The sequence below is a fragment of the Streptomyces sp. Da 82-17 genome (genome assembly GCF_046098215.1).
Classification (GTDB): domain Bacteria; phylum Actinomycetota; class Actinomycetes; order Streptomycetales; family Streptomycetaceae; genus Streptomyces.
In genome coordinates this window covers 114804-573554 of the sequence record NZ_JBJURH010000001.1, presented here as the reverse complement: position 1 = coordinate 573554, position 458751 = coordinate 114804, and the positions used below count along the sequence as shown (strand labels likewise).

Genomic DNA, 458751 nt, shown 5'->3' with positions numbered 1-458751 from the left:
ACCGGCCGGGGACGTGAACAAAACGTTCTCAATCCGGGGCGGCTACCACGTACCCAGCGGTAGGTGCGACGATCGGATGACGCACGCGACATACAGGTGAAAGAGGAAGTCGGCATGGCAACGGCGCCCAGCGTCTCCTACTCGATGACGGTCAGGCTCGAGGTGCCTGCGAGCGGCACGGCCGTATCGCAGCTCACCACGGCCGTCGAGTCCCACGGAGGCTCGGTCACCGGCCTCGACGTCACGGCTTCCGGCCACGAGAAGCTCCGTATCGACGTCACCATCGCCGCGACCTCCACCGCGCACGCGGACGAGATCGTCGAGCAGCTCAGCACCATCGAGGGCGTCACGCTCGGCAAGGTCTCCGACCGTACGTTCCTGATGCACCTCGGCGGCAAGATCGAGATGGCGTCGAAACACCCCATTCGCAACCGCGACGACCTCTCGATGGTCTACACGCCCGGCGTCGCCCGCGTCTGCATGGCCATCGCCGAGAACCCCGAGGACGCCCGCCGCCTCACCATCAAGCGCAACACCGTCGCGGTCGTGACGGACGGCTCGGCCGTGCTCGGCCTCGGCAACATCGGCCCGATGGCCGCCATGCCCGTCATGGAGGGCAAGGCCGCCCTCTTCAAGCGCTTCGCCGACATCGACGCCTGGCCGATCTGCCTGGACACCCAGGACACCGACGCCATCGTCGAGCACGTCAAGGCGATCGCCCCCGGCTTCGCGGGCATCAACCTGGAGGACATCTCCGCGCCCCGCTGCTTCGAGATCGAGGCCCGCCTGCGCGAGGCCCTCGACATCCCGGTCTTCCACGACGACCAGCACGGCACGGCCATCGTCGTGCTCGCCGCCCTGACCAACGCCCTGCGCGTGGTCGGCAAGAACATCGGCGACGTCCGCGTGGTCATGTCCGGCGCGGGCGCGGCCGGCACGGCGATCCTGAAGCTGCTGATCGCCGCCGGCGTCAAGCACGCCGTGGTGGCCGACATCCACGGCGTCGTGCACGCCGACCGCGACGACCTCAAGGACGCGGCGGAGGACTCCCCGCTGCGCTGGATCGCGGACAACACCAACCCCGAGGGCGTCACCGGCACCCTCAAGCAGGCGGTCGTCGGCGCCGACGTCTTCATCGGCGTCTCGGCCCCGAACGTCCTGGGCGGGGACGACGTCGCGGCCATGGCGGACGACGCCATCGTGTTCGCGCTCGCGAACCCGGACCCGGAGGTCGACCCGTCGATCGCCCGGCAGACCGCGGGCGTCGTGGCCACCGGCCGCTCCGACTTCCCGAACCAGATCAACAACGTCCTGGTCTTCCCGGGCGTGTTCCGCGGCCTGCTCGACGCCCAGTCGCGCACGGTGAACACCGAGATGATGCTGGCCGCCGCCACCGCCCTCGCGGACGTCGTCACCGAGGACGAGCTGAACCCGAACTACATCATCCCGAGCGTCTTCAACGACAAGGTCGCCGGCGCCGTCGCCGGAGCGGTGCGCAACGCCGCGAAGGCCGCCGGGGTCGCCGCGGGGGCCGCGCCCACCGCCTGATGTGACGGTTCCCACGGCGGTCGGGGCGGCGCGTCGCGGAACCCGCGCCGTCGCCCCGCCCTCTAGGGTTACGGGGCGTCGCGCCCTGGAATCATGGGCGTCCGAGGCTCGGAGCTGGACGGACTGTCGCCAACTTCGTCACCATTTAGACGAAGTGGCGCTTTTCGTGTGACTCCCAAGGGTGCCGGATTGGCTTTCCCGCCATTTTTAGGGGCAGGATGCGTCTCTAGGCGGGAGGGTCCGACTGACGGACCCGGGTCCGGGGACCCACGAAGGACCCTGGCAGCATCGGCTTCGCTGTGCTGAACATGCGGCTCGACCGCGTGGCACGCCTCAACGGCAAGAAGAACACGGGAGTACAAACATGAACCGCAGTGAGCTGGTGGCCGCGCTGGCCGACCGCGCCGAGGTGACCCGCAAGGACGCCGACGCCGTGCTGGCCGCGTTCGCCGAGACCGTCGGCGAGATCGTTGCCAAGGGCGACGAGAAGGTCACCATCCCCGGCTTCCTGACCTTCGAGCGCACCCACCGTGCCGCTCGCACCGCCCGCAACCCGCAGACCGGCGAGCCGATCAACATCCCCGCCGGCTACAGCGTGAAGGTTTCGGCGGGCTCGAAGCTGAAGGAAGCGGCGAAGGGCAAGTAAGCCTCGTCGTAAGCGCGGAGGGCGGCACCCGGTACGTTCCGGGTGCCGCCCTCTTTGCTTGCCGTGGGTCGGCGTTCAAGTGGCCCCTGACCGGCGGTCAGACCAGACCGACGTCTTCCAGGGTCCGCACCACCGTCGTCCTGGGCCCCGGCGCGATCCCCGGGACCGAGGGCACCGCGAGGAGTCTGCAGCCCGCCGCGAGGGCCGCCGCCGCTCCCGTGGGGGTGTCCTCCACCGCCAGGCAGTCCTCCGGGGCCACGCCGAGGGCCCGGGCCGCGGCGAGATACGGGTCCGGGTGCGGCTTGCCGCGCTCCGTCTCGCCCGATGTGACCGAGGTGTCGAAGCGGTGCCGGCCCAGGGTGTCGAGGACCAGTTCGGCCACGTGCCGCTCCGAGGCCGTCACGAGGGCCGTCGGCACGCCGAGCGCCCGAGCCCCGTCGAGCAGCTGCAGCGCGCCGGGCTGCACGGTCACACCGGCCGCGACCCGGGAGGTGAACGCCCGGTCCAGGATCTCGGCGCTCTGAGCCGCCGTCAGGGCCGTCAGACCGTGCCGTACGAGGTGGTCGGCGGCGTCGGCGAGCGCGGCGCCCGCGAACGGGGCCAGGGTCGGGCCCGTCGACGGGGAGCCCTGGGCGTGCAGGAACTCGGCGACCGCCTCCAGCCAGGCGTGCTCGGTGTCGACGAGCGTGCCGTCCATGTCGCACAGCAGGGCCGCGGGGCGCGGCAGGGCGAACGGGGCGTCCGACGCGGGGAGTTCCGTGGCGGGGTTCTTCAACTGCGGTTCCTCAAGGGTCGAGGGGACGTACGGGCCAGGGGGTTGGCCTGCACGGAGTTGCGGACGGTGAAGACCACCGTGCCGGGCCGGTAGCGGTCGTCGGACGTCTCCACCGGGCGGCCCTCCGCGGTGGTCGTCGTACGGCGCACGCGAAGGAGCGGGGAGCCGCGGCGGACGGACAGTTCGCGGGCGTCGACCGTGCCGGCGGGGACCGCGTCCAGGTGGTGCTCGCCGTGCGACATCACCAGGCCGACCGCGTCGTACAGGCTCTGCGTCACCGACTCGCAGTCGTCCGGGAGGGCTTCGACGGCCTCGGCGCACCAGCCCGCGTAGACCGTGCGCTCCAGCAGGACCGGCTCGCCGTCCAGGGTGCGGATCCGCAGGACGTGCAACACCTGCTCGCCCGGGGCGAGTTGGAGCTGGGCGGCCTCGGCCTCGGTGGCCTTTCCGCGGCGCGTGGAGAGCACCCGGCCGCCGGGGGTGCGGCCGCCCGCGCGGGCCCACTGGGCGAAGCTGCGCAGCTCGGTGAAGCTCTGGCTGGGCGTCACGGCGAGCACCACACGGCGGGCGCCCTGCCGCGAGCCGATCAGGCCCTCCGACTGCAACGCGCCGAAGGCCTGGCGCAGCGTGCCGCGCGATACGCCGTGCGCGGCGGCGAGTTCGGCCTCCGAGGGCAGGACGGCGCCCACCGGGTAGCGGCCGTCGGCGATGGCGCGGCGCAGCTCGTCGGCGATTTCCTCATGCCGTCGGGTCACTTGTCTCCTCGGACGGTTCGTGCTGGTGGCGGCGCGGGCGGGGGACGCCAGGACCTCGATCATGTCATCCGGCTACGGCTCTGCGCACCTCCGTACTGTGCGCAGATGTGCACACCGTCCAGGATGCGGGACTCTGCTTATAACCGCTTGCCCGGAAGGTAAACACTTCTCTTCATAACGCTTTTGACCTGCACTTTTTCCTCACCGAGAGCTTTACCCCGCAGTCACTTCACGGTTATCTTCATCCGGCTTACTGACGATGGCTTGTCCAGACAGGTGGCATGCCAAAGACCCAGGAGTACCCATCGTGAAGGCATACCGTCCCCGTGGTTCGAGGCGCGCCCTGACCGTCGCCGCCTGCGCACTCGTCACCGCCGCCGCGGCCACCGGCTGCGGTGCCGCGCCGACCGCGGACGCGCAGAACAGCAAGGCGGGCAAGGCCCGTTCGGCCGCCGACGTCGGCGGCCTCGACAAGCTGGCCGCGGCCGCGAAGAAGGAGGGCGAGCTGAACGTCTACGCCCTCGCGCCCGACTGGGCGAACTACGGCGAGATGGTCAAGGCCTTCGAGAAGAAGTACGGGATCCAGGTCAACAACGAGAACCCCGGCGGCAGCAGCCAGCAGGCCCTCAACGCCGCCGAGAAGCGCAAGGGCCAGCCCCGCGCCGTCGACGCCCTGGACCTCGGCACCGCGTACATGCAGGACGCCAAGGCCAAGCAGCTGCTCGTCCCGTACAAGGTCGAGGGCTGGGACGGGCTGCCGAAGGGGCAGAAGGAGGCCGACGGGTCGTTCGCGGACAACTACGGCGGCTACATCTCCATCGGCTGCGACGCCGAGGCCGTCAAGAAGTGCCCGGAGACCTTCAAGGACCTGCTGAAGCCCGCGTACAAGAACAAGGTCGCCCTCAACGGCAACCCGACCGAGTCCAGCTCCGCGCTGTCCGCCGTGTTCGCCGCGTCCCTCGCCAACGGGGGCTCGCTCGACGACGTGCAGCCCGGCCTCGACTTCTTCAAGAAGCTGAAGCAGAGCGGCAATTACGTGCCCGCCGAGTCCACCCTCGCCACCATCCAGAAGGGCGAGACCCCGATCTCCATCGACTGGGACTACCTCAACCTCGGCTACGCCGACAAGCTCGCGGGCAAGGGCGTCGACTGGCAGGTGACGGTCCCGGAGGACGGCCAGTACTCGCTGTACTACAACCAGGGCGTCAACAAGTACGCCCCGCACCCGGCCGCCGCCCGCCTCTGGCTGGAGTTCGTCTACAGCGAGGAGGGCCAGAACATCTGGCTCAAGGGCTACTCGCGGCCCGCCCTCCTGGACCGCATGGTCGAGGACGGCACCGTCGACAAGGCCGCCAACGCCAAGCTCCCCGAGGTCACCGGCACCCCGAAGTCCGCCACTCCCGAGCAGGAGGCCGCGGCCAAGGAGAAGGTCGTGCAGGGCTGGGGCAAGGCGGTCGGCTGAGCATGGCGGAGCAAGTTCTCCAGCAGGCGTCCGTACGCGCCGACCACCCCCCTGCGCGTACGGACGCCCCCGCGCCCGCGCCCGCCGCCGCGTCCGGGCGCCGGGTACGCCGGCGCCGGGCGCCCTGGCTCGCCGTCGTCCCGTTCTTCGCGTTCCTCGCCGTCGGCTTCGGCCTGCCCGCCGGGACCATGGCGTACGGCGCGTTCACCGCGACCGACCCGGCGACCGGCGCGACCCGCTTCACCACCGACAACGTCACCGGCGCGCTGAGCGGGGTGTACGCGGAAGGCCTCGCCGGAAGCGTGCAACTCTCCCTCGTCACCGCCCTGTCGGCGACCGCCGTCGGCGCCGTCGTCGCGCAGGCCCTGGTCGCCTCGCGCAGGCCCGCGCTGCGCCGGGCCGTCGTGGCCGCCTGCGGGGTGTTCGCGAACTTCTCCGGGGCGCCGCTCGCGTTCGCGTTCATCGCCACGCTCGGCACCACCGGCACCCTGACCCGGATGCTGTCCCTGGAGTCGACCGGCTTCAGCGTCTACACCTTCACCGGGCTCGTCCTCGCGTACCTCTACTTCATGGTGCCGCTGATGGTCGTCACCGTCCTGCCCGCCTTCGACGGGCTGCGCAGCCAGTGGCGGGAGGCCGCCGCGTCCTGTGGGGCGACCCGCGGGCAGTTCTGGCGGCACGTCGGCATCCCCGTGCTCACGCCGTCGCTGCTCGGCGGGGCCGTCCTGATGTTCGGCACCGCCTTCGCGTCGCACGCCACCGCGGCCGTGCTCGTCGGCGGATCCGTGCAGTTGATCACCATTCAGATCGCCAACGCCCTCAACGGCAACGTGCTCGCCGGGCAGGAGAACCTGGCGCTCGCGATGAGCCTCAACATGGTCCTGGTCGCGCTGCTCGTCATGGCCGTACAGATACCGCTGCAGCGCAGGAGTGCCCGATGGCTCGGATGACGTCGCGCGGCCCCGTACTGGGAATCGCCGCCCTCTACTTCCTCGTGCCCGTCGCGGCCTCGCTGTGGTTCACCATCGACGGCGCCGACGGCATCAGCTTCGACGTGTACAGCAAGGGCCTCGGCTCCGAAGGCCTCACCACCAGCCTGCTGCGCTCCGTCTCCATCGGCCTGGCCACCGTGGCGCTCGGGCTGCTGCTCATGGTGCCGACCACCGTCGCCGTCGCCCTGCGCCTTCCGAAGCTGCGCCGGCTCGTCGAGATCCTCTGCATGATGCCGCTCGTCGTCCCGCCGATCGCCCTGGTCGCGGGCGTCGCCACCGTCCTCTCCTGGCAGCAGGACCTGGCCGCGACCCCGCTGTACGGCACCTTCCAGGCGCTCATCGACCGCGACTTCCCGCTCATCCTCGTCATCGTCTACACGGTGATGTCGCTGCCATTCCTGTACCGCTCCCTCGACGCGGGCCTGCGCTCCGTCGACCTGCGCACCCTCGTCGAGGCCGCCCGCAGCCTCGGCGCGTCCCGCACCCAGACCCTGCTCCAGGTGATCGCGCCCAACCTGCGCCAGGCCGTCATGGGCGGCGCCGTGCTCAGCCTCGCCATGGTGCTCGGCGAGTACTCCGTCGCGTCCGTCCTCGGCTTCGAGCCGTTCGCCGTGTGGATGGTGAACGTCGGCGACAGCGAGGCCCAGCTCTCCGTCGCCGCCGCCATGTTGAGCCTGCTCTTCACCTGGGGGCTGCTGCTCCTGCTCACGGCCCTCGCGGGCGGCCGTACCCGCACCGCCTCCCGTCAGCAAAGGAAGACCTCATGACCGTCCCCGTCCAACTCAAGCAACTGCGCCGCGAGTTCGGGGCGACCACGGCACTCGACGGGCTCGACCTGGACATCGCGCCCGGCGAACTCGTCGCCCTCCTCGGCCCGTCCGGCTGCGGCAAGACGACCGCGCTGCGCATCGTCGCGGGCTTCGAACAGGCCGACAGCGGCGAGCTCCTCATGGACGGCCAGGACGTCACACAGGTCCCCGCGCACCGCCGCGACATCGGCATGGTCTTCCAGTCGTACTCCCTGTTCCCGAACATGACGGCCGCCGAGAACGTCGCGTACGGGCTGCGCGTACGGGGCGTCCCGTCCGGTGAACGGGCCGCGCGGGCAAGCGAGTTGCTCGACCTCGTCGGCCTTCCGGGGCGCGGCGGGCACTACCCGCACCAGCTCTCCGGCGGCCAGCAGCAGCGCGTCGCGCTCGCGCGGGCCCTCGCGATCCGGCCGCGGGTGCTGCTGCTCGACGAGCCGCTGTCGGCGCTCGACGCGAAGGTGCGGCTCACCCTCCGCGAGGAGATCCGGCGCATCCAGCTGGAGCTCGGCATCACCACGGTCTTCGTCACCCACGACCAGGAGGAGGCCCTGTCCATGGCGGACCGGGTCGCCGTCATGAAGGACGGCCGCCTCGAACAGTGCGCGCCGCCCGCCGAGTTGTACGACCGTCCGGCCACGCCGTTCGTCGCGGAGTTCGTCGGCACGATGAACCGGGTGCGGGGGGTCGTGCGGGACGGGGGCGTGGTCGAGCTGCTCGGACGGCGGCTGCCGGTGCAGGGGGAGTCCGGGTTCGGCGCCGGTACCGAGGTCGACGTGCTGCTCCGGCCGGAGGGGTTCGCGGTTACGGCGGGCGGGGACTCGGTGGTGCGGGTGGCGACGTTCCTCGGGGCGACGACTCGGCTGCACGTGGCGACTCCGTCGGGGGCCGAGGTCAAGGTCGACGTTCCCAGCTCCGTGGCGGCGGAACTCACGCCGGGGGCGGCCTGCACGGTCGCTCCGCGCGATCTGCCGGTGCTGGTGGCTGAACGGGCGCTGGTGGCGGGCTAGTTGCTTCTTCCCCAGTCCCGCCCCTTCCCGTAACTGGGGCTCCGCCCCAGACCCCGCTCCTCAAACGCCGGTGGGGCTGGATTGTGCGGGCCCCGTCAGGGCGCGGGGAACTGCGCGACCAGCCACGACGGCGGGAAAGCGAACACCGCCGGAGGCTTTCGGGAAGGGGCGGGGTGGGGAAATGACAACGGAGCGGCACCCACGACCAGGGGTGCCGCTCCGTCGACGTACAGGTGAAGAGGAACTACACCAGCGCCCCGCCCGGCAGCTCCACCTTCGCGCCGAGCTCCACCAGCTTCTCCATGAAGTTCTCGTAACCCCGGTTGATCAGGTCGATGCCGTGGACCCGGGACGTGCCCTGCGCGGCCAGCGCCGCGATCAGGTACGAGAAGCCGCCGCGCAGGTCGGGGATGACCAGGTCCGCGCCCTGCAGTTTCGTCGGGCCGGAAACCACCGCGGAGTGCAGGAAGTTGCGCTGGCCGAAGCGGCAGTCGGAGCCGCCGAGGCACTCGCGGTACAGCTGGATGTGCGCGCCCATCTGGTTCAGCGCCGACGTGAAGCCGAGCCGCGACTCGTACACCGTCTCGTGGACGATGGACAGGCCCGCGGCCTGCGTCAGGGCGACGACCAGCGGCTGCTGCCAGTCCGTCTGGAAGCCGGGGTGCACGTCCGTCTCCAGGGCGATGGCGTTGAGCGAGCCGCCCGGGTGCCAGAAGCGGATGCCCTCGTCGTCGATCTCGAAGGCGCCGCCGACCTTGCGGTACGTGTTGAGGAAGGTCATCATCGTGCGCTGCTGCGCGCCGCGCACGTAGATGTTGCCCTCGGTCGCGAGCGCCGCGGACGCCCACGAAGCCGCCTCCAGGCGGTCGGACAGGGCCTGGTGGTTGTAGCCGCCGAGCTTGTCGACACCGGTGATGCGTATCGTCCGGTCGGTGTCCATGGCGATGATCGCGCCCATCTTCTGCAGCACGCAGATGAGGTCCTCGATCTCCGGTTCCACGGCCGCGTTGGACAGCTCGGTGACACCTTCGGCCAGGACGGCCGTCAGCAGCACCTGCTCGGTCGCGCCCACCGACGGGTAGGGCAGCCGGATCTTGGTGCCGCGCAGCCGCTGCGGGGCCTCCAGGTACTGGCCGTCGGCGCGCTTCTCGATCGTCGCGCCGAACTGCCGAAGCACCTCGAAGTGGAAGTCGACCGGACGGCCGCCGATGTCGCAGCCGCCGAGGCCCGGGATGAACGCGTGGCCGAGGCGGTGCAGGAGCGGGCCGCACAGCAGGATCGGAATGCGGGACGAGCCCGCGTGCGCGTCGATGTCCGCGACGTTGGCGGACTCCACGTGCGAGGGGTCGAGCACCAGCTCACCCGGCTCGTCGCCCGGACGGACGGTCACGCCGTGCAGCTGCAGCAGGCCCCGCACCACCCGCACGTCGCGGATGTCCGGGACATTGCGCAGGCGGGACGGACCGCTGCCGAGCAGCGCCGCGACCATGGCCTTGGGCACCAGGTTCTTGGCGCCGCGGACCCGGATCTCGCCCTCCAGCGGGGTGCCGCCGTGGACAAGCAGTACGTCGTCAATGCCGTTGACGGTCATCTATCTCGCGTTCCGATGAGGTGGGCAGGGGGCAGAAGAGACAGAGTAATGGGCTTCCACCCCCTTCAAGTAAGGCCCGGGGGGCTCTCGTACGTCATGACTTCGCCACAACACGAACCGTGCCTTTTCCTGCGCATACGGTCACCGAAATCGGACGCTCCCGACATGTGCCCGCCCCGTGCGCCCGACGTGCATCCCTGCGCTGTGAGCTGCGACGGCTCACGTACCGCCGTCCGCTCCCCACCGAGGGCGAAGATGCGGGATCATGTCTGCCATGACCGAGGTGTCCTCGCTCACAGGGCGGCTGCTCGTCGCCACACCGGCCCTGGCGGACCCGAATTTCGACCGCGCCGTCGTGCTCGTCCTCGACCATGACGACGAGGGCTCCCTCGGCGTGGTCCTGAACCGCCCGACCCCGGTCGGCGTCGGCGACATCCTGGAGGGCTGGGCCGCACTGGCCGGCGAACCCGGCGTCGTCTTCCAGGGCGGGCCCGTCTCCCTCGACTCGGCGCTCGGCGTCGGCGTGATCCCCGGCGAGGAGGAGACCCCGGACGGCACCGCCCCGCGCGCCGGCGGCCGCACCGGCAGCCGGGACCCGCTCGGCTTCCGCCGCGTGCACGGCGCGATCGGCCTGGTCGACCTGGAGACCCCGCCGGAACTCCTCGCCGCCGCCCTCGGCTCCCTGCGCATCTTCGCCGGGTACGCGGGCTGGGGCCCCGGCCAGCTGGAGGACGAGCTGGCGGACGGCGCGTGGTACGTCGTGGACTCGGAGCCGGGGGACGTGTCGTCGCCGGTGCCCGAGTCGCTGTGGCGGGCGGTCCTCCGGCGCCAGCGCAGCGAACTCGCCATGGTGGCCACGTACGCGGACGATCCGTCGCTCAACTGACCGGCGGGCGGCCGCGAGCGGGTGCTGCCCCGCACCCGCGGAGCCTGGGTACCCTTGGCAGTTATGAGCACTCAAGAGCCCGAGCGCGGGGCAGGTACGGGGACCCTCGTAGAGCCGACGCCACAGGTGTCGCACGGCGACGGCGACCACGAGCGCTACGCCCACTACGTCCAGAAGGACAAGATCATGGCGAGCGCGCTCGACGGGACCCCCGTCGTCGCGCTCTGCGGCAAGGTCTGGGTGCCGGGCCGCGACCCGAAGAAGTATCCGGTCTGCCCCATGTGCAAGGAGATCTACGAGTCCATGGGCGCCGGCGGCGACAAGGACAAGGGCAAGGACGGCGGCAAGAAGTAAGCCCGTCCGGCATGTGAGGACGAGGCCGCCAGGCCGCGGAGGGAGCGGGGCCCGGGGGCGCAGCCCCCAGGTTCCCGAGCCCCGGACGACGGCCACCTCCACGTGCTACCCAGGTCGCATGACACTTGCGGACCTCATCCCAGCCCCCAGCACCGCCCGCAGCACCGCGGGCGTCTTCGTCCTCGACGAGTCGACCGTCATCGACGCGGCCCCCGGCACCGAACGCACCGCGCGCTGGCTGCGCGCCACCCTCGGTGCCGCGACCGCCCTCCCCCTCGCCCCCGGCACCGAAGGCCACGCCGTACGCCTGCGGATCGCGCCGGACGAGCTGGGGCACGCACCCGAGAGCCACCGGCTGCACATCGACGCCGAGGCCGTCACCCTCACCGGCGCCGACCCCGCCGGAGTGTTCTGGGCCGCGCAGACCCTGCGTCAACTCCTGGGCCCCGAGGCCTTCCGGCGCGCACCCCTGAACCCCGGCCGCGACTGGACGCTGCCCGGCGCGGTGATCGAGGACGCGCCCCGGTTCGGCTGGCGCGGCATGATGCTCGACGTCGCCCGGCACTTCCGGCCCAAGGACGACGTCCTGCGCCAACTCGACCTGCTCGCCGCGCACAAGCTGAACGTCTTCCACTTCCACCTCACCGACGACCAGGGCTGGCGCGTCGAGATCGAGCGGTACCCCAGGCTCACCGAGGTCGCCTCCTGGCGCCCGCGCACCAAGTACGGCCACCGCGCCTCCCCGCTCTGGGAGGACAAGCCGCACGGCGGGTTCTACACCCAGGACGACATCCGCGAGATCGTCGCGTACGCCCGCGAGCGGCACATCCGCGTCGTCCCCGAGATCGACGTCCCCGGCCACTCGCAGGCCGCCATCGCCGCGTACCCGGAGCTCGGCAACACCGACGTCGTCGACACCGCCGCCCTCGGCGTCTGGGACACCTGGGGCGTCACCCCCAACGTCCTCGCCCCCACCGACGCCGTACTCCGGTTCTACGAAGGGGTCCTGGAGGAGATCCTGGAGCTCTTCCCCGAGGACGTCTCGCCGTATCTGCACATCGGCGGCGACGAGTGCCCCAAGGACCAGTGGCGCAAGTCGCCCGCCGCGCAGGCCCGCATCGAGGAGCTGGGCCTCGCCGACGAGGACGAGCTGCAGTCCTGGTTCATCCGGCACTTCGACGGCTGGCTGGGCGCGCGCGGGCGCCGCCTCATCGGCTGGGACGAGATCCTGGAGGGCGGCCTCGCGCCCGGAGCGGCCGTCTCCTCCTGGCGCGGGTACGCGGGCGGCATCGCGGCCGCCCGGGCCGGCCACGACGTCGTCATGTGCCCCGAGCAGCAGGTGTATCTGGACCACCGGCAGGACGGCGGCGCCGACGAACCGGTGCCCATCGGGTACGTCCGCACCCTCGAGGACGTCTACCGCTTCGAGCCCGTGCCGCCGCAGCTCACCGCCGACGAGGCGCGGCACGTGCTCGGGGCGCAGGCCAACGTGTGGACCGAGGTGATGGAGAGCCGGGAACGGGTCGACTACCAGGTGTTCCCGCGCCTCGTCGCCTTCGCCGAGGTCGTCTGGAGCACCCTGCCGCCCGCCGCCGAACGCGACTACGCGGACTTCGAGCGCCGAATGACCGCCCACCTGGCCCGACTTGACGCCCTCGGCGTCGACTACCGGCCGCCGTCCGGACCTCACCCGTGGCAGCGGCGCCCGGGTGTGCTCGGACGCCCGATCGAGGGAGCGCCCCCGAACGTGTGAGGCCCCGCGAACCCGTACGCCCCGGGGGTGCGGCCCTGGGAGCGTAGGGATCCGTGAACGCCGGAAAGCGGACGTAACCCCCTGACGAGGGAGAAAACGCTCCTAGCGGACCCCCGCGTCGGACGGCCCGGAACATGTGCCAGAGTTGCCACGTCCGGCCTGTGAGCACGTACCGTACGGCGCAGTAGGCACACCCTGGCTCACTTGCTCGGTCATAGGGAAGGGGCAGCCGGTTTGACCACGCACGCACCGCAGTCGCCGCAGGCGCCACAGGCTGCACATGCGGTGAAGTTGCCTGCCACGCTGGACGAGGCCGTGGCGGCGCTCGCCGCCATGCCTGCCGCCGTGCCCGTGGCGGGCGGCACCGATCTGATGGCCTCGGTCAACTCCGGACTCCTGCGGCCCGCGGCCCTCGTGGGCCTCGGCCGGATCAGCGAGATCCGCGGCTGGCAGTACCAGGACGGTCACGCCCTCCTCGGCGCCGGACTCACCCACGCCCGCATGGGCCGCCCCGACTTCGCCGCCCTCATGCCCGCGCTCGCCGCCGCCGCCCGCTCCGCCGGGCCGCCCACCGTGCGCAACGCCGGCACCCTCGGCGGCAACATCGCCTCGGCCGCGCCGACCGGCGACTCGCTGCCCGTACTGGCCGCCCTGGAAGCCACGTTGGTGATCGCGGGACCCGGCGGCGCCCGCCGCGAGGTGCCCGTCTCGCACCTGCTCGCCGGGATGGACATGCTGCGCGCCGGTGAGCTCATCGGCTTCGTCCGCGTGCCCCTCCTGCACGCCCCGCAGGTCTTCCTCAAGGCCACCGGGCGCACCGGCCCGGGCCGCGCCACCGCGTCCGTCGCGCTCGTCCTCGACCCGGCACGCCGAGGCGTGCGCTGCGCGGTCGGCGCCATCGCACCGATGCCGCTGCGCCCCCTGGACGCCGAGAACTGGGTGGCCTCGCTCATCGACTGGGACGCCGAACGCGCCCTCGACCCACAGGCCCTGCATGCCTTCGGTGACTACGTCGCCGCCGCGTGCATTCCCGACCAGGCACCGGACGGCACGCAGGAGCAACTGCCGCCCGCCGTACTGCACCTGCGGCGCACCGTCGCCGTGCTGGCCCGACGAGCCTTGGGGAGGGCGCTGTCGTGAGCGACACCAACGGCAACACCGGGGGCGGTGTCGACAACAACGGCGGTGGCTGGCAGCCCATTCCGCAGGGCGAGTACGACGCCGACGCGACGGCGTTCGTGCAGATCCCGGAGGGCTTCGGCCTCGCCGACTTCGAGGAGGGCGGCACGAGCACGCCGCTCGCCGCACCCGGCGGGTATGTCCCGCCGCAGATCTCCGTGACCGGCGGCGCGGCCACCGACCCGGCCGCGACCAGCGCGTTCGTCGTGCCCACGCTGGGCGGCCCGCAGCCCGAGCAGCCGTCCCCCGAGGCGGTCGCCTGGCCGGACCCGGACGCCCCGCAGCAGCCCTACGACCAGGGCTACGCCCACGACCCGTACGGCCAGGCCGCCTACCCGCAGGGCGAGTACGTCCAGGACCCGTACGGGCAGGCCGACTTCGGCGGGTATGTGGGCCGGCAGCCGGGCGCCTACCAGGACCCCTCCGGGTACGCGCCGCAGGCGCCCGCCGCCTACCCGCAGGACCCGGCGGCCGGGTACGGCGACCCGACGCAGGGCTCGCCCGGCCCGCAGGACCCGCAGGGCTATGCCGGGTACGGGACGCAGGACGTGTCGGCGTACCCGGACCCGGCGGGTCAGGCCGGGCAGGCGAACGTCACCGGGCAGTGGTCGATCCCACTCGCGCAGGGTGAACTTCCGGACGAGTCCGGCGAGTTCACGCAGTCCTCGCTGATCGAGCAGTGGGGCGGCGACGCGCCGGCGACCCTGCCGGGCGGGGCGGCGGCGCCGTGGGCGAGCACGCCGGAGCCCGGGCTTCCGGAGCCGGAGCCGGTGGTCGAGCCCGCGCCGCAGCCGGAGCCGCAGCTTCAGCCCGAGCCGGTGGTCGAGGCTGTGCCCGAGCCGGTGGCGGAGCCCGCGTCTGAGCCGGTGCCGGAGGCCGAGGCGGCGGCCGAGCCGGTCGTCGAGCCCGAGCCTGCCCCCGCCCCCGCCCCTGAGCCCGCGGAGTCGCCCGCCGAGACGACGGCCGAGCTCGGGATCGTACGGGACGTACCGCAGGCCGCCGACGAGCCGGAGGCCGAGCCCGAGGCTGAACTCGCGGCCGCCGAGGGCGAGTCGGCCGACCCGGAGCCGGAGGCCGACCCCGAGCCGGAAGCCGAGGCGGAGACCGCCACCGAGACCGCCACCGAGGCCGCTCCCGAGGCCGCTCCCGAGGCCGCCCCCGAGGCCGCCCCCGAGTCCGACGCCGACACCGGCACGGAGGCCGAGGCCACCGCGGCCCCCGCCCCCGAGCCCGACCCCGCCCCCGCCTCCACCCCCGCCGTCAGCAGCACCCAGGAGCACCCCGCCGTACCGCACGACGAGCACCCGCTCGCCGCGTACGTGCTGCGGGTGAACGGGGTCGACCGGCCCGTGACGGATGCGTGGATCGGGGAGTCGCTGCTCTACGTGCTGCGCGAGCGGCTCGGGCTCGCCGGGGCCAAGGACGGCTGCTCGCAGGGCGAGTGCGGGGCGTGCGCGGTGCAGGTGGACGGGCGGCTCGTCGCGTCCTGCCTGGTGCCCGCCGCGACGACCGCGGGCAGCGAGGTCCGTACGGTCGAAGGTCTCGCCGCCGACGGCCAACCCTCCGACGTGCAGCGGGCGTTGGCGTGCGGCAGCGCCGTGCAGTGCGGCTTCTGCGTGCCGGGCATGGCGATGACCGTGCACGACCTCCTCGAGGGCAACCCCGACCCGACCGAGCGCGAGACGCGGCAGGCGCTCTGCGGCAACCTCTGCCGCTGCTCCGGCTACCGCGGCGTGCTCGACGCCGTACGGGAGGTCGTGGCCGAGCGCCGGGCCTCCGCGGCGGCCGAGGCCCAGGCCGACGAGGGCGGTGAACTCGACGGCGGCGCGGCCGAGTCGGCGGACGCCGAGGCCGCCGCCGCCCGTATCCCGCACCAGGCCGCACCCGGCGCCGGCGGCGCGCACCCGCAGTACGACGCGCCCAACGGCGCCCCGAACGACGGCCCGTACGACGCCTCGTACGACCCGCAGCACGACGCGCAGGACGGAGGAACGGCGTGAGCAACGATGCCGCCGCCACCGCGACCCCCCAGGCCGTGAGCCCCGCCCCGCCCGCCGACCCGCCGCAGCCCGAGCACGGCCTCGGCGCCTCGCTGCCGCCCGCCGACGCGCGCGCCAAGACCGAGGGCACCTTCCCGTACGCCTCCGACCTGTGGGCCGAGGGCCTGCTGTGGGCCGCGCTGCTGCGCTCGCCGCACGCGCACGCCCGGATCGTGTCCGTGGACACCACCGAGGCGCACGCGATGCCCGGAGTGCGCGCCGTCGTCACCGCCGCCGACATCCCCGGCGACGCCGGGCACGGCCGCCGCGTCCACGACCGGCCGGTCTTCGCCGCCGACCTGGTCCGCCACCACGGCGAGCCGATCGCCGCCGTGGCCGCCGACCACCCGGACACGGCCCGCATGGCGGCGGCCGCGATCCAGGTCGAGTACGAGGTCCTGGAGCCGATCACCGACCCGGAGCAGGCCTTCGCCGCCGAACCCCTGCACCCCGACGGCAACCTGATCCGGCACATCCCGCTCAGCTACGGCGACCCGGAGGTCACCGGCGAGGTCGTCGTCGAGGGCCTGTACCGGATCGGCCGCCAGGACCCGGCGCCCATCGGCGCGGAGGCGGGCCTCGCGGTGCCGCGCCCGGACGGCGGCGTCGAGCTGTACGTCGCGTCCACCGACCCGCACACCGACCGCGATCTGGCCGCCGCCTGCTACGGCCTGGAGCCGGACCGCGTGAAGGTCGTCGTCACCGGCGTGCCCGGCGCGACCGCCGACCGCGAGGACCCCGGCTTCCAACTCCCGCTCGGGCTCCTGGCGTTGAAGACCGGCTGCCCGGTCAAGCTGACGGCGACCCGCGAGGAGTCCTTCCTCGGCCACGCCCACCGCCACCCCACGCTGCTCCGCTACCGCCACCACGCCGACGCCGAGGGCCGCCTCGTCAAGGTGGAGGCGCAGATCCTGCTCGATGCGGGCGCGTACGCCGACGCCTCGTCGGAGTCCCTGGCCGCGGCCGTCTCGTTCGCCTGCGGCCCGTACGTCGTGCCGCACGCCTTCATCGAGGGCTGGGCGGTCCGTACGAACAACCCGCCCTCCGGCCACGTCCGCGGCGAGGGCGCGATGCAGGTGTGCGCCGCCTACGAGGCGCAGATGGACAAGCTCGCGGGGAAGCTGGGCGTCGACCCGGCCGAGCTGCGGCTGCGCAACGTCCTCGCGACCGGCGACCTGCTGCCCACCGGCCAGACCGTCACCTGCCCGGCACCGGTGGCCGAACTCCTGCGCGCCGTACGGGACTTCCCGCTGCCCGCCCTGCCCAAGGACACCCCGGAGGAGGAGTGGCTGCTGCCCGGCGGCCCGGAGGGCGCGGGCGAGCCCGGCGCGATCCGCAGGGGCGTCGGCTACGCGCTCGGCATGGTGCACATGCTCGGCGCGGAGGGCGCGGACGAGGTGTCCACGGCCACCGTGAAGGTGCAGGACGGCGTGGCCACGGTGATCTGCGCGGCCGTCGACACCGGCCAGGGCTTCTCCACCTTGGCGCGGCAGATCGTCCAGGAGACCCTGGGCCTGGAGGAGGTCCACGTGGCGTCCGTGGACACGGACCAGCCGCCCGCAGGACCCGCCTGCCGCGGCCGCCACACCTGGGTCTCGGGCGGAGCGGTCGAACGCGCGGCGAAAATGGTCCGCACCCAGCTGCTCCAGCCCCTGGCCGCCAAGTTCGGCATGTCCACGGAGCTGCTCCAGATCACCGACGGCAAGATCACGTCGTACGACGGGGTCCTCTCCACGACGGTCACCGAGGCCATGGACGGCAAGGAACTCTGGGCCACCGCCCAGTGCCGCCCGCACCCCACGGAGCCGCTCGACGAGACCGGCCAGGGCGACGCGTTCGTGGGCCTGGCGTTCTGCGCGATCCGCGCGGTGGTCGACGTGGACGTGGAGATGGGCTCGGTGCGGGTGGTCGAGCTGGCCGTCGCCCAGGACGTCGGCCGCGTCCTGAACCCCGCCCAGCTCAGGGCCCGGATCGAGGCCGGGGTCACTCAGGGCGTCGGCGCGGCCCTCACGGAGAACCTCCGCACCCCGAAGGGCCTCGTCCGCCACCCCGACCTGACGGGCTACGCCCTCCCGACGGCCCTCGACGCCCCCGACATCCGCATCGTGAAACTGGTCGAGGAACGGGACGTGGTCGCCCCCTTCGGCGCGAAGGCCGCTTCGGCGGTACCGGTGGTGACGTCCCCGGCAGCGGTCGCAAGCGCCGTCCGCGCGGCGACGGGCCGCCCGGTGAACCGGCTGCCGATCCGGCCGCAGGCGGCTGTGGTGCAGGAGGGTTAGGCCCGCAGGGCCGCCCTCCGGTCTGGCGGACGCCCGGGCCGGGGGCGGCCCCACGCCCACGCCACCCGTACGCCTCCAACTCCCGCAGGGCGGCAGCGATGTGCACCTCCCCCTCGGGGAGCCGCTGCGCGAACACCTTGATCCCGGCCGGGGCCCACTTCGCCCGGTCGGGTGACGAGCAGTCGGGCTTCGCCCGCGCCGTCTCGTTGCGTCGTCGGGGCCGCTCAGGCGCGCCGAGCGCGTCAGAACACCGGCAGCGCCGACAGCATCGGGCCGTCCAGGACGAAGACGCGGTTGCCGCCCGTCAGCAGCCAGTGGTTGCCCTTGTCCGTCAAGTCGAAGTGCCAGACCGGGTTGTTGAACGCCTTCGGGTCGACGGCCTGCACCAGGCCGAGCCGTTTCTCGCCGCCGAAGTCGTCGGCGGCGTAGCTCCAGACACCGCGGCCCGCGACCAGCAGGGGACTGCCCGCGCTGCCCGGCCTGTGGTCGTTCCACGTCTGGGTGCCGTCGCGGAGGTCGAGGGCCGTGGCGTCCACACCGCAGGTGGCGTACACGGCGTTCCCGTGGATCGTCGGCTTGGACCACGGACGCAGGTCCTCGGTGCTCGTGGTGGGGCCGACGCGGGCCGTCCAGAGTTCCTTGCCGTCGGCGAGGCGGCGGGCGGTCAGGGTGTGGCCGTTGAGGACGACCGTCCCGTCCGAGACCGCAGGGCGGATGGTCTCCTCGGCGACGGACTGGCCCGGCAGGCGCCACGCCTTCCTGCCGTCGGACGTGTGCACGGCGAAGACGTCACCGGCTGCCGTCGCGACCAGCAGCCTCCCGTTCGCCGCCACGCCCAGCGGCGGCCGCTCGGTCCGCAGGTCGCCGGAGGCGCGCACGGTCCACCGGACCCGGGCGTCGGAGCGGCCGATGCTGCGCAGCCGGCCCTGGCGCGTCACCACGTACACCGCGTCCTCGTCCGCGGCGAGCAGCGTGGCCACGTCGGCGTCGGCGGTCCAGCGGGGTGCGCCGGTCGCGGCGACGTAGGTGCGCAGGGTGCCCGAGGCGTCGGCGGTGGCGACCAGGGCGTCCGAGAGGGAGAGGAGGTTCGCCCTGGCATTGGCGCGGGGCGCCGTCCAGCGCCGCTCGCCGTCGACGACGCTGTGGGCGGCCAGGCCGCCGCCCTTGGCGGCGAAGACGATGACGTCGCGTACGAGGAGGGGCGGGATCGGGTCGTCGGACACGAGCTTGGACGGGCCCCACAGCGGACCGATCTTCTCGCCGTCCATGCTGTTGGAGTTCTCGGGCAGGGGCCGGGGCCTGGCCCTCGGGGTCTTGGCGGCGGGCGGCAGTGCGAAGGCCTGCTGCTCGCGGTGGCGGTCGAGCAGCCACAGGCCGCCCGCCCCGGCTGCGGCCGTGACGGCGGCACCGGCGGCGAGCGTGCCGAGGAGCCGCCGACGGGACCAGGCGGGCCGCTGTCGTGCGTCGGAGACCGCGGCCCCGGGGCCGGAGTCGGTGTGCTCGCGTCGGGTGACGTACTCGGCCAAGGGGGCCGGGAGCCACGGGCTTTCGGCCGCCGGTAGCGGACCGGCCGTCGACGAGGGTGCCGTCGACGAGGGCCGCGCCGTCGACTCCTCCACGTCGGCCGGTGTGGGCCGGGCCTGTGGGTCCTTGGCCAGGCAGCGGGCGGTCAGCTCCCGCAACTCGCCCGGCACGGCGTCGAGTTGCGGCTCGCCGTGCACCGTCTCGTGGAGCACGGCCACCGGTCGGTCGCCCGGGTACGCGGGACGTCCGCCCGCCGCGTACGCGAGGACCGCGCCCAGGGAGAACACGTCCGCTGCGGGACCGGCAGGCTGTCCGAGGACCAGTTCCGGAGCGGCGTATCCGGGGGTGACCGGCAGCGAGTCCGTGGCGGTCAGGGCGAGCCGGCGTTCCGGGCGGGCGATGCCGAAGCCCACGATGCGCGGGCCCTCGGAGGTGAGGACGACACCGGACGGCGCGAGGCCGTGGTGGACCAGGCCCGCCGCGTGCATGTCCTCCAGTGTGCGGGCGAGGGAGGCGGCGAGGGCGCGTACGGTCGGCTCGGGCAGGGGGCCGTACGACGTGACGGCCTGCTCCAGCGTCGGGCCCGCCACGAACTCGGCGGCGATCCAGGGGCGTTCGCCCTCCGTCCCGGCTTCCAGGACCCGTGCGACGCCGGTGGCCAGCACCGTCCGGGCCGCTTCGGCCTCGTTCAGGGCGCGCTCGGCGAAGCCACGGTCCGCGGCGAGTTCGCTGCGGATCAGCTTCACCGCCGCGGTGCCGCCGAGGTCGTCCAGGCCGAAGTAGACCGGGCCCGTCGTGCCCTCGCCGAGGACGCCGTGCAGTCGGTAGGGGCCGATCCGGTCGGGGTCGGCGCTGCCGAGAGGGTTCATGAGGTGGCTGCCTTCTTCTCGCCGGCCGCCGGTGCGGCGCCGGCCGGTGCTCTGTCCCGAGGTCCGCTCAGTCAAGGGCGTATCCCGCGAGCGAGTTCTCGCCGAGGGCGAGGATGCGGCCGCCGTGGTCGAGGGCCGACTCATGGAGGAAGAAGCGGTCTCCGGCGAGGTTGAGCCCGCGCTTCCGGCGCAGCCCGGAGTCGGTGTCCAGGGCGAGGAAGCCCTTGCCGCTCCTGCGGAAGATGTACTCGTCGGCGGCCAGCGGAGGCGTCGGCAGATCCTCGGCGCCGGGGGCCGGGCCCCCTTGCTCCCGCCAGAGCACCGCACCCTCGAACAGCTCGAACTTCACCAGGCCGATGCCCTCCTCGACGACGCACACCCCCGGATCGCCGGTGCCCTGCGTCAGCGCGGGGGGACCGGTCCGGCGCGGGCCTTTCGCCCGGTGGCGCCACTGCTCCTGCCCGTCGCTCAGCCCCAGCGCGCGCAGCGGCCCGGACGGCGGGTAGACCTGCTCGTACGACGGCTCCACCTGGAGTGGGCCGCGCAGCGCGTCGGGGTCCGCGCCGGGCAGCGGCTGGTCCCAGCGGAGCTTGCCGGTGCGGAGGTCGCGTACGGAGAGCAGCACGCCGCCGTCGGCTGTCTCCTGCAGCAGGACCAGGTGCTTGTCGACGGCCTGCGCGGCGAGGAAGTGCAGCCGCCTGGAGGAGGCGGGGCGGCGCGGCAGCCGTACCCGCCAACCGACCTTGCCCGTCCGGGAGTCGACGGCGAGCAGGAACCACTTCTGGTCCGCGTCGAAGCCGAAGCCACGCGCGGGCGGCTTGCCCTGGCCCGCGACGAGGAACACGCTGCCGCCGTCCCCCTCCTCCGCGCAGAGCAACTGGGTGGGCGCCAGGCTGCCGTTGTATCCCTCGACCTCGACCGGGTCCGGATCCAGGTCGCTGCCGAGGAGGTCGATGGCCTTCAGGGTCAGCGGGCCGTCGGCGCCCCGTGCCGTCTCGCTGAGGTAGAGCAGGCCGCCCAGCGGGCCCTGGCCCGTGCAGCGGTGCGGGGGCGCCGTGCCGACCGACGCCACCTTCACCTCGCCCTGCCCGGTCTCGACGACCTGCACGCGCCGGCCGTCCGCGACGGCCAGCTGGTCGCCGCCGAGACCGATCAGCGCGGGCGGCACGAGGAGCCCCGGCGCGGGGGAGAGGTCGATCTTCCACTCGTACGGGGTCTTCGGCGGCAGCGAGGCGCTCGGCGACGGCACGGCCGGGCCCGCGGGCCCGGGGGCGCCCTGCGGTGCGCGCCCGCCCAGCCAGGCCCATGCGCCCGCCGAGGCCGCGGCGAGCCCGAGCACCGAGCCGCCGCCCGCGAGCAGCAGCCGCCTGCGGGACGGTCCGGGTGAGGCCGCCCGCGGCGAGGCCGCCGCATCCGCGTCCGCGGTGTCCGGGGTGCGGTCACCGGCCACGCCCCAGACCTCGGTGCCCCGGCGGCCGATCTCGTCGAGCAGCGGCCGCGGCAAGAGCCGTACGAACTCGCCCTCGGCACCGGCCAGTTGGGCGGCCAGCTCGGTGGTGTCCGGGCGCCGGTCCGCGTCCTTGTGCAGGCAGCGCAGCAGGACCGGCCGCAGGGGATCGGGCACGCCGCTGAGGTCGGGTTCGGCGTAGCGGACGCGGTAGAGCAGGTCGGCGGCCTGGCCGGAGCCGAACGGGCCTGCGCCGGAGGCCGCGTACGTGAGCACCCCGGCGAGCGCGAACACGTCGCCCGCCGGGGTGTGTTCCTGCCCGGTGGCCTGTTCCGGGGACATGAAGGCCGGGGTGCCGGCGGCGGTGCCCGTGCGGGTCAGGTGCTCGTCGCCGATGGCGCGGGCGATGCCGAAGTCGATGACCTTGGGACCGTCGAGCGTGACCATGATGTTGGACGGCTTCAGGTCGCGGTGCACGACGTCCGAGCCGTGCAGCTGGGCGAGGGCCGCGCAGAGCCGGGAGCCGAGCGCGCGCACCAGGGGTTCGGGCAGGGGCCCGGCCAGCTCCACGGCGTCGTCGAGGGGCGGTCCGATGACGTACTCGGTCGCCAGCCACGGGGTCGGGGCGAGCGGATCGGCGTCGAAGACCCGGGCGCCGTGGACACCGCCGATGACCCGCGCGGCGTCCACCTCCAGGCGGAAGCGGGTGCGGAAGGCAGGGTCGTCGGCGAGGGCGGCGTGCAGGGTCTTCACGGCGGCGGTGCGGCCCCGGTCCGAGCGGGCGAGGAACACCGTGCCCATGCCGCCGCTGCCCAGGCGGGCCAGCGGACGGTAGGGCCCGAGCTGCTCCGGGTCGTCGTGGGCGAGAGGCGAGAACATCGGCGGTCAGTCCAAAGCGGTGGCAGGGTCGGGGAGTTCGGCGGCCAACAGCTCCGCCGCGTCACGGACGAGCGCGTCGACGAGGACGGCGGGCAGCGGGAACGGGGCCGACCCGCCCGCGCCCTGCGGGGCGGAGCCCGCGTCGGCGGTGCCGAACGCGACGGTCGCCTGGTCGGCCGAGGCGCTCGCGGCGCCGAAGGGCAGGGTCGAGGTGTCGGCCGGGACAGGGGCCGCACCGAACGCCAGGGTCGCCGTGTCCGGCGGGCCGGCATCCGCCGCGCCGTCCAGGACGGTGGCGGCCCCCGCGTGCCGCGGCGCCAGCGCCCGCCCGACCTCACCGGCGGCGGGCCGCTTCACCGGGTCCCGCGACAGGCACGCGGTGATCAGCGCCCGCAGTCCTTCCGGCAGCTCCGCGCGTTCCGGGACGGTGTGCCCGCAACAGGCGTACGCCAGTACCGCGCCGAGCGCGAACACGTCCCCCGAGGGGCGCGGCCGCCCGCCCCGCGCCTGCTCCGGAGCCATGCACGCCTGGTCCAACTCCGGTACGTCCGTGCGCGGTTCGCCGTCCGGTGCGGCCGCACGCACCGCCCCGTACGAGGTGAGCAGCGGGCCCTGGGCGCCGAGGAGCACGGCGGTGGGCGACAGGCCGGCGTGCGTGCGGCCCTCGGCGTGGAGCGCCGCGAGGGTGCCGGCGAGGGCCGCGCCCAGCGCGCGTACGGTCGGTTCGGGCAGCGGGCCGCCGTGCCGGGCGAGCGCCTGCGGGAGCGGCAGCACCGGCAGGTACGGGTGGACGTACCAGGGGGCGGCCGCGGTGCCGCCGGTCTCGGTGACGGGTGCGAGACCGGGCAGCGAGAGCCGCAGGGCGCCCTCCGCCTCGACGGCCCAGCGCACCGGGTCGACGCCGGGCCGGGGCGTGACGGCCAGGACCGTGCGCAGATCGTCCGCCGTGCGCGCCACATGGCGCAGCTCGGTCGGCGGGCGCGGCCCGTCCGCCGGGTCGAGCGCGCCCAGCACGATGTACGGGCCGATCCGCTCCGGGTCCCCCGGACGCAGATGCTCCATGTCCAACTCCCCCTCGTGTACGGCCTGTTGTGGTCCGGCGCCCGCAAGCGGAGGCGATGCCCTCAAGCGAGGGCGGGCAGGGCGATCAGCCGGGTGAAGTCCCGGACGAAGACGCGGTTGCCGTCCCCCTGTATCCAGTGCAGCCCGGGCTCGTCGGGCAGCGGCAGCGTCCACGCCTTGCGGCGGCCCTTGCGGCTGTACGCCCAGAGGCTGAGGCCGACGGGGTCGCTGCGGAAGGCGTACACCCCGTCGCCCTGCACGGCCACCGGGCTGTACATGTGGTACGACTTCGGCGCCTTCCAGCGCACCTTTCCGGTGTCCGGGTCGTAGCCGGTCAGCGCCTCGCCCTGCGTGACGTACACCGTCCCGTCGTGCAGCAGGGGCGGTCCGGCCGGGATGGTCTTGCCGTTCACGACCGGGTTCTCGGCCCACAGCTCGCGGCCGTCGGACAGCCGCCGGGCGGTGAGCTTGTGGCCGTTGAGGACGGCCACGTCCCCGGTGACGACGGAGCTGATGGACGTCTCGTCGCCGGAGGCCTGTCCGGCCACGTCCCACACCTGACGGCCGGACGCGGCGTCGAGCGCGACGACATGGCCCTGCTTGGTGGAGACGATCAGACGGCTCCGGCCCGCGGTGGCCGGCCCCCACTTCGTGTCCCGGTCGGTCTGTCCCACGCGCTTCGTCCACAGCACCTGGCCGTTCGCGCGCGCGATGCTCCGGATCCGGCCGTCCGCGGTGAGGACGTACACGGCGGTGTCGTCGGCGGCGAGGACCCTGCGTGCCCCGGCCGGGGCCGTCCAGCGGGGCTCCCCGGTGGACGCCACGAAGGTGACGAGCCTGCCCTCCGCGTCCACGGCGGCGATCAGCGCCTCCGACAGGGCGAGGTATCCGCCCGTCGCCGTGGCCTTCGCCCGGTCCGCCCGCCAGCGGACCCGGCCGTCGGTGACGGCGTGCGCGGTGAGGCCGCCGTCCGGGTCGGCGACGACGAGGACGTCCCGTACGGGCAGGGGGGTGCCGGTCTTCTCGTGCAGCGCCGAGCCCAACTCCCAGAGCGGCTCCGGGGGTTCGCCGGTGAGGGGCACGGCCCGCGCCGTCGGTGTCTCGGCGGCGGGCGGCACCTCGAACAGCGCCCGCCGCTCCCGCTCCCGGCGCGCCTGCGCCCGAGCCCGGTCCTCCGCGCGGTCCCGCAGCCACCAGACCCCGGCCCCGCCGCCACCCGCGACGACGGTCCCGCCGACCGCGAGCGCGGTGACGAGCCGCCGCCGGGAGAGCCCGCTGCGCGTCGGGTCACCGGAAGCGGACAGGACCGTCGTCAACTCGTGGACCGACCGGGCCCGTTCCTCGATGTCCTCCGCCAACGCGCCGTGCGCCCAGGCGCATGCGGCATCGGCGGGAACCGGCCCGAAGGCGTCCGCGACCTCGGCCGGACTCGGCCGCGCCGCCGCCTCCTTCGCCAGGCACGGCTCGACGAGCGCCCGCAACTCCGCGCTCAATCCGCCCAGTTGAGGCTCCCCGTGCACCACCTCGTACTGCACGGCCGCCACATGCCCGCCCTCGAAGGCCCGCTGCCCGGACGCCGCGTACGCGAGGACCGCGCCGAGCGAGAACACGTCGGCGGCCGGCCCGACGCGGCGGCCCAGGGCCTGTTCCGGTGCGCCGTAGCCCGGGGTGACCGGGATCTGGCCGGTGGTCGTGAGCGTCAGGCCGTGCTCGGGGCGGGCGATGCCGAAGTCGATGATGCGCGGCCCGTCCGCTGTGAGGACGATGTTGTCCGGCTTCAGGTCGCGGTGCACCAGGCCCGTCGCGTGGATCTCCCCGAGCGTGCCCGCCACCGAGACCGCCAGCGCCCGCAGGGACGGCTCGTCCAGGGGGCCGAAGGTCCGTACGGCCTGCTCCAGGGTGGGCCCGGTGAGGAACTCGACCGCGATCCACGGCCGACCGCCCTCCGTCTGCGCGCCCAGGACCTGCGCGACGCCCGCGCTGGTGACGGCCTGCGCCATGCGGGCCTCGCGGACGAACCGCTGCGCGAGATTGTGGTTCCCGGCGAGCTCGGGCTTGAGGACCTTGACCGCTGCGGTGCCGCCCTCGGTGCCCTGTCCGGGGGTGGACTGGCCGAGGTACACCTTGCCCATGCCGCCCTCGCCGAGAACGCCCAACAGGCGGTACGGGCCCAGGCGGAGCGGGTCGCCGGTGCCGAGAGGCCTCACGGGACTCGGGCGGTGGGTATGCCGGTGGGCGGGCCCGGACGTGTCATGCGCAAAACTCCCCCTTGGTCTGTGCAGGACGCGACGAGCCTACTCAACCGTCGATCACGCCGCGGGGTGAGCCCCCTGCCAGCCAAGTCATCCTCATGTCATCGTGATGCCAACACCCCTCCCTAGCTTGTGAGTTGCCCGGCTCGAACCCCGAGCCGCGTGCGTTCACCACTCCTAGGGGGAAACAGGCATGGCCAAGACGAGCAAGGGGAAGCGGGCGTTCGGTGCCGCGGCGGCGACCGCCGCGTTGGCGTTCGGGTCCGTCGTCGCGCTGCCGGGGGCCGCGCAGGCGGCTGAGGGGGATCGGTACTACATCGAGATCGGGGGCACCGGAGCCACCCCGCCCGCGCCCCACTGCACGTACTCGTACGACGCCGCGAACGCGGTCAACCAGCTCGGGGACAGGGCCGTCACCGTCTGCTACCCGGCCTCGGCCGGACCGATCATCGGCCCCGGCGGCCCGGTCGTCGACGACAAGGGCGTGCACCCGGAGGCCCTCACCGCGCCGACGTACGACGCCAGCGTGCGCAAGGGCATCGAGGAGGGGCTGCGGGTCGCGGAGGAGACCCACCGGGCGCACCCGGACGCCGAGTTGACCATCGCGGGCTACTCGCAGGGCGCGCAGGCCGCCGACGAGATCCTGCAGAAGATCGCCCGCGGCGAGACGTCCATCCCGCGCGAGCTGGTCACCGGCAAGCTCTACGCCGACCCGATGCAGCCCGGCACCGGACTCGGCGCACAGGCCCCGCGCGGCATCGGCATCCCCGGCTTCTTCACCTCGCCCGGCGCCGGCCCCGCGGACTTCAACGGGATCCCGGTCACCCGGTACTGCATCGTCGGCGACCCGATCTGCGACGCCGCCCCGCTGAACGCGCCCGGCTACGTCACCAAGCACGGCAACTACCCGAAGCCCGGCAACGCCATCGAGCGGACGCTGACCGAGGACAGCCCGAACGGCGTGCAGTGGCTGGACGACAACGGGAACCCCGTCCAGCGCTGACCTACCTCCCCTGCTCCCGCCCCCGCCGCCCCAGTGCGTCCAGGACGCGGCGGATGCGGGCGCGGCCCGCTTGGGTGGCGGGGAGGTTCGTGGGGTGGGCGAAGAAGTCGCGGGCTCCGGCGAGGTCCTCGGACGCGGCGCCGTACCAGACCAGTTGGTGCCGGATCGCGATCTCCGACTCGGTGCCGGTCTGCTCGTCGAGCATCGCCCGGGCGCGGCGGCGCAGGTCGGCCGCCGCGGCCGGGTTGCCGAGGCGGGTCTCGGCGCCGGCGAGGCGGTCGAGGACGGCGGAGTGCAGCGGTACGTCGCCGAGGCGGCGGGCGAGGTCCTCGGCCTTGCCGAGCGTGCCCGCCGCCTCGGCCGGCCGGTCCAGGTCGAGCTGGAGCCGGCCGAGCCGGAGCAGGGTCTTGCCGAGGAGCCTGGGGCTGCCGTTCCGCTCGGCGAGCGCGATGGCGTCGGTGTACCGCTCGTACGCCTTGTCGTGCTCGCCGAGCTGGTGGTGGATGTCGCCGACGCGGGTCATCACGGAGCCCATCAGCCAGTCGTCGTGCTCCAACGCGCCGATCAGGCGGGCGACTTCGGCGAAGTGGGTCATGGACTCGGCGGCCTCGCCCTCCAGGTTGGCGAACGTGCCGAGGCCGGCCGACGCGCGGGCCTGCTCGTGCGGGTCGCCGGCCCGGCGGCTGAGGTCGAGGGCGTGGGCGAACCAGCCGCGGGCCTCGCCGTACCGCCCCTGGAGGCCGTACATGATGCCCATGCCGGTGCGCAGCGCGGACGCGAAGCGTCGTTCCGCGGAACGGTCGGCGAGGGGGAGGGCGGTCTCCAGGGCGGTACGGCACTCGTGGAAGCGGCCCTGCCGGGTGAGGTAGTCGACCAGGGCCTCGGCGAGCCGGCACGCGTCGTCGGGGTGCCCGGCGGCCGCGGACTGCCCGATCACGTCGACGAGTTCGGCGCCCGCCGCGTCCAGCCAGGCCGCGGCGTCCTCCCAGTCGGTGAACGGGCCGGTGTCGCGGGCGTCGGCGTCGGGCACGGACGAGCCCCAGTCGCTGGCGCAGCGGGCGGCGGTCACGTACAGCCGGAAGAGCCGGCCGCGGGCGGTCGCCGCCTCCTCGGGGTGGGAGGCGGCGACGCGGCGGGCGTAGACGGCCATCAGGTCGTGCAGGCGGTACCTGTCGGCGGTGATCTGCTGGACGAGGGACGCGTCCGTCAGGTGCTGCAGCGCCCGCTCGGCCTCCGCGGGAGTGCGGCCGAGCAGGGCGGCGAGCGCGAGCCGGTCGAACTGCACGGTCGGCGAGAGGCCGAGGGCGCGGAACGCCCGCTGCTCGCCGGGCGGCAGCTGCCCGTACGAGAGCCGGAAGGCGGCCTCGACGCTGCGGTCCTCGACGGACAGCTCGTCCAGGCGGCGCTCGTCGTCGGTGAGCCGCGCCGCGAGCGCCTCCACCGCCCACAGCGGACGGTCCTGGATCCGCGCCCCGACGATCCGCAGGGCGAGCGGCAACCGGTCGCAGAGCGCGGCGAGTTCGCGTACGGCGGCGTGCCGGCGCGCGGCGTCCGCACGGTCGGAGGCCGTGCCGCTCACGATGCGGGTGAGCAGCCCGGCCGCCTCGTCGAGGGCGAGCGGGGCGAGGGAGATCCGACGGTCCGCGTCCAGGCCGGTCAGGCGTCTGCGGCTGGTCACCAGGACCATGCTGCCGGGCCCGGCGGGCAGCAGCGGCCGCACCTGCTCGGCGGCGGAGGCGTCGTCCAGTACGAGGAGCAGCCGCAGGGACGCGGTCGCGGCACGCCAGGACGCGGCCAGCTCGTCGAGGTCCTCGGAGTCCTCGCCCTCGCCCGCGCCGACCGCGCGAAGCAGCCGGCGCAGGACCCGCTGGCGGTCCGCCGCCTCGTGGCCCTCGCGGTGCCCGTGCAGCTCGACGAAGAGACAGCCGTCGGGGTACCCGTCCGACAGCGACCGGGCGGCGTGCACGGCGAGCGCGGTCTTCCCGATCCCCGCCATGCCGTCGACGGTCCGCACGGTCACCACCCCCGGCTCGGCGTCCGCGAGCAACAGCCCGAGCTCCCACTCCCGCCCGGCGAACCGCCCGACGTCGACGGGCAACTCCTGCCGCCGAGTCCCGCGGGGCGCGGTGATCGGGACGGACGCCTCGGGGGCGGGGCCGGGGGGTGTGGTCGGGTGCGGGGGCTGGGCGTGCTCCGGGGCAGAGGCCTGGCCCGCAACGTGTCCGTGGCCCGGGGCCGAGGTGCGGCCCGGGACTTGCCCGGAGCCCGATCCCTGTCCGTGCCCCGAGGCCGAGGCGCGACCCGGTACGTGGCCGGAGCCCGGGTCCCACGCATCGCCCGCATCGTGCACCTGCCCGTGCCCGGGAGTGGCGGCGTACCCCGGGGTCTGCCTGGAGCCTGAGCCTGAGCCCTCCCCGGATCCCGGCACCTGCCCGTGCCCCGGAGTGGAGGCGGAGCCCGAAGTGCGGCTCGGGCCCAGGGTGGGGGGCGTCGGCGTGGGCTCTCCCCGCAGCACCGCCTCATGCACCCGCCGTAGCTCCGCCCCCGGTTCCACTCCCTGGTCGTCGATGAGGCGGCGGCGGGTCGTGGCGTAGGTGTCGAGGGCGTCGGACTGGCGGTTCGCGGCGTACAGGGCGCGCATCAGCAGGGCGGCCAGGTCTTCGTGGTACGGGTGCTCCGCGGTCAGCGCGTACAGGTCGCCGATCGCCTCCGCGTGCCGGCCGAGGCGCAGCCGGGCGGACGCCAACTCCTGGGCGAGGGTGAGGCGTTGCTCGGTGAGGCGGAGGCGCTCGCCCGCCGCGAAGGGGCCCGGCACGGACGCCAGGGGCTCGCCGCGGAACAGGGCGAGGGCGGCGGACCAGGCGGCGGACGCGGTGTCGAGGTCGCCGGCGTCCCGGGCCGTCCGGCCTTCGGCGGCGAGTTCCGCGCAGCGCACGACGTCCACCCAGGCGCCGCCCGGGGCGTTCGCGGGCGTGAAGCAGTAGCCGCCGCGTGCGGTGCCGAGCACGGACTCGGCGGCGCCCCGGCCGGGGGTGTCGAGGCGCCTGCGCAGCCGGTGCACGTAGACGGGGATGACCTTGGCGCCGGTGCCGGGCGGCTCCGATCCCCAGACTCCGTCGAGGAGTTGCTGCCGGGTGACGGTACGGCCGGGGCGGAGGAGGAGTGCGGCGAGGAGGGCCTGTTCGCGCACCGGGCCGAGGTCCACGGGGGTGGTGCCGCGCCAGGCCTGGAGCGGGCCGAGGAGGGCTAAGCGAAGTTGCTGATTTGCATCCGTGGATAACTCACGCGTGATCGCCACGCGGGGAGTTTAGGGGGTGTCGCGTGCCCGGTCCGGGCGGATCACAAGATCCGCCCGGACTGTGAACCTGGGGTACACACGCGTGCGCCCCAACAGGCGGCCGCAGCAGGGGAGTTGCCGAGTCTGTCGGCGGCCTCGGCGCGCGGTCAGCTCATCGAGAGCTCGTAGAACCCCCGCCCGAACGTCGCCGCGACGAGACGGCCCCGCGACGGGTCGTACTCGATGTCGTCGACCGGCACCGCGGGCAGCCCGTGCCCGTACCGCTGCCAGTCGTCGCCGGAGCCCGACGGGGAGCGGAACACACCCTGGTCGGTGCCGACGAGCAGCGCGCCGGAGGCCGGGCCCTCGCCCACCACCAGGTCGTTGACCGGCGCGTCCGGCAGGTTCCCGGACAGGTCGTCCCAGGTGCGGCCGCCGTCCGTGGAGCCGTACACGTGCGCCAGCGGCGAGCCGGAGCGGTAGCCGGAGTGGGTGGTGAACACCCGCTTCGGGTCGGCCGGGTCCACCACGACCCGGGTGGTCCAGGGCCGCCCCTCGGCGATCCTCGTCCAGTTCTTGCCGCCGTCCTCGGTGACCCAGACCCGGCCGTCGTCCGTGCCCGCGTACACGGTGCGCCCGTCGCCCGCGGGCGCGATCGACGAAACCGTGCCGTAGTTCGGGTAGTTGGGGTCGTCGCCGGGGCCGCCGGACAGGTCGGGGCTGATCGCCTTCCACGTCTTCCCGCCGTCCGTGGACCGGTTGACGACCTCGGCGCCGTAGTAGAGCACCTTCGGGTCGGCCGGGTCGTGCACGACGGGCGTGAACCAGTTGCGGCGCTGGTAGGTGGTGGCGTCGGCGAAGTACGTCATGGTGTCGCCGCCGTCCGCGGAGCGGAAGCAGTTGCCGTACTGGTAGCAGGCGATCACCTTGTCCGGGTCGGTCGGGTCGATCAGGTTCTCCTCGCCGTCGCCGCCCAGGTACTCGTTGAAGCGCTCGCCGCCCCACGACCGGATCGAGCCGTTGTCCTGCGCGCCGCCGGAGACCCGGGACGGGTCCTGCGGGGTGATGGCGGCGCTGTAGAGCTGGGTGTACGGCTGGTGCTCGGCCTTCACCCAGCCGCCGTCGCCGTTCGCGTCCGAGCGGTACACGCCGCCGTCGTTGCCCAGGTACACCCGGCCGGGTTTGCGCGGGTCCCAGACCATGGCGTGCTGGTCGACATGGATCGAGGTGTCGTCGTACGTCCAGGTCGCGCCCGCGTCCTTGGAGGTCATCAACGGCACGCCCGCCGCGTGCAGATGGGTCGGGTCGGCCGGGTCGGCCCAGATCTTCCCGAACCACCAGCCGAACGACGACTGCGAGCCCTTGAGCCGGTCGTCGGCGACGCTCTTCGTGAACGAGTCGCCGCCGTCGTCCGAGGCGTAGAAGCCCTCGAAGGGGCCGGCGGTGGTGTTGACCAGGGCGTAGACGCGGTCACCCGCGACCGTCAGTCCGATCCGGCCGACGTCCGGGCCCGCCTCGGGCAGGCCGCCGCCGAGCCGCTCCCAGCTCCTGCCGTCGTCGTCGCTGCGGAACACGCCGGAGCCGACGCCGCCGTACGTGCGCTTCTCGGGGGTGCGGCGGTGGTCCCACAGGACCGCGTAGAGCCGTTCGTCCTGCACGAAGATCTCGGTGGCGCCGGTGAACTCGTTGGCGCCCCGGAGGATCCGCTTCCAGGTCTTGCCGCCGTCCTCGGAGCGGTACACGCCCCGGTCGCCGCCGCCGTTGTACAGCGACCCGGCGGCCGCCGCGTACACCCGCTTCGGGTTGTCGGGGTCGACGGTGATGGCGCTGATCGCGCCGGAGTCGCGCAGCCCGCTGGGCTTCCAGCTCTTGCCGCCGTCGGTCGACCGGTACAGGCCGGTGCCCTCGTACGTGATGGAGCCGCCGCCCGGGTTGGGCTCGCCGGTGCCTGCGTACAGGGTGCCGTCCGGGCCGGTGGCGACGGCGCCCATCGCCTGGGTCGCGTCGTCCGGCCAGGCCGGTTCGAAGGTCTTCCCGGCGTCGGTGCTGCGCCAGATGCCGCCGCTGGCGGCGGCCGCGTACAGGGTGTCGGCGCGCTTCGGGTCGAGGGCGAGGGAGACGATCCGGCCGCCGATGTTGGTGGGGCCGATCGACTTCCAGTCGCCGCCGCCCACCGGGAGTCTGCGCGCCTCGGCGGCTGCCTCGGCGTGCGCGTGCCGGGGCAGCGTCTCGCCGGGCAGGGCCTTCTGCCGGTAGCGGTACTCGGCGGGGGCGGAGGGGCCGCGCACCGGCCGGTACTCGTCCTCGGTCGGCGGGGGAGCGGCGTCGGCCGGGGCGGCGAGCAGGGCGAGTCCGGCGAGCGGGGCGAGCACGAGGTGGAGCAGCCGGTTCCGGCGGAGGGTTCTTCGGCCGCGCGCGGCCGGTCTGGCCGTGGAAGGTCTGAGCACGGGGGACCTCTCTTCTTCGGCATGGCCATCACAAGAGACGGCCCTGACGGTACGAGAGCGCGCGCGGCAGCAGAAGGGGACGAAGTGGGTCAAGTGGCTTTGCGGGCGGGGCAGTTGGCGTCCCCGTGCCGGACTAGCCGGCGGTGAACGTCTCCACGGCGACGTCGAAGTGCGCCTTGGCGGTGGCGGATTCGGCGAGCGGCCCGGAGATCCACAGGTCGTACATCCTGCCGCCCTCGTCCCAGCTCAGGTCGTACGTCTGCCGGGGGCCGCCGTCGGCGGCGGTGCCGTCCCAGGCGAACTTCCAGAGCGCGGCCGGATTTCCGCCGTGCGAGGTCTCGGTGACGGAGCCGTTCCGGTAGCCCGGGTAGTCGTCCGGGCCGTCCTGGTGCGCCTGCTGCATGACCGCCAACGGGCCCTCGGGGTCCTGGGGTTGGGGGTGGAAGCCGAGGCGGAACTTCTTGCCGGGGGAGTAGTAGTAGACGCGCGGCGCCTCGTAGGAACGGGTGAAGCCGTCGGGCACCGCGACCGTGAAGCCGAGCGGGTCGGTGACCGTGTGGTACCCGGCGGGCGCGGGGTCGGCGGAGGGCGCATCCGAGCCGCCGTCGTCCGGCGCCTCGGTCGTGCCGCCGCCCCCGGCGCCTCCCGGGCGCTCCTTCTCCGCGGGGCCGGTGGGCTTCGCCTTGTCGGACGCGGTGGGGTTCGGCTTGGCGTCGGGGACGCGGTCGCCCTTCGGGCCGTCGGCGGACGGGGTGGGCTCGGCGTCCTCGGCCTGCCCGGCCGACTCGGCCTTCGGGGCCTGGTCGCGGCCCGCGTACCAGAGCCCGAAGCCCGTGCCGCCCGCCGCGAGCGCCACGGCGAGCGCGGCCGCGAGGACGGCGGTGCGCACCTTCGGGCGCCGGGACGGCGGCGGCGCGGGCACGGTCGACGCGACGAGCGGCTCGCCGGCCCCCGGCCCGTCGGGCGTTCCGGCCGCCCGGCTCCCCGGCCCCTGCGACTGCCGGGGGATACGCGGTTCACCGCCGGGGCCGGACGCCTGCGTGGCGGCGCGGTGCGTGGGCGTGGCCTGCGAGGGCACGGCGTTCGACGGGGCGGCGGCGTGCGCGATGCGCGGGTCGGCGGCCGGGGCGGAAGGGGAGGCGGAGGCGGGCGGCGCGGTGGCGGCAGGGGCCGGGGCGGCTGCCGCCGCGCGGGCGCCGGCCGTGGCGAGCGGGGCTGTCGCCGCGTCCTCGGCCAGCGGCCACAGCAGCCGCTCCGCCTCGTCGAGGGTGATCCGCCGCTCCACGTCCCGCTCCAGGAGCCCGCGTACGACCGGGGTGAGCGGGCCCGCGGCGGCCGGTACGCGGATCTCGTCCATCACCACGGCGTGCAGGACCGCGGCGACCGAGTCGCGGTGGAACGGGGAGGCGCCGTCGACGGCCGCGCAGAGCAGCACGCCGAGCGACCACAGGTCGGACTCGGGGCCGGTGTGCCGGTTCGACATGCGCTCGGGTGCCGTGTACTCGGGCGAGCCGACGAACGAGCCGGTCTCGGTGAGCGTCGTCTGGCCCGCGACCTGCGCGATCCCGAAGTCGGAGAGGACGACGCGGCCGGTGCGCGCCTCCAGGAGCACGTTGGCCGGTTTGAGGTCGCGGTGCTGGACCCCGGCGGCGTGCGCGGCGCGCAGCGCGTCGAGCAGGGCCAGTCCGATGCGGGCGGCCTCGGCGGGGGAGACGGGGCCGTCGAGGGCGATGCGGTCGGCGAGGGAGCGGCCGTCGATCAGCTCCATCACGATCCACGGCTGCGCGTCGTGCTCGACGATGTCGTGCAGCACCATGATGTTGGGGTGCCGCACCTGCGCGACCGAGCGGGCCTCGCGCAGCGTGCGCTCGCGCGCCAACTCCGCGTCCATGGACGCCAGTCCGTCGTCCAGGTGGAGTTCCTTGACGGCCACGGCCCGGCCCAGCAACTCGTCCTGCGCCCGCCAGACGGTGCCCATGCCGCCGCGTCCGAGCCGTGCCGAGATGCGGTACCGGCCCGCTATGAGATCCCCCGTGCTTGCCATGCGCACATCATGCCGCAAGGCCAGGACACCCCCGGTGTGACGGCCCCCCGGCCCACAGGCGACGATTCGGGGCGAGGCGGGCGAAGCGCGGCGGCGGGAGAGGCGGGAGAGGTTTCCCGTGACCCGTGGTGCGTACCGTCCGTGCAGAGTAAACGCAGGCCGGAAGGGGCGGATGGGCTTCATGCACATCGAAGGTGGAGATGCTGTGGAAGGTGCGGAGGAGGAGCTGTTCGTACGGGAGGGGGCGTGGGTCGGCGACGCGAGCCGGGCGGCCGCGCCGAGCCAAGTGGCCGACCAGGAACGGGAGTTGGAGCCGACGCCCGACGACCAGGACCCCGTGCCCGAACTCCCCTCCACCCCCGTCGTCCTGCGCGGTGACGGGCTCGTGCTGCGGGAGTGGACCGAGGCCGACCTGCCCGCCATGACCGAGCTGTTCGACGAGCCGGGCATCGCCCACCGCACCCCGCTCGCCTCACCCTTCGACCTGGCCGCCGCCCGCGCCTACCTCGACCGGGCCCGCGCCAACCGCGCCGAAGGCACCCGCCTCCAGCTCGCCGTCACCGAGGACGGCGCGACCCCGCTCGGCGAGGTGCTGCTCGCCTCGCTCGGCACGGAGCGCCCGGCCGGGGCGGTCACGCTCGGGTACGCGATCGGCGCCGCCCACCGCGGCCGCCGCCTCGCCCTGCGCGCGACCCGGCTGCTCACCGCGTACGCGCACGACGAGCTCGGGCTCGGCCGCCTGCGCCTGCAGATCGAGGCGGACAACGCGGCCAGCACCGGCGTGGCCCGCGCGGCCGGGTACCGCCTCCGCGAGGACGTCCCGACGACCGAGGTGACCCAGAAGGGCCGTACCTACGAACTCCAGGTCTGGGAGCACACGCGCTGAGGCGGCCGGGCGGCGGCGGGCGCGGGCGATGAGTTCGCGGGGGAGGCGCGGTCTACCCCTGTGACCGCGCGTGCCCCGCGCGCCCGAGGAAAGGGAACCCGCCATGGCCACTCCGCAGAAGATCAAGACATGCCTCTGGTACGACGGCCGGGCGCAGGAGGCGGCGGAGTTCTACACGTCGCTGTTCGACGACTCCCGGGTGACGCTGGTGCAGCGCTGGGGCGAGGCCGGCCCCGGGGAGCCGGGCAGCGTCCTGGTGGTCACGTTCGAGCTGGCCGGGACGGAGTTCATGGCCCTCAACGGCGGGCCCCAGTTCTCGTTCACGGAGGCCTGCTCGATCGCCGTCGACTGCGACGACCAGAAGGAGGTCGACCGGCTGTGGTCGGCGCTCACCGCGGACGGCGGCGAGCCGGGCCCGTGCGGCTGGCTCAAGGACAAGTACGGCCTGTCCTGGCAGATCGTGCCGAGCGTCCTCAACGACCTGCTGCTCGACCCGGACCCGGCCCGCGCCGACCGGGCGATGAAGGCGATGCTCGGCATGGGCAAGCTGGACGTCCAGGAGCTCCTCGACGCCGCCGACGGGAAGTGAGCCCCGCCCGCTCGGAGGCCGTGGCGGGAATCGAACCCGCGTAAACCGCTTTGCAGGCGGTTCCCTCAACCACTCGGGCACACGGCCGTGTGCTGTGCATCGAACGTAGGCCGGTGCGCGGGCCCCGCTCAAGGAAACGGCGAGGGCCGCAACGCGACTGCCACACCCCGTTCACGTACGCCCGTCCGGGAGGGTGTTGACGGGCCCGCCCGTTCGAGGAGGCCGCCCGCCTCGGCGCCCCGGAGGTGCCGGACCGGAACCCCGGCGTGCCCCGTGTGACTCCTGTCCCACCCCCGGCGGCTCCGGACAAGTCGGCCGGAGCCGTCAACGCCGCACCGGTAAGGTGGCCCGGTTGTCATACGTAGCCGAGCGCTGTGCGCAGGAACCCTGACGGAGACCGTGACTACTTCGACCGCCGCCACCTCCTCCCACCACCTCTCCCCCGCCTTCCCCGGCCGCGCCCCCTGGGGCACCGCCAACAAGCTGCGCGCCTGGCAGCAGGGGGCGATGGACCGGTACATCCAGGAGCAGCCGCGGGACTTTCTCGCCGTCGCGACGCCCGGCGCAGGCAAGACGACCTTCGCGCTGACCCTCGCCTCCTGGCTGCTGCACCACCACGTGGTCCAGCAGGTGACCGTCGTCGCCCCGACCGAGCATCTGAAGAAGCAGTGGGCCGAGGCCGCCGCCCGCATAGGGATCAAGCTGGACCCGGAGTACAGCGCGGGCCCGCTCAGCAAGGAGTACCAGGGCGTCGCCGTCACGTACGCGGGCGTCGGCGTGCGCCCGATGCTGCACCGCAACCGCGTCGAGCAGCGCAAGACCCTCGTGATCCTCGACGAGATCCACCACGCCGGCGACTCCAAGTCCTGGGGCGAGGCCTGCCTGGAGGCCTTCGAGCCCGCCACCCGCCGGCTCGCCCTCACCGGCACCCCGTTCCGCTCCGACACCAACCCCATCCCCTTCGTCACGTACGAGGAGGGCGACGACGGCATCCGGAAGTCGTCCGCGGACTACACGTACGGCTACGGCAGCGCGCTCGGCGACGGCGTCGTGCGGCCCGTCATCTTCCTCTCGTACAGCGGCAACATGCGCTGGCGCACCAAGGCCGGTGACGAGATCGCGGCCCGGCTCGGCGAGCCGATGACCAAGGACGCCGTCAGCCAGGCCTGGCGCACCGCGCTCGACCCGCGCGGCGACTGGATGCCGAACGTCCTCAAGGCCGCCGACCAGCGCCTCACCGAGGTCCGCAAGGGCATCCCGGACGCGGGCGGCCTCGTCATCGCCTCCGACCAGGACTCGGCCCGCGCCTACGCCAAGCTGATCCGCGAGATCACCGGCACGAAGGCGACCGTCGTCCTCTCCGACGACACCGGCGCGTCCAAGAAGATCGACGAGTTCAGCGGCAACGACGACCGCTGGATGGTCGCGGTCCGCATGGTGTCCGAGGGCGTCGACGTCCCGCGCCTCGCGGTCGGGGTGTACGCGACCACCATCTCGACGCCGCTGTTCTTCGCCCAGGCCGTCGGCCGCTTCGTGCGCTCCCGCAGGCGCGGCGAGACGGCCTCCGTGTTCCTGCCGACCATCCCCGACCTGCTCGGTTTCGCCAACGAGATGGAGGTCGAGCGGGACCACGTCCTCGACAAGCCGAAGAAGGGCGGCGAGGAGGACCCGTACGCCGAGTCCGAGAAGGAGATGGAGGAGGCGAACCGGCAGGAGGACGAGGACACCGGCGAGCAGGACATGCTGCCCTTCGAGGCCCTGGAGTCCGACGCCGTCTTCGACCGGGTGCTCTACGACGGTGCCGAGTTCGGCATGCAGGCCCACCCCGGCAGCGAGGAGGAGCAGGACTACCTGGGCATCCCCGGACTGCTCGAACCCGACCAGGTGCAGCTGCTGCTGCAGAAGCGGCAGGCCCGGCAGATCGCGCACAGCCGCAAGCGGCCCGACGAGGACGCCGACCTCCTCGAACTCCCCGCCGAGCGCCGCCCGGTCGTCTCCCACAAGGAGCTCCTCGAACTCCGCAAGAAGCTCAACACGATGGTCAGCGCGTACGTCCACCAGTCCGGCAAGCCGCACGGCGTGATCCACACCGAGCTGCGCCGGGTGTGCGGCGGCCCGCCGAGCGCGGAGGCGACGGCGGGCCAGATCCGGCAGCGGATCGCCAAGGTCCAGGAGTGGGCGACCCGGATGAAGTGAGCCCGGGGGAGGGGCAGTTGGCCCTGCGGCCCGCCCCTGTCCCCGTACGCGTCCCTGCCCCCGCGCGCGTCACCGACCCCGCACGCGTCACCGCGCCGACTGCCGGACCGGCCGGTGCCGGCCCATCGCGACCATCCCCGCACCCACGGCCAGGGTCAGCGCGGCGGTGGCGGCGGACGCGGGCAGCGCCCAGAACAGCGCGCCCGCGGCGGCGACGACGGCGACGGCGACACAGGGGGCGGTACGGCGGAGCTTCATGCGGCGGCCTTTGCTGTGCGGCTCTAGCTGGGCGCCGGCCCGTCGACGGACCGGCCGGGGCGTCTCACAGCCCCTGGCGCCAACGTAATGTGCGGACGGCACCCGCCCGCCGCACCAAAGGTCCCCACTTGCGGGCCGGAGGTCCCGGGGCACGTGCGACGTGGGATGTCCAAGGTCCCCAAAGGGGCAAACCGCATCCGATCGACGCCTTTCCGTCGACCCGGGTGCCCGGATTCTGGACTAACTCTTCCGCTCAGCGGGACGGTCTCGCTACTGTCCCCCGGAAACGCACACGCCCCGTGGCAGCGCCGCCTCGGAGCGCAGCCGGTGCCGGGGTGGCGCCGGGGCGAGCCTGCCCCGGACCCTCCTTCGACGCACCCCTTTCGACTCACCTCCGAAGGAGAGGGCGTCGTGACCGCGGAGACTTCTCAGACGCTCGACCGGGGCCTCAGGGTCCTCAAGCTGCTCGCCGACACCGACCACGGCCTCACCGTCACCGAACTGTCCAACAAGCTCGGCGTCAACCGGACCGTGGTCTACCGGCTGCTCGCCACGCTCGAACAGCACGCCCTGGTCCGCCGCGACCTGGGCGGCCGTGCCCGCGTCGGCCTCGGCGTGCTGCGCCTCGGCCGGCAGGTGCACCCGCTGGTCCGTGAGGCCGCGCTGCCCGCGCTGCGGGCCCTCGCCGAGGACATCGGGGCGACCGCGCACCTCACGATGGTCGACGGGGCGGAGGCGCTCGCGGTGGCGGTGGTCGAGCCGACCTGGACCGACTACCACGTCGCGTACCGCACCGGCTTCCGGCACCCGCTCGACCGGGGCGCCGCCGGCAAGGCCATACTCTCCGCCCGCCAGGGCCTGATCGGCGAGCCCGGCTACACGCTCACCCACGGCGAGCTGGAGGCGGGCGCGGCCGGTGCCGCCGCCCCGCTGATCGGGGTGACGGGCATCGAGGGCAGCGTCGGCGTCGTCATGCTCGCGGACGCGGTCCCGGAACGGGTGGGCCAGCGCGTCCTGGACGCGGCGAAGGAAGTCGCGGACGCGCTGCGCTGAGCTTCCTGGGCGGGGCGCGGTCCGAGCCGGCGTGCGCGGCCCCGGACGACGCCCCGGACAACGGTGGCGGACCCGGCACGGACTAAATTGGACCCGTGCTCTCCGCCCTCGCCGCCCTTCCCCGTCGTACGGCCCTCGCGATCAGCGCCGTACCCGTACTGGCCCTCCTCGGTGCGACCGCGTTCGCGCCGCTGCCGTTCGCCGTCGCGCAGCCCGGCTCCACCGCGAACGTGCTCGGCGAGAACAAGGGCGAGCAGGTGATCACCGTCGAGGGCGAGCCGACCCGGCCGACCAAGGGCGAGCTGCTCATGACGACGATCGTCGCGACCGGCCCGGACATGCGGATCCACCTCGGGGACGTGCTCGACGGCTGGTTCCGCACCGACCGTGCCGTGATGCCGCGCGAGGCGGTCTACCCGACCGGCGACACCACCGAGGAGATCGAGAAGCACAACCTCGGCGAGATGAAGAAGTCCCAGGACGAGGCGGTCGCCGCGGCCCTCGGCCACCTGGGCCTGAGCCCGAAGGACGTACGGGTCGAGCTGAAGCTCGCCGACATCGGCGGCCCCAGCGCCGGCCTGCTGTTCACCCTCGGCATCATCGACAAGCTCGACGGCGACGGCAGCGGCGGCGACCTCACGGGCGGCCGCACCATCGCCGGTACGGGCACGATCACCGCGGACGGCAAGGTCGGCGCGGTCGGCGGCGTCGCCCTGAAGACCCAGGCGGCGGGCCGGGACGGCGCGAGCGTGTTCCTGGTGCCGAAGGCGGAGTGCGCGGACGCGAAGGCGGAACTCCCCGAGGGCATGCGCCTGATCCCGGTCACGACCCTGGACGGCACGGTGGACTCCCTGCGCGCCCTCAACAGGAACGGGAAGGTCCCTACCTGCTGAGCGGCGCCGCGACGGCCGCCCGAGGCGTGGCCAGCCGCAGCCCCAACTCGACCAGCGCCCAGCCGAGTTGAGCCCGCAACGACACCCGCCGCGGCACCGGCCGGTACGCGGCCTCCTGTAACTCGACGGCCCGGCGGGCGTGCAGGAGGAGGTGGGTGTGGGGGTCTACGGGGCTCATTCCGTGTCCTCTCGGTTCCGGGCCGTGGGCAGGGCGTGCAGATGGAGGCGGACCCGGGCGGCGTTCGGCGTGCCGGGTTCCGGGGCCGACTCGCGGTAGCTCTCGATGAGTTGGGTGATCTTCTCGTTCAGCTCGCGGCTCTGCCCGGGGGTGAGGCTCAGGGTGAAGTTGCTCAGTTCGGACGCGGCGACCCACTCCTCGGGCCATTCGTGCATGGTGCCGAGCCAGGTGGACAGCTCGTGGGCGTGCTGGGTGGCCAGCTCGTGCAGCATGGCGGTGACGGCGCCCCGGGTCTCGGGCGATCCGTCGGTGATCAGCTCCACGCCGATCCGCGTGCCCTGATGCGCCGCCTTCCACCACCGCTCCCGCCCCTTGCCGTGCTCGGGGGCGTCCTCGACGAAGCCGTGCGCGGCGAGCTGGCGCAGGTGGTAGCTGGTGGCCCCGCTCGACTCGCCCAGCCGCGCGGCGAGTTGGGACGCGGTGGCCGGTCCCTCGTGGCGCAGGCTCTCCAGGAGCCGGATTCGCAGCGGATGTGCAAGCCCCCGCAGCGAACGCGGGTCGAGATCCCGGACCTTGTGCTCGTGCCGTTCCGTCATGCCCTGAGCATGGCATGCAAAGGGTTTCTTGCAAAGACCCCTTTGCAAGGAACTCTTTGTAACTACGCCCCCGCCGAATCGGCCTTCGGCTCGGCTCAGCGGGCGCCCGGCTCCAGCGACGCCGCCTGCTCCACCAGCGGGATGATCCGCAGCGGAACGGGGTTCTCCATGACGATCGCCGTCGCGGCCCGGACGATGCCGTCGAAACCCACCACCCGGTCGATCACCCGTTGGAGATCCGCGTTCGACCTGGCCACGAGCCGGCAGAGCATGTCGCCGCTGCCGGTCGTGGTGTGCAGTTCGAGCACCTCTGGCACGGTGGCCAGATGCGCGCGTACGTCCGCTCCCTGGCCCTGCTTGATCTCCAGGGTCGCGAACGCGGTCACCGGGTAGCCGAGCGCCGCCGGGTCGACGTCCGGGCCGAAGCCGCGGATCACTCCGTTCGACTGCAGCCGGTCGAGCCGCGCCTGCACCGTGCCGCGGGCCACGCCCAGCCTGCGCGACGCCTCCAGGACGCCGATCCTGGGCTCACGGGCGAGCAGCACGATGAGGCGGCCGTCGAGCTCGTCGACCGTGGCGCCGACCGGCGTTCCGGCCGGCCGTCCCTGCGGGGTTCCGACGGACATGGCGTGGATCACACTCCCGATGGTCATCCTGCACAGATCGTCCGGACATATTGGCCGCCCGCTATGCACATTGCCCAGGGATTCAGCGAACTATTGCGCACCTTGTGGAACGGAGAGAACCTGCGGACATGACTGAGACCACACATGCCACCCCCGACACCGCCCGGCAGGCCGACCCCTTCCCGGTCAAGGGAATGGACGCGGTCGTCTTCGCCGTGGGCAACGCCAAGCAGGCCGCGCACTACTACTCGACCGCCTTCGGCATGAAGCTCGTCGCCTACTCGGGACCCGAGAACGGCAGCCGCGAGACGGCCAGTTACGTCCTGGAGAACGGCGGAGCCCGGTTCGTCCTCACCTCCGTCATCAAGGCCACCACCGACTGGGGCCGCTTCCTGGAGGCGCACGTCGCGGAGCACGGCGACGGCGTGATCGACCTCGCCATCGAGGTCCCGGACGCCCGCGCCGCCTACGCGTACGCGATCGAGCACGGCGCCACCGGCATCGAGGAGCCGTACGACACCAAGGACGAGCACGGCACGGTCGTCCGCGCCGCGATCGCCACGTACGGCAAGACCCGGCACACGCTCGTCGAGCGGTCCGGTTACGACGGCCCGTACCTGCCGGGCTTCGTGGCCGCCAAGCCGATCGTCGAACCGCCGGCCAAGCGGACCTTCCAGGCCATCGACCACTGCGTCGGCAACGTCGAGCTCGGCAAGATGAACGAGTGGGTGGCCTTCTACAACAAGGTCATGGGCTTCACGAACATGAAGGAGTTCGTGGGCGACGACATCGCCACCGAGTACAGCGCGCTGATGTCGAAGGTCGTCGCGGACGGCACCCTCAAGGTGAAGTTCCCGATCAACGAGCCCGCGATCGCGAAGAAGAAGTCGCAGATCGACGAGTACCTGGAGTTCTACGGCGGCGCCGGCGTCCAGCACATCGCCCTCGCCACCAACGACATCGTCGAGACGGTACGCACGATGCGCGCCGGCGGCGTCCAGTTCCTCGACACCCCCGACTCGTACTACGACACCCTCGGCGAGTGGGCCGGCGAGACCCGCGTGCCCGTCGAGACGCTGCGCGAGCTGAAGATCCTCGTCGACCGGGACGAGGACGGGTACCTGCTGCAGATCTTCACCAAGCCGGTCCAGGACCGGCCGACCGTGTTCTTCGAACTCATCGAGCGGCACGGGTCGATGGGCTTCGGCAAGGGCAACTTCAAGGCCCTCTTCGAGGCGATCGAGCGCGAGCAGGCGAAGCGGGGCAACTTGTAGGTCGGGGTTCAGGCGCACCCCGTCCGGCGCCGGGTCGATCGGCCCCCGGCCTCGTCCTCAAGCGCCGGACGGGCTCGATCATCGGCCTCCGGCCTCGTCCTCAGGCGCCGGACGGGCTGATTTTCGGTCCCCGCTCATCAGCCGGATCCGGTGATCTCAGCGGCCGCTCAGGCGATTTGCTCGGCGCCGCCGACTTCGAGGGCGAACGCGTCGCCGCAGGACTCGGGCTCGGGCTCGCGCTCGGCGTCCCCGTCGGCTTCGGGCTCGAACTCGGCGCCGCCGGGGCCGAGTTGACCGGCGCCGGGGTCGGGGTCGGAGCGGTGGGCTCCGTCGGCTGCGTCCCCTTGCCGTGCATGTTCTCCGGACCGCCCTCCGGGGGCTCGCCGAGCGCGTCCAGGGCCTCCTGGGCGTACGGGGCGAGCAGCGGCGAGAAGTGCGGGTTGATCCGCAGCGCCTGCTCCAGATGGCGGCGGGCCGCGCCGTACTTGCCGATCTGCCGCTCGATCTCCCCGCGGTGGTACGCGAACAGCGCGCTCATCGGGCCGTCCTTCATCGCCCGCTTCGCGTACCCGAGCGCCTTCTTGCTCTTGCCCGCGCGGTGCAGCGCCCAGCCGAGCGCGTCGCTGACCTCGCGGCCCGGCTGCCGCTTGTACTCCGCCGTGAGGCGCCGTACCGCCGCCTCCGGGTCGCCGTGGTCCGCCTCGAAACGGCCGAGCACCAGCGCGTCGTTGACGCCGACCGCGCTCTCCTCCTCGACCCGCGCCCGCAGTTGCTCGTACTGCGCCTGCGAGGCCGGCTCCATGCCGAGGGACTCGTACAACTCGCCCAGTTCCAGGGCGTATTCGGGGCGCGGCTGCTTCGCGATCGCCGCCTGGTAGCTGACCATCGCCTCCGACGTGCGGCCGAGCGCGCGCTGGGCGCGGCCCTTGCCCGCGAGCGAGGCGTGGTGCTCGGGCTCGGTGCGCAGCGCCGCCTCGAAGTAGCGGAGCGCCTGCTCCGGCTCCCCGCGCTCGAAGAGCAGCTCCCCGAACCGGTGCTGGTACGCGGCCTGTTCGGCCGGGGTCTCGGCGAGCGCCGCCGCGTCGTAGAGGTGCGCGGCCGAGTCCTCGCGCCAGCCGCGGTCCCGGTACACCTGCGCCGTACGGGCCATCACCGCGCTGCCCGACCGCAGTTCCTGCAGCTTCTCCAGGGCCTTGCCGACCGCCTTGTCGTCGCCGAGCCCGGTGTACGCGTCGATCAGCTGTGGGTACAGCGTCCAGCGCTCCGGGGCCTTCGCCGCCGCGGCCTCGCCGTACTTCTTCGCCGCCGCGTAGTCGCGCCGCGCGTTCGCGAGCACCGCCATCCCCGCGAGCGCCTCCACGTTGCCCGCCTCGCCCGAACGGGTCGCCAGGGACCGCTTCAGGGCGTCGTCGGCCTTCGCCAGGTACGTCAGGTCGGCGGTCCTGCGGCCCTGTTCGACGTAGGCCGAGCCGAGCACCGCCCAGGACTCCTCGTCCGCCGGGTGCCGCCGCACATGCGCCTCCCGGTCGCCGATCAGCGCCGCCAGATCGGGCAGCGCGGCCGGCACCCCCGCCCCGTACGCGGCCTGCGCCCGCCCCACCGGACCGAGCGCGGGCGGCGCCGACTCCGCGGCGAGCAGCGGCACGAGCGTCACCACACCGGCCAGGACCACGGAACCCGCGACCGAGGCGAGCAGCACCCGGCGCGCGGAAGGGGCCCGGCGCCGACGCGGCGCGGGGGAGTCCTGAGGCGCCGGGGAGTCCTGAGGCGCCGGGGAGTGCTGAGGCGTGTCCCGGCGCGCATCCTGATCGATCTCCATGGCGGACACTGTGCGTCAGAAAGTGGGCCAATACGACGAACGCAGCGCGGCATGCGCCGGGCGACGCAGACGGGTTCACACCGATGGCCCCCGGTGCCACGCTTGAATCATGAACGATGTCTCCGAGCGCCCCTCAGGTCAGCCCGTCGACCCCGCCCGACTCGTCGAGATGCTGCGCGAGAACCTCCCCGCCGAGGCCGTCCTCACCGACCCGGACGTCATGGCCGCGTACGCCAACGACATGGCCAGCTTCTGCCCCTCGGGCGTTCCCGCCGCCGTGGTCCTGCCGCGCACCGTCGAGCAGGTGCAGCACGTCATGCGCACCGCGACCGCGCTCCGCGTCCCCGTCGTCCCGCAGGGCGCCCGCACCGGCCTGTCCGGCGCCGCCAACGCCTCCGACGGGTGCATCGTGCTCTCCCTGACCCGGATGGACGCCATCCTGGAGATCAACCCGGTCGACCGGATCGCCGTCGTCGAACCGGGCGTCGTCAACGCCGTCCTGTCCCGCGCCGTGAACGAGCACGGCCTCTACTACCCGCCGGATCCCAGCAGTTGGGAGCAGTGCACCATCGGCGGCAACATCGGCACGGCCTCCGGCGGCCTGTGCTGCGTCAAGTACGGCGTCACCGCCGAGTACGTCCTCGGGCTCGACGTCGTCCTCGCCGACGGCCGCCTGCTGCAGACCGGCCGCCGCACCGCCAAGGGCGTCGCCGGGTACGACCTCACCCGCCTCTTCGTCGGCTCCGAGGGCAGCCTCGGCATCGTCGTCCGCGCCGTGCTCGCCCTGAAGCCCGAGCCGCCCCAGCAGCTCGCCCTGGCAGCGGAGTTCGCCTCGACGGAGGCCGCCTGCGCCGCCATCTGCAAGATCATGGAGGGAGGGCACGTGCCCTCCCTGCTGGAGCTGATGGACCGCACGACCATCAGGGCCGTAAACGACCTGGCGCAGATGGGCCTCCCGGAGACCACAGAGGCGCTGCTCCTCGCCGCCTTCGACACCGCCGACCCGGCCGCCGACCTCGCCGCCGTCGGGGAGCTGTGCGCCGCCGCCGGAGCCACCGAGGTCGTGCCCGCCGACACCCACGCCGAGTCCGAACTGCTGCTCCAGGCACGGCGGTTGTCGCTCACCGCGCTCGAAGCTGTCAAGGGCACGACGATGATCGACGACGTGTGCGTGCCCCGCTCCCGCCTCGCCGACATGCTGGAGGGCACCGCCCGTATCGCCGAGAAGTACGACCTGACCATCGGCGTCTGCGCCCACGCCGGCGACGGCAACACGCACCCCACCGTCTGCTTCGACGCCCAGGACCCGGACGAGTCCCGGCGGGCCCGCGAGTCCTTCGACGAGATCATGGCCCTCGGCCTGGAACTCGGCGGCACGATCACCGGCGAGCACGGCGTGGGCGTCCTCAAGAAGGAGTGGCTGGCGCGCGAGATCGGGCCCGTGGGCGTCGAACTGCAGCGCGGCATCAAGCAGACCTTCGACCCGCTGGGCCTGCTCAACCCCGGCAAGCTGTTCTGACGCCCCGCGGGCCCGCTCCCGCACGCACGCGTTCGTTCCGTACCGGCGTACGGCACGTGGCTCACTCACCGTCCTTGGACTCGTCCGAGGGCCACGGGTCGCGCAGCCACAGGTCGTCCGCCGGGGTCGGGGTGAGGAGTTCGGCCAGACCGTCGTCGATGCCGAGGTGGTCGGACTCCGAGCCGGGCGGGACCACGCGCAGGGTGCGCTCCAGCCACGCCGAGACGGCCGCCGCCGGGGCCTCCAGGAGGGCGTCGCCGTCGGGCGAGCTGAGCGCCATCAGGACGACGCTGCGCCCGTCCATCTTCGTCGGCCACACCCGCACGTCCCCGTGTCCGCACGGCCGGAAGACGCCCTCGACGAGCAGCTCGCGCGCGAAGGTCCAGTTCACCGGCTGCTCGGAGCCGATGTGGAAGGTGATGTGCACGGCGTACGGGTCGTCCGTCCGGTACGTCAGCCGCGCCGGAACGGGGATGCTGCGCTCCGGCGACAGGACCAGCTTCAGCTCGAGCTCGCGTTCCACCATGGTGTGCTGCATGTCGTGCCTCTCTTCCGCGTCGGGGGCCCTTTCTCAGGCCCGCACTGGGAGAGAGCGCGCAGGTCGCAGATGCTTACGCGACTTTCCAAAACTTTTTTCCCGAACCTCCGGCGGACCGCTGCCGCCCTCTTCGCGGGGCCCTTCGCGCGTCCCGTCTCGGGGCCCTGCGGCGGGTCCGGCCCCGGGCTCCCTGCCGGGCCAGTTCCGTCAGCGGGTCCCATCCCGGGGGGCGGTGGCGGGGCCCCCGGTCCCGGGCTCCTTCGCGGGGCCGCTCGTGGTCCCCTCTCCGGGGCGTTCGCGGGGCCCTGTGACGGGTTGTTTCCGGCTGCTCCTTCACGAGGCCATCGCGGCCCTCGCGGGTCCTTCGCCGGGCCGTTCGCGGGCCCCGGCACAGGGCGCCGCGGCGGGTCCGCTCTCGGGCTTCTTCCCGGGCTCGCTCCCGGCCCCCTCCGCCGGGCCGTTCCCGGCGCCATTGCCGGCCCTTTCGTGGAGTCGGTGCCGAGCCCTTTGCGGGTCAGTCCCCGGAGTCGTTCGCCGGGCTGATGGTGGGACCCTTCGCCGGGGCGTTCGCTGGGCCCGTTGCCGGGAATCTTCATGTTGCCTGCGCGGGACCTTCGGGCGGACCCGCCCCCCCTCGCCGTGGCTGTTCCCGCGGGGGCGGTGGGGTTTCTCCGGTCGTGCGCGGGCGAGTGTTTCGCGGGGCGCGTTCTCGGCCGTACCGCTCTCGGGTGCTCGGGGGCGTGCGGTTGACGGGGTGCGGGGCGGAGGGTGCGGGGCGGTTGTTCGTCGGTTCTGGTGGGTGGGGTCCACGGGCTGTCGGGCATACGGGCCCGTATCAGGCGTACTCGGGCGGGTGGGGCGTGCCGGGGGAGTGGGTCGGGGGATGTGTGGGCAGGCGGGAGGGGAGGCAGGGCTGTGGCCCTGTGGTGCCCGGAAAGTGGACGGAACGGCAGGAGCCGCCCGGTGGCCCCGGGCGGTCTGATAGATGTGGGTCTTCCACAACACCCTCCAGCAGATACGGGACTACGGACGGACCATGAGCGCCCCTACCCCGGCCCCCGGCGACAGCAGCCCCACGAGTGGGTACTACCCGGACCCCTCCATCCCCGGATACATCCGGTACTGGAACGGCGCCGCCTGGGTGCCCGGCACCAGCCGCCCCGCACCCGCCGAGGGTGAGCCGATGCCCGTGCCGCCCGGCGGCGCCGAGCCCGCGCCGGGTGTCGTCCCCGAGCAGCAGGTCGCCCCGGCCGAGGAGACCGGCCCGATGTTCCTCGACGAGGGACCCGCGGCCGCCCCCGAGGCGAACCCGGCGGCCGAGCGGTCCGGTCAGCCCGAGCCCGCCTCCGCCTGGGGCGCCGACGCCTCCCGGCAGACCGGCTTCGGCGGTGAGCAGGCCCGCGTCTCCTGGGGCGGCGAGCCCGAACCGCAGCAGCAGCCGCAGCAACAGCCGCCGGCCGAGCAGCAGCAGTCCGCCCCTCCCGTGCACCCGGCCGCCCCGGCCCGTACCGACGGCACCGTCGCGATCCGCGCCGTACAGCCGGGCCGCGACCCGCAGCAGCAGCCCGCCTCCGAAGCGGGCCAGGGCCAGGGACAGGGACAGAACCAGGCGCAGGCCCAACAGCCGCCCGCCGACGGCACGATGATGGTCCGCGCCGTTCGCCCGGGACAGAACCCCGGCCAGGCCCCCGGCCAGACCCCCGGCCAGAACCAAGGCACCCCCCAACAGCAGCCCGAACCCGGCACGATGGCGATCCGTGCGCTGCCGGGCCAGCAGAACCCGATCCAGCCCACCCCGCCCGCGACCCCGCAGCAGGGCGCCCCGTCCGGCTACGGCTACCCGCAGGGCGCCCCGCAGCACGGCGCACCCGGTTCCGGTTACGGCTACCCGCAGCCGCAGTCCGGCGGCCCGGTCGGCGCCGGTGCCGGTGGCGGTGCCGCGTCCTGGCCGCAGCAGGTGCAGAACCTGGCGCAGGGCCCGGAGGCGGAGGGCGGTCCGGTCACCCCGTTCAAGCCCGTCGCCGACGACCCGTTCCTCGCGGCCGCCCAGGCCCAGGCCGCAGCCCGGCCCGCGGGCCTCGGCAAGCGGCTCGTGGCCCGTCTGATCGACACGGTCGTCGTCGGCGCGGTCACCGGCGCGGTCGCCGTGCCGCTGCTGACCAGCGCGGTCGAGCACATCGACGGCAAGATCGAGGAAGCCAAGCTGTCCGGCATGGAGCGCACGGTGTGGCTGCTCGACGGCACCACGTCCGTGTACCTCGGCATCGTCCTCGCCGTCCTCCTCGTCTTCGGCGCGCTGTACGAGGCGCTGCCCACCTCGAAGTGGGGCTTCACGCTCGGCAAGAAGCTGATGAAGATCGAGGTCCGGGACATCGAGGAGCACGTGGCCCCGACGTTCTCCGCGGCCCTGCGCCGCTGGCTGGTCTACTGCGTGCCCGGCGTCCTGGCGATCGGCGCGCTCGGCGTGCTCTGGTGCACGTGGGACCGCCCGTGGCGGCAGTGCTGGCACGACAAGGCGGCGAGGACGTTCGTCGCAGGTTAGGTGCGCGCTGAACGGATCCCCCGTTCAGCCCCTCGCCGGATGCGACCGCAGGTGCGCCGCGGTCGACTCGGCCCATGAGCACACCACCGCCGCCCCCAGGCCAGGGCCCGCCGGACGAGGACCCGTTCAGCAAGCCGCAGCAGCCACCCGCGGGCGGCGGCTCCCCGTACGACCAGCCGCCCCCCGGCGGCGGTTCGCCGTACGACCAGCCCCCGCCCCCGCCCGGAGGCGGGGGTTTCGGGCCTCCGCCCCCCGGAGGCGGGCCCTACGGCGGTGACCCGTACGGCGGCGGTTACGGCGGGGCCGACCCGCTCGCCGGGATGCCGCCGCTCGCCGACAGCGGCCGGCGCGTGCTCGCCCGCATCGTGGACATGCTGATCGTCGGCGTCGTGGTCGCCCTGCTCTCCTGGGCGTTCGGCTGGACGCAGGTGGAGGTCGACGCCGACGAGGTCGAGTACGGCACGACCTTCGGCCGCTCGATCCTGTCGGCGGTCCTGTACCTGGCGTACGACACCTGGTTCACGTCCAGGACGGGGCAGACGCCGGGCAAGCAGTTGATGAAGCTGCGGACGGCGAACCTGGACAACGGGTCGACGCCGAGCGTGCAGACCTCGCTCGTGCGGGCGGCCGTGCTGTGGCTGCCGTTCTCGTTCTGCTGCTACTGCATCTGGACCGCGATCTGCGGCGGCTGGAGCTTCTTCGACAAGCCGTACAAGCAGGGCCTGCACGACAAGGCCGCGAAGACGGTGGTGGTCAGCACCGGCTGACGAGGCACCCGGTACGTGCACCGGCGGGCCCGCGACGGAAGGAGTCGCGGGCCCGCCGGCGTGTGCGGCCCCCGTCAGGAGTGCAGCGAGTGCTCCGCCGTACGCGCCTCGGCCCCGGCGCGCACCGGCCGTACGGAGACGGGCTCGGGCCCCGGCTGAACCGACCGGACCGACTGAGCCGGCTGACCCGAACGCCCCGCCGCCGCGCCCCGGGTGGGCACGGCCACCGCGACCAGCAGCCCGAGCGCGAGGGAGGCGACGGCGATGACGGCGACGCCGAGGCCCGAACGCGTCTGGAAGAGCAGCAGCATGGCGAGGGTCGCGAAGACCACGGTGGCGGAACCGTAGGCGAGCTGTGCGGCGGTCGGGCGGGGCATGGCGAACTCCGTCGTCCTCTGGACAGCAGATGCGGGGGTGCGGTGAACGTGTACCGAACGGGCCGAGCACGCGGTCAACTCATGCTATTCCGCTGGATTCCCGAGCGAAGAGGCGTGTAAGCGTGAGCTTGGGCACGGCGGGTGCGGCGCCGAAGCATGAGGGGCGCACGGGCTCACGGCGTCGTCCACGCAGCGAGACGTACGCGCCCCAACGCCCGGCCCGCGTACGACGGTCGGCGTCCGGATAGCACAACTCGGCCACCGCATAGTGCACTTGACCAGTTCAAGTCAAGGTCTGTCTTTTCTCGCGTAACTCCGGTCGAATGTCGTCACTTGTGACGCGGCACTGCGCCCGGATCCCTTTGACCCCCCATCCGCAGGCTCCGCAGGCGCGGTCGCGGGGGAGGACAGTACGAAGTGATCCAGAGGACCAAGTCCGGCAGACGCCGGGCGTTCCGCGCCGCGGCCGTGGCCACGGCGCTCGCCGCCGTCGGCGCCACGGCGTCGGCTTACAGCCTCGCGCAGGCCGACGAGGACACGGGGCGGCAGGCCGCCGGAGTGGAGCGCCACGACCCGGCGCCCGGCGACGGCCACGCGGGCCACGGCGAGCACGACCTGAAGGGCCCGTTCAGCGACACCGAGGCGCAGCAGCGCGAGGACGCCCTGCGCCAGGTGATATCCGGCGAGGCCAAGCCGACCAAGCGCGGCGCGTCGAACGTGGTGAAGCTCGACGACGGCAAGTACGTGGAGCTGGGCCGGGAGAAGACCGACAAGATCTTCACGATCCTGGTCGAGTTCGGCGACAAGGTCGACGACACCACGATGTACGACCCGGACGGCCCGGACGGACCGGAGGCCCCGGTCAAGAAGTACGGCGGCAAGCCGGGCCCGCTGCACAACAAGATCGCCGAGCCGGACCGGGAGAACGACAACTCCACGGCCTGGCAGGCGGATTACAACCGGCAGCACTTCCAGGACCTGTACTTCTCCGAGGACCCGAAGAAGGAGTCCGTGAAGAAGTACTACGAGAAGCAGTCCTCGGGCCGCTACTCGGTCGACGGCGAGGTCTCCGACTGGGTCAAGGTCGAGTACAACGAGGCCCGTTACGGCTCCAACTACTGCGGCGACACCAACTGCGCCAACGTGTGGGACGCGGTGCGCGACGGCGTCAACCAGTGGACCGCCGACCAGAAGGCCGCCGGGAAGACCGACGCCGAGATCAAGGCCCAGCTCGCCGAGTACGACGCGTGGGACCGCTACGACTTCGACGCCGACGGCAACTTCAACGAACCCGACGGCTACATCGACCACTTCCAGATCGTGCACGCCGGCGAGGACGAGTCCGCGGGCGGCGGCGTCGAGGGCGAGAACGCGATCTGGGCGCACCGCTGGTACGCGTACGGCTCCGACGCGGGCAAGACCGGCCCGGCCGAAAACAAGGCGGGCGGCACGCAGATCGGCGACACCGGGATCTGGGTCGGCGACTACACGATGCAGCCGGAGAACGGCGGCCTCGGCGTCTTCGCCCACGAGTACGGCCACGACCTCGGCCTGCCGGACCTGTACGACACCTCCGGCAAGGGCGAGAACTCCACCGCCTACTGGTCGTTGATGTCCTCCGGCTCCTGGCTCGGCCGCGGCGAGGACTCCATCGGCGACCTGCCCGGCGACATGACCGCCTGGGACAAGCTGCAGCTGGGCTGGCTGGACTACGACACGGCGAAGGCCGGCACGAAGTCCACGCACAAGCTGGGCTACGCCGAGTACAACACCGCGAACAAGCAGGCCCTCGTCGTCGAACTGCCCGAGAAGCCCGTCACGACCACCATCACCAAGCCGGCCGACGGCACGAAGCAGTGGTGGAGCGGCCAGGGCGACGACCTCAAGAACACCCTGACCCGCACGGTCGACCTCACCGGCAAGTCCAAGGCCACGCTCGACCTTTCGGGCTGGTGGGACATCGAGGCGAACTACGACTACGCCTACGCCGAGGTCTCCACGGACGGCGGCGCGAGCTACACCCCGCTCGACGGCACCGCCGACGGCACGCCGATCCCGCGCGACGGCGGCGACAAGCCGGCCCTGCACGGCAGTTCGGGCGCGTGGAAGAAGCTGAGCTACCCGCTCGACGCGTACGCGGGCAAGAAGATCGAGCTGCGCTTCCGCTACCAGACCGACGGCGGCACCTCCCTCAAGGGCTTTGCCGCGGACGGCATTTCGGTGACGGCGGACGGCGCGCAGCTCTTCGCGGACGACGCCGAGACCGACGACAACGGCTGGACGAAGAAGGGCTTCGACCGCATCGGCGAGTCCTTCACCAAGGACTACCCGCAGTACTACCTCGCGGAGAACCGCCAGTACGTGTCGTACGACAAGACCCTCAAGTCCGGCCCGTACAACTTCGGTTGGGCCAAGACGCGGGAGAACTGGGTCGAGCACTTCCCGTACCAGAACGGGCTGATGCTCTGGCAGTGGGACACCTCGCAGGCGGACAACAACACGGGCGTGCACCCCGGCAAGGGCCTGGTCCTGCCGATCGACGCGCACCCGAAGGCGGAGAAGTGGGCCGACGGCTCGCTGATGCGCAACCGGATCCAGTCCTTCGACTCGACCTTCAGCCGGTACGGCACGGACGCGGTCACGCTGCACAAGGACGGCGTCGCGAAGAAGATCCCCGGGCGGGACGGAGTGAGCGTCTTCGACGACGGCCACTGGGTGTCGTACTACGACCCGTCGAACCCCACGGCGAGCGTGAAGGTAACTGACACCAACACCAAGATCGCGATCGTGAACGAGCCGAAGAGCGGCGAGACAATTACGGTCGAAGTGGGCCCCCAGCAGGACTGAGCGAAGTTTTCGCAGGTCAGAGACGTATCGGCCGCGGCCCCTAGCGGGGTCGCGGCCGATCGTGTTTAGGTGCGTCCAGCGAGTTCCTTATTGACGCAACGACTGAGCAACGTCTCACGGGGGTGTGATGTCGCATGGCTGGAGGAGGCTTCAGCAAGCTGCCGGGAGGCAGCGTCGTAGTGGCCCTGACCCTGCCGAGCCCGCTGGGCGAGCAGGAGAACGTCCGGGTCCTCGTGCATGCCGCGAACCGGGCGCGGGCCCTGACCAGGCTCCGCAACCTGGGCCTGCGCGCGGTCTACCTGCGGGGCAACACGCACCCGCCGACACCGGACGAGGTCACGGCCGTCCTGCACCATCCGGACGGCCTGCTGTGGCGCACGGCGCCGGACGGCGCGGACGAGCTGTGGCACCCGATCAGGGCGCTGCTGAGACCGGGCCGGTCGAGCCCCACCGGAGTCCGCTGAGCCGGTGACGAGCCTGACCGGGCCCGCCCCCGGTCAGGCCACGACCGGCTTGCCCGCCAGCTCCACGCCCGCCCCGCGCAGCTCGTCGAGCGCCCGCTGGGTCGACTCCTGCGCGACCCCGGCCGTCAGGTCGAGCAGCACCTTCGTCCGGAACCCCTCGCGGGCCGCGTCGAGCGCCGTGGCCCGTACGCAGTGGTCCGTGGCGATGCCGACCACGTCGACCTCGGTCACCTCGCGCGCCCGCAGCCACCGCGCCAGCGGCGTGCCGTTCTCGTCGGTCCCCTCGAATCCGCTGTACGCGGCCGTGTACGCGCCCTTGTCGAAGACCGCGTCGACGGCGCCCGAGGCGACGGCCGGGGCGAAGTTCGGGTGGAAGCCGACGCCCTCGGTGCCGGCCACGCAGTGCGCGGGCCAGCTGTGGGCGTAGTCCGGGTGGTCGGAGAAGTGGTCGCCGGGGGCGATGTGGTGGTCGCGGGTGGCGACCACGTGCTGGTAGCCCGCACCGGCCGCCTGGCCGATGAGATCCGTGACCGCCGCGGCGACGTCCGCACCGCCGGCGACCGCGAGGCTGCCTCCCTCGCAGAAGTCGTTCTGCACATCCACGACAATCAGTGCGCGGCGCATGATGGTGTCCTTCGGCTGGATTCTTCGGATGCTTCGAGGGGACGGCCCTTGCATTCCCCCTCCCCGGGGGTTCATGCCGCCGCCCCCTCGGACGAGGTCCCTACGCCTGCCCGCCCGCGATGTGCTCGGTCGGGATGACGGCCTCGCCGCGGGACAGCTGGGTCGCCGACAGCGGCAGCAGGTCGCGGGCCGCCTTGTGCCGGGCCCGGACCGCGTCCAGCGGCTCGCGGGCGACCACCTCGCCGCCCTTGACCAGCTCGACGAGCAGCTGCCGGTCGGCGAGGTCGGCCGGGACCTCGCCCGTGCCGACGACCTCCGCCTCGGCGACGCCGTCCGCGTCCAGGCGGCGCGCGGCCCACTTGCGGCCGCCGCGCGAGGACTTGGCGCCCATCGACTTCTTCGCGACCGGTTCGAGCGGCGCGCCCGGGTCGGCGGACTTGGCCCGCGCCACCAGCTTGTAGACCATCGAGCAGGTCGGGTGCCCGGACCCGGTGACCAGCTGCGTGCCCACGCCGTAAGCGTCCACGGGCGCCGCCGCGAGCGAGGCGATGGCGTACTCGTCCAGGTCGGAGGTCACCACGATCTTGGTGTCCGTGGCGCCCAGCTCGTCCAGCTGCTGCCGGACCCGGTGCGCCACGAGCAGCAGGTCCCCGGAGTCGATCCGGACGGCGCCGAGCTCGGGCCCGGCCACCTCGACGGCGAGCCGCACGGCCTCGGCCACGTCGTACGTGTCGACCAGCAGGGTCGTGCCCCGGCCGAGGGTGTCCACCTGGGCGGTGAACGCGTCCCGCTCGCTGTCGTGGAGCAGCGTGAAGGCGTGCGCGGAGGTGCCGACCGTGGGGATGTCGTACCGGAACCCGGCCGCGAGGTCGGAGGTGGCCTCGAAGCCGCCGACGTACGCGGCCCGGGACGCGGCGACCGCGGCCAGCTCGTGGGTGCGGCGCGCGCCCATCTCGATCAGCGCCCGCCCGCCCGCGGCGGCCGACATCCGGGAGGCCGCGGCGGCGATGGCGGAGTCGTGGTTGAGGATCGAGAGGATCACCGTCTCCAGGAGCACGCACTCCGCGAAGGTTCCCTCGACCCGCAGGATCGGCGAGCCCGGGAAGTAGACCTCGCCCTCCGGGTAGCCCCAGACGTCGCCCTGGAAGCGGTAGTTCGCGAGCCACTGGAGGGTCGGCTCGTCCACGACCTTCCGCTCGCGCAGGAAGCGGAGCACGCCCTCGTCGAAGCGGAAGTTCTCCACCGCGTCCAGGACCCGCCCGGTGCCCGCGACCACGCCGTACCGGCGGCCCTCGGGGAGCCGGCGTGTGAACACCTCGAAGACCGAGCGGCGCTCGGCCGTGCCCGCCCTGAGGGCGGCCTGCAGCATCGTCAGCTCGTAGTGGTCCGTGAAGAGCGCCGTCGACGGCACGTCCACGGGCAGCCTGAGGTCCGCAGAGTTGAAGGCGTTCATGGCCCCACCATTCGTAGCCCCACTGTTCATGCTCCGGGATGCTACCCCTATTTCGTCACTCTGACGATTTCTGGGCTCCGAATGTGACGGAACCCTTCCGGAACGCTTCCCGGCCGGGCCGTTTGTGCGGGGGAGGGGGCCAGGTGGCAGCATGGGGCAGGTGAGTGTGGCTCCTGATGTGTCTCCCGTAGAGGTCCAGCGCCCCCAGTCGGCGGAGGAGGTCTCCGCCGTCGCCGAGCCCGACGTCCCCTGGGTCACGATCGTCCACAACGACCCCGTCAACCTCATGAGCTACGTGACGTATGTCTTCCAGACGTACTTCGGCTACTCGAAGGACAAGGCGCACAAACTGATGCTCGACGTCCACCACAAGGGCCGTGCCGTGGTGTCCAGCGGCACTCGCGAGGAGATGGAGCGCGACGTCCAGGCCATGCACGGCTATGGACTGTGGGCGACCATGAGCCAGGACCGCACCTGATGGCCGGCCGGTTCGAACCCGTGCCGGGCGGCGGGGCCGCCGTCGCGCTCGACGAGGTCGAGATCTCCATCCTGCGCTCGCTCGCCGTCCAGCTCCTCGAACTGATCGGCCCCGGCCCGGGCGGCGCCGACGGCGAGGAGGACCCGCTCGCCGACCTCTTCGCCGAGGGCCCCAGCGAGCCGCCGACCGACCCGGTCCTGCAGCGCCTCTTCCCCGACGCGTACGGCGACCCGGAGTCCGTGCCGGACGATCAACTCAAGGCGTACTCCGCCGAGTTCAGGCGGTTCACGGAGAACGACCTGCGTGCGGGCAAGCGCGAGAACGCCCTCGCGATGGTGCGCTCCCTGGACACGCTCACCGTCGGCGGCGAGCAGGACGCGGTCCTCAAGCTGTCGGCGGACGAGTCCCGGCAGTGGCTCGGCGCCCTCAACGACCTGCGGCTCGCGCTCGCCGCCCGCCTCGACGTGATCGCCGAGGAGGACACGGACCTGCTGTACCGACTTCCGGACAGCGATCCGCGCAAGCCGATGGTGATGGCGTACCTCTGGCTCGGCGGGCTGCAGGAGACCCTCGTCGAGACCTTGATGGCCTGAGCGTCCGACCGTCGAGTTGGCGCGATCACGACGGTCTGTCGTGTGAGGCCTTCCCACAGTGAACTCCGTGCCGAATGCACGGAGTTGGGTGCCTGATGCACCGAAATGCTGCCTGAGCTGCCCCTGACGCGACGGAATGACCGGATTGGTCGGAGTCGCCCGGGGTGATGACCCGCTCACCGGACGCGATGTCCGGATAACGATCGCGTCACGCCCGGAACTGTTCCTTACTGGTGGGGGCATTCCCCCGTTTTGGGTGTGACCTGCGTCACGCAAAGTTTCGGCCATGCCGTGGTAGGAATTCGCAACTCCACTTCCGGCACCACCCCTCGCCGACCTGGAGAGCTGGCGCACTGCCAGTAGCGCATCACGCATGTAACGCGTACGCCGCATGCCTCCGAGCATGCGTGCGGCGTGAGCACGACCACGGCACAAGCCTGTTTCGGTCCGGACCAGGACGCCGCAAGTCGCCGATCGGACAACGGCGTTCGCTCAAGCCCGCACATCTGCCCTGCTGCCCCATCTGTCGCGCAGCAGCCCCGCGCCATCGAGGTATTGCATGTCACTCGATTCCATAACCGGCTCCGTCGACAAGGCTGTCAGCGGATTCTTCGAGCCCGTAGCCGCCTGGCTGGGTGAGGTCGTCTTCTACTCGGTGCCTGTAGCGGGCACCGAACTGCCGCTCATCGTGGCCTGGTTGGTCGTCGCAGGCCTGGTCTTCACCACCTGGTTCGGTTTCGTACAGGTACGCAAGTTCAAACTCGCCGTCGACGTGGTGCGGGGGAAGTACGACGAGGCGGGATCCGCCGGCGAGGTCAACCACTTCCAGGCCCTGACGGCGGCCGTCTCCGGCACCGTCGGCCTCGGCAACATCGCGGGTGTCGCCGTCGCCGTCAGCATCGGCGGCGCGGGCGCCACGTTCTGGATGATCCTCTGCGGCCTGCTCGGCATGGCCACCAAGTTCGTCGAGGTCACCCTCGGCGTGAAGTACCGCGAGGTGCACGCCGACGGCACCGTCTCCGGCGGCCCCATGCACTACCTGCCCAAGGGCCTCGCCGAGCGGTTCGGCAACGGGGGCAAGGTCCTCGGCAAGGTGCTCGCGGTGCTTGCCTCCGCCGGAATCCTGTTCTTCGGCCTCTTCGGCGGCAACCTCTTCCAGGTCAACCAGGGCTACGCCCAGCTGGTCTCCGTGACCGGCGGCGAGAACGGAGCCCTGGGCTCCTCGGCCGGTGCGCTCTTCTTCGGCCTGCTGGTCGCCGCCCTCGTCGGCATCGTGCTGCTCGGCGGCATCCGCTCCATCGCCGCGGTCACCAGCCGCCTGGTCCCGGCGATGGCGCTGCTCTACATCGCGGCCTGCCTGGTCGTGATCCTCGTCAACGTCTCCGCCGTCCCCGACGCCCTCGCCGAGATCATCGACGGCGCGTTCAACCCGGAGGGTGTCGCCGGCGGCGTCATCGGCGCCCTGATCGTCGGCTTCAAGCGGGCCGCGTTCTCCAACGAGGCCGGCCTCGGCTCCGCGCCGATCGCGCACTCCGCGGTGAAGACCAAGCACCCGGCGAGCGAGGGCCTGGTGGCGCTCCTGGAGCCGTTCATCGACACGGTGGTCGTCTGCACCATGACCGCCCTGACCATCGTCATCGCCAGCCCCGACAGCTGGAAGGTCGGCAACGAGGAGGCCGAGGGTGTCACCATCACCTCCGACGCCTTCGCCACCGTGCTGCCCTGGTTCCCGTACGTCCTGACCCTCGCGGTGCTGCTCTTCGCCATCTCGACCGTGCTGACCTGGGGCTACTACGGCCTCAAGGCGTGGACGTCCCTCTTCGGCCGCAGCCGCGGCAGCGAGCTCACGTACAAGGTGCTGTACACCCTGTTCACGGCGGCGGGCGCGCTGCTCACGCTGCAGACGCTGATCGACATGGCCGACGCGGTGCTGTTCCTGCTGGCCGTCTTCAACATCATCGGCCTGTACCTGCTCGCCCCGGTGGTGAAGCGGGAGCTCAACTCCTTCCTCGCCTTCGTCAAGCGCCGCCAGAACGGCGAGGAGGAGCCGGACTCCGAGGCGGCCGAGGCCGAGCGCGAGCCGCTCGGGGTCTGACCTCCATCCGTCGCTGCACACGGGCCCGTACCCGCCGCTCCCGGTGGGTACGGGCCCGTTCCCTTGCCTTCATGCCGCGTCCGCTCAACGGACACTCAAATCCGTATAACGATCGAGTCACCGGCGTGACCTGAATTGCTCGCTCTGTGGGCGAATTGCCCCCCAATTCCCGTGATGTGCGCCACATTTCGGGTGGTCGATCATTGTCACGCCCGTGATAAATCTTCACGACCACTTTCGCGGGACGCCACCCATGTCCTCGCGAAGGCGCCCCGTCGGCCGAACGCCGATAGGCAGAGCTCCATCCACATCCGGGGGGATCGGGACCCGATCCGGGCCAGTACGACGTACGGCACGGATCGTCATGGAGAAAGGCGCACCAACATGACCTCAGTGCAGGTCGAGAAGCAGTACGACCCTGAGGCCGTGCAAGGCGGCGAGTCGCCCGAGGGCGGCGAGGGATACCAGCGCGGGCTCGGAGCCCGGCAGATCCAGATGATCGCGATCGGCGGTGCCATCGGCACCGGCCTGTTCCTCGGCGCGGGCAAGGGCATCCACAAGGCGGGCCCGAGCCTGATCCTGGCGTACGCACTCGCGGGCCTGGTCATCTTCTTCATCATGCGGGCGCTCGGCGAGCTCCTCATGTACCGCCCGGTCTCGGGATCCTTCTCGGAGTACGCCCGTGAGTTCATCGGTCCGTTCGCCGGTTTCGTGACCGGCTGGACGTACTGGCTTTTCTGGGTCATCACCGGCATGACCGAGGTCACCGCCGCCGCCCAGTACATGCAGTTCTGGACGAAGAACGCGGACGGCTGGCTCAATCAGCCGCAATGGGTCTTCGCCCTCATATTCACCGTGATCCTCTTCGGCGCGAACCTGATCTCCGTGAAGCTCTTCGGTGAGCTGGAGTTCTGGTTCTCGATGGTCAAGGTCACCGCGATCGTCGGCATGATCCTGATCTGCGCCGGCATCCTCACCGTCGGCTTCTCGGACGCCGGCGACACCGCCTCCGTCACCATGCTGTGGGACCAGGGCGGCTTCTTCCCGAACGGCATCGGCTCCACCCTCATGACCCTGCAGATGGTCATGTTCGCCTTCCTCGCCGTCGAGCTGGTCGGCGTCACCGCGGGCGAGTCCAAGGACCCGAAGACCGTGCTGCCGAAGGCCATCAACACCGTGCCGTGGCGCATCGCCGTCTTCTACATCGGCGCGCTCATCATGATCCTCTCGGTCGTGCCGTGGACCCACTTCCAGCCCGGCGTCAGCCCGTTCGTCGCCGCCTTCGAGAAGATGGGCCTCGGCATCGGCGCCGCGATCGTGAACTTCGTGGTCCTCACCGCCGCGCTCTCCTCCTGCAACTCCGGCATGTACTCCACCGGCCGCATGCTGCGCGACCTCGCGCTCAACGGCCAGGGCCCGAAGGTCTTCACCAAGCTGACCAAGAAGGGCCTGCCGCTCATCGGCACCAGCGTCTCCGCCGGCCTGATGCTGTTCGGCGTCGTGCTCAACTACATGGACCCGGGCAAGGCGTTCGAGCTCGTCGTCTCCTTCGCCACCATCTCCGGCATGTGGGCCTGGATCATGATCCTGATCAGCCAGATCCGCTACCGCCGCAAGGCCGACCGCGGCGAACTCCCGCAGTCCAGCTTCAAGGCTCCCGGCGCCCCGTACACGAGCGTCTTCGCCCTCGCCTTCATCGGCCTGGTGATCGTGCTCATGGGCATCGACAAGGACGCCCGGATCTCGCTCTACGCGGCCCCGGTCTGGGGTCTGGTCCTGGGCATCGGCTACCTCGCCATCCAGCGCCGCAAGGCCGCGGCGAAGCCCGCAGCCGAGGACGCCAAGGCCTGACCCGGCCGGACGGCCCCGCGGCCGTCTCAGCCCTCGTCTCACCAGATGGGCCGTGGATCTCGGATCCACGGCCCATCTGCCTATCCTCATCCGCATGCTGACCATCACCCAGGCCCTGTACGACCAGATCGTCGCCCACGCGCGCGAGGACCACCCCGACGAGGCGTGCGGCGTGGTCGCCGGCCCGGTCGGCGAGGGCCGGCCCGAGCGCTTCATCCCGATGCTCAACGCCGCCCGCTCGCCCACGTTCTACGAGTTCGACTCGGGCGACCTGCTGAAGCTCTACCGCGAGATGGACGACCGGGACGAGGAGCCCGTGGTCATCTACCACTCGCACACGGCCACCGAGGCCTACCCCTCCCGCACCGACATCTCGTACGCGAACGAGCCCGGCGCCCACTACGTCCTGGTCTCCACCGCCGACGCGGACGGGCTCGGCGACTTCCAGTTCCGCTCGTACCGGATCGTGGACGGCGAGGTCAGCGAGGAGGAGGTCAAGGTCGTCGAGGCGTACTGAGCTGCGGGTGTCCAGCCCCCGGACGGGAATCGTCCAGTATCTGAGATCACATTCCAGAACCCGGACCGGGAATCGATACGATGACCGCATGGTTCCCCACGACGTGAGTGACAAGACGCCGGGCATGCTGCTCGTGGCGCGCCTTCACGTCGACCTGTGCAGGATCGACAGCGCCATCTGTCCACGCTGACCCCTGCCGCCGCACGGCCGCGGGCCGCGGCGCTCTTCCAGCGCACCACGCACCATCACGCTCTTGCGCGTACTGCCGCGCGCCCACCGACCTGACTTCCTTCGACAGGAGCCCACAGCCATGGCCATCGAGGTCCGCATCCCCACCATCCTCCGCCAGTACACCGACGGCGCGAAGGCCGTCGAGGGCAGCGGCGACACCCTCGCCGAGCTCTTCACCGACCTCGAGTCCCGCCACTCGGGCATCCAGGACCGCCTGGTGGACGGCGGCGAGCTGCGCCGCTTCGTCAACGTCTACCTGAACGACGAGGACGTCCGCTTCCTCGACGGCATCAACACCAAGCTCGGCGACGGCGACAGCATCACGATCCTCCCCGCGGTCGCGGGCGGAATGGTCTGATATGCGGTACGACTCGCCGCTGGCGGCCGTCGGCAACACCCCGCTCGTACGGCTGCCGAGGCTCTCGCCCTCCGACGACGTCCGCATCTGGGCGAAGCTCGAGGACCGCAACCCGACCGGCTCGGTCAAGGACCGCCCCGCGCTCCACATGATCGAACAGGCCGAGAAGGACGGCCGGTTGACGCCCGGCTGCACGATCCTGGAGCCGACCAGCGGCAACACCGGCATCTCGCTCGCGATGGCGGCCAAGCTCAAGGGCTACCGCATCGTCTGCGTCATGCCCGAGAACACCTCGTCCGAGCGCCGCGAACTGCTCGCCATGTGGGGCGCGGAGATCATCTCCAGCCCGGCCGCGGGCGGTTCCAACACCGCGGTCCGCGTCGCCAAGGAGCTCTCCGCCGAGCACCCGGACTGGGTGATGCTCTACCAGTACGGCAACCCGGACAACGCGGGCGCCCACTACGCCACGACGGGCCCCGAGATCCTCGCCGACCTGCCGTCGATCACGCACTTCGTGGCGGGCCTCGGCACCACCGGCACCCTCATGGGCGTCGGCCGCTACCTCCGCGAGCACAAGCCGGACGTCAAGATCGTCGCCGCCGAGCCGCGCTACGACGACCTGGTCTACGGCCTGCGCAACCTCGATGAGGGCTTCGTCCCCGAGCTGTACGACGAGTCGGTGCTCACCACCCGGTTCTCCGTCGGCTCGCAGGACGCGGTGACCCGTACCCGTGAACTCCTGCAGCAGGAGGGCATCTTCGCGGGCGTCTCGACCGGCGCGGCCCTGCACGCGGCGATCGGCGTGGCCCGCAAGGCGCAGAAGGCGGGGGAGCCGGCGGACGTCGTCTTCGTCGTCGCGGACGGCGGCTGGAAGTACCTGTCGACCGGCATCTACACGGCGCCGTCCACCGAGGCGGCGGTCGAGGCCCTGCACGGCCAGCTCTGGGCCTGACGCACACCTGACGCACACCCCGGGCGCCGGGCGGGCCTCGGCCCGTCCGGCCCTCACTCCGCCAGGTACCCCACCTGGTCCCACAGCGCCGGGTCCACGATCCCGACCCGGCGCCTGAAGTCCCACAGCGGCACTTCCCGCAGCTCGTCCGTCTCCAGGAAGCTCGGCCGCCCGTGCGCGTCGCCGACGGAGCCGGGCGGCAGCGGGATCACTCCGGCCCGCTCGTCGTGGTACTTGCTGGTGATCTTCGCGACCACCGCCTGCTTCCCGTGCACCGAGAGCACCAGACAGGGCCGGTCCTTCCCACCGGGCCCGTCCTCGTACGGCACCATCGCCCACCAGATCTCCCGCGGCTGCGGCCGGCGCTTCGGCAGCGCGCGCGGACCGGCCGGCGGGCGCGTACGGCCACCGGGGCGGGTACGCGAACGGCCCCAGCCGTCGGCGACCGCGGCGACCAGGGCGACGGCCACGACGGCGGCGAGCGCGAGCCACCACGACGTGTCCATGCCCCGACCGTACCGGCGCCCCCCACCCCACGCGACGCCGCCCCCGCACCACCCCGCCCACGCCGCCCGATCCGGTGACAACGGTGGTGAGTTGCCCCACAACAGCCCGGCAGGGAGGAGTGAGGCGGGCTTTTGCGCCTTACGCTCGACGGACCGCACAACCCCCGTCACTTCCTGCGCGCACGGAGGTTCCCGCTCCATGAAGCTCACCGTCGTCGGCTGCTCGGGCTCGTTTCCGTCCGCGGACTCGCCCTGCTCGAGCTACCTCGTCGAGGCCGACGGCTTCCGGCTGCTCCTCGACATGGGCAATGGCGCCCTGGGCGAGCTGCAGCGCCACTGCGGTCTCTACGACCTCGACGCGATCTTCCTCAGCCATCTGCACGCCGATCACTGCATCGACATGTGCGGCTACTTCGTCGCCCGGTACTACCGGCACGAGGGCGGCCGCTGCGGCACGATCCCGGTGTACGGCCCGGAGGGCACGGAACAGCGCCTGACCACGGCGTACGCGGACACCCCCTCGGCCTCGTCGATGAGCGAGGTGTTCGACTTCCACACGCTGAAGTCGGGGGCGTTCGAGATCGGCCCGTTCTCCGTCCGCACGGAGCGGGTCGCGCACCCGGTGGAGGCGTACGCGATCCGCGTCGAGCACGGCGGCAAGTCGCTCACGTACTCCGGCGACACCGGAGTCTGCGAGGGCCTGGACGAACTCGCCGCCGGCGTCGACCTGTTCCTCTGCGAGGCCTCCTTCACGCACGGCAAGGAGGACATCCCGGACCTGCACCTCAACGGCCGCGAAGCCGGCGAGACCGCCCGCCGCGCCGGCGCCGGCCGCCTCGTCCTCACCCACATCCCGCCGTGGACGGACCCGACCATCAACCTGACGGACGCCCGCACGGTGTACGAGGGCCCGGTCGAACTCGCGCGTGCGGGGGCGGTGTACGAGGTCTAGCGGAGCGCGGGGTACGCCGAGGGCCCGGCCGTTCGACGTGAACGGCCGGGCCCTCGGTGCGTGAGCAGCAGGTACGCGGTGCCTACTTGCCCTCCGCCTTCTGCAGCTCCGCCAGCTCCTCGTCGGACTCGCGGCCCGGCGTCGGGAGGTTGAACTTCGTGATCGCGAAGCGGAAGACGAAGTAGTAGACGACGGCGAAGCAGAGGCCGACGAGGGCGAGGCCCCACGGGTTGGACGCGATGCCCAGGTTGAGCACGAAGTCCACCGCGCCGGCCGAGAAGCCGAAGCCGTCCTTCATGCCGAGCGCCCAGGTCAGCGCCATCGAGACACCGGTGAGCACCGCGTGGATCGCGTACAGGACCGGCGCGATGAACATGAACGTGAACTCGATCGGCTCTGTGACACCCGTGACGAACGCGGTCAGCGCGAGCGAGAACATCATGCCGCCGACGACCTTGCGGCGCTCCGGGCGGGCGCAGTGGACGATCGCGAGGCACGCGGCCGGGAGCGCGAACATCATGATCGGGAAGAAGCCGGTCATGAACTGGCCGGCGCTCGGGTCACCGGCGAGGAATCGGGCGATGTCGCCGTTGACCGTGCCGCCCGCACCCTCGTACGAACCGGCCTGGAACCACGGGAAGGAGTTGAGCAGGTGGTGCATGCCGACCGGGATCAGCGCGCGGTTGGCCACACCGAAGATGCCGGCGCCGACCGCGCCCGAACCGACCAGCCACTCACCGAAGTTGTGCAGGGCCGTGCCGAGGACCGGCCAGATGAAGCCCATGACGATGCCGATGAGCAGACCCGCGAAGGCCGACAGGATCGGGACGAGGCGGCGGCCGCCGAAGAAGCCCGCCCAGTCGGGCAGCTTGGTCCGGTAGAACTTCTGGTAGAGCAGCGCCACCACGATGCCCATGACGACACCGCCGAGCACCTTCGCGTCCACGGGCGCCTCGACGAGCGCGACCTTGCCGTCGACGACCTGCTCCACCTTCGGCAGGTTCGGGTCGGTGAAGGTGGCGAGCACCTTCTGGAAGACCAGGTACCCCGTGACCGCCGCGAGCGCGGTGGAGCCGTCCGACTTCTTGGCGAAGCCGATGGCGATGCCCACGGCGAACAGCAGCGCCATGTTGTCGAGCAGCGCACCGCCGCCCGCCGCCATGTAGCCGGCGATCTTGTTGATGAAGTCCGGCAGGGACTCCTTGCCGAGCATGTCGTCCGCGCCGAGGCGGACGAGCAGCGCACCGGCCGGCAGGACCGCGACCGGGAGCATGAGGCTGCGGCCGATGCGCTGGAGCACGGCCATCAGGCCGGCGCCCTTCTTCTTGTCGGCCGCGGGTGCGGCAGCCGTGGTCACAACTTCCTCCAGTGGGCATGGCGCCGCCAGGGGACATGTGGGGACGGCGGCGTCGCTCAGGGGACGCGGCCACAGGCCGCGTGGTCTACACCAATTAGAGGTGTAGACCTGTTGTAACACGGTGAGCGCGGGATAAGGAACCCGTTCCCGGCCGCGCTCCGATAACGAACGGGCATACATGACGAAGGGCCCGAATCGCCATGAGCGATCCGGGCCCTCGGACTCCTGCGGCGGGTGCTACTTCAGGTTCTCCCGCTCCATCTCCGCGATCTCCTCGTCCGACTCCCGGCCCGGCGTCTTCAGGTCGAACTTCGTGATGACGACACGGAAGAGGACGTAGTAGACGACGGCGAAACAGAGGCCCACGGGGATGATCAGGGCCGGTTTCGTGGCGAGGTTCCAGTTCAGTACGTAGTCGAAGAGGCCGGCCGAGAACGTGAAGCCCTCGCGGATGCCGAGTGCCCAGGTGACCGCCATCGAGACGCCGGTGAGCAGCGCGTGGATCGCGTACAGCGCGGGCGCGAGGTAGACGAAGGAGAACTCGATGGGCTCGGTCACGCCCGTCACGAACGACGTCAGGGCGAGCGACATCATCATGCCGAGCGTGGCCTTGCGGCGCTCCGGGCGGGCGCAGTGGGCCATGGCCAGGCAGGCCGCGGGGAGGGCGAACATCATGATCGGGTAGAAGCCGGTGGTGAACATGCCGGCGTCGGGGTCGCCCGCCAGGAACCGGAACACGTCGCCGTGCACCTCTTCGCCGCCCTCGGGGGTGTAGCTGCCGAACTGGTACCAGGCGAAGGTGTTGAGCAGCATGTGCATGCCGAACGGGATCAGCGCCCGGTTGATCACGCCGAAGATGCCCGAGCCCCACGCGCCCCAGCTGGAGAGCGTCTCCGCGAAGGAGTTGAAGGCGTCGCCGATCGGCTGCCAGCCGTACCCGAAGATCACCGCGAGCAGCACGCTGATGAACGACATCAGGACCGGGATGAACCGCCGCCCGCTGAAGAAGCCCAGCCAGTCGGGGAGCCGGGTGCGGTGGTACTTCTCCCAGACCTTCGCCGTGATCAGGCCGACCACGACACCGCCGAGCACCCCGGGGTTCACGGCCTTGCCGGTGACGTCGTCCTCGAAGGCCTTGAGCAGCACGTTGTTGAAGACCATGTACGCGACCACCGCGGCGAACGCCGTCGAGCCGTCCGCCTTCTTCGCGAAGCCGATCGCGACGCCGACGCAGAACAGCAGCGCCATGTTGTCGAGGATGCCGCCGCCCGCGCCCGCGAAGATCGCCGCGAGCTTGTTCCAGCCGAGGCCGTCCTTGCCGAAGACGTCGTCCTGGCCGAGCCGGAGCAGCACGCCGGCCGCGGGGAGTGCGGCGACGGGGAGTTGGAGGCTGCGGCCCAGTTTCTGCAGTCCGCCGAGAACGATCTGCTTCCAGGTCTTGCCGGGCTTGGCCCTGGCCGCGGAGCTTTCCGAACTCATGGAGTCCCTCCCGGAACAAGCCGCGTTTGGCGGTCGTTGGAAACTGGTGTAGACCAGTGCGGGCACCTGAAGCTCTGCCGTACGTTCCGACCGGCGCCGATGATCGTCATCATTCGGCACCCAATGGGCCATCGCTCGCGAAGGTGCGCCAAACGTGGGTTACGGTGCAAACCGGACCATGGTGGGCCGAACAAGCCCGTGACAGCAGGGAGAAGGACATGGCCACGAAGGCTGAGAAGATCGTCGCCGGGCTGGGCGGCATCGACAACATCGAGGAGGTCGAGGGCTGCATCACCCGCCTCCGCACCGAGGTCAACGACCCCGAGCTCGTCGACGAGGCCGCGCTCAAGGCCGCCGGCGCCCACGGCGTCGTGAAGATGGGCACCGCGATCCAGGTCGTCATCGGCACCGACGCCGACCCCATCGCAGCCGACATCGAGGACATGATGTGAGCTGACCCCGGCTCACCATCCGAAGGCCCCGCACCCCCGACGACCGGGCGGTACGGGGCCTTCGCCGTGCGGGATAGGCTCGGCCCCATGTCTCGCTTCGACGGCCGCACGCCGAACCAGCTCCGCCCCGTCACGATCGAACGCGGCTGGAGCAAGCACGCCGAAGGCTCCGTCCTCGTCTCCTTCGGCGACACCAAGGTCTTCTGCACCGCCTCCGTCACCGAAGGTGTCCCGCGCTGGCGCAAGGGCACCGGCGAGGGCTGGGTCACCGCCGAGTACTCGATGCTGCCCCGCGCCACCAACACCCGCGGCGACCGCGAGTCCGTCCGCGGCAAGATCGGCGGCCGTACGCACGAGATCTCCCGCCTCATCGGCCGCTCCCTGCGCGCCGTCATCGACTACAAGGCGCTCGGCGAGAACACGATCGTCCTCGACTGCGACGTCCTCCAGGCCGACGGCGGCACCCGCACCGCCGCCATCACCGGCGCCTATGTCGCCCTCGCCGACGCCGTCGCCTGGGCGCAGGGCAAGAAGCTCGTCAAGCCCAAGGCCACCCCGCTGACCGGCACCGTCGCCGCCGTCAGCGTCGGCATCGTCGACGGCGTCCCGCTCCTCGACCTCGCGTACGAGGAGGACGTCAAGGCCGACACCGACATGAACGTCGTCTGCACCGGCGACGGCCGCTTCGTCGAGGTCCAGGGCACCGCCGAGGCCGAGCCCTTCGCCCGCGACGAGCTGAACGCGCTGCTCGACCTCGCGGTGGCCGGCTGTGACGAGCTCGCCGCGCTCCAGCGCCAGGCCCTGGAGGCGACGATCACACCCGGCTCGGCAACCAACTGAGCTTGGTCACGCGTTCTTAGGGGTACGACATCAGCTCGGGCGTGCGGCAGTCCGCCGTCCGCCCGGGCTCACCAGGGAGGGACCGTTCATGGCTTCGCGCCGCCGACGTACCGCACGCATAGCCCTCGCCGCCGCAGCGGTGGCACTCGTGACGCCGCTCGCCGTCGGCTGCAGCGCCGTCGACACGGCACTCGACTGCGTACGGACCGCCGACGCCATCGCGACCAGCGCGGCCGATCTCCAGCAGGCCGTGGAGAGCGCCGCCGACAACCCGCTGGAGGCCGAGAAGGCGCTCGACAAGATCGACAAGAACCTCGACGAGATCGGCGACAAGACCGACAACGCCGATGTCGGCAAGGCCGTCGACGACCTGACCAAGTCCGTCGACGAGGTCCGCAAGGCCATCGAGAACGGCGACCCGCACCCGGACGTCTCCGGGGTCACCGACGCCACCGGCGAGCTGACCAAGGCCTGCAAGCCGTAAGGCCCACGGCATACGGGCGGCGACGGGTTCCTGGCGGGCCCGTCGCCGCCCGTTTCGCGTACGCGGCCGGGGGGGGGTGATTCGCGTGGGCGGCTGCGGGGCGCTGCCCGTACGCGCCGATAATCGACGCATGACACGCCTGATCCTCGCCACCCGCAACGCTGGAAAGATCACCGAGCTGAAGGCCATCCTGGCCGACGCCGGACTGCCCCACGACCTCGTCGGCGCGGACGCCTACCCGGACGTCCCCGACGTCAAGGAGACCGGCGTCACCTTCGCCGAGAACGCGCTGCTCAAGGCGCACGCCCTGGCCCGCGCCACCGGACTGCCCGCCGTCGCCGACGACTCCGGCCTCTGTGTCGACGTCCTGGGCGGCGCCCCCGGCATCTTCTCCGCCCGCTGGGCCGGCCGGCACGGCGACGACACCGCCAACCTCGAACTGCTCCTCGCCCAGCTCTCCGACATCGGCGAGGCCCACCGCGCCGCCCACTTCGCCTGCGCCGCCGCCCTCGCCCTGCCGGACGGCACGGAACGCGTCGTCGAGGGACAGCTGCGGGGCACGCTGCGGTACGAGCCGTCGGGCACCAACGGCTTCGGGTACGACCCGATCCTGCAGCCCGAAGGGGAGAGCAGGACCTGCGCGGAGCTGAGCCCCGAGGAGAAGAACGCGATCAGCCACCGCGGCAAGGCGTTCCGGGCGCTGGTGCCAGTCGTACGCGAACTGCTGGGCGCCTAGGGCGAGTTGAAGTGCGGCCGGAGGGACTCGAACCCTCACGGGTGTTAACCCACTGGGACCTAAACCCAGCGTGACTGCCAATTCCACCACGGCCGCCCGTGCTGCCCGGCCATGCTACTGGCCGGGCAGCGGGGCGGGGAATCGCGGGCAGCGGGGCGGGGAATCGCGTTCCCCGCCCCTTCTGCTTCTGCTTCTGCTGCGGCAGCGGGCGGCTCAGATGCCCAGGTCGCGGATGATCTTGGCGACGTGGCCGGTCGCCTTCACGTTGTAGAAGGCGTGCTCGACCTTGCCGTCCTCGTCCACGACGACCGTGGAGCGGATGACTCCGGTGACGACCTTGCCGTACAGCTTCTTCTCGCCGAAGGCGCCGTAGGCCTCCAGGACCTCCTTGGACGGGTCGCCGACCAGGGTGACCTTGAGGTTCTCCTTCTCGCGGAACTTCGCGAGCTTCTCCGGCTTGTCCGGGGAGACGCCGATGACGTCGTACCCGGCGGCGGCCAGGACGTCGAGGTTGTCGGTGAAGTCGCAGGCCTGCTTCGTGCAGCCCGGGGTGAGGGCGGCCGGGTAGAAGTAGACGATGACCTTGCGGCCCTTGTGGTCCGCGAGCGAGACCTCGTTGCCGTCCGCGTCGGGCAGGGTGAAGGCGGGGGCGGTGTCGCCGGGCTGCAGGCGCTCGCTCATCTGCGGTCTCCTCTGGAGGTTCGGGTGCTGCCGGTGTCCGTGCGCCGGAGCGGCGTGCGGGCCTTCCGGGCGTACGGGGAGAGCGTAATGGGGGGTGCTGTGCGGTGCGTTCGGCCGTGAGCTGACAGACTGTCCACCAGGACGGAAACCGAACACGATGACACGGAGGCAGCGCGGTGTCGGATGCTCAGGCCAGGACCCCCGCTGAGATCGAGGCGGACATCAAGCGCCGGCGCGCCCAGCTGGCCGAGACGCTCGACGAGATCGGCGTGCGGGTGCACCCGAAGACGATCGTCGGCGACGCCAAGGCCCGCGTCGCGAGCTCGGTGGACCAGACCCTCGGCCGCGCGTACGTCTCCGCCAACCGCGCCGTCACCGACGTGCGGGCGCAGTTCGTGGACGCCGAGGGCGCGCCCCGCCTGGAGCGAATCGTTCCGGTGGCGCTCGCCGTGGTCGGCGTCGTCGGCCTGATCGCCGTGGCCAGGCGCAGGAAAGGCTGACCCGGCGGCGTACGGCGTGCCGGAGCACAGGTAGGTTCTGCGTGTGAGCGCCAACAGCCAACACCACGACAAGCTGCCCATCCGGATGCTGCACGACCGCGTCCTCGTCAGGACCGACATCGCGGAGGGCGAGCGACGCTCCACCGGCGGCATCGTCATCCCCGCGACCGCGGCCGTGGGCCGGCGGCTCGCCTGGGCCGAGGTCGTCGCCGTCGGGCAGAACGTCCGCACCGTGGAGCCCGGCGACCGCGTCCTCTACGACCCGGAGGACCGGGCCGAGGTCGAGGTGCGGGGCGTGGCGTACGTGCTGATGCGCGAACGGGACCTGCACGCGGTGGCGGCGGACCGCTTCGAGGGGTCGGAGGACTCGACGGGGCTGTACCTCTAGCTTCGCTACCTCTGGCTTCTCGGCGGCCTGCCGGGGCGGCTGTCGTCGCCCTCGGTGAGGCCGCCGTCCGCTGTCCCGCCGTCGGCAGTGCCGCCGTCCGTCGTACCGCCGTCTGTCGTACCGCCGTCCGTCTGGCCCTGGGTGTCGCCGCCCTCCGTGCCGCCGTCGGTGCCGCCATCCGTCTGGCCCTGTGTCGGGCCTTGGATGTCGCCTTCCGTGCCGCCGTCCGTCGGGGGCTGGGTGCCGCCCCCGGTCGTGCCCGGCTCCTCGCCGCCGTCCGTGGGCTGCGGCTCTTCCGGTTCGGGTTCCGTTTCCGACGGCGGCGGTACCGGTTCCGCCGCGCCCGGCTCCAGGACCAGGTCGAAGTCCTGCACCGGCTCGCCCTCCAGCGCGTCCCGGGTGAACTGGGCCCAGATGCGCGCCGGTTCGCCGCCGCCGTTGATCCGCGCCTGGCCGAGCGCGCCGTACAGCGGGGTCTGGCCGTACGGCGGGTTCGGGTCCTGGCCGAGCACGGCGACGACCGTGGCGAGCTCCGGGGTGTAGCCGGCGAACCAGGCGGCCTTGTCCTCCTCGGCCGTGCCCGTCTTGCCGGCGGCCGGGCGGCCCGCGGCCTGGGCGGCGGTGCCGGTGCCGTTGTCGACGACGCTCTGCAGGATCGACGTGGTCGTGTCGGCGGCCTCGCGGCTGACGGCCTGCCGTGACTGCCGCTGCGGCAGCGCGATCCGCTCGCCGTCCTTGGAGATCTTCTCGACCAGCGTGTACGAGCCGTGCTCGCCGTGGTTTGCCAGCGTCGCGTAGGCCTGCGCCATGTCGAGGACGCTGGCCGTGGCCGGGCCGAGGGCGATGGACGGGGAGGCGGTCAGGTCCGGCGTCGTGGCCGGGATGCCCAGGTCGACGGCGGTCTGCCGCACCTTGTCCGAGCCGACGTCCACGGCCATCTGCGCGTAGACCGCGTTGACGGACCGGTCGGTGGCGTCCCGGACCGTGAGCTGCCCGTAGGAGCGCTGGTCCTCGTTCTCCGGCGCGTAGTGACCGCCCGGCCAGCCTTGTACGGGGCGCTGGTTGGTGCCGTCGTAGAGGGTGTTCGGGTTGATCGGGAAGCCGTCCTGGGTGGTCGCGCCGTTCTGCACGGCGGCGGTGAAGACGAACGGCTTGAAGGTGGAGCCGACCTGGTAGTCGCGGCGGGTGGCGTTGTTGACGTACTGCTGCGTGTAGTCGAGGCCGCCGTACATCGCGACGACCTCGCCGGTGGCCGGGTCGATGGCGGCGCCGCCCGCGCGGACGTGGCCGTCGACGTCGCGGGCCTGCGGGTCGAGCCCGTCGAGCAGCTGGTCCTCGACGGCCTGCACGAAGTCGTCCTGGCGGGGCTTCTGCAGGGTGGTCGTGATGCGGTAGCCGCCCTGGGCGAGGGTGTCCGCGTCGACGACGTCGTGCTCGGTGAGCCAGTCCTCGACGGCCTTGACGACATAGCCGCGCTGGCCCGACATGCCGGAGGGCGCCTTGGCCGGGTCGGGCGCCGGGAACTTCGTCGCGTCCCGGGACCCCCGGCTCAGCCAGCCCTCCTTGACCATGCCGTCGAGCACGTAGTTCCAGCGGCCGACGGCACGGGCCTTGTTCTCGGGGTGGGCCGCGACGTCGTACGCGTTGGGGGAGTTGAGGAGCGTCGCGAGGTACGCGCCCTCGGCGACCGTGAGGCGTTCGGCGTCCTTGCCGTAGTAGGCGTGGGCGGCGGCCTGGATGCCGTAGGCGTTGCGGCCGAAGTAGCTGGTGTTGAGATAGCCGAGGAGGATGTCGTTCTTGCTGACCTGGCGGTCCAGCTTGATGGCGATGAAGAACTCCTTCGCCTTGCGGGTGACCGTCTGCTCCTGGCCGAGGTAGTAGTTCTTCACGAACTGCTGGGTGATCGTGGACCCGGACTGCTTGCCCTTGCCGGTGAGCGTGTTCCAGGCGGCGCGGAGCATCGCCTGCGGGTCGACGGCCGACTCGGAGTAGAAGTCCCGGTCCTCGGCGGCGAGCACCGCGTGCTGCACGTGCTTCGGGACCTGGCTCAGCGGGACGTTCTCCCGGTTGACCTCGCCGTCCCGGGCCAGCGGCGAGCCGTCGGCGTACAGATAGACGTTGCTCTGCTTCGTGGCGGCGGTGTTGGCGGCCGGGATGTCGACGAGCAGGTAGCCGGCCACGAGGCCGCCGCCGACCAGCAGGCAGAACAGCAGGAACGCGCCGAGCAGCATGCGCCACGTGGGGAAGATCCGGCGCCAGCCGGACCGCTTCCGCTTCTCCTTCCGTGCGGCCTTGCGTGCGGCCCTGCGCTGCTTGCGCGTGAGCTTCTGCGCGCCGGCCGCCTGCGCGCCGCCCGGCTGTCCGCCCGCCTCGGCCGGCTGCTGAGGCTCGTCGGGCTCGTCGCTCATGTCTCCCGGAACTCCCGTTTCGCCAGTTAGGTCCCTCGTACGACCTATTGGACACTGTTGCACCCCGATCGGGTTCACCCGGCCCGGGCGCGCGTGCGGGAAATTTCGTGGCGGGCCGGGCCCGGGGCGGCTAGGGTCGTGCGCTTTGGCCGGTCGGGCAGGAGAGGGGAAGCCGGTGCGTCTGTACGCGGCCGTCGCGGCCGGGGGGTTCAGGCGGTACGCGACGTACCGGGCGGCCACGCTCGCCGGGCTCTTCACCAACACCGTCTTCGGCCTGATCCTCGCCTACACCTACGTCGCCCTGTGGGACGAGCGGCCGCACCTCGGCGGGTACGACCAGGCCGAGGCCGTCACGTACGTGTGGCTCGCGCAGGCCATGCTCGCGGCGTGCTCGCTGCTCGGCGGCGGGTTCGAGGACGAGCTGGTCGAGCGGATCCGCAGCGGGGACGTCGCGGTCGACCTGTACCGGCCCGCCGACCTCCAACTCTGGTGGCTCGCCGGCGACTTGGGGCGGGCCGTGTTCCAGCTCCTGGGCCGGGGCGTGGTGCCGATGGCGTTCGGGGCGCTGGTCTTCGACCTGGCCCTGCCCACCGCGCCCGGTGTCTGGCTCGCCTTCCTCGTCGCCGTGCTGCTCGCGCTCGTGGTGAGCTTCGCGCTGCGCTACCTGGTGGCGCTCTCCGCGTTCTGGCTGCTCGACGGGGCGGGCATCACGCAGATCGCCGCGATCGCCGGGATGTTCTTCTCCGGCATGCTGTTGCCGCTCACCGTCTTCCCCGGCGCCCTCGGCGAACTCGCCCGCCTGCTGCCCTGGTCGGCGCTGCTCCAGGTGCCCGCCGACATCCTGCTCGGCAAGCACACCGGGTTCGGGCTGTTCGGCGTGTACGCGTTCCAGGCCGCCTGGGCGGTCGTGCTGCTGGGCGCCGGGCGGCTCCTCCAACTCAGCGCGACCCGCAGGGTGGTGGTGCAAGGTGGCTGAACTCGTCGGCCGGAAGGCGCAGTTGGGGCGCGGCCTGTACGCGTACCGGCTGATCGCCGGGGCGTGGGTGCGGTCCACGATGGCCTACCGGGCCTCGTTCGCCCTGACCCTGTTCGCCAACTTCGCCGTCACCTGCTTCGACTTCGTCGCGATCCTGCTGATGTTCTCGCACGTCGACGCGCTCGGCGGCTTCACGCTCGGCGAGATCGCGTTCCTCTACGGCACCACGGGCACCGCCTTCGGGCTCGCCGAGCTGTTCCTCGGGCCGGTGCAGCGGCTCGGCTCCCGGGTGCGGGACGGCACGCTCGACCTGCTGCTCGTAAGGCCCGCGCCGGTCCTCGCGCAGGTCGCCGCCGACCGGTTCGCGCTGCGCCGCCTCGGCCGGATCACCCAGGGCCTGCTCGTCCTCGGCTACGGCCTGAGCGTCCTCGACGTCGACTGGGACCCGGTGAAGGTGCTGCTCGTGCCGATGATGCTGCTGTGCGGCGCGGCGATCTTCGGGGCGGTGCAGGTGGCGGGCGGCGCCTTCCAGTTCTTCGCGCAGGACGCCTCCGAGGTGCAGAACGCCTTCACGTACGGCGGGAACACGCTGTTGCAGTACCCACCGACCGTGTTCGCGAAGGAGCTGGTGCGGGGCGTGACGTTCGTGCTGCCGCTCGCCTTCGTGAACTGGCTGCCCGCGCTGTACGTCCTCGACCGGGAGAACCCCCTCGGGCTGCCCTCCTGGCTCGCGTTCCTGCCGCCGCTCGTGGCCGCCGCCTGCTGCGCCCTCGCGGGGCTCGCGTGGCGGGCGGGCCTCCGTTCGTACCGCAGTACCGGAAGCTGAAAGGGCTGACCTGATGGGGGCTGAACTCGTGGGACCCACCGACGAGACCGACGACTTCATCGTGCTCGACGGCGTCGAGAAGGTCTTCGACGTACGCCGGAAGACCGGGTTCCTGCGCCGGGAGCGGCACGAGGTGCGGGCCGTGGACGGGATCTCGTTCCGGGTGCCGCGCGGCGAGATGGTCGGCTACATCGGGCCCAACGGCGCGGGCAAGTCGACCACCATCAAGATGCTCACCGGCATCCTCACGCCGAGCGGCGGCCGGATCAGGGTCGCGGGGCTCGAACCGGCCCGCGAGCGCACCCGCCTGGCCGGGCGGATCGGCGTCGTCTTCGGGCAGCGCACCACGCTGTGGTGGGACCTGCCGCTGATCGACTCGTACCGTCTGATGCACCGCATGTACCGCATCCCCGACGCCCGGTTCCACGCCAACCTCGACCGGTGCGTCCAACTCCTCGACCTGGGCGGCCTGTTGGACACACCGGTGCGGCAACTGTCGCTCGGGCAGCGGATGCGCGGCGACATCGCGGCGGCGCTGCTGCACGACCCGGAGGTGCTGTACCTGGACGAGCCGACCATCGGGCTCGACGTGATCTCCAAGGCGAAGGTGCGCGGCTTCCTGCGCGACCTGAACGCCGAGGCGGGCACGACCGTGCTGCTCACCACGCACGACCTCCAGGACATCGAGCAGCTCTGCAAACGCGTCATGGTCATCGACCACGGCCGCCTCATGTACGACGGGGACCTCGCCGGGCTGCACGGCGTCGGCGAGAGCGAGCGCACCCTCGTCGTGGACTTCGAGCGCGAGCTGCCCGAGGTCGCCGTGGCCGGGGCGCGCGTGGTGCGGGTCGAGGGGCCCCGGCAGTGGCTGGCCTTCCCGGCCTCGGCGTCGGCGGCGCCCCTCGTCACGGAGCTGGCGTCGTCGTACCCGGTCGTCGACCTGTCCGTCAGGGAACCCGACATCGAAGCCGTCATCGCCCGCATGTACGCGGACCGGTCGACAGCCCTAGGCTGATACGTATGACCGACGAGTTGCCGGAGCTGCGGGCTTCGGACGCGGACCGGGAGCGGGTGGCCGAGCGGCTGCGGGAGGCCGTCGCCGAGGGTCGGCTCGACATGGAGGAGTTCCAGGAACGCCTGGACGCCACCTACAAGGCGCGTACGTACGGCGAGTTGGAGCCCGTGACGCGGGATCTGCCCGCCGTGGCCGGCCCGGGTGCGGCGCCGGGGCACCCGGGGGCCACGGGAGCGTGGGCGGAGCGGATCGGCGGTGCGCCCACCTCGTCCGGCGGCGTCGCCGTCATGTCGGGCTTCTCGCGCAAGGGCGTGTGGACGGTGCCGCGCCGCTTCAACTGCTTCGCGTTCTGGGGCGGCGGCGAAGTCGACCTGCGCGAGGCCCGGTTCGAGGCTCCGGAGGTCGTCGTCAACGCGGTGGCGATCATGGGCGGGGTGGACGTGATCGTGCCGCCCGGCGTGGACGTGGTCGTGCGCGGCTGGGGCATCATGGGCGGCTTCGAGGAACGCCTCGGCGACGACCTGCCCGAGCCCGGCGCTCCCCGCGTGATCGTCACGGGCTTCGCGTTCTGGGGCGGGGTCGGCGTGAAGCGGAAGGTGACGCGGGCGGAGAAGCGGCGCCTCAAGGAGGAGCAGCGGCGCAAGGGGCTGGAGAAGTAGCCCCTGGGCGGGGCCCGCCCGGAACCTACAGCTCGGCCGGAACGGAACCCTTCAGCGCCGCCAGGTTCACCGCGTACGCCATCCGCTTGAAGCCCTCGTCGGACGGGTGCAGGTGGTCGCCCGAGTCGTACGGCTCGCGCAGCCGCTCCGGCGCGTACGGGTCGCGCACCGCGCGGTCGAAGTCCACCACCGCGTCGAAGACCCGGCCGGCCCGGATCTCGTCGTTGACCTGGCGGCGGACCTGGTCCAACTCCGGGGTGTAGCCGCGGTGTCCGCCGAACGGCATCAGCGTCGCCCCGACCACCCGCAGGCCGCGTGCGTGCGCCTGCCGGGTCAACTCCCGCAGCCCGTCGAGGACTTTGTCGGCGGAGGTCTGCTGCGGGTTGCGCAGGATGTCGTTGACGCCGAGGGCGATGACGACGGTCTTGACGCCGGTACGGGACAGCGCGTCGCGCTCGAAGCGGGAGAGGCCGCTCGGGTTGTCGGCGGGCCGGCCGAGGCCGTCGGAGAGGATGCGGTTGCCGCTGATGCCCTGGTTGAGGACGCTGTAGCGGGGCGCGCCCTGCTCCTCGCGCAGCCGGTCCGAAAGGACGTCCGTCCAGCGGGTGTTGGCGCCCATCGTGGCGCTCACGCCGTCCGTCAGGGAGTCGCCGAGCACGACCACCGCGCCCTCGGCCTCGCGGCTGAGCACGTCGACCGCGGCGAGGTAGCGCCAGTACGGGCTCTGCTGGGTGTACGCGTCGCCGGCCAGGTCCGAGACCCGGTCGCCGTCGGCCACGTAACTGATCTGCCGGGCGTGCGGGTGGTACGTCACCGGGCCCGACGGGGTGGGGGAGAAGGTCGTCACGAGCAGGTCGGCGTCGTGCGGCACGCGCAGCCTGACCGGGTCGGAGACGACCTGGCCGCCCGGCTCGACGACCACCGAGTGGTTGCCGCCGAAGGACAGGCGGCGCAGGGTTCCGGCAGCCGCGCTCGGGTTGTTGGGCGCGGCCGCCAGGGCTATGGAGGCGTGCGTGATGGACAGCGGCGTACGCCCGTACAGATTGGACAGCGTGATGCGGGCGCTGCTGCCGCCGACGCTGGTGTGCACGACGTTGCGGATGGAGCGGCCCGCGAAGCCCTCCTCGGTGCGCGGCTCGGCGGCCGCGGGCGAGCTGGACCAGGTGCCGACCCAGGTGCCGGAGGACGCGGGAGCGGCCGAACCCTGCGGGGTGCGCGGGCCCGCACGCAGGTCGTCGTCCCGGGCATCGCCGGACACACCCACGTATATGGCCGCGGAGATCAACACCACGACGGCCGCCAGGGCAGCCAGTAGGGCATAACCGTTACGCCTGGTCACGCGGCCTTTTTCTCCTCGGGCAGGGGAGCCCGGGGCTCCAGTTCGACAATCCCATTTTGCTGCATGGGCGGAAGGGCCGCGCACGGCACCCCCTCCGCCCGAACAAGACGCCGGGAACTCGCGGTTCGTTCCAGGAGTAGGTCACGTAGAGGCAACGTCGGGACAATGGGACGGGGAGTCGGGGGACTGTCGGATGGTGGAGCGGATGGAACGCGAGAAATCAGCGGAACACGAGAAACCGGAAGAAGCGGATGAACCTGTCGCCAGGGAGCATTCCCTGCTCAGTGGTGACTCATCCGGCACATCCCGGTCCGCCTCCGTGACCGACCACGCCGCCGCCCCCGCCGGCTTCACGTACAGCGCGGCCGACGAGGAGAAGTTCCGCGGCGTACGGCGCATGAAGGCCACCGCGACCGGCCTGCTGCTCCTCGTCGCCCTCGTCTACGTCCTCGCCAAGTGGGCGCAGAGCGCGGGCGCGGGCGGCTGGACCGGGTACGTGGCGGCGGCCGCCGAGGCCGGCATGGTCGGCGCGCTCGCCGACTGGTTCGCCGTGACCGCGCTGTTCCGCCGCCCCCTCGGCCTGCCCATCCCGCACACCGCGATCATCCCGACCAAGAAGGACCAGCTGGGCGTCTCCCTGGGCGAGTTCGTCGGCGAGAACTTCCTCTCCGAGGCCGTCGTGCGGCGCCGCCTGCGCGGGGTCGGCCTCGGCGCCCGGCTCGGCGCCTGGCTCGCCGAGCCCGAGCACGCCGACCGCGTCACCGCCGAGCTGTCCACCGCGCTGCGCGGCGCCCTCACGGTGCTGCGCGACTCCGACGTCCAGGCCGTCGTCGGCGAGGCCATCACCCGCCGTGCCGACGCCGTCGAGATCGCGCCGGGGCTCGGCAAGACCCTCGACAAGGTCGTCGCGGACGGCGGCCACCACCGCGTCGTCGACCTGGTCTGCGTCCGCGCCCACGACTGGCTGGTCGCGCACGCCGACTCCGTGATGGACGCGGTCGAGGGCGGCGCCCCCGGCTGGACGCCGCGGTTCGTCGACCGCAAGGTGGGCGAGCGGGTCTACCGGGAGCTGCTCCGCTTCGTCACCGAGATGCGGGACATGCCCGAGCACCCGGCCCGCGGCGCCATCGACCGCTTCCTCACCGACTTCGCCGTCGACCTGCAGTCCGACAGCGACACCCGCGCGCGCGTCGAGCGCCTCAAGAGCGAGGTCCTCGGCCGCGGCGAGGTCCAGGACGTCATCGCCTCCGCCTGGTCCTCCGTCCGCGCGATGATCGTCTCCGCCGCCGAGGACGAGCGCAGCGAGCTCCGCCTGCGGGTCCGCGCCGCCCTGCTCTCCCTCGGGCAGCGCCTGTCCACCGACCCGGAGCTGCAGCGCAAGGTCAACGCGTGGGTCGAGGACGCGGCGGTGTACGTGGTCACCACCTACCGCTCCGAGATCACCTCGCTCATCACGGAGACCGTGGCCGGCTGGGATGCCGAGCACACCTCGAAGAAGATCGAGGCCCACATCGGCCGTGACCTGCAGTTCATCCGCATCAACGGCACGGTGGTGGGCTCCCTGGCGGGGCTCGCGATCTACACGGTCTCGCGGATGTTCGGGGCGTAGCGCGCATGCCCTCCCCGTCTCCGTCACTGCCGCACCGGGTCGCCGTGCTCGTCCGGGACGGCGTGCTGCCGATGGAGCTCGGCCTGGTCCACCAGCTGTTCGGCGCGGCCCGCTCCGCCGCCGGCGAACCGCTCTACTCCGTCGTGACCTGCGCGCTCGCCCCCGGCATGATCCGTACGGACGCCGACTTCCCGATCCGCGCCGGGCACGGCCCCGAGGCCCTGGAGCAGGCCGACACGGTGCTGGTCCCGGCCTCCCACGAGGAGGACGAGTCGTACGCCGACGGCCTGCCGCCCGCGCTCGCCGCCGCCCTCGACCGGGTCCCGCCCGGCGCCCGGATCGCCTCGATCTGCACCGGCGCCTTCGTCCTCGCCGCCCACGGCCTCCTCGACGGCCGCCCCGCCACCACGCACTGGCTCTCCACGGACCACTTCGCCCGCACGTTCCCCGCGGTCCGGGTGGAGCCGGAGGTGCTGTACGTGGACGGGGGCGGGGACGCCGACGGGCGCCGGGTCCTCACCTCGGCCGGGGAGGCCGCGGGCATCGACCTGTGCCTGCACCTGATCCGCTGCGACTTCGGCGCGGCCGTCGCCGCCGACGTGGCCCGCCGCACGGTCGTACCGCCGCACCGCGAGGGCGGCCAGGCGCAGTACATCCCCCGACCCGTCGCGGTGCCCGGCGGCTCGTCCACGTCCGCGGCCCGCGCCTGGGCCCTGGACCGGCTCGAACAGCCCCTCACGCTGCGGGAGTTGGCGGACCGCGAGGCGATGAGCGTACGCACGTTCAGCCGCCGCTTCCGCGAGGAGTCCGGCCTCACGCCGATGCAGTGGCTCGCGCAGCAACGCCTCGCGCGGGCCCGGGAGTTGCTGGAGGAGACCGACCACACGGTGGACCGCGTCGCCGCCGAGTCCGGCTTCGGCACGGCCGCGTCCCTGCGCCAGCACTTCCAGACGGCCCTGGGGGTCTCGCCCCGGGCCTATCGGGTCACTTTTCGGGGGCCGGGATCGGGGCCGGGGTCGGGGCCGGGGCGGCCGCCGGCGCCGGGGGCTGAGTAGCGGATTTGAGTACGCGTACTCAGTGGCGGGACCCGTACCCCGCCGCACCCTGGACGTATGACGACGAACGCACTGAGCCCGCTCTCCCTGCGCCCGCTGCCCGAACGGGGGCTGCTGCGGGTGACCGGGGCGGGGCTGGCGGCGGGCGCGTACCTCCTCTGCCTGCCCTGGGACCTGCGCAACCGCGCCGCGACACCGGGCGCGCTGCAGGAGACAACTCCGGTGACCGGTACGGGAGTTGCGGTGCTCGCCGCCGTACTCCTGTTCCTCGGCGCCTGCCTGGGCGCGCAGGACCGCCTGGCCTGGACGGTGCCGCTGATCGCGGGGCCGCCGGTGGTGCTGTTGTACGCGTCCCTGTCGACCCATGAGGCGGCGGACGCCTCGCCGTGGCCGCTCGCGTGGGCGTTCTTCGCGGCGCTGATCACGGCGGGCGTGACGGCGGCGGCGCTTGCGGGGCGGGCGGCGGCGCGCAGGCGCGCGGGGCGCGACACGCCCGGGAACTGAAGCCAGTGGAGCCCCGTCCGGGGACGTTCGAGACTGTGTGCGGCAGTGACGCGTGAAGTGCTGATCTCGTCCCCATCTCCCTTTTCCACAGGGCCAGTTGAAGATCAAGAAGCTACGTCCCGTACCCCCACAAGCCACCCCGCAACCTCACACACAACGGAAACAACCTAGATTGGGACACAGCGGAACCGCCGCCACCGCAGCCCCGGTCGGCGGCCACCGAAGAGCAGTGGGAGACGCACGCGTGATCTGTTACGGAGCGACCGTCCTCGACCTCGCGGAAGACCTGGTGGACGCCTACGCCGAGGTGTTCTCCGCGCCCCCGTGGAACGAGGATGAGGAAACCATTCAGCGATTCCACTACCGCCTCCGCGGCGACACGGAACGCCCCGGCTTCCGGGCCGTGCTCTCCCAGTCCCGCACCGGCATCGACGGCTTCGCCATCGCCTGGCTGACCCCGCGCACCCTGCCGGACACCCCCACCTACGCGAAGGTCGTCTCCCAGCTCGGCGAGGCGCGCGTCGAGGAACTCCTCGTCGGCGCACTGGAGTTGGACGAACTCGCCGTCCGCCGCCACGCCCGCCCCCAGGGCCTCGGCCGCACCCTCCTCTCCGAACTCACCGCCGACGCCCCCGAAGGCCGAGCCTGGGTCCCCATGTCCCGCCACGCGAAGAACGCGGTCGCGAGCTACCGGCGCCTGGGCTGGCGGGAAGCGGAGCCGCTGCCGGGGGCGGGGAACGAGGTGCTGGTGTTTCTTTCGCCTGGGCATCCGGCTGCGGCTTAGGCGGGCAGAGGTGTTCCAGACTCTCGCTGCGGGCAGTCGCTGCACGGTACTGGGGTGCCTTGTGTCCCTGGTTGGCCCGGAGGCGGGGGAAGTTCAGTAAACCCACCGGATCCGTTGCGATAGATGATCCCTACGTTGTGCTCCGCCAGGAGCTCCAGGGTGTCTTCATCCGGAAGCCCAGGTAGCAGAAGCATGCGTCGCAGCGGCGATCCTGGTGTTGTGGGGAAATAGCGACTGAAGTCGAGCAGTTGCATGAGGGCTTCACGCAGTACGTCGCGTGTGGTGCTACCCGACGGCTCGTACAGAGTGTTGTTGGTTCGATTGAGGATGCCGCTCACCAAGGTGTCCGTCATGCCCTTGATGCGCACCTGGGCGAAGCCGACATCCTGGCCCTCTTCAATGAGCTGGGTTTCCCACTCATCGCGCAACTCCTCGCGCTGCAGGGCCACATTGGTAGCGGGAGACGGAGCCCTACCGCTCTTCTGAATCCTGCGCCGGAGGATCTCAAGTCGCTTTGTAGCGTGCCCCTTGACGAACTCGAACTTGGTCTGCGTCGCCGGCGGCATGAAGTCCGAGGGGTGCCTGTAGACGTCTCCAACAGGCCTAAGTCTGAAGACGATCACCCTGCGTGGTTTGAGGTCTGAACCGACCCCGGGCCGCTCGTAGTAGGGGCGCTTGTCGTCCACCTTGAACCGGCCGACGTAGCGATGGACCTTGGTCCCACTCCCGGGCACTTTGCCAACGGCGATGAACAGATGGAGGGAACGGTTCTGCTCCGCGTGATAGAGGATCGCCGCGTTGCCTTGGCCTGTGCGACCTTCGAAGGACTGGTCGCCCTGAGTGCCTGCCCCGGTGTACTCGAAGATGGGGCCGAGAGCGTCCTGCTCCTGAAGCCACCCATCGTGGTATCCGTACTGGTCGCCGACGTTGGTATCCGAGTACAGCGAGATGGTTGGCGTCGTGGTCGACGGACAGATGCCGCCCTGTGAGCCGCCACCCAGCTCGGCGCGGATGCCCTCACGCGTGAGCTCATCTCCAGGCTTGAACGTTGGTATGTCAGCGATCATGTATCGAGGCTAATCAGATGGTGCAGTCGAACACCTCGTTCGACAGGCTGACTTGGAATCTTGGCGCAAACAGATGCGCTCGGGGTGGGGAGAGTATGGACGCTTGGGTGACTTTGCTCGGTTCTGGCGTCAGTGCGGCAGTTGCTGGCGGAGCCTTGTCGTTCTTGGGGGCGGCCCGGGGTGGAGCTAAGGCAGTTGAGGCGGCTAGAACTCAAGTCACCGGCAACGCGGCTGCAGAACACTTTCAGTGGGTCCGAGGACAGAGGCAGCAGCACTACGCGAAGCTGGTCGAAGCTCACATCGCGCTGGAGTCCTCGCTGACGAAAGCAGCCCCTCTGATCAGAGTCGGCGAGGACCTCTCGGTAGAGATGCGTGAAGAGCTTGCTGAGCGGTTCCTGGCAGTGGAGGCAACGACGAGTCAACTCGCTCTATGGGGCACGGCTGAGGTAATGCAACAGGCTCAGGTCCTGGCCGAACGGACCATACGCGCTGCTGAGTTGCTGATGGCAGCCCAGGGAGCAGCGTCTGACCCCAGCGGTGAAGTTGCTCAGCGATGGGAACAGTGGATACGCGCTAAGGACGAGGTATCGCTGCTGAAGGCCCGCTTTCTTGACAGGGCCGGGGCTGTCATCCGAGATCCCAACCAGCCGGTCAACTGAGGTCGTCGTCGGGCCACGGTCATGGCGGTTGGTGTGCCATGACCGTGGATAACGATCTGCGCTAATGGCTGGCTATCGAGGGCGTTTGGGGGGGGGATTGGGTGCTAGCTCGCTGCGATGGCGGAGTACAGCCAAACGTCCGCGGGGATTTCATGCTTCAGCTCCCAGGTAATGGCCATCGGCTTGCTCCCCTTGTGCTCTACATACGTCGCAGGGCCGAGGAGCATCCACGGCTGCGGGCCGCCGATATCAGTGCTCTTGTACCGGCGGATGAAGAGTAGGACATGGCTGCCGTTGGCTGCGTGGTTCTGGTAGCGCTGCCCGGTAACTGAGGACTCGGAGGTCTGGTTCTGTGACTCCCAGTGGAATCGTTTCGGGGTCAGTGCGTAGTCGTGGTAGCGGGTTTGCGGGGAGAAGTCCTTCTCGTTCTTCTCTCGGGTGATCAAGAGTGCATCGGTATTGACTGACTCGCACCACTTGACGCCCTCGCGGAAGTCACCAGGCATGAAACCGCCAATGTACGACTGGCTGAGTGCTGGGAGGATCTCCTCGCGGCTGTACGACGCATGAACGGTGAGCGGCACGCCTGCGTGATCCCCGAGCAGTGGCACCGGGACATGCTCGGTGCGGTCGAGGTTGTACTTGAGTACCTGACGGATTTCGCTGCGTACGGCGTGCTGATTGCGTAGCGTCGCGAAGCCGGCGTCATACGATGCGAAGCCCTTACGGGTCACGCCGCCCAGTGGCCAGAGTTGGAAGAAGAGCATCCTGGCGTAGGCCTGACCCTGCTCATCGAGGTCGTCATAAGGCGGGGCGTCGTCTTCGAGGAGCCTGGTGTACGCCGCGACACGAAGCGGATCGTCGACGTGGAGGAACGCGGGTACCCGCTTGAGGAGGGCGGATTCACCTTCAGGGGCTTCGTTCCTGAGGAGGCCGCACCGACGCAGTAGACCAGTCCAGGAGTTTCCGTTGCCGCGGTACAGCTCCTTGAGTTCCCTGCCGCTTTCTTCCAGATAGCGGCCCAGCTTTACCTCTCCGTATTCGCCAACCTCGCGAGCGAGGGCGGTTACGTTGACTCCGATCTGAGCCTTGATGTTCTCGATGATGGTGTGCTTCGCCTTCTCCTCGAGAAGGATTTGGCAGCCAGCCGGGAGCTGAGGGAAACCTGCCGCCATATGATCGATGAGGCGCTTTCGCGTCAGATTCGTGAGGGCCCGGAACTGACTCTCGAAGCGGAACTCTTTTCGATGCTGTCCGATGAAATCGAGAACTGTGAGGACGGCTTTGTCCGGGGTGCGGCGCAGGCCGCGACCGAGCTGCTGCAGGAATACCGTTGCGCTCGATGTGGGGCGGAGCAACAGCAGCGTGTCCACGTCAGGGATGTCCAAGCCCTCGTTGAAGAGGTCCACCGAGAAGATGACTTGTAGATCACCGGTCTTGAGGTCGTCCAAGGCCCGCTTGCGCTGGTCCGCAGGTGTCTCACCAGACAGTGCGATGGCGTTGAGTCCGGCGGAGCGGAAGAAGTCAGCCATGAAGTGAGCGTGTGCAACGGATACGCAGAACCCCAGAGCTCGCATGGAACCGGGGTCTGCAACCTTTTCTTCGACCTTCTTCACGATGAGTCGGGCACGGGCAGTGTTTCCCGTCAGTACGTTGCTGAGCTCCGCCTCGTCATACTGGCCGCGCTTCCAAGTTACCGTACTCAGGTCGGTGTTGTCGCTGATTCCGAAGTAGTGGAAAGGGGTGAGGAGGTCGTTCTCGAGCGCTTCCCACAGTCGCATCTCGGCTGCGATGCGCCCCTCGAAGAACTCGTCTTGGATGTTCTTGCCGTCCGCACGCTCAGGTGTCGCGGTGAGTCCCAGCAACTCCGCAGGCTTGAAGTGCTCCACGACCTTGCGATAGGTCGGCGCTGTGCCGTGGTGAAACTCGTCGATCACGATCACGTCGAAGTGATCGGGGGACAGCTGGTCGAGGGTGCGTGCACTGAGGGACTGCACGCTGGCGAAGACGTGGTTCCAGCGGTGCGGGATCTCTCCGCTGTGTAGTTGCTCTCCGAAGTTCCCGTCGACTAGCACATCTTGGTACGTGCGCATCGACTGTTCGAGGATCTCTCTACGGTGCGCAATAAAGAGCAGTCGCAGGTCGCGGCCGTGCTTCTTACGTAGCTGTTTGTAGTCGAGTGCGGCCATGACCGTCTTGCCTGTCCCCGTGGCAGCCACCATGAGATTTCGGTGCCGATCGTGGATCTCCCGCTCAACTTCGAGGCGTTCGAGCATGTCCCGCTGATGTGGGTAAGGGCGCACCTCGAGGCCGGAGAGAGTGATCCTGCGTGTCCCCTCGGGCTTCGTTGACGTGCCGCCTGCGATGCGGAGTGCCTCATCGAGCCGGGTGCCGTCGGCGTCGGGGTCATAGGCCTCGAACGTCAGGTCATCCCAGTAGGCATCAAACGTGGCCTCAAACTTGCGTATGACATCGGGAGTGGAAACCGAGGAGACTCGCACGTTCCACTCGAGGCCATCAAGCAGAGCCGCCTTGGAGAGGTTTGAGCTTCCGACGTATGCGGTGTCGAAGCCACTGTTGCGTCGAAACAGCCAGGCTTTCGCGTGAAGGCGTGTGGATCGGGTCTCGTAGTTGACCTTTACCTCGGCACCAAATTCTCGGACAAGGCGGTCGAGCGCGAATCGATCCGTGGCGCCGATATATGTCGTTGTGATGACTCGGATCGGCACTCCGCGCTGCTTCGCATCGAGAAGTGCATCTTCGAGTACGCGAATGCCATACCACTTCACGAAGGCACAGAGCAGGTCGATGCGGTCCGCGGTCGCCAGTTCTGCGCGTAGCTCAGAGCCCAGGCTTGGATCGTCGGGGGAGTTGGTGATGAGCGCCGTCTCGGAAAGGGGTGTTGCTGGACGGATCGCATACACCCCCGGAGCTTCCTGTTCCGCCAGGGCCAGCAACTGGCGGGGGCCGTCCGCGATGAGGCCGCCCGCGGCATCCACATCGAGGTCCGGTGCGGCGGCGGCCAATGACTCCATGATGGCGTTCGCCGCTTCTAGGCGCTTGTCATGCGGGAGTTGAAGAAGCCTGCGCTGTGCTGCTTCTGCGATGTGTCGCGCCAGCACATGCGGTGATGACTCCGAGCTGACCTCCCCCTCGATGGCCTTCCAGCCGGCAGCTTCAAGCTGTGTCATCTGGCTCTGCAAGCTGTGGGTAACCAGCTTTTCGTAGACACCTGCGACCGGCTGAGTCGCGTCCCCCGTATCCACCACATCTGCTCCCTCGTCCCAGGAATCGTCACGCCAAGTTCTAACAGGCGTGACCGACAACGCTGGGGGCCGAGGTAGGCGGATGCCTGTTCCCTCCGCACCGCAGATGGAAGGACCGGGCCTATCTGGCTAGATCTTGATGAGTTGGGGCTGGATTTCACGGATCGGGCGGCCTGATGTACTCCACGGCTCCCGGGCACGCGAAAGGTCGAGTTTGCTCCGCCACCACGAGGCATTCGCCTTCGGCTGGGTTGCGTGCTCGGGGCAGCCGTGCCAGAAGCATCCGTCCAGGAAAACCGCGATCTTGGCCGGGCCGAAGACGATGTCGATTGTTCGGCGCGGCATCCCGGGCACGGGCACGTTGACGCGATAGCGGAGCCCCGCGGATTGCAGGAGACGGCGGACCGCGATCTCCGGCGCTGTGTCGCGCGAGCTCTGCCTGCTCATCCGGGCAGAGACGGAGGACGAGGACGGTACGGCTTCAGCCACGGTGGCATTGTGCCGGCGTGCGTGGGATTGCGGGCAGGGCGCACTCCATCGGTGATCGCTCAGACGGTGCCGGAGCCATGACACCCCAAATAAGCCACCCCCGCCCCACACCAACAATCCCCCCTGGGCGGCCACTCCACAGCCCGCCCCCGTGCCGCCAGTGTCGTCGCGTACTGCGGGAGCAAAGAGACGTCCTCCGGGGAGGATGCCTCGGACGCCGCGAAGGCCTCGTAGGACGGGACCGTGGCTGTGACGATGCCCAAGTTCGGTGTGCCGGAGGCGGAGAGTTCGCGGAGGGCGGACTCTATGGCGGCGAGGTGCTCCTCGTGGGAGGGGTACTCGGCGGCCAACGACGGGTACGCCGCGACGAGTTCGGTCAGTTCCGTGCTCGGCCAGTGCAGGACCGCGACCGGGAAGGGCCGGGAGAGGGCCTGGCGGTACGTGCCGAGTTCGGCGCGCAGGCGGGCGATCTCGGCGCGGAGTTCGGCGGGGTCCTCGGAGCCGAGGGACCAGATGCGCTTCGGGTCGTGCAGTTCGTCGAGCGGGACCGTGGCCGTGCTGGACTCGTCGGCCCTGATGTCCCACGTGTCGTGGTCGAGGGCGAGGAGCCGGCGGACGCGGTGGCGGCCGAGGAGGAGGGGGACCGCGTCCTGCGGGGTCGGGCCCGTGGATGCGATCAGCAGGGTCACGGCCTCGGTGAACACCTCGTGCGCAAGCTGGAGTTCGTCGTGCGACTCCAGGGCCTCGGCGGCGATCACCCAGGGGTCCGGGTAGCGCGGCGCGGTGATGCGGATGCCGTCGATGATCGCGCGGGCCTCCGCCTCGTGGCCGTACTCCCAGAGGTTGGCGGCCTTCAGGGCGCGGACCAGGGCCGGCTGCTTGGCGGTACGGGCGAGCAGGTCGTCGTAGAGGGTCGTGGCGCGGTCGCGGGCGCCGGAGAGCTCCAGGTGCGCGGCGGCGTGCAGGAGCAGTTGTTCGGCGTCCTCGGGGTACTGCGCCGCAGTACGCAGCAGGCGTTCGGCTTCGGCGGTGTGATCCGTTTCGGGGCGCATGGGGGACACCGTACTGCCGTGGTCGGGGATCGGTGCAGGTCCGTTTCGGTTCCGTCCGTGGCGGTGGATGCGCCGCCGTGGCTCTGGTGAGTTCCGGTCGTACGGCTTATCCTCCGGCCCTCCGAGTGGGGAGGCGCCGTGCGGGAGCGGGTTCCGGTGGTCGTGCAGGGAGCGCACCGCACGCGGCGGTCGACGCTCGCGCGGGTCGCCTGGTGCGGCGGCGAGGTCGCCGTGACCGTCGGGCTCGTCCTGCTGCTGCTCGTCGTGCACCAGCTGTGGTGGACCAACCGGCAGGCCCGGGACGGGGCGGAGCGGAAGGTGGAGGCCCTGGAGCGGGAGTGGGGGGCTCAGCCGTCTCCGGAGAACGCCGCGGACCCGGAACCGGAACCGGAGCCCACGGCCTCCGCGTCCACCTCCGCACCCCGAGCCGCCGAGAGGAACCCCACCCCACCCCGCTGGGACCAGGCCTACGCCGTCCTCTCCATCCCGAAGCTCGGCGTCCGCGTCCCCGTCGCGGAGGGCGTCGGCAAGTCCGGGGTGCTGGACAAGGGGTACGTGGGCCACTACCCGCGCACCGCGCAGCCCGGCCGGGCCGGGAACTTCGCCGTGGCCGGGCACCGCAACACGCACGGCGAGCCCTTCCGGTACGTCAACCGCCTCCGCCGCGGCGACCGCCTGGAGGTGCGGACGCGGGACGCGGCGTACACGTACGAGGTGGACCGGACGCTTCCGCAGACGCTGCCGGGGGACGGCGGCGTCATCGACCCGGTGCCGCGCAGCGCGGTGCGGGCGGGGGCCGGGTACGCGGAGCGCGGGTACTACATCACGCTGACCACCTGTACGCCGGAGTTCAGCTCCAAGTACCGGCTCGTGGTGTGGGGGAAGCTCACGTCCGTGCAAGCCCGGTGAACGCCCGCGGCTAGGCTCGCTGTCCGTGATCAGACGCCGCCCCCACCTGCTCTGGCTCCTCGTGCCGTTCGTGCTCTACATCGGTGCGCTGCCGTTCGTGAACCGCGTCGAGCCCGTCGTGCTCGGACTGCCGTTCTTCTTCGCCTGGCTGCTCGCCGCGACCGTGCTCACGCCGTGCGCCGCGTATCTGGCCTGGCGCGGTGACCGGAAGGCGAGGGCCGGGCAGTGAGCGCCGCCACCGTCGCCACCACCATCTTCGCCGCGTTCATGCTGCTCACCGTCGCCCTCGGTCTGCTCGCGGTGCGCGGGCGCGGCGGGCAGGGCGGGCTCGCCGAGTGGTCCGTGGGCGGGCGCAGCCTCGGGGCGGTGTTCATCTGGGTCCTGATGGCCGGCGAGAGCTACACCAGCTTCAGCTACCTCGGCGCGGCCGGCTGGGGCTACAACTTCGGCGCGCCCGTCCTGTACGTCGTCGCGTACATGTCCTGCGGCTACGCCGTCGGCTACCTCGTCGGCCCGATGCTGTGGGCGTACGCGCGCCGGCACGGGCTGGTCGGGATCACCGACATGATCGCCCACCGGTACGGCAGGCCCTGGCTCGGCGCGGTCGTCGCCGTGCTCGCGACGGTGTTCCTGCTGCCGTACATCCAGCTGCAGATCACCGGCATGGGCGTCGTGGTCACCACCATCTCGTACGGCTCCATCAGCCTGAACTGGGCCTATTTCCTCGCCTTCCTCGTCACCACCGGCTTCGTCGTGGTCAGCGGGCTGCGCGGCAGCGCCTGGGTGTCGGTGCTCAAGGACCTGCTCGTGATCGCGACCCTCGGCTTCCTCGCGGTCTACGTGCCGCTGCACTACTTCGACGGGTACGGGGACTTCCTCGACCGGATCGTCGCCGAGAAGCAGGACTGGCTGACCCTGCCCGGCGCCGGCGACAGCGGCTACGACACGGCCTGGTTCGCGACGACCTCGCTGCTCAACGCCCTCACCGTGGTGATCTTCCCGACGACCGTGGCCGGCTACCTCGGCGCCCGGAACGCCGACGCCCTGCGCCGCAACGCCATCTGGCTGCCCGCGTACAACGTGCTCCTCTTCGTGCCGATGCTGCTCGGCATGGCCGCGCTGTTCGTCGTGCCGGGGCTGACCGGGGCGGACTCCAACCTGGCGCTGTTCAAGCTGGTCACCGACTCGCTCCCGGCCTGGGCGGTGGGCGTCATCGGGGTCGCCGCCGCGCTCTCGTCGATCGTGCCGATGGCGGTGTTCATGCTGGTCATCGGCACGATGTGGGGCCGCAGCGTGCTGTCCCTCGTACCGCGTCTGCACAGCCAGTCCCGGCAGAAGGCGGCCTCGCAGACGGTCGTCGTGCTCGCGGGCACGCTCGCCCTGATCCTCACGTACGCGGCCCCGAACACCCTCGTACGGCTGTCGCTCATCTCGTACGAGGGGATGGCGCAGCTTCTGCCGATGCTGCTGCTCGGCCTGGTGTGGCGGCGGCTCAGCCTGGCCGGGGCGGTGAGCGGGCTCGCCGTCGGCGTCGCGGGCGTCTGCGCGCTGGTGTTCACCGGCAACGACCCGGTGTTCGGCGTGAACGCGGGGATCGTCGCCCTGGCCCTGAACCTCGCCGTGGCCCTCGCCGTGACCTGGGCCCGGCCCGCGGACGCCGACCCGCGGCCGGACGCGGAGGTGCTGGCCGCTGACCCGGGCCCGGCGGCGCCGGAGGCGGATGACGTGAACGTCACGTCCGGAGCGGGAACTTCCGCGGCTCGTTCCGCGTGATGATGGGTAGCGGCCGGGACACCGGCGACGGACGACCAGGTAGGTGAGAGGAGGCACCGGATGCGCATGACCGACGGCTTCAAGGCCCTGCGGCCCGCCGGCGCGCTCCTCGTCCTCCTCGTGCAGGTGCTGCTGATCGACAACGGCAGCCTCTCCGCCGCCGTCGCCCTCGCCGCCACCGCCGCGGCCGGCTCCGCGCTCGCCGTGTGCTCGGTCCTCTCGGCCCGCGTCGCGCCGACGGTGGCCCCCGCCCGGGTCCGTACGGCGATCAGGGACCGGGAGCAGAGAACCGCGTTCCTGCCGCAGCGCGACCCCGACGCCTCCGGGCGCACCCGCCCCCGAGCCCCGGGACACCTCGTCCCGACGGCCGCGTAGGGGAACGCTCCCGGGGAACCGCCCCGAGACCTTCCGCACCTCAGCTCCCCCTCGCGGGCCGTCCTGCCGACCACCCCTGTTCCGGCACGACGAGACCCCCGGAGGGCTCCTCACCCATGTCCGACTTCTTCCGCGCGTTCGCCGACCTGGTCGCGCGCCTCGCCGACGTACTCCAGCCGCTGTTCCACGCCTCCGCGACGGCCGCGGCGATCGTCCTGTTCACCATGGCCGTACGCCTGGCCGTCCACCCCCTGTCGCGGGCCGCCGCGCGCGGGCAGAAGGCGCGGGCCCGGCTCCAGCCGCAGGTGGCCGAGCTGCGCCGGAAGCACGCCAAGAACCCGGAGCGGATGCAGAAGGCGATCATGGAGCTGCACAAGAAGGAGCAGGTGTCGCCGCTCTCCGGCTGCCTGCCGAGCCTTCTGCAACTGCCCGCGTTCTTCCTGATGTACCACCTGTTCTCCACCGGCGAGCTCGGCGGCGAGCCCAACGCGCTGCTCGGCCACAGCCTGCTCGCCGCGCCCCTCGACGGCCGCTGGCACGACGCGCTCGCGGACGGCGGCGCCTTCGGCCCCGCGGGCCTCGTCTACGTCGCGCTGTTCGCGCTCGTCGCGGCCGTGGCGACCTTCAACTACCGGCGTACGAAGCGGCAGATGGCCGACAACCCGCTGCCCGCGCCGGGCGGCGAGGAGGGGCAGAACGTGCCCGGCATGGGCGCGATGCTGAAGTTCATGCCGCTCATGTCGTTCATGACCCTGGTGACGGTGGCGGTCGTCCCGCTCGCCGCCGCGCTGTACGTGGTCACGTCCACGACCTGGAGCGCGGTCGAGCGGGCCTGGCTGTACCGGGACGCGCCGGGCGGGGCGGGAGCGGTCGCGCCGGCGGTGTAGCCCCCGGTGCAGCCCCCCGGTGTAGCCCCCGGCGTGTGCCGCCTTCCGCCGACGGACTGTCCTCTCAGCGTGGTTACCAGTCCGTCATGTGAACGCGGTATTGCGGACTGGACGGGGAACTTGGAGGATCGGCCAAGTCTCCGATGGCCGCACCCCATCGGCGCCGCCCGCCTACCGGACCACGAAGTGGACCAGGGGAGTGTGAAGATGAAGCTGCTGCGAGTCGGAACGGTCGGCGCGGAGCGCCCGGCGCTGCTCGACGAGGGCGGCGTCCTGCGTGACCTGTCCGGCCTCGTCACGGATGTGGACGGCGCCCTGCTCGCCGACGACGCGGCCCTCGCCCGGGTCCGGGACGCGGCCGCCGCCGGTACGCTGCCCGCGCTCGACACGGAGGGACTGCGCATCGGCCCGCCGCTCGGCCGGATCGGCAAGGTCGTCTGCATCGGCCTGAACTACCACGACCACGCGCGCGAGACCGGCGCCGCGATCCCCGAGGAGCCGATCGTCTTCTTCAAGGCGGCGGACACGGTGGTCGGCCCGAACGACACGGTGCTCGTACCGCGCAAGTCGGAGAAGACGGACTGGGAGGTCGAGCTCGCCGTCGTCATCGGCCGCACCGCGCGGTACGTCGACACCGCCGAGGAGGCCCTCACACACGTCGCCGGGTACGCGGTGGCGAACGACGTGTCCGAGCGCGAGTTCCAGATCGAGCGCGGCGGCACGTGGGACAAGGGCAAGAACTGCGAGACGTTCAACCCGCTCGGCCCGTGGCTGGTCACCGCCGACGAGGTGCCCGACCCGCAGGCGCTCTCCCTGAAGCTGTGGGTCAACGGCGAGCTGAAGCAGGACGGCACGACGGCCGAGCAGATCTTCCCGGTGGGCGAAGTGGTGCGGTACGTCAGCCAGTTCATGACCCTGTACCCCGGCGACGTGATCAACACGGGCACGCCGGCCGGCGTCGCGATGGGCGCCCCGGAGCCCAAGCCGTATCTGCGGTCCGGGGACGTCGTCGAGCTGGAGATCGCCGGACTCGGCCGCCAGCGCCAGGAGTTCGCCGACGCGTGACCGGTGCCGCAGCAGGTCGTACTGAGACGCCCCCGGCCCGGAACACGGGTCGGGGGCGGCTCCCGTACGGGCGTCGCGCGCTGCTCAGCCCTTCCGACGGCGCCGGAACAGGATCCGCGGCAGCGCCCCCGGGATCGGCTCGCGGGTCGTGGCCGGGGTGGCGAGGGGCGCCGCGGCGAGGGAACCGTCGGGCATCGCCGTGTCCGGCTCCTGCGGCTCCAGACGCAGTACGCGGCACTCGCGGGCCCAGCGCTCCGTCATCGCCTCGCCGTCCGGCGCGTTCAGCCGCTTGCCCTTGAGCTCGGCGACCGCGGCCTCCCACTCGGGCGTGCCCGGCGCCAGCTCGACGGTACGGGCGGTCCAGGCGACGAGACGGCCGCCCTTGTCCTTGCTGCGCACGGTGACCTCCGCGAGCGCCCCGTCGTCGAGGCCGGGCAGCGGCTGCTCACCCGGTCCGTCGCCGACGACGTGCGCGGCGCCCTCGTGCCACGCATGCCAGAGCGCACGCGCATCCCCGGAGCCACGCACCCAGATCAGGCCCGACTTCTTCGTGGCTTCCTCGACGAGAGCGTGCTCGAGCAGCGAATCGGCAGACATGCCTGCAGCTTAGGCCCTGCCTGCCGGACTGCGTCCGGGGCGGCGGGCTGCCGGACGCGGGCCTGCTCGATCTCACCCACGAACTCCCGAGCCGGACAGGCCCACCCACCGCCCCCACGCGACGCGACGCGCCCCGGCTCAACGCGACGCGCCCCGGCTCGACTCGCCCCGAATGGCGGGTGACGGCCGACCGGTCCCGGTGCCGTGGGCCCTGACGGGCGGGTGGTCGCCGGGCGGTCCGGTGCCGCTGGCTCTGACCGGCGGGTGGCGGCCGACCGGTTCCGGTGCCGCTGACTCCGACCGGCAGGCGGCGGCCGACCGGCCCCGGTGCCGCTGGCCCCGTCCCAGGTGGCCGTCGACGGGACCTGACCCGCGCCCCGACCGGCGGGTGACGGCCGACTGGCCCTGGTGCCGTGGGCCCGACCGGTAGGTGGTCGTCGACGGCCCCGACCAGTAGGTGGCCGTCGACGGGATCCGGTGCCGCTGACTCCGACCGGCGGGTGACGGCCGACCGGCCCCGGTGCCGTGGGCCCCGGCTGGCAGGTGGTCGCCGGGCGGTCCGGTGCCGCTGACTCTGACCGGCGGGCGATGGCCGACCGGTCCGGTGCCTCTGGCCCCGACCGGCAGCTGGCCCCGACCGGCAGCTGGCCCCGACCGGCAGCTGGCCCCGGCCGGCAGGTGGCTGTCGACGGGATCCGCCCCCCCCGCGCTGACTGGCAGGCGGTGGCCGGCTGGCCCCGATGCCGTGGGCCCTGTGACGGGCGGGTGGTCGCCGGGCGGTCCGGTGCCGCTGACTGCGACCGGCAGGCGATGGCCGACCGCCCGGTGCCGCGGGCCCCGACCGGCAGCTGGCCCCGACCGGCGGGTGGCCGTCGACGGGATCCGGTCCCGCGCCCGGACCGGCAGGCGTACGGCCGACCGGCCCTGGTGCCGCTGACTCTGACCGGCAGGTGACGGCCGACCGGCCCCTGCCGCTGACTCTGACCGGCGGGTGGCCGTCGACGGGATCCGGCCCCGTGCCCCGACCGGCGGGTGACGGCCGACCGGCCCCGGTGCCGTGGGCCCTGACGGACGGGTGGTCGCTGGGCGGTCCGGTGCCGCTGACTCCGACCGGCAGGCGACGGCCGACCGCCCCCGGCGCCTCTGGCCACGACCGCCGGGTGGCCGTCGACCGGATCCGACCCCGCGCGCCCCGCCCCGCATCTGGCCGCCGACCGGCCCTGGCCCTGCCCGCCCGCCGGCAGGCGGCCGCCGACCGGATCCGATCCCGCGCGCCCGCCCCGCAGCTGGCCGCCGACCCGCCCTGGCCCTGCCCGCCCGCCGGACAGGCGGCCCGGCCCTGCCTGCCGAACAGGCGGCCCTGTATTGCCGGACAGGGTCCCGCCCCCCCCGGCTCGATCAGGCAAGTAGTCGCCGAACCGGTTCCGGTCGATCCGACGGACAGGAGCCGGGGCCGGTCGATCCGACGGACAGAACCCGGTTCCGGTCGATCCGACGGGCAGGACCCGGGGCCGGGCCGGGGCCCGGTTACAGCCAGCCGTTGCGCTTCAGGGTGCGGTGGATGGCGAAGCAGACGACCGCGATGCTGCCCATCACCATCGGGTAGCCGTACTGCCACTTCAGCTCCGGCATGTGCTCGAAGTTCATGCCGTACACCCCGCAGATCATCGTCGGCACGGCGACGATCGCCGCCCATGACGTGATCTTGCGCATGTCCTCGTTCTGGGCGACGGTGGCCTGCGCGAGGTTGGCCTGCAGGATCGAGTTGAGCAGTTCGTCGAAGCCGACGACCTGTTCCTGCACGCGCGCGAGGTGGTCGGCGACGTCCCGGAAGTACTTCTGGATGTCGGGGTCGACCAGCCGCATGGGCCGCTCGCTCAGCAGCTGCATGGGGCGGAGCAGCGGGGAGACGGCGCGCTTGAACTCCAGTACCTCGCGCTTGAGTTGGTAGATCCGGCCCGCGTCCGTGCCGCGCGGGCTGCCCTTGCCGGGCTGTGAGAAGACGTCGATCTCGACCTCGTCGATGTCGTCCTGCACGGCGTCCGCGACCGCGATGTATCCGTCCACGACGTGGTCCGCGATGGCGTGCAGCACTGCCGACGGGCCCTTGGCGAGCAGCTCCGGGTCGTCCTGCAGCCGGTGCCTGAGCGCCCGCAGCGAGCCCTGCCCGCCGTGCCGGACCGTGATGAAGAAGTCCCGCCCGGTGAAGCACATCACCTCGCCGGTCTCGACGACCTCGCTGGTCGCGGTGAGCTCGGCGTGCTCGACGTAGTGGATGGTCTTGAAGACGGTGAACAGGGTGTCGTCGTACCGCTCCAGCTTGGGGCGCTGGTGGGCGTGGACCGCGTCCTCGACGGCGAGCGGGTGCAGGCCGAACTCCCGGGCGATACCGGCGAATTCGTCCTCGGTCGGCTCGTGCAGGCCGATCCAGGCGAAGCCGCCGTCGCGGCGGACGTCGAGCATCGCCTCGTGCGGCGTGAGCGGCGCCTCGCTCGGGACCCGCCGCCCGTCGCGGTACACGGCGCAGTCGACCACCGCGCTGGCGGCCGTCGCGTCCCGGGTCGTCTCGTACGGGCTGCCGGGCGCGGTGTCCTTGCGGAGCTGGGGGCGGACGGCGGCACGGAGGTCACGGATCATCGACATGGCAGGCTCCTTCGCGACGCGGCCGCCGCGCGGGGGTGGAACTGCCCGGAATGGGGACGTACGGCTCAAAAGTCACGTCCGCAAAGCGGGCGGCACCGGTCCGACGCGGTGACGGCCTTCGCTCTGACTCAGATCAAGCGGGGACGGGATGCCCTTCCGGGGAGCGTCCGCCGAGCGCGAGATGAGGTTGCCGTGAACTTCGCGGTTTACCCGGCGTGTGCGCGGGTACAGAAAGCCTCGGTCGCTGGGCGCTGCTACCTGGCGGAAGAGCGGGTGGTACTGCACGGTCGACTTCGATCCATGTCAGCCCCACCTCCTCCGGCCGGTCCCCCGTGGGGGAAGTCCCAACGCCGGGCTCTGGAACGCCGCTTGAGCGTGCGCGCCACCTGCTGCCCTGGCCAGCGGCCAAGACTATCAGCCGACTGAAGTGTCAAGCCGCGGCTTTGCCCGTTCTCTACGAGTTCTATGCTCGCGGCATGGCTGATGTTCTCGCTCTCGTCGAAGCCCGGCTGCGCAGCGCCCTCGGCGAACCCGACGCCCGCGCGGCCGTGACGTTCCTCGGCACGGACCGCATCGAGGTGCTGCGCTTCGTCGACGGCGACATCGTGCGGTACGCCACGCTCGGCATGTCGGCCGCGCCGATGTCCGACCCGACCTCCGCCCTCGCCGACCAGGTGCGCGGCCCGCGCGCGGAGCTGGTGCTCTCGGTGCGGGCGGGCGTCGCCGACACCGACAAGGCGCTCCGACCGCTCGCCGTGCTCGCCGCATCCCCGCAGGTCGAGGGTCTGGTCGTCGCCCCGGGCGCGTCGCTCGACGTGGGCGAACCGCTGTGGCCCGGCGCCCAGTTCACCTCGGTCCTGGTCGCCGAGCCGGGCGGCCTGGTGGAGGACCTGGAGCTGGACGAGCCGATGGAGCCCGTGCGGTTCCTGCCGCTGCTGCCGATGACGCCCAACGAGGCGGCGTGGAAGCGGGTGCACGGCGCGGCGGCCCTGCAGGAGAAGTGGCTGGCGCACGGCACGGACCTGCGCGATCCGCTGCGCAGGTCCGTCACCCTGGACTGAAGTCGCCTTCCTGGGCGCCTAGTTGGCGAAGACCGCCACGCCGTCCTCCGTACGGTGCTTCGGTTCGAGTTCCTCGGCCTCGTGCCGGAGCGCGGCGCGCCGTGTCCAGACGATGCCGGCGCCGACGACGGCGGCCACGGCCGCGACCACGAACGGGATGTGGATGTTCGTCCACTCCTCGATCTTCGGCGCGAGGAACGGCGCGGCGGCCGCGGCGAACCAGCGCACGAAGTTGTACCCGGCGCTCGCCACCGGTCGCGGAGCGTCCGAGACGCCGAGGGCCAGCTCCGTGTAGACGGTGTTGTTGAGGCCGATGAACGCGCCGGAGGCCACCGTGCCGGCCACGGCCGCCGTGTGGTTGCCGTACCCGAGCACCAGCAGGTCGGCCGCGAGCAGCAGCAGGGAGCCGCCGAGCACCTTGAGCGAGCCGAACCGCCGCTGCAGCCGCGGCGCGACGAGCACCGAGAACACCGCGAGCAGCACGCCCCAGGCGAAGAAGACGGCGCCCGAGCGGTACGGCGACATGTTCAGGACGAACGGCGTGAACGCGAGGACCGTGAAGAACGCGTAGTTGTAGAAGAACGCGGAGGCCGCCGCGGAGGCGAGGCCGCCGTGGCCGAGCGCCTTGACCGGGTCGAGGAGCGAGGTCTTGCGCGCGGGCCTCGGCTGCTCCTTGAGGAACGCGGTGATCGCGATGAACCCGATGGCCATCAGGGCGGCGGTGCCGAAGAACGGGTAGCGCCAGCTGGCGTCGCCGAGTACCGCGCCGAGCAGCGGCCCGCAGGCCATGCCGAGCCCGAGCGCCGACTCGTACAGCAGGATCGCCGCCGCGCTGCCTCCTGCCGCGGCGCCGACGATCACGGCGAGGGACGTCGACACGAACAGGGCGTTGCCGAGCCCCCACCCGGCCCGGAACCCGACGAGTTCGCCGACCGAGCCGGAGGTGCCGGACAGCGCGGCGAAGACCACGACCAGCGCGAGCCCGGCGAGCAGCGTCTTCTTGCCGCCGATCCGGCTGGAGACGAACCCGGTGACGAGCATCGCGACCGCGGTGATCAGGAAGTACGAGGTGAACAGGAGCGAGACCTGACTCGGCGTGGCCTGAAGCCCCTCGGCGATCGACGGCAGGATCGGGTCGACCAGGCCGATGCCCATGAAGGCGACGACGGAGGCGCCCGCCGTGGCCCACACCGCGCCGGGCTGGCGCAGGATGCTCCCCGAGCCGGAGCCCTCGTCGAACGGATCGTCCCCTGTCGGGCCGCTGTTGCTGCTTCGCATGCCCTCTCCCTCACTGCTCTCGCTGCGTGTTGATCGGTTGACGTCTGCACATAATAAGTTAGGCAGGCTAATAAATGCAAGCTACATCTAAATTTTGACACCCGTCCGCACTCCGACGGGTGATCGCTCCTTGACGCGGCGACGGCCGGGGAGGACCGTTGAACGCTATGAGGGGCGAACCCAGTTGCCCGAAGTGCGGTGGCCGGGTCAGGGCTCCCGGTCTCTTCGCCGACACGTGGCAGTGCGCCGCGCACGGCGCCGTGCATCCGCTGCAGCCCGTGGTTCCGCCGAGCGTCGAGGCGCTCGGCGTCGTGGTGCACCGCACACAGGTGCCCGTGTGGATGCCGTGGCCACTGCCGATCGGCTGGCTGTTCACGGGCGTCGCGTGCGCGGGCGACGACCGCAGCGGCGGCCGTGCCACCGCCGTCGCCTGCTCCGGCCCCGGACCGCTCGGCGGCGTCGGCGAGCTGGTGCTCGTCGCGGAGGAGCTCGGCGTCGGACTCGGCGCGCGGTACGCGGGCATCGAGGGCCCCGACCCGGGCCCGTACCTGTCCGTCGAGAAGCCGCCGCAGGCCAAGGTGCTCGCCGCCGGCCGGCCCACCCCGCTGTGGCACGTCTCGGGCACGCCCGACGACCGCGCCGTCTTCGCCGGGGAGGCCCGCGGCCTGTGGCTGTGGGCCGTCGTCTGGCCCGAGCAGTCCGGCCTCCTGATGTACGACGAGCTGGTCCTGACCGACCTGCGGGAGGCGGGCGCCGAGATGGAACTCCTGCCGTGCGGGGCGCTGTCGCCCCGGCTGCTCGACAGCTGAGCCGACCGCCGGGCCGTCCTCTCGCGGCCCTGGAGGGTGCGGGACGTCACTGGCCGCGGGCCCTGCGACGGTCCGGCGGCGGGGGTCGGCCCCGTTATCCTTGAGCGTCCCCTTTCGTCCCGCCGGAGAGCCTGGAGTACGCGTCGTGCGCATCGATCTGCACACCCACTCCACCGCGTCCGACGGCACGGACACCCCGGCCGAGCTGGTCCGGAACGCGGCCTCCGCCGGGCTCGACGTCGTGGCGCTCACCGACCACGACACCACCCGCGGCCACGCCGAGGCGCGCGCCGCGCTCCCCGAGGGCCTGACGCTCGTGACCGGCGCCGAGCTCTCCTGCCGCCTCGACGGCACTCCGCTGCACATGCTCGCGTACCTCTTCGACCCCGAGGAGCCGGAGCTGCTGCGCGAGCGAGAGCTGGTGCGGGACGACCGGGTGCCGCGCGCCCGCGGCATGGTCGGCAAGCTGCAGGAGCTCGGCGTCCCGATCACCTGGGAGCAGGTCGCGCGGATCGCCGGCGACGGCTCGGTCGGCCGGCCGCACATCGCCGAGGCGCTCGTCGAGCTCGGCGTCGTGCCCACCGTCTCCGACGCGTTCACGCCCGAGTGGCTCGCCAACGACGGCCGGGCGTACGTGGAGAAGCACGAGCTGGACCCCTTCGACGCGATCCGGCTCGTCAAGGCCGCGGGCGGGGTCACCGTCTTCGCGCACCCGCTGGCGGTCAAGCGCGGCCAGTGCGTGCCCGAGGCCGCGATCGCGGAGCTCGCCGCCGCCGGACTCGACGGCATCGAGGCCGACCACATGGACCACGACCCGGCCACCCGCGCGCGTCTGCACGGCCTGGCCGCCGACCTCGGCCTGCTCGCCACCGGCTCCAGCGACTACCACGGCAGCCGCAAGACCTGCCTGCTCGGCGAGTTCACCACGGACCCCGAGATCTACGGCGAGATCACCCGCCGGGCCACCGGGGCGTTCCCCGTGCCGGGCGCCGGGGGAGCGCGCTCCTAACGTCCGTACCTCTGTCGCCGGTTCGGGGCCTCGCGGTCCCGGGCCCGCTCCGGCGTGGCCCGGCCCTCCCGGTCGCCGTCGCGCCCGCTCCTCATCTCTTCATCGGTTCACTTTCACTGCAAGGCTCACTGTGTTCGACGTCGCCGTCTTCGGATCCCTCTTTCTCACCCTTTTTGTGATCATGGACCCGCCCGGGATCACCCCGATCTTCCTCGGGCTCACCGCGGGCCGCCCCGCCAAGATGCAGCGCCGGATGGCCTTCCAGGCGGTCTGCGTGGCCTTCGGCGTGATCGCCCTGTTCGGTGTGGTCGGGCACCAGATCCTCGACTATCTGCACGTGTCCGTGCCCGCCCTGATGATCGCCGGCGGGCTGCTGCTCCTGCTCGTCGCGCTCTCCCTGCTCACCGGCAAGACGGACGAGCCGAAGCAGACCAAGGACGTCAACGTCGCCCTCGTACCGCTCGGCATGCCGCTGCTCGCCGGGCCCGGGGCGATCGTCGCCGTGATCCTCGCCGTGCAGGACGCGGAGGGCTTCGGCGGGCAGCTGTCGGTGTGGAGCGCGATCGTCGCCATGCACGTGGTGCTGTGGCTGGTCATGCGGTACTCGCTGGTGATCATCCGCGTGATCAAGGACGGCGGCGTGGTCCTCGTGACCCGGCTCGCGGGCATGATGCTCTCCGCGATCGCCGTGCAGCAGATCATCAACGGCGTCACCCAGGTCGTCCAGGGCGCCTGAGGCCCGTACCTCTCGTACGAGCCGCTCGTACGAACGCGAAGGCCCCCCGTGCGCTGGTGCACGGGGGGCCTTCGAAGCTGCTGCGGCGTTACGAGGCCGCGCTGTCTGCCGGGCGGATCAGGATGCGCTGGCCGATCGAGGCCGCGTGCTGCACGATCCGGTTGACGGAGGCGGCGTCCACGACGGTGCTGTCCACGGCGGTGCCGTCGACGTCGTCAAGGCGCATGATCTCGAAGCGCATAAGGCTTCTCCCTTCGTCTGGTCATCCTCCTGAAGGAGAACTGCTCAAGTGCGAAGCACGGCTTCCTCGCCGCGCTTCCACCAGGTCCAACGACTTGCGCCCTGCAAACATTCCCTACGCTAAAGAAAATTTTCGCCGAGCTAAATAATCGCAGGTCGTAGCGGTGCCGTATGCGCAGCGTGACCGGCCTTGCGGGGCCGTCGGCGGGTGTCAGCCCTGCTGCTCGTCCCAGAACGCGATCAGCGCCTTCGCCGTCTGCTCGGGGCGGTCCGTGTTGGGGGAGTGGTCGGCGCCCGCGACGACCGTGCGCCGGGCCGAGAGCCGCTCCGCCATCTCGTCCAGGAGCGGCACCGGCCAGGTGTCGTCGTGGTCCCCGGACAGTACGTGCACGGGCAGCCGCAGCGCCGCCAGCTCGTCGACCCGGTCCGGCTCGGACGTCAACTGGGCGCCCGTCGCGGCGAGTTGGGCCGGACTGTGGCGCAGCCAGCGGGCGCGCAGGGCGCCGTGGGTCTCGCCGGGGTCCGTCTCCTCGGGCGGTTCGAGGGACTGCATGGCCTCCCACACCTGCGCCATGTCGAGCACGGCGAGCCCGTCCTGCAGCAGCTTCACCCGCTCCTGCTGCGACGGTGAGATCTGCGCCGGGCCCGAGGACATCAACGTCAGCGAGACGAACGGCGCCGGGTCAAGGAGCACCGCCGCCCGCGCGATCTGCCCGCCGAGCGAGTGCCCCAGGAACTGCACCCGCCCGCCGAGCGCCGCCACCTGCGCCAGCACGTCACGCGCCAACTCGCCCTGCGCGTACGGGGATCGGTCGTCGGCGGGGCCCTGCGACTCGTACTGCCCGCGGCCGTCGACGGCCACCGCGCGGTAGCCCGCCTCGGCGATCGGGGCGAGCAGCGCGATGAAGTCCTCCTTGCTGCCGGTGAATCCGGGCAGCAGCAGGACGGTGCCCTTCGGGTCGGCCTCCCGCGGCGCGAGGTCGTGCACGGCGAACTCGCCGCGCTCGGTGGCCAGCTGGTACGCCCTGGTGCCGGGCGGGGGCGTGAACGTGGGAGGCCTGCTCATGCGACGAGGCTAACCGCAGTCCGCCCCGACGGCCCCGCCCGGTGCCCGCACGGAACGCGCCGGCCCGGCTCCCCCGAGAGGAGCCGGGCCGGCCCGGTGCTGCGGGACGTGCCCGCCGATCAGGCTTCGGCCGTCTCGGCGGCCTTGCGTGTACGACGACGGCGCGGCTTGGCCTCCGCCTCCGGAGCCTCGGCCTGCTCGGCGGGAGCGGGCGCGGCCTCGGCGGCCTTCCGGGTCCGGCGACGCGGCTTCGCCTCGACGGCCTCGGCGGCCTCGGCGGTGTCGACGGCGGCCTCGGCGGTCTTGCGCGTACGACGGCGCGGCTTCGCCTCCGGCTCGGCCTGCTCTGCCACGGCCTCGGTCGCCACGGCGGCCTCGGCGGTCTTGCGGGTACGGCGTCGGCGCGGCTTGGCCTCGGCGGTCTCCGTGCCCTCGGCGGTGTCCACGGCGGCCTCGGCCTGCTCGGCGGGAGCGGGCGCGGCCTCGGCGGCCTTCCGGGTCCGGCGACGCGGCTTCGCCTCGACGGCCTCGGCGGCCTCGGCGGTGTCGACGGCGGCCTCGGCGGCCTTGCGCGTACGACGGCGCGGCTTCGCCTCCGGCTCGGCCTGCTCCGCCACGGCCTCGGTCGCCACGGCGGCCTCGGCGGTCTTGCGGGTACGGCGGCGGCGCGGCTTGGCCTCGGCGGTCTCCGTGCCCTCGGCGGTGTCGACCGCGGCCTCGGCCTGCTCGGCCGGAGCGGCGGCGGGCGCGGCTGCGGCCTCGGCGGACGCACCGGCGCGGGTGCGGCGACGGCGCCGCGGGGTGCGCGGCTTGTCCTCCGCCACGGCCTCGCCGGACTCCGGGGCCTCCGCGGCCGGGGCGGTGGGGGCGGCCTCGCCCTCGACCGGGGCGCCGGCCCGGGTGCGGCGGCGCTGACGCGGCGTACGGGTGCGCTTGGGGCGCTCCTCCTCCGCGTCGCGGCGGCTGCCGCGACCACCGCGGCCACCGCGGCCGCCGGTCTCGCCCAGGTCCTCGATCTCCTCGGCGCCGAGACCCGCACGCGTGCGCTCGGCACGCGGGAGCACACCCTTGGTGCCCTCGGGGATGCTCAGCTCCTCGTAGAGGTGCGGGGACGTGGAGTACGTCTCGACCGGGTCGTTGAAGCCCAGGTCGAGCGCCTTGTTGATGAGCTGCCAGCGCGGGATGTCGTCCCAGTCGACCAGCGTGATCGCCGTACCCGACGCGCCCGCGCGGCCGGTGCGGCCGATGCGGTGCAGGTAGGTCTTCTCGTCCTCGGGGGACTGGTAGTTGATGACGTGTGTGACGCCCTCGACGTCGATGCCGCGCGCGGCGACGTCGGTGCAGACGAGGACGTCGACCTTGCCGTTGCGGAACGCGCGCAGCGCCTGCTCGCGGGCGCCCTGGCCGAGGTCGCCGTGGACCGCGCCGGACGCGAAGCCGCGCCGCTCCAGCTGCTCGGCGATGTCGGCGGCCGTGCGCTTCGTACGGCAGAAGATCATCGCGAGGCCGCGGCCGTCGGCCTGCAGGATGCGGGCGACCATCTCCGGCTTGTCCATGGAGTGCGCGCGGTACACGCGCTGCGTGATGTTCGCGACCGTCGCGCCCTCGTCGTCCGGCGAGGTGGCGCGGATGTGCGTGGGCTGCGACATGTAGCGACGGGCCAGGCCGATGACGGCGCCGGGCATCGTCGCGGAGAACAGCATGGTCTGGCGCTTGACCGGCAGCATGTTGATGATCTTCTCGACGTCGGGCAGGAAGCCCAGGTCGAGCATCTCGTCGGCCTCGTCGAGGACGAGCGCGCGGACGTGCTTGAGGTCGAGCTTCTTCTGGCCCGCGAGGTCGAGCAGCCGGCCGGGGGTGCCGACGACGACGTCGACGCCCTTCTTCAGCGCCTCGACCTGCGGCTCGTAGGCGCGGCCGCCGTATATGGCGAGGACGCGGACGTTACGGACCTTGCCGGCGGTCTGCAGGTCGTTGGTGACCTGCTGGCACAGCTCGCGGGTGGGGACGACGACCAGGGCCTGCGGGGCGTCGGTGAGCTTCTCGGGCTCGGCGCGGCCGGCCTCGACGTCGGCGGGGACGGTGACGCGCTCGAGGAGCGGAAGACCGAAGCCGAGCGTCTTGCCGGTGCCGGTCTTGGCCTGGCCGATGACGTCGGAGCCGGCGAGCGCTACGGGAAGCGTCTGCTCCTGGATGGGAAAGGGGGACGTGATGCCGACGGCCTCGAGGGCTTCGGCGGTCTCGGGAAGGATCCCGAGCTCTCGGAACGTAGTCAGGGTGCTGCCTCTTCTGTGAGACGCGGCGCGAGGCGAACGCTGGGGGTCGTGACCGAGCCGGGTTTTTTCATCCGGCCGCTGTTCCGCGATACCGGGTGGCACGGGACCACTGCCGTCGCTCGAGCGTCACGCCGCTGAGGGCCCCTCCTGCGTACGCAACTGAATGCATACGGCCCGGAGGGCTGTCGGGTCGGAGCCGATCGGGCCACCGACCGGGCATCCTCATACGGATGTCCCGCCGATTTGGACTGCATACTCGGCGGGCGCAATATCACTGTACCCCGGATGCGCGCAGGCGTGTCGGCCGAATTGCTCACACAGTGGCTCCCGCCGGGACTGACCAGGGGCTTCCGCGTTCGGGTCGGCGGGCTATTGTGCGCTCCATGGAGACGCCTGACAACGCCAAGGACGCCGCCGCCGAGCCCGCGGCGGAAGCCACCGGAATCGCCGCCCAGGACTGGGCCACCGCCGCCGCCGACCCGACGTACCGCGCGGCCGTCGTCGACCTGCTCGGTGCCCTCGCGTACGGCGAGCTCGCGGCGTTCGAGCGGCTCGCGGAGGACGCGAAGCTCGCGCCGACGCTCGCCGACAAGGCGGAGCTGGCGAAGATGGCGTCCGCCGAGTTCCACCACTTCGAGCAGCTGCGCGACCGGCTCGCGAAGATCGGCGTCGAGCCGACCGAGGCCATGGAGCCGTTCGTCGCCGCCCTCGACGGCTTCCACCGCCAGACGGCCCCGTCGGACTGGCTGGAAGGCCTGGTCAAGGCGTACGTCGGCGACTCCATCGCGTCCGACTTCTACCGGGAGGTCGCCGCCCGCCTCGACTCCGACACCCGCGCCCTCGTGCTCGCCGTCCTCGACGACACCGGGCACGCGAGCTTCGCCGTGGAGAAGGTGCGCGCCGCGATCGAGGAGGACCCGCGCGTCGGCGGGCGGCTCGCGCTGTGGGCCCGGCGCCTGATGGGCGAGGCCCTGTCGCAGTCGCAGCGGGTGGTCGCGGACCGGGACGCGCTGTCGACGATGCTGGTCGGCGGCGTGGCCGACGGGTTCGACCTCGCGGAGGTCGGCCGGATGTTCTCCCGCATCACGGAGGCGCACACCAAGCGGATGGCTGCGTTGGGGCTGGCGGCGTAGGTCTTTTACGGGGGGTCCGGCGCCGTCGACTCGGTGCACGTCCCGGGGCTGCGCCCCCGCCCCCCCCCGTCGTTGTCCGGTGCGGCGCCGTCGTGGTTGCTCGCGCAGTTCCCCGCGCCCCTGAATCAACCGGGGCTTCGCCCCTGGTTTCCGCAGTGCGTTGGTCGGCTGCGGCTTGCGTCGTGGTTGCTCGCGCAGTTCCCCGCGCCCCTAGAAGCAGCCTCCTCCGGCGCCGGGAAGATTCAGCCCCTCCGGCGTTCGAGGAGCGGGGGTTCGGGGGCGGAGCCCCCGAGCGCCGCAGGCTTTCGGGAAGGGGCGGGGCGGGGAGAACAGACCTACGCCGCCGACGTCGTGCTGCGGCGGCCCGCATGGGGCCTGAGGAGCAGGGACAGCAGGGCCGCGGACAGGACCGTCGCGCCGAAGAGCGTGGCCAGGACGTGGCCCGCGCCGAGCGCGGAGTGCGTGATGAACGCGCCGAGCAGCGCGCTCGCGACGCCCGTCGCGAAGACAAGGTTCCGGGCCGGCAGGCGGTGCGCCAGCCGGTGGTCGGCGGCCCAGGCCAGGGCCAGACCGAGCAGTACGGAACCGAGCGTCTCCCAGATCATGTGTCCTCCCACGCCGGCCGGGTGCCTTCGGTCGTAGCCCGTCTTACCCGAGGTGGCCGGAAAGCAATCCTTCTTCGGGCCCCTCGGCGGAACGCCGCACGCGCGCGAGCGCTCCTGGTCAGAGGGCCTTTTCGGAGGATTGCGGAAGCGCGTGGAGGGGTAGAGGGGCCGGCCCCGGACGGGAAAGGGCGCGGGCCCGGTGGGGGGTTCCCACCGGGCCCGCGCCCGTCACGCTGTCCGAGCTCTAGAGAGCGCTGAAGCCCACCTTGCGCGCGGTCGGCTCGCCCAGCTCGACGTACGCGAGCTTGCCTGCCGGAACCAGGACCTTGCGGCCGTGGTCGTCCACGAGAGTGAGCAGCTCGGTCTTGCCGCTCAGCGCCTCGGCCACCGCCTTCTCGACTTCCTCGGGCGTCTGGCCGCTCTCCAGAACGATCTCGCGGGGCGCGTACTGCACGCCGATCTTGACCTCCACGGCTTTGTCCCTCCGACGGTCAGTGATGTGCGCGGCCGTCCGCGCCGTACTCCGCACACATTAGCCCGGTGAGGGGACCGGCAAGCCGTGCCGCTGCACGCTCGCAGCGAACACGGCTTTGAAGGTCAGTGCTGCGTCTGCTCCGAGCCGTGCAGCGGGAAGCCCGCGATGCCGCGCCAGGCGAGCGAGGTGAGCAGCCGCACCGCCTTGTCGCGGTCGACCTTGCTGTCGCTGGAGAGCCAGTACCGCGCGACCACCTGGGAGAGGCCGCCGAGGCCGACGCCGAGCAGCATCGCCTCGTCCTTGGGCAGCCCGGTGTCCTCGGCGATCACCTCGCCGAAGGCCTCCGCGCACTCCAGCGTGACCTTCTCGACGCGCTCGCGGACCGCGGGCTCGTTCGTCAGGTCGGACTCGAAGACGAGGCGGAAGGCGCCGCCCTCGTCCTGTACGTAGCTGAAGTACGCGTCCATCGTCGCGGCGACCCGGAGCTTGTTGTCCGTCGTGGACGCCAGGGCCGTGCGGATCGACTGCAGCAGGGCGTCGCAGTGCTGGTCGAGCAGCGCGAGGTAGAGGTCGAGCTTGCCCGGGAAGTGCTGGTAGAGCACCGGCTTGCTGACGCCGGCCCGCTCCGCGATGTCGTCCATCGCCGCCGAGTGGTACCCCTGCGCGACGAAGACTTCCTGGGCCGCGCCGAGAAGTTGGTTGCGGCGGGCCCGGCGCGGCAGGCGCGTGCCTCGCGGGCGCGCCGCATCTGTCTGCTCGATGGCTGTCACGCCGCCTCCCATGTCATTGAGCACGGCCTTGACGCATCCAAGAGCCGTTCCGTGTGCGGTGTGCTGCCGCGCCGCCATCGTACTTTTCGGTAACCGTCGTGTGCGCGGTGCGGACCGAGAATTTCACGGAGCGGACAGGGGGCAGGGCCGTTCTTAGCGCGAGAAAAGGCGATATCCCGGGCGTACGGGCAGCCCGCGGACGGCTCGCACGCCGGGGTCGGCGTGCGGGTGCCGGGGCCGGGGTCGGCGCAGGTCAGCGGTAGTCGTCCTCGTCCAGGTCGACGACGCGGGCCTGTTCCGCGGCGTCCGCGGGGTTGGCGGTGGAGGGGTCGTACTGGGGGAGCGGTTCGTCGCGCTCCTGGCGCAGGTCGGTGTGCTGTTCGGCGGCATCGGCCTCCGGGGTCTCCTCGTCGAGGACAACCTCGGTCTCTTCCGCTTCGAACGTGTCGGGGTCGCTCGGGTCGGCAGTCATGCTGGCTCCCCTTTCCGGTACGGGCGCCCTCCACACGAGGGGGAGACCCGCTCTCTCTACGAGCGTAGGAGAGACCGTTTCGTGGCGCTATGTGATGCCGTACCCCGACCGTCGTGACGACAGCCGCGATGACCAGCCGCGGCTGTGACGGCGAACACGTGATCCCATGCGTGATCGTCTCGTAACATTGCCAGCATGTCGTCGACCGAGCTGCCGGGAGCCCTGACCGCCGCGGTCCCGCCCGTGACGCCGCCGCCCGTGCGGGTCGCCGAGGGGGAGGAGCTGCGCCAGGTGACGCTGCCCGGGCTCACCCTCACCGTGCGCTCCAGGCCGGCCGAGCGGGAGGGCCTGGAGCCCGCGCTGTACGTGCACGGCCTCGGCGGCTCCTCGCAGAACTGGTCGGACCTGATGCCGCTGCTCGCGGACGTCGTCGACGGCGAGGCGGTCGACCTGCCCGGCTTCGGCGACTCCCCGCCGCCCGACGACGGCAACTACTCGGTGACCGGACACGCCCGCGCCGTCATCCGGCTGCTCGACGCCTCCGGGCGCGGGCCCGTGCACCTCTTCGGCAACTCGATGGGCGGGGCCGTCGCCACCCGCGTCGCGGCCGTACGACCCGACCTGGTGCGGACGCTGTCGCTGGTCTCGCCCGCCCTGCCCGAGCTGCGCGTGCAGCGCACCGCCGTGCCCACCGGGCTGCTCGCGGTGCCCGGCGTCGCCCAGCTCTTCGCCCGACTCACCAAGGACTGGACGCCCGAGCAGCGCACCCGCGGCGTCCTCGGCCTCTGCTACGGCGACCCGCGCAGGGTCTCCCCGGAGGGCTTCGCGCACGCCGTGCAGGAGATGGAGCGCAGACTTCAACTCCCTTATTTCTGGGACGCGATGGCCCGCTCGGCCCGTGGCATCGTGGACGCTTACACGCTCGGCGGGCAGCACGGACTGTGGCGGCAGGCCGAGCGCGTGCTCGCACCCACCCTGCTCGTCTACGGTGGACGGGACCTGTTGGTCTCGTACCGCATGGCGCAGAAGGCGGCGCGGGCCTTCCGGGACTCGCGGCTGCTGACCCTGCCGGAGGCGGGGCACGTGGCGATGATGGAGTATCCGGACACGGTGGCCGCGGCCTTCCGTGATCTGCTCGCGGACCAAGACTCGAACTCGGGGAGCTGAGACGGCGCGTGGGACGGCACTCGCGGCGCACGACCGCCGGGCCCGACACGGGGGCCATACCGGCAGCGCAGCCCGCGCCCGGCCCCGGTCCGGGCCGCCGTCGGCGTACCGCGACACCGGCCGAAGTGCCGAACGGCCGGGGCAGTCGCGCGCCCGAGCCGCCGCCCTCGTCCCCTTCCGGAAGGGGCGCCCGGCCCGCGCCCGACGGGCCCCGGCCGCACCCGCAGCATCGTGAACAGGGCGGCGCCTGGGGCGAGTTGGGCGCCGGCGGGTATGTCTCGCCCGACCCCTCCGCCCGCCCGCAGTCCCGCGTGCCCGGACCCCGCCAGGAGTACGTGGCGGCCTTCGACGCCCTCGACCCGCTGCACGACACGGACGACATCTTCGCCGCCGGAGCCCCGCCGAAGCACCCCGCGGGTCCCGCGGGCCCCGGCGACCCGTACGACACCGTCACCGACTGGGACGAGCGGGACGAGGAGTCGCGGGCCGACGGGCAGGACGGGCCGGAGGCCGAGCGTGAGCGGCGGAAGGGCGGCCGGGGGCGTACGTTCGCCGGGATCGCCGCCGCCGCCGTGACGACCGTGCTCGCCGGGCTCGTCGCCCTGCAGTTCACCGGCGGCTCGTCCGAGGACGCGCGGGCCGGCGCCGTCGACGCGGGCGAGGTGCGCGAGCAGGCGGAGGACGCGTCCCGCTCCCAGGCCGAGCGACCGCCGCCGGCCAAGCCGGAAGCGGTGACGTACGAGCAGAAGATGGGGAAGAAGTACCCGCTCGCGGCCGATCTGAAGGCGAGCGGGAAGTTCGAGGCCATGGGCGGATTCGACAAGGCGCCGGGCAAGGGACAGAAGTTCCGGTACCGCGTGGACGTCGAGAAGGGGCTCGGGCTCGACGGGAAACTGTTCGCCGAGGCCGTGCAGAAGACCCTGAACGACGACCGGAGTTGGGCGCACGGCGGCGGCCGCACCTTCGAGCGGGTCTCCAGCGGCCAGGCCGACTTCGTGATCACCCTGGCCAGTCCGGGCACGACCGGGGTGTGGTGCGCCAAGTCCGGGCTCGACACCACCGTCGACAACGTCTCCTGCGACTCCGCCGCCACCGAGCGCGTCATGATCAACGCCTATCGCTGGGCGCAGGGCGCGAAGACGTACGGCGACGCCATCCATCCGTACCGGCAGATGCTCATCAACCACGAAGTGGGCCACCGGCTCGGCTTCAACCATGTGATGTGCAGCAAGAACGGGGCGCTCGCGCCGGTCATGCAGCAGCAGACCAAGTTCCTGGAGTACGACGGCATCAAGTGCCGCCCCAACGCCTGGGCCTTCCCCGGTAATTGACGCTCCGTAACCGAATCGGCGCTTAGCGCAACAGAACGCTACCCGCGCGCGAAAGTTACGACCGTTCACCCCTTTTGGTGGCGCGGCGGACGACTGTCCATCGTGTCACCGCCGTCCCCGCGTACGTTCGTCCCGCTGCGGGCCGACCGACCAACGGCGGCCCCCCACAAGGGAGATCGGGGGTGTACTCGTGCGCATCGGACTGCTCACGGAGGGTGGCTACCCGTATGTGACCGGTGAGGCCAGGCTCTGGTGCGACCGGCTCGTGCGCGGGCTCGAGCAGCACGTCTTCGATGTCTTCGCCCTCGCACGCAGCGCGCACCAGGAAGAACAGGGCTGGATCGAACTCCCGCCCCAGGTGCACCGGGTGCGCACCGCGCCGCTCTGGACCGCCGACGACGCCACCGGCCGCGGCCACGCCTGGACGGGCGCGGGCACCGGCTCCGGGTACGGCCGCCGGCAGCGGCGCCGCTTCGCCGAGCACTACGGGGAGCTGGCGGCGGCGATCTGTGCGGGGTCCGTGGGGTCGGTGGGGTCGGCGGGGTCGGCGGGTGAGGCTTCGGTCCTCGCATCCCCGGACTCGTCCTCGCCGTCAGGCTCGTCGGCGGGCTTCTCCTCGGCCTCGGCCGAAGTGGCGGACCGTTTCGCCAACGCGCTCTACGGGCTCGCCGAACTCGCCCGCGACGAGGGCGGACTGGCCGAGGCCCTGCGCTCCGAGACCGCCGTGCGCGCCCTGGAGCGCGCCTGCCGCGCCCCCGGCGCGAGCCGCGTCGCGCACGAGGCCCGCGTCCCCGACCTGCTCACCGTCGCCGCCCTCCTGGAGCAGGCGCTGCGGCCGCTGTCCCTCGACTGGTACGAGGACGAGGAGGGCGGGCTCGGCTCCGTCGACCTCTGCCACGCCACCTCCGGCGGCTGCGCCGCGCTGCCCGGGCTCCTCGCCAAGCACTTCTTCGGGGTGCCGCTGCTCGTCACCGAGTACGGCGTGCAGCTGCGGGCGCACTACCTCGCGGGCGCCGGGGAGCGGGCGGGCGGTCCGGCGCGTGCGCTGATCGCGGCCTTCCACGGGCGCCTGGCCGCCGAGGTGTACCGGCAGGCCGCGCTCATCACGCCCGGCAACACGCACGCCCGCCGCTGGCAGGAACGGTGCGGCGCCGAGCGGGCCAAGCTGCGCACCGTCTACCCGGGCATGGCGGCCGGGCGGTTCGCGGAGGTCGGCGAGGCCGGGGCGGATCTCGCAGACCCGGACACGCTGCTGTGGGTCGGCCGGATCGAGCCCGCCAAGGACCTGGTCGGGCTGCTGCACGCCTTCGCCGAAGTGCGCAAGGAGGAGCCGAAGTCGCGGCTCCGCATCGTCGGCGTACCGGCGCACGGCGAGGAGGGCGAGCGCTACCTCGCGCACTGTCGTGCCCTGGCCGCGCAACTCTTCCCGGACGAGGCGGACGGCGTGCACGCGGTCGGCGACAACCCGGTCTCCTTCGAGGAGTTGGGCTCCCCGGAGGCGCCGGAGCTGGCGGAGGCGTACGGGGCGGGCAGCGTCGTGGTGCTGTCCAGTGTCGTGGAGGGCTTCCCGATCAGCCTCGTCGAGGCCATGTTCTGCGGGCGGGCCACCGTGTCCACGGACACCGGCGCGGTCGTGGAGGTCATCGGCGGTACGGGGCTCGTGGTGCCGCCGCGCAACCCGAAGGCGCTCGCCGACGCGTGCGTGGCGCTGCTGCGCGACCCCGCGCGCCGTGAGCGCCTGGGCGCGGCCGCCCGCGCGCGGGCCCTCGAACTCTTCACCGTGGAGCAGAACATCGCCGCGTTCCATGGCATCTATCTGGAGATCGTCTCGCACTGCCCGGTCCCCAGGGACGTCGTCGACGAGGACGGCGACCCGTTGCCCTTCGCCAACCCCGCCGAGACGCATGTGGCGGGCCGCTGGTCCGGCTCCCCCGGCGCGTACGGCGAGCCCGGCCCCCGCTTCGGCCAGTGGCTCGCCTCCCGCAAGGGGCCCAGGAACGGGCCGAGTTGGGCGGTACGGGAACCCGGCGACGGCGCTACGGAGGACACGTCCCCGGCGCGGCAAGCGGCGGCCGAACCCGGGAGCCTCGGCGAGCCGGAGGCCGTACGCACCGAAGACCCCGAGTGCGCCGAACATCCCGTACGCACCGGACATCCCGTACACACCGGACAGTCCGAGCCCTCCGCCGCGCCCGTGGGGGCAGTGGCGAGCGCGGTGGCCGGTGCGGCGACCGGCGAGGGGGAGTCATGAGCAAGTCCCGTACGGACGTGAGGGACTGGCCCGTTGCTCCGGGGTGCCCCGGGGCGTGGGACCGGCGGTCGGAGCAGGCGCTCGCCGCGGCCCTCCCGGCGCCCCGGACGAGCCGCGAGGCCCGGCCCGCACCTCGCCCCGAGCCGAAGGCCGCCGATGCCACGCGGGAGGAGGAGGCGTGAGCAAGTCCCGTACAGGCGAGGGAGGTTCAGCCGTGGTGGCCGCTGAGGCGCCGGAGAAGCCGGACTCGCCGCGCAGGCCCGCCCGGCGTGGTGCCGTCGACCCCGTCAAGGCGTTGATCCACCGGCACCGGGAGCTGTGCGAGCGGGCCGTCGACCCGCTGGAGATCGCCGCGGGCCTGGAGGCGCACGGCGTGACCGACCGGACCGCCGCGCGCTACCGGCACCGGGACGTGTTCACGCTCGCCGAGGAGATGTACGCCCGCGTGCCGCGCGACGACCGGCCCGCCGCCGTGCGTACCGCACCCGAGGTCCCGCCCGTGGACGCCCCGCCCCGCGCCCACGCCCTGCTCGCGCTGCTGCCTCCGGCCGTCGGCGCCGGGACGGTGGTCGCGTACCAACTGACCGACGGGCAGGCCAAGTCGGCCGCGGTGGCCGTCGGGCTGCTCGCGCTCGGCGTCGCGCTGCGGATCGCGTTGCGCCGGGGGCCGCTGCGGGCGCGCGGGGGGACTGTCGGCGGCACGCGCGCGTGGACCGGGTTTCTGCTCCTGTACGCGCTGTTCGGCGACGGGTTCCTGGAGGCCGCGCTCCGCGGCGGGCCCGACGCGCCCTGGCCGCCGGACACCGCCGCGCTCCTCGGGCTCGCCCTCGCGTACGCGCCCGCGGTCTGGTGTGCCCGGCTCTTCGCCGCCGGCGCGCGGCGGCGGCTCGCGCAGAGCCGGGGCCTGGAGGAGTTCGCCGCCGGGGCGCGCCCGCTGCTGCTGGCCGTCGTCGCCCTGTTCGCCGGGGCCGCCGTCGGCCTGCTCCTCCTCGCCGGACGGCTGCTCGACAGCGCCGAACCGCCGTACGGGGCCGCCCTGTTGGCCGTCCTGCTGCTGCTCGCCCGGCTGCTCACCTCGTACGGCTTCTGCGTCGCCCCCGGCGTCGTGCTCGGCGGGGTGTGCGTGCTCGAAGGGCTCGCCGTGGCCTCCGTGTTCGGGGCGCGGCTGCCGTTCTGCTGGTGGCTGGCGCTGCCCGTCGACGCCGTGGGCGCCGCGGCCGTGCAGGTGCTCGCCTGCGGGGCCGGTGTGCTCGTGCTGCTCGTCGCCGCCGCCCGCCGCCTCACCCGTGCCTCCGCCCACGCGGCCGTGCCGGGAGCGCCCCGGTGAGCCCGGCGCGGACCGGCCCGGCCCCGACCCGCCCCTGCCTGCCCTGACCAGACCGGACCCGACTGTCCCTCGTACCTCCCGCGTGACCGACCCCGCGGGCCTCCACCGTGAGCAACATCCCGAAGGAGAACGCCAGATGACCACCCTCGCTCACCGAGCATCCGTCCCTGGGGGCGCCCGATGAGGGTGTTGCTCCTCGGAGCCAACGGATTCATCGGCCGGTACGTGGCCGACCGGCTGCTCGCCGACCCCGCCGTCCAGCTCACCGCGCTCGGCCGCGGCGACGACGCCGACGTGCGCTTCGACCTCGCCACCGGCAGCCCCGGCGCCCTCGCCCGGTTCCTGGACGCGGTCCACCCCGGCGTCGTCGTGAACTGCGCCGGTGCCACCCGCGGCGGCGCCCGCGAGCTCACCCGGCACAACACCGTGGCCGTCGCCACCGTCTGCGAGGCACTGCGCCGCAGCGGCTGCGGCGCCCGGCTCGTGCAGTTGGGCTGCGCCGCCGAGTACGGGCCGAGCCAGCCCGGCTCGTCCACCGCCGAGGACGCCGCGCCCCGGCCCGGCGGCCCGTACGGCGTGAGCAAGCTGGCCGCGACCGAGCTGGTCCTCGGGTCCGGGCTCGACGCGGTCGTCCTGCGGGTCTTCTCGCCCGCCGGGCCCGGCACCCCGCCCGCGACTCCGCTCGGCCGGCTCGCCGAGGCGATGCGCCGCGCCATGCAGTCCGGCGACGGCGAGCTGAAGCTGGCCGGACTCGGCGTGCAGCGGGACTTCGTCGACGTGCGCGACGTGGCGCGGGCCGTGCACGCCGCGTCCCTGTCGGCGGCGCAGGGCGTCGTCAACATCGGTTCGGGCCGGGCCGTCCGGCTGCGCGACGCGGCCGCCGTGCTCGCCCGGGTCGCCGGCTACGGCGGGGCGCTGCACGAGCTGGACGCCGGGCCCACCGGCCGCCCCGCCATCGGGCACCCGCGGCCCGACCCGGACCACGCGATCCCGGCCGTCTACCCGTACCCGGACGGCTGCGGCAGCTGGCAGCAGGCCGATGTGCGCACCGCGCGCGACCGGCTCGGCTGGCGGCCCCGGATCAACCTCGAAGAGTCACTCGCCGACATCTGGATGGAGGCGGCATGCCGCATCTGATCGACCGGACGGGTCCCGCACACGCCCTCGCCGGAGCCACCATGGGCCTGGGTGTGCCCGGCTACGCGCACCCGCTGCTCGCGCCCGTCGAGTGGGCGGAGCTGAGCCGGCCCGAGACCCCGCTGCACTGGGTCGTCCTGAACGTCGCGAACGGGCCCGGCGACCGCCCCGACCCGCACTGCCTGGAGGCCGCGGGCCGCCTCAGCAACGTGGGCGTACGGGTCCTCGGCCACCTCGACCTGTGCCACGGCACCCGGGACTTCGGCGAGCTGGTCTCCGACGCGCACCGCTACCTCGACTGGTACCGGATCGACGGGTTCCTGCTGCACCGCGCCCCGAGCGAGCGCGCCGCCCTGCCCGAGACGCGGCGGATCGCGGGCACGCTCAGGGCGCTGCTTCCCGAGGCGCACCTGGTGTTCGGGCACGGCACGCACCCGTATCCGGGGTACGCGGAGAGCGCCGACCAGCTGGTGACGTTCTCCGGGCCGTGGTCGGAGTACCGCTGGTCGCAGGTGGCCGAGTGGACCGCCGACTATCCGCCCGAGCGGTTCTGCCACCTGGTGCACGGCGTGCCCGGCGGCCACCTGGAGGAGGCGCTGCGGGTGGCCCGCTGGCAGGGCGCGGGCACGATCTGGTTCACGGACCGCACCGACCGGCACGGCACGGTGGATCCTTTCGGGGCATTGCCCGGCTACTGGGACGAAATCGTCTCGCGTATCGGACGCAGTGTCTCGGAATGAAGAGGGGTGTGGCAGCGTTACGGAGGAACAACTGTTCCGCATTAACCGATCTACGGAGTTCCCGTGTCGCTGCCACCCCTGGTCGAGCCAGCTGCTGAGCTCACCGTCGACGAGGTCCGCAGGTACTCCCGCCACCTGATCATCCCGGACGTCGGGATGGACGGGCAGAAGCGGCTGAAGAACGCCAAGGTGCTCTGTGTGGGCGCCGGCGGCCTGGGTTCGCCCGCGCTGATGTACCTGGCCGCGGCCGGCGTCGGCACCCTCGGCATCGTGGAGTTCGACGAGGTCGACGAGTCGAACCTGCAGCGCCAGATCATCCACAGCCAGGCGGACATCGGCCGCTCGAAGGCGGAGTCCGCGAAGGACACGGTCCTCGGCATCAACCCGTACGTGACGGTGAACCTCCACGAGGAGCGGCTCGAGGCCGACAACGTGATGGAGCTGTTCGCCCAGTACGACCTGATCGTCGACGGCACCGACAACTTCGCCACGCGCTACCTGGTCAACGACGCGTGCGTGCTCCTCAACAAGCCGTACGTCTGGGGCTCGATCTACCGCTTCGACGGCCAGGCCTCCGTGTTCTGGTCCGAGCACGGCCCCTGCTACCGCTGCCTCTACCCGGAGCCCCCGCCGCCCGGCATGGTTCCGTCCTGCGCCGAGGGCGGCGTGCTCGGCGTGCTCTGCGCGTCGATCGGCTCCATCCAGGTCAACGAGGCCATCAAGCTGCTCGCCGGCATCGGCGACCCGCTGGTCGGCCGCCTGATGATCTACGACGCCCTGGAGGTGCAGTACCGCCAGGTGAAGGTCCGCAAGGACCCGAACTGCGCGGTCTGCGGCGAGAACCCGACGGTCACCGAGCTCATCGACTACGAGGCGTTCTGCGGCGTCGTCTCCGAGGAGGCCCAGGAGGCCGCGCTCGGCTCCACGATCACTCCGAAGCAGCTCAAGGAGTGGATCGACGCGGACGAGAAGATCGAGATCATCGACGTCCGCGAGCAGAACGAGTACGAGATCGTCTCGATCCCGGGCGCCAAGCTGATCCCCAAGAACGAGTTCCTGATGGGCAACGCCCTCCAGGACCTCCCGCAGGACAAGAAGATCGTCTTGCATTGCAAGACGGGTGTCCGCAGTGCGGAAGTCCTCGCGGTCCTGAAGTCCGCGGGCTTCGCCGACGCCGTGCACGTGGGCGGCGGCGTGATCGGCTGGGTCAACCAGATCGAGCCGAGCAAGCCGGTGTACTAGGCCGGAACTCAGGTCGTCCGACGGCGCACCGTCGGCTCGGGCACCGTAGTCGCCCTGCGGGCTCGTCCTCAAGCGCCGGACAGGCCGGATCGTGGGCCCGGCCCCAGAGAACTGGGGCCGGGCCCACGCCTTTCCGCAGGAAGACCGGGGCCGGGCCCGGGCCTATGCGCAGGTCTTGCCGTCCGCCGGGACCTTCCCGTCCAGCAGGTACGCGTCCACCGTGCGCGTCGCGCAGTCGTTCACGCCGTACGTGCCGTGGCCCTCGCCCCGCACCGTGAGCGTCACGCCGACGCCCTCGCCGAGCGCCTTCGACATCCGCTCCGCGCCCTCGACGGGCGTCGCCGGGTCGCCGGTGTTGCCGATGACGAGCATCGGGGCCGCGCCCTTCGCGCCGACCTCCGGCGTCGCGCGCTCGCCGGTCGCCGGCCAGCCGTTGCAGCTCGGCAGGCCCCACGCCAGCATCTCGCCGAAGACCGGCGACTCCTTCTCGTACACCGGCAGGTGCTTCTTCACGTCGGCGAGGGTGAAGCGTTCGCTGGAGTCGGCGCAGCGGATCGCGGCGCCGGCCGCCTGCTGGTTGCCGTAACGGCCCTGCGGGTCACGGGAGTTGTAGACGTCGGCGAGCAGCAGCAGCGTGTCGCCCGTGCCGGACCTTGCCTCCTGAAGGGCCTTGGAGAGGTACGGCCAGGTCTCCTCGCTGTAGAGCGCGGAGGCGACGCCGGTGAGGGCGAGGTTCCGGGTCACCTCGCGGCCGCTCGCCGTCGACAGCGGCTGCGTGTCGAGGCCTTCGAGGAGCCCGGCGAGCTCCTGGGTGCCGCGCTCCGGGTCCTCGCCGGCCGACTCCAGGTAGCTCTCCAGGGCGTGCTGGAAGCCCTTCGTCTGGGCGACGGCGTTCTCCACGGTGCCCTTCGTCGGGTCGACGACCGCGTCGAGCACGGCCCGGCCGACGTTCTCCGGGAACAAGTGGGCGTAGACGCCGCCGAGTTCGGTGCCGTACGAGATGCCGAAGTAGTGCAGCTTGTCGTCGCCGAGGACCTGGCGCATCAGGTCCATGTCGCGGGCCGTCTCCTCGGTGGTGAGGTGCGGCAGGAGCTTGCCGGAGTTCTCCTCGCAGGCCTGCACGTAGGCGCGCTGCTCGGCGAGGAAGCGCTTCTCCTCGGCCGCGGTGTCCGGGAGGCCCTCCTTCGCGGCGGTCACCTCGTCCATCTCACGGTCGTCCACACAGTGGACGGTGGCGCTCTCGCCGACGCCGCGCGGGTCGAAACTCACCAGGTCGTAGCGGGAGTTGAGCTTCTCGTAGTCCGCCGCGGCCAGCGGCAGCGTGGCGACGCCCGAGCCGCCGGGGCCGCCGAAGTTGTAGAGCAGGGAGCCGATGCGCTTGTCCTTGTCGGTGGCCTGCTTGCGGATCAGCGCCACGTCGATGGTCTCGCCGTCCGGCTCGGCGTGGTCGAGGGGCGCCTTCATCGTGGCGCACTCCCAGCCCTTGCCGGGCGCCGTGCCGCCGCCGCCCTGGGCCGTGGTCGGCGCCTCGCAGGCCGACCAGTCGAGCCGCTGCCCGGCGAGCCCCTCGGGCCGGGGCTCGTCCTTCGGGCCCGTACCGCAGCCCGCGACGGCGACGAGGGCGAGCGCGCCCGCCGCGAGGGCGGCGGCGCGTATGTGCGTGGACATCTCTGGTGACAACTCCCTTGGTGCGAGCCGGTCTTGCCGTGCTCAGGACGCTGATGGCGGGTGCCTGATGGCGGGTGCCTGGTGACGGGTGCCTGGTGGCGGGTGCCTGGTGGTGGTGGGGCGGGGTGGGGCGGGGGTTACGAGCAGGTCCTGCCGTGCTCCGGGACCTTCCCGTCGAGCAGGTAGCCGTCCACCGTCGACGTGACGCAGCGGCTGCCGCCCCCGTACGCCGTGTGCCGTTCGCCGCGGTAGGTGAGCTGGACGCCGACGCCGGGCCCGAGTTCCTCGACCATGCGCTCGGCGCCCTCGATCGGGGTCGCCGAGTCGCCGGTGGTGCCGACGACCAGGATCGGGTCGGCGCCCGGCGCGCTCACCTCCGGGGTGTCGTGCGCGCCCGGCACCGGCCAGTCGTGGCACCAGCCCGCCGTGTCCCAGCCGAGGAACTCACCGAAGACGGGGGAGATCCGGCGGAACTCCGGCAGTACGGCCCTGGCCTCGCGGGCCGTCGGCCGCTTCTTGGCGTCGGCGCAGGAGATGGCCCGCTGGGCGTGGCTCTGGGTGCCGTAACTCCCGGACGGGTCACGGTCGTTGTACTGGTCCGCGAGCGACAGCAGCTTGCCGCCCCGTCCGGCCCGCGCGTCGTCCAGGGCCGCGGTGAGCGAGGGCCAGGACAGCTCGCTGTAGAGGGAGGCGAGGATGCCGGTCAGGGCGTGGCCCTCGGTCAGCTTCCGGCCGCCGCCGGCGGGCAGCGGGCGGGCGTCGACGCGCTTCAGGAGCGCCACGAGGTCGCGGGTGCCCTGCTTCGGGTCGGCGCCGGTGGACTTCAGGTAGTTCTCCAGGGCCCGCTGGAACCCGGTCGTCTGGTTCTTGGCGTGGCCCACGGTGTCGGCGCTCGGGTCGACGACCCCGTCGAGCACGATCCGGCCGACCTTCTCCGGGAACAAGTGGGCGTAGACGCCGCCGAGTTCGGTGCCGTACGAGAAGCCGAAGTAGTGCAGTTTCTCGTCGCCCAGGACCTGGCGCATCAGGTCCATGTCGCGGGCCGCGTCGGACGTGCCGATGTGCGCGAGGAGGCCGGCGGAGCGGCGGGCGCAGCCCTTCCCGAAGTCCGCGGCGTCCGCGAAGTACGCCCGTTCCTCGGCGGCCGTGTCCGGCGTCAGGTCGACCTCTGCGGCCGCCGACTCCAGCTCCGCGTCCGAACGGCACCGCACACCCGAGCTGGCGGCGACCCCGCGCGGGTCGAAACTCACCAGGTCGTACCGGGAGTTGAGGTTCTCGAACGCCGACGCCGAGGCCGGCAGCCCGGCCACGCCCGACCCGCCGGGCCCGCCGAAGTTGAAGAGCAGCGAGCCGATGCGCTTGTCCTTGTCGGTGGCCTGCTTGCGGATCAGGGCCACGTCGAGGGTCCTGCCGCCCGGCTCGGCGTGGTCGAGCGGCGCCTTCATCGTGGCGCACTCCCAGCCCTCGCCGGGCGCCCCGGCGTCGGTCGGCTCGCAGCGCCCCCAGTCGAGCCGCTGCCCGGTCAGGGCGGCGGGCAGCTCGGGCGTCGGCTTCTTCTCCGTACGGCCCAGGGAGTGCCCGCTCCGCTCCGGCGCCTTCGGCGCCTCGCCGCACCCGGAGAGGAGCAGACCCCCGAGGAGCAGGGATATGAGCGCTGATCTGGACGAAGACCGCATGGGCGGCATGGGCGGCTTCCCCTCGAAAACGTATTCCCCCCCTGGGAAAACGTCCCGTAATAGTAGAGGCGTCGGATTCCGGGCCGGGTGCGGCCTACTCCGGGCAGACCGTGCCCGACTTCGGGGCCTTCCCGTCGAGCAGATAGCCGTCGACGGCCCGCCGCACGCACCGGTCGCCGCTGTCGTACGCCCCGTGCCCCTGCCCCTTGTACGTGACCTCCACGCCGACGCCCGGGCCGAGCGCCTCGACCATCTTGCGGGTGCCCTCGTACGGCGTCGCCGGGTCGCCGGTGTTGCCGACGACCACGATCGGGGCCGAGCCCTTCGCGCTCACGTCCGGGTGGTCGGCGGCGCCCGGAACCGCCCAGCCCGTGCAGCCGACCATGCCCCAGGCCAGGAAGTCCCCGAACAGCGGGGCCGCCTTGCGGAACTCGGGGAGCTTCGCCTTCACGTCGGCGAGGGTGTAACGGGCCTTGTCGTCGGCGCAGTTGATGGCGATGTTGGCGGCGCCGATGTTGCTGTACGTGCCGTCGGGGCTGCGGCCGTTCATCGAGTCGGAGAGCGCCATGAGGACCTTGCCGTCCCCGTCGTACGCCTGCTCCAGGCCCTCCGTCAGGTACTCCCAGAAGTCCTTCGAGTACAGCGCCTGCGCGATGCCGTTGGTCGCGGCGGTCTGGGTCAGCTTGCGCGGGCCGAGGCCGGGCAGCGGGTCGCTGTCCAGGTCCTTCAGGAGCGTGGCGATCCGGTTCTGCACGTCCTCGGGGGTGTCGCCGACGGGACAGTCCTCCACCTTCGACGTGCAGTCCTTCGCATAGTTCTCCAAGGCCAGCTGGAACCCCTTGGCCTGGCCGAGCGAGCCCTGCTCGGCGTTCTGCGTGGGGTCGACCACCGCGTCGAACACGGCCCGGCCGACCTTCTTCGGGAACAAGTGGGCGTAGACGCCGCCGAGTTCGGTGCCGTACGAGATGCCGAAGTAGTGCAGTTTCTCGTCGCCGAGGACCTGGCGCATCAGGTCCATGTCGCGGGCCGCGTCCGTCGTCGCCACGTGCGGCAGCACCTCGCCGGACTTCTCGTCGCAGTCCCGGTTGAAGCCCTTCACCTCGGCGAGGTAGCTCTTCTCCTCCGCCGCGTCGTCCGGTGAGGAGTCCTGCTGGTAGTACGCGTCCAGCTGCTTGTCCGTACGGCAGGTCACCGGGGCGCTGCGGCCGACGCCGCGCGGGTCGAAGCTGACCAGGTCGTAGCGGGTACGGAGCTTCGCGTACTCCTCGCCGAACGCGGGCAGCGTCGTGACGCCCGAGCCGCCGGGCCCGCCGAAGTTGAAGATCAGCGAGCCGATGCGCTTGTCGTCCTTCCCGGAGGACTCGGCGCGGATCAGCGCGAGGTCGATGGTCTCGCCGTCCGGGTCGTCCCAGTCCAGCGGGGCCTTCATCGTGGCGCACTGCCAGTCGGCGCCGCCGGGCAGCGGGGTGGGGGAGTCGCCGCCGCCCTGCTCGGCCGACGGCGCCGGACACTCCTTCCAGGACAACTCCTGCGCCGCCAGATCCCCGTCCCCCTCCCCGTCCCCGCACCCAGCGGCGAGCGCGAGGGTCAGCAGAGCTACGGAGAGGGCGGCGGCACGCGTACGACCAGGGCGGTTCGACATGCCACCCATCCTGCGGGGGGACGTGGCGGGGCGCGCGCCAAAGGGCCCCGATAGGGGCGCGGGGCTGTGACATTTGCGGCTTCGCAGCGGGGCGCGCCCGGCCACGACGGCGCCGCAGGCTTCAGGGAAGGGGAGGGGCAGAGCATGAAGCCCGTCCGGCGCTTGAGGACGAGCGCGCCGGCGCGACGGACGGTGCGCGGGCCGACGGCGCGGGACCGTCGAGGGGACCTACAGGGCCACCACCGTGATCTCCGTAGCCTTCACGCTGACCCACACCCGGGCCCCCTCCCCGAGCCCCAGTTCCGCCGCCGCCCCGGCCGTCACCTCGGCGACCACCTCCGGGGCGCCGGAGACGAGGACCCGCAACCGGCCGCCGTGCGCGGTCAGTTCCCGTACCGTGCCCTCCCACACGTTGCGCGGGCTGCCCGACGGCCGCTCCCGGTGCAGGGACACCGCCTCCGGCGCGACCACCGCGAGCGCGGCCGTGCCCTCGGCGGGCGCGGGGGAGTCGTCGTCCGGTCCGGCGAGCACGAGCCGGGCCCCGTCGGCCAGTTCGAGCCCGCCCCCGCGCACCGTCCCCGGCCACGCGTTGCGGCCCAGCATCCGCGCCACCCACGGCGACCGCGGATGCCGTGCGACCTCGGCGGGCTCCGCGTACTGCACCGGAAGCCCGTCCTCGAGGACGAGTACGCGGTCGGCGAGGGACACCGCCTCGACCGGGTCGTGCGTGACGATCAGGCACACCCCGGGGAAGTCCGACAGATGCGAGCGCAGCGCGTGCCGCACCCGGGCCCGGGTCGTCTGGTCGAGCGCGGCGAGCGGCTCGTCCAGCAGCAGCAGCCGCGGTCGCGCCGCCAACGCCCGGGCCAGCGCCACCCGCTGGGCCTGCCCGCCGGACAGCTGCCCCGGCCTGCGGTGCGCGAGCCGGCCGACGCCGAGCCGGTCCAGCCACTCCTGCGCCGCCACGCGCGCGTGCCGCTTGTCGACGCCCTGGGCGCGCAGCCCGTACGCCGTGTTGGACAGCGCCGTCAGATGCGGGAACAGCGCCCCGTCCTGCGGCACCCACGCGATCCCGCGCCGGTGCACCGGCAGGCCGCCCACGTCCGTCCCGCCGAGCCGCAGGCTCTCCGCCCACGCGCGCGGGGTGAGGCCGAGCAGCGCCCGCAGCAGTGTCGTCTTCCCCGCGCCGTTCGGCCCGACCACGGCGACGGTCGTGCCGGGCGGGGCGTCGAGCCGTACGCGCGTGAAACCGGCCACCTCGGCGTCCAACGGCCAGGTCTCGTCCGGCAGTTCCGCGGCCATCGGCGGGCCGGTCCGCTCCCCTTCGCCTCCGGCCGCCTCTTTGGGCTCCGCGTCCGCGATGCTCTTACGCGTACGAGCCCGCGTACCGGAATCCGTACCGGAATCCGTACCGGACCCCGCGCCCAGCCAGCGCCCTCGCAGCGCGACCAGCACCGCCGTCGCGACCACGAGCAGCAGCAGGGAGACCGCGACGGCGCCGTCCGGGTCGTTCTGCAGCAGCAGGTAGACCTGCAGCGGCAGGGTCTGCGTCGTGCCCGGCAGGTTCCCCGCGAACGTGATCGTCGCCCCGAACTCGCCGAGCGCCCGCGCCCAGCACAGCGCCGCGCCCGCGACCAGGCCCGGCGCGACCATCGGCACGGTCACCGTGAGGAACGTCCGCAGCGGCGTCGCGCCGAGCGACAGCGCCGTCTCCTCGTACCGCCGGTGCAGGCCCCCGAGGGCGCCCTCCAGGCTGATGACCAGGAACGGCATCGACACGAACGCCGCCGCCACCACCGCCCCGGCCGTCGAGAACGGCAGCGTCACGCCGAGCCCGTCGAGCCACGGCCCGAGCAGCCCGCGCCGCCCGTACCCCTCCAGGAGCGCCACGCCCGCGACCGTCGGCGGCAGCACCATCGGCAGCATCACCAGGCACCGCACCAGCGCCTTGCCCGGGAACTCCACGCGCGCGAGCAGCCACGCCAGCGGCACCCCGAGGAGCAGCGAGAGCAGCAGCGCCCACCCCGACACCACGAGCGAGAGGCCGAGCGCCTCGGTCACCGCGGGCGAGCCGAGCCGGCCCGGCAGCGTCCGCCACGGTGCCCCCGCGAGCACGCCCGCGAGCGGCAGCAGCAGGAACACCACCGCGACGACGCCGGGCAGCGCGAGCGCCCACGGCACGCGTCCGCGCAGCGCTGAGGTCCTGACGGGCGCGGTCACGGCTTCTGGAACCCCGCGTCCCGCAGCAGCTTCTGCGCCTTCGGGGACGCCAGCCACTTCACGAACTCCCCGGCGGCGTCCGCGTGTTCGGCGTCCTCCAGGACGGCCGCCGGGTACGAGGCGACGGCGTTCTGCCGGTCCGGCACGGTCACGGTGCCGACCTTGCCGCGGGCGGCCGCGGCGTCCGTGACGTACACGAGCCCCGCGTCCGCCTCGCCCAGCTCCACCTTGCTCAGCACGGCGCGCACGTTCGGCTCCTGCGACACCGCGCGCACCCGCACGCCCTCGTCGTCGAGCACCTGCTCGCTGTACCGGCCGACCGGCACCTCCGGCGCGGCCAGGACCACCTTCAGGTCCTCGCGCCCGAGGTCGTCGAGGCCCGCGACCTTCTTCGGGTTGCCCTTGGCCGTGGCGATGGTGAGGCGGTTCTTCGCGATCACGGTGGGCTCGCCGACCTCCGCGTCCAGCCCGTCCATCGTCTTCGTGTCGGCCGTCACGAGCGCGTCCGCGGGCACCCCTTGCCGCACCTGCGCGGCCAGCTCCTGCGAGCCCGCGAACGAGAACTCGACCTTCGTACCCGGATGTTCCTTCTCGTACGCGGCCCCCGCGGCCTCGAAGACATCGGTCAGGGACGACGCGGCGAGCACGGTCACCGTCGTCCCGCTTCCGCTCCCGCCGTCGCTGCCGTCGCTGCCGTTGTCCGTCGCGCCGGAGCCGCAGGCCGCGAGCGGCGCGAGCACCGCGGCGGCGAGCACGCCTCGGGAGACGGTCCCCAGGCGGGGGAAGGTGGGCCTGCTGCGCATGGGAGAACCCCGTTCGTCACGCACGGTCGATGTGGACGTTGGTCGACTTCACGCGGGCCACCGCCTCCATCCCGACCTCCAGGCCGAGCTCCTCGACGGCCTCGCGGGTCAGCAGGGAGACGAGCCGGTGCGGCCCGGCCTGGATCTCGACCTGCGCGGCGACGTCGCCGAGCTTCACGGCCGTGATGATCCCGGGAAACGCGTTCCGCGCGGTCGTGTACGCCTCCTCGGCGTCCTCGGACTGTCGGCCGAGCTCCACGGCGAACGCGGCGAGGTCGGCCCCGTCGACGAGTCGCCTGCCCCCTTCGTCCCGCCGGGTCGGCATCCGCCCGGCGTCGGCCCAGCGCCGCACGGTGTCCGTGCTGACGCCGAGCAGACGGGCCGCCTGCTGAGTGGTGTAGGACCGCATGTGCGGCAATGTAGGCAGGGTCGGGTCGCAGGTGCAAGGAAGATCGGGCGATGCTCCCAGCAGGTGCGGTTCGCTATGTAGGAACCTTCAAGGGGCTCAGGCTCCGCCCGCGGCGGCCCCGGCCGTGGTGGCTCCGCCCGTGGCGGCCCGGCCGTGATGGCTCTGCCCGCGGCGGCCCCGCCCGCGGTGCCTCAGAGCGCGCCCTTGCGTGTCAGATGGTTGAAGCACAGCCACCCCGGCAGCACCGGCAGCCACAGCGTGAGCAGCCGGTACAGCAGCACCGCAGGCGCCGCGACCTCCTTCGGCAAGCCGATCGCCACCAGGCCGAACGTCAGCGTCGCCTCGACCGCGCCCACACCGCCCGGCGTCGGGGCGGCCGAGCCGAGCGCGTTGCCCGCGAGGAAGACCACGGCCACGCTGGCGAGGCTCAGCGACACCGTCTCGTCGTTGGAGAAGGCCCGTACCGACGCGTCCAGGCAGAGCACGAACATCGCGGTGAGGAGCAGCATGCCGCCGATGCCGGTGAGCAGCTTCTGCGGGCGCTGCAGTACGTCGAGCATGCGCGGCACGACGCCCGCGAACAGCGACCGCAGCCGCGTCGCCACGAACTGCCGCAGGAACGGGATCGCCGTGACCACCAGCACCAGCACCGCGACGGTCAGCAGTCCGGCGATGACGGTCCGGGACGGCGTCAGCTCCGGGGTCTTCTCCGTACCCGTCAGGTAGCCCATCGTCAGCAGCAGCAGGATGTGCGAGCCCAGGCCGAACAGCTGCGAGGCGCCGACCGACGCCACCGCGAGCCCGGAGCGCACCCCGGCACGCTGCAGGAACCGGGTGTTCAGGGCGACGCCGCCGACCGCCGCGGGCGCCACGATCTTCACGAACGAACCGGCGACCTGCGCCGCCACCGTCCGCAGGAACGGCACCCGCTCCGGCACGAAGCCGAGCAGCGCCATCGCCGCCGCCACATAGCTGAGCGCCGAGAACGCCACCGCGGCGAGCACCCAGCCCCAGTTCGCCTCCTCGAAGAGCTTCGCGAAGTCGATGCCGGTGAGCTGCGAGAGCAGGAAGTACGCGCCGATCGCGCCGGCGAGGAAGCTGATCAGGGTGCGCGGCTTGATCCGCTCCAGCTGCGCGGGCTCCACCGGCGCCTGCGGCCTGATCTTCAGCACCTGGTGCCGGATCTGGGTGAGCAGGTCCTCCTCGCGGGCCACTTCGAGCGCCTCGTCCAGGGCCCGCTTCTCCGCCTGCTTCTGGTCCTTCGCCGCCTTGCGGTCCGACGCGGCCGTCTCGGCGCCGCCCGCCTCACGGCCGTGCCGGGTCTTGCGGGACGCCTCCAGGACCGCCTCGCGCTCGCGCTGCGACCGCTCGCGGCCCAGCTTGCGCAGCGTCGCGCGCGTGGACCGGGTCAGCGCGATCGGCTGCAGCAGCGGCAGACAGTCCGCGACCGCGTCCGGGCCGAGCACGTCGACCGCCGCGGCCACCGCGCGCTCGGCGCCGGTGCGCAGGCCGAACGTGGTGAGCAGCTGCGCGATGTCCATCCGCAGGACCAGGTCGCCGGCCGCGATCTCGCCGCCGCGCAGGTCCGTGATGATCACCGTGCCGGAACGATCCACCAGGATCGCGTCGCCCGCGAGGCGCCGGTGCGCGATCCGCCGCGACTGCAGCGCCTTCACCTGCAGCCAGGTGTCCCGCATCAGCTCGTCGGTGATCTCGTCGTCCGACAGCGCGTCCAGGGAGTGCCCGCCCAGGTGCTCGTACACGAGCATCACCGCGTCCGGGCCGAGCTCCGACGTGGCGATCAGCTTCGGGGCGTTGGCGCCCGCCGCGATCGCCGCGTACGACAGCAGCGCCTCCTGCTCCAGCGCCTGGCGCAGCGACTGCAGGCTGCGCCGGGTCGTGATGCCGCGCAGCGTGAGCCGGCGCCACACGCGGTAGAAGAAGCCCTGCGCCTGCTGCTCCCGGTCGACGACCGTGACGTCGAGCGGCGGCCCGTCCTCGAGCGTGACGAAGTACCTCCGCCCGCGGTCGCCGCCGTCCGCCTCCGGGGCATCCTCCGCCCGCGCGCAGCTGACCGGCCGGAACCCCACGTGCCGCAGGCCGACGAGCAGGGTCTGCCCGGTGGGCCTGACGTTCGGCGAGCCGACCGCGTACAGCGTCCCGTACGCGACGGTCCAGCCGATCAGGACGGTCAGGATGATCGAGAACGGGGTGGTGAACCCGGCGACGAGCATCGACAGCGCGTCGAGCAGCAGCACCGTCCACAGCACGACCCGCCAGCGCGGTCTGCGGGACATCCCGACCGCCGTCATGTACGCGATGACCGGCGCGAGGTAGCCGTGCACCGGGTCGGTGAGCGCCCCCGGGTCCTCCACCAGCGGCCGGGTCAGCGCGTCCTGGATCGACTCGGGCGCCGCCTTCGCCACCCACAGATCCGTGGCGAGCGTCACCCCGTGCGCCAGCACGGCGGCCAGCACACCGTCCGCGATCCGCAGCCCGTCCCGCTTGATCAGCCGCTCGATCGCGAACGCCACCGGTACGAGCAGCACCGCGATGGACGCGCTCAGGCCGGCGAACTTGATCAGCAGGTCGGGTGCCTGGTCGGTGCCCTTGTTGATGTCCTGCTCAAGGCCGGACGTCGTGCCGTGCGCGAACGCCGCGATGGACAGCACGAGCACGATCGCCAGGATCCCGCTCAGCACCCGCATGAGGTCCGACGGCCGGTGCACGCGCGCGGGCAGCAGCGGTTCGTCGCCCTCGACCTCGCCGCCCGGGCCGGTGGCCGTGGAGGCGGTGGCACCGTGCGGCTTCGGCCCCGGGACGGGGTGCTTCGCGTCCGCTTCGTGCACGGTCTCGTGCTCGGTCTCGTGCTCGGTCCGGCGGGCGGCGTCCCGGCCCGTTTCGTGTGCGGTGTCCCGGTCCGTCTCGCGCGGGCCGTCGGTCTCCGGGCGCGACGGCGTGTCAGGGGTGCGCTCGTCCTTGGGGGGCTGCACTCCCTGATCCTTCTCCGTCTCGTTGTGCTCGCGTATCACCTGTCACCGCCCGCACGATGGTGGCACGAGCCGCTGACAACAGCGGGCATCAGGGTGCATTCAGTCGTCGAACTGTGTCCTTCGACCCCACACCCGGGGTTCACAGAACCATGGTCCCGCTCCCGCCCGGATTGTCGGTGGGGTGCGGCAAGATGGGCCGGATGAGCGAGGAGAGCCTGCCGGAACTTCCGGACTACGCGGAGCGGGTGCTCCAGGTCGCGGAGCGCATCCCGCCCGGCCGCGTCATGACGTACGGCGACATCGCGGAGTGGCTCGGCGAGGGCGGCCCGCGCCAGGTCGGCCGCGTCATGGCGCTGTACGGCGGGGCGGTGCCCTGGTGGCGTGTGGTGCGCGCCGACGGCCACCTGCTGCCGGGCAGCGAGCGCCGCGCCCTGGAGCGGTACCGCATGGAGGCCACACCGCTGCGCACCTCCGGCGCGGGCGACCAGCGCCTGGACATGCGGCGGGCCCGCTGGGACGGCAGGGACGACTGAGTCCGCAGTCCGCGCGTGCGGGCGCGGTCTCGCTGCGGGAACGGCCGTGCGCGGTCTCACAGGGGACAGCTTCCGGCATGCGCGCCCGCGGCGGTCGCCCGGTGGACCGTACGGGCGACGCGTACGAAGACGACGGAACGGCGCGTTCCGGCCGGCGACTGGCGTAGCGTCGAGCGCGGCGGTCGCCCGGCCGGCGCCGTCGCCGCCCGCGCGGCGCACGGCGGCCGCACCACGACCACCGGGGCCTGCGGGCCCCTTCTCCACCCAGCACACCCACCAGGACCGGCGATCCACGTGAGCTCCTCTACTTCCGACCGGCGCGCTCCCGACGCATCCGTGCGTCAGGGGGGCACCCGTGCGTACCGGCTGGTGCGTACGCCGCCGGCGCGGATGGATCCCCCTCGTCTTGACGCACCGCAGCGCGCGGTGGTTGAGCACGCGGGCGGACCGCTGCTCGTGCTCGCCGGTCCGGGCACCGGCAAATCCACCACCCTTGTAGAGGCGGTCGCGGCCCGGATCGCCAAGGGCACCGATCCGGAGCGGATCCTGGTGCTCACGTTCAGCCGCAAGGCCGCGGTGGAGCTGCGCGACAAGATGGCGCTGCGCATCGACGGCGTCTCCGCCCCGCGCGCCACCACGTTCCACTCGTTCTGCTACGCCCTGGTCCGCGCCCACCAGGACGCCGACCTGTTCGTCGAACCCCTGCGGCTGCTCTCCGGACCCGAGCAGGACGTCGTCGTACGCGAACTCCTCGAAGGCGAGATCGACCTCGAGAACAGCGGCCACGCGCGCGTGCGCTGGCCCGACGAGCTGCGCGCCTGCCTGACGACCCGCGGCTTCGCCGACGAGGTGCGCGCGGTCCTCGCCCGCAGCCGCGAGCTCGGCCTCGGCCCGTCCGCCCTCGGCGACTTCGCCCGCCGCACCGGCCGCCCGGACTGGGGCGCGGCGGCCGCGTTCCTCGCCGAGTACCTGGACGTCCTGGACGCGCAGGGCGTCCTCGACTACGCCGAACTCGTGCACCGCGCGGTGCTGCTGGCCCGCGAGGACGACGTCGCCGACGAACTCGCCGCCCGCTACGACGCGGTGTTCGTGGACGAGTACCAGGACACGGATCCCTCTCAGGTACGACTCCTGCAGGCACTGGCCGGCGGCGGTCGCACCCTGGTCGCGTTCGGCGACCCGGACCAGTCGATCTACGCGTTCCGCGGTGCCGACGTGAACGGCATCCTCGACTTCCCCGACGCCTTCCGCCGGGCCGACGGTCGCCCGGCCCCGGTCGAGGTGCTCACCACGTCCCGCCGCTCCGGCGCCGCGCTCCTGGAGGCCACCCGCCGGATCACGCAGCGGATGCCGCTGCCGCGCCTGCCCGCCGAGCAGGTACGGCGGCACCGCGCGCTGCGCGCCGTCGACGAGGGCGGCCGCGTCGACGTGTTCACGTACCCGACGCCCGGCGCCGAGCTGGAGAACGTCGCGGACATCCTGCGCCGCGCCAACCTGGAGGACGGCGTCGCCTGGTCCGACATGGCGGTCCTCGTCCGCGCGGGCATCCGCATCCCGGCGATCCGCCGCGCCCTGACCTCGGCGGGCGTCCCGGTGGAGGTCGACGGCAACGACCTGGCCCTCCGCGAGGAGCCTGCCGTCGCCCCGCTCCTGGAGGCACTCCGCGCCGCGGCGGAGGGGGCAGTGGCGGAGCCGGCGGTCGCGGAGGCGGCGGGCACAGAGGCGGAAACCGGCACTACAGAGGGGGTGGCCGAAAAAGCCGCCGCAGAGGGGGAGTTGGAACCAGGCACTACAACCGGCACTACAAAGGGAGAGCCCGAAAGCGCCCCCGAGGCCGACGGCCTCACGCCCTCCGAAGCCGACGGCCCCGCCACCCCTGAGGCCGACGGCACGGCAACCCCTGAGGCCGACGGCCTCACCGCACCCTGGCTCAGCACCGAGCGGGCCCTGGCCCTGCTCTCCTCGCCCCTCGGCAGCACAGACGCGGCCGATCTGCGGCGGCTCGGCCGGGCGCTGCGCGACGAGGAGCGGGCCGCCGGAAACCGCGTACCGCCGCCCTCGGACGTGCTGCTCGCCCGCGCCCTCGCCGAGCCGGAGCGGCTGGTCGCGCACGACCCGTCGTACGCCTCCGGGGCGCGGCGGCTCGGCGAGCTGCTGCGGCGCACCCGGCTGCTGCTCGCCGGCGGCGGCACCGCGGAAGAGGCCCTGTGGGAGCTGTGGAACGGCACGCCCTGGCCGAACCGCCTGGAGCGCACCGCCCGCCGCGGCGGCGCCGCGGGCCGCAACGCCGACCGCGATCTCGACGCCGTCTGCGCCCTGTTCGCGACCGCGGCCCGCGCCGAGGAGCGCAGCGGCGGTCGCGGCGCCCTGAACTTCCTCGGCGAGGTCGAGGCGCAGGACATCGCCGCCGACACCCTCGCCCGCCGCGCGGTGCGCCCCGACGCCGTACGCCTGATGACCGCGCACCGCTCCAAGGGGCTGCAGTGGCGGCTCGTGGTCGTCGCCGGCGTGCAGGACGGCCTCTGGCCCGACCTGCGCCGCCGCGGCTCGCTCCTGGAGGCGGACCGCATCGGCCGCGACGGACTGGCCGAACCCCTCACCCCCGGCGCCCTGTTGGCGGAGGAGCGGCGCCTGTACTACGTCGCCGCCACGCGCGCGTGCGAGCGGCTCGTCGTGACGGCGGTGAAGTCCGCGGCGGACGACGGCGAGCAGCCCTCCCGATTCCTGACCGAGCTCGGCGTCGAGCCCCGGGACGTCACCGGCCGCCCGCGCCGCCCGCTGTCCGTCGCGGCACTCGTCGCCGAGCTGCGCGCCACCACCGTCGACCCGCGCGTCTCGGACACCCTGCGAGAGGCCGCGGCCGAGCGCCTGGCCCGCCTCGCCGCGCTGCGCGACGAGGACGGCAGGCCGCTCGTGCCGACCGCGCACCCGTACCGCTGGTGGGGCATGTACGAGCCCACGCACAGCGCCGTGCCGCTGCGCGACCGGGACCAGCCCGTCACCCTCTCCGGCAGCGCCCTCGACCAGCTCGCCAACACCTGTTCCCTGCAGTGGTTCCTGGGCCGCGAGGTGAAGGCCGACGCCCCCGCGACCGCGGCCCAGGGCTTCGGCAACGTCGTGCACGTCCTGGCCGACGAGGTCGCCTCCGGGCGTACACCCGCCGACCTGTCGGTGCTGATGGAGCGGCTCGACTCGGTGTGGGACGCGCTCGCCTTCGACGCCCCCTGGAAGTCGGCGCAGGAGAAGGAGCACGCGCGCGTGGCGCTGGAACGCTTCCTGCGCTGGCACGTCGACAGCAACGGCACCCGACCGGGTCGTACGCCGGTCGCCACTGAGCACGATTTCGACGTGACGTTGGAAGCGGGCTCCTACGAGGTGCGGATCCGCGGCTCCATGGACCGCGTGGAGTCGGACGCCGACGGGCGCGCCTACGTGGTCGATTTCAAGACAGGGAAACAGGCTCCTACAGCGGCCGAGGTGGACCGCCACCCGCAACTCGCGGTCTACCAGCTGGCGGTGCGCGAAGGCGCCGTCGACGACGTCTTCGACGGGCGCAGGCCCGAGCCGGGCGGAGCGGAGCTGGTGCAGCTGCGCCAGCCCGCGCCCAAGAAGGAGGGCGGCGACGCGCTCCCCAAGGTGCAGACCCAGGACGGCCTGACCGGTCAGTGGGTCGGCGACCTGCTGGCCACCGCCGCGGGCAAGGTCCTCGACGAGCGGTTCTCGCCGACCACGGGACAGCACTGCGCGCACTGCTCGTTCCGGGCGTCCTGCAGCGCTCGGGCCGAGGGGCGGCACGTGGTGGAGTGACGGTTTTCGTGTGACGTGCGGCGGTTTTCGTGACCCCTGCGGCGGAACGCGGAGGTTGCCGAGAGTGATCCATCACACCCCTGGAGTGACCGGTTCCGCCTCATCACCGTCGTAAAGTCCCCGTAAGCACCACGCGACATCGGTACCCAGGAGGGGACATACACATGGCAGCCAATCGGAAGGTCCTGGCGACGGCAGTGGCCTGCGCGGCCGCACTCGTCAGCGTCACCGGCTGCTTCGGCGACAAGGACCCCTTCGAGGGCATGAGCGCCGACAAGATCGCCGACAAGGCGTCCAAGGCGACGAGCGGCGTCGACTCGGTGAAGCTCGCCGCCGAGGGCAAGCAGAGCGGCAAGCCCACCTCGATCAGCTTCGAGATCGCCAAGGGCGGCTCCTGCAACGGCGAGATGAAGTCCGCCGACATGGGCAAGGTCGACATCCGCGTCGTCGACAAGACCAGCTACATGAAGGGCGACACCGCCTACTGGAAGGGCACCCTCGGCGACGAGGCCACCGCCAAGAAGGTCGGCGACCGCTGGGTCAAGGTGCCCTCCGGCCAGAGCGACGACATGTGCGACCTGAAGTCCCTCTTCAAGGAGGGCGACCTCGACGGCGTCAAGCGCGGCGAGGACTCCGAGGTCGACGGCAAGAAGGCCGTCACCCTCACCAAGAAGAAGTCCGGCGGCGAGACCGTCACCTTCTACGTGGCTGCCGAGGGCGAGCCGTACTTCCTGCGCGCCGTCACCAAGGGCGGTGACGAGCCCAACACCATGAACTTCACCGACTACAACGCGAAGTTCACGGTCGAGGCCCCGCCGGCCTCCGAGATCGCCGACATGCAGGACCTCGTCGCGGGCTCCTGACCCCGCCCCGTCCGCGCACGCCGACGGCGGCCGCCGGCTCCCGGGATGCCCGGGTTGTCAGTGGCCGCCGTTAGCCTCTCTGGAGTGTCCTCGCGAATCACCGATCCCGAGCAGCTCAAGGAGCTCCTCGGCATCCCGTTCACCCCGGAGCAGACGGCCTGCATCGTTGCGCCGCCCGCCCCGCAGGTGATCGTGGCCGGAGCCGGCTCCGGCAAGACGACGGTGATGGCGGCCCGCGTGGTCTGGCTGGTCGGCACCGGCCAGGTCGCCCCCGAGCAGGTCCTCGGCCTCACGTTCACGAACAAAGCGGCGGGCGAACTCGCCGAGCGCGTGCGCACCGCGCTGATCAAGGCCGGAGTGACCGACCCGGACACCCTCGACCCCGACAACCCGCCGGGCGAGCCGGTGATCTCCACGTACCACGCGTTCGCCGGGCGGCTGCTCACCGACCACGGCCTGCGCATCGGCCTCGAACCCAGCGTCCGGCTGCTCGCCGACGCCACCCGCTTCCAGCTCGCCGCGCGCGTGCTGCGCGAAGCCCCCGGCCCCTATCCGGCGCTCACCCGGTCCTTCCCCGACCTCGTCAGCGACCTCCTCGCCCTCGACGCCGAGCTCGCGGAGCACCTCGTACGACCGTCCCGGCTGCGCGCGTACGACGCCGAGCTGCTGCAGGCGCTCGACGGCGTGAAGCTGTCCAACGCGGACCTGCGCAAGGTGCCCGAGACCGCGGCCGCCCGGCAGGAGCTCACCGAACTCGTCGAGCGGTACCGCGCGGCGAAGCGCTCCGGCGACCTGCTGGACTTCGGCGACCAGATCGCGCTGTCGGCCACCCTCGCGGACACCCGCCCCGAGGTCGGCCGCATCCTGCGCGACGAGTTCCGCGTCGTCATGCTCGACGAGTACCAGGACACGTCCGTGGCCCAACGCATCCTGCTCTCCGGCCTGTTCGGCGCCGGCACGGGGCACGCGGTGACCGCCGTCGGCGACCCCTGCCAGGCGATCTACGGCTGGCGCGGCGCCTCCGTCGCCAACCTCGACGACTTCCCCGAGCACTTCGCGCACGCCGACGGCCGCCCCGCCACCCGCTTCGCGCTCAGCGAGAACCGCCGCAGCGGCGGCCGCCTCCTCGACCTCGCCAACGGCATGGCCGCCCCGCTGCGCGCCCTGCACGCGGGCGTGGAGGCGCTCCGGCCCGCGCCCGGCGCCGAGCGGGACGGTGTGGTGCGCTGCGCGCTCCTGCGGACGCACGCCGAGGAGATCGAGTGGCTCGCCGACTCGATCCGGCACCTGGTCGACACCGGCAAGGAGCCCGGCGAGATCGCGGTCCTGTGCCGTACGGCGAACGACTTCGCGCAGATCCAGGGCGCGCTCGTCGCGCGCGACGTACCCGTGGAGGTCGTCGGCCTCTCCGGGCTGCTGCACCTCCCCGAGGTCGCCGACCTCGTCGCCGTCTGCGAAGTGCTGCAGGACCCCGGGGCCAACGCCGCGCTCGTGCGCCTGCTCACCGGGCCCCGCTGGCGCATCGGCCCGCGCGACCTGGCGCTGCTCGGCCGCAGGGCACGACTCCTCGTGCAGCACGCACGCGTGGAGGACGATTCCGCCGATCCCGACCGGCGCCTCGCGGAAGCCGTCGAAGGCGTCGACCCGGCCGAGGTCATCTCCCTCGCCGACGCCCTCGACACCTTCCTGGAGACGGACGGTCCGCAGGACCGGCTGCCGTTCTCCGCCGACGCGCGCGTGCGGTTCGCCCGCCTCGCCGCCGAGCTGCGCGACCTGCGCCGCTCCCTCGCCGACCCGCTCATGGACGTACTGCACCGCGTCCTCGCCACCACCGGGCTCGACGTCGAGCTGTCCGCGTCCCCGCACGCCCTCGCCGCCCGCCGCCGCGAGACCCTCGCCAACTTCCTCGACGTGGCGGCCTCCTTCGCGGCCAACGACCCGTCCGCGTCGCTGCTCGCCTTCCTCGGCTTCCTGCGCACGGCCGAGCAGTACGAGAAGGGCCTCGACAACGCACTCCCCGGCGGCGAGAACACCGTCAAGGTGCTCACCGCGCACAAGTCGAAGGGCCTGGAGTGGGACGTCGTCGCGGTGCCCGGCCTCGTCACCGGAACGTTCCCGTCCACCCAGGGCCGCGAGAAGTGGACGGCCCGCTCCAAGGTGCTGCCGCACGAACTGCGCGGTGACGCGGCGACGCTGCCCGAGATCGCCGCCTGGGACAGCAAGGGCCTGAAGGCGTTCCACGAGGAGATGAAGGAGCACCAGCGCACCGAGGAACTCCGCCTCGGGTACGTGACGTTCACCCGCCCCCGCTCCCTCCTGCTCGGCTCCGGCCACTGGTGGGGCCCCGCCCAGAAGCGCCCCCGCGGCCCCTCCGACTTCCTGCTCGCCCTGCACGACCACTGCGCCGCCGGGTACGGGGAGATCGAGGCCTGGGCGGACGAGCCCGAGCCGGACGAGGAGAACCCGGCGCTGCGCGAGGAGAGCGCCGACGTCGCCTGGCCGCTGCCCCTCGACGCCGCCGCGACGGCCCGCCGCCGCGCCGCCGCCGAGACCGTCATGGCCCGCCTGGAGGCCCTCACGGCGCCCGACCGGACCGACCCCGCCGAGGACGAGGCCTACGACCCGGACTGGCCCCCGCCGCCGGAGGACGAGGACCCTTACGGCGACGGCTTCGACGACGTCTCTCAGACCGCCCTCCACGAGAACGCCGCGGACGGCCCGTACGACGCCGGGCGGCCCGATCCGTACGACGAACTCCCTCCGGAAGAGGGCGACTTCGGCGTACCGGAGGACGACCCGGCCGCCTGGGACACCTGGACGCGCACGCGCCCGGGGATCCCCCACCAGCAACCGGAACCCGCCTGGGAGGACGTCCCGGACCGCAGGACCGCCGCGGCCCGGGAGCCTGCCGGGCACAGCGCCCCGCACGCACGCCCCGGCCCGCAGCGCCGCGCGCCCGAGCCCCGGCTGACGCCCGAGGAGCAGCGCACCGTCGCCTCCTGGGACAAGGACCTGGAGTCCTTGACGGCGGAGCTGCAACGCGCGCGTGCGGCCGTGCGGGACGTGCCCGTGCCGCTCTCGCTCACCGCGTCCGAGGTGATGCGGATGGCCGCCGACCCGGACGCCTTCGCGCAGGAGCTGGCCCGCCCGATGCCCCGCCCGCCGCAGCCCGCGGCCCGCAGGGGCACCCGCTTCCACGCCTGGATCGAGTCCCGCTTCGAGGCCCTCGAACTCCCGATGCTCGGCCCGGACGAACTCCCCGGCGCCGACGCCGAGATCGCCGACGAGCGCGACCTCGAGGCCCTCAAGGAGGCCTTCGAGCACACCCCGTACGCGTACCGCACGCCGTACTGCGTGGAGGCCCCCTTCCAACTGGCCATCGCCGGGCGGGTGATCAGGGGCAGGATCGACGCGGTGTACCGCACGGACGGCTCCGGCCCGGGCGACGGCCCCGCGACCTCGTACGAGATCGTCGACTGGAAGACCGGGCACGGCGGCGCCGCCGACCCGCTGCAGCTGGCCATCTACCGGCTCGCCTGGGCCGAGCAGCACGGCCTGCCGGTGGAGGCGGTCAGGGCCGCGTTCGTCTTCGTCCGCACCGGCAAGACGACGTACCCGGAGCGGCTGCCCGGCCGTGCCGAACTGGAGCGCATCCTCAGCGGACCGGATTTCACCGGTACGGGTGAGCCGAGCACCCCACAGCACGGCGAAAACCAGCACCAGCACGGCGAAAACCAGCACCACGCGCGCGTGACGGACGGCCGAGGGAGGCCCGGCCGAGGTCCGAGGGGGGACGCCGACCGGACCAGGTCGGCGTCCGGCTAGGCTCAAGAGCATGAGCGACACCCCGGACAGCGCCGTCCGCGCGTACATCGACGACCACCGCGCCGCCTTCCTCGACGACCTCGCGGAGTGGCTGCGCATCCCGTCCGTCTCGGCCCAGCCCGAGCACGCCGACGACGTACGCCGCAGTGCGCACTGGCTGGCCGACAAGCTCAAGCAGACCGGCTTCCCGACCACCGAGGTCTGGGAGACCGCCGGCGCCCCCGCGGTCTTCGCCGAGTGGCCGGCCGCCGAGCCGGACGCCCCGACCGTCCTCGTCTACGGCCACCACGACGTCCAGCCCGCCGCCCGCGAGGACGGCTGGCACACCGAGCCCTTCGAGCCCGTCATCGACGGAAACCGGCTGCACGCGCGCGGCGCCGCCGACGACAAGGGCCAGGTCTTCTTCCACACCCTCGGCGTCCGCGCCCACCTCGCCGCCACCGGCCGCAGCACCCCCGCCGTGCACCTGAAGCTGCTCGTCGAGGGCGAGGAGGAGTCCGGTTCGCCGCACTTCCGCGCCCTGGTCGAGGAGCGCGCCGAGCGCCTCGCCGCGGACGCGGTGATCGTCTCCGACACCGGCATGTGGTCCGAGACCACGCCCACGGTGTGCACCGGCATGCGCGGCCTCGTCGAGTGCGAGATCGCCTTCACGGGCCCGGACCAGGACATCCACTCCGGCTCGTTCGGCGGCGCCGTCCCGAACCCGGCGACGGCCGCCGCCCGCCTCGCCGCCGCCCTCCACGACGAGCACGCGCGCGTGGCGATCCCCGGCTTCTACGACGGGATCGTCCCGCTCACCGACCGCGAACGGGAGCTCTTCGCCGAGCTTCCCTTCGACGAGCAGGAGTGGCTCCGTACGGCCAAGTCGCACGCCGCGCACGGCGAGGACGGGTACTCCACGCTGGAGCGGATCTGGGCCCGCCCCACCGCCGAGGTCAACGGCATGGGCGGCGGCTACCAGGGCGCGGGCGGCAAGACGATCATCCCGAACTCGGCGTTCCTGAAGCTCTCCTTCCGGCTGGTCGCGGGACAGCGGCCGGAGCGGGTCGAACAGGCGGTACGCGACTGGGTCGCCCGGCAGGTCCCCGCCGGAATCGGGCACAGCATCACGTTCTCCGGCGCCACGCGCCCGTGCCTGACGCCGCTCGACCACCCCGCCCTGCAGTCCGTGTCCCGCGCCATGGGCCGCGCCTTCGAGCAGAAGATCCGCTTCACGCGCGAGGGCGGATCCGGTCCTGCGGCCGACCTGCAGGACGTGCTCGGGGCGCCCGTGCTGTTCCTCGGCATCTCCGTGCCGTCCGACGGCTGGCACGCCCCCAACGAGAAGGTCGAGCTGGACCTGCTCCTCAAGGGCGTCGAAACCACCGCTTACCTGTGGGGCGATCTCGCCGCCACCTGGCCGGCCGAACGCTCCGACCGCGCCGAGAGCCCCGACAACTCCGACCACCCTGAGGGGTCCGCCCCGAGCTGACCCCGCCGAGCCGACCGCCGCCCCTGCCGCGAGGGCGCCCGCCGTCACCGCCGTAACCGTTCCTGCCGAACAGCCCGTTCCACCGGGGGAGTTGGAAACACCTGTGACCACCTGGACCGACCGCACCGCTGACCGGCCCCTGTCGCTGACCGCGCCCAGCGGCATCGACCGTGCCGCCCACCACCGCCTCGACGAGGCGTGGCTGGCCGCCGCCTGGAGCCACCCGACGACCCGCGTCTTCGTCGTCTCCGGTGGCCAGGTCCTGATCGACGACACCCCCGACGGCCGCACCGAGCTCGTGATGACGCCCGCCTTCGAGGCGCCCGTCACGGAGACCCACCGCTACTTCCTCGGCACGGACGACGACGGCGTGAGCTACTTCGCGCTCCAGAAGGACTCCCTGCCCGGCCGCATGGACCAGTCGGCGCGGCCCGCGGGCCTGCGCGAGGCCGGACTGCTCCTGTCGCCGCGCGACGCGGGCCTCATGGTGCACGCCGTGGCGCTGGAGAACTGGCAGCGCCTGCACCGCTTCTGCTCGCGCTGCGGCGAGCGCACCGTCATCGCCGCGGCGGGCCACATCCGCCGCTGCCCGGCCTGCGGCGCCGAGCACTACCCGCGTACCGACCCGGCGGTGATAATGGCCGTCACCGACAAGGACGACCGCATCCTGCTCGGCCGCCAGGTGCACTGGCCCGAGGGCCGGTTCTCGACCCTCGCGGGCTTCGTCGAGCCGGGGGAGTCCATCGAGCAGTCGGTTCGCCGCGAGGTCTTCGAAGAGGCCGGCGTCACGGTCGGCGACGTCGAGTACGTGGCGAGCCAGCCCTGGCCGTTCCCGTCCAGCCTGATGCTCGGCTTCCTCGCGCGTGCCACGTCCTCCGAGATCAGCGTCGACGGCGAGGAGATCGAGGAGGCCCGCTGGTTCTCCCGCGACGAGCTGGCCGCCGCCTTCGAGTCCGGCGAGGTCCTGCCGCCGTACGGCATCTCCATCGCCGCCCGCCTCATCGAGCTCTGGTACGGCAGGCCGCTGCCCCGGCCCGTACCCTGACCGAGCCGTAGAAAGGGGCGCCGACCATGGCCGACTACCGCATCGAGACCGTCCGCACCGGCTACCGCCAGTGGACCGCGCGCAACGACCGCGGCGCGGAGGTGCGCATCGCCGCCGCCGACGACGAGGCGGGACAGCCTTCGTTCACACCGGTGGAGCTGCTCCTCGCGGCGCTCGGCGGCTGCGGCGGCCTGGTCGTCGACCGCACCGCGCGTGCGGTGGAACACGACGACCTGCGCATCGTCGTGGAATCCGTCTCCACCCCTGAGGACGACGGCCGCGTGGGCAAGGTCCGGGTCAGCTACGAACTGGACCTCCCCGCCGACGCCAACGGCGGCCGCGCCGCGGACGTCTTCGCCCGCGGCGTCCGCCTGACCCATGAGAAGTACTGCACGGTCAGCCGCACCGTCGAGCACGGCGCCCGCGTCGAGGCGATCCTGCCGGACGGCACGGTGGGCTTCGCCGCGGGCGGCGACGAGGACTGAAAACCCCCGCCCTAAAGGGAGCGGGGGTTTTCACGAGGCCGGAGCGCCGGCCGCGAAGTGCCGGGCGTCAGGCGCCGATCTTCTGCTTGACCTGCGCCAGCGACGGGTTGGTCAGCGTCGAGCCGTCCTCGAAAAGCACGGTCGGAACCGTCTGGTTTCCGCCGTTCGCCTTCTCGACGAACGCCGCCGACTCCGGGTCCTGCTCGATGTTGATCTCCTTGTAGGCGATGCCCTCGCGGTCCATCTGGCCCTTGAGCCGACGGCAGTAGCCGCACCAGGTGGTGCTGTACATCGTCACAGTGCCCGGCATGTCTCCAGCGCTCCTCAGTCTCGTCCGATGCTTGGTCGCAACAGACCGAACGTACGTGGACCGGCCACCATTCCCGGATTAGTACGACCGATGCTTCACGGCTGTGGACAACCGGCTCGACCGTCTCCGTGGACCTGGCAGCATGGCGGGGTGACACCAGCAACGCACTCCACTCTCTTCACGCCGGAGCCGGGCGGCAGCCAGTACGCCCCCGTGCCGCCGGACGCTGACGCCGTGCTCGAAGGGCTCGACCCCGAGCAGCGCGCCGTCGCGACCGCGCTGCACGGCCCGGTGTGCGTGCTGGCCGGCGCAGGCACGGGCAAGACCCGGGCGATCACCCACCGGATCGCGTACGGCGTCCGCGCCGGCATCCTCCGGGCCGACAGCGTGCTCGCCGTCACCTTCACCAACCGCGCCGCGGGCGAGATGCGCGGCCGTCTCCGCCAGCTCGGCGTCAGCGGCGTCCAGGCGCGAACGTTCCACTCGGCCGCCCTGCGACAGCTGCAGTATTTCTGGCCGAAAGCTGTCGGTGGCCAACTGCCCCGCCTGGTGGAGCGCAAGGTCTCCCTGGTCGCCGACGCCGCGGCCCGCTGTCGCATCCGCCTCGACCGCAACGAACTGCGGGACGTCACCGGCGAGATCGAGTGGTCCAAGGTCACCCAGACCGTCCCCGGCGACTACGCGGCGGCGGCGATCAAGTCCGGCCGCGAAGTCCCCCGCGACCCGGCCGAGATCTCCCAGGTCTACGCGACGTACGAGGAACTGAAGCGCGACCGCGGCGTCATCGACTTCGAGGACGTGTTGCTCCTCACAGTCGCCGTCCTCCAGGACCGGTACGACATCGCGGAGCAGGTCCGCGCCCAGTACCAGCACTTCGTGGTCGACGAGTACCAGGACGTCAGTCCGCTCCAGCAGCGGCTTCTGGAGCTGTGGCTCGGTGAGCGGGACAGCCTGTGCGTGGTCGGCGACGCCAGCCAGACCATCTACTCCTTCACCGGCGCCACCCCCGACCACCTCCTGGACTTCCGCATCCGCCACCCCCAGGCCACCCTCGTCAAGCTGGTCCGGGACTACCGCTCGACGCCCCAGGTCGTCCACCTCGCCAACAGCGTCCTCGCCCAGGCCCACGGCCGCGCCGCCGAGCACCGCCTGGAGCTGGTCTCCCAACGCGAGGCGGGCCCCGAGCCGAGCTACACGGAGTACGGCGACGAGCCGTCGGAGGCCGAAGGCACCGCCCGCCGCATCCGCAAGCTCCTCGACTCCGGCCTCCCGGCCAGCGAGATCGCCGTCCTCTTCCGCACGAACGGCCAGTCCGAGCTCTACGAACAGGCCCTCGCGGACGCCGGCATCCCGTACCAACTCCGCGGCGCCGAGCGGTTCTTCGAGCGCACCGAAGTGCAGCAGGCGCGGCACGCCCTGCGCGGAGCGGCCCGCTTCGGCGCCAACGACGCCCTGCTCGACGACGCGGTGGACGTGCCGTCCCAGGTCCGCGCCGTCCTGTCGACCAAGGGCTGGACAGGCCAGCCCCCGGCCGGTTCCGGCGCCGTGCGGGACCGCTGGGAGTCGCTGGCCGCGCTGGTGCGGCTCGCGGAGGACTTCGCCCGCGCCCGGCCGCAGGCGACGCTCGCCGACCTCGTCGCGGAGCTGGACGAGCGGGCCGCCGCGCAACACGCCCCCACGGTCGAGGGCGTCACGCTGGCCTCGCTGCACGCCGCGAAGGGCCTGGAGTGGGACGCGGTGTTCCTCGTCGGCCTCACCGAAGGCATGCTCCCCATCGCCTACGCGAAGACGGACGAGCAGGTCGAGGAGGAGCGCCGCCTGCTGTACGTCGGCATCACCCGCGCCCGTGCCCACCTCGCCCTGTCGTGGGCGCTGGCCCGCTCGCCCGGCGGCCGCGCCTCCCGTCGGCCGAGCCGCTTCCTCAACGGGCTGCGCACGGGTTCGGCCACTGCCGCGGCACCGCGTGCGTCGTCGGTCGCGGCCGGCGCGGAGCGCGGTCCGGCCCGCCCCCGCAAGCCGCGGGGCCCGGTCCTCTGCCGCGTCTGCGGGCGCACGCTCAGCACGGCCGGCGAGATGAAACTGATGCGCTGCGAGGACTGCCCGTCGGACATGGACGAGGGGGTGTACGACCGGCTGCACGCGTGGCGCGCCCACGAGGCGGCCGAGCTCGGCCAGCCCGCGTTCTGCGTCTTCACCGACAAGACCTTGATCGCCATCGCCGAGCAGGTCCCCGAGTCCGAGGCCGAGCTGTCCCGCATCCCCGGCGTCGGAGCCCGCAAACTGAGCCGCTTCGGAGCCGACGTCCTGGCCATTTGCGCAGGTGAGGAGCGCCCCGTCGGGCTTGGAGAAGCAGACGACAGCGACTGATACAAACTCGTCGAAAAAATAGTTTGCGTACGCCGCAGCAATCCCCATAGGTTCTTAACCACGGAAACAGCGGCTTCTCCGAAGCCCTGGCTCCGTGCTGTACTTAAAACCTTGTACGCCAGTGGACCCGGTTCGCGCCGGTCCCCGAGACGCCGAGAGGAGGCGATTCCAGTGATCAGCATCAACACCAGCATCAGCAGCACCGTCGTCAAAATGACCGATCGCTCGGTCGTCGCCACCTGCCCGCTCGGTCTCTCGCACCAGGGCACCGGTCTGCCCGGCGGCATCCCCGCCATGCGTCCGGCCTCCCTGTCCCACGCGTTCCTTTCCGTGAACGAGCGCAATGAGCGACCGACCAAGGCACCGGAAGCAGCAGTAGCAGCGGCACAGGCGCAGGCCTATGCCTTTGCGGCAGCCGGTGCCGGACTCCGGAAGCAGACGACGACGCAGCAGCACATGTGGGCCTTCCGCGGGCTCGAACCCTGGAGTGATCCAGCCTGATCGACGATCAGGCCGGCGCCTTCAGGGCCGCGGAACCCCACCCGGGATCCGCGGCCCTTCTGTTTTCTCCGAACGGGGAGAGCGGGGCGAAGGGGCCGACGGACTTGCAGCACCTGGTACCAAGCCGCCACCCGGCCGACCGGCCGGAACGACCAGACGAGGAAGACACCGACCGTGCAGACCGAAACGCACGCCCCGTCCGTACCGCCTTCAGAGACGCTCCCCCCGCCCGGCCTTCAGGAGAACACCTTGACTCCGCTCACTGCGCTCACCGCGCTCGACGACGCCATCGAGAACCTCGGCGTACCCGTCCCCTGCCGTAGCTACGACCCGGAGGTCTTCTTCGCCGAGTCGCCGGCCGACGTCGAGTACGCCAAGTCGCTCTGCCGCACCTGCCCGCTGATGGAGGCCTGCCTCGCCGGCGCCAAGGAGCGGCGTGAGCCGTGGGGCGTCTGGGGCGGCGAGCTGTTCGTCCAGGGTGTGGTCGTTGCCCGCAAGCGGCCGCGTGGTCGCCCGCGCAAGAACCCGGTCGTCGCATGAACGCCTCCGGAACGATCGACCGCCCCCTGACGCACGACCCCATGAAGCAGGCCCCGATGAAGCCCTTCGCCGGAGAGCCCCTCGGCTCCGCGATCCCAGAGACCACCACGGAATCCGGCGCGATCTCCTCGCGCCAGAACAGGACCCGCGAAATGCAACTCCAACCCGAAGCCCTGGCACGTGCGCATATGCATGAGCGCATGCGCGAGGCCGACGCCGACCGCCAGGCGGTGCGCCTGATCGCCGCGCGCCGGATGCAGCGCCGTGCGGAGCGCGCCTCGCTGCGCGCCCGCCGCGCGCTGGCCATGGCCGTGATGCACTGACGTGCGTTGGCGACCACCGATCGCCTACCGCCGACCGGCCGGGTGATCGCCGACTCCCTGCGGGGGTCGCTCCGAACGGAGCGGCCCCCGCGGTGCGTTGTGCTCCACGCGTTCCGGGCGCGGCGGTACTGTCGCGACGTGGACAGCAGAGCGGATCACTCAACCGAGGAGCCCGGGGACGAGAGCGTGGTGTGCTCCCGCTGCGGCGCCGTGGCAGAAGGAGTGCAGCGCATCACCTGGACCTTCTCGGTGGAGGACGGCGTCCGCCGCTACTTCTGCGACGACTGCGCCCGCGCCAACATCAGGTCCATCGAGGGACGCCTGGACTCCTCCTGGTGGTGAGCACCGCTCAGGCCTGAGCGGCCGCCGCCCCGTCCTGCTCGTCCTCCCGGACCTGGTCGTCCTCCTGGACCGACTCGTCCGGCTCGCTCGGTTCGTCCTCCGCTACGAAACCGGGCAGCCAGGCCTCCAGTTCGTCCCGCAGCCGCACCGTCGCCCCCAGCTGACACAGCACGCCGATGGTGCTGAGCGTCACCCGATGTATCAGCAGATACGAGGGCGGCAGGTTCAGCTGCTTGCCCAACTGGTGGGCGGGAGAACGGGGATCGGCTATCCGCGCCGCCTGACTGCGGATCCAGTCACGGGTGAACGTGAACGCCTCGGCCTCGGCGGGCTCGATGATCGGCAGCAGGTACTCGAGCACCGCGTCCGGGTCGAGTTCGATGTTCTCCTTGACGAAGCCTTCGTCGCGGAGCATCTCGTAGACCGCCTCGGCCTCGCCCTCCAGCGTCATCCGGAGTGCGTGGCCGATGGTCGGGGGCAGCCCGCCGGGCAGTCGGTCGACCGTGCCGAAGTCGAGCACGCCGAGCTTCCAGTCACCGTCCTCGTCGCCCTCGTCCGCGGGCAGTAGCCGGAAGTTGCCGGGGTGCGGGTCGGCGTGCAGCAGACCGGTGCGGGCGGGGCCGGAGAAGAGGAAACGGGCGAGGAGTTGGCCCGCCCGGTTCCGCTGTTCCTCGGTGCCGTCGGCGATCACCTCGGACAGCGGGATGCCGTCGATCCACTCGGTCACCAGGACCTGCTCGCTCTGGTGCAGGACGTCCGGCACGAACACATCCGGGTCGTCCGCGAACACCCGGGCATGCTCCCGCTGGGCCTGGGACTCCAGCTCGTAGTCCAGCTCCTCCGAGACCCGGTCGCGCAGCTCCGTGATCAGAGGCTTGATGTCCATCCCCGGGATGAGCGGCCCAAGGAGCCTGGCGAACCTGCTCAGTTGGGTCAGGTCGGACAGCAGCGCCTCGCCCGCCCCCGGGTACTGCACCTTGACCGCGACCTCCCGGCCGTCGTGCCAGACCGCCCGGTGCACCTGGCCGATCGACGCGGCAGCGGCCGGCTTGTCCTCGAACTCCAGGAACTGGTCCCGCCAGTCGTCCCCGAGCCGCTCCTCGAGTACGGAGTGCACCGTGGCCGTCGGCATCGGAGGCGCCGCCTCCTGCAACTTCGTGAGGGCCGCCCGATAGGGCCCGGCGACCTCCTCCGGCAGGGCCGACTCGAAGACGGACAGCGCCTGCCCGAACTTCATGGCGCCGCCCTTCAGTTCGCCGAGCACCTTGAACAGCTGCTCCGCAGTGCGCTGTTGTAGTTCCCGCCCCACGATCTCCGCGGACTTCCCGCCGATCCGTTTGCCGAGCCCCCAGGTGGCCCGGCCCGCGAGCCCGATGGGCAGCGCGGCCAGTTTGGCGGTACGGGTAACCGCCTTCCGGGGAAGATCAGACATACGCCCCTCCAAGACCCAGACAGCCGCGCCTCATCCGGCGCTCACAGGGCCATTGTCTCGTGCGGTTCGACTTCCTTGGAGGTGTCCTCCCTCTCATCCGCCGGCTCCTCCCACACGTCGAGCGGATTCCCGCGCCGGGCGGCTCCGCAAGGGCAGTCGGGGTGCGGTTCCACGGGCTCCGGCCGCCAGTCGAGTTCCGGGAGCGGGACCTCCCAGCGGGCGCCCGCACTGGCGGGGAGCCCGCCGTCGAGGAACGCCAGCGCGTGGGCCGCCGCCAGCCCCGCGACCGTCCCCGCCAGCCCCAGGTCGCAGGCCTGCACCGGGCGGGAACGGCCCGACCGCCACTGGGCCAGCATCCGCGGCCACGCCATGTCCCGCTCCGCGCGCCCCAGGTCGAGGCACCCGGCGCAGGCCGAGGCCCCCGGCAGCACCAGCGGGCCGACGACACCGGTGCCCTCAAGGACGCCCGCATAGAGATGAGGCGTGCCCGAATCCATGAACGGCGCGACCAGGCGAGGGTCGGGAGCGTACGCGGCGAGCCCGTCCCTCGGCGCCAGGACGACCAGAGAAAGCCCCGGGTCCTCGTACGGCACCTGGGTCGACCCGGCCCGCCCGTCCAGCCCCGCCTTGCGGCCCAACTCCGTATCGCATCCCGGAAGTTCGGAGCGGGATGCCGAGCGGAACGGGCGAGGGCGGCGGGGTGGGCGCTCGGGTGCGCAGCGGCGTACCAGGCGTCGTGCGGAATCGTCCCGGCGCTCCCCGACCGCCTCGGCGGGAAGGCCTCCGGGCGCCACGTCGGCCGGCTCGACCCTGCCGCCGTCCAGGACGTCGACCCGCCCGACGCCCGCCCCCGACAGGACGGCCGCGATCGTGGCGCCGACCCGGCCGGCCCCGCGCACCTGCACGCGCACGCCGCGCCTCGCCGTCAACTTCCGTATGCCGCCCGTCGGTTCGCGGTCGACCAGGCTGAGCGAGGCCAGGTCCGGCCGCAGCCGGTCGAGGACTTCCGTGTGCTTGCGCAGCGCGGCGGCCGGCTCGCCGCCGCCGGTCGCGTCGTCCAGGAGCCCGGCCTCGGCGAGCCGGGAGAGGAGCTGGTCCACATGGTGGCCCGGCAGGCCCAGGCGCTCTCCCTCCGCGCGCAGCATGGCCGGGCCGCGCGTGCCGTCGACGAGGTCGAGCAGCCCGGCCGTCGCCGGGTCCATCGGGCCGAGCACCACGGCATGCGCGCGCGTCACGCCGAACTGCACCGTCGTCAAGTCCCGCCAGCCGCGCCGCAGTGCGGGCTTCACCCTCGGATGCATGACCGTCCCCCGATCTGGTCTGCCTGAAATGCCCTGAATGTACAGAGATGTTCGGTCGCGTCGGCTGCTCTCCCGTTGCAGCCGACGCGACCGGCACGGGCCGCTCCATCGATACGCACCGATACGCACCGGTCGAGCGGCCCAGCAGGCGCGGCCGGGCGCGGCCGGTGTGAGACCGGTCGCGCTCGTCCCCCGAGCCGCTGCCAGCATGCCCGTCCCGGCGATGCGGCGCCGCGAGTTGTCCACAGGCGTGGGGGATTAGTCGTACAAGTCTTGGTCGGGGTGTGCGGATCGGCCGGGAACCCTGCCGGAGTCGGGACTTCCTCCCGCGCCAGCGGGTAACGTCGGGGCGTGCCCGCCGACGTACCGCAGCGCGCCGAAAGCTCTGAGCGCAGCACGAGAAGCCAGCCGCCACGCGGCTCGGTGGTGAGCGCGGTCGAGGTGCGGCGGAGCGCGAGACGGCGCCGCACGGTCTCCGCGTACCGCGAAGGCGACCGCACGATCGTGCTCATCCCCGCCCGCATGTCCGAGGCCGAGGAACAGCGCTGGGTCGGCGTGATGCTCGACAAGCTCGCCGCGCAGGAGAGCAAGCGGCTCCTCGGCGACACGGAGCTGGCCGAACGCGCCGGGCTCCTCTCCGAGCAGTACTTCCAGGGGCGGGCCCGCCCGAGCTCGGTGAAGTGGGTCACCAACCAGAACACCCGCTGGGGCTCCTGCACCCCCGCCGAGGGCAGCATCCGCCTCTCGCACCGGCTGCAGGGCATGCCCGAGTACGTCGTGGACTACGTGCTGCTGCACGAGCTCGCGCACCTGCTGGTCCCCGGGCACGGGCCGCGCTTCTGGCGACTGCTCGAGGCGTACCCGCGTACGGAGCGGGCCCGCGGCTACCTCGAAGGAGTGGTTGCCGCCGAACGGCTGCCGCACCTGCCGGCCGCGCGCAGCGAACCCGACGCGCGCGAGGACTGACGCGCTCGCCCGCCCGGAACCGCCCGAAACCGCCCACTGAGCCTGCCCGAAATCGCCCACTGCGCGAGCCCGAAACCCGCCCACTGGGCGAACCGGGAACCGCCACCACGCGCTCGCTGTGTAACACGTGTGAGCGGGCTGTGACGCCTCAGGCGGCGATTCTGTACCGGGTCCGTCCCGGCTTGGCTCGATGTCAGCGTTAGCGGTTAGCCTGGCGCGACGCATTCACATTTCGGGATGGGGGACGGTCGTTACGCATGGCCAGGGAATTCCAACGCGGCCACAAGGCCAAGATCAGTGACCTGACCGCGGGCACCGATCTGTACGTAGGCGTGCAGATCAACGCCCCGGGTCTCACGTTCGACATCAGCTGCTTCGGCCTCGACGCCAACGAACAGCTCTCGGACGACCGTTACTTCGTGTTCTTCAACCAGCCGAAGTCGCCGGAGGAGTCCATTCAGCTCCTCGGCGCGCAGGCCGGGGACACGGAGTCCTTCCGCGTCACGCTCGACCGGATCCCGCCGCAGATCCAGAAGCTGTCGTTCACGGCGACCATCGACGGCAACGGCCAGATGTCGCAGATCGCGCCCGGCTACCTCCGGATCGTCGCGGGCGGCGAAGAGGTCGCGCGGTACGCCTTCGACGGCTCGGAGTTCAGCACCGAGCGCGCGGTGATGCTGGGCGACTTCTACCTGAAGGACGTCTGGCGGTTCGCCGCGGTGGGCCAGGGCTTCGACGGCGGCCTCGAGGCGCTGCTCAAGAACTTCGGCGGCGAGGTCGCCGAGGAGGAGCAGCCGGCCGCGGCACCGCAGCCGCAGGGCGGCGCGGCCCCGGGCTTCGCACCGCCCGGCGGCGGCGCTCCGGCTCCGGCCCCGTCGTTCGGCGCGCCCGCCCCGGCAGAGCCCGCCCCCGCTCCCGCGCCGGCGCCCGCCCCGGCCTTCGGCACTCCCGCCCAGGGCACGCCGGCTCCCGAACCGGCTGCCCCGCAGGCGCCCCAGGCACCTCAGGCGCCTCAGGCCCCGCAGCCCGCGCAGGGCTTCGCGCCCCCGCCCCCGCCCGCCCAGCCGAACGTGCACGCGCAGCCGACCATCGCCGCGCCCCTCGCGCCCGCGCCGGGCCAGACCCCGCCCATGCCGCCCGGGTACGGGCCGGGCCAGCCCGCCCCCGCGCCGCAGGCGCCCCAGCAGCCGCAGTTCGGGCAGGCCCCCGGTCAGATGCCGGGCCAGGCCCCGCCGCCCGGTTTCGGCCAGCAGCCGCCCGCCGGTTTCCCCGGCCAGCAGCCGCCCGGCGCCCCCTCCCCGTACGGCCAGCCGCAGGGTGTTCCGCAGGGCGGTGGCCCCGCCGGTGTCGCCGCCGCGCTGCAGAAGTACCGAGAGGCGCCCACCGGTCAGCGCTGGACGCAGCAGAACGAGCAGATGATCCGCGTCGACCTCGGCGCCGAGGGCCAGCCGGTCCTCGCCCGCCAGGGCAGCATGGTGCTGTACCAGGGCAAGGTCGACTTCAGCTACAAGGGCGCCGGTTTCGCCGGCCGCATCGTCGGCAACGCCACCGGCCAGGAGATGCAGCTGATGCGCTGCAGCGGCCGTGGCCAGGTCTTCCTCGCCGAGAACGAGGCGCACCTCCACCCGATCGAGCTCCAGGGCGACGCGATCTGCGTCTCCGCGGAGAACGTTCTGGCGTACGACGAGTCGCTGCAGCACGAGGTCCGGCGCATCGAGGGGCACGGCATCCCCGGCGGGGCCCTGTTCACGATGCAGTTCCAGGGCACCGGCACGGTGGTCGTGAAGACCAAGGGCACCCCCGTGGTGCTGCCGGTCACGCCGACCACGTTCGTGGACGCCAACTCCGTCGTGGCCTGGTCCGCCACCGCGCAGGTGATCATCTCCAGCCAGGTGCGGCTGCGCCGCCAGGCCTTCCCCGGCCACAGCGGGGAGACGGTGAACCTCCAGTTCCGCGGTGCGCCCGGCAGCAACTTCGTCGTCGTCCAGCCCTACGAGATCTAAGGGGAGCGAAGTCAATGAACCAGCAGCTCGCGGGCTTCGCCCCGACCGCCGTCGCGGCCCGGATGGAGAACCACGGCCGCAGCATGGTGAAGATCGCCATGCAATCCGGACAGGACGTCTTCGCGCGCACCGGCTCGATGGTCGCGTACGAGGGCTTCGTGCAGTACCAGCCGAACCCGCCGGCCGTGCGGCAGATCGCCGGGCAGTGGATCACCGGTGAGGGCACGCCGCTGATGCAGGCCAGCGGCGACGGCATGCTCTACCTCGCCGACTACGGCGCGGACGTCGTCGTCATCAACCTCAACGGCGAGGGCCTCTCCGTCAACGGCACCAACCTGCTCGCCTTCGACGCGAGCCTCCAGTGGGGCGTCGAACGCGTCAAGGGCCTCGCCAAGTTCGCCGGCCAGGGCCTGTGGAACGTGAAGCTCGGCGGCCAGGGCTGGGTCGCGCTGACCTCCCGCGGCGCCCCGATCGTCGTCGACTGCGGCAGCGGCGAGGACGAGACGTACGTCGACCCGGACGCCCTCGTCGCCTGGTCCCCGAACCTCAAGGTGAAGGGCAAGCGCAGCTTCAAGGCGTCCTCGATGATCGGCCGGGGCAGCGGCGAGGCCTACCAGATGGCCTTCTCCGGCCAGGGCATCGTCGTCGTACAGCCCAGTGAGGACAGCACCGACCGCCTCCGGATCCGGGGCTAGGGGGAGCGAACACACCATGCAGAGCCCGCTTTTCGCTCACACCGAGCAGCAGACCCAGGAGCGCTACGCGATCCAGAACCCGCAGATGCTGCGGGTCTCCCTGGAGGGCCACGACGATGTCCTCGCCCGCAAGGGCGCGATGGTGGCCTACCAGGGCCTGATGGAGTTCGACGGCGAGTACCAGTCGCAGGGGCAGCGCCGCGCCCGCGCCAACACCGGTGAGGGCCTCGACCTGATGCGCTGCTCCGGGCAGGGCACGGTCTACCTGGCCAACCTCGCGCAGTACATCCACATCGTCGACGTCGACCAGCAGGGCCTGACCGTGGACAGCAGCTATGTCCTCGCGCTCGACTCCCAGCTGCACACCGAAGTCATCGCCGTGGACAGCCAGTTCGGCATCTCCGGCTCCGGCAAGTACCAGCTCAACATCTCCGGCACCGGCAAGGTCGCCCTGATGACGTCGGGCCAGCCGCTGATGCTGCAGGTCACGCCAGAGAAGTACGTCAACGCGGACGCGGACGCGATCGTCGCCTGGTCCAACTCCCTGCGGGTGCAGATGCAGGCGCAGACGCACTCCTCGGGCGTGCGCCGCCGCCGCGGCAACACCGGCGAGGGCTGGGAGCTGAGCTTCATGGGCACCGGCTTCGCGCTCGTCCAGCCCAGCGAGCTGCTCCCGCCGCAGAACGCCGCCATCGGCGGCGGCCTGGCCGCGCAGTACGGCGTGGGTCAGCAGGGCGCCCGCGGCCAGAACCGCGGCAACGCCTGGGAGTGACGCACAACAGGGCTGGAAAACCCGCCCTGTTGAGAGCAGCTGTAAGGGGCGGTCACCATGGTGACCGCCCCTTACACGTACACAGCGATCAGAGCGCCGCGCGCGTCGCTTCCAGGAGCTGCACGACCGACTCGTCGGCGACGTCCGCCACTTCGTCGTACGCGAACCAGCGCACGTCGAGCGACTCGTCGCTGACCGCCTCCACCGCACCCTCGGGGGCCAACGCGGCGTACTGCACGTCCAGGTGCCAGTTGCAGGGCGCCGGGATCGGGTGCCGGTCCAGCTTGACCGGGCCGCCCGGAAGCAGCGTGAGCCCCTCGATGCCGGACTCCTCCGTGGCCTCCCGCAGCGCGGCGGCCGCGAGCGTCGCATCGCCAGGCTCGCAGTGCCCGCCCATCTGCAGCCACATCCGCAGCTTCTTGTGCAGCGTAAGGAGAACGCGGCCGCGGGACGGGTCCACGACGAGCGCGCTCGCCGTGATGTGCCCCGCCTCGCAGGCCTTCCACATGCCGTCCGGGTGCGCCGCCAGGTGATCGAGGTAGGCGGTACGCAACTCGCCCTGCTCGCCGCCCCGTTCGTACGCCTTGAGTACGAGATTCGCGTCGTCGTGGAGGCTCACTTGTCGGTGTCGCCCTCGCCGGTCCCGTCGCCCTTGGCCTCGTCCTGCTGCGGGGCTTCACCCTGCTGCGGGGCTTCGCCCTTCTTCAGGTCGGGGCCGCCGGCCGCCTCTCCGAGCATCTTGTCCAGCTCGGAGAAGTCCAGCTGCTCGCGGTGCACGAAGCCGTCCGGGTCGTCGAGGTCCTCGGCGGTCGGCAGCATGTCCGGGTGCTCCCACAGGCCGTCGCGGCCGTCCACACCGCGCGCGTCGGTGAGCGACGCCCACAGGCGCGAGGCGTCCCGCAGCCGGCGCGGGCGCAGCTCCAGGCCGATGAGCGTGGCGAACGTCTGCTCCGCGGGCCCGCCCGTGGCACGGCGGCGGCGCAGCGTCTCGCGCAGCGCGGCGGCGGACGACAGCCGGTCCTTCGCGGCCTCGTGCACCACCGCGTCGACCCAGCCCTCGACCAGCGCGAGCGCCGTCTCCAGGCGGGCGAGCGCGGTCTTCTGCTCCGGGGTGTCCTCGGGCTGGAACATGCCCTGCTGGAGCGCCTGTTGGATCTCCTCGGGGTTCTGCGGGTCGAACTGGCCGACCACGTCCTCCAGCTTCGAGGTGTCGACCTTGATGCCCCGCGCGTACCCCTCGACCGCGCCGAAGAGGTGCGAGCGCAGCCACGGCACGTGCGCGAACAGGCGCTGGTGCGCGGCCTCGCGCAGCGCCAGGTACAGCCGCACCTCGTTCTGGTCGACGCTCAGGTCCTTGCCGAACGCCTCGATGTTCACCGGCAGGAGCGCGGCCTTGCCGGCCGGGCCGAGCGGCAGGCCGACGTCGCTGGAGCCGACGACCTCGCCCGCGAGCGCGCCCACGGCCTGACCGATCTGCTGGCCGAACATGGCGCCGCCCATGGAGCGCATCATGCCGATCAGCGGGCCCGCCATGGCCTGCATCTCCTCGGGCAGCACATCGCCCATCGCCGAGCCGACCCGCTCGGCGACCGGGTCGACCAGTTCCTGCCACACCGGCAGCGTCGCCTCGACCCACTCCGCGCGGGACCAGGCGACGGCTGTGCCCGCACCGGACGGCAGCGACGTCACGCCGTCCAGCCACAGGTCGGCCAGGCGCACGGCCTCCTCGACGGCGCTGCGGTCGGCGGGGCCGACGCTCGCGTCCTTCGTGCCGTCCGCGGTGCCCTGGGACACCACCTGGCGGGCGATCTGCTTGGCCATGTCCCAGTTCACGGGGCCGCCCTCGTAGGACAGCATCTGGCCGAGCTGTTGGAAGGCCGCGCCCAGGTCGCCCGGGTTCATGTTCCCGAACATCGCGGCGAAGGGGTTGTCGCCACCGCCCGGGGCGCCGGCGCCGGGGAAGCCGCCGAAGCCGAACGGGTTCGCCGCGCCGCCTTGGCCACCACCGCCCTGCTGGTCCTTCTTCTTGCCCTCGTCGCCGTTCTCCGGCTCCTCCGGCGGAAGGCCGAATCCGAATGGGGTGTCACTCACGGGAATCCTCGGCTCGTTGGGCCGCCGGCTTCGTACCGACGGCGTCTGCCCGACTTTGCCATCCAGCGTAGACACCGACACCGCTTCCGGGCTCGGTGCTCCGCTGGGATCCGGGCTGCGGCAGGATGGATGCCAACTGGTACGCATGCCTCAACGGCGCGCGTACTGAAGACAACCGCTGGAGACGCCTGGTGAGTTCCCCAGATCCGCAGGTTCGCGCAGCGCGAAACCGCGCAACCCCGGCCGCCGCCCGCGGCCCCGTGGTCGCCGTGACCGGTGCCGCGTCGGGCATCGGCGCGCTGCTCGCCGAACGCCTCGCGGCCTCGGACGAGATCAAGCAGGTCGTGGCCATCGACGAGCGGCGCGGGGAGTGCGCGGCGGCGCAGTGGCACATCCTCGACGTCCGCGACCCGTCGATCGCGGAGAAGCTGCGCGGCGTGGACGTCGTCGTGCACCTCGCGCTCGACCTCGACCTGGAGAGCGACCCCGCGGCCCGTACGGCGTACAACGTGCGGGGGACGCAGACCGTGCTCACCGCGGCCGCCGCGGCCGGTGTGCACCGCGTCGTCCTGTGCACTTCGGCGATGGTCTACGGGGCCCTGGAGGACAACGACCTGCCGCTGTCGGAGGACGCGGAGTTGCGCGCCACCGCCGAGGCGACCGGGGTCGGCGACCTGCTGGAGATCGAGCGTCTCGCGCGCCGGGCGCCGCGCGCCCACCCCGGCCTCAATGTGACGGTTCTGCGCCCGGCGGTCCTGGTGGGCGGCACGGACACGGCCCTCACGCGCTACTTCGAATCGCCCCGCCTCCTAGTAGTGGCGGGTTCGCGCCCCGTGTGGCAGTTCTGCCACGTCGAGGACCTGTGCAGCGCCCTGGAGTACGCGGTGCTGGAGAAGGCCGAGGGCGAGCTGGCCGTCGGCTGTGACGGGTGGCTGGAGCAGGAGGAGGTCGAGGAGCTCAGCGGGATCCGCCGCATGGAGCTGCCCTCCACGGTCGCCCTGGGCGCGGCCGCGCGCCTCCACCGCATCGGGCTCACGCCGTCCCCGGCGGGCGACCTCGCGTACACGATGTACCCGTGGGTGGTCAGCGGCACGGGGCTGCACGACGCGGGCTGGCGGCCGCAGTGGACCAACGAGGAGGTGCTCGCCGAGCTCCTGGAGGAGGTCTCCGGGCGGCACACGGTGGCGGGGCGCAGGCTCGGCCGCAAGGACGCGACGGCCGCGGGTGCGGCGGGCGCGACGGTGGCTCTGCTCGGCGCCGCGGCGGTGGTCCGCAGGGCACGCAGACGGCGCGGGATCTAGCCGTACGTCTGCGGGATCCAGCCGTACGTCTGCGGGATCCAGCCGTACGTCCGCGGGATCCAGCCGTACGTCTGCGGGATCCAGCCGCACCTTTGTAGTGCCGGTTCTCGTCGGCGCGGTGCCGGTTTCGGCGCCGCCTGCTCCGGTGCCGGCTTCCGTCCACCTGCTGTCGGCCTCCGGTGCCGGTTCTCGCGCCGTCCCCTCCGGCGCCGTTCCTGTAGTTCCCTCCTAGAGCGGGCGTCCACGACCGGTCGAAACCGCTATTCCGCATGTCGGTGGCGTACGGCACGATGGACGCATGGCAGCACGGAACGATCACCCCGGTGAGCAGGCGGCGCAGGCCCCCGCCGGGGCCTCGCCCGACGTCGACGCCCCGGCGGGGCAGCACGCGGACCCGATCCGCCTGCTCGCGATCCGGGACACCCCGCTCTCGCTCGACGAGGTCTTCGCGGCCGTCGGCGACCCCACGGCGGGCGGCACGGCCCTGTTCGTGGGCACCGTGCGCAACCACGACGGCGGCGCGGACGTCGACATGCTGGGGTACTCCTGCCACCCCACGGCCGAGGCCGAGATGCGCCGCGTGGCCGACAAGGTCGTCGCCGAGTACCCGGTGCGCGCCCTCGCCGCCGTGCACCGCGTCGGCGACCTGGCGGTGGGCGACCTCGCCGTGGTCGTGGCCGTGTCCTGCCCGCACCGCGCGGAGGCGTTCGCGGCCTGCCGCAAGCTGATCGACGACCTCAAGCACGAGGTGCCGATCTGGAAGCACCAGCGCTTCTCGGACGGCACGGAGGAGTGGGTCGGCGCCTGCTGAGCGCCCACCCCGGAGCCCGGCGAGTCCCCACCCGGAGCCCGGCGAGTCGCCACCCGGAACCCCGGCGAGTCGCCACCCGGAGCCCGGCGAGTCGCCACCCCGGAGCCCCGGCGAGTCCCGTGTCCCCTGTTCGGCCCCGTGTTTCTCGTCCGGTTCGGTGAGTCTTGCGTGGTCGACGGCGCGGAACCTTGCGGAGACGGCCGTGGAGGTTGTGGCTCCGGTTGCGTAACCGCACCCCTGAGGCGAGCGTTGACGGTGCAGATGGTTAATCTGCTGATCAGTCGGTTGAGGTCGCTCATGGGGTCGGGAGGTCGGCATGGCGGCGCTTGCGTGGTTGCTGATTCCGCTTATGGCTGCGATCTGTGCGGGAATGTGGGGCAGTTGGGCTTCCCGCAACCGCACCAGAACCGGCGACGGCCCGGAGCTCGCGGGGTACGCGAAGTTCCGTGCGGCCATGGAGAAGGCCGAGGCCGACGAGGTCGCGCCGCAGGCCGGCGAAGGCCGGGCCGCGCTGTCGGCGGCGGCCGTCTCGGAGCCTTCGCGGATCCACCGGGCAGGTTCCGGTTCGGGCCCCGCCCGCGCCTCCTGAACTGCGCCGGGAACCGCGTCGGGGCCCCGCGTCCGGGCTCGTACGGACCGGCCCCGGCGGTGCGCTGACAGACCTGTCCCGTACTGTCGTTCCATGCCACGCCGCACCGCGACGATGCTCGCCTCCACCCTGATGCTGATCGCGCTTCTGTGCGCGGGAGTCCTCATCAAGGTCCCCTACTCGGAGATGACCCCGGGGCCGACGGTGAACACCCTCGGGGAGCACGGCGGAGAACCGGTTCTGCAGATCAGCGGCCACAAGACGTACCCGACGACCGGCCACCTGAACATGACGACGGTCCGCGTCACCAGCGCCGACTACAACATGAACCTGTTCCAGGCGGTCTACGGCTGGCTGGCCCACGACAACATCGTCGTGCCGCACGAGACGCTCTACCCGGACGGCAAGACCGAGGAGCAGTCCAGCCAGGAGAACGCCGAGGAGTTCAGCCAGTCCCAGGAGAGCGCGAAGGTCGCCGCTCTCAAGCAGCTGGACATCCCCGTGCAGACGCGCGTCGTCGTGTCCACCGTCGTCAAGGCCAAGCCGGCCGAGGGCAAGCTGCACGCGGGCGACGTGATCAAGGCGGTCGACGGCACCGCGGTGAAGCGGCCCTCGGACGTGGCGAAGCTCGTCACCAAGCACACCGCGGGCGAGGACGTGGTCTTCACCGTCGTACCCGCGAAGGAGGCGGCCGCCGCGGAGAAGGCCGGCAAGGAGCCGACGGACACCGAGCAGGTCTCCGTCGCGACCGAGGCGGCCGACCCGAAGAAGGGCGACAAGCACGCCATCGTCGGCATCGAGGCCGGCACGGACCACACGTTCCCGTTCAACATCGACATCAAGCTGGCCGACGTCGGCGGCCCCAGCGCCGGCCTGATGTTCGCGCTCGGCCTGGTCGACAAGCTGACCCCGGAGGACCTCACGGGCGGCAAGTTCGTCGCCGGCACGGGCACGATCACCGAGGAGGGCGAGGTCGGCCCCATCGGCGGCATCGAGATGAAGACGGTCGGAGCGCGCGACCGCGGCGCCGAGTACTTCCTGACGCCCGCCGACAACTGCGACTCCGCCGCCCGGGACATCCCCGCAGGCCTGACGCTCGTGAAGGTCAAGACGATCGACGACGCCGTGAAGTCGCTGAAGGACATCCGCGCCGGCAAGACGGACAGCCTGCCGAGCTGCACCGCCAAGTAGCAGCGACGCAACGCGGAAGCAGCGGGAGCACAAGACGCGGCAGGGGCGCCCTCACCACGAGGGCGCCCCTGACCGTGTCGTACGGCGAATCCATGTCGTACGGCGAGCGGCTACTCCGCGAACGTCGCCGCCAGCGCGTCCGCCAGGCCCGGGACCAGGTCCGAGCCGGTGAGGACCTCGGTCGGCGAGTCCTTCTCGCGCAGCCGCAGGGCCGACTCACGCGCGCCGTCGCGCAGCACGGCGACCGTCATCCGGACCTCCTGGCGGTCCGGGTGCTCGGCGACCCACTTGGTCAACTCGGCCTCGCTCAGGCCCTGCGGGACGGAGGTCTCCGCCGACGGCGGCAGCATCAGCCGCTCCACGGACAGCGCGCAGCCGGCCACCGCGTCGGGCCAGGCGATGGTGCCGAGGAACTCGTCGAGCGGGCTGCCGGCGGGCAGTTCCTCCTGCTCGATGGGCGTGAGGGTGCCAGCGGGCTGCTCGTCGCCGAGACCGAGACGGTCGGCGAGGCCGGGCTCCTGACTGCGCAGCTGCGCGGTGTCGACGAGGGCGAAGAGACGGGCGGGCTGGTCCCAGCCGATGCCGGCGACGTAGTCGTCGATCTCGAGCACGGCGCGGGTGAGCGGGCTCGCGGCCATCGGAGGGCCGGAGGGGGATTGGTTGGGCATGAGCAATATCCTGCCTGGTTCATCCCCGAGATCGGGAACTGAGTAAAGCTTCAGTAAGTTGCATCAGTGGGCTCTACGATCGCTGAGCCCCCAGACAACAGCTCGTCAGCAGCTCAACAGCAGCGACCAACAGCGAACTTCGAGGTGCGCACCTTGGCTTTCCAGATGCCGGACCGCGGCGGAGGCCCATCGGGGCCACGGATGAGAGTGGGCCGACCCTCCCGGCGTGTCCGCACCCTGCTCCTGACGCTGGGCGTCCTGGCCGTACTGGCCATGCTCTTCGTCATGTTCGCGGGGTTCTGGACGGACTGGCTCTGGTACCGGTCGGTCAAGTATTCCTCCGTCTTCACCACCACCCTGTGGAGCAAGATCGGACTGTTCGCGGTCTTCGGCCTGCTCATGGCGGTGGCCGTCGGCGTGAACATCTGGCTGGCGCACCGGCTGCGCCCGCCGCTCAGCGCCATGTCGATGGAGCAGCAGAACCTCGACCGGTACCGCATGGGCATCGCCCCGTACAAGAAGTGGATCCTGCTCGGGATCACGGCGCTGGTCGGTCTCATCGCCGGCGCCTCGGCCGCGGGCCAGTGGCGTACGTGGCTGATGTGGGTCAACGGCGTCCCGTTCGGGCAGAAGGACCCGCAGTTCGACCTGGACGTGGCGTTCTACGCCTTCGATCTGCCGTGGTACCGCTTCCTGTTGGGCTTCGGCTTCGCCGCCACGGTGCTCGGCCTGATCGCCGCGGCCCTCACGCACTACCTGTACGGCGGGCTCCGCGTCACCAGCCCCGGCGCGCGCGCCACGGCCGCGGCGACGGGTCATCTGTCGGTGCTGCTCGGCGTCTTCGTCGCCCTGAAGGCGGTGGCGTACTGGCTGGACCGGTACGGACTCGCGGTGAAGTCCAGTGAGTTCAAGGCCGCCGGCAACTGGACGGGCCTGCGGTACGTGGACGCGAACGCGTACCTGCCGGCCAAGACCATCCTCTTCTGCATCGCCGCGATCTGCGCCGTGCTGTTCTTCGCGACGCTCTGGCGCCGCACCTGGCAGCTGCCCGTCATCGGCTTCGGCCTGATGGTGCTCTCGGCGATCCTGATCGGCGGCCTCTACCCGGCCATCGTCCAGAAGTTCCAGGTCGAGCCGAACGAGCAGCAGAAGGAGTCGCCGTACATCGAGCAGAACATCGAGGCGACCCGCAAGGCGTACGGCATCGACGGCGCGAAGGTCGCCGACTACTCGGGCAAGGGCAAGACCGGTGAGCAGATGCCGAAGGAGCAGCTGCGCAAGGACGCGGACGCGCAGGCGAGTTACCGCCTGATCGACCCGAACGTCGTCGGTCCCACCTTCGACCAGCTGCAGCGCCAGCGGAAGTACTACCAGTTCCCGACCACGCTCGACGTCGACCGCTACAAGGACGCGAACGGCAAGGAGCAGGACACCGTCATCGGTCTGCGCGAGCTCGACCTCGACGGCATCCCGAAGCGGAACTGGATCAACGACCACTTCACCTACACCCACGGCTACGGCGCGATCACGGCCAAGGGCACCAGCACCGACCCGAAGGCCGACCCGGCCGGCTCCCCGGCCTTCACCGAGTCCGGCCTGCCGACCAAGGGCCAGCTCGGCGAGTACCAGCAGCGGATCTACTACGGCGAGAAGACCCAGCAGTACTCGATCGTCGGCGGCCCGCAGAAGGAGCTCGACTACGAGGCCGACGGAGAGAAGACCACCAGCTACGAGGGCAAGAGCGGGGTCAACCTCTCCAACCCGGTCAACCGGGCGGCGTACGCGGTCGCGTTCAGCGAGCCGCAGATCCTGTACTCGGGCGCGATCGGCGAGGGTTCCCGGATCCTCTACAACCGCACCCCGAAGGAGCGCGTCGAGGCGGTGGCCCCCTGGCTCACCATCGACGGCGACGCCTACCCGGCGGTGGTCGACGGCAAGATCCAGTGGATCGTCGACGCGTACACGACGAGCAACGGCTACCCGTACGCCTCGCGTACGACGCTCGGTGACACCACGGCGGACTCGCTGACCGCGGCCAACAACCAGCGCGCGGTGGTGGCCCAGGAGAACCAGGTCAACTACATCCGCAACTCGGTCAAGGCGACGGTCGACGCGTACGACGGCTCGGTCAAGCTCTACCAGTGGGACGAGAAGGACCCGGTCCTGAAGACCTGGATGAACGCCTTCCCGGACACGGTCGAGAAGAAGAGCGCGATCTCGCCGGAGCTGCGCGAGCACATGCGCTACCCGCAGGACCTGTTCAAGGTCCAGCGCGAGCTCATGACGCGCTACCACGTGCAGAGCCCCTCGCAGTTCTACAGCGGCTCGGACGTGTGGCAGGTCCCCAACGACCCGACCAACAACGAGAAGAACGCGGTTCCGCCGTACTACCTGAGCATGAAGATGCCCGGGGAGAAGAACCAGAAGTTCTCGCTGACGACGACGTTCACACCGAACGGACGGCCCAACCTGGGCGCGTTCATGGCGGTGGACGCCGACGCCACCAGTGAGAGCTACGGCTCGATAAGAGTGCTCAACGTGAAGTCGGACGTCCCCGGCCCGCAGCAGGTGCAGAGCGAGCTCAACGGTGACCCCGAAGTCGCCGAGTTCGTCCGCAACTTGAGAGGCACCGACTCGGACATCGTCTACGGCAACCTGCTGACGGTGCCGATGAACGACGGCTTCCTCTACATCGAGCCGGTGTACGTGAAGGGTGGCAGCGCGAACTATCCGCTGCTGAAGAAGGTCGGCGTGCAGTACAACCGCAACACCGTCTTCAAGAACACCCTCGGCGAGGCCTTCGACGCGATCTTCGGCGCGGAGGGCGACAGTCCGGACCAGCCTCCGACGGACCCGGACCAGCCGCCGTCCAGCGACCCCACGGTCCAGCAGGCCCTGGAGGACGCGCAGAACGCCCTGGAGCGTGGCGAGGAGGCCCTCAAGAAGCAGGACTGGCAGGCGTACGGCGAGGCGCAGCAGGACCTCGAAGAGGCCCTGAAGCGCGCGACCGACGCCGAGGCCAAGGCCCGCGAGGAGGAGGCCGGCAACAAGAGCGGCGAGAAGCCGGGCGCGAAGCCGGGCGACAAGAGCTGACGCTGCCGCCGGGGACGGGCGCCCGTCCCCGGCGGTCAAGCACCCCCTCCGCACCGTGGTACGGTTGCCACACAACGACGCGGGGTGGAGCAGCTCGGTAGCTCGCTGGGCTCATAACCCAGAGGTCGCAGGTTCAAATCCTGTCCCCGCTACTGAATGACGAAGGCCCGGATCCTGAATCAGGATCCGGGCCTTCGTCATGCGTGCGCGCGCCCCTTTTGGCGTACGGGTGCACCTCTCTGACCGGTGGTGTTGAAGTCATCCGTGCGGCGGGCGGGGCGAGTTGGGAGATCTGTGTTTGACTTATCTCTCTGTGGGCATATCGACAAAACGTTGTAGTGACCTCACTGGCATGGGTATACCAGGTGTACCCGGGTTGCAGGTGGTGCGACGATGGACGTTATGGGGGACAAGGCAACTCTGTTGGAAACAGGGCGACTTATGCAGTCGGCCGACGACCGGGACGACCCCGGTGCGGTCGCGGAGGAGGCACGCCACCGACTGGCTGCCGAGGCCGGCGACGTCACGTCGATGAGCGTGCTCGGCGCCCTGTTGCTCCGCCGTGGGGACTTCGACGGCGCGGAGCCCCATCTGCGTGCCGCCACGGCCGAGGGCGACCGCGCCGCGGCCAACAACCTCGGCGTCCTGCTGCACCAGCGCGGGTACGCGGACGAGGCCGCCGGCTGGTGGCGGATCGCCGCCGTCGCGGGCTCCGCCCCGGCCGCGCACGCCCTCGGCCGCCACCACCGCGAGCGCGGCGACGAGCCGGCCGCCGAGTACTGGCTGCGCCAGTCCGCCGAGCAGGGCCATGTCCTCGGGGCGTACGCGCTCGCCGACCTCCTGGAGCACCGCAGCGACGTCGGCGCCGAGCGCTGGATGCGTGCCGCCGCCGAGCGCGGCCACCGCGAAGCGGCGTACCGCCTGGCGCGAGCCCTCGAGCGGCGGGCCGCGGAGGAACTCCCGCCCGGCAGTGGCGTGCAGGGGGCGACGGGCACGCGGCACCGCGCCCTCACCGGCGGCCCGCACACCGGCCGCACCCCCGTGCGGACGACGCCCGCGGCCCCGGCCGACGGGCGGCCCGTGGTGTTCGGCGCCGGCCTGCTGCGCTCGGCGTCCGTGGTGATCGGCATCGACGAGCCGGCCCTCGACGGACCCGCGGCGACGGAAACGGAGACGGCACACGGGAGCGGCGAGCGCGCGGCGCAGGACGGAGCTGCGGTCGAGGACGTCACGGCCGGGGCGCAGCTGACCCTCGCCGAGGAGATCGAGCAGTGGTACCGGCAGGCCGCGGCCCGCGGGCACCGCAGGGCGGCGCTGCAGCTGGGCGCGATCCTGGAGCAGCGCGGCGAGCTGAAGGAGGCGGGCCGCTGGTACCTCACGTCCGCCAAGGACGGCGAGCCGCGCGCCGCCTGCGCGCTCGGTTTCCTGCTGCGCGACGCGGGCGACGAGGAGAACGCCTCGGTCTGGTGGCTCAAGGCCGCCCAGGACGGCGACGGCAACGCGGCCAACGCGCTCGGCGCCCTGCACGCGGAGCGCGGCGAGACGCAGACCGCCGAGCGCTGGTACCGGGCGGCGATGGACGCGGGCGACGTGAACGGCGCGTACAACCTCGGGCTGCTCTGCGCCGAGCAGGGCCGCACGACGCAGGCCGAGCAGTGGTACCGCCGCGCGGCGTACGCCGGACACCGCGAGGCCGCCAACGCGCTCGCCGTGCTGCTCCTCCAGGTCGGCGACACCACGGGCGCGGAGCCGTGGTTCTCCAAGGCCGCCGAGGCGGGCAGCGTGGACGCCGCGTTCAACCTCGGCATCCTGCACGCCGGCCGGGACGACGAGGAGGCCGCCCTGCGCTGGTACGAGCGGGCCGCCAAGGCCGGGCACACCGAGGCCGCGCTGCAGGTCGGCATCGCCAAGATCCGCGAGGGCGACCTGCAGACGGCCGAGCGTCATCTGCGGTGCGCGGCGGGCGGCGGCAGCGCGGAGGGCGCGTACCGCCTGGGCACGCTGCTCGACCGGAGCGATACGCGGGCGCCCGCCGGCACGGTGCTCGGCGAGGCGGTCGGCGAGAAGAGCGAGTGCGAGGAGTGGTACGAGCGGGCGGCCGAGCAGGGCCACCGGCGTGCGCAGGTGCGGGTCGGCACGCTCGCGGCGGCGCGGGGTGACGTGGTCGAGGCGGCGCGCTGGTACCGCGAGGCGGCGGAGGCGGGCAGCCTCGGCGGCGCCTTCAACCTCGGCCTGCTGCTCGCGCGCGAGGGCAGCGAGCCGGAGGCGCTGATGTGGTGGACGCGCGCGGCCGAGGCCGGGCACGGCCGGGCGGCGCTGCGGCTCGCCCTGCTCTACGCGCGTCGGGGCGATCTTGCCGAGGGGCAGAAGTGGTGCGCCCAGGCGGTGCGGCTCGGTCCTGCGGAGGTCGCCGAGCGGGCGGGCCGGCTGCGGGACGCGCTGCAGCAGGAGCTCACGGCGTGACCGCGGTCACGCCCCTCCGCGGCCGCTGAAGTATCGATTTGCGCTGGTCGAAAGCCTCGCGTACTGTTGTGTTCACCGACGCGGGGTGGAGCAGCTCGGTAGCTCGCTGGGCTCATAACCCAGAGGTCGCAGGTTCAAATCCTGTCCCCGCTACTGAAACCGAAGGCCCGGATCCCAGGATCCGGGCCTTCGGCATGTGCACCCCAGTTACGGCCCCGGTGGCGGCCCCAGCCATGGCTTACGGCTGGTGGCCCACCGCCTCCGCGTACAGCCTGCGGTCCACGGCCTTCCTCTCCGGTACGGGCTTGCCCTCGGCCACGCCCGCCTCGCGGTACGCGGCCTGCAGCCGGTCGGTGGTGCCCGAGCGGATCTCCCAGTCCATCCGCAGCGACGGCGTCGACTTCAGCACCGATTCCTCGATCTTCAGCAGCTTCGCCAGCTCGGCGACGAAGGCCGGGTCCTTCTTGTAGTCGCCCGCGAAGTACGTGTTCACGGTCCTGATGTACGCGCGCAGGAACGCGACGCCCGCGTCCGGGTCCTGCTGCAGCAGGTTCGGGCCGAAGAGCAGCCCGCCCAGCGGCTCGCCCTGCGGCTGGCCGCCCAGGAACGCGTACTTCTCGTCGCCGTCGACCTTCCGCCAGACCGGGTCGAGGAGCCAGGCCGAGTCGACGCCGCCGTTCTGCAGGGCGGTCAGGACGTCGGCCGAGCCGAGCTGGCGGAAGTCGACCTTGTCCAGCCCGCCGCCGTGCTTCTTCAGGGCCTTGCTCATCGGGTACGCGATGACGGAGCCCTTGCCGATCATCGTGCCGAGGGTGCGGCCGGCCATCGGCACGCGGTCCGCGGACTGCCCGTCCTTCAGGCGCACCCACAGGCCGCTGCGGGACTTCGCGTCGGACGAATAGTTCGAGGCGACCCACTTGATGGTGAAGCCGCCGTTGATGCCGTTCATCACGGCGGCCTCCGGGGCGGCCCACTGGGCGTCGATCTCCCCCTTGGCGAGCAGCGGCAGCGCGTCCGGCGTGGGCAGCACCTTGACGTCCACGTCCAGGCCCTCCTTCGCGAACTCGCCCTTCTCGACGGCAAGTTGGAGCGGAGCGACGTACTCGGCGCTGACGGTTCCGGTGGCGACGGTGAGTTTGCGGGGCTTGCTCAGCTTCTTCGGGGCGGGCGCGCCCTGGTCGCAGCGGGCGGGCGCGCGGTCGGGGGAGAGGTCGGACGGATCGGTCCAGCCGTGCTCGGTGCAGCCCTCGACGGGTTCGATGCTGCGGGGCTTCGCCGCGCCCGCGCCGGTGGGGTCGTCCTCCTCCGCGCAGCCCGCCGTGGCCGTGGCGAGCAGGGCTGCGGCGAGGAGCGCGGTGGGCCAGGTCCTTCTCGTACGTACACGGGTGTGCATGGGCGGGCCTCCGTCGGGGCGTGAGGGGTGGTTCAGGACTGGCCGCGGCCGTGGTCGCGCGGGGCCCAGGGGGTGAGCAACCGGCCGACGAGGCGCACCAGTTCGGAGAAGAGGACGCCGAGGACGGCGACGCAGACGATGCCGACGAACATGATGTCGTTCTGGAACAGCGCCCTGGAGTCGAAGATCAGGTGCCCCAGGCCCTCGTCGGCGGCGATGGACTCCGAGGCGACGATCACCAGGACGGCGACGCCCGCCGCGATCCGGGCGCCTACCAGCACGGCCGGCAGCGAGGCGGGCAGCAGGACGTGCCGGAACATCTGCCAGGGCGTGGCGCCGAAGACCTGCCCGGCGTCGCGGTGGCCGGTGGGGACGGCGAGCACGGCGGCCATGGTGGAGATCCACACGAAGAAGAAGACGGTCGCGGCGACCAATGCGATCTGCGGCCCCTCGCCGAGCCCGAACATGTTGAGGAAGACGGGGAGCAGCGCGAGTTTCGGTACGACGTAGAGCGCGTCCAGAAGCGGTTCGAGTGCGGCCCTGACCAGCGAGAGCGAGCCCATGAGCAGGCCGAGCACATAGCCGCTGACCGTGCCGACGGCGTATCCGGCGAGGACGCGCTTCAGGGTCGCCCACACGTCGGGCCACAGCTCGCCGTCGGCCGCGCGCGCGACGCCGTCCTCCAGGATGGTCTGCGGCGCCGGGTAGACGCGGTCGTCGATCCAGCCCTGGACGGCCGCGAGCTGCCACAGCAGAAGCAGCAGCACGGGGACGGCGACGGCGAGGGAGAGTTCCAGGGCGCGCCGGCGGCGGTGCGTGCGGGCCGGGTCGAGCTCCTGCGGGCCCGGCTCCCTGACCAGCATGTCGGGCACCGGCGCCTTGGCGGTCGTGGTCATACGGGCACCGCCTCCGTACGCACCTCGCCGCGCAGGAGTTCCCACAACTCGCCCTTGAGCGCGGTGAATTCGGGGGAGTCGCGGATGTCGCCGGTGCGTGGGCGGGCGAAGGGCGGGCGGCGCTCGGCGATGATGCGGCCGGGGCGCGAGGACATCACGAGGACCCGGTCGCCGAGGACGATCGCCTCTTCGAGGCTGTGGGTGATGAACAGGGTGGTGGTGCGGGTCGTCTGGGTCAGTTCGAGCAGTTCGTCCTGGAGGATCGTGCGGAGCTGCGCGTCGAGGGCGGCGAACGGCTCGTCCATCAGCAGGATCTCGGGCTCCACGGCGAGCGCGCGGGCGATCGCGACCCGCTGCCGCATCCCGCCGGACAGCGCGCTCGGGTAGGCCTGCGCGAAGTCGGCGAGGCCCATGCGGGCGAGCAGCGCGTGCGCGCGGGCGTCGGCCTCCTTGCGGGGAACGCGCTGCACGTCGAGGCCGAAGCGGACGTTGGCGAGGACGGTCTTCCAGTCGTAGATGCCGTAGTCCTGGAAGATCATCGCGGCCGGCCGGGCGGAGTCCGTACGGATCTCCAGGCGGCCCGAGCTGGGCCGGAGCAGGCCCGCGGCGATCCTGAGGAGGGTGGACTTCCCGCAGCCGGAGGGGCCGACGATGCAGGTGAACTCGCCCGGCGCGACGTCGAGTTCGACGGGACCGAGCGCGTCGACCCGCTTGCTGCCGCGGCCGAAGGTGCGGGTGAGGGCGGTGGCGTGGAGTTTGGGGGGTGGGGTCGGGTGCGGATCGTCTCCCACGGGGGCTCCTGTGCTGCTCTGCGGCGGACTGGTGGGCGCGGCAGAGAATATGACGGACCGTCAGGTAGTGGAAGGGGTCCGGTCGCGGGTCGGGGGAGCGGGGCGGGGGCGGTCATGGGCACGGCGAGGCCCCCGGTGCCTGTGGGGCGCCGGGGGCCTCGCCGTGTGTGCGTGGGGTGTGCGCGGGGTCAGGCCGCCGTGCAGCTGGGGCAGAGCCCGCGGTACGTGACCTCGACGCCGGAGATCGTGAAGCCGAAGCGCTCCGAGTCCGGCAGGTCGGACAGCGGGTCGCCCGCCGGGTGCACGTCCCGGATCGCGCCGCACTGGGCGCAGACCAGGTGGTGGTGGGGGCGGTGGGCGTTCGGGTCGTACCGCTTCGCCCTGCGGTCCGTGGCGACCTCGAGCACCTCGCCGAGGCTGACGAGCTCGCCCAGGGTGTTGTAGACGGTCGCCCGGGAGATCTCGGGGAGCTTCGTCACGGCGCGGGCGTGCACTTCGTCGGCCGTCAGGTGTACGTGGTCCCCGTCGAGAACCTCGGCCACGACGCGTCGCTGGGCGGTCATGCGCCAGCCGCGCTCGCGAAGGCGTTCCAACAGGTCACTCATGGGGGTCAGCCTAACAGTCAGTGACTCAAGTCCCGAACGGGTGTGAGTCTGGATGCTTGCTCGGTTTGGGTGCCCTCTGTGTCTGGATGCCAGCTTGACTTAGACATTGTCTATCGTAGGATCGAGTGCAGCGAAGCGAAAGCCATAGGACAGGACTTGCCGGAATGACGCAGGAGGCGCACGTGACGCAGGGACCGCTGACCACGGAGGCCGGTGCCCCGGTCGCCGACAACCAGAACAGCGAGACGGCCGGCGTCGGCGGGCCCGTTCTCGTCCAGGACCAGCTGCTCCTGGAGAAGCTGGCCCACTTCAACCGCGAGCGCATCCCGGAGCGCGTGGTGCACGCCCGCGGCGCGGGGGCCTACGGCACGTTCACGGTGACCGCGGACGTGACGAAGTACACGCGGGCGAAGTTCCTCTCGGAGGTCGGCAAGCAGACCGAGACGTTCCTGCGGTTCTCGACCGTGGCGGGCAACCTCGGCGCGGCCGACGCGGTGCGCGACCCGCGCGGCTGGGCGCTGAAGTTCTACACCGAGGAGGGCAATTACGACCTCGTCGGCAACAACACCCCGGTGTTCTTCATCAAGGACGCCATCAAGTTCCCGGACTTCATCCACACCCAGAAGCGCGACCCGTACACCGGCTCGCAGGAGGCGGACAACGTCTGGGACTTCTGGGGCCTCAGCCCGGAGAGCACCCATCAGGTGACCTGGCTCTTCGGCGACCGCGGCATCCCCGCCTCGTACCGCCACATGAACGGGTACGGATCGCACACCTTCCAGTGGAACAACGAGGCCGGCGAGGTCTTCTGGGTCAAGTACCACTTCAAGACCGACCAGGGGATCAAGAACCTCACCCAGGCCGAGGCCAACCGGCTCGCCGGTGAGGACCCGGACTCGCACCAGCGGGACCTGCGGGAGGCCATCGAGCGCGGCGAGTTCCCGACCTGGACCGTGCAGGTGCAGATCATGCCCGCGGCCGACGCCGCGACGTACCGCTTCAACCCCTTCGACCTCACCAAGGTGTGGCCGCACGAGGACTACCCGCCGATCGAGATCGGCAAGCTGGAGCTCAACCGCAACCCGGAGAACGTGTTCGCCGAGGTCGAGCAGTCGATCTTCAGCCCCGCCCACTTCGTGCCGGGCATCGGCCCGTCCCCGGACAAGATGCTCCAGGGCCGCCTCTTCGCGTACGGCGACGCCCACCGCTACCGCGTCGGCATCAACGCCGACCACCTGCCGGTCAACCGCCCGCACGCCACCGAGGCGCGTACGAACTCGCGTGACGGCTTCCTGTACGACGGCCGCCACAAGGGCGCGAAGAACTACGAGCCGAACTCCTTCGGCGGGCCGCACCAGACCGACCGTCCGCTGTGGTCGTCGAGCGCGGTGACCGGCGGCACCGGCAACCACCCGGCGCCCGTGCACGCCGAGGACGACGACTTCGTGCAGGCGGGCAACCTCTACCGCCTGATGTCCGAGGACGAGAAGGGTCGCCTGATCGACAACCTGGCGGGCTTCATCGCGAAGGTCTCGCGCGACGAGATCGCGGAGCGCGCGATCGAGAACTTCCGTCGCGCGGACGGAGACTTCGGCAAGCGACTGGACGCCGCGGTCCAGGCCCTGCGCGGCTGACCGGGCCGTTTGCCGTAGGCCTGAGGGCCGGATCCCGTTCGGGGTCCGGCCCTCTTGGCGTTCACGCGGGAGGGGTCATGCCTGCACGGCCGCGCCTGCGTGGCGGTGGCGCGGGGCCCAGCAGCGGATGATGTCGCGCACCGAGACGATGCCGACCGGCTCCTGGTGGTCGAGCACGATCAGATGCCGGAAGCCGCCGTGCGCCATGGCGTCCGCGGCCTCCTCCAGGGTCCAGGACGGGGCGGCGAAGACCACGTCGTTCGTGGTGTGGGTGCTCGCGGTCTCCTGGTCCGGATCCTGGTTCGCGCCGAGGGAGTTGAGGATGTCGCGCTCGGTGAGGATGCCGAGGCCGCCTGCGTCGGTGTCGAGGACGACCGCTGCGCCGACCCTGCGGGCGGACATCAGACGGGCGGCCTGGCGGAGGGTGTGGTCGGGTCCGATCGTGAGGACCATCGTGCTCATGGCGTCGCGGACGAGCATGGGCTGAAGCCACCTCCTGAGGGTTTGCGACAAGTGATTCGTTCTTCAAAGAGAACGAATTCACAAGTTCACAAGTAGGGGGACTCTCAGAGTGGCAGGTCCACGGAGGGTCAACAAGAGGAAACGCGCGGCGACGCGGGCGACCCCGGCCGGTGCCGCTGGTCAGGGCCGCTGATCGGCGACGCCGGTCAGTACCGCTGGTTGAGGTATCCGAGCAGCTCGTCGTGCAGGTGCCCGTTGGACGCCGCCGCGTTGCCGCTGTGCGGGCCCGGGGTGCCGTCCAGTCCGGTGAAGCGGCCGCCGGCCTCGGTCACGACGATCGCGTTGGCCGCCATGTCCCACAGCGACAGCTCCGGCTCCGCGCAGATGTCGACCGAGCCCTCGGCCACCATCATGTACGGCCAGAAGTCGCCGTACCCGCGCGTGCGCCAGCAGGCCCGCGTGAGGTCCAGGAACCCGTCGAGCCGGCCCTGCTCCTCCCAGCCGCTCAGCGACGAGTACGCGAACGAGGCGTCGGAGACCCGGGACACGTTCGAGACCTGCAGCCTGGTCGCGGAGGTCAGGCTGCGCCCGGTGTACGCGCCCGAGCCCTTCGCCGCCCACCAGCGGCGGCCGAGCGCGGGGGCGGAGACGACGCCGACCACCGGCTGGTAGCCGCCCTCGCCCGCCTCCATCAGGGAGATCAGGGTCGCCCACACGGGCACCCCGCGTACGTAGTTCTTCGTGCCGTCGATCGGATCGATCACCCAGCGGCGCGGGCCCGTGCCCTCGATGCCGTACTCCTCGCCGAGGATCGCGTCGCGCGGGCGGGCGCGCTGGAGCTGGCTGCGGATGAGCTCCTCGGCCGCCTTGTCCGCCTCGCTGACCGGAGTCATGTCCGGCTTGGTCTCGACTTTCAGGTCGAGGGCCTTGAACCGGTCCATGGTCGCGCGGTCCGCCGCGTCGGCGAGGACATGGGCGAGACGCAGATCATCGAGATAGTCGGGCATGAGCGAACAGTATCGAGCGCGCTCGTACGGGACCACACGGCCCTCGACCGGCCCGCGCCCGGAGGGTGTCCGGCCCCTGTGGAGGGGGTGTCCGGCCCCTGTGGAGGAGGGCGTCCGCGGGTCTTGACAGTGCGGGCGGTCGCGTCAACTCTGCCTGGAAAGCCGCTGCCTACGCCGGGGGCGCCCGGCCGGGGAGGCAACGATGCCGGCAGCCCGGGAGTCACTGCTCGACGCGGCCCGCGCGTCCCTCGCGCGTCGGCCCTGGCCGGCGGTGCGCATGGTCGACGTCGCCGCGCTCGCCGGGGTGTCCCGGCAGACCCTCTACAACGAGTTCGGCAGCAAGGACGGCCTCGCCCGGTCCCTGGTGCGCCGCGAGACCGACGCCTATCTCGCCGGTGCCGAACGGGCCCTCGCCGCGGGCGGGTTGCCGGCCCTGGCCGACTGGACGGTGACGTCCGCCCAGGGGAACGCGCTGCTCAGAGCCGTACTCACCGGGTACGGGACCGACGGGCTGCCCATGCCGCCCCGCGCCGCCGTGCGGTCCACCTCGCCGGTCCCCGCCCAGCGGCGGGCGGACGGGCCGCTGCCGTCGCCGGCCGAGCTCGTCGCCCTGGTCCGCGACCGCGCACTCGCCGTCCTCGCCCCCGGGAACGCCGACACCGCCGGGCGCGCCGCCCTGTCCCACGACTGCGAGATCGCGCTCCGCCTGGCCCTGTCCTGCCTGCTCGCCCCGGCAGGGGAGGGCGGGGCCGCGGGGCTCGTGCGGGGGGCGGTGGGGTCGTAGGGCGGGGTCGGGGGTGTGCCGAGGGGCGATGGGTGGGCTGTGACCGGGGCGGGCGCGTTGGGGCCGGCGGCTTCGGGCGGGGCCTGCAGGTTCGGGCGGGGGTGCCGGGCGAGGCAGGTGTGGCGGGTGCGGCGGTGCTCGGGTGGCCGTGTCGGGGCGGCGCGGGCGGCGTGCTCGGCGCGGGGGTGCCCGACCGAGGCGGATCGCGTCGGGGTCGTCAGCCTCGGCGGGTCACGCCCGCGGTGGCGGCTCGGGAGCGCGGTGGTCGGGCCCTGAGTCAGTGGGCTCCGCCCGAGAGCTGGAGGCCGATGACGCCGACGATGACCATCGTGATCGAGATCAGCTTCAGCGTGGACACCACGTCGCCGAGGAAGACCATCCCGTAGATCGCCGTGCCCGCCGCGCCGATGCCGGTCCACACCGCGTACGCCGGGCCCACGTCGAGCCGCTTCAGGGCGAGCGTCAGCAGGCCGAAGCTGCTCAGGGCGAAGATCGCGAAGGAGATCGTCGGCCAGAGGCGGGTGAAGCCGTGCGAGAGCTTGAGGCAGACGGCGAAGCCGGTCTCCAGGAATCCGGCGACGATGACCAGCAGCCACGCCATGGTTTGTCCGCCTCCTGCGCCTCGGTGCCGGTGGTCCGCCTGCTGCGCGCGCCCGGTGTCCGCTTCGTCCGCTCACGCGCCGGGTGTCCGGCTCGGTGCGATTATGCATGCACCGTTGCGCCGGAACGGCAAACCACCGCGAGGTTCAGTCCCCTTCGCGCCGCTCCCTGGTGGCGAGCAGCCGCCGCAGCGAGTACAGGCGGGCAGGGTCGGCGTGCCCCTCCGCCACCCACGCGTCGAGCGCGCAGTCCTGCTCGTCGTGGCTGCAGGCGCGCGGGCACTCCGCCGTACCCGGCTCCAGGTCGGGGAAGGCGTGGATCACCCGGGACGGGTCGACGTGGTGCAGCCCGAAGGAGCGCACACCCGGGGTGTCGATCACCCAGCCCTCGGCGCCGGTCAGCGGCAGCGCCAGCGCCGACGTCGTCGTGTGCCGGCCGCGGCCCGTGACCGCGTTGACATGGCCCGTCGTACGCCGCCGGTCCTCCGGCACCAGGGCGTTCACCAGCGTCGTCTTCCCCACGCCCGAGTGGCCGACGAACGCCGTCACGTGCCCGTCGAGCAACTCCCGCACCCGGTCCGCCGCTTCGCCGTCGGCCAGCTCCTCGCGGCTGGTCACCACGTACGGGAAGTCGAGGGCGCCGTAGGCGTCCAGGAGTTTGTCGGCCGGGGCGAGGTCGGACTTGGTGAGGACGAGGAGCGGCTCCAGGCCCGCGTCGTACGCCGCGACCAGGCAGCGGTCGATGAGGCGGGGGCGCGGCTCGGGGTCGGCGAGGGCGGTGACGATCGCGAGCTGGTCGGCGTTGGCGACGACGACGCGTTCGTACGGATCGTCGTCGTCCGCCGTGCGGCGCAGGACCGAGCTGCGCTCCTCGATGCGCACGATGCGGGCGAGGGTGTCCTTCTTGCCGGACAGGTCCCCGACGACGGCGACCCGGTCGCCCACGACGGCTGCCTTGCGGCCCAGTTCGCGGGCCTTCATCGCCATGACGATCCGGTCCTCGACGAGGCAGGTGAGGCGGCCCCGGTCCACGGTGAGGACCATGCCCTCGGCGGCGTCCTCGTGCTTGGGGCGGATGTGGGTGCGGGGGCGGTTGCCCTTGCGGTTGGGGCGGACCCGGATGTCGTCCTCGTCGGGGTTCTTGCCGTAGCGGCGCATCGCGGTGCCTTATCCCTGCTGGTTCCCGAGCCGGTCGCCGAGCATCGTGGTCCACATGTCGGGGAAGTCCGGCAGGGTCTTCGCCGTGGTCGCGACGTTCTCGATCTGCACGCCGTCCACCGCGAGCCCGATCACCGACCCGGCCGTCGCCATGCGGTGGTCGTCGTACGTGTGGAAGGTGCCGCCGTGCAGTGCGCGGGGGCGGATGTGCAGGCCGTCGGCCGTCTCCGTGACGTCACCGCCGAGGCCGTTGATCTCCTTGGTGAGCGCGGCCAGGCGGTCCGTCTCGTGCAGCCGCAGGTGGGCCACGCCGCGGAGCGTGGACGGGCCGTCGGCGAGGGCGGCGACGGCGGCGATCACGGGGGTGAGCTCGCCGACCTCGCTCAGGTCCACGTCGATGCCGTGGATCTTGCCGGAGCCGGTGAACTCCAGGCCCTTCTCGGTCAGTTCGCAGCTGCCGCCCATCGCCGTGAAGATCTCGCGCAGCTGGTCGCCGGGCTGCGTCGTGCGCTCCGGCCAGTCGGGGATCGTGACCTTGCCGCCGGTGACCAGGGCCGCCGCCAGGAACGGCTGGGCGTTGGACAGGTCCGGCTCGATCGTCAGGTCACGGCCGCGCAGCGGGCCGGGGGCGACCTTCCACACGTTCGCCTCGCCGCCCGACTCCGGGTCGGTCACCTGGGCGCCGACCTCGCGCAGCATGTCGACCGTCATCCGGATGTGCGCCATCGAGGGCAGGCTGCCGCCGGTGTGGCGCACCTCCACGCCCTCCTCGAAGCGCGGCCCGGAGAGCAGCAGCGCGCTGACGAACTGGGAGGACGAGGACGCGTCGATCTCGACCCGGCCGCCCTTCAGCGCACCGGCGCCGTGCACCGTCAGGGGGAGGGAGCCGCGGCCCTCGTCGTCGATCTCGGCGCCGAGAGCGCGCAGCGCGTCGATCACGCCGTGCAGCGGGCGCTCGTACGACCTCGGGTCGCCGTCGAAGCGGACCGGGCCGTCGGCGAGCGCCGCCACCGGGGGGACGAAGCGCATGACCGTGCCCGCGTTGCCGACGTCGACCGTCGCCGGGGCGGTCAGCGGGGCCGGGGTGACGCGCCACGACTCCGCGCCGTCGGCCCCCTGCTCCTCCGCGATGTCCACCCCGAGGGAGCGCAGCGCGGCGGCCATGAGCAGCGTGTCCCGGGAGCGCAGCGGGCGGCGCAGGACGCCCGGCTCGCCGGCGAGGGCGGCCAGGACGAGGGCGCGGTTGGTGACCGATTTGGAACCGGGCACGTGGACCGTCGCATCGACGGCTCCGCTCGCGGTCGGGGCGGGCCAGAGGGCGGTGTGCGCGGAATTCTCGGTCATGCCCACACTTTAATCGCTGGGCCCGCGACCCGATTTTGCCTGTGGACAACTCTCGTACGCCGCCAGGGCATCCGTATCGCCCCTGGTCGGACCGGGTCTCACAGTCCGAGCAGCCACCGTCCGCCGCCGAGCAGCGAGCAGAGCGAGACGGCGTGGAAGAGGAACAGCCAGAGCCCGGCCGGGACATGGGTCAGCCGCGAGAGCTGGTCCGCGTCGGAGTCCGGGGCCCCGCCGTGGCGCCGCTTGCCCTGCAGCTCGAACGCGGGGCGCACACCGCCGAGGAGCAGGAACCAGACCACCACGTACGCGAACAGCGCCTGCACCTGCGGGGTCGCCAGCCACGAGATCAGGACGAACGCGCCGCCCGTGAGGATCACGGTGAGGGCGCCGTACGCGTTCCGGATCATCACGAGGAGGGCGATGAGCAGGGCCGTCGCCGCCCACAGCAGGAGCGTGATGTGGTTCGCGGCGAGCAGCCACGCACCGCCGAGGCCGAGCAGCGGCGGCGCCGTGTAGCCCGCCGCGGCGGTGAGGATCATGCCGATGCCGGTGGGCTTGCCGCGGCTGACCGTCAGGCCCGAGGTGTCGCTGTGCAGCCGGATGCCGTCGAGCTTGCGGCCGGTGAGCAGCGCGACCAGGCCGTGCCCGCCCTCGTGCGCGATGGTGATGGCGTTGCGGCTGAGCCGCCAGAGGCCGTGCGGGACGACGGCGGCGAGGGCGGCCACCCCCGTGACGATCACCAGCCACAGGTCCGGGTCCGGCTGCGTGCCGAAGACGCGGTCCCACAGGTCGGCGACGGCCGTGGCTGAGGTGGTGTGCATACGCGGAACAAGCTCCCGTCTCGGTGCGGCGATCTGGCAGTGTGGCACGTATGTGCGGACGGTATTCATCCAGTCGTGGGCCCGAGGATCTCGCAGACGTCTTCGAGGTCGAGAAGTGGGAGCCGGAGGAGGCGCTCGCCGCGGACTACAACGTGGCCCCCACCAAAGAGGTCTACGCGGTCCTGGACCGTCCCTTGAAGGACGCGTCCGACCGCACTCCGGTTCGCCAGCTGCGCACGTTGAAGTGGGGACTCGTGCCGTCCTGGGCCAAGTCGCCCGAGGGCGCGGCCCGGATGATCAACGCACGCGCGGAGACGGTGCACGAGAAGCCCGCCTACCGCAGGGCCTTCGCCGCCCGCCGCTGCATCCTGCCCGCCGACGGCTATTACGAGTGGGTGACCGGCTCCGCCGAGCGGGACCTGGAGGTCGAGGGCAAGAAGAAGCGCCCCCGTAAGCAGCCGTATTTCGTCACCCCTGCGGACGGTACGGTGTTCGCGATGGCCGGGCTGTACGAGTTCTGGCGCGACCGCACCCTGCCCGACGACCACCCGCAGGCCTGGTGGGTGACGTGCTCGGTGATCACCACGGAGGCGGAGTCCGGGCCGCTCGGCGTCGCACCGGCGGAGGGCCCGCAGTCGCTCGCCGACATCCACCCGCGGATGCCGCTGATGCTGACCCCGGACCGCTGGGACGACTGGCTCGACCCGCGCCGCACCGACGTCGAGGACCTGCGCTCCCTGCTCGCCCCGCCGCCCGAGGGCCTGATGCGCGCGTACCCGGTGTCGACCGCGGTGAGCAACGTACGGAACAACGGGCCCGAGCTGCTGAAGGAACTGGACGGGCCCGAGGAGGGCACGCTGTTCTGAGTTCTGACGGTTCGCCTCCGCGCGTGTGCCGGGCCGCCTCCGCGCGTGTGCCGGGCCGCCTCCGCGCGTGTGCCCGGTTCGGGCGGATCGCCCCCGCGCGTGTGCCCGTTCCGGCGGTCGGCCTCCGCGCGTGTGCCCGGCTCCGGCGGGGCGCCCCGAGGCACGATGGGGGCGTGACCAAGAACGTGACCTCTGTCGACACCCCCGCCGGCCAGGCCCGCATCACCTGGTTCCCCGGCAAGCAGGCCCGCCTCGTCCTCGCCGTCAGCAACGGCGCAGGCGGCGGCATCGAGGCGCGCGACCTGCAGGCCCTCGCCGCCGAACTCCCCGCGCGGGGCGTGACCGTGGCCCTCGTCGAGCAGCCCTGGCGGGTGGCCGGGAAGAAGGTGGCGCCCGCCCCGAAGACGCTCGACACCGGCTGGCGCGCCCTCTGGCCGACCCTCGCGGAGCCCGGCCTCCCGGTGATCGCCGGCGGCCGCAGCGCAGGGGCGCGCGTGGCCTGCCGTACGGCGCAGGAGCTGGGCGCGCACGCCGTGCTGGCGTTGAGCTTCCCGCTGCACCCGCCGGGCAAGCCGGAGAAGTCGCGGGCCGACGAGCTGCTCGGCGCCGGGGTGCCCACGCTGGTCGTGCAGGGCGGCAACGACCCCTTCGGCAAGCCCGCCGAGTTCCCCGACGACGACTCGTACGAGCTGGTCGAGGTCCCGTACGGGGACCACGGGTTCGCCGTACCGAAGCGGGCGGAGATCGGGCAGGAGGAGGCGCTCGAGGTGATCACGGACGCCGTCTCGGAGTGGACCGGGCGGCTCGGCTGACCCCGGCCGGAGCCTCGGGAATGCCGCGCGGCCCGGCGCTGTTGTGGCGGACGTCAGTAGAGAACGCAGAGTGTGAGGGAGTCCGCCGCATGGGTTCGATCGCCTGCCCGAGCCGCGCCAGCGCCGCTGACCTGGGAAGGTCGATGCTGGCTGCGGCCAAGACCGCCCCTATTCGGGCGGCGGGCGGACCGGATCGTCGTCTATCCTCCGATTCGAGCGGGGTCGGCCTCGATCCCGTCCCGTCGCTGGAGGAGGTGGGTCAGGTCACTGGGACCGACGAGGGCCGTGCGCAGGAGGCGGCGGAAGAGACCGCGACCGAGCGCAACGCCCGCTTCGAGCGCGACGCGCTCGAGTTCCTCGACCAGATGTACTCGGCCGCGCTGCGGATGACGCGCAACCCCGCCGATGCCGAGGACCTGGTGCAGGAGACCTACGCGAAGGCGTACGCGTCCTTCCACCAGTTCCGCGAGGGCACCAACCTCAAGGCGTGGCTGTACCGCATCCTCACCAACACGTTCATCAACTCGTACCGCAAGAAGCAGCGCGAGCCCCAGCGGAGCGCTGCCGAGGAGATCGAGGACTGGCAGCTCGCCCGCGCCGAGTCGCACATGTCGACCGGTCTGCGTTCCGCCGAGTCGCAGGCGCTCGACCGGCTGCCCGACTCGGACGTGAAGGACGCACTGCAGGCGATCCCCGAGGAGTTCCGAATCGCCGTCTATCTGGCGGACGTCGAGGGCTTTGCCTACAAGGAGATCGCGGACATCATGGGAACCCCCATCGGTACGGTGATGTCCCGGCTGCACCGCGGCCGGCGACAGCTGCGCGGCATGCTCGAGGACTACGCGAAGGACCGCGGCCTCGTTCCCGCGGGCGCCGCGACCGGCGCGACGGACTCGTCGAACGGAACGAAAGGCTCGGGCTCATGAGCTGCGGAGAGCCGCACGAGACGGACTGCTCTGAGGTCCTGGACCATCTCTATGAGTTCCTGGACCACGAGATGCCCGACAGTGACTGCACCAAGTTCGAGACGCACTTCGAGGAGTGCTCCCCGTGCTTGGAGAAGTACGGCCTGGAGCAGGCCGTGAAGAAGTTGGTCAAGCGGTGCTGCGGACACGACGACGTGCCGACGGACCTGCGGGCCAAGGTGATGGGCCGGATCGACATGATCCGCGCCGGCGAGGCCGTGCCCGAGCACGACCTGACCGCCGCCCCGCCCGAGCCGCAGCAGCCGGTCGCCCCGCGCCGCTCCGCCGCGTCCCCCTCGCCCCAGGAGTCCTGAACCGGACCCCGCCCGGAGTTCTGAACTCCGGTTCTGTTACGGAGAGTTGAGGCTCTCCGGGGCGCGTGACGGGCATCCGTGCGGCCACATCACTCGATGGTGCGAATCCGCGGTCGCATAAGCCGCGGAATCACCCGATCCCCTCTCCCCGCCCCGCCCCGCCGTCCTATTCTCCGGAATCTGAACGGCACGGCGGGCCAGGAGGAGGGGGCGCGATGCGGTCTGTTCCGCCCTGGGCGGGCGTCTACATCGCCCTGGCCGCACTCGGCGCCGCCGCCTGCGCGGCCCCGGCCTTCGCCCCGTCCGACGCCACCCCGTGGGGCGCGCTCGCGCTGCTCGCCGCGCTCTACGCGGGCTGCGAGCAGATCACCCGCTTCCGCTTCCTCGGACAGCGCGCGGCCCGCGGCCTGGCCGGCTTCTTCCCCGTGCTGCTCGCCGGGGTGTTCCTGATGCCGCCCGCCGCCGCCGCGCTCGTCGCCCTGCCCGGCGCCGCCCTCGCCCGGGTCGAGCGCGGACCCGCGCTGCCCCGCAGAATCTGGCGCCCCGCGCGGTACGCGATCGCCTGCTGGGCCGCCGCCACCGTCCATGTCGCCCTCGGCGGACGCCAGTTGCTCGCCGCGGGCTCCCCGCCCGCGCCGGGCTTCCCGCTCGCGCTCGCGCCCGCCGCGGCCGCCGCCCTCGTACTCGCCCTGGTCGCCGCCGCGCTCGACGGCGGCATCCTCGCGACGGCCGAGCGGGTCCCGCTGCGCGCGGCCTGGCGCGGCCTCTTCCCGCGCTCCGTCGCGCCCGTCCTGGTGCACGGCTTCGCCGGACTGATGATGGCGGTCCTCTGGCGCAGCCCGTACGGACCGCTGGCCGCGCTGCTCGTGCTGCTGCCGATGTACGTCTCCAGCTGGGTGTTCGCCCAGTACCACCGCGAGCGCGCCGCCCACCAGGCCACCATCAGGGCGCTCGTGCAGGCCGTCGACATCAAGGACGAGTACACGCGCGGGCACAGCGAACGCGTCGGCGAGGCCTCTGTCCTGATCGCCCGCGAACTCGGCATGGCCGACGAACGGATCGAGGTCCTCCGGTTCGCCGGGATCCTGCACGACGTCGGCAAACTCGGCGTCCCCACCCGCCTGTTGCGCAAGGACGGCCCGCTCACCCCCGAGGAGCGCCGCGTCATCGAACTCCACCCGGAGTACGGGCACGAGATGGTCCGCGGCATCAGCTTCCTCGGCGAGGCCCGCGCGGCGATCCTGCACCACCACGAACGGCTCGACGGCAGCGGCTACCCGTACGGCCTGTCCGGGCGGCAGATCCCGGAGTTCGCGCGCGTGGTGGCCGTCGCCGACGCCTTCGACGCGATGACGTCGACCCGTTCGTACCGCCGGGGGCGGCCCGTCGCCGACGCGCTCACCGAGCTGAAGCGCTGCGCGGGGCGGCAGTTCGACCCGCAGATGGTCCGCGCCCTCGTCCGCGCCCTCGACCGGAACGGCTGGCACCCCGCCGTCACCTCCGACGAGCCGGGCGGCGTGCAGGAGGCGGCGGAGGCGGTCGCGGCCGCGCAGGTGCCGGCGTCGCACGCTCCGCAGCCGCAGATCCCGGCGCCGCACTTCCCGAAGCCGCAGCTGCCGCACCCGCAGCTTCCGGAATCGCACGTACCGGGGCCGCGCGGCAAGCGCGGCCCGCTCGCCGGGGACCGGCCCGGATGACCCGCAGGACCGCCGCCCGTTCCCTCCGCACGCCCCTCATGGTGCGGGCCGTGCACGTCGCGGCCGCCCTGCTCGCCGTGAGCGCGCTCGCGCACGTGCTGTGGTCCGGGCTGGCCGACCGGGGCGTGGCGCTCGCCTTCGGCGCCCTCGTCGTCGTCGGGGAGCTGGCCCGCAAGAGCGACGCCGCGCAGGACCGCGGACCCGCGCAGGAACGCGAGCCCGCGCCCCTAGGCGCCGCCGGGGCGCTCGCGTACGCGCTGCTCGGGGAGAACGCCGGGCATCCCACGTACCACGGGGTGCTGCAGGTCGTCGCCGTGTGCGCCGCCGCGTTTCTCGTCGGGTCCGTGCCGCACCTCGCGCGCGGGCGGGCGCCGACGCCGGACCACATGGCGCGCCGCGTCCTGACCGTCGCGTTCGCCGCGGTCTGCTTCCAACCCCTGTACAACTCCGGCAAGTTGGCCGAGCTGATCGGACACGGCCCGTACTACGCGCTGTGGCTGGTCGCGCTCGTCGCGCTCACCGGGCTGTGCGACGCCGTGCTCGCCGCCGCCCTGGTGTGCGCCCGCACCCGCTGGCCGTACGGGCCGCTGCTCCGCGACGAGTTGCGGGCCAAGCGCGGCATCGGCTCCGCGGTCGGGGCGAGCGGCGCGGTGATGGCGCTCGCGGTGGCCGTCGCCGGGCTGTGGGCGCTGCCGCTGTTCTGCCTGCCGCTGCTGCTCACCCAGCTCTCCTTCAGCCGGTACGCCGCGGTGCGGACGACCTACCGGCAGACCATCACCTCTCTCGCCCGCGCCACCGAGATCGCCGGGTACACCCCGCAGGGCCACGCCCGCCGGGTCGCCGACCTCAGCCGTGCCGTCGGCCACGACCTGGGGCTGTCCGGCGCCGACCTGGTGGTTCTGGAGTACGCGGCGCTGATGCACGACATCGGCCAGCTGTCCCTGGTCGACCCGGTGCGGGACGGCGCGACGGCCGGGCTGCCCGCCGTCGAGCAGCGCCGGATCGCCCTGCTCGGCGGGGCCGTGGTGCGCCAGACCGGGGTGCCCGCCGACGTCGCCGTGGTCGTCGAGCGGCAGGCCGACCCGTACCGTGAGCAACCCCTCACCGCGCGGATCGTGCGGGCCGCGAACGCATACGACGAGATGGCCAGGGGAGAAGGGCCGGGAGGACCCCTCGCCGCGCTGGAGCGACTGCGCCTCGCCACCGGCCGGGACTACCAGCCGGAGGTCGTGGAGTCCCTGGCCAGAGTGCTCTCCCGGGGAGCCCTGGCACCGGTCGGCGGATGACTTCCCGGAAAGCCGCCGCGGCGCTGCGCCGAGACGCCGGGAGGGCCTCCGGAAGGGCCTCCGGGAAGGGCCGTCGGAACGGCCTCCGTGCAGAGCCGGGAAGGCCGGCCGCGAAGGACCCTTCAGCGGGACCGGAGAAGGCGTCCAGAACGCGTCCGGAAAGCCCCGAGGATCGGGTCCGGCGGGCAGGGATTCCCCGCTCCCACCTGGGTAACCCATGGGTAATGAGCGGGCGTCCGACCCGGCATGGTTGGATGCGAAGTGCAGGGTGTCCGGGGGCAAAGAAGCCCGATGCTGCACTGATGGCGGAACGACCTGGGCAGGCGGGAAACGTGAGGATCTTCGGCAAGGGACGGCATCGGCCCTCCGCCTCCTGGCGGCAGGCGACCGACCGGGCGTTCACGCTCATCGGCGACGGCCGGTACGAGGACGCGGGAGCGCTGCTCACCCGCGCGGCCGACCTCGAACCCTGGCTGTCCGAGTCCTGGTTCAACCTCGCCCTGCTGCACAAGTTCCGGCACGACTGGGAGCAGGCGCGCGCCGCGGGCCTGCGGGCCGTCGCCCTGCTCGACCGCGAGACCGGCGCCCCGGACTGGTGGAACGTCGGCATCGCCGCGACCGCCCTGCAGGACTGGCCGCTCGCCCGCCGCGCCTGGCAGGCGTACGGACTGAAGGTGCCCGGCGGCGCCGTCGGCGGTGAGGCGCCCCTCGGCATGGAGCTCGGCAGCGCGGCCGTGCGGCTCTCCCCGGAGGGCGAGGCCGAAGTGGTGTGGGGGCGGCGGCTCGACCCGGCGCGGATCGAGGTGCTGTCCATCCCGCTGCCGTCGTCCGGCCGGCGCTGGGGCGAGGTCGTGCTGCACGACGGCGTCCCGCACGGCGAGCGGACCACGGCCGACGGCCAGTCGTACCCCGTGTTCGACGAGATCGAGCTGTGGGCTCCCTCACCCGTGCCGACCTGGGTGGTGCTCCTCGAAGCGGCCACGGAGGCCGACCGGGACGCCCTGGAGCGGCTCGCCGCGGACGCCGGCTTCGCCGCCGAGGACTGGTCGTCGTCGGTGCGGCTGCTCTGCCGGATGTGCTCGGAGAGCCGGATGCCCAGCGACGAGGGCGACGGCGAGCACCTCGACCCGCACGACCACAGCGAGCCCGGCCACCCCGGCCCGCTCGGGCACCGCAGCCCCGGCGCGCTCTGGGTGCCGGAGCGGGAGTGCGGCATCGCGGCGCCCGCCGGGCTCGTGCGCGGCCTGCTCGACGGCTGGGTGGCGGACAGCCCGGACACCCGGGACTGGCGCGACCTCGAAGAGGTCTGCTGACCCACGGGCCCCAGCGCCCCGGCACGCAGCGCCCCGGCATCCCAGCGCTCCGGCATCTCGGCATCCCGGCACCGCGGCCCACGCCCGGGCCGGTCCCCGTAGGCTGTACTCCCACACTTGGCATGTTGAGGAAGGCGTACGTCGGACATGGCGCAGCAGGACACCGATCAGCAGACCGCGGCGGAAGCGGGCGTTCTCCCGGTCGACGACGAGGGCTTCGTCATCGACACCGAGAACGCCGAGGAGCGTGAGGCCGCCTACCGCGGGCGCGGCACGTCCCGGCCGATCACCGTCGTGGGCAACCCGGTGCTGCACAAGGAGTGCAAGGACGTCACAGAGTTCGACGACGAGCTGGCGCGGCTGGTCGACGACATGTTCGCCAGCCAGCGCACCGCCGAGGGCGTCGGCCTCGCCGCCAACCAGATCGGCGTCGACAAGAAGGTCTTCGTCTACGACTGCCCGGACGACGAGGGCAAGCGGCACGTCGGCGTGGTCTGCAACCCCGTCCTGCAGGAGCTGCCCGCCGAGCGGCGCCGCCTCGACGACGGCAACGAGGGCTGCCTCTCCGTCCCGACCGCCTACGCCGAGCTGGCCCGCCCCGACTACGCCGTGGTGAAGGGCCAGGACGAGAAGGGCAACCCGATCACCGTGCGCGGCACCGGCTTCTTCGCCCGCTGCCTGCAGCACGAGACGGACCACCTGTACGGCTACCTGTACATCGACCGCCTCTCCAAGCGCGACCGCAAGGACGCCCTGCGGCAGATGGCCGAGGGCACCCCGCGCTACGAGGTCGTGCCCAACGAGTAAGAGCCGCAAGGCAGTTCAGGGGCCGGTCACGCCACGCGGGCCGGCCCCTGAAACGTACGCCGGTACGCGTGCGGGGTCGTGCCGAGGGTGCGCAGGAAGTGGTGGCGCAGGGCGGCCGCCGTGCCGAAGCCGACACGGCCCGCGATCGAGTCGACCGTCTCGTCGGTGGACTCCAGCAACTCCTGGGCGCGCAGCACACGTTGCCGCAGCAGCCAGCGGTACGGGGTCGTGCCGGTCTCCTGCAGGAAGCGGCGGGCGAACGTGCGCGGCGACATGTGCGCACGGTGCGCGAGCTGGTCGACGGTGACGTCCTCGTCGAGATGCCGCTCCAGCCAGACCAGGACCTCGCCGACGGTGTCGCACGGCGTCGCCGGCAGCGGCCGCTTCACGTACTGCGCCTGCCCGCCGTCCCGGTGCGGCGGTACGACCATGCGGCGCGCGACGGCGTTGGCGACCTCGGTGCCGTGCTCCTTGCGGACGATGTGCAGGCAGGCGTCGATGCCGGCCGCCGTGCCGGCCGAGGTGAACACCGGGTCCTCGTCGACGTACAGGACGTCCGGCTCGACCCGGGCGCGCGGGTAGCGGATCGCCAGCTCCCGCGCGTACCGCCAGTGCACCGCGCAGCGGCGGCCGTCCAGGAGGCCCGCCTCGCCGAGCAGGAACACCCCGGAGCAGACGGAGAGCACCCGGGCGCCCCGCTCCACCGTGCGGCGCAGCGCGTCGAGCAGCTCCGGCGGGTACGGGCGCTCCGCGGTCTGCGGGCGGACCGCGGGGACCGCGACCAGGTCGGCCTCCTCGAGCCGCTCCAGGCCGTGCGGCGTGGAGATGGTGAAGCCGGCGTTGGTGCCGAGGACCGGGCCCTCGGCGGAGGCCACGGCGAAGTCGTACACCGGCAGTCCCTCGTCGCTGCGGTCGAGGCCGAACACCTCGCTGACCACGCCGAGTTCGAAGGGGTGCACGTCGTCCAGGACCACGGCGGCCACGTTCTTCAGCATGTCCGCCAGTGTGCCGCAGGGTTGGCAGGATGTCGATGCTTCATGTCAGTCCTGCCACTGACCCGGAGGCGCCGGGAGCGGGAGAGTAAGGGGCATGGAAACCACACGCGTTCTTCTCAACACTCTCGGCGTCCTCGGAGTCTTCGTCCTCCTGGCCCTGCCCTCGCTCGTCGGCCACCTCCACGACCTGCGCGTGGCACGGCAGTTGCGGGCCGCGGAGCGGGGCGAGGACCTTCGGGGCCGTACGGTTCAGAACTCGTCGTCGAAGGAGACCGAGCCCTCCACCGCCACCTGGTACGCGGACGGCCTGCGCTCGAAGAAGTTGGTCAACTCCTGAACGCCCTGCAGCTCCATGAACGAGAAGGGGTTCTCGGAGCCGTAGACCGGGGCGAAGCCGAGCCGGGTGAGGCGCTGGTCGGCGACGCACTCCAGGTACTGCCGCATCGACTCGGTGTTCATGCCCGGCAGTCCGTCGCCGCACAGGTCGCGCGCGAACTGCAGCTCGGCGTCGACGGCCTCGCGCAGCATGTCGGTGACCTGCTCGCGCAGCTTGTCGTCGAAGAGTTCGGGCTCCTCCTTGCGGACGGTGTCCACGACCTCGAAGGCGAAGTTCATGTGCATCGTCTCGTCCCGGAACACCCAGTTGGTGCCGGTGGCCAGGCCGTGCAGCAGACCGCGGGAGCGGAACCAGTACACGTACGCGAAGGCGCCGTAGAAGAACAGGCCCTCGATGCAGGCCGCGAAGCAGATCAGGTTGAGCAGGAACCTGCGCCGGTCGGCCTGCGTCTCCAGGCGGTCGATCTCCTCGACCGAGTCCATCCACTTGAAGCAGAACTCGGCCTTCTCGCGGATCGACGGGATGTTCTCGACGGCCGCGAAGGCGGCGGCGCGGTCGTCCGGGTCGGGCAGATAGGTGTCGAGCAGCGTCAGATAGAACTGGACGTGCACGGCCTCCTCGAAGAGCTGACGGCTCAAGTAGAGCCTCGCCTCGGGGGAGTTGATGTGCTTGTAGAGCGTGAGCACCAGGTTGTTCGCGACGATCGAGTCGCCGGTCGCGAAGAACGCGACGAGCCGGCCGATCATGTGCTGCTCGCCGGGTGAGAGCTTCGCGAGGTCGGCGACGTCCGAGTGGAGGTCGACCTCCTCGACGGTCCAGGTGTTCTTGATGGCGTCCCGGTAGCGCTCGTAGAAGTCGGGGTAGCGCATGGGGCGCAGGGTCAGCTCGAAGCCGGGGTCGAGCAAGTTTTTAGATGTTGCAGTCTTGGGACGGTTTTCGCTGGTCACTGGCAGGCCTCGCAGGACTCGGGGTTTTCCAGGGAGCAGGCGACGGCCTCGGGGGCGGCGGCCTGCGCGGGGACGGGGGTGGCGGCGCTCTGCGAACCGGCCGCGCGGGCGATCCGGGTCGCGGGGCGTGAGCGCAGGTAGTACGTGGTCTTGAGGCCCGACTTCCAGGCGTACGCGTACATCGAGGAGAGCTTGCCGATGGTCGGCGTCTCCAGGAACAGGTTCAGGGACTGCGCCTGGTCGAGGAACGGGGTGCGGGCGGCGGCCATGTCGATGAGGCCGCGCTGCGGGATCTCCCAGGCCGTGCGGTACAGCGCGCGCACCTCCGCGGGCAACCGACTGAAGCCCTGCACCGAGCCGTTGGACTCGCGCAGCGCCTCCCGGGTCTGCGCGTCCCACAGGCCGAGCCGCTTCAGCTCGGCCACCAGGTAGGCGTTGACCTGGAGGAACTCGCCGCTGAGCGTCTCGCGCTTGAACAGGTTGGAGACCTGCGGCTCGATGCACTCGTAGACACCGGCGATGGACGCGATGGTGGCGGTCGGCGCGATGGCGAGCAGCAGCGAGTTGCGCATGCCGGTGGCGGCGATCCGCGCCCGCAGCGCCGCCCAGCGCTCGGGCCAGTGCAGTTCCACGTCGTAGTGGTCGGGGTGCAGCACACCCCGGGCCGTACGGGTCTGCTCCCAGGCGGGCAACGGGCCGTTGCGCTCGGCGAGTTCGGCGGACGCCTCGTACGCGGCGAGCATGATGCGCTCGGCGATCCGCGTCGACAAGGCGCGGGCCTCGGCCGAGTCGAACGGCAGCCGCAGCTTGAAGAACACGTCCTGCAGACCCATGGCGCCCAGGCCCACGGGCCGCCACTTGGCGTTGGAGCGGCCGGCCTGCTCGGTCGGGTAGAAGTTGATGTCGACGACCCGGTCGAGGAAGGTCACGGCGGTACGGACGGTGGCGTCCAGACGCTCCCAGTCGATGTCCTGCGAGCCGGGGTCCACGAACGCGCCGAGGTTCACCGAGCCCAGGTTGCAGACCGCGGTCTCGCCGTCGTCCGTGACCTCCAGGATCTCGGTGCACAGGTTCGAGGAGTGCACGGTGTTGCCGGGTTCGGCGGTCTGGTTGGCGGTGCGGTTGGCGGCGTCCTTGAACGTCATCCAGCCGTTGCCGGTCTGGGCGAGCGTGCGCATCATCCGCCCGTACAACTCCCGCGCGGGCAGCGTCTTCCGGGCGAGCCCGGCGGCCTCGGCCTTCCGGTAGGCGGCGTCGAACTCCTCGCCCCACAGGTCGACGAGCTCGGGCACGTCGGCGGGGGAGAACAGCGACCAGGTGCCGTCCTCCGCGACCCGGCGCATGAACGCGTCGGGGATCCAGTGCGCGAGGTTGAGGTTGTGCGTACGGCGGGCGTCCTCGCCGGTGTTGTCCCGCAGCTCCAGGAACTCCTCGATGTCGGAGTGCCAGGTCTCCAGGTAGACCGCGGCCGCGCCCTTGCGCCGGCCGCCCTGGTTGACGGCGGCCACGGAGGCGTCGAGCGTCTTGAGGAACGGCACGATGCCGTTGGAGTGCCCGTTGGTCCCGCGGATCAGCGAACCCCGGCTGCGGATCCGGGAGTACGAGAGGCCGATGCCACCGGCGTGCTTGGAGAGGCGGGCGACCTGGTGGTAGCGGTCGTAGATGGAGTCGAGCTCGTCGAGCGGGGAGTCGAGCAGGTAGCAGGACGACATCTGCGGGTGCCGCGTACCGGAGTTGAAGAGCGTCGGCGACGACGGCAGGTAGTCGAGGCGGCTCATCAGGCCGTAGAGGGCGGCGATTTCGTCCACCGCCCGGGTGCTCTCGTCCTCGGCGAGGCCGGCGGCGACGCGCAGCATGAAGTGCTGCGGCGTCTCGATCACCTTGCGGGTGAGCGGGTGGCGCAGCAGGTAGCGGCTGTGCAGAGTGCGCAGGCCGAAGTAGCCGAAGCGGTCGTCGGCGGCCGGGTCGATCAGCGCGTCCAGCCGGGCGGCGTGGGCCCGTACGAACTCCGCGGTGCGGTCGGCGATCAGGCCCTCGCGGTGGCCCACGGCGACGGACTCGGTGAAGCGGGCGACGCCCTGCGAGGCGGCCTCGTCGGCGATGGCGCGGGTGAGGAGGCGGGCGGCGAGCCGGGAGTAGGCGGGGTCCTCGGAGATCAGGCCGGCGGCGGCGTCGGTGGCGAGGTCGCGCAGCTCCGCCGCGTCCGAGCCCGCGTGCCGGCCGCGCAGCGCGGCGGCGGCGACCCGGCCGGGGTCGGTGTCGGGCAGGTCGGCGGTCAGCTCGGTCAGGGTCCGCAGCAGCGCTGTTCCGGGGGCGTCTTCGGCTTCCCGGCCCGTCTCCGCCTCGGCTGGCGCGATGGTCACGTGGGGGCACTCCCTCGCTCGGCTCGGGGCCAGGCGGGCGGGAGTGGGCGCACGGCAGGCCCGTACGGCACACCGCGGCGCGTCCACCGGCCCATTCCGCGAGGCCCGGACGTCATCGGCACCCGGACCGGACGGCACGGGTGCGCCGTCGGCAGGTCATCGGACTCGACGGGTACGCGAAAGCGCACCGATACACCGTTGCGGGACAGTTCCGGATTCGCACCGGATTCCCCTGCGGCGACAGCGAGGACGAGCATACATGTGGTGGGCGATGCTCGCGGCTGCCCCCATATGTTGTGTCGTACGACGGAGGGGCGGTACGGGACCGTGGTCCCGTACCGCCCCTCCGAGCGGACGTCGGCGCTCAGCAGCAGCGGAAGCCCTCGCGGGGATCCGCCTCGCGCTCGTCCATCCGCTTGCGCTCGAACTCGCGGCGGCTCAGGACCTCCGCGTCCGGGTCGCAGGCCCGGGCGTGGGCGACGTACCGGTCGTACACCGCCTCACCCGAGAGCTCGCGCCACCAGTAACGGACCTTTCCCGCAAGGGAGTTCATCAGCGGGCCCCGGAGCTCGCGGGCACGCCGCCGTCGCCCTCGCCGGCACCGCCCGCGCCCGCCGCGGCGAGCTCGGCCTTCTCCTCCTTGGTCGCCCACAGCCCGGCCGGGGCGACCACCTTGGACTCGACGTACGGCGCCTCGGTGAGCTTCGCCGACTCGGGGTCGCGGACGGCCTTGACGCAGACCCGGGCCGCGTCCGCGAGGACGATCAGGATGAGGACCGCGAACAGGATCGAAAGGACGCCGTCCACCGTGGAGTTGGTGACCACGGTGTGCATGTCGTCCATCGACTTGGCGGGCGGCAGCACCTTCCCGGCGTCGATGCCGTCCTGGTACGTCGAGCGCTGGGCGAAGAAGCCCACCTTCGGGTCGTCCGAGAACACCTTCTGCCAACTCGCGGTGAGCGTCACGGCCGCGTCCCACAGCAGTGGAATGCCCGTCACCCAGGCCCACTTGAGGCGGCCGGACTTCACCAGGAGCGTGGTGCAGACGGCGAGCGCGACGGCGGCCAGGAGCTGGTTGGCGATGCCGAACAGCGGGAACAGCTGGTTGATGCCGCCCAGCGGGTCGTGCACGCCGACCCACAGGAAGTAGCCCCAGCCGCCGACGACGATCGCGCTGGTGACCCAGACGCCCGGCTTCCAGCTGACGTCGCGCAGCGGCTTGTAGACGTTGCCGAGGGTGTCCTGCAGCATGAACCGGCCCACGCGGGTGCCCGCGTCCACGGTGGTGAGGATGAACAGCGCCTCGAACATGATCGCGAAGTGGTACCAGAACGCCTTCAGTCCGGCGCCGCCGATCACCGCGGAGAAGATCTCCGACATGCCGAGCGCGAACGTCGGGGCGCCACCCGTCTTGGACAGCAGCGACGGCTCCTCGACGGCCTTGGCCGCGGCCGTCAACTCCTCGGCGGAGATGGAGAATCCGAGCCCGTTGACCGCCTGCGAGGCCGACTCGACCGTCGTGCCGAGGAAGCCCGCGGGCGAGTTGACCGCGAAGTAGAGGCCCGGCTCGATGATGCACGCCGCGATGACCGCCATGACGGCCACGAACGACTCGGTGAGCATGGAGCCGTAGCCGACGAGGCGGACCTGCGTCTCCTTCTGGATCATCTTCGGCGTCGTACCGGAGGAGACCAGGGCGTGGAAGCCGGAGAGGGCGCCGCAGGCGATGGTGATGAAGACGAACGGGAAGAGCGAGCCGGCGAAGACCGGGCCCGTGCCGCTGGTCGCGAACTCGGTGATCGCGGGCATCTTCAGCGTCGGCAGCGCGATGACGACGCCGAGGGCGAGCAGCACGATCGTGCCGACCTTCATGAACGTCGACAGGTAGTCGCGCGGCGCCAGCAGCATCCACACCGGAAGCACCGAGGCCAGGAAGCCGTACGCCACCATCCAGATGACCAGCGTGCCCGGCTCCAGCGTGAACGTCTCGGCGAGCGAGGAGTCCGCGACCCAGGAGCCGGAGACGATCGCGAGGAGCAGCAGCGCGACGCCGATGAGGGACACCTCGGTGACCCGGCCCGGCCGCAGAATGCGCAGGTAGAAGCCCATGAACAGGGCGATCGGGATGGTCATCGCGATGGAGAAGACACCCCACGGCGAGTGCGCGAGGGCGTTCACGATCACCAGGGCGAGCACCGCGAGCAGGATGATCATGATCGCGAAGACCGCGACGAGGGCGGCGGCGCCGCCGAACGGCCCGATCTCGTCCCGCGCCATCTGGCCGAGCGAGCGGCCGTTGCGCCGGGTGGAGAAGAACAGGGTGACCATGTCCTGCACCGCACCGGCGAAGATCACGCCCGCGACGATCCAGATCGTGCCGGGCAGATAGCCCATCTGCGCGGCGAGCACGGGCCCGACGAGCGGACCGGCGCCGGCGATCGCGGCGAAGTGGTGCCCGAACAGCACCCGCCGGTCGGTCGGGTGGAAGTCGACACCGTTGTCGAGGCGTTCGGCCGGGGTGGCCCGGGTCTTGTCGACCTTCAGGACCCGGTTGGCGATGAATTTCGCGTAGAACCGGTACGCGATCGCGTACGAGCCGAGTGCGGCGGCCAGCATCCAGGCCGCGGAGATCTCCTCGCCCCGCGAGAGGGCGAGCATCGCCCAGCCCGCGGCGCCGACGAGGGCGACGAGCGACCAGACGACGACTGACTTGGGCGTGATTCTTCGCGTGCTCCGCGCCTCGGCGGGCGCCGACTCCGGCATGGTGGGCTCCGTCCCCTAGATCACCCTGTCAATGCGTGTTAATGCGCAGGAAATCTAGGTGACCGTCTCGTCATGCGTCACCCCCTGTCCGCATATCGGTACGGCCACAAAACTGGCCGCCTGACCGCGCACAGGGGGACGAAAGGGCCCAACTCGCCGTTCCGGAAGGGGTGTTGCCCGCGTGTCTCTACGGCCGCTGGAGGCGGGCCACGAACTTGTACCGGTCGCCGCGGTAGACCGAGCGGACCCATTCGACCGGCTGCCCGGACGCATCCAGCGAGTGCCGGGACAGCATCAGCATCGGCAGGCCCACGTCCGTGCCGAGCAGCGCGGCCTCGGTCGGCGTCGCGAGGGAGGTCTCGATGGTCTCCTCGGCCTCGGCGAGGTGGATGTCGTAGACCTCGGCGAGCGCCGTGTAGAGCGAGGTGTACTTGGCGAGCGAGCGGCGCAGTGCGGGGAAGCGCTTCGCCGAGAGGTGCGTGGTCTCGATCGCCATCGGCTCGCCGTTCGCGAGCCGCAGCCGCTGGATGCGCAGCACCCGCCCGCCCGCCGCGATGTCGAGCAGCTCGGCGAGCCGGTCGTCCGCCGTGACGTACCCGATGTCCAGGAGCTGCGAGGTGGGTTCGAGCCCCTGCGCCCGCATGTCCTCGGTGTACGAGGTGAGTTGGAGCGACTGCGAGACCTTCGGCTTGGCGACGAACGTGCCCTTGCCCTGGATCCGCTCCAGGCGCCCCTCGACCACCAGCTCCTGCAGCGCCTGCCGCACGGTGGTCCGCGACGTGTCGAACTCCGCGGCGAGCGTGCGCTCCGGCGGTACGGGCGTGCCGGGCGGCAGCGTCTCCGTCATGTCGAGGAGGTGCTTCTTCAGGCGGTAGTACTTGGGCACGCGCGCGGTGCGGGCCGGACTCTGCGACTCGCGCGGCTCGGCCGCCGCGACGTCCGCCGCGCTCTGCGTGCTGCCCGAATCGGTACCCATCCCTCGCCCGCCCGTCTCCCGGCCGCCGCTCCTCGATGACGCCTTCCGCGCGGCGCCCTGCTGCGGCTCCTGTGCTGCTGCCGTCACCGGCTCCTCCGTCTGTCGCGGCTCACATCGTGGCACGCCCCGGCCGCGACCGGGATCACGACCTCAGGTGTCGGTCAGGTAACGGGATGTGGGACCCCTCTTATACACCCTTGACACCCCTAAAGGTCTAGGCCAAGCTCCCCGTACTGGTCTACACCATTAAAGACCAGGTCCCAGTCCCACGAACAGTGCCTGACGTATGTCGCCGCAGTGGGTGGGGGGTTGCTGGCATCCCTGAGGAGGGTGACGTGAAGCGCAAGCTCATAGCCGCGATCGGTGCAGCGGGCATGGTGGTGTCCCTCGCGGCCTGCGGTTCGGACGACGGCAAGGGCGCGGGGGCGGACGGCTTCAAGGGCGAGACCCTGACCGTATGGGCCATGGACGGCTCCACACCGGACAGTTGGACCAAGGGCGTGACGGCCGCCTTCGAGAAGAAGACCGGCGCGAAGCTGAAGTTCGAGATCCAGCAGTGGAACGGCATCCAGCAGAAGCTGACCACCGCCCTCTCCGAGGAGAACCCGCCGGACGTCTTCGAGATCGGCAACACCCAGACCCCGGCGTACGCGCAGACCGGCGGCCTCGCCGAGCTCGACGACCTGAAGAAGTCCATCGGCGCCGACTGGACCGAGACCCTCAACGAGGCGTCCGTCTTCGACGGCAAGCAGTACGCGGCACCCTGGTTCGCCGCCAACCGCGTCGTCGTCTACAACAAGAAGGTCTTCGCCGACGCGGGCGTCACCGAGATCCCGAAGACCCGCGCCGAACTCTTCAAGGCCTTCGACAAGATCAAGGCGAAGGGCAAGGCCGAGCCCGTCTACATGCCCGGCCAGAACTGGTACTTCTTCGACGGCCTCACGATCGGCACCGGCGCCGAACTCGTGAAGAAGGACGGCGGCAAGTGGGTCTCCAACCTCGCGGACCCCAAGGTCGGCGAGGCCATGGACATCTACAAGAAGTACGCCTCGTACTCCACCGCCCCCAAGGACAAGGACGAGGCCACCCCGCAGCAGGCCGAGGTGTTCGCCAAGGGGAAGACCGGCGCGTTCATCGGCATGGGCTGGGAGGCCGCCACCGCGATCAAGGCCAACCCGAAGATCGAGAAGGACATCGGCTACTTCACCATCCCCGGTGAGAACGCCGACAAGCCCGAGGGCGTCTTCCTCGGCGGCTCCAACCTCGCCGTCGCCGCGGGCAGCCAGAAGCAGGAGCTCGCCAAGGAGTTCCTGAAGATCGCCCTCTCCGACAAGTTCGAGGGCGCGCTGTCCAAGGAGCTCGGCGTCATCCCCAACAAGGAGTCGCTGCAGGACAACCTGAAGGGCCAGCCCGCCGGCGAGGCCGCCGCGCCCTCCGTCGCCTCCGGCGGCACCACCCCGCTGATCCCCGAGTGGGCCGCCGTGGAGAACCCGCCGAACCCGATCAAGACGTACATGACCGCGGTCCTGAACGGTAAGTCGCACGCGGCCGCCGCCAAGCAGGTCGAGGGCGAGTTCAACAAGCGCCTGGCGCAGAAGCAGTAGCACCCGGGCACCGGGGGAGGGGCCGACGCCGTACGACGGACCCGGCCCGGCCCCGCCCCCCGGCAGGCACGCACCGACACGCTTTCGTACGAGAGAGATGGCGAGCATGACCGCGCCCCGCGCCCGCTCCACCGCACTCGCGCCCTATCTGCTGCTGCTTCCCGCCCTCGCGGCGACCCTGCTGCTGCTCGGCTGGCCGCTGGTCAAGAACGGGCTCCTGTCGTTCCAGAACCTCAACATGAGGCAGCTGATCCAGCACCTCACGGAGTGGAACGGGATCGGCAACTACCAAGACGTGCTGGCCAGTTCGGACTTCTGGCGGGTCACCGTCCGATCCGTCCTGTTCACCGGCGCCAACGTCGTCCTCATCATGGTGCTCGGCACGCTCGTCGGCCTGCTCCTCGCCCGGCTCGGCAAACGGATGCGGCTCACCCTGATGATCGGGCTCGTCCTGGCCTGGGCGATGCCGCCGATCGCCGCCGTCACCGTCTACAAGTGGCTGTTCGCGCAGCGCTTCGGCGTCGTCAACTGGGTGCTCGACCAGCTCGGCTTCCACTCCATGGCCGACCACAACTGGCTCGCCACCCAGTTCTCCACCTTCGCCGTGGTCACCCTGCTCATCGTCTGGCAGTCCATCCCGTTCGTGGCGATCAACCTCTACGCCGCCACGACCACCATCCCCAAGGAGCTCTACGAGGCCGCCGCGCTCGACGGCGCCGGCGCCTGGCAGAGCTTCACCTCGGTCACCGTGCCGTTCCTGCGGCCCTTCCTCTACGCGACGACGTTCCTGGAGATCATCTGGGTCTTCAAGGCGTTCACCCAGGTCTTCGCGATCAACGAGGGCGGCCCCGACCGGCTCACCGAGATCCTGCCCGTGTACGCGTACATCGAGGGCTTCGGCAACCAGCACTTCGGCATGGGCTCCGCGATAGCGCTGCTCACCATCGTGATCCTGCTCGGCCTGACCGCGTACTACCTTCGCATCGTGCTCAAGCAGGAGGAGGACGAGCTGTGAGCCGCCCCCGCCCGACCCTCGGCCGCGCGTGGCCCAACGCGCTGGCGGCCGTCCTCTTCGCCGGCTTCGCCTTCCCCGTCTACTGGATGTTCGCCACGGCCTTCAAACCGACCGGCGACATCATCGCGGAGAACCCGGTCTGGTTCCCCGTCGACTTCACCTTCGAGCACTTCCGCACCGCCGTCACCGCCGACCACTTCTGGACGCTCGTCCGGAACTCGGTCACCGTGACCGCGCTCGCCGTGCTGTTCTCCCTGGTCATCGGGCTGCTCGCGGCCTTCGCCCTGGCCCGCATGCGGTTCCGGGGGCGGCGCGGCTTCATCGTCGCGTTCATGCTCGCGCAGATGGCGCCCTGGGAGGTCATGGTCATCGCGATCTATCTGATCGTCCGCGACGCCGACATGCTCAACAGCCTGATCCCGCTCACCGTCTTCTACATGATGATGGTGCTGCCCTTCACGCTGCTCACACTGCGCGGCTTCGTCGGGGCGATACCGAAGGACCTGGAGGAGTCGGCCATGGTCGACGGCTGCAGCCGCCCCCAGGCCTTCGTCAAGGTGATCCTGCCGCTGCTCGCGCCCGGCCTGATGTCCACCTCGCTGTTCGGCTTCATCACCGCGTGGAACGAGTTCCCGATGGTGCTGATCCTCAACAAGCAGGCCGAGGCCCAGACCCTGCCGCTGTGGATCTCCAAGTTCCAGACCGTCTTCGGCGACGACTGGGGCGCCACCATGGCCGCCTCCTCGCTCTTCGCCGTACCGATCCTGCTCCTCTTCCTCTTCCTGCAGCGCAAGGCCGTCAGCGGCCTCACCGCAGGCGCCGTGAAGGGATAACGCCGTATGACGACCATCGCCCGCGCCACCGACACTCTGACCCGTGACGCGCTCACCGTCCTCCAGCCCGGCTTCGTCGGCACCAGCGCGCCCGACTGGCTGCTCCGCCGCATCGGCGAGGGCCTGCACTCGGTCGGCCTGTTCGGCCGCAACATCGCCTCGCCCGAGCAACTCGCCGCGCTCACCGCCCAGTTGCGGGCCGAGCGGGACGACGTCCTGGTCGCCATCGACGAGGAGGGCGGCGACGTCACCCGCCTGGAGGTCCGCTCCGGCTCCTCGTTCCCCGGCAACCACGCCCTCGGCGCGGTGGACGACCCGGAGCTGACCCGGGCCGTCGCCGCCGAGCTCGCCCGCCGCCTCGCCGCCTGCGGCGTCAACCTCAACTGGGCCCCGTCCGCCGACGTCAACTCCAACCCCGACAACCCGGTCATCGGCGTACGGTCCTTCGGCGCCGACCCGGCCCTCGTCTCCCGGCACACCGCCGCGTACGTCGAGGGGCTGCAGTCGGCCGGGGTCGCCGCCTGCACCAAGCACTTCCCGGGCCACGGCGACACCGCGGTCGACTCGCACCACGCGGTGCCGCGCATCGACGCGCCCCTGGACGTGCTGCGGGAGCGCGAGCTGACCCCGTTCCGCGCCGCGATCGCCGCCGGCACGCGGGCCGTGATGAGCGCCCACATCCTGCTCCCGGCCCTCGACCCGGACCGCCCGGCGACGCTCTCCCGCCGCATCCTCACCGGCCTGCTCCGCGAGGAACTGAACTTCGACGGCCTCATCGTCACCGACGGCATGGAGATGCGGGCCATCTCCGGCACGTACGGCATCGAGCGCGGCAGCGTCCTCGCCGTCGCCGCGGGCGCCGACGCGATCTGCGTGGGCGGCGGCCTCGCCGACGAGGACACGGTGCTGCGCCTGCGCGACGCCCTGGTCGCCGCCGTACGCACCGGCGAACTCCCCGAGGAGCGGCTCGCCGACGCCGCCGCCCGGGTCCGCGCCCTGGGCCGCTGGTCCGCCTCGGCGGTACGCGTCGAGAGCGGCACCGGCCACGACATCGGCACCACGGCCGCCCGCCGCGCGCTCCGGATCACCGTCAACGGCGAGCATCCGCACCTGAGTTCACCGCCGTACGTGGCCGCGCTCACGCCGATGGCCAACATCGCGGTGGGCGACGAGACCCCGTGGGGCGTCGCCGCGGAACTCGTCCGGCTCCTCCCCGGTACGGAGACCGGCAGCTACACGGCGGACTCGGACCCGGCCGACATCCTGGCCGCGGCCGGCGACCGCCGCATCGTCACCGTCGTCCGCGACGCCCACCGGCACGCGTGGATGTCCGGAGCCCTGGACGTACTCCTGGCCGCCCGCCCGGACACGGTGGTCGTCGAGATGGGCGTCCCCCAGGCCCCGCCCCGGGGCTCGGTCCACATCGCGACGCACGGTGCGGCGAGGGTTTGTGCGGTGGCGGCGGCGGAGGCGCTGCTCGGGCCGTAGCCCTGCTTCGGCTTGCAGCCTCGCGTCCTCAATCGCCGGACGGGCTCCATCGGAGCGCCCCACCCCTCCGCCGCTGTGGGCAGGCGTTCCGCAGGGCGGAACGGGTGGGCACAGCGGGACCACGAGGGCGCCGCAGCCGACGACGACCCCCGATAGCCCCTCCGGCGTTCGAGGAGCGGGGGTGCGGGGGGCGGAGCCCCCCCGGCGGGAGGGGTGCTGGGGCCTCAGATGCCCTGCCAGGCCGGCTTGTTGTCGTACGCGTGCCGGAAGTACTCCGCAAGCTTCAGCTTCGACGCCGCAGCCTCGTCCACGACCACCGTCGCATGCGGATGCAACTGCAGCGCCGACGCCGGCACCAGCGAGGCCACCGGCCCCTCCACCGTCTGCGCGACGGCCTCCGCCTTCCCTTCGCCGGTCGCGAGCAGCACCAGATGGCGGGCGTCCAGGATCGTCCCGATGCCCTGCGTGATCACGTGGTGCGGCACCTGCTCGATGTCGTCGTCGAAGAACCGCGCGTTGTCGACCCGGGTCTGCTCGGTCAGCGTCTTGATCCGCGTACGCGAGGCCAGCGAGGAGCACGGCTCGTTGAACCCGATGTGCCCGTCGGTGCCGATCCCGAGGATCTGCAGGTCGACCCCGCCGGCCTCGGCCAGCGCCGCGTCGTACGCCGTGCACGCGGCCTGCACGTCCTCCGCGCTGCCGTCCGGCCCCATGAACTGCTCGGCGGGCAGCCCGAGCGGCTCGACCACCTGGCGGAGCACCGTCGCACGGTACGACTCGGGGTGCCCGGCGGGCAGGCCCACGTACTCGTCGAGCTGGCAGATGCGCGCCCGCGAGGCGTCGACGGAGCCGGCCTGCACCTTGGCGATCAGGGCGTCGTAGATGGGCAGCGGGGTCGAGCCGGTGGCCACGCCGAGCAGCGCGTCGGGCTTGCGGGCCAGCAGGTCCGCGACGGCCCCCGCGATGAGCTCTCCGCCGGCCTTGGCGTCCTTGACGATGACAACTTCCACGCTGGGCCTGCCGATCTGAGGTAGTGGATGTGTGCACGCGCTTGGTCGCGATAGTGGTATAGACCAATCTAACAGAGCTCCGCTCCCGCCGCGCCCCGTAATCGCACACTCTCCCCACCACTCCACACCCCGCCCGCCCCAAGGGCTACTCGAGCGCAGGGGGCGCCGCCCGGGGGCGTGCGCGAAAGAAAAACCGCACCCCCTGTCCCGTTTCTCTAATGCCCGCTATACAATTCACGTCATGGCGGCGAACCAAGCAGCGCAGCGACGCACGACCCGGCCGGAGAAGACACCGGCGAGCGGCGTGAAGCAGCGCGGCCGCCCCCGTTCCTTCGACCGCGAGCAGGCCCTGCGCCAGGCGATCTGGACCTTCTGGGAGCGGGGGTACGAGGCGACGTCCGTCGCCGACCTCACCAGAGCCATGGGCATCGGCCCCCCGAGCCTCTACGCCGCCTTCGGCGACAAGCGCACGCTCTTCGAAGAGGTCCTCGAGGAATACGTGAAGAGCTACGGCGAATTCGGCACCCGCGCCCTCGACGAGGAGCCGACCGCCCGGGCCGGCTTCGCCCGGATGCTCCGCGAGGCCGCCGCCGAGTTCGCCGCCCCCGGCCGGCCGCACGGCTGCCTGGTCATCCACGCGGCCACCAACTGCACGACGCCCGAGGTCGAGGAGGCCCTGCGTGAGCGCCGCAACGCCAACATCGCGGACTTCGAGTCCCGTATCCGCGCCGCCCTGGCCGCCCGCGAACTCCCCGAGGACTGCGACCCGGCCGCCCTCGCGCGGTACACGGCGGCGGTCTTCCAGGGCATGTCCCAGCAGTCCCGGGACGGTGCGAGCCGCGAGGACCTGGAGCGCGTGGCCGACCTGGCGATGACCGCCTGGCCCCCGGCCCCATGAGACCGGCCCCATAGACCGGCCCCATGAAACCGTTCCTATGAGACCGTTGCCCCATAACCGCCGCAGCTCGCCGGCCTCTTGACACGGCACGGGCCGCCTCGGAGAAATAAACGAGAACAAACCTCTGCCTACGCATGGACATCCGAGAATGGTCTAGTCCACAATGCACAGGTAGCAGAGCAAAACTTCAGAAGCTTCCGCTCTTCCCGCACAGAAGAGCGGAACGAGGCGCCCGACGCTCTCTGCCCTGACCGCGTCGGAGCCTCCCGGTCGCACGGGACCGCACACCCGACGACCGGATCAGCTCCGGGCTGCGGTGCCGGCGAGGGTTGAGGGTCCCTCTCGGGCGCCGCGGCCCGCGGGTGTTTTCGGCCCCGCTCCCACCGCGTACGCCCGGCCCTGGCCGAAAGGTACGCTCCACACGTGCCCTCCATGAACGAACTCGTACGCCAGCACACCGCTCTCGGCGACACCGACCTCGAGTGGCTGCATCTGCTGGTCTCGGAGTGGCAGCTGCTCTCCGACCTCTCCTTCGCCGACCTGGTCCTGTGGGTACCCACCCGCGACGGCACCCGCTACGTCTCGGTCGCCCAGATGCGCCCCAACACCGGCCCGACCTCGTACCAGGACGACATGGTCGGCCACCTCGTCCCGCGCGGCCGCCGCCCCCTGCTCGACGCCGCGCTCGACGAGGGCCGGATCGTGCGCGAGGGCGACCCGGAGTGGCGCGAGGAGGTCCCGGTCCGCGTCGAGTCGATCCCGGTCCGCCGCGAGGGCCGCGTCCTCGGCGTCATCGCCCGCAACACCAACCTCCTTACGGTCCGTACGCCGAGCCGCCTGGAGCTCACGTATCTGCAGAGCGCGTCCGACCTCGCGCAGATGATCGCCGCCGGGTCGTTCCCGTTCCCCGGCCAGCAGGTCGAGATGGACGCCTCGCCGCGCGTGGGCGACGGCCTGATCCGCCTGGACGCGGAAGGCATCGTGCAGTACGCCTCGCCGAACGCCCTGTCCGCGTACCACCGCCTGGGCCTCGCCGCCGACCTCGTCGGACTCCACCTCGGCCGGGCCACCGCCGAGCTCGCCCCGTCCCGCGGCCCCGTCGACGAGGCGCTGGTCAAGCTGGCCAGCGGCTGGGCCCCGCGCGAGACGGAGGTCGAGGGGGACGACGGCGTGATCCAGCTCCGCGCCATCCCCCTCAAGCCCAAGGGCACCCGCATCGGCTCCCTCGTCCTGCTGCGCGACGTCACCGAACTCCGCCGCCGCGAACGAGAGTTGATCACCAAGGACGCCACCATCCGGGAGATCCACCACCGGGTGAAGAACAATCTGCAGACCGTCGCGGCCCTGCTGCGCCTGCAGGCCCGCCGCATCGAGTCGGACCGCGGCCGCGAGGCGCTCGAAGAGGCGGTGCGCCGCGTCGGCTCGATCGCGATCGTGCACGAGACGCTCTCCCAGAACCTGGACGAGCGCGTGGAGTTCGACGAGATCGCCGACCGGGTCCTCGCGATGGTCGCCGAGATCTCCCCGGGCAAGGTCACCGGCCGCCGCACCGGCCGCTTCGGCATCCTGGACGCCGAGGTCGCCACCCCGCTGTCGATGGTCCTCACCGAGGTCCTGCAGAACGCCCTGGAGCACGGCTTCCGCCAGGGCGACCACGGCACGGTCGAGGTCTCCGCGGTCCGCGGCGGCACCCGCAAGGACGCCCGCCTCCTGATCACCGTCCAGGACGACGGTGTGGGCCTGCCCGCCGACTTCGACCCGCACCGCGCCGGCAACCTCGGCCTGCAGATCGTACGGACGCTGGTGGTGGGCGAGTTGGGCGGCACGTTCGACATGGTCCCGGCGCCGGAGAAGGGCACGCAGGTGATCCTCGACATTCCGGTGCACGGCGAGAAGTAGCGTCAACTCGGCGGCGGTGCGGGGGAGTTGCCGGCGGAGGAGCTGCCGGCCCCGCACGGCCCCGACCGCACACAGCAGTGAGCCCCGGACCTTGGTGCGGTCCGGGGCTCACTGCTCACGTTGCTGAGCGCATCGGGGGGTACTGCGCGCTGCGGCTCGGGGGCGGGAGATGCGTACTCGCCGTACGCGCCGCCGGGCTCAGGCTCGTTCGGGGCGTGGGTGTCAGGCGCTGGCCTGGCGGGCCCGGTTGCGGGCGGCGCGGCGCTTCATCGCGCGACGCTCGTCCTCGCTGAGGCCACCCCAGACGCCGGAGTCCTGACCGGACTCGAGCGCCCACTGCAGGCACTGCTCCACGACGGGGCAGCGGCGGCAGACGGCCTTGGCTTCCTCGATCTGCAGCAGCGCAGGACCGGTGTTGCCGATGGGGAAGAACAGCTCGGGGTCTTCCTCGCGGCAAACGGCGTTGTGACGCCAGTCCATGGCTGCTACCTCTCCTTGGTATTACGTGCAAGTTGCTTGTGAATGTGAACGCTTTCACGAATCCCCTCGCACGGGAAGGGCCAACCACCAGATGAACTGGTGCAGGTCCTGTGTGGGAGAGGGGGTTCGGGCTCTCTGTGGGGCCGGTGTTGCGGGCCGTCCTGAGCGCCAAGAAGAGATTCGCAAACCTCGGCGGCGGATACAACCCCTTCCGGAAAGTTTTTTTTGATTCCTCGGTGTCGGCTAGGTCACAGCCGTACTTCCATGGGGTGGATCCTGGCCTAAACGTTCGACTGAAAGGACTTAGGGCCCTTCCACTCACACAATCACACGCAGTGCACGGCGTACGCCTGTGAACGTCACGCTCGTACGCAGCCCCAGGTGGTCTCCGTCCATCTGGAAGGGGAGCGGGGCCTTGGATTGCAAGGTGAAGTCCGTCAGATCGTGCAGCGCGGCGGCGTGCTTGCCGTGCGGTCCGCGCTCCGGGCTCGACGTCAGGAGCTGGGTCGCGTACCGGGCCATCGAGGGCGCCGACAGCTTGCTCAGGCCGAGCACGTCGAGGCCGGTGTCGAAGGACGCCTGCGGGGACGCGTACACCGGACGATTGCCCAGGTAGGTCCAGGGTGAGGTGTTGCACACTATGGCCAGCACAAGATCGCTGACCGGGTCCTCGCCGGGCTGCTCCAGCGTGATCGTGCCGTGCCGGCGGTGCTGCTCGTCGAGGAACTGCCGCACCATCTGCCGTACGTACAGCGCGTGCGTCGAACGCTTGCCGCGCTCCCGCTCCTTCTCGACCCGGCCGACCACGCTGGCGTCGAAGCCGAGGCCCGCGCAGAACGTGAACCAGCGGTCCGGGACGCCCTCGTCCTCCGTGCCCGGGGTGCCGGCGGCCAGGCCGAGCCCGACGGTGCGCTCGCTGCCGGTACGGAGGGCGTCGAGCAGGGCGCCGGTGGCCTCGACCGGGTCGTTGGGCAGGCCGAGGGCGCGGGCGAAGACGTTGGTGGAGCCGCCGGGGACGACCGCGAGGCCGGGCAGGGAGTCGGGGCGGGGGCCGTCGTGCAGGAGGCCGTTCACGACCTCGTTGACCGTGCCGTCGCCGCCGAGGGCCACGACCAGCTCGACGTCCTTGCTCTCGGCGGCCTGTCGGCCCAGGTCACGGGCGTGGCCGCGGTACTCCGTCGTGACCGCCTCGAGCTTCATCTCGCTGGCGAGCGCGTGGATGAGTACGTCCCTGGTGCGGGCACTGGTGGTGGTTGCCGCCGGGTTGACCACGAGAAGTGCACGCATGCGCAGCAGCGTACCCATCGGTGATGACGAGGCCCAGACCGAGGGTCCGGCCCCGGGCCGACCTGGCCCCCGGGGGCACCGCGGGCCGGGGCTACCCTGCAAGGGTGAGCAGTGCTGAGCAGAACCCGAAGACCGCAGGCCCGAAGAGCGCAGGCTCGGAGAGTGCGGGCCCGGAGAGCGCCGGGCCGCGTCCGCCGCGCCTGACCGCCGCCGCTGCGCTCGCCGCCCTCGAAGGCCTGGTCCTCGTCGCCGTGGGCGGCTATCTCGCGGTGCAGGGGCTGGCCGGCGGCGCCGGGGACAAGCAGACGGCGGTGACCGGCGGGCTGACCATGCTCGCGCTCGCGCTGCTGCCGCTGATCGCCGCGCGCGGTCTGTTCGCGCTGCGCAGCTGGAGCCGCGGCCCGGCGATCATCACGCAGATCATGGCGCTGCCGGTCGCCTGGCAGCTGCTGCAGACGAACAGCGTCGCGATCCCCGCGGGGATCGCGCTCGCCGTCGTCGCGGTGACGTCGCTCGTCCTGCTGGTGAACCCGGAGACGACGCAGGCCCTGGGCATCGGCCGGCAGCGCGACGCCGCCCAGTAAGTACCAGGCCTCCAGTGAGCACCAGGCCTCCGGGGAGGCCTACTCCTCGACGAGGAGGCGCTCCCGCAGCTGCGCCAGCGTGCGCGCGAGCAGCCGGGAGACGTGCATCTGCGAGATGCCGACCTCCTGGGCGATCTGCGACTGCGTCATGTTCCCGAAGAACCGCAGCAGCAGAATCCGCTTCTCGCGCGGCGGCAGGTCCTCCAGGAGCGGCTTGAGCGACTCGCGGTACTCGACGCCCTCCAGCGCCTCGTCCTCCGCGCCCAGGGTGTCCGCCACCGCCGGGGACTCGTCGTCCGTGTCCGGGACGTCCAGGGACAGCGTGGAGTACGCGTTCGCCGACTCCAGGCCCTCCAGGACCTCCTCCTCGGAGATGCTGAGCCGCTCGGCCAGCTCGTGCACCGTGGGGGAGCGGCCGTGCTGCTGGGACAGCTCGGCGGTCGCCGTCGTGAGGGAGAGCCGCAGCTCCTGCAGCCGGCGCGGCACCCGCACCGCCCAGCCCTTGTCCCGGAAGTGCCGCTTGATCTCGCCGACGACGGTGGGCGTCGCGTACGTGGAGAACTCGACGCCGCGGTCCGGGTCGAAGCGGTCGACCGACTTGATCAGGCCGATCGTCGCGACCTGCGTCAGGTCGTCCAGCGGCTCGCCGCGGTTGCGGAAGCGGCGGGCCAGGTGCTCGACCAGGGGCAGGTGCATGCGGACCAGCTGGTTGCGCAGCTCCGCGTACTCCGGGCTGCCGTCGGGCAGCTTGCGCAGCTCGAGGAACATCGCCCGCGCGCCGCTGCGGTCCTGCGGATCGTGGTGGTGCCCGTGCTCTGTCATGTGTCCCGCCCGTCGGCCGCCGACCTGGCGCTCGCCCCTGTCATCGCGCTGTGCCTGCTCCGTAGTCCCCGGGTCCTCCGGGTGCGGCCTGGCCTGTTGCTCGGGGATGTCCGGGGCGCGCCGCGCCCTGGGCACTCCGTCGCTGCCGTCGGTGTTCTCGGCGGGCAGACTCCTTGTGCTGCGCTCTTCGTCACGCACCGGCCCGTCCCCGTTCCTCACGCCGGCCCGGGTCCCGCGCCGCGCTGTTTGTACAGGCTGATCGAGACGGTCTTGTCGTCGGCGACCGTGGAGTCGACCTTGCCCGCGAGGGCCGACAGGACAGTCCAAGCGAAGGTGTCGCGCTCGGGGGCGCGGCCGTCGGTCGTCGGCGCGGAGACCGTGACCTCCAGTGAGTCGTCCACGAGGCGGAAGACGCAGCTGAGCACGGAGCCCGGCACGGCCTGCTGCAGCAGGATCGCGCAGGCCTCGTCGACCGCGATGCGCAGGTCCTCGATCTCGTCCAGGGTGAAGTCAAGACGCGCCGCCAGACCGGCCGTGGCCGTCCGCAGCACCGACAGGTAGGCACCCGCAGCCGGCAGCCGGACTTCCACGAAGTCCTGAGTCCCGGGCTCGCCTGCGATCTGGGACACCCTCACCTCCAAGGTGGTACAAGCACGTTCGGGGATCCGGTCCGCCGCTCGGCGGCGGCCCGGCACAGCGTCGCACGGGTGATGCGCTGTGTGTTCAGCAGGTGACGCTATCGCGCTCCCACGCTCCCTGTCCGGCGGACCCCCGACCCGTCTGTTCACTCATAGTAAGCCTACGGGTACGGACAGTGGCTAGGGGTTTCGCGGTCCCAATTGGAAAGAGCGCGCGCCGGGTTGACGTACCCAGGCGGCGGCCGGTCGAACCGTCCGGAGTCGTCCCGCGGGCCGTCACTGTGCGTCGCCGTCAGACGAGGACGTGGTCCACGAAGCACCAGCGCCAGCTCTGGCCGTCCTCGAGGGTGCGCATCACCGGGTGGCCGGTCTCCTTGGAGTGGGCCGTGGCGTGCTGGAACGGGGAGGAGTCGCAGCAGCCCACGTGCCCGCAGGTGAGGCAGAGGCGCAGCTGCACCGGGTGGCTGCCGACCGCCAGGCACTCGGGGCAGGTGTCGGTGACGGGCGCGGGCTCGGGGTGCGGCAGCAGGGCGACGTGCGGGCACTCGTTCATGATGGCCAGGTTACGACTCACCTGTGACAGTGGGCTGGCCGAAGGGGACGGGCGCGAACAGATGCATGTCTTGCCGTTGCTGTTGTTGGTCGCGGGGAGCGCAGCGGTCGCCGGAGTGGCCCGGCGCACTCCCGTTCCCGCGCCCCTGCTGCTCGTCGCCGCCGGCCTCGCGGTGTCGTACGTGCCGGGGGTGCCGCACTACGAGCTGGATCCGCATGTGGTGCTGCCGTTGCTCTTGCCGCCGCTGCTGTACACCGCGGGCGTGGAGAGCTCGTACCTGGATCTGCGGGCCAACTGGCGGCCGGTGGCGCTGCTGTCGGTCGGTTACGTGCTGTTCGCGACGCTCGTGGTCGGTTACGCGGTGCATCTGATCGTCCCCGATCTGCCGCTGACGGCCGCGCTGGTGCTCGGTGCGGTGATCGCGCCGCCGGACGCGGTCGCCGCGACGGCCATCGCACGCCGTGTCGGTCTGCCCTCGCGGATCACGACGATCCTGCAGGGGGAGTCGCTGGTGAACGACGCCACCGCGATCACCGCCTACAAGGTGGCGCTGGCCGCCGCCGTCGGGGAGGGGGCCAGTTTCGGGGGCGGTGTCCGGGAGTTCGCGATCGCGGCGCTCGGCGGTGTGGGCGTCGGCCTCGTCCTGATGGTGCCGCTGCACTGGCTGCGCACGCACCTCAAGGAGGCGCTGCTGCAGAACACGCTGTCGCTGCTGATCCCCTTCGTCGCCTACGCGGCCGCCGAGGAGGTGCACGCCTCCGGGGTGCTCGCCGTGGTGGTCGTCGCGCTCTATCTGGGGCACCAGTCCTGGCAGGTGGACTTCGCGACCCGGTTGCAGGAGGCGGCGGTCTGGAAGATGGTCGCGTTCGTCCTGGAGTCCGCGGTCTTCGCCCTGATCGGCCTCCAACTGCCGGTGGTCCTCCAGGGGCTCGGGGAGTACGAGGGGGTGCAGGCGCTCTGGTACGCGGTGGCGGTTTTCCTCGTCGTGGTGGTCGTCCGGTTCGTCTGGGTCTATCCGGCCACCTATGTGCCGCGCATGCTGTCGCGGCGGATCAGGGAGCGGGAGGCCGACTCCGACTGGACCAGGCCGCTCATCGTCGGCTGGGCGGGCATGCGCGGAGTGGTGTCCCTCGCGATCGCGTTCTCCGTACCGCTCACGATGGACGACGGGGAGCCGTTCCCGGGGCGCAACCTGCTGCTGTTCCTGACGTTCACGACGGTCATCGGGACGCTGGTGGTGCAGGGCCTCACGCTGCCGGGGCTGATCCGCGTCCTGCCGGTGCAGGGGCGGGACGAGCAGGCCGAGACCCTCGCCGAGGCACAGGCGCAGAACCAGGCCTCGCGGGCGGCCGAGCAGCGCCTGGAGGAGCTCCTCGCCGACGAGCGCAACGCCCTGCCGCAGCCCCTCGCGGACCGGCTCCGCACGGTCCTGGAGCGGCGCCGCAACGCCGTCTGGGAGCGCCTCGGTGCCGCCAACCCGGTCACCGGCGAGTCCGCCGACGACACCTACCGCAGGCTCTCGCGCGAGACCCTCGCCGCGGAGCGGGCCGTGTTCGTGCGGCTGCGGGACGAGCGGCGGATCGACGACGAGATGCTGCGCACGCTGCTGCGCCGCCTCGACCTCGAAGAGGCGGCGGCCTATCGGGAAGAGGCGGGCTGAGCGGGTTTCGGGTCGTGCTGAGTCGGTTTTCGGGTCGGGCTGAGCGGGTTCTCGGTGACGTCTAGGTGTGCTGCTCCGCTTCCCAGGGGCGTCCGGTGACGACCGCTGCGAGGCGGGTGCCCGGCGGAAAGGCGCCCTCCTCTGTGAGGGTTTTCAGGGCGAACAGCAACTTGGCGACATAGTGCCGCTCGACGGGCAGCCCGTGGCGCTGCTCGAAGTCCTCGGCGAAGGCGTCGAGTTCGGGGGTCGTACGGGCGTATCCGCCGCAGTGGAAGCGGTCCTCCAGGTGCCAGGCGCCGGTGTGCGCGCCGAACGTCTCGCGCTGCAGCCGCTCGACCTCCGCGGTGAGGAAGCCGCCCTTCAGGACGGGCACGCCGATCGCGTGCTGTCCCACGGCGAGCCCGGCCGCCAGACCGGCGAGGGTGCCGCCGGTGCCACAGGCGACGGCTGCGACGTCGGCCACGTCCTGCAGCTCCGCGCCGAGCGCCGTGCAGCCCTGTACGGCCAGGGAGTTGGAGCCGCCCTCGGGGACGACGTAGACGTGCAGCGGGTCCACCCCGGCCGCGGTGAGCAGCCCGGCGAGCACCTCCGGCTCGGTCTTGCGGCGGTACGTCGACCGGTCGACGAAGTGCAGCCGCATGCCGTCGGCCACGCACCGCGCGAGCGACGGATTCAGCGGGCGGTCGGCGAGCTCGTCGCCGCGGACGACGCCGACGGTGTCGAAGCCGAGGAGGCGGCCCGCGGCGGCGGTGGCGCGCAGGTGGTTGGAGTAGGCGCCGCCGAAGGTCAGGACGGGGCGTCCGGCGGCGGCCTCCAGGTTCGGGGCGAGCTTGCGCCACTTGTTGCCGGGCAGGTCGGGGTGGATCAGGTCGTCGCGCTTCAGCAGCAGGCGCACGCCGCGGCGGGTGAAGCGCTCGTCGTCGACGTCGTGCAGCGGCGACGGGAGCCGGGGCCGCAGTCGGGCCAGGTCGGGAGCGTTCACCCGGCCATTGTCGCCGCGCGATCGGCACGCGCGCGTGCGGGGCGATTTCGTACGCGTGGGGAGCGCCCCCTCCTGTTACGCGCGCGTGGTGAGCGTTTTCGTACGCACGCGGGAGCCCCTCCGGTACGCGCGCGTGCCGGGTTACTTGAGGCGTTCGGCGATGCGCTGGCGCATGGTGTCCATGTCGAAGCCGCGCGGGTCGACCTTGCCCGGCTGCCATTCCAGGTGGCCGATGACGGACCGCTCGTTCCAGCCGTAGTGGCGGCAGATCGCGGCCGCGGCCTTCTCGATGGCCTCCAGCTGGGCGGCGGGCCAGGGGTCGTCGCCGTCGCCGCGGTTCTCGCACTCGAAGCCGTAGAAGTAGCGGTTGCCGTCGGTGTTCGCCTCGTTGTCGTGCGGCAGGCGGCGTTCGGCGACGACGGCCCGCAGCACGTCGTCGTCGCCGAGGCCGGCGTGGTTGGCGCGGCCGTTGCCCACCAGGTGGACTCTGCCGTCCTTGGTGATGACGCCGTGGCAGAGCGGGCCGGGGAGCGAGGCGTGGCCGTCGTAGCAGAGCCGGACCGTCGCGTCGCTGCCGCTGGTCGCGGTGTGATGGATCATCACGCCGTGCACGGGGCCCCACGGGCCTTTGTGGTTGCGGTTGTGCGTGCGCCACTCGCGCACTTCGACGACCGTCAGGCCTTCGTCCTTGAGGGCGTCGAGAAAGGTTCCCGCGGACATGGGCTCGGACATGACTCCTCCGTCATGGGCCGCGGCGGCGGCCGAATGCGCGCCGCCTCTTGTCCCGCTTGTACCGGAACGTCGGTACTGGGGCCAGTAGTTCGGGCACGTTCGACGCGGTGTGCGACGTGATCCGGACACCGGGTCGTGGCTGGTGGATGGGGCGGGGCTGAGGGCGGAGGGGTGGGGTCAGGCGCGGAGGATGCCGTCGCCGTGCGTCGCGATGTGCGCCTCGACCGCCTGGAGGGCCTGCAGCGTGGCCCGGGGGTCGCCGCCGCCGTTGCGCTCCGCGTAGTACGCGGCGCCCAGTTTCTTCAGGAGGTCGCCTCCGGCGCGCTGCGCCTGCGCCTCGTCGAGCTTCTGCCTGCCCTGGGCGATGCCGCGCTGTGCCTGCTCCTTGGCGCGGTCGAGGAAGCCTGCCATGGCTCGTCTCCTGTCGTGGTGCGGGTGGTTCCTGCCGTGGTGCGGGTGGTCGTGCTGGTGGCCGTTCCCCGCCCGATGGCCGGCCGGGGCCCGAACGGCCAAGCGGAACGGGGGATTTCGTGCACGTGCCCCGTCAATGGTTGATCCATTCCCGCTCGTTTGTGTGATGGCGTGACAACTGTGCGTGATGGAAGGCTGGTTGTCACGACGCAGGACCGGCCGGGCCACGGCAGAACGGCAGACCGGGCCAGGGCCATGACGCACGGAGAGGGCACAGACATGTCGGTAGGCGAAGAGATCCGCGAGGGGCAGGGGCAGGCTCAGCAGAGCCTTGCCACCGGCGCTGCGCGGAATCTGGCCACCACCACGAAGTCCACCCCGCAGATGCAGGAGATCAGCGACCGCTGGCTCCTCAGGCGCCTGCCGTGGGTGCAGGTGCAGGGCGGTACGTACCGCGTGAACCGACGGTTGAGCTACTCGGTCGGGGACGGCCGCGTCACCTTCGTCAAGACCGGGGACCGGGTGCAGGTCATCCCCGCCGAGCTCGGCGAACTGCCGGCGCTGCGGGCGTACGAGGACGGGGCCGCGCTCGAGGAGCTTGCCGGCCGGTGCGAGCAGCGGGAGTTCGCGGCGGGCGACACCCTCGCCTCGTTCGGCAGCCGGGTGGACGGCGTCTTCCTGCTCGCGCACGGCCGCGCGGAGAAGGTCGGCACAGGGCCGTACGGCGGTGACGCGGTCCTCGGAGCGCTCGCCGACGGCGCGTATTTCGGCGACGCCTGCCTCGTGGACCAGGACGCCATCTGGGAGTACACGACGCGTGCGGTGACGGCCTGCACGGTCCTGATCCTGCCGCGGCGCGAGTTCGAGCGGGTCGCGGAGCGCACGCCGTCGCTGCGCAGCCACCTCGCGCAGGTGCGGTCGATCCCGAAGCAGCGCACGAATCCGTACGGCGAGAAGGAGATCGAGCTCGCGGCGGGGCATGTCGGGGAGCCGGTGATCCCCGGCACGTTCGTGGACTACGAACCGTCCCCGCGCGAGTACGAACTGAGCGTCGCCCAGACCGTGTTGCGCGTCCACACGCGCGTGGCGGACCTCTACAGCAAGCCGATGGACCAGACCGAGCAGCAGCTGCGGCTCACCGTCGAGGCCCTCAAGGAGCGCCAGGAGTACGAGCTGGTCAACAACCGGGATTTCGGCCTGCTCCACAACTGCGAGTACGACCAGCGCATCCAGCCGCACAACGGCGCGCCGACACCGGACGACCTGGACGAACTGCTCAGCCGCAGGCGCGACTCCCGGCTGTTCCTCGCCCACCCGCGGGCGATCGCCGCCTTCGGCCGTGAGTGCAACCGGCGCGGCCTCCACCCGAAGACGGTGGAGGTGGACGGGCAGCGGGTGCAGGCCTGGCGCGGGGTGCCGATCTTCCCGTGCGACAAGATCCCGGTCAGCGCGGCCGGTACGACGTCCATCATCTGCATGCGTACGGGCGAGGACGACGCGGGCGTGGTCGGGCTGCGGCCGTCCGGCATCCCGGACGAGATCGAGCCGGGCCTGTCGGTGCGGTTCATGGGCATCGACGAGCGGGCGATCATGTCGTACCTGGTCACGGCCTACCACTCCGCCGCCGTTCTGGTGCCCGATGCGCTGGGTGTCCTGGAGAACGTCGAGATCGGACGCCGCCGATGACCGAGCGACTGCTGGAGACAGGTGCCGCGGCGGGCTCGCCCCGCCCCGACGAGCAGACCCGACCCGGCCCCACCACTGTCCCGCACACGCGCGGGGCGGCCCACGACACGGCGGCGCCGGACGCGGCCCGGGAGGACCCGAACGAGACCGCCTTCGGCGGGGACGGCACGGAGACGGGGCTGCGGATGCACGCCCTGCAGACGGAGGTGCAACCGGACATCTCCAACACGGAGGCGAGGCGGGACACGGCTGCCGAGCAAGCGGCCGGGCCGGCCGAACAGCGGGCGGAGACGGTGCGAGACGCCCGAGGTGGCGAGGCGAGGCCGGAAGGCGTGGGGGCTGTGGAGGATTGGCGGGACGGCCCGGCGGCGCCGGTGAGGGTCGGGTCCGGCGGCTTGTCGGCCGCGGAGGACGGGGCGGGGAGCCCGGCGCCGACGGAGGGCAGGTCGGGCGGATCCGGTTCGGCGGGGGCCGGGTCGGCCGGTTCCGACCGGGCCTTTCGCGGCGGAGGGCGCGGTGTCGGTGCGGGGGAGAGTCGGGAGGCGGCGGCGCTGCTCGATCGTACGAGGGAGGCCGTCGAGCCCGAGTTGCGGCGGGCGGTCGGGTCGCTGGACGGGACGATGCGGCGGGTCGTCACGTACCACTTCGGGTGGGAGCACGCGGACGGTCGGCCCGCGGCGGGCCGGGGCGGCAAGGCGATCCGGCCGGGGCTCGTCCTCGCGGCGGCGCGGGCGCTCGGCGGATCGCCCACGGCGGCCGTGAAGGCAGCGGCGGCGGTGGAGTTGGTGCACAACTCCACGCTCCTGCACGACGACGTCATCGACCGCGACAGCACTCGTAGGCACCGCCCCACCGCGTGGACGGTGTTCGGGGACGCCGACGCGATCCTCGCCGGGGACGCCCTGCAGGCCCTCGCCTTCCGGGTGCTGGCCGACGACCCACACCCGGCCTCCGGCGACGCGGCCGCCCGGCTCGCCGCGTGCCTGATGGAGCTGTGCGAGGGGCAGCACGTCGACACGGCGTTGGAGGACCGGTCGTGCGACGAGGTCACGCTCGACGAGTCCATGAGTGTGGCCGAGGCGAAGACGGGGGCGCTGCTCGGCACCGCGTGTGCGCTCGGCGCGCTGTACGCGGGCGCGGAGTGGGAGCAGGTGGAGGCGATGGACGCCTTCGGCAGACAGGCGGGCCTGGCCTTCCAGTTGATCGACGACATCATCGGCATCTGGGGCGACCCGGCCCGCACCGGCAAGCCCGTCGGCGCGGACCTGCTGGCCGGGAAGAAGTCCCTGCCGGTGGTGGCGGCGCTCGCGTCGGGCACGAAGGCGGGCGCCGAACTCGCCGAGCTGTACCCGAAGTTGCTGCCCGCGGACGTCGAACGCGCCGCCGAAGCGATCGACCGCGCGGGCGGCCGGGACTGGGCGCAGACGGAGGCGGCGGACCGGATGTCCCGCGCGCTCGGCCTGCTCGCCCGGGCGGTCCCGGACCCCGACGCGGCGGGCGGCCTCCTGGCCCTCGCGGAGTTCGTCACGCGGCGTACGGCGTGAGCAGGCGCACGGCGTGAGCAGGCGTACGGCAGAGGAGGCGCACGGCGTGAGGAGGCGTACGGCGTGAGGAGGCGCGCGCGAGCGGTGGAGGCACGGCACGCGTAGGCGCGGGTGAGCGGCGCGCGGCGCACCCGCCGAGCGGGCGGGCCTGCGTGCGGAGGCGGCCGGCGCCGGGAGCCCGGCCGGCCGGGAGGAGGGAGAAAGGAGGTGGGCGTCACGAAATGAGCATGGCGAGGTGACTGCGGCGCCGTCCGCGCTGCGTGGAGGGCGCCCGTACAGCGGCTGGTTCAGGCCAGTGTGCGGGCGGCCCGCCCGGTCGCGCGGGAGCGGCGTCTACGCTGCAACGGCTCGATGTGCAGCGGCAGTTGGGGGAGTGGACCGAATGGGCGTGGCGATCCGCAGGGCGGGCGAGGGCGACAGGGAGCGCCTGGTGCGGTTGCTGGACGAGGCGTTCCAGTACGACCCGGTGAGCAGTTGGGTGTTCCCGGACGAGGTGCACCGCAGCAAGGTGCACGGGGTGTTCATGGGGGTGTTCCTCGACGTCGCGCTGAGCGAGGGCTGGGTCGACATGACGGAGGACGGGGCGGCGGCCGCGCTCTGGCTCCATGTGCCGGCGGGCGAGGCCGAGGAGGAGGACGACACTCCCGCGCGGATGCGGGAGACGGCGGACCCGGAGAACGAACGGGCCGAGCTGGTGGGACGGTTGACCGGCGCCGTGCACCCGCACGACCGGGCGCACGCCTACCTCCTGCTGATCGCGGCGACCCCGGAGAGGCAGGGCGAGGGGCTCGGCACGGCGCTGATCGAGTCGGTGCTCGAACGCTGCGACCGCGAGGGCGTGCCGGCGTACCTGGAGGCGAGCAGCGAGCGCAGCAGAGGCCTGTACGAGCGGCTCGGCTTCGCCTTCACGGGCGAGGCGGTCCAACTCCCGGACGGGCCGCGGATGTTCCCGATGTGGCGCGAGCCGCGGCCGGAGCGGTAGGGGGTTCGGGCGGAGGTGCGACGGAGACGGCTCGCCCCCTCTTGCGTAACCACTTCACTTGAAGCAGTATGAGTGCAGTGCTGCGCCCGCAGTGCCACGTTGCGGTACGTCACGTACGTCCGTACGTCACGTACGTCCGTACGTCACGTACGTCGCGTACGTCGCGGTACGGCCGAATCCAGGGGGAGTCTTGCGCAAGCTTTCGTATCTGATCGCCACGTCGATCGACGGGTTCATCGGGGACGTCGACGGGGAGGCGGAGTTCTTCGCGAAGTACGTCGACGAGGAGTATCTGCAGTACGGGTTCGCCGAGCTGCCGGAGATGCTGCCGACGCCGGCGCGGCGCCAGTTCGGCATCGACGACCGGCCCAACCGCCGGTACGACGCGGTCCTCATGGGCCGTGCCACGTACGAGGTGGGGCTGCCGGAGGTGACCAGTCCGTACGGCCACCTGAAGCAGTACGTCGTCTCGCGCAGCCTGAAGGAGGCGCGCGGAACGGAGGCCGAGCCGGGAGTCGACCCGGAGATCGAGGTGATCTCCGGGGACATGGTCGCCCGCGTGCGTGAGCTGAAGGCGCAGGACGGCCTCGACATCTGGCTCTGCGGCGGCGCCGACCTGGCGGGACAACTGGTCGACGAGATCGACGAGTTGGTGATCAAGACGTACCCCTGCTTCCTGGGCTCGGGCATGCCGCTCGCGAAGGCCGGGTTCGCGATCAGGGAGTTCGCGCTGGAGTCGGTGAAGTCCTTCGGCAACGGGGTCGTGATCACCACGTACGGCAGGAAGTAGCAGGTCGCGTACGGGTGGTTGCAGATGGCTGGTCCGGGGTGACGAACGGGAATAACCTGGACGTATGGCCAAGGAAGAAGACCGGCCTGCGCCGCGCCGCGCCGAGCATGTGTGCCCGGTGTGCAAGCAGCCGGTGGAGACGGTCGTCAAGCGCCGCAAGGTGCTCGGGGCGTACGTGCCGAGCTGGGGTCCGGGCCCGTGCCACCACGAGGGATGCCCCGCGCGCGTGGACGAGAGCGACGAGGCGGAGCACGCGGCGCACCCGGAGCACTGGAAGTCGACCCGCCGCGAGCGCCTCGGCAAGCTGAGCCATCCGTGAGCCCGGCCGCACCGCCGGCCGGGCGTCGACGACTCGGCTCGCTCCCGCCCGCCCGAAGACGTTCCCGCACGCCCGAAGCCACGCTCCCGCACGCCGAGCCGCCGCGAGGCAACCCACCGCAGCGCATCCCGCGGCCGGCCGCCGAAAAAACTTCGCCATACGCACCGGCCGGGCTGTCGAGAACCGTCGGGGCGCTCCGACGTCCCCTGTGACAGCCGCCCCACAGGGGCCCGAGCAAGGAGTGGACCATGAAGTACCTGGTGATGGTGCAGGGCGCACAGGCCGACTACGAGGCGATGAGCGGAAAGGCCAACGAGCACAGCCCGGCCTGGAGCGAGAAGGACGTGCAGGCGATGTTCTCCTTCATGGAGAACCTCAACAACGACCTCGCCGAGTCCGGCGAGATGATCGACGCGCAGGGGCTCACGGAACCGGCGCAGACGCGGTTCGTCGGCCGCGACAAGGACGGTCGCCCGGTCGTCACGGACGGTCCGTACTCAGAGACCAAGGAGGTCCTCGCCGGGTACTGGGTGCTCGACTGCGAGAGCCTCGAACGCGTCACCGAGATCGCCAACCGCATCCAGGAGTGCCCCCAGCCGGAGGGCGCCCCCGTCTACCCGGTGGTGATCAGGCCGATCCAGAGCCTTTGAAGCCCGCGGCCGCGCACCCCGTGGAGGGCCCCGCCGCACCCGTGGAGGACCTGCTGCGCAGGCATGCGCCGCAGGTCCTCGGCGCGCTGGTGCGGCGGTACGGGCACTTCGACCTCGCCGAGGAGGCCGTACAGGAAGCGCTGCTCGCCGCCGCCGGGCAGTGGCCGGGGCAAGGGGCGCCGGAGAATCCGCGCGGCTGGCTGATCCGGGTCGCGTCGCGGCGCCTCACCGACCTGCTGCGCAGCGAGGAGGCGCGGCGCCGCCGGGAGGAGACCGCGGCGGCGCTCACGCCCCGCGACGCGTTCACCGCGCCGGCGCCCGGCGAGAGCCGCGCGCCCGCCGAGGACGACACGCTCACCCTGCTCTTCCTCTGCTGCCACCCCGGGCTCACCCCGCCCGCCCAGGTCGCGCTCACCCTGCGGGCCGTCGGCGGGCTGACCACCGCCGAGATCGCCCGCGCGCACCTCGTGCCCGAGGCGACCATGGCGCAACGCATCAGCAGGGCGAAGCAGAAGATCAGAGGCGTACGGTTCCGGCAGCCGACCGGCGACGACCGGGACGAGCGGCTCGCGGCCGTCCTCCAGGTCCTGTACCTGATCTTCAACGAGGGGTACACGGCCACATCGGGCCCCGCCCTGCACCGCGCCGACCTGGCACGCGAGGCGATCCGGCTGACCCGGGCGGTGCGCCGGCTGCTGCCCGCCGAGGGCGCGGTGACCGGGCTGCTCGCGCTGATGCTGCTCACGGAGGCCCGCGCGCCCGCGCGCACCGGACCGCACGGCGAGCTGGTCCCGCTGGACGAGCAGGACCGTACGCGGTGGGACCGGGACGCGATCGCCGAGGGCCTGAAGCTGGTCGAGGAGTCGCTGGGCCAACCGCCCGTCGGCGCCTACCAGTTGCAGGCCGCGATCGCCGCCCTGCACGACGAGGCGGCCGACGCGGACGCCACCGACTGGCCGCAGATCCTCGGCCTCTACGAGCTCCTGGTCCAGCGCGCCCCCGAACCCATGGCCCGCCTCGGCCGCGTGGTCGCCGTCGCCATGGTGCACGGACCGGACCAGGGGCTGCGCGAACTCTCCGCGCTGGAGGGCGAGTTGGGCGACCACCACCGGCTGCACGCCGTCCGCGCCCACCTCCTGGAACGCGCCGGCGACCGCGAGGGCGCGCGGGCCGCGTACGCCAAGGCGGCCGGGCGTACGCTCAGCGCCCCCGAAGCGCGCTACCTCCGCACCCGCGCAACCCGCCTCGCGGACCGGGCCGACGCCGACTGACCGACCCGCCTCGCGGACCGGGCCGACGCCGACGGATCACCCCGTGGCCCAGCCGCCCGGGCGCTCGACGCGTCCACCCGCCCGGGCCTCAACGCGTCGCCGCCGCCAGGCACTCCCGCAGTGACCGGGCCGTCCGGGTCACGAACGCGTCCCGTGTCGCGGCCGGCAGCAGGTCGAGGGAGAGATACGGATTGAGGTCCTCCAGCTCGACGAGCAGCAGCTCCCCGTCCGGCGCGCGGCAGGCGTCGACGCGCTGGATGCCGTGGTCGAGCGTGTTCCAGGCGACGAACCGCCGGGCGAACTCCAGGTCGGCGGCGGTCGGTTCGTACCGCTGCAGATCCCAGCGCTCGCCGCCGTCCGAGGTCCGCAGGGCGTACTGGAAGTCCGCGTCGACGAAATAGAACGACACCTCGTACGCGAACGGGATGCGCGGCTGGACCAGCAGGCCGGAGCCGTCCAGGTCCGGGGCCAGGGTGCCGAGTTCGGCGCGGGGCACGACGCGCAGTCCGATCGAGTCGGCGCCGAGCGCGGGCTTCACGACGTACTCGTCGGCGTCCGGCAGCCGGTCCAGGTGCGCGGCGCGGTCCACGGTCGGGATGACGGGGAACCCGGCGGCGGTCAGGTCGAGCAGGTACTGCTTGCCCGCCATGTCCGCCCGGCCGGTCAGCGGGTTGTGGACGGCCGTGCCGGAGGCGAGCGCGCGCTTCTTGAACTCCTCGTACGCGTCCAGGTAGTTGAGGACGGGGCCGCTGTTGCGCACGAGGACGAGGTCGAAGGAGTCCATGAGCGCCGCCGCGTCCGCCGGGTGGCAGAGCGCGACGTCGAAACCGGACTCCGCGCGCAGCCGCGAGCTGAGGAAGATGTCCTCGTCGCAGTACCGCCGTCCGCGCGCCTCGTAGGCGAGGTCGGTGACGTAGAGCAGGCGGGGGCGGCCGGTGGGGCTCATGGTTCTCCTGCGGGGGTGCGGGCACGGGTGGGGGAGGGGCGGTGCCGGGTCACGGTACCTGCACGGTGCACGTACGCCCAGAGCCGCGCACAGGCCGGGTGACCTGCGCGTACGCCCACTGCCCTCCCCGCTGGTGCCGCTGCCCCCCCGTACCGCTACGCCCGCAGCCAGGCCGAGGCGTCCAGGCCGAAGGACTCGGCCGGGGTGACCTCGCGGAGGGCGTCCTCCAGCTGACCGAGGCGGCGCTCGCCGAGGGCCGTGGCCCAGTCCGCGCGCAGCTCGTCGAAGATCGCCGCCGAGCGGGCCAGGGCGTCGTGGCCGCGGGCGGTGAGGCGGACCAGCTTGCGGCGGGCGTCGGCGGGGTCGTCGGCGCGTTCCGCGTAGCCGAGTTCGACCAGCCGGTCGACGGTCTTGCCGGCCGCCTGCTTGCTCACACCGAGCCGCCGGCCGACCTCGCTGGTGCTCGCCGCCTCCGGCCCGAACCCGATGGCCTGCAGGGCGAAGCCGTGGGCGGGGCGCATGTCGGGGTGGCCCTGGCGGGCGAGTTCGGCGTGCAGCTCGTCGATGAGCGTGCGGAACCCGGCGAAGAGCAGCAGCGGCAACTCGAATCCCGGAGTCCGGCCGCGACCCTGCTCGCCCTGCCGGCCCCGCTCGCCCCGCTGTCCCTGCTCGCCCCGCTTGCCGGAATCGACAACCTGCTTTACTTTCTTTTCGTCAACCACGTTGTCGATTTTAGGGGGAAGCATGCAGGGGTTCGTCACGTACGCCATCGAGACCGCGCCGGAGGGCTCCCGGCGGGCCCTGGAGCGGATCGAGCGGAATCTCGGACACATCCCGCCCGTGGCGGGCCGCCTCGCCGAGTCGCCCCAACTCCTCGACGGGTTCCAGCGGTTGAGCGGCATGTTCGAGCAGTCCACGCTGGACCCACTGGCCCGGGAGACCGTCGTCATGACCGTCGCCGTACGCAACGACTGCCAGGTCTGCGTCGCCATGCACAGCGCGAAGCTGGCCGCGCTCGACGCCCCGCAGGGGATGGTCGACGCGCTGTGCGAGCAGCGCCCGCTCGACGACGAACGCCTCGAATCCGTACGCCGGTTCACCCTCGCCGTGCTGGCCTCCGCCGGCGCGGTCACCGAGGCGGAACTCGCCGACTTCCTCGCCCACGGCCACACCCGCCGCAACGCCCTGGAGGTCGTCCTCGGCATCGGCACGTACACGATGTCGACCTTCGCCAACCGGCTGGTGGGGTGAGGCCCGGCTGACGGGGCACGGCTGAGAAACGCAGAACACCCGGCTCCGCGCGGATGCCGGGTGTTCTGCGTCGACGAAACGCGAAGGTCAGGCCTTCTTCGTCTCCCAGAAGATCTTGTCGATCTGGGCGATGTAGTCCAGCGCCTTCTGGCCCGTGGCCGGGTCGGTCGAGCCCTTGGCGGCCGAGAGGGCCTTCAGGGTGTCGTTGACCAGCTGGTGCAGCTCCGGGTACTTCTCGAAGTGCGGGGGCTTGAAGTAGTCGCTCCACAGCACCGAGACGTGGTGCTTGGCGAGCTCGGCGCGCTGCTCCTTGATGACCGTGGCGCGGGCCTGGAAGTGGGCGTCGTCGTTCGCCGCCATCTTCTCCTGGACGGCCTTGACCGACTCCGCCTCGATGCGGGCCTGGGCCGGGTCGTAGACACCGCAGGGCAGGTCGCAGTGGGCGCTGACCTTCACCTTGGGGGCAAACAGGCGGGAGAGCATTGAGCTGTCCTTCCTCGTGATCGTCTTCTCAGGGTGGACATTACTCCGTGAGAGAGGGGATTTCGCGAGGGGCCCAGGGGCTGGGACAAAAGTCCTGGGTGGAACCGGGACCCGGGACGGATGCGACCGGCAGACTGGTGACGACAGGTGGCGCGGGTGTCGGCAGGTGTCGGCGGTCAGGGGCGGCGGTGTCCTTCGCGGGACACGACGACGGGCGAGAGGGAGCGGAATGCGGGAGCAGGGCGGCGAACCGGAGCGCGAGGCAGGTCAGGCCCGGGTGCCGTTCGGCGTGGCCGAGGTGCACGGGCCGTCGATGGTGCCCACGCTGCGCCACGGCGACCGACTCCTCGTCAAGTACGGGGCGCGGGTGCGGCCCGGTGACGTGGTCGTGCTCCGCCACCCGTTCCAGCAGGACCTGCTCGTGGTGAAGCGGGCGGTGGAGCGGCGCGGGTCCGGCTGGTGGGTGCTCGGCGACAACGCCTTTGCGGGCGGCGACAGTACGGACTACGGGACGGTGCCCGAGGAGCTCGTGCTCGCCCGCGTCGTCGGCCGGTTCAGGCCGCGGCCGTCGGATCAGCGCTCACCTTTCAGAGCACTGCTCTGGGCACTCTCCGCCGTACGTCCGGTGCTGTGCGACCGGTCGGCCTCCTCGCGCTTGCGGGCGCGGTAGGCGGCGACGTTGGCGCGGGTCGCGCAGCGGTCCGAGCAGTAGCGCCGGGAGCGGTTGGTGGACGTGTCCAGGTAGGCGTTGCGGCAGGGCGTCGCCTCGCAGATGCCGAGCCGCTCCACGCCGTGCTCGGTGAGATGGAAGGCCAGGCCCATGGAGGCGATGGCGGCGTAGCCCGCGGTCGCGTTCGACGGATGGTCCGCCAGATGCATGTGCCAGAGCGGGCGGTTGTCCTCGTCCCGGTGGTCGTGCCCGGAGATCTGCGGGCTGACCGGGAACTCCAGGAGCAGCGAGTTGAGCAGGTCGACGGCGAGGGTCTCGTCGCCGCCGTCCGCCGCCTCGAAGACCGTGCGCAGCCGCGCCCGCACGGAACGGAAGCGGCTCACGTCCGCCTCCGTGGCGCGGCGCCCGCCCGTCGAGTCCTTGCCGAACAGCGCGCGCACCGCCTCGACGGAGGTCAGGGAGTCCTTGTTGCGCGCCGGCTCCTCGCTGTTGACCAGGCGCACGGCGTAGTCCGAGTAATAGGCCAGTTCCACTTGTAGTCCTTACGAGGGCGGGCTATGGTCGGCTCAGTCGAGGTAATGGGCACTTCTGTGCCCAGGGTATTACGGACGGGAGGGTTTCCGATGACCGAGACCACCGCGGGGGCCACGGCGGGCACGGCCGACTGGCAAGCCTGGCAGACGAGCTGGGACCGGCAGCAGGAGTGGTACATGCCGGACCGCGAGGAGCGGTTCCGCGTCATGCTCGACATGGTCGAGGCCCTCGTCGGCCCGCGGCCGCGCGTCCTCGACCTCGCCTGCGGCACGGGCAGCATCACGGACCGCCTGCTCAAGCGGTTCCCGGAGGCGGTCAGCACGGGCGTCGACCTGGACCCGGCGCTCCTCGCCATCGCCGAGGGCACCTTCGCCGGGGACGACCGCGTCACCTTCGTCACCGCCGACCTCAAGGACCCGGACTGGCGCGCGAAGCTGCCGTACGAGTCGTACGACGCGGTGCTCACCGCCACCGCGCTGCACTGGCTGCACAGCGAACCGCTCGCCGTGCTGTACGGGCAGGTCGCCGAACTCGTCCCGGGCGGCGGGGTGTTCATGAACGCCGACCACATGCCCGACCCGTCGACGCCGCGCATCAACGCCGCCGACCGCGCCCAGCGGCACGCCCGCCAGGACCGCGCCAAGGCCGCCGGCGCGCTCGACTGGGCGGACTGGTGGCAGCTGGCCGCCAAGGACCCGGTCCTCGCCGAGCCGACCGCGAAGCGCTTCGAGATCTACGGGGAGCACGCCGACGGCGACACCCCGCCCGCCGAGTGGCACGCCCGCGTCCTGCGCGAGAAGGGCTTCGCCGAGGCCCGTACGGTCTGGTCGTCGCCGTCGGACGCGCTGGTGCTGGCGGTGAAGTAGCCGGAGCCGGCGGTGGCGTAGGCGCCGCGCACGGGAAGAGGGCGGTACGGGAGCTCCCGTACCGCCCTCGACTGCCGTGTGGCTACAGCACCTTGGACAGGAACGACTTCGTCCGCTCGTGCTGCGGGTCCGTCAGGACGTCCCTCGGGTTGCCGGACTCGACGACGACGCCGCCGTCCATGAAGACCAGGCTGTCGCCGACCTCGCGGGCGAAGCCCATCTCGTGCGTGACGACGATCATCGTCATGCCGCTCTCGGCGAGGTCGCGCATGACGTCGAGGACGTCACCGACCAGCTCGGGGTCGAGCGCCGAGGTCGGCTCGTCGAAGAGCATCAGCTTCGGCTCCATGGCCAGGGCGCGGGCGATCGCCACCCGCTGCTGCTGGCCGCCGGAGAGCTGCGACGGGTAGTTGCCCGCCTTGTCGCCGAGGCCCACCCGCTCCAGGAGCTGCCCGGCACGCTCGCGGGCCGAGGCCTTCGACTCGCCCTTGACCTGGACCGGCGCCTCCATGACGTTCTCCAGGGCCGTCATGTGCGGGAACAGGTTGAAGCGCTGGAAGACCATGCCGATGTCCCGGCGCTTCAGGGCGACTTCGCTGTCCTTGAGCTCGTAGAGCTTGTCGCCCTTCTGCCGGTAGCCGACCAGGTCGCCGTCGACGTACAGCCGCCCGGCGTTGATCTTCTCCAGGTGGTTGATGCAGCGCAGGAACGTCGACTTGCCGGAGCCCGACGGGCCGATCAGGCAGAAGACCTCGCCCTGCTTGACCTCCAGGTCGATGCCCTTGAGGACCTCGACGTGCCCGAAGGACTTGTGCACGTTCTCGGCCTTGACCATGGCGTTCATCGGGCGACCTCCGGACGGCGCAGCGACAGCATGTTGGCCTTGACCTTCTGCCAGGGCGTCGGCGGGAGTTGACGGGACGAGCCGCGGGCGTAGTGCCGCTCCAGGTAGTACTGCCCGACGCTGAGGATCGAGGTCATGATCAGGTACCAGGTCGCGGCGAGGAACAGGACCTCGACGGTGGCGCCGGAGCTCTGGCCGATGTCCTGGGCGTTGCGGAGCAGCTCGTAGTACTGGACGGCCGCGACCAGCGAGGTCGTCTTCAGCATGTTGATGACTTCGTTGCCGGTCGGCGGGACGATCACGCGCATCGCCTGGGGCAGGACCACGCGGCGGAGCGTCTTGCTGTGGCTCATGCCGAGCGCGTGCGCCGCCTCGGTCTGACCCTCGTCGACGGACAGCAGACCGGCACGGCAGATCTCCGCCATGTACGCGGCCTCGTTCAGGCCGAGACCGAGCAGCGCCGTCAGGAACGGCGTCATGAAGTCCGACCACTCGTCCTTGTAGACGGGGCCGAGGTTGATGTACTCGAAGACGAAGCCCAGGTTGAACCAGACGAACAGCTGGACCAGGACCGGGGTGCCGCGGAAGAACCAGATGTAGAACCAGGCGATGGACGACGTCACCGGGTTCCGGGACAGTCGCATCACGGCGAGCAGGATGCCGCCGACGACGCCGATCAGCATCGACAGCACGGTCAGGAGCAGGGTCTCCCGCATGCCGCTGAGGATGCGGTCGTCGAAGAAGTACTCCGGGATCGCGTCCCAGTTGATGTCACCCTGCGCGAACGCGAAGACGATCGCGCCCAGCGCCGCCAGGGCGACGAGGGCCGAGAGGTAGCGGCCGTAGTGCCGGACCGGCACTGCCTTGATGGCCTCCGGGCCGGCCGGAGGAGTGTCCTCCGGGCCCTTCTTTTCAGTGTCCACAGTCACGAGATGCCTTTCACCGACGACGCGGAGTCGTCACTTGCCGCCGTTGATCTTGGCCTCGGTGACGGCGCCGTCCTCGACGCCCCACTTCGAGATGATCTTTTCGTACTCGCCGTTCTTGATGATGGCGTCGAGCGCGGCCTTGATGGCGTCCCGCAGTTCGGGGTTGTTCTTGGGCACGGCGATGCCGTACGGAGCTGCCTCGACCTGCTCGCCGACCAGCTCGAAGTCCTTGCCGCCGCCGGAGGTCTTCACTGCGAACGCGGCGACGGGGAAGTCGGAGGAACCGGCGTCGGCGCCGCCGGAGCGCAGCCGGGTCTGGGCCTGCTGGTCGTTGTCGAACGCCTCGATGGCGATCTTCTTGCCGCCCTTGCACTTCTTGGACTCGGCCTTGGCCAGGTCGTGCGAGACGGTGCCGCGCTGCAGGACGATCTTCTTGCCGCAGAGGTCGGCCCAGGTCTCGATGCCCTGGGTGTCGCCCTTCTTGGTGTAGATCGAGACGCCCGCGTTGAAGTAGTCGACGAAGTCGACGCCCTCGCCGACCTTCTTGCCGGTCTCGGAGTCGATGCCGTTCTGGCGGTCCTTGGTGTCCGTCATGGCGGACATGGCGATGTTGTACCGCTTGGAGCGGAGGCCGCCGAGCAGGGTGTCGAAGGTGCCGTTCTCGAAGGCGAACTCGACGCCGAGCTGCTCGCCGAGCGCCTTGGCGATGTCCAGGTCGATGCCGACGACCTTGCCGTCCTTGTCCTTGTACTCGACCGGCGGGTACGCGATGTCGGAGCCGACCTTGACCACGCCGGCGTCCTTGACGTCCTTCGGGAGCTTGTCGGCGAGCGGGGCGCTCTTGACGTCGGAGCCGCCCTGGCTGGAGTTGGTCTGGTCACCGCAGCCTGCGAGAAGCAGGGCGCCCGAGACCGCAACGGCGCCGACCGCGAGTATTCGTGTCCTGCGAGCGGCCGTACGACGGGTGGTGCTTGCGGTCATGGTGGTGCCTCCGACAAGTGAGGGGACGTCGAACGGGGGGTGGAGGGTGGGGAAGCGCTGGTCGGCGCCGCCTCGCGTGTCCCGCATCCTGCCATTCGGACGTCCGGATTTCGGAGGGTCCTTATGTCAAAATCGGATAACGGGTCGAGGCGAGACGTGCGCGGTCCGTTCATTACGGGGGAACGCGGCGTAACCGGTGAACAGCCGCTAACCGTGCCATCCCCGGCCTATCTCGCTATGTGGGACGGATCTTTCCGGGTATTCAGTGTGCGCCTTGTCTGCCTTTGTGGCGACTCGGGTGCGGCCCGCGCGACAGCACCGGCCCACCCCTTCCCGCGGCCTCGGGGGCTGTGGCAACACCGCAGGTGGGAGGCGTACGGGGCAACGTGCGGTGGCCGCTCGATGAACGATGATCGTTCGTTTTCCGGGTGGGCAAAAGGGCCTTACCGGGCAGTGACCAATGCCGCTCGCCCGTCCGTGCGGTCTTCAGGTAAAAAGGGCTGTTACACCCCTCATCCGGGGCTCAGGGCGCGTGTGCGGCGCGCCCGCGCGTACGTACCTCCCCTCGTGGAGGCGGGCCAACCGCCGAAGCGAGTCACGGACGCGGTGCCCGCCCACCCCTAAACCAGGAGTGGTCACCCTCAACGAATAAGACTTAAGGGGTCAGACAAAAGTGGCAGCGGAGATCGTCAACCCTCGCAGCGACGCCGGTGCGGAGGGCGCGGAAGAGCCCTTCGATCCCGCGTTCGCATTGCACCGTGGCGGCAAGATGGCCGTCCAGGCCACCGTGCCGGTGCGTGACAAGGACGACCTGTCCCTCGCGTACACACCTGGCGTGGCCAAGGTGTGCAGCGCCATCGCCGAGCAGCCCGAGCTCGTCCACGACTACACGTGGAAGTCCAACGTCGTCGCCGTCGTCACCGACGGCACGGCCGTGCTCGGACTCGGCGACATCGGTCCTGAAGCCTCCCTCCCCGTGATGGAGGGCAAGGCCATTCTGTTCAAGCAGTTCGGCGGCGTGGACGCCGTTCCGATCGCCCTCCAGACCACCAGCGTCGACGAGATCGTCGACACCGTGGTCCGGCTCGCCCCGTCCTTCGGCGGTGTGAACCTGGAGGACATCTCGGCGCCGCGCTGCTTCGAGATCGAGGACCGCCTCAAGGAGGCCCTCGACATTCCCGTCTTCCACGACGACCAGCACGGCACGGCGGTCGTCACGCTCGCCGCGCTGCGCAACGCCGCGAAGCTCACGAACCGGACCCTCGGCGACCTGCGCGCCGTGATCTCCGGTGCGGGCGCGGCCGGCGTCGCCATCGCCAAGTTCCTCCTGGAGGCGGGCATCGGCGACGTGGCGGTGGCGGACCGCAAGGGTGTCGTCAGCAAGGACCGGGACGACCTCACCCCGGTCAAGCGGGAGCTCGCCGAGCTCACCAACAAGGCGGGCCTGTCCGGCTCCCTGGAGTCGGCCCTCGCGGGCGCGGACGTCTTCATCGGCGTCTCGGGCGGTACGGTCCCGGAGCCCGCGGTGGCGTCCATGGCGGAGAACTCCTTCGTGTTCGCCATGGCCAACCCGAACCCCGAGGTGCACCCCGACATCGCGCACAAGTACGCGGCGGTCGTGGCCACCGGGCGCTCGGACTACCCGAACCAGATCAACAACGTGCTCGCCTTCCCGGGCATCTTCGCCGGTGCGCTGCAGGTGCGCGCCGCGCAGATCACCGAGGGCATGAAGATCGCGGCGGCCGACGCGCTCGCCGAGGTCGTCGGTGACGACCTGTCCGCGGAGTACGTGATCCCGTCGCCGTTCGACGAGCGGGTGGCCCCGGCCGTCACCGCGGCGGTCGCGGCGGCGGCCCGTGCGGAGGGTGTTGCTCGCCGCTGAGCGTACGGAGGGAACGGGGCTTCGCCCCGGGCCCCCGACCCCGGCTCGGAGCCGAACTGGTGCAAGGGCCCTGCCTGTTGGCGGGGCCCTTGCCCGTGTTTGCTCCCCGTTCCGCGCGTAACCGGGTTGTCGTTCGGCTGTCTCGCCGTCGTGGTTGCTCGCGCAGTTCCCCGCGCCCCCAAGAAACAGCCCCTACGGCGTTTGAGGAGCGGCGTCTGGGGCGGAGCCCCAGTTACGGGAAGGGGCGGGGCGGGGAATGTCGCCCCGCAGGGCGGCCGGGGTGCAGCCGGGCGACGGTGCGAGGGGTCACACCGTGGGCTGGTTCCCGTGGGGCCGCCTCCGCAATATCGTCGGCGGCATGTTCGCCGCCTATGCCGCCCGCATCGACCGTGACCAGCCGCTCAGCGGCCTCGAGTTGGGGGAGCGCCCGGCCCCCGAGGCACGCCCCGGCTGGACGACCGTCAACGTGAAGGCCGCCTCCCTCAACCACCACGACCTCTGGTCCCTGCGAGGCGTCGGCCTCGGTGAGGACAAGCTCCCGATGATCCTCGGCTGCGACGCCGCCGGGGTCGACGCCGACGGCAACGAGGTCGTCCTGCACTCCGTCATCGGCCAGTCCGGGCACGGCGTCGGCCCGGACGAGCCCCGCTCGATCCTGACCGAGCGCTACCAGGGCACGTTCGCCGAGCAGGTCTCCGTGCCGACCTGGAACGTCCTGCCCAAGCCCAAGGAGCTCAGCTTCGCCGAGGCCGCCTGCCTGCCGACCGCCTGGCTCACCGCGTACCGCATGCTGTTCACCAACGCCGGTGTGCGGCCCGGGGATTCGGTGCTCGTGCAGGGCGCCGGCGGCGGGGTCGCCACGGCCGCGATCGTGCTCGGCAAGGCGGCCGGACTGAAGGTCTTCGCGACCAGCCGGGACGAGGCCAAGCGCAAGCGGGCCCTAGAGCTCGGCGCCGTCGAGGCCGTCGAGCCGGGCGCCCGGCTGCCGCAGCGGGTCGACGCGGTGATCGAGACGGTCGGCGCCGCCACCTGGTCGCACTCCGTGAAGTCCCTGCGCCCCGGCGGCACGTTGGTGATCTCCGGCGCCACCAGCGGCGACCGGCCCTCGCACGCCGAGCTGACCCGGATCTTCTTCCTGGAGCTGAAGGTCGTCGGCTCCACGATGGGCTCCAAGGACGAGCTGGAGGACCTGCTCGCATTCTGCGCCAACACCGGCATCCGCCCCGTCATCGACGAGGAGCTGCCCCTCGACCGCGCCCGCGAGGGCTTCGAACGGCTGGCGGAGGGCGGGCAGTTCGGCAAGATCGTGCTGACGGTCTGACCGGCTCGCGCACGCCCCAGGCCCGGCCCGCCGCTTCGTACGGCGGCCGGGCCTTTCTCGTACGTACGGTGTCAACTGAGGTTGACGCTTCGGCGGCTGTCAACCTACATTGACAGCATGACCGAGGCAACGGATCTCGCCGAGCGAGCCGGAGATCGTGACCCGCGCATCGGGCTGCGGGCGGTGGCCGCACTGCGGCGGCTGCTCGAACAGCTCGAGTCAGTCCAGGTGCGCAGCGCCCGGAACCAGGGCTGGTCGTGGCAGGAGATCGCCGCAGAGCTGGGCGTCAGCAGGCAGGCCGTGCACAAGAAGTACGGGAGGCAGTGATGTTCGAGCGGTTCACGCAGGGCGCGAGGGACGTCGTCGAGGGCGCGGTCGGGCACGCCGAACGGGCCGACGCACCCGCGGTCACCACCGAGCATCTCCTGCTCGCCCTCCTCGACGCCGAGGGTACGAAAGCCGCGTACGTCCTCGCCGCGCTCGGCGTGACCGGACGGCGCGACGCGATCGCCGCGGACCTCGCCGAGGCGCGCCGGCGCGGGGGAGTCTCGGCGGCCGACGAGGAGGCCCTCGCCGGGCTCGGCATCGACGTCGACGCGATCGTCGCCCGCGTCGAACAGGCCCACGGGGAAGGGGCGTTGGGGCGCAGCGGGCGAGGGCGTGGCCGTACGCAGCGCTGGTTCGGCGGCGCGCACCGGCCGTTCGCCCGCGAGTCCAAGGGCGTACTGGAACAGGCGCTGCGGGTCGCCGTCGGGCGCGGGGAGCGGGCCATCGGCGACGAGCACCTCCTGCTCGCGTTGGCCGTCCGGCCCGGGGTCGTGCGGGATGTGCTGGGGGTGTACGGGGCTTCTTATGGGGAGGTGGTGCGCGTGCTGGGGCCGTCGTGACTCCGGGGCTCCGCCCCGGGCCCGGGTTCGGGGTCGTGTTTCGTCTGCGGCGTCGTTGTGGCTGCTCGCGCAGTTCCCCGCGCCCCTGAGCTCATGGGTCGAGTTTCGTCTGCGGCGTCCTCGTGGTTGCTCGCGCAGTTCCCCGCGCCCCTGGGGCGGGGCTTCGCCCCGGGCCCCCGTCCCGGGTCGTGTTTCGTCTGCGGCGCCGTCGTGGCTGGTCGCGCAGTTCCCCGCGCCCCTGGGCGGGGCTTCGCCCCGGGCCCCTTTGGGGCGCCCACCTATTTGGGTGTCCTCAGGAGTGCTCCGATGTGGGCTGCCGCTGTCGACAAGTGGCGCTTTGCGTCGCGTAGTTGGGATTCCGTCACTCCGTTGTCGCGGGCCGCGTCGCGGATGTCGTCGCGGAAGCGGTCCAGGAGGCGGTCCAGGTCGCGGGCCGGGTCGCCGGTCGAGTCCGCGCGGGCCCACTCCGGCTCGGGGACGTCCGCGGTGTCTGCCGCCTCCGTGGCCGTCGCGGTGGGCTTCGTGAAGCGGCCGAACTCCTTGGTGATCTCCGCGAGCCCCTCCCGCAGCCCCGTCGGCCAGTCCCCGCGCGTGAAGTGGTCCTGCATCTGGTCCTGTACGCGCTTCGCGATCCGCTGCACCTCGTCGCGCGCCGCGTCCTGCGCCTCCTTGGCCTGGCGGCGGGCGCGCTGCGCCTCGTCCCGCGCGCGCCGCGACTCGTCCTTGGCGCGGCGGGCCTGCTCCTTCCACTCCTGCTTGGCGCGGCGCAGCTCCTCCTTCGCGGTGCGCCACCCCTCCGGCTCGCCCTGCGCGCCGGGGCCCCGCCGGGTCTCGCTCGCCGCCGCCCGCATCTCGCGCCGCAGGTCGCCCGCCGCGCCCCGGACGTCGTCCCGGATCTCGGCCGCGAGCTCGGCGACCGACTCGCGGATCTCCAGCTCCAGGTCGGCCAACTCGCCGCTGCGGTCGGCCAGTTCGGCCCGGCCGGCGTCGGTGATCGAGTACACCTTGCGGCCGCCCTCGGTGGTGTGGGTGACCAGGCCCTCGGCCTCCAGCTTCGCCAGGCGCGGGTAGACGGTGCCCGCCGAGGGCGCGTACAGGCCCTGGAAGCGCTCCTCCAGGAGCCGGATCACCTCGTAGCCGTGGCGGGGCGCCTCGTCGAGCAGCTTGAGGAGGTAGAGCCGCAGTCGGCCGTGGGCGAAGACGGGGGGCATGTCAGAGCACCTTCCCGGTCGTGCTGTCACCGGCGGGCGGGGTGTCCGCCGGGGGCGTGTCCGTAGGAGGATTCTTCCCGTCCGCTTGTGTGCGGCGGCCGTCGGGGTCGGGTCCGGACGGCTTGGGTCCGCCGGGGCCCGTGCCCTCGTGCGCCTCCGGCGTCTCGTACGCGTCCGGCTCCGGGCGGCGCAGCAGGGCGATGGCGCCGGAGACCGTCGTGGCCTTGAGGGTGCCGGTGCCCGCGCCGAGCCGGCCGGTGATCCTCTTGGCGCCCCACTCCCCGCCGACCCGCAGGTCCTCGAACGCGTTGGAGACCGCCCCGCTCGTCGTGTCCGCCCGGACCACCGCGTCCGCCGGATGGGGCAGCCGGATCGCGATCTCACCGGAGACGCTGGTGAGCCGGATGTCCGGGTCGCCGCCGGCCGCGTCCACGTCCACGATCATGTCCCCGCTCACCGACTCCGCCCGTACGGACGGGCCCGCCGCGATCACCGTCAGGTCCCCGGAGACCGAGCTGAACCTCAAGTCGCCCGTCACGGACTGCACTTGGACGTTCCCGCTGACGGTCTCCGCCCGCACCGACCCGGACAGCCCGACCAGCGTCGTCTCGCCGTGCACGCCCCGCACCGCCGTCCGCCCGTCGATGCCCGACACCGTGGCCGTCGCGCCGACCGTGCCCACCTCGACCGCGGTGCCCGCGGGCACCGCGAGCGAGACGACCGCGTGCCGCCGCCGGCCCTTGGGGTCGAGCCACTTGAGGAAGCCCTTCCAGGGCAGGTCGTCGTACGCGACGCTCAACGCGCCGTCCTTCAGCGTCACCCGCAGCGGCGGCCCGTCGAGCTCGGACACCTCCAGCCGGGCCGCGTCCTCGTCCGTGCCCACCACGTTCACGGTGCCGTGGACGGTGCGGACGTGCAGCGAGCGCACCGGCTCGTCGAAGTCGTGCTTCTGCGGCTCGGCGATCTCCCAGCCGGACTCGGACTCCGCCATGGCTGACCTCCCAGGCCCGCTCGCTCCACGACGCGCCATATCGCGTCGCCTCCCCACACACGATATATCGCGGTTCCGGAACGTCAAGGCCGCCCTGCACGCCCGGCGTTCGGACAGCGGTGCATACCAGGGCTGATACGAACAAATTGCCCTAGCGTGGAGCTGTGCTGACCCCGCCCGACCCCGACGGTGGTACGACCGGTGCGCTGCTCTTCTGCCGCGCCGCGCCCGCCGACGTCCGGCCCGTCGCCGGTCTCCTCCGCGAACGACTGCACCTGGCCCCGGCAGGCGGGCAGTGGAGTGTGCTCGTGCCCGACGGCACGCCGTGGACGCGGGCGGGCGAGCCCGTCGACCGGGTCCTCGCGGGCTGGGCGACCGCGCTCGCCGTCGGCACGTCCTGGCCGGTGCTCGCGCTGTGGTGGGACCCCGACCGCAGCGGCTACCTCCTCGCGTCCGGCTTCCGCCGCGGCGTCGGCTACGTATGGCTGGCCGGCGGGACACCGGTGGGGGAGGACGAGGCGATGCGCACCTTCGCGGCGCGGCTCGGCCTCGACCCCGTCCTCGACGTACAGGCGCTCGAACCGCTGACCCGGGCCGACCCGGACGCGGACGCCCGCGACCGGCTGCGAGTGCTCCTCGCGATCCTCGGCCGCGCCGGGCTGGCCGCGCCGATGGGGCTCACCCCGGGGGCGAGCGCGGCCGAGCTGCGTACGGCGGTCCGTGCGCTGCCGGACGCGGAGACCGTCGAATGGCCCGGCTGGCGCGAGGCCGTACGGGCCGAACTCGCCCCGCACGGCGGCCATCCGGCGGCCCGCGTGCTCGCCGCGGTCCAGCTCGCCGCGGGCCTCCCGCTCACCCTCTTCGGGCTGCGCCGCCGCAGCGCCGCGTGGACGACGGCGGGGGTGCTGCTGCTGGGGCACGGGGTGCTTGAGCTTGTACGGGAGGCGCGGCGGCCCCTGGACTGAGGGCTGTACGGGGCTGTACGGGGCTGTACCGGGTTGTACGGGGCCTGTACGGGGCGTACCTGGGGTTACTCGTCCTCGTCCTCGTCGTCCAGGCGGGCCAGCCACGTCGCGAGGCGCTCGACCGGCACCTCGAAGTCGGGGTTCAGATCGACGAACGTCCGCAGCTGTTCGGCGAGCCACTCGAAGGTGACTTCTTCCTCGCCGCGCCGCTTCTCCAGTTCTTCGATGCCTCGGTCGGTGAAGTACATACGACCAGGATATTGGGCACCGTGGACCGCCTCGCCCACCCCTGGGGACTCCGCCCCCGGACCCCCGGGCAGTCGTTCGGCTGCTGCGCCGTCGTGGCTGAGCCCGCAGTTCCCCGCGCCCCTGTCGGGGCCCGTACCCCTGGACTTCAGGGCGGAACGGGTACGGGCCGCACCCCTGGACTTCAGGGGTGCGGCCCGTTGCCGCGTACTGCTAGCGCAGTGTCATCGCGTCACGCGTCGAAGACCTCCGCGACCAACTGCTCCTGCTCCGCCTGGTGGCGCTTGGCCGAGCCGACCGCCGGGGACGAGCCGTGCGGGCGCGAGATGCGGCGCAGGCGCTCGCCGTGCGGGACGTCCGCGCCGACGGCCAGGTCCAGGTGGTCGATCAGGTTGAGCGCGATGAACGGCCAGGCACCCTGGTTCGCCGGCTCCTCCTGCGCCCACAGGTACTTCTCGGCGTTCGGGAACTTGGCGATCTCCTCCTGGAGCTCCGCACCCGGGAGCGGGTACAGCCGCTCGATGCGGATGATCGCCGTGTCGTTCGCGCCGCGCTTCTGCCGCTCGGCCTCCAGGTCGTAGTAGACCTTGCCCGCGCAGAAGACGACCTTGCGGACCGCGGCCGGGTCGACCGTGGAGTCGCCGATGACGGGACGGAAGCCGCCCGTGGTGAACTCCTCCGCCTTCGACGCCGCGGCCTTGAGGCGCAGCATCGACTTCGGGGTGAAGACGATCAGCGGCTTGTGGTGCGGGTTGTGCACCTGCCACCGCAGGAGGTGGAAGTAGTTCGACGGGAGCGTCGGCATCGCGACCGTCATGTTGTTCTGGGCGCAGAGCTGCAGGAACCGCTCCGGGCGGGCCGACGAGTGGTCGGGGCCCTGGCCCTCGTAGCCGTGCGGGAGGAGCAGGGTCACACCGGAGTGCTGGCCCCACTTCTGCTCCGCGGACGAGATGAACTCGTCGACCACGGTCTGCGCGCCGTTGACGAAGTCACCGAACTGCGCCTCCCACATCACGAGCGCCTCGGGACGGGCCAGCGAGTAGCCGTACTCGAAGCCCATCGCCGCGTACTCGGAGAGCAGCGAGTCGTAGACGTTGTAGCGCGCCTGGTCCTCGGAGAGGTACTGGAGCGGCGTGAAGTCGTCGCCGGTCTCGCGGTCGATGAGGACCGCGTGGCGCTGGCCGAAGGTGCCGCGGCGGGAGTCCTGGCCCGCGAGGCGGACCGGGGTGCCCTCCAGGAGCAGCGAGCCGATGGCCAGGGTCTCGCCCATGCCCCAGTCGATCGTGCCGTCCTCGACCATGGCCGCGCGGCGCTGCAGCTGCGGCAGCAGACGCGGGTGCACGGTGACGCGGTCGGGGATGTTGACCTGGGACTCGGCGATCCGCTTGACGACCTCCTGCGAGACGGCCGTCTTGACCGCGACCGGGAACTCGGCCTCGGCGCCCGGGACATGACCCGGAGCGGACTGCGAGGTGGCCTCGCGGACCTCGGTGAAGACCTTCTCCAGCTGGCCCTGGTAGTCCTGCAGTGCCTGCTCGGCCTCTTCCAGGGTGATGTCGCCACGACCGATGAGGGACTCGGTGTAGAGCTTGCGCACCGAGCGCTTCTTGTCGATCAGGTCGTACATCAGCGGCTGCGTGAACGCCGGGTTGTCCGACTCGTTGTGGCCGCGGCGGCGGTAGCAGATGAGGTCGATGACCACGTCCTTGTTGAACGCCTGCCGGAACTCGAAGGCCAGGCGCGCGACGCGGACGACGGCCTCGGGGTCGTCGCCGTTGACGTGGAAGATCGGGGCCTCGATCATCCGGGCCACGTCGGTCGAGTACATGGAGGAGCGCGAGGACTCGGGCGCCGCCGTGAAGCCGACCTGGTTGTTGATGACGACGTGCACGGTGCCGCCGGTGCGGTAGCCGCGCAGCTGCGACATGTTGAGGGTCTCGGCCACGACGCCCTGGCCCGCGAAGGCCGCGTCGCCGTGCAGCGCGATCGGCAGGACCGTGAAGTCCGTGCCGCCCTTGTTGATGATGTCCTGCTTGGCGCGGGCGACGCCCTCCAGGACCGGGTCGACCGCCTCCAGGTGCGAGGGGTTCGCGACCAGGCTGACCTTGATCTGCTCGCCGTCGAGACCGGTGAACGTGCCCTCGGCGCCCAGGTGGTACTTCACGTCGCCGGAGCCGTGCATCGACTTCGGGTCGAGGTTGCCCTCGAACTCGCGGAAGATCTGCGCGTACGACTTGCCGACGATGTTGGCGAGGACGTTCAGGCGGCCGCGGTGGGCCATGCCGATGACGACCTCGTCGAGGCGCGACTCGGCGGCGGAGTCGATTACCGCGTCGAGCAGCGGGATGACGGACTCGCCGCCCTCCAGGGAGAACCGCTTCTGGCCGACGTACTTCGTCTGCAGGAACGTCTCGAAGGCCTCGGCGGCGTTCAGGCGGCGCAGGATGCGCAGCTGCTCCTCGCGCTCCGGCTTGTTGCGCGGACGCTCGATGCGGTCCTGCAGCCACTTGCGCTGCTTCGGGTCCTGGATGTGCATGAACTCGACGCCGGTGGTGCGGCAGTACGACTCACGCAGCACGCCGAGGATGTCGCGCAGCTTCATCATCGACTGACCGGCGAAGCCGCCGACCGCGAACTCCCGCTCCAGGTCCCACAGGGTGAGGCCGTGCTCGGTGATGTCCAGGTCGGGGTGCTTGCGCTGGCGGTACTCCAGCGGGTCGGTGTCGGCCATGACGTGGCCGCGGACCCGGTAGGAGTGGATCAGCTCGAAGACGCGGGCGGCCTTCGTGACGTCGTCGTCGTGCGAGGCGTCGATGTCCTTGAGCCAGCGGACCGGCTCGTACGGAATGCGCAGCGACTTGAAGATCTCGTCGTAGAACTCGTCCTCGCCGAGGAGGAGGTTGGCGACGATGCGCAGGAACTCGCCGGAGGCGGCGCCCTGGATGACCCGGTGGTCGTAGGTCGACGTGAGCGTCATGACCTTCGAGATGCCGAGCTTGTTCAGGGTGTCCTGGGAGGTGCCCTGGAACTCCGCCGGGTAGTCCATGGAGCCGACGCCCATGATGACCGACTGGCCGGGCATCAGACGCGGCACGGAGTGGACGGTGCCGAGGCCGCCGGGGTTGGTCAGGGAGACCGTGACGCCGGAGAAGTCCTCCATCGTCAGCTTGTTGTTGCGGGCGCGGCGGACGATGTCCTCGTAGGCCTGCCAGAACTCGAAGAAGTTCAGGGTCTCGGCCTTCTTGATGCCCGCGACCACGAGCTGGCGGTCGCCGTTGGGCTTGACCAGGTCGATGGCGAGGCCGAAGTTCACGTGGTCCGGCTTGACCAGCGTCGGCTTGCCGTCCTTCTCCGCGAAGGACCAGTTCATCGACGGCATGGCCTTGATGGCCTGCACCATCGCGTACCCGATGAGGTGGGTGAAGGAGATCTTCCCGCCCCGGGCGCGCTTCAGGTGGTTGTTGATGACGATGCGGTTGTCGAAGAGCAGCTTCACCGGGACCGCGCGCACGGACGTGGCCGTGGGGACGTCGATCGAGGCGTTCATGTTCTTCGCGACGGCGGCGGCGGGGCCGCGCAGCGTGACCAGCTCGGGGCCCTCGGCGGACTCCTTGGCCGGCTCGGCCTTCTTCGCGGCGGGCTTCGCCTCGGCCGGCTTGGCGGCGGGCGCGGCCTGGGCCGCGGGCTTCGCCGGAGCGGCGGCGGGGGCCGGAGCGTCCGCGGCGGGCTTGGCCGGGGCCGGGGTCTGCGTCGACACGGCTGCGGGAGCGCTCGGCTTGGTGGGGGTCCCCGCAGCCCCCGCGGCTGCGGTGCCGGTGGCGGGAGCCTGCGTCGGCTGGGCCGGGGCGGCGGTGCCGCCACCCGGCTTGTAGTCGGCGAAGAAGTCCCACCAGGCTCGGTCAACCGAGTTCGGGTCCTGGAGGTACTGCTGGTAGATCTCGTCGACGAGCCACTCGTTGGGACCGAACGCGGCGGCAGGGTTCTTGCCCTGCCCCTCTTGGTCGGTCGTGGTGCTCGAGTTACTGGGGGACTGTGGCGACACGGCGGTAACCGCCCTCTTCCGCTTCACAAGGTGATGGACAGCGGGAATAAAGGCTACGCCTCCGTGGCCGAGAGGTGCAGACCGGGCGGGACTTTGGTCGCGTAAGTCACATTGGATCGCGTGTTTCGGGGCTGGAAATGGCGGGAAACAAGCGAGGTTCCGCTGCGGCCGGGCAGCGTCGTAGGCGGCTGCGGCCCGGTGTTCGGCCCGCACCCGCGGCGCGGAGCACGTCTTTCCTCGTGAGCTCCCCGCCCGAGGGCGCGAAGAGTCGAAGATCTTGTGCTTCCGCTTCGAACCCTACGTCAACAGCGGAGGTCAGGGGATGCCCGGAAGGGTGACCTGGATGCGGGCGCCGCGGGTGGATTCGGCCACTCCGATGCGACCGCCGTGCAGGTCGACCGCCCAGCGGGCGATGGCGAGGCCGAGACCGGTGCCGCCGTCGTTGTCCGGGCCGTGCGGCCCGGGCGCCGTGCCCCGGTTGAACCGCTCGAAGACCCGGTGCCACTCCGACTCGGGAATGCCGGGCCCCTCGTCCAGGACCTCCAGGTCGAGGGACTCGGGCGTCGGCCCGCGCCGGGCCCGCACCGTGACCCGGCCGTGCGGCGGGGAGTGCTTCACCGCGTTGTCGATGAGGTTCGCCACGACCTGGTGCAGCCGCTCGGCGTCGGCGTGCGCGGTCAGCTCGGGCGGCGAGACGTCGAGGTGCAGATGGACGTCCGTACGCGTGTGGCGGCCGGAGCCGGACGGCATGCCCTGGCGCTGGGCCGCGGCGGCGCCGGACAGCTGGGCCTCCTTCAGGACGCCCGAGAGGTACGGCCACACCTCGAAGCGGCGGGCGCGCAGCGGGACCACGCCGTTGTCCAGGCGGGACAGGTCGAGCAGCGTCTCCACCAGGCGGCCGAGGCGCTCGGTCTGCTTGAGGGCGGTGCGCATGGTCTCCGGGTCGGCCTCGGAGACGCCGTCGACGACGTTCTCCAGGACCGCGCGCAGGGCCGCGATCGGGGTGCGCAGCTCGTGCGAGACATTCGCCACCAGCTCCTTGCGGTGCTGGTCCTGGGCCTCCAGGTCGTCGGCCATGCGGTTGATCGTGCCGGCCAGGTCGCCGAGCTCGTCGCGCCGGCCCGCGCCGCGGACCCGGCGGGTGTAGTCGCCGTGCGAGATGGACCGGGCCACGGTGTTCATCTCGTCGAGCGGCGCGGTCAGCGAGTGCGCCACGAACTGGGTGATCAGCAGCGTGGCGATGACCGAGAAGACCGTGATGAAGCGCAGCTCGGTCTCGGTGCGCACGGCGATCATCAGCAGGCCCGTGGTGATGAAGACCGAGACGACCACGAGCGTGCCGAGCTTGGTCTTGATCGAGAACGGGCGCAGGTCGTGCAGCGCGGTCGGCTGCCGCAGCAGTCCTGCGAACAGCGCCTTCGGCTGCCGCGCGGCGGCGAGCAGCCGCTTCGGCCGCAGCGCCGTGAGCAGGTGGAGGCCGAACCCCCTGGCCCGCGCACCGAGTTGCCCGCCCACGTGTACGGCCCGTTCTCTGAGCCCGCCGTTCATGCCCGGCACCTCACGGAGTGGGGGTCTCCAGGGCGTACCCCACCCCGTGCACCGTACGGATCCGCTCCGCGCCGATCTTGCGGCGCAGCGCCTTGATGTGGCTGTCGACGGTCCGGGTGCCGGAGGCGTCCGCCCAGTCCCACACCTCGGCGAGGAGCTGCTCCCGGGAGAGCACCGCCCGCGGGGTGTTGGCCAGGCAGACCAGGAGGTCGAACTCGGTGGGCGTGAGGTGCACGTCCTCCGAGCGCACCCGCACCCGGCGCTGCGCGTGGTCGATCTCCAGCTCGCCGAGGCGCAGGATGCCGCTGCGCGGCGTGGCCGCGGCGAGCGCGGCGCGCTCCACCCGGCGCAGCAGCACGTGCACCCGGGCGGCCAGCTCCCGCATGGAGAACGGCTTCGTCATGTAGTCGTCGGCGCCGACGCCGAGGCCGACCAGCATGTCCGTCTCGTCGTCACGCGCCGTCAGCATCAGCACCGGCACCGGGCGCTGCGCCTGGACCCGGCGGCAGACCTCCAGGCCGTCGAAGCCGGGCAGCATGATGTCGAGGATCAGCAGGTCGGGCTGCCAGGCCTCGGCCGTGTCCACGGCGGACGGGCCGTCGGCCGCGGTCTGCACGAGGAAGCCCTCCGCCCGCAGCCGGGCCGCGATGGCGTCGACGATCGTCGGATCGTCCTCGACCACGAGGACCCGGCGCTGGGCACCCGGCGTGGCCGCCGTGCCGTTGTGGGAGGTGTGTGTCTGCTCCATGGCCCCGCCCCTGAAAATGCGCCTTGAATGCCTTCGGTGGATCTGCAGTAAAGATCCCGCGTGTGTCGGGACAGAGCGTACGGGGAGTTACCGCAGCTCGGCTACGCAGCCCTGATGCCGAGGTGGACGACGTCCGGAACGCCCCGGGCAACGGCGACTTCTTCCGTACGTACCCCGTCGAAACCGGCATTGCGCAGAGCCTTCTCGAAAGCGGGCGAAGGCTGCGCGGACCAGACCGCGAGCACTCCGCCGGGGCGCAGCCGGGCCGTGCAGGCGGCGAGACCGGCGGGGGAGTACAGACTGTCGTTGTCGTCCGTCACCGTCCAGTCCGGGCCGTTGTCGATGTCCAGACAGAGCGCGTCGTACGCGGGCGAGGCGGGGTCGTGGAGGTGGGCGACGAGGTCGGCCTCGACGATCCGGGTGCGCGGGTCGGCGAACGCCTCCGCGGTGTACGGGGCGAGGGGGCCGAAGCGGTGCCAGTCGACGATGGCGGACTCCCGCTCGACGACGGTGACGGCGCCCCAGCGCGGGTCGGCGGCGGCGTGCGCGAGCGAGAAGCCGACGCCCAGGCCGCCGATGAGGACGCTCGGCTCGGGCCGGTCGTCCAGGGCGTCGCGGGCGGCGTCGACGAGGAGACGCTCGGAGCGGCCGTCCGACGTGTCCATCAGGAACGTGCCGTTGGCGATGATCTGCAGCAGGTCGCCGTGCCTGCGCAGCACCACTTCGCCGTGCGGGCCGGTGCGGCGGTCGAGGACGACGGGCTGCTCGGTGTCGTACGGGTCAAGCATGCGGACCATCCTGCCCGGAACTGGCCGCACAATGTCCCGGTGTCAGGAAACAGCCCGCAGGTCATGCGGTGGACGGACGGCGCCGACGAGCGCTTCGCGACGTGGTACGCACAGAACGGGACCCCGCCGCCGCGCCGCGTCGTGCCCGCCGACAGCCGGATGGGCGTCGCGGCCGCCTACCGGCACGTCTGCGAGGGCACCGCGCTGCTCTGGCGCGGCGACTACCGCTCGGCGCGGCAGCTGCTCGCCTCGCTCGGGCGCCGCGCCGAAGGCAGGCGCAAGCCGCCCGCGCAGCCGCCCTCCCCGGCGGAGGCCTTCCACCTCCAGCGCCGCGAACAGGCCCGCAGGGCAAGGATTCTGGGCCTGCTCCTGATCCCGTACGAGAACCCGGACGGGGCCGGACTGCGGGTCGCCCTGAAGGGGGCGCCGGACGTGGCGGCGGCCTGCGCGCACGCCTACGGGAAGCCGGCCGAGGGGCCCGGCGTGGGCTCGCTGCGCGACCTGCTCGGCGTCGTCGGGGCGTACGAATGGCACCGCAAGGGCGTCGAGATCCCGGCGCTCGGGCCCGGGGCGCGCATCCATCCGCGGCACGGGGTGTTCTCGCCGGTGCGCGGCGAGTACGTCGACCTGGTCGCTCAGGCGCCGCTGCCGCCGGGGGCGGACACGGCGTTCGACATCGGCACCGGGACGGGGGTGCTCGCGGTGCTGCTCGCCCGGCGCGGGGTACGGCGGGTGACGGCGACCGATCTGGACGAGCGGGCGGTGGCCTGCGCCCGGGACAACGCCGAGCGGTTCGGCCTCGGCGACCGGATCGAGGTACGGCGGGCCGACCTGTTCCCCGACGGGCGGGCGGACGTGCTCGTGTGCAACCCGCCGTGGCTGCCGGGCCGCCCGCGCACAGCGCTCGACCGGGCCGTGTACGACCAGGACAGCGCGATGCTGCGCGGCTTCCTCGACGGTGCGGGCGAGCATCTGCGGCCCGGCGGCGAGGCCTGGCTGATCATCTCCGACCTGGCCGAACGTCTGGAGCTGCGCGCCCCCGACGAGCTCGCCGAGCTGATCGCGGCGGCGGGTCTGACGGTCCTCGGCCGCCTCGACACCCGCCCCCGCCACGCCCGCGCCCGGGACGAGAACGATCCGCTGTACGGGGCGCGGGCGGGCGAGGTGACGTCGCTGTGGCGGCTGGCGCCCACGGGCGGGTGAGGCTCTCTGTGCCGCCTGGTCGTCAGTGCCGGAACAGGGTGTGCTGCGGCTCCGAGCGGGCCTGCTGGCGCAGCAGCATCGTGAGGAAGCCGAGCGTGCCGCGGTAGCCGCGCAGCCACTCCTCCCGGTGCTGGTTCGCCGTGCGCAGGGCCTCCGCGCTGTCCGGGTCGTCCGGGTGGTCGAGGGCCCAGCGCGACAGGGTGCCGGTCCAGGCCCACTCGTACTCGTCCCACTCGGCGAGCGTGCTGACGTGGCCGTGGACGGGGATCCACTGGTCGAGCAGAACCTGGTCGACGGTGTTCGGCAGGGACATGAACTCGTCCTCGGCGAAGCCGACTTGGAGCGTCTCGGGCCCCGGCGCCTGCTCCCAGAAGCCGTCGCCGACGATCAGTGTGCCGCCGGGCGCGAGGTGCTTGCGGGCCGCTTCGAGGGTGGGCAGGAGGCCGCCGAAGGCGTGCGTGGCGCCGACGCACAGGACGACGTCGTACTGCTGCGGGGCGCTGTGGGCGGTGGCGTCCTCCTGGAGCAGCGTGACCCGGTCGGCGAGCCCGGCGGCGGCGATCCGCTCGCGGCCGAGGTCGAGCGCGGACTCGCTCACGTCGACGCCGACAGCCCGGACGGCGGGGCGGTCGGCGGCGGCCCGCAACAGCCAGGCGCCCTCGCCGCAGCCGAGGTCGAGGACGCGCTCGTCGCCGCGCGGCAGGGCGAGGTCGAGGAGGTGCCGCACGGTGGTCTCGTGCAGCGGGGCGGCTACGGGGTGGTCGCCGTGGGCGATCGTGCTGAGCTTCTGTCGCAGTCGGTCCATGGGGCGCATCATGCCGAAGTGACACGGGGCCGTGGCCCCGAACCCCCACTTCCGAGGTCGTCTTCCGGCTGCAGCGCCGTCGTGGTTGCCCGCGCCCCGCGGCAGAGCCGCAAATGTCACAGCCCCGCGCCCCTGACGGGGCACGCCCCCCGCCCGCACAATCCAGCCCCTCCGGCGTTTGAGGAGCGGGGGTCCGGGGGCGGAGCCCCCGGAGCTGCCGCAGGCTTTCGGGAAGGGGCGGGGAGGGGAGAAATCAGGCGGCCCAGGCGAGAGCGCGATTGCCTGATCGCTCAGAGCGAACAGCCCGAAGGGAACATCTCCAGGCTCACAAGCATTGAGCCCATGTAGCTCAACTTGACTGCCGAAGGGGAGATCATGGCATCGACGTCCACAACGCTCACCCTGCCCGTCCTTCCGCTCGACGACGAGGTCGTGCTGCCCGGCATGGTGGTGCCCCTGGACCTCAACGACCCCGACGTACGAGCCGCGGTGGAGGCCGCGCAGGCCGCCGCCCGCGGGCAGACCGGGAAGCCACGGGTGCTGCTCGTCCCGCGCATCGACGGCACGTACGCGGCGACGGGCGTGCTCGGCACCGTCGAGCAGGTGGGCCGCCTCGCCGACGGCGACCCCGGCGCGCTGATCAAGGGCCGTCGGCGGGTGCAGATCGGCGCGGGCACGACCGGACCCGGCGCCGCCCTGTGGGTGGAGGGCATCGAGGTCGACGAGACCGTGCCCGACCCGCTGCCCGGCGCGGTCACCGAGCTCGCCAACCAGTACAAGGCGCTGGCCACCAGCTGGCTGAAGAAGCGCGGCGCCTGGCAGGTCGTGGACCGGGTCCAGCAGATCGACGACATCTCGGCGCTCGCCGACAACTCCGGCTACTCGCCCTTCCTGACCACCGCGCAGAAGGTCGAACTCCTGGAGACCACCGACCCGGTGGAGCGCCTCAAGCTCGCCGCGAAGCTGCTCAGCGACCACCTCGCCGAGCAGGACGTGGCCGAGTCGATCGCGAAGGACGTCCAGGAGGGCGTCGACAAGCAGCAGCGCGAGTTCCTGCTGCGCCGCCAGCTCGAAGCCGTACGCAAGGAGCTGCGCGAGCTGAACGGCGAGAGCGAGGGCGAGGAGTCCGACGACTACCGCGCCCGCGTGGAGGCCGCCGACCTGCCCGAGCACGTCCGCACGGCCGCGCTCAAGGAGGTCGACAAGCTGGAGCGGGCCAGCGACCAGTCCCCGGAGGGCTCCTGGATCCGCACCTGGCTGGACACCGTCCTCGAACTGCCGTGGAACGAGCGGACCGAGGACGCGTACGACATCCAGGGCGCCAAGGGCGTGCTCGACGCCGAGCACGCGGGCCTGGAGGACGTGAAGGAGCGGATCACCGAGTACCTGGCGGTGCGCAAGCGGCGCGCCGACCGCGGCCTCGGCGTGGTCGGCGGCCGTCGCGGCGGCGCCGTGCTCGCGCTGGTCGGCCCGCCCGGCGTCGGCAAGACCTCGCTCGGCGAGTCCGTCGCGCACGCGATGGGCCGGAAGTTCGTCCGCGTCGCCCTCGGCGGCGTCCGCGACGAGGCGGAGATCCGCGGCCACCGGCGTACGTACGTGGGGGCGCTGCCCGGCCGGATCGTGCGGGCGATCAAGGAGGCGGGCTCGATGAACCCCGTCGTCCTGCTCGACGAGATCGACAAGGTCGGCTCCGACTTCCGCGGCGACCCGGCCGCGGCCCTGCTCGAAGTCCTCGACCCGGCGCAGAACCACACGTTCCGGGACCACTACCTGGAGGTCGAACTCGACCTGAGCGATGTCGTCTTCCTGGCCACGGCGAACGTCCTGGAGGCCATTCCGGAGGCGCTGCTCGACCGCATGGAGCTGGTCCGGCTCGACGGGTACACCGAGGACGAGAAGGTCGTCATCGCCCGCGACCACCTGCTCCCGCGTCAGCTGGAGCGGGCCGGCCTGGAGGCGGACGAGGTCACGCTGGACGAGTCCGCGCTGCGCAAGCTGGCGGGCGAGTACACGCGCGAGGCCGGCGTCCGCAACCTGGAGCGGTCCGTGGCGCGGCTGCTCCGCAAGGTCGCGGCGCAGAGCGAACTCGGCGAGCGGGAACTGCCGTTCACGGTCACCGCGGACGACCTGCGCGGCCTGATCGGCCGGCCGCACCACGTGCCCGAGTCCGCGCAGGACCCGGCCGAGCGGCGCACGGCGGTGCCGGGCGTGGCCACGGGCCTCGCGGTCACCGGCGCGGGCGGCGACGTGCTGTTCGTGGAGGCGTCCCTGGCCGACCCGGAGACGGGTGCGGCGGGCCTGACCCTGACCGGTCAGCTGGGTGACGTGATGAAGGAGTCCGCGCAGATCGCGCTGTCCTTCCTGCGCTCGCACGGCGCCGAACTGGAGCTGCCCGTCGGCGACTTGAAGGACCGGGGAGCGCACATCCACTTCCCGGCGGGCGCGGTCCCGAAGGACGGGCCGAGCGCGGGCATCACGATGACGACGGCGCTCGCGTCGCTGCTGTCCGGCCGTCTCGTCCGTACGGACGTGGCGATGACCGGCGAGGTGTCGCTGACCGGGCGGGTGCTGCCGATCGGCGGCGTCAAGCAGAAGCTGCTCGCGGCGCACCGGGCCGGGATCACGACGGTGATCATCCCGAAGCGGAACGAGGCGGATCTGGACGACGTCCCGGCGGAGGTGCTGGAGAAGTTGGAGGTGCACCCGGTGACGGATGTTCGGCAGGTCCTTGAGCTGGCCCTCGCGCCGGCGGAGGTCGGCGTTCCCGTCGCGGCCTGACGGGGCTAGGTCCAGGGGGCTCCGCCCCCGGACCCCCGCTCCTCGATCGCCGGAGGGGCTCCCTTTTCGGGGGCCCCTCCGGTTGTTTCTTTGTCTGGCGCGCCGTCGTGGCTGGTCGCGCAGTTCCCCGCGCCCCTTACGGGGCCCTATCCGTTCGCGAGGGCCTGGAGGCGGTCGTAGGCGCCGTTGAACTTGTTGTGGTCGCCGACGATCGGGCCGGAGGAGGTGTACTGCCACATCGTGTAGTAGCCCCAGCCGGCCGGCAGTTCGCCGGGGGTCGTGTTGTAGCGGGCGATCCACAGCGGGTGGTTGGTCGCGAAGCCGCCGTAGTTGCCCGTGCAGGTCTTCCACCAGCTGGTCGCCGTGTAGATCACGGGGTAGCGCCCGGTGCGGTACTTGTACCGGTTCACGAAGTCCCAGATCCAGCTGACCATCCCGGCCTGCGACTTGCCGTAGCACTGCCCGCCGTACGGGTTCCACTCGATGTCGAGGGCGCCCGGCAGCGTCTTCCCGTCGCGGGACCAGCCGCCGCCGTTGTTGACGAAGTAGTCCGCCTGCGCGGCGCCGCTCGTGGTGTCGGGTGTGGCGAAGTGGTACGAGCCACGGATCATGCCGACGTTGTACGAGCCGTTGTACTGCTGCGTGAAGTACGTGTTCTTGTAGTACGTGCCCTCGGTCGCCTTCACGTAGGCCCAGCGCACGCCGCTCGTCCACAGCGCGGACCAGTTGACGTTGCCCTGATGGCTGGAGACGTCCACGCCCTCCGTCTGGACGGCGGCGATGCTCGGGCTGTCGGGTGGCAGCGGGCCCTCGCCGTCGTGCTCGGCGACGCCCATGCCCATGTACGCGGAACCGCGCGGCGGGATGTCGTCCTCGGCGGCCTGCGCCGTGGTCGGGAAGGCGAGGAGCAGGGACAGCACGGTCAGGAGGACCGCGAGCGCCGGCCTGCGGGAGCGGCGCGGTAAGCGGGAACGGGACGGTCTGGCGGGGGATCCGGGTCTGTGCACGGGCATGGAGTGCCTCCGAAGGCCTCAGGAGTGCGGTGGGGGGACCTGGAACGAACCGAACGTGTGCATGTCATGGAGCATGTACCCAGGACGCTACGCACGTAGACCCCGCGTGGGAAGAGAAGCCGGAGGCTGCCGATGGTCTACTCCTGCGGAATACTGGCCGAGCTGCGGCGATCGGCCGCCGGAGCGGGAAACTTTCAGGAACGGGAAAGCGATTCATGGCTGCTGACGTGCACGAGAGCGGCGGAGCGGGCGGAGCGGACGGGGACGAGCCGCGCTCCGGGGCCGAGCCGGCGACGGGGTCCGAGGCGGGCGCCGGGAGCGGCGCGGAGGCTGCTGCCGGGAACGGCGACGAGACCGGCGCCGACCACGAATTCCTCGCCCTCGAACGGGAGTTGACCGTCTTCCTGCGCCGCGCCCGCGCCTCCTCCGGAGAGATGGCCCGCGCCGTCCACCCCGACCTGGAGCCCGCCGCGTACGGACTCCTCGTACGCCTGGAGGAGGGCGGTCCGCAGCGGGCCACCGAGCTCGCGGCGTACATCGGCGTCGGCAAGGCCACCATGAGCCGGCAGCTGCGGGCCCTCGAAGAGCTGGGCCTCGTCGCCCGCGACCCGGACCCGGTCGACGGGCGGGCCTCCCTGATGCGCCTCACCGACGAAGGTCGCGCCCGCTTCCGCACCGTGCGGGACGCGCGCCGCGCCAAGTACGTGCAGCGCCTGGCCGGCTGGGACCGCCGCGAGGTCGCCGAACTCGCCCGGCTGCTCGGCCAGTTGAACGACAGCCAGGAGGGCTGAGCCGCACCCGGGCCGCCGCGCCCCGGCCGTACGGTCACAGCTCCGCGAAGACCACCGCCGCGTCGTCGTGCAGCTTCCCGCGCGGCGCCGTGGGCCCGGCCGCCTCGGCGGACTCCAGGGCCCTCACCCGGTCGATCAGCTCCTGCGGGCCCGCCTTGCGCAGCAGCGCCAGGCACTCCGTCCAGCCGCCCGCACCGAACCGCTCCACCCAGCGCGTCGCCCCGTCCGTCAACGCCGCCACACTGCGCACCGCCGACCGCGGCTCGGCCCCGCACACCGCGCGCCGGGCCACGTCCGGGTCGGCCGCCGCCGTGAAGAAGCCGCCCTCCGCGTTCCGCAGCGCCTCCACCGCGGCCACGTACTCCCGTGCCGCCGCGGCCCGTTCGGGCGAGCCGTCCGGCAGCGCGCGCACCGCCGCCCGCAGCCGCCCGACCGCCGCGGGCAGCGCGCCGAGCCGCTCGTCGAGGACCGCGCGGACCGTGCCGTCGGCCGCCTCCACGAGCAACGCCGAGTCGGAGAGCACCAGATGCTCCACCCGCTCCTCGTCCCACCGCACGAGCACCACGGTCGCCTGAGGCGTACGAACGTGAGAAAGGTCACAGGTTTGCCGATGCGCATCGGCGGTACGCGCGATGGCGGCCGCGAGGACCTCACGCAAGCCCAAATCTCGCCGCGAACCGGACAGTTCACCGAGCGCGCCGCCCAGCCGGGCCGTGAACCAGGGGACGGAATGCAGACAGCCGTAGTCCTCCGCCGGCGGCGTCACCCCGTCGAGCAGCACCAGCGTTCCGCCCTTGCCAGACGCGGGGAGCGCGACCGACGCGTAGTCCTCGTTGGGGCGGCCCGGGTCGCCGGGCTCCGTGGCCAGTTCGATACGCATCCGGCCAGTCTGCACGAGGTCTTCACAGGGCGGGACTTGGGCCGGACCCGGAGCTCAGGGGCGGTCCGAACGTCGGGTTTTCGCCGGATTGATAGCCTCCGGGAAGCGAGCGGCGGGGCATCTTGCCAAAGCGGGCCCGGCCCGTCCAACCGGCGCTCCGCGTGCGGTCGATGCGTGTGCCCGAGGAACTTGCCGGGTCCCTCCCGCCGATGTTCACTCCTTCGGGTGGCCCGGCGGAGGATGGGCGACCACTGCTCAACCGCACTGGAATGGTCATGAGCCGTACCAGAGGGGACTTGTGTTGACCCGTCGCACGTTGACCCGTCGTCACATGCGCCCCCGGTGAGGAACGAGAACTTCAAGAATGCGAGCACCGGTGCAGATGAAGCGGCCTCGGGGCAAGGGCGACAAGGCCGCGGCGCGGCCCCTGGACACCGAGGGCGCGACCTCCGAGGCGCGCGCCGACACTCCTGAGAGCGCCACCGGCCTGCGGCCGCAGCCCGACACCACGACCGACGCCGCCCCCGCGGGCCGGCGCAAGCGGGTCCGCAACCGCCTGGTCGCGGCCGTCGCCGTGGTCGCCGCCGCCGTCGCGGGCGCGGGCGCCCCCGGAATCACCGCCTCCTCCGGGCAGTTGGCCGAGTCCCAGGAACTCGTCACGCTCGCCGAGCTCACCAAGAGCGCGGTCACCCTGGCCCACGCCCTCGCCGACGAGCGCGACGAGGTCACCGCGCACATCGCCGCCGGCCGCCCCGACGACCCCGCCGCCCGCGAGGCCCTCACCGACGGCCGCGGCAGCGTCGACCGCCGCATCAAGGAAGTACGCGCCGAGGCCCCCGCCGCGCTCCGCCGCGACCTCGACGCCCTCGGCAAGGTCCGCCGCAGCGCCACCGAGGGCCGCGGCACCGCACTCGAGGCGCACGTCGCGTACACCAAGGCGATCGGCGAACTGCACGCCCTCGTCGAGGACCTGGCCGCCCAGCTGCCGCCCCGCGCGGGCTCCGGCGCCCGCGCGCTCGCCGAGCTGGACCGCGCCGTCGAGCAGGCCGGCGCCACCCGCGGGCTGCTGCTCGCCGCCCTCGCCACGCCCCGCGACCCGGCCACCGGCGTCGACCCGGTCACCGGGCAGCCGCAGGCGGGCGCCAGCACCAACTCCCGCAACCGCAACGCCCTCGTGGCCGCCGCCCAGCAGGCCCGGGTCAGCGAACAGGCCGCCCTCGCCGACTTCGAGCGCGCCGCCCCCGACACCGACCGGGCCAAGCTCGGCTCCACGGTCACCGGCCCCGAGGTCGCCGCCGCCGAGCGCTACCTCGCCCGGCTCACCGACCAGCCCACCCTGTCGGCCGCCGAACTCCGCTACGACCGCGAGCGGGTGGCCGCCGCGCTGTCCGCCCGCGTCGAACAGCTCCGCAGCGTCGAGAACACCCTGAGCGCCGACCGCGTCGAGTCCCTCAGCAGCCTCCGCGACGACGACGTCACCGCCCTCGAAGTGCGCATCGCGCTCATCGGCGTCCTGCTGCTCCTCGCCGTCGGCATCGCCACCGCCATCGCCCGTACGCTCACCCGCCCCCTGGCCGTCCTCCGGCTCGGCTCCGCCCGGCTCGCCGAGACCCCGGCCACGGACGAGCCGATCCGCTTCACCGGCCGCAACGACGAGTTCGCCGCCGTCGTCCGCTCCGTCAACTCCCTGCACGCGCACACCCGTCGGCTGCAGGACCGCCTCACGTACCTGGAGGGCGACCGCAAGCACCTCGTCGGCCAGCGCGAGAAGCTCGCCGACGAGCGCGAGGAACTGCGCGAACAGCTCGACGAGGCCCTCGCCCAGGCCGAGCGCACGCAGCGGCACGGCGCCGACGGCACGGTCGTCCAGCTCGCCCTGCGCCATCTCGCCCTGGTCGAGCGGCAGTTGGGCGTGATCGAGAACCTGGAGGAGCGCGAGCAGGACCCGGAGCGCCTCGACACGCTCTTCAAGCTCGACCACTTCGCCACCGTCATGCGCCGGCACAGCGAGAACCTGCTCGTCCTCGCGGGCGCCGAGCACCGCGACAGCCACCCCGGCCCCGTCCCGCTGATCGACGTGCTGCGTGCCGCCGTCAGCGAGATCGACGCGTACGACCGGGTCCGCATCGCCTCCCTGCCGCCGCACGCCCACCTCGCGGGCGCCACGGCCGACGACATCAGCCACCTGGTCGCCGAACTCCTGGAGAACGCCACCACGTTCTCCCCGCCGGACGCCGCCGTCGAGGCCTCCGCGTGGCTCCTGGAGAGCGGCGACGTGATGCTCTCCGTACGCGACGAGGGCATCGGCCTCCCCGAGGACCGGCTCCGCCGGCTCAACGACAAGCTCGCCGAGTTCGACCCGTCGCAGCCGTACGTGCCTGCTTCTGTCTCCGCGGAGGCCGAGGGGACCGGGGAGCTGGGGCTCGGCCTGTACGTGGTGGCCCGGCTCGCCGCGCTGCACGGGCTGAGCGTCGAGCTGCGCGAGCAGAAGCAGGGCGGGCTCGCGGCCCTCGTGGTCCTGCCCGCGTCGATCCTCGCCGCGGCCCCGGCCGAGGCGACCCCGCAGCACCCGGTGGCGATGGCCGCCGCCCTGCCGCAGGTCCACCTGCCGGGCGCGGAGGCCGAGGCCAACGCCAATGTCCTGGACCGCCGTTCCCCCGAGGAGGACGAGGACCCGGGGCAGGCCCCGGACCCGTTCATCCGCGCGGCGGAGCGAGCGTTCGACGAGACTCCGGAGTCCTCGGACACCGAGGCAGCGGGGACGGACGAGAAGGCGACCCACACCTCCACGCCGACGCCTGCCACGGCCGAGCAGTCGGGGGACCCCGAGCCGTTCGCCGACGCGCCGCTCCCCGGCCAGACACCGGGCGCGGATGCTGCGCTTGCCGCTGAGGAGCGGGTCGGCGACACCGACTCGGATGCTGCCCCGGCCTTCGGTACCGAGTCGCCCGGTGGCGCCACCTTCGACGCTGACCCCGGCTTCGGCGGCGAGTCGCTCGGGGACGCCGAGCCTGCCCCGGAGCCCGAGCTGTTCGCCGACGCGGCGTCGGTTTCGGGTTCCACGCCGACGGTTGCCGATGCCGAGTCGACCGTGGACCCCGTGCTTGACAGCGAGCGGACTGGTGACGCCGAGTCGGCCGCCGACGCGGAGCCGGTCTCCGGCCTGACGTCGGGCGCCGAGGCCGCGGCGGGCGCGGATGCTGCCCCGGTCTTCGGTGCCGAGTCGATCACGGCCCCCGTACCTGCCGACGACGCCGAGTCGACGCCCGACATCGAGCGTGCCGACGACGCCCGGCCGACCGGCGACACAACCCCGGCCACCACCGCCCCCGAGCCGCACCCCGAGCACGCTCACGAGCCCGAGCCCGACCCCGAGGCCGACACCGAGTTCGGTCGTACCGCCGGTCTCGGGGCCGACGGTGAGCCCGGCTCCGTTCTTCTCGATCCGCTCTCCCCGGAGGCCGAGGTCGAGCGGGAGTTGTTCGGTGGGGAGGGCGAGGCGGACGCCGTCGTGGCCGACGCGCCCGAGCCGTTGGCCGCCCCCGCCGGTGAGTCCGTGCTGCTGCCCGAGGTGGGCGAGGGGCATGAGCGGGTCGCCGACGCTGAAGTAGTCCCGCAGCAGGCGCGGCGCGAACTGCGCGAGCCCCTGCCGCAGCGGGAGCGCACCACCGAGACGGGGCTTCCGGTGCGGACGCCCAAGGCCACCGGACCCGCCCCCGAACCCGTGGCCCGCCGCAGCTCCGTCGACCCGGAGGCCCTGCGCCGCAGGCTCGGCAGCTTCCACCGGGGCGCCAACTCGGGCCGCCGTGACGCCGAGGCCGAACTCGCCGAGCGGACCGGCGAGTTCGCGGCCGACGAGTTCGCGGCCGGCGCCGACGCGGCCACCGGGGAGGCGCCCGACCGGGCGCCCCGGACCGACCAGGGGGACCCAGCCGAGGAGGCACGCAGTTGACCGCTCCCAGTACGTCCCGTGCGTACCGTCTCAGCAGCGAAGCCCGGAACCTGCACTGGCTGCTCGACAACCTGGTCCGGGAGGTGCCCGGACTGCTCTCGGTGGCCGTGGTGTCCTCCGACGGACTGCTGCTGCTCTCCTCCGACCCGGAGGTGAACGACGCGGCCCAGCAGCCGCGTACCGCCTCCGGACCGAAGGGGTCGAGCGCCGACCTCGCCACGATCGTCTCTGGCATCGGCAGCCTCACCATCGGGGCGGCCAAGCTGATGGACGGCGGCGGCATCAAGCAGACCGTGGTCGCCATGGACGAGGGCAGCCTCTTCGTGATGGCGATCAGTGACGGCTCGCTGCTCGGCGTGCACGCCGCCCCCGACTGCGACGAGAGCGTGGTCGCGTACCAGATGGGCCTGTTCGTCGGCCGGGCCGGGCACGTCCTGACCCCCGAACTCCGCAGCGAGCTGCGGCAGTCCATGGAGAGCGGACGGTGACCGCCCCGGGCGCCGCCGCGCGACTGCCGGTGCGCGGCCGGGGACGCAGGCCCGCGCGGGTCCGGCCGTACTCGCTCACCGGAGGCCGTACGCGCTTCGCGCACGCGCTGCTCGTCGAGACCTTCGTCGCCGCGATCCAGGCGCCGGGGGCCGAGGAGCGGAAGGCCGTCGCGCCGCGCGGCCGGGGCGTGCCCGAGATGCGGGCGATCGTCGAGGTGTGCCGCAGGATGCGCACCGTCGCCGAGATCTCCGCGCTCCTGAAGATGCCGCTCGGCGTGGTCCGCGTACTCCTCAGCGACCTCGCCGACCAGGGAAGGATCCGGGTGTACGGCACGGGGCACGGGCCGGGCCAGCCGGACCGCGCACTGCTCGAAAGGGTGCTGGGTGGACTCCGCCGCCTCTGACACGCTCACCGCCGCCTCCGCCGACGGCCTCGCGGCCGAGGAGGGCGCACAGCCCTGGCAGTCCGACCTCAGCCGGGCGCCCATCGCCACGAAGATCGTGGTCGCGGGCGGCTTCGGCGTGGGCAAGACGACCATGGTCGGCGCGGTCTCCGAGATCGCCCCGCTGCGCACCGAGTCCCTGATGACCGAGGCCAGTTCGGGCACCGGCGACGACGACCTGGCCCTCGTCCCGCAGAAGGCCACGACCACCGTCGCCATGGACTTCGGCCGGATCACGCTCGACGAGGACCTTGTCCTGTACCTGTTCGGCACCCCGGGCCAGCAGCGGTTCTGGTTCATGTGGGACGACCTGGTGCGCGGCGCGGTCGGCGTGATCGTGCTCGCCGACACCCGCCGCCTCGACGACTGCTTCCCGGCCCTCGACTACGTGGAGGGCTGCGGACTGCCGTACGTCGTGGCCGTCAACCACTTCGACGGCTCCGAGCGGTTCGCGGCTGAGGAGGTGCGCGAGGCGCTCGACGTGCCCGCCCACGTGCCGGTCCTGGTCATGGACGCACGCCGCCGGATCAGCGTCGTCGAGACGCTGCTCGCGCTGGTGCGGCACGCCTGCGAGACCGCGCCGCAGTAGCCCGTACGTACCGGGGAGTCGCCCGTACGTACCGAAGTAGCCCGCGTCACCGTAGGAGAGCGAGACCACCCGCATGCGGAAGATACTCATCGCCGGAGCCGGCCAGGCCGGGCTCCAACTCGCCCTGGGACTCCAGGCGCAGGGCTACGAGGTCACCCTCATGTCCCACCGCACCGCCGACGAGATCCGGGCCGGCCGCGTCATGTCGACCCAGGTGCTCTTCCACACCGCGCTGCAGCACGAGCGGGACCTCAAGCTGAACTTCTGGGAGTCCCAGACCCCGGCCATCGAAGGCCTCGGCGTCACCGTCGCCGTCCCCGGCAGCGACGACCCCGGCCCCGCGCAGCGCGCCGTCGACTGGCTCGGCCCGCTCGACGGCATCGCCCAGTCCGTCGACCAGCGCGTGAAGATGGCCGGCTGGCTCGACACGTTCGTCCGGCGCGGCGGCCAGCTCGTCATCCACGGCGCCGCCGTCTCCGACCTCGACTACTTCTCCCGCCTGTACGACCTGGTCCTGGTCGCCACCGGCAAGGGCGAGCTCGTCAACCTCTTCGACCGCGACCCGGCCCGCTCCCCGTACACCCGACCGCAGCGCTCCCTCGCCGTGTCCTACGTGCACGGGCTCGCACCGCGCCCCGGCGGGCCCGACACCGGGCAGGTGCGGCTCAACATGGTGCCGGGCGTCGGCGAACTGGTCGTCATCCCGACGCTGACCACCTCCGGGCGGGCCGACATCCTCTTCTGGGAAGGCGTCCCCGGCGGCCCGGTCGACGCCTTCCGCGGCGTCGCCGACCCGGCCGAGCACCTCGACCTCACCCTGTCCCTGATGCGCCGGTTCACACCGTGGGAGTACGAGCGGACCACCTCCGTCGAACTCACCGACGCGGGCGGCACGTTGGCGGGACGCTACACGCCGACGGTGCGCAACCCCGTCGCGATGCTGCCGTCCGGAGGGCTCGTCCTCGGGGTCGGCGACGTGGTCGTCGCCAACGACCCGATCACCGGGCAGGGCGCCAACTCGGCCGCCAAGTGCGCGGCTTCGTACCTCCGCTCCATCCTGGAGCACGGGGACCGGCCGTTCGACGAGGAGTGGATGCGGTCGGCGTTCTCGCGGTACTGGGAGTCCTCGGCGCGGCACACGACGCGGTGGACCAACGCGATGCTGGCCCCGCCGCCCGCCCATGCCCTGGCCGTCATCACGGCCGCGGACACGCACCCCGAGGTGGCCCACCGCTTCGCCAACGGCTTCGACGATCCGTCGGACTTCGAGGGCTACTTCTACGAACCGGCGTCGGCGGAACGCTACTTGGACTCGGTCAGGTAGGCCTCCCGCGCCACCCCAGGGGGCTCCGCCCCCGGCCCCCGGCTCCTCAATCGCCGGAGGGGCTCGATCCGGGTCGGTCCTTCGTCTGCGGCGCCGCGGTGGCCGCTCGCGCAGTTCCCCGCGCCCCTATCGGGGCCCGTCACCCCGGCCTGCCCCACCACGGCGGCGGGGGACCCGAAAGACGCCCCCCGGGAGCCGCTCCGGCGATTGAGGAGCGGGGTCCGGGGCGGAGCCCCGGAGAGGGGCGCGGGGAACTGCGCGACCAGCCACGGCGGTGCTGCAGCCGAAGAGCAAGGCCCAGGAGGGGGAGCCCCTCCGGCGATCGAGGAGCGGGGGGCCGGGGGCGGAGCCCCCTGGGGGAGGGGGGCTCAGGCGTCGCCCGGGGCCGACTCCGACCCCCACCCCGTATCCGCCCCCTCCTCCGCCCCCGCGGGCAACTTCGGCGGACGGTAGGACGGGTCCGGGCGGGAGCCCGGGTCGGGCCGGACCGCGCCGAGGAGCGGGTTCGCCGCGATCGGCGAGACCTTGACCCGCGCCCCGGGCCGCGGCGCCTGCACGACCTTCCCTCCGCCCAGATAGATCGCCACATGCGTGGCATCGGGGAAGTACACGACCAGGTCCCCCGGCCGCAGCCGGTCCAACGGCACGCGCCGCAACTGCGCCCACTGCTCCTGCGACGTACGCGGAATCTCCCGCCCCGCCCGCTCCCACGCCCGCGAGGTCAGCCCCGAGCAGTCGAAGGACTTCGGTCCCTCCGCGCCCCACACGTACGGCTTGCCGATCTGCTTCACCGCGTACCGCAGTGCTTCCGCGCCGGCTTTCGACGGGGCGCGGGTCGCCGCGGGCTTGCCGGGCGGGCCGCCGAGGGCGCCGGAGTCGAGGAGGTCGCGCTGGGCGTCGGCGGTGGAGTCCGCCTCCAGGCGGCGCAGCGCGTCCAGCTCGTCGGCGGTGAGCTCGGCGAGCATCGACTCGACGTCCCGCAGCCGTTCCTGCACTTCGTCCCGCTGCCCCTTCTGCCGTTCGGCCAGGGCGAGTTGGGCGTCCAGGGCCTTGCGGGCGCGGGCGGCGAGCGCGGCGGTCCGCTTCTCCCGGTCGACGAGGCGCCCGACCGTCTCGACGCGCTCGGCGGCCATGCGTCGCACGACGTGGCCCTGGTCGAGGGCTCGCCGCGGATCGCGGGCGAGGAGCAGCTTCAGGTACGGGGAGAGCTCGCTGTCGCCCTGGTACTGCTGGCGGGCGAGGCGTCCGGCGGCGGCCCGGCTGTCGTGCAGGGCGGTGCGGGCCTTCTTCAGGTCCCGGGTCAGCTTCTTCGCCTGCGTCCGCTGTTTCTTCAGTTTCTCCGCGGTGGCGTTGTACGTCTCGGTGGCCTGCTCGGTCTTCCGGTACAGCTCCTGGAGATCCGCGAGGAGCCCTGCCACGGTCCCCTCCTCGGGCCCCGGCGCGGCCGCCGCCTGAGGTCCGGTCAGGAGTCCCGTCACGAGTCCCGCCACCGCCGCCGCGGCGCAGACGGCGCGGCCGATGCTGTTGGCTGACACACCATCACCTCCGCGGCGAGCATGCAGCGGTGGGGGCGGCGGCACCCGGCGGGTGGGGCCCGGTGGCGGAACCGGCTCACTCGTCCCGGTCGGGGCGGCGACGGAGCGGTGCGGCGCCGTTGACAGCGCGTTGTTCCCCGCCCCGCCCCTTCCCGAAAGCCTCCGGCGGTTGTCTGTCGGCTGCAGCGCCGTCGTGGCTGGTCGCGCAGTTCCCCGCGCCCCTGAAGGGGCACGGAGCGGGGTCCGGGGCGGAGCCCCGAAAAGGGGCGCGGGGAACTGCGCGACCGGCCACCGCGGCGCCGCAGACGAAAGGCGAGCGCTACGAACCCGCCCTCGACCACGGCCACTTGAGCCCCCGCCCCCGCCGCCCCTCCGGGTCGTACACGTACTTCCAGCCGCGCGGGACGCCGAGCCGGCGGCTGAGGCTCGCGGGCTCGCGCCGGTACACGAGCACCGTCGGGGGCCCGCCGGCCGCGTCCGGGACCGGCACCTCGTACCGCTTCGGGGGCTGGCCCGTGGCGCCGAGGAGTACGGGCAGGGTGCGGCCGTCCAGGGGGCCGCCCTCGAAGGGGATGTCCTCGCTTCTCACCGGGCCAGTCTCACAGCAGGTGCGCCGCGTCGCTCACCACGGGCAGCACCCGGCCGGCGAGCGAGGCCGCGATGCCGCCCGGCTCCTCCAGTTCCAGCGCGGCGCGCAGCACCTCGGCGGTCTGCGGGTCGGACGCGGCGGTGGCCGTCGTCACGGCGAGGAAGTGGTCGAGCAGCCAGTCCCGCAGCTCCTCCTGCGGCGGCTGCTTGCCCTCGTCCAGCCAGATCAGGGACGCGGCCTCGACGGCGGAGATCCAGGTGCGCACCATCAGCTGCAGCCGCGGTCCAGGCTCGGCGACCGGCAGATGCGCGAGGATGCGCGCCGCGGCTACGGCGCGGACCTCGTCGACGATCGCGCTGGTCCGGGACGTGGAGACGACGCTGCCGCCCTGCAGCAGCGCGCTGAACCCGGTGTCGTGCTCGTCGACGAACGCGAGGTACCGGGTCAGGGCGCGGGAGAGGCGGGCGGTGAGCGGGCCGTGCGGCGGCTCGTCGAAGCACTGCTCCAGGGCGTCGGCGGCGGTGCGCAGGGCGGCCTCGTACAGCTGCTGCTTGCCGCCGGGGAAGTACCGGTAGACGAGCGGGCGGGAGACGCCCGCCGCCTCGGCGACGTCGTCGAGGGAGACCTCCTCCGGCGGGCGGTGCGCGAAGAGGGACAGCGCGGCGTCGAGGAGCTGGCTGCGCCGCTCCTCCACGCTGAGCCGGCGGTAGGCGGGGGTCGAGGCACGTCGGGTGGTTGCCGGGGGCATGCCCGCAGCGTATCGGCCCCGCGCCGCGCCCGGGCCACGGGTTGTCCGCAGAGATTTCGCAGGACGTCCACATCGCGGGACGCGGGCGTCCGGCGGCCCTCCAGCGGGAGAGTGCGCGCGAGTCGTTGACGCCTCGTCTCACGCGTGTGAGCCTGCCAACGAGCTCGACGAGCTTGTCCCGTACGGCAGTTCGCGCAGCGAAGGAGGCGTCGGGATGTCGACGCAGGAGCTCTACGCCATGGACCCGGGCGAGCCGCACTGGCAGGTCCCGGCGACCGGATCGGCCCGCTTCAGCTGGGACTACGACGACGGCCGCGACCGCCTCCTGGCCCTGTACCAGAAGGGCAAGGACAAGCAGTGGGACGGCGCCAAGCGGATCGACTGGGACCTGGAGGTCGACCCGGAGAACGCGCTCGGCACCCCCGACGAGGCGCTCACGCTGTACGGCACCCGGCACTGGTCGAGGATGACCGCCAAGGACAAGGGGGAGCTGCGCCGGCACTACGCGTCCTGGCAGTTCAGCCAGTTCCTGCACGGCGAGCAGGGCGCGATGGTGTGCGCGGCCCGCATCGTCGAGTCCGTCCCCGACCTGGATGCCAAGTTCTACTCCGCGACCCAGACCATGGACGAGGCCCGGCACGCGGAGATCTTCGGACGGTTCCTGCACGACAAGGTCGGGATGGTCTACCCGGTCAACGACAACCTGCAGTCGCTGCTCGGCGACACCCTGCGCGACTCCCGCTGGGACATGCCGTACCTCGGCATGCAGGTCCTCATCGAGGGCCTCGCGCTCGCCGCGTTCGGCATGATCCGCGACACCACGGACAAGCCCCTGCCGCAGCAGATCCTGGCGTACGTGATGCAGGACGAGGCCCGGCACGTGGCCTTCGGGCGGATGGCCCTGCGCGACTACTACAAGCAGCTCACGGACGCCGAGCTGCGCGAGCGCGAGGAGTTCGTCATCGAGGGCTGCCACCTGATGCGGGACCGGCTGCGCGGCGTGGAGGTCCTGGAGAACCTGGGCATCCCGCGCAAGGAGGCCGACGAGTACAGCGAGAACTCCGAATACCTCGCGCTCTTCCGCCAGTTGCTGTTCTCCCGCATCGTCCCCTGCGTCCGCGACATCGGCCTCTGGGGCGAACGCCTCCAGCGGGCGTACGTCGACATGGGCGTCTTCGAGCTGGGCGACTCCAACCTCGACCAGCTGATGGCCCAGGACGAGGAGATAGCCGAAAAACTCGACGCGGAACGCTTCGCGGCGGAGGAGGCGGCCCGCGTGACAGAGGTCGAGCAGACCATCGAGGCGGCCACGGAGGCGCGCTGAGCGCGTCAACGCTACGCGGTCGCGCTCACTCCATCGTGCGGCAGATCGGCATATGCCGTGGGTAGCCTGGACATATCAGCGAGACTCTGCCGCATGGGAGCGATCATGAGCGCCGCGCGTGAGTACGGGCTTGACGAGGACCAAGAGTGGGTCCGCCCGCCCGAGGGCGGCTGGACCGCGGACGACCTGGACCGGCTTCCGAACCTTCCCCCGCACACGGAGCTGATCGACGGGAGCCTCGTCTTCGTGAGTCCGCAGACTCGATTCCACATGCGCACCATCAGGCTCTTGGAGGCCAGCCTCCTCGCGCAGGCACCCGACGCGTACGACGTCGACCGGGAGTTCAGTGTCAAGCTGAACAACCGCAACAGGCCGGAGCCGGACGTGTCGGTCATCCATGCCGAAGCCGACACCGGGCCGGAGCAGACGTGGCTCAGGCCCGAGGACGTCCTCCTCGCCGTAGAAGTCGTCTCCAAGGACTCCGAGGACCGCGACCGCGAGGTGAAGCCCCGCAAGTACGCGGAGTCCGGCATTCCGCACTACTGGCGGGTCGAGGAGAACGGCGGGCAGCCCGTGGTCTACGTCTACGAACTCGACCCGGCGACCCGGTCGTACGCGCCGACCGGCATCTTCAAGGACCGCGTCGTGCTCACCGTCCCCTTCGACATCGACATCGACCTCACGGCGGTCGGCCGACGCCGATAGGCCCCGGTCCTTCCGTCACTCCTGGGCCGCTCCCGGCGGGAACGACGTGCGCAGGTTGAAGGCGTGCGGGGTCGGGCCGTTGGTGCGGAGGTGGAGCAGGCGCTGTTCCGCCTCCGCGACGGTCGGGCGGTGGCCGGCCGGGACCCACCACAGGGCCGTCACCGCCTCCTCGACCCGCTCGAACCACTCGCGCCGCCGGGCGAGCAGCTCCCGGTGCTGCCCCTGGTACATGAACGCGGTGAGCGCGTTCGCGTCCCGCCACACCGACATGTTGACGATCAGCCAGGCGTCGTCGAGGACCGGCACGTCCGTCGCGTTGCCCGACTCGCTCTGCAGCCGCCACACGAACCCGTCGGCCGCGTCGGCGACCGCGTTCACCGGGTCGAGGGCGTCCACGAAGTCCTTCAACTCCGGGGAATCCAGAGGGAACTTGAGGCGGGCGATGTTGACCTGGGCGAGTTCGTGCGAGGCGTCCGTGGGCATGGGCGCACGATAGGCCGACCCGCCCCCGCACCCCCACCCCCGTCTCACAACGCGAGCGCCGCCTTCATCACGGCCCGCGCGACCGGCGCCGCGCTGCCGCCGCCGCTGATGTCGTCCCGGTCGGCCGCCGCGTCCTCCACGACCACCGCGACCGCGACCTTCGGCTCGGCCGCGTCCTCGGCCTGCGCCCAGGAGATGAACCAGGCGTACGGCAGGCCCTTGTTGCCGATGCCGTGCTGCGCGGTGCCGGTCTTGCCGCCGACGACCGCGCCCCGGATCGCCGCCCGCTTCCCGGTGCCGTCCTCGACCACGCCGACCATCAACTCCCGCAGCAGCGCCGCCGTTCCCGGGTTGACGGTCTGCCGCAGCGAGACCGGGTGCGTGGTCGAGACGGTACGGCCGGACGCGTCCGTCGTCCGGTCCACCAGGTGGGGCGTCTTGAGGTCCCCGTTGTTGGACACGGCCGCGGCGACCATCGCCATCTGCAGCGGTGTCGCCGTCGTGTCGTACTGCCCGATCGCGGACAGCGCGACGCTCGACGGCTCCATCTCCCGGTTCAGGTTGCTCTTCGCGACCCGCGCGGGGATGCGCAGATCCGTGTCGTTGAACCCGAACCGCTCGGCCGTGCCGACGAGCCCGTCCAGGCCGACCTGCGCGCCCAGGTTGGCGAAGACCGTGTTGCAGGACCACTCGAAGGCGTACCGCAGCGAGGCGTTCCTGCAGCCCTCGACCTCGTTGGTGAGCTTGGTCGACGTACGCGGCAGGGTGTACGGGTCGGGGGAGCGGGTCTTCGCGTCCGGGTCCGTGACGACGCCCGCGTCCAGGGCCGCCGCCGCGGTCACCACCTTGAACGCCGAGCCGGGCGGATACGTCTGCCGGATCGCCCGGTTGAGCATCGGCCGGCTCGCCGCGTTGTTCAGCGTCGTCCAGTGCCGCTCCTCCGACCGCCCGTTCCCGGACAGCAGCTCCGGGTCGTACGACGGGGTGGAGACGAGGGCCAGGATGCGCCCGGTCGTCGGGTCGAGGGCGGCGACCGCGCCCTGCTTGTCGCCGAGCGCGGCGTACGCGGCCTGCTGCACGGACGGCGCGATCGTGGTGTGCACGGCCCCGCCCGGCCGCCGCGCCCGCGTCACGTCGTCCACGAACGGGAACGGCGCGAGGTCCGGGTCGGTGCCGGACAGCAGCGGGTCGGCGGCACCCTCCAGGAGCGTCGTGCCGTAGACCTGCGAGGCGTAGCCGGTGACCGGCGCGTACAACGGGCCGTTCTTGTAGGTCCGTTCGTACCGCAGCTGCTCGCCCGTGTCGACGGAGCCGGTGATCGGGCGGCCGTCCACGTAGATGTCGCCGCGCTCCTGCCCGTAGCGGGCGATGGTCTGGCGGCGGTTGGCCGGGTTGGCGTCGTAGGAGTCGGCGCGGAAGACCTGGATGCGGGTGGCGTTGACGGCGAGGGCGAGCATCAGGAGCAGGCAGAACGCGGCGGCGCGGCGGATGTGACGGGTCAAGCCTCAGTCCTCTTCAAGTATCAGTCCTCTTCGAGGAGTTGCTCGTACGCGTCCGGCGGCTGGGAGCGGGCGGAGGAGCTGAGACGGACGAGCAGCGCGACGATGATCCAGTTGGTGACGACCGACGAGCCGCCCTGCGCGAGGAACGGCATCGCCATGCCGGTGAGCGGGATGAGCCCGGTGACCCCGCCCGCGATGACGAAGACCTGCAGGGCCAGGATCGAGGCGAGCCCGATCGCGAGCAGCCGCCCGAACGGGTCGCGCAGCGCGAGCCCCGCCTTGCAGCCGCGGGCGACGAGCATCGCGTACAGCAGGAAGATCGCGCACAGTCCGGTCAGGCCCAGCTCCTCGCCGGCCGTGGCGAGGATGAAGTCGGACTTGGCGGCGAAGCCGATGAGGACGGAGTGGCCCTGGCCGAGCCCGGTGCCGAGGAGGCCGCCGGCGGCGAACGCGAAGAGGGACTGGGCGAGTTGGGTCGGCCCGCGGCCCTCCTCGATGGTGGCGAACGGGTGCAGCCAGTCCTGGACGCGGCTGTGCACATGCGGTTCGAGCGAGCCCGCCGCGAACGCGCCGACGCAGGCGAGCAGCAGGCCCACGGCGATCCATCCGGTGCGCCCGGTCGCGACGTAGAGCAGCACCACGAAGATCCCGAAGAACAGCAGCGAGGTCCCCAGGTCCCGCTCCAGGACGAGGACGCCCACGCTGACCAGCCAGATCGCCAGGATCGGCCCGAGCACCCGCCCGGTCGGGAACTGCAGCTTCCACACCTGCCGTCCGGTGTACGCGAGGGCCGTGCGGTTGGCGGCGAGGTACGCGGCGAAGAAGACGGCGAGCAGGATCTTCGCGAACTCGGCGGGCTGCAGCGAGAACCCGGCGATCCGCACCCAGATCCGGGCGCCGTTGACGGCCGGGAAGAAGATCGGCGACACGAGCAGCGCGAGCGCGGCGACGACGAACAGGTACGCGTACCGCTGCAGCGCCCGGTGGTCGCGCAGCAAGAGCACCACCACGATGAACAGTGCCACCCCGCCCGTGGACCAGGTGAGTTGGGCGAGCGCGGCCGGGTCGTCGGGGGTCTCCTGGTCGAGCCGGTAGATGAGGACCAGGCCGAGGCCGTTGAGCAGCACGGCGATCGGCAGCAGCAGCGGGTCGGCGTACGGGGAGCGTAACCGTACGGCGATGTGCGCGAGCAGCGCGAGCGCGCCGAGCCCGAGCGCGTAGTCGTCGACGTTGCCGGGCACGGCGCCGTACCGGGCGAGGCCCACGTTCAGATAGCCGAGCACGCAGAGGCCGACGGCGAGCACGAGCAGCACGAGTTCGGTTCCCCGCCGCCGCGGCACCGGTACCGCCGGAACAGACGTTTCCTGCCTGTCTGTCACATCAACGGTTCTTCCGGTCATGCGGGGCAAAGTAGCAAGAAAAGCAAGCCCCTCCGGCGATTGAGGAGCCCCCGTCACGACGGCTCGCCGCAGCCCGCCTCCCCCTCCGCGTACGGCAGCCTCAGCGTCGCCACCGCCCCGCCGTCCGCCGCGTTCGTGAACGTGAGTCGCGCCCCGAGGACCCGGGCCTGCCCCGCCGCGATGGTCAGGCCGAGGCCGTGCCCGTGCGCGCCGCCCTCCGTGCGGAAGCGCTGCGGCCCGTGCTCGACCAGGTAGGACGGGAAGCCGTCGCCGTGGTCGCGGACGGAGAGGACCGGGCCGTCGACGGTGACGACCACCGGCGCCCGCCCGTGCTTGTGCGCGTTGGCGACGAGGTTGCCGAGCACCCGCTCCAGGCGGCGCCGGTCGGTCTCGACGCAGACGTCCCGTACGACCCGTACCTCCGTGTCCGTGCCCGAGGCCCGCACCGCGCGTTCGGCGAGCGGGCCCAGTGGATGGCAGTCGAGGTCGACCTGCTCGCGGCGGGCGTCGAGCCGGGAGATCTCCAGGAGGTCCTCGGTCAGCACCCGCATCGTCTGCACCCGTTCCCGCACCAGCTCGGCGGGCCGCCCGGGCGGCAGCAGCTCGGCGGCGGCGTGCAGGCCGGTCAGCGGGGTGCGCAGCTCGTGCGCGACGTCCGCCGTGAACCGCTGCTCGCTCTCCAGCTTGGCCTGCAGCGTCGCCGCCATCGTGTCGAGCGCCCCGGCGACGGTCGCCACCTCGTCCTGCGCCCGCGACGGGTCCTTCGTACGGGGGTCGTCGACGCGCGCGTCCAGGTCGCCGGCGCCGATCCGGCGGGCCACGGTCGCGGTCTGGTGGAGCCGCCGGGTCACCCGGGTCACCGCGAACGCCCCGACGAGCAGCGTCGCCCCGATGGCGAGCACCGCGGACCCGGCGATGGCCCGGTCGAGGCCCTCGATGGTCTTCGCGCCCTGCGTGTAGTCCACCTCGGCGGCGATGGTCCGGCCGCGGTCGGCGGGTCCAGCGGCCCACATCGTCGGCCGGCCGTCGTGGTCGGCGACGATCGTGCCGCGCCGCCCGTCCGCGGCGAGCGCGCGCAGCGACTCGGGCAGGCCCGCCGGGTCGACGCCGGAGCCGGGCGGCAGCCGGTCCCCGGCTTCGTACAGGCGGGTGACGTCCTCCAGTTTGGTGAGCGCCTTGTCGCGGGCGTTGCCGACCGTCTGCCGGGTGACCGCGACATGCACGAGCGCGCCGAGCAGGGTGGCCAGCGCACAGCACATGACGGTGATGAAGAGCGCGGCCTTCCAGGTGAGCGTCGCCGTCCAGGCGGGCGGTCGCAGTCTCACGGCCGCCCCGCGGACCCGTCCGCGCCCGTGCGGACGATCTCGATCCGCGCGGGCAGCATCGCGCGCTGCCGGGCGTCCCACGACCAGGCGTACCGGAACTCGTAGCCGCGGCTCTGCGCCGGCTCGTGCACGATCAGGTCCCGCCCGGCCAGCTCGACGCGGGTGACCTCCTCGGCGGTCGACATGATCCGGACGATCCGGTCGCCGTCGAGGCTGTAGACGCGGATGCCGAGCGTGCCCTCGGCGAACCGGATGCCGACGATCAGCTCGTCCGCGCCGCTGCCGGTCAGGTCCCGGTAGTACGCCTGCAGCACCGGGCAGCCGGACACCGCCTCCTCGGGCTTCTTGCCGGCCGGGCAGCGCTCGACGGCCTCGGCGGTCTTCCTCGGCATCGCGTCGGCGCCGCTGTCCGCGGGCGGGTGGGCGGCGAGCTCGGCCCGTACGACGGCGAGCGGGTCGACCCGGCGCAGGTCGCCGCCGGGCGCCTCGACGCCCTTGACCACCTCGACGGTCGCCTCGTCGTCCTCCGGGTAGTCGTTCTTCGCCGGCGGCAGCTGCGGCCAGAGCCGGGCCGGGCCGACCGCGCGCGGCGTGGGGCCCGCGCTCTCGATGCCGCCCGCGTCGTCGCAGCCCGCGAGGGCCAGCGCGAACAGGGGCAGCAGCAGCGCACCCCGGCGCACCCGGCGTGCGCACCCCGCACGGCTTCCCAACAGGGCCCTCCAGACCGCCGCTCGACCGCGGCTACGGCGACGACTACAGCTACAGCTACGGCGACGACCAGACCAGAATACGAAGCTCCGCCCACTTGTTCGCATTCGTACGCCCTCGTCCGGAACCCACGGGGCGGCCCGCCGTCGGCAACTCGCCCTCGCCGCCGAGTCGTTGTTGCCCGTCCGCCCCGCAGCTGTTCCCATGGTCATGGGGGTGAGGCGACATGTCCGCACTGCGCGTCGTGCCGGTCCGGCGGCACGGCCGGGAGCTGTACCACGTGCTGCTGCCGGACGGCCGGAACGTCGCCTGGTACGAGCGCGGCACGGGCCGCGTCAACCTGCTCAGCGCAGACCGCGAGGAGAGCGTCCTGGACGCCCTCAAGCCCTACCTCACCGGCCCCGTCACCGTCGGCCCGCCGCCCCTGCCCACCGCCGCCGAGCTGGCCGGACTCGCCCTGCACCCCGACGACGACCTGGCCCCGAACCGCCCCGGCGAGGCCCTCCTCGTCGACCTCGACCGCGACCCCGCGCCGCCCCGCCGGCTCCGCACCGACCCCCGCCGCCTGGACCTGGCCGCCGAGCAGGCCGTGGGCGAGGCCCTGGACCGGCTCGACGGCGCGGGCTGGCGCGCCCTGCACTCCGTCCCGCTGCCCGGCGGCGCCCGCCTGCACCATCTGCTGATCGGCCCCGGCGGCGTCCACTGCCTGCGCTCCCTGCACGCGCGCGGCCGCCGGGTGCGGATCGCGGCGCCGTACGTCGCGGTGGGCCGGGCCGAGCCGCAGCCGCTGCTCCGCCGCCTCACGCACGACGCGGAGCGGGCTTCGCTCGCCCTGACGGCGGAGGTGCGCCCGGTCCTCGCGGTGGTCGAGGCCGCGCGGATCGAACCGTCGGACGCGGGCGAGGTGCGCGTCGTGGCGGCGCCCGACCTCGCCTCGCTCGCCCGCACCGGCGGCCTCCTCAAGCCCGCCGACGTCGACGCCCTCTACGCCCGGGCCCGCGACCGGAACACCTGGTCGCGGGCCTGAGCCTGCTCGGGCATACGGGGACCGGCTACAGGTTGTCGCCCCAGCCGCCCTGGAGCATCGTCTGGAACGCCCACTGCCCGCCGCGCCGGATCAGCACGTCGGCGTACCGGAGCTGCTGGGTGCGGCCCTCCGCCGTCATGGTCGAGTCGGTGAAGACCACGGCCATCGCGGGGGAGAGGAACACCGGCGTGCGGACGGACTCGAAGGTGATGTCCTCGCTTCCCTCGCCCATCACATGGGTCATGGTCGCGACGAACTGTTCGCGGTCCCACTGCGCGGACCGGCCGTCGCCCGCCGAGTCGTCGCTCACCAGGTTGAGCGGGAACGCCGCCAGGTCGGCCATGCGCTCGACGTCCCGGCGTCCGCTCGCGGCGTCGTACTCGGCGAACCAGGCGTCCAGGCTCGCCCGGTCCTCGGCGGTGGGGGTGTATCCGGTGTCGGGCAGAACGGTCATGCAGGCGCCTCCGGCAGATCGCTGTCGTATTGGTCAACCTTGACTACTCGAAGAAAGGTATGCCGCGAACGAGCATTGGTCAAACTTGATTAATGGTGATCCCGGTCACGGATCCGAAGGGGACGGGCGGTGCGGCTCACTCGTCCCCGCTCCGGAACCGCACCACCGCCGCCATCCGGTGCCGCGTCGTCTGCTGCCGCACCTCGACCGTCAGCTCCGGCGGCACGGTCCGGTACGTGATGTCGCCGAAGCCGATCGCGTTCATCCCCGCCTCCCCGTCCGGCGCAGGCAGCAGCTCCGCCGCCCGCGCCCGCACCGCCGGCGCCAGCGGGCTGGACAGCACCGGGTCGTCATCCCCCGGCAGCACGAGGACCAGCGCCTGCGGCCGCGCCGGGCTGCCGGTGAAGCCCACCACGACCGCGTCCCGGGTGTCGCTGTGCCGCAACTTCAGCCAGGCCCGGCGGCCGCCCGGATACGGCTGGTCGAGCCGCTTGACCACAAGCCCCTCGACGCCGGTCGCGCGCAGCGACTCGTACCAGACCGCCGCGAGCTCCGGGTCCGTCGTCATCGGCACCGGCTGCAGCGGCGGGCCGAGCGGCGCGAGCAGCGCGACGAGCCGCTCGCGCCGCTCCCGGTACGCCCGCCCGCGCAGGTCCGCGCCCGCGTCGGCGAGCAGGTCGAACGCCGCGTACGAGGCGGGCAGGGCGCGCGCCAGCTCCGGGGCCCGGCCGGGCGTGGCCGCCGCCCGCCGCTGCACCGCCGCGAAGTCGGTCCGCCCCTCCGTCCACACCACGACCTCGCCGTCGACGACGGTGCCCTCGGGCAGGGCGAGCGCCGCCCGGGCCAGGTCCGGGAACGCCGCGGTCACCGTCCGCCCCGACCGTGCCTGCAGCAGCACGCCGCGCGGCCCGGCGTTCCGGAACAGCACGAGCCGGTGCCCGTCGAACTTCGGCTCGTACGCCCACGGCCCGTCCGTCGGCAGCGCGGCGACGGCGTCGGCGAGCGCCACGCGCACCGGAGGGCGCACGGGCGGGGCCGTCACCGGAAGCCCCGTGGCAGCCTGCCCGCCCGGTTGAGGTTGATGAGCGGGCCGAGCAGGTCCCCGTGCTCCGCCAGCCGGGGCGCGATGTCCGTGGCGAGGAACGACAGCTCGTCGGGTGCGCCGCAGCCCTCGACCTCCTCCCAGGTCACGGGCGCGGACACGGTCGGCTCGGCGCGGGCCCGCAGGGTGTACGGGGTGGCCGTCGTCTTCGCGGCGGCGTTCTGGCTGAAGTCGACGAACACCTTCCCGGGCCTGAGGCTCCGCGTCATCCGGTGCAGCGCGAGCCCGGCCAGCTCCCGCTCGGCCTCGACCGCCAGCTCCTTGGCGTACGCGGTGACCTGCTCGGACGGGGTCGGCTCGATCGGCACGAGGAGGTGCAGGCCCTTCGAGCCGGAGGTCTTGGCGTACGAGTGCAGTCCGTCGGCGGCGAGGCGTTCGCGCAGCCAGAGCGCCACCGTGCAGCACTCCACGATCGTGGCGGGCGCGCCGGGGTCGAGGTCGAACACCATCCGGTCGGCGACGCCGGGGGAGTCGGCCTGCCACTGCGGGGTGTGGAACTCCGTCACCAGGTTGGCCGCCCAGATCAGGCTAGACATGTCCTGCACGAGGACGAACGTCGCCGTGCCCTCCTCGCTGCGCCGCGGGACGTCGGCGGTGCGCACCCAGTCGGGGGTGCCGGGCGGGACGTTCTTCGTGAAGAAGCGCTGGCCGTCCGGCCCGTCGGGGAAGCGCAGGAAGGAGACCGGGCGGTTGTAGAGATGCGCGAGCAGGGCTCCGGCGCAGGTCGCGTAGTAGTGCACGGCCTCGCCCTTGGTGAACCCGACGGACGGATACAGCACCTTGTCGAGGTTCGTGAGCGCAAGCCGTCGCCCCTCCACCTCCGTGATCGGCGTCATACGATGAGGATGACGCGAACGGACATAACGGGCGAATGCGTATGCAATTGCAGGCGCGGCGCCCGGGCGATGCCCAGGTAAGGGGTTCTCACTGTGCGATCCATATGGAACGGGGCCATCTCCTTCGGCCTGGTCAGCATCCCGATCAAGCTCGTGAACGCCACCGAGAACCACAACGTCTCCTTCCGCCAGATCCACACCGCCGACGGCGGCCGCATCCGCTACCGCAAGGTCTGCGAACTGGAGGAGAAGGAGGTCTCGTCCGCCGAGATCGGCAAGGGGTACGAGGACGCCGACGGCTCGATCATCCCCATCACGGAGGAAGACCTGGCCTCGCTGCCCATCCCGACCGCCAAGACCATCGAGATCGTCGCCTTCGTCCCGGAGGAGCGGATCGACCCGCTCCAGATGGACGCCGCGTACTACCTCGCCGCGAACGGCGTCCCGGCCGCCAAGCCGTACACGCTGCTCCGCGAGGCGCTGAAGCGCAGCAACAAGGTCGCCGTCGCCAAGTTCGCCCTCCGCGGCCGTGAGCGGCTCGGCATGCTGCGCGTCGTCGGCGACGTCATCGCCATGCACGGACTGCTCTGGCCGGACGAGATCCGCGCCCCCGAGGACGTCGCCCCCGACACCCAAGTCACCGTGCGGGACGCCGAGTTGGACCTCGCGGACGCCCTGATGGAGACCCTCGGCGAGGTCGACCTGGAGACCCTGCACGACGACTACCGCGAGGCCGTCGAGGAGATGATCGCCGCCAAGGTCGAGGGCACGGAACCGGCCCGGGCCCCCGCGGCGGCGCCCGGCGGCGGCAAGGTGATCGACCTGATGGCCGCCCTGGAGAGCTCGGTCAAGGCGGCCCAGGCGGCCCGCGGCGAGGAGCCGGAACCGGCCGAGGTCACGCCCCTCGCCCGGACGCGCAAGAAGTCGACGGCCACACCGAAGGCGGTCGGCGGCAAGAAGTCCACGTCGGCCACGGCGAAGAAGACGGCGTCGAGCGCGTCCACGAAGAAGTCGACGTCCACGGCGGCGAAGAAGACCGCGAGCGCGTCCTCGAAGAAGTCGACGAGTACGGCGAAGAAGGCGGCGGCGAAGAAGACGGCCACGACGAAGACGACCGTCAAGAAGTCGTCCTCCTCGCCGCGCAAGCGGGCCTCCGCGTAAGAGGGTCGACCCGCTACGAGGGCTCCTGCGGGGCGGCCGTCCCGATCACGACGGTCGCCCCGAGCTCCTCGCACTCCTCGACCCGCGCAGCGAGCCCGCCGTCCGCCATCGCCCGTACGGTCCGCTCCGCCTGCCGTTCACCGGTCTCGATCAGCAGCCGCCCGCCCGGCGCGAGCCACGCCCGCGCCCCGGCGGCCACCCGCCGCTGCACCTCGACCCCGTCGGACCCGCCGTCCAGCGCGGCCTGCGGCTCGTACTCCCGCGCCTCGGCCGGCAACAGCCCGATCTCCGCACTCGGTACGTACGGGGCGTTTGCGACAAGCACGTCCACCCGGCCCCGCAGCCGCGCGGGCAGCCCGTCGTACAGATCGCTCACGTACACCTGCCCGCCGACCCCGGCGAGATTGCCGCGCGCGCAGTCGACGGCCACGGGGTCGATGTCCGCCGCGTGCAGCTCGCAGACCGGCCCGCCGTGCGCGACGGCGAGCCCGAGCGCCCCGCTCCCGCAGCACAGGTCGAGCACGACACCCCGCTCCGGCAGCACGCCCAGTGCCTGCCGCACCAGGAACTCGGTACGCCGCCGCGGCACGAACACCCCGGCCGATACGCCGACCCGCAGCCCGCAGAACTCGGCGAACCCGACGACCTGCTCCAACGGCAGCCCGCGCACCCGCTCTCGCACCATGCCGTCGACGTCCCGCCGGTCCCGGGCCACGGAGAAGATCAACGCCGCCTCGTCCTCGGCGAACACACAACCGGCCCGCCGCAACCGCCCGACGACGGAGTCGAGAAGGGAAACCTCAGGGGAGGGAGAGGGAGAAGGAGAGGGAAAAGGAGAAGGAGAGGGAGTGGGAAAAGAACCCATGAAAACAAGCACCTTTACGCGAAGCGAAGGGGCCCTCCCGGGTCACCACTGCCCGGCAACCACACCACGAACAGGCGAGAACCCCCGACCGACTGCAGCGTTGATGGGTCTCACCTCCTCGCCCCTGCGCACTGCGTGAAGCCGTCACTTTACCGGAGCCCGCGCAGCGAAGATCGAAACCGCCGCAACAGCTCCAGGGCGTCCGGGCTCGCGCCGTCGAATTCCTGCAACTCCCGCCCCGCGCAGGGGCAGTTCGTCGTCCAGAGGCGGGCCGCCCCAGACCGCCACCTCTCGGTCTGCTCGTACGCGGGAGGCAGCAGCATGCGCCCAGCGTGACAGGGCGTCCTACCCCTCCGCCCGGACCGCCGAGATGTCGAACTGCAGGCGGACCTTTTCGCTGACCATCGTGCCGCCCGCCGCCAGGCGCTGGTTGTAGACCAGGCCCCATTCCGTGCGGTCGATGGTCGTCGTGCCGTCGAAGCCGGAGCGTTCGTAGCCGAAGGGGTCCATGACCGAGCCCAGGTAGTCCAGCTGCAGCTCGACGGGGCGGGTGACGTCGCGGATCGTCAGGTCGCCCGTCATGCGGAACGTCTCCCCGCCCTCGTGCACGGTCGACGTGCTGCGGAACGTCATCTCCGGGAAGCGGTGCGCGTCGAAGAAGTCCGCTCCGGCGATGTGCGCGTCCCGCTGCTCCACGCCCGTGTCCACGCTGGCGACGCGGATGACGAGTTCGGCGCGCGACCGGGAGGGCCGCTCCCCGTCGAAGTACAGCCGGCTGTCGTAGTCCGCGAACGCGCCCCGCACGGTCGTGACCATGGCGTGCCGCACGGAGAACCCGATCCGGCTGTGCGGACGGTCGATCGTCCACTGCCCGGTCAGCGCGCGCAGCGCGGGATCGAGCCCGGTGTCCCCGGAACCGCTCCGCGCTTGGGCGGCGGCGGGGAAGGCGTCGCCCGGTTCGAGCGTGGCGGTGCGACGACGGCTGAAGATGCCCATGAGGCCGTACTCCCCTTCGAGTTGGTCACTCCGTGTTATCACGCCCCCCGGCCGCACCCTCGGCGAGATGCGTCCCCTCGTCCGGCTTCCATGCCCTCACCAGCAAACAAGCACAAGATCAGCAAGATGTGTACGCACCCACGGGCACCCGGCCATCGCGGAGAGTAGTGAATTCGTACGCGCACCGGAGACGCGCAAAACAAAGACCCCGCCTCAGCGAAGTCGCTGATCGCGGGGTCTACAGACACCTCACAAACAAGGTGCCCCCGGCAGGATTCGAACCTGCGCACACGGCTCCGGAGGCCGTTGCTCTATCCCCTGAGCTACGGGGGCGTTCACCGCGCTCGGCGCGGCGACGGGTAGAACCCTACCAGCTCCACGGGGGTGGCCAGGAACAGGTATTTCGCAGGCGGCGGCCGCCTCGCCGGCCCGGGAACGTCAAGGCGCGCAGGCACGTACCCCCGCAGGGCGGAAGTGGGGAAAACCCGGACGCGGAACACCTCGCAGTCCTACCCTCGATCTGTGCCAGGGGCGTCCGGCCGGGTCCTTGTCGTCGACGACAACAAGGTGATCCGGCAGCTGATCAGGGTCAATCTCGAGCTTGAGGGCTTCGAGGTCGTGACCGCGGCCGACGGTGCCGAGTGTCTGGACGTCGTCAAGGACGTCCGCCCCGACGTCATCACCCTCGACGTCGTCATGCCCCGGCTCGACGGCCTGCGCACGGCGGCCCTGCTCCGCGCCGAGCCCGTGACACAGCACATCCCGGTCGCGATCATCAGCGCCTGCACGCGGTACGAGGTGGAGAGCGGCCTCGCCGTAGGAGTCGACGCATTCCTCAGCAAGCCCTTCGAGCCCGCCGAACTCCTCGGCGTCGTCCGGCAGTTGAGGCGGCAGGGGCGGCGGGACCGGGTGCCGGGGAAGCGCGCCGAGGGGGCCGCGGAACGCACCCGGCGGTGACCTGCGGCAAGGCCGCCCGGGGAGTCCCGCCGTCCACATCGCAAGAAGACCGGGAAACCGGTTCGCCTACCCACCCCCCTCCTCCCATACGCTTGTCCTGTGACCCCCGCCGATCTCTCCCGTACCGTGCTGCGCGTCGTGCGCCGCGCTGTCGAGGACGAGAAGCTGAGCGTGCCCGTCCCGGCACGTGTCGTGGTCGAGCGGCCGCGGCCCGGCGGACGCGGGGACTTCGCCTCCAACGTCGCGCTGCAGCTCGCCGGCGCGGCCGGCCGGCCCCCGCGCGAGGTCGCCGAGCTCCTCGGCACGGCCCTCGTGCGCGAGCCGGGCATCGCCGACGTCGAGATCACCGGCCCCGGCTTCCTGAACTTCACCGTCGACGGCACCGGCGAGGCCCACGTCGTACGCGAGGTGCTGGCCCGCCGCGCGGCCTACGGGCACGCCGACCTGCTCGCCGGGCAGGAGTTCCGCTTCGCGCCCGCCGACGAGCTGCGCGCCGGCCTCGTCACCGACACCGTCGTACGCCTCCTCCGCGCGCTCGGCGCCGAGGCCGGGGTCGTGCCCGGGGGCGAGCAGACCCTGCGCGTCGCGCCCGTGCCGCGCGCCGCCGGGGACGTGCTCGGGCGGTACGGCGCGGACGCCGCCCGCTGGGCCCTGCTGAGCGCCCCGCCGCAGGAGACCCCGCGCTTTCCCGAGTCGCTGCTCGCCCAGACCGAGGACAACCCGCTGTTCCGCGTCCGGTACGCGCACGCGCGGGCCCGCGCCCTGCTGCGCAACGCCGCCGACCTGGGCTTCGGCCCCGAACCCGGGGCCGTGGACGGCCCGCTCCCCGCGTTCCTCGCCGACCACCCCTCCGTACTCGAAGCCGCCGCCCACCACCGCGCCCCCGACCGGCTCGCGCGGCACCTCGTGGCCGGCGCCGACGCCCTCCTGGCGCACCAGCACACCGTCCTCCCGCTCGGCGACGAGAAACCCTCGGCCGCCCACCGCGCCCGGCTCGCGCTCGCCGAAGCCGCCGGGACGGTGCTCGCCGGCGGCCTGACCCTGCTCGGCATCAGCGCACCCGAACATCTGTGAGAGAGACCGCATCATGAGCCGTTCCGCACACCCCGCCGGGCCCCGTCACGCCGATGTCCTCCCCGAGGGTCACTACATGGCGCCGCCCGCCGACCTGAACGTCCTCGACCCGAAGGTCTGGTCCCGCACCGTCGCCCGCGCCGAGGACGGCACCGTCAGCGTCGGCGGCATCGAAGTCGCCCGCCTCGCCGAGGAGTTCGGCACCCCGGCGTACTTCCTGGACGAGACCGACTTCCGGGCCCGCTGCCGCGCCTGGCGCGAGGCCTTCGGCACCGAGGCCGACGTCTTCTACGCCGGCAAGGCCTTCCTCTCCCGCGCGATCGTCCGCTGGCTCCAGGAGGAGGGGCTCAACCTCGACGTCTGCTCCGCCGGCGAGCTGACCACCGCCCTCGCCGCGGGCATGCCCGCCGAGCGGATCGCGTACCACGGCAACAACAAGAGCCCCGAGGAGATCGAGCGGGCCGTCGAGGCGGGCGTCGGGCGGATCGTGCTCGACTCCTTCCAGGAGATCGCCCGCGTCGCGCACACCGCCGAGCGGCTCGGCAAGCGGCAGCGCGTGCAGATCCGCGTCACCGTCGGCGTCGAGGCGCACACCCACGAGTTCATCGCCACCGCCCACGAGGACCAGAAGTTCGGCATCGCCCTCGCCGGCGGCCAGGCCGCGGAGGCCGTACGCCGGGCCCTCAAGCTCGACGGGCTCGAACTGATCGGCATCCACAGCCACATCGGCTCGCAGATCTTCGACATGGCCGGCTTCGAGGTCTCCGCCCGCCGCGTCGTGCGGCTCCTCGCCGAAGTGCGCGACGAGCACGGCGTCGAGCTGCCCGAGATCGACCTCGGCGGCGGCCTCGGCATCGCGTACACCTCGGACGACGACCCGCGCGAGCCGCACGAGATCGCCAAGGCGCTCAGCGAGATCGTGACGAGGGAGTGCGAGTCCGCGGGTCTCGCCACGCCCCGCATCTCCGTCGAGCCGGGCCGCGCCATCGTCGGCCCGACCGCCTTCACGCTCTACCGCGTCGGCACCGTCAAGCCCCTCGAAGGCCTGCGGACGTACGTGTCCGTGGACGGCGGCATGTCCGACAACATCCGCACGGCGCTGTACGACGCGGAGTACACCGTCGCGCTCGTGTCGCGCCGCTCCGACGCCGAGCCGATCCTCGTCCGGGTGGTCGGCAAGCACTGCGAGAGCGGTGACATCGTCGTGAAGGACGCGTTCCTGCCGGCCGACCTGGCCCCCGGCGACCTGATCGCCGTGCCCGCCACCGGCGCCTACTGCCGCTCCATGGCGAGCAACTACAACCACGCGCTGCGCCCGCCGGTCGTCGCCGTCAAGGACGGCGAGGCCCGAGTGATCGTGCGGCGTGAGACGGAGGAGGATCTCCTGCGTCTGGACGTCGGATGACCGAGGTCCGACGGGGCGGGACCGACCGCCCCGTGAAATTTCCGTCTCACGATCCGGACGTAGGGTAGAAACTGCGTTCCGGTGGGTGAGACTGGTCCAACCGTAGATGTAATGAGAAGTGAGGTCGGATGATGCGTACGCGTCCGCTGAAGGTCGCGCTGCTTGGCTGCGGGGTTGTCGGCTCCGAGGTGGCGCGCATCATGACGACGCACGCCGACGACCTGGCGGCCCGGATCGGCGCCCCGGTGGAGCTGGCGGGCGTGGCCGTCCGCCGCCCCGACCGGGTGCGCGAGGGCATCGACAAGTCCCTGATCACCACCGACGCCACCGCGCTCGTCAAACGCGGCGACCTGGACGTCGTGGTCGAGGTCATCGGCGGTATCGAGCCCGCCCGCACGCTGATCACCACCGCCTTCGAGCACGGCGCCTCCGTCGTCTCGGCCAACAAGGCGCTGCTCGCCCAGGACGGCGCCGCGCTGCACGCCGCCGCCGAGGAGCACGACCGGGACCTGTACTACGAGGCGGCCGTCGCCGGTGCCATCCCGCTGATCCGGCCGCTGCGCGAGTCCCTCGCCGGCGACAAGATCAACCGCGTCATGGGCATCGTCAACGGCACCACGAACTTCATCCTCGACAAGATGGACTCGACCGGCGCCGGCTACCAGGAGGCGCTCGACGAGGCCACCGCGCTCGGATACGCGGAGGCCGACCCGACCGCCGACGTCGAGGGCTTCGACGCCGCCGCCAAGGCCGCGATCCTGGCCGGCATCGCCTTCCACACGCGGGTGCGCCTGGACGACGTGTACCGCGAGGGCATGACCGAGGTCACCGCCGCCGACTTCGCTTCCGCGAAGGAGATGGGCTGCACCATCAAGCTGCTCGCCATCTGCGAGCGGGCCGCCGACGGCGAGTCCGTCACCGCCCGCGTGCACCCCGCGATGATCCCCCTCACCCACCCGCTGGCCTCGGTCCGCGAGGCGTACAACGCGGTGTTCGTGGAGTCCGACGCGGCCGGCCAGCTGATGTTCTACGGCCCCGGCGCGGGCGGCGCCCCCACCGCCTCCGCGGTCCTCGGCGACCTCGTGGCCGTCTGCCGCAACAAGCTCGCCGGCGCCACCGGGCCCGGCGAATCCGCGTACACCCGCCTGCCGGTGAGCCCGATGGGCGAGGTCGTGACGCGGTACCACATCAGCCTCGACGTGGCCGACAAGCCGGGCGTCCTCGCCCAGGTCGCGACGGTCTTCGCCGAGCACGGCGTATCGATCGATACGGTGCGCCAGCAGGGCAAGGACGGCGAGGCATCGCTCGTCGTCGTGACCCACCGTGCAGCGGACGCCGCCCTCACCGGCACCGTCGACGCTCTGCGGCAGCTCGACACCGTGCGTGGTGTCGCCAGCATCATGCGTGTTGAAGGGGAGTAAACGAAGCCATGACCGCCATCCAGGCCGGCGCCCACCAGTGGCGCGGGATCATCGAGGAGTACCGCGACCGTCTCCCCGTCACCGAGACGACGCCCGTGGTCACGCTCGGCGAGGGCGGCACTCCGCTCGTCCACGCAGAGGTCCTCTCCGAGCTCACCGGCTGTGAGGTGCACCTGAAGGTCGAGGGCGCCAACCCCACCGGTTCGTTCAAGGACCGCGGCATGACCATGGCCATCACCAAGGCCAAGGAGGAGGGCGCGAAGGCCGTCATCTGCGCCTCCACCGGCAACACCTCCGCCTCCGCCGCGGCGTACGCGGGCAAGGCCGGCATGGTCAGCGCCGTGCTCATCCCGCAGGGCAAGATCGCCATGGGCAAGCTCGGCCAGGCCCTCGTGCACGGCGCGAAGATCCTCCAGGTCGACGGCAACTTCGACGACTGCCTGGTGCTCGCCCGCGGCCTCAGCGAGAACTACCCGGTGGCGCTGGTCAACTCGGTCAACCCGGTCCGTATCGAGGGCCAGAAGACCGCCGCGTTCGAGATCGTCGACCGCCTCGGCGACGCCCCCGACATCCACGTCCTGCCCGTCGGCAACGCCGGCAACATCACGGCCTACTGGCGCGGGTACAAGGAGTACGCGGCGGACGGCCTCAGCTCGCACACCCCGCGCATGTGGGGCTTCCAGGCCTCCGGTTCGGCCCCGATCGTGCGCGGCGAGGTCGTCAAGGACCCGTCGACGATCGCCACCGCGATTCGCATCGGCAACCCCGCCTCCTGGGCGTTCGCCGAGGCCGCGCGGGACGAGTCCGGCGGCTTCATCGACGAGGTGACCGACCGTCAGATCCTGCGCGCCTACAAGCTGTTGGCCTCCCGCGAGGGCGTCTTCGTGGAGCCCGCCTCGGCCGCCTCGGTCGCCGGTCTGCTGAAGGCCGCCGAGGAGGGCAAGGTCGACAAGGGCCAGCGGATCGTCTGCACGGTCACCGGCAACGGCCTGAAGGACCCGGACTGGGCCGTGGCCGGCGCCCCGCAGCCGCTCACCGTCCCGGTCGACGCCGCCGCCGCGGCCGAGCGCCTCGGCCTGGCGTAACCCGGCATCCGCCCAACACCCGTGTGCGCGGCGCCTGTTGGCGGGGTATCACCCAGGGCATAGCCCGCATTCCGCAACAGGGGGGTGCACAGGGGGCTTACGACACGCATCGTGCGCCTCCTGTGCGCCCTATGTCGCCACAGAACCTTCCTTCGATAGGCTGTACCGAACCCGCCAAGCCGCATATGCCGCGGTGCCGCCGGTAGCGGCCTTCGGGTATTTCCGTAACTCTGTCGTTCCCCTTGCGAATCACGAACTCGCAGCTCAACAAGGAGAGTCATCGAGCGATGGCCGGTCCCGCATTCCGCGCCGCCGCCGTCCGGGTGCGCGTCCCCGCCACCAGCGCCAACCTCGGCCCGGGCTTCGACGCCCTCGGCCTGTCGCTGGGGCTGTACGACGACGTCGTCGTCCGGGTGGCCGATTCCGGTCTGCACGTCGACATCGCAGGCGAGGGCTCCGACACCCTCCCGCGCGACGAGAAGCATCTGCTCGTACGCTCCCTGCGCACCGCCTTCGACCTGCTCGGCGGGCAGCCCCGCGGCCTCGAGGTGGTCTGCGCCAACCGCATTCCGCACGGCCGCGGCCTCGGCTCCTCGTCCGCCGCCATCTGCGCCGGCATCGTCGCCGCGCGGGCCGTGACCATAGGCGGAGACGCCAAGCTCGACGACACCGCGCTGCTCGAGCTCGCCACCGAGATCGAGGGCCACCCGGACAACGTCGCCGCCTGTCTGCTCGGCGGCTTCACGCTCTCCTGGATGGAGGGCGGATCGGCGCGCGCGATCAGGATGGACCCCGCCGATTCCATCGTTCCGGTGGTTTTCGTACCGGGGAAGCCGGTACTCACCGAGACCGCCCGCGGACTGCTGCCGCGCACCGTCCCGCACGTGGACGCCGCGGCCAACGCGGGCCGGGCCGCCCTGCTCGTCGAGGCGCTCACCCGGCGCCCCGAGCACCTGCTGGCGGCCACCGAGGACCGGCTGCACCAGGAGTACCGCGCCCCCGCCATGCCGGAGAGCGCCGCCCTGGTGGAGCGGCTGCGTGCGGACGGCGTCCCCGCGGTCATCTCCGGCGCGGGCCCGACGGTCCTGGCGCTGGCCGACGTGAGCACGGCCGACAAGGTCGCGCTCCTCGCGGGCGAGGGCTGGGCGGCCAACCGCCTCGACCTCGACGCGGGCGGTGCGAGCGTGCTGCCGCTTGCGCCCTGATACGCGAATGCCGGAGCAAGAGAGGGGGAATATTTGTTGGATCCGGTAGTGTTAACCTCAAGTCTGCACCCGAGCCCTGATGGGCGTGGTGCCTCGTGTCCCTGTCAGGTAAGCAGGGGACAGACCTTCTTCCGGGAGCCCCCGAACTGTTCGATGCCACGCATCGAGCGGCCATGAGCACGCTCCGGAGTCGGTGCGATCGATCCGCGTGACACAGCACAGCAGGTGTCACGGATTCGAAAAGCGCCGTCATCAATGAACTCTTCCGCCACTTCCGGCGGGACCACCGCCCCGGCAGGTCCGCACCACACAGGCACCCGCCGGACAGCACAACCGGTCGCCGAGCCAGACAGGCCGACGTCCGCTCCAGGGAAGGACCCTTCGTGAGCGACACCACCGATCTGATGGGCGTGACTGCCGACAGCGCGGTCGACACCGCCGGCGCGCCCGCCACGGACGCCTCTGCTGCGCCTGCCACCGGTGCTTCGACCGGCACGCGGCGGCGCCGCGGCACCGGCCTCGAGGGCATGGTGCTGGCCGAACTTCAGCAGGTCGCATCGGGCCTCGGGATCAGGGGCACCGCGCGGATGCGCAAGAGCCAGCTGATCGACGTCATCAAGGAGGCGCAGGCCGCCGGAGGCTCCGCCCCCGCGAAGGCGACGGGCGAGGGTGAGACCAAGCCCAAGCGCCGGGCCACCTCCAAGGCGCGCACCGGCGAGACCGAGAGCGCGGAGAAGGCGCAGCCGGTCGAGAAGGCCGAGAAGCCCGCCAAGGCGGAGAAGGCCGCGGAGAAGCCGGCCGCACAGCAGCAGATCGACATCCCCGGCCAGCCCGCGTCCGACGACGCGTCCTCCGGTGAGCGCCGCGGCCGTCGTCGCGCCACCGCCGAGGCCGGCGCCCCGGACGCCCAGGCCGAGCCGAAGGGCGAGGCCAAGTCCGAGGCGAAGTCCGAGGACGCGCGCGCCGAGGGCGCCGCCGACACCGCCGAGGGCCGCGGCCGTGACCGCGACCGCGGCGAGCGCGGTGACCGTGGCAACCGCCGTGACCGCGGCCGTCGCAACAAGGGCGACGACCAGGGCGGCCAGGGCGGCGGCCAGGGCCGGCAGCAGCAGGGCGGCGGCGGTCGTCAGGACCGTCAAGACCGCCAGGACGACGACGAGTTCGAGGGTGGCAGGCGTGGTCGCCGCGGCCGCTACCGCGACCGTCGTGGCCGTCGCGGCCGTGACGACGCGAGCGAGCCGCAGCTGTCCGAGGACGACGTCCTGATCCCCGTCGCGGGCATCCTCGACATCCTCGACAACTACGCGTTCATCCGTACGTCCGGCTACCTGCCGGGCCCGAACGACGTGTACGTGTCCCTCGCCCAGGTCCGCAAGAACGGCCTGCGCAAGGGCGACCACGTCACCGGCGCGGTCCGTCAGCCCAAGGACGGCGAGCGGCGCGAGAAGTTCAACGCGCTGGTCCGGCTCGACTCCGTCAACGGCATGGCGCCCGAAACCGGCCGCGGCCGCCCGGAGTTCAACAAGCTGACGCCGCTCTACCCGCAGGAGCGGCTGCGCCTGGAGACCGACCCGGGCATCCTGACCACCCGCATCATCGACCTCGTGTCGCCGATCGGTAAGGGCCAGCGAGGCCTGATCGTGGCCCCGCCGAAGACCGGCAAGACCATGATCATGCAGGCGGTCGCCAACGCGATCACGCACAACAGCCCCGAGTGCCACCTCATGGTCGTCCTCGTCGACGAGCGGCCCGAGGAAGTCACCGACATGCAGCGGTCGGTGAAGGGCGAGGTCATCTCCTCGACCTTCGACCGTCCCGCCGAGGACCACACCACCGTCGCCGAGCTGGCCATCGAGCGCGCCAAGCGTCTCGTCGAGCTGGGTCACGACGTGGTCGTCCTGCTCGACTCGATCACCCGCCTCGGCCGTGCCTACAACCTGGCGGCCCCGGCGTCCGGGCGCATCCTGTCCGGTGGTGTCGACTCGACCGCGCTGTACCCGCCGAAGCGCTTCTTCGGCGCCGCGCGGAACATCGAGGACGGCGGCTCGCTGACCATCCTGGCCACCGCGCTCGTCGAGACCGGCTCGCGCATGGACGAGGTGATCTTCGAGGAGTTCAAGGGCACCGGCAACATGGAGCTGAAGCTCGACCGGAAGCTCTCGGACAAGCGCATCTTCCCGGCCGTCGACGTGGACGCCTCCTCCACCCGCAAGGAGGAAATCCTCCTGAACGGCGAGGAGTTGAACATCGTCTGGAAGCTGCGCCGGGTGCTGCACGCGCTCGACTCGCAGCAGGCGATCGAGCTGCTCCTCGACAAGATGAAGCAGACCAAGTCGAACGCCGAGTTCCTGATGCAGATCGCCAAGACCACGCCCACCCCGGGCAACGGCAACGACTGATCGGGCCCAGCGCTCCAGGCCCCGCCCCCGTCACGGTCCGTCCGTGCCGGGGGCGGGGCCTTTGTCGTACCTCCGTGCCTCGTACGAGAGGCGTCGTACGAGAGCTTTGCCACAGGAACCGGGCGTACGGGGACGTCTCCCGCGGTCCGTTCCGTACTGCGATCGTGCAGGTCAGGAGGGTCGTCCGGCGGGGCGCGAAAGGGACCCTCGGCGGACAGTCGGGGCCGTTCGGCCTTACGGAGCGCTTAACGCCCTGTGCAACCCTTTTTCCGGATTCGGCGTCTGACAAGTGGCTGCACCCGAGCGTCACGCCAGGTGACGTCGAGCCGCGTCTGACCCTGAGAGCAGGGGGTACCCGACCGACCCGAGGACTGAGGAGCACATGGCCGACGACAGCGACGATCCCGCCACGAGCACGCCCGAGCGCCGACGCAAGGGCGCCACCGGCAGGCGCCGCAAGCCGCGCACGCGGAGCAAGGCCCTCGTCGTCACCGCCTGGGCCGCCGCCTCCGTCGTCCTGGCCGGCGGCATCGGCCTCGGGTACGTCTACTTCAAGCTGAACGGCAACATCAACGGCGTCGACATCAACGCCGCGCTCGGCACCGACCGGCCCGAGGACGTCGACAACGGCTCGATGGACATCCTCGTCCTCGGCTCCGACTCCCGCAACGGCGCCAACTCCAAGTACGGCGGCGCCGGGCAGGAGGGCGAGCGCTCGGACACCGCGATGGTCGTCCACGTCTACGAGGGCCACAAGAAGGCCAGCGTGGTCTCCATACCCCGGGACACGATGGTGACCAGGCCCGAGTGCACGACCGAGGCCGGCACGACCGACCCGGGCGGCCCGCACCACATGTTCAACGAGTCGTACTCGGTGGGCGGCCCGGCCTGTGCGGTGAAGACCGTCGAGAAGATGTCCGGCATCCGCATGGACCACTACCTGGAAGTCGACTTCACCGGCTTCAAGAAGCTCATCGACGAGCTCGGCGGCGTCGACGTCACCACCAAGAAGGCCATCTCCGACCCGGACAGCCACCTGAACCTGGCCGCCGGCACCCACACCCTCGACGGCGAGCAGGCCCTCGGCCTGGTCCGCACCCGGCACGCGGTGGGCGACGGCGGCGACCTCGGCCGAATACAGCTGCAGCAGGCCTTCATCAAGGCGCTGATCGACCAGGTCAAGGACGTCGGCGTCTTCACCAGCCCGAAGAAGCTCTACGACCTCGCGGACACCGCGACCAGGACCGTCACCACCGACTCCGAGCTCGACGACGTGAAGAGCCTCATCGGCTTCGCCAACAGCCTCAAGGGCATCGAGTCGAACGACATGGAGATGGTGACCCTCCCCGTGATCTACGACCCCCAGGACCCGAACCGCGTCGTCCCGCTGGAGAAGCAGGGCAAGCAGGTCTGGGCCGCCCTGCACGCCGACAAGCCCATCCCGGCCGCCGCGACCAAGGACTCCGCGGGCGACAAGGGCGAAGCGGGCACCGTGGTGAGCAGCAAGTAGGCGTTCCGCGACGGCAGCGCCCCGGCCGAGGGAATAGATCCCGCCCCACCCCGGTTTTGGGGGATGCGGCCAGTGCTGGCAGACTGGTACGTCGGCCCCGGTTCACGCACCCGCATCCCGCGCGTGCGACCCGGCGCCCTCCCGAAACTAGGAGACACCTTGAAGCGCGACATTCACCCCGAGTACGTCGAGACCCAGGTCAGCTGCACCTGCGGCGCGTCGTTCACCACTCGCAGCACCATCGACTCCGGCACCATCCGTGCCGAGGTCTGCTCCGAGTGCCACCCGTTCTACACGGGCAAGCAGAAGATCCTCGACACCGGTGGCCGCGTGGCCCGCTTCGAGGCCCGCTTCGGCAAGGCCGCCGGCTCCGCCAAGAAGTAGCGAGCCACAGCGCCGGTCCTCGGTCGCTCCCACCCCGGAGCGACCAGGACCGGCGTTTTTGGTCGCATCCCTTCCCCTTCACGTACACCCAGGAGCCCGGAGATGTTCGAGGCGGTCGAGGAACTGATCGGTGAGCACGCCGATCTCGAGAAGCAGCTCGCCGACCCTTCGGTCCACGCGGACCAGGCCAACGCGCGCAAGCTCAACAAGCGCTACGCCGAGCTGACCCCGATCGTCGCCACGTACCGCTCCTGGAAGCAGACCGGGGACGACATCGAGACGGCCCGTGAACTGGCCGCCGACGACCCGGAGTTCGGCGCCGAGGTCAAGGAGCTCGAGGAGCAGCGCGAGGAGCTCACCGAGAAGCTGCGCCTGCTGCTCGTGCCGCGCGACCCGTCCGACGACAAGGACGTCCTCCTGGAGATCAAGGCGGGCGCGGGCGGCGACGAGTCGGCCCTGTTCGCCGGCGACCTGCTGCGGATGTATCTGCGGTACGCGGAGCGGGTCGGCTGGAAGACCGAGATCATCGACTCCACCGAGTCCGAGCTGGGCGGGTACAAGGACGTCCAGGTCGCCGTGAAGACCAAGGGCGGCCAGGGCGCCACCGAGCCCGGCCAGGGCGTATGGGCGCGGATGAAGTACGAGGGCGGGGTGCACCGCGTGCAGCGCGTGCCCGCCACCGAGTCGCAGGGCCGGATCCACACCTCCGCGGCCGGTGTCCTGGTGACGCCGGAGGCCGAGGAGATCGACGTCGAGATCAACCCGAACGACCTGCGGATCGACGTGTACCGCTCGTCCGGGCCCGGCGGCCAGTCCGTCAACACCACCGACTCCGCGGTCCGCATCACGCACATCCCGACCGGTGTCGTCGCCTCCTGCCAGAACGAGAAGAGCCAGCTGCAGAACAAGGAGCAGGCGATGCGTATCCTGCGCTCCAGGCTGCTCGCCGCGGCGCAGGAGGAGGCCGAGAGCAAGGCCGCCGACGCCCGGCGCAGCCAGGTCCGCACGGTCGACCGCTCCGAGAAGATCCGTACGTACAACTTCCCGGAGAACCGGATCTCCGACCACCGGGTGGGCTTCAAGGCGTACAACTTGGACCAGGTGCTCGACGGCGACCTGGACGCGGTCATCCAGGCCTGCGTCGACGCGGACTCCGCGGCGAAGCTCGCGGCCGCGCAGTAGGCCCGCGCCCAGCGCCTGCACACGGCAGCGCACAGCACGTAGAGCACGTAAAGCACGTAAAGCACGTAAAGCACGTAAAGCACGTAAAGCACGTAAAGCACCCCATCAGCACGTACTGCAGCACCGGAGGACCAGCGTGAACCTGCTGCTCGCGGAAGTGGCCCAGGCCACCCAGCGGCTGGCCGACGCCGGCGTGCCCTCACCGCGCTTCGACGCCGAGGAGCTCGCCGCCTTCGTGCACGGCGTCAAGCGGGGCGAACTGCACAACGTCAAGGACGCCGACTTCGACGCCCGGTACTGGGAGGCCGTCTCCCGGCGCGAGGCCCGTGAGCCGCTCCAGCACATCACCGGCCGGGCCTTCTTCCGGTACCTCGAACTCCAGGTGGGCCCCGGGGTGTTCGTGCCGCGCCCCGAGACCGAGTCGGTGGTCGGCTGGGCGATAGACGCGGTGCGCGCCATGGACGTCGTCGAGCCGCTCGTCGTCGACCTGTGCACCGGCTCCGGCGCCATCGCGCTCGCCATGGCCCAGGAGGTGCCGCGCTCCCGCGTGCACGCCGTGGAGCTGTCCGAGGACGCGCTGGTGTGGACCCGCAAGAACGTCGACGGCTCGCGGGTCCAGCTGCACCAGGGGGACGCGCTGACCGCGCTGCCGGAGCTGGACGGCCAGGTCGACCTGGTCATCTCCAACCCGCCGTACATCCCGCTCACCGAGTGGGAGTACGTGGCGCCCGAGGCCCGCGACCACGACCCGGAGCTCGCCCTGTTCTCCGGCGAGGACGGGCTCGACACCATCCGCGGCCTGGAACGCACCGCGCACCGGCTGCTCCGCCCCGGCGGCATCGTCGTCATCGAGCACGCCGACACCCAGGGCGGGCAGGTCCCGTGGATCTTCACCGAGGAACGGGGCTGGGCGGACGCCGCCGACCACCCCGACCTCAACAACCGGCCCCGCTTCGCGACGGCCCGCAAGGCGCTGCCGTGACGGGCCGTCAAGAACCGCTGATCACCGAGAAGTTGTACGCGTACGAGGAGGCTCGCTAGATGGCACGGCGATACGACACGAACGACGCGACGGACCGGGTGACCGGTCTGCGCGAGGCCGCGTCCGCCGTCCGCCGAGGCGAGCTGGTCGTGCTGCCCACCGACACGGTCTACGGCATCGGCGCCGACGCCTTCTCCTCGGAGGCCGTGGCGGACGTGCTCGCGGCCAAGGGCAGGGGGCGCAACATGCCCACGCCCGTGCTCATCGGCTCCCCGAACACGCTGCACGGCCTGGTCACCGACTTCTCGGAGCAGGCCTGGGAGCTCGTCGACGCGTTCTGGCCCGGCGCCCTCACCCTGGTCGCCCGGCACCAGCCGTCGCTGCAGTGGGACCTCGGGGACACCCGCGGCACGGTCGCCATCCGGATGCCGCTGCACCCCGTGGCGATCGAACTGCTCACCGAGGTCGGCCCGATGGCGGTCACGTCGGCCAACCTGACCGGGCACCCGGCCCCGGAGAACTGCGACGCCGCGCAGGAGATGCTCGGCGACGCCGTGTCCGTGTACCTGGACGGCGGGCCGACGCCGGGCATCGTCCCGTCGTCGATCGTCGACGTCACGGGCAAGATCCCCGTACTGCTGCGCGCGGGCGCGCTCGACGCCGACGAGCTCCGCAAGGTGGTACCCGACCTCGAGGTGGCCAATTGACGGCCCCCGAGGGGCGTGGCATAGCGGGCTTCCCCGAGACGTTCCCCGGCGCGGTCGCCGGGCCCACGGACAGCTTCCGCATCCTCCACGTCAGCACCGGCAACGTCTGCCGCTCGCCGATCACCGAGCGGCTGACCCGTCATGCCCTGGCCCACCGGCTCGGCGACCTGGACACCCGCGGCCTGATCGTGGAGAGCGCGGGCACCTGGGGCCACGAGGGCGCCGCCATGGAGACCAACGCGGCGACGGTCCTCTCCGACTTCGGGGCGGACGCCAGCGGCTTCATCGGCCGTGAGCTGCTCGACGAGCACGTCATCCGCGCCGACCTGGTCCTCACCGCGACCCGTGACCACCGCGCCCAGGTCGTCTCGATGGGGCACAGCGCGGGCCTTCGCACGTTCACGCTGAAGGAGTTCACGCGGCTCGTCCGCGCCATAGATCCGGCGACCCTGCCGGACCCGCTCGACGACGGCGTCGTGGAGCGCGCCAGGGCTCTCGTACGGGCCGCGGCAGCGCTGCGCGGCTGGCTGCTCGCGCCCAGCGCGGAGGCGGACGAGGTGCACGATCCGTACGGCGCCCCGCTGCCGTTCTTCCGCTCCATCGGCGACGAGATCAACCAGGCACTGGACCCGGTGGTCACGGCGTTGACGGGGGTCCCGGCGGCGGGACTGCCGGCCTGAGGCCGTTCTTTTCCCCTCCCCGCCCCTTCCCGAACTGGGGCTCCGCCCCAGACCCCGCTCCTCAAACGCCGGAGGGGCTGGATTTTGCGGGCGGGGCTGGGTTTTTTGGGGGCGCGGGGTTCGGGAAGGGGCGGGGAGGGGAGCAACCCGCCCGAAGGGCGGTGCGTGCACGCCAGGCGGTTGGCCGGAAGGCGTCCTACATTGGATTCGCGCCCTCACTACACCCCGCCGGAGCCGAAGATGTCGGTCACTTCCGCAAGCGCCACCGCACGGCCCGCCACCGCACGGCCCGCCGCCCCGCGGCACACCCCCTCCGGGCCCGACCTCGATGCGCTGCGCCGGCAGGACCCCGAGCTCGCGGAGATCCTCGTCGCCGAACTGGAACGCCAGTCGGACGGCCTGCAGTTGATCGCCGCCGAGAACTTCACCTCGCCCGCGGTCCTCACCGCCCTCGGCTCGCCGCTCGCGAACAAGTACGCCGAGGGCTACCCCGGCGCCCGCCACCACGGCGGCTGCGAGTTCGTCGACGTCGCCGAGCGCATCGCCGTGGACCGCGCCAAGGCCCTGTTCGGCGCCGAGCACGCCAACGTGCAGCCGCACTCCGGCTCCTCCGCCGTGCTCGCCGCGTACGCCGCCCTGCTCCGCCCCGGCGACACGGTCCTCGCGATGGGCCTGCCGCACGGCGGGCACCTCACGCACGGCTCGCCCGCGAACTTCTCCGGCCGCTGGTTCGAGTTCGTCGGCTACGGCGTCGACGCCGAGAGCGGCCTCATCGACTACGAGCAGATCCGCGCCCTCGCCCGCACGCACAAGCCGAAGGCCGTGGTCTGCGGCTCGATCTCGTACCCGCGGCACATCGACTACTCCGCGTTCCGGGACATCGCCGACGACGTGGGCGCGTATCTGATCGCCGACGCCGCGCACCCGATGGGCCTGGTCGCCGGGGGAGCGGCGCCCAACCCGGTGCCGTACGCGGACGTGGTGTGCGCCACCACGCACAAGGTGCTGCGCGGGCCGCGCGGCGGGATGCTGCTGTGCGGCGCCGACCTGGCGGAGCGCATCGACCGGGCCGTGTTCCCGTTCACCCAGGGCGGCGCCCAGATGCACACCATCGCCGCGAAGGCCGTCGGCTTCGGCGAGGCGGCGGGCCCGGCGTTCACGACGTACGCGCACAAGGTCGTCGCCAACGCCCGTGTCCTCGCCGAGGAGTTGACGCAGCGCGGGCTGCTGATCACCACCGGCGGCACCGACACGCATCTGCTCACCGCCGACACCGGCCGCTTCGCCCTGGACGCCCGCACCGCCCGCGGCCGCCTCGCCGCCGCCGGGCTCGTCCTCGACACCTGCGCGCTGCCGCACGGCGACGTCCGCGGCCTGCGCCTCGGCACGGCCGCCGTCACGACGCAGGGCATGGGCGAGGAGGAGATGGTCACGATCGCGGAACTGTTCGCGGCGGCCCTGCACGCCGACGCCGAGCCGACCCGGCTGCGCGCCGAGGTACGGGAGCTCGTACGACGGTTCCCGCCCTATCCGGACCATCCCGACCACCCGGACCGTCCGGAGCGTTAGTTTCCGCCGTATTCCGTGCGGATCCGGGGTAGGCGCTGCGGGGTGGACAGGCTTGCGTGCAACCATCGTCGCTACCCGGAAGTCCTCAACCGTATGCGCGCGAAGCTAGGGTGTGGGGCTGAGATGGCCAGCGATACCTGTGGGGAAGCCCGTGCGTGAATACCTGCTGACGCTCTGCGTCACGGCAGCGGTCACCTATCTGCTGACCGGGCCGGTGCGGAAGTTCGCCATCGTCGCCGGGGCGATGCCGGAGATCCGCGCGCGCGACGTGCACCGGGAACCGACCCCGCGGCTCGGCGGCATCGCGATGTTCTTCGGCCTGTGCGCGGGCCTGCTCGTCGCGGACCATCTGCAGAACCTCAACGAGGTCTTCGAGAACTCCAACGAACCGAGAGCACTGCTCTCCGGGGCCGCGGTGATCTGGCTGATCGGCGTCCTGGACGACAAGTTCGAGATCGACGCCCTGATCAAGCTGGGCGGCCAGATGATCGCCGCGGGCGTGATGGTCATGCAGGGTCTGACGATCCTGTGGCTGCCGGTGCCGGGTGTGGGATCGGTCTCCCTGAGCGACCAGCAGGGCACGCTCCTCACGGTCGCCCTGGTCCTCATCACCATCAACGCCGTGAACTTCGTCGACGGCCTCGACGGCCTGGCCGCGGGCATGGTCTGCATCGCGGCCACGGCGTTCTTCCTGTACGCGTACCGCATCTGGTTCAGCTACGGCATCGAGTCGGCCGCCCCGGCCACGCTGTTCGCCGCGATCCTGATGGGCATGTGCCTCGGCTTCCTGCCGCACAACATGCACCCGGCCCGGATCTTCATGGGCGACTCCGGCTCGATGCTGATCGGCCTGGTGCTCGCCGCGGGCGCGATCTCCATCACGGGCCAGGTCGACCCGGACGCGATGAACCTCTTCGCCGGCTCCGAGCGCTCCGCGGTCCACCAGACGGTGCCGGTCTACATCCCGCTGCTCCTCCCGCTGACGATCATCGCGGTCCCGGCCGCCGACCTGATCCTCGCGGTCGTACGCCGCACCTGGCGCGGCCAGTCGCCGTTCGCCGCCGACCGGGGCCATCTGCACCACCGGCTCCTGGAGATCGGCCACTCGCACAGCCGGGCGGTCCTGATCATGTACTTCTGGTCGGCCCTGATCGCCTTCGGCGCCCTGGCGTACTCGGTGCACTCGGCGTCGATGTGGATCGTCCTCGTGGTCGTCGCGCTGAGCTTCGTGGGCCTGGTCCTGCTGCTCCTGCCGCGCTTCACGCCGCGTACGCCGCGCTGGATGGAGGCCTTCGTACCGCCTCGGTACCGACGCGTACGGGAGGCGGAGCCGGCTGCTGCCGCTGCAGGTGCCGCCGCGGTCGCCGAGGACGGGGCGGGGGAGTCCGCGCCCGCGTCTTCGGCGGCCCCGGCGGTCCGGGGCGGCGGTGCGACGGCCATCGGCGGCCGCGCCCGCCACACGGCAGAGGGCAAGTCGGCGCCGGACCACTCGCGGGTCTAGCCGGCTGCGCGGGTTCAGCGGAGCCACGCACGGGTCGAGCCGGGGGCCGAAAACTGACGGTCGGCCGCCGACCCCTCGTCAAAGTCGGCCATTACCAGACAAGTCGGGCGCGTGCGCGCGCAGACGCGCGCGTTAACTCTCATGTGTGACGGCTGGCACACCTAGTGGGTAAAGACCTCATCAAATAGTTTGTGATACCGTTCACGAGATCCCGGGGTAGGGCCGAAGGACCGTAGTGCGACGGTCGGTTGGCCGGCAGGAGCTCTCCGTTCCCGGGCTTACGCTCGTCCATGACGACAACTCGTCCCCTTCTGTAGTAAGTGGAGCTGCCGCCATGCAGTCCAATGACGCCCGAACTCTCGTGCCCATCGTCGTGCCCACCGTCGCCGTCGGCGCTGTCGCCGTCGTCGTCAGTGGAATCGTCGCGGGCGGCAAGGGAGCGATCGGTGCCGTCGTCGCGACCGCCGTGGTGTGCCTCTTCATGGGGCTCGGGATTCTCGGCCTCCAGTACACGGCCAAGCACTTTCCGCACCTGTTCCAGGCGATGGGACTGCTGCTCTATGTGACGCAGCTGCTTGTGCTGTTCGTCTTCGTGGCCATTTTCAAGAACACCACGCTCTTCGACCCCAAGGCCTTTGCCGCCACCATCGTGGCGACCACGATCGCCTGGGTCGTTTCCCAAGCACGTGCGCACATGAAGGCCAAGATCTTCTACATCGATCCGGACTCTTCGGACGCCGACAAGGGCGAGAAGTCGGGGTCCTCGTCGTGAGGGGTAGGGCCGGGATAAAGAGCCGTAAGAACTCCTGCTATCGTCCGGTGCCAACTGCGGCACTGCGGGCGCGGGCAACGACTGAGCTGACGCCTGCTTCATCGCGAGGCTCATTGCCTGACTGCCGCCCCCACATCCGAAACACCAGACCGGTGCCGACTCGCGGCTGCACGCCGCGCCGACACAACGAGGTTGCCGTACTTATGCGTCACGCCGAAGGAGCCCGCGGTGAGTGCTGACCAGACCCAGCTCGCCTTTGACTGGAGCTGCCGCATCATGTCCGACAACGGATGTGGCTTCCCGGCGCCGGGCCTGCACTCTTTCCTCTTCAAGCCGATGTTCACCGTCGGCGGCTTCGAGTTCAACAAGGTGATGCTGCTCGCGCTCATCACCACGCTGGTCGTCGTCACGTTCTTCACCCTTGCTTTCGGCAAGGCGAAGGTCGTGCCCGGCAAGCTGCAGATGATCGGTGAGGCGGGTTACGACTTCGTACGCCGCGGGATCGTCTACGAGACCCTCGGAAAGAAGGAGGGCGAGAAGTACGTCCCCCTGATGGTCTCGCTCTTCTTCTTCATCTGGATCATGAACATCTGGTCCGTGATCCCGCTGGCCCAGTTCCCGGTCTCCTCGGTCATCGCCTACCCGGCCGTGCTCGCCGCGATCGTCTACGTCATCTGGGTCTCGCTGACCTTCAAGCGTCACGGCTTCGTCGGCGGCTGGAAGAACATCACCGGCTACGACAACTCGCTCGGCCCGATCAAGTGGCTGGTCTCGTTCATCGAGTTCTTCTCGAACCTGCTCGTGCGTCCCTTCACGCACGCGGTGCGACTCTTCGCCAACATGTTCGCCGGCCACCTGATGCTGGTGATGTTCACCGTCGCCTCCTGGTACCTGCTCAACTCCTGGCTGATCCCCGCCGCCGGTGTCTCCTTCGTGATGACCGTCGTCATGATCATGTTCGAGCTCTTCGTGCAGGCCGTCCAGGCTTACGTCTTCGTGCTGCTCGCCTGCACGTACATCCAGGGCGCGGTCGCCGAGCACCACTGAGCCACCCCGCCTGCAACACCCCCCCCAGATCGCCCGGTGGCCAACCCCCACCGGTCCATGAAAGAGAAGGAAGTAACGGCATGTCCGCGACCATCGAACTCGCCGCCGTCACCGGATCCCTCGGCTCCATCGGCTACGGTCTCGCCGCCATCGGCCCCGGCATCGGCGTCGGCATCGTGTTCGGTAACGGCACGCAGGCCCTGGCCCGTCAGCCCGAGGCCGCCGGCCTGATCCGCGCCAACCAGATCCTGGGCTTCGCCTTCTGTGAGGCGCTCGCCCTCATCGGCATCGTTATGCCGTTCGTGTTCGGTAAGTAAGCCCTTCTTACCTGACACATTTCGACGAAAGGCACTGATGTGATCGCCAACCTGGTGCAGCTGGCGGCCGAGGAAGAGCAGAGTCCGCTCCTCCCGCCCGGCCCCGAGCTGCTCGTCGGCACCATCGCCTTCGCCATCGTCTTCTTCTTCTTCTGGAAGAAGCTCCTCCCGAACATCAACAAGGTTCTGGAGCAGCGCCGGGAGGCGATCGAAGGCGGCATTGAGAAGGCCGAGGCCGCCCAGACCGAGGCCCAGAGCGTGCTCGAGCAGTACAAGGCTCAGCTCGCCGAGGCTCGGCACGAGGCCGCGCGGCTGCGCCAGGAGGCGCAGGAGCAGGGTGCTCAGCTCATCGCCGAGATGCGCGCCGAGGGCCAGCGGCAGCGTGAGGAGATCATCGCTGCCGGTCACGCGCAGATCGCTGCGGACCGCAAGGCCGCTTCGCAGTCGCTGCGTCAGGACGTCGGCCAGCTGGCCACCACCCTGGCCGGCAAGCTCGTCGGCGAGTCCCTCGAGGACCACGCCCGGCAGAGCCGCACCATCGACCGTTTCCTCGACGAGCTCGAGGAGAAGGCCGAGGCCGCGCGATGAACGGAGCGAGCCGCGAGGCACTGGCTGCCGCACGTGAGCGTCTCGACGCGCTGACCGACAACACGTCGGTGGACGCGACCGCGCTCGCGGACGAGCTGGCCGCCGTCACCGCGCTGCTCGACCGCGAGGTGTCGCTGCGTCGGGTCCTGACCGACCCGGCGCAGGCCGCTGAGGCGAAGGCCGAGCTCGCGGGCCGGGTGCTCGGTGGGCAGGTCTCCGCCGAGACCGCCGACCTGGTGGCCGGCGTCGTCCGCTCCCGCTGGTCGCAGTCGCGTGACCTGGTCGACGCTCTCGAAGAGCTGGCCAACGTCGCCGACCTCACCGCCGCCCAGCGCGCGGGCAAGCTCGACAACGTCGAGGACGAGCTGTTCCGCTTCGGACGGATCGTCACCTCGAGCACCGAGCTGCGGGCCGCGCTGACCAGCCGTACCGCCGCCGGGTCCGCCAAGGGCGAGCTGCTGCGCAGCCTGCTCGGCGGTCGCGCGGAGGCCGTGACGGAGCGCCTGATCACGCGCCTTGTGACCCAGCCCCGGGGACGTAGCCTGGAAGCGGGACTCGAGTCCCTGTCCAAGCTCGCCGCGGACCGCCGGGACCGCACGGTCGCGATCGTCACCTCGGCCGTGCCGCTGTCCGACGGACAGAAGCAGCGCCTGGCCGGTTCGCTGGCCAAGCTGTACGGCCGGCAGATGCACCTCAACCTCGACGTGGACCCCGAGGTCCTCGGCGGGATCCGGGTGCAGGTGGGCGACGAGGTCATCAACGGCTCCATCGCGGACCGGCTCGAGGACGCGAGCCGCCGGATGGCCGGCTGACGACCACGTGGTCGACCCGGGCGTGCTGCTCGGCGAATCAACTCAACAAGCATGACTACGGCCCGAGTTGGGCCGTGCAGACAGTTTTTCTGGGGGGCGCCCCCAGACCCCCAAAGAAACTTCGGGCCCAACAAGGAGAGCAGGGAACCCAGATGGCGGAGCTCACGATCCGGCCGGAGGAGATCCGGGACGCGCTGGAGAACTTTGTCCAGGCGTACAAGCCGGACGCGGCCTCGCGCGAGGAGGTCGGTACGGTCACCCTGGCCGGCGATGGCATCGCGAAGGTCGAGGGCCTGCCCTCGGCCATGGCCAACGAGCTGCTGAAGTTCGAGGACGGCACCCTCGGTCTCGCTCTGAACCTGGAAGAGCGCGAGATCGGTTCGATCGTCCTCGGCGAGTTCAGCGGTATTGAAGAGGGCCAGTCGGTCTCCCGTACCGGCGAGGTCCTGTCGGTCGCCGTCGGCGAGGGCTACCTCGGCCGTGTCGTCGACCCGCTCGGCAACCCGATCGACGGCCTCGGCGAGATCGAGACCACCGGCCGCCGCGCCCTCGAGCTGCAGGCCCCCACGGTCATGCAGCGCAAGTCGGTGCACGAGCCGATGGAGACCGGCTACAAGGCCGTCGACGCGATGACCCCGATCGGCCGTGGTCAGCGTCAGCTGATCATCGGTGACCGCCAGACCGGCAAGACCGCCCTGGCCGTCGACACGATCATCAACCAGCGCGACAACTGGCGCTCCGGTGACGTGAACAAGCAGGTCCGCTGCATCTACGTCGCCATCGGTCAGAAGGGCTCGACCATCGCCTCCGTGCGTGGTGCCCTCGAAGAGGCCGGCGCCCTCGAGTACACGACGATCGTCGCCGCCCCGGCGTCCGACCCGGCGGGCTTCAAGTACCTGGCCCCCTACACCGGTTCGGCCATCGGCCAGCAGTGGATGTACGAGGGCAAGCACGTCCTCATCATCTTCGACGACCTCTCGAAGCAGGCCGACGCCTACCGCGCCGTGTCCCTGCTGCTCCGCCGCCCGCCGGGCCGCGAGGCCTACCCGGGGGACGTCTTCTACCTGCACTCCCGCCTCCTGGAGCGCTGCGCGAAGCTCTCCGACGAGATGGGCAAGGGCTCGATGACGGGTCTGCCGATCGTCGAGACCAAGGCGAACGACGTGTCGGCGTTCATCCCGACCAACGTCATCTCCATCACCGACGGCCAGTGCTTCCTGGAGTCGGACCTCTTCAACGCCGGTCAGCGCCCCGCGCTGAACGTCGGTATCTCCGTCTCCCGAGTCGGTGGTTCCGCGCAGCACAAGGCGATGAAGCAGGTCTCCGGCCGCCTCCGCGTGGACCTCGCCCAGTTCCGTGAGCTCGAGGCGTTCGCCGCCTTCGGCTCCGACCTGGACGCCGCGTCGAAGGCCCAGCTGGAGCGCGGTCAGCGCATGGTCGAGCTGCTCAAGCAGGCTCAGTACCAGCCGATGCCGACCGAGGACCAGGTCGTCTCCGTCTGGGCCGGCACCACCGGCAAGATGGACGACGTGCCGGTCGCCGACATCCGCCGCTTCGAGCGCGAGCTGCTCGACTACCTGCACCGCAAGGAGCAGGGCCTGATGACCTCCATCAAGGAGGGCGGCAAGATGTCCGACGACACCCTCACGGCCGTCGCGGACGCCATCGCGGAGTTCAAGAAGCAGTTCGAGACCTCCGACGGCAAGCTGATCGGCGAGGACGCTCCGGCAGCCGTCGACGTCTCCAAGTGACGACGGAAGGGACCTGACTCATGGGAGCCCAGCTCCGGGTCTACAAGCGTCGCATCCGGTCCGTCACCGCGACGAAGAAGATCACGAAGGCGATGGAGATGATCGCCGCCTCGCGTGTCGTCAAGGCACAGCGCAAGGTGGCGGCCTCCACGCCGTACGCGACCGAGCTCACCCGCGCGGTCACCGCGGTGTCGACGGGTGCGAACGACAAGCACCCGCTGACCACCGAGGTGGAGAACCCGACCCGGGCTGCGGTCCTGCTCCTCACGAGCGACCGTGGTCTGGCCGGTGCCTTCAACTCCAACGCGATCAAGTCGGCGGAGCAGCTCACCGAGAAGCTCCAGGCCGAGGGCAAGCAGGTCGACAGCTACATCGTCGGCCGCCGCGGCATCGCCCACTACAACTTCCGCGAGCGCAAGATCGCGGGGGAGTGGACGGGCTTCACGGACGAGCCCACGTACGCGGACGCCAAGGCGGTCGCCGGGCCGCTGATCGAGGCCATCGAGAAGGACACGGCCGAGGGCGGCGTGGATGAACTCCACATCGTCTACACCGAGTTCGTCTCGATGATGACGCAGAACGCGGTCGAGTCCCGACTGCTTCCGCTGAGCCTCGACGAGGTCGCCGAAGAGGCGGGCACCAAGGACGAGATCCGCCCGCTTTACGACTTCGAGCCGTCGGGTCAGGACGTCCTGGACGCCCTGCTTCCGCGGTACGTCGAGAGCCGTATCTACAACGCGCTGCTGCAGTCGGCTGCCTCCAAGCACGCCGCCACGCGCCGCGCGATGAAGTCGGCGACCGACAACGCCGGAGAGCTGATCAACAACCTCTCCCGGCTTGCCAACGCGGCCCGCCAGGCCGAAATCACCCAGGAAATCAGCGAGATCGTCGGTGGCGCGAGCGCCCTGGCCGACGCGACCGCGGGGAGTGACAAGTAATGACGACCACTGTTGATACGGCCGTTGCCACGGGCCGCGTCGCCCGGGTGATCGGCCCGGTCGTCGACGTGGAGTTCCCCGTCGACGCGATGCCGGACATCTACAACGCGCTCACCGTCGAGGTGGCCGACCCGGCCCAGGACGGCGCCAAGAAGACCCTGACGCTCGAGGTCGCCCAGCACCTCGGTGACGGCCTGGTCCGCGCGATCTCCATGCAGCCCACCGACGGCCTGGTCCGCCAGGCCCCGGTGACCGACACGGGCGACGGCATCACCGTCCCCGTCGGCGACTTCACCAAGGGCAAGGTGTTCAACACCCTCGGCGAGGTGCTGAACGTCCCCGAGGAGAACGCCAACGTCGGCGAGCGCTGGTCCATCCACCGCAAGGCCCCGAACTTCGACGAGCTCGAGTCGAAGACCGAGATGTTCGAGACCGGCGTCAAGGTCATCGACCTTCTCACCCCGTACGTCAAGGGTGGAAAGATCGGTCTGTTCGGTGGTGCCGGCGTCGGCAAGACGGTGCTCATCCAGGAGATGATCTACCGCGTCGCCAACAACCACGACGGTGTCTCCGTGTTCGCCGGTGTCGGTGAGCGCACCCGTGAGGGCAACGACCTGATCGACGAGATGTCCGAGTCGGGCGTCATCGACAAGACCGCGCTGGTCTTCGGTCAGATGGACGAGCCGCCGGGCACCCGTCTGCGCGTGGCCCTCGCCGGTCTGACCATGGCGGAGTACTTCCGCGATGTGCAGAAGCAGGACGTGCTGTTCTTCATCGACAACATCTTCCGCTTCACCCAGGCCGGCTCCGAGGTCTCGACCCTGCTCGGCCGCATGCCCTCCGCCGTGGGTTACCAGCCGAACCTGGCCGACGAGATGGGCCTCCTCCAGGAGCGCATCACCTCGACCCGTGGTCACTCGATCACCTCGATGCAGGCGATCTACGTCCCCGCGGACGACCTGACCGACCCGGCCCCGGCCACCACGTTCGCCCACCTCGACGCGACGACGGTTCTGTCCCGTCCGATCTCCGAGAAGGGCATCTACCCGGCCGTGGACCCGCTGGACTCCACGTCCCGCATCCTGGACCCGCGGTACATCGCGCAGGACCACTACGACGCCGCCATGCGCGTCAAGACGATCCTGCAGAAGTACAAGGACCTCCAGGACATCATCGCGATCCTCGGTATCGACGAGCTCGGCGAGGAGGACAAGCTCGTCGTCCACCGTGCCCGTCGCGTGGAGCGCTTCCTGTCGCAGAACACCCACGTCGCCAAGCAGTTCACCGGCGTCGACGGTTCGGACGTGTCCCTCGACGAGTCGATCGCGGCCTTCAACGCGATCTGCGACGGCGAGTACGACCACTTCCCCGAGCAGGCGTTCTTCATGTGCGGTGGCATCGAGGACCTCAAGGCCAACGCCAAGGAGCTCGGCGTCTCCTGAGTCAGCCGACTCTCGGGAGGGGCGGGCGCGTCCCGCCCCTCCCGGCACGCCTACTAGAATTTGACCCAACACCCGGCAGAACCCGCCGGGTGGTGACCCGAGGAGCCACCCTTGGCTGCTGAGCTGCACGTCGAGCTGGTCGCCGCCGACCGCCAGGTCTGGTCCGGCGAGGCCACCCTGGTCGTGGCGCGCACCACGTCCGGCGACATCGGCGTCATGCCCGGTCACCAGCCGCTGCTCGGTGTGCTGGAGTCGGGCCCTGTGACGATCCGTACGACCTCCGAGGAGGCCGGCACGATCGTCGCCGCGGTGCACGGCGGTTTCATCTCGTTCGCGGACAACAAGCTTTCGCTGCTGGCCGAGATCGTGGAGCTTGCCGACGAGATCGATGTTCAGCGTGCGGAGCGGGCGCTGGAGCGTGCGAAGTCGGAGGCCGACGCGGCCGCCGAACGGCGCGCGGACGTCCGCCTTCGTGCGGTGGCGGCGCGCTGACGAGAGCGCGACGCGGAGTGTGTGACTCAGCCGCGGCCAGGACCGGAGTGATCCGGACCGGGCCGCGGCTGAGGCGATGCAGGTGCAAGGTCGTTTGGCGTGACTGGACGGAGCGAGGAGGTCGGTGCCGATGATCCTCGCTGTGGTTGTGTGCGCGCTGGTGATCGTGCTCGTGTTGGTGGGGCTCTTCGTCTTCGGGCTGCGCAGGCGCCTGATCCAGCGCTCCGGAGGCACCTTCGACTGTTCCCTCAGGTGGAACGCGCCCGAGCCGGGGGACACGTCCGGCAAGGGGTGGAGCTATGGAGTGGCCCGGTACAACGGCGATCGCATCGCGTGGTTCCGGGTCTTCTCGTACGCGCCGCGGCCGCGGCGGGTGCTGGAGCGGTCCGCGATCGAGGTCGTGGACCGGCGTGCGCCGGAGGGCGAGGAGGAGTTGGCGCTGCTCTCCGATGCGATTGTTCTCGGGTGTACGCATGCGGGGACGCGGATCGAGCTCGCCATGAGTGAGGATGCGCTGACGGGGTTCCTCGCTTGGTTGGAGGCGGCGCCTCCGGGGCAGCGGGTCAACGTGGCCTGAGGCCTTCCCCTCCGGGGTGTCGTTCGTCTGCGGCGCCGTAGTGGCCGCTCGCGCAGTTCCCCGCGCCCCTATCGGGGCACGTCACCCGCCCCCCCGCACTATCCAGCCCCTCCGGCGTTTGAGGAGCGGGGTCTGGGGCGGAGCCCCAGTTACGGGAAGGGGCGGGGTGGGGAAAGAAGAAGCCGGGCCGACGGGGGGCGTTCCCGTACGACCCGGCTTCCGGTCAAGTGGCCTAGCCCAAACCGGTGTTGATGGCCGAGACCAGATCGCCGTCGGTCGTGTCGCCGCTGAACTCCCAGAAGAACGCGCCGCCGAGGGCCTGGTTCTTCGCCCAGGTCATCTTGGACTTGATCGTCGCGGGGGTGTCGTACGACCACCAGTCCGTGCCGCAGTGGGCGTACGCCGTGCCCGCGACCACCCCGTTCGCCGGGCACTTGGACTTGAGGACCTTGTAGTCCTCGATGCCCGCCTCGTACGTGCCGGCCGCCGCGCCCGTCGCCGTACCGCCCGGCTCCTTCTGTGTGACGCCGGTCCAGCCGCGGCCGTAGAAGCCGATGCCGAGCAGCAGCTTCTTCGCCGGGACGCCCTTCGCCTTCAACTTGGCGATCGCCTCAGCGGAGTTGAAGCCCTGCTGCGGGATGCCCGGGTACGAGGTGAGCGGGGAGTGCGGGGCCGTCGGGCCGGTCTTGGCCCAGGCGCCGAAGAAGTCGTACGTCATCACGTTGTACCAGTCGGTGTACTGCGCCGCGCCCCCGTAGTCCGCCGAGTCGATCTTGCCGCCGGACGAGGCGTCGGCGGTGATGGCTGCGGTGACCAGGGCGTTCGGGCCGAACTCGGAGCGGAAGGCCTGCATCATCGTCTTCATGACGGCCGGCCCGCTGCTGTCACAGCTCAGCCCGCACGCGTTCGGGTACTCCCAGTCGAGGTCGATGCCGTCGAAGACGTCGGCCCAGCGCGGGTCCTCGACCAGGTCGTGGCAGGACTTGGCGAACGCGGCCGGGTTCTTCATCGCGTCCGTGAACCCGCCGGACCAGGTCCAGCCGCCGAACGACCAGATGACCTTGATGTGCGGGTACTTGGCCTTCAGCTTGCGCAGCTGGTTGAAGTTGCCGCGCAACGGCTGGTCCCAGGTGTCGGCCTTGCCGTCGACGGACTGCTCGGCGGTGTAGGCCTTGTCGTAGTCGGCGTACGCGTCGCCGATCGTGCACTTGCCGCCCTGGACGTTGCCGAAGGCGTAGTTGATGTGCGTGATCTTGGCGGCGGAGCCGGAGGTGTCCAGGTTCTTGACGTGGTAATTGCGGCCGTAGACGCCCCAGTTGGTGAAGTAGCCGAGCTTGACCTGGTCGCCGGGGCCGGGGCCCGGGTCGGTGCCGCCGGTGGTGCGGACCGCGCGGGCCCCGCTGACCGGACCGGTCTGGTCGGCGGTGTCCCGGGCCTGCACGCTGTACGAGTAGTCGGTGCCGGCGGTGAGGCCGCTGTCGGCGTACGAAGTCCCCGTGACCGTCGCGACCTTGGCGCCGTCGCGCAGCACGTCGTAGTTCTTGACGCCCTTGTCGTCGGTGGCCGCGGTCCAGCTGAGCTTGACCGACGTGTTGGTGATGTCCGAGGCCGAGGGGGTGCCCGGGGCGGTCGGCGGTGCGTCGCCGGGGACGCTGCCGCCGTCGCAACTGGCGCCGTTCAGCGTGCAGTTCGCCGGGGCGCCGGAGCCGGTGCCGTTGAAGCCGAAGGTGACGGAGGCGCCGGGGGCGAGGGCGCCGTTCCAGGCCTTGTTCTTGGCGGTCCAGCGGGTGCCGGAGTTGGTGACGTCGGCGTCCCAGGCGGAGGTGACCTTGGTGTCCGCGGGGAAGTCCCACTGGACGGTCCAGGAGTCGAGGGAGGTGGTGCCGGTGTTCTTCACCGTCCACTTGCCCTCGAAGCCGGAGCCCCAGTCCTGGGTCTTGGTGTACGTGGCGGTGGCGGAGGTCGCCGCCTCGGCGGGGGTGGCCAGGGCGACGAGGGAGGCGAGCGGGAGGAGCAGGGTGGTGAGTCCCGCTGTGATTCTGTGCCGGCTGTGCCGTCTGTGGCGTGGTCTGAGCGTGAAGCGCATGGTGCGCCTCCTCGGGAGAGGTCCGGACGTTGGGGGTGTGGGGGGACCCTGCGACGCCCGTGAGCACGTCGTGGACGTACGTGTGCTGTGCTCACCGCAGTGCCGTGAGAGTAGAAAGGTCCAGACCTGCCGTCAATAGGTCTGGACCAGTGAACCCGAAGTGCACCGAAAGTCGCCGGTGGGCCGCTCAGACGTTCAACTCCTGGGCCAGGACGGCCGCTTGGACCCTGCTGCGCAGCTCCAGCTTCCCGAGCAGCCGGCTCACATGGGTCTTCACGGTGGCCTCCGCCATGTCCAGCCGTACGGCGATCTCCGCGTTGGACAGGCCCCGGCCCAGGCAGGAGAGGACCTCGCGTTCGCGGCGGGTGAGGGCGTCGAGGACCGCCGGGTCGGGGGCGTTCTCGGCGCGGGCCGGTTTCGCGGCGAACTCGGCGATCAGGCGGCGGGTCACGGCCGGGGCGATCAGGCCCTCGCCGCGGGCGACCGTGCGGACCGCCGCGATCAGGTCGGCCGCATCGGTGTTCTTCAGCAGGAACCCGGCGGCGCCCGCGCGCAGCGCACCGAAGACGTACTCGTCCAGGTCGAAGGTGGTGAGCACGAGCACGTCGGCCAGCTGCTCGGCGACCACCTGCCGGGTGGCGGCGACGCCGTCGAGGCGGGGCATCTGGACGTCCATCAGGACCAGATCGGGCCGGAGTTCGCGGGCGCGGGCCACCGCCTCCTCGCCGTCCACGGCCTCGCCGACGACCTCGATGTCCGGGGCGCTGCCCAGGATCAGGACGAGGCCGGCGCGCACGGCCGACTGGTCCTCGGCGACCAGGACCCGGATCATTCGCTTCCTCCTTCGTGGGGCGCTTCCCCGGTTTCCCCGGCGGGCAGGGCGGCTCGTACGTACCAGATCTTCCCCTCGGCGCTCTCCCGCGGCCCCGCCTCGAAGGCGCCGCCGAGCAGGGTCGCGCGCTCCCGCATGCCGACGAGCCCGGCGCCCGAGCCCGGCGCGCGCGGGCCCGACGGATCGCCGAACGGGCTGGTCACCGCCACGGTCAGGGCCCGGTCGACGAGTCTCAGGACGACGCGGACCGGGCCGGGCGCGGCGTGCTTGAGCGCGTTGGTGAGCGACTCCTGGACGATGCGGTACGCGGCCAGCTCGACCGGTGCGGGGAGGCGGGCGTGGTCGGTGCGGAGGTCGTCGAGGGTCACGTCGAGGCCGTTCACGCGGGCCTGTTCGGCGAGGGCGGCGAGGCCGTCGAGGGTGGGGGACGCGGCGGGCTCGTGGTCGTCGCTGCCGTCCCTGAGCAGGCCGATGAGGCGGCGCATCTCGGCCAGTCCGTCGACGCTGTTCTCGCGGATCACGCCGAGGGCCTCGCGGGTGGTGGCCGGGTCGTCGAGGGAGAGCGCGGCCGTGGAGTGGATGGCGATGGCCGAGAGGTGGTTGGCGACCATGTCGTGCAGCTCGCGGGCCATCCGGGCGCGCTCGGCGGTGACGGCCTGGGTGCGGTCCATCTCGGCGAGCAGCGCGGTCTGTTCGGCCCGCAGGCGGGCGGTCTCGGCGGCGTCGCGGTGGTTGCGGACGATCGCGCCGGTGGTCGCGGGCGCGAAGCCGACCAGGCCGACCATGACGCCGAGCAGCACGGCCTCGGGCTCCTGGAACCAGGCGACGAACGCGATCGTCGAGGCGACGGTGACGAGCCCGGTGGTCCACGGGATGCGCCGGGCGGCGGCGGGCGAGCCGTAGAGGACGGCGGCGTACGCGAGGTCCGCGAACAGGATGATCGTGACGAGACTGCCGGCGGTGAACTGGTCGGCGACCACGGCCAGCGTCCCGACGGCGAGCGCGGTCTGCGGCAGCGTACGGCGGACCAGTTCCAGGCCCGACATCACGGCCAGCGGCAGCAGCAGCCACGCGTCCGGGAGCGCGGGGAAGGGCGAGGGCCGCAGACCGAGCCCGATGCCGTACAGGGCGAGCCCGCCGAGCAGGCCGGAGACGGCGATGAGGACGTCGACCCGGTGCGGCGGGGGCGGCGCGGGGCGGCGTCGGCGGCCCTGCGCCGGGGCCTCACGGGGCGGGCACTCGGAAGTCACCCTCCCATCCAACATTGCGGGCGGCGCCGTGGCCTCCGTATGCGGGCGGACGCGGAGCGGGGCCGGACTGCATCCTTCGATGTACTCCCGGTTCGTCGGTGCGGCCGACGAACGGGCGGCGGGGCGGCGGGACGCTGGAGGGACCGTGAGAGGAGAGTCCCGTGATCGTCACGCTCATCGTCATCTGCGAGGTCGGCTTCTGGGCGCTGCTCGCGCTGGGTCTCGCCCTGCGGTACGTGGCGAGGATGCCGCGCGCGAGCATCGCCGTACTGCTCTGTGAGCCGCTGCTCGAAGTCGTCCTGTTCGTGGTCACCGCGATCGACCTGCGCGGCGGGGCGGAGCCGGACTGGAAGCACGGGCTCGCGGCGGTCTACATCGGCTACTCGATCGCGCTCGGCCACTACACGGTCAAGTGGGTCGACGTCCGCGTGGCCCACCGCTTCTTCGGCGGCCCGCCGCCGACCACACCCCGGTACGGCATGGCCCGCGCGGCGCACGAGTGGAAGCTGGCCGCCCGCTGGGTGCTCGCGGCGGTGATCGCGATGGGCCTGCTGCAGGGCGCGATCTGGTACGTGGGGGACGCGGGGGAGACCGGGACGCTGGAGCTGTGGCAGCAGAGGATGCTGTTCGTGATCGGCATCAACGTGGTGATCGCGGCGGCGTACACGCTGTTCCCGAAGAAGGCCCCGGCGCCCCGGGAGACCGAGGCCCGCGCGACCGTGCGCTAACGCTCCCCGCCCGGCACCCACAGCACGTCCCCGACCTCCTTGTTGGCGACCCGGGCCAGGATGAACAGCAGGTCGGAGAGGCGGTTCAGATAGGTGGCCGTCAGCGCGTTCATCGTCTCGCCGTGCTCCTCCAGCGCCGCCCACGTGGAGCGCTCGGCCCGCCGTACGACCGTGCACGCCTGGTGCAGCAGGGCCGCGCCGGGCGTGCCGCCGGGGAGGATGAACGAACGGAGCTTCTCCAACTGCTCGTTGAACGCGTCGCAGTCGGCCTCCAGCTTGTCGACATAGGCCTGCTCGACGCGCAGCGGCGGGTACTGAGGGTTCTCCACGACCGGGGTGGAGAGGTCGGCGCCGACGTCGAACAGGTCGTTCTGGACCCGCGTGAGGACCTTGACGATCTCCTCGTCGAGGTTGCCGAGGGCGATGGCGGTGCCGAGCGCGGCGTTGGCCTCGTTGGCGTCCGCGTACGCCGCGATCCGCAGGTCGGTCTTGGGCGCACGGCTCATGTCGCCGAGCGCGGTGGTGCCGTTGTCCCCGGTGCGGGTGTAGATGCGCGACAGAATGACCATGCGGCCGAGGTTACTCCGGGACGCGAGCCGTGCGCCGGGGCGGCGGTCGCGGACGGCGACCCGCTGCCGGGGGCCGGGGCGGTCGTCGAGACCCAGGACCTATTGCGCGAAAAGGCCCCAACTACGCGCCGCGGACAGCCTGATCGGGTGTCCGAGGGGTGGACCGGTGTGATGTCCGTCAGATGAGACGTGACGCGCATCTCCAAGCCCCCCACGGCGGCCTCACGCCCGCTAGTCTCCGCCGGAGAGTTGGAAGTGAACCGCGGGTAAGACCGCAACTGTCAAAGGGGATCGCACAGTGGCACGGAAGCTCGCCGTCGTCGGAGCCGGACTCATGGGGTCCGGTATCGCTCAGGTCTCCGCCCAGGCGGGCTGGGACGTGGTGCTGCGCGATGTCACCGACGCCGCCCTGACCCGTGGCACCGACGGCATCAAGGCCTCGTACGACAAGTTCGTCAGCAAGGGCAAGCTCAGCGCCGAGGACGCCGAGGCCGCGCTCGCCCGGATCACCACGACCACCGATCTGGACGCCGCCGCCGACGCGGACATCGTCGTCGAGGCCGTCTTCGAGAAGCTCGAGGTCAAGCACGAGATCTTCCGTACGCTCGACAAGCTCGTGCGCCCGGAGACCGTGCTCGCCTCCAACACCTCCGCCATCCCGATCACCAAGATCGCGGCCGTGACGGAGCGGCCCGAGCGGGTCGTGGGCGCGCACTTCTTCTCGCCGGTGCCGATGATGCAGCTCTGCGAACTGGTCCGCGGCTACAAGACCAGTGACGAAACCCTCGCCGCCGCACGGGAGTTCGCCGAGTCGGTCGGCAAGACCTGCATCGTCGTGAACCGCGACGTCGCGGGCTTCGTGACCACTAGGCTGATCTCCGCCCTCGTGGTGGAGGCCGCCAAGCTCTACGAGTCGGGCGTCGCCACCGCCGAGGACATCGACATCGCCTGCAAGCTGGGCTTCGGCCACGCGATGGGCCCCCTGGCCACCGCCGACCTGACCGGGGTCGACATCCTGCTGCACGCGACCAGCAACATCTACACGGAATCCCAGGACGAGAAGTTCGCCCCGCCGGAGCTGATGCGTCGCATGGTCGACGCCGGCGACATCGGCCGCAAGAGCGGGCAGGGGTTCTACCAGCACTGAACCGCAGCACCCACCGCAGTACCCCGGCCGGACGACCGCACGCGACCCGTACGCGGACCGGCCGGGTCCCCCTCAGGGGTGAATTGCGTATCGGTTCGCTCACGGACGACAACTTCTGCGTCCGTGAGCCAGTCAGTTCAGTGAGACCACAGTTGAGACGTACGTGACGACGGTGGCGACGACGACGCCACAGCACTCTCGGGGAGCGCATATGCACATCAGGGGCGACCACGCCGAGCTGACCGTCGGGGGCAGCCTCGACGTCCGAAGCGCGGCGGACGCCCGAACTGCCTTGCATTCGGCCCTCGACGAGGGCGCCGGGGACCTCGTGCTCGACCTGTCGGACCTCGCCGCCCTCGACGCCACCGGACTCGGCGTCATCATGGGCGCCCACCGCCAGGCCGGCCGCTGCGGACGCCGCCTGGTCCTGCGCAACGTACCGCCGCAGATGCAGCGGCTGCTCGTCGCCACCCGGCTGCACCGCATCCTCGCCATCGAGGGCGGCATCGGGGCGCATCCGCTGTAGTCGAGCGCGCAGCCCACAGCGCGCGCCGACGTCGGCACGCGTACGGACCCGCGTACGAACCCGCGTCGTGCGCCGCGACAAATCCGCTGAGACCGTGACGTCCCGGACGGTACGCCACCCCAGGTGTTCCACGGCATCGGCCCAAGGTCTAAGGTTCGGTCGCTCACCGATCCCGTGAGTTCCGGACCAGAAGCGACAGAGCCGTGTGCGAAAGGCCGGGGAAGCCAAGGCATACGAAGCTTTTGGGGGCTTTGACCATGGACCCGACGAGCCGGGAACCAGAGGAGCACGGCCAGGACGGCCGCGGCCCCGACGCGGCGCCGCCCGCGCACCCCGCCCGCCCGCCGCACCGCGACTCCTCCCCGAACTCCGCCAGCCGCGGCTACCCGAGCGCCCCGGAGTTCGGCAGCGCGGCACCCGTGCGCACCGTCGAACTCACCTCCGGCGACTACCTGCTGACCGTCAACCCCGTCGACGGCAGCGAGATCGAGCCATGCCCGCCCGGCCGCCGGCCCGCGAGCCCGCAGCGGTACACGGCCGACGAACGCGCCGCCCGCGGCTCCGCCGCCGTACCGCCCCCGCCGCCCGGGCCCGCGCGGGTGCGCCCGCCGCTCCTTGAGCGCCAGGAGGTACGCGAACGGCTCGCCCGGCTGCTCGCCCGCGGCCGCTCCGTACGCCTCACCGGACCCGCGGGCTCCGGGCGGACCGCGCTGCTCGACGCCGTCGCCGAGGACTGCGCCGACCTCGCGCCCGACGGCGTCGTCCGCCTCTCCGGACACCGCCGCACCCCCGCCGAGATCCTGCACGAGCTGTACGCCGCCGTGTACGCCTCGCCCGGACACCGGCCCGACGAGGCCCAACTCCGCGGCCACGTCCACGAGATCGGGGCCGTCGTCGTCCTCGACGACCTGGAGTTCGGCGGCAGCGCCCTCCAGGACCTCCTCGACGCCACCCCCGAGTGCGCCTTCCTGCTCGCCGCCACCCCCGAGGTCACGCCGCCGCCCGCCGACTCGCCCCTCGAAGAGGTCTTCCTCGGCGGACTGGAGCGCGCCGCGGGCCTGAAGCTCCTCGAACTCGCCACCGGGCGGCCGCTCAGCGACGAGGAGGAGGCGCTCGCCGGCGACCTCTGGTTCGAGTCCGAGGGCCTCCCGCTGCGCTTCATGCAGGCCGGCGCCCTGCTCCGGCAGCGCGACCACCTGCTCGCCGAGGCCGCCGAACTCGCGGGCGCCGAACTCGCGGGCGCCGAGGGCGACTCGGCGTCCGACCCGGCGGCGGCCGTGCCGCTGCCCTCGCTCGCCGAGGCCGCCGCGCCCGCCGCGCTGCTCGCCTCCCGGCTGAGCGAGTCCGCCCGTACGACCCTGGAGTTCGCGGTCGCCCTCGACGGGGAGGTGCCGCACCAGGCGCACCTGCCCGCGCTCGTCGGCGACACGCACGCCGACGCCGCGCTCGGCGAGCTCGCCGCCGCCGGGCTCGTCGGCCCGACCGGCGGGCGGTACCGGCTCGCCGCGGGCGTCCTCACCCAGCTCGAAGCCGCCGGATACGCGGCCGCCGCGCCCGCCCGCGCGCACGCCGCCGCCCAGCACTACGCCTGGTGGGCCGGGCACCCGTCCGTCACCGCGGAACGCGCGAGCGCCGAGTCGGACGCGCTGCTCGCCGCCCTCGCCGTGCTCGTGCCCGGCACCGAGCCCGGACACCTCGGCTCCGCCGTCCTGCTCGCCCGCACCGCCGCGCCCGCCCTCGCGGCCGGGCGGGCCTGGGGCGCCTGGGAGCGGGTGCTCCGGGCCGGCCAGGAGGCGGCCCGGCTCGCCGGGGAAGTGGCCGAAGAAGCCTATTTCCACCACGAGTTGGGCGTGCTCGCGCTGCTCGGCGGGCGGCTCGACCGGGCCCGCAGCGAGCTGGAGGCGTCCATCGCGATGCGCGGCGCGCTCGCCGACAAGCGGGGCACCGTCGCAGGCCGCCGGGCCCTCGCCCTCGTCTCCGACCGGGACGGTACGACGCCGCCCGCGGGCCTTCCCGTGACCCGCAGCGAGGAGCCCGCCACGCCGGCCCGCGCGGTGCCGGCGGCGCTGCCGAGCCCCGGCTTCGAGCCGGACGAGATCCAGACAGTGCTGAGCCGTACGGCGCCCGAGCCGCGCGAGGAGGGCCCGCGCAAGGTCGCCGTCACCGGCACGCGACGCAACCTCGCCGCGGCCGGTGCGGGGGCGCTGCTCGCGGCCGTGCTCGGCACGGTGGTGACGCTCGGCGCGATCTCCGACGACGAGCAGCCCGCCGACAGCGTCCGGCCCGACCGTACGACGGGACAGCAGGACGAGGGCGGGCTCCCGGACGACGCGCTGCCGTCGGACGGGCCGAGCAGCGGCCCCGCTGCCCCGCCCGCGCCGAGCAGTTCGGGGGAGTCGAGCAGTGGGGCGCCGTCGGAGGGGCCGAGCGGGAGCGGGTCGCCGGACCCGAGCGAGTCGGCGTCGGAGGACGACCCGACGACGAGCGCGCCGCCGAGCTCGTCCAAGCCGCCCACGTCCTCCAAGCCGCCCACGTCCTCCAAGCCGCCGACGTCGTCCAAGCCGCCGACGTCCGAGCCGCCGGAGACGTCGCCGACGCCGGACCCGACGGAGACGGCCAGCAGCAGCGCGGCGGGGCCGCCACCGTCCACGGGGACGACGAGCCCCTCGGGTTCCAGCACGGCGTGAGGCCGGAGCCGGACGGGCTCCCCGATAGGGGCGCGGGGAACTGCGCGACCAGCCACGACGGCGCCGCAGACGAACGAGGAACCGCCGGAGGCTTTCGGGAAGGGGCGGGGTGGGGAAAAAGAACCGCCCCGCCACCCCCGGGCAGGCCGGGAGGGCGGGGCGGTATACCGGTCGGGAAGGTCAGAAGAGGCGGAGCTTGTCGTCCTCGATGCCGCGCAGGGCGTCGTAGTCGAGGACCGTGCAGTCGATCCCGCGGTCCGTCGCGAGAACGCGAGCCTGCGGCTTGATCTCCTGGGCCGCGAAGACCCCCTTCACGGGCGCGAGGTGCGGATCCCGGTTCAACAGCTCCAGGTACCGCGTGAGTTGCTCCACGCCGTCGATCTCCCCGCGCCGCTTGATCTCCACGGCCACGGTCGCGCCGTCGGCGTCGCGGCAGAGGATGTCGACCGGACCGATCGCCGTCGGGTACTCGCGGCGGATCAGGGTGTATCCCTCGCCAAGTGTCTCGATCCGGTCGGCGAGGAGCTCCTGGAGGTGCGCTTCCACGCCGTCCTTGATGAGGCCGGGGTCGACGCCCAACTCGTGCGAGGAGTCGTGCAGGATCTCCTCCATCGTGATGATGAGCTTCTCGCCCGCCTTGTTGACGACCGTCCAGACGCCGGCGTCGTCCCCGGAACCCTCCTTCAGGGTGCAGGGCGGCGACATCCAGTTCAGGGGCTTGTAGGCCCGGTCGTCCGCGTGGATCGAGACACTGCCGTCCGCCTTCACGAGGATGAGGCGGGGCGCGAGGGGGAGGTGGGCGGTGAGCCGGCCCGCGTAGTCCACGGAGCAGCGGGCGATGACGAGACGCATGGTCGGCAACGCTACTGGACACCCCCCGCTCCGCGCGAAACGCCCCTGGGGAGCGGGAGCACGACGCGCGCACAGCAGCGGCGCAACGCGCGCACGGCAGGCGCGGAACGGGCGGGCAACTGTCGGACAACGGGCTGACGACGGGCGTACAACAAGCCCGAAACGGACGGCGGACCACGCCGCGAGGCGGGAACGGAGCGGTGAACTCCGCCCTATTTACCGGGAAGGACACCGTTCGCCCCTGGCCGGTTGTGCGTGCATTCTCCTGGTGCGGGCAGGACAGGTTGCATACCGTGGAAGCGGGTCGTCGTCACGCGTGCACGCTGCGTATGCGTCGCCCTTGCCTGTCCGTCAGCCCCCGCTCCCCGGGGGTGCGAGAGGAGAACCCATGTCGCTCGACGTCTCACCGGCACTGTTGGAACAGGCCGAGCGAGGCGAGGTCGACGAATCAGCCTTCGTCGACTGCGTCCGGACCTCCCTGCCCTACGCATGGGAGATGATCAGCTCTCTGGTGGCCCAGCTGAAGGTGGACGGCGGCGAGTTCGCCGACAACCAGACGCCGCCGCCCAACGAGCAGGCGCGTGGTCAACTGCTGCGTGCACTCGCGAGTGACGCGATACGAGGAGCGCTGCAGCGCCACTTCGGAGTGCGTCTCGCGTTCCAGAACTGCCACCGGGTCGCGGTCTTCCCGCTCGGCGCCGAGGCAGACGACCGCCTTGCCAAGTTCACTTCCGTACGGGGCCAGTTGCTGAACCAGTCGCCCGAACTGCGCGACTGCTGACGCCTGTTGCTGCCGTCCCGTACGCGGGAGGTGTCACTGGTACGGGGCGGCAGCCCACCGGGTCGCAGTACGGTCAGACAAGCCGGGGCAGCACCTCGGCGCCGAGCCGGCGCACGTTCTCCTCCGTCGCCGCCAGGTCCCCCGAGCCCTCCACGAGCAGCGCGAACCGCGTGATCCCGGTGCGTTCGGCGGTCGCCGCGAGCCGGTCCGCGCACAGCCGGGGCGTGCCCACCGGGTGGATCCCGCAGAGCATCTCCGTGTACGCCAGCGGGTCCCGCATCCGCCGCTCCCGGCCGTCGACCGTCACATGCGCGTCCAGGCCCTGCTTCAGCCAGCCCGGCATCGCCTTCAGCAGCGTCTCCGCCGCCTGCGCGTTCCGGTCCGCGACCTGCGCGACCCCGGCCGAGACATGGCCGGCCGCCCGCACGACGTCCGGGGAGTGGCCCGCGGCCAGCGCGCTCGACCGCCACAGGGTCACCATCTCGGCCTTCTCCTCGTCCCCGACGTGCATGCCGAGCAGCATCGGAAGGCCCCGCTCCGCGGCGAGCCGGACGCTCGCCGGTGAGGTGCACGCCACCACGACCTCCGGCCCGGCGGGCCCGGACAGCGCCTCGTCCGGACGCGGAACGACCGCCACCTCGCGGAAGTTGAACCGCTCGCCGGACGCGCCGACCCGCGGCTCGCGCAGCCACTCCAGGAGCAGGTCCAGCGCTTCCGGGAAGCCGTTCTCGTACGCGCCGAGGTCCTTGCCGAAGACCTCCAGGTCCACCCACGGCCCGCCGCGGCCCACGCCGACCGTGAACCGGCCGCCGCTGCTGAGGTGGAGGAGCGCGGCCTGCTCGCCGAGGGCCACCGGATGCTGGGTGGGCAGCACGCTCACGGCCGTGCCGACGCGGATCCTTCGGGTGCGTCCGAGCAGAAACGCCGCGAACGTCGCCGCGGACGGGCAGACTCCGTACGGGACGAAGTGATGCTCGGCCAGCCAGACCGAGTCGAGCCCGGCCTCCTCGGTGACCTCGCCGACGCGCAGGGCCCGGTGCAACGCCTCCGCCTGGCCCTGGCCCGGGAACTGAGCGGCCAGTACAAAACTTCCTACACGCATCGCACTCCTGCCTCTCGGCGCCGACGCGGCCCTCCCCTAGGGGCAACAACGCGCAGCACGTGCCAAAGGCACGGCCTGGCATACAGGTTGGCCCATTTTCATACGGGAGAGTGCCCCGTCGGGACGGTCCGTTCGACGAGGCGCGGGTACCCCGGCCGACGGCCGCTACGCTGGAACGGTCCACCTGCTCCCGTACGCACACGAGGTGTTCCGTGTCTCCGCGCCGCAACCGCCCGAAGGGCGCAGGTTCCTACGGCAGGGGAGCGGAGGACGACCGTCCGCGCTACGGCGGGCACCAGTACACCGAGTCGTGGCAGGGCGAGGAGTTCACCGTCCGGCAGGTCGCCGGCTCGGGCGGGCCCGGCAAGACGTACCGCTGCCCCGGCTGCGACCAGGAGATCCGCTCGTCCGTGCCGCACGTGGTGGCCTGGCCGGAGCACGGCGCGGGCGTCGAGGACCGCAGGCACTGGCACAAGGCGTGCTGGAACGCGCGGGACCGCCGCACCACGCGGGTGCAGCGGTCCCGTAACGCGCCGAAGTTCTGAGCGTCTTCCCTGTGCCCGGGGTCAGACGTCCCTGGTCTCGGTGGTGAGGAAGGCCGCGCCGAGGGCGACGGTCGTCAGGCCGAGCATGATCCAGACGGGGTCCCAGCCGGAGGGGCCGGTGCCGCCCGCGACCGACTCGCCGTAGAGGGCGATCAGCTGGCTGGGGATCGAGTACTGGAACAGGAACAGCTGCACGTCCTTCAGGGACTCCGAGAACATGAACATCGCGAGGACCAGCGGCAGCAGCACCAGGCCGATCATGATCGTGATGGCCCCGGCGGAGTGCCGCACGAGCGCGCCCACCGCGAGCGACAGCAGCCCGAGCGTCGCGACGAAGAGGCCCACGCCGACCGTGCCGCGCAGCCACTCCTCGCCGGTCGCCTCCGCCGCGTCGACCATGCCGGTCTGCAGCGCGGCCACGAGCGTGGTCGCGAGCGTGGTGATGACGAAGACCAGGACGAAGAACACGATCGCCTTGGCGCCCAGGATCCGGCTGCGGGACGGGCAGGCCGTCGTCGTCGTACGGATCATGCCGGTGCCGTACTCGGAGCCGATGGTCAGCACGCCGAGCGTCATCACGCAGAGCATGCCGAGGATCACGCCGAACGACCCGAGCCCGATGGCGGACGCCCCGCTGCTGCTGACGTCGGACGCGGCGGCGACGACACCGACCAGGGTGCCGATGCCGAGGACCAGGACGAGCATGACGCCGAGCGTCCACATCGTGGAGCGCACGCTGCGGATCTTCGTCCACTCCGAGGCGAGCGCGTGCCCGAGGTGCGTCTTCCGGATCGGGATCGGCGAGACGTACGTGGGCACGCCGGGGTCCGACTGCCACTGCTGCGGGGCCTGACCCGGCTGCCCGTGCTGCTGGGGCTGGGCGTGGGCCTGGGGCTGGTGGGCCGGTGCCTGCTGGGCCGGTGCCTGCTGGGGCGGTGCCTGCTGGGGCGGCGCGTCCTGCGGGGCCGGGAGGGTGCGCAGCATCGCCGTGTGCTCCGGCGGCGGCTGCTGGCCGGCCTGTGGCTGCGGCTGCTGCTGGGCCGGGGCCTGCGGGGGAGCGGGCGCCGTGGACGGGGGCTGCTGGGGCTGCTGCGGCTGCGGCACGGAGGGCGTGGGCGGAGTGCTCATCGGGTGGCGTCCTCGTTGTCGCTCTTGGTCGGTTCGGCGGCGGCCGGGGCGGCGGGCGGCTGCTCCTGGGGCAGCGGCTGCGCCTGCGGCGGAGCGGGCGGCGCCTGCGGGGCCTGGGGCTGCTGTGCCTGGGGCTGCTGGGCGGGCGGCGCGTCCTGCGGCTCCGGGAGCTTGCGCAGCATCGCCGTCTGCTGCTCCTGCGGGGCGGGCAGGGTGCGCAGCATCGCCGTGTGCTCCGGCGCGGGCTGCTGACCGGGCTGACCGGGCTGCGGCTGGACGCCCGGCGCCTGGCCCTGGGCGGCCTGCGCCTGCTGGCCCGCGTACGGGTGGGGCCCGCCCTGCTGCGGCGCCGGCGGCGGGAACCAGCCCGGCTGGTCCTGCCCCGGCACCGGCACCGGCGGCGCCATCCCGGGCGCCATGCCCGGGGCGAGCCCCGGCTGCGGCTGCTGGAAGCCGCCGAGCTGGTCGGCCGTGGAGCGGTAGTCGACCGCGCCCTGGGTGAGCCGCATGTACGCCTCCTCCAGGGACGCCTGGTGCGGCGACAGCTCCCACAGGCGTACGTCCGCGTCGTGCGCGAGGTCGCTGATGCGGGGCAGCGGCAGGCCCGTGACACGCAGCGCGCCGTCCTGCTCGGGCAGCACCTGGCCGCCCGCCTCGGTCAGCGCCGACGTCAGCTTCTCCCGCTGCTGCGGCTCGGTGTCGGGCGTACGCACGCGCGCGAAGCCCGCCGAGTTGGCGGCGATGAACTCGCGGACGCTCATGTCGGCGAGCAGCTGGCCGCGGCCGATCACGATCAAGTGCTCGGCGGTCAGCGCCATTTCGGACATCAGGTGCGAGGACACGAAGACCGTACGGCCCTCGGCGGCGAGCGACTTCATCAGGTTCCTGACCCAGAGGATGCCCTCGGGGTCCAGGCCGTTGACCGGCTCGTCGAAGAGCAGCACCTGCGGGTCGCCGAGCAGCGCCGCCGCGATGCCGAGCCGCTGGCCCATGCCGAGCGAGAAGCCCTTGGACCGCTTCCGCGCCACGTCCTGGAGGCCGACCACGCCGAGCACTTCGTCGACCCGGCTGGCCGGGATGCCGGACAGCTGGGCGAGGGACAGCAGGTGGTTGCGGGCGTGCCGGCCGCCGTGCACGGCCTTCGCGTCGAGCAGCGCGCCGACCTGGCGCGGGGCGTTCGGCAGCCTGCGGTACGGGTGCCCGGCGATCGTGACGTGGCCCGAGGTCGGGTTGTCGAGGCCGAGGATCATCCGCATCGTCGTGGACTTGCCCGAGCCGTTGGGCCCGAGGAAGCCGGTCACGGTGCCCGGCCGGACCTGGAAGGAAAGGTTGTACACGGCTGTCTTCGCGCCGTAGCGCTTGGTCAGGCCGACTGCCTCGATCATTCTCCGCACCCATCGAGAGGTCAGGACGTCGGGGCAGTGCTCACGCCCCCGTAAGGGTTAGGAGGATATCCACGGCTTGACGGTTCCGGCCAAGTCGGGTGAAGTGCGCGACTCTCCGCCGCGAAGAGCCGGGTGGCCTCGGCGCGGACGGCCTCGTCGGCCCGCGCGGCCCGCATCCAGGAGGCCGCGTCGGGCCCGAGCAGTGCCCGCAGCGCCGCCGACGCCGCGAGCAGTCCGGCGATCAGCGCGCCCTGTTCGCCCGCGGGCAGCGGCCGCCCGTCCGGCCCGGCGAGGACACCCCGCTCCCCGGTGTAGAGCCAGGCGCCGGGCCCCTCGACGTACGCCCCGGCCCCCTCGGCGTACGACCCGTCGAGCCAGCGGCGGCGGTAGTTCGGGAGCTCGGTCGCGTCGACGGCGGCGAGCTGCTCGTCGTCGAGCCAGCTGAGGACGAGGGTGCGGGTGCTGCCGGGGTCCGGGTACGGGGCGGCGGCCACATATCCGGCGCGGCCCACGTGTGCCGAGCACCCGATGCCGATGCCGCGCACGGTGACCGGGACCATCGGCACGTCCGAGCCGAGCGAACGCTGCGCTAGCTTGTACGCGATCTGCGCGGGCGACGCGTTGGACCCGACGGCCAGCACCGGGTGCCGCCGGTCCAGGTCGGCCACGATCCGGTCGAGCCGCACCCCGCCCTCGACCCGCATCCCGCCGAGCGAGCCCTGCCCGCCGACCGGAACCGTCCCGCCGAGCGAGCCCTCGCCGCCCTCAAGGCGCAGGAGCCGGTCCCCGCGCAGCAACGCCGGCCAGGGCACGGGGCGACCGGGATACGTCAGCGGGTGCTCGAACGGCACGACGGCGAGGCCGAGTTCCAGCAGTGTGCGCCCTTCCACGACTGCCTCCTGCCCCTGCGGTCCGGCTACACGTCTGCCCCGGCCGGTTCGTTGCCGGGTGCGGCCCGTCCCGGGTTGCTCGCGCAGTTCCCCGCGCCCCTGGGGGGCTACGCATCCCTCCGCTTCAGCAACACGTACCCCCCGACAACCGCCACCACCACCCACGCCACCATGATCGCCAGCCCGCCCCACGGCCCGTACGGGGTGTCGTCGTCGAGCGGGCTGACCACCTGCATGATCTTCTGGCCCGCCTGGTCCGGCAGGAACTGGCCGACCTTCTTCGTGGCCGAGACGTTGCCGAGGATGCTGGAGACCAGGAAGAAGAACGGCATGAGGATGCCGAGCGACAGCATCGGGCTGCGCAGCATCGCGGCGACGCCCATCGAGAACACCGCGATCAGCGTCATGTAGAGCCCGCCGCCGAGCACCGCCCGCAGCACGCCCGGGTCGCCGAGCGACGCCCGGTGCTCGCCCATCGCGGCCTGCCCGACGAAGAACGCGATGAAGCTGGTGACCATGGCCACCACGAGGGCCAGGGCCGTGGCCACGGCGATCTTGCTGAACAGGAACGCCGCCCGCTGCGGCACCGCCGCGAGCGAGGTGCGGATCATCCCGGTGCTGTACTCGTTCGACACCACAAGCACCCCGAAGACGATCATCGCCAGCTGCCCGAGCCCCATGCCCGCGAAGCTGATCGCCGTCGGGTCGAAGGCGAGCCGGTCGCGGCCGCTCATGTTGTCGAAGTCGTTCTTGGCGAGGATCGAGATGAGCAGGCCGAGCCCGACCGTCACGACCACGGCGAGGCCCAGCGTCCACACCGTCGACGCCACCGAACGGATCTTGGTCCACTCCGACTTGATCACCTGTCCCGAGGACATCCGCTCAGCTCCCGGTCTTCTGCCGCCGCGTCCACTGCTCGCCCCAGCCGTTGGTGTCAGGCGGGCCGGTCTCCGAGTGCGCGTGGTACTCCACCGACTCGGCCGTCAACTGCATGAACGCCTCCTCCAACGAGGCCTGCTGCGGGCTCAGTTCATGGAGGACCAGATGGTGCTCGGCGGCCAGCTCCCCGATCCGCTCCGACCGCGCCCCGTCCACCTCCAGCGTTCCGTTTCCGGCCTCGACGGCGGGAATCCCGGCCTGCCGCAGCACGTCCCTGAGCCGCTCCTGCTGCGGCGAGCGCAGGCGCACGTACGACCGTGAGTTCTGCCGGATGAACTCGGCCATCGACGTGTCCGCGAGCAGGCGGCCCTGGCCGATGACGACCAAGTGGTCCGCGGTGAGGGCCATTTCGGACATCAGATGCGAGGAGACGAAGACCGTACGGCCCTGCGCCGCGAGCCCCTTCATCAGGTTCCGGATCCAGTGGATGCCCTCGGGGTCGAGGCCGTTGACCGGCTCGTCGAACATCAGGATCTGCGGGTCGCCGAGCAGCGCGCCCGCGATGCCGAGCCGCTGGCCCATGCCGAGCGAGAAGCCCTTGGCCTTCTTCCGGGCGACGGCGGTCAGGCCGACCGTGTCCAGGACCTCGGCGACCCGTGACTTCGGGATGCCGTTGGACTGCGCCAGGCACAGCAGATGGTTGAAGGCGCTGCGTCCGCCGTGCATGGCCTTGGCGTCGAGGAGGGCGCCGATGTACTTGAGCGGGTGCCGGATCTGGTCGTAGTGCCGGCCGTCGATCCGGACGTCGCCCGCGGTCGGACGGTCCAGGCCCAGCATCATCCGCATCGTGGTGGACTTGCCCGCGCCGTTCGGCCCGAGGAAGCCGGTGACGACGCCCGGTCTGACGGTGAAGGTCAGCTGGTTGACCGCGACCTTCTCCCCGTACCGCTTGGTCAGGCCCTCGAGCTCGATCATGCGGCCACGCTAAAACGGGAGAAAGCCCCCTGCCACTTGAGTGACAGGGGGCTGAACCCGCTGGACACGCCCCAAGGGAGGGCGCCGGACCGTTACCGGGTCTGCTGGGCCGGAACCCCGCGGCTGACCGGCTCCTCCTCGCCGGCGGGCGCGGCCTGCGCGGCCACGGCGGCACCGGTGAGGGTCGCCAGCATCTCGCGGACGTTGGTCAGCTGCGCGTTGATCGAGTCGCGGCGGTTGGTCAGGGCCGCCAGCTCGCGCTCCGATTCGCTGCGGATGCGGTCGGCCTTGGCGTTGGCGTCCGCCACGATGTCCTCGGCCTGGCGCTGCGCGGTCTCGACCGTCTGGCGGGCGCGACGCTCCGCGTCCGTGCGCAGCTTCTCCGCCTCCAGGCGCAGTTGCTCGGCGCGGTGCTCGATCTCCGCGAGGCGCTTCTCGGCCTTGGCCTGACGCGAGGCCAGGTCGCGCTCGGACTGCTCGCGGCGCTTGGCGAGGTTGGTCTCGAAGTCGGCGGCGGCCTGCGCGGCCTTGGCGCGGGTCTCCTCGAAGAGCGCGTCGGCCTCTTCGCGCTTCGACTGCGCGTCCTTCTGGGCCTCGGTGCGCAGCGCGTTCGCCTCGCCCTTGGCCTTCTCGACGATCCGGACGCCCTCGTCCTCGGCCTTGGCCTTGCGCTCGGCGGCGAACGCCTCGGCGTCGTTGCGCACCTGCTGCGCGGCGGACTCGGCCAGCTCGCGGTGCTGCTCGGCGGCCCGACGGGCCTCCTCGCGCAGGTCCTTCGCCTCCTCCTCGGCGAGGCGGAGGATCTTCTCGACGCGGGCACCGAGCCCGGCGTACGACGGCTCGGCGTCGTTCACCTGGGCCTGGGCGTTCTGCGTCTCGAGGTGGAGCTCCTCGATGCGCTTTTCCAGAGCGGTGATGCGAGCGAGAGCGGAGTCACGGTCGGAGACGAGCTTGGAGATACGTTCGTCCACCTGAGCGCGGTCGTACCCACGCCGCACAAGCTCGAAGCCGTAGGGGGAAGTGTCGCTCATGGGGTTCCTGTCAACTGAGACCGGTGAGGTGTTAGGAGGAATCCTAGGGGTCAGGGCGGCGTGTCATCGAGCAGTTGCCCGTTTGATCTGGAGAATGACACCCCTTTTGGGTGGCTCATGGCCGGACTGCTTGCCAGGGCCGGGCCCCAACCCCCTTGCTGAGCACGGAAGATGGGGTTCCGGCCCTGTGAAGGTCCGCCGGACAGGCCCTAGTTTTCGGCCGACTTCCCACCCGAACGTGGGGCGCCCACCGTCGCACCGGCCTTGACGCCGCCCCCGGAGCCGCCGCCCGCCTTGCCGTTGCCGCCCGCCGCGGGCACCTCGAAGGACTCCAGGGCCTCCAGGACGTCCTGGACGCGGGAGATTTCGGCGTTGATGTCCTCCCGGCGGCGGACCAGCACGTCCAGCTCGCGCTGACCCTCCTCGACCAGGCGCGCGGCCTCCCGCTCGGCCTCCGACCTGAGGCGCTCCGCCTCCCGGACGGCGTCGGCCTTCTTCTGCTCGGCCTCCTTGATGAGCCCCTCCGCCTTCTTCACGGCGGAGATGCGCACCTTGCTCGCCTCCGAATCGGCGTCCGCCTTCAGCTCCTTGGCCTTCGCCTGCGCCTCGGCCAGCTGCTCCTCGGCAGCCTTCACCAGCGCGTCGCAGCGCTCGCCCGCGGACTTCATCTGCTCGGCCGACTCGCGCCGCGCCCGCTCGTGCAGCTCCTCGATCTCGCCGGTGATCCGCTCGCGCAACTCCTCGGCCCGCTCCCGGATCTGGGTCGCGTCCCGGCGCGCGCCGACGAGGAGTTCGTCCGCGTCCGTACGCGCCTTCTCGACCATCGAGTGGCCCTCGCTGCGCGCCTCGGACACCAGCCGCTCGGCCTCGTTGCGGGCGGCGCCGACCATCGTGTCCGCCTGCGTCTCCGCGTCCGCCGTCGTCTTCAGCGCCTTCTCGGCCGCCTCCGACGTCAGCTTCTCGGCCTCGGCCGTCGCCTCCGTGATCAGCTTGTCGACCTGCTCCGCGGCCTCCGAGCGGCGCTTGTTGGCGTCCGCGCGGGCGTCGTCCCGCAGTTTCTCTGCCTCTGCCTGCGCCTCGCTGCGCAGCCGCTCCGCCTCCGCCGCGGCGTCCTCCTTGACCCGCTCGGCCTCGCTGCGGATCCGCTCCGCGTGCTGCTGCGCCGAACCGACCGTCTCCGCCGCCTCGGCCCGCAGCCGCTCCGCCTCGTTGCTCGCCTCGGCGATGCGGCGGTCGGCCTCCGCGCGGGTCTCGGCGCGCAGTTGCTCCGCCGCGGCCTGCGACTCGGTGCGCAGCTGCTCGGCCGCGTTCTGCGACTCGGTGCGCAGCTGGTCCGCCGCGTTCTGCGTCTCCGTGCGCAGCCGCTCGGCCTCCGACGTGGCCTCACCGATCAGCCGGTCGGCCTGCTCCGCCGCGTCCGTACGAATCCGGTTCGCGTCGTCCCGCGCCTCCGCACGCGTACGCGACGCGTCCTGCTCGGCCGACGCGAGCCGCTCCGACGCCTCCGTGCGCGCACGCTGGGCGTGCTCGGCCGCCTCCGACTTGAGCCGCTCGGCCTCCGCGAGCGCCTCCGAAACCGTGCGCTCCGCAAGCGACTTGGCGGCGTCCGTCTCCTCCTGGGCCTCGCGCCGCAGCCGCGTCGCGTCCTCGGAGGCGCGCTCCCGCTCCGCGTACGCGTCCGTGCGGACCCGCTCCGCCTCGTCGATGGCTTCCGTACGGGTGCGCTCCGCCGCATGCTCGGCCGCCGAGCGCAGGCCCGCGATCTCCTCCTGCGCCTGCTCGTGCAGCCCCGCCACGGAGTCCCGCACCTGCTGCGCCGTCAGCTCGGCCGCGGCGACCAGATCGCCGGCCCGCTGGTCCGCCTCCTCGACCAGGCGCTGCGCCTCGGCCTGCGCCTCCTCGACCCGCTTGCGTGCCGCGGCGAGCAGCTCCTCGCTCTGCTCGCGGGCCCGCTCCCGCTCCTGGTCGGCCTCCGCGCGCGCCGACGACAGCGTCTCCTCGGCCTCCCGGCGGCGCCGCGCGGCCTCCTCCTGCGCGGCCGCCAGCTCCTCGGCCGCCTCCGTCGACACCCGCTCCGCGGCGGCCGTGGCCTCGGCCCGCACCCGGTCCGCGGTCTCCTGCGCCTCGGTCTTGAGCCGCTCCGCCTCGCTCGCGGCCTCACTGCGCAGCCGTACGGCGACGGCCTCGCCCTCGGCGCGGGACTGCGAGGCGTCCGCGGCGGCCTCGGTGCGCAGCCGCTCGGCCTCCTTCTCGGCCTGCGCCTGCAAAGTCCGGATGCGCTCGGCGGCCTCGGTGCGCAGCCGCTCCGTCTCGTCGGCGGCCTCGCGGCGGATCCGCTCCGCTTCCGTGCGCGCGTCGTCCAGGGCCTTCTCGGCCGCGGTGAGGCGGTCCTCCGCCTCGGTGTGCAGGCGGGTCAGCTCCTCGGCGGCCTCGGCCTGCCGGCGCTCGATCGCCTCGTCGGCCTCCTGGCGCAGCTGCCGCGCCGCCTCCTCGGCCTCCGTGCGGGTGGCCTCGGCCTGCTCCTCGGCCTCCGCGCGCTGCCGCTCGGCCTCGGCGCGGGTGCTCTCCAGGGTCTCCTCGGCCTGCTTGCGCAGCGCCGTCGCCCGCTCGATGGCCTCCGTACGGACCTTCTCGGCGTCCGCGCTCGCCGCCGTGCGCAGCTCCTCGGCGTCCCCGCGCGCCTTGGCGAGCAGCTCCTCGGCGGAGGCCGCGGCCTCCTCGATCTTCTGCACCGCCTCGCGCCGGGCCTCGGCGCGGATCTTCTCGCCCTCGGAGACCGCCTCGGCCCGCAGCTGCTCGGCCTCGCCGCGCAGCCGGCGCGCCTCCTCCTGCAGCTCGACGGTCTTGGCGCGGTACTCCTTCGTGTCGTCCTTCGCGGCGCCCTTGAGCTCCTCCGCGATGTCGTGCGCCTCGGCACGCAGGCGGTCCGCCTCGGCCTCGGCCTCGCTGCGGATCCGCTCGGCCTCGTCGCTCGCGGCCTTGGTGGTCGCCTTCGCGTCCTCCGCGGCCTTGTTGAGGGCCTCCTCGGCGCTGCGCGCGGCCGCCGCGAGCTGCGTCGCGGTCTCCTCGGCCGTGATCGTACGAGCCTTCTCCGCGGCCTCGGCGATCAGCTTCTCGGCCTCCGCGCGGGCGTCGGCGAGGGCCTGCGCGGCCTCCTCCTTGGTGGCCTCCGCCTCCTTCGTCGCCTCCCCGACGAGGCGGGCCACCTGCTCCTTGGCCGTGCGCGTGCGCTGCTCGTTGGTGGCCTCCGCCGTGGCGAGGGCCTTCGACGCGGACTCGGTGGCCTCGGCGACGACCTTCTCCGCCTCGGCCCGCGCCTCGCGCAGCGCCGTCTCCGCCTCGGCCATGCGCTGCTCGGCCGTGCGGTTCAGCTCGGCGGACTGGCGGCGGGCCTGCTCGCTCTCGCTCGCCGTGGTGGAGCGCAGCTGCTCGGCGTGGTCGGCGGCCTCCTGGGCCTGTGTCGAGGCGGCGTTCAAAAGCCGGTCGGCCTCGGCGCGGGCGCGGCGCAGGATCGCTTCGGCCTCGGCCCGGCCGGCCTCGGCCTCGCTCGCCAGGCGCTGCCGTGCCTCCGTGGTGAGCCGCTCGGCCTCCGCGCGGGCGGCGGCGAGCGCCTGCTCGGCCTCCGCGCGCGACTCGTCGACGAGGCGGCGGGCCTGCTGTTCCGAGCGGGCGCGGAGCTGCTCGGCCCACGCCACGTTCTCGTTGACGTGCGACTCGACGGTCTGGCGGCGCTCGTTCAGCTCCTGGTCGAGCTGCTGGCGCCGGGACACGGCCTCGGCGTGCAACTCGGACTGCAGCCGCGCCTGTTGCTCGGCGTGCTCCTGCAGGATGCGCTGGGTCTGGGCGCGGGCCTCGCGCAGCTCGCGCTCGGCGTCGGCGCGCAGCTGGTCGGCCTGGATCTGGGCGTTCCGCAGCAACTGCTCGGCCTGGTACCCGAGATCGGCGCTGTCGTACGCAGGGCGGGACGCGAGGCTGCGGCGCGCCTCGTGCAGCTTGGCGCGCAGCACCTCGACCTGGTAGCCGAGATCCTCGGCGTGCTGAACGGCCTTCTCCCGCTCGGTCTTCAGCCGATCCATCTCGGCCTCGAACCGCGAGAGGCTGTCGGTCCGGCCGGTCTCAGCCCGCGAGTTGTCCTGGCGTTCGTAGCCCCGCACTGCGCGGTCCCATCCTTCCCCAAGCTCTCGGCGTTGCTCGAGCAGGGGAGGCCCCACTCCTGGTCGCACGTTCTCCAAACGAGCACCGTTCGTCCGCCGAACGGGGCCCCCGGGGAAATGGTGACAGATCAACGGCGTTCGAGGGGCTGCCGCCCAGACGCAGCCGCCGCTCGACCCCAAAGATCCCGACATGGATCCCGACCCCGGCCGACGGCCGCCCGATCCGCGCGACGGCCGCCCCCAACCCTACCGGCCCAGGGAAGCGGAGGTCAGTGGTCCTGGGAGGGCTCCGCGGCGGAGGTGACCAGTTCGGTGAGGACGCCGTGGCAGTCCTTGGGGTGCAGGAACGTGATCCGGGACCCCATCGAGCCGGTCCGCGGCTCGTCGTAGAGCACCCGCACGCCCTTGTCCTTGATCGCGGCGGCGTCCCCGTCGACGTCGGCGGTGCCGAAGGCGATGTGGTGCACACCCTCGCCGTTCTTGGCCAGCCACTTGGCGACGGTGGAGTCCTCCCGGATCGGCTCCAGGAGCTGGAGGTAGGAGGCGCCGCCGTCCGACGTCTCGTTGATCTTGAGCATGGCCTCCCGCACCCCCTGTTCCTCGTTGACCTCGGTGTGGAAGACCTCGAAGCCGTACGTCGACGTGTAGAAGTCGACGGTCTTCTCCAGGTCGTGGCAGGCGATTCCGATGTGGTCGATGCGTGTCAGCATGCGAACAGTGCAGCGCCTCGGCCCTGATCACGCAACGTGCGCGCGATCACACTCAAACGACGGTGACCCGAGGCCGTACCGCTCAGTACATTGAGGTAAACCCTCGTTCACTCCTCACCCAAGGGGCCGTGCCTCATGTCTGGAACGAACAGCACGACCTCGGTGATCGTCGCAGGGGCCCGCACGCCCATGGGACGACTCCTTGGTTCCCTCAAGTCCTTCTCCGGAGCAGACCTCGGCGGCGTCGCCATCAAGGCCGCCCTGGAGCGCGCGGGCATCACCGGCGACCAGGTCCAGTACGTGATCATGGGCCAGGTCCTGCAGGCCGGGGCGGGGCAGATCCCGGCACGCCAGGCCGCGGTCAAGGCCGGCATCCCGATGAACGTCCCGGCGCTCACCGTCAACAAGGTCTGCCTGTCCGGCCTCGACGCGATCGCCCTGGCCGACCAGCTCATCCGCGCCGGCGAGTTCGACGTGGTCGTGGCCGGCGGCCAGGAGTCCATGACCAACGCCCCGCACCTGCTCCCCAAGTCCCGCGAGGGGTACAAGTACGGCGCGGTCGAGATGCTCGACGCGATGGCGTACGACGGCCTGACCGACTCCTTCGAGGGCGTCGCCATGGGCGAGTCCACGGAGAAGCACAACACCCGCCTCGGCATCGCCCGCCCCGAGCAGGACGAGATCGCCGCGCTCTCCCACCAGCGGGCCGCGGCCGCGCAGAAGAACGGCCTGTTCGAGGCCGAGATCGCCCCGGTCGAGATCCCGCAGCGCAAGGGCGACCCGGTCGTCTTCTCCCAGGACGAGGGCATCCGCGCCGAGACCACCGTCGAGTCCCTCGGCAAGCTCCGACCCGCCTTCGCCAAGGACGGCACGATCACCGCGGGCACCGCCTCGCAGATCTCCGACGGCGCCGCCGCGGTCGTCGTGATGAGCAAGGCCAAGGCCGAGGAGCTGGGCCTCGACTGGATCGCCGAGATCGGCGCGCACGGCAACGTCGCGGGCCCCGACAACTCGCTCCAGTCGCAGCCGTCCAACGCCATCAAGCACGCCCTGGACAAGGACGGCCTGAGCGTCGACGACCTCGACCTGATCGAGATCAACGAGGCCTTCGCCGCCGTCTCCGTACAGTCAATGAAGGACCTGGGCGTTACGCCGGAAAAGGTGAATGTCAACGGCGGCGCGATCGCCCTCGGCCACCCGATCGGCATGTCCGGCGCCCGCATCGTCCTGCACCTCGCACTGGAGCTGCAGCGCCGCGGCGGCGGGGTCGGCGCGGCCGCGCTGTGCGGCGGCGGCGGTCAGGGCGACGCGCTGGTGGTCAAGGTCCCGAAGGCCTGACGGCCGTACCCCGGCCGTCGTCCGTACACCGTCCGTACGCGTAGCAACAGAACGGGAGCAGAGATGCAGGACGTCCCCACCCTGGTGGCTCAGGCGCGCGAGGGCCGGCCGCGGGCCGTGGCCCGGCTGATCTCACTGGTGGAGGGGGCGTCCCCGCAGCTGCGCGAGGTGATGGCGGCCCTCGCCCCGCTGGCCGGCAACGCGTACGTGGTGGGCCTGACGGGGTCGCCGGGCGTCGGCAAGTCGACGTCCACGTCCGCGCTGGTCGCGGCGTACCGGCGGGCCGGGAAGCGGGTCGGCGTGCTCGCCGTCGACCCGTCGTCGCCGTTCTCCGGCGGTGCGCTGCTCGGCGACCGCGTGCGGATGTCGGACCACGCCTCCGACCCGGGCGTCTACATCCGCTCGATGGCGACCCGCGGCCACCTCGGCGGGCTCGCCTGGGCGGCCCCGCAGGCGATCCGGGTCCTGGACGCGGCGGGCTGCGACGTGGTCCTCGTCGAGACCGTCGGCGTCGGCCAGTCCGAGGTGGAGATCGCCTCGCAGGCCGACACGTCCGTCGTCCTGCTCGCCCCCGGCATGGGCGACGGCATCCAGGCGGCGAAGGCCGGAATCCTGGAGATCGGCGACGTATACGTGGTGAACAAGGCCGACCGGGACGGCGCGGACGCGACGGCCCGCGAGCTCAACCACATGCTGGGCCTGGGCGAGGCCCGCGGCGCGGGGGACTGGCGCCCGCCGATCGTGAAGACGGTCGCAGCCCGCGGGGAGGGCGTCGACGAGGTCGTCGAGGCCCTGGAGAAGCACCGCGCGTGGATGGAGGAGCGCGGCGTCCTCGCCGAGCGGCGGCGGGCGCGGGCGGCGCGCGAGGTGGAGACGATCGCCGTCACGGCCCTGCGGGAGCGCATCGCGGACCTGCACGGCGACCGCCGCCTCTCGGCGCTGGCGGATCGCATCGTGGGCGGTGAGTTGGATCCTTACGCGGCGGCGGACGAGTTGGTGACGGGGCTTACGTCGACCTGACCTTCCCGTGGTCCGGGGCTCGGCTCCCCCGGGGCTCCGCCCCAGACCCCGGGACCGTCGTTCGTCTGCGGCGCCGTCGCGCCCGCTCGCGCAGTTCCCCGCGCCCCTGACCGGGGCGCGTCCTGCCCCCTCGGCCCGTCGCCCGGCTTTCTCGCCGTCGCGCCCGCTCGCGCAGTTCCCCGCGCCCCTCATCGGGGCACGTCCTGCCCCCTCGGCCCGTCACCCGGCTTTCTCGCCGTCGCGGCTGATCGCGCAGTTCCCCGCGCCCCTGAGCGGGGCACGTCCTGCCCCCTCGGCCCGTCGCCCGGCTTTCCCGCCGTCGTGGCTCGTCGCGCAGTTCCCCGCGCCCCTTTCGGGGCACGTCCCCCGCCCTGCTGTGGGCAGGCGTTCCGCAGGGCGATTGGGGGAGGGTGGGCACAGCGGCCACCACGACGGCGGGAGAGCTGAAGGAGGGGCCAGGGGCGGAGCCCCTGGTGAGGGGCGCGGGGAACTGCGCGACCGGCCACGACGGCGGGTAAGCCGAAAGACGACCCGGATTGAGCCTCTCCGGCGATTGAGGAGCTGGGGGGCCGGGGGCGGAGCCCCCTGGGGTGAGGGCGGGCTTCAGGTCGGCTTCAGGGTGCGTCTGGGAACCTTTCCGCATGCGCCTGCTGATCGTCGAGGACGAGAAGAGACTCGCCCTGTCCCTGGCCAAGGGCCTCACCGCCGAGGGCTACGCCGTCGACGTCGTCCACGACGGCCTGGAGGGCCTGCACAGGGCGGGCGAGGGCGTGTACGACCTCGTCGTCCTCGACATCATGCTGCCCGGCATGAACGGCTACCGCGTCTGCGCCGCCCTCCGCGCCGCGGGCCACGACGTCCCGATCCTGATGCTCACCGCCAAGGACGGCGAGTACGACGAGGCCGAGGGCCTCGACACCGGCGCGGACGACTACCTGACGAAGCCGTTCTCGTACGTCGTCCTCGTCGCCCGGATCAAGGCCCTGCTGCGGCGCCGCGGCAACGGCGGGGCCTCGCCGGTCATCGCGCTCGGCGAGATCGAGGTGGACACGGCCGCCCGCCGGGTGCGCCGGGCCGGGGCCGAAGTGACGCTCACCGCAAAGGAGTTCGCGGTCCTGGAGCAGCTCGCGACGCGCGCCGGGCAGGTGGTGTCGAAGGCGGAGATCCTGGAGCACGTCTGGGACTTCGCGTACGAGGGGGACCCGAACATCGTCGAGGTCTACATCAGCGCCCTGCGCCGCAAGCTCGGCGCCCCGCTGATCAAGACGGTGCGCGGCGCCGGGTACCGGCTGGAGTCGCGGTGAGCCGCATGTTCGGGTCGATCCGCGCGAAGGCCACGCTCGGCGCCACCCTCGTCGTGGCCGTGGCCCTGGTCGCCGCCGGGGTCGCCGTGCTGCTGTCGCTGCGCAGCAACCTCAGCGATCAGGCCGACGCCGACGCGGACAACGCGGCCCGGCAGGTCGCCGCCCAGATCGCCGCCCGTACCCCGTACAAGGACCTGGACCTGCCGGACGGCGACGAGCACCCGGTGCAGGTCGTCGACCGGGACGACCGGGTGCTCGCGGTCTCCGACGACCTGGAGGCCATCCACGGCACCGGCGCGCCCGGCGTGCGCCCGGTGCCGAACCCGGAGGCCGACCGGGACGATGACGACGAGGACGACGACCCGGAGCCCGGCGAGCTCGGCGAGATCACCTGGCACAGCGAGGGCCGGGCCACGGTGGACGGCGAGGAGGCCGCGTACCGCTTCGCCCAGGTCGAGGTGACCGACCTGCGGGACGAGACGGTCCTGGTCTACGCGGGCGCCCCGCTCGACGCCCAGCACAGCGCGGTCGGCTCCGCGGCCACGGCCATGCTGATCGGCCTGCCGGCGCTGCTCCTGGTGGTCGGCGGTACGACGTGGCTGGTGACCCGGCGCGCGCTGCGTCCCGTGGAGGGCATCCGCGCGGAGATGGCGGCGATCACGGCGTCGGAGGACCTGTCGCGGCGGGTGCCGGAGCCGGACGCGCACGACGAGGTGGCGCGGCTCGCGCGTACGACCAACGAGACGCTGGCCGCCCTGGAGGCGAGCGTGGAGCGGCAGCGGCGGTTCGTCGCGGACGCCTCGCACGAGCTGCGCAGCCCGATCGCCTCGCTCCGCACCCAGCTCGAAGTGGGCGCCGCGCACCCGGAGTTGCTGGACGTGGACGGCGCGGTCGAGGACACCGTACGGCTGCAGCAGCTCGCCGCCGACCTGCTGCTGCTCGCCCGCCTCGACGCGGGGGAGCGGCCCGGCGAGGCGAAGGTCGACCTGGCGGCGCTGGTGCGCGAGGAGGTCTCGCAGCGCACCGGGGACCGGGTGCAGGTGACGGTGACGGCTGCCGAGGAGGGGCTCGAACTGGCCGGTTCCCGCTCGCAGTTGGGGCGGGTTCTCGGCAACCTCCTGGACAACGCGCAGCGGCACGCCCGGTCCCGGATCGAGGTCGCCGCGCGCCGGGAGGACGGCCGTGCCGTGGTGACGGTCGCCGACGACGGGGACGGGGTGCCGGAGGCCGAACGCGAGCGGATCTTCCAGCGGTTCGTCCGCCTCGACGACGCCCGCACCCGCGACGACGGCGGCGCGGGCCTGGGCCTGGCCATCGCCCGGGACGTGGCCGCCCGCCACGGCGGCACCCTGACGGTCGCCCGGTCCCCGCAGGGCGGCGCCCTGTTCAGCCTGGACCTGCCGTTGCGGGGCTCGCGCTGAGCCCCACCGGCTCACTGACGCCGACGGGCGCTTACGGCTTGCCGCGCTGCGCCCGCAGCTGCTCGGCGATCGGGGTGAGCGTCGCGCGCAGTTGCTGCAGGGTCTCCGGGGACATCATGTCGATGAAGTGCCGGCGCACCGATTCGACGTGGTGCGGCGCGACCTTGCGCATCGTCTCCATGCCCTGGTCGGTCAGGACCGCGTAGAGCCCGCGCCGGTCCGACTCGCAGTGCTCGCGGCGGACGAGCCCGGCGTTCTCCATGCGGGTGATCTGGTGCGAGAGGCGGCTCTTGGACTGCAGCGTGGCCGTCGCCAGGTCGCTCATCCGCATCCGCAGGTCCTCGGACTCGGAGAGGTTGACCAGGATCTCGTAGTCGTTCATGGTCAGGCCGAAGGGCTGCAGGTCCTTCTCGAGCTGGTACGTGAGCAGCCTGTTGACCTCCAGGTGCGTGCGCCACGCACACTGCTCGGCTTCGGTCAGCCAGGGGGTGGCCGTTTCGGTCTCCATGTATCGATTCTACCTAAGAAGTTGAAACGTAAACGAATATGGGGAGTGTGACGGTCCACACGGCCCGGGCGGCTTCCGGCGGGCGTCTCGCGCCGCTGTTCGAAGCCGTCACACTCCGCAGACTACCGCTCACAGCCCGAAGCGACGCTGCAGGTCCCCGAGCTGGCCGGGAAGCCTCGGTGCCCCCTGACCGCCGTGCCCGGCGCCCTGCCCGCCGCCCGGCACCCCGGCCTCCGGCGGTGTGGCCCCGGTCGCCTGCTCGGGCATGAGCGCCTCGGACGACTGCAGCAGAACCGTACCCGCGCCGACGAACTCGAACTGGTGCTCCTCGCCGGAGACCCCGCCCAGACCGGTCAGCGCGCGCACGCCGCCCATGACGCCCGTCAGGTACCCGTGGTCGTAGTGGTGGCACGGCGACGGGCAGTCCGCCCACCCCACCAGGGCCTGCGGGTCCACCCGGATCGGCGGCTCCATGAACACCACGGGCCCGTTGCTCGCCGCCACGAACTTGCCGGTGCCGATGAGCGTCAGGAACCCCGGCACGATGCTCTGCTTCAGCGCCAGACTTGGCTGAAAAGCGAGGAGGTTGCCGGAGCGAATGGTCAGGTTGCCGTCGTCCAGGTCGAAGGAGTTCACGTCGAAGGCCCGGTCGGCGAGCAGCATCTTGCCGTTGCCCTCCGCCACGACCCAGTCGCTCGCGTGCAAAGGCGAATGGAACGACGTCCGCACGAGCCGGTCGAGCCGGCCGTGCCCGATGCCCTGGAAGTCGATCGAGCCGTAGTACGCGATCATCTTCCCCTTCTGCAGGAACCACTGGCTCCCCTTGAGCTCCACGCAGAAGGTGTACGGATTGACGTTGTCGTCGCTCGGCAGCGTCATCGGGTCCAGGGCCTGCGGACCACCGCCCGGCTGCCCGTACGCCGCCTGTCCGTGAGGCGTGCTCACAGCTTCTCCTCCGATGCCTGGACGTACACCGCGCCGCTCCCGGACAGCTCCAGCTGGAACGCCTCGCCCGAGCCGCGCCCCACCATGTCCCGCCAGCCGAGCGCCGTCGACAGCTTGTTGCGCACGTCCCCGTGGTGCGCGACGTACGCCTGCGGGTCGACGTGGACCGGGGCCTGCGGGGTGATGGGGATCTCGACGACCCCGCCGTGCGCCATCACCGCCACCGCGCCGTGGCCCTTCAGGGTCGTCGTGAACAGGCCCTGGCCGGTGACCTGGCCGCGCACCATGCCCATCACGCCGCCCTGCGCGCCCATGAACATCGTGCCCTGCTCCAGGGTGCCGTCGAAGGCGAGCAGCCGGTCCGCCTCCACGTACAGGGTGTCCCCGGCGAGGTTGATCACCTCGATGTGGTGGCCGCCGTGCCCGAACATCACCGTGCCGCTGCCCTCGACCGTCATCAGCGGCGTCGCCTCGCCCGCGACCCGGCGCCCGACCATCGACATCAGGCCGCCCTGCCCGCCCTGCACGTTGGGCGTGAACGACACCTCGCCCCGGTACGCGAGCATCGCCCCGCGCTGGCTGAACAGCCGCTGCCCGGGCGTGACCGTGGCCTCGACCATCTTCGAATTGACCTCACGGAACGGCATCAGACCTCCCCGCCGATCGTGTTCCGCTCGCTGGGCTGGACGTACACCAGGCCGTCGCCCTCGAAGCGGATCTGGAAGAACTCGCCGGAACCCTCGCCGATGACGGTGCGGAAGTTCACGCCCGACTGGAAGCTCTGGCTCACGTTGCCCTGATGCGCGATGTACGCCCCCGGGTCGACGCTCAGCGGGTACTGCGGCGACACCCGCAGCACCACCGCCGGGCCGTCCGACATGATCGCCGCCTGGCCCGTGCCCTCGATCGTCGTCGTGAACAGGCCGTTGCCCTGCGAGGCGCCGCGCAGACCGGTGAAGCTCGTGCCGGTGCGCAGCCCGCCGTCGGTGCAGAGCACGTTGCTGGACTCCACGTACAACGTGTCGTTCTGCAGCCGGACCAGGTTGACCTCGCTCGCGCGGTCGGCGAAGAAGCACGTGCCGTGCCCCTTCACCTCCATCACCGTCAGCTGCTCACCGGTCAGCCGCCGCGTGACCATGCCGCGCAGGCCCTCGCCGCCGCCGGACATCTTCTTGAACGCCATCCGGCCGTCGTACGCGACCATCGAGCCGTTCTTCGCCTTCACGGTGTCGCCCGCCAGCGAGACGGCGAGCACCTTGCTGCCTTGGAGTCGGAACTGAGCCACGGCCCGACGGTAGTCGACCGGGAATCGGACCCTGATAAAGAGTCGGCAAAGTGCGGCTGCCACAATGGGAGCGAGCTTGTGCGCGCGTTCACAAGATCCATCGCGCCTGGCTCCCGACCGCATTCGCCCCCCGACGAAGGTGACCCGTGGACCTCAAGACCGCCTCCGCCCTCCGCCGCCTGCGCCTGGTCTCCGCGCCGGAGGCCATCTCCTTCCTGCTGCTGCTCGTCTGCTCCGTGCTCAAGCGCACCACGGAGTTCAACGCGGTGCCGGTGATGGGCGCGATCCACGGCATCCTCTTCGTGCTGTACGTGCTGTTCTGGCTGGACGCCTGGAACCGCACCAAGTGGGACCTCAAGCGGGCCGCGCTGTACTTCGTCCTCTCCGTGCTGCCGACCGGCGGCTTCTTCGCCGAGAAGAAGCTGAAGCGCGAGGCCGAGGCCGCGGTGATCGCCTCCCGCGCCCGCAAGGAAGGCGCGGTCAGCGCATGATCGTCGCCTTCTCCGTGACCCCGCTCGGCGTCGGTGAGGACGTGGGGGAGTACGTCGCCGACGCCGTCCGCGTCGTCCGCGAGTCCGGCCTGCCGAACCGCACGGACGCGATGTTCACCTCGATCGAGGGCGAGTGGGACGAGGTGATGGACGTCGTGAAGCGCGCCGTCGCCGCCGTCGAGGCACGCGCCCCGCGGGTCTCCGTCGTCCTCAAGGCGGACATCCGCCCGGGCGTCACCGACGGGCTGACGTCGAAGGTGGAGACGGTGGAGCGCCACCTCTCCTGACGCCTGCCCCGCCGACGCCCTGACGTCCCGACCCCCTGAACCCGGTGAGCGCCGGGCCGGCCGCACCACGGCGGGCCCGGCGCTCACGCGTGTACGTGGGTGGGTTCGACCCCGAACTCGGTCCCCGTACACGGAATTTCCCCTCGCACGGCCCCCTCACGGGCCTCCCCGTTCGACACGCCCAGATTTCTCCACTTTTGTAGTGGTATCAGCTCGTTCGATCAGTTGGCGTTCGATCAGTTGGAGGACGATGTGCGGCCGGAGGGCTACGACTACGAGACCTACAGCACGCTCGCCGGACCGCTCACCGAGCCGGCTCCGGGCGCCTACCGGGTGCAGTACCGGAAGCTCCTCTCCAAAGAGCCGCACCGAATACGCGCCGTCCTCCTGATGACCCTGGCCCCGATCCTCACCGGGCTCCTGATGGTCTACCTGGTCTGGCCGACGCACTGGACCCAGCGCGAGGGCGGCGACCGCTGGCTGGTCTGGCTGGACGCCACGATGCTCGTCGCGATCGGCTGCATCGAGCTGTTCATGCTGATCAACGTCATATCCATCGCGCACGCCACGCTGGTCGCCCGCGACCCCGTGCCCGTCCGCCCCGAGCCCGGCACCCGGGTCGCGTTCCTCACCACGTACGTGCCCGGCAAGGAACCCATATCCATGGTCCGGGCCACCCTCGAAGGCGCCACCGAGATGCGCCACGACGGCGTCGTCGACGTCTGGCTCCTCGACGAGGGCGACGACCAGGAGGCCAAGGAGCTCTGCGCCGAGCTCGGCGTCCGCCACTTCTCCCGCAAGGGCGTCCCCGAGTGGAACCGGCCCAGCGGCGTCCACAAGGCCAAGACGAAGCACGGCAACTACAACGCCTGGCTCGCGATGCACGGCGACAAGTACGAGTTCTTCGCCTCGGTCGACACCGACCACGTGCCGATGCCCAACTTCCTGGAGCGGATGCTCGGCTACTTCCGCGACCCGGACATCGCCTTCGTCGTCGGCCCGCAGGTCTACGGCAACTACGACACCGCCGTCACCAAGGCCGCCGAGTCCCAGCAGTTCCTCTTCCACGCCCTGATCCAGCGGGCCGGGAACGCCTACCGCGCGCCGATGTTCGTCGGCACCAACAACGCCGTACGGATCTCCGCCGTGAAGCAGGTCGGCGGGCTCTACGACTCGATCACCGAGGACATGGCCACCGGCTTCGAGCTGCACCGGACCAAGAACCCGCGCACCGGCCGGCACTGGCGCTCCGTGTACACCCCGGACGTCCTCGCCGTCGGCGAGGGCCCCGCCTCCTGGACGGACTTCTTCACCCAGCAACTGCGCTGGTCCCGGGGCACGTACGAGACCGTGCTCAAGCAGTACTGGCGGGCGCCGTTCCGGATGCCGTCGGGGCGGTTCTTCAACTACTCGCTGATGCTGGTCTACTACCCGATGACCGCCGTCAACTGGACGCTCGGCATCCTCTCCTGCTTCCTGTTCCTGTGGTTCGGCGCGTCCGGCACGCAGGTCGCCGCGTCGATCTGGCTGATGCTCTACAGCGACGCGGCCGCGCTGCAGGTGGGGCTCTATCTGTGGAACCGGCGGCACAACGTCTCGCCGCACGAGCCCGAGGGGTCGGGCGGTCTCGCCGGGATGGCGATGTCCGCGCTGTCCGCCCCGATCTACGCGAAGTCCCTCGGCGCGGCGGTGCTGCGCAGGCCCTGCAAGTTCGTGGTCACGCCGAAGGGGGACGACAGCAGTCCCGACCGGCTGCTGACGTTCCGGGTCCATCTGTCGTGGGCGGTGCTGCTGTTCGTCTCGCTCGTCGCGTCGGTGTTCCTCGGCAACTCGCACGCTGCGATGCGGACGTGGGCGGTGCTCGGGCTCGTCATCTCCCTCGCGCCGGTCTCGATCTGGGCCTTCGGCGAGTACCGGGCACGGCGGGCGGCGGCGCCCGAGGCGCCCCCCGAGCCGGTCCTCCTCCCCGCCACCCAGCCGCCCCCGACGGCAGCGCCGACCCCCACGGCCACGACGAGGGTCTCCAGCACCCCGAGCGGCGGCAGCTGAGCGCCCCCGTGCCCCAAAAAGGGGCGCGGGGAACTGCGCGACCAGCCACGACGGCGGGAGAGCCGGAGTCGAGGGCCAGGGGCGGAGCCCCTGATCAGGGGCGCGGGGAACTGCGCGACCAGCCACGGCGACGCGGGCAGCCGAAGAGCAAGGCCCAGGGGGGAGCCCCTCCGGCGATTGAGGAGCGGGGGGCCGGGGGCGGAGCCCCCTGGGGGTGCGGCGAACCGCTAGGACTTCGTGTTGCGGGCCAACCCCAGCGCGTACTCCGGCCACCACTTCCCCGCCGGAGGCCCACCCCTGCACTCCCCGTCGGACTCCCCGGGCCGCTTGATCCACAGGTACGCGTCGACCAGCGGGTCCCCTGTCTTCGTACCGGGGCGGTTGCCGAGGGCGCGGCCGGGCGGGTTGCACCAGGCCTCGTCCCCGCCGGGCATCGGGCCGTTGCCGTTGCGGCCGGTGTCCATCACGAAGGGCTTGCCGTTCAGGATCTTCGACAGGTCCTTGCCGTACGCCTTCGTCGCCGCGTCCGTCTGGAAGTTGGAGACGTTCAGGGCGAAGCCGTCGGCCCGGTCGATGCCCGCCTTCCACAGCGACTGGGCGAGCTTGCCGCGGTCCTGGATCCACGCGGAGTGCCCGGCGTCGACGTACACCTTGACGTTGGGCTGCTTCTTGAGGCGGTCGATCGCCTCGGACATCAGCTGGTAGCGCTCCTCGTGGTACTCGGCCGGCGTGCAGCCGTCCACGACGTGCGGGACGGCGTCCGGCTCCAGGATCACCAGCGCCTTGCTGTCCTCGATGTTGTCGGCGAAGGCCCCGATCCACTGCCGGTAGAACTCCGCGCTGTGCGCGCCGCCGCGCGAGTGCTGGCCGCAGTCGCGGTGCGGGATGTTGTACGCGACGAGCACCGCCGTGCGGTTGTCCTTCGCCGCGCCGCGCGTGGCCGCCTTGATCGTCGGCCCGGGGTCGTCGCCCGCGGGCCACGCGGCGATCGGCTGGTCGGCGATCCGGCGCAGCACCTCGGCGTCGGAGTCGCGGCCCTCCGCCCGCCACTGCGCGACCTGCTGGGCGGCCGGGCTGTTGGGGTCCACCCAGAACTCGGACTGGGCGGACGGCTTGGACGGCCCGCGCACCAGCGCCGCGTCCTTCCTCTGCGGGTCGTCCGACTCCGGGGTGCAGCCGAGCGCGAGCCCGAGCGCTGCGAGCGCGGCCCCGGTACGCGCGAGCGGGCCGGGCGCACGGCCGGGCAAACGGCCGCGGGTACGACCGGGCGTACGGCCCCGGCTGCGGTGGTCGGTGCGGGCGGTGTGGGCGGGCATCCTGCCCCCTTGGACTACGACGCACGAAAGGACCGGGCAATCGTGACATGACGGGCATGGCGTGCGAGCGCTGCGACACCGCTGCCGACCAGGTCAGTGGGGCGGCCGTGGACCAGGTGGGGGCCCGCCGGTCGGCCGTACGGGTCAGGGGCGGGGGCCCTCGGAGCCCGCCAGCGCGATCCCCAACGGCGTCCGCTCGTACAGCACATGGCGGCCCTGGCGGCGGGAGGTCAGCAACCCGGCCCCGCGCAGCGCCGACAGGTGCGCCGAGACCGACGACGGGGCGAGGGACAGCCGCCCGGCCAGCGTCGTCGTCGCGGCGGGCTCGGTGAGCGCGCACAGGATGTCGGCCCGCGCGCGCCCGAGCAGCCGGGCGAGGGCGGCCGGAGTGCGGTCGGCGCGCTCCGCCCACAGGCCGCCGATGCCGCGCACCGGGTAGATCACCGCGGGCTGCCACGGCTCGTCGTACCCGCCGACCGTCTCCGGCCAGGTGAAGACCGACGGCATCAGCACCACGCCGCTGCCGTCGAGGACGCGGGAGTGCTCGCCCTTGGTGTTCGTGATCGTCAGCGTGGAGTCCGCCCAGCGGAGCCGTGGGCTCAACTCCCCGATCAGCCGCTCGAACCCGACCTCCGCGAGGCGGCGCGAATGGTACGCGACATCCGCCTCCAGAAGCGCGCGCAGCCGCGGCCACTCCGGCTCGATCAGCGCCTCCCAGGCCCGTTCCAGGAGGTCGGCCAAGTCCCGTACCGCGCGGGCCGGGTCGGCCAGCATCGCGCGGCCGCGCGCCGAGGCGAGGCCGTCGGGCTGGTCGGCGAGGGACTTGGCGATGTCGGCGCGGGCGATCTCCGGGTCGGTGGCCCGCACCCGCGCGATCTCCTCCGCGAACGACGCCGTGGGGCCGATCGGCGGCGGGGATATCAGGTCGGCGCCGTGCCCGCGCTGCGGCATGAGCAGCCACAGCGGCGCGAGGTCGAGGCCCGCCGCGGCCTCGCGGGTGCGGCGCAGCCACGGCAGGTGGTAGCCGTGGTGCTCGGGCCGGGCGAGGGTGCGCACCGCCTGCTGCGTCTCCCACAGCGGGGACAGCGCGAACCGGCAGCGCAACAGATCGGACTCGCCGAGCACCAGCCGCAACACCATCGCTCCCCGCCCCCTCAGGCCCCGTCCGGGCCGAGACCGCCCCAACTCCCGTATCTCTACGCAATATTGCCCGAACTCGGGCCGTCGGACGCATGGGATTCGTGCTGAGGCGAATGTCTGGAGCCGGCGCATGGGCGGCGGCACGCTTCCGGTCATGTCCACGCCTTCCATCGCCGGGTCCGGCCGGCGCCCCCGCTATGCCGCCGTGTTCGCCGTGTCCGAGTTCCGCGCGGTGTTCGCGGCCCACCTGCTCTCGCTGCTCGGCGTCGTCGTCAGCGAACTCGCCCTGACCGTCCTCGTCTACGACCTCACCCGGTCCCCGCTGCTCAGCGCCCTCACCTTCGCCCTCGGCTTCCTGCCCTACCTGCTCGGCGGCACGCTCTTCGCCTCGCTCGCCGACCGGCACCCGGCCCGGCGCGTGCTCGTCGTCTGCGATCTGCTCTGCGCGGCGTGCGTGGCCGTGATGCTGCTGCCCGGGACGCCCGTCGGCGGGCTGCTCGCGCTGCGCTGCGCGGTCGCCGCGGTCGCGCCCGTCTTCACCGGGACGCGGATGGCCGCGCTCACCGACATCCTCGGCGAGGGCGAGCTGTACGTGCTCGGCCGCTCGCTGCTGCGGATCGTCTCGCAGAGCGCGGTGCTCGCCGGGTTCGGCGCGGGCGGGCTGCTGCTCGCCGTGGTGTCGCCGCGCGGCGCGATCGCCGTCACGCTCGGCACGTTCCTCGCGTCCGCCGCGCTCCTCCGCTTCGGTACGAAGTCCCGCCCCGCCCGCGCCGTGCGCGAGGGCACCGTCCTGCGGGACTCGCTGACCGCGGCCCGCCGGGTCTTCGCCGATCGCCGCCTGCGCGCGCTGATGCTGCTGTTCTGGGTGCCGACCGGTTTCGTCGTGGCCCCCGAGGCGCTGGCCGCCCCGTACGCCGAGCGGATCGGCGCCGGCCCCGTGGCGCTCGGGTTGCTGATGTGCGCGATGCCCGTCGGCCACATCGCCGCCGAGCTGTACGTCGGCGCCCGTCTCGCCCCGGCCGCCCGCGCCCGGCTCGTCCTCCCGCTCGGCGCCGCCGGACTGCTGCCGTTCCTCGGGTACGCGATCACGCCCGGCCTCGCCGTCAGCGCCGTACTGCTGCTGCTCGCCGGGGCGGCCGGGGCGTATGTGATCGGGCTCGACCAGTGGTTCGTCGAGGCGGTGCCCGAGGAGCTGAAGGGCAGCGCCATGACGCTGATGACGGCGGGCCTGATGACGGTCCAGGGCATCGGCATGGCCCTCGCCGGCCTCGCCGCCGAGTTCTTCCCGGTGGCGCACGTGGTCGCGGGCGCGGGCGTGCTGGGCACGGTCTGCTCGGTCGCGCTCGCGGTCGAAGTGCGCCGGGCGCGCACGGCGCAGCCCGTACTGCGAGACGGGGCTGACCAGCATGTGACCGCCCGGTAAGGTCGGACGCGTGCCGAAGCCGCTCAGTCTGTCGTTCGACCCCATCGCGCGAGCCGATGAACTCTGGAAGCAGCGTTGGGGTTCCGTGCCGTCCATGGCCGCGATCACCTCGATCATGCGCGCCCACCAGATCCTGCTCGCCGAGGTCGACGCGGTCGTCAAGCCGTACGGACTGACCTTCGCGCGGTACGAGGCGCTGGTGCTGCTCACCTTCTCCAAGGCCGGCGAGCTGCCCATGTCGAAGATCGGGGAGCGCCTGATGGTGCACCCCACCTCCGTCACCAACACCGTGGACCGCCTGGTCAAGTCCGGCCTGGTCGACAAGCGGCCGAACCCCAACGACGGCCGCGGCACCCTCGCCACCATCACCGACAAGGGCCGCGAGACGGTGGAGGCCGCCACCCGCGACCTGATGGCGATGGACTTCGGCCTGGGCGCGTACGACGCCGAGGAGTGCGCCGAGATCTTCGCGATGCTGCGCCCGCTGCGGGTGGCCGCGCACGACTTCGAGGAGAAGTGACCCGGCGCCGCCACCTCGGGGTTCCGCTGCCGGGGCCCGCCTGAAGATCGCGCAAAACGGGCGGTTACGCTCGTACGCATGAAGCGATCCGTGCTGACCCGCTACCGCGCCCTGGCCTACATCACCGGTGTGCTCCTGGTGCTCCTGTGCCTCGGCATGATCGGCAAGTACGCCCTGAGCCTGGACGGCGCCGCGGACTTCACGAAGGTGGTCAGCATCGCCCACGGCTGGCTGTACGTGGTGTACCTGGTCTTCGCCTTCGACCTCGGCTCCAAGGCGAAGTGGCCGGTCGGCAAGCAGCTCTGGGTGCTCCTCGCGGGCACGATCCCGACGGCCGCGTTCTTCGTCGAGCGCAAGATCTCCGCCGAGCTGGCCGACAAGGTCGCCGACCCGGCCCCCGGAGCCGTCAAGGCCTGAGGCCCGCCCCGCACTTGAGACGCGCACGCCCGCATCGCGGACGTGCGCGTCTGTCGTTCCCCGCCCCGGCCCCCTGGACTCCTCCTCGACCGTTCCTCGACCCCGGAGTACCCGCATGACCGCAGCAGCCACGCCGCAGCACCCCCTCGTCGCCGCCGCCCGCCGCCTCGCCGAGGACGTCCTCGCGCCCGCCGCCGAGCGCCACGACCGGGACGGCGTCACGCCCGAGGCGATCGCCGCGCTCAAGGCCTCCGGTGTCCTCGGCGTCAACGCGCCCGCCGCGTACGGCGGTCGGGAGGCGCCCGCGGCCGTCGGCCGGGAGGTCGCCGAGATCCTCGCCGGCGCCTGCTGCTCCACGTTCTTCGTCCAGGCCCAGCACCACACCCCCGTACGCACCCTCATGACCGGGGCGCGGGAGCCGCGGGAGCGCTGGCTGCGGCCGCTCGCCGAGGGGCGCGCGCTCGCCGGGATCGCCTTCTCGCATCTGCGCGCCTTCCCGCAGCTCCCGGTCCGCGCCACCGAGCTGCCCGACGGCGGCCTCCGCTTCGACGGGCGGGTGCCCTGGTACACCGGCTGGGGCCTGAACGACGTGTTCCTGCTCGGCGGCGCCACCGCGGACGGCCAGGTCGTCTTCGCGCTCGCCGAACCCCACGACCAGCCGGGCCTGACGGCGACCGAGCCGCTGCGCCTGGCCGCGCTCACCGGCGCCCGCACCGTCGGCCTCGTCCTCGACGGCTTCACCGTGCCCCCGGAGGCCGTGGTGACCCGGCAGCCGTACGCGGAGTGGGCCGCCGCCGACCGGCCGAAGAACACCAACACCAACCCGGCCGTCTTCGGCGTCGCCCGCGCCGCCCTCGACCTGCTCGACGCCTTTGGCGACCCGGAGGCGAAGGACACGGCGGACGTCCTGCGCGCCCGCCTCGACGCCGCCCGCAGGGACGCCTACGCCCTGGTCGACGAGGTGCCCGCCGACCAGGAGCTGGACGCGCGGCTGGCGGTGAAGACCCGGGCGTACGACCTGATGCGGGCGGCGACGACCGCGGCGATCGTGGCCGGCGGCGGCCGGGCCTTCGGCCTCTCCGCGCCCGCACAGCGGCTCGCGCGCGAGGGCCTCTTCCTGGTGGTCCAGGGCCAGACGGCCGAGGTGCGCAGCGCCCATCTGGCGGCCCTTCGGGCCTGAGAAAGCCCTGGTCGGAGGGGGAGGGCGGCCCGGGGCGGCCGGTTCGGCGGCGGTCTGCCATCGACATTTACTTGGACGTCCTAGTAAATTGGCAGTATGGACGCTGACGCCATCGAGGAGGGCCGCCGTCGCTGGCAGGCCCGCTATGACGCCGCCCGCAAGCGCGACGCCGACTTCACGACGCTCTCCGGCGATCCGGTCGAGCCGGTCTACGGCCCACGCCCCGGAGACACCTACGAGGGGTTCGAGCGGATCGGCTGGCCCGGCGAGTACCCGTACACCCGGGGCCTGCACGCCACCGGGTACCGCGGCCGGACGTGGACGATCCGGCAGTTCGCCGGGTTCGGCAACGCCGAGCAGACCAACGAGCGGTACAAGATGATCCTCGCCAACGGCGGCGGGGGACTCAGCGTCGCCTTCGACATGCCGACGCTCATGGGCCGCGACTCCGACGACCCGCGCTCGCTCGGCGAGGTCGGCCACTGCGGCGTCGCCATCGACTCGGCCGCCGACATGGAGGTCCTGTTCAAGGACATCCCGCTCGGCGACGTGACGACCTCGATGACGATCTCCGGGCCCGCCGTCCCGGTCTTCTGCATGTACCTCGTCGCCGCCGAGCGCCAGGGCATCGACCCGGCCGCGCTCAACGGCACGCTGCAGACCGACATCTTCAAGGAGTACATCGCGCAGAAGGAGTGGCTCTTCGAGCCCGAGCCCCATCTGCGGCTCATCGGCGACCTCATGGAGCACTGCGCCCACGAGATCCCGGCGTACAAGCCGCTCTCCGTCTCCGGCTACCACATCCGCGAGGCCGGGGCGACGGCCGCGCAGGAGCTGGCGTACACGCTCGCCGACGGCTTCGGGTACGTGGAGCTGGGGCTCAGCCGGGGTCTGGACGTGGACGTCTTCGCGCCGGGGCTGTCGTTCTTCTTCGACGCGCACGTCGATTTCTTCGAGGAGATCGCCAAGTTCCGTGCGGCCCGGCGCATTTGGGCCCGCTGGATGCGGGACGTGTACGGCGCGAAGTCCGAGAAGGCGCAGTGGCTGCGCTTCCACACCCAGACCGCGGGCGTCTCGCTCACCGCGCAGCAGCCGTACAACAACGTCGTACGCACCGCCGTCGAGGCCCTCTCCGCGGTGCTCGGCGGCACCAACTCGCTGCACACCAACGCCCTCGACGAGACCCTCGCGCTCCCCTCCGAGCAGGCCGCCGAGATCGCGCTGCGCACGCAGCAGGTGCTGATGGAGGAGACCGGCGTCGCCAACGTCGCGGACCCGCTGGGCGGTTCCTGGTACGTGGAGCAGCTCACCGACCGCATCGAGGCGGACGCCGAGAAGATCTTCGACCAGATCAAGGAGCGCGGCCTCAGGGCGCACCCCGACGGCAAGCACCCCATCGGCCCGATCACCTCCGGCATCCTGCGCGGCATCGAGGACGGCTGGTTCACCGGCGAGATCGCCGAGTCGGCGTTCCAGTACCAACAGGCCCTGGAGAAGGGCGAGAAGAAGGTCGTCGGCGTCAACGTCCACACCCCGTCCGTCACCGGCGACCTGGAGATCCTGCGGGTCAGCCACGAGGTGGAGCGCGAGCAGGTGCGCGTCCTCGGCGACCGCAAGGCCGGCCGGGACGACGCCAAGGTGCGGTCCTCCCTCGACGCGATGCTCGCCGCGGCCCGCGACGGCGGCAACATGATCGGCCCGATGCTGGACGCGGTCCGCGCGGAGGCCACCCTCGGCGAGATCTGCGACGCGCTGCGCGACGAGTGGGGCGTGTACACCGAGCCCGCCGGGTTCTGACCGCTGCCGCTCCTGAATCCGGGGTTCCGGATTCGCTTCCGGGGTAGGTCCGTTCGCGATACACGGACCTACCCCGGAGGACCCCTTGAGAGCACCCCGCCGTACCGCCCTCGCCGCCACCGCGCTCGCCGTGCTCGGCGCGCTCTTCGTCGGCGGCTCCGGCGCCGTCGTCGCCGACGCGCCCCGACTGCCCGAGGTGCAGGACGAGTTCGACTCGCTCGGCCCCGACGTGCACGCCGCGAAGCTCGCCTCCGGCCGCACGGCGCACTTCACCGACGCGGGCCCGCAGGACGGCCGCCCGGTGCTCTTCATCGGCGGTACCGGCACCTCCGCCCGCGCCCAGCACATGACCGACTTCTTCGCCTCCACCCGGGACGCGATGGGCCTGCGCCTCATATCCGTCGAGCGCAACGGCTTCGGCGACACCGAGTTCGACCCCGGCCTCGGCAAGGCCGACTTCGTCGAGGACGCGCTCGGGGTGCTCGACCGGCTCGGCGTCGACAAGGTGTCCGTCGTCGCGATCTCGGGCGGCGGCCCGTACGCGGCCGAGCTCGCCGCCCGCGCCCCCGAACGCGTCCGCGCGCTCCATCTGGCCGCCGCGCTCCCGCCGTTCGGCGCGAAGCCCGCGTACTGCGCGCTGTCCGACGACGCGCTCGGCGCGGCCCTGGAGGACTCCGTCCGGGACCCGCGCAAGTGGTGGGCGCAGCCCGACGACAGCCCCGTCCGGTCCATCCCCGGCTTCGTCGACACCGCGTACGAGGAAGGGGCGCGGACCTTCAACCAGCGCGGGCAGCTGGCGGATGTCGCGCCCCAGGTGCACGAGCAGCGCCTCTACTGCGACCGCCCCGGCCCCGACGTCTCCCGCCTCACCGCGCCCGTCTTCCTCTACGCCGGCGAGAAGGACACGACGGTGCCGCCGTCGACCCTGAAGACCTGGCAGGACGCCCTCCCGGGCGAGGAGGTCGTACGCCGCTACGCGGACACCGGGCACGACGTCCAGTACCGGCACTGGGACCAGATCCTCGCGGACCTCGCGGGGCACGGGGGACGGACGGTGGTGTGCGTCGGGGGTGACAGCGAGCTGCTCCCTGCGCGGGAGGCGTCCCGGCTTGTCGGCGCCGGGCGCGCGAGCCTAGGCAGCTGCGCCTGGCGGCGCTGAAAGCCTCCGACGGTGTTCATTCGGCTGACCCGCCGTCGTGGCCGGTCGCGCAGTTCCCCGCGCCCCTATCGGGGCGCCGCCGCGAGGCCGCCCAGGAGCAGGGTCGTGAACGCCCGCGCCCATTCCCCGTCCACCGGTTCCGCGCTCACCAGGGACCGGTGGACCACCGCCCCCGCGACCACGTCGAAGATCAGGTCCGCCGTGCGGGACGCGGCCGCCTCGTCCGCCTCGTAGGGGAGTTCGCCGCGCTCCTGCGCACGCCGCCGCCCCTCCAGGACCAGCCGCTTCTGGCGGTCCACGATCGCGTGCCGGATGCGGGCGCGCAGCGCCTCGTCGCGGGTGGACTCGGCGACGACCGCCATCAACGCCGTACGCGCCTCCGGCCGTTCGAGGAGCGCGGCGAACTGCAGCACCACGTACTCCGCGTCCGCGGCCAGGCTGCCGCGGTCGGGCGGCAGCTCCAACTCGTCGAACAGCACCGCGACCGCGTCCACGACCAGCTCGCTCTTGCCCGCCCAGCGCCGGTACAGCGTCGTCTTCGCGACGCCCGCGCGGGCGGCCACGTCGCCCATCGTCAGCTTCGACCAGCCGAGGTCCACCAGGGCCTCCCGGGTCGCCGACAGGATCGCGGCGTCTGCCTCGGGGCTGCGGGGGCGTCCCTTGCGCCCGGCAGGTGGGGGTGTGCGGCACATGCGGCCGACGATACCCGCCGGTAAGTCCGGCGGACCCCCTGCCGTTTCCGTGAGGCAGATCACCGACGCCCCCTGGGCGCGGGCGGCCGCGGAGATATACGCTACGACTCGTAGCGAAAGCTAGACGCTCGCAAGACTTCGACGGGGAGCCTTCGAGCGGCAACCACAGGTGCGGGGTGGGGACCCCGCGCCGTCGCAGTACCGGTCCTCCTCGGGACCCGGACCGTGACCTGTCCGTACGCCTCGCAATCCGGCGGGAGGCCTGCGGGCGGGCCGCGGTCCTCTGCCCGGTATCGGCGGTTCCGCTTCCATGGATTCTGCCGGAGCCGGGCGCGATCCGGCAGAGCTTTGCGCGGTCCATTTCGCAGTGCTTTTCACAGCCGCGGGCGGAAGGGGGAGGATGTACTCATGCAGCCACGGAACATGTCCATGAGCGGAGTCGTCGACCTCGCCGCGGTGAAGGCGGCCCAGGAGGCCAAGGCGAAGGCGGAGCAGGCCCGCGCGGAGACCGCGCGCCAGGGCGGCGGCGGCGCCGTCTCGCCCGCGAGTCTCGTCATCGACGTAGACGAGGCCGGCTTCGAGCGCGACGTCCTGCAGCGCTCCGCCGAAGTCCCGGTCGTCATCGACTTCTGGGCCGAGTGGTGCGAGCCGTGCAAGCAGCTCGGCCCGCTGCTCGAACGCCTCACCGCCGAGTACAACGGCAAGATCCTCCTCGCCAAGATCGACGTCGACGCCAACCAGATGCTGATGCAGCAGTTCGGGATCCAGGGCATCCCGGCCGTCTTCGCCGTCGTCGCCGGCCAGGCCCTGCCGCTCTTCCAGGGGGCGGCGCCCGAGGCGCAGATCCGCCAGACCATCGACCAGCTCGTCCAGGTCGCCGAGGAGCGGTTCGGCATCACCGGCATCGCCGTCGACCCCGACGCCCCGCAGGACGCGGCCCCCGCCGAGGCGCCGGCCGGCCCGTACGACGCGCTGCTCGAAGCCGCCGTACAGGCCCTGGACGCGGGCGACTTGGGCGGCGCGGTGCAGGCGTACAAGAACGTGCTCGCCGACGACCCGGGCAACACCGAGGCCAAGCTCGGCCTCGCCCAGGCCGAACTGCTGCAGCGCGTGCAGGACCTGGACCCGCAGCAGGTGCGCAAGGACGCCGCCGAGAAGCCGGCCGACGTGGCGGCGCAGATCGCCGCGGCCGACCTCGACCTGGTGGGCGGTCATGTCGAGGACGCCTTCGGGCGGTTGGTCGACACCGTCAAGCGCACCTTCGGCGACGACCGCAACGCCGCGCGCGTACGCCTCCTCGAACTCTTCGAGGTCGTCGGCGCCGAGGACCCGCGGGTGGCCCAGGCGCGCTCGGCGCTCGCCCGCGCGCTGTTCTGAGGGTCCGTTCGGCTCCCCGTCACAGCTCGGACCGGCCTTCCCGGGACGGCCAGTTGGTGACCTGGAGCTAAACGAGCCGGCCCGCAGTGGCCTTGTGAAAATTTGGCGACAGAGCGATTCAGCGGCCGCGCTTTACCAAAACTTGGCAATCGCGGCCGCTGTTACTTGGAGTAAATCGACGGGTTGCTTCTGTCCGGTTCTGTTCGTCAATTTCCGTATCTGTTCCTGGGGTTGGCTGCACCGAGTGTGGCCGCCCGATGTCACCCCGTCGCGGCCTGGTTATCCAGCCGTTACCAGCGGGTAACGAACCCCCTTGTGCGGGCGCTCCGAATGCACCACGATCGGCCACGCTCGGTCCATGCCCGCACTCCCGACAGCCAGTTCGGGGCGTCGGGCCCCTTGGGTCCCCACCGAGCGGCCGGAGGCGCCGCCGACGGTCAAAGGACAGGGGGGTCTCTGCCGAATGGCAGGGCCTGTCCTGAAGGTTGCGTGCAGGCGCGACCAGTGGTTGTCGCTCGGGGGTGATCGCCGGTGCTGCGGGCGCAGTCGCGCCCGTGCCGCGGGCGCTCCTTCCCGAGGACGTAGCACTTCTCCCATCCCTGCCCGGGCTCGGCCGCAAGGCGCAGCCAGGGCCGGAGATGTACGTCCGAGAAGGAGGAAAGTCATGGAATCCGTGGCTCGTGGCGGAACCAGGTGGAAGCGGTTCGCCGTGGTCATGGTGCCGAGCGTCGCGGCGACTGCCGCGATAGGCGTCGCCCTCGGGCAGGGCGCGCTCGCGGCATCGTTCAGTGTGTCCGGTCAGTCGTTCAAGGTGGCGGCCGACCAGCTCGACGGCAAGGGCCTGATCCAGTACGGCGGTGTCGACGTCGGCGTCGACATGGAGGGCAAGAAGGCGCTCCACCCCGTCTCGGTCTCGGCGTTCAAGACCGCCAAGATCACCAACATGTGCCAGTCCGTGGTCTCGCACGTGCCGGTGCTCGGTGACATCACGCTCCAGCTGAAGGCGGGCGGCGAAGGCAGCAAGCCCGTCGAGGCCGAGAACCTCTACATCGACGTCGCGCAGCTCGACGCCGACGCCGAGTTCCGCGGCCTCAACATCGGTGTCGCCGCCGGCCAGTCCACCAAGGGCCCCGGCATGAAGGGCGGCAAGGAGCAGGCGAACCCGAACGGCTTCGCGCAGGAGGCCGACCGGGCCATCCTCAGCAACATCGAGCAGACGGCGTGGGCGACCAGCGCCGGCACCTTCAAGTTGAGCGGTCTCAACATGAAGCTGCACAAGGGCAAGAAGGAGTGCTTCTGAGCACCGAGTGCCGCTGAGCACCGCGTGCTTCCAAGCACTCGCCCTTGTCCCGCGGTCCCCGACTCCGGGGCGCCGTAGGGCAGCTGGCCCGGCGGGCGCGGAGCTCGTGTCTCCTCGCCCGCCACCACAGATCCGCACTGATTTCACGTACCGCCGGTTCCAAGGAGCTGTTGTCCCATGAGCGCCGTGACAGAGGGGCCGAACGAGCACTTCCTCACGATCCACCGGAGGAAGTTCCGGGCCTGGCGTGGTGGCCGGCCCTTCTGGGCGGGCCTCCTCACGATCCTCGGCGGCCTGCCGATCGCCTATCTGCCGTACGGCAACATCAAGCTCGGCAACCTGACGCTCGCCATGGCGACCACCGCCGGGGCGGGTTCGCTGATCATCGGCGTCCTGCTGGTCGTGCTCGGACTCACCATGTGGTTCCAGCAGCACTCGCGGGTCTTCGCCGGTGTCGCCGCGATCCTGCTCGCGCTGGTCTCCCTGGTGGTGTCCAACATCGGCGGATTCCTCGTCGGGTTCCTGCTCGCGCTGATCGGCGGTGCGCTCGGCATCTCCTGGGCGCCGGCCGGTGAGCAGGGCGGCCGGGGCGCGCACCGCGGCGGCAGGGCGGACAGCCCCGCCGCGGACGACGACCGGGCGGAGCCCGCCGTGAACGGTGCGTTCGACGACCTGACAGGAACGGGCTCGATGAACGAGACGAACGGGAGGCACCGTGCCGGGTGACGAGGTGCAGTACGAGGGCACCGATGCCGGTTCCCGTAACCGAACCGGGCCGCGGCACGCCGCCCCGAAGAAGCCGCTGATCACACGGCTGAACATGCCCGCGGGCAAGGCGATCGCGATCGCCGCGATGCCCACCAGCATCCTCATGGGCATGGGCCTGACCCCGACGCTGGCGCACGCCAAGCCCGTGCCGGACAACCCGTTCAGGGACGGCCCCTGCGTCACGGCCCCGGACAAGGAGTCGGACGAGGAGAAGGCCAAGGACGAGGCGGAGAAGGAGAAGGAGAAGGACGAGCAGGACGAGGCGAAGGAGCCCACTCCGTCGCCGTCCGCGGGCGAGCCGGACCAGGGCGACGAGCCCGAGCCGACGCCCTCCCCGTCCTCCGGCGACTCCGCGGACTCCGGCGGCCAGGCCGACGAGCCGGAGCCCGAGCCGTCCGAGTCCGAGACGAAGAACCCGCTCGACCCGCTGGGCGTCGGCGACGCGATCAAGGACATCTTCACCCCGGACGAGAAGGCCTCCGAGGAGCCGGCCCCCGAGCCGTCCGCTTCGGAGGACGCCAAGTCCGAGGACGAGGACGCCAAGTCCGATGTCACCGACCCCGTCAAGGACACCGTCGACGGCGCGAAGGACACGGTCGACAAGGTCACCGACGGCGCGAAGGACACCGTCGACGGTGCCAAGGACGCGGCCGAGGACGCGCTGAAGCCCGGGGCCGAGGCCACGGACCCGCTCGCGCCGGACGCGGACGGCAAGAAGCCGTTCCCGTGCGTCGTCGAGAAGAAGGTCGCGGGCGAGGACGAGACCGCGCCGGCGCCGATCCCCGACGACCCGTGGCACCTGTCGGCGAGCTCGCTGCTCCTCAAGGGCGCCGACTACAAGGGCATCGTCAACCTGAAGACCGCGGGCGGCAAGACCAAGCAGGTCATGAAGTACGTGGTCAGCAAGGGCACGGACATCGGTGACCTGCACCAGACGGTCAAGGGCCCGGGCGGCGAGACGTACCACATCAAGTCCGCGAAGGGCGCGACGTCCACGATCCGCGGCGGCGAGACGATCATGTACACCGAGCGTCTCTCGGGCCACCTCTTCGGCCTGATCCCGGTCACGTTCGACCCGGAGCACCCGCCGCCGCTGAACATCCCGACGATCTACCTGACGAAGGTCGAGGCGGTGCAGGCGGCCCAGTTCGGCGGCAACCTGACCGTGCCGGGCTTCCACTCGGAGATCACCGACTGAGCGGCCGGCCCCGTACCGCCGGCCCCGTACCGCATACGGCGAGGGCGCCCCCTCCGAGAGGAAGGGGCGCCCTCGCCGTTCGCGGGTGAGTGCTCAGCTCTCGCCGCCCAGGTGGTGCACCCGGACCATGTTGGTGGTGCCGGGGACGCCGGGGGGCGAGCCGGCGGTGATGATCATGGTGTCGCCGGCGTTGAACCGCTTCAGCTTGAGCAGCTCGGCGTCGACCAGGTCGACCATCGCGTCCGTGTTGTCCACGTGCGGCACGAGCCGGGACTCCACGCCCCAGCTCAGGGCGAGCTGGTTGCAGGTGGACTGCTCGGTGGTGAAGGCCAGGATCGGCTGCGCGGCGCGGTAGCGGGACAGGCGGCGGGCGGTGTCGCCGGACTTGGTGAAGGCGACGAGCGACTTGGCGTCCAGGAAGTCCGCGATCTCGCAGGCCGCCCGGGCCACCGAACCACCCTGCGTACGCGGCTTCTTGCCCGGCACGAGCGGCTGCAGGCCCTTGGAGAGCAGCTCCTCCTCGGCCGCGGCGACGATCTTCGACATCGTCTTCACGGTCTCGATCGGGTACGCGCCCACGCTGGACTCGGCGGACAGCATCACCGCGTCCGCGCCGTCCAGGATCGCGTTGGCCACGTCGGAGGCCTCGGCACGCGTGGGGCGGGAGTTGGTGATCATCGACTCCATCATCTGGGTCGCCACGATCACCGGCTTGGCGTTGCGGCGGCACATCTCCACGAGCCGCTTCTGCACCATCGGGACCTTCTCGAGCGGGTACTCGACGGCCAGGTCGCCACGGGCCACCATGACCGCGTCGAAGGCGGCGACGACGTCCGCCATGTTGGCGACCGCCTGCGGCTTCTCCACCTTGGCGATGACGGGGACGCGGCGGCCCTCCTCGTCCATCACCTTGTGGACGTCCTTGACGTCGTCGGCATCCCGCACGAAGGACAGGGCGACCATGTCGCAGCCCATCCGCAGCGCGAAGCGCAGGTCCTCGACGTCCTTCTCGGACAGGGCCGGCACGTTGACGGCCGCGCCGGGCAGGTTGATGCCCTTGTGGTCGGAGATGACGCCGCCCTCGATGACGATCGTCCTGACCCGCGGGCCGTCGACGTCGGTCACCTTGAGCTCGACGTTGCCGTCGTTGATCAGGACCTGGTCGCCCTTGGCCACGTCGCCGGGCAGGCCCTTGTAGGTCGTGCCGCAGATGGACTTGTCGCCCGGGACGTCCTCGGTGGTGATGGTGAACTCGTCCCCGCGCACCAGCTCGACGGGGCCCTCGGCGAACGTCTCCAGGCGGATCTTCGGACCCTGGAGGTCGGCGAGGACGCCGACGGCGCGGCCGACGTCCTTCGCGGCCTCGCGCACGCGGTCGTAACGCTCCTGGTGCTCCGCGTGGGAGCCGTGGCTGAAGTTGAATCGGGCCACGTTCATCCCGGCCTCGATGAGCGCTTTCAGCTGCTCGTACGAGTCGACGGCGGGGCCCAGGGTGCAGACGATTTTGGAACGGCGCATGAGGCGGATCCTATCTGTTTGTTTCGCTAAGGAATATTCCATCTGGCGGAAACTACAAATGGGCGCTGGGGTGCTCAGTCGTTCAGTTCTCCTGCCGGTCTCCCGCCCGGTTCGCCACGAGTGCGTAGGTCTGCCGGGCGATCTCCAGCTCCTCGTCGGTCGGGACCACGGCGACGGCGACCCGGGCGTACTCGGGGGAGACGATCCGCGGCTCGTCGGACCGCACCGCGTTGAGCGCGCCGTCGACCGCGAGACCCAGCTCCTCCAGGCCCGCGACGGCAGCTTCGCGCACCGGCGCCGCGTTCTCGCCGACCCCGGCCGTGAACGCGACCGCGTCCACCCGGCCGAGGACCGCGTAGTAGGCGCCGATGTACTTCTTCAGGCGGTGCACGTAGATGTCGAAGGCGAGCCGCGCCGCCTCGTCGCCCTCGCCGATGCGGCGGCGGATCTCCCGCATGTCGTTGTCGCCGCACAGGCCGATCAGGCCCGACTTCTTGTTCAGCAGCACGTCGATCTCGTCCGCCGACATGCCGGCCACCCGCATCAGATGGAAGATCACGGCCGGGTCGACGTCCCCGGAACGCGTCCCCATCACCAGGCCCTCGAGGGGAGTCAGCCCCATCGACGTGTCCACGCACATCCCGCCCCGCACCGCCGACGCCGAGGCGCCGTTGCCCAGGTGCAGCACGATGACGTTGACGTCCTCGGGGCGCTTGCCGAGCAGCTCGGCCGTCTTCCGCGAGACGTACGCGTGCGAGGTGCCGTGGAAGCCGTAGCGCCGGATGCGGTGGGCGTCGGCGGTCTCCACGTCGATCGCGTAGCGCGCCGCGGACTCCGGCATCGTCGTGTGGAACGCCGTGTCGAACACCGCCACCTGCGGCAGGTCCGGGCGCAGCGACATCGCCGTACGGATGCCCGTCAGGTTGGCCGGGTTGTGCAGCGGCGCCACCGGGATGAGCCGCTCGACCTCCTTCAGGACCGCGTCGTCGATCACCGTCGGCTGCGTGAACCGCTTGCCGCCGTGCACCACCCGATGCCCGATCGCGGCCAGTTCGGGGGAGTCGAGGCCGAGCCCGTCCTGCGACAGCTCCTCGGCGACGGCCTTCAGCGCCTCGTCGTGGTCGGCGATCGGCCGGTTCTGCTCCCGGCTCCGCCCGTCGCCGGCGAGCGGGGTGTGCTTGAGCCGCGAGGTCTCCTCGCCGATCCGCTCCACCAGGCCGACGGCGAGCCGGGAGTTGTCGCTCATGTCGAGCAGTTGGTACTTCACCGACGAGGAGCCGGAGTTGAGGACGAGGATGCGCGTCGCTGTCACGGGTGTGGTGCCTTTGCGTCGGGTACGAGGGGTCAGGAGGCCGGCGTCTGGGCCTGGATCGCCGTGATGGCGACGGTGTTCACGATGTCCCCGACGAGGGCGCCGCGGGACAGGTCGTTGACGGGCTTGCGCAGGCCCTGCAGCACCGGGCCGACGGCGATCGCGCCGGCCGAACGCTGCACGGCCTTGTAGGTGTTGTTGCCGGTGTTGAGGTCCGGGAAGATCAGCACGGTGGCCTGCCCGGCGACCTCGGAGCCGGGCAGCTTGGTGCGGGCCACGGAGGGCTCCACGGCCGCGTCGTACTGGATCGGGCCCTCGATCTTCAGGTCCGGGTGGGCCCCGCGGACCAGCTCGGTGGCCTCGCGGACCTTGTCGACGTCGGCGCCCGAGCCGGACGTGCCCGTCGAGTACGAGAGCATCGCGACCTTCGGGTCCACGTCGAACTGCCGTGCCGTGGTGGCCGACTGGACGGCGATGTCGGCGAGCTGCTCGGCGTTCGGGTCCGGGTTGACCGCGCAGTCGCCGTACACCAGGACCTCGTCGGCGAGGCACATGAAGAAGACCGACGAGACGATCTTCGCGTCCGGCTTGGTCTTGATGATCTCGAAGGCCGGGCGGATCGTCGCCGCCGTCGAGTGCACCGAGCCGGAGACCATGCCGTCGGCGAGGCCGTCCTGCACCATCAGCGTGCCGAAGTAGTTCACGTCGGCGACCACGTCGTGCGCCAGCTCCACCGTGACGCCCTTGTGGGCGCGGAGCGCCGCGTACTGCTCGGCGAACTTCTCGCGCAGCTCCGAGGTCTGCGGGTCGATCAGCTGCGAGTCGGCCAGGTCGATGCCGAGGTCCGCGGCCTTCTTGCGGATCACCTCGACGTCGCCGAGCAGCGTCAGGTCGCACACCCCGCGGCGGAGCAGGACGTCGGCGGCGCGCAGGACGCGCTCCTCGGTGCCCTCGGGGAGGACGACGCGGCGGCGGTCGGAGCGGGCCTGCTCGATCAGCTTGTGCTCGAACATCATCGGCGTGACCCGGCCGGAGCGGGACACCTCCAGGCGGCTCAGCAGCTCGGAGGTGTCGACGTGCCGCTCGAAGAGACCGAGCGCGGTCTCCGCCTTGCGGGGCGTCGCGGCGTTCAACTTGCCCTCCAGGGCGAAGAGTTCGGCCGCCGTAGGGAAGGAGGTGCCGGCCACCGAGATCACCGGCGTGCCCGGCGCGAGCCGGGAGGCGAGCCGCAGGATCTCCTCGCTGGGCCGCTCGTTCAGGGTGAGCAGCACACCGGCGATGGGCGGCGTCCCGGCGCTGTGCGCGGCGAGCGCCCCCACCACCAGGTCGGCGCGGTCCCCGGGCGTCACGACGAGACAGCCGGGCGTCAGCGCGGCCAGGAAGTTCGGCAGCATCGCACCGCCGAAGACGAAGTCGAGCGCGTCCCGGGCGAGCCCCGAGTCGTCGCCGAGCAGCACCGTGCCGCCGAGGGCGTGGGTGATCTGCGCGACGGTCGGCGCGGACAGCGCGGGCAGGTCCGGCAGCACGTAACAGGGCACCGGCAGCTGGGAGTCGAGCCCCTCGGCTATCGCGTCCCGGTCCTCCTGCGCCACCCGGTTCACGGCCATCGCGAGGACCTCGCAGCCCAGGCCCTCGTACGCGCGGTACGCGTTGCGGGCCTCGGCGCGGACCGACTCGGCGGTCTGCTTGCGGCCGCCGACCACGGGCAGGACCCACGCGCCGAACTCGTTGGCGAGGCGGGCGTTCAGGGACAGCTCGTCGGGCAGCTGGGTGTCGGCGAAGTCGGTGCCGAGGACGAGGACGACCTCGTAGTCCCGGGCCACGGCGTGGAAGCGGTCGACCAGTTCGGAGACCAGCTCGTCCGTGCCGCGCTCGGCCTGCAGCGCGGACGCCTCGTGGTAGTCCATGCCGTACACCGTCGACGGGTCCTGGCTCAGCCGGTAGCGGGCCCGCAGCAGGTCGAAGAGGCGGTCGGGGCCGTCGTGCACGAGCGGACGGAACACCCCCACCCGGTCGACCTGACGGGTCAGGAGCTCCATGACTCCCAGCTCCACGACCTGGCGGCCGTCGCCACGGTCGATCCCGGTCACGTACACGCTGCGCGTCACGCGTGCTCTCCGTTTCGTCGCTCGCTGCTGCGGGCCTCGCCGGTGCGAAGCCCGCCGTCTCGTCGCTCGCTCAAGGCTCTACAAAAATACTCGATAGGGTGGGAATGCCCTCTTGACAATACCCTTGCAGATGGATAAAGCGCCCGCCGCAGGCGGGCCCCCGAGGCGCGTGGAACAATCGGGACCGGCCCGGACGTACGACTACGGAGCAGGAGACCCAGCACGATGCGTATCGGAGTTCTGACCGCAGGCGGCGACTGTCCCGGACTGAACGCGGTGATCCGGTCGGTCGTGCACCGCGCCGTCGCAGCGCACGGCGACGAGGTCATCGGCTTCGAGGACGGGTACGCGGGTCTGCTCGACGGCCGCTACCAGCCCCTCGATCTGAACGCGGTCAGCGGCATCCTCGCCCGCGGCGGCACCATCCTCGGCTCGTCCCGCCTGGAGCGCGACCGCTTCCGCGCGGCCTGCGACAACGCCAAGGAACTCATCGAGAAGAGCGGCTTCGACGCGCTCATCCCGATCGGCGGCGAGGGCACCCTGACCGCCGCGCGCATGCTGTCCGACGCCGGGGTCCCGGTGGTCGGCGTGCCGAAGACCATCGACAACGACATCTCGTCGACCGACCGCACCTTCGGCTTCGACACCGCCGTCGGCGTCGCCACCGAGGCGATGGACCGCCTCAAGACCACCGCCGAGTCGCACCAGCGCGTGATGGTCGTCGAGGTCATGGGCCGGCACGCGGGCTGGATCGCCCTGGAGTCCGGCATGGCCGCCGGCGCGCACGGCATCTGCCTGCCGGAGCGGCCCTTCGACCCGGCCGACCTGGTGAAGATGGTCGAGGAGCGCTTCGCCCGCGGCAAGAAGTTCGCCGTCGTCTGCGTCGCCGAGGGCGCGCACCCGGCCGAGGGCACGATGGACTACGGCAAGGGCGCCATCGACCAGTTCGGCCACGAGCGGTTCCAGGGCATCGGCACCGCCCTCGCCCGCGAGCTGGAGCACCGCCTCGGCAAGGAGGCCAAGCCGGTCATCCTGGGCCACGTCCAGCGCGGCGGCACCCCCACCGCGTACGACCGGGTGCTCGCCACGCGGTTCGGCTGGCATGCGGTGGAGGCCGTGCACCGGGGGGAGTTCGGGCACATGACGGCGCTGCGGGGTACGGATGTTCAGATGGTGCCGCTCGCCGAGGCGGTCACCGAGCTGAAGACCGTGCCGGAGTCGCGGATGGCCGAGGCCGAGTCGGTGTTCTGAGGGGGCCTGCCGGCCGGCTGGCGATGGGCTTTCCCGTCGTTGTGGCCGGGCGCGGGTTTTTCCCCTACCCGCCCCTTCCCGAAAGCCTGCGGCGCTGTCGGTCGTCTGCTGCGCCGTCGTGGCTGGTCGCGCCCCGCGGCGGAGCCGCAAATGTCACAGCCCCGCGCCCCTCAGGGGCGCGCCCCTAGCGGGGCTCGCGTGCCGCTACCGCTGTCCAGAACTCCTCGACGATCCGGTTCAGGAAATCCCTCCCCGAGTTCTCGTCGCCCGCCTCCATGCCTCCCCAGCTGAGGGTGGCCACCATGCGGGCGTGGTACTCGCCGTGCAGCTCGTCCAGGACCGCCTCGACGAGGGCGCGGGGCAGCGGCACCAGCTTGGTCACCGGGCGGACGTAACCCTCCCAGCGGGCGGTGGCCGCGCTGCGCAGCAGGTCGGCGAGGCGCTCCTCCCGCCCGGTGACCGCGACGAAGTCCCGTACGCCGAGACCGAGCACCTCGGCGAGCGCCGACGACTGGCGTTCGTTGCCCCGCCACTGCCCGCTCTCCTCCATCCGGAGATACGCGCCGTGCTCGACGCCGACCGCCATCGCCACGTCCTGCGAGGCGAGGCCGCGGGCGAGGCGGTGCTCGCGCAACGTGGTCGCCGCGCCGAGCAGCTCGCCGGGCGCGCACCACAACGCCCCGGCGAGCGCGGTCAGTTCGGCCGAGGTGGGCGCGATCCGGGCGCGCTCCCAGTCGGCGACGGTCTGCGGGGTGACGTACGACAGCCCGTAACTGGCCCGCAGGCTGTAGGCGACATGGCCGTGGTCCATGCCGAGGGCCTCACGCAGCCGCCGGGCAGCAAGATGGTTGAAAGGCGGCGTGACGCCTGCGGCCTGGCTCTGATGCACACGGCGACGTTAGAGCGCTACTCCAGAGTCGCCTACGGTGCGTTCGCCCAGGATCACGGGGCGTGTTACTCGTAGGAACGTCCCAGCCGCACCCGGTTCAGCCCTTGACCGCGCCGCCCAGGGCGAAGCCGCTGCCGAGGCGGCGGGCGATCAGGACATAGAGGAGCAGGACGGGCGTGGAGTAGATGATCGAGAACGCGGCGAGCTGCCCGTAGACCACCGTGCCGCGGTTGCCGAAGAAGTCGTTGATGCTGACCGAGGCCGGCATCTGCTCGGGGGAGAGCAGCAGCATGAACGGGACGAAGAAGTTGCCCCACATCATCACGAACGAGTACACCGTCACGACCGCGATGCCCGGACCCATCAGCGGCAGCACCACCCGCAGCAGCGACTGGAACGGGGAGGCGCCGTCCGTCCAGGCGGCCTCCTCCAGCTCTTTCGGGACGCCGTCCATGAAGTTCTTCATCAGCCAGACCGCGAACGGCAGTTGGGACGCGGCGAAGAAGAGGATCGTGCCGTGCATCGTGTCGATCAGCTCGACCTGCACGAACAGCGCGTACACCGGCACCATGATCGCCGTGATCGGCAGGCAGGTCGCGAAGAGCACCGTCGCCAGGAAGGCGCGGCCGGTGCGGGAGCGGTAGCGGGACAGCGGGTACGCGGCGAGGGCCGCGCACGCGACGGTGAGGAGCGTGGCGCAACCGCACAGGATGAGGCTGTTGAGCAGTGGCGTGAACGTGACCTCGGGGACGAGCACCGCGTCGAAGTTGCCGAAGGTGAACCGGTCGGGCACCTTCACCCGCAGGTCGGCGTCGGCGTCCAGGGCGGACAGCAGCACCCACGCGAGCGGCAGGGCGAACGCGGCGGCGACGGCGAGGAGCGCGGCGTCGGCGGCGAGGCGGCGCGTCGTCCGGCGCGTGGACAGTGTGACCTTGGCGGTGCTCCGGGCGGCGTCGGACACTCAGGCCTCCGTGCGCAGCAGGCGCATGTAGACGAGGGAGAACAGCGAGCCGACCACGAGCAGCAGCAATGCCACCGCCGTCGCGTAGCCGATCATGCTGTTCTGGAAGGCCTGCTCGTACATGTAGAGCGGCAGGGTCTGGCTGCGGTTGCCGGGGCCGCCGCGGGTCATCACCCAGATCAGGCCGAACACCGACAGCGTCTGCAGGGTGTTGAGCATCAGGTTGGTGCCGATGGAGCGGCGGATCATCGGCAGCGTGATGTGCCACATCCGGCGCCAGCCGCCCGCCCCGTCGACCTCGGCGGCCTCCGTGATCTCCTGCGGGATCTCGTTCAGGGCGGCCGAGTAGACCAGCATCGAGAAGGCCGTGCCGCGCCACACGTTCGCGAACGACACGGCGAGGATCGGCAGCGTGAACAGCCAGTTCTGGCCGGGGAGTTGGAGCCAGTCGAGGACCGCGTTCAGGGTGCCCTCGCGGCGGAAGAACGCGTAGAGGAGAAAGCCCGCGACGACCTCCGGGAGGACCCACGCCACGACCACGATCCCGCCGGTCAGCGTGCGCACCGGCCGGGACGCGCGCCGCATCAGGGCGGCGAGGGTCAGGCCGAGGGTGTTCTGCCCGATCAGGGACGACACGACCGTGAAGACGAGGGTCAGCCAGACCGCGTTGAGGAAGTCCGCGTCGCCGAAGGCCTGCGTGAAGTTGTCGAGCCCGACGAACGAGGACTCCGCCTGGCCGGTCAGCTGCAGGTCGGTGAAGGCGAGCCAGACGCAGTAGCCGATCGGGCCGGCGAGGAACAGCAGCAGGAGGACGACGCCGGGCGAGGCCGGCAGAGCCCGCGCCAGCATGCGGCGCGGGCCGGGGGCGGCGGCGCTCACCTGCGGACCACTGCGCCGTCCGTCACGGACTCCAGCTCCTCGTCGTAGCCCTTCGCGGCCTCGGCCACCGAGACGTCACCGGTCGTCACGCCCTCCATCGCCTCCTGGATCGCCGTCGACACCTTCGGGTACGCGGGGTAGGCCGGGCGGTAGTGCGTGAACTCCACCAGGTCCGTGAAGAACTTGATCCCCGGCTGCGCCTTCACGTACTCCGGGTCGGCGGCCACGTCCTCGCGTACGGCGATGCCCGAGTTGGCGACGTACCACTTCTGGGCGTTGGCCTTCGTCTGCATGGTCCTGATGAACTCGAAGGCCAGGTCCGGGTTGGCGGACTTCGCGGGGACCGCCCACGTCCAGCCGCCGGACAGGGAGACCTTGCCGGGGGCCTGCCCGTGCTGCGTCGGCATGTGCGCGAGGCCCAACTCCTTCGACCAGTCCGGCCATTCGTGGCCCGAGCCGGGCAGCCAGTCCTGCGGCAGCCACGAGCCGTCGAGGTTGATGGCGAGCTTGCCCTCGGGCATCAGCTCGCCGCGTGCCCGGGTCGCGATGTTCGGGTCGAGGGCGTCGGACACGTCCGGGCCGAGCTTCTCCTTGTAGACGGTCTCCACGAACTCCAACGAGTCCTTGAACCCCTTGCTCCCGGCGACCCATTTCTTGCTGCCCGGGTCGTAGAGCGGGTCCTCGCCCGTGCCGTAGAGCAGCATCTCGAAGCCCTGCATCGCGGACTGCTCACCGCCGGGCTTGCCCGTGTACACGTTGAGCGGGATGACGCCGGGGACCTTCTTCTTGACGGTGCGGGCCGCGTCGAGGATCTCGTCCCAGTTCTTCGGCTGCCAGTCCTCCGGCAGACCGGCCTTCTTGAAGATGTCCTTGCTGAACCAGAGGCCCCGCGTGTCCGTGCCGTCCGGCACTCCGTACGTCTTCCCGTCCTCGCCCTTCGCCGCCGACTTCGCGGTGTCGATGAACTGGCCCCAGTCCTTCCACTTCTTCAGGTACGGGTCCAGGGGCTTCAAGTATCCGCTCGTGATGTCGGAGTTGATGAGGAACGTGTCCTCGTACACCAGGTCGGGCGCCGTCTTCGGGGAGCGGAGCATCTGCTGCAGCTTCGTGTAGTACTCCGAGTCCGGCGCCTTGATCGGGACCAGCTTCACCTTCTTGCCGGGGTGCGCCTTCTCGAACTGCTTCTTCATCTCGCCGAGGTACTTGTCCATCACCCGGATGTTGTTGTCCGTGGACTGCTTGTACGAGACCTTCACGACGTCCGGGTCGCTCTCGGCGCCCGAACCGCACGCGGCGAGCGAACCGGCGGCGAGCACGGCGGCCGCGGTCAGCAGCAGCGGAGTGCGAGGACGGGGCGCGCGAACTCTGGGCACGGCATGACCTCCTACGAGCCATACGTAAGCCATACGTACAGGATCTCGTTGCCCGGTGAACGTAAGGCGGCGCTCAAAGGCAGGTCAATGCCCGTGCGCCAGGCGGCCCTGCGGGGCGGGTCTCAGCCGGTGAGCCAGCGGTAGTGCAGCTCCGGGCGGCCGACCTGGCCGTACTGCGGGCTGCGCGCCGCCCGGCCCGTCGACACCAGGTGCTCCAGGTAGCGGCGGGCCGTGATCCGGGACAGGCCCGCCTCGGCCGCCGCGGCCGTCGCGGTGAGCCCCTCGGGCGCCGCCGACCTGAGCGTCTGCGTGACCCGCTCCAGGGTCGGCGCGCTCAGCCCCTTCGGCAGCGCGGCCGGCCCGGGCGAGCGGAGCGTGGCGAGCGCCCGGTCCACCTCGTCCTGGCTGTCCGCGACCCCGGCCGCGCCGCGGAACTCCGCGTACCGCACGAGCCGGTCCCGCAGCGTGGCGAACGTGAACGGCTTCAGGACGTACTGCACGACCCCGAGCGAGACGCCCTCGCGCACCACCGTCAGATCCCGCGCCGACGTCACCGCGATCACGTCGGCCTGGTGCCCGGCGGCCCGCAGCGACCGGGCGAGCTGCAGGCCGTGCCCGTCCGGCAGGTACAGGTCGAGGAGCAGCAGGTCGACCTCGGTCCGGTCGAGCACCCGGCGCGCCTCGGCCCCCGAGCGGGCCTTGCCGACCGTGCGGAACCCGGGCACCCGGTCCACGTACTGGACATGGGCGTCCGCCGCGACCGGGTCGTCCTCGACCACCAGGACCCGGATCTCCGCCCCGGACTCCGCTGCTCCGGTCATGCGGTCACCTCTCGTCGCTGCGGCGACTCCCGCCGCAGCGGCAGCCGTACGGTGAACTCCGCGCCGCCGTCCGGGGACGCGGCCACCTCGACCGTGCCGCCGTGCCGCCCGGCCGCCTGCCGGACCAGGGCCAGGCCGAGGCCGCGCCCCGGGCCCTTGCCGGACCAGCCGCGCCGGAACACGTCCGCGTCCGCGGGGACGCCGGGCCCGTTGTCGGCGACCCGGAGCAGCAGTTCCGCATCGGCGGCGCGCGCGGTCACCGTAACCCGGCCGCCCGGGGTGCCCGTCGCCGCGTCCACCGCGTTGTCGATCAGGTTGCCGAGGACGGTGACCAGGTCGCGGGTCGGCAACGACTCGGGGAGCAGACCGTCGTCGATCCGGCTGTCCTCGGACACCACCAGCTCCACGCCGTGCTCGTTGGCCTGCGCCGCCTTGCCGAGCAGCAGCGCCGCGAGGACCGGCTCGCCCACCGACGTCACCACCTGGTCGGTCAGCGCCTGCGCCAGCTCCAGCTCGGCCGTCGCGAACTCCACGGCCTCGTCGGCGCGGCCCAGCTCGATCAGCGAGACGACGGTGTGCAGCCGGTTCGCCGCCTCGTGCGCCTGCGAGCGCAGCGCCTGCGTGAAGCCCCGCTCGTGGTTCAACTCCCCGGTCAGCGCCTGCAGTTCGGTGTGGTCCCGCAAGGTGACGACGGTGCCGCGGCGCTCGCCGCCCGACACCGGCGAGGTGTTCAGGACGACCACCCGGTCCCCGGTCAGATGCACCTCGTCGACCCGTGGCTCGGCGGCGAGCAGCGCGCCCGTCAGCGGTGCGGGCAGGCCGAGCTCGGCGATGCCCCGGCCGACCGCGTCCTCGCCGAGGCCGAGCAGCTCCCGCGCCCCGTCGTTGATCAGCGCGATCCGCCGCTGCCCGTCGAGCATGAGCAGCCCCTCGCGCACCGCGTGCAGGGCCGCCTGGTGGTAGACGTGCATCCGCGACAGCTCGGCCGCGTTCATGCCGTGCGTGTGCCGGCGCAGCCGGGCGTTGACCACGTACGTGCCGAGGCCGCCGAGGGCGAGCGCGGCCGCCGCGACCCCGACGAGGGCGGTGAGCTGCTCCCGTACCTGCTGGGTGATCTCCTCGATCGTGATGCCCGCGCTGACCAGGCCGACGATCCGGCCCTCGTCCACGATCGGCGTCACCACGCGCACCGACGGGCCGAGCGTCCCCGTGTACGTCTCGTGGAACGTGCGGCCGTGCAGGGCGGGCCCGGTGTGGCCGAGGAACTTCGCGCCGATGTTCTGCGGCGTCGGATGCGTCCAGCGGATGCCCTGCGGATTCATGATCGTCACGAAGTCCACATCGGTCGACCTGCGCACCTTCTCCGCGTACGGCTGCAGCGACCTGCTCGGGTCCGGCCCCCGCACCGCCTCCCGCACCGACGGCGACTCGGCCACGGCCCGCGCCGTCGCCGCCGCCTGCCGCTGAGCCGCACTCTCGGCCTGCCGGTGCGCCGTGACGTACGCGAACACCGCGCAGCCCGCGACGACGAGCGCGACCAGGACCACCTGCATGGCGAACAGCTGGCCGGCGAGGCTGCGGGGGCGGGGGACTCGGGGCATACGGCCCATAGTGCCTGGTCGTATAAGCGCGAACTAAATGAACGCAAGGGTGACCCCGGTCACGCGGTGGTGGATATTCTCCGGGACCGCTGCCGTGACGTGAGCCGCGTTTCCGGGCGAGGAGGGCCTTTCAGGGCCGGGAGCCCCGGGTGTCGGCAGGGTCGTGATTCCTAGAGCCGTATGTGCGAGGAGGCACCGTGGCCGCCAAGCGGGACAGAACCCACTTTCTCTACATCGCCGTCATCGGCGCGGTGCTGCTCGGCATTGCCGTCGGCTTCGCCGCCCCGGGCGTCGCCGTCGAACTGAAGCCGCTCGGCACGGGCTTCGTGAACCTGATCAAGATGATGATCTCGCCGATCATCTTCTGCACCATCGTCCTCGGCGTGGGCTCCGTCCGTAAGGCCGCCAAGGTCGGCGCCGTCGGCGGGCTCGCGCTCGGCTACTTCATGGTGATGTCGACCGTCGCCCTCGCCATCGGCCTGGTCGTCGGCAACATCCTGGAGCCCGGCCACGGCCTCCAGCTCACCGAGGCCGTACGCGGCGCGGGCGAGGCGCAGGCCGAGGGCGCGTCGGAGTCCACCGCGGACTTCCTGCTCGGCATCATCCCGACCACGATCGTCTCCGCGTTCACCGGCGACTCGGTCCTGCAGACCCTGCTCGTCGCCCTGCTCTGCGGCTTCGCCCTGCAGGCCATGGGCTCCTCCGGCGAGCCGATCCTGCGCGGCATCGGGCACATCCAGCGCCTCGTCTTCCGCGTCCTCGGCATGATCATGTGGGCCGCCCCGGTGGGCGCGTTCGGCGCGATCGCCGCGGTCGTCGGCGAGACCGGCGTGGACGCCCTGAAGTCCCTCGCCGTCATCATGATCGGCTTCTACGTCACCTGCGCCCTGTTCGTCTTCCTCGTGCTCGGCGCGCTGCTCAAGGTCTTCACGGGCATCAACATCTTCTCGCTCCTGAAGTACCTGGGCCGCGAGTTCCTGCTGATCGTCTCCACCTCGTCCTCGGAGTCGGCCCTGCCGCGGCTGATCGCCAAGATGGAGCACCTCGGCGTCTCCAAGCCGGTCACCGGCATCACCGTGCCGACCGGCTACTCCTTCAACCTCGACGGCACCGCGATCTACCTGACGATGGCCTCGCTGTTCGTGGCCGAGGCGATGGGCGACCCGCTGTCGATCGGCGAGCAGATCTCCCTCCTCGTCTTCATGATCATCGCGTCGAAGGGTGCGGCGGGCGTCACCGGCGCCGGTCTCGCGACCCTCGCGGGCGGCCTGCAGTCGCACCGGCCCGAGCTGGTCGACGGCGTCGGCCTGATCGTCGGCATCGACCGCTTCATGAGCGAGGCCCGCGCCCTCACCAACTTCGCGGGCAACGCGGTCGCCACGGTCCTCGTCGGCACCTGGACCAAGGAGATCGACAAGGAGCGCGCCGCGCAGGTCCTCGCCGGGCAGATCCCGTTCGACGAGCGCACCCTCGTCGACGATCACGCCCCGGCGGCGGATGTGGACCTGCCGGAGCAGCCGGAGCAGCCGGAGCAGTCGGGGCAGCCGGAGGGCGGCTCGGGCTCCGGCGGCAAGGAGACGGTGAAGGTCTGAGGCTCTTCTGGTCAGCGGCGGGCCGCCCCCATCGGTGGGGCGGCCCGCCGCTGTCGTACGTACGCGGGATCCCGTGGCTCAGCCGCCCGTGGCCCCCGGGAAGAGGGACGTGAACGGTTCGACGAGGCCCTCCGTGTCGCGGGCCGCCGGATCGTCGAACTGCCAGACCAGGAACAGCAGGAACGAGATCAGGGCCGTGAAGAGACCGGCCAGGATCAGCTCCCGCGTGGACCGCCGCAGCTGCAGCGCGAACAGCATGCCGACGCTGACGAGCCCGCCCACGATCAGCCCGAACCACACCGTCCCGCCCAGCGTCGAACCCGAGTCCAGGGCCCGGGCGTTGCGTGCCTCCACGGCCGCCGTGACCTGGTCGGCGAGCGCGTACGCGGCCCGGCTCTCGTTCTCGGTGCGCGGCTCGTGGTCGAGCACAGCCCGGCGTACGTCGGTCAGGAGCCGGTCCCCGCGCTCGGTCAGCTCCCCGGAGTCGGCGAAGGCGGGCCACTCCTTGTCGACCGAGTACCGGACGTACGCGTCGACTCCGTCCCGGATGCGCTCGGCCGTCGGCGCCGGGAAGTCGACGGCACGCTCCCGGAGTTCGTGCAGCGCGAAGGCCTCGGCGCGCGCGGTGTCCTCGGCGCCGGCCTTCCCCTCCCAGACGCCGGCGATGGCGAGGCCGAGCACGATCGCGTAGACCACGCCGATCATCATCGTCATGTACTCGATGACGTCCGGGGTGTCGTCCGGGTCCTCGTCCTCGGAGGCCCGGCGGTCGCGCAGGAACGCGGTGACGATGACGGCGGCGCAGGCGGCGGCCATGGCGAGGGCCAGTGCGAGCCAGTTGCTCAAGTGAGGTCCTTTCAGGCGGAGTCGAGGGTTCGAGGGAGCGGGGCGTACGGGGCCGGGGGCAGAGGTCAGGCGCCACCGCCCCCGCGCCCGGAGGAACCGGTTCCGGTCCCGGTGCTGCCTCCGGACGCGTTGGCGGCGCCGAACGCGGCGGCGATGACGGCGGGCGCGACGAGCAGCAGGGTCCGCGTGACGGCCGACCCGCTCTCCTGCGCGGCACGTTCCGGCTGCGCGCGGGGCGGCGGCGGGAAGAAGGACGGCGTCGCCGAGGGCCTGGGCGTGGGCTTCGGCTTCGGCTTCGGGTCGGGCTTCCGGGGCGTGGGCGTGGGCGTGGGCGTCGGCGTCCGTGTGGGCGGCGGGGGAGGCGGAGCCGGGGCCGAACTCGGCAGCGGGGGAGGGGGTTCGGGCGACGGAGGTGTCGGTGGAGGTGGGGGTGTCGGGGTGGGCGTGGGCGTGGGCCGGGGCGCGGGCGGGTCACGGCGGCAGGCCCTCCGTACGGCCTCCTCGACGCCCTGCTCGCGCGCGACCTCGGCCCACTCGTCGAGGGGCAGGTCGCTGCCGGCGTAGGCGCAACTGTCGGCGAGCGGGCGGGCGTCGGCCGCCTCGGCCCCCGCGAGGAACGGCAGCAGCACGGCCGACAGCAGGACGACGCCGGCCGTACGCCGCACGATCTGGAAAGTCACACCAGCACACTGCGCGACCCGCGCCCCGCTCATGTACCCACGGAGATCGTTTAGCCCGGAGGGGGTACGCGCCGGCGCACGAGGTGGACGGAAAGGGGGCGCGTGGGGCGCGTGATACGACGAGGACCGGGCCCGGGGTTCGGGCTCAACTGACGTTTACGGTCAGGGTTTTGGTGAGGGAGAACCTTTTGCTTTCGGCGGTCTCGGGCCACTCGCCGTAGCCGCAGCGATAGCAGCCGAAGAGCTTCACCTTGGCGATGCCCTTGTCGCGGGCGTAGAACTCGTACCAGTCCTGACGTACGGCAGCCCCATCGCCGACGTCCGGAGCCTCGGAGTCGCCCTGGCCGAGGACCGGGCCGTCGGGTTCGGCCACGAACCTCCAGGTGTAGCCCGGCTGGTTGGCGTACCGGTTGGCGATGCGGAAGGTCTGCCCGGCGGGCACGGTGACGGTGCTGTCGAAGTCCCCGTCCAGTACGCGGACTTCGTCCGTGCCTCGGCCGTCGTCGGGCGGGCTGGTGCGGTCGGTGGGGAGGATCTCGTCCGGATCGTGCTCGACGCCGCTGACCTGCGTGCCTTCCTTCACCGTCAGTGCGTACGTCATGGTGCGCTCGCCGTCGATCTCCTTCAGCACGATGCGTGCCGTGCCGGTCCTCAGGGCGCGGAACCGGAAGTAGCGGGTGCCCTTGACCGTCTTCTCGCCCTTGGCGCGCACGACCCCGCCGGATTCCCCGGACTCTGCCAGCCGCCAGTCGTCGGCGTCGCCGCCCGGCCGCACGTGGATGGAGAAGTCGTGGCCGACGAGCACCTCGGGCTCCGTGGACTGCGAGGCGATGTCGATCTCCCCGTCCGGCCCGCGCGGCACGTTGTAGAGGGGCGGGGGGAGAGCGCAGCACACGTTGTCGTCGGCGATGAACTCCTCGTAGGCGACGAATCCGCCGCCGAGCAGCAGCAGGGCCGCGCAGGCCGCAGCCCAGCGGGCCCGTTTCGAGAGTCGCGCCGGTCCGAATCGCATCAACGCACCACCACGGTCAGGGTTTTGGTCACGGAGAACTTCTTGCTCTCAGGGGTCGTGGGCTTGTCACCGTGGTCGCAGCGGTAGCAGCCGAAGAGCTTCACGACGGCGGTGCCTTTCCGGTAGCCGAACAGCGAGTACCAGTCCCGTCGTTCTGCCGCCGGGTCGCCGCTCGTGTGCTCGGGCTCCGGGGAGATGGACAGGCCGTCGTCGTACTCCTTGCGGAGGGTCCAGGTGTAGCCCGGCTGGTTGCCGTACCGGTTGGAGACGAGGTAGTCCGCGCCCCTGGTCAGGGTGACGGTGCCCTCGAAGTCGCCCAGGTCCTCGGCGTGTTCGCGGTCGAGGGGGTACCGGTTCTCCGGCTGCGGGTCCTGCGGCTGGTACCCGTTGTCGTCGCTCACGGCGCGGATCTGGTACGTCATGGTGCGGTCGCCGTGGACCTCCTTGAGGACGACGCGCGATGTCCCCGGCTTCAGCGCGCGGAACTTGAAGTAGCGCGTGCCCTTGACGGTCTTGGCTCCCTTGGCGACCAGCTTCGCCGGCTTCCCGGCGTCGGCGACCTCCCAGTCGTCGGCGTCGCCGCCGGGCCGCACATGGAGCGAGAAGTCGTGGCCGACGGGCACGCTGGGCTCCACCGCCTGGGAGGCGATGTCCAACTCCCCGTCCGGCCCCTTCGGGAGGCCGTCCAGGAGCGGCGTGGCGCAGCGCGTGCCGCAGTCGACGAACGCGTCGTGGACGACGAATCCGCCGAGGACGAGCAGGGCAAGAGCACCCGAGAGCCCCCCGGCCAGCTTCTTGTTCAGCTGCACGTGTGCCTCACCTGGGGATGTGGGCGCCGGTGGCGTCGGGGAACCGGCCATCGGACGCGTCGCCCAACTTGCCGTTGACGAACTCGTCTTCGGAGACCCAGGTGCTGTACCCCCACGGGTTGTGGACCTGCAGCATGTTCCCCTCCTGGGCGGTGATCACGAGGGCGTGCGCTCCATCGGGACCCACGGTCTTGATGGGCACGGGTTTGCCCTCCGCGACGGCCTGTTCGATCTCGGGCAGCGCGCCCCTGCGGGCGTCGGCGCTGCCCAGGTCCCGGCGTTCGTAGTCGGAACCAGTGGGCGAGTTGAGCTCGTTGTCGGCGACTTCCGACCAGCCCTCGTCGTCCATTCCCTCAGGCGGACCGGTGCCGAACCATCCGCTGTTCACGCCGTCACCGTCCTCGTGGACGCGGTGCTGTTCGTCGATCAGCCGCCGCCGGAAGGCAGCCCCCGACTCCTCCTGACCGCTCGGCCCGCCGGTCAGCTCCAGTGCGTACACCGGGTCGACCATGGCTCGGGCGTGAACGGTGGACGAGGCCACACAGCTGCCCTCCTTCCCGTCACCGCCCTGGGTCCATCCCTGGCCCTGGAAGGCATTGTCGGCCTTGTTCGTGTCGAGATTCCCGTACAGATCGTTCTCCGCGACCACCGGGTCCAGATGACGCCGGAGCCAGGCTTCGTCCATGCCGTCGATCTTCTGGTTGAACTCCCGCAGGCTGTCCATGTCGTGCCCGGCGGCGAGCGCCTTCATCACATACGCCTGCTGCTCCGCACTGTCGGCACCGTCCAACATCCGCTGGAATTCGGCGCGTTCGGCGGGGCTCATGCGGTTGAGCCGGGCGCTGGAGCGTTCGAGGTCGTTCGCGCTGAGGATCTCGTTGTACTTGCGGTGGTCCTCCGTCTCGCCGACCGTCGACGCCTCGGCGAGCATCATCCTGTCGACGGGGCTGAGGCCCTTGCCGGTGAGTTTGCCGGCGCCGGCCTCCGCGGCCAGCTTGTTGAGCTCGCGGGCTGCGGCACGCGCCGCGTCGTCGGCCGTCACCGCCGCCCGGTGCCGATCCTCGGCGGCGTCCTTCGCGATTGCGCGCGCCCGCTCCTTCTCCGCCTCCTCGGCGTCCTTCTCCACCAGACCGTCGAAGAAGCCGTCCTCGCCGCCGAGCATGGTGCGGGCCCTGATCAGGGTCTCGCGGGCAGGCTTGTCCGCCTCCTGTGCCTTGCCGATGTCGTCCGCCAGACGATGGAGCGCCTTTCGTCCGCTTCTGAACGCCTGCGTCATCAGGTTGGCGGTGCGGCCGGCGGCGTTGATGATGTCCGTGGCCTTGGCGCTCGCCAGGCCTTCCCAGGATCCCTTGATCTTCTTGTGCGCAGCATCCCGGATCGCCGGTACGACCTCGTGCTCACACTGGTCCGCAGCCTTCCCATAAGCCCGGGCCGCCGACTCGATCGTGTCCGCGTCGCCCATCGGTGCGGCCACCGCGAGGGCCCGGTCGATCGCCGCGATGAGGTCGTTCTTCGAGCCCGCGTCCTCGATGTCCCGCAGCGCGGCGGCCAGTTCGGCCCGTCGGGTCGTCGTGTCCTCGCCGGCCATCAGATGCTCCCCCTCCCGTGCGTGGCGATGTCCCGTACTGCCATCACCTCCGCCACCGCCGACAGCCAGCGGGCCAGCGACTCGTCGTCGTCGACGGTGTGCGCCACGCTCGCCGCGGCCTCCAGCCATGCGCGGACCGTGGCGCCCGCGGACTCTCCGGGGACGGGTTCCGGTAGGGCCGCCGCGTACGCCGCGCCCCCGCTGCGTACGACCTTCGCGAGGAACGACACGGCGCGCGGGCGGACCCCCGCGCGGCCCAGGACGACGGCCGCGCTCACGGCCCCGTCGCCGAAGAGTGCCGTACGCATCCGGCTGCCCTCACCCAGCCCGAACCGCAGCAGCGACGGGACATCGAGCCCGGCCAGCTCGTCGTCCGTGCGTACGGTGTTCCTGGCCGCCATGTATCCGCCCCCGAATTCCTCGAAGTGTGCAAAGGCCTTGTCGGCGCCGTCAGTTGAAATCCGACAGGCCTGCCTGCGCAGGCGCCGCGCGGCGCAGTTGCGCCTCCGCGTCCTGCTCGGCCGCCGTGTAGTTGTTCGTCGTGGTGGTCAACTTGCCGGAGATCTCCCGCAGGGCGTCCCGCAGCACGGTCGCCTGACGTTGCCAGGCGTCCGCGCAGGCGTTGAAGGCGGGCGCGGCCTCCTCGCCGCCCAGCACTGCCGGAGGCATGTCGAGGTCGGCCGGAATGATCGACTTGATGGTGTCCAGCTCGTTCGCCGCGGTGTCCAACTTCCCTGCCGCGGCGCTGACTTGGCTCGCCCGTATGCCGTACCCCGCCGCTTCGCTCACGCGCCTCCCCCTTCGTCGAGCGCGGCGCCCGGCCGTGCGGGCGCCTCACACGTGTGACGTGCGGAAAGACGCCCGCGGTTCCGCTACCCGCTCACCCCGAACCCCCCGCCAACTCCGCCAGCACCCCCGCATGGTCGGACGGCCACACGCCCTGCTCGGGGCCGTGGCCGACGCGGCGTACGGTGAGGATGCGGCCGAGGCCGGAGGGGGCGGGGAGGCCGACGTGGACGTAGTCGACGCGGGCGCTCGGGCTGTAGGTGCGGGCGACGTACGGGTTCGTCGGGTCCCAGGTGGCCCAGGGGGCGTCGGGGTGGGCGTACTCCCAGGCGTCGATGAGGACCAGGTCGCGTACCGCCGGGGCCGTCCGGTAGCCGCCGAGGAGCCGCATCTCGTCGGAGTCCGGCCAGGCGTTGAAGTCGCCGGTGAGGACGGGCGGGTGCGGGCCGTCGCCCCGGTGGGCCGCGACGAACTCGACCGTCGCCCGCACCTGCCGCACCCGCGCCGCGGACGCCGCGATGGACGAGGTGAGGTGGGTGGTGAAGAACGGTACGGGCCCGTCGGGCGCGTCCACCCGCGCGTACAGCGTGACCCGCCCGTCGTCCCGCCCCGGCGGCACCGGCAGCCGCAGCACCGCCCGGTCGCTGATCGGCCATCGGCTGAGCACCGCGTTCCCCACGTCGACCGCGCGCTCCGCCGCCGACTCGGGCAGCCGGCGCCGCCACGGCTCGGGCCGGTCGGACGCGGCCCACGTCCAGTGCATGCCGAGCTCCTCGGCCAGCCACCCGGCGAGGTTGCGGCCGCCGGCCTCCCACACCTCCTGCAGCCCGACCAGGTCCGGCCGCTCCCGCCGCAGCACGGAGAGGATCGCGCGCCGCCGCTCCTCCCACGGCCCGAACCGCCACCACAGATTCCATGTCATGACCCGCATCGACGTACCGTCGCCCATTTCCGTCCCCGATGCACTTCCCTGCGGGTGGCTCGTCGGGTCGTTTCCCCTGCCCAGGCGTACGGGATCACGCCCCGCCCTTCCGCAGCGCCGCGGCGAGCGCTCTCGCGGCCGGTACGTTGCAGCGCCCCAACTCCACGAGGGGCACGGGGGGTTCGGACACGTACGACAGCGGGTCCACGCGCAGCGACGGCAGCGTGACGCCCGCCTCGGCGAGCGCGCCGGCCAGCGCGTCGCGCGCGGCTTCGGCGTCCTCGACGGTCACGCGGTCCGTCACAGCAGCTCACCCCGGCTCCGTGCGTTGGCCCGCGCGGCCCCGGCACGCAACCGCTGTGCGGGGTCGGCGAGTTGTACGTCGGCGGGGGCGGCGTCCCACTCCCGCCCGCCGCGCACGGGCCGCAGGTACCAGCGCCCGCAGCACTCGCCCCGGAACTCACCGACGCGGTCGCGCCGCATGTCCCGTACGAGGGTGCCGAGGGCGGGGGTGGGGATGCGGATGGGGATGTGGTCTGCGCACACAATTGCTCCTCTGTGTAGCGGTGCGGCTACGGGGAGCTTCAGGTTGGCCTAGGGTCGAACTCGTCTTCAACTTGCGCTATTTGCCTGGAGAGTTGGGAGCCCGGATGGTGAACCGCAAGGAGCTGGACCCCGAGACGTCGCCGAGTGCGGCCTTCGGCCAGCGGTTACGTGCGTTACGTGACGAGCGGGGCTGGACGCAGGACGAGCTGGGGGAGCGGATCGGGTGCTCGGGGACGCACATTTCAGCCGTTGAAACTGGACGTCGTCCTCCAACTCGCCGCTTTGCAGCAGGTGCTGACAGAGCATTCGGAACCGGCGACAGGTTCGTGCGCCAGAGCCGAGCGGTGCGCTACACCGCGCTCATCGAAGGGTTTCCGGAGTACGTCACGCACGAGGCGCGAGCTGTGGAGCTGCGTCTCTACGAGGTGGGTGTCGTGCCCGGCCTCCTGCAGACGCCTGAGTACGCGTCGGCCCTGGAGGCGGACGCGGTCCGGCGGGAGGCGATCACGCCGGAGCAGGCCGATGAGCGGGTCCGGCTGGTCACGCAGCGGCAGGAGAGCCTGACTCGGTCGCCGGCCCCGCTGATCTTCGCTGTGCTCGATGAGGGATGCATCCGTCGGCCGATGGGGAGTCGCAGCTGCATGGATGCCCAGTTCGCGCGCCTGCTCGAGTTCGCCGAGTTGCCCAACACCGTGCTGCAGATTGCGCCGTTCTCCATGGGGGAGAGGCGGCCGTTCAGCCTGCCGGTCACTGTGCTGACGATGCCGGACCGCTCGCTCATGTCGTATGCCGAGTCCACGCATCGAGGGCATCTGGAACGCGAAAGTGCGTTCGTGCTGCCGATTCTGACGGCCTACCATCAGTTGCAGGCTGAAGCATGCTCCCAAGCGGAGTCCGTGGCCATGATTGAACAGGCACGAAAGGGCATCCCGTGACGACCGAACCTCTGCGATGGGTCAAGTCCTCGTACAGCGGCAACGGTGGCCAGTGCGTCGAGGTCGTAACCAGCCTTGCCGACCGCCATGGCATCGTCCCCGTACGTGACTCCAAGGTCCCGTCCGGCCACGTTCTGAACCTCCCCGCCGACGCGTTCACTGCGTTCGTCGAGGGCGTCAAGGGCGGGCAGTTGGGAGGCACTCCGTGACCGAGCCGGATTTCCGTACGTCCTCGTACAGCAACAACGGCGGCGACTGCGTGGAGGTCGCCACGAACCTCGTCGTGTCTCGGGGCACGGTTCCGGTCCGCGACTCCAAGGCCCCGTCCGGCCCCGTCCTCAACGCCACCCCCGACGCGTTCCGCGCGTTCCTCGACGGAGTCAAGGCGGACACTCTCTAGGCCCGTACGGACGTACAGACAACAGGGACCCGGCACCGCAACGTGCCGGGTCCCTTCGCGTTCAACTCCCGTGCCCCGTAAACCACTTGAACCCGTCTGCCCCATTGACGCCCACCCCACCTCCAACTACAAAACTCTGAGAGCGCTCTCAATCTCCTCTCCCCCCACGGAGGTGTTCCATGAGCAGAAAACGTTCCGTACTTGCCGTCGGCCTCGGCGCCGCAGCCGTGCTCGCCGCGCTGTTGTCCCCCAGCGCCGCCGCGGGCTCCGTACCCCCGCCGCCGGACGGCTGGACCGTGCAGTGGAGCGACGACTTCGACGGAGCCGCCGGCGCGCCGCCCTCCGCCGAGAACTGGCAGGTCGACCTCGGCCACAACTACCCGGGCGGGCCCGCCAATTGGGGCACCGGTGAGATCCAGAACTACACCGACTCGCCCGACAACCTCGCCCTCGACGGCGAAGGCAACCTGCGCATCACCCCGCAGCGGGACGGGTCGGGCAACTGGACCTCGGCCCGGATCGAGACCAAACGCAGCGACTTCAAGGCGCCCGAAGGCGGCGTGCTCGCCATCGAGGGGCGTATCCAGATGCCGAACGTGACCGGCGAGGCCGCCCTCGGCTACTGGCCGGCGTTCTGGGCGCTGGGCTCCCCGTACCGCGGGAACTACCACAACTGGCCCGCCATCGGCGAGTTCGACGTCATGGAGAACGTCAACGGGGAGGACCGCGTCCACGGCGTGCTGCACTGCGGCGTGAACCCCGGCGGCGACTGCAACGAGACGCAGGGCCTCGGCAACAGCCGCGCCTGCCCGGGCTCGACGTGCCAGTCCGGCTTCCACACGTACCGCTTCGAGTGGGACCGCTCGGTCTCGCCGAACCAGCTGCGGTGGTACGTCGACGGCGAGCAGTTCCACAGCCTGTCCCAGGACCGGTTCTCCGCCGAGACCTGGGCGAACATGACGGAGCACTCCGGGTACTTCCTGCTCCTCAACGTCGCGATGGGCGGCGCCTTCCCCGACGGGGTCGCCGGGCACGCCACCCCCGTCGCGGCCACGGAACCGGGCAAGCCGATGGTCGTGGACTACGTGGCGGTGTCCACGAAGCCGTAGCCGCCGACCCGGCCCGTCGCGGTGACCTGGACGCTTACCTTCCGGTGCGTATCTGACTAATTAGTCGGTACTTGTGGGGAGTTGGGGCCCGCGCGAGGCTCGTGCCCATGAACACGACCACCTCGCAGAGCAACCCTTCGTCCACCCCCGTCACCGTGCTCGGCCTCGGCGCCATGGGCAGCGCGATCGCCGGCGCCTTCCTCGACGCCGGGCACCCCACCACCGTCTGGAACCGCTCTCCCGGCAAGGGCGACGCGCTCGTGGCCCGCGGCGCGAAGCTCGCCGGGAGCGCGGCGGAGGCGGTGCGGGCCTCCGAGGTCGTCGTGGTCAGCCTCCTCGACCAGGCGGCCTCGCGGTCCGTCCTCGACCCGATCGCGGCCGACCTGCGCGGCCGGCTCCTCGTCGACCTCACCTCGGACACCCCGCAGCGGGCCCGCGAGGCCGGGGAGTGGGCCGCGCGGGAGGGCCTCGACTACGTCGACGGCGCGATGATGGTGAACGTCCCGATGGTCGGCACCCCGGACGCGCTGTTCTTCCTCAGCGGAAACCGGGCCGCGTACGAGAAGCACGCCCAGGTCCTCGCGGCGCTCGGCGGGCAGGGCACCTTCCTCGGCGCGGACCACGGGCTCGCCGCCGCGTACGACCTGTCGATCCTCGACTTCTTCTGGACCAGCATGTCCGGCCTCGTGCACGCCTTCGCGCTCGCGCAGGCCGAGGGCATCAAGGCCGCCGACCTCGTGCCGTTCCTCACCGGCAACGGCAGTCTGCTCACCGCCCTCACCCCGCAGATGGCCGCCGACGTCGACCGCGGCGACTACCCGGGCGAGGCCGACAACCTGGTCATGGACACCGCCGGCGTCGCGCACGTCCTGCACGCCGCCGACCAGAACGGCCTGGACACCTCCGTCCTGCGGGCCGTGAAGTCCGTCGCCGACCGTGCCATCGCCCGCGGCCACGGCGCCGACGGCTGGACCGCCACCGTGGAGGCCGTACGCGATCCGGCGTGAGCCCCGCGAAAAGGGCTGGCCTTGACGTCGGGGTCAAGGTCTAGCGTCGTCGGCATGCGCATCGGTGAACTCGCGGAGCTGGCCGGCACCAGTACGCGGACGCTTCGGTACTACGAGGCGCGGGGGCTGCTGCCCGCGCGCCGGGACGACAAGGGGTACCGGACGTACGACGAGGCGGATCTGCGGCTGCTGCGGCAGATCCGGACCTGCAGGACTTCGGGTTCGGCCTGGAGGAGACCAGGCCGTTCGTGGAGTGTCTGCGGGCCGGGCATCCGCAGGGCGACGCGTGCCCGGACTCGCTGGCCGTGTACCGCCGCAAGCTCGCCGAACTCGACGCGCTCATCGGGGAGTTGACCTCGGTGCGCGCCCAGGTCGGGGCGCAGCTCGCGCGGGCCGAACGGGCCCGCGAGGCGCTCGCGGCCGAGGCGTCGGCCCCTGGCGGGCCGGCGCCCCGGTGCGAGCTGACGACGACGGAGGGCACGGAGACATGGCAGTGAAGGCAGTGAAGGCGGAAGGCGTGGCCGAGGTGACCGACGCGGACTTCGCGGCGGAGGTGCTCGCCGCGGACCGCCCGGTCCTGGTGGAGTTCACGGCCGACTGGTGCGGCCCGTGCCGCCAGCTCGCCCCGGTCCTGAGCGCACTGGCCCGGGAGGAGGCGGACCGCTTGAAGGTGGTCCAGCTGGACGTGGACCGCAATCCGGGGACGACCGTCGCGTACGGGGTCCTCTCGGCGCCGACGCTGATGGTGTTCCGGGCGGGCGAGCCGGTCCGCTCGATGGTCGGCTCACGCTCGAAGCGGCGGCTGCGGGAGGAACTGGCGGACGTGCTGGAGGGCGCACAGGCGGAGGCGCGGCAGGGCGCGTAAAGGAAAAATCCGCGGACCGTCCCCGGTCGATTAGCGGGCGGTTCATTCCTGGGGCTATATTGGGTGTTTCTGTGTACGCACAGAAAAGGCCACCGATTCGAAGGGATTCTCCCCTTGAAGGTGGCCAACTAAAGACACCGTAGCCCATGAGGAGTGGAATTGTCAACCGGGGATTCCGTTGAATTGCAGCGCGAACTGCAGCGTGAACAGCAATTCGTCGACCGCCTCTACGCCCGTCTCGACGACCTCCGGGCCGAGCGGGCGGCAGCCGCGCGCTTCGCGTTGGCGCAGCTGGGCAACGGTATGCAGGCCAAGCTGGAGCGGGACGTCACCGCCGACGAGCAGGCGCGCAGCGCGGCCCAGCTCGACGGGGTCGAGGCCGGACTCTGCTTCGGTCGAATTGATCACGCGGAAAAGGAGGGCGGTGGCCACCGTCACATCGGCCGTATCGGAATCCGCGCCGACGACGCCGCCCGCACCCCGCTCCTGATCGACTGGCGCGCGCCCGTCGCCCGGCCCTTTTATCTCGCCACCGGGCACACCCCGATGGGAATCCGGCGCCGCCGCCACCTCACCACCGAGGGCCGTACGGTCACGGCGCTGCAGGACGAGATCCTCGACCTCGACGACCCGACCCGCACGGGCTTCGAGGACCACAATGCGGACGCGGTGCTGCTCGCCGCCCTGAACGCGGCCCGCACCGGCCGCATGGGCGACATCGTGCAGACCATCCAGGCCGAGCAGGACCGCATCATCCGCGCGCCGCACCGCGGCGTGATGGTCGTCGAGGGCGGCCCCGGCACCGGCAAGACCGCCGTCGCGCTGCACCGCGCCGCGTATCTCCTGTACGCGGAGCGGGAGTTGCTCGCCAAGCGGGCCGTCCTGATCGTCGGCCCGAACCCGGCGTTCCTCGGCTACATCGGCGAGGTGCTGCCCTCCCTCGGCGAGACCGGCGTGCTCCTCGCGACCGTCGGCGAGCTCTACCCCGGCGTGCACGCCACCGGCACCGACACCCCGGCGGCCGCCGCGGTCAAGGGCCGCGCGGACATGGCCGACGCGCTCGCCGAGCTGGTCCGCGACCGGCAGTCCGTGCCCGACCCGGTCCTGGAGATCGACCACGACGACTACGGCACGCTGTACCTGGAGCGCGCCATGGCCGAGGACGCCCGCGCCCGGGCCCGCTCCACGCAACTCCCGCACAACCTGGCCCGCCCGTACTTCGTGTTCGCCCTGATCGACGCGCTCACCGAGCAGCTCGTCGACCGGCTCGGCGCCGACCCGTTCGGCGGGCCCAACCTGCTCGGCCCGGACGACATCGCGCAGATCGGCAAGGAGATCGCCACCAGCTCCGACGTGCACGCCGCGATCGACTCGCTGTGGCCGCCGCTCTCCCCGCAGGGCCTGGTCGCCGAGTTCCTGGAGGACCCGCGCGGGTACCTGCCGGACGCCGACGCCGAGGCGATCCGGCGCGCGCCCGGCGCCCCCTGGACCGAGGCGGACGTACCGCTCCTCGACGAGGCGGCCGAGCTGCTCGGCCTCGACGACTCGGCGGAACGCGCCGCGAAGGAGGCCGAGCGGCAGCAGCAGATCGAGTACGCCCAGGGCGTCCTCGACGTCTCGTACGCCTCCCGCACCTACGAGTTCGAGGACAAGGACGAGGAGGACGCCGAGGTCCTCGCCGCGCACGACATCATCGACGCCGAGCGGATGGCCGAGCGCCAGGAGGAGGCCGACCACCGCACCGCCGCCGAGCGCGCCGCCGCCGACCGGACCTGGGCGTTCGGCCACATCATCGTGGACGAGGCGCAGGAGCTGTCCCCGATGGCGTGGCGGCTGCTGATGCGGCGCATCCCGACCCGCTCCATGACCCTCGTCGGCGACCCGGCCCAGACCGGCTCCGAGGCGGGCGTCGGCCGCTGGGCGGACATCCTCGAACCGTACGTGGAGGACCGCTGGGAGCTGGTCCGCCTGGGCGTCAACTACCGCACGCCCGCGGAGATCATGGACGTCGCGGCGGACGTGCTGCGCGCCGAGACGCCCGAGTTCGAGCCGCCGGTGTCGGTCCGCTCGACCGGCGTACGGCCGTGGGTGCGGCGCACGGACGACCTGCCCGGCGCGGTCGCCGAGGCGGTGGCGCGCGAACTCCCCGAGGAGGGCAGGCTCGCGGTGATCGCGCCGCGCGCCCTGCACGCCGGGCTCGCCGAGGTCCTCGACGGAGTCACGGCCGGCGCGGCCCCCGACCTCACCCACCAGGTGGTCCTGCTCGACGCGCGGCAGTCCAAGGGCCTGGAGTTCGACAAGGTCGTCCTCGTCGAGCCCGCGGAGTTCCGCACCAGCGACCTGTACGTGGCGCTGACCCGCGCGACACAGGGCCTCGGCGTCGTCCACAGCCGCGAACTGCCGTTCCCGGACGACCGGTTGTCAGTGCCGGGTGCCAGCATGGCGGCATGAGCGAACAGGTGCACGAGGCCTTCCCGGACATCGACGGTGTGCTGGCGGACCCGGCGCGGCTCCTCGCCGCGGACCGCGCGGGGCTGCGGGCGCGCATCGGGGAGGCGTCGGCGGGCGTCGGCCGTGAGGTCTTCCTCCAGGCGGAGGCGATGTTCGGCGTCGCGTCCGTGCCCCGCGCCGAGTTCGCCTCGTGGCTGCGGTTCGCCGCGCTGGCGGTGGGGGAGCGGGAGTACGCGGACCGCGTGACGTCGGCGGAGCCGGGCATGCCGTGGCGGACGGTATGGGCGTGGTGGCGCCCGGCCAACTGGTTCGTGGCTTCGCCTAGTTTGAACGGGGACTACTACGACGTGAAGGTGTTCGAGCACGCGGGCCGGGAGCTGGTCCGGGTGCGGAACCACTGGAGCGTGGTCTGGCTGGACAAGGCGACGGGCCGGCGCGTCCCGGAGCCGGACGGGGACGTCGCCGAGGGCGGTTGGGGCTCGGCCGACGGGCCCGTGGACCTGTGGGACCTGGAGCTGACGGCCCCGGAGAGCTGGGCCGAATCGTGGGCCTTCGCCGCGGAGGACGGGCGCACGCGGTACGTGTGGGAGTGCGAGCACGGCCTCGCGGTGTTCGAGACGGACGAGCAGGTGCTGCGGGACTGGCCGCGCGGCACCGTCGACTGCGACCCGTCGGACGAGATCCCCGACGGCCCCGAACCGACGGTGCGGCGGCCGGAGGGCCCGCTCACGGCACGGGAGTTGGACGACGTCTACGGCGAGAACGTCCTCCGGGTGCCGGAGGAGGAGCTGCCCGAGTTGCTCCAACATCCGGGCAGTCGACGCCACTTGAGGGACGTCGGCGTGTTCCGCCGATGGACCGGCCCCTCCGGCCAGTACCAGGGGCACGGGGCGGGGGCCATGACGCCGCCCGCCGCGGAGGAGCTGTCCGGCACCGACCTGCTCACGCTCGGCACATGCGACTACGGGGACGTTTTCCTGCACCGGCGCGAAGGCTCGGTCCACGTCCTCACCCGCCTCGACGGCGTGCCGGGGCGGACCCTCGTCACGATCGCCCCCGACCTGGAGGTGTTCACCCGCACCCTGGAGGCCGTCCACCGCTACAGCAACGCCTGCTGGCACCCGTACCCGACAGAGGTCGACCAGGAGTTCGTGCGGGACCACCACTTCCTGGACGAGCTGGACGAGCGGTCCCCCGGACTCTTCGACAGAGCCACCCCCGCCGGGGAGTTCTGGTCCTGGATGTACGCCGGCATCACCGAGCTGGGCGTCGACGGGTACTGACAGGCCTACCCGCGCACCGCCTTGGACACCAACCGCCCCTCCGCGAAGCACAGGCGGTAGGCCCGGTCGGTGAAGGACTCGGTGCGGTAGTGGACGCAGTCCTGGCCCGGCGGGGTGGGCTCGGGGCCGTCCGGGGCGTCCGGCATCGAGAACGCGGGGAGCAGCCGTTCGACCTGGGGGCGCGGGTCGCCCACCCGCATCCGGTCGTACGACGCGCGGGCCAGGACCGACTGGGACTCGGTGAGCAGCCAGAGCCCGCCGGCCAGGACGGTGAGCGCGCCGAGGACCGCGACCGGCGCGAGCAGGGCCTGGCGGACGCCGCGGCGTACGCGGGCGCGGGCCTCCGCGTGCGCGCGGGCCGCCGCCGACGTGTCCACGGCACGGGCCGGACCCCCGGCGACGGGCAGTGTGGCCGTCACCGTGAACGCACCGTCCACGACGCCGTGCGTGAGCGTGCCGCCCGCGAGCCGTACCCGCTCGTCGAGCCCGACCAGGCCCGTACCGCCGCTCTCGGGGGTGACCGAACCCCCTTCCGCCACGAGCGCGTTGCTCACCCGCACCGTGACCGTGGGCCCGGACTGCTCCACCCGTACCCTCACCTCCGCGCCCGGGGCGTGCTTCGCCGCGTTGGTGAGGGACTCCTGGACGACGCGGTGCACGGCGCGGTCCGTCATCGGCGGCAGCGCGGACCCGTCCGCCGGGGCGGCGGTGAGCGTCACCGCGAGGCCGGACTCCCGGGCCCGCTCGACGAGTTGGGGCACCGTCTCGTCCGCCGGGGCGAACGGCGGCGCCGCGTCCGTGCGCAGGACGCCGATGGCCTCGCGCAGCCGGGCCGTCGCCGCGGCCGTCGACTCGCGGAGCTCTCGGGCCGCTTGCCGCTGCCGTTCCGGCAGGTCCGCGTCCACCTCGAAGGCGGCCGCCCGCACCGCGATCAGGGCCAGCTCGTGGCCGAGGGAGTCGTGCATGTCGGCGGCGATCCGGGAGCGCTCGCGCAGCCGCTCGCGGTCGGCGACCACCTGCTGCTCCCGTTCCATCCGCGCCGCCAGCTCCCAGCCGGACCGCACGAGCTGCCCGTACTGCCGTACGCAGCGGCCCGCCAGCCACGGTACGAAGACGAGCGTCGCGACGGCGATCAGGACCGTCAACCAGCCCCACAGCAGCGGCCGTTCGCGCAGCAGCGTCAGCGGGAGGCCGAGCACGCCGACGGCCGCCATCAGCGACACCGCGGGGCGCGGCCGGTCCAGGCGCAGGCCCGCGAGCCAGCCGAGGGCGGCCAGCGCGGGCGCGCACGGCACGAGGAACTGCTCCGGCGTCAGCCCGAGGACCAGGCCGAGCACCAGCGCGAGGGCGAGCAGCGGCCGGGCCCGCGCGACGAGCACCGCACCGCCGAGCACCGCCACGGCGAGCGCCCGCACCCAGGCGCCGTAGGGCAGGCCGGCGAGCAGGACGGGTGCGGCGAGGGCGGTCCATAGCAGCAGGTCGACGAGCCGGTCACGGGGGTGTTCTCTGCGCATGCGCCCACCCTGCACGATCGCGCCCGCCCGGGCCCCTGACGAAAGTAAGCGGTACGGCGGCACGGGTCAGCCGGCGTCGACGCCCTCGCCCGCCTCGCCCGCCTCGTACGCGAGGATCGCCAGCTGGACCCGGTTCTTCAGGCCGAGCCGGCCGAGGACCGCGCTGACGTGCGCCTTCACCGTGCCCTCGACGACATGCAGGCGGGCCGCGATCTCCGCGTTGGACAGGCCCGCGCCGACCAGGGCGACCACCTCGCGTTCGCGGCCGGTCAGCGGGGCGAGCCGGGCGCGGGCGTCGGCGGCGCGGCCGAGGCGGTCCGGGCCGAGCCGGTCGATGACGCGGCGGGCGACCTCGGGGGAGAGGCAGGCGGCGCCGTCGGCCACGGCCCGTACTCCGGCGAGGAGTTCGCGCGGGTCGCCGGACTTCAGCAGGAAGCCGCCGACGCCGCAGCCGAGGGCGCGGGCGATGTACGCGTCCTCGGAGAACGTCGTCAGCATGATCAGCGCCGTGTCCGGGACGGTGCGCCGCAATTCCTCCGCGGCCTGCAGGCCGTCGAGTCGGGGCATGCGGATGTCGAGCAGGGCGACGTCCGGGCGGTGCCGCAGGGTGAGGTCGACGGCCTCGCGCCCGTCGGCGGCCTCCGCGACGACCTCGATGCCGGGGTCGGCGGAGAGGATCGCGCGCACCCCGGCGCGCAGCAGGGCCTCGTCGTCGGCGAGGAGCACTCTCAGCGGCTGCGGCGAACTCATCGGGCAAGCGTAGACGGGCCGGACAAGAAGGCGGACCGGACGAGCAGACGGACCGGACAAGCACGGGCGGGCGGTGCCGGATCGTCTCCGGCACCGCCCGCCCAGGGTTCACCAGGCACTCAGGTCAGTGCTTGCCGCCCTTGGTCGCCTTGACGTTGACGCCCGCCCAGGCCGCGTCCACGCCCTTGTACTCGGCGGAGTCCGCGCCGTACAGGTCCTTGGCCGCGTCCAGCGTCGCCGTGCGCGCGGCGGCGTAGTTGGTCCGGGACGTCATGTACGTGGTCAGGGCCTTGAACCAGATCTTCTCGGCCTTGTCCCGCCCGATGCCGGTGACGGGGTTGCCGTCGGCGGTCGGGGAGTCGTACTTCACGCCGTTGATCTCCTTCGCGCCGCTGCCCTCGGACAGCAGGTAGAAGAAGTGGTTGGCCGGGCCCGACGAGTAGTGGACGTCGATGCCGCCGATGCCCTGGTACCAGTCGTCCTTGGACTTGCCGTCGCGGCTGGGCTTGTCCATGTAGCGCAGCGGGGTGCCGTCGCCGCGGATGTCGATCTTCTCGCCGATGAGGTAGTCGCCGACGTCCTGGGCGTTGTTGCCGGAGAACTCCACGCTGGAGCCGAAGATGTCCGAGGTCGCCTCGTTGAGGCCGCCGGACTCGCCGCTGTAGATCAGGCCCGCGGTGTTGGAGGTGAGCCCGTGGGTCATCTCGTGCGCGGCCACGTCGATCGAGGTGAGCGGCTTGGCGTTGCCGTCGCCGTCGCCGTACGTCATGCAGAAGCAGCTGTCGTCCCAGAACGCGTTGACGTAGTTCTGGCCGTAGTGGACGCGGGAGTAGGCGCCGACGCCGTCGCCCTTGATGCCGTCGCGGCCGTGCACGTTCTTGTAGTAGTCCCAGGTGAGCGCCGCGCCGTAGTGGGCATCGGCGGCGGCGGTCTCCGCGTTGTTCGGAGTGCCGTCGCCCCACTCGTCGTCGGGACCGGCGACCAGGGTGCCCTGGCCGGACGTGCCGCCCTTGAGGTCGTACGTCTTGTGGTTGCCGCGCGTGGTGTCGGTCAGCGAGAAGCCGCTGGACTCCTGCTTGGAGCCGAGCTCCACGTCACCGCTGTACTGGGTGTGGCCGGCGCCCGTGCGGATGTCGTCCCACTGGAAGATCTTCTTGCCGCTGCGGGCGTCGGTGACGACGTGCAGTCGGCTCGGGGTGCCGTCCTTCTTCGTGGACTCGACGACCTTCTCGAAGGCCAGGCGCGGGGTGCCGCTGGCGGCCCAGACGACGGCGCGGGCGCCCTTCGGGGCCTTCGCGGCGCGGGCGGTGTCGACCTTCAGCTCGCCGGAGCGGGCCTTCGTGACGCCTTCCGTCTTGCGGGACTTGGTCTGGTGCACGACCAGGTCGCCGCCGAGGACGGGCAGTCCGTCGTAGGTGCGCTCGTAGCGGGTGTGGACGCTGCCGTCGCGGTCCTTGACGACGTCGCGGACGACCAGCTTCTCGGCGGAGGAGAGACCCAACTCCTTTGCCGTACGGGCCTTCTCGCTGTCCGCGTCGCGCAGCAGCTCGGCGCGCTGCGAGGCGGAGAGCTTGACGGGCGACGCGCCGGGGGCCTTCTCGGCGGTGGGCGCCGCGTTGGCGGAGCCGAGGCCGGTGCCGATCAGGGCGGCGGCGACGAGGGCCGTGCCGGCGGCGGTGGCGACTCGTCTGGCGGACACGTGGCGCGATATGTGGGGCGACACTCTTTCAACTCCCTGGATGTGGGGGTGTCCGGACGGCGTGGGGGACCACCCGGACGGGGAAGTACCTGGTGCTCGTGCCGTGTTGCGGCTGTGCCGTGCGGGGAGAGAGTGTCATTGGCGGCGCGTACATGTCATCGGGGTATCGCCAGGTTGACCGAATCTTGACCAATACTCGTGGTACGGCATCCGATATGCGAACTGGACGGCGCCGGGGGTGAGTTGCCCCTGACGCCGCCCAGTCGTCCCGTTTGTCACCGGTGCCTCAGGGAGAGGCCGGCCGGGTCTACGGGAAGGTCAGCTTCCAGCTGTTGATGTAGCCCGTGTCTTGCGAGGCCTTGTCCTGGACTCGCAACTTCCACGTCCCGGCGGCGAGTTCGCTGGACGCGTTCACCGTGTACGTGGTCCGCACGTCGTCGGCCGAGTCGGACGAGCTGAACGGCTTCAGGTTGTAGACCGAGCCGTCGGGCGCGACCAGGTCGACCACGAGGTCACCGCGCCAGGTGTGCTCGATGTCCACGCCCACCTGGAGGTTGGACGGCGCGTTGCCGGCGCGGTCGGCGACGGAGATGGGCGAGGTGACGGCGGCCCCGTTGTCCGGAATGGCCACGTCGGCGGTGTTCTCGTACACCGTGCCGCCCGGGGTGCCGCCGCCCGGCCTGGCACCGACGTTGACGCCCGCCCACGCGTCCTGAACGGCCTTGTACTCGGGGCTCGTCGTGCCGTACAGCTCGGCGGCCACCGCCTCCGTGCCGGCCCGTGCGCCCGCGTAGTCCGTGCGGGACGTGAACTTGGTGGTCAGCGCCTTGAACCAGATCAGCGCGGCCTTTTCGCGGCCGATGCCGGTCACCGGGAGCCCGTCGGAGGTCGGCGAGTCGTACGCGACGCCGTTGACGGTCTTCTGCCCGCTGCCCTCCGACAGCAGGTAGAACCAGTGGTTGGCCGGGCCGGACGAGTAGTGGACGTCGACGTTGCCGATGCCCGAGTACCAGTAGTCCTTGGAGTTGCCGTCGCGGCTGGGCTTGTCCATGTAGCGCAGCGGGGTGCCGTCGCCGCGGATGTCGATCTTCTCGCCGACGAGGTAGTCGCCCACGTCCTGGGCGTTGTTCGCGTGGAACTCGACGGCCGCCGCGAAGATGTCGCTGGTGGCCTCGTTGAGGCCGCCGGACTCGCCGCTGTAGATCAGGCCCGCGGTGTTGGAGGTGACGCCGTGCGTCATCTCGTGCGCGGCCACGTCGATGGACGTCAGCGGCTTGGCGTTGCCCGCCCCGTCGCCGTACGTCATGCAGAAGCAGCTGTCCTGCCAGAACGCGTTGACGTAGTTGTTGCCGTAGTGGACCCGGGAGTACGCGCCGACGCCGTCCCCGCGGATGCCGCTGCGGCCGTGCACGTTCTTGTAGTAGTCCCAGGTCAGCGCGGCGCCGTAGTGCGCGTCGGCGCCCGCGGTCTCCAGGTTGGTCGGGGTGCCGTTGCCCCACACGTCGTCGGCGCCGCTGAACAGCGTGCCCTGCCCGGAGGTGCCGCGGTTCAGGTTGTACGTGCGGTGGTTGCCGCGGGCCGTGTCGCTGAGGGTGTAGCTGCTGCCCGACTGGGCGGTGCCGAGCGGGACTTGACCGCTGTACTGGGTGTTGCCGGTGCCGTTGTGCACGGCCTGCCGCTCGAAGAGCTTCTTGCCGGTGCGGGCGTCCGTCACCACGTGCAGCTCGTTGGGCGTGCCGTCCTTCTGCAGCCCGCCGACGACGGTCTCGTACGCGAGCACCGGCTTGCCGCCGTGGCCCATCCAGACGACCTTGCGCGCGGAGGCGTCGGTCTTGGTGGACCCGTCGGCCTTCGCGAGCCCGAGGGCCTGGCGCTCGGCGGTCTTCTCGGCGACCTCGGCGCGGGTGTCGACGCCGGACAGCTTCGCCTTGCTCGCCTTGGTGACGCTCTCGGTCTTCTGCCCCTTGCTCTCGCTGACGACGAGGTCGCCGCCGAGGACGGGCAGTCCGTCGTAGGTGCGTTCGTAGCGGGTGTGGGTGGTGCCGTCCCGGTCCTGGGCGACGTCCCGGACGACGAGCCGCTCCTTCGCGCCGAGGCCCAACTCCTTGGCCGTACGCGCCTTTTCGGCGTTCGCGTCGCGCAGCAGCTCGGCGCGCTGGGACGGGGAGAGCTTGGCGGGCAGGGCGCCCGGGTCGGCCTTGCCCGCGGCCGCGGCGGGCACCGACTGGAGGCCGACGGAGAGCAGCGCGGCGGTGGCGAGCAGCGCGCCGACGGCGCCGGTGCGTCTGCGGCGGGCGAGGGGGGTGCGTGGGGTGGGTGTCACGACTGGCTCCTTCTGCGGGCCGCGGATCACACGGCCGACGGGACCGGGCGGTGGGTGGCCGCCCGGGCAGAACAGGGGCAGAGCACGGTGCGCGTGGGGGGTGTGCGGCGAGCGGGCCGGCGGTTGAGCGGTGGGGGCCGGTGCGTCGACGCAGGGGAAGAGTGGCAGCAGTGGCGGGTTCTGTCATGACCGCGCCATGAGGTTGGCCGAAAATGTTCGGTGGGCGGTGGGGGGTGTTCGTTATGCGGAACCTGGCGGTCGGCGGAGGCTGGATCTACTCCCCGCCCCGCCCCTTCCCGAAGGCCCGCGGCGCCGTCGTGGTTGCTCGCGCAGTTCCCCGCGCCCCTTTCGGGGCACGGGGATCATGCGGCTACAGCGCCTCGACCGCCCCCACCACCAGCAGCGGTGCCAGGGCCAGGGCGATCGCGCCCGCTCCGAGGCCCGCGCGGATGTCCCGCTTCGCGATGTGGCCGAGGACCGCCGCCACCGGGGGCAGCACGATCAGCGCGAGGAAGCTCCAGCGCCAGCCCTCCTCGCTCACCAGGAACCCCAGGAACGCCAGATACGCCGGGACCGCCAGCGCCGAGAAGATCCGGGCGCGGGAGAGGAAGAGTTCGAGGGTGTCGTTCGAGAAGTGCGTCGACATCGGGCTCAGGCCACCACTTTGTTGTCGTACCCGGACGAGCTCGCCTCGGGGAAGCCGTCCGCCGCCGAGAAGCCGTTGACGGCCGTGGCCATCGTGACGCCGAGCGCCGTGATCGCCAGCATCGTCGCGTCGAAGGCCTTCACCAGCTGCGCGTACCGATCGATGATCATCACGGCCTGGGCCGCGGCGAGCGCGAACATGGCGACCGACGCCGCCTGCCCGCCGACCGGGATCGCGTTGACGGCGGTGGCCGCGGCCATGTTCGCCATCCAGATGATCGCCATGTCGGCGATGAAGACGATGCCGGCCTTCAGCACCTCGGCCAGCTGGAACGCCTGCATCGCGCCCTGCCGGTAGCAGTCCTGCAGCGATTCGAAGGTCGACTTGAACTCGTCGAGTTTCTTGGAGAATTCGTCGAAATAGACCTTCGCCGCGTCATAGGCGTTCCCCTGCCAGGTCACGCCGACGTTCTCCGTGCCCTTCTTCAGATTCGCCTTCGTCGCATCGCAGAACGAGGCGAGGTTTCCCCAGACTTCGGCGCAGTCGTTGTACTTGTTCCAGTCGCCGAACACCCAGTTGTTGATCTCGCCGAAGATGTCCACGCCGAAGAGCAGCTTCACCGCCTCCACGGCCACGGTCGACGGGCTGCCGAGGTCCATCACCGTGCCGAGCGTCTTCTGCACCGGGCTCTGCTGGAACTCCGCGGCGTGCCCCTGCCCGTACGCCACCAGCGGGTTCTCGCTGTCGCCCGCGGGCTTCTTCAGCGTGCCCGCCGCGTCCTGCGCGTCGCTGAAGTCCATGCACTGCGCGGCGCCGCCCCCGCCGGAGCCGCCTCCGCCCTTGGAGCCGGGATAGGTGGCGTCCATCGTGGCCGCCTCGTCCTTGTCCGTCTCGCGGTAGTACGTCGCCGACTTCTTCAGCTCGGTGTGCGAGGAGCTCAGCACGCTCTGCGCTTTTCCGAGCGCCTTCTTCGCCGCCGCCACGTATTCCTCGTGGCTGCCCGCGACGAGATCCCAGAGGTTCCCGCCGAGCATCGTGTCGATCTGCGCATTGCCGGTCGTGTATTCCACGGCCTTGGTGGCGCCGTCCGCGCCGCGTGAGACGAGCGCGGCGAAGCCGTCGATCTCACCTGGTTCCACCCGGAAGTTCATGGTGTCCGCCCCGCCCCTCAGTACAGTGACCAGCCGCGGCCGTCGTGCCGTGACTTCTTCGCCGCCTCGGCGGCCGCCTCGCGCCGTTCCCCGTCGATCTCGTCCTGCTCGGCGGCGATGGCGCGCCGCCCTTCAGCGGCCACCTCCTCGCGCTCCAGCTCCGACATCGACGCCCACTTCTCGGCCATCGGCCGCGCCTGCTCGATCAGCTGCTCCGAGTACGCGGAGACGTTCGCCGCCTCCCGCAGACTGGAGCGCCCCGCGAGGACGTCCCGCGCCATCTCCTTCAGCGCGTCGCCGCCGTGCCCGGCGGCCAGGGTCTCCAGGGACTTGCGCAGCAGCCGCGCCTGCGCGGGGTCGCCCTGGGACATGTCGAGCAGTTCGGAGTCGTCGAACCGCTTCTCGGGATCAGGCCCCTCGGCCATGCTTCCTCCTCGAGGCAGATCAGTCATCACGGGTCCAGTCATCACGGTCTTCCGCGAACCTATGCATCCAGAACAACGGACCCGCTGCGCCGTCGTCACAGAACTGTCACGGGACCGCGCGCCGATGTGCGCAACCCGCGCCCCGCCGCCTGTCCGGTTCAGCCGAGAATGCCCCGGTCGTACGCCGTGGCCACCGCCGCCGCACGGTCCTTCACGCCCAACTTGCCGTAAATGTGCGTCAGGTGGGTCTTGACCGTCGCCTCGCTGATGAACAGCTCCGCGGCGATCTCCCGGTTCGGGGTGCCCTTCGCGACCAGGGCGAGGACCTCCCGCTCGCGGGCGGAGAGCGGCTCACCGCCGGGGCCCGCGGGCGTGCGCACCCGGGACACCAGGCGCGAGGCGACCGCGGGGGACAGCACCGTACGGCCCTCGGCGGCGGCGCGGACCGCGGTGAACAGCTCGTCGCGCGGGGCGTCCTTGAGGAGGTAGCCGGTCGCGCCCGCCTCGATCGCGGGCAGCGTGTCCGAGTCGGTGTCGTACGTGGTGAGCACCAGGACCTTGGCGCGCGCCCCCGTCCGGCTCAGCTCGGCGATCGCCGCGACCCCGCCGCCGCCCGGCATCCGCAGGTCCATGAGGACGACGTCCGGGTCGAGCTCGCCGACCAGGCGGACGGCCTCGACGCCGTCGGCGGCCTCGCCGAGCACGTCGAAGCCCGGCGCGGTCGCGAACATCCCGCGCAGTCCGTCCCGTACGACGGGGTGGTCGTCGACGATCAGCAGAGTGATGCGGTCACGGTCACTGGTCATGGCGCAGCAACGGTACGCGAGCCGACACCGCCGTGCCCCGCCCTCGCTCGGACTCGACCGTCACCGCGCCCGCGACCCGCTCCGCCCGCGCCCGCATCCCGTCGAGCCCGAACCCGCCAGAGCCGGACCGCGGCCGTACGGACACGGGGTCGAAGCCCCGGCCGTCGTCCCGCACGTCCAGGGCGACCTCGCCGGCCATGTACGACAGCGTCACGCCGACCCGGCCCGCGCCGGCGTGCCGGTCCGTGTTGGACAGCGCCTCCTGGGCGATGCGCAGCAGGGTCGCCTCGATCTCGTCGTGCAGCGGTTCCGCGGTGCCCGTGACCGTGAACTGGGCGCGTACGCCGGTCCGTTCGGCCCACTCGGTCACCGTCTGCCGCAACGCCTCGGGCAGCGCGTGGTGCTCCAGGGCGGCCGGGCCGAGGTTCTGCACGGAGCGGCGGGCCTCGCCGAGGCTGTGCCGGGCGAGCGCGGCGGCCCGGTCCAGGTGCTGCCCGGCGACGGCCGGGTCGTCGGTGCCGGAGACCACCTGCAGCTGGGCGATGATGCCCGTCAGGCCCTGCGCGATCGTGTCGTGGATCTCCGCCGCGAGCCGCCGCCGCTCGTCCGCGACGCCCGCCTCCCGCGCCTGTACGAGGAGTTGGGCGTGCAGCGCGGCGTTCTCGTCGAGGGCCTGCTGCAGGCGGGCGTTGGTCTGCTCCAGCTCGGCGATGGTCGCCATGTGGACGGTCGCCCGCTGCTCCTCGTGCTCGGCGAGCCGGCCGAACACGTAGATCAGCGCGATGTGCACGGCGAGCACCGCGCAGAACAGGCCCAGGCCGCCCAGGTCCTTCGGCGGGAACCCGCCCGACTGCGAACCGGCCATCGTCACCGCGCTCGCGAACAGGCCGGCCGGCAGCATCCGGCGCGGCAGCAGTCGCTCCGCGCCGAAGTAGCCGAGCACCGCGTAGAACGCCGCGAACGGGTTCAGCCAGGACAGCGCGAAGCCGATGCCCCAGCGCGCCCAGTAGTACACCGAGCCCACGAGCCCCGGCCCGCACACTCCGCGCCCCGCCACGCTCCACCACACCTGCAGCGCGAACCCGCCCGCGATCAGCCCGGCCGCGGCCCACCGCTCAGCCGTCGACTCCAGCAGCATCCCGGAGGTCACGGCGACGAGCACGGCGGTGAACCCGAGCAGAACGTACGGCCCCCACCGCAGAAACCCCTCCCAGCGCCGCTGAACCAGCGCGTGCGCTGCGGCCGCGTCGAGGCCGGTGGTCGTGGTGGGGGAGGGGGCGGGGCGGTCGGTGGCTGCGGCGGGGCCGTCGGTGCCGAACGCGTCGCTTGCTGTCGTGGGTGGGCGCCCCGCCTGGGTCGTGGTGTCGGGCGTCCTCGTCGGCGTGCGGGGTGGGGTGCGTCGGCTGCTGGTGCCCATGGGCTCAGTCTGGTGCACCGCCCGGCTCACTCCCAGCGGAACCAGCGGGCCGCGGCGCCGGTGAGGAGGACCGTCCAGACGGCGAGGGCCGCCAGGTGGGCGAGGCTCGGCCAGTCGCCGGCCGCCGCCGCACTCAGGGCCTGCGACGCCGCGCCGAACGGCAGCAGCTCCATGACCCGGCCCAGCGCCTCCGGCATGGTCTGCACCGGCATCCACAGCCCCGCGCTGAACATCATCGGGAAGAACGCCAGCGCACCCGCCGCCCCCGCGGCCTTCGGCGTCCGCGCGAGCGCCGAGAGCAGCGCGCCCAGGGAGAGCGCCGCGCACACCGACAGCGCGAGGGCCAGGGCGTACCCGAAGCCCTGCCGCGGCAGCGGCACGTCGTACACGAGGGCGCCCACCGTGAGCGTCAGGACCGCCGAGACCAGCGCGGCCGCCCCGTGCAGCGCCATCTGCGCCCCGAGCACCGTGGCGGCCCGTACCGGCGTCGTCGACATGCGCCGCAGGACGCCCTGCTCGCGGTAGCCGGTGATCACCGGAGGCATCGCCTGGACCGCCGCCATCAAGAGGGACGTGAGGATCGCGATGGGCGCGTACACGTCGATCAGCCGCAGGCCCGGAACCGCCTCACCGACCTCGCGGAAGACGGGGATCGTGCCGAGCACGACGAACAGCGCCGTCGGGAACACCATGATCCAGAACAGCGACCCCGGCTCCCGCCTGAACAGCGTCAGCTCCGCCTTCAGGACGGCCCCGGTGGCGCGGGAAGGGGTGCCGACGGTGAGTGCGGTGGGCGCGGTCATGGGGTGACTCCTGTCGTGGCCTCGGACTCGGGTGCAGGGGCGGATGGGTCGGCCGATGCGGGTTCGGGGGCCGTCGTCGCTTCCGGTGCCGCCTCCGTCAGGTCCAGGAACGCGTCGTCCAACGTGGCGTCGGAGACCCGGAGTTGACGGGCCGTGACGTGGCGCCGGGCGAGCAGCGTGATCACCGCGTTCACCGTGTCGTCGGTGCCCGTGACGGTGATCCGGCCGTCCCGCTCGTCGGTCGTCACGGACGTCGCCGCGGGCAGCTCGCCGAGCTCGTGCCGGTCCAGCGGCCGGGACGGCGTGAACGAGATGACGGTGGAGCTCGCCGACCGCCTGATCAGCCCGGACGGGGTGTCGAGCGCCGCGATCCGGCCCCGGTCGATCACCGCGATCCGGTCGCAGAGCCGCTGCGCCTCCTCCATGAAGTGAGTCACGAGCAGCACCGTCACGCCGCTCGCCCGCACCTCCTCGATCAGCCGCCAGGTGTCCCGGCGGGCCCGCGGGTCCAGGCCCGTCGTCAGCTCGTCGAGCACGACCACGCGGGGCCCGCCGATCAGCGCGAGCGCGATGAAGAGCCGCTGCTTCTGCCCGCCGCTCAGCTTCGCGAACCGCGTGCCCAGCTTCTCGCCCAGCCCGAGCCGCTCGGCCAGCGGCCGCCAGTCGACGGGCTTCGCGTAGAACGCGCCGTACAGCTCCAGCGCCTCCCGCACGGTGAGCTTCGCCTGCAGCTCGCTCTCCTGCAGCTGGGCGCCGAGCAGCTGCGTCACCTCGCGGTGGTCGGCGACCGGGTCGAGCCCGGCGACCCGTACGGAACCGGAGTCGGGGACGCGCAGCCCCTCGACGCACTCGACGGTGGTGGTCTTGCCCGCGCCGTTCGGTCCGAGAACACCGAAGATCTCGCCCTCCTCGACGGCGAAGGAGACACCGTCGACGGCGGGCCGGCCCCCGTAGACCTTGCGCAGGTCCCTTACCTCGATGATTGCCATGCCCCGAGCCTCCCGGCAGCGGCCCCGCCCCGGCATCGCCCATCGCGCTCGAAGCGGCATCAGCCGATCGGTTGATGCGGCGGTACGACCTCGGGGGGCGGCCTCAGGTGCGGCCTCGGGCGCGACCCAGGGCCGCCCGGTGCGCGGACCGGTCAGTTCCGTTCCAAGCCCCTCGACCGCCCCCAGCTCTCCCCCCCCCAACTCCCCGCACACCAAAACCCGTTGGGACTGTCAGTGGTGAACCCTAGGCTCGCTCCTGATGACCACAGACCAGGCGCCGACCACGCCCACCGCCCCCGAACCGCCCCCTTCCGCGGTCCGTACGCTGCTGCGCCTGTGGCCGTACGTCCGGCCGGTGCGGGTGCGGCTCGGGGCGGCCGCCGTCGTCGCGATCGTCGCCTCCTGCGTCGGGCTCGTCATCCCGCTCGTCCTGAAGTGGCTGGTCGACGGCCCGGTCGCGGGCCGCGACCCCGGCGGGGTGTGGCTGGGCGCCCTGTTCGTGCTGCTGCTCGGCGTCGCCGAGGCGCTGCTCTTCGGTTTCCGGCGCTGGCTCGTGGCCAGACCCCTCGCCGGCGTCGAGGCCGCCATGCGCGCCGACCTCTACCAGCGGCTGCAGCGCCTGCCGGTCGCCTTCCACGACCGCTGGGCCTCGGGCCAGCTCCTCTCGCGCGGCACGTCCGACCTCACCATGCTGCGCCTCTTCCTGGCCTTCCCGCTGACGTTTCTGCTGGTCAACGGCGTGACGATCCTCGTCGGCACCATCGTGCTGCTCGCCCAGGAGTGGACGCTCGGCCTGGTCCTGCTCGCCCCCGTCGCCCCGCTCGTCGTCCTCTGCTCCCTCTTCGAACGGCGGTACGCGGCGATCGCCCGCCGCGCCCAGGACCAGGTGGGCGACCTCACGACGGTGGTCGAGGAGGGCGTGCTCGGCATCCGCGTCATCAAGGGCTTCGGCCGCCACCGCGCGCAGGCCCGCGCCTTCCACGCCCTCTCCGGCACGCTGCGCGGCACCGAGCTGCGCAAGGCCCAACTGCTCGCCTCCATCTGGGCGGTGATCGTCCTCCTGCCCGAGCTGGCGATCGGCGCGGCCCTCGTCCTCGGCGTGCTCCAGGTCGCCGACGGCGCGCTCTCGGCGGGGACGCTGGTGGCGTTCCTGTCGACGGCCCTCGCGCTGCGCTGGCCGGTCGAGTCGATCGGCTTCCTGCTCGCCATGTGCCAGGAGGCGGCCGCGGCCACGCGCCGGTACTTCGAAGTGATGGACGTGGCACCGGAGTCGGAGACGCCCCCGGGTGGCGCGGCGCCCTCGCACCCGACCGGCGCCGACGGCGGCCTCGTCTTCTCCGACGTCACCTTCCGCTATCCCGACGCCCCGCCCGAGGCTCCGCCCGTCCTCGACGGAGTCGACCTGCACATCAGATCCGGCGAGACCCTCGCCCTGGTCGGCGCCACCGGCAGCGGCAAGACGACGCTGACCGCGCTGGTGCCGCGGCTGCACGAAGTGACGTCCGGCCGCATCACCCTCGACGGCGTCGACATCACTGCCCTGCCGCGCGAGGAGCTGCGCCGCCTCGTCTCCGTCGCCTTCGAGGAGCCCACGCTGTTCTCGGCGAGCGTCGGCGAGAACGTCCTCATGGGCGCGGCCGACCCCGAACACGACACGGGCGTACGAGAGTTGGAGCGTGCCCTCGCCGTCGCCCAGGCCGACTTCGCGCACCGCCTGCCGCACGGCACCGACACCCAGGTCGGCGAGCAGGGCCTCAGCCTGTCCGGCGGGCAGCGCCAACGCCTGGCCCTCGCCCGCGCGGTCGTCGGACGGCCCCGCTTCCTCGTGCTCGACGACCCGCTGTCCGCGCTCGACGTGCACACGGAAGCGCTGGTGGAGGCCGCCCTGCGCCGCGTCCTCGCCGACACCACCGCCCTCGTCGTGGCCCACCGCCCGTCCACAGTGCTGCTCGCCGACCGGGTGGCCCTCCTCTCCGACGGCCGCGTCACCGCCGTAGGCACCCACCAGCAACTCCTGCGCGAGAGCACGGAGTACGCCTGGCTGATGTCCGGCGCGGACGCGCACCGTACGACCGCACCCCCGAACGGACCCCGCGCGACCGCACCCCCGAACGGACCCCGCGCGACCGCACCCCCGAACGGACCCCCTACGCCCGCGACCGTCCGCGACGACCGGCCCGCCGCCGCACCCGAGGGGGACCGTTGACGACCACCGTCGACAGCAAGCCGCAGGCCGCGTCCGAACCGCCGCCTCGCGACGATCCGTTCGACCGGGACGAGCTGCCCGCCGCCCCCGGCGCGACCGGCGCGCTGCTGCGCTCCCTGCTCGCGCCGCTCAAGGCCCGCGTGGTCGTCGCCGCGCTGCTGCTCCTGCTGCAGACGGCCGGCGTGCAGGCGGGCCCGCTGCTCGTCGCGTACGCCATCGACCGCGGCGTGCCCGCGCTGCGCGCCCACGACCACGGCCCGCTGCTCGCCGTCGCCGCCGGGTTCGCGGGCTGTGCGGCCGCGGCCGCCGGGCTGCAGTACGCGTACATCAGGGCGTCGGCCCGCGTGAACCAGGACGTGCTGCTCGACCTGCGCGGGCGGATCTTCCGGCACGCGCAGGCGCTGTCGCTCGACTTCCACGAGCGGTACACGTCGGGGCGGCTCATCTCCCGGTCCACCACGGACGTCGAGTCGCTGCGCGAGCTCCTCAGCGAGGGCCTGCAGGAACTCCTCACGGTCGTCCTGTCGTTCGCGTACATCTCGGCGCTGCTGCTCTGGCTCGACCTCGGTCTCGGGGCGGTCGCGGTGGCGTCGTTCGGCCCGCTGTACCTGCTGGTGCGGCGCTACCGCAGACGCGCGGGGCGGATCTTCCGGCAGCGGTCCACCGCCATCGCCGCGGTGATCGTGAAGTTCGCCGAGACGATGAACGGCATCCGCCCGGTCCGCGCCTTCCGCCGCGAGCGTGCCAACGACGCCGAGTTCGCGCGGCTCAACCACCGCCACGAACGCGTCAACGGCGCCGCGTTCCTGGAGATGGCGCAGTACGTGGTGGGCTCCCGGCTCGTCGCCAACACGGCCGTCGCCGCCATCGTGCTGTGGGGCGCGTACCGGGTCGCGGACGGCACCCTCGCCCTCGGCGTGCTCGCCGCGTCCGTCCTGTACCTGCGGCGGCTGTACGACCCGATCGACCGGCTCGGCATGTTCCTCAACTCGTACCAGTCGGCGGCCGCGTCCCTGGAGAAGATCGCCGGACTGCTCGCCCAGGTCCCGTCGGTGCCCGAGCCGGCCGAGCCGAAGCCGCTGCCCGAACGCGGCGGCGAACACCCGGGCCGCACGGTCGAGTTCGACGGGGTGAGCTTCGCGTACCGCACGGGCGGCGAGGTCCTGCCGCCCTTCGACCTGACGATCCCCGCCGGGCAGACCGTCGCCGTCGTCGGCTCCACCGGCGCCGGCAAGTCCACCCTCGCCAAACTCCTGGCCCGCTTCTACGACCCGACCACGGGCCGCGTCCTCCTCGACGGCACGGACCTGCGCGACCTCGCCCTGCCCGAGCTGCGGCGCGGCGTCGTCATGGTCACGCAGGAGGCGTTCCTGTTCTCCGGGACGGTCGCGGAGAACATCGCGATCGGCCGCCCGGACGCGACCCGCGCCGAGATCGAGGCGGCGGCCCGGGCCATCGGCGCGCACGACTTCATCGCGTCCCTGCCGGACGGGTACGACACGGACGTGCGCAAGCGCGGCGGCCGCATCTCGGCGGGCCAGCGCCAGCTCGTCGCGTTCGCCCGCGCCCTGCTCGCCGACCCGGCCGTCCTCATCCTCGACGAGGCCACCAGCTCCCTCGACGTCCCCGGCGAGCGCGCCGTCCAGCACGCCATGCACACGGTGCTGCGGGGCCGTACCGCCGTCGTGATCGCCCACCGCCTCTCCACGGTCGAGATCGCCGACCGGGTCCTTGTGATGTCCGACGGCGCAGTGGTGGAGGACGGCCCGCCCGCCGAACTGGTCGCGGGGGAGGGGGAGTTCGCGTCCCTGCACAAGGCGTGGCGGGACAGCCTGACGGGCTGACGCCCCGCCCGAGCGGCCGAGCCCCCCCCGCGGGGCGGGCCCCGTCCGGGGCACCCTCGACGTTTCCCCCGGCCCGGGGGCGTCGTTGTCGATGCGTGACACCTCTAGCGACACGCGTTCCGCGCGCATCGGCCCGTATGGCCGCCGTACTGACATGGGTCGGGCTCGCCGCCCTGCTCGCCGCCCTCACCGGCTGCTCCGGCAGCGGGATCGACTCGGTCGACGCCGTGTTCGGCAAGGGCACGTCCGAGGACGCCATCCGGATCAGCCCCGGGCACGGCGAGCGCAGCGTCCGGGCCGACCAGGAGCTGGAGGTCGAGGTCCCGGCCGGGCGTCTGGAGTCCGTGAAGGTCGTCAAGTTCCAGGACGCGCAGGACACCGTCGTGCCCGGCCGGATCTCGGAGGACGGGCTGCGCTGGGAGCCGGAGGAGCCGCGGCTCGCGCTCGCCGCGAAGTACACGGTGGACGCGGTCGCCCTCGACGGCCACGGCCGCCGCCACGCCCGGCACACCACGTTCACGACGTTCGTGCCGGACGAGCGTTTCGTCGCGTACGTCAAACCGGAGAACCGGTCGACGGTCGGCACCGGCATGATCGTCTCCCTGGAGTTCAACCGGGAGATCGAGAACCGGAAGGCCGTCGAGCGGGCCGTCCGGGTCAGCTCGAACCCGCCCGTGGAGATCGCCGGGCACTGGTTCGGCAAGACCCGCCTGGACTTCCGGCCGAAGGACTACTGGCAGCCGGACACCCAGGTCACCGTCGACCTCGGCCTGCGCGACGTGGAGGGCGCGAAGGGCGTGTTCGGCCTGCAGCAGAAGCAGTTCGGCTTCACCGTGGGCCGCAGCCAGGTCTCCGTCGTCGACGCCGCCGCCCACACCATGGAGGTGCGCCGGGACGGCGAGGTCCTGTCGAAGCTGCCGATCACCGCGGGCGGCGGCAAGAACACCACGTACAACGGGAAGATGGTGATCTCCGAGATGCTCGACGTGACGCGCATGAACGGCGCCACGGTCGGGTTCACGGACGACGACGGCAAGGGCGAGTACGACATCCCGGACGTGCCGCACGCCATCCGCCTCACCACCTCCGGCACGTTCCTGCACGGCAACTACTGGGCGCCTGCGTCCACGTTCGGCAACACCAACGTGAGCCACGGCTGCGTCGGCCTGCGCGATGTCAAGGGCGGCAGTTCGGACACCCCGGCGGGCTGGTTCTTCGACCGCAGCCTGATCGGCGACGTGGTGGAGGTCGTCAACTCCCAGGACAAGAAGGTCGACCCGGACAACGGCCTGAGCGGCTGGAACATGGACTGGAACAAGTGGAAGGCCGGCTCGGCCCTGCACCGCTGACCCGTCGCCCGGCTGAACCCCCGTTTTCGGCCGCACCACTTGGGACTGAACAGTGACATTCCGGGGGAGTCGTCTTCCCAGGTGGTGCGGCTAATCTTGCGGTGTGCGCGGGATGCGCCAGGGGTGCGGGGCCCATGCGTACGGGCCTGGCGAGGGGAGACACATCGTGAACGGGCGACCGATATCGGGGGCATCGGTGGGCGCGGCGCGGGGGCGCCGCGGCAGCGGGCGGAGGCGGGCCGGACTGACCGCCGTACTGGCGGCGACACTGTTCGCCGTGACCGCCTGCGGGGGTGCGGGCGAGGCGGACGAGAAGAACAAGGGCGCGGACAAGGCCAGGGCCAACGAGCCCTCGCGGGCCGTCGTGACGATCGCGCCCAAGGACGGCGCGAAGTCGGTGGCGACGAGCGGCGCCCTGAAGATAACGGCGGACGAGGGCAAGCTGACCGAGGTCACGGTCGAGGACACCAAGGGCAATGAGATACCGGGCGAGATAGCCGCCGACGGCAAGGCCTGGAAGCCCGACCACCACCTCGCCGCCTCCACGAAGTACAAGGTCCACGCCACGGCGAAGGACTCCGCGGGCCGCGCGTCCGCCAAGGACACCACGTTCACGACGCTCACCCCGCAGAACACGTTCATCGGCCACTTCACGCCCGAGGACGGTTCGAAGGTCGGCGTGGGCATGCCGTTCTCCGTCAACTTCACCCGCGGCATCACGAGCCCGGAGGCCGTCGAGAAGGCCATCGAGGTCACCGCGGAGCCGAAGGTCGAGATCCGCCACAAGTGGTACGGGAACGACCGCCTCGACTTCCGCCCGGAGAAGTACTGGAAGCCCGGCACCAAGGTCACCGTGAAGCTCAACCTCGACGGCGTCGAGGGCCGCCCCGACGTCTACGGCGAGCAGGCCAAGACCGTCTCGTTCACCATCGGCCGCAGCCAGGTCTCCACCGTCGACGCCAAGTCGAAGAAGATGACGATCGAGCGCGACGGCAAGCGGATCAAGACCATCCCGATCACCTCGGGCGCCCCGGCCACCACCACGTACAACGGCCAGATGGTCATCACCGAGAAGCACAAGGTGACCCGCATGAACGGCGAGACGGTCGGCTTCGGCGGCGAGTACGACATCAAGGACGTGCCGCACGCCATGCGCCTGTCCACCTCCGGCACCTTCATCCACGGCAACTACTGGGCCGCGCCCTCCACGTTCGGCAACACCAACGTCAGCCACGGCTGCGTCGGCCTGCGCGACCAGCGCGGCGGCGGCAACAGCAAGACGCCCGCCGCGTGGTTCTACGACCAGTCGATCATCGGCGACGTCGTCATCGTGAAGAACTCCAAGGACAAGCAGATCCAGTGGTGGAACGGGCTCAACGCCTGGAACCTCGCCTGGGACGAGTGGGAGAAGTAGCCGTCGTCGTACGGGGGCCCGGGGCTGTGACCAACGGCACCGGGCCCTTCGGCGTGAACGCCCGTTAGCCTCCCTTGCATGACCGTGAATCTCGAAGTCTCCGCAGGCGTCGGCACGATCCGACTGGACCGCCCGCCGATGAACGCCCTCGACATCGCCACCCAGGACCGGCTCAAGGAGCTCGCCGAGGAGGCCACCCAGCGCGACGACGTACGGGCCGTGATCGTGTACGGCGGCGAGAAGGTGTTCGCGGCCGGCGCGGACATCAAGGAGATGCAGGACATGGACCACGCGGCCATGGTGCTGCGCTCCCGTGCCCTGCAGGACTCGTTCACCGCCGTGGCCCGTATCCCGAAGCCCGTCGTCGCCGCCGTCACCGGATACGCGCTGGGCGGGGGCTGCGAGTTGGCGCTCTGCGCGGACTACCGGATCGCCGCCGACAACGCCAAGCTCGGCCAGCCGGAGATCCTGCTCGGCCTGATCCCCGGCGCCGGCGGCACCCAGCGGCTGGCCCGTCTCGTCGGCCCGTCCAAGGCCAAGGACCTGATCTTCACCGGCCGCATGGTGAAGGCCGAGGAGGCCCTGGACATCGGCCTGGTGGACCGCGTCGTCCCCGCCGCCGAGGTGTACGAGCAGGCGCACGCCTGGGCCGCGAAGCTCGCGCAGGGCCCGGCGCTCGCGCTGCGCGCCGCCAAGGAGGCCGTGGACACCGGCCTGGAGACGGACATCGACACCGGCCTCGCCGTCGAACGCACCTGGTTCGCCGGTCTGTTCGCCACCGAGGACCGTGAGCGCGGCATGCGCAGCTTCGTCGAAGAGGGCCCCGGCAAGGCCAAGTTCCTCTGACGGCAGGCCGGCCCGGCCGTCCCGTGCGTCTCAACTTGCCCATGTGCACGGCTGGTTGACCCGCGAGGGCGACGGTTTCGGTCGAGTGTCGGCTTATCCGGCCCTTAAGGGAACCTTAAGCGCGATACGGCGGTTGACGGTCGCGTACGTCCGTCAACTGCCGGTCATCGCAGGTCAGATGGGCCGCAGCGACGTCAGGTGTGCCTATGGCATATGCCGGTGCATACCCCCGGAATAGGTGGTTCCGGGGGGCGTATTCCGCAGGAACGGCCCCGGAAGGTGCTTCGGGCCGCCATGATGGGTGCATGGCGGGGCTTGAGGGCAGTGAACGACCGCGGCGGCACGGCGCAGTGACCGCCATGCGGTGGACGCCGGCCGTCGAGGACGAACAGGCCCTGAAAGCCCTGGAGTTGTTCGGCAATCCGTGCGACGCGGAAGTGCCGCTGCCGTCCCGCCCGGAGTCCGCGGGCACCGCGCGCCGCCTCGCCCAGGTCGTCGTGCTCCGCAAGTGGGGCCTCACCCCTCAGGTCGCCGAGGTCGTCGTGCTGCTCGTCTCGGAGCTGGTGGGCAATGCCGTACGGCACACCGGCGCCCGGGTGTTCGGCCTGAAGATGGCGCGCAGGCCCGGCTGGATCCGCGTCGAGGTCCGTGACCCCTCGCGCGGGCTGCCCTGTCTGATGCCGGTGCAGGAGATGGACACCAGCGGCCGCGGCCTGTTCCTGGTCGACAAGCTCTCCGACCGCTGGGGCGTCGACCTGCTGCCGCGCGGCAAGACCACCTGGTTCGAGATGCGCGTCACCGAACGCTGACGCCGCGCCGGACCGCCCCCGCACGCACAGAAGCCCCCTCGCGCCGGGGTTACGGCGCCGCGGGGGCTTCTGTGTGGTGCGCCGCGGATCTTCGGGGGGTGTGATCCACGGCCGCTGATACGACCTGGCCCGGGTCAATGGGGGTCGATGCATTCAACTATGGCAGACGGGTCGATACGCGCCAAATGAATCCATGGTGATATGTGGCACCTACCTTGTAAACGCTGGTTAAGCGGAAGCTGTGCCCCAGGCCGCCGCCCCGCGAACGGACCGCAAACGACCCGTAAACGTCCTAATTTGGGCGAATCATCAGGGAATCGGGAACTTCGCCCTTAAATGGCGGAGTGACCTCCACGGACCGCCGGGGCGCCCTGCGTACCGGAGCACTCCTCGCCCTCGCCGGCGCACTCACCGCCTGCGGCACGGACGACACCCCCCGAACCACCCGCACCCCCGCCGAGCGGCAGCCCCCGCCCTCCGCCCCGCCCCCGGCCGCCGGACCGCGCCGCTTCCCCGGACTCCCCGGCCAGATCGAGCACGGCCCCCGCACCCGCCCCCGCGTCGCCCTCACCTTCCACGGCCAGGGCGACCCGAAGACCGCCAAGGCCCTGCTCGCCGAGGCCGAACGCGCCGGCGCCCGCGTCACCGTCCTCGCCGTCGGCAGCTGGCTCGACGCCCACCCCACGATGGCCCACCGCATCCTCGACGGCGGCCACGAACTCGGCAACCACACCCAACGCCACCTCGACATCAACTCCCTGCCCGAGGACGAGGCGTACGACGAGATCACCGGCTGCGCCGACCGCCTGCGCCGCCTCACCGGAAGCATCGGCGCCTGGTTCCGGCCCTCCCGCACCCAGTACGCGAGCCCCCTCGTCGAGCGGCTCGCCCACCGCGCCGGCTACCCGCACGTCCTGTCGTACGACACGGACTCCCTGGACTTCACCTCGCCGGGCGCCCCGACCGTCGTGCGCCGCGTTTCCGGCCGGATCAGGAAGGGATCGGTGGTGAGCCTGCACTTCGGGTACGCGGACACGGTCGCCGCGCTGCCCGCCGTCCTCGAAGAGATCGACCGCCGCGGCCTCGACGCGGTGACCACCACGGAGCTGCTGACGACATGAACCCCCACCACACCCCCCGCCCGCCCCGCGCCCGGCGCACCCGAGTCGCCGTCTGCGCCGCCCTGTTCGGCGCCGGCGCCCTCCTCGCCGCCTGCGGCACCCCCGCCGACGACACCACGCAGGCCGCACTCGGCGAGAAGAAGCCCGCCAAGCCCGCGGAGAGCGACGCCCTGCCCGGCATGCCGCCCGTCCTCGACCCCAAGGACCTCTACGCCGCCGACAAGCCCGGCAAACTCTCCCCGGTCGTCAAGGACTTCCCGTCCCGGGTGTACGTGCCCAACACCAACTCCAACACCGTCACCGTCATCGACCCGAAGAAGTTCGAGGTCGTCGACACCATCGAGGTCGGCACCCAGCCCCAGCACGTCGTGCCCTCCTGGGACCTCAAGACGCTCTGGGTCAACAACAACCGGGGCCACACCCTCACCCCCATCGACCCGTCCACCGCCAAGCGCCGCGGACCCGACGTCGAAGTGCACGACCCGTACAACCTCTACTTCACGCCCAACGGCAAACACGCCGTCGTCATGGCCTCGCTCGACCGCGAACTCGTCTTCCGCGACCCGCAGACCATGCAGCGCAAGCACACCGAACCCGTCAGCTGCTACGGCGTGAACCACGCCGACTTCTCCGCCGACGGCCGCTACTTCATCGTGTCCTGCGAGTTCTCCGCCGAACTCCTCAAGGTCGACACCGAGAAGATGAAGGTCGTCGGCCAGCAGAAACTGCCCTTCGAAGGCGCCATGCCGCAGGACGTCAAGATCAGCCCCGACGGCAAGACCTTCTACATCGCCGACATGATGGCCCACGGCGTCTGGGTCCTCGACGGCGAGAAGTTCACCACCCCGAAGCTCATGCCCACCGGCAAGGGCGCCCACGGCCTCTACATCAGCCGCGACTCCAAGGAGATGTACATCCCCAACCGCGGCGAGGGCTCCGTCTCCGTCTTCGACTTCCCGAAGAACAAGCTCACCAAGAAGTGGTGGCTCCCCGACGGCGGCAGCCCCGACATGGGCGGCGTCTCCGCCGACGGCAAGATCCTCTGGCTCTCCGGCCGCTACGACTCCGAGGTGTACGCCATCGACACCCGCACCGGCGTCCAGCTCGCCAAGATCCCCGTCGGCAGCGGCCCGCACGGCCTCGCCGTCTACCCCCAGCCCGGCCGCTACTCCCTCGGCCACACCGGAGTCTTCCGCTGACCGCACGCGGGCGGCCACCCGGCCCCCGTTAATCTGACCCCAGTCAACATCGCACCAAGTAAGGGGTGGACCCAGTGGCTGACATCGAGGCAGCACGCGCGCAGTTCCAGCGCATCGACACGGACGGGGACGGCTTCATCACGGCCGCCGAGTTCAAGAAGGCCCTCGCCGAGGGCGGCGACTGGAACGTGACCGACTCCGTCGCGGAGGCCGTCATCGGCGCACAGGACAGCAACAAGGACAAGGTCCTGTCCTTCGACGAGTTCTGGGCCCACCTCAGCAAGGCCTGAGCCCCGCCCCGCCTTCCGTGGGCCCGCCCCCTCCCGGGAGCGGGCCCACGTCGCGTCCCGGCCCTCACAGCCGCCGGCCCGCACATCCCCGGCTCACATCCCCGGCTCACATCCCCCGGTTCACCGCCGCGAGCACCGCCGACACCGCCGCCGTCAGCGTCGCCCGCGCGAGGCCCACGCCCCACACCACCCGCCCGCCGACCCGGCACTTGACGTACGCCGCCGCCGACGCATCCGCCCCCGGACCCGTCGCGTGCTCCACGAAGTCGAGCACCGACACCTCCACCCCGGCCGCGGCGAGCGCCCGCGTGAACGCCGACACCGGGCCCGCGCCCGCACCCTCGTAGTCACCCGTCCGCTCGTGCACGCTCAGCGCACCCACGAACCGGTACTCACCCGACGGATCCCGGTCCACCCGCCACGACGCGAGCCGCACCTGCTCACCCGCCGTGCCCGGCGTCACGTACGCCGCCTCGAACAGCTCCCACAGCGCACCCGCGTCCGCCTCACCGCCGCTGTCGTCCGTCGCCGACTGCACGAGCCGCGCGAACTCCGCCCGCAGCTCCCGCGGCAGATCCACCCCGCGGTGCGCCTTCAGCAGATGCGCCACACCGCCCTTGCCCGACTGGCTGTTCACCCGGATCACCGCCTCGTACGACCGCCCCAGATCCGCCGGATCCACCGGCAGATACGGCACGTCCCACGGCGCCTCCGCCTCCGGCACGCCCAACTCCCGGGCCCGCCGGGCGTGTTCGGCGAATCCCTTGCTGATCGCGTCCTGATGCGTCCCCGAGAACGCCGTGTGCACCAGCTCACCGCCGTACGGATGCCGCGGATGCACCGGCAGCCGGTTGCAGTGCTCCACCGTGCGCCGCACCGCGTCCAGGTCCGAGAAGTCCACCATCGGGTCCACGCCCTGCGTGTACAGGTTCAGCGCCAGCGTCACCAGGTCCACGTTGCCCGTCCGCTCCCCGTTCCCGAACAGGCACCCCTCCACGCGCTGCGCCCCCGCGAGCACCGCCAGCTCCGCACAGGCCACACCCGTACCCCGGTCGTTGTGCGGATGCACGGAGAGGATCACCGACTCGCGCCGGTCCAGATTCCGGTGCATGTACTCGATCTGGTCCGCGTACACGTTCGGCGTCGCCACCTCCACCGTCGCCGGCAGGTTCAGCGTCACCGGACGCTCCGGGCACGCGTCCCACAGCCCCGTCACCGCCCCGCACAACTCCAGGACGAAGTCCGGCTCCGTCAGGTTGAACACCTCCGGCGAGAACTGGAACCGCAGCCCCTCCCGGCCCCCGCCCAGCTTCGCCATCAGCCGCGCGGCGTCCTCCACCATCGCCCGCACCTCGGCCCGGCCCCTGCCGAGCACCACGTCCCGCCACACCGGCGCCGTCGCCGCGTACAGATGCACCACCACCCGCGGCAGCCCCTCGACCGCCGCGAACGTCCGCTCGATCAGGTCCCGCCGGGCCGGAGTGAACACCACCACCGTCACGTCCTCGGGCACCTCACCCCGCGCGACGGCCCCCGCCAGATGCCGTACGAAATCGAAATCCGTCCGGCTCGCCGACGGATACGCGACCTCGATCTCCTTGAACCCCAGGGCCACTTGGAGATCGAACAGCCGCCGCTTGCGATCCGTCCCCATCGGCTCGGCCAGCGCCTGATTCCCGTCCCGCAGATCCACCGGCACCCACAGCGGCGCCCGCTCGATCCGCGCGGAGGGCCACTCCCGGGCCCCCGCGACGGGCAGCGGAACGCGTGCGTGCGCGGGCCGGTAGCGGTGATACGGCATGCCGCTCGGCGCTTGCGGATTCCAGTCGTAGGCGTACGTGTGCGTCTGCGTGTGGGTCTGCGTGTGCGTGGTCGCGTTCACGGGAGGGATCCCCTCGGTCGTCCTCGGTCGGTGACCGGCAGCACGGCACCCCGCGGCGGGGTGCCGGCCGTGTCAGACCCCGCCGCGGCAGCCGAGAAGAAGAACGCCGCAGAAGAACATGGCGGCTACACTAAGCACACCTCAGCTCCTCAGACAAGTTCTCCCGTAGGTGCGGCCGGACCCGAACTCCCCGGAATCCGCCCACACTTGGAAGGCCACCCATGCCCACGCCACCCCTCGGACCGCTCCGCCCCAGCCCGCTCGTCGAGCAGGCCACGGAACGCCTGCGCGGCCGCATCACCGCCGGCGACTGGCCCGTCGGCACCCGCCTCCCCGGCGAGACGACCCTCGCCAAGGACCTCGGCGTCGGCCGCTCCACCGTCCGCGAAGCCCTCCGCGCCCTCGCCGGCGCCGGACTCGTCCAGGCACGCCAAGGTGCGGGCGTCTTCGTCACCGCCCTCAAACCCACCGAGGACTGGCCGACCCGCCTGCGCCGCGCGGCCGTCGCCGACGTCTACGAGGTCCGCATGCTCGTCGAGGTCGAGGCCGCCCGCCTCGCCGCGGAACGCCGCACCCCCGCCGACGTCGAGGCCCTGCACACGGCCCTCGCCGCCCGCCGCGCAGCCGCCTCCGCGGACGACGCGACGTTCGTGGACGCGGACATCGCCCTCCACGCGGCCGTCGTCGCCGCGGCCCACAACCCCGTCCTCACCGACCTCTTCGCCGAATTCACCCCCGCCCTCCGCCAGGCCCTCATCGACCTCCTGTCCCTCCTCCCCCTCCCCGAAAACCCGGGCGACGAGGCCCACGACTCCCTGGTCACGGCAGTGGAAAAGGGCGACGCGAAGGCGGCCGCGCGAACCCTCCGGGAGGAACTGGGGGAGACGTTGGGGCGGTTGCGGGGGTAGGGGCTGCGGAGGTCGGCAGTCCGGATAATCACTAACTTCTCATGATGTAGCGACTGTTGGGCCGTAACCCTGTCCGGAATCGCTTCGTTGTTCGGTTCATGAACGTTGATGCACGCGGTGAGCGGCGGGGATCAGTGAAGGTTTGTGCGGCGCGAGGGGAGGGGTGGAGCTGCGGGCGGAGTTCGGATCAGTTTCTGCTCAAAAAGGGGATGTGTGCCACGCATTACGAGCAGGCGTATCGGGGGAAGCGGTTGACACCGTTGGTAGGTCGGACGGTTCGCCACTGTGGATTTGATGGTTGTCTCCGTGCAGTTGTGGCGAAGGGGCTCTGCAATGGGCACTATCAACAGGCCAAGTCCGGTAAGGCGTTGGTTCCCTTGCGTAGGACAAGGAGTCAGGGCGACTTTCGAGCGATGGCGGAGAGGGGGAAGGTGGAATGTCTCGGGTGCGGCGAGGAGAAGGCACTGACCGAGTACTCTGTGCACTCGAACTCTGGTCTGCCGCGCCCGTACTGTAAGCCCTGCAACGCGGCGAAGGTGCGCCTGAGTCACTACAAGGTGACCAAGGAGTTCGTGGATGAACTCCTGAATCTTCAGGGTGGCGTATGCGCGATATGCGGTACGGCGAAGATGGGGCGGGCCGGAACACCGCACATAGACCATGACCACTCCTGCTGCCCCGGCGCGCGAGCCTGCGGCAAGTGCGTGCGCGGTCTGGTGTGCGGGAAATGCAACATCAACGGCATCTCCTGGTACGAGACGCTCCCGTCCCACCTCAAGACGTTCGAGGTGATGAATGCCTATCTGGCCGACCCGCCCGCGAGCCGACTGAGGCGCGGCCTCAGCCGATAGTCGCCCAATCCTTCATCGCCGCTCGGCTGGAAAAGTCCGCGACATTCTTGTCGAGCGGCGTCGAAGTGTATTGGTGGATACGCCACTTCGCCTTGATGCGGGGCTTTCCTGCGGTGACGTAGTCAGCTATCCAGAGGGCGTCTCCCGCGTAGGAAGTTCGGTCAACGTTCAACCAAAAATCCCGATTACAGTAGAGGCTCACTCGGTTCGAAGGCCGGAGGCGTTTCACCTCCCTGATGAACTCGTCCTTCTGCGCATTGCTCGCGTACGTCCCCTCGCCCGTGCGCTCCCAGTCGCAGGCGAGAATGTCGCCTTTTCTCTCCGCCGCCTTCGAGACGAAATACTCTGCCTGGGCCTTGATGTTGCCCGGCCACAGGAAGTGGTAGAAGCCGACCACGCAGCCGGCGTCGCGGGCCTTGTCCGCCTGGGCGTTCATGCGTGGGTTGACGTAGGAGCGGCCTTCGGTCGCCTTGATGATGACGAAGTCGACGCCTTCGGTGCTGAAGTCGGACTGGTACGAGCTGACGTCTATCCCGCGGATCATGAAGCTGCCTTCCGGTGGTCGGGCCGGGTGGGCCGGGTGGGTCTCAGAAAGTGCCCGGCCGCCGAGCCCCCGAAACCCGTACGCAGGCCTGGCGTGGAAATGGTGAAAGGTCCGCCCACTTCGTACACAACCCGGGCACAACGGGAGCCCCACTCACGGCAGTTGGGGCTCGCGGAAAATGCCTTGCGGTGGCTCCCCCTCGTCCCGTTACCGTGAGCCCATGCAGTCGGACGTACCGCAGCGCGCCATGCGCTTCACGACGACGCCGGACATCGTCCCGGCGCGCTGACTGCTGCTCGAAGTCGCAAGCCCCGGGGCGGGTGCCCCGGGGCTTCGCCGTGTGGTCACCCGCCCGTCCCGTCACGAGACGAACGCGAGGAGACCCCCCATGGAAGCCCAAGCCCCCCAGGCCCGCGAAGCCTCCCAAGCCCCCCAAGCGCGCGATCACCGGCGTCTCGGCCGTGCCCTCGGCCTCTTCGACACCGCCCCCCTGATGGGCGCCGGCCTGCCCTACTGGCTTCCCGACGGCGCCGTGATCCGGCACCAACTGGAGGAGTACGTGCGGGAGTTGGAGCGGCAGTCCGGGTATCGGCACGTGTACTCGCCGGTGCTCGGCAAGCGTGAGCTGTACGAGATCTCCGGGCACTGGTCGCACTACAGCGACGACATGTTCCCGCCGATGGACCTGGGCGGCGAGGAGGTCGTGCTGCGGCCCAGCCTGTGCCCGCACCATGCGCTGATCTACCGCTCCCGCGCCCACAGCTACCGCGAACTGCCCTTGAGGATCGCCGAGTTGGGCGGCATGTACCGCTCCGAGCTGTCCGGGGTGCTCGGCGGGCTGACCCGCGTACGGGCCATCCAGCTGAACGACGCGCACGTCTTCTGCACCCTCGACCAGGTCGCCGACGAGGCCCGAGCCGCGCTCCGCCTGATCGCGCGGGCGTACGCGGACCTCGGCATCGAGGCGGCCCGCTACCGCCTGTCGCTGCCGGGGCCGGGCGGGAAGTACGTCGCCGACCCGGAGCTGTGGCGGCGGGCGTCGGCGCTGCTCGTGGAGGTGCTGGACGCGGAGGGCGTGCCGTACGAGGCGGTCGAGGGGGAGGCGGCGTTCTACGGGCCGAAGATCGACGTGCAGATCGTGGACGGGGCGGGGCGTGAGGCGACCCTGTCGACCGTGCAGATCGACTTCCACCAGCCGGAGCGGTTCGGTCTCGAGTACGTGGGCGCGGACGGCGCGAAGCACCGGCCGGTGATGGTGCACCGGAGCATCGTCGGCAGCGTGGAGCGCGCGGTGGCGCAGCTCATCGAGGTGTACGGGGGCGCCTTCCCGGCCTGGCTGGCGCCGCTGCAGGTGGCGGTGGTGCCGGTCGGGCAGGAGCAGGTGCCCGAGGCGGAGCGGCTGGTGGAGCGGTGTGCGGCGGCCGGGCTGCGGGCCGAGGTGGCGGGGCCCGAGCGGGGGAGTCTGGGGGCGCGGATCAGGGCGGCGCGGCTCGTCCCGTACCAGGCGGTGATCGGCGCGAGGGAGGCGGCGTCCAGCCGGGTGTCGTTGCGGTTGAGGGGCGGCGAGCAGGTGGAGCCGCTGCGGGCGGAGGACGCGGTGGCGGGGATCGGGCGGGTGGTCGCGTCCCGGGGGCGGGTGCTGTGGCCGGAGTCACCGTCTGACCTGCACGGGGTGTGAGATTCTGGGGGCAGAGCCCGACCGGCTCCCGGACGAGGTAGCGCCGTACCCGGCATTGACGACGGCGCCGAAGGGAGCCGTTCCGTCATGGCTTGGATCGTTCTTGTCGTCTCCGGTGTCCTCGAGGCCGTCTGGGCGACCGCGCTCGGCAAGTCCGAGGGTTTCAGCCGCCTCTGGCCGACCGTCGTCTTCGGTGTCGGCCTCACCTTGAGCATGGCCGGCCTGGCCTTCGCGCTGCGCACGCTGCCGGTGGGCACGGGGTACGCGGTGTGGGTGGGCATCGGCGCCGTGCTGACCGTCGTGTACGGAATGGTGTACGGAGGCGAGCCGGTGTCGCTGCTGAAGCTGGCGCTGCTCGCGGGCATCGTCGGCTGTGTGATCGGCCTGAAGGCGCTGCACTGAGCGGGTGGGCGGACAACGTACGGAGAGGGCGCCGCGGTCGACCGACCGCGGCGCCCTCTCCGTACGCCCCAAGGGCTCAGCGAGGCCTCAGCACTCGATGATGTTCACCGCGAGTCCGCCGCGGGCGGTCTCCTTGTACTTGACGCTCATGTCGGCGCCGGTGTCCTTCATGGTCTTGATGACCTTGTCGAGGGAGACCTTGTGGGAGCCGTCGCCGCGCATGGCCATCTTGGCGGCGGTGACGGCCTTCACGGCGGCCATGCCGTTGCGCTCGATGCACGGGATCTGGACGAGGCCGCCGACCGGGTCGCAGGTCAGGCCCAGGTTGTGCTCCATGCCGATCTCGGCGGCGTTCTCGACCTGCTCCGGGGAGCCGCCGAGGACCTCGGCGAGGGCGCCCGCGGCCATCGAGCAGGCGGAGCCGACCTCGCCCTGGCAGCCGACCTCGGCGCCGGAGATGGAGGCGTTCTCCTTGAAGAGCATGCCGATGGCGCCGGCGGCGAGGAGGAAGCGGACGATGCCGTCCTCGTCGGCGCCGGGCACGAAGTTCATGTAGTAGTGCAGGACGGCGGGGATGATGCCGGCGGCGCCGTTGGTGGGCGCGGTGACGACGCGGCCGCCCGCGGCGTTCTCCTCGTTCACGGCCATCGCGTACAGGGTGATCCACTCCATGGCGTGGGCCAGCGGATCGCCCTCGGCGCGCAGCTTGCGGGCCGAACTGGCGGCGCGGCGGCGGACCTTGAGGCCGCCGGGCAGGATGCCCTCGCGGGACATGCCGCGGGAGACGCAGGACTGCATGACGCGCCAGATGTCGAGGAGGCCCTCGCGGATCTCGTCCTCGGTGCGCCAGGCCTTCTCGTTCTCCAGCATCAGCGCGGAGATCGACAGGCCGGTCTCGTCGGCGAGGCGGAGCAGCTCGTCGCCGGTGCGGAACGGGTACTTGAGGACGGTGTCGTCGGGGACGATCGGGTTCTCGCCCGCGACCGCGTCCTCGTCGACGACGAAGCCGCCGCCGACCGAGTAGTACGTCTTCTCCAGGAGCAGCGCGCCCTCGCGGTCGTACGCGAAGATCGTCATGCCGTTGGCGTGGTACGGCAGGGCCTTGCGGCGGTGCAGGATCAGGTCCGCGTCGAAGTCGAAGTCGATCTCGTGGGCGCCGAGGAGGTTGATGCGGCCGCTGTCCTTGATGCGCTCGAAGCGGTCGTCGGCGGTCTCCACGTCGACGGTGCGCGGGGAGTCGCCCTCCAGGCCCAGCAGGACGGCCTTCGGGGTGCCGTGGCCGTGGCCGGTCGCGCCGAGGGAGCCGAACAGCTCGGAGCGCACGGTGGTGGTGTGCGCGAGCAGGCCCTCGTTCTTGAGGCGCGCGGCGAACATCCGGGCGGCGCGCATCGGGCCCACCGTGTGGGAGCTGGACGGGCCGATGCCGATCGAGAACAGGTCGAAGACCGAGATGGCCACGGGAACTCCAAGGGGTTGGTAGACGCCGTTGTCTGCCGGGGTGACGCAGAGAAACAAAGGCGGTGCAGGACGTGCGGGGTGTGCGGACGCGGTGCGGGGCACCTCGCTCACTGGCACTGTCCAGTGTGCGGGGTGCCCCGACCTTTCGTACGTACGAACAAAAGCGTACGAAACAATCCCGGATTACTTCAGGCCGGGGTACAGCGGGTGCTTGTCGGCCAGCGCGGTGACGCGGGCCTTGAGCGACTCGGCGTCGAAGCCCGGCTTGAGGGCCTCGGCGATGATGTCGGCGACCTCGCGGAAGTCGTCGGCGGTAAAGCCGCGGGTGGCGAGGGCCGGGGTGCCGATCCGCAGGCCCGAGGTGACCATCGGGGGGCGCGGGTCGTTCGGGACGGCGTTGCGGTTGACCGTGATGCCGACCTCGTGGAGGCGGTCCTCGGCCTGCTGGCCGTCCAGCTCGCTGTTGCGGAGGTCGACGAGGACCAGGTGGACGTCGGTGCCGCCGGACAGGACGTCGACACCGGCGGCCTTGGCGTCGTCCTGGACCAGGCGCTCGGCGAGGATGCGGGCGCCGTCCAGGGTGCGCTGCTGGCGCTCCTTGAACTCGTCCGAAGCCGCGACCTTGAAGGACACGGCCTTCGCGGCGATCACGTGCTCGAGCGGGCCGCCCTGGAAGCCGGGGAAGACCGCGGAGTTCAGCTTCTTCGCGAAGTCCTTGTTGCGGGCCAGGATGATGCCGCCGCGCGGGCCGCCGAGCGTCTTGTGCGTGGTGGAGGTCACCACGTCCGCGTACGGCACGGGGTTCGGGTGCAGTCCGGCGGCGACGAGGCCGGCGAAGTGCGCCATGTCGACCCACAGGTACGCGCCGACCTCGTCGGCGATCCGGCGGAACTCGGCGAAGTCCAGGTGGCGCGGGTAGGCCGACCAGCCCGCGATGATCACCTTGGGCTGGTTCTCCTTGGCGAGGCGCTCGACCTCGGCCATGTCGACCAGACCGGCGTCGTCCACGTGGTAGGCGACCACGTTGAACTGCTTGCCGGAGAAGTTCAGGCGCATGCCGTGGGTGAGGTGGCCGCCGTGCGCCAGGTCGAGGCCGAGGATCGTGTCGCCGGGCTGGGCGATCGCGAACAGGGCGGCCTGGTTGGCGGAGGCGCCGGAGTGCGGCTGGACGTTGGCGTACTCGGCGCCGAACAGGTCCTTGATCCGGTCGATCGCGATCTGCTCGGTGACGTCGACGTGCTCACAGCCGCCGTAGTAGCGGCGGCCCGGGTAGCCCTCGGCGTACTTGTTGGTGAGGACGGTGCCCTGGGCCTCCATGACGGCGACCGGAGCGAAGTTCTCCGACGCGATCATCTCGAGGGTGGACTGCTGGCGGTGCAGCTCGGCGTCGACGGCCGCGGCGACGTCGGGGTCGAGCTCGTGCAGCGGGGTGTTCAGCACAGACATGGGGTACGGCGCCTCAGCTTCCGGAGAACTCGGTGTACTCGTCGGCGGTCATCAGGTCCTCCGGCTCGTCGGTGACGCGCACCTTGAAGAGCCAACCGCCCTCGAACGGGGCCGAGTTGACGAGCGACGGGTCGTCCACGACGTCCTGGTTGGCCTCGACGACCTCACCGGTGACGGGGGCGTACAGCTCGGAGACCGACTTCGTCGACTCCAGCTCGCCGCAGGTCTCGCCGGCGGTCACGGTGTCGCCGACCGAGGGCAGGTCCACGTAGACCACGTCGCCGAGGGCGTTCGCGGCGTGCTCGGTGATGCCCACCGTGGACACACCGTCGGCGGCGGCCGACAGCCACTCGTGTTCCTTGCTGTAACGCAGTTCCTTGGGGTTGTTGCTCATGGCCTGAATTCTCCTGTACGCGGGGAGGTGGTGGTGCAGACGGGTTGGGGAGGACTACTTCTGCCGCTGGTAGAAGGGCAGCGCGACGACCTCGTACGGCTCGTGGGTGCCGCGGATGTCCACGCCCACGCCCTTCGTGCCGGGCTCGGCGTGCGCGGCGTCGACGTACGCCATCGCGATCGGCTTGCCGAGGGTGGGGGACGGGGCGCCCGAGGTGATCTCGCCGATCACGGTGCCGTCGGCGACCACGGACATGCCGGCGCGCGGCACCCGGCGGCCCTCGGCGATCAGGCCGACGAGCTTGCGCGGCGGGTTCTTCTCGGCCAGCTCGGCGGCCTTCTCCAGGGCGGCGCGGCCCACGAAGTCGCCGGCCTTCTCGAACTTCACGACCCGGCCCAGACCGGCGTCGAACGGCGTCAGGTCGGTGCTCAGCTCGTGCCCGTACAGCGGCATGCCCGCCTCCAGGCGCAGGGTGTCGCGGCAGGACAGGCCGGCCGGGACGAGGCCGTACTCCTGGCCGGCCTCGGTGAGCGCCTGCCAGACCTGCTCGGCGTGCTCGGGCGCGAGGAACAGCTCGAAGCCGTCCTCGCCGGTGTACCCGGTACGGGCGATCAGGGCGGGGACGCCGGCGACGGTGCCGGGCAGGCCCGCGTAGTACTTGAGGCCGTCGAGGTCGGCGTCGGTGACCGCCTTGAGGATGGCGGGGGAGTGCGGGCCCTGGACGGCGAGCAGCGCGTACGCGTCGCGGTCGTCGCGGACCTCGGCGGCGAAGCCGGCGGCGCGCTCGGTGAGGGCGTCGAGGACGACCTGGGCGTTCGAGGCGTTGGCGACGACCATGTAGGTCTCGTCCTCGAGGCGGTAGACGATCAGGTCGTCGAGGATGCCGCCGTCCTCGCGGCAGATCATGGTGTAGCGGGCGCGGCCGGGCTTGATGGAGCCCATGTTGCCGACCAGGGCGTGGTCGAGGAGGGCCGCGGCCTGTGCGCCGGTGACGGTGATCTCGCCCATGTGGGACAGGTCGAAGAGGCCGGCGGCGGTGCGTACGGCGTTGTGCTCGTCGCGCTCGCTGCCGTAGCGCAGCGGCATGTCCCAGCCCGCGAAGTCGGTCATGGTCGCGCCGAGCGAACGGTGCAGCGCGTCGAGCGCGGTACGGCGCGGCGATACGGATTGGCTCATGTGTATGGCTCCCGGGGCATGACTGGCGAGGTCGTCCTCCCCATCTGTCATCGGAACCCGCGGTCTCACAACCTGGGATTCACAACCTGAGAGGTTCGCCGGGAGCCCGGCTTGCACCTTGGGTGGAGCCACACAGCGCGGCTCGCTTTTCAGATCTGCCTCGCCCGCGCGGTATGTGGGCCTGAGAGATTCAAGGGAGGATCTTGCTCCTTCGGCGCCCCGATGCTGGTCGGGGGCTCTCCCGCGCGGATTCAAGCGGCCGGTATGGAGTTGGCCCGCACATCATTGCACGCCGCCGGGCGGGGCGGCCGGGCCGCTGCGGATCTGTGACCGTCCCCTCCGGAAGCGCGGGCCCGGGCCCGGTCGCCGGAGGTCCGCCAGCGGCTGTGGCACAAGTGACGAGGGGTTGTGGCACAGCTGATGCCGTAATCCGCTTGTGCCCCATTACCGTCTCTTTACAGTGGGCGGGGAAGAGTCGCGTGACCGAACGGGGAGGACGATCACGGTGCACAAGGCCAGCGCGTATCCGGCGATGACCGCGACGAACGGCGTCACGGTGCCCGAGCAGCCGGGTGCTGCCGCGGTGCAGGCGAACTGTCCCGCGCCGGTCGTCCGCGACCTGCGGGACCGCGCCGGGCGGGTGCCTCGCCAGCTGTCCTTCGGCGAGGGCGACCTCGTCGTGGTCTCCGGTCTGCCCGGCAGCGGCAAGACGACGCTGATCGACCGCGTGGTGGCCGGGCCGCGCTTCGACTCCCAGGACGCCCGCGACCGCTGGTCCCGCCGCATGCCCGGCTTCCTGCCGTACGCGCTGTACCGCCCGCTGGTCCGGGTCGCGCACTACGCGTCGCTGCGCCGGGCCCTGCGCGCGGGCGCGAGCGTGGTGGTGCACGACTGCGGCACGCAGTCCTGGGTGCGCCGCTGGCTCGCCCGCGAGGCGCACCGCCGCGGCCGCGCCCTGCACCTGCTGCTGCTCGACGTGCAGCCGGACACGGCCCTGGCCGGTCAGCGCGAACGCGGCCGCGGCGTCTCGCGGTACGCGTTCGCGCGGCACCGCAGGGCCGTCGGCCGCCTGGTCCGGGACGCGGAGCGGGGCCGCATCCCGGCGGGCTGCGCGTCGGCGGTGCTGCTCGACCGGGACGCGGCGGACGGCCTGCGGGGCATCGGCTTCGGCCGCTGACCGCGCGGACTGCGCGGCCCGGGGCGGGCGTTAGGGTCTGTGGCGCAGGTCGGACATGGGGCCGGGTCTGCGGTCGGACAGATGCTGTGACACAGAGCTGAGCAGGGCGGCAGAGGTACGAGATGGACATTCCGGTGCAGGGTGCGCAGGGGCCCGAGGGGCATCCGTACGGGGGCTGGCCGGCGAACGAGCTGGAGGAGGTCCTCGCGGCCTCGCTCGGCGCCGCGGCGGAGCCCGGACCGCAGTCGGCGGGCGGCCGCATCCTGCAGGTGCTCGGCCGCAGCCGGGTGTGGGTGCCGCTGCCCAACGGCGGCAGCAAGGACAGCCCGAACCTCGACCTGCCGACGATGGACATCGGCGGCGCCGCGTACGTGCCGGTCTTCAGTTCCGAGGCCGAGCTGAAGCGGGTGGCCGGGGACCACATGGCGTTCACGGTGGCGCCCGCCGTGGAGTTCGCCCGCGGGCTTCCGCCGCTGCTCGGCATCGCCGTCAACCCCGAGGGCACGGTCGGGGTGCCGCTGCCGCCGCCCGCCGTGGCGGAGCTGTGCCGCACCGGGCGCACCGAGCTGGACGGCCCCGCGACCGGCGGCCGGGTCCGGCTCTTCGAGCCCGACTGGCAGGACGACCCGGTGGACTTCCTGTCCGCGGCGGGCGAGGAGTTCGCCGCGACGGGCGTGGTGCGCAGTGCCCGCCGCTGCCTCGCGAGCATCGAGGGGGAGAGCCCGGTGATGTTCGTCGGCGTCGAGCTGTCCCGCTGGGAGGGCTCGGACCGCAACCTGCCGATGGACGCGCTGGGCCGTGCGCTCGGCCGGGTGCCGGTGGCGTGGCCGGTGAACCTGGTGCTGCTCGACGTGGCGCAGGACCCGGTGGGGGACTGGATGCGGGAGAAGCTGCGGCCGTTCTACGCGGAGGGCTGACGCTGTTCCCGACCGCTCGCGGAGGCTTGAATTCCACTTGTGGGCGGTATTCGGGCTGTGGAGCGCCGCTGCGGAGCACGCCGCATAAGCTGGTTTCATAACCCGGGTGTCCCCGTCGAGGCCCGGGCGTCCCGCTCGGGGAGAGTCGGGGAAAGCAGTCGATGCGTACGGGGCGAAGGGGCGGTCAACTAGTGAGTGCGTCGGGCACGGCTGCGGCCGGAACGGTCGAGCACATGCTGCGCCAGGTCACACCCGGGCGGTACGACGCCTACGAAGCGCTGCTCGGCGCGCTCGCCGAGGGTCAGGTGTGGATGCTCCTCTGGCACGGCCAGGCCGGATCCCCGGACGCCCAGTACGGGAACATGGACGTGGAGGGCTACGGCTACGCGCCGTGCGTCACCTCCGCGCAGGAGCTCGCCGCCTCCGGCTGGAACCGGGCGCACGAAGTCGTCACCGGCGTCGACGTCGCCCGCACGCTCTTCCCCGACCACTACGGCCTGTGGCTCAACCCGCACGCGCCCGGCGGCGGCGTCGGCATCCCCTGGCTCGACCTGCGGCGCATCGCGACCGGCCTCGACAAGGCCCCCGCAGGACCCCTGCGGCTGTCCGAACCGGCCGTGGAAATCCCCCAGTTCTACGCCCACCTGACCCAGAACGCGCACCGCACGCCGGTCGTGCGGTCGCTGCGCCGCGCGTGGGTGCAGCCCGCGGTGGGTGCGCCGTATCTGGCCATCGGCCTGGACGTGTACGGCACGGACGCGGCGTCCGTGGACGCGGTCCGGGCGATGATGCAGCAGTCCATCGCCGCGGTCCCGGAGGGCCTGCCCGTCTCGACGGTCGCGCTGTCCGACGCGTACGACCCCGTCGCGATGTGGCTCCGCGCGAACGCCCGCCCGTTCTACGACCGCGAGGCGCATGTCGCTCCGCGCGGAGCGGGGTACGGCTATCCGCAGGGCCCGTACTGACAGGGCCCCGCACCCCTTCCCGGCGACTCCTCCGTCTGCGGCGCCGCGCTGGTTGCTCGCGCAGTTCCCCGCGCCCCTGGGTTGGGGCTTCGCCGCCAATCCCCGGCCGTCTTTCGCCCGCGGCGCCGCAGAAGAACGACTGCCGACCTTCGGGAAGGGGCGGGTAGGGGAAAACGGACCCCAAAGCGGCAACTCGCCCGCACCCCCGGCGAGTTGATCAAACCCCCCGCCCACGGAGTGGGAAGCGCCCACAACTTAGGCCCCTATACGGCCAGTTGACCGAATTTGCGCCCCCGCGAGGGAGACCTCGGCGTTCGCATAACGGAAGTCTGCTGGCCACATCACGGTTGCGCATCCATTCCCGGCCAGCACTGGCGGGTGATCGCGGACACATTGAAGACTCCCCGCATGTACGGCCTTTCGGGCCTGTGTGCGAGCTGCCTGAGACCAAACCGGCCACAGCGCCGGTGCCGCTCGCGCCACGCATAGGAACCAGTCGCTACAGCGGCAAGTGTGGGCCGGTCACCACCGGTTGAGAGGGGTCCCTGCCACGATGACGGCGCCAATGCATGACACACCCACGGACGTGGACAAGTCCGCGCCCGTAGAGGCGGAGGCCGCGGCCGAGTCCAAGGCGAAGAAGGTCGAAGGGCGTTCCCTCAAGCAGATCGCCTGGAACCGCCTGAAGCAGGACAAGGTCGCCCTGGCCGGTGGCATCGTTGTCGTGCTGCTCGTCCTCGTGAGCGTCTTCGCCCCGCTCCTGGTCAGCCTCTTCGGGCACCCGCCGAACGAGGGGCACCTCGACCAGCTCGAGGACCTCACCAACCTGCCCAAGGGCGCCCTCGGCGGCATCAGCGGCGACTTCCTGTTCGGCGTCGAACCCAACACGGGCCGCGACGTGTTCAGCCGGATCGTCTACGGCGCCCGCATCTCGATGCTCGTCGCCGTGCTCGCCGCGTTCGTCGCCGTCGTCCTCGGCACGCTCTTCGGCATCATCGCCGGCTACTTCGGCGGCTGGGTGGACGCGCTGATCAGCCGCGTGATGGACGTGCTGCTCTCCTTCCCGCAGCTGCTCTTCATCATCGCCCTGGTCTCCGTGCTCCCCGACGACCTGCTCGGCCTGAGCGGCAGCGGCGTCCGGATCGCCACCCTGATCCTGGTCATCGGCCTCTTCGGCTGGCCGTACATCGGACGCATCGTGCGCGGCCAGACGCTGTCCCTGCGCGAGCGCGAGTACGTCGAGGCGGCCCGCAGCCTGGGCGGCGGATCGAGGCACATCCTCTTCCGCGAGCTGCTGCCGAACCTGGTCGCGCCGATCACCGTCTACACCACGCTGATGATCCCGACCAACATCCTCACCGAGGCCGCGCTCAGCTTCCTCGGCGCCGGTGTCCGTCCCCCCACCGCCTCCTGGGGCGGCATGCTCCGGGACGCGCTCAGCGTGTACGAGCACGATCCGATGTTCATGGTCTTCCCCGGTCTGGCGATCTTCCTGACCGTGCTGGCCTTCAACCTCTTCGGCGACGGGCTGCGCGACGCCCTGGACCCCAAGGGAACCCGTTAACTCCCCACATCTGACTTGCCCCTGCCGCACCGTCAGGTGGCTCTTCCCAAGGTTCCGAGGCAGTCATGGCCGAGGACCGAGAATCTCGGAGGATGCGAGAAAATGCCCACTTCCACGAAACGCAGGTTCACCGCCGGTGCGGCGCTCGTCGTAGCCGCCCTGATGACCACCACGGCTTGCGGCGGTGGCGGCGGCGAAGAGGAGAGCGGCGAGGGTGCCGGCTACAACGCGGGCATCGGCAAGATCGCCAACAAGTCGAACAAGAAGGGCGGCACGCTCAAGTTCATCGCGAAGCAGCCCATCGACTCGGCCGACCCGCAGCGCGCCTACTACGGCATGACCTGGGACTTCATGCGCTACTACACGCGCACCCTGGTCACGTACGACACCAAGCCCGGCGAGGCCTCCAACAACCTCGTCCCCGACCTCGCCGAGTCCAAGGCCGAGATCAGCGACGACGGCAAGACCTACACGTACAAGCTGCGTGAGGGTCTGACCTGGGAGGACGGCTCCAAGCTGACCTCCAAGGACATCAAGTACGGCATCGAGCGCATCTGGGCCACCGAGGTCATCACCGGCGGCCCCGCCTACCTGAAGCAGGTCCTCGACCCCAAGGGCGAGTACGAGGGCCCGTACAAGGACAAGTCGAAGGACAAGCTCGGCCTGAAGGCGATCGAGACCCCGGACGACCGGACGATCATCTTCAAGCTGCCGCAGCCCAACAGCGACTTCGAGAACATGCTGGCCATGCCCTCCGGCTCCCCCGTGAAGCAGGAGAAGGACACCAAGGCCAAGTACGCGAACATGCCGTTCTCGTCCGGCCCGTACAAGTTCGAGTCGTACCGGCCCGGCAAGAGCCTCACTCTCGTCCGCAACAAGGCGTGGAAGAAGTCCTCGGACCCGGTCCGCCCCGCGCTGCCCGACAAGGTCACCGTCACCTTCTCCGCCAACAAGGAGGAGAACGACAAGAAGCTGATCGCGGGCGAGTACGACATCGACATGAACGGCACCGGTATGACCCAGTCGGGCCGTATCACCGCCATTCAGGACCACAAGGCCAACGTCGACAACATGGAGACGGACTTCATCCGGTACGTCGCCCTGGTCACCAAGACGAAGCCGCTCGACAACGTCGAGTGCCGCAAGGCCGTCTTCTACGGCACCGACTTCGCCGCTCTGCAGAAGACCCGCGGCGGCAAGCTCGCGGCCGGCGAGATCGCCACCAACGCGCTGCCCAAGTCCATCCCGGGCGCGGACGACTACGACCCGTACGGCGTCCTGGAGCGCAAGGGCAAGCCGGACGCCGCCAAGGCCAAGGACGCGCTGAAGAAGTGCGGCAAGCCGAACGGCTTCTCCACCAAGATCACCGCGCGGACCGACAACCCCGGTGAGAAGGAAGCGGCCACGCAGCTGCAGCAGGACCTCGGCAAGGTCGGCATCAAGCTCGAGGTCGACACCATCCTCGGCTCCGAGTCGTCCTCCATCACCGGCTCGCCCGCCGTCACCAAGAAGCGCGGCTACGGCATGGTGATGAGCGGCTGGGGCCCGGACTTCCCGTCCGGCCAGGGCTTCGCGCAGCCGCTCTTCGACAGCCGCTTCATCGCCGAGAACGGCAACTACAACGAGGCGCAGATCGAGGACAAGAAGATCGACAAGTACTTCGACGACGCCATCGCGGCCAAGTCGCCGGAGGACGCCGCCAAGATCTACACCGACCTCAACCACCGTGTGATGGACCTGGCCGTGTGGATGCCGTTCCTGCAGGAGAAGAACATCACCTGGCGCGGCAACGACGTGACCAACGTGTACTCCTCCGCCGCCTACAGCGGCCGCTACGACTACATCATGCTCGGCAAGAAGTAGTCGTCAGCCCGTCCCTCTCGCCGAACCCCGCCAGTCCGAAGGGCAGGTGATGGCCCCGGTCGGCGGCCGGATCCCCGCAACCCGGAGATCCGGCCGCCGACGGGCCGCGCACAGTGCTTGCTTATCTCATCCGGCGCCTGGGCGCCGTCATCGTGATGGTGCTGGTCGTGCTGCTCACGACCTTCGTCATCTTCTACATGCTGCCCAAGTGGGCCGGCCAGGACCTCGCCGTGCTCTTCGCCGGCAAGAACTCCGGCGCCGAGCAACTGGAGGGCATCCGGCAGAAGTTGGGCCTCAGCGACCCGCTGCTCGTGCAGTTCTGGGAATTCGTACGAGGCATCCCGTTCGGCCGGACGTTCGCCAACGGTGACGACGTCACCCAGTGCCCCGCGCCCTGCCTCGGCTACTCGTTCCGCACCGAAGCGCCCGTCTGGGACACCCTCAAGGACGCGCTTCCGGTCACCATGGCGATGGCGGGCGGTGCGGCCGTGCTCTGGCTGCTCGGCGGTGTCACCAGCGGTGTGGTCTCCGCGCTCAAGCGGGGCACCATCTGGGACCGTTCGGCGATGGTCGCCGCGCTCTCCGGCGTCTCCATGCCGATCTTCTTCACCGGCATGATCATGATGGGCATCTTCGTCCACAGCCTCGGCTGGATCCACATCGACGACACCCTCACCGCCGGCGACTCCCTCGGCACCTGGATCGAGACGCTGATCCTGCCGTGGATCGTGCTCGCCTTCCTGCACGCCGCGATGTACGCCCGCCTCACCCGCGCCACCATGCTGGAAGTGCTCGGCGAGGACTACATCCGCACCGCGCGCGCCAAGGGCGTCACCGAACCCGTGGTGATCAGGCGGCACGCGCTGCGCTCCACGATGACCCCGATCCTGACGGTCTTCGGCCTGGACCTCGGCGTGCTCCTGGGCGGCGCCATCCTCACCGAAGTCACCTTCAACCTGCCGGGCCTGGGCAACGAGGCGGTCAAGGCGATCGACGGCAAGGACCTGCCGATGATCCTCGGCGTGACGCTGTGCGCGGCACTCGCGATCGCCATCGCCAACCTCCTCGTAGACCTGATGTACGCCGTCATCGACCCGCGAGTGAGGCTCGGATGAGCGACCTGAAGAAGACCGGAGCCGCCGTCGGCGAGCCGGTCACCGACTCTCCCGCACCCTCCGCGTTCCTCGAAGTACGCGACCTGAAGGTGCACTTCCCCACCGACGACGGCCTGGTGAAGTCCGTCGACGGCCTCAGCTTCCAGCTGGAGAAGGGCCAGACCCTCGGCATCGTGGGCGAGTCCGGCTCCGGCAAGTCCGTGACCTCGCTCGGCATCATGGGCCTGCACACCGCCGGCCAGTACGGCAAGCGCAAGGCGCAGATCTCCGGCGAGATCTGGCTGGACGGCAAGGAGTTGCTGTCCAGCGACCCGGACGAGGTGCGCCGGCTGCGCGGCCGCGACATGGCGATGATCTTCCAGGATCCGCTGTCGGCCCTGCACCCGTACTACACGATCGGCAAGCAGATCGTGGAGGCGTACCGGGTCCACCACGACGTCGACAAGAAGACCGCGCGCAAGCGGGCCATCGAGATGCTCGACCGCGTCGGCATCCCGCAGCCCGACAAGCGCGTGGACGCCTACCCGCACGAGTTCTCCGGCGGCATGCGGCAGCGCGCGATGATCGCGATGTCGCTCGTCAACAACCCCGAACTCCTCATCGCCGACGAGCCGACCACCGCGCTCGACGTGACGGTGCAGGCGCAGATCCTGGACCTGATCCGCGATCTGCAGAAGGAGTTCGGCTCGGCCGTCATCATCATCACCCACGACCTCGGCGTGGTCGCCGAGCTCGCGGACAACATCCTGGTGATGTACGGCGGCCGCTGCGTCGAGCGCGGCCCCGCCGAGAAGGTCTTCTACGAGCCCCAACACCCGTACACCTGGGGCCTGTTGGGTTCGATGCCGCGCATCGACAAGGAGCAGACCGAGCGCCTCATCCCGGTCAAGGGCTCCCCGCCCTCGCTGATCAACATCCCGTCCGGCTGCGCCTTCAACCCGCGCTGCCCGTACGCGGACCTGCCCAAGGACAACGTGACCCGCACGGTCCGCCCCGAGCTGGCCGAGAGCGACGCCGGCCACTGGAGCGCCTGCCACCTCACGCGGGAACAGCGGGAACGTATCTGGACCGAAGAGATTGCGCCCAAGCTGTGAGCGAAGAGCGAAGCGAAGACCGTAGCGAAGCCCGTACCGACGACGGGGAACTCCGCGAGATGCGCGAGAACAACGAGGACCGTCCGCCGGCGCCCGAGACCGGCTCGGTGTCGACCGTGGCGGACCCCGCGCCCGGCGAGGTGCTGCTCAAGGTCAGCGGACTGCAGAAGCACTTCCCCATCCGCAAGGGCGTCCTGCAGCGGCAGGTCGGCTCGGTCAAGGCCGTCGACGGCATCGACTTCGACGTGCGCTCGGGGGAAACCCTGGGCGTCGTCGGCGAGTCCGGCTGCGGCAAGTCCACCATGGGCCGTCTGATCACGCGCCTGCTCGAACCGACCGCAGGCACGGTCGAGTTCGAGGGCCGGGACATCACGCACCTCGGCGTGCGCGGCATGCGGCCGATGCGCCGCGACGTCCAGATGATCTTCCAGGACCCGTACTCGTCGCTGAACCCGCGGCACACCGTCGGCTCGATCGTCTCGGCGCCGTTCAAGCTGCAGGGCGTCACGCCCGAGGGCGGCGTCAAGAAGGAGGTCCAGCGCCTCCTGGAGGTCGTCGGCCTCAACCCCGAGCACTACAACCGCTACCCGCACGAATTCTCCGGCGGCCAGCGGCAACGCATCGGCATCGCCCGGGCGTTGGCCCTCAAGCCGAAGCTGGTCGTCGCCGACGAGCCGGTCTCGGCGCTCGACGTGTCGATCCAGGCCCAGGTGGTCAACCTCCTCGACGACCTGCAGGAGGAGCTCGGCCTCACCTACGTGATCATCGCCCACGACCTGTCGGTCATCCGGCACGTCTCGGACCGGATCGCGGTGATGTACCTCGGCAAGATCGTCGAGCTGGCGGACCGCAAGTCGCTGTACGAGTCGCCCATGCACCCGTACACGAAGGCGCTGCTCTCCGCGGTGCCGGTACCGGATCCGCGCCGGCGGGCGGCGAAGAGCGAGCGGATCCTGCTCCGCGGTGACGTGCCGTCCCCGATCGCCCCGCCGAGCGGCTGCCGTTTCCACACGCGGTGCTGGAAGGCGACGCAGATCTGCAAGACGGCGGAGCCGCCGCTGCTCTCCCTGGCCACGGGGCACCAGGTGGCCTGCCACCACCCGGAGAACGCGGCGGACCAGGCGCCGCAGGACACGGTTCTGCTGACCGCGGCGGTCAAGGCGGCGGAGACGGCGGGGGTGGAGGTTCCGGAGAACGCGACCCCCACCACGGACGAGTCCTGACCCCCAGGGGGCTCCGCCCCCGGCCCCCCGCCTCCTCAATCGCCGGAGGGGCTAGCGGGGTTCGTTGTCGGCTTTTCCGCCGTCGTGGCTGGTCGCGCAGTTCCCCGCGCCCCTATCGGGGCACGTCCCCACCTGCCCCCTGCCCCGCCGCGGGTGGGCGGGGACGAGGGCGGGCCCCCGCACCCCGCTGTGGGTGGGTGGGGTTGGGGCGGGATCCCACCCTCCCCCCCGCCCCCCGCTGTGGGCAGGCGTTCCGCAGGGCGGAACGGGTGGGCACAGCGGTCACCACGACGGTGGGGAAGCCGAACGACGGCCCCTGAGGAGCCCCTCCGGCGTGTGAGGAGCGGGGGCCCGGGGGCGGAGCCCCCTGGGGTGGGCGTGGCGAGCCGCACCTGCACGGACCGTGCACAATTCACCCCGTGTTCCAGGACCTCTTCACCCCTTCCGTCCAGCACAGCCTCGATCTGGCCGGAATCTTCGTCTTCGCCATCTCCGGGGCCCTACTGGCCGTACGCAAGAACTTCGACGTCTTCGGCATCGCCGTACTCGCCGAGGTCACCGCGCTCGGCGGCGGAATCTTCCGGGACGTGATCATCGGCGCCGTGCCCCCGGCCGCCTTCACGGACCTCGGCTACTTCGTCATGCCGCTCTTCGCCGCCGCGCTCGTCTTCTTCCTGCACCCGGAGGTCGAGCGGATCAACCGTGCGGTGAACGTCTTCGACGCGGCCGGCCTCGGCCTGTTCTGCGTCACGGGCACCGTGAAGGCGTACGAGTACGGGCTCGGCCTCACCTCGTCGGCCGCGCTCGGCCTGGCCACGGCGGTCGGCGGCGGTGTGCTGCGCGACGTGCTCGCGAACGAGGTCCCGTCGCTGCTGCGCTGGGACCGTGACCTGTACGCCGTGCCGGCGATGGTCGGCGCCGGCATCGTCGTCCTCTGCATCCGCTTCGACGCGCTCAACCCGCTGACCAGCGGGATCGCCGTCGTCACCGCGTTCGTCCTGCGGCTGCTCGCCATGGCGCGGCACTGGCGGGCCCCGCGCGCCTGGAACCGGCGGTCCGCCGTCGAAGAAAAAGCTACCGCTCAGTAGTTTCCTGTTGTACCGTGCTGGCCATGACTCAGGGCACGACACAGGACGCGGCGCCGAGCGCGACCTCGGCCGCCATCGGCGACGGCTCGGCCGTCATCGGCGACAGCGAGTTCGACCGCGACACCGCCGTGGTGCGCCGCGAACCGGGCGTCTACGACATCGACCTGTCCGCGGGCTGGACCATCATCAACGCCGTCAACGGCGGCTATCTCCTCGCCGTCATCGGCCGCGCCCTCGCCGACGCCCTGCCGCACAGCGACCCGTTCACCATCTCCGCGCACTACCTCACCGCCTCCCAGCCGGGTCCGGCCGTGATCCGCACGGAGACGGTCCGCGCCGGCCGCACTCTCTCCAACGGGCAGGCCTCCCTGTTCCAGTACGAGGCCGACGGCACCGAGGTCGAACGCATCCGCGTCATCGCCTCGTACGGAGACCTGGACGCCCTGCCCGACGACGTCCGCACCTCCGCCGAGCCCCCGGCCATCCCGCCGATCGAGCAGTGCTTCGGCCCGCAGGACGCGCCGGACGACGCCCCCGTGCAGGGCAGTACCGCCATCGCCGAGCGGCTCTGGCTGAAGCTCGACCCGGCCACCCTCGGCTGGGCGCTCGGCGCGCCCTCCGGCAAGGGGGAGATGCGCGCCTGGTTCGGGCTCGCCGACGGCCGCGACGCCGACCCGCTCTCGCTGCTCCTCGCCGTGGACGCGCTGCCGCCGACCGCGTTCGAGCTGGGCCTGTCCGGCTGGGTGCCGACCGTCGAGCTGACCGTGCACGTCCGCTGCCGTCCCGCGCCCGGGCCGCTGCGCGTCGCGATCTCCACCCGCAACCTCGCCGGGGGCTTCCTGGAGGAGGACGCCGAGGTCTGGGACAGCGCGGGCCGACTCGTCGCCCAGTCCCGCCAGTTGGCCAGGACCGTCCTCGCCCGCTGAGGCTCTTGGGCCGTAGGCGATCCTGGGTGGCGTGAAGTCCGAACGGCTGCTCTCCATCCTGCTGCTGCTCCAGACCCGCGGCCGCGTACCCGCGCACGAGCTCGCCGAGCGCCTCGAGGTCTCCGTACGCACCATCTACCGCGACGTCGAGGCGCTCTCCGGCAGCGGCGTCCCGGTGTACGCGGAGCGCGGGCGGCACGGCGGCATCGCGCTGCTGCCCGGCTACCGCACGGACGTCACGGGGCTCACGGCCGACGAGTCGCGCTCCCTGTTCGTGCTCGCCGCGGAGGGTACGCACGCCGCGCTCGGCCTGGACTCCGCGATCGGCTCGGCGCTGCGCAAGGTCATGGCCGCGCTCCCCGCCCCGCACCGGCCCGCCGCCGAGCTGGCCGCGCGGCGCATCCTCGTCGACCCGGTGCGCTGGCTCGGCGGACCGCAGCCCGCCGTCGACCTGGAGGCGCTGCAGGACGCGGTGTTCAGCGACCGGCGCGTGCACGTGCGGTACCGGCACAGCGGCGCCTCCGCTGCCCGGGCCTACACCGTCGACCCGTACGGCCTCGTCTCGAAGGCCGGCGTCTGGTACCTGGTCGCCGACCGGGACGGCGCGCCCCAGCTCCTGCGCGTCGACCGGGTCGAGGCGGCGGCCGTGACGGACGAGCCGGTGCGCAGGCGCGACGGCGTCGAACTCGCCGACGTTTGGGCGGAGTTGCGGCGCCGGGTGGAGGACCGGGCGGGGGCGATCGCCGTGGAGGCGCGGGTGCGGCGGCCGTGGCTCGACATGTTCGTCCGCATGAACGGCGCGTACATGACGGAGCCGCCCGGCTCGTCCGACTCGGAGTGGGTGCCGGTCCGCCTCGCCTTCGGCGACATCCGCGAGTCCCGCCAGCTCCTCGCCTTCACCGACCGCGCCGAGGTCCTCTCCCCGAGGGAGGTGCGGGAGGAACTGGCGAGGGCGGCGGCCTCGATCGTGTCGTTGTACGACGACGCCGACTCGCGCGCCCCGTAAGGCGGCGCGGGGAACTGTGCGCCCAGCGACCACGGCGCGGCAGACGAACGTGCCGGGCCTCAGTCCTCGTCCAGCCAGTGCGCGCTGCCGACCGCCAGGAGGCGCAGGCGGCGGCGGGCCGTGTGGGCGGCCTCGGCGCGGGGGCCGGGGCCGGTCGCCTCCAGGAACTCCGAGGACGTCATCACCATCAGGTCCACGTACATCCCGCCGAGCATCCGCAGGTCCGCCCCGCTCCAGCCGTGCGCCCCCGCGTCCGCCGCCAGGACGCGCGTCAACTCCTCGGCGAACCGGTCGAGTTGGGCCGCGATGGCCGTACGCACCGGCTCCACCGCGCCGTACCGTTCGCGGGCGACGAAGCGGAAGTGGGCGGGCTGCTCGGCGACATGACGGGCGATCAGCTCCACGCTGCGCTCGATCCGCCGCTCCGTGTCCCCGGTCTCCGCGAGGATCGCGCCGATCATGCCGTGCAGGCTCTCCAGGGCCTCGTCGACCAGGGCCACGCCGAGCGCGGGGATGTCGGCGAAGTGGCGGTAGAACGCGGCGGGGGAGAGGCCGGCCGCGCGGGTCACCTCACGCAGGCCGAGGCTGCCGAGGCTCTGCCGCTCCAGCAGCTCCAGGCTCGCGGACAGCAGGGCCTGGCGGGTCCTCAACTTCTGTGCCTGTCGCGATCCGGCGGGCTCGGCGGTGTGACTCATGGCATTCAGTAAACAACTGTTCTCCGCCGTACGGGACACCGCGAGCCTTTAGACTGTGGAGTCAGTGAACAGTCGTACGCTGAAATTCTGAGAGGCGCATCGTGATCGCACTTGTCGCCGCACTTCTGCTGTTGGGCGTGCTGCTCGGCTCGGTCGCCCAACTCCCGTTCTCCGTCTCCCTCGTGGCCGCCGCCGTGATCGCCGGCTGGCTGGCCCTCTTCGCCGTGCGCGAGCAGCTCGCGCGCCACCGTTCGGAGTGAGTCCTGTGTCCACGTCGTCTGTGCCGGCCGTCGACCGGAAGCCTTCCGTCCGCACGCCTGGGCCCGCGGGCGTCACCTCGCGCCCCGACGCCATGGCCGTCGCGTCCTTCGTCCTCGGCCTCGTCGGACTGCTCGTCCTGAACGTCGTCCTCGGCCCGATCGCCGTCGCCCTGGCCTGTCTCGCCCTCCGCGGCGGCACCTCCCGGCGCGGCCGCGCGTTCCTCGGGCTCGGCCTGGGCGTCGCCGACCTGGTCGTCCTCGCCGCCCTGACCGCCGCGAACGGCACGGTGGCCTGGAACTTGGGCTGACCTCGCGGCGGCGTTCCGGGCTCAGCCGAGAAACCGCAGCAGCTCCGCCGTCAGCTGCGCGGGCGCGTCCTCCTGTACGAGATGGCCCGCGCCCTCGATCGGACGCAGCTCCGCTCCCGGGATCGCCGCCGCCAGCTCGTGGCCCTTCGCGACCGGGATCCAGGTGTCCTCCACGCCCCAGCAGACCAGCACCGGAAGCTCCAACTCCGCGTACCTGTCCTGGATTTCGTCCGTGAACCGCTGGTCGTTCAGGGCGATCTGCCGGTAGAACGCCGCCTGCCCCTTTGGGGTGCACCACGGCGCGAGCAGCCGCTCGAGCACCGCCGGATGCAGCCCGCGGTGGCTCGCCGAGCTCAGGTACTCCCGCACAAGCGCGGCGTGCAGCGGCGCCGGGAGCTGCGCGAACACCTCCGCGTTCGCCCCCAGCAGCCGGTACGTCGGCGAGCCCCACGGCGCGAGCGCCACCGGGTCGACCAGGGCGAGCCGCTCGTACCGCGCCCCGTGCAGCAGATGCGCGCGCAGCGTGACGCAGCCGCCGAAGTCGTGCGCGACGACGGCGGGCGCGTCCAGGCCCCAGTGGTCGAGCAGCTCCGCGAAGACACGGGCCTGCTGCCGGAGGGTGACGTCCTGACCGTCCCGCATCTCCGATGCGCCGTACCCCGGCAGGTCCCACACGTACACCCGGTGGCTCGGCGCGAGCGCGCGGGCCACGGAGCGCCAGACGTACGACGAGAACGGGGTGCCGTGGACGAGTACGACGGGCGGCGCCTCCGGTGCGCCGAGCGCGGCCCAGCGGACTTCGCCGGAAGAGCCGCGGAAGGTGCGGTCGAGTGCCCAGTCCGTGTCAGGTGCCCGATGAGATGTCATGAGCGTAAGGCTATTTGGTACTGACATCCGGCGCCACCGTTTCGCCGGACCCCGTCGTGCCACCCTGCGCCCGCCGTGCCCCCTCCGCACGGCTCGTAGAATCGACCGCACCATGGCCTATCTCGACCACGCCGCGACCACTCCGATGCTTCCGGAGGCGGTCGAGGCGATGACCTCGCAGCTCACCGTCGTCGGCAACGCCTCGTCCCTGCACGCCGCCGGACGGCGGGCGAGGCGCACCGTCGAGGAGGCCCGCGAGACCCTCGCCGAGTCGCTCGGCGCCCGCCCCAGCGAAGTCGTCCTCACCTCCGGCGGCACCGAGGCCGACAACCTCGCCGTCAAGGGCCTCTACTGGGCCCGCCGGGCCGCCGACCCCGCCCGCACCCGCGTCCTCGCCAGCCCCGTCGAGCACCACGCCGTGCTCGACGCGGTGCACTGGCTCGGCGAGCACGAGGGCGCGACCGTCGAGTACCTGCCCGTCGACGCGTACGGCCGCGTGCACCCCGAGGCGCTGCGCGAGGCCCTGGTCCGCAACCCCGACGACGTCGCCCTCGCCACCGTCATGTGGGCCAACAACGAGATCGGCACCGTCATGCCGGTACGCGAACTCGCCGACGTGGCCGCCGAGTTCGGCGTCCCGCTGCACGCCGACGCCGTCCAGGCCTTCGGCCAGCTCCCCGTCGACTTCGGCGCCTCCGGGCTCGCCGCGATGACCGTCAGCGGCCACAAGGTCGGCGGCCCGTACGGCATCGGGGCGCTGCTGCTCGGCCGTGAGTACAGCCCCGTGCCCGTGCTGCACGGCGGCGGGCAGGAGCGGCACGTCCGCTCCGGCACCCTCGACGTCCCCGCCGTCGCGGCGTTCGCCGTCGCCGGGCGGATCGCCGCCGAGCGGCAGGAGTGGTTCGCCCGGGAGATCGGCGGCCTGCGGGACGAGCTGATCGCCGCCGTCCGCGCCGCCGCACCCGACGCGATCCTCGGCGGCGACCCGGAACCCGCCGGGCCCGGCGTCCTCGGCCGGCTGCCCGCCAACGCGCACTTCACGTTCCCCGGCTGCGAGGGCGACTCGCTGCTGCTGCTGCTCGACGCCCAGGGCATCGAGTGCTCCACCGGCTCCGCGTGCACCGCGGGCGTGGCCCAGCCCAGCCACGTCCTGCTCGCCACCGGCACCGACCCGGACCTGGCCCGCGGCACCCTGCGCTTCTCCCTCGGGCACACCACGACCCGCGCCGACGTCGAGGCCGTCGCGAAGGCCATCGGCCCGGCGGTGGAACGGGCCCGGTCGGCGGGGCTCAGCTAGGCCGGTCTCTTCGCCGCCTCCCGGACGAGCCGCATGTACTTGTCCCAGTCCCAGTGGCGGCCCGGGTCCGTGTGCGTCGCGCCCGGGACCTCGTTGTGGCCGATGATGTGCTCGCGGTCGACCGGGATCTCGTACCGCGCGCAGATGTCCGCCGCCAGGCGGGCCGACGAGCGGTACATGACGTCCGTCAGGGTCTCCGGCTTGTCGACGAAGCCCTCGTGCTCGATGCCGATGCTGCGCTCGTTGAACTCGCGGTTGCCCGCGTGGAACGCCACGTCCAGCTCGCGGGCCATCTGCGCGATGTGACCGTCCTTCGCGCGGATCACATAGTGCGCCGCCGCGGCGTGCAGCGGATCGCGGAAGACCCGCACCGCCGTCGCGTAACTGCCCTCCGTGACATGGACGATCACGCGGTCGATCGTGAAGTCCGCCGGCCGGTCCGCATAGCGGAGGTTGGCCTCCGAGGCCGCGATCCACTGCGCGCCCGCCTGGTCCACGTCCCCGTCGTTGCGCTGCTTGTCGATGCCGGGCACCCGCCACCACAGCCGGCCCAGCTCCTCGTGGAACAGCGCGACGCCCGCGCCGACGGTGGCCGCACCGCCGATCAGCAGTCCGCGGCGGCTGACGCCCCGCCCGGACCGCTCCTGCTTCTCGCCGCCGGACTGTTCGTCGGCCACCGCTACCTCCCCGTGCTCCCCGTGATCGTAGAAACGCGCGAAGGGTCCCCGAAGGTTCCGACTACCCTGGAGGAGTTATGAGTGAGATCCCCGCCGCCCCCCAGCGCCGCCTCCGTGTCCTCGCCGCCATGTCCGGCGGGGTCGACTCGGCCGTCGCCGCCGCCCGCGCCGCCGAGGCGGGGCACGACGTGACGGGAGTGCACCTGGCGCTCTCGGCGAACCCGCAGTCCTTCCGTACCGGCGCCCGAGGCTGCTGCACGATCGAGGACTCCCGCGACGCCCGCCGCGCGGCCGACGTCATCGGCATCCCCTTCTACGTGTGGGATCTCGCCGACCGCTTCCGCGAGGACGTGGTCGAGGACTTCGTCGCCGAGTACGAGGCGGGCCGCACCCCCAACCCGTGCCTGCGCTGCAACGAGAAGATCAAGTTCGCCGCGCTCCTCGACAAGGCCCTCGCCCTCGGCTTCGACGCCGTCTGCACCGGGCACTACGCCCAGGTCGTCACGGACGCCGACGGCAACCGCGAACTGCACCGCGCCTCCGACATGGCGAAGGACCAGTCGTACGTCCTCGGCGTCCTGGACGAGCGGCAGCTCGCGCACGCCATGTTCCCGCTCGGCGACACCGTCACCACCAAGGACGAGATCCGCGCGGAGGCCGAGCGCCGCGGCCTCGCCGTCGCCAAGAAGCCCGACTCGCACGACATCTGCTTCATCGCCGACGGCGACACCCAGGGCTTCCTCGCGAACCGCCTCGGCAAGGCGGAGGGCGACATCGTCGACGAGCACGGCACGAAGCTCGGCACCCACGAAGGGGCGTACGGCTACACGATCGGCCAGCGCAAGGGCCTGCGCATCGGCACCCCGGCCCCCGACGGCAAGCCGCGGTACGTCCTGGACATCTCGCCGGTCGACAACACGGTGACGGTCGGCCCGGTCGAGGCCCTCGACGTCGGCGCCCTCACCGCGATCAAGCCCCGCTGGTGCGGCACCGCCCCCGTCGGCGCGGGCGCGTACACGGCCCAGCTGCGCGCCCACGGCGACGAGACCCCGGTGACGGCCGAGGTAGTCGACGGCGAGCTGCGCGTCTCCTTCGCCGAGCCCGTCCGCGGCGTCGCCCCCGGCCAGGCGATCGTGCTCTACGACGGCACGCGCGTGGTCGGCTCGGCCACGATCGCCACCACACAGAAGGCGCCGGCCGCGGCCTAGGGCCAGTCGTCAGTCGCCGACGGCCGCGGCCTGCCCCCGGCCGTCAGTCGCCGACCACCTCGGTCTCGTAGAAGCACAAGTGGTCCTTGATCGCGGCCACTTGAGGCTTCGGCTCCGGGTACGCCCACACCAGGTCGGGCGCGTCCGGCAGCGACCAGTACGAGGCGGTGCCCTTGAACGGGCAGTACGTGTGCGTCTCCGAGGCCGTGAGCAGCTCCGTGCGCACGTCCTGCGGCGGCAGGTAGTAGCGCGCCGGGTACCCGGTCTCGCGCAGCACCAGCGGGCGGGAGCTGTCCGCGATCACCTGCCCGTCCCGCACCACGCGCACGTGCTGAGCGCTCTGCTCGACGGTGATCTCGTGTCCCTCGGCCACGGCGGCCTCCCTGAGTCCGGTCGTGCACTGCGTCGTGTTCCGCGTCACTTCGTACAGCACACGCGCGGTGCCGGATCTTCCCGCCGCACACGCGCGGCGCCGGATGTGCCGCACGCGCGCGTGCAGTTGACCTGATCCGGGCGGGCCGGACTGTCGGCGGCGGCCCGTACGGTGGCTGCATGAACATCTGTGTCTTCCTCTCCGCCGCCGACCTCGACGACCGCTACACCCGCCCCGCCCGCGAGTTCGCGGAACTCCTCGGCAAGGCGGGCCACACGCTGGTGTGGGGCGGCTCCGACGTCGGCCTGATGAAGGTCGTCGCGGACGGCGTGCAGGAGGCGGGCGGCCGGCTCCTCGGCGTCTCCGTGGAGTTCCTGGAGGCCAAGGCCAGGCCCGTCACCGAGCCCGACCGGATGCTGGTCACGGCCGACCTGGCGGAGCGCAAGGCCGCGCTCCTGGAGCATGCCGACGCCGTGGTGATCATGGTCGGCGGCACCGGCACGCTCGACGAGGCCACCGAGATCCTGGAGCTGAAGAAGCACGGCCACACCACCAAGCCCGTGGTGCTCCTGAACACGGCGGGGTTCTACGACGGCCTGAAGACCCAGTTCCGCCGCATGGAGGACGAGGGCTTCCTGCCCGTCCCTCTCACCGACCTGGTGTTCTTCGCGGAGGAGCCGGTCGGCGCCCTCGCCTACCTCGAGGAGTCCATGGGCACCCGCTGACCCGCGGCTTGCGAGAATGTCCGGCATGGCTACCCATGTGATCACCGGAGCGGGCTCCGGCATCGGCGCCGCCGTCGCGCGGCGACTGCACGAGCGCGGCGACGAACTCGTCCTCCTCGCGCGCGACGCCGGCCGCGCCAAGGAACTCGCCGAGCGGTACGAGGGCGCCCGCACCCTCGTCGGCGACCTCGCCGAACCCGACCGCCTCTCCTGGGCGTTCTCGCACCAGACGCTGCCCGACCGGGTCGACTCGCTGCTGCACATCGCGGGCGTCGTCGACCTCGGCCGGGTCGGTGACCTCACCCCCAAGATCTGGCGCCACCAGCTGGAGGTGAACCTCATCGCCCCCGCCGAGCTGACCCGGCACTTCCTGCCCCAACTCCGCGTCGCCCAGGGCCACGTGCTGTTCGTGAACTCCGGCGCGGGCCTGAACGCCCACGCCGACTGGTCGGCGTACGCCGCGTCCAAGCACGGCCTGAAGGCGCTCGCCGACTCCCTGCGCCACGAGGAGAAGCCCAACGGCCTGCGCGTCACCACGGTCTACCCGGGCCGCACGGCGAGCCCCATGCAGGCCAAGGTGCACCAGCAGGAGGGCAAGGAGTACGACGAGGCCCGCTGGATCGACCCCGAGTCCGTCGCCACCACCATCCTCATGGCCCTCGACCTGCCGCGGGACGCGGAGGTCAACGACCTGACGGTGCGGCCCGGCCGATGAGCGCGCACGTCTTCGGCCCCGCCACCGGCGTCGGTTCGATGCCCGGAGGCGACGCCCGCGAGGCCGCGAAAACCGTCACCGGGTCGTTCGAGGACTTCCCGTACCTGGCGGAGCTGCCCGCGCGCGGACCCGGCGCCGACATGATCGGCCGCACCGCCGGCCTCCTCGTCGAGGTCTACGCGCGCGTGGAGCCCAGCGGCTGGCGCATCGGCGACCGCCCCGGCATGGACACCCGCCGCGCCAGGTCCTGGCTCGGCGAGGACCTCGACGCCCTGGAGGAGTACACGCAAGGCTACGAGGGCCCGCTCAAGGTCCAGGCCGTCGGCCCGTGGACGCTCGCCGCCGCCCTGGAGCTGAAGAACGGCGAGGCCGCGCTGTCCGACCCGGGCGCCTGCCGCGACCTCGCGGGCTCCCTGGCCGAGGGCCTCGCCCGGCACCTCGACGACGTACGCCGCCGCGTCCCCGGCGCCACGCCCGTGCTCCAGCTCGACGAGCCGTCCCTCACCGCGGTGCTGCGCGGGCAGATCAAGTCCGCCAGCGGCTACCGCACGCACCGCGCGGTGGACCGCCAGATCGTCGAGGGCACGCTGCGCTCGGTCATGGAGGCGGCGGGCGTCCCCGTCGTGGTCCACTCCTGCGCTCCCGACGTGCCGTTCGCGCTGCTGCGCCGAGCCGGAGTCGCCGGCGTCTCCTTCGACTTCGGCCTCCTCACCGAACGTGACGAGGACGCCATCGGCGAGGCCGTCGAGGGCGGCACGAAGCTGTTCGCGGGCGTCGTGCCGTCCACCGACGCCGCATTGTCGGACCCTGCCAGTAACGTCAGTGGTGTCAGGACGCTGTGGCGCAGGCTGGGGCTGAATCCGGGGTCGCTCGCGGAATCGGTCGTGGTCACGCCGTCGTGCGGACTCGCGGGGGCCTCTCCCGCGTACGCCCGCAAGGCGCTCGCGCACTGTGTCACGGCGGCGAGGTCACTCGCGGACAACCCTGAGTAACCGTTACGGGAGGACGAAGACGGTGGCCGGCGACAAGGACGCACAGACCGCCTCGACCGCGAGCTCCGTGCCCGCGGAAGCGCGCGAGGAGCACGCGAAGCTCGCGGAGCAGATCGAGGAGCACCGCTTCCGGTACTACGTGAAGGACCAGCCGGTCGTCAGCGACGCGGAGTTCGACAAGCTCCTGCGCTCCCTGGAGGCCCTGGAGGAGAAGCACCCGGAGCTGCGCACCCCGGACTCCCCGACGCAGAAGGTCGCGGGGTCGTACGAGACGGAGTTCACCGCGGTCGAGCACCGCGAGCGGATGCTGTCCCTGGACAACGCCTTCGACGACGAGGAGCTGGCCGCGTGGGCCGACCGCGTGGCGAAGGAGGTCGGCTCGGGGGAGTACCACTTCCTGTGCGAGCTGAAGGTCGACGGCCTCGCGGTGAACCTGACGTACGAGCACGGCAGGCTCACGCGCGCCGCCACCCGCGGGGACGGGCGCACGGGCGAGGACATCACGCCCAACGTCCGCACCATCGCGGACATCCCGGAGCGCCTCAAGGGCGAGCGCATCCCGGAGCTCGTGGAGATCCGCGGCGAGGTCTTCTTCCCGATGGAGAAGTTCGAGGAGCTCAACGCCCGCCTGGTCGAGCAGGGCGACAAGCCGTTCGCCAACCCCCGTAACGCGGCGGCGGGTTCGCTGCGCCAGAAGGACCCGCGCGTCACCGCCACCCGCCCGCTGCACATGGTGGTGCACGGCATCGGCGCCCGCGAGGGCTTCGACATCGACTGCCTGAGCCATGCCTACGATCTGCTCCGCGAGTGGGGCCTGCCCACCGCGCAGTACAACAGGGTGGTCGAAGACGTCGACGGCGTGCGGGAGTTCATCGCGTACTACGGCGAGAACCGCCACTCGGTGATGCACGAGATCGACGGCGTGGTCGTCAAGCTCGACGAGATCCCGCTGCAGGGCCGCCTCGGCTCCACCTCCCGCGCGCCCCGCTGGGCCATCGCCTGGAAGTACGCGCCGGAGGAGGTCAACACCAAGCTGGTCAACATCCGCGTCGGCGTCGGCCGCACCGGCCGCGTCACTCCGTACGCGCAGGTGGAGCCGGTCACGGTCGCGGGCTCGGAGGTCGAGTTCGCGACGCTGCACAACCAGGAGGTGGTGAAGGCCAAGGGCGTCTTCATCGGGGACACGGTCGTGCTGCGCAAGGCCGGTGACGTCATCCCGGAGATCCTCGGCCCGGTCGCGGACCTCAGGGACGGCAGCGAGCGGGAGTTCGTGATGCCCGCCGAGTGCCCCGAGTGCGGCACGCCGCTGCGGCCCATGAAGGAGGGGGACATCGACCTGCGCTGCCCCAACTCCCGCTCCTGCCCGGCCCAGTTGCGCGAGCGGCTGTTCTACCTCGCGGGCCGCAAGTGCCTGGACATCGAGAACTTCGGCTATGTCGCGGCCACCGCCCTCACCCAGCCCCTGGAGCCGGCCGAGCCGCCGCTGAAGGACGAGAGCGGCCTGTTCGACCTCACCGTCGAGGAACTCCTGCCCATCAAGTCGTACGTCCTGGACCAGGACTCCGGGCTGCCCAAGCGGGACCCGAAGACCGGCGAGGAGAAGGTCGTCACGTTCTTCGCCAACCAGAAGGGCGAGGCGAAGGCCAACACCCTGGCGATGCTGAAGAACATCCAGGAGGCCAAGGACCGCCCCCTGGCCCGCGTCATCACGGGCCTGTCGATCCGGCACGTCGGCCCGGTCGCCGCCGAGGCGCTGGCCCGCGAGTTCCGTTCCATGGAGCGGATCGAGCAGGCGAGCGAGGAGGAGCTGGCCGCCGTCGAGGGCGTCGGCCCGACCATCGCGGCCTCCCTCAAGCAGTGGTTCGAGGTGGACTGGCACCGCGAGATCATCGACCGCTGGCGGACCGCGGGCGTCCGCATGGAGGAGGAGGGCGCGGCCGACGAAGGGCCGCGTCCGCTGGAGGGCCTGACGGTCGTCGTGACCGGAACGCTGCAGACATATACGCGAGATGGCGCAAAAGAGGCCCTACAGCGTCTTGGAGCCAAGGTGACCGGATCCGTCTCCAAGAAGACGTCTTTTGTGGTGGTTGGTGAGAATCCGGGTTCGAAATATGACAAGGCCATGCAGGTCAAAGTCCCGGTTCTGAACGAAGATGGCTTCGCCGTGCTCCTGGATCAAGGGCCGGACGCCGCGCGGGAAGTCGCACTTTCGGCCGAGGAGTAGCGGTTGAAGGCCACCCGTTCAGCGCATACCAGATGCATACGGGTGGCCGGGTCGCATTCGGGCAACCGTTGTCGACCGCTGCCCGTGGAAGCCTTCCGCGGCCTACTGTTGAGGAGTGCGCCTGCCGTGCCCCGCTGCGAAGGGGTGGTCCCTGCTCCTCGGGAGCCAGGGGGAAGGGTTCAGACGCGGTGACTTCTGAACACGAGGGCCGCGTGGCGTGGGCACCGCCGGCTGTGAGAGGGACGGGAATGAAACCGACCGAAAGCGCCGATCCGGTGTCAGGGCTGCGCCGGTTGATGGTGCCCGCACTGCCGGCCGCGATCGCGGCCACCGCGGCAGTGGTCCTGGCAGCGGGGTTCGTCCGAGCCTTCACCGATCAGCACGCACTCTTCCCCAGCGGCGTCGTCGGCTGGTCGCTCGCCGTGCTCACCGGCGTCATCGTCGGCCATCTCGTGGCCCTCGGCCGCGAACGCTGGTGGGGCGGCACCGGTTCCGGCGCCGCCCTCACTCTCGCCGTGCTCCTCCTGTACGGCTGGGTGCCCGCCGGCATGGTCAGCCTCACCGTCGTCGTCCTGGTCGCCGCCGCCCGCAGACGCCGCTGGGTCCAGGGCCTGATGCACGGCGCGGTGGACATCCTCGGCATCTGCGCCGGCGCCCTGGTCCTCGCGGCCTTCGGCCAGGCCCCGTCCGTGGAGAGCCCCTGGGACCCGGACAGTTGGAACGTCTGGAGCGCCCCGGAGATCGTCCTCGTCGCCGCCGCGTACCTCCTGGTGACCCGGCTGCTGCTCTGGTACGTGAACACACCGCACGGCGCCGGCCTGCCGACGGTCGCGCGCACCGCGCTGCTCCGGCAGGCCCTGGTCGGCGTCGCGCTGCTCGGCATCGCCCCGCTGATCTGCGTCGTCGCCACCGCCCAGCCGATCCTGCTGCCGCTCTTCGCGGTCCCGCTGATCGCCCTCGACTCCACGCTGTGGATCGCCCGCGCCAGAGCCGAGGAGCAGCTGCGCGACCCGCTCACCGGACTGCCCAACCGGCAGTGGCTGTTGGAGCGCACCTGGACCGCCCTCGACGAGGCCGAGCGGGTCGGCGCGCGTTCCGCGCTCGTCCTGATCGACCTCGACCGGTTCCGTTCCGTCAACGACACCCTCGGCCACCTCGCCGGCGACCGGCTGCTGCTGCAGATCGCCGACCGGCTCCGGCACGCCCTGCCGCGCGGAGCGGAGGCCGCGCGGCTCGGCGGCGACGAGTTCGCGGTGCTCCTGCCGACCTGCGACTCCACGACCAGCGCGCAGCGCGTCGCGCGCGGCCTGGTCGCCGAGCTCAGCTCCCCGCTCGACCTGGACGGACTGACCCTCGTCCTGGAGGCCAGCGCCGGGCTCGCCGTCTTCCCGGACCACGCCCTGGACGCGGAGGGGCTGCTCCGCCGGGCCGACGTCGCGATGTACCAGGCGAAGCGCGACCGCACCGGCGTCGAGGTGTACGAGTCGAAGCGGGACTCCAACACCCCGGACCGCCTCGGCCTGTTGGGCGACCTGCGGCGCGCGCTCGACGCGGGCGAGGTCGAGCTGCACTACCAGCCGAAGGTCCGCTTCGACGGCCAGGTCGCCGGCCTGGAGGCGCTGGTCCGCTGGGTGCACCCGGAGCGCGGCAAGGTCCCGCCGGACGAGTTCATCGCGATCGCCGAGTCCTCCGGCCTGATGCCGCATCTGACGGAGTACGTCCTGGAGACGGCCCTCGCCCAGGTCGCGCGCTGGCACAAGCAGGGCCTCAAGGTCCCCGTCGCGGTCAACGTCTCCCCGCGTGACGTGCACACCCCGGGCTTCGCCGGAGCGGTCGCCGCCCGCCTCGCCCGGCACGGCGTCCCGGCGGGCGCGCTCCAGCTGGAGATAACCGAGCACGTCCTGCTCGAGGACCCGCAGCGGGCCGCCGACACCCTCGCCGGGCTCACCGGGCACGGCGTGAAGATGTCCCTCGACGACTTCGGCACCGGGTACTCGTCGCTCGTCCATCTGCGGCGGCTGCCCGTCAGCGAATTGAAGATCGACCGCTCGTTCGTGGCCCGCCTCGCCGTCGACAACGAGGATGCGGAGATCGTCCGCTGCACCGTCGACCTCGCCCACTCCCTCGGCTTGCTCGTCGTCGCGGAGGGCGTCGAGGACGACGAGACCTGGGAGCGGCTGCGGGACCTCGGCTGTGACGCGGTGCAGGGCTGGCTGGTCGCGGCGGCGATGCCCGCAGTGGAGACCACGTCCTGGCTGCGCGCCCGCGGCTCGCGCGGCTGGCGCCGCCCCGCGGAGCTGTCCGCCGAGACGGACCCCGACACCCAGGAGGACGCGGATCGCCCCTCCGGGCACGTGGTGAAGTAACGGTCCTGCGGGTACGCGACAGCCCAGGGCGGTACGTACGCCCGTGGGCCCGCCCCACTCGCGTACCCCCTCCGGCAAACCGTTTCACGGGCATGGGGCCGGGCCCCATAGGATTGGGCCAGACACATCACGCTCATCCCAGTGAGGATCCGCATGCCTGGCATCACGCGCGAGGAGGTCGCCCACCTCGCTCGGCTGGCGCGTCTGGAGCTGAAGGCCGAAGAGCTCGACCACTTCGCCGGCCAGCTCGACGACATTCTCGGCGCCGTAGCGCGCGTCTCCGAGGTCGCCGACCAAGACGTACCGCCGACCTCCCACCCGCTGCCGCTGACCAATGTCATGCGCGCCGACGAGGTCCGTCCGTCGCTCACCCCCGAGCAGGCGCTCTCCGGCGCCCCGGCCCAGGAGCAGCAGCGTTTCAAGGTGCCGCAGATCCTGGGGGAGGACTAAGAAGTCATGACGGACATCATCAAGCTCACCGCGGCCGAGATCGCCGCGAAGATCGCCTCCGGCGAACTCACCGCCGTCGAGGTCACCGAGGCGCACCTCGCGCGGATCGACGCCGTCGACGAGAAGGTCCACGCGTTCCTCCACATCGACCGTGAGGGCGCTCTCGCGCAGGCCCGCGCCGTCGACGAGAAGCGCGCGGGCGGCGAGAAGCTCGGCCCGCTGGCCGGCGTCCCGCTCGCGCTGAAGGACATCTTCACCACCGAGGGCGTCCCGACGACCGTCGGCTCGAAGATCCTCGAGGGCTGGCTCCCGCCGTACGACGCGACGCTGGTCAAGAAGCTCAAGGCCGCCGACGTCGTGGTGCTCGGCAAGACCAACATGGACGAGTTCGCCATGGGCTCCTCCACGGAGAACAGCGCCTACGGCCCGACCGGCAACCCCTGGGACCTGACCCGGATCCCCGGCGGCTCCGGCGGCGGCTCCAGCGCCGCGCTCGCCGCGTTCGAGGCGCCGCTCGCCATCGGCACCGACACCGGCGGCTCCATCCGCCAGCCCGCCGCCGTCACCGGCACCGTCGGCGTCAAGCCGACCTACGGCGGCGTCTCCCGCTACGGCATGGTGGCCTTCTCCAGCTCGCTCGACCAGGGCGGCCCCTGTGCGCGTACCGTCCTCGACGCCGCGCTGCTGCACGAGGTCATCGGCGGGCACGACCCGATGGACTCCACCTCGATCGACGCCCCGGTCCCGCCGGTCGTCGAGGCCGCGCGCAACGGCAGCGTGCAGGGCATGCGCGTCGGCGTCGTCAAGCAGTTCCGCGGCGAGGGCTACCAGGCCGGTGTGCTGCAGCGCTTCGACGAGTCGGTGGAGCTGCTGAAGGAGCTCGGCGCCGAGATCGTCGAGCTGGACTGCCCGTCCTTCGACCTGGCGCTCGCGGCGTACTACCTGATCGCGCCGTCCGAGTGCTCCTCCAACCTCGCCCGCTTCGACGCCATGCGCTACGGCCTGCGCGTCGGGGACGACGGCACGAAGTCCGCCGAGGACGTCACCGCGCTGACCCGCGAGGCCGGCTTCGGCGACGAGGTGAAGCGCCGCGTCATCCTCGGCACGTACGCCCTGTCGAGCGGCTACTACGACGCGTACTACGGCTCCGCGCAGAAGGTGCGCACGCTCATCACGCAGGACTTCGCGAAGTCCTTCGAGCAGGTCGACGTCATCGTGTCGCCGACCACGCCCACCACCGCCTTCCCGATCGGCGAGCGCGCCGACGACCCGATGGCGATGTACCTCGCGGACGTGTGCACGCTGCCGACGAACCTCGCGGGCAACTCCGCCATGTCGCTGCCCTGCGGCCTTGCGCCGGAGGACGGCCTGCCCGTGGGTCTGCAGATCATCGCCCCCGCCATGAAGGACGACCGCCTGTACAAGGTGGGCGCCGCCGTCGAGGCCGCTTTCGTGGAAAAGTGGGGTCACCCGCTGCTTGAGGAGGCTCCGTCGCTGTGACTGCCATGGCAAAGAAGGCCAAGAACTTCAAGAAGTCCAAGACCGGCGTCTACGTCTCGCTGGCCAGCACCGCCTTCGGCGCGCTGAGCGTCGCGAAGCAGGCGAAGATGGCCCGCCAGGACAACGACATGCTGCGTCTGGCGGACGCCGCGGTGTCCGCCGCCGCCATCGTCACCGGCCTGGCCATCCTCTACCGAGAGCTGAAGCGGCTCGGCGACGACGACGTCCTGCTGGGCTGAGAGGGAAAGTTTCACCGTGACTGTCACGACTGACCTGGTGTCGTACGAGGACGCGCTCGCGTCGTACGACCCCGTCATGGGCCTCGAGGTCCATGTCGAGCTCGGCACCAAGACGAAGATGTTCTGCGGCTGCTCGACCGCGCTCGGCGCGGACGCCAACTCGCAGACCTGCCCGACCTGCCTCGGCCTGCCCGGCTCGCTGCCGGTGGTCAACGCGACCGGCGTCGAGTCCGCGATCAAGATCGGCCTCGCGCTGAACTGCCAGATCGCCGAGTGGTGCCGCTTCGCCCGGAAGAACTACTTCTATCCGGACATGCCGAAGAACTTCCAGACCTCGCAGTACGACGAGCCGATCGCCTTCGACGGCTATCTGGACGTCCAGCTGGAGGACGGCGAGGTCTTCCGTGTGGAGATCGAGCGCGCCCACATGGAGGAGGACACCGGCAAGTCGACGCACGTCGGCGGCGCCACCGGCCGTATCCACGGCGCGTCCCACTCCCTGCTCGACTACAACCGCGCCGGCATCCCGCTCATCGAGATCGTCACCAAGCCGATCGAGGGCGCGGGCGAGCGGGCCCCCGAGGTCGCCAAGGCGTACGTCGCCGAGCTGCGCGAGGTCATCAAGTCCCTCGGCGTCTCCGAGGCGCGCATGGACAAGGGCCAGATGCGCTGCGACGTGAACCTGTCGCTGCGGCCCAACGGCACCAAGGAGTTCGGCACCCGCAGCGAGACGAAGAACGTCAACTCGCTGCGTTCCGTCGAGCGGGCCGCGCGCTTCGAGATCCAGCGGCACGCCGCGGTGCTCTCCTCGGGCGGCACGATCGTCCAGGAGACCCGCCACTTCCACGAGGACGACGGCTCGACCACCTCGGGCCGCATCAAGGACAACGCCGAGGACTACCGGTACTTCCCGGAGCCCGACCTCGTCCCCGTCGCCCCGGCCCGTGAGTGGGTCGAGGAGCTGCGGGCGGCGCTGCCCGAGATGCCGCGGGTGCGCCGCAACCGTCTCCGCGAGGAGTGGGGCGTCACCGAGCACGACATGCAGTCGATCCTCAACGCCGGCGCGGTCGACCCGATCGTCGCCACGATCGACGCGGGCGCCCCGGCCGACCAGGCCCGCAAGTGGTGGATGGGCGAGCTCGCCCGGCACGCCAACGAGCAGGGCAAGGCGCTCGACGAGCTGGCGATCACGCCGGAGCAGGTCGCCCGGGTCACCGCGCTCGTCGCGGCCGGCGACCTCAACGACAAGCTGGCCCGCCAGGTCATCGAGGGTGTGCTCGCGGGCGAGGGCGACCCGGACACGGTCGTCGAGAAGCGCGGCCTGAAGGTCGTCTCCGACGAGGGCGCGCTGACCGCCGCCGTCGACGAGGCCATCGCCGGCAACCAGGCCATCGCGGACAAGATCCGTGGCGGCAAGGTGGCCGCGGCCGGCGCCCTGGTCGGCGCGGTCATGAAGGCCACCCGCGGCCAGGCCGACGCGGCCCGCGTCAAGGAGCTCATCCTGGAGAAGCTGGGCGTCGAGGGCTGACGCGCCGTTTCCTACGCTGACGAGGGCGGGACCGGAACTTCCGGTCCCGCCCTTGGCGTTCAGCTCCGGTTTGGACAACGCGGGCCGGTGCTTGGACCGTTCACCGCCGGTACGGTCGTACGTCTTCCCTGATCCATCCGTGCTGCATAGCTTCCCGACCGTCACACCGGACTCGGGAGGATCAGTTGACCACGGACACATCTGGCGCAGGGCTTTCACGGCGGAGGCTGTTCGCGCTCGGCGGCGGTGCGCTCGGCGCGGCCGCCGCGGGCTCGCTGCTGCCGCCCTCGCTGCAGGCCGCGCTCGCCGCCGAACCGGCGCCCGGAGGCCTCGACGCGGTCAAGCACGTGGTGATCCTCATGCAGGAGAACCGGTCCTTCGACCACTACTTCGGCACGCTGCGCGGCGTACGCGGCTTCGGCGACCGGAACGCCATCCAACTCCCGGGCGGCAAGCCGGTGTTCGAGCAGCCCGCGCCGCTCGGCCGGACCGTGCTGCCCTTCCCGGTGCGGGCGGCGGCCGAGGCGCAGCAGAAGGACCTGCAGTACATCGGCGACCTCGACCACTCCTGGTCGGGCGGCGCGAAGGCCTGGAACAAGGGCTGGATGGACAACTGGATCACCGCCAAGTCGGCGGCGACGATGGCGTACTACACGCGCGAGGACATCCCGCTGCACTACGAGCTCGCGGACACCTTCACCATCTGCGACGCGTACCACTCGTCCATCCACACCTCCACCAGCCCCAACCGCAACCACCTGTGGAGCGGCAAGACGGGCGACGAGGCGAACGGCAACCGCGCCGTCGGCAACGACGCCTACGCGGAGGGCACGCACCCCGGCTACGACTGGGGCACGTACGCCGAGCGCCTAGAGAAGGCGGGGCGCAGCTGGCGCACGTACACCGAGTGGGAGAACTTCACCGACAACCAGATCGAGTTCTTCACCACGTTCAAGGCGATCGCCCGCAAGGTCCTCGCCAAGACCGAGCACACCTATATGGAGGCGTTCTACGCGCAGGTGCGGGAGGCGTCGAGCGAGGCCGAGCGGGAGAAGCTGCTCGCCGTGCTCGAAGAGGGCGTGAAGTCCCTGGACGCGAAGGAGCGTTCGCTGTTCGAGCGGGCCCTCCGCCGGGTGCCGACCGGTGAGCTCGCCGCGGAGTTCCGCCGCGACATCGCCGCGGGCAAGCTGCCCGAGGTGTCCTACCTGGTGCCGTCCGCGCTCGACTCCGAGCACCCCGGCTCGTCCTCGCCGATCCACAGCGCCACCCTCGTCTACAAGGTCCTGGACGCCCTCGCCTCGCACCCCGAGGTCTGGCGGCACACCGCCGTGTTCATCAACTACGACGAGAACGACGGCTTCTTCGACCACGTGCCGCCACCCGTGCCGTCCGCCGACGTCACCGAGGAACACTGGCAGGGCCACCCGACCGGGCTCGGGATACGGGTGCCGATGCTGGTGGTGTCGCCGTGGACGGTCGGCGGGCACGTCTCGTCCGAGGTCTTCGACCACACCTCGGTGATCCGCTTCCTGGAGAAGTGGACCGGCATCGAGGAGCCCAACATCGGCGCCTGGCGCCGCCAGGTCACCGGCGACCTCACCGGCGCCTTCGACTTCACACGCGGCCGGCCGCAGCCGGACGTCGAGCAGCCCGGGCCCGTGCCGCCGTTCACCGGCCGCTGGCGCCCCGAACCGCCGAAGGACCAGCGGATGCCCGAGCAGGAGCCGGGCCGCCGCCCCGCCCGCCCGCTGCCGTACCAGCCGGACGCCCACGGCACGGTCGCGGGCGACGGCCGCCGGGTCGAGCTGCGCCTGACCAACACCGGCCCGTCGAGCGCCCACTTCGCGCTCTACCCGTACGCCGGGGAGTACGAGGTTCCGCAGCACTTCGATGTAAGGGGCGCCGCACAATTGCGCGTGCCCCTTACCGGCGGCGCGTACAAGTTCACGGTGACCGGGCCCAACGGGTTCCGCCGCGAGTTCGCCGGGCGGGCCGACGGGACCGCCGCGGTGGCCACCCGGATCGACGCACGCACGCGTGCCGTCCAGGTGACGCTGCGCAACACCGGTAGTGCGGCGCTGACGTTCACGCTCCGCCCGCTGGCCTACACGGACGCCGCGCCGCGCACCGTCCGCGTGGCCGCGGGCCAGAGCCGGACGGTCGCGTACGAGACCGGCGAGGCGCACGGCTGGTACGACCTGGAGATCGTGGCCGCGGGCGACGAGCCGTTCCGGCGGCGGCTGATGGGGCACATCGAGAACGGCAAGGACAGCGTGTCCGGCTGACCGGGGCTCGGGCCCGGCTCGGTCCGGGCCGGCTTCCGTCCGCTTCCGTGTGCCATTTCGTGGCCGTCCTCGCCGTTCCCTGTGCCGTCAGCGGCGCTGTGAGGATGGCCACGAAAGGGGCAAACGATCTCCACCAGCTGTCAGAGTTGCTCGAAGTGGGGCCCGATGTCGGATATGTATCGGGTAAGTGTTCATTGCGGGCCGTTCCCGAAAAGGATCCGCGAGACATCCAGGGAGCAGCTCAGTGGCAGCACTCGCTCGGTGGTGCATCAGGCACCGTCTCGTAGCCGTCCTGCTCTGGTTGCTCGCCCTCGTCGGCGCCGGCGCCGCCGCCACCTTCGCCGGAACCGCGTACTCCAACAACTACGACGTGCCCGGCACCGAGTCCGGTCGCGCGACCGAGCTGCTGGAGTCCGGATTCCCGGAGCTGGCGGGTGACAGCAACACCGTCGTCTGGCACACCGAGGACCGCACCATAAACGCGGCCGGCGTGCAGCAGACGATGACCCGGACCCTCGACGAGATCGCGAAGCTCCCCGGCGTCGCCAACGTCGTCAGCCCGTACCACGCCGACGGCGCCGGGCAGATCAGCCGCGACGGGCACACCGCGTACGCCACCGTGACGTTCGACGGGCCAGTCCACGACATCGAACCGGCACAGGCGCAGGCCGTGGTCGACACCGCGCGTGCGGCCGATTCCGGCGATCTGACCGTCGCGCTCGGCGGCAGTGCCGTCGGCCTCACCGAGGCGCCCGGCGGGCACATCGCGGAGGCCGTCGGCGTGGCCGTCGCGGCGGTCGTCCTGCTCATCGCGTTCGGCTCCCTCGCGGCGAGCCTGCTGCCGATAGCGACCGCCCTGGTCAGCGTCGGCACCGCGTACGCCGGGACCGTGCTGCTCGGCCACGTCATGACAGTGGCCGATTTCGCTCCCATGCTGGGCCTGCTCATCGGCCTCGGCGTCGGCATCGACTACGCGCTGTTCATCGTGACCCGGCACCGGCGCGGCCTGAAGCGCGGACTGTCCGTGGCGGAGGCGGCGCAGAACGCGGTCGCCACCACCGGCCGTGCGGTCGCCTTCGCGGGCGCCACCGTGTGCATCGCCCTGCTCGGCATGCTGATCCTGCGCCTGAACTTCCTCAACGGCGTCGCCGTCGCCGCGTCCCTCACCGTCGTCCTGACCGTGGCCGCGTCCGTGACGCTGCTGCCCGCGCTGCTGTCCTGGATCGGGATGCGCGCCCTGTCCCGCCGCGAGCGCCGCGCCCTCGACGAGCACGGGCCGCAGCCCGAACTGCCGACCGGGCTCGCCGCCCGCTGGTCCGCGTTCGTCGAGAAGCACCCGAAGCTGCTCGGCGCCCTCGCCCTCGTTGTGATCGCGGTCCTCGCCCTGCCCACCCTCTCGCTCCGCCTCGGCACGTCCGACCAGGGCAACAACCCGACGACGTCCACGACCCGGCAGGCGTACGACCTCCTCGCGGGGGACGCCCAGGGCGACGGTTCCGGGTTCGGGCCGGGCGTCAACGGTCCGCTCACCCTCGTCGCCGAGATCCACGACGCCGAGGACCGGGTCGCCCTCGACCAGCTGCCCGCCACCCTGCGCGGCACCGACGGCGTCGCGACGGTCACCCCGGTGACGTACGACGAACGCGGCGAGGTCGGCTTCCTCACCGTCGTGCCGGACTCCGCGCCGCAGTCGGAGGCGACCAGCGAGCTCGTCGACCGGCTGCGCGGCGAAGTGCTGCCGGAGGCGCGGGCCGAGTCGGGCTCGTCGCTGGACGTGCACGTGGGCGGCGTCACCGCCGGGTACGACGACTTCGCGGACGTCATCGTCGGCAAGCTGCCGCTCTTCGTGGGCGTGGTGATCGGGCTCGGCTGTCTGCTGCTCCTGCTCGCGTTCCGGTCCGTGGGCATTCCGCTCAAGGCCGCCGCGATGAACGTGGCCGCGGTCGCCGCCGCCTTCGGCGTCGTCGTCGCGATCTTCCAGTGGGGCTGGGGCAGCGAGCTCCTCGGCCTCGGCCGGGCCGGGCCGATCGAGCCCTTCCTCCCGGTGATCATGGTCTCCGTGCTGTTCGGGCTCTCGATGGACTACCAGGTGTTCCTGGTGAGCCGGATGTACGAGGAGTGGCTGGAGACCGGCGACAACCGGCGCGCGGTGCGGGTCGGGCTCGCCGAGACCAGCCGGGTGATCAACTCCGCCGCCGTGATCATGATTTCGGTCTTCCTGGCCTTCGTGCTCAGCGGCGACCGGGTCATCGCGATGTTCGGCATCGCCCTCGCGGCGGCCGTCGCGCTCGACGCGTTCGTCCTGCGCACCCTTCTCGTCCCCGCCCTCATGCACATGCTCGGCGGCGCCAACTGGTGGCTCCCGCGCCGCGTCGACCGCTGGCTCCCGCGTATCAGCATCGAGCCCCCGGAGTGCGCCGCGGCCGCCATACCGGGCCAGCGCGCGGAGGACCGGGGCGCCCTTTCCGGCGAACGCCGCTGAACGGGCCACGGCACCTTCCGCGCGTTAAGACAGCTCTCAGACGCGGCACCTAGCGTGCGCCAGATGAGCACTGAGACGACTGAGAAGACCGGCACCCTTGAGAAGAAGGACGCTGCGGAGGCGGCCGAGGCACAGGAATCCGCAGCGGCCGTCGAGCGGGACGCCGAGGCCGGAGCGCCCTCCGAGACCGAGCTCGACACGGACAACGCCGACAACGCCGACAACGCCGACAACGACCCCGACAACGGCGCCGACTCCGAGGATGTACGACGGGAGGCGTCCTTCGGCGTCGGGCAGGGCGCCGCGGCCGTGGTCGCCGCCGGGCTCGGCGTCGTGTCCCTGACCGGCAGCTGGGTCGGCACGGTGGCCGCCGCCCGCTCCAACCTCGTCGGCCAGCTGGAGACCGCGCAGACCGCGGGCGTCGCCGACCAGATCCAGGCGCTGTACGGGAACCAGTGGCACCTCACCGCGCTGATCGGCGGGGCGTTCGCGCTGCTCGCCGTCGTCATCGGCGTCGCCGTCCTGGTGCGGCCCGCGTTCGGCACGCCGGGCCGGGTGCAGGCGCCGTGGATCAAGTCCGTCGCCTGGGCGGGTGTCGGGCTCGGCGTGATCGGGCTGCTGCTCGCCGTCGCCAAGTACACGGACCTGATCCTCGGACTCCCCTCCGCGTCCTGACGCGTATCGCGTTCCCTGTGATGGGGCGGCGCCTCATGGACCAGGGCCTCGGACCGCGTAAGTCCCCTCCTCGCGCGGTCTGAGGCCCTCGGCATGCGCAAGATCCGGCGAACTCCCGATGCGGCCCGGCCACCTGGGCGAGAAGGGTGAGGCCACGGCGCCGATTCCGGTGCCGCGAGCCGATCGGGAGGGACCCGGTGTACGACTACGAGCTGCTGCGGATGCGCAGCGAGGAGCTGATCGCGGAGGCGGAGGCCCAGCGTCTCGCGGCCCAGGCGCGGGCGGCCGCGCGAGGGCGCAGGTCCGGGAGCGCGGGCGGGCGTCGGACCGCGGGCGGCCGGGCGGACGAGGCGGACGAGCGGCGTCCGGGGCGTCCCGGATGGCCTGGGCCTCCTGGGCGGTCCGGGCGCCCCGATCGGTCCGGGTTCACGCGGGCGGCGTGAACGGCGATGCCTCGACGTCCTGGCGGCGGAGCCGCGGAATCGACGGTTTGCTCGCGCCCTGTGAGCGGGGTCGTGGAATCGACGGTTCCTTCGTGCCCCGTGAGCGTAGCCGCGGAATCGACCGTTCCCTCGCACCCTGTGAGCGGAGCCGCGGAATCGACTGCTCCGTCCCACCCCCTGAGCGGAAGCGCAGGCTCCCTCGCATCGGGCCCGAGTCCCGCTCAACCCGTAAGCGGAACATCCGAGTTGGTCGTACGGGCTCAACCTCGCCCCGGGGCCGTCGAGTTGGCGGCGCTCGCCGGGGTGGGAAGCGGAATTCCGGTGGTGGGGCGGAGTGAGGTCGGGCGGGCGGCGTTGTCGTACCCGCGTGCGATGCTCGGTGGCGTGGAGATCAGGTCGTTGAGTCCCGTGTTCGTCGGGCGCACCGGTGAATTCGCCGTGCTGCGCCGGGCGTTGGCGCGGGCTGCCGTGGGGGAGCCGCAGTCGCTGCTGCTCGCGGGGGAGGCGGGGGTCGGGAAGACCCGGCTCGTCGAGGAGTTCGGCGCGGAGGCGCGGCGTGCGGGGGCCGTCGTAGCGGTGGGCGGCTGCGTCGAGATCGGGGCGGACGGACTGCCCTTCGCCCCGTTCTCCGCGGCCCTGCGCGCCCTGCGCGAGACGCTGCCGGACGAGGTGGCGGCCGCCGTCGCCGGGCGCGAGGAGGAGCTGGCCCGGCTGCTGCCCGAGCTGGCCGCGCCGGCCGGGCCGGGGGCCGCCCCGGTGCGCGCGGGACGGCCCGGCGGCGGGCCCTCGGTGACGCGTCGCGACGAGGACGCGATGGCCCGCCTCTTCGAGCTGACCGGCCGCCTCCTGGAGCGGATCGCCGCGGAGCGCACGGTCGTCCTGGTCGTCGAGGACCTGCACTGGGCGGACGCGTCCACCCGCCACCTGCTGGCGTACCTGTTCCGGACGCTCCGCGGCGGCCGCCTCGTCGTGATCGCCACGTACCGCGCGGACGACGTGCACCGTCGCCACCCGCTGCGCCCGCTGCTCGCCGAGCTGGACCGGCTGCGCACCGTCGAGCGGATCGAACTGCCCCGCTTCACGCGCGAGGAGGTGCGCCGCCAAGTCACCGGAATGCTCGCCTCCGAGCCGGACGAGGCGCTGGTCGACATGGTCTTCGAGCGCTCCGACGGCAACGCGTTCTTCGTGGAGGAGCTGGTCTGCGCGCGCGACGACGACGGCCCGGGACCGCTGCCCGACTCCCTGCGGGACCTGCTCCTCGTCCGCGTGGAGGCACTACCCGAGCAGGCGCAGCGGGTCGCCCGGATCGTCGCGGAGGGCGGCTCCACGGTCGAGTACGAACTGCTGGCCGAGGTCGCCCGGCTCGCTGAGGACGACCTGCTCGAAGCGCTCCGCGCGGCCGTCGGGGAGAACCTGCTGCTCGCCTCGGCCGACGGCGCGGGCTACCGCTTCCGCCACTCCCTGGTCCGCGAGGCCGTCAGCGACGACCTGCTGCCCGGCGAGCGCTCCCGCCTCAACCGCCGGTACGCGGAGGCCCTCGAAGCCGACCCCGGCCTGGTCCGCGCCGACGAGCGCGCCACCCGCCTGGCCAGCTACTGGTACGCGGCGCACGACCCGGCCAAGGCCCTCCCCGCCGTGCTGCACGCCTCGGTCGAGGCCCGCCGCCGCCATGCGTACGCCGAGCAACTCCGGCTCCTGGAACGGGCGATGGAGCTGTGGGACGACGTTCCGGAGGAGGTCCACGCCCGGCTGCGCCCCTCCGACCTGACGGAAGGATTCCGGCCGCCGCTGCCCGACGAGGACGGCCTGCTGCCCGGCAGGGACGCTCCGCCGACCGGCAGGGGCGGCCCGCTGTCCCGTAAGGGCGACTTGGAGTCCCGCAAGGACCGGGACAGCACCCAGGGGGAGGCCGAGGCGGCAGGCGATACGGAAGCCGATGCAGGGGCCGGTACCGAGACCGCCGAGGCGTCGCGCGGGCCGCTGCGCTACCTCGACCTGATGGCCGAGGCCGCCGTCGCGGGCCGGCTGTGCGGGGAGCGCGAGACCGCCCTGAAGATCGCCAAGCGCGCCCTCAGACTCCTCGGCGACGACGGCGACCCGCTGCGCGCCGCCTGGTTCTGGAACCAGCGCTCCCGCCTGGTCTCCACGCTCGGCCGCGGCGACGGCCGGAAGGAACTCGCCCGGGCGGAGGACCTGTTGCGCGGACTGCCGCCGTCCGTCGTGCACGCGGACGTCCTCACCCACCTCGCCTCCTGGGCCTCCCTGCACGAGCCGGGCCCGGACGCCATCGCCGCGGCCGAACGCGCGGTGCAGTACGCGCGCATGGTGGCCGCCGAGGACATCGAGCTGAACGCCCGCCTCACCCGCGCGGGCCTCCTCGTCGAGGCGGGCTCGGTGGAGCAGGGCCTGACCGAGATGTACGAGGTGCGGGAGCTGGTCGTCGAGCGCGGCATGATCACCGACCTGGGCCGGGTGCACATCAACCTGCCGTCGGCCCTGGAGGGCGTGGGCCGCTCCGCCGACGCCGTGCTCACGTCGACCGAAGGCATCGCGTTCTGCCGGGAGTTCGGGCTGCTCGACACGGCGGGCTGGGTCTGGGCGAACCTCGCCGAGTCGCAGATCAGCCTGGGGCGGTGGGACGAGGCGCTGGCCGCGGTCGAGCAGGTGCGCCGCAGCGCCCTCAGCTCCAAACCCCGCGCCTCGGCCGCCGAACGCGTCGCCCGCCTCGCCCTCCACCGCGGCGACCTCACCACCGCCCGCCGCGAACTGGCGTCGTACCGCGAGCACTTGGGGACGTACGACCCGCAGCCGCAGTACGAGCTGCCGCTGGTCACCGTCGAGATCGGGATCGCCGCGCGCGAGGGACGCGTCCTCGACGTCCGGTCGGCCCTGCGGCGGCTCGCGGAGGCGGGACTTCCGCCCGGCACGCAGCGGTACGGCTGGCCGCTGGTGCTCACCGCCGTCACCGCGGAGGCGGACGCGCGCGGTCTGCCCGCCGCCGAGCCGGGCCGCGCGGACGCCCTCGACCTGCTGCGCAAGGTCCGTACGTCGCTGGCCACGCCGGTGCCGGTGTGGGGTGCGCACGATCTGTGGGTCAGAGCCGAACTCGCGCGGGCGGAGGGCGCGGACACCCCTGCGCACTGGGCGGAGGTGCTGGCCGCGTTCGAGGGGCTCGACCGGCCCTTCGACCTCGCGCAGGTCCGGCACCGCACGGCGGAGGCCCTGCTCGCCGCCCGCCCCGACGAGTCGGCCCGCGCCCGGGCGGCCGAGCTGTTGCGGCAAGCGCGGGCCACGGCCGAGGAGTTGGCGGCCCGGCCGCTCGCGGAGGACGTCGCGCTGCTCGCCCAGCGGGCCCGCGTACCGCTGACGGAACCCGAGCCGCCGGCCGAGCGGCCCGGGCCGCCCGTGGACCCGGCCGGTGAGCTGGGCCTGACGAGCAGGGAGCGGGACGTGCTGCGCCTCGTCGCGCTCGGCCGCAGCAACCGGTCGATAGCCGAGGAGCTGTTCATCTCACCGAAGACGGCGAGCGTCCATGTCTCCAACATCCTGGCCAAGTTGGGCGTATCGGCCCGAGGGGAGGCGGCAGCGCTCGCCCACCGGCTGCGGCTGTTCCCGCAGGGCTAGCGCGCGGGAGCACCTGGAGGGGGCTACTTCACCTCGAGACGCAGCACCTTGTCGTCGCCCTTCTCCGGCGTCCCGCGGGTGTCCGTCTCGCTCGTGACCAGCCACAGCTTGGCGCCGCCCGCGGCGACGACGGTGCGCAGCCGGCCGTGCTTCCCGTTCAGGAAGGCCTGCGGCTCCGCGGACGCCTTCGTTCCGTCGAGGGGGATGCGCCACAGGCGTTCGCCGCGCAGGCCCGCCATCCAGATCGAGCCCTCGGCCCAGGCGATCCCGCTGGGGGAGGCCTCGTCGGTGGTCCACTGGGCGACGGGGTTCACGTACGTCGACGCGTCGTCCCCCTCGCCCCTGCCCTCGACCTCGGGCCAGCCGTAGTTCCCGTCGGGCTTGATCAGGTTCAGCTCGTCCCACCGGTTCTGCCCGAACTCGGCCGCCCACAGCCGCTGTTCGGAGTCCCAGGCGAGGCCCTGCACATTGCGGTGGCCGTACGAGTAGACCGGAGAGTCGGCGTCCGGGTTGCCGGGGGCGGGGCGGCCGTCCGGGGTCATGCGCAGGATCTTGCCGCCGAGCGACTCCTTGTCCTGCGCGAGACTCGTGTCCCCGGTCTCGCCGGTGCCCGCGTACAACATCTCGTCCGGGCCGAACGCGATCCGGCCGCCGTTGTGGATCGTGCCCTTGGGAATGCCCCTGAGCACGACGTCGGGGGCGCCGAGCTGCTCGCCCGCGGGCTTCTTCTCGTCGTAGAGCAGGCGCGCGATGCGGTTGTCGGACTCGGTGGTGAAGTACGCGTACACCATGCGGTCCGAGCCGAAGTCCGGGGAGATCGCGAGGCCCATCAGGCCGCCCTCGCCGCCCGGCGCGACGCCCGGTACGGAGCCGAGGCGGGTCTTCTCGCCGGTCCTGCCGTCGACGCGGGTGATCGTGCCCTCGTCGCGGGACGACACGAGCAGATCGCCGCCCGGCAGCGCGACCAGGCCCCACGGCGACTTCAGGTCCTCGGTGAGCGTGCCCGCGACCTTCACCTCGCCCTTGTCGGGCGGCGCCGCGTCGTCGGTGGCCCGGCCGGAGCCCTCGCCGCTGCCCGTGCCGCTGCCTGCGGCCGACTCCGTGCCGCGCTCCCGCCCGTCGCCGCCCGACCCGTCCCCGGCGCCGGAACACCCGGTCAGGAGCAGGGCGGAGAGGGCCAACGCGGCGGCCACAGCTGATCGTTGCACGGCGGGCATCCCTTCGACGGAGCCGGCTTCACCCACTTCACGCTTCACCTGTTCCTACACCGCAGCAGCCCCGGAAGTTCCCCGCAACAGGAATCACGTACGGCGACCGCATCGGGTCACTCCGCGACCTTCCGCCGTGCGCCCGGGGCTACTCCCAGGAGTCCAGCGCCAGCGGCAGCTCCGCCAGCTCGCGCAGGTCGCGGTCCGTGAGGTGCAGCTCGGCCGCCGCCGCGTTCTCGGCCGCCCACCGGGCCCGCTTCGTGCCCGGCACCGGCACCACGTGCGGGCCGCGCGTCAGCACCCACGCGAGCGCCACCTGCGCGGGTGTGACCTCGGGCCCGTGCCGCTCGGCGACGCGGCGCAGGCCCACCACGATCGACTGGTTGGCCGCCATCGTCTCGGCCGTGAACCGGGGGTGCCGGGCCCGCAGGTCGTCGGGCTCGAAGCCCTGCCCGGGCGTGAGCGTGCCGGTCAGGAAGCCGTTGCCCAGCGGCATCGCGGCGAGCAGGCCGACCCCGCGCGCCTCGCACCACGGCAGCAGCGTGTCCAGGGCCTCCGGCGACCAGACCGACAGCTCCGCCTCGACCGCGCTGACCGGGAAGACCTGCTGGATCCGCTCCAGCTGCCGGATCGTTCCTTCGTACAGCGCCGCTCCCGGCCCGCGCCCCCGTGCACCCCGGCGGCGGCCGGCCGCGGGTGTGCCCCGCTGTGCGCTTCGTTGCGCCCGCGCGCCCACCGCGCACAGCCCGAGCGTGCGCACCTTGCCCGCCGAGACCAGTTCCGCCATCGCGCCCCAGGTCTCCTCGATCGGAACCTCGGGGTCCGCGCGGTGCAGCTGGTAGAGGTCGATCACGTCGGTCTGCAGGCGGCGCAGCGAGGCGTCGCAGGCCCGCTTCACATAGCCGGGCCGCCCGTTGGCCACGATGTGCTGCTCGCCGACGAGCAGCCCGCACTTCGTCGACACGAACGCGTCCCCGCGCCGCTCCCTCAGGACCCGGCCGACGAGCAGCTCGTTGGTGAACGGCCCGTACATGTCGGCGGTGTCCAGGAGGCTCACGCCGGCGTCCAGGGCGGCGTGCACGGTACGCAGCGACTCGTCCCCCCGCTGCTGCGAGCCGGTGTAGGCCCAGCTCATCGGCATGCAGCCGAGGCCGACCGCGCCCACTTCGAGCGCCCCCGCGCCGATCGTCCTGCGCTCCACCTGCCCGTTCCTCCCCACGAGTAGAACCGCGCCCCAAACTAACGTCTGCCGCGCACCCCACCGCGCACAGCCCGGTCCACAGGCACCGCGAAACCGCCCACTACGCGCGCGTACCGCACTCCCGAAACCGCCACAGCAGCACCCCGAAACCCGCCACCGCACCGGCCGGAACCCGCACCGCTCCGCCCCGAGGCCCACCCCGAAAACCGCCTCCACGCGCGCGTGCACCCTGCGACGAAAACCCTCTCCACGCGCGCGTGCACCCCGCCCCGACACCCCTCCCAGGCCCGCGTACCGCATGCCGAACACCGCATCCCCCCCCCGTGCGGGCACGGCAGTTAGCCTCCTGGGCATGACCGCCACCGCCACCGCCCGAGACGTATGGCTCCCCTTCGCGCCCGACACCGTCCCCGGACTGCCGGACGGCTTCCACTACCGGACCTGGGACGGCGAGGACGCCTTCCCCGCCGACCCGGCCGACTGCGCCTTCTACGTCGTGCCGTACATGAAGCCCGCCGAGGTCTGCGTCCGCCCGCTCGCCGCGATGACGTCCGTGCAGGTCGTGCAGACCCTCACCGCGGGCATGGACCACATGCTGCCCGGCGTCGCCGACCTCGGCCCCGGCGTACGGCTCTGCAACGCGCGCGGTGTGCACGAGGCGTCCACCGCGGAGCTCGCGCTCGCCCTGATCCTCGCGTCGCTGCGCGGCATCCCCGGCTTCGTCGAGGGGCAGCGCAAGGAGGAGTGGCGCTCCGGCTTCTACCCGGCCCTGGCCGACAAGTCCGTGCTCATCGTGGGGTACGGCTCGATCGGCGCCGCCGTCGAGGACCGGCTCGCCCCCTTCGAGTGTGCGCGGGTCGTACGCGTCGCGCGCTCCGCCCGCACGACGGAGCGCGGCCCCGTGCACCCGCTCGCCGACCTGCCCGCCCTGCTGCCCGAGGCCGACGTCGTGGTGCTCTGCACGCCCCTGACCGAACAGACCAGAGGGCTCGTGGACGCGAAGTTCCTGGCCGGGATGCGGGACGGCGCCCTCCTCGTGAACGTCGCCCGCGGCCCTGTCGTCGACACCGATGCGCTGGTCGCCGAACTGAAGTCCGGGCGGATCGGCGCGGCGCTCGACGTCACCGACCCGGAACCGCTGCCCGCCGGGCACCCGCTGTGGCATGCTCCCAACCTTCTGGTGAGCCCGCACGTCGGCGGCAGCAGCTCGGCCTTTCTGCCGCGCGCCAAGCGGCTGCTCACGGCGCAGTTGAACCGGTTCGCCGTCGGTGACCCCGTGGACAACGTCGTACACACCACCGCATAAACGCCTCAACTCGGCCATTTCTCAGGGCTGTTGCGCACGCTCCGCCATCGCCCGCGTGCGCCCCGTGCTTGCATCGCCGCTGGTCGTCACGGAGCGTAGAGAGACTATGTCCCTGAGTGACGAGACTGGTGTATCGTCCCGACAGGGGCTGCGCCAGGCACAGTTCGGCGCCGGGGAGACAGCAGAGGACGAGGGGGGCGACGGGCGATGCACGGCCGATGGACCAACACACCGACGCGGCGGGGCCGCCGGCGGCGGCAGGCATGCGTGCCGGCCGCCGCGAGCGAGCGCAGGGCATGCCGCGCCGGAACACCGCGCGCCAGGACTCCGTACGCCCGAGCGCTGCGCGGCAGGACCGCGCCGGCCGGGGACGCGAAGGCCCGGTGGCCCCGCCCGAGGTGGGTGGCCCGGTGAGCGCGCCGGGAGCATGGCAGACCCGCCTCCTCGACCCACGCCGCAGCCAGCGCAACCAGCTGCTGTTCGCGGGGGTCTGCGCGGCGTACGCGGCGGGCTCCGCCCTGGGCTGGGGCTCGGACCGACTCGCGTACGTCATGGGCGACTTCGGCCTCAGTGCCGCCGCCGCGGCCGCCGCCGTGTCGTGCTTCCTCCACGCCCGCAGCAGGCGCAGCCGCTTCCGGCCCGCCTGGCTGCTCTTCGGGCTCTCCTCCGCGATGGCCTCCCTCGGCAACGCCGTCTGGGGGTGGTACGAGGTGGTGCTCGAGCAGCCCGTGCCGAGCGCGAGCGTCGCCGACCTGTTCTTCCTGTGCTTCGCGCCGCCCGCCATCGTCGGGCTGCTCGTGCTCGCCAAGAGGCCCGTCACACGCGCCGGTTGGGTCTGTCTCGGGCTCGACTCCTGGCTGATCGGCGGCTCGCTGCTCACCCTCGCGTGGAGCCTCGCCCTCGCGCACACCGCCGAGTTCGGCGACCTCACGGTCTCGCGCGCCGCGCTCTCGCTCGCGTACCCGCTGCTCGACATCGCGCTCATCAGCATGGTCCTCGCGCTGCACTTCCGGCGCTCCGCGACCAACCGCTCCGCGATCAACACCGCCATCGCCGCGATAGCCCTGACGGTGATGTGCGACGCCCTGTTCACGTCCCCGCTGCTGCGGGAGTCGTACCGCTCGGGCCAGATCCTCGACGCCGGCTGGTTCGCCGGCTCCCTGCTCCTCGCGTACGCCCCGTGGGTCGCGCCCCGCGAGCAGGCCGAGGCCGAACCGGGGCCCGAGGGCCGACGCACGGACGGCGTGGCGGGGCGGCGCGCCGTCGGGCGGGCGCCGCGGCCCATCGCGGGCTCGCTCGCCGCGCTCACCCCGTATCTGGCCGCCGCCGTCTGCACGTTGGGGATCCTCTACAACACCCTCAACGGCCGCAGCGTCGACCGCGTCGTGCTCTTCACGGCCTGCACGGTCGTGCTCGCCCTGGTCGTGCGCCAAGCGATCATGCTCCTCGACAACATCACGCTCACCCAGGAACTCGCCCAGAAGGAGAACCACTTCCGCTCCCTGGTGCAGGGCTCCAGCGACGTCATCATGATCGCCGCCCCGAACGGCATCCTGCGGTACGTCAGCCCGGCCGCCGCAGGAGTCTGGGGGCGGGACGCGGACGAGCTGGTCGGCTCCGAGCTCGCGGCGCTGATCCACCCGGCCGACCTCGGCCGCGTCGTCCACGAGATCCGCCGCTTCCTCGCCGTACGACCGCAGGACGAGCCGACCACGCGCATCGAGTGCCGCTTCCGCTCCGGCAGCGGCGCCTGGCTGAATGTCGAGTCGACCGTCAACAGGCACCACGGCGGCCTCATCTTCAACAGCCGCGACGTGACCGAACGGGTGCGCCTGCAGGCCCAGTTGCAGCACAACGCCGAGCACGACCCGCTCACCGACCTGCCCAACCGCGCCCTGTTCACCAAGCGCGTCGCGGGCGCCCTCGGCGGCAGACGCATCGGGGACCGCGGCACGGCCGTGCTCTTCATCGACCTCGACGGCTTCAAGGGCGTCAACGACACCATCGGCCACCAGGCCGGCGACGAACTCCTCGTCCAGGCCGCCCGCAGACTGGCCGAATCCGTGCGCTCGGGGGACACCGCGGCCCGCCTCGGCGGCGACGAGTTCGCGGCCCTCATCGTCGGCGACGGCACCCGCGACCGAGCCGCCCGCGAACGGCACATCTTCGAGCTGGCCGACCGGCTCCGGCTCAGACTCTCCGAGCCGTACACCATCGACGGCCACCAGGACGTGCGCGTGGCCGCCTCCATCGGCGTCTCCTTCGCCGAACCGGGCGTCACGGCAGGGGAGTTGCTGCGCAACGCCGACCTCGCGATGTACCGCGCGAAGGCGGCAGGCAAGGGCCGCGTGGTGCTGTACGCGCCGCAGATGCAGGCCGAGGTCGTCCGCAAGGCCGAGCTGGCCACGCGGCTGCGCAGCGCCCTGCACGAGGGCGAGTTCGTGCTGCTGCACCAGCCGGTGGTGTCCCTCGACACCGGGGACGTCACCGCCGTGGCCGCGCAGGCCAGATGGCGCTCGGCGCAGGGCATCCTGTTCACGCCCGCCGAGTTCCTGCGCGTGGCCGACGACCACGAGCGCGCCGCCGAGCTGGGCCGCTGGCTCCTGGAGGAGGCCGTCGAGCAGGCCGCCGAGCGCGGCAGGGCCGGGCACGCCGTCCCCGTCACGGTCCGGATGAGCGCCAAGGACCTCCTGGACCGCTCCCTGCCCCTCGGCTCCATCGAGGCGCTCCTGACGCGGTACGGACTGCCCTCCGGCGCCCTCGTCATCGAGCTGGCCGACAGCGACCCGCGCACCCCGCTCGACGAACTGGAGCGCCGCCTGGCCGCGCTGCGCCGCCTCGGCGTCCGGATCGCCCTGGACGGCCTGGGCACCGGCCACGCGGCGATCAACGCGCTGCGCCGCCTCCCCGTGGACGTACTGAAACTCGACCGTTCCCTGATCGAGGGAGTGGTGGAATCGGCCAGGCTGCACAAGATCACCAGCGGGCTGCTGAGGATCGCGGACGACCTCGGCCTGCAGTCCGTGGCCGAGGGGGTGGACCTGCCCGAGCAGGTCGTCGCGCTGCGCGAGATGGGCTGCACGCACGGGCAGGGCATGGCGTTCTCCGGCCCGATCGAGGAGTACAGGCTGCGCCGGGCGCTCGCGGCCGGGCACTATCCGGTGCCGCAGCCGCAGCCGCAGGCCGAGCCGGTGTTCGTGGGCGGGGCCGTGATCGGCGCTAGCAGAAGCACCCGGATTCGCTCACATAATGAGACTGCCGTCCCACCCACTTGACAGTCCCCTGGGGTCAGGGGGAAGGTCAGTGCCATGCGCACCCGAATTCTCGTACTTGGAAAGCGCGTCGGCTGAAGCTGAGACTGCGGACCCCCGCAGGAATCTCAGCGCGAACGGCACCGACGCGCTCCCCTCGCTTGCCTCCGGCACGAGGGGTTTTTTGTTGCACTGGCACCTCACATACCCTCACAAAACACCCTCTTAGCTCCGAGAAGAGAAGCCGATGACCGAGCAGGCCACCGGGTCCCATCCGCAGCCGCGGCCCCGACCCTCTGGACAGCAGACCGCCCCCGCCGAGAAGCTGACGGGCGCGCAGTCCCTCATTCGTTCTCTCGAGGAAGTCGGGGCCGAGACGGTATTCGGCATCCCGGGCGGCGCGATCATGCCGGCGTACGACCCGCTGATGGACTCCACCAAGGTCCGTCACATCCTGGTCCGGCACGAGCAGGGCGCCGGCCACGCGGCCACCGGCTACGCGCAGGCCACCGGCAAGGTCGGTGTCTGCATGGCGACTTCGGGCCCCGGCGCCACCAACCTCGTCACGCCGATCGCCGACGCGCACATGGACTCCGTGCCGCTCGTCGCGATCACCGGCCAGGTCGCCTCCAAGGCCATCGGCACGGACGCCTTCCAGGAGGCGGACATCGTCGGCATCACCATGCCGATCACCAAGCACAACTTCCTCGTCACCAAGGCCGAGGACATCCCGAAGACGATCGCGGAGGCCTTCCACATCGCCTCCACCGGCCGTCCGGGCCCGGTCCTGGTGGACATCGCCAAGGACGCGCTGCAGGCCACGACCACCTTCAACTGGCCGCCGCAGACCGACCTTCCGGGCTACCGGCCGGTGACCAAGCCGCACGCCAAGCAGATCCGCGAGGCGGCCAAGCTCATCACCCAGGCCAAGCGGCCCGTCCTCTACGTCGGCGGCGGAGTGCTCAAGGCGCACGCCACCGCCGAGCTGAAGGTCCTCGCCGAACTCACCCGGGCGCCCGTCACCACCACACTGATGGCGCTCGGCGCGTTCCCCGACAGCCACCCGCTGCACGTGGGAATGCCGGGCATGCACGGTGCGGTCACCGCCGTCACCGCGCTGCAGAAGGCCGACCTGATCGTCGCCCTCGGAGCCCGCTTCGACGACCGCGTCACCGGCAAGCTCGACTCCTTCGCCCCGTACGCGAAGGTCGTGCACGCCGACATCGACCCCGCGGAGATCGGCAAGAACCGCGCCGCCGACGTGCCGATCGTCGGCGACGCCCGCGAGGTCATCGCCGACCTGGTGCAGGCCGTCCAGGCCGAGACCGCCGACGGCAACGCCGGCGAGGCCGCCCGGGACGGGTACGCCGCCTGGTGGGAGCTGCTGAACAAGTGGCGCGAGACCTACCCGCTCAGCTACGACCTGCCCGAGGACGGCAGCCTCGCCCCGCAGCAGGTCATCCAGCGGATCGGCCAACTCGCCCCGGAGGGCACGGTGTTCGCCGCCGGCGTCGGCCAGCACCAGATGTGGGCCGCGCACTTCATCGACTACGAGAAGCCCGCGACCTGGCTCAACTCCGGCGGCGCCGGAACCATGGGCTACGCGGTCCCCGCCGCCATGGGCGCCAAGGCCGGACGGCCCGAGGCCCCGGTCTGGGCGATCGACGGCGACGGCTGCTTCCAGATGACCAACCAGGAAC

The 458751-nt window shown here is 71.9% G+C and carries 405 protein-coding genes, 5 tRNA genes, 3 pseudogenes and 3 riboswitches (1 of these 416 cut by a window edge); of the genes and pseudogenes, 240 read left to right on the top strand and 173 right to left on the bottom strand.

All coding sequences use genetic code 11. The annotated features are described in order from the left end of the window. The first annotated feature begins 114 nt into the window (after positions 1 to 114). Entirely contained in the window at positions 115 to 1548 is a 1434-nt protein-coding gene (locus ACIDOF_RS02595) for an NAD-dependent malic enzyme (RefSeq protein ID WP_409003933.1), read from the top strand. A 364-nt stretch (positions 1549 to 1912) separates the two neighbouring features. Further along, positions 1913 to 2194, top strand: coding sequence for an HU family DNA-binding protein (locus tag ACIDOF_RS02590; protein WP_016645140.1), 282 nt, complete (start codon positions 1913 to 1915; stop codon positions 2192 to 2194). Positions 2195 to 2291: 97 nt separating this feature from the next. On the opposite strand, the gene ACIDOF_RS02585 is transcribed toward ACIDOF_RS02590, so the two are convergent. Next, positions 2292 to 2969, bottom strand: coding sequence for an HAD family hydrolase (locus ACIDOF_RS02585; protein ID WP_409003932.1), 678 nt, complete (start codon positions 2967 to 2969; stop codon positions 2292 to 2294). Then, a complete protein-coding gene (locus ACIDOF_RS02580; RefSeq protein ID WP_409003931.1) occupies positions 2966 to 3724 on the bottom strand; it encodes a GntR family transcriptional regulator in 759 nt (252 codons plus the stop codon). Before ACIDOF_RS02580 ends, ACIDOF_RS02585 begins: the two co-directional genes overlap by 4 nt. Positions 3725 to 4031: 307 nt before the next feature. Here ACIDOF_RS02580 and ACIDOF_RS02575 point away from each other — a divergent pair, with 307 nt between their 5' ends. The 4 genes from ACIDOF_RS02575 to ACIDOF_RS02560 are packed head-to-tail and all read left to right on the top strand — an operon-like array spanning position 4032 to position 7994. After that, a complete protein-coding gene (locus ACIDOF_RS02575; protein WP_409003930.1) occupies positions 4032 to 5186 on the top strand; it encodes an extracellular solute-binding protein in 1155 nt (384 codons plus the stop codon). Positions 5187 to 5188: 2 nt separating this feature from the next. Next, on the top strand, positions 5189 to 6136 hold the full coding sequence (locus ACIDOF_RS02570) for an ABC transporter permease (RefSeq protein WP_409003929.1): 948 nt from the start codon (positions 5189 to 5191) through the stop codon (positions 6134 to 6136). After that, positions 6124 to 6945, top strand: a complete 822-nt coding sequence (locus ACIDOF_RS02565) for an ABC transporter permease (RefSeq protein WP_409003928.1) — start codon at positions 6124 to 6126, stop codon at positions 6943 to 6945. Before ACIDOF_RS02570 ends, ACIDOF_RS02565 begins: the two co-directional genes overlap by 13 nt. Further along, positions 6942 to 7994 carry an ABC transporter ATP-binding protein gene (locus tag ACIDOF_RS02560; protein ID WP_409003927.1) on the top strand — a complete coding sequence of 351 codons (1053 nt, stop codon included), beginning with the start codon at positions 6942 to 6944 and terminating at the stop codon, positions 7992 to 7994. Before ACIDOF_RS02565 ends, ACIDOF_RS02560 begins: the two co-directional genes overlap by 4 nt. 244 nt (positions 7995 to 8238) lie before the next feature. Here ACIDOF_RS02560 and murA read toward each other — a convergent pair whose 3' ends face one another. Continuing rightward, positions 8239 to 9585: a UDP-N-acetylglucosamine 1-carboxyvinyltransferase gene (gene murA / locus ACIDOF_RS02555; protein WP_409003926.1), complete on the bottom strand. Its 1347-nt coding sequence runs from the start codon at positions 9583 to 9585 to the stop codon at positions 8239 to 8241. A gap of 274 nt (positions 9586 to 9859) precedes the next feature. Here murA and ACIDOF_RS02550 point away from each other — a divergent pair, with 274 nt between their 5' ends. The 6 genes from ACIDOF_RS02550 (at position 9860) to ACIDOF_RS02525 (ending at position 18075) form a co-directional block, all read left to right on the top strand. Continuing rightward, positions 9860 to 10471 (top strand): YqgE/AlgH family protein, encoded by a 612-nt coding sequence (locus ACIDOF_RS02550; protein WP_409004033.1) that lies wholly within the window; start codon positions 9860 to 9862, stop codon positions 10469 to 10471. Between the two features lie 63 nt (positions 10472 to 10534). After that, the gene (locus tag ACIDOF_RS02545) at positions 10535 to 10825 is read left to right on the top strand and encodes a DUF3039 domain-containing protein (protein WP_409003925.1); all 291 of its coding nucleotides are present in this window, start codon (positions 10535 to 10537) and stop codon (positions 10823 to 10825) included. A gap of 118 nt (positions 10826 to 10943) precedes the next feature. After that, positions 10944 to 12578 (top strand): beta-N-acetylhexosaminidase, encoded by a 1635-nt coding sequence (locus ACIDOF_RS02540; RefSeq protein ID WP_409003924.1) that lies wholly within the window; start codon positions 10944 to 10946, stop codon positions 12576 to 12578. 204 nt (positions 12579 to 12782) lie between these two features. Continuing rightward, positions 12783 to 13718, top strand: a complete 936-nt coding sequence (locus tag ACIDOF_RS02535) for an FAD binding domain-containing protein (RefSeq protein WP_409003923.1) — start codon at positions 12783 to 12785, stop codon at positions 13716 to 13718. Beyond that, positions 13715 to 15757: a 2Fe-2S iron-sulfur cluster-binding protein gene (locus ACIDOF_RS02530; protein ID WP_409003922.1), complete on the top strand. Its 2043-nt coding sequence runs from the start codon at positions 13715 to 13717 to the stop codon at positions 15755 to 15757. The genes ACIDOF_RS02535 and ACIDOF_RS02530 overlap by 4 nt, the downstream gene beginning before the upstream one ends. Continuing rightward, on the top strand, positions 15754 to 18075 hold the full coding sequence (locus tag ACIDOF_RS02525) for a xanthine dehydrogenase family protein molybdopterin-binding subunit (RefSeq protein WP_409003921.1): 2322 nt from the start codon (positions 15754 to 15756) through the stop codon (positions 18073 to 18075). Before ACIDOF_RS02530 ends, ACIDOF_RS02525 begins: the two co-directional genes overlap by 4 nt. 242 nt (positions 18076 to 18317) lie before the next feature. Here ACIDOF_RS02525 and ACIDOF_RS02520 read toward each other — a convergent pair whose 3' ends face one another. From ACIDOF_RS02520 to ACIDOF_RS02505, 4 genes are all read right to left on the bottom strand, one after another. Continuing rightward, the gene (locus ACIDOF_RS02520; protein WP_409003920.1) at positions 18318 to 20468 is read right to left on the bottom strand and encodes a protein kinase domain-containing protein; all 2151 of its coding nucleotides are present in this window, start codon (positions 20466 to 20468) and stop codon (positions 18318 to 18320) included. A 67-nt stretch (positions 20469 to 20535) separates the two neighbouring features. After that, entirely contained in the window at positions 20536 to 22794 is a 2259-nt protein-coding gene (locus ACIDOF_RS02515; RefSeq protein WP_409003919.1) for a protein kinase domain-containing protein, read from the bottom strand. A 6-nt stretch (positions 22795 to 22800) separates the two neighbouring features. Beyond that, positions 22801 to 23856 (bottom strand): serine/threonine protein kinase, encoded by a 1056-nt coding sequence (locus ACIDOF_RS02510; RefSeq protein WP_409003918.1) that lies wholly within the window; start codon positions 23854 to 23856, stop codon positions 22801 to 22803. A 62-nt stretch (positions 23857 to 23918) separates the two neighbouring features. Continuing rightward, positions 23919 to 26063, bottom strand: coding sequence for a PQQ-binding-like beta-propeller repeat protein (locus ACIDOF_RS02505; protein WP_409003917.1), 2145 nt, complete (start codon positions 26061 to 26063; stop codon positions 23919 to 23921). Between the two features lie 238 nt (positions 26064 to 26301). Here ACIDOF_RS02505 and ACIDOF_RS02500 point away from each other — a divergent pair, with 238 nt between their 5' ends. Beyond that, entirely contained in the window at positions 26302 to 27111 is an 810-nt protein-coding gene (locus ACIDOF_RS02500; protein WP_409003916.1) for a cutinase family protein, read from the top strand. A gap of 1 nt (position 27112) precedes the next feature. On the opposite strand, the gene ACIDOF_RS02495 is transcribed toward ACIDOF_RS02500, so the two are convergent. The 3 genes from ACIDOF_RS02495 to ACIDOF_RS02485 all read right to left on the bottom strand — a co-directional run bounded on the left by ACIDOF_RS02495 (position 27113) and on the right by ACIDOF_RS02485 (position 34879). After that, entirely contained in the window at positions 27113 to 30409 is a 3297-nt protein-coding gene (locus tag ACIDOF_RS02495) for an AfsR/SARP family transcriptional regulator (RefSeq protein ID WP_409003915.1), read from the bottom strand. Positions 30410 to 30555: 146 nt separating this feature from the next. Further along, positions 30556 to 32835 (bottom strand): WD40/YVTN/BNR-like repeat-containing protein, encoded by a 2280-nt coding sequence (locus tag ACIDOF_RS02490; RefSeq protein WP_409003914.1) that lies wholly within the window; start codon positions 32833 to 32835, stop codon positions 30556 to 30558. A 133-nt stretch (positions 32836 to 32968) separates the two neighbouring features. Further along, on the bottom strand, positions 32969 to 34879 hold the full coding sequence (locus tag ACIDOF_RS02485; protein WP_409003913.1) for a protein kinase domain-containing protein: 1911 nt from the start codon (positions 34877 to 34879) through the stop codon (positions 32969 to 32971). A gap of 205 nt (positions 34880 to 35084) precedes the next feature. On the opposite strand from ACIDOF_RS02485, the gene ACIDOF_RS02480 reads away from it, so the two are divergent. Then, a complete protein-coding gene (locus ACIDOF_RS02480) occupies positions 35085 to 35765 on the top strand; it encodes a GNAT family N-acetyltransferase (protein ID WP_409003912.1) in 681 nt (226 codons plus the stop codon). Positions 35766 to 35868: 103 nt separating this feature from the next. After that, the gene (locus tag ACIDOF_RS02475) at positions 35869 to 36354 is read left to right on the top strand and encodes a VOC family protein (protein ID WP_409003911.1); all 486 of its coding nucleotides are present in this window, start codon (positions 35869 to 35871) and stop codon (positions 36352 to 36354) included. 15 nt (positions 36355 to 36369) lie between these two features. Here the strand turns inward: ACIDOF_RS02475 and ACIDOF_RS02470 are convergent. Further along, positions 36370 to 36441: transfer RNA gene (locus ACIDOF_RS02470), tRNA-Cys, on the bottom strand. A 312-nt stretch (positions 36442 to 36753) separates the two neighbouring features. Here ACIDOF_RS02470 and ACIDOF_RS02465 point away from each other — a divergent pair. After that, positions 36754 to 38550 carry a DEAD/DEAH box helicase gene (locus tag ACIDOF_RS02465; protein WP_409003910.1) on the top strand — a complete coding sequence of 599 codons (1797 nt, stop codon included), beginning with the start codon at positions 36754 to 36756 and terminating at the stop codon, positions 38548 to 38550. Positions 38551 to 38637: 87 nt separating this feature from the next. On the opposite strand, the gene ACIDOF_RS02460 is transcribed toward ACIDOF_RS02465, so the two are convergent. Beyond that, positions 38638 to 38808: a hypothetical protein gene (locus ACIDOF_RS02460; protein WP_409003909.1), complete on the bottom strand. Its 171-nt coding sequence runs from the start codon at positions 38806 to 38808 to the stop codon at positions 38638 to 38640. Between the two features lie 411 nt (positions 38809 to 39219). On the opposite strand from ACIDOF_RS02460, the gene ACIDOF_RS02455 reads away from it, so the two are divergent. Continuing rightward, positions 39220 to 39861 (top strand): IclR family transcriptional regulator, encoded by a 642-nt coding sequence (locus ACIDOF_RS02455; RefSeq protein ID WP_409003908.1) that lies wholly within the window; start codon positions 39220 to 39222, stop codon positions 39859 to 39861. Between the two features lie 95 nt (positions 39862 to 39956). Further along, positions 39957 to 40754, top strand: coding sequence for a S16 family serine protease (locus tag ACIDOF_RS02450; RefSeq protein WP_409003907.1), 798 nt, complete (start codon positions 39957 to 39959; stop codon positions 40752 to 40754). Here the strand turns inward: ACIDOF_RS02450 and ACIDOF_RS02445 are convergent. The 3 genes from ACIDOF_RS02445 to ACIDOF_RS02435 form a co-directional block, all read right to left on the bottom strand. Next, on the bottom strand, positions 40744 to 40932 hold the full coding sequence (locus tag ACIDOF_RS02445) for a hypothetical protein (protein ID WP_409003906.1): 189 nt from the start codon (positions 40930 to 40932) through the stop codon (positions 40744 to 40746). The genes ACIDOF_RS02450 and ACIDOF_RS02445 overlap by 11 nt on opposite strands. Beyond that, on the bottom strand, positions 40929 to 41528 hold the full coding sequence (locus tag ACIDOF_RS02440; protein WP_409003905.1) for an ArsR/SmtB family transcription factor: 600 nt from the start codon (positions 41526 to 41528) through the stop codon (positions 40929 to 40931). The genes ACIDOF_RS02445 and ACIDOF_RS02440 overlap by 4 nt, the downstream gene beginning before the upstream one ends. Positions 41529 to 41623: 95 nt before the next feature. Then, positions 41624 to 42154 (bottom strand): Lrp/AsnC family transcriptional regulator, encoded by a 531-nt coding sequence (locus ACIDOF_RS02435; RefSeq protein WP_409004032.1) that lies wholly within the window; start codon positions 42152 to 42154, stop codon positions 41624 to 41626. Between the two features lie 128 nt (positions 42155 to 42282). Between ACIDOF_RS02435 and hppD the strand changes: the two genes are divergently transcribed. Beyond that, positions 42283 to 43428 (top strand): 4-hydroxyphenylpyruvate dioxygenase, encoded by a 1146-nt coding sequence (gene hppD, locus ACIDOF_RS02430; RefSeq protein ID WP_409003904.1) that lies wholly within the window; start codon positions 42283 to 42285, stop codon positions 43426 to 43428. 100 nt (positions 43429 to 43528) lie between these two features. On the opposite strand, the gene ACIDOF_RS02425 is transcribed toward hppD, so the two are convergent. Then, positions 43529 to 45247: a tetratricopeptide repeat protein gene (locus ACIDOF_RS02425; protein ID WP_409003903.1), complete on the bottom strand. Its 1719-nt coding sequence runs from the start codon at positions 45245 to 45247 to the stop codon at positions 43529 to 43531. 169 nt (positions 45248 to 45416) lie between these two features. Here ACIDOF_RS02425 and ACIDOF_RS02420 point away from each other — a divergent pair, with 169 nt between their 5' ends. Next, a complete protein-coding gene (locus ACIDOF_RS02420) occupies positions 45417 to 46766 on the top strand; it encodes an FAD-binding oxidoreductase (RefSeq protein WP_409004031.1) in 1350 nt (449 codons plus the stop codon). Positions 46767 to 46827: 61 nt separating this feature from the next. Here the strand turns inward: ACIDOF_RS02420 and ACIDOF_RS02415 are convergent, their stop codons facing one another. Further along, positions 46828 to 47304, bottom strand: a complete 477-nt coding sequence (locus ACIDOF_RS02415; RefSeq protein ID WP_409003902.1) for an SsgA family sporulation/cell division regulator — start codon at positions 47302 to 47304, stop codon at positions 46828 to 46830. 1036 nt (positions 47305 to 48340) lie between these two features. On the opposite strand from ACIDOF_RS02415, the gene ACIDOF_RS02410 reads away from it, so the two are divergent. Both ACIDOF_RS02410 and ACIDOF_RS02405 read left to right on the top strand, forming a co-directional pair. Continuing rightward, the gene (locus ACIDOF_RS02410; protein ID WP_409003901.1) at positions 48341 to 49846 is read left to right on the top strand and encodes an RDD family protein; all 1506 of its coding nucleotides are present in this window, start codon (positions 48341 to 48343) and stop codon (positions 49844 to 49846) included. A gap of 74 nt (positions 49847 to 49920) precedes the next feature. Continuing rightward, positions 49921 to 50613: an RDD family protein gene (locus tag ACIDOF_RS02405; protein ID WP_409003900.1), complete on the top strand. Its 693-nt coding sequence runs from the start codon at positions 49921 to 49923 to the stop codon at positions 50611 to 50613. A 74-nt stretch (positions 50614 to 50687) separates the two neighbouring features. On the opposite strand, the gene ACIDOF_RS02400 is transcribed toward ACIDOF_RS02405, so the two are convergent. Continuing rightward, on the bottom strand, positions 50688 to 50990 hold the full coding sequence (locus ACIDOF_RS02400) for a hypothetical protein (RefSeq protein WP_409003899.1): 303 nt from the start codon (positions 50988 to 50990) through the stop codon (positions 50688 to 50690). Between the two features lie 417 nt (positions 50991 to 51407). On the opposite strand from ACIDOF_RS02400, the gene ACIDOF_RS02395 reads away from it, so the two are divergent. Together ACIDOF_RS02395 and ACIDOF_RS02390 are read left to right on the top strand one after the other, a co-directional pair. Next, complete coding sequence (locus ACIDOF_RS02395) at positions 51408 to 53837, top strand: immune inhibitor A domain-containing protein (RefSeq protein ID WP_409003898.1); 2430 nt, start codon at positions 51408 to 51410, stop codon at positions 53835 to 53837. 134 nt (positions 53838 to 53971) lie between these two features. Further along, on the top strand, positions 53972 to 54301 hold the full coding sequence (locus tag ACIDOF_RS02390; RefSeq protein WP_409003897.1) for a hypothetical protein: 330 nt from the start codon (positions 53972 to 53974) through the stop codon (positions 54299 to 54301). A 33-nt stretch (positions 54302 to 54334) separates the two neighbouring features. Here ACIDOF_RS02390 and ACIDOF_RS02385 read toward each other — a convergent pair whose 3' ends face one another. Together ACIDOF_RS02385 and ACIDOF_RS02380 are read right to left on the bottom strand one after the other, a co-directional pair. Next, a complete protein-coding gene (locus ACIDOF_RS02385; RefSeq protein ID WP_409003896.1) occupies positions 54335 to 54925 on the bottom strand; it encodes an isochorismatase family protein in 591 nt (196 codons plus the stop codon). A 100-nt stretch (positions 54926 to 55025) separates the two neighbouring features. Next, positions 55026 to 56378, bottom strand: a complete 1353-nt coding sequence (locus ACIDOF_RS02380; protein ID WP_409003895.1) for a nicotinate phosphoribosyltransferase — start codon at positions 56376 to 56378, stop codon at positions 55026 to 55028. A gap of 151 nt (positions 56379 to 56529) precedes the next feature. Between ACIDOF_RS02380 and clpS the strand changes: the two genes are divergently transcribed. The 8 genes from clpS (at position 56530) to ACIDOF_RS02340 (ending at position 63453) form a co-directional block, all read left to right on the top strand. Next, positions 56530 to 56856 (top strand): ATP-dependent Clp protease adapter ClpS, encoded by a 327-nt coding sequence (gene clpS / locus ACIDOF_RS02375; RefSeq protein WP_409003894.1) that lies wholly within the window; start codon positions 56530 to 56532, stop codon positions 56854 to 56856. Next, on the top strand, positions 56856 to 57449 hold the full coding sequence (locus ACIDOF_RS02370) for a DUF2017 domain-containing protein (protein ID WP_409003893.1): 594 nt from the start codon (positions 56856 to 56858) through the stop codon (positions 57447 to 57449). Before clpS ends, ACIDOF_RS02370 begins: the two co-directional genes overlap by 1 nt. 559 nt (positions 57450 to 58008) lie before the next feature. After that, the gene (locus ACIDOF_RS02365; RefSeq protein ID WP_409003892.1) at positions 58009 to 59544 is read left to right on the top strand and encodes an alanine/glycine:cation symporter family protein; all 1536 of its coding nucleotides are present in this window, start codon (positions 58009 to 58011) and stop codon (positions 59542 to 59544) included. Positions 59545 to 59928: 384 nt separating this feature from the next. Continuing rightward, positions 59929 to 61395, top strand: a complete 1467-nt coding sequence (locus tag ACIDOF_RS02360) for an amino acid permease (protein ID WP_409003891.1) — start codon at positions 59929 to 59931, stop codon at positions 61393 to 61395. Between the two features lie 94 nt (positions 61396 to 61489). Continuing rightward, positions 61490 to 61912, top strand: coding sequence for a Mov34/MPN/PAD-1 family protein (locus ACIDOF_RS02355; protein ID WP_409003890.1), 423 nt, complete (start codon positions 61490 to 61492; stop codon positions 61910 to 61912). An 88-nt stretch (positions 61913 to 62000) separates the two neighbouring features. Next, complete coding sequence (locus ACIDOF_RS02350) at positions 62001 to 62102, top strand: putative leader peptide (protein ID WP_409003889.1); 102 nt, start codon at positions 62001 to 62003, stop codon at positions 62100 to 62102. A gap of 120 nt (positions 62103 to 62222) precedes the next feature. Next, positions 62223 to 62501 carry a MoaD/ThiS family protein gene (locus tag ACIDOF_RS02345; protein WP_409003888.1) on the top strand — a complete coding sequence of 93 codons (279 nt, stop codon included), beginning with the start codon at positions 62223 to 62225 and terminating at the stop codon, positions 62499 to 62501. Position 62502: 1 nt separating this feature from the next. Further along, entirely contained in the window at positions 62503 to 63453 is a 951-nt protein-coding gene (locus ACIDOF_RS02340; protein WP_409003887.1) for a PLP-dependent cysteine synthase family protein, read from the top strand. 53 nt (positions 63454 to 63506) lie between these two features. On the opposite strand, the gene ACIDOF_RS02335 is transcribed toward ACIDOF_RS02340, so the two are convergent. After that, positions 63507 to 63959 carry a type II toxin-antitoxin system PemK/MazF family toxin gene (locus ACIDOF_RS02335; protein WP_409003886.1) on the bottom strand — a complete coding sequence of 151 codons (453 nt, stop codon included), beginning with the start codon at positions 63957 to 63959 and terminating at the stop codon, positions 63507 to 63509. Positions 63960 to 64158: 199 nt separating this feature from the next. Here ACIDOF_RS02335 and ACIDOF_RS02330 point away from each other — a divergent pair, with 199 nt between their 5' ends. Further along, a complete protein-coding gene (locus ACIDOF_RS02330; RefSeq protein WP_409003885.1) occupies positions 64159 to 64911 on the top strand; it encodes an MBL fold metallo-hydrolase in 753 nt (250 codons plus the stop codon). A gap of 82 nt (positions 64912 to 64993) precedes the next feature. Here the strand turns inward: ACIDOF_RS02330 and ACIDOF_RS02325 are convergent, their stop codons facing one another. Both ACIDOF_RS02325 and ACIDOF_RS02320 read right to left on the bottom strand, forming a co-directional pair. Next, positions 64994 to 66217, bottom strand: a complete 1224-nt coding sequence (locus ACIDOF_RS02325; RefSeq protein WP_409004030.1) for a PTS transporter subunit EIIC — start codon at positions 66215 to 66217, stop codon at positions 64994 to 64996. A gap of 288 nt (positions 66218 to 66505) precedes the next feature. Further along, positions 66506 to 67747 (bottom strand): PTS transporter subunit EIIC, encoded by a 1242-nt coding sequence (locus ACIDOF_RS02320; RefSeq protein ID WP_409003884.1) that lies wholly within the window; start codon positions 67745 to 67747, stop codon positions 66506 to 66508. Positions 67748 to 67911: 164 nt separating this feature from the next. Between ACIDOF_RS02320 and ACIDOF_RS02315 the strand changes: the two genes are divergently transcribed. The 4 genes from ACIDOF_RS02315 to rdgB all read left to right on the top strand — a co-directional run bounded on the left by ACIDOF_RS02315 (position 67912) and on the right by rdgB (position 70259). Continuing rightward, on the top strand, positions 67912 to 68199 hold the full coding sequence (locus ACIDOF_RS02315; RefSeq protein WP_409003883.1) for a glucose PTS transporter subunit EIIB: 288 nt from the start codon (positions 67912 to 67914) through the stop codon (positions 68197 to 68199). Positions 68200 to 68286: 87 nt separating this feature from the next. Then, a complete protein-coding gene (gene rph / locus ACIDOF_RS02310) occupies positions 68287 to 69039 on the top strand; it encodes a ribonuclease PH (protein WP_409003882.1) in 753 nt (250 codons plus the stop codon). Between the two features lie 88 nt (positions 69040 to 69127). Further along, a complete protein-coding gene (locus ACIDOF_RS02305) occupies positions 69128 to 69523 on the top strand; it encodes a hypothetical protein (protein ID WP_409003881.1) in 396 nt (131 codons plus the stop codon). A 130-nt stretch (positions 69524 to 69653) separates the two neighbouring features. Then, positions 69654 to 70259, top strand: coding sequence for an RdgB/HAM1 family non-canonical purine NTP pyrophosphatase (gene rdgB, locus ACIDOF_RS02300; RefSeq protein WP_409003880.1), 606 nt, complete (start codon positions 69654 to 69656; stop codon positions 70257 to 70259). Positions 70260 to 70271: 12 nt separating this feature from the next. Here rdgB and ACIDOF_RS02295 read toward each other — a convergent pair. Beyond that, a tRNA-Leu gene (locus ACIDOF_RS02295) sits at positions 70272 to 70355 on the bottom strand. 117 nt (positions 70356 to 70472) lie between these two features. Further along, positions 70473 to 70940 carry a thioredoxin-dependent thiol peroxidase gene (bcp, locus tag ACIDOF_RS02290; protein ID WP_319010309.1) on the bottom strand — a complete coding sequence of 156 codons (468 nt, stop codon included), beginning with the start codon at positions 70938 to 70940 and terminating at the stop codon, positions 70473 to 70475. A 176-nt stretch (positions 70941 to 71116) separates the two neighbouring features. On the opposite strand from bcp, the gene ACIDOF_RS02285 reads away from it, so the two are divergent. Next, positions 71117 to 71440 (top strand): DUF3618 domain-containing protein, encoded by a 324-nt coding sequence (locus ACIDOF_RS02285; protein ID WP_409003879.1) that lies wholly within the window; start codon positions 71117 to 71119, stop codon positions 71438 to 71440. 85 nt (positions 71441 to 71525) lie between these two features. Continuing rightward, positions 71526 to 71828: a GroES family chaperonin gene (locus ACIDOF_RS02280; RefSeq protein ID WP_409004029.1), complete on the top strand. Its 303-nt coding sequence runs from the start codon at positions 71526 to 71528 to the stop codon at positions 71826 to 71828. 5 nt (positions 71829 to 71833) lie between these two features. Here ACIDOF_RS02280 and ACIDOF_RS02275 read toward each other — a convergent pair whose 3' ends face one another. Then, positions 71834 to 74236 carry a transglycosylase domain-containing protein gene (locus tag ACIDOF_RS02275; protein WP_409003878.1) on the bottom strand — a complete coding sequence of 801 codons (2403 nt, stop codon included), beginning with the start codon at positions 74234 to 74236 and terminating at the stop codon, positions 71834 to 71836. A 175-nt stretch (positions 74237 to 74411) separates the two neighbouring features. Here ACIDOF_RS02275 and ACIDOF_RS02270 point away from each other — a divergent pair, with 175 nt between their 5' ends. The 4 genes from ACIDOF_RS02270 to ACIDOF_RS02255 are packed head-to-tail and all read left to right on the top strand — an operon-like array spanning position 74412 to position 77712. Then, positions 74412 to 75212 carry an ABC transporter permease gene (locus tag ACIDOF_RS02270; protein WP_409003877.1) on the top strand — a complete coding sequence of 267 codons (801 nt, stop codon included), beginning with the start codon at positions 74412 to 74414 and terminating at the stop codon, positions 75210 to 75212. Further along, complete coding sequence (locus ACIDOF_RS02265; RefSeq protein ID WP_409003876.1) at positions 75205 to 76038, top strand: ABC transporter permease; 834 nt, start codon at positions 75205 to 75207, stop codon at positions 76036 to 76038. Before ACIDOF_RS02270 ends, ACIDOF_RS02265 begins: the two co-directional genes overlap by 8 nt. Positions 76039 to 76051: 13 nt before the next feature. Continuing rightward, positions 76052 to 77053, top strand: coding sequence for an ATP-binding cassette domain-containing protein (locus ACIDOF_RS02260; protein WP_409003875.1), 1002 nt, complete (start codon positions 76052 to 76054; stop codon positions 77051 to 77053). A 5-nt stretch (positions 77054 to 77058) separates the two neighbouring features. Beyond that, entirely contained in the window at positions 77059 to 77712 is a 654-nt protein-coding gene (locus tag ACIDOF_RS02255; RefSeq protein WP_409003874.1) for a DUF1707 domain-containing protein, read from the top strand. A 25-nt stretch (positions 77713 to 77737) separates the two neighbouring features. Here ACIDOF_RS02255 and ACIDOF_RS02250 read toward each other — a convergent pair whose 3' ends face one another. Further along, positions 77738 to 79051: an SGNH/GDSL hydrolase family protein gene (locus ACIDOF_RS02250; RefSeq protein WP_409003873.1), complete on the bottom strand. Its 1314-nt coding sequence runs from the start codon at positions 79049 to 79051 to the stop codon at positions 77738 to 77740. 397 nt (positions 79052 to 79448) lie between these two features. Between ACIDOF_RS02250 and ACIDOF_RS02245 the strand changes: the two genes are divergently transcribed. The 4 genes from ACIDOF_RS02245 to ACIDOF_RS02230 all read left to right on the top strand — a co-directional run bounded on the left by ACIDOF_RS02245 (position 79449) and on the right by ACIDOF_RS02230 (position 83003). Continuing rightward, a complete protein-coding gene (locus ACIDOF_RS02245) occupies positions 79449 to 80660 on the top strand; it encodes a DUF445 domain-containing protein (RefSeq protein ID WP_409004028.1) in 1212 nt (403 codons plus the stop codon). 5 nt (positions 80661 to 80665) lie between these two features. Next, on the top strand, positions 80666 to 81715 hold the full coding sequence (locus ACIDOF_RS02240; protein ID WP_409003872.1) for a GlxA family transcriptional regulator: 1050 nt from the start codon (positions 80666 to 80668) through the stop codon (positions 81713 to 81715). A 57-nt stretch (positions 81716 to 81772) separates the two neighbouring features. After that, on the top strand, positions 81773 to 82219 hold the full coding sequence (locus ACIDOF_RS02235; protein ID WP_409003871.1) for a hypothetical protein: 447 nt from the start codon (positions 81773 to 81775) through the stop codon (positions 82217 to 82219). A 244-nt stretch (positions 82220 to 82463) separates the two neighbouring features. Then, positions 82464 to 83003: an N-acetyltransferase gene (locus ACIDOF_RS02230; RefSeq protein WP_409003870.1), complete on the top strand. Its 540-nt coding sequence runs from the start codon at positions 82464 to 82466 to the stop codon at positions 83001 to 83003. On the opposite strand, the gene ACIDOF_RS02225 is transcribed toward ACIDOF_RS02230, so the two are convergent. Further along, complete coding sequence (locus tag ACIDOF_RS02225) at positions 83000 to 84070, bottom strand: hypothetical protein (protein WP_409003869.1); 1071 nt, start codon at positions 84068 to 84070, stop codon at positions 83000 to 83002. The two genes, ACIDOF_RS02230 and ACIDOF_RS02225, sit on opposite strands and share 4 nt — an antisense overlap. Positions 84071 to 84087: 17 nt before the next feature. Here ACIDOF_RS02225 and ACIDOF_RS02220 point away from each other — a divergent pair, with 17 nt between their 5' ends. Next, a complete protein-coding gene (locus tag ACIDOF_RS02220) occupies positions 84088 to 84729 on the top strand; it encodes a hypothetical protein (protein ID WP_409003868.1) in 642 nt (213 codons plus the stop codon). Between the two features lie 104 nt (positions 84730 to 84833). Here ACIDOF_RS02220 and ACIDOF_RS02215 read toward each other — a convergent pair whose 3' ends face one another. The 3 genes and pseudogenes from ACIDOF_RS02215 to ACIDOF_RS02205 form a co-directional block, all read right to left on the bottom strand. Beyond that, the gene (locus ACIDOF_RS02215; RefSeq protein WP_409003867.1) at positions 84834 to 87998 is read right to left on the bottom strand and encodes a DUF3427 domain-containing protein; all 3165 of its coding nucleotides are present in this window, start codon (positions 87996 to 87998) and stop codon (positions 84834 to 84836) included. 174 nt (positions 87999 to 88172) lie between these two features. Continuing rightward, positions 88173 to 88442 (bottom strand): annotated as a pseudogene (locus ACIDOF_RS02210) (very short patch repair endonuclease); the annotation flags it as partial. A 101-nt stretch (positions 88443 to 88543) separates the two neighbouring features. Further along, positions 88544 to 89536 carry a hypothetical protein gene (locus tag ACIDOF_RS02205; protein ID WP_409003866.1) on the bottom strand — a complete coding sequence of 331 codons (993 nt, stop codon included), beginning with the start codon at positions 89534 to 89536 and terminating at the stop codon, positions 88544 to 88546. Between the two features lie 138 nt (positions 89537 to 89674). On the opposite strand from ACIDOF_RS02205, the gene ACIDOF_RS02200 reads away from it, so the two are divergent. The 6 genes from ACIDOF_RS02200 to ACIDOF_RS02175 all read left to right on the top strand — a co-directional run bounded on the left by ACIDOF_RS02200 (position 89675) and on the right by ACIDOF_RS02175 (position 94545). Next, positions 89675 to 90445, top strand: a complete 771-nt coding sequence (locus tag ACIDOF_RS02200) for a class E sortase (protein WP_409003865.1) — start codon at positions 89675 to 89677, stop codon at positions 90443 to 90445. A gap of 25 nt (positions 90446 to 90470) precedes the next feature. Then, positions 90471 to 90674 (top strand): DUF3311 domain-containing protein, encoded by a 204-nt coding sequence (locus ACIDOF_RS02195; RefSeq protein WP_409003864.1) that lies wholly within the window; start codon positions 90471 to 90473, stop codon positions 90672 to 90674. 38 nt (positions 90675 to 90712) lie between these two features. Beyond that, positions 90713 to 92218, top strand: coding sequence for a sodium:solute symporter (locus ACIDOF_RS02190; RefSeq protein ID WP_409004027.1), 1506 nt, complete (start codon positions 90713 to 90715; stop codon positions 92216 to 92218). Between the two features lie 60 nt (positions 92219 to 92278). Further along, positions 92279 to 92593 (top strand): DUF6412 domain-containing protein, encoded by a 315-nt coding sequence (locus ACIDOF_RS02185; RefSeq protein ID WP_409003863.1) that lies wholly within the window; start codon positions 92279 to 92281, stop codon positions 92591 to 92593. A 116-nt stretch (positions 92594 to 92709) separates the two neighbouring features. Further along, on the top strand, positions 92710 to 93480 hold the full coding sequence (locus ACIDOF_RS02180; protein ID WP_409003862.1) for a YidC/Oxa1 family membrane protein insertase: 771 nt from the start codon (positions 92710 to 92712) through the stop codon (positions 93478 to 93480). Between the two features lie 207 nt (positions 93481 to 93687). Then, complete coding sequence (locus ACIDOF_RS02175) at positions 93688 to 94545, top strand: fumarylacetoacetate hydrolase family protein (protein WP_409003861.1); 858 nt, start codon at positions 93688 to 93690, stop codon at positions 94543 to 94545. Between the two features lie 84 nt (positions 94546 to 94629). Here the strand turns inward: ACIDOF_RS02175 and ACIDOF_RS02170 are convergent, their stop codons facing one another. Next, complete coding sequence (locus ACIDOF_RS02170; protein ID WP_409003860.1) at positions 94630 to 95142, bottom strand: hypothetical protein; 513 nt, start codon at positions 95140 to 95142, stop codon at positions 94630 to 94632. A 1527-nt stretch (positions 95143 to 96669) separates the two neighbouring features. Further along, complete coding sequence (locus ACIDOF_RS02165; RefSeq protein WP_409003859.1) at positions 96670 to 97785, bottom strand: magnesium and cobalt transport protein CorA; 1116 nt, start codon at positions 97783 to 97785, stop codon at positions 96670 to 96672. A 476-nt stretch (positions 97786 to 98261) separates the two neighbouring features. Between ACIDOF_RS02165 and ACIDOF_RS02160 the strand changes: the two genes are divergently transcribed. Beyond that, on the top strand, positions 98262 to 98846 hold the full coding sequence (locus ACIDOF_RS02160; protein ID WP_409003858.1) for a suppressor of fused domain protein: 585 nt from the start codon (positions 98262 to 98264) through the stop codon (positions 98844 to 98846). A gap of 18 nt (positions 98847 to 98864) precedes the next feature. On the opposite strand, the gene ACIDOF_RS02155 is transcribed toward ACIDOF_RS02160, so the two are convergent. After that, positions 98865 to 100124, bottom strand: a complete 1260-nt coding sequence (locus ACIDOF_RS02155) for an MFS transporter (RefSeq protein ID WP_409003857.1) — start codon at positions 100122 to 100124, stop codon at positions 98865 to 98867. Positions 100125 to 100291: 167 nt separating this feature from the next. Between ACIDOF_RS02155 and ACIDOF_RS02150 the strand changes: the two genes are divergently transcribed. The 3 genes from ACIDOF_RS02150 (at position 100292) to ACIDOF_RS02140 (ending at position 102678) form a co-directional block, all read left to right on the top strand. Then, positions 100292 to 100933 (top strand): DUF6758 family protein, encoded by a 642-nt coding sequence (locus ACIDOF_RS02150; RefSeq protein WP_409003856.1) that lies wholly within the window; start codon positions 100292 to 100294, stop codon positions 100931 to 100933. A gap of 145 nt (positions 100934 to 101078) precedes the next feature. Next, complete coding sequence (locus tag ACIDOF_RS02145; protein ID WP_409003855.1) at positions 101079 to 101942, top strand: PHP domain-containing protein; 864 nt, start codon at positions 101079 to 101081, stop codon at positions 101940 to 101942. Between the two features lie 130 nt (positions 101943 to 102072). After that, complete coding sequence (locus ACIDOF_RS02140) at positions 102073 to 102678, top strand: MarC family protein (protein WP_409003854.1); 606 nt, start codon at positions 102073 to 102075, stop codon at positions 102676 to 102678. A gap of 88 nt (positions 102679 to 102766) precedes the next feature. Here ACIDOF_RS02140 and ACIDOF_RS02135 read toward each other — a convergent pair whose 3' ends face one another. The 3 genes from ACIDOF_RS02135 to ACIDOF_RS02125 form a co-directional block, all read right to left on the bottom strand. Continuing rightward, the gene (locus tag ACIDOF_RS02135) at positions 102767 to 102919 is read right to left on the bottom strand and encodes a hypothetical protein (RefSeq protein WP_409003853.1); all 153 of its coding nucleotides are present in this window, start codon (positions 102917 to 102919) and stop codon (positions 102767 to 102769) included. A gap of 210 nt (positions 102920 to 103129) precedes the next feature. Beyond that, complete coding sequence (locus ACIDOF_RS02130) at positions 103130 to 103984, bottom strand: alpha/beta fold hydrolase (protein ID WP_409003852.1); 855 nt, start codon at positions 103982 to 103984, stop codon at positions 103130 to 103132. Between the two features lie 119 nt (positions 103985 to 104103). Next, on the bottom strand, positions 104104 to 106362 hold the full coding sequence (locus ACIDOF_RS02125; protein ID WP_409003851.1) for a DEAD/DEAH box helicase: 2259 nt from the start codon (positions 106360 to 106362) through the stop codon (positions 104104 to 104106). A gap of 281 nt (positions 106363 to 106643) precedes the next feature. On the opposite strand from ACIDOF_RS02125, the gene ACIDOF_RS02120 reads away from it, so the two are divergent. Continuing rightward, the gene (locus tag ACIDOF_RS02120) at positions 106644 to 107393 is read left to right on the top strand and encodes a ferritin-like fold-containing protein (RefSeq protein ID WP_409003850.1); all 750 of its coding nucleotides are present in this window, start codon (positions 106644 to 106646) and stop codon (positions 107391 to 107393) included. Between the two features lie 335 nt (positions 107394 to 107728). On the opposite strand, the gene ACIDOF_RS02115 is transcribed toward ACIDOF_RS02120, so the two are convergent. The 4 genes from ACIDOF_RS02115 to ACIDOF_RS02100 form a co-directional block, all read right to left on the bottom strand. Continuing rightward, entirely contained in the window at positions 107729 to 107998 is a 270-nt protein-coding gene (locus ACIDOF_RS02115; protein ID WP_409003849.1) for a hypothetical protein, read from the bottom strand. A 244-nt stretch (positions 107999 to 108242) separates the two neighbouring features. Then, entirely contained in the window at positions 108243 to 108470 is a 228-nt protein-coding gene (locus tag ACIDOF_RS02110) for a DUF3107 domain-containing protein (protein WP_409003848.1), read from the bottom strand. A 125-nt stretch (positions 108471 to 108595) separates the two neighbouring features. After that, complete coding sequence (locus ACIDOF_RS02105; RefSeq protein ID WP_409003847.1) at positions 108596 to 109243, bottom strand: TetR/AcrR family transcriptional regulator; 648 nt, start codon at positions 109241 to 109243, stop codon at positions 108596 to 108598. Between the two features lie 253 nt (positions 109244 to 109496). Continuing rightward, positions 109497 to 109715 carry a hypothetical protein gene (locus ACIDOF_RS02100; RefSeq protein WP_409003846.1) on the bottom strand — a complete coding sequence of 73 codons (219 nt, stop codon included), beginning with the start codon at positions 109713 to 109715 and terminating at the stop codon, positions 109497 to 109499. A 195-nt stretch (positions 109716 to 109910) separates the two neighbouring features. Here ACIDOF_RS02100 and ACIDOF_RS02095 point away from each other — a divergent pair, with 195 nt between their 5' ends. The 8 genes from ACIDOF_RS02095 (at position 109911) to moeZ (ending at position 118910) form a co-directional block, all read left to right on the top strand. Beyond that, positions 109911 to 110882: an alpha/beta fold hydrolase gene (locus tag ACIDOF_RS02095; RefSeq protein WP_409003845.1), complete on the top strand. Its 972-nt coding sequence runs from the start codon at positions 109911 to 109913 to the stop codon at positions 110880 to 110882. Further along, the gene (locus ACIDOF_RS02090; protein WP_409004026.1) at positions 110879 to 112213 is read left to right on the top strand and encodes a DUF3152 domain-containing protein; all 1335 of its coding nucleotides are present in this window, start codon (positions 110879 to 110881) and stop codon (positions 112211 to 112213) included. The genes ACIDOF_RS02095 and ACIDOF_RS02090 overlap by 4 nt, the downstream gene beginning before the upstream one ends. A gap of 190 nt (positions 112214 to 112403) precedes the next feature. Continuing rightward, a complete protein-coding gene (locus ACIDOF_RS02085) occupies positions 112404 to 114464 on the top strand; it encodes a DUF3492 domain-containing protein (protein ID WP_409003844.1) in 2061 nt (686 codons plus the stop codon). Continuing rightward, positions 114461 to 114646, top strand: a complete 186-nt coding sequence (locus ACIDOF_RS02080; RefSeq protein ID WP_409003843.1) for a hypothetical protein — start codon at positions 114461 to 114463, stop codon at positions 114644 to 114646. Before ACIDOF_RS02085 ends, ACIDOF_RS02080 begins: the two co-directional genes overlap by 4 nt. Beyond that, the gene (locus tag ACIDOF_RS02075) at positions 114643 to 115791 is read left to right on the top strand and encodes a hypothetical protein (protein ID WP_409003842.1); all 1149 of its coding nucleotides are present in this window, start codon (positions 114643 to 114645) and stop codon (positions 115789 to 115791) included. Before ACIDOF_RS02080 ends, ACIDOF_RS02075 begins: the two co-directional genes overlap by 4 nt. Positions 115792 to 115971: 180 nt before the next feature. Further along, complete coding sequence (locus ACIDOF_RS02070; RefSeq protein WP_409003841.1) at positions 115972 to 116928, top strand: NAD-dependent epimerase/dehydratase family protein; 957 nt, start codon at positions 115972 to 115974, stop codon at positions 116926 to 116928. Beyond that, entirely contained in the window at positions 116916 to 117668 is a 753-nt protein-coding gene (locus tag ACIDOF_RS02065) for a spherulation-specific family 4 protein (RefSeq protein WP_409003840.1), read from the top strand. The genes ACIDOF_RS02070 and ACIDOF_RS02065 overlap by 13 nt, the downstream gene beginning before the upstream one ends. A 63-nt stretch (positions 117669 to 117731) precedes the next feature. After that, a complete protein-coding gene (gene moeZ, locus ACIDOF_RS02060; RefSeq protein ID WP_409003839.1) occupies positions 117732 to 118910 on the top strand; it encodes an adenylyltransferase/sulfurtransferase MoeZ in 1179 nt (392 codons plus the stop codon). Between the two features lie 162 nt (positions 118911 to 119072). On the opposite strand, the gene ACIDOF_RS02055 is transcribed toward moeZ, so the two are convergent. The 7 genes from ACIDOF_RS02055 to ACIDOF_RS02025 all read right to left on the bottom strand — a co-directional run bounded on the left by ACIDOF_RS02055 (position 119073) and on the right by ACIDOF_RS02025 (position 130321). Then, positions 119073 to 120578 (bottom strand): alpha/beta hydrolase, encoded by a 1506-nt coding sequence (locus ACIDOF_RS02055; RefSeq protein WP_409003838.1) that lies wholly within the window; start codon positions 120576 to 120578, stop codon positions 119073 to 119075. 137 nt (positions 120579 to 120715) lie between these two features. Further along, the gene (locus tag ACIDOF_RS02050) at positions 120716 to 122263 is read right to left on the bottom strand and encodes an alpha/beta hydrolase (protein WP_409003837.1); all 1548 of its coding nucleotides are present in this window, start codon (positions 122261 to 122263) and stop codon (positions 120716 to 120718) included. An 85-nt stretch (positions 122264 to 122348) separates the two neighbouring features. Beyond that, positions 122349 to 123896: an alpha/beta hydrolase gene (locus tag ACIDOF_RS02045; RefSeq protein WP_409003836.1), complete on the bottom strand. Its 1548-nt coding sequence runs from the start codon at positions 123894 to 123896 to the stop codon at positions 122349 to 122351. A gap of 228 nt (positions 123897 to 124124) precedes the next feature. Next, entirely contained in the window at positions 124125 to 126116 is a 1992-nt protein-coding gene (locus tag ACIDOF_RS02040) for an ABC transporter permease (RefSeq protein WP_409003835.1), read from the bottom strand. Next, positions 126113 to 126919 (bottom strand): molybdate ABC transporter substrate-binding protein, encoded by an 807-nt coding sequence (gene modA / locus ACIDOF_RS02035; protein ID WP_409003834.1) that lies wholly within the window; start codon positions 126917 to 126919, stop codon positions 126113 to 126115. The genes ACIDOF_RS02040 and modA overlap by 4 nt, the downstream gene beginning before the upstream one ends. Before the next feature lie 16 nt (positions 126920 to 126935). Further along, on the bottom strand, positions 126936 to 127328 hold the full coding sequence (locus ACIDOF_RS02030) for a molybdopterin-binding protein (RefSeq protein ID WP_409003833.1): 393 nt from the start codon (positions 127326 to 127328) through the stop codon (positions 126936 to 126938). A gap of 191 nt (positions 127329 to 127519) precedes the next feature. Beyond that, complete coding sequence (locus ACIDOF_RS02025; RefSeq protein ID WP_409003832.1) at positions 127520 to 130321, bottom strand: YbhN family protein; 2802 nt, start codon at positions 130319 to 130321, stop codon at positions 127520 to 127522. Between the two features lie 191 nt (positions 130322 to 130512). Here ACIDOF_RS02025 and ACIDOF_RS02020 point away from each other — a divergent pair, with 191 nt between their 5' ends. From ACIDOF_RS02020 to ACIDOF_RS01990, 7 genes are all read left to right on the top strand, one after another. Continuing rightward, the gene (locus ACIDOF_RS02020; RefSeq protein WP_409003831.1) at positions 130513 to 130854 is read left to right on the top strand and encodes an MGMT family protein; all 342 of its coding nucleotides are present in this window, start codon (positions 130513 to 130515) and stop codon (positions 130852 to 130854) included. Positions 130855 to 131148: 294 nt separating this feature from the next. Then, positions 131149 to 134661 (top strand): ATP-dependent helicase, encoded by a 3513-nt coding sequence (locus tag ACIDOF_RS02015; protein WP_409003830.1) that lies wholly within the window; start codon positions 131149 to 131151, stop codon positions 134659 to 134661. 164 nt (positions 134662 to 134825) lie between these two features. Next, entirely contained in the window at positions 134826 to 135524 is a 699-nt protein-coding gene (locus ACIDOF_RS02010; protein WP_409003829.1) for a hypothetical protein, read from the top strand. A gap of 84 nt (positions 135525 to 135608) precedes the next feature. Further along, the gene (locus tag ACIDOF_RS02005) at positions 135609 to 139349 is read left to right on the top strand and encodes a UvrD-helicase domain-containing protein (RefSeq protein ID WP_409003828.1); all 3741 of its coding nucleotides are present in this window, start codon (positions 135609 to 135611) and stop codon (positions 139347 to 139349) included. Positions 139350 to 139359: 10 nt separating this feature from the next. After that, a complete protein-coding gene (locus ACIDOF_RS02000; protein WP_409003827.1) occupies positions 139360 to 140820 on the top strand; it encodes a dipeptidase in 1461 nt (486 codons plus the stop codon). A gap of 103 nt (positions 140821 to 140923) precedes the next feature. Further along, positions 140924 to 141865 (top strand): NAD(+) diphosphatase, encoded by a 942-nt coding sequence (gene nudC, locus ACIDOF_RS01995; RefSeq protein ID WP_409003826.1) that lies wholly within the window; start codon positions 140924 to 140926, stop codon positions 141863 to 141865. A 26-nt stretch (positions 141866 to 141891) separates the two neighbouring features. Then, entirely contained in the window at positions 141892 to 142350 is a 459-nt protein-coding gene (locus ACIDOF_RS01990) for an OsmC family protein (RefSeq protein WP_409003825.1), read from the top strand. A 67-nt stretch (positions 142351 to 142417) separates the two neighbouring features. Here ACIDOF_RS01990 and ACIDOF_RS01985 read toward each other — a convergent pair whose 3' ends face one another. Beyond that, complete coding sequence (locus ACIDOF_RS01985; protein ID WP_409003824.1) at positions 142418 to 142660, bottom strand: mycoredoxin; 243 nt, start codon at positions 142658 to 142660, stop codon at positions 142418 to 142420. A gap of 90 nt (positions 142661 to 142750) precedes the next feature. On the opposite strand from ACIDOF_RS01985, the gene ACIDOF_RS01980 reads away from it, so the two are divergent. From ACIDOF_RS01980 to ACIDOF_RS01960, 5 genes are all read left to right on the top strand, one after another. Continuing rightward, complete coding sequence (locus ACIDOF_RS01980; RefSeq protein WP_409003823.1) at positions 142751 to 145027, top strand: ATP-dependent DNA helicase UvrD2; 2277 nt, start codon at positions 142751 to 142753, stop codon at positions 145025 to 145027. A gap of 171 nt (positions 145028 to 145198) precedes the next feature. Then, on the top strand, positions 145199 to 145528 hold the full coding sequence (locus ACIDOF_RS01975; protein WP_409003822.1) for a hypothetical protein: 330 nt from the start codon (positions 145199 to 145201) through the stop codon (positions 145526 to 145528). 174 nt (positions 145529 to 145702) lie between these two features. Then, entirely contained in the window at positions 145703 to 146068 is a 366-nt protein-coding gene (locus ACIDOF_RS01970; RefSeq protein WP_409003821.1) for a WhiB family transcriptional regulator, read from the top strand. After that, the gene (locus tag ACIDOF_RS01965; RefSeq protein ID WP_409003820.1) at positions 146065 to 146391 is read left to right on the top strand and encodes a hypothetical protein; all 327 of its coding nucleotides are present in this window, start codon (positions 146065 to 146067) and stop codon (positions 146389 to 146391) included. The genes ACIDOF_RS01970 and ACIDOF_RS01965 overlap by 4 nt, the downstream gene beginning before the upstream one ends. A 138-nt stretch (positions 146392 to 146529) precedes the next feature. Further along, positions 146530 to 146733, top strand: a complete 204-nt coding sequence (locus ACIDOF_RS01960; protein ID WP_409003819.1) for a hypothetical protein — start codon at positions 146530 to 146532, stop codon at positions 146731 to 146733. A 7-nt stretch (positions 146734 to 146740) separates the two neighbouring features. On the opposite strand, the gene ACIDOF_RS01955 is transcribed toward ACIDOF_RS01960, so the two are convergent. After that, a complete protein-coding gene (locus ACIDOF_RS01955; RefSeq protein WP_409003818.1) occupies positions 146741 to 148165 on the bottom strand; it encodes an ABC1 kinase family protein in 1425 nt (474 codons plus the stop codon). Positions 148166 to 148206: 41 nt separating this feature from the next. Beyond that, complete coding sequence (locus ACIDOF_RS01950) at positions 148207 to 149466, bottom strand: TOMM precursor leader peptide-binding protein (protein ID WP_409003817.1); 1260 nt, start codon at positions 149464 to 149466, stop codon at positions 148207 to 148209. Between the two features lie 351 nt (positions 149467 to 149817). Here ACIDOF_RS01950 and ACIDOF_RS01945 point away from each other — a divergent pair, with 351 nt between their 5' ends. From ACIDOF_RS01945 to ACIDOF_RS01930, 4 genes are all read left to right on the top strand, one after another. After that, complete coding sequence (locus ACIDOF_RS01945) at positions 149818 to 150432, top strand: M48 family metallopeptidase (protein WP_409003816.1); 615 nt, start codon at positions 149818 to 149820, stop codon at positions 150430 to 150432. A 257-nt stretch (positions 150433 to 150689) separates the two neighbouring features. Next, positions 150690 to 152435: a TerD family protein gene (locus tag ACIDOF_RS01940; protein WP_409003815.1), complete on the top strand. Its 1746-nt coding sequence runs from the start codon at positions 150690 to 150692 to the stop codon at positions 152433 to 152435. 14 nt (positions 152436 to 152449) lie between these two features. Then, positions 152450 to 153130, top strand: a complete 681-nt coding sequence (locus ACIDOF_RS01935; protein ID WP_409003814.1) for an AIM24 family protein — start codon at positions 152450 to 152452, stop codon at positions 153128 to 153130. Between the two features lie 16 nt (positions 153131 to 153146). Continuing rightward, positions 153147 to 153902: an AIM24 family protein gene (locus ACIDOF_RS01930; RefSeq protein WP_409003813.1), complete on the top strand. Its 756-nt coding sequence runs from the start codon at positions 153147 to 153149 to the stop codon at positions 153900 to 153902. Between the two features lie 88 nt (positions 153903 to 153990). Here the strand turns inward: ACIDOF_RS01930 and ACIDOF_RS01925 are convergent, their stop codons facing one another. Further along, positions 153991 to 154521: an NUDIX hydrolase gene (locus ACIDOF_RS01925; RefSeq protein ID WP_409003812.1), complete on the bottom strand. Its 531-nt coding sequence runs from the start codon at positions 154519 to 154521 to the stop codon at positions 153991 to 153993. Then, positions 154518 to 155993, bottom strand: coding sequence for a zinc-dependent metalloprotease (locus ACIDOF_RS01920; protein WP_409003811.1), 1476 nt, complete (start codon positions 155991 to 155993; stop codon positions 154518 to 154520). Before ACIDOF_RS01920 ends, ACIDOF_RS01925 begins: the two co-directional genes overlap by 4 nt. A gap of 191 nt (positions 155994 to 156184) precedes the next feature. On the opposite strand from ACIDOF_RS01920, the gene ACIDOF_RS01915 reads away from it, so the two are divergent. The 4 genes from ACIDOF_RS01915 to ACIDOF_RS01900 all read left to right on the top strand — a co-directional run bounded on the left by ACIDOF_RS01915 (position 156185) and on the right by ACIDOF_RS01900 (position 159885). After that, positions 156185 to 157294: an SDR family oxidoreductase gene (locus ACIDOF_RS01915; protein ID WP_409003810.1), complete on the top strand. Its 1110-nt coding sequence runs from the start codon at positions 156185 to 156187 to the stop codon at positions 157292 to 157294. Between the two features lie 298 nt (positions 157295 to 157592). After that, a complete protein-coding gene (locus ACIDOF_RS01910; RefSeq protein ID WP_409003809.1) occupies positions 157593 to 158105 on the top strand; it encodes a molybdenum cofactor biosynthesis protein MoaE in 513 nt (170 codons plus the stop codon). A 349-nt stretch (positions 158106 to 158454) separates the two neighbouring features. Further along, a complete protein-coding gene (locus ACIDOF_RS01905; RefSeq protein ID WP_409003808.1) occupies positions 158455 to 158694 on the top strand; it encodes a hypothetical protein in 240 nt (79 codons plus the stop codon). 93 nt (positions 158695 to 158787) lie between these two features. Further along, positions 158788 to 159885 carry a PDZ domain-containing protein gene (locus ACIDOF_RS01900; RefSeq protein WP_409003807.1) on the top strand — a complete coding sequence of 366 codons (1098 nt, stop codon included), beginning with the start codon at positions 158788 to 158790 and terminating at the stop codon, positions 159883 to 159885. A 110-nt stretch (positions 159886 to 159995) separates the two neighbouring features. On the opposite strand, the gene ACIDOF_RS01895 is transcribed toward ACIDOF_RS01900, so the two are convergent. Then, positions 159996 to 160553 carry a PPA1309 family protein gene (locus tag ACIDOF_RS01895; RefSeq protein ID WP_409003806.1) on the bottom strand — a complete coding sequence of 186 codons (558 nt, stop codon included), beginning with the start codon at positions 160551 to 160553 and terminating at the stop codon, positions 159996 to 159998. A 165-nt stretch (positions 160554 to 160718) separates the two neighbouring features. On the opposite strand from ACIDOF_RS01895, the gene ACIDOF_RS01890 reads away from it, so the two are divergent. From ACIDOF_RS01890 to ACIDOF_RS01875, 4 genes are all read left to right on the top strand, one after another. Then, entirely contained in the window at positions 160719 to 163646 is a 2928-nt protein-coding gene (locus ACIDOF_RS01890) for a UPF0182 family protein (RefSeq protein WP_409004025.1), read from the top strand. Positions 163647 to 163724: 78 nt separating this feature from the next. Beyond that, positions 163725 to 163798, top strand: a tRNA-Met gene (locus tag ACIDOF_RS01885). A gap of 241 nt (positions 163799 to 164039) precedes the next feature. Continuing rightward, positions 164040 to 166109: a tetratricopeptide repeat protein gene (locus tag ACIDOF_RS01880; RefSeq protein ID WP_409003805.1), complete on the top strand. Its 2070-nt coding sequence runs from the start codon at positions 164040 to 164042 to the stop codon at positions 166107 to 166109. Between the two features lie 79 nt (positions 166110 to 166188). After that, positions 166189 to 166262: transfer RNA gene (locus tag ACIDOF_RS01875), tRNA-Met, on the top strand. Between the two features lie 85 nt (positions 166263 to 166347). On the opposite strand, the gene ACIDOF_RS01870 is transcribed toward ACIDOF_RS01875, so the two are convergent. From ACIDOF_RS01870 to ACIDOF_RS01855, 4 genes are all read right to left on the bottom strand, one after another. Beyond that, positions 166348 to 167502: an ABC transporter substrate-binding protein gene (locus ACIDOF_RS01870; RefSeq protein ID WP_409003804.1), complete on the bottom strand. Its 1155-nt coding sequence runs from the start codon at positions 167500 to 167502 to the stop codon at positions 166348 to 166350. 32 nt (positions 167503 to 167534) lie between these two features. Beyond that, entirely contained in the window at positions 167535 to 168398 is an 864-nt protein-coding gene (locus tag ACIDOF_RS01865; RefSeq protein ID WP_409003803.1) for an ABC transporter permease, read from the bottom strand. Further along, on the bottom strand, positions 168395 to 169189 hold the full coding sequence (locus ACIDOF_RS01860; protein ID WP_409003802.1) for an ABC transporter ATP-binding protein: 795 nt from the start codon (positions 169187 to 169189) through the stop codon (positions 168395 to 168397). The genes ACIDOF_RS01865 and ACIDOF_RS01860 overlap by 4 nt, the downstream gene beginning before the upstream one ends. A 188-nt stretch (positions 169190 to 169377) precedes the next feature. Next, positions 169378 to 169794 carry a Fur family transcriptional regulator gene (locus tag ACIDOF_RS01855; protein WP_409003801.1) on the bottom strand — a complete coding sequence of 139 codons (417 nt, stop codon included), beginning with the start codon at positions 169792 to 169794 and terminating at the stop codon, positions 169378 to 169380. 164 nt (positions 169795 to 169958) lie between these two features. Between ACIDOF_RS01855 and ACIDOF_RS01850 the strand changes: the two genes are divergently transcribed. Next, on the top strand, positions 169959 to 171428 hold the full coding sequence (locus ACIDOF_RS01850; RefSeq protein ID WP_409003800.1) for a catalase: 1470 nt from the start codon (positions 169959 to 169961) through the stop codon (positions 171426 to 171428). Positions 171429 to 171503: 75 nt separating this feature from the next. Here ACIDOF_RS01850 and ACIDOF_RS01845 read toward each other — a convergent pair whose 3' ends face one another. Both ACIDOF_RS01845 and hisN read right to left on the bottom strand, forming a co-directional pair. After that, complete coding sequence (locus ACIDOF_RS01845) at positions 171504 to 171908, bottom strand: cyclic nucleotide-binding/CBS domain-containing protein (protein WP_409003799.1); 405 nt, start codon at positions 171906 to 171908, stop codon at positions 171504 to 171506. A gap of 188 nt (positions 171909 to 172096) precedes the next feature. Then, positions 172097 to 172897 (bottom strand): histidinol-phosphatase, encoded by an 801-nt coding sequence (hisN, locus tag ACIDOF_RS01840; protein WP_409003798.1) that lies wholly within the window; start codon positions 172895 to 172897, stop codon positions 172097 to 172099. A gap of 202 nt (positions 172898 to 173099) precedes the next feature. Here hisN and ACIDOF_RS01835 point away from each other — a divergent pair, with 202 nt between their 5' ends. Beyond that, on the top strand, positions 173100 to 173681 hold the full coding sequence (locus ACIDOF_RS01835) for a TetR/AcrR family transcriptional regulator (protein ID WP_409003797.1): 582 nt from the start codon (positions 173100 to 173102) through the stop codon (positions 173679 to 173681). A gap of 277 nt (positions 173682 to 173958) precedes the next feature. Here the strand turns inward: ACIDOF_RS01835 and ACIDOF_RS01830 are convergent, their stop codons facing one another. The 4 genes from ACIDOF_RS01830 to ACIDOF_RS01815 form a co-directional block, all read right to left on the bottom strand. Further along, positions 173959 to 174282 (bottom strand): DMT family transporter, encoded by a 324-nt coding sequence (locus tag ACIDOF_RS01830; protein WP_409003796.1) that lies wholly within the window; start codon positions 174280 to 174282, stop codon positions 173959 to 173961. Positions 174283 to 174427: 145 nt separating this feature from the next. Then, positions 174428 to 175438, bottom strand: a complete 1011-nt coding sequence (rsgA, locus tag ACIDOF_RS01825) for a ribosome small subunit-dependent GTPase A (protein WP_409003795.1) — start codon at positions 175436 to 175438, stop codon at positions 174428 to 174430. A 9-nt stretch (positions 175439 to 175447) separates the two neighbouring features. Continuing rightward, positions 175448 to 176782: a 3-phosphoshikimate 1-carboxyvinyltransferase gene (gene aroA, locus ACIDOF_RS01820; RefSeq protein ID WP_409003794.1), complete on the bottom strand. Its 1335-nt coding sequence runs from the start codon at positions 176780 to 176782 to the stop codon at positions 175448 to 175450. Between the two features lie 98 nt (positions 176783 to 176880). Next, a complete protein-coding gene (locus tag ACIDOF_RS01815) occupies positions 176881 to 177603 on the bottom strand; it encodes a M50 family metallopeptidase (RefSeq protein WP_409003793.1) in 723 nt (240 codons plus the stop codon). Positions 177604 to 177653: 50 nt separating this feature from the next. Between ACIDOF_RS01815 and ACIDOF_RS01810 the strand changes: the two genes are divergently transcribed. From ACIDOF_RS01810 to def, 8 genes are all read left to right on the top strand, one after another. Next, positions 177654 to 178469 carry an SOS response-associated peptidase gene (locus ACIDOF_RS01810; protein WP_409003792.1) on the top strand — a complete coding sequence of 272 codons (816 nt, stop codon included), beginning with the start codon at positions 177654 to 177656 and terminating at the stop codon, positions 178467 to 178469. Between the two features lie 173 nt (positions 178470 to 178642). Next, complete coding sequence (locus ACIDOF_RS01805; protein ID WP_409003791.1) at positions 178643 to 179281, top strand: alpha/beta family hydrolase; 639 nt, start codon at positions 178643 to 178645, stop codon at positions 179279 to 179281. A gap of 254 nt (positions 179282 to 179535) precedes the next feature. After that, positions 179536 to 180207: a sigma-70 family RNA polymerase sigma factor gene (locus ACIDOF_RS01800; protein WP_409004024.1), complete on the top strand. Its 672-nt coding sequence runs from the start codon at positions 179536 to 179538 to the stop codon at positions 180205 to 180207. Then, complete coding sequence (gene rsrA / locus ACIDOF_RS01795; RefSeq protein WP_409003790.1) at positions 180204 to 180560, top strand: mycothiol system anti-sigma-R factor; 357 nt, start codon at positions 180204 to 180206, stop codon at positions 180558 to 180560. Before ACIDOF_RS01800 ends, rsrA begins: the two co-directional genes overlap by 4 nt. A 215-nt stretch (positions 180561 to 180775) precedes the next feature. Beyond that, positions 180776 to 182257, top strand: coding sequence for an HD-GYP domain-containing protein (locus ACIDOF_RS01790; protein ID WP_409003789.1), 1482 nt, complete (start codon positions 180776 to 180778; stop codon positions 182255 to 182257). Beyond that, positions 182254 to 183543 (top strand): HD-GYP domain-containing protein, encoded by a 1290-nt coding sequence (locus ACIDOF_RS01785; protein WP_409003788.1) that lies wholly within the window; start codon positions 182254 to 182256, stop codon positions 183541 to 183543. Before ACIDOF_RS01790 ends, ACIDOF_RS01785 begins: the two co-directional genes overlap by 4 nt. A 332-nt stretch (positions 183544 to 183875) precedes the next feature. After that, a complete protein-coding gene (locus ACIDOF_RS01780; RefSeq protein ID WP_409004023.1) occupies positions 183876 to 184856 on the top strand; it encodes a tetratricopeptide repeat protein in 981 nt (326 codons plus the stop codon). A 147-nt stretch (positions 184857 to 185003) separates the two neighbouring features. Continuing rightward, positions 185004 to 185663, top strand: coding sequence for a peptide deformylase (def, locus tag ACIDOF_RS01775; protein ID WP_409003787.1), 660 nt, complete (start codon positions 185004 to 185006; stop codon positions 185661 to 185663). Between the two features lie 26 nt (positions 185664 to 185689). Here def and ACIDOF_RS01770 read toward each other — a convergent pair whose 3' ends face one another. After that, on the bottom strand, positions 185690 to 186658 hold the full coding sequence (locus ACIDOF_RS01770; protein WP_409003786.1) for a helix-turn-helix domain-containing protein: 969 nt from the start codon (positions 186656 to 186658) through the stop codon (positions 185690 to 185692). 94 nt (positions 186659 to 186752) lie between these two features. On the opposite strand from ACIDOF_RS01770, the gene ACIDOF_RS01765 reads away from it, so the two are divergent. Further along, positions 186753 to 186995 carry a hypothetical protein gene (locus tag ACIDOF_RS01765; RefSeq protein ID WP_409003785.1) on the top strand — a complete coding sequence of 81 codons (243 nt, stop codon included), beginning with the start codon at positions 186753 to 186755 and terminating at the stop codon, positions 186993 to 186995. On the opposite strand, the gene ACIDOF_RS01760 is transcribed toward ACIDOF_RS01765, so the two are convergent. The 5 genes from ACIDOF_RS01760 to ACIDOF_RS01740 all read right to left on the bottom strand — a co-directional run bounded on the left by ACIDOF_RS01760 (position 186908) and on the right by ACIDOF_RS01740 (position 194044). Continuing rightward, a complete protein-coding gene (locus ACIDOF_RS01760) occupies positions 186908 to 187864 on the bottom strand; it encodes a ribonucleotide-diphosphate reductase subunit beta (protein WP_409004022.1) in 957 nt (318 codons plus the stop codon). The genes ACIDOF_RS01765 and ACIDOF_RS01760 overlap by 88 nt on opposite strands. Positions 187865 to 187938: 74 nt before the next feature. Next, entirely contained in the window at positions 187939 to 190305 is a 2367-nt protein-coding gene (locus ACIDOF_RS01755) for a ribonucleoside-diphosphate reductase subunit alpha (protein ID WP_409003784.1), read from the bottom strand. 132 nt (positions 190306 to 190437) lie between these two features. Further along, positions 190438 to 190579: riboswitch (cobalamin riboswitch) on the bottom strand. A 90-nt stretch (positions 190580 to 190669) separates the two neighbouring features. Further along, complete coding sequence (locus ACIDOF_RS01750; RefSeq protein WP_409003783.1) at positions 190670 to 190858, bottom strand: YbdD/YjiX family protein; 189 nt, start codon at positions 190856 to 190858, stop codon at positions 190670 to 190672. Continuing rightward, positions 190858 to 193068, bottom strand: a complete 2211-nt coding sequence (locus ACIDOF_RS01745) for a carbon starvation CstA family protein (RefSeq protein ID WP_409003782.1) — start codon at positions 193066 to 193068, stop codon at positions 190858 to 190860. Before ACIDOF_RS01745 ends, ACIDOF_RS01750 begins: the two co-directional genes overlap by 1 nt. A 187-nt stretch (positions 193069 to 193255) precedes the next feature. Continuing rightward, on the bottom strand, positions 193256 to 194044 hold the full coding sequence (locus ACIDOF_RS01740) for a GntR family transcriptional regulator (protein ID WP_409003781.1): 789 nt from the start codon (positions 194042 to 194044) through the stop codon (positions 193256 to 193258). Between the two features lie 335 nt (positions 194045 to 194379). Here ACIDOF_RS01740 and ACIDOF_RS01735 point away from each other — a divergent pair, with 335 nt between their 5' ends. The 4 genes from ACIDOF_RS01735 to ACIDOF_RS01720 all read left to right on the top strand — a co-directional run bounded on the left by ACIDOF_RS01735 (position 194380) and on the right by ACIDOF_RS01720 (position 198984). Next, a complete protein-coding gene (locus tag ACIDOF_RS01735; protein WP_409003780.1) occupies positions 194380 to 195648 on the top strand; it encodes an extracellular solute-binding protein in 1269 nt (422 codons plus the stop codon). 97 nt (positions 195649 to 195745) lie between these two features. Next, positions 195746 to 196663 carry a carbohydrate ABC transporter permease gene (locus ACIDOF_RS01730; RefSeq protein WP_409003779.1) on the top strand — a complete coding sequence of 306 codons (918 nt, stop codon included), beginning with the start codon at positions 195746 to 195748 and terminating at the stop codon, positions 196661 to 196663. Beyond that, positions 196660 to 197496: a carbohydrate ABC transporter permease gene (locus tag ACIDOF_RS01725; RefSeq protein WP_409003778.1), complete on the top strand. Its 837-nt coding sequence runs from the start codon at positions 196660 to 196662 to the stop codon at positions 197494 to 197496. Before ACIDOF_RS01730 ends, ACIDOF_RS01725 begins: the two co-directional genes overlap by 4 nt. A 6-nt stretch (positions 197497 to 197502) precedes the next feature. Next, positions 197503 to 198984: a glycoside hydrolase family 3 protein gene (locus tag ACIDOF_RS01720; protein WP_409003777.1), complete on the top strand. Its 1482-nt coding sequence runs from the start codon at positions 197503 to 197505 to the stop codon at positions 198982 to 198984. Positions 198985 to 199208: 224 nt separating this feature from the next. Here ACIDOF_RS01720 and nagB read toward each other — a convergent pair whose 3' ends face one another. After that, complete coding sequence (gene nagB, locus ACIDOF_RS01715) at positions 199209 to 199994, bottom strand: glucosamine-6-phosphate deaminase (RefSeq protein ID WP_409003776.1); 786 nt, start codon at positions 199992 to 199994, stop codon at positions 199209 to 199211. Positions 199995 to 200235: 241 nt separating this feature from the next. On the opposite strand from nagB, the gene ACIDOF_RS01710 reads away from it, so the two are divergent. Next, positions 200236 to 200892, top strand: coding sequence for a TetR/AcrR family transcriptional regulator (locus ACIDOF_RS01710; protein ID WP_409003775.1), 657 nt, complete (start codon positions 200236 to 200238; stop codon positions 200890 to 200892). A gap of 432 nt (positions 200893 to 201324) precedes the next feature. Continuing rightward, a complete protein-coding gene (locus ACIDOF_RS01705) occupies positions 201325 to 202791 on the top strand; it encodes a sensor histidine kinase (RefSeq protein WP_409004021.1) in 1467 nt (488 codons plus the stop codon). Between the two features lie 222 nt (positions 202792 to 203013). Here the strand turns inward: ACIDOF_RS01705 and ACIDOF_RS01700 are convergent, their stop codons facing one another. Further along, entirely contained in the window at positions 203014 to 203271 is a 258-nt protein-coding gene (locus tag ACIDOF_RS01700; protein WP_040248489.1) for a WhiB family transcriptional regulator, read from the bottom strand. A 318-nt stretch (positions 203272 to 203589) separates the two neighbouring features. After that, the gene (locus ACIDOF_RS01695) at positions 203590 to 204558 is read right to left on the bottom strand and encodes a diacylglycerol/lipid kinase family protein (RefSeq protein WP_409003774.1); all 969 of its coding nucleotides are present in this window, start codon (positions 204556 to 204558) and stop codon (positions 203590 to 203592) included. A 23-nt stretch (positions 204559 to 204581) separates the two neighbouring features. Between ACIDOF_RS01695 and ACIDOF_RS01690 the strand changes: the two genes are divergently transcribed. Beyond that, complete coding sequence (locus tag ACIDOF_RS01690) at positions 204582 to 205142, top strand: hypothetical protein (protein ID WP_409003773.1); 561 nt, start codon at positions 204582 to 204584, stop codon at positions 205140 to 205142. 39 nt (positions 205143 to 205181) lie between these two features. Here the strand turns inward: ACIDOF_RS01690 and ACIDOF_RS01685 are convergent, their stop codons facing one another. From ACIDOF_RS01685 to ACIDOF_RS01675, 3 genes are all read right to left on the bottom strand, one after another. Further along, positions 205182 to 206183 (bottom strand): RNA polymerase sigma factor SigF, encoded by a 1002-nt coding sequence (locus ACIDOF_RS01685; RefSeq protein WP_409003772.1) that lies wholly within the window; start codon positions 206181 to 206183, stop codon positions 205182 to 205184. Next, positions 206180 to 206593: an anti-sigma regulatory factor gene (locus tag ACIDOF_RS01680; protein WP_161694748.1), complete on the bottom strand. Its 414-nt coding sequence runs from the start codon at positions 206591 to 206593 to the stop codon at positions 206180 to 206182. Before ACIDOF_RS01680 ends, ACIDOF_RS01685 begins: the two co-directional genes overlap by 4 nt. A gap of 301 nt (positions 206594 to 206894) precedes the next feature. After that, entirely contained in the window at positions 206895 to 207155 is a 261-nt protein-coding gene (locus ACIDOF_RS01675) for a UBP-type zinc finger domain-containing protein (protein WP_409003771.1), read from the bottom strand. Positions 207156 to 207216: 61 nt separating this feature from the next. Here ACIDOF_RS01675 and ACIDOF_RS01670 point away from each other — a divergent pair, with 61 nt between their 5' ends. Beyond that, the gene (locus ACIDOF_RS01670) at positions 207217 to 208815 is read left to right on the top strand and encodes a Na+/H+ antiporter (RefSeq protein ID WP_409003770.1); all 1599 of its coding nucleotides are present in this window, start codon (positions 207217 to 207219) and stop codon (positions 208813 to 208815) included. 61 nt (positions 208816 to 208876) lie between these two features. Here ACIDOF_RS01670 and ACIDOF_RS01665 read toward each other — a convergent pair whose 3' ends face one another. The 3 genes from ACIDOF_RS01665 to ACIDOF_RS01655 form a co-directional block, all read right to left on the bottom strand. Further along, positions 208877 to 209797: a 1-aminocyclopropane-1-carboxylate deaminase/D-cysteine desulfhydrase gene (locus tag ACIDOF_RS01665; RefSeq protein ID WP_409003769.1), complete on the bottom strand. Its 921-nt coding sequence runs from the start codon at positions 209795 to 209797 to the stop codon at positions 208877 to 208879. A 141-nt stretch (positions 209798 to 209938) separates the two neighbouring features. Beyond that, complete coding sequence (locus tag ACIDOF_RS01660) at positions 209939 to 210529, bottom strand: N-acetylmuramoyl-L-alanine amidase (RefSeq protein ID WP_409003768.1); 591 nt, start codon at positions 210527 to 210529, stop codon at positions 209939 to 209941. A 177-nt stretch (positions 210530 to 210706) separates the two neighbouring features. After that, positions 210707 to 210940, bottom strand: a complete 234-nt coding sequence (locus ACIDOF_RS01655; RefSeq protein ID WP_409003767.1) for a hypothetical protein — start codon at positions 210938 to 210940, stop codon at positions 210707 to 210709. A 279-nt stretch (positions 210941 to 211219) separates the two neighbouring features. Here ACIDOF_RS01655 and ACIDOF_RS01650 point away from each other — a divergent pair, with 279 nt between their 5' ends. The 7 genes from ACIDOF_RS01650 (at position 211220) to ACIDOF_RS01620 (ending at position 218182) form a co-directional block, all read left to right on the top strand. After that, the gene (locus ACIDOF_RS01650) at positions 211220 to 212626 is read left to right on the top strand and encodes a family 2B encapsulin nanocompartment shell protein (RefSeq protein WP_409003766.1); all 1407 of its coding nucleotides are present in this window, start codon (positions 211220 to 211222) and stop codon (positions 212624 to 212626) included. Positions 212627 to 213021: 395 nt separating this feature from the next. Continuing rightward, positions 213022 to 214170: a family 2 encapsulin nanocompartment cargo protein polyprenyl transferase gene (locus ACIDOF_RS01645; RefSeq protein ID WP_409004020.1), complete on the top strand. Its 1149-nt coding sequence runs from the start codon at positions 213022 to 213024 to the stop codon at positions 214168 to 214170. Positions 214171 to 214552: 382 nt separating this feature from the next. Then, positions 214553 to 215152, top strand: coding sequence for a GNAT family N-acetyltransferase (locus ACIDOF_RS01640; RefSeq protein ID WP_409003765.1), 600 nt, complete (start codon positions 214553 to 214555; stop codon positions 215150 to 215152). A 190-nt stretch (positions 215153 to 215342) separates the two neighbouring features. Continuing rightward, complete coding sequence (locus tag ACIDOF_RS01635; protein ID WP_409003764.1) at positions 215343 to 215942, top strand: dihydrofolate reductase family protein; 600 nt, start codon at positions 215343 to 215345, stop codon at positions 215940 to 215942. Positions 215943 to 216006: 64 nt separating this feature from the next. Further along, the gene (locus ACIDOF_RS01630) at positions 216007 to 216261 is read left to right on the top strand and encodes a hypothetical protein (RefSeq protein ID WP_409003763.1); all 255 of its coding nucleotides are present in this window, start codon (positions 216007 to 216009) and stop codon (positions 216259 to 216261) included. A gap of 248 nt (positions 216262 to 216509) precedes the next feature. Next, positions 216510 to 216911 (top strand): YciI family protein, encoded by a 402-nt coding sequence (locus ACIDOF_RS01625; protein ID WP_409003762.1) that lies wholly within the window; start codon positions 216510 to 216512, stop codon positions 216909 to 216911. After that, positions 216908 to 218182 carry an RNA polymerase sigma factor gene (locus ACIDOF_RS01620; protein WP_409003761.1) on the top strand — a complete coding sequence of 425 codons (1275 nt, stop codon included), beginning with the start codon at positions 216908 to 216910 and terminating at the stop codon, positions 218180 to 218182. Before ACIDOF_RS01625 ends, ACIDOF_RS01620 begins: the two co-directional genes overlap by 4 nt. An 88-nt stretch (positions 218183 to 218270) precedes the next feature. Here ACIDOF_RS01620 and ACIDOF_RS01615 read toward each other — a convergent pair whose 3' ends face one another. Both ACIDOF_RS01615 and ACIDOF_RS01610 read right to left on the bottom strand, forming a co-directional pair. Continuing rightward, positions 218271 to 219128, bottom strand: coding sequence for a hypothetical protein (locus tag ACIDOF_RS01615; RefSeq protein WP_409003760.1), 858 nt, complete (start codon positions 219126 to 219128; stop codon positions 218271 to 218273). Between the two features lie 155 nt (positions 219129 to 219283). After that, complete coding sequence (locus ACIDOF_RS01610) at positions 219284 to 219859, bottom strand: MarR family winged helix-turn-helix transcriptional regulator (protein ID WP_409004019.1); 576 nt, start codon at positions 219857 to 219859, stop codon at positions 219284 to 219286. A 13-nt stretch (positions 219860 to 219872) separates the two neighbouring features. Here ACIDOF_RS01610 and ACIDOF_RS01605 point away from each other — a divergent pair, with 13 nt between their 5' ends. After that, a complete protein-coding gene (locus ACIDOF_RS01605) occupies positions 219873 to 220379 on the top strand; it encodes a carboxymuconolactone decarboxylase family protein (protein ID WP_409003759.1) in 507 nt (168 codons plus the stop codon). Positions 220380 to 220466: 87 nt separating this feature from the next. On the opposite strand, the gene sodN is transcribed toward ACIDOF_RS01605, so the two are convergent. Next, positions 220467 to 220862, bottom strand: a complete 396-nt coding sequence (sodN, locus tag ACIDOF_RS01600; protein ID WP_045558998.1) for a superoxide dismutase, Ni — start codon at positions 220860 to 220862, stop codon at positions 220467 to 220469. 229 nt (positions 220863 to 221091) lie between these two features. Here sodN and sodX point away from each other — a divergent pair, with 229 nt between their 5' ends. Then, positions 221092 to 221532: a nickel-type superoxide dismutase maturation protease gene (sodX, locus tag ACIDOF_RS01595; protein ID WP_409003758.1), complete on the top strand. Its 441-nt coding sequence runs from the start codon at positions 221092 to 221094 to the stop codon at positions 221530 to 221532. Here the strand turns inward: sodX and ACIDOF_RS01590 are convergent. Next, positions 221436 to 222065: a CGNR zinc finger domain-containing protein gene (locus ACIDOF_RS01590; RefSeq protein ID WP_409003757.1), complete on the bottom strand. Its 630-nt coding sequence runs from the start codon at positions 222063 to 222065 to the stop codon at positions 221436 to 221438. The two genes, sodX and ACIDOF_RS01590, sit on opposite strands and share 97 nt — an antisense overlap. Positions 222066 to 222155: 90 nt before the next feature. On the opposite strand from ACIDOF_RS01590, the gene ACIDOF_RS01585 reads away from it, so the two are divergent. After that, complete coding sequence (locus ACIDOF_RS01585; protein WP_409003756.1) at positions 222156 to 222932, top strand: class I SAM-dependent methyltransferase; 777 nt, start codon at positions 222156 to 222158, stop codon at positions 222930 to 222932. A gap of 82 nt (positions 222933 to 223014) precedes the next feature. On the opposite strand, the gene ACIDOF_RS01580 is transcribed toward ACIDOF_RS01585, so the two are convergent. The 3 genes from ACIDOF_RS01580 to ACIDOF_RS01570 are packed head-to-tail and all read right to left on the bottom strand — an operon-like array spanning position 223015 to position 225686. Further along, positions 223015 to 223776: an amino acid ABC transporter ATP-binding protein gene (locus ACIDOF_RS01580; protein WP_409003755.1), complete on the bottom strand. Its 762-nt coding sequence runs from the start codon at positions 223774 to 223776 to the stop codon at positions 223015 to 223017. Continuing rightward, positions 223773 to 224705, bottom strand: a complete 933-nt coding sequence (locus ACIDOF_RS01575; RefSeq protein ID WP_409003754.1) for an amino acid ABC transporter permease — start codon at positions 224703 to 224705, stop codon at positions 223773 to 223775. The genes ACIDOF_RS01580 and ACIDOF_RS01575 overlap by 4 nt, the downstream gene beginning before the upstream one ends. 30 nt (positions 224706 to 224735) lie before the next feature. Then, positions 224736 to 225686, bottom strand: coding sequence for an ABC transporter substrate-binding protein (locus tag ACIDOF_RS01570; RefSeq protein ID WP_409003753.1), 951 nt, complete (start codon positions 225684 to 225686; stop codon positions 224736 to 224738). 673 nt (positions 225687 to 226359) lie between these two features. Here ACIDOF_RS01570 and ACIDOF_RS01565 point away from each other — a divergent pair. The 4 genes from ACIDOF_RS01565 (at position 226360) to ACIDOF_RS01550 (ending at position 229776) form a co-directional block, all read left to right on the top strand. Next, positions 226360 to 227568 (top strand): NADP-dependent malic enzyme, encoded by a 1209-nt coding sequence (locus ACIDOF_RS01565; RefSeq protein ID WP_409003752.1) that lies wholly within the window; start codon positions 226360 to 226362, stop codon positions 227566 to 227568. A 358-nt stretch (positions 227569 to 227926) separates the two neighbouring features. Further along, positions 227927 to 228889, top strand: a complete 963-nt coding sequence (locus tag ACIDOF_RS01560; protein WP_409003751.1) for a zinc-binding dehydrogenase — start codon at positions 227927 to 227929, stop codon at positions 228887 to 228889. 117 nt (positions 228890 to 229006) lie between these two features. Beyond that, positions 229007 to 229216 carry a helix-turn-helix domain-containing protein gene (locus ACIDOF_RS01555; protein ID WP_308940003.1) on the top strand — a complete coding sequence of 70 codons (210 nt, stop codon included), beginning with the start codon at positions 229007 to 229009 and terminating at the stop codon, positions 229214 to 229216. Further along, on the top strand, positions 229216 to 229776 hold the full coding sequence (locus ACIDOF_RS01550; RefSeq protein WP_409003750.1) for a Clp protease N-terminal domain-containing protein: 561 nt from the start codon (positions 229216 to 229218) through the stop codon (positions 229774 to 229776). The genes ACIDOF_RS01555 and ACIDOF_RS01550 overlap by 1 nt, the downstream gene beginning before the upstream one ends. Positions 229777 to 230054: 278 nt before the next feature. Here the strand turns inward: ACIDOF_RS01550 and ACIDOF_RS01545 are convergent, their stop codons facing one another. Next, positions 230055 to 230987, bottom strand: coding sequence for a helix-turn-helix transcriptional regulator (locus ACIDOF_RS01545; protein ID WP_409003749.1), 933 nt, complete (start codon positions 230985 to 230987; stop codon positions 230055 to 230057). Between the two features lies 1 nt (position 230988). Continuing rightward, complete coding sequence (locus ACIDOF_RS01540) at positions 230989 to 231978, bottom strand: DUF4097 family beta strand repeat-containing protein (RefSeq protein WP_409003748.1); 990 nt, start codon at positions 231976 to 231978, stop codon at positions 230989 to 230991. Positions 231979 to 232142: 164 nt separating this feature from the next. Between ACIDOF_RS01540 and ACIDOF_RS01535 the strand changes: the two genes are divergently transcribed. Further along, the gene (locus ACIDOF_RS01535; RefSeq protein ID WP_409003747.1) at positions 232143 to 232943 is read left to right on the top strand and encodes a hypothetical protein; all 801 of its coding nucleotides are present in this window, start codon (positions 232143 to 232145) and stop codon (positions 232941 to 232943) included. A gap of 65 nt (positions 232944 to 233008) precedes the next feature. On the opposite strand, the gene ACIDOF_RS01530 is transcribed toward ACIDOF_RS01535, so the two are convergent. The 5 genes from ACIDOF_RS01530 to ACIDOF_RS01510 form a co-directional block, all read right to left on the bottom strand. After that, entirely contained in the window at positions 233009 to 233191 is a 183-nt protein-coding gene (locus tag ACIDOF_RS01530) for a DUF6104 family protein (protein ID WP_003961784.1), read from the bottom strand. 230 nt (positions 233192 to 233421) lie between these two features. Then, positions 233422 to 237231, bottom strand: coding sequence for a multifunctional oxoglutarate decarboxylase/oxoglutarate dehydrogenase thiamine pyrophosphate-binding subunit/dihydrolipoyllysine-residue succinyltransferase subunit (locus ACIDOF_RS01525; RefSeq protein WP_409003746.1), 3810 nt, complete (start codon positions 237229 to 237231; stop codon positions 233422 to 233424). Positions 237232 to 237546: 315 nt separating this feature from the next. Beyond that, complete coding sequence (locus ACIDOF_RS01520; protein WP_409004018.1) at positions 237547 to 238602, bottom strand: ATP-binding protein; 1056 nt, start codon at positions 238600 to 238602, stop codon at positions 237547 to 237549. Between the two features lie 187 nt (positions 238603 to 238789). Next, positions 238790 to 239527: a response regulator transcription factor gene (locus tag ACIDOF_RS01515; protein ID WP_409003745.1), complete on the bottom strand. Its 738-nt coding sequence runs from the start codon at positions 239525 to 239527 to the stop codon at positions 238790 to 238792. A gap of 101 nt (positions 239528 to 239628) precedes the next feature. After that, positions 239629 to 240315, bottom strand: a complete 687-nt coding sequence (locus tag ACIDOF_RS01510; protein WP_409003744.1) for a spermidine synthase — start codon at positions 240313 to 240315, stop codon at positions 239629 to 239631. Between the two features lie 63 nt (positions 240316 to 240378). On the opposite strand from ACIDOF_RS01510, the gene ACIDOF_RS01505 reads away from it, so the two are divergent. Next, a complete protein-coding gene (locus ACIDOF_RS01505; RefSeq protein WP_409004017.1) occupies positions 240379 to 241518 on the top strand; it encodes a methyltransferase in 1140 nt (379 codons plus the stop codon). A gap of 22 nt (positions 241519 to 241540) precedes the next feature. Here the strand turns inward: ACIDOF_RS01505 and ACIDOF_RS01500 are convergent, their stop codons facing one another. Continuing rightward, positions 241541 to 242323, bottom strand: coding sequence for an SAM-dependent methyltransferase (locus ACIDOF_RS01500; RefSeq protein WP_409003743.1), 783 nt, complete (start codon positions 242321 to 242323; stop codon positions 241541 to 241543). 375 nt (positions 242324 to 242698) lie between these two features. Here ACIDOF_RS01500 and lon point away from each other — a divergent pair, with 375 nt between their 5' ends. After that, positions 242699 to 245101 (top strand): endopeptidase La, encoded by a 2403-nt coding sequence (lon, locus tag ACIDOF_RS01495; protein WP_409003742.1) that lies wholly within the window; start codon positions 242699 to 242701, stop codon positions 245099 to 245101. A 146-nt stretch (positions 245102 to 245247) separates the two neighbouring features. On the opposite strand, the gene ACIDOF_RS01490 is transcribed toward lon, so the two are convergent. Next, positions 245248 to 246114 carry a lysozyme gene (locus tag ACIDOF_RS01490; RefSeq protein WP_409003741.1) on the bottom strand — a complete coding sequence of 289 codons (867 nt, stop codon included), beginning with the start codon at positions 246112 to 246114 and terminating at the stop codon, positions 245248 to 245250. A gap of 215 nt (positions 246115 to 246329) precedes the next feature. Here ACIDOF_RS01490 and ACIDOF_RS01485 point away from each other — a divergent pair, with 215 nt between their 5' ends. Beyond that, positions 246330 to 246905: a MarR family winged helix-turn-helix transcriptional regulator gene (locus ACIDOF_RS01485; protein WP_409003740.1), complete on the top strand. Its 576-nt coding sequence runs from the start codon at positions 246330 to 246332 to the stop codon at positions 246903 to 246905. Between the two features lie 34 nt (positions 246906 to 246939). On the opposite strand, the gene ACIDOF_RS01480 is transcribed toward ACIDOF_RS01485, so the two are convergent. Beyond that, positions 246940 to 247785 carry a hypothetical protein gene (locus ACIDOF_RS01480; RefSeq protein WP_409003739.1) on the bottom strand — a complete coding sequence of 282 codons (846 nt, stop codon included), beginning with the start codon at positions 247783 to 247785 and terminating at the stop codon, positions 246940 to 246942. A 364-nt stretch (positions 247786 to 248149) separates the two neighbouring features. Here ACIDOF_RS01480 and ACIDOF_RS01475 point away from each other — a divergent pair, with 364 nt between their 5' ends. The 5 genes from ACIDOF_RS01475 (at position 248150) to ACIDOF_RS01455 (ending at position 254581) form a co-directional block, all read left to right on the top strand. Then, entirely contained in the window at positions 248150 to 251737 is a 3588-nt protein-coding gene (locus ACIDOF_RS01475) for a nitrate- and nitrite sensing domain-containing protein (RefSeq protein ID WP_409003738.1), read from the top strand. Then, positions 251734 to 252225 carry a roadblock/LC7 domain-containing protein gene (locus tag ACIDOF_RS01470; protein WP_409003737.1) on the top strand — a complete coding sequence of 164 codons (492 nt, stop codon included), beginning with the start codon at positions 251734 to 251736 and terminating at the stop codon, positions 252223 to 252225. Before ACIDOF_RS01475 ends, ACIDOF_RS01470 begins: the two co-directional genes overlap by 4 nt. After that, positions 252222 to 252629 (top strand): DUF742 domain-containing protein, encoded by a 408-nt coding sequence (locus tag ACIDOF_RS01465; protein WP_409003736.1) that lies wholly within the window; start codon positions 252222 to 252224, stop codon positions 252627 to 252629. The genes ACIDOF_RS01470 and ACIDOF_RS01465 overlap by 4 nt, the downstream gene beginning before the upstream one ends. Beyond that, entirely contained in the window at positions 252610 to 253257 is a 648-nt protein-coding gene (locus ACIDOF_RS01460; protein ID WP_409003735.1) for a GTP-binding protein, read from the top strand. Before ACIDOF_RS01465 ends, ACIDOF_RS01460 begins: the two co-directional genes overlap by 20 nt. A gap of 73 nt (positions 253258 to 253330) precedes the next feature. Then, entirely contained in the window at positions 253331 to 254581 is a 1251-nt protein-coding gene (locus ACIDOF_RS01455; protein WP_409003734.1) for a styrene monooxygenase/indole monooxygenase family protein, read from the top strand. A gap of 368 nt (positions 254582 to 254949) precedes the next feature. Here ACIDOF_RS01455 and ACIDOF_RS01450 read toward each other — a convergent pair whose 3' ends face one another. From ACIDOF_RS01450 to ACIDOF_RS01440, 3 genes are all read right to left on the bottom strand, one after another. Continuing rightward, positions 254950 to 256116 (bottom strand): NlpC/P60 family protein, encoded by a 1167-nt coding sequence (locus ACIDOF_RS01450; RefSeq protein ID WP_409003733.1) that lies wholly within the window; start codon positions 256114 to 256116, stop codon positions 254950 to 254952. Between the two features lie 319 nt (positions 256117 to 256435). Next, the gene (locus tag ACIDOF_RS01445) at positions 256436 to 256705 is read right to left on the bottom strand and encodes a hypothetical protein (protein ID WP_409003732.1); all 270 of its coding nucleotides are present in this window, start codon (positions 256703 to 256705) and stop codon (positions 256436 to 256438) included. Positions 256706 to 256715: 10 nt separating this feature from the next. Then, entirely contained in the window at positions 256716 to 257453 is a 738-nt protein-coding gene (locus ACIDOF_RS01440) for a TetR/AcrR family transcriptional regulator (protein WP_409003731.1), read from the bottom strand. A gap of 214 nt (positions 257454 to 257667) precedes the next feature. Here ACIDOF_RS01440 and ACIDOF_RS01435 point away from each other — a divergent pair, with 214 nt between their 5' ends. Next, positions 257668 to 258777: a ferritin-like domain-containing protein gene (locus tag ACIDOF_RS01435; protein ID WP_409003730.1), complete on the top strand. Its 1110-nt coding sequence runs from the start codon at positions 257668 to 257670 to the stop codon at positions 258775 to 258777. A gap of 105 nt (positions 258778 to 258882) precedes the next feature. After that, positions 258883 to 259482 carry a Uma2 family endonuclease gene (locus ACIDOF_RS01430; RefSeq protein ID WP_409003729.1) on the top strand — a complete coding sequence of 200 codons (600 nt, stop codon included), beginning with the start codon at positions 258883 to 258885 and terminating at the stop codon, positions 259480 to 259482. A gap of 15 nt (positions 259483 to 259497) precedes the next feature. Here ACIDOF_RS01430 and ACIDOF_RS01425 read toward each other — a convergent pair whose 3' ends face one another. Genes ACIDOF_RS01425 through ACIDOF_RS01405 form a run of 5 tightly spaced genes read right to left on the bottom strand, consistent with a single transcriptional unit; the run spans position 259498 to position 264872 of the window. Continuing rightward, entirely contained in the window at positions 259498 to 259965 is a 468-nt protein-coding gene (locus ACIDOF_RS01425) for a DUF3291 domain-containing protein (protein ID WP_409003728.1), read from the bottom strand. Positions 259966 to 260009: 44 nt separating this feature from the next. Next, positions 260010 to 261467, bottom strand: a complete 1458-nt coding sequence (locus tag ACIDOF_RS01420) for a peptidoglycan D,D-transpeptidase FtsI family protein (protein WP_409003727.1) — start codon at positions 261465 to 261467, stop codon at positions 260010 to 260012. 20 nt (positions 261468 to 261487) lie between these two features. After that, entirely contained in the window at positions 261488 to 262867 is a 1380-nt protein-coding gene (locus ACIDOF_RS01415) for an FtsW/RodA/SpoVE family cell cycle protein (RefSeq protein WP_409003726.1), read from the bottom strand. Positions 262868 to 262920: 53 nt separating this feature from the next. Further along, complete coding sequence (locus ACIDOF_RS01410; RefSeq protein ID WP_409003725.1) at positions 262921 to 264192, bottom strand: ATP-binding protein; 1272 nt, start codon at positions 264190 to 264192, stop codon at positions 262921 to 262923. Continuing rightward, positions 264189 to 264872: a hypothetical protein gene (locus ACIDOF_RS01405; protein WP_409003724.1), complete on the bottom strand. Its 684-nt coding sequence runs from the start codon at positions 264870 to 264872 to the stop codon at positions 264189 to 264191. Before ACIDOF_RS01405 ends, ACIDOF_RS01410 begins: the two co-directional genes overlap by 4 nt. 254 nt (positions 264873 to 265126) lie before the next feature. On the opposite strand from ACIDOF_RS01405, the gene ACIDOF_RS01400 reads away from it, so the two are divergent. Further along, positions 265127 to 265927: a nuclease-related domain-containing protein gene (locus ACIDOF_RS01400; protein ID WP_409003723.1), complete on the top strand. Its 801-nt coding sequence runs from the start codon at positions 265127 to 265129 to the stop codon at positions 265925 to 265927. Positions 265928 to 265952: 25 nt separating this feature from the next. Here the strand turns inward: ACIDOF_RS01400 and ACIDOF_RS01395 are convergent, their stop codons facing one another. The 3 genes from ACIDOF_RS01395 to ligD form a co-directional block, all read right to left on the bottom strand. Next, entirely contained in the window at positions 265953 to 266381 is a 429-nt protein-coding gene (locus ACIDOF_RS01395) for a DUF4440 domain-containing protein (protein WP_409003722.1), read from the bottom strand. A gap of 136 nt (positions 266382 to 266517) precedes the next feature. Further along, positions 266518 to 267423 carry an ATP-dependent DNA ligase gene (locus tag ACIDOF_RS01390; RefSeq protein ID WP_409003721.1) on the bottom strand — a complete coding sequence of 302 codons (906 nt, stop codon included), beginning with the start codon at positions 267421 to 267423 and terminating at the stop codon, positions 266518 to 266520. After that, positions 267420 to 268319 (bottom strand): non-homologous end-joining DNA ligase, encoded by a 900-nt coding sequence (ligD, locus tag ACIDOF_RS01385; protein WP_409003720.1) that lies wholly within the window; start codon positions 268317 to 268319, stop codon positions 267420 to 267422. Before ligD ends, ACIDOF_RS01390 begins: the two co-directional genes overlap by 4 nt. Before the next feature lie 93 nt (positions 268320 to 268412). Here ligD and ACIDOF_RS01380 point away from each other — a divergent pair, with 93 nt between their 5' ends. After that, positions 268413 to 269480, top strand: coding sequence for a Ku protein (locus tag ACIDOF_RS01380; RefSeq protein WP_409003719.1), 1068 nt, complete (start codon positions 268413 to 268415; stop codon positions 269478 to 269480). A gap of 13 nt (positions 269481 to 269493) precedes the next feature. Here the strand turns inward: ACIDOF_RS01380 and ACIDOF_RS01375 are convergent, their stop codons facing one another. The 3 genes from ACIDOF_RS01375 to ACIDOF_RS01365 form a co-directional block, all read right to left on the bottom strand. Next, a complete protein-coding gene (locus tag ACIDOF_RS01375) occupies positions 269494 to 270345 on the bottom strand; it encodes a putative protein N(5)-glutamine methyltransferase (protein ID WP_409003718.1) in 852 nt (283 codons plus the stop codon). Positions 270346 to 270690: 345 nt separating this feature from the next. Beyond that, a complete protein-coding gene (locus ACIDOF_RS01370; protein WP_409003717.1) occupies positions 270691 to 271341 on the bottom strand; it encodes a YceI family protein in 651 nt (216 codons plus the stop codon). Positions 271342 to 271602: 261 nt separating this feature from the next. Then, positions 271603 to 271674 (bottom strand) — tRNA-Arg (locus ACIDOF_RS01365). 189 nt (positions 271675 to 271863) lie between these two features. On the opposite strand from ACIDOF_RS01365, the gene ACIDOF_RS01360 reads away from it, so the two are divergent. The 25 genes from ACIDOF_RS01360 to ACIDOF_RS01240 all read left to right on the top strand — a co-directional run bounded on the left by ACIDOF_RS01360 (position 271864) and on the right by ACIDOF_RS01240 (position 298138). Next, positions 271864 to 272298 carry a response regulator gene (locus tag ACIDOF_RS01360; protein WP_409003716.1) on the top strand — a complete coding sequence of 145 codons (435 nt, stop codon included), beginning with the start codon at positions 271864 to 271866 and terminating at the stop codon, positions 272296 to 272298. A 99-nt stretch (positions 272299 to 272397) separates the two neighbouring features. Further along, positions 272398 to 273372 (top strand): ArgS-related anticodon-binding protein NrtL, encoded by a 975-nt coding sequence (nrtL, locus tag ACIDOF_RS01355; protein ID WP_409003715.1) that lies wholly within the window; start codon positions 272398 to 272400, stop codon positions 273370 to 273372. A gap of 13 nt (positions 273373 to 273385) precedes the next feature. Next, positions 273386 to 274777: a diaminopimelate decarboxylase gene (lysA, locus tag ACIDOF_RS01350; protein ID WP_409003714.1), complete on the top strand. Its 1392-nt coding sequence runs from the start codon at positions 273386 to 273388 to the stop codon at positions 274775 to 274777. 131 nt (positions 274778 to 274908) lie between these two features. Beyond that, the gene (locus ACIDOF_RS01345) at positions 274909 to 276198 is read left to right on the top strand and encodes a homoserine dehydrogenase (RefSeq protein WP_409004016.1); all 1290 of its coding nucleotides are present in this window, start codon (positions 274909 to 274911) and stop codon (positions 276196 to 276198) included. A gap of 8 nt (positions 276199 to 276206) precedes the next feature. Next, the gene (gene thrC, locus ACIDOF_RS01340; protein ID WP_409003713.1) at positions 276207 to 277283 is read left to right on the top strand and encodes a threonine synthase; all 1077 of its coding nucleotides are present in this window, start codon (positions 276207 to 276209) and stop codon (positions 277281 to 277283) included. Between the two features lie 287 nt (positions 277284 to 277570). Beyond that, positions 277571 to 278488 carry a homoserine kinase gene (thrB, locus tag ACIDOF_RS01335; RefSeq protein WP_409003712.1) on the top strand — a complete coding sequence of 306 codons (918 nt, stop codon included), beginning with the start codon at positions 277571 to 277573 and terminating at the stop codon, positions 278486 to 278488. Between the two features lie 383 nt (positions 278489 to 278871). Continuing rightward, entirely contained in the window at positions 278872 to 280887 is a 2016-nt protein-coding gene (rho, locus tag ACIDOF_RS01330; RefSeq protein WP_409003711.1) for a transcription termination factor Rho, read from the top strand. A 382-nt stretch (positions 280888 to 281269) separates the two neighbouring features. Next, a complete protein-coding gene (locus ACIDOF_RS01325; protein WP_409003710.1) occupies positions 281270 to 282397 on the top strand; it encodes an LCP family protein in 1128 nt (375 codons plus the stop codon). 159 nt (positions 282398 to 282556) lie between these two features. Then, positions 282557 to 282781, top strand: a complete 225-nt coding sequence (rpmE, locus tag ACIDOF_RS01320) for a 50S ribosomal protein L31 (RefSeq protein ID WP_355833260.1) — start codon at positions 282557 to 282559, stop codon at positions 282779 to 282781. Positions 282782 to 282883: 102 nt separating this feature from the next. Continuing rightward, entirely contained in the window at positions 282884 to 283963 is a 1080-nt protein-coding gene (gene prfA / locus ACIDOF_RS01315; RefSeq protein ID WP_409003709.1) for a peptide chain release factor 1, read from the top strand. Positions 283964 to 284099: 136 nt separating this feature from the next. After that, a complete protein-coding gene (prmC, locus tag ACIDOF_RS01310) occupies positions 284100 to 284945 on the top strand; it encodes a peptide chain release factor N(5)-glutamine methyltransferase (protein ID WP_409003708.1) in 846 nt (281 codons plus the stop codon). A 59-nt stretch (positions 284946 to 285004) separates the two neighbouring features. Continuing rightward, the gene (locus tag ACIDOF_RS01305) at positions 285005 to 285652 is read left to right on the top strand and encodes an L-threonylcarbamoyladenylate synthase (protein ID WP_409003707.1); all 648 of its coding nucleotides are present in this window, start codon (positions 285005 to 285007) and stop codon (positions 285650 to 285652) included. After that, positions 285649 to 286332, top strand: coding sequence for a protein-tyrosine-phosphatase (locus ACIDOF_RS01300; RefSeq protein WP_409003706.1), 684 nt, complete (start codon positions 285649 to 285651; stop codon positions 286330 to 286332). The genes ACIDOF_RS01305 and ACIDOF_RS01300 overlap by 4 nt, the downstream gene beginning before the upstream one ends. Before the next feature lie 240 nt (positions 286333 to 286572). Further along, the gene (glyA, locus tag ACIDOF_RS01295) at positions 286573 to 287901 is read left to right on the top strand and encodes a serine hydroxymethyltransferase (protein ID WP_409003705.1); all 1329 of its coding nucleotides are present in this window, start codon (positions 286573 to 286575) and stop codon (positions 287899 to 287901) included. Between the two features lie 151 nt (positions 287902 to 288052). After that, positions 288053 to 289402, top strand: coding sequence for an MraY family glycosyltransferase (locus ACIDOF_RS01290; RefSeq protein ID WP_409003704.1), 1350 nt, complete (start codon positions 288053 to 288055; stop codon positions 289400 to 289402). Positions 289403 to 289736: 334 nt separating this feature from the next. After that, on the top strand, positions 289737 to 290174 hold the full coding sequence (locus ACIDOF_RS01285; RefSeq protein WP_409003703.1) for a hypothetical protein: 438 nt from the start codon (positions 289737 to 289739) through the stop codon (positions 290172 to 290174). Between the two features lie 276 nt (positions 290175 to 290450). Beyond that, positions 290451 to 291221, top strand: a complete 771-nt coding sequence (atpB, locus tag ACIDOF_RS01280; protein WP_409004015.1) for a F0F1 ATP synthase subunit A — start codon at positions 290451 to 290453, stop codon at positions 291219 to 291221. Between the two features lie 80 nt (positions 291222 to 291301). Next, positions 291302 to 291538: an ATP synthase F0 subunit C gene (gene atpE, locus ACIDOF_RS01275; RefSeq protein WP_308939947.1), complete on the top strand. Its 237-nt coding sequence runs from the start codon at positions 291302 to 291304 to the stop codon at positions 291536 to 291538. 39 nt (positions 291539 to 291577) lie between these two features. Next, the gene (locus ACIDOF_RS01270; protein ID WP_409003702.1) at positions 291578 to 292126 is read left to right on the top strand and encodes a F0F1 ATP synthase subunit B; all 549 of its coding nucleotides are present in this window, start codon (positions 291578 to 291580) and stop codon (positions 292124 to 292126) included. Beyond that, on the top strand, positions 292123 to 292938 hold the full coding sequence (locus tag ACIDOF_RS01265; protein WP_409003701.1) for a F0F1 ATP synthase subunit delta: 816 nt from the start codon (positions 292123 to 292125) through the stop codon (positions 292936 to 292938). The genes ACIDOF_RS01270 and ACIDOF_RS01265 overlap by 4 nt, the downstream gene beginning before the upstream one ends. A gap of 152 nt (positions 292939 to 293090) precedes the next feature. After that, complete coding sequence (gene atpA, locus ACIDOF_RS01260; RefSeq protein ID WP_409003700.1) at positions 293091 to 294689, top strand: F0F1 ATP synthase subunit alpha; 1599 nt, start codon at positions 293091 to 293093, stop codon at positions 294687 to 294689. Positions 294690 to 294709: 20 nt separating this feature from the next. Next, positions 294710 to 295627, top strand: a complete 918-nt coding sequence (locus ACIDOF_RS01255; protein ID WP_409003699.1) for a F0F1 ATP synthase subunit gamma — start codon at positions 294710 to 294712, stop codon at positions 295625 to 295627. Next, positions 295627 to 297069 carry a F0F1 ATP synthase subunit beta gene (gene atpD, locus ACIDOF_RS01250; RefSeq protein WP_409003698.1) on the top strand — a complete coding sequence of 481 codons (1443 nt, stop codon included), beginning with the start codon at positions 295627 to 295629 and terminating at the stop codon, positions 297067 to 297069. The genes ACIDOF_RS01255 and atpD overlap by 1 nt, the downstream gene beginning before the upstream one ends. A gap of 111 nt (positions 297070 to 297180) precedes the next feature. Further along, on the top strand, positions 297181 to 297561 hold the full coding sequence (locus tag ACIDOF_RS01245) for a F0F1 ATP synthase subunit epsilon (protein ID WP_409003697.1): 381 nt from the start codon (positions 297181 to 297183) through the stop codon (positions 297559 to 297561). Between the two features lie 130 nt (positions 297562 to 297691). Beyond that, positions 297692 to 298138 (top strand): DUF2550 domain-containing protein, encoded by a 447-nt coding sequence (locus tag ACIDOF_RS01240; RefSeq protein WP_409004014.1) that lies wholly within the window; start codon positions 297692 to 297694, stop codon positions 298136 to 298138. 232 nt (positions 298139 to 298370) lie between these two features. On the opposite strand, the gene ACIDOF_RS01235 is transcribed toward ACIDOF_RS01240, so the two are convergent. The 3 genes from ACIDOF_RS01235 to ACIDOF_RS01225 form a co-directional block, all read right to left on the bottom strand. Continuing rightward, complete coding sequence (locus ACIDOF_RS01235) at positions 298371 to 300224, bottom strand: glycosyl hydrolase family 18 protein (RefSeq protein ID WP_409003696.1); 1854 nt, start codon at positions 300222 to 300224, stop codon at positions 298371 to 298373. A 187-nt stretch (positions 300225 to 300411) separates the two neighbouring features. After that, positions 300412 to 301056, bottom strand: coding sequence for a response regulator (locus tag ACIDOF_RS01230; protein WP_409003695.1), 645 nt, complete (start codon positions 301054 to 301056; stop codon positions 300412 to 300414). Next, on the bottom strand, positions 301053 to 302216 hold the full coding sequence (locus tag ACIDOF_RS01225) for a sensor histidine kinase (RefSeq protein WP_409004013.1): 1164 nt from the start codon (positions 302214 to 302216) through the stop codon (positions 301053 to 301055). The genes ACIDOF_RS01230 and ACIDOF_RS01225 overlap by 4 nt, the downstream gene beginning before the upstream one ends. A gap of 251 nt (positions 302217 to 302467) precedes the next feature. Here ACIDOF_RS01225 and ACIDOF_RS01220 point away from each other — a divergent pair, with 251 nt between their 5' ends. Next, positions 302468 to 303034 carry a hypothetical protein gene (locus ACIDOF_RS01220; RefSeq protein WP_409003694.1) on the top strand — a complete coding sequence of 189 codons (567 nt, stop codon included), beginning with the start codon at positions 302468 to 302470 and terminating at the stop codon, positions 303032 to 303034. Here ACIDOF_RS01220 and ACIDOF_RS01215 read toward each other — a convergent pair. Further along, a complete protein-coding gene (locus ACIDOF_RS01215) occupies positions 303031 to 303603 on the bottom strand; it encodes a cob(I)yrinic acid a,c-diamide adenosyltransferase (RefSeq protein ID WP_409003693.1) in 573 nt (190 codons plus the stop codon). The two genes, ACIDOF_RS01220 and ACIDOF_RS01215, sit on opposite strands and share 4 nt — an antisense overlap. Before the next feature lie 298 nt (positions 303604 to 303901). On the opposite strand from ACIDOF_RS01215, the gene ACIDOF_RS01210 reads away from it, so the two are divergent. The 3 genes from ACIDOF_RS01210 to ACIDOF_RS01200 all read left to right on the top strand — a co-directional run bounded on the left by ACIDOF_RS01210 (position 303902) and on the right by ACIDOF_RS01200 (position 307963). Next, on the top strand, positions 303902 to 304750 hold the full coding sequence (locus tag ACIDOF_RS01210) for a 3-hydroxyacyl-CoA dehydrogenase family protein (RefSeq protein ID WP_409003692.1): 849 nt from the start codon (positions 303902 to 303904) through the stop codon (positions 304748 to 304750). A 211-nt stretch (positions 304751 to 304961) separates the two neighbouring features. Beyond that, positions 304962 to 305276 (top strand): STAS domain-containing protein, encoded by a 315-nt coding sequence (locus ACIDOF_RS01205; protein ID WP_282542453.1) that lies wholly within the window; start codon positions 304962 to 304964, stop codon positions 305274 to 305276. 257 nt (positions 305277 to 305533) lie between these two features. Continuing rightward, entirely contained in the window at positions 305534 to 307963 is a 2430-nt protein-coding gene (locus tag ACIDOF_RS01200) for an ATP-binding protein (protein ID WP_409003691.1), read from the top strand. A 180-nt stretch (positions 307964 to 308143) separates the two neighbouring features. Here the strand turns inward: ACIDOF_RS01200 and nucS are convergent, their stop codons facing one another. Next, on the bottom strand, positions 308144 to 308815 hold the full coding sequence (gene nucS, locus ACIDOF_RS01195) for an endonuclease NucS (RefSeq protein WP_409003690.1): 672 nt from the start codon (positions 308813 to 308815) through the stop codon (positions 308144 to 308146). Positions 308816 to 309203: 388 nt separating this feature from the next. On the opposite strand from nucS, the gene ACIDOF_RS01190 reads away from it, so the two are divergent. Then, positions 309204 to 309596 carry an SCO5389 family protein gene (locus tag ACIDOF_RS01190; protein ID WP_409003689.1) on the top strand — a complete coding sequence of 131 codons (393 nt, stop codon included), beginning with the start codon at positions 309204 to 309206 and terminating at the stop codon, positions 309594 to 309596. A 73-nt stretch (positions 309597 to 309669) separates the two neighbouring features. Here the strand turns inward: ACIDOF_RS01190 and ACIDOF_RS01185 are convergent, their stop codons facing one another. Beyond that, positions 309670 to 310698, bottom strand: coding sequence for an LLM class flavin-dependent oxidoreductase (locus tag ACIDOF_RS01185; protein ID WP_409003688.1), 1029 nt, complete (start codon positions 310696 to 310698; stop codon positions 309670 to 309672). Positions 310699 to 310910: 212 nt separating this feature from the next. Between ACIDOF_RS01185 and ACIDOF_RS01180 the strand changes: the two genes are divergently transcribed. After that, the gene (locus ACIDOF_RS01180) at positions 310911 to 311243 is read left to right on the top strand and encodes an ATP/GTP-binding protein (protein ID WP_409003687.1); all 333 of its coding nucleotides are present in this window, start codon (positions 310911 to 310913) and stop codon (positions 311241 to 311243) included. A 21-nt stretch (positions 311244 to 311264) separates the two neighbouring features. On the opposite strand, the gene ACIDOF_RS01175 is transcribed toward ACIDOF_RS01180, so the two are convergent. From ACIDOF_RS01175 to mce, 8 genes are all read right to left on the bottom strand, one after another. Then, positions 311265 to 312227, bottom strand: coding sequence for an ABC transporter permease subunit (locus ACIDOF_RS01175; RefSeq protein ID WP_409004012.1), 963 nt, complete (start codon positions 312225 to 312227; stop codon positions 311265 to 311267). 140 nt (positions 312228 to 312367) lie between these two features. Beyond that, complete coding sequence (locus ACIDOF_RS01170; protein WP_409003686.1) at positions 312368 to 313756, bottom strand: ABC transporter ATP-binding protein; 1389 nt, start codon at positions 313754 to 313756, stop codon at positions 312368 to 312370. A 20-nt stretch (positions 313757 to 313776) separates the two neighbouring features. Next, positions 313777 to 314646, bottom strand: a complete 870-nt coding sequence (locus tag ACIDOF_RS01165) for a hypothetical protein (RefSeq protein WP_409003685.1) — start codon at positions 314644 to 314646, stop codon at positions 313777 to 313779. Between the two features lie 107 nt (positions 314647 to 314753). Next, the gene (locus tag ACIDOF_RS01160) at positions 314754 to 315524 is read right to left on the bottom strand and encodes an ABC transporter permease (RefSeq protein ID WP_409003684.1); all 771 of its coding nucleotides are present in this window, start codon (positions 315522 to 315524) and stop codon (positions 314754 to 314756) included. Positions 315525 to 315528: 4 nt separating this feature from the next. After that, a complete protein-coding gene (locus tag ACIDOF_RS01155) occupies positions 315529 to 316500 on the bottom strand; it encodes an ABC transporter ATP-binding protein (RefSeq protein ID WP_409003683.1) in 972 nt (323 codons plus the stop codon). A 92-nt stretch (positions 316501 to 316592) separates the two neighbouring features. Then, on the bottom strand, positions 316593 to 317531 hold the full coding sequence (locus tag ACIDOF_RS01150) for a cellulose-binding protein (protein ID WP_409003682.1): 939 nt from the start codon (positions 317529 to 317531) through the stop codon (positions 316593 to 316595). Between the two features lie 209 nt (positions 317532 to 317740). Then, positions 317741 to 321685, bottom strand: coding sequence for a polarized growth protein Scy (scy, locus tag ACIDOF_RS01145; protein WP_409003681.1), 3945 nt, complete (start codon positions 321683 to 321685; stop codon positions 317741 to 317743). 269 nt (positions 321686 to 321954) lie between these two features. Continuing rightward, entirely contained in the window at positions 321955 to 322395 is a 441-nt protein-coding gene (mce, locus tag ACIDOF_RS01140) for a methylmalonyl-CoA epimerase (protein WP_409003680.1), read from the bottom strand. Positions 322396 to 322530: 135 nt separating this feature from the next. Between mce and ACIDOF_RS01135 the strand changes: the two genes are divergently transcribed. The 4 genes from ACIDOF_RS01135 to ACIDOF_RS01120 all read left to right on the top strand — a co-directional run bounded on the left by ACIDOF_RS01135 (position 322531) and on the right by ACIDOF_RS01120 (position 327478). Next, positions 322531 to 323733: an acetyl-CoA C-acetyltransferase gene (locus ACIDOF_RS01135; RefSeq protein WP_409003679.1), complete on the top strand. Its 1203-nt coding sequence runs from the start codon at positions 322531 to 322533 to the stop codon at positions 323731 to 323733. A gap of 63 nt (positions 323734 to 323796) precedes the next feature. Further along, positions 323797 to 324753: a methylmalonyl Co-A mutase-associated GTPase MeaB gene (gene meaB, locus ACIDOF_RS01130; protein ID WP_409003678.1), complete on the top strand. Its 957-nt coding sequence runs from the start codon at positions 323797 to 323799 to the stop codon at positions 324751 to 324753. A 641-nt stretch (positions 324754 to 325394) separates the two neighbouring features. Beyond that, complete coding sequence (locus ACIDOF_RS01125; protein WP_409003677.1) at positions 325395 to 326057, top strand: response regulator transcription factor; 663 nt, start codon at positions 325395 to 325397, stop codon at positions 326055 to 326057. After that, positions 326054 to 327478 carry a sensor histidine kinase gene (locus ACIDOF_RS01120; RefSeq protein WP_409003676.1) on the top strand — a complete coding sequence of 475 codons (1425 nt, stop codon included), beginning with the start codon at positions 326054 to 326056 and terminating at the stop codon, positions 327476 to 327478. Before ACIDOF_RS01125 ends, ACIDOF_RS01120 begins: the two co-directional genes overlap by 4 nt. 31 nt (positions 327479 to 327509) lie before the next feature. Here ACIDOF_RS01120 and ACIDOF_RS01115 read toward each other — a convergent pair whose 3' ends face one another. The 4 genes from ACIDOF_RS01115 to ACIDOF_RS01100 form a co-directional block, all read right to left on the bottom strand. After that, positions 327510 to 327986 (bottom strand): MarR family winged helix-turn-helix transcriptional regulator, encoded by a 477-nt coding sequence (locus ACIDOF_RS01115; protein WP_409003675.1) that lies wholly within the window; start codon positions 327984 to 327986, stop codon positions 327510 to 327512. A 129-nt stretch (positions 327987 to 328115) separates the two neighbouring features. Next, positions 328116 to 328865 (bottom strand): AIM24 family protein, encoded by a 750-nt coding sequence (locus tag ACIDOF_RS01110; protein WP_409004011.1) that lies wholly within the window; start codon positions 328863 to 328865, stop codon positions 328116 to 328118. Between the two features lie 62 nt (positions 328866 to 328927). Next, entirely contained in the window at positions 328928 to 329578 is a 651-nt protein-coding gene (locus ACIDOF_RS01105) for an AIM24 family protein (RefSeq protein WP_409003674.1), read from the bottom strand. Then, positions 329578 to 330216, bottom strand: coding sequence for an AIM24 family protein (locus tag ACIDOF_RS01100; RefSeq protein WP_409003673.1), 639 nt, complete (start codon positions 330214 to 330216; stop codon positions 329578 to 329580). The genes ACIDOF_RS01105 and ACIDOF_RS01100 overlap by 1 nt, the downstream gene beginning before the upstream one ends. Before the next feature lie 146 nt (positions 330217 to 330362). Here ACIDOF_RS01100 and ACIDOF_RS01095 point away from each other — a divergent pair, with 146 nt between their 5' ends. The 3 genes from ACIDOF_RS01095 to ACIDOF_RS01085 all read left to right on the top strand — a co-directional run bounded on the left by ACIDOF_RS01095 (position 330363) and on the right by ACIDOF_RS01085 (position 333043). After that, positions 330363 to 330707 carry a DUF3817 domain-containing protein gene (locus ACIDOF_RS01095; RefSeq protein WP_409003672.1) on the top strand — a complete coding sequence of 115 codons (345 nt, stop codon included), beginning with the start codon at positions 330363 to 330365 and terminating at the stop codon, positions 330705 to 330707. Further along, positions 330704 to 330994 carry an MTH1187 family thiamine-binding protein gene (locus tag ACIDOF_RS01090; protein WP_409003671.1) on the top strand — a complete coding sequence of 97 codons (291 nt, stop codon included), beginning with the start codon at positions 330704 to 330706 and terminating at the stop codon, positions 330992 to 330994. The genes ACIDOF_RS01095 and ACIDOF_RS01090 overlap by 4 nt, the downstream gene beginning before the upstream one ends. 252 nt (positions 330995 to 331246) lie before the next feature. Continuing rightward, the gene (locus ACIDOF_RS01085) at positions 331247 to 333043 is read left to right on the top strand and encodes a glycosyltransferase family 2 protein (RefSeq protein ID WP_409004010.1); all 1797 of its coding nucleotides are present in this window, start codon (positions 331247 to 331249) and stop codon (positions 333041 to 333043) included. A gap of 227 nt (positions 333044 to 333270) precedes the next feature. Here the strand turns inward: ACIDOF_RS01085 and ACIDOF_RS01080 are convergent, their stop codons facing one another. Further along, on the bottom strand, positions 333271 to 334290 hold the full coding sequence (locus ACIDOF_RS01080) for a glycoside hydrolase family 6 protein (protein WP_409004009.1): 1020 nt from the start codon (positions 334288 to 334290) through the stop codon (positions 333271 to 333273). A 213-nt stretch (positions 334291 to 334503) separates the two neighbouring features. Further along, positions 334504 to 335499, bottom strand: a complete 996-nt coding sequence (locus tag ACIDOF_RS01075; protein WP_409003670.1) for a DUF5937 family protein — start codon at positions 335497 to 335499, stop codon at positions 334504 to 334506. Positions 335500 to 335653: 154 nt separating this feature from the next. On the opposite strand from ACIDOF_RS01075, the gene ACIDOF_RS01070 reads away from it, so the two are divergent. The 6 genes from ACIDOF_RS01070 to ACIDOF_RS01045 all read left to right on the top strand — a co-directional run bounded on the left by ACIDOF_RS01070 (position 335654) and on the right by ACIDOF_RS01045 (position 341995). Further along, positions 335654 to 336922 carry an MFS transporter gene (locus ACIDOF_RS01070; RefSeq protein ID WP_409003669.1) on the top strand — a complete coding sequence of 423 codons (1269 nt, stop codon included), beginning with the start codon at positions 335654 to 335656 and terminating at the stop codon, positions 336920 to 336922. Between the two features lie 10 nt (positions 336923 to 336932). Further along, positions 336933 to 337442, top strand: coding sequence for a MarR family winged helix-turn-helix transcriptional regulator (locus tag ACIDOF_RS01065; RefSeq protein ID WP_409003668.1), 510 nt, complete (start codon positions 336933 to 336935; stop codon positions 337440 to 337442). 78 nt (positions 337443 to 337520) lie between these two features. Then, a complete protein-coding gene (locus tag ACIDOF_RS01060) occupies positions 337521 to 337859 on the top strand; it encodes a DUF3817 domain-containing protein (protein ID WP_409003667.1) in 339 nt (112 codons plus the stop codon). A 115-nt stretch (positions 337860 to 337974) separates the two neighbouring features. Continuing rightward, on the top strand, positions 337975 to 339039 hold the full coding sequence (locus tag ACIDOF_RS01055) for an acyl-CoA dehydrogenase family protein (protein WP_409003666.1): 1065 nt from the start codon (positions 337975 to 337977) through the stop codon (positions 339037 to 339039). Between the two features lie 96 nt (positions 339040 to 339135). Next, positions 339136 to 340836 (top strand): methylmalonyl-CoA mutase, encoded by a 1701-nt coding sequence (locus tag ACIDOF_RS01050; RefSeq protein WP_409003665.1) that lies wholly within the window; start codon positions 339136 to 339138, stop codon positions 340834 to 340836. Positions 340837 to 340921: 85 nt separating this feature from the next. After that, positions 340922 to 341995 carry an alpha/beta fold hydrolase gene (locus ACIDOF_RS01045; RefSeq protein ID WP_409003664.1) on the top strand — a complete coding sequence of 358 codons (1074 nt, stop codon included), beginning with the start codon at positions 340922 to 340924 and terminating at the stop codon, positions 341993 to 341995. 65 nt (positions 341996 to 342060) lie between these two features. Here ACIDOF_RS01045 and ACIDOF_RS01040 read toward each other — a convergent pair whose 3' ends face one another. Continuing rightward, positions 342061 to 342687: a TetR/AcrR family transcriptional regulator gene (locus ACIDOF_RS01040; RefSeq protein WP_409003663.1), complete on the bottom strand. Its 627-nt coding sequence runs from the start codon at positions 342685 to 342687 to the stop codon at positions 342061 to 342063. Between the two features lie 408 nt (positions 342688 to 343095). Here ACIDOF_RS01040 and ACIDOF_RS01035 point away from each other — a divergent pair, with 408 nt between their 5' ends. From ACIDOF_RS01035 to ACIDOF_RS01020, 4 genes are all read left to right on the top strand, one after another. Continuing rightward, complete coding sequence (locus ACIDOF_RS01035) at positions 343096 to 344064, top strand: tetratricopeptide repeat protein (protein WP_409003662.1); 969 nt, start codon at positions 343096 to 343098, stop codon at positions 344062 to 344064. Positions 344065 to 344728: 664 nt separating this feature from the next. Next, positions 344729 to 345364 (top strand): DUF6230 family protein, encoded by a 636-nt coding sequence (locus tag ACIDOF_RS01030; RefSeq protein WP_409003661.1) that lies wholly within the window; start codon positions 344729 to 344731, stop codon positions 345362 to 345364. A gap of 177 nt (positions 345365 to 345541) precedes the next feature. Then, positions 345542 to 346090: a DUF6114 domain-containing protein gene (locus ACIDOF_RS01025; protein ID WP_409003660.1), complete on the top strand. Its 549-nt coding sequence runs from the start codon at positions 345542 to 345544 to the stop codon at positions 346088 to 346090. Next, the gene (locus ACIDOF_RS01020) at positions 346080 to 347330 is read left to right on the top strand and encodes a hypothetical protein (RefSeq protein ID WP_409003659.1); all 1251 of its coding nucleotides are present in this window, start codon (positions 346080 to 346082) and stop codon (positions 347328 to 347330) included. Before ACIDOF_RS01025 ends, ACIDOF_RS01020 begins: the two co-directional genes overlap by 11 nt. A 93-nt stretch (positions 347331 to 347423) precedes the next feature. On the opposite strand, the gene pyk is transcribed toward ACIDOF_RS01020, so the two are convergent. The 3 genes from pyk to pta form a co-directional block, all read right to left on the bottom strand. Further along, on the bottom strand, positions 347424 to 348848 hold the full coding sequence (gene pyk / locus ACIDOF_RS01015) for a pyruvate kinase (RefSeq protein WP_409003658.1): 1425 nt from the start codon (positions 348846 to 348848) through the stop codon (positions 347424 to 347426). 82 nt (positions 348849 to 348930) lie between these two features. Then, positions 348931 to 350160, bottom strand: coding sequence for an acetate kinase (locus ACIDOF_RS01010; protein ID WP_409003657.1), 1230 nt, complete (start codon positions 350158 to 350160; stop codon positions 348931 to 348933). 32 nt (positions 350161 to 350192) lie between these two features. Continuing rightward, positions 350193 to 352268, bottom strand: coding sequence for a phosphate acetyltransferase (pta, locus tag ACIDOF_RS01005; RefSeq protein WP_409003656.1), 2076 nt, complete (start codon positions 352266 to 352268; stop codon positions 350193 to 350195). A gap of 225 nt (positions 352269 to 352493) precedes the next feature. Between pta and ACIDOF_RS01000 the strand changes: the two genes are divergently transcribed. Beyond that, on the top strand, positions 352494 to 353519 hold the full coding sequence (locus ACIDOF_RS01000) for an ATP-dependent 6-phosphofructokinase (RefSeq protein ID WP_409003655.1): 1026 nt from the start codon (positions 352494 to 352496) through the stop codon (positions 353517 to 353519). Positions 353520 to 353703: 184 nt separating this feature from the next. Here ACIDOF_RS01000 and ACIDOF_RS00995 read toward each other — a convergent pair whose 3' ends face one another. The 6 genes from ACIDOF_RS00995 to ACIDOF_RS00970 all read right to left on the bottom strand — a co-directional run bounded on the left by ACIDOF_RS00995 (position 353704) and on the right by ACIDOF_RS00970 (position 360052). Further along, positions 353704 to 354408 carry a helix-turn-helix domain-containing protein gene (locus ACIDOF_RS00995; protein WP_409003654.1) on the bottom strand — a complete coding sequence of 235 codons (705 nt, stop codon included), beginning with the start codon at positions 354406 to 354408 and terminating at the stop codon, positions 353704 to 353706. A gap of 97 nt (positions 354409 to 354505) precedes the next feature. Then, positions 354506 to 355369, bottom strand: a complete 864-nt coding sequence (locus ACIDOF_RS00990; RefSeq protein WP_409003653.1) for a carbohydrate ABC transporter permease — start codon at positions 355367 to 355369, stop codon at positions 354506 to 354508. Continuing rightward, a complete protein-coding gene (locus ACIDOF_RS00985; protein WP_409004008.1) occupies positions 355370 to 356218 on the bottom strand; it encodes a carbohydrate ABC transporter permease in 849 nt (282 codons plus the stop codon). 26 nt (positions 356219 to 356244) lie between these two features. After that, on the bottom strand, positions 356245 to 357654 hold the full coding sequence (locus tag ACIDOF_RS00980) for an ABC transporter substrate-binding protein (RefSeq protein ID WP_409003652.1): 1410 nt from the start codon (positions 357652 to 357654) through the stop codon (positions 356245 to 356247). A gap of 89 nt (positions 357655 to 357743) precedes the next feature. Further along, positions 357744 to 358442: a response regulator gene (locus ACIDOF_RS00975; RefSeq protein ID WP_409003651.1), complete on the bottom strand. Its 699-nt coding sequence runs from the start codon at positions 358440 to 358442 to the stop codon at positions 357744 to 357746. Continuing rightward, the gene (locus tag ACIDOF_RS00970; protein WP_409003650.1) at positions 358439 to 360052 is read right to left on the bottom strand and encodes an ATP-binding protein; all 1614 of its coding nucleotides are present in this window, start codon (positions 360050 to 360052) and stop codon (positions 358439 to 358441) included. Before ACIDOF_RS00970 ends, ACIDOF_RS00975 begins: the two co-directional genes overlap by 4 nt. Positions 360053 to 360240: 188 nt before the next feature. Between ACIDOF_RS00970 and ACIDOF_RS00965 the strand changes: the two genes are divergently transcribed. Beyond that, positions 360241 to 361635, top strand: coding sequence for a cation:dicarboxylate symporter family transporter (locus ACIDOF_RS00965; protein ID WP_409003649.1), 1395 nt, complete (start codon positions 360241 to 360243; stop codon positions 361633 to 361635). 78 nt (positions 361636 to 361713) lie between these two features. Here the strand turns inward: ACIDOF_RS00965 and ACIDOF_RS00960 are convergent, their stop codons facing one another. From ACIDOF_RS00960 to ACIDOF_RS00915, 10 genes are all read right to left on the bottom strand, one after another. After that, positions 361714 to 362481 carry a hypothetical protein gene (locus ACIDOF_RS00960; protein WP_409003648.1) on the bottom strand — a complete coding sequence of 256 codons (768 nt, stop codon included), beginning with the start codon at positions 362479 to 362481 and terminating at the stop codon, positions 361714 to 361716. Positions 362482 to 362546: 65 nt separating this feature from the next. Further along, positions 362547 to 363161, bottom strand: a complete 615-nt coding sequence (locus tag ACIDOF_RS00955; RefSeq protein WP_409003647.1) for a hypothetical protein — start codon at positions 363159 to 363161, stop codon at positions 362547 to 362549. Between the two features lie 145 nt (positions 363162 to 363306). Further along, positions 363307 to 364173, bottom strand: coding sequence for a hypothetical protein (locus ACIDOF_RS00950; protein WP_409003646.1), 867 nt, complete (start codon positions 364171 to 364173; stop codon positions 363307 to 363309). After that, positions 364173 to 364982, bottom strand: coding sequence for a hypothetical protein (locus ACIDOF_RS00945; RefSeq protein ID WP_409003645.1), 810 nt, complete (start codon positions 364980 to 364982; stop codon positions 364173 to 364175). Before ACIDOF_RS00945 ends, ACIDOF_RS00950 begins: the two co-directional genes overlap by 1 nt. A gap of 7 nt (positions 364983 to 364989) precedes the next feature. Next, a complete protein-coding gene (locus ACIDOF_RS00940) occupies positions 364990 to 366570 on the bottom strand; it encodes a peptidoglycan-binding protein (protein WP_409003644.1) in 1581 nt (526 codons plus the stop codon). After that, positions 366570 to 366971, bottom strand: coding sequence for a hypothetical protein (locus ACIDOF_RS00935; RefSeq protein WP_409003643.1), 402 nt, complete (start codon positions 366969 to 366971; stop codon positions 366570 to 366572). The genes ACIDOF_RS00940 and ACIDOF_RS00935 overlap by 1 nt, the downstream gene beginning before the upstream one ends. 49 nt (positions 366972 to 367020) lie before the next feature. After that, positions 367021 to 367359: a hypothetical protein gene (locus ACIDOF_RS00930; protein ID WP_409003642.1), complete on the bottom strand. Its 339-nt coding sequence runs from the start codon at positions 367357 to 367359 to the stop codon at positions 367021 to 367023. A gap of 91 nt (positions 367360 to 367450) precedes the next feature. Next, positions 367451 to 368287 carry an endonuclease/exonuclease/phosphatase family protein gene (locus ACIDOF_RS00925; protein ID WP_409003641.1) on the bottom strand — a complete coding sequence of 279 codons (837 nt, stop codon included), beginning with the start codon at positions 368285 to 368287 and terminating at the stop codon, positions 367451 to 367453. 85 nt (positions 368288 to 368372) lie between these two features. Next, positions 368373 to 368582, bottom strand: coding sequence for a hypothetical protein (locus tag ACIDOF_RS00920; RefSeq protein WP_409003640.1), 210 nt, complete (start codon positions 368580 to 368582; stop codon positions 368373 to 368375). Then, on the bottom strand, positions 368579 to 368824 hold the full coding sequence (locus ACIDOF_RS00915; RefSeq protein WP_409003639.1) for a hypothetical protein: 246 nt from the start codon (positions 368822 to 368824) through the stop codon (positions 368579 to 368581). The genes ACIDOF_RS00920 and ACIDOF_RS00915 overlap by 4 nt, the downstream gene beginning before the upstream one ends. A gap of 104 nt (positions 368825 to 368928) precedes the next feature. Here ACIDOF_RS00915 and ACIDOF_RS00910 point away from each other — a divergent pair, with 104 nt between their 5' ends. The 9 genes and pseudogenes from ACIDOF_RS00910 to ACIDOF_RS00870 all read left to right on the top strand — a co-directional run bounded on the left by ACIDOF_RS00910 (position 368929) and on the right by ACIDOF_RS00870 (position 376874). Then, a complete protein-coding gene (locus ACIDOF_RS00910; RefSeq protein ID WP_409003638.1) occupies positions 368929 to 369759 on the top strand; it encodes a helix-turn-helix domain-containing protein in 831 nt (276 codons plus the stop codon). After that, a complete protein-coding gene (locus ACIDOF_RS00905; RefSeq protein ID WP_409003637.1) occupies positions 369756 to 369968 on the top strand; it encodes a DUF397 domain-containing protein in 213 nt (70 codons plus the stop codon). Before ACIDOF_RS00910 ends, ACIDOF_RS00905 begins: the two co-directional genes overlap by 4 nt. After that, positions 369965 to 370159, top strand: a complete 195-nt coding sequence (locus tag ACIDOF_RS00900) for a DUF397 domain-containing protein (RefSeq protein WP_409003636.1) — start codon at positions 369965 to 369967, stop codon at positions 370157 to 370159. The genes ACIDOF_RS00905 and ACIDOF_RS00900 overlap by 4 nt, the downstream gene beginning before the upstream one ends. Positions 370160 to 370338: 179 nt before the next feature. Continuing rightward, positions 370339 to 371262 (top strand): annotated as a pseudogene (locus tag ACIDOF_RS00895) (glycoside hydrolase family 16 protein); the annotation flags it as partial. 113 nt (positions 371263 to 371375) lie between these two features. Next, complete coding sequence (locus ACIDOF_RS00890) at positions 371376 to 372275, top strand: NAD(P)-dependent oxidoreductase (RefSeq protein WP_409003635.1); 900 nt, start codon at positions 371376 to 371378, stop codon at positions 372273 to 372275. Between the two features lie 54 nt (positions 372276 to 372329). Continuing rightward, positions 372330 to 372772, top strand: a pseudogene (locus ACIDOF_RS00885) (MerR family transcriptional regulator). Next, entirely contained in the window at positions 372763 to 373140 is a 378-nt protein-coding gene (locus ACIDOF_RS00880) for a thioredoxin family protein (RefSeq protein WP_409003634.1), read from the top strand. Before ACIDOF_RS00885 ends, ACIDOF_RS00880 begins: the two are co-directional and overlap by 10 nt. A 195-nt stretch (positions 373141 to 373335) precedes the next feature. After that, on the top strand, positions 373336 to 375591 hold the full coding sequence (locus ACIDOF_RS00875) for a HelD family protein (protein ID WP_409004007.1): 2256 nt from the start codon (positions 373336 to 373338) through the stop codon (positions 375589 to 375591). Then, entirely contained in the window at positions 375588 to 376874 is a 1287-nt protein-coding gene (locus ACIDOF_RS00870) for an SUKH-4 family immunity protein (RefSeq protein ID WP_409003633.1), read from the top strand. The genes ACIDOF_RS00875 and ACIDOF_RS00870 overlap by 4 nt, the downstream gene beginning before the upstream one ends. Before the next feature lie 5 nt (positions 376875 to 376879). Here ACIDOF_RS00870 and ACIDOF_RS00865 read toward each other — a convergent pair whose 3' ends face one another. The 11 genes from ACIDOF_RS00865 to ACIDOF_RS00815 form a co-directional block, all read right to left on the bottom strand. Continuing rightward, positions 376880 to 378388 (bottom strand): sensor histidine kinase, encoded by a 1509-nt coding sequence (locus ACIDOF_RS00865; RefSeq protein WP_409003632.1) that lies wholly within the window; start codon positions 378386 to 378388, stop codon positions 376880 to 376882. A gap of 66 nt (positions 378389 to 378454) precedes the next feature. Beyond that, the gene (locus tag ACIDOF_RS00860) at positions 378455 to 379138 is read right to left on the bottom strand and encodes a response regulator (protein ID WP_409003631.1); all 684 of its coding nucleotides are present in this window, start codon (positions 379136 to 379138) and stop codon (positions 378455 to 378457) included. 124 nt (positions 379139 to 379262) lie between these two features. Beyond that, positions 379263 to 380861, bottom strand: a complete 1599-nt coding sequence (locus ACIDOF_RS00855) for a M4 family metallopeptidase (protein WP_409003630.1) — start codon at positions 380859 to 380861, stop codon at positions 379263 to 379265. A 283-nt stretch (positions 380862 to 381144) separates the two neighbouring features. Then, entirely contained in the window at positions 381145 to 383160 is a 2016-nt protein-coding gene (locus ACIDOF_RS00850; RefSeq protein WP_409003629.1) for a M4 family metallopeptidase, read from the bottom strand. 370 nt (positions 383161 to 383530) lie between these two features. Continuing rightward, positions 383531 to 383806: a hypothetical protein gene (locus tag ACIDOF_RS00845; protein WP_409003628.1), complete on the bottom strand. Its 276-nt coding sequence runs from the start codon at positions 383804 to 383806 to the stop codon at positions 383531 to 383533. Between the two features lie 5 nt (positions 383807 to 383811). Then, positions 383812 to 384957: a hypothetical protein gene (locus ACIDOF_RS00840; protein ID WP_409003627.1), complete on the bottom strand. Its 1146-nt coding sequence runs from the start codon at positions 384955 to 384957 to the stop codon at positions 383812 to 383814. Between the two features lie 17 nt (positions 384958 to 384974). Next, positions 384975 to 385382, bottom strand: a complete 408-nt coding sequence (locus ACIDOF_RS00835) for a hypothetical protein (protein WP_409003626.1) — start codon at positions 385380 to 385382, stop codon at positions 384975 to 384977. Between the two features lie 158 nt (positions 385383 to 385540). Continuing rightward, positions 385541 to 386188, bottom strand: a complete 648-nt coding sequence (locus tag ACIDOF_RS00830) for a response regulator (RefSeq protein WP_409003625.1) — start codon at positions 386186 to 386188, stop codon at positions 385541 to 385543. After that, entirely contained in the window at positions 386178 to 387605 is a 1428-nt protein-coding gene (locus ACIDOF_RS00825) for a sensor histidine kinase (RefSeq protein ID WP_409003624.1), read from the bottom strand. Before ACIDOF_RS00825 ends, ACIDOF_RS00830 begins: the two co-directional genes overlap by 11 nt. Positions 387606 to 387631: 26 nt before the next feature. Beyond that, the gene (locus ACIDOF_RS00820) at positions 387632 to 388408 is read right to left on the bottom strand and encodes an ABC transporter permease (RefSeq protein ID WP_409003623.1); all 777 of its coding nucleotides are present in this window, start codon (positions 388406 to 388408) and stop codon (positions 387632 to 387634) included. After that, complete coding sequence (locus tag ACIDOF_RS00815) at positions 388405 to 389397, bottom strand: ABC transporter ATP-binding protein (RefSeq protein ID WP_409003622.1); 993 nt, start codon at positions 389395 to 389397, stop codon at positions 388405 to 388407. The genes ACIDOF_RS00820 and ACIDOF_RS00815 overlap by 4 nt, the downstream gene beginning before the upstream one ends. 259 nt (positions 389398 to 389656) lie before the next feature. Between ACIDOF_RS00815 and ACIDOF_RS00810 the strand changes: the two genes are divergently transcribed. From ACIDOF_RS00810 to ACIDOF_RS00770, 9 genes are all read left to right on the top strand, one after another. Further along, positions 389657 to 391603, top strand: coding sequence for an ABC transporter ATP-binding protein (locus tag ACIDOF_RS00810; RefSeq protein WP_409003621.1), 1947 nt, complete (start codon positions 389657 to 389659; stop codon positions 391601 to 391603). Continuing rightward, positions 391600 to 393447 (top strand): ABC transporter ATP-binding protein, encoded by a 1848-nt coding sequence (locus ACIDOF_RS00805; RefSeq protein ID WP_409003620.1) that lies wholly within the window; start codon positions 391600 to 391602, stop codon positions 393445 to 393447. Before ACIDOF_RS00810 ends, ACIDOF_RS00805 begins: the two co-directional genes overlap by 4 nt. A gap of 137 nt (positions 393448 to 393584) precedes the next feature. Continuing rightward, a complete protein-coding gene (locus ACIDOF_RS00800; protein WP_409003619.1) occupies positions 393585 to 394796 on the top strand; it encodes an Ig-like domain-containing protein in 1212 nt (403 codons plus the stop codon). 166 nt (positions 394797 to 394962) lie between these two features. Then, positions 394963 to 396210 (top strand): Ig-like domain-containing protein, encoded by a 1248-nt coding sequence (locus ACIDOF_RS00795; protein WP_409003618.1) that lies wholly within the window; start codon positions 394963 to 394965, stop codon positions 396208 to 396210. A 78-nt stretch (positions 396211 to 396288) separates the two neighbouring features. Beyond that, positions 396289 to 397056 carry an enoyl-CoA hydratase/isomerase family protein gene (locus ACIDOF_RS00790; RefSeq protein WP_409003617.1) on the top strand — a complete coding sequence of 256 codons (768 nt, stop codon included), beginning with the start codon at positions 396289 to 396291 and terminating at the stop codon, positions 397054 to 397056. Between the two features lie 200 nt (positions 397057 to 397256). After that, positions 397257 to 397865 carry an ATP-binding protein gene (locus tag ACIDOF_RS00785; RefSeq protein ID WP_409003616.1) on the top strand — a complete coding sequence of 203 codons (609 nt, stop codon included), beginning with the start codon at positions 397257 to 397259 and terminating at the stop codon, positions 397863 to 397865. A 344-nt stretch (positions 397866 to 398209) separates the two neighbouring features. Beyond that, complete coding sequence (locus ACIDOF_RS00780) at positions 398210 to 398986, top strand: polysaccharide deacetylase family protein (protein WP_409003615.1); 777 nt, start codon at positions 398210 to 398212, stop codon at positions 398984 to 398986. Continuing rightward, entirely contained in the window at positions 398983 to 400185 is a 1203-nt protein-coding gene (locus tag ACIDOF_RS00775) for a hypothetical protein (protein WP_409003614.1), read from the top strand. The genes ACIDOF_RS00780 and ACIDOF_RS00775 overlap by 4 nt, the downstream gene beginning before the upstream one ends. A gap of 74 nt (positions 400186 to 400259) precedes the next feature. Next, on the top strand, positions 400260 to 400475 hold the full coding sequence (locus tag ACIDOF_RS00770; protein WP_409003613.1) for an EF-hand domain-containing protein: 216 nt from the start codon (positions 400260 to 400262) through the stop codon (positions 400473 to 400475). A 106-nt stretch (positions 400476 to 400581) separates the two neighbouring features. Here ACIDOF_RS00770 and ACIDOF_RS00765 read toward each other — a convergent pair whose 3' ends face one another. Next, entirely contained in the window at positions 400582 to 402276 is a 1695-nt protein-coding gene (locus ACIDOF_RS00765) for a 2-isopropylmalate synthase (protein WP_409004006.1), read from the bottom strand. 302 nt (positions 402277 to 402578) lie between these two features. On the opposite strand from ACIDOF_RS00765, the gene ACIDOF_RS00760 reads away from it, so the two are divergent. Then, on the top strand, positions 402579 to 403265 hold the full coding sequence (locus ACIDOF_RS00760) for a FadR/GntR family transcriptional regulator (protein ID WP_409003612.1): 687 nt from the start codon (positions 402579 to 402581) through the stop codon (positions 403263 to 403265). A gap of 98 nt (positions 403266 to 403363) precedes the next feature. Beyond that, on the top strand, positions 403364 to 404116 hold the full coding sequence (locus ACIDOF_RS00755) for an endonuclease domain-containing protein (protein WP_409003611.1): 753 nt from the start codon (positions 403364 to 403366) through the stop codon (positions 404114 to 404116). Here ACIDOF_RS00755 and ACIDOF_RS00750 read toward each other — a convergent pair. Next, positions 404106 to 404660: a glycoside hydrolase family 25 protein gene (locus ACIDOF_RS00750; protein WP_409003610.1), complete on the bottom strand. Its 555-nt coding sequence runs from the start codon at positions 404658 to 404660 to the stop codon at positions 404106 to 404108. The two genes, ACIDOF_RS00755 and ACIDOF_RS00750, sit on opposite strands and share 11 nt — an antisense overlap. 388 nt (positions 404661 to 405048) lie before the next feature. Between ACIDOF_RS00750 and thrS the strand changes: the two genes are divergently transcribed. Both thrS and ACIDOF_RS00740 read left to right on the top strand, forming a co-directional pair. Further along, the gene (gene thrS / locus ACIDOF_RS00745; RefSeq protein ID WP_409003609.1) at positions 405049 to 406338 is read left to right on the top strand and encodes a threonine--tRNA ligase; all 1290 of its coding nucleotides are present in this window, start codon (positions 405049 to 405051) and stop codon (positions 406336 to 406338) included. A 10-nt stretch (positions 406339 to 406348) separates the two neighbouring features. Continuing rightward, a riboswitch (guanidine-III (ykkC-III) riboswitch) is annotated at positions 406349 to 406409 on the top strand. Between the two features lie 16 nt (positions 406410 to 406425). Continuing rightward, positions 406426 to 406740: a DMT family transporter gene (locus ACIDOF_RS00740; RefSeq protein ID WP_409003608.1), complete on the top strand. Its 315-nt coding sequence runs from the start codon at positions 406426 to 406428 to the stop codon at positions 406738 to 406740. A gap of 87 nt (positions 406741 to 406827) precedes the next feature. Here the strand turns inward: ACIDOF_RS00740 and ACIDOF_RS00735 are convergent, their stop codons facing one another. The 4 genes from ACIDOF_RS00735 to gcvT all read right to left on the bottom strand — a co-directional run bounded on the left by ACIDOF_RS00735 (position 406828) and on the right by gcvT (position 411214). Next, a complete protein-coding gene (locus ACIDOF_RS00735; RefSeq protein ID WP_409003607.1) occupies positions 406828 to 408198 on the bottom strand; it encodes an L-serine ammonia-lyase in 1371 nt (456 codons plus the stop codon). Positions 408199 to 408381: 183 nt separating this feature from the next. After that, positions 408382 to 409644, bottom strand: coding sequence for a serine hydroxymethyltransferase (glyA, locus tag ACIDOF_RS00730; protein ID WP_409003606.1), 1263 nt, complete (start codon positions 409642 to 409644; stop codon positions 408382 to 408384). Between the two features lie 13 nt (positions 409645 to 409657). Beyond that, positions 409658 to 410038 carry a glycine cleavage system protein GcvH gene (gcvH, locus tag ACIDOF_RS00725; RefSeq protein WP_409003605.1) on the bottom strand — a complete coding sequence of 127 codons (381 nt, stop codon included), beginning with the start codon at positions 410036 to 410038 and terminating at the stop codon, positions 409658 to 409660. A 54-nt stretch (positions 410039 to 410092) separates the two neighbouring features. Next, entirely contained in the window at positions 410093 to 411214 is a 1122-nt protein-coding gene (gene gcvT / locus ACIDOF_RS00720; RefSeq protein ID WP_409003604.1) for a glycine cleavage system aminomethyltransferase GcvT, read from the bottom strand. Positions 411215 to 411373: 159 nt separating this feature from the next. Continuing rightward, a riboswitch (glycine riboswitch) is annotated at positions 411374 to 411468 on the bottom strand. Between the two features lie 278 nt (positions 411469 to 411746). On the opposite strand from gcvT, the gene ACIDOF_RS00715 reads away from it, so the two are divergent. The 11 genes from ACIDOF_RS00715 (at position 411747) to ACIDOF_RS00665 (ending at position 424152) form a co-directional block, all read left to right on the top strand. Next, a complete protein-coding gene (locus ACIDOF_RS00715; RefSeq protein ID WP_409004005.1) occupies positions 411747 to 412391 on the top strand; it encodes an AAA family ATPase in 645 nt (214 codons plus the stop codon). 122 nt (positions 412392 to 412513) lie between these two features. After that, positions 412514 to 413308, top strand: coding sequence for an enhanced serine sensitivity protein SseB (locus ACIDOF_RS00710; protein WP_409003603.1), 795 nt, complete (start codon positions 412514 to 412516; stop codon positions 413306 to 413308). Between the two features lie 191 nt (positions 413309 to 413499). Next, on the top strand, positions 413500 to 414273 hold the full coding sequence (locus ACIDOF_RS00705) for an enhanced serine sensitivity protein SseB C-terminal domain-containing protein (RefSeq protein WP_409003602.1): 774 nt from the start codon (positions 413500 to 413502) through the stop codon (positions 414271 to 414273). Between the two features lie 553 nt (positions 414274 to 414826). Then, the gene (locus tag ACIDOF_RS00700; protein ID WP_409003601.1) at positions 414827 to 415837 is read left to right on the top strand and encodes an ABC transporter permease; all 1011 of its coding nucleotides are present in this window, start codon (positions 414827 to 414829) and stop codon (positions 415835 to 415837) included. 102 nt (positions 415838 to 415939) lie between these two features. After that, the gene (locus ACIDOF_RS00695) at positions 415940 to 417700 is read left to right on the top strand and encodes an ABC transporter substrate-binding protein (RefSeq protein WP_409003600.1); all 1761 of its coding nucleotides are present in this window, start codon (positions 415940 to 415942) and stop codon (positions 417698 to 417700) included. Between the two features lie 113 nt (positions 417701 to 417813). After that, positions 417814 to 418815, top strand: a complete 1002-nt coding sequence (locus ACIDOF_RS00690) for an ABC transporter permease (protein ID WP_409003599.1) — start codon at positions 417814 to 417816, stop codon at positions 418813 to 418815. Further along, complete coding sequence (locus tag ACIDOF_RS00685; RefSeq protein WP_409003598.1) at positions 418812 to 419909, top strand: ABC transporter ATP-binding protein; 1098 nt, start codon at positions 418812 to 418814, stop codon at positions 419907 to 419909. The genes ACIDOF_RS00690 and ACIDOF_RS00685 overlap by 4 nt, the downstream gene beginning before the upstream one ends. A gap of 59 nt (positions 419910 to 419968) precedes the next feature. Next, entirely contained in the window at positions 419969 to 421132 is a 1164-nt protein-coding gene (locus tag ACIDOF_RS00680) for an ABC transporter ATP-binding protein (RefSeq protein ID WP_409003597.1), read from the top strand. Positions 421133 to 421551: 419 nt separating this feature from the next. Beyond that, on the top strand, positions 421552 to 422220 hold the full coding sequence (locus ACIDOF_RS00675; protein WP_409003596.1) for a trimeric intracellular cation channel family protein: 669 nt from the start codon (positions 421552 to 421554) through the stop codon (positions 422218 to 422220). A 23-nt stretch (positions 422221 to 422243) separates the two neighbouring features. Beyond that, positions 422244 to 423146 carry a thioesterase family protein gene (locus tag ACIDOF_RS00670; protein ID WP_409003595.1) on the top strand — a complete coding sequence of 301 codons (903 nt, stop codon included), beginning with the start codon at positions 422244 to 422246 and terminating at the stop codon, positions 423144 to 423146. A gap of 31 nt (positions 423147 to 423177) precedes the next feature. Further along, positions 423178 to 424152 (top strand): helix-turn-helix transcriptional regulator, encoded by a 975-nt coding sequence (locus ACIDOF_RS00665; RefSeq protein WP_409003594.1) that lies wholly within the window; start codon positions 423178 to 423180, stop codon positions 424150 to 424152. A 59-nt stretch (positions 424153 to 424211) separates the two neighbouring features. Here the strand turns inward: ACIDOF_RS00665 and ACIDOF_RS00660 are convergent, their stop codons facing one another. Beyond that, positions 424212 to 424847: a TetR family transcriptional regulator gene (locus ACIDOF_RS00660; RefSeq protein ID WP_409003593.1), complete on the bottom strand. Its 636-nt coding sequence runs from the start codon at positions 424845 to 424847 to the stop codon at positions 424212 to 424214. A 101-nt stretch (positions 424848 to 424948) separates the two neighbouring features. Between ACIDOF_RS00660 and ACIDOF_RS00655 the strand changes: the two genes are divergently transcribed. After that, complete coding sequence (locus ACIDOF_RS00655; protein ID WP_409003592.1) at positions 424949 to 425107, top strand: hypothetical protein; 159 nt, start codon at positions 424949 to 424951, stop codon at positions 425105 to 425107. A 5-nt stretch (positions 425108 to 425112) separates the two neighbouring features. Then, positions 425113 to 425415: a DUF4190 domain-containing protein gene (locus ACIDOF_RS00650; protein ID WP_409003591.1), complete on the top strand. Its 303-nt coding sequence runs from the start codon at positions 425113 to 425115 to the stop codon at positions 425413 to 425415. A gap of 21 nt (positions 425416 to 425436) precedes the next feature. On the opposite strand, the gene ACIDOF_RS00645 is transcribed toward ACIDOF_RS00650, so the two are convergent. Continuing rightward, positions 425437 to 426282, bottom strand: a complete 846-nt coding sequence (locus tag ACIDOF_RS00645) for an alpha/beta fold hydrolase (RefSeq protein WP_409003590.1) — start codon at positions 426280 to 426282, stop codon at positions 425437 to 425439. A 112-nt stretch (positions 426283 to 426394) separates the two neighbouring features. On the opposite strand from ACIDOF_RS00645, the gene ACIDOF_RS00640 reads away from it, so the two are divergent. Continuing rightward, positions 426395 to 427579 carry a cysteine desulfurase family protein gene (locus ACIDOF_RS00640; RefSeq protein WP_409003589.1) on the top strand — a complete coding sequence of 395 codons (1185 nt, stop codon included), beginning with the start codon at positions 426395 to 426397 and terminating at the stop codon, positions 427577 to 427579. Here the strand turns inward: ACIDOF_RS00640 and ACIDOF_RS00635 are convergent. Continuing rightward, positions 427576 to 428256 (bottom strand): N-acetylmuramoyl-L-alanine amidase, encoded by a 681-nt coding sequence (locus ACIDOF_RS00635; protein WP_409003588.1) that lies wholly within the window; start codon positions 428254 to 428256, stop codon positions 427576 to 427578. The two genes, ACIDOF_RS00640 and ACIDOF_RS00635, sit on opposite strands and share 4 nt — an antisense overlap. A 77-nt stretch (positions 428257 to 428333) precedes the next feature. On the opposite strand from ACIDOF_RS00635, the gene mnmA reads away from it, so the two are divergent. After that, positions 428334 to 429464, top strand: a complete 1131-nt coding sequence (mnmA, locus tag ACIDOF_RS00630; RefSeq protein ID WP_409003587.1) for a tRNA 2-thiouridine(34) synthase MnmA — start codon at positions 428334 to 428336, stop codon at positions 429462 to 429464. Positions 429465 to 429507: 43 nt separating this feature from the next. On the opposite strand, the gene ACIDOF_RS00625 is transcribed toward mnmA, so the two are convergent. Continuing rightward, positions 429508 to 429837 carry a DUF427 domain-containing protein gene (locus ACIDOF_RS00625; RefSeq protein WP_409003586.1) on the bottom strand — a complete coding sequence of 110 codons (330 nt, stop codon included), beginning with the start codon at positions 429835 to 429837 and terminating at the stop codon, positions 429508 to 429510. Between the two features lie 179 nt (positions 429838 to 430016). Between ACIDOF_RS00625 and ACIDOF_RS00620 the strand changes: the two genes are divergently transcribed. The 13 genes from ACIDOF_RS00620 (at position 430017) to ACIDOF_RS00560 (ending at position 450085) form a co-directional block, all read left to right on the top strand. Further along, positions 430017 to 430562, top strand: a complete 546-nt coding sequence (locus tag ACIDOF_RS00620) for a TIGR00730 family Rossman fold protein (RefSeq protein WP_409003585.1) — start codon at positions 430017 to 430019, stop codon at positions 430560 to 430562. A 16-nt stretch (positions 430563 to 430578) separates the two neighbouring features. Then, positions 430579 to 431277: an SDR family oxidoreductase gene (locus tag ACIDOF_RS00615; RefSeq protein ID WP_409003584.1), complete on the top strand. Its 699-nt coding sequence runs from the start codon at positions 430579 to 430581 to the stop codon at positions 431275 to 431277. Further along, on the top strand, positions 431274 to 432269 hold the full coding sequence (locus tag ACIDOF_RS00610) for a methionine synthase (protein ID WP_409003583.1): 996 nt from the start codon (positions 431274 to 431276) through the stop codon (positions 432267 to 432269). Before ACIDOF_RS00615 ends, ACIDOF_RS00610 begins: the two co-directional genes overlap by 4 nt. 22 nt (positions 432270 to 432291) lie before the next feature. Continuing rightward, positions 432292 to 434493, top strand: coding sequence for an NAD-dependent DNA ligase LigA (gene ligA / locus ACIDOF_RS00605; RefSeq protein ID WP_409003582.1), 2202 nt, complete (start codon positions 432292 to 432294; stop codon positions 434491 to 434493). A 248-nt stretch (positions 434494 to 434741) separates the two neighbouring features. Beyond that, positions 434742 to 436859 (top strand): putative bifunctional diguanylate cyclase/phosphodiesterase, encoded by a 2118-nt coding sequence (locus ACIDOF_RS00600; RefSeq protein WP_409003581.1) that lies wholly within the window; start codon positions 434742 to 434744, stop codon positions 436857 to 436859. Between the two features lie 153 nt (positions 436860 to 437012). Beyond that, a complete protein-coding gene (gene gatC, locus ACIDOF_RS00595; RefSeq protein ID WP_409003580.1) occupies positions 437013 to 437309 on the top strand; it encodes an Asp-tRNA(Asn)/Glu-tRNA(Gln) amidotransferase subunit GatC in 297 nt (98 codons plus the stop codon). Between the two features lie 6 nt (positions 437310 to 437315). Next, entirely contained in the window at positions 437316 to 438809 is a 1494-nt protein-coding gene (gene gatA / locus ACIDOF_RS00590; protein WP_409003579.1) for an Asp-tRNA(Asn)/Glu-tRNA(Gln) amidotransferase subunit GatA, read from the top strand. A 5-nt stretch (positions 438810 to 438814) separates the two neighbouring features. Further along, entirely contained in the window at positions 438815 to 439048 is a 234-nt protein-coding gene (locus ACIDOF_RS00585) for a hypothetical protein (protein WP_409004004.1), read from the top strand. A 16-nt stretch (positions 439049 to 439064) separates the two neighbouring features. After that, entirely contained in the window at positions 439065 to 440576 is a 1512-nt protein-coding gene (gene gatB / locus ACIDOF_RS00580) for an Asp-tRNA(Asn)/Glu-tRNA(Gln) amidotransferase subunit GatB (RefSeq protein WP_409003578.1), read from the top strand. A gap of 185 nt (positions 440577 to 440761) precedes the next feature. Continuing rightward, a complete protein-coding gene (locus ACIDOF_RS00575; protein WP_409003577.1) occupies positions 440762 to 442861 on the top strand; it encodes a phosphocholine-specific phospholipase C in 2100 nt (699 codons plus the stop codon). 244 nt (positions 442862 to 443105) lie between these two features. Continuing rightward, on the top strand, positions 443106 to 445343 hold the full coding sequence (locus tag ACIDOF_RS00570) for an MMPL family transporter (protein WP_409003576.1): 2238 nt from the start codon (positions 443106 to 443108) through the stop codon (positions 445341 to 445343). A 63-nt stretch (positions 445344 to 445406) separates the two neighbouring features. Continuing rightward, on the top strand, positions 445407 to 446018 hold the full coding sequence (locus tag ACIDOF_RS00565) for a hypothetical protein (protein WP_409003575.1): 612 nt from the start codon (positions 445407 to 445409) through the stop codon (positions 446016 to 446018). Between the two features lie 815 nt (positions 446019 to 446833). Then, on the top strand, positions 446834 to 450085 hold the full coding sequence (locus tag ACIDOF_RS00560; RefSeq protein ID WP_409003574.1) for an AAA family ATPase: 3252 nt from the start codon (positions 446834 to 446836) through the stop codon (positions 450083 to 450085). A gap of 23 nt (positions 450086 to 450108) precedes the next feature. Here ACIDOF_RS00560 and ACIDOF_RS00555 read toward each other — a convergent pair whose 3' ends face one another. Then, positions 450109 to 451302 carry a PQQ-dependent sugar dehydrogenase gene (locus ACIDOF_RS00555; RefSeq protein ID WP_409003573.1) on the bottom strand — a complete coding sequence of 398 codons (1194 nt, stop codon included), beginning with the start codon at positions 451300 to 451302 and terminating at the stop codon, positions 450109 to 450111. 139 nt (positions 451303 to 451441) lie between these two features. Then, complete coding sequence (locus ACIDOF_RS00550; RefSeq protein ID WP_409003572.1) at positions 451442 to 452494, bottom strand: aldo/keto reductase; 1053 nt, start codon at positions 452492 to 452494, stop codon at positions 451442 to 451444. Between the two features lie 352 nt (positions 452495 to 452846). On the opposite strand from ACIDOF_RS00550, the gene ACIDOF_RS00545 reads away from it, so the two are divergent. From ACIDOF_RS00545 to ACIDOF_RS00535, 3 genes are all read left to right on the top strand, one after another. Further along, a complete protein-coding gene (locus tag ACIDOF_RS00545) occupies positions 452847 to 453800 on the top strand; it encodes a 2-hydroxyacid dehydrogenase (protein ID WP_409003571.1) in 954 nt (317 codons plus the stop codon). A gap of 410 nt (positions 453801 to 454210) precedes the next feature. Beyond that, complete coding sequence (locus tag ACIDOF_RS00540; RefSeq protein ID WP_409003570.1) at positions 454211 to 457075, top strand: putative bifunctional diguanylate cyclase/phosphodiesterase; 2865 nt, start codon at positions 454211 to 454213, stop codon at positions 457073 to 457075. Between the two features lie 223 nt (positions 457076 to 457298). Beyond that, on the top strand, positions 457299 to 458751 hold the 5' portion of the coding sequence (locus ACIDOF_RS00535) for an acetolactate synthase large subunit (RefSeq protein WP_409003569.1). 440 nt of this gene lie beyond the right edge of the window; only the first 1453 of its 1893 coding nucleotides appear in the window; its start codon is at positions 457299 to 457301; its stop codon lies beyond the right edge, outside the window.

Coding starts and splice junctions, on each gene's coding strand:
- ACIDOF_RS01905 (WP_409003808.1), top strand. CDS start 158,455: ATGGCTGCGATCTGTGCGGGAATGTGGGGCAGTTGGGCTTCCCGCAAC.
- ACIDOF_RS02550 (WP_409004033.1), top strand. CDS start 9,860: ATGACCGAGGTGTCCTCGCTCACAGGGCGGCTGCTCGTCGCCACACCG.
- ACIDOF_RS01265 (WP_409003701.1), top strand. CDS start 292,123: ATGAACGGAGCGAGCCGCGAGGCACTGGCTGCCGCACGTGAGCGTCTC.
- ACIDOF_RS02475 (WP_409003911.1), top strand. CDS start 35,869: ATGGCCACTCCGCAGAAGATCAAGACATGCCTCTGGTACGACGGCCGG.
- ACIDOF_RS01370 (WP_409003717.1), bottom strand. CDS start 271,341: ATGGGCATCTTCAGCCGTCGTCGCACCGCCACGCTCGAACCGGGCGAC.
- ACIDOF_RS01810 (WP_409003792.1), top strand. CDS start 177,654: ATGTGCGGACGGTATTCATCCAGTCGTGGGCCCGAGGATCTCGCAGAC.
- ACIDOF_RS01400 (WP_409003723.1), top strand. CDS start 265,127: ATGTCCGCACTGCGCGTCGTGCCGGTCCGGCGGCACGGCCGGGAGCTG.
- ACIDOF_RS02150 (WP_409003856.1), top strand. CDS start 100,292: ATGAGGGGCGAACCCAGTTGCCCGAAGTGCGGTGGCCGGGTCAGGGCT.
- ACIDOF_RS01175 (WP_409004012.1), bottom strand. CDS start 312,227: ATGCTGCGCACCCTCCCGGCCCCGCAGGACGCGCCGCCCCAGCAGGCA.
- ACIDOF_RS00715 (WP_409004005.1), top strand. CDS start 411,747: ATGACCGCGACGAACGGCGTCACGGTGCCCGAGCAGCCGGGTGCTGCC.
- ACIDOF_RS00680 (WP_409003597.1), top strand. CDS start 419,969: ATGCGCGAGAACAACGAGGACCGTCCGCCGGCGCCCGAGACCGGCTCG.
- ACIDOF_RS02520 (WP_409003920.1), bottom strand. CDS start 20,468: ATGAACCCTCTCGGCAGCGCCGACCCCGACCGGATCGGCCCCTACCGA.
- sodN (WP_045558998.1), bottom strand. CDS start 220,862: ATGCTCTCCCGCCTGTTTGCCCCCAAGGTGAAGGTCAGCGCCCACTGC.
- ACIDOF_RS02030 (WP_409003833.1), bottom strand. CDS start 127,328: ATGCGGTCCTACACCACTCAGCAGGCGGCCCGTCTGCTCGGCGTCAGC.
- ACIDOF_RS02365 (WP_409003892.1), top strand. CDS start 58,009: ATGTCACTCGATTCCATAACCGGCTCCGTCGACAAGGCTGTCAGCGGA.
- ACIDOF_RS02500 (WP_409003916.1), top strand. CDS start 26,302: ATGGCCAAGACGAGCAAGGGGAAGCGGGCGTTCGGTGCCGCGGCGGCG.
- ACIDOF_RS01710 (WP_409003775.1), top strand. CDS start 200,236: ATGGCGGCGAACCAAGCAGCGCAGCGACGCACGACCCGGCCGGAGAAG.
- ACIDOF_RS02175 (WP_409003861.1), top strand. CDS start 93,688: ATGAAGCTGCTGCGAGTCGGAACGGTCGGCGCGGAGCGCCCGGCGCTG.
- ACIDOF_RS01955 (WP_409003818.1), bottom strand. CDS start 148,165: ATGTCTGATCTTCCCCGGAAGGCGGTTACCCGTACCGCCAAACTGGCC.
- ACIDOF_RS01855 (WP_409003801.1), bottom strand. CDS start 169,794: ATGAGTGACCTGTTGGAACGCCTTCGCGAGCGCGGCTGGCGCATGACC.
- ACIDOF_RS00775 (WP_409003614.1), top strand. CDS start 398,983: ATGAACCCCCACCACACCCCCCGCCCGCCCCGCGCCCGGCGCACCCGA.
- ACIDOF_RS01110 (WP_409004011.1), bottom strand. CDS start 328,865: ATGACGCTGCCGAGCGACGACAACGTCAATCCGTACACCTTCTGCGTG.
- glyA (WP_409003606.1), bottom strand. CDS start 409,644: ATGTCTGTGCTGAACACCCCGCTGCACGAGCTCGACCCCGACGTCGCC.
- ACIDOF_RS02020 (WP_409003831.1), top strand. CDS start 130,513: ATGGGCCGGATGAGCGAGGAGAGCCTGCCGGAACTTCCGGACTACGCG.
- ACIDOF_RS01580 (WP_409003755.1), bottom strand. CDS start 223,776: ATGAACGCCATGGTCAAGGCCGAGAACGTGCACAAGTCCTTCGGGCAC.
- ACIDOF_RS01490 (WP_409003741.1), bottom strand. CDS start 246,114: ATGCCCGTGCACAGACCCGGATCCCCCGCCAGACCGTCCCGTTCCCGC.
- ACIDOF_RS02095 (WP_409003845.1), top strand. CDS start 109,911: ATGTCGTCGACCGAGCTGCCGGGAGCCCTGACCGCCGCGGTCCCGCCC.
- ACIDOF_RS01760 (WP_409004022.1), bottom strand. CDS start 187,864: ATGCGCTACCCCGACTTCTACGAGCGCTACCGGGACGCCATCAAGAAC.
- ACIDOF_RS00925 (WP_409003641.1), bottom strand. CDS start 368,287: ATGCGGGTCATGACATGGAATCTGTGGTGGCGGTTCGGGCCGTGGGAG.
- ACIDOF_RS01475 (WP_409003738.1), top strand. CDS start 248,150: ATGCGAGCACCGGTGCAGATGAAGCGGCCTCGGGGCAAGGGCGACAAG.
- ACIDOF_RS02445 (WP_409003906.1), bottom strand. CDS start 40,932: ATGAGCCCCGTAGACCCCCACACCCACCTCCTCCTGCACGCCCGCCGG.
- ACIDOF_RS02595 (WP_409003933.1), top strand. CDS start 115: ATGGCAACGGCGCCCAGCGTCTCCTACTCGATGACGGTCAGGCTCGAG.
- ACIDOF_RS02205 (WP_409003866.1), bottom strand. CDS start 89,536: ATGCGCCCCGAAACGGATCACACCGCCGAAGCCGAACGCCTGCTGCGT.
- ACIDOF_RS01150 (WP_409003682.1), bottom strand. CDS start 317,531: ATGAGCGACACTTCCCCCTACGGCTTCGAGCTTGTGCGGCGTGGGTAC.
- ACIDOF_RS02415 (WP_409003902.1), bottom strand. CDS start 47,304: ATGCAGCACACCATGGTGGAACGCGAGCTCGAGCTGAAGCTGGTCCTG.
- rph (WP_409003882.1), top strand. CDS start 68,287: ATGTCTCGCTTCGACGGCCGCACGCCGAACCAGCTCCGCCCCGTCACG.
- ACIDOF_RS01985 (WP_409003824.1), bottom strand. CDS start 142,660: ATGCCGGGCACTGTGACGATGTACAGCACCACCTGGTGCGGCTACTGC.
- ACIDOF_RS01895 (WP_409003806.1), bottom strand. CDS start 160,553: ATGCCCAACCAATCCCCCTCCGGCCCTCCGATGGCCGCGAGCCCGCTC.
- ACIDOF_RS01605 (WP_409003759.1), top strand. CDS start 219,873: ATGCAGGGGTTCGTCACGTACGCCATCGAGACCGCGCCGGAGGGCTCC.
- ACIDOF_RS00660 (WP_409003593.1), bottom strand. CDS start 424,847: ATGAGTCACACCGCCGAGCCCGCCGGATCGCGACAGGCACAGAAGTTG.
- ACIDOF_RS02010 (WP_409003829.1), top strand. CDS start 134,826: ATGGCAGCCAATCGGAAGGTCCTGGCGACGGCAGTGGCCTGCGCGGCC.
- rsgA (WP_409003795.1), bottom strand. CDS start 175,438: ATGCGCCGCTACGGCAAGAACCCCGACGAGGACGACATCCGGGTCCGC.
- ACIDOF_RS01540 (WP_409003748.1), bottom strand. CDS start 231,978: ATGGCGGAGTCCGAGTCCGGCTGGGAGATCGCCGAGCCGCAGAAGCAC.
- ACIDOF_RS02305 (WP_409003881.1), top strand. CDS start 69,128: ATGGCTTCGCGCCGCCGACGTACCGCACGCATAGCCCTCGCCGCCGCA.
- ACIDOF_RS01440 (WP_409003731.1), bottom strand. CDS start 257,453: ATGCCCCCGGCAACCACCCGACGTGCCTCGACCCCCGCCTACCGCCGG.
- ACIDOF_RS02160 (WP_409003858.1), top strand. CDS start 98,262: ATGGCTGATGTTCTCGCTCTCGTCGAAGCCCGGCTGCGCAGCGCCCTC.
- ACIDOF_RS00790 (WP_409003617.1), top strand. CDS start 396,289: ATGACCGTGAATCTCGAAGTCTCCGCAGGCGTCGGCACGATCCGACTG.
- ACIDOF_RS00810 (WP_409003621.1), top strand. CDS start 389,657: ATGACCACAGACCAGGCGCCGACCACGCCCACCGCCCCCGAACCGCCC.
- ACIDOF_RS01185 (WP_409003688.1), bottom strand. CDS start 310,698: ATGCGTGTAGGAAGTTTTGTACTGGCCGCTCAGTTCCCGGGCCAGGGC.
- ACIDOF_RS01550 (WP_409003750.1), top strand. CDS start 229,216: ATGTTCGAGCGGTTCACGCAGGGCGCGAGGGACGTCGTCGAGGGCGCG.
- murA (WP_409003926.1), bottom strand. CDS start 9,585: ATGACCGTCAACGGCATTGACGACGTACTGCTTGTCCACGGCGGCACC.
- prfA (WP_409003709.1), top strand. CDS start 282,884: ATGTTCGAGGCGGTCGAGGAACTGATCGGTGAGCACGCCGATCTCGAG.
- bcp (WP_319010309.1), bottom strand. CDS start 70,940: ATGAGCGAGCGCCTGCAGCCCGGCGACACCGCCCCCGCCTTCACCCTG.
- ACIDOF_RS02235 (WP_409003871.1), top strand. CDS start 81,773: ATGACGACGAACGCACTGAGCCCGCTCTCCCTGCGCCCGCTGCCCGAA.
- gatC (WP_409003580.1), top strand. CDS start 437,013: ATGCCTGGCATCACGCGCGAGGAGGTCGCCCACCTCGCTCGGCTGGCG.
- gcvT (WP_409003604.1), bottom strand. CDS start 411,214: ATGAGCCAATCCGTATCGCCGCGCCGTACCGCGCTCGACGCGCTGCAC.
- ACIDOF_RS00700 (WP_409003601.1), top strand. CDS start 414,827: ATGACGGCGCCAATGCATGACACACCCACGGACGTGGACAAGTCCGCG.
- ACIDOF_RS01830 (WP_409003796.1), bottom strand. CDS start 174,282: ATGGCGTGGCTGCTGGTCATCGTCGCCGGATTCCTGGAGACCGGCTTC.
- ACIDOF_RS01345 (WP_409004016.1), top strand. CDS start 274,909: ATGCGTACGCGTCCGCTGAAGGTCGCGCTGCTTGGCTGCGGGGTTGTC.
- ACIDOF_RS02275 (WP_409003878.1), bottom strand. CDS start 74,236: ATGAGCGACGAGCCCGACGAGCCTCAGCAGCCGGCCGAGGCGGGCGGA.
- ACIDOF_RS02320 (WP_409003884.1), bottom strand. CDS start 67,747: ATGAGTTCGGAAAGCTCCGCGGCCAGGGCCAAGCCCGGCAAGACCTGG.
- ACIDOF_RS02540 (WP_409003924.1), top strand. CDS start 10,944: ATGACACTTGCGGACCTCATCCCAGCCCCCAGCACCGCCCGCAGCACC.
- ACIDOF_RS02220 (WP_409003868.1), top strand. CDS start 84,088: ATGGTGCAGTCGAACACCTCGTTCGACAGGCTGACTTGGAATCTTGGC.
- lon (WP_409003742.1), top strand. CDS start 242,699: ATGGCATCGACGTCCACAACGCTCACCCTGCCCGTCCTTCCGCTCGAC.
- thrS (WP_409003609.1), top strand. CDS start 405,049: ATGGAAGCCCAAGCCCCCCAGGCCCGCGAAGCCTCCCAAGCCCCCCAA.
- ACIDOF_RS02325 (WP_409004030.1), bottom strand. CDS start 66,217: ATGGCCGTGCTCCAGCGCATCGGCCGCAGCCTCATGCTCCCGGTCGCG.
- ACIDOF_RS00815 (WP_409003622.1), bottom strand. CDS start 389,397: ATGGCAATCATCGAGGTAAGGGACCTGCGCAAGGTCTACGGGGGCCGG.
- ACIDOF_RS02080 (WP_409003843.1), top strand. CDS start 114,461: ATGAGCAAGTCCCGTACGGACGTGAGGGACTGGCCCGTTGCTCCGGGG.
- ACIDOF_RS01745 (WP_409003782.1), bottom strand. CDS start 193,068: ATGCCGGAGTCGGCGCCCGCCGAGGCGCGGAGCACGCGAAGAATCACG.
- ACIDOF_RS00585 (WP_409004004.1), top strand. CDS start 438,815: ATGGCAAAGAAGGCCAAGAACTTCAAGAAGTCCAAGACCGGCGTCTAC.
- ACIDOF_RS02240 (WP_409003872.1), top strand. CDS start 80,666: ATGCCCTCCCCGTCTCCGTCACTGCCGCACCGGGTCGCCGTGCTCGTC.
- ACIDOF_RS01900 (WP_409003807.1), top strand. CDS start 158,788: ATGCCACGCCGCACCGCGACGATGCTCGCCTCCACCCTGATGCTGATC.
- ACIDOF_RS01060 (WP_409003667.1), top strand. CDS start 337,521: ATGAAGCGATCCGTGCTGACCCGCTACCGCGCCCTGGCCTACATCACC.
- ACIDOF_RS00870 (WP_409003633.1), top strand. CDS start 375,588: ATGAGCGAACAGGTGCACGAGGCCTTCCCGGACATCGACGGTGTGCTG.
- ACIDOF_RS01650 (WP_409003766.1), top strand. CDS start 211,220: ATGTCGGTAGGCGAAGAGATCCGCGAGGGGCAGGGGCAGGCTCAGCAG.
- ACIDOF_RS00615 (WP_409003584.1), top strand. CDS start 430,579: ATGTCCGGCATGGCTACCCATGTGATCACCGGAGCGGGCTCCGGCATC.
- ACIDOF_RS00610 (WP_409003583.1), top strand. CDS start 431,274: ATGAGCGCGCACGTCTTCGGCCCCGCCACCGGCGTCGGTTCGATGCCC.
- ACIDOF_RS01050 (WP_409003665.1), top strand. CDS start 339,136: ATGGACGCTGACGCCATCGAGGAGGGCCGCCGTCGCTGGCAGGCCCGC.
- def (WP_409003787.1), top strand. CDS start 185,004: ATGGCGCAGCAGGACACCGATCAGCAGACCGCGGCGGAAGCGGGCGTT.
- ACIDOF_RS01700 (WP_040248489.1), bottom strand. CDS start 203,271: ATGGACTGGCGTCACAACGCCGTTTGCCGCGAGGAAGACCCCGAGCTG.
- ACIDOF_RS01035 (WP_409003662.1), top strand. CDS start 343,096: ATGCAGCCACGGAACATGTCCATGAGCGGAGTCGTCGACCTCGCCGCG.
- ACIDOF_RS00695 (WP_409003600.1), top strand. CDS start 415,940: ATGCCCACTTCCACGAAACGCAGGTTCACCGCCGGTGCGGCGCTCGTC.
- ACIDOF_RS01845 (WP_409003799.1), bottom strand. CDS start 171,908: ATGCTCGTCCGCGACGCCATGAGCACGATGGTCCTCACGATCGGACCC.
- ACIDOF_RS01695 (WP_409003774.1), bottom strand. CDS start 204,558: ATGCGTGCACTTCTCGTGGTCAACCCGGCGGCAACCACCACCAGTGCC.
- rdgB (WP_409003880.1), top strand. CDS start 69,654: ATGACACGCCTGATCCTCGCCACCCGCAACGCTGGAAAGATCACCGAG.
- ACIDOF_RS00840 (WP_409003627.1), bottom strand. CDS start 384,957: ATGAACTTCCGGGTGGAACCAGGTGAGATCGACGGCTTCGCCGCGCTC.
- ACIDOF_RS00860 (WP_409003631.1), bottom strand. CDS start 379,138: ATGAGTTCGCCGCAGCCGCTGAGAGTGCTCCTCGCCGACGACGAGGCC.
- ACIDOF_RS00985 (WP_409004008.1), bottom strand. CDS start 356,218: ATGCTGGCGCGGGCTCTGCCGGCCTCGCCCGGCGTCGTCCTCCTGCTG.
- thrB (WP_409003712.1), top strand. CDS start 277,571: ATGGCCGGTCCCGCATTCCGCGCCGCCGCCGTCCGGGTGCGCGTCCCC.
- atpA (WP_409003700.1), top strand. CDS start 293,091: ATGGCGGAGCTCACGATCCGGCCGGAGGAGATCCGGGACGCGCTGGAG.
- ACIDOF_RS02560 (WP_409003927.1), top strand. CDS start 6,942: ATGACCGTCCCCGTCCAACTCAAGCAACTGCGCCGCGAGTTCGGGGCG.
- ACIDOF_RS00830 (WP_409003625.1), bottom strand. CDS start 386,188: ATGACCAGTGACCGTGACCGCATCACTCTGCTGATCGTCGACGACCAC.
- ACIDOF_RS01505 (WP_409004017.1), top strand. CDS start 240,379: ATGCGGTGGACGGACGGCGCCGACGAGCGCTTCGCGACGTGGTACGCA.
- ACIDOF_RS02050 (WP_409003837.1), bottom strand. CDS start 122,263: ATGCCGCCCATGCGGTCTTCGTCCAGATCAGCGCTCATATCCCTGCTC.
- ACIDOF_RS02225 (WP_409003869.1), bottom strand. CDS start 84,070: ATGATCGCTGACATACCAACGTTCAAGCCTGGAGATGAGCTCACGCGT.
- pyk (WP_409003658.1), bottom strand. CDS start 348,848: ATGCGCCGTTCCAAAATCGTCTGCACCCTGGGCCCCGCCGTCGACTCG.
- ACIDOF_RS00975 (WP_409003651.1), bottom strand. CDS start 358,442: ATGACCGGAGCAGCGGAGTCCGGGGCGGAGATCCGGGTCCTGGTGGTC.
- ACIDOF_RS02510 (WP_409003918.1), bottom strand. CDS start 23,856: ATGGAGCATCTGCGTCCGGGGGACCCGGAGCGGATCGGCCCGTACATC.
- ACIDOF_RS00670 (WP_409003595.1), top strand. CDS start 422,244: ATGACTCAGGGCACGACACAGGACGCGGCGCCGAGCGCGACCTCGGCC.
- atpB (WP_409004015.1), top strand. CDS start 290,451: ATGTCCGACAACGGATGTGGCTTCCCGGCGCCGGGCCTGCACTCTTTC.
- ACIDOF_RS01865 (WP_409003803.1), bottom strand. CDS start 168,398: ATGACCACGACCGCCAAGGCGCCGGTGCCCGACATGCTGGTCAGGGAG.
- ACIDOF_RS01585 (WP_409003756.1), top strand. CDS start 222,156: ATGACCGAGACCACCGCGGGGGCCACGGCGGGCACGGCCGACTGGCAA.
- ACIDOF_RS01235 (WP_409003696.1), bottom strand. CDS start 300,224: ATGCGCTTCACGCTCAGACCACGCCACAGACGGCACAGCCGGCACAGA.
- meaB (WP_409003678.1), top strand. CDS start 323,797: ATGCAGGACGTCCCCACCCTGGTGGCTCAGGCGCGCGAGGGCCGGCCG.
- ACIDOF_RS02345 (WP_409003888.1), top strand. CDS start 62,223: ATGGCCATCGAGGTCCGCATCCCCACCATCCTCCGCCAGTACACCGAC.
- ACIDOF_RS00760 (WP_409003612.1), top strand. CDS start 402,579: ATGCCCACGCCACCCCTCGGACCGCTCCGCCCCAGCCCGCTCGTCGAG.
- ACIDOF_RS00545 (WP_409003571.1), top strand. CDS start 452,847: ATGACCGCCACCGCCACCGCCCGAGACGTATGGCTCCCCTTCGCGCCC.
- ACIDOF_RS00555 (WP_409003573.1), bottom strand. CDS start 451,302: ATGCCCGCCGTGCAACGATCAGCTGTGGCCGCCGCGTTGGCCCTCTCC.
- ACIDOF_RS01940 (WP_409003815.1), top strand. CDS start 150,690: ATGGCCAGGGAATTCCAACGCGGCCACAAGGCCAAGATCAGTGACCTG.
- ACIDOF_RS01930 (WP_409003813.1), top strand. CDS start 153,147: ATGCAGAGCCCGCTTTTCGCTCACACCGAGCAGCAGACCCAGGAGCGC.
- ACIDOF_RS01485 (WP_409003740.1), top strand. CDS start 246,330: ATGGCTGCTGACGTGCACGAGAGCGGCGGAGCGGGCGGAGCGGACGGG.
- ACIDOF_RS01980 (WP_409003823.1), top strand. CDS start 142,751: ATGCTTCACGGCTGTGGACAACCGGCTCGACCGTCTCCGTGGACCTGG.
- ACIDOF_RS01990 (WP_409003825.1), top strand. CDS start 141,892: ATGGCCGACTACCGCATCGAGACCGTCCGCACCGGCTACCGCCAGTGG.
- ACIDOF_RS02115 (WP_409003849.1), bottom strand. CDS start 107,998: ATGATCTGGGAGACGCTCGGTTCCGTACTGCTCGGTCTGGCCCTGGCC.
- ACIDOF_RS01790 (WP_409003789.1), top strand. CDS start 180,776: ATGCGGTCTGTTCCGCCCTGGGCGGGCGTCTACATCGCCCTGGCCGCA.
- ACIDOF_RS01285 (WP_409003703.1), top strand. CDS start 289,737: ATGCAGTCCAATGACGCCCGAACTCTCGTGCCCATCGTCGTGCCCACC.
- lysA (WP_409003714.1), top strand. CDS start 273,386: ATGAGCCGTTCCGCACACCCCGCCGGGCCCCGTCACGCCGATGTCCTC.
- ACIDOF_RS00865 (WP_409003632.1), bottom strand. CDS start 378,388: ATGCGCAGAGAACACCCCCGTGACCGGCTCGTCGACCTGCTGCTATGG.
- ACIDOF_RS01030 (WP_409003661.1), top strand. CDS start 344,729: ATGGAATCCGTGGCTCGTGGCGGAACCAGGTGGAAGCGGTTCGCCGTG.
- ACIDOF_RS01630 (WP_409003763.1), top strand. CDS start 216,007: ATGGCCAAGGAAGAAGACCGGCCTGCGCCGCGCCGCGCCGAGCATGTG.
- gcvH (WP_409003605.1), bottom strand. CDS start 410,038: ATGAGCAACAACCCCAAGGAACTGCGTTACAGCAAGGAACACGAGTGG.
- ACIDOF_RS01455 (WP_409003734.1), top strand. CDS start 253,331: ATGCGGAAGATACTCATCGCCGGAGCCGGCCAGGCCGGGCTCCAACTC.
- ACIDOF_RS01215 (WP_409003693.1), bottom strand. CDS start 303,603: ATGGTCATTCTGTCGCGCATCTACACCCGCACCGGGGACAACGGCACC.
- ACIDOF_RS01305 (WP_409003707.1), top strand. CDS start 285,005: ATGGCACGGCGATACGACACGAACGACGCGACGGACCGGGTGACCGGT.
- ACIDOF_RS01430 (WP_409003729.1), top strand. CDS start 258,883: ATGAGCGCCGCGCGTGAGTACGGGCTTGACGAGGACCAAGAGTGGGTC.
- gatA (WP_409003579.1), top strand. CDS start 437,316: ATGACGGACATCATCAAGCTCACCGCGGCCGAGATCGCCGCGAAGATC.
- ACIDOF_RS00755 (WP_409003611.1), top strand. CDS start 403,364: ATGAACGTTGATGCACGCGGTGAGCGGCGGGGATCAGTGAAGGTTTGT.
- ACIDOF_RS02280 (WP_409004029.1), top strand. CDS start 71,526: ATGCTGCACGACCGCGTCCTCGTCAGGACCGACATCGCGGAGGGCGAG.
- ACIDOF_RS01765 (WP_409003785.1), top strand. CDS start 186,753: ATGGAAACCACACGCGTTCTTCTCAACACTCTCGGCGTCCTCGGAGTC.
- ACIDOF_RS02565 (WP_409003928.1), top strand. CDS start 6,124: ATGGCTCGGATGACGTCGCGCGGCCCCGTACTGGGAATCGCCGCCCTC.
- ACIDOF_RS00845 (WP_409003628.1), bottom strand. CDS start 383,806: ATGTCGACGCACTTCTCGAACGACACCCTCGAACTCTTCCTCTCCCGC.
- ACIDOF_RS02180 (WP_409003862.1), top strand. CDS start 92,710: ATGTCCGACTTCTTCCGCGCGTTCGCCGACCTGGTCGCGCGCCTCGCC.
- ACIDOF_RS02185 (WP_409003863.1), top strand. CDS start 92,279: ATGCGCATGACCGACGGCTTCAAGGCCCTGCGGCCCGCCGGCGCGCTC.
- ACIDOF_RS01230 (WP_409003695.1), bottom strand. CDS start 301,056: ATGATCCGGGTCCTGGTCGCCGAGGACCAGTCGGCCGTGCGCGCCGGC.
- ACIDOF_RS01155 (WP_409003683.1), bottom strand. CDS start 316,500: ATGATCGAGCTCGAGGGCCTGACCAAGCGGTACGGGGAGAAGGTCGCG.
- ACIDOF_RS01625 (WP_409003762.1), top strand. CDS start 216,510: ATGAAGTACCTGGTGATGGTGCAGGGCGCACAGGCCGACTACGAGGCG.
- ACIDOF_RS01135 (WP_409003679.1), top strand. CDS start 322,531: ATGTCTGGAACGAACAGCACGACCTCGGTGATCGTCGCAGGGGCCCGC.
- ACIDOF_RS02410 (WP_409003901.1), top strand. CDS start 48,341: ATGAGCGCCCCTACCCCGGCCCCCGGCGACAGCAGCCCCACGAGTGGG.
- ACIDOF_RS00940 (WP_409003644.1), bottom strand. CDS start 366,570: ATGGCCGGCGAGGACACGACGACCCGACGGGCCGAACTGGCCGCCGCG.
- ACIDOF_RS02590 (WP_016645140.1), top strand. CDS start 1,913: ATGAACCGCAGTGAGCTGGTGGCCGCGCTGGCCGACCGCGCCGAGGTG.
- ACIDOF_RS00565 (WP_409003575.1), top strand. CDS start 445,407: ATGAGCACTGAGACGACTGAGAAGACCGGCACCCTTGAGAAGAAGGAC.
- ACIDOF_RS01770 (WP_409003786.1), bottom strand. CDS start 186,658: ATGCTGAAGAACGTGGCCGCCGTGGTCCTGGACGACGTGCACCCCTTC.
- glyA (WP_409003705.1), top strand. CDS start 286,573: ATGTCGGTCACTTCCGCAAGCGCCACCGCACGGCCCGCCACCGCACGG.
- ACIDOF_RS01480 (WP_409003739.1), bottom strand. CDS start 247,785: ATGCGTATCGAACTGGCCACGGAGCCCGGCGACCCGGGCCGCCCCAAC.
- ACIDOF_RS02420 (WP_409004031.1), top strand. CDS start 45,417: ATGCTGCGCGAGAACCTCCCCGCCGAGGCCGTCCTCACCGACCCGGAC.
- ACIDOF_RS01545 (WP_409003749.1), bottom strand. CDS start 230,987: ATGCCCCCCGTCTTCGCCCACGGCCGACTGCGGCTCTACCTCCTCAAG.
- ACIDOF_RS01835 (WP_409003797.1), top strand. CDS start 173,100: ATGCCGGCAGCCCGGGAGTCACTGCTCGACGCGGCCCGCGCGTCCCTC.
- ACIDOF_RS00970 (WP_409003650.1), bottom strand. CDS start 360,052: ATGGGCCGTATGCCCCGAGTCCCCCGCCCCCGCAGCCTCGCCGGCCAG.
- ACIDOF_RS01740 (WP_409003781.1), bottom strand. CDS start 194,044: ATGGGTACCGATTCGGGCAGCACGCAGAGCGCGGCGGACGTCGCGGCG.
- sodX (WP_409003758.1), top strand. CDS start 221,092: ATGCGGGAGCAGGGCGGCGAACCGGAGCGCGAGGCAGGTCAGGCCCGG.
- ACIDOF_RS02190 (WP_409004027.1), top strand. CDS start 90,713: ATGCTGCTCACCGTCGCCCTCGGTCTGCTCGCGGTGCGCGGGCGCGGC.
- ACIDOF_RS01910 (WP_409003809.1), top strand. CDS start 157,593: ATGGCAGCACGGAACGATCACCCCGGTGAGCAGGCGGCGCAGGCCCCC.
- ACIDOF_RS02390 (WP_409003897.1), top strand. CDS start 53,972: ATGGCTGGAGGAGGCTTCAGCAAGCTGCCGGGAGGCAGCGTCGTAGTG.
- ACIDOF_RS02055 (WP_409003838.1), bottom strand. CDS start 120,578: ATGTCCACGCACATACGCGCCGCCGCCCTCGCGGCGGGCGCGCTCGCC.
- ACIDOF_RS00640 (WP_409003589.1), top strand. CDS start 426,395: ATGGCCTATCTCGACCACGCCGCGACCACTCCGATGCTTCCGGAGGCG.
- ACIDOF_RS01675 (WP_409003771.1), bottom strand. CDS start 207,155: ATGAACGAGTGCCCGCACGTCGCCCTGCTGCCGCACCCCGAGCCCGCG.
- ACIDOF_RS01720 (WP_409003777.1), top strand. CDS start 197,503: ATGACGACCATCGCCCGCGCCACCGACACTCTGACCCGTGACGCGCTC.
- ACIDOF_RS01425 (WP_409003728.1), bottom strand. CDS start 259,965: ATGCCCACGGACGCCTCGCACGAACTCGCCCAGGTCAACATCGCCCGC.
- ACIDOF_RS01255 (WP_409003699.1), top strand. CDS start 294,710: ATGGGAGCCCAGCTCCGGGTCTACAAGCGTCGCATCCGGTCCGTCACC.
- mnmA (WP_409003587.1), top strand. CDS start 428,334: ATGAGTGAGATCCCCGCCGCCCCCCAGCGCCGCCTCCGTGTCCTCGCC.
- ACIDOF_RS00835 (WP_409003626.1), bottom strand. CDS start 385,382: ATGGCCGAGGGGCCTGATCCCGAGAAGCGGTTCGACGACTCCGAACTG.
- ACIDOF_RS02330 (WP_409003885.1), top strand. CDS start 64,159: ATGAAGCTCACCGTCGTCGGCTGCTCGGGCTCGTTTCCGTCCGCGGAC.
- ACIDOF_RS01670 (WP_409003770.1), top strand. CDS start 207,217: ATGCATGTCTTGCCGTTGCTGTTGTTGGTCGCGGGGAGCGCAGCGGTC.
- ACIDOF_RS00750 (WP_409003610.1), bottom strand. CDS start 404,660: ATGATCCGCGGGATAGACGTCAGCTCGTACCAGTCCGACTTCAGCACC.
- ACIDOF_RS02155 (WP_409003857.1), bottom strand. CDS start 100,124: ATGCGAAGCAGCAACAGCGGCCCGACAGGGGACGATCCGTTCGACGAG.
- ACIDOF_RS01570 (WP_409003753.1), bottom strand. CDS start 225,686: ATGACCGCAAGCACCACCCGTCGTACGGCCGCTCGCAGGACACGAATA.
- ACIDOF_RS00740 (WP_409003608.1), top strand. CDS start 406,426: ATGGCTTGGATCGTTCTTGTCGTCTCCGGTGTCCTCGAGGCCGTCTGG.
- ACIDOF_RS01200 (WP_409003691.1), top strand. CDS start 305,534: ATGGACCCGACGAGCCGGGAACCAGAGGAGCACGGCCAGGACGGCCGC.
- ACIDOF_RS02440 (WP_409003905.1), bottom strand. CDS start 41,528: ATGACGGAACGGCACGAGCACAAGGTCCGGGATCTCGACCCGCGTTCG.
- ACIDOF_RS00950 (WP_409003646.1), bottom strand. CDS start 364,173: ATGCGATTCGGACCGGCGCGACTCTCGAAACGGGCCCGCTGGGCTGCG.
- ACIDOF_RS01890 (WP_409004025.1), top strand. CDS start 160,719: ATGCCGGACCGCGGCGGAGGCCCATCGGGGCCACGGATGAGAGTGGGC.
- ACIDOF_RS01240 (WP_409004014.1), top strand. CDS start 297,692: ATGATCCTCGCTGTGGTTGTGTGCGCGCTGGTGATCGTGCTCGTGTTG.
- ACIDOF_RS02405 (WP_409003900.1), top strand. CDS start 49,921: ATGAGCACACCACCGCCGCCCCCAGGCCAGGGCCCGCCGGACGAGGAC.
- hppD (WP_409003904.1), top strand. CDS start 42,283: ATGACTGAGACCACACATGCCACCCCCGACACCGCCCGGCAGGCCGAC.
- ACIDOF_RS01965 (WP_409003820.1), top strand. CDS start 146,065: ATGAACGCCTCCGGAACGATCGACCGCCCCCTGACGCACGACCCCATG.
- ACIDOF_RS01615 (WP_409003760.1), bottom strand. CDS start 219,128: ATGAGCCCCACCGGCCGCCCCCGCCTGCTCTACGTCACCGACCTCGCC.
- ACIDOF_RS02485 (WP_409003913.1), bottom strand. CDS start 34,879: ATGGCAAGCACGGGGGATCTCATAGCGGGCCGGTACCGCATCTCGGCA.
- modA (WP_409003834.1), bottom strand. CDS start 126,919: ATGCGCAGCAGGCCCACCTTCCCCCGCCTGGGGACCGTCTCCCGAGGC.
- ACIDOF_RS01870 (WP_409003804.1), bottom strand. CDS start 167,502: ATGCACACCCGTGTACGTACGAGAAGGACCTGGCCCACCGCGCTCCTC.
- ACIDOF_RS01090 (WP_409003671.1), top strand. CDS start 330,704: ATGATCGTCGCCTTCTCCGTGACCCCGCTCGGCGTCGGTGAGGACGTG.
- ACIDOF_RS01560 (WP_409003751.1), top strand. CDS start 227,927: ATGTTCGCCGCCTATGCCGCCCGCATCGACCGTGACCAGCCGCTCAGC.
- ACIDOF_RS02170 (WP_409003860.1), bottom strand. CDS start 95,142: ATGTCTGCCGATTCGCTGCTCGAGCACGCTCTCGTCGAGGAAGCCACG.
- nucS (WP_409003690.1), bottom strand. CDS start 308,815: ATGCGTCTCGTCATCGCCCGCTGCTCCGTGGACTACGCGGGCCGGCTC.
- ACIDOF_RS00980 (WP_409003652.1), bottom strand. CDS start 357,654: ATGGCTTACGTATGGCTCGTAGGAGGTCATGCCGTGCCCAGAGTTCGC.
- ACIDOF_RS01395 (WP_409003722.1), bottom strand. CDS start 266,381: ATGACCGTTCTGCCCGACACCGGATACACCCCCACCGCCGAGGACCGG.
- ACIDOF_RS01160 (WP_409003684.1), bottom strand. CDS start 315,524: ATGTCCTCGGGACAGGTGATCAAGTCGGAGTGGACCAAGATCCGTTCG.
- ACIDOF_RS01705 (WP_409004021.1), top strand. CDS start 201,325: ATGAACGAACTCGTACGCCAGCACACCGCTCTCGGCGACACCGACCTC.
- ACIDOF_RS02385 (WP_409003896.1), bottom strand. CDS start 54,925: ATGCGCCGCGCACTGATTGTCGTGGATGTGCAGAACGACTTCTGCGAG.
- ACIDOF_RS02435 (WP_409004032.1), bottom strand. CDS start 42,154: ATGTCCGTCGGAACCCCGCAGGGACGGCCGGCCGGAACGCCGGTCGGC.
- ACIDOF_RS02570 (WP_409003929.1), top strand. CDS start 5,189: ATGGCGGAGCAAGTTCTCCAGCAGGCGTCCGTACGCGCCGACCACCCC.
- ACIDOF_RS01025 (WP_409003660.1), top strand. CDS start 345,542: ATGAGCGCCGTGACAGAGGGGCCGAACGAGCACTTCCTCACGATCCAC.
- ACIDOF_RS01125 (WP_409003677.1), top strand. CDS start 325,395: ATGCGCCTGCTGATCGTCGAGGACGAGAAGAGACTCGCCCTGTCCCTG.
- ACIDOF_RS01435 (WP_409003730.1), top strand. CDS start 257,668: ATGTCGACGCAGGAGCTCTACGCCATGGACCCGGGCGAGCCGCACTGG.
- ACIDOF_RS01850 (WP_409003800.1), top strand. CDS start 169,959: ATGACGCAGGAGGCGCACGTGACGCAGGGACCGCTGACCACGGAGGCC.
- ACIDOF_RS01375 (WP_409003718.1), bottom strand. CDS start 270,345: ATGGGTTCTTTTCCCACTCCCTCTCCTTCTCCTTTTCCCTCTCCTTCT.
- ACIDOF_RS01750 (WP_409003783.1), bottom strand. CDS start 190,858: ATGAACTCCCTTGCGGGAAAGGTCCGTTACTGGTGGCGCGAGCTCTCG.
- ACIDOF_RS02370 (WP_409003893.1), top strand. CDS start 56,856: ATGGCCGGCCGGTTCGAACCCGTGCCGGGCGGCGGGGCCGCCGTCGCG.
- ACIDOF_RS00620 (WP_409003585.1), top strand. CDS start 430,017: ATGAACATCTGTGTCTTCCTCTCCGCCGCCGACCTCGACGACCGCTAC.
- ACIDOF_RS00880 (WP_409003634.1), top strand. CDS start 372,763: ATGGCAGTGAAGGCAGTGAAGGCGGAAGGCGTGGCCGAGGTGACCGAC.
- ACIDOF_RS01950 (WP_409003817.1), bottom strand. CDS start 149,466: ATGCATCCGAGGGTGAAGCCCGCACTGCGGCGCGGCTGGCGGGACTTG.
- ACIDOF_RS01075 (WP_409003670.1), bottom strand. CDS start 335,499: ATGGTGTTGCGGCTGGTGCTCGGCGAGTCCGATCTGTTGCGCTGCCGG.
- ACIDOF_RS01935 (WP_409003814.1), top strand. CDS start 152,450: ATGAACCAGCAGCTCGCGGGCTTCGCCCCGACCGCCGTCGCGGCCCGG.
- ACIDOF_RS02045 (WP_409003836.1), bottom strand. CDS start 123,896: ATGTCGAACCGCCCTGGTCGTACGCGTGCCGCCGCCCTCTCCGTAGCT.
- ACIDOF_RS00800 (WP_409003619.1), top strand. CDS start 393,585: ATGGCCGCCGTACTGACATGGGTCGGGCTCGCCGCCCTGCTCGCCGCC.
- ACIDOF_RS00935 (WP_409003643.1), bottom strand. CDS start 366,971: ATGGCGGCCAGGAACACCGTACGCACGGACGACGAGCTGGCCGGGCTC.
- ACIDOF_RS00685 (WP_409003598.1), top strand. CDS start 418,812: ATGAGCGACCTGAAGAAGACCGGAGCCGCCGTCGGCGAGCCGGTCACC.
- ACIDOF_RS00820 (WP_409003623.1), bottom strand. CDS start 388,408: ATGACCGCGCCCACCGCACTCACCGTCGGCACCCCTTCCCGCGCCACC.
- atpE (WP_308939947.1), top strand. CDS start 291,302: ATGTCCGCGACCATCGAACTCGCCGCCGTCACCGGATCCCTCGGCTCC.
- ACIDOF_RS00645 (WP_409003590.1), bottom strand. CDS start 426,282: ATGACATCTCATCGGGCACCTGACACGGACTGGGCACTCGACCGCACC.
- ACIDOF_RS02135 (WP_409003853.1), bottom strand. CDS start 102,919: ATGCGCTTCGAGATCATGCGCCTTGACGACGTCGACGGCACCGCCGTG.
- ACIDOF_RS00910 (WP_409003638.1), top strand. CDS start 368,929: ATGGTGAACCGCAAGGAGCTGGACCCCGAGACGTCGCCGAGTGCGGCC.
- aroA (WP_409003794.1), bottom strand. CDS start 176,782: ATGACCGAGAATTCCGCGCACACCGCCCTCTGGCCCGCCCCGACCGCG.
- ACIDOF_RS01040 (WP_409003663.1), bottom strand. CDS start 342,687: ATGTGCCGCACACCCCCACCTGCCGGGCGCAAGGGACGCCCCCGCAGC.
- ACIDOF_RS01515 (WP_409003745.1), bottom strand. CDS start 239,527: ATGGAGCAGACACACACCTCCCACAACGGCACGGCGGCCACGCCGGGT.
- ACIDOF_RS01115 (WP_409003675.1), bottom strand. CDS start 327,986: ATGGAGACCGAAACGGCCACCCCCTGGCTGACCGAAGCCGAGCAGTGT.
- clpS (WP_409003894.1), top strand. CDS start 56,530: ATGGGGCAGGTGAGTGTGGCTCCTGATGTGTCTCCCGTAGAGGTCCAG.
- ACIDOF_RS02515 (WP_409003919.1), bottom strand. CDS start 22,794: ATGTTCTCGCCTCTCGCCCACGACGACCCGGAGCAGCTCGGGCCCTAC.
- ACIDOF_RS02350 (WP_409003889.1), top strand. CDS start 62,001: ATGGTTCCCCACGACGTGAGTGACAAGACGCCGGGCATGCTGCTCGTG.
- ACIDOF_RS01880 (WP_409003805.1), top strand. CDS start 164,040: ATGGACGTTATGGGGGACAAGGCAACTCTGTTGGAAACAGGGCGACTT.
- ACIDOF_RS02425 (WP_409003903.1), bottom strand. CDS start 45,247: ATGGAGATCGATCAGGATGCGCGCCGGGACACGCCTCAGCACTCCCCG.
- ACIDOF_RS00890 (WP_409003635.1), top strand. CDS start 371,376: ATGAACACGACCACCTCGCAGAGCAACCCTTCGTCCACCCCCGTCACC.
- ACIDOF_RS01555 (WP_308940003.1), top strand. CDS start 229,007: ATGACCGAGGCAACGGATCTCGCCGAGCGAGCCGGAGATCGTGACCCG.
- ACIDOF_RS01415 (WP_409003726.1), bottom strand. CDS start 262,867: ATGACCGGAAGAACCGTTGATGTGACAGACAGGCAGGAAACGTCTGTT.
- ACIDOF_RS02335 (WP_409003886.1), bottom strand. CDS start 63,959: ATGGACACGTCGTGGTGGCTCGCGCTCGCCGCCGTCGTGGCCGTCGCC.
- ACIDOF_RS01325 (WP_409003710.1), top strand. CDS start 281,270: ATGGCCGACGACAGCGACGATCCCGCCACGAGCACGCCCGAGCGCCGA.
- thrC (WP_409003713.1), top strand. CDS start 276,207: ATGACCGCCATCCAGGCCGGCGCCCACCAGTGGCGCGGGATCATCGAG.
- mce (WP_409003680.1), bottom strand. CDS start 322,395: ATGCTGACACGCATCGACCACATCGGAATCGCCTGCCACGACCTGGAG.
- ACIDOF_RS01815 (WP_409003793.1), bottom strand. CDS start 177,603: ATGCACACCACCTCAGCCACGGCCGTCGCCGACCTGTGGGACCGCGTC.
- ACIDOF_RS01105 (WP_409003674.1), bottom strand. CDS start 329,578: ATGCCGTTCCGTGAGGTCAATTCGAAGATGGTCGAGGCCACGGTCACG.
- ACIDOF_RS00600 (WP_409003581.1), top strand. CDS start 434,742: ATGAAACCGACCGAAAGCGCCGATCCGGTGTCAGGGCTGCGCCGGTTG.
- ACIDOF_RS01640 (WP_409003765.1), top strand. CDS start 214,553: ATGGGCGTGGCGATCCGCAGGGCGGGCGAGGGCGACAGGGAGCGCCTG.
- ACIDOF_RS01660 (WP_409003768.1), bottom strand. CDS start 210,529: ATGTCCGAGCCCATGTCCGCGGGAACCTTTCTCGACGCCCTCAAGGAC.
- ACIDOF_RS02165 (WP_409003859.1), bottom strand. CDS start 97,785: ATGTCGATGATCCGTGACCTCCGTGCCGCCGTCCGCCCCCAGCTCCGC.
- ACIDOF_RS02460 (WP_409003909.1), bottom strand. CDS start 38,808: ATGAAGCTCCGCCGTACCGCCCCCTGTGTCGCCGTCGCCGTCGTCGCC.
- ACIDOF_RS01690 (WP_409003773.1), top strand. CDS start 204,582: ATGACGAGGCCCAGACCGAGGGTCCGGCCCCGGGCCGACCTGGCCCCC.
- ACIDOF_RS01730 (WP_409003779.1), top strand. CDS start 195,746: ATGGCGAGCATGACCGCGCCCCGCGCCCGCTCCACCGCACTCGCGCCC.
- ACIDOF_RS01170 (WP_409003686.1), bottom strand. CDS start 313,756: ATGATCGAGGCAGTCGGCCTGACCAAGCGCTACGGCGCGAAGACAGCC.
- ACIDOF_RS02120 (WP_409003850.1), top strand. CDS start 106,644: ATGGAGACGCCTGACAACGCCAAGGACGCCGCCGCCGAGCCCGCGGCG.
- ACIDOF_RS00765 (WP_409004006.1), bottom strand. CDS start 402,276: ATGCCGTATCACCGCTACCGGCCCGCGCACGCACGCGTTCCGCTGCCC.
- ACIDOF_RS01070 (WP_409003669.1), top strand. CDS start 335,654: ATGTCCACGCCTTCCATCGCCGGGTCCGGCCGGCGCCCCCGCTATGCC.
- ACIDOF_RS01655 (WP_409003767.1), bottom strand. CDS start 210,940: ATGGCAGGCTTCCTCGACCGCGCCAAGGAGCAGGCACAGCGCGGCATC.
- ACIDOF_RS01190 (WP_409003689.1), top strand. CDS start 309,204: ATGTCGCTCGACGTCTCACCGGCACTGTTGGAACAGGCCGAGCGAGGC.
- hisN (WP_409003798.1), bottom strand. CDS start 172,897: ATGCCCGACTATCTCGATGATCTGCGTCTCGCCCATGTCCTCGCCGAC.
- ACIDOF_RS02355 (WP_409003890.1), top strand. CDS start 61,490: ATGCTGACCATCACCCAGGCCCTGTACGACCAGATCGTCGCCCACGCG.
- rsrA (WP_409003790.1), top strand. CDS start 180,204: ATGAGCTGCGGAGAGCCGCACGAGACGGACTGCTCTGAGGTCCTGGAC.
- ACIDOF_RS01510 (WP_409003744.1), bottom strand. CDS start 240,315: ATGCTTGACCCGTACGACACCGAGCAGCCCGTCGTCCTCGACCGCCGC.
- ACIDOF_RS02070 (WP_409003841.1), top strand. CDS start 115,972: ATGAGGGTGTTGCTCCTCGGAGCCAACGGATTCATCGGCCGGTACGTG.
- ACIDOF_RS02130 (WP_409003852.1), bottom strand. CDS start 103,984: ATGAGCAGGCCTCCCACGTTCACGCCCCCGCCCGGCACCAGGGCGTAC.
- ACIDOF_RS00560 (WP_409003574.1), top strand. CDS start 446,834: ATGCTCGGTGGCGTGGAGATCAGGTCGTTGAGTCCCGTGTTCGTCGGG.
- ACIDOF_RS00710 (WP_409003603.1), top strand. CDS start 412,514: ATGGACATTCCGGTGCAGGGTGCGCAGGGGCCCGAGGGGCATCCGTAC.
- ACIDOF_RS02065 (WP_409003840.1), top strand. CDS start 116,916: ATGCCGCATCTGATCGACCGGACGGGTCCCGCACACGCCCTCGCCGGA.
- ACIDOF_RS01530 (WP_003961784.1), bottom strand. CDS start 233,191: ATGTACTTCACCGACCGAGGCATCGAAGAACTGGAGAAGCGGCGCGGC.
- ACIDOF_RS01000 (WP_409003655.1), top strand. CDS start 352,494: ATGCGTATCGGAGTTCTGACCGCAGGCGGCGACTGTCCCGGACTGAAC.
- ACIDOF_RS02255 (WP_409003874.1), top strand. CDS start 77,059: ATGACCGACGAGTTGCCGGAGCTGCGGGCTTCGGACGCGGACCGGGAG.
- atpD (WP_409003698.1), top strand. CDS start 295,627: ATGACGACCACTGTTGATACGGCCGTTGCCACGGGCCGCGTCGCCCGG.
- ACIDOF_RS00825 (WP_409003624.1), bottom strand. CDS start 387,605: ATGGGCACCAGCAGCCGACGCACCCCACCCCGCACGCCGACGAGGACG.
- ACIDOF_RS01205 (WP_282542453.1), top strand. CDS start 304,962: ATGCACATCAGGGGCGACCACGCCGAGCTGACCGTCGGGGGCAGCCTC.
- ACIDOF_RS01500 (WP_409003743.1), bottom strand. CDS start 242,323: ATGGACCGACTGCGACAGAAGCTCAGCACGATCGCCCACGGCGACCAC.
- ligD (WP_409003720.1), bottom strand. CDS start 268,319: ATGACGCCGATCACGGAGGTGGAGGGGCGACGGCTTGCGCTCACGAAC.
- ACIDOF_RS02400 (WP_409003899.1), bottom strand. CDS start 50,990: ATGCCCCGCCCGACCGCCGCACAGCTCGCCTACGGTTCCGCCACCGTG.
- ACIDOF_RS02360 (WP_409003891.1), top strand. CDS start 59,929: ATGACCTCAGTGCAGGTCGAGAAGCAGTACGACCCTGAGGCCGTGCAA.
- ACIDOF_RS02100 (WP_409003846.1), bottom strand. CDS start 109,715: ATGACTGCCGACCCGAGCGACCCCGACACGTTCGAAGCGGAAGAGACC.
- ACIDOF_RS01785 (WP_409003788.1), top strand. CDS start 182,254: ATGACCCGCAGGACCGCCGCCCGTTCCCTCCGCACGCCCCTCATGGTG.
- ACIDOF_RS02245 (WP_409004028.1), top strand. CDS start 79,449: ATGAAGGCCACCGCGACCGGCCTGCTGCTCCTCGTCGCCCTCGTCTAC.
- ACIDOF_RS01055 (WP_409003666.1), top strand. CDS start 337,975: ATGACCGCAGCAGCCACGCCGCAGCACCCCCTCGTCGCCGCCGCCCGC.
- ACIDOF_RS02340 (WP_409003887.1), top strand. CDS start 62,503: ATGCGGTACGACTCGCCGCTGGCGGCCGTCGGCAACACCCCGCTCGTA.
- ACIDOF_RS02000 (WP_409003827.1), top strand. CDS start 139,360: ATGAGCGACACCCCGGACAGCGCCGTCCGCGCGTACATCGACGACCAC.
- ACIDOF_RS02260 (WP_409003875.1), top strand. CDS start 76,052: ATGGGGGCTGAACTCGTGGGACCCACCGACGAGACCGACGACTTCATC.
- ACIDOF_RS02380 (WP_409003895.1), bottom strand. CDS start 56,378: ATGAACGCCTTCAACTCTGCGGACCTCAGGCTGCCCGTGGACGTGCCG.
- ACIDOF_RS02545 (WP_409003925.1), top strand. CDS start 10,535: ATGAGCACTCAAGAGCCCGAGCGCGGGGCAGGTACGGGGACCCTCGTA.